Source organism: Pseudomonas sp. WS 5010, assembly GCF_012985565.1.
In the GTDB taxonomy this organism is placed as follows: domain Bacteria; phylum Pseudomonadota; class Gammaproteobacteria; order Pseudomonadales; family Pseudomonadaceae; genus Aquipseudomonas.
This window is the reverse complement of the sequence record NZ_JAAQWQ010000006.1, coordinates 345,137-672,415: the sequence shown is the minus strand read 5'-3', so window position 1 is coordinate 672,415 and position 327,279 is coordinate 345,137. Positions and strand designations below refer to the sequence as shown.

Genomic DNA, 327,279 nt, shown 5'->3' with positions numbered 1-327,279 from the left:
TGTAGACGATCTGGCCGCCTTCACCCACGGTTTTGGTTGCGGTCAGAACCACATCGACCTTGTCGATGGTGTCGTTGATGGTGGTAGTCGCGCCATCGCCTGCAACCACGAGTTTCTCGAAGTTGCCACCGTTAGTGCCGGTGATCTGGACGGTCTGGGTGCTCTTGTCGATGAACACGTCATCGCCTGGAGCGTCCACCGTCACGGTGCCGACGGTTTCGCCAGCCTTGATGGTGATGGTTTGTTTGTTGTCGAGGGTCAGGGTGACGTCGGTATCCGCTTTATTAGAAAGCGTGGCGGTGTAGGTGATTTTTCCACCTTCACTCACTTCCGAAGGAGCAGTCAGGGTCACAGTTGTAGTGTTATCGGTGCCCGGTGTATCCGTCACGACGGTGGTGACTTTATCAGTGCCCGGAACCAGGTTCTCGAAGTGCGCGCCACCGGCGACTTCTTTAATGCCGGTAGTAACGGTTTGATCACCTTTGTACACGTCATCTGGAGCCACAACCGAAACGGTACCGCTCGACTGGTTCACGCCAATGGTGATGATCTGGTTGTTATCCAGAGTCACAGTCACAGGGCTGGTGATGTTAGTCACCGGCGCGCCGTTCTTATCCACCAAGGTAGCGGTGTAGACGATCTCGCCGCCTTCGCCCACAGTTTTGGTTGCGGTCAGCACCACATCGACCTTGTCGATAGTGTCGTTGATGGTGGTAGTCGCGCCATCGCCTGCAACCACGAGTTTCTCGAAGTTGCCGCCGTCAGTGCCGGTGATCTGGACGGTCTGGGTGCTCTTGTCGATGAACACGTCATCGCCTGGAGCGTCCACTGTCACAGTACCGACGGTTTCACCGGCCTTGATGGTGATGGTTTGCTTGTTGTCGAGGGTCAAGGTGACGTCAGTGTCAGCCTTGTTGCTCAAGGTGGCGGTGTAGGTGATTTTTCCACCTTCACTCACTTCCGACGGAGCCGTCAGGGTCACTGTCGTGGTGTTATCAGTGCCCGGTGTGTCGGTCACGACGGTGGTGACTTTATCAGTGCCCGGAACCAGATTTTCAAAGTGATCGCCACCGGCGACTTCTTTAATGCCGGTAGTGACAGTCTGGTCGCCTTTGTACACGTCATCTGGAGCCACAACCGAGACAGTCCCGCTCGACTGGTTCACACCGATGGTGATGACCTGGTTGTTATCCAGAGTCACAGTCACAGGGCTGGTGATGTTAGTCACCGGCGCGCCGTTCTTATCTACCAAGGTCGCGGTGTAGACGATCTCGCCGCCTTCACCCACGGTTTTGGTCGCGGTCAGCACCACATCGACCTTGTCGATGGTGTCGTTGATCTGCGTTGTCGCCCCACCCGGTGCGATATCAAGCTTCTCGAAACCGCCACCCACGACGTCCGGATTGATCGTGACGTTGATCGGGCCTGCATCTTTGAATACGTCGTCGCTCGGTGCCTTGGACGTCACCTGGCCGGTCGTCTCGCCCTTGGCGATAGTGATGACGTCACCATTGCTCAAGGTCAGGGTCAGGTCGCTGCCGGCCTTGTTGCTCAAGGTCGCGGTGTAGGTGATGTTGCCACCTTCGTCGGCCTCGCCTGGCGCAGTCAGGGTGACGGTGGTGGTGTCGGTGGTGCCGGGTGTGTCGGTCACGGTGGTGTTGACCGGCGTGGTGCCAGGCACCAGGTTCTCGAAATGCGCGCCGCCGGTCACATTGGTGATAGCGGTGGTGACGGTCTGGTTGCCCTCATACACATCGTTTGGCGCAACAGTGCTGGCAGTGCCCGCGGATTGGCCGACGCCAATGGTGATGGTCTGGCCATTGTCCAGCGTCACGGTCAACGGATTGGTGGTGTTGGTGACCGGGTTACCGGCCTTGTCCACCAGCGATGCGGTGTAGACGATCTGACCGCCTTCGCCCACGGTGGTTGTGGCGGTCAGGACCACATCGACCTTGTCGATGGTGTCGTTGACGGTGGTGGTCGCGCCATCGCCTGCCACTTCCAGTTTTTCGAAGTTACCGCCATTAGTCTCGACGATCTTTACCGTTTGCGTGCTTTTGTCGACAAACACATCATCGCCCGGAGCATCGACGGTGACGGAGCCAACGGTTTCACCTGCCTTGATGACGATGGTCGAACCGTTGTCCAGCTTCAGGGTAACGTCGGTGTCCGCTTTATTGGAAAGCGTGGCGATGTAGGTGATCTGACCGCCTTCGCTGACATCGCCAGGCGCAGTCAGCGTCACCGTGGTGGTGTCGACCGAATCGGTGATGGTGGTGACGGCTGGCGTGGTGTTGGGCACCAGGTTTTCAAAGTTGCCACCGGTCGTGCCGGTGATGGTCGTCGTGACGGTGCTGCCGTTGACGTAGACGTCGTTCGCCGGGGTGTCGACCACTACGGTACCGACGGACTCGCCGGCCTTGATGGTGATCACCGAACCGTTGGACAAGGTCACGGTCACCGGGGTTTGCGCCGGGTTGGTCAGCGTCGCGGTGTAGGTGATCTGGCCGCCTTCGGTGACTGTGTTGGTCGCGGTCAGGGTTACGCCGGTGTCGTCGACCGAGTCGGTAATCGTCGTGACGGCTGGTGTGGTGTTGGGCACCAGGTTTTCGAAGTTGCCACCGGTTGCCCCGGTAATGGTGGTGCTGACCGTACTGCCATTGGTGTAGACGTCGTTGGCCGGCGTGTCGACCACCACCGTACCGGTGGACTTACCCGCCTCGATGGTGATGACCGAGCCGTTGCTCAAGGTAATGGTGACAGGCGTCTGCGCCGGGTTGGTCAGCGTCGCGGTGTAGGTGATCTGACCGCCTTCGGTCACCGTTTCGCCTGCTGTCAGGGTCACGGTGGTGGTGTCGATGGTGTCGGTGATCTGGGTGACGGCCGGCGTCGGGTCGACGGTCACGATCAGGTTGTTACCGCCAGTGGTGCCAGTGACGGTGACGCTGATCTGGCCTGGATCGATGTACGGGCTGTCGTTGGGCGCCAGGGGCACATTCACGGAGCCAGTCACCTGGCCGGCCGGGATGGTGATCACCGCGCCGTTGGACAGGGTGACGGTCAGGTTGCTGGTAGACGGCTGGGTCACCGTGGCGGTGTAGGTCAGCACGCCGCCGGCTTCGGTGATGGTCGGGGTGGCGCTCAGCGACAGGGTCGACGGCAAAGGTGCTGCCGTGAGCGGGTCGGTCGGCTGCCCGCCGAGTTCGTTGGTCAACGCATTAGTACCGAACCCCAGGCCTGCCGTCGGGAAACCAATGGACGGATCAACCGAGCCAGCCGTCTCATTGAGCATCACAAAGCTGTGGCCGCCACCGGCAGCGCCCGTGCCAGAAGCTGTCGCGCCTGCGGCAGTGGCTTCCAGGTCGGTGGTCGGGTCAGCGCCGGCGGCAATGGCCTGCTGCAGTTCGGCAACCGAAGGCGCGGCCTGTGCGGTGGCTTGGCTCAGGTCGGTGCTGGAGTCGGGCGCGTTGGCGCTCCACTGGGTATCACGGCCCAGGTCCAGGGTGCGGCCATCGGCCAGCTCCAGGCTGACGGCGCCCGACATGCCGGTGTCTATCTGGTCGCCGGCGAACAGGCGATCACCCTCAACAAGCACCCGACGGGCGCCTTCCGGAGAAATGACGAAAACTTGGCCAACAATGCTTTTGACGATTGCAACAACACTGCTCATTGAAGATTTCTCCGGCGATCCATTCTGTGGGTGTTCCTGTGGCTGAGACCCTATGGGATTCATCAACCTGGGAAGTGCGTAGTTTATAAAACGGGTGACGTCAAATAATTGGCTATATTTTTTGGCGATTTACTTTATGCCAAACTATTGACCTTATTGGCGCCATCCTAAACAATCGCCTCGCTAATGTCACATTGATATTCACGCGGCGAACCGTCCTACATGTGTGAACCAGTTCCGCTTTTGAACTTTCCGACGTACGGTCATTACGGTAGCCATTTTCTAACGCAGCACGCCAAGTTGCTGTGACTTGAGACAAGAAGTCCTGGGGAATTTTTAAATGCGTTTGCACCTGCTTAAGGCAATACCGTTCGTTCTCGCCGCCAGTTTTGTACAAGCCCAAACCCTGCCCCAGGCCATGCAGCAAGCGCTGGATGTGCACCCGGAGATTCAGGCAGGTGTCAACGCTCGTATTGCTGCCGACTATCAGTTACGTGCGGCCAAGGGCGGTTACCTGCCCCGTGTCGACCTGAACGCCGGTTACGGCCGTGAAGGCACCGACAGTTCTTCCACCCGGGCCCGTGGCGGCCACTGGGACACCCTCAATCGCGGTGAATCGAGCCTGCGCCTGCAGCAAATGGTTTTTGACGGTTTTGCCACCTCCAGTGAAGTTGGGCGTCAACAAGCCACCGTTAACTCCCGCGCTTTCTCGTTGCTTGGCACTTCCGAGCGCACAGCATTGACGGTAGCCCAGGTTTACCTGGACGTCCTGACCCGTCGTGAGTTCGTGCGCCTGGCTGAAGACAACCTGCGCAATCACGAGCGCATCTACGACCAGATCAAGTTGCGCACCCAGCGCGGCGTCGGCAGCGGGGCTGACCTGGACCAGGCCGAAGCCCGTCTGGCCCAGGCCCGCAACAACGTGATCACCGAGCAGACCAACCTGGCCGATGCCCAGACCAACTACCTGAGCGCTGTTGGCCAGGAAGCCGATCAGTTGGAGCGTCCGCCAAGCTTCATGGCGCTGCTGCCAGCAGACCTGAACGAAGCGCGCCGCCAGATGCTGGATAACAGCCCGATCCTGCGTTCGGCCGAATCCGACATCGCCGCCGCCGAAAAACAATACGAAGCCGCCAAGTCTTCCTTCTACCCACGCTTCGACGCCGAGTTGGGCCGCAACGCCGACAACAACATCGACGGCGACGCCAGCCACAACAATGGCTGGGAAGCCATGCTGCGCATGCGCTTTAACCTGTATGCCGGTGGCAGCAACAAGGCTGAGCTGGAGTCCAAGTCCTACCAGTCCAACCAGGCTCTGGATATTCGCAACAACGCCCTGCGTCAATTGAACGAAGAACTGGGCCTGGCCTGGAACGCCATGAACAACGCCAATGCCCAGGTGCCGATTGCCCAGCAATACGTCGACCACAGCAGCAAGGTGCGCGGCGCGTACCAAAAGCAATTCAGCCTGGGCGAGCGGACCCTGCTCGACTTGCTCGACAGCGAGAACGAACTGTTCACCGCTTCGCGTCGTCTGGAAGAGATAAAAAACGTTCAGTTATTTACTCAGTACCGAATCAAGGCGACCATGGGCGAGTTGCTCAAGAGCCAGGGAGTGGTCGCACCGATGGCCTCCGTCGTACAGAACGATGTGAAGCCGAAAGTTCAACTGCCTGGGATGAATTGAGCTATTCCTTATAGTCCCATCTGTTAGTTGAGAGAGCCCGCGTGGAATCAGAAGTCAGTCGAGTCCATCTCAGTCATGATCCACGCACATTGCACGACGACCCGTTACTCGACGGGTTGTTGGCTCTCTGCGCCCTGCACCAGAAGCCCGCCAGTGCGGCGATGCTGACCACCGGTCTGCCATTGCCGGCACAGCAGCTGACTGCCGATTTGCTGGCCCGGGCCGCGGCCCGCGCCGGTTTGCAAGGGCGCCTGCTGCAACGCAAGCTCGATTCGATCCCCGCGATTGCCATGCCGGCGTTGTTGTTGCTCAAGGACGGTCGCAGCGCCGTGCTGCTCGGTTGGCAGGGTGAAGACGAAGCCCAGGTGCTGCTCAGCGAAAGCGATGGCGGTGAAACCATCGTCAAGCGTCAAGCCTTGGCCGATGACTACATCGGTAAAGTGTTCTTTGCCCAGCCCCAGCACAAATTCGATGTCAGCCACGGCACCCTGATTCCCCGGGCCCGCTCGTGGTTTCGCGATACCCTCAAGCGTTCGCGCTGGCTCTACGCCGATGCCATCGCCGCCAGTTTCCTGATCAACCTGATTGCCATGGCCGCGCCGCTGTTCGTGATGAACGTCTACGACCGCGTGGTGCCGAACCAGGCCACCGCCACCCTGTGGGTGCTGGCCACCGGTATTTTCATCGCCTACGTCTTCGACCTGGTCCTCAAGAGCCTGCGTAGCCTGTGCCTGGACCTGGCCGGCAAAAAAACCGACCTGATCATCTCGGCCACGCTGTTCGAGCGGATCGTCGGCATGTCGATGAAGTACCGCCCGGCGCGGGTCGGCAGTTTCGCCCAGAACATCCACGAGTTTCAGAGCCTGCGCGATTTTCTCGCGTCCCTGACCCTCACCAGCCTGATCGACCTGCCGTTCACCCTGCTGATCTTCATGGTGATCGCCATCCTCGGCGGGCATCTGGTGTGGATCCCCATGCTGGCCTTCCCGATTGCCCTGGGCATCGGCTACCTGCTGCAAAAGCCGTTGGTCGCCACCATGGAGCGCACCATGGCCCTGGCCTCCGAGCGCCAGTCGAGCCTGATCGAAACCCTGGCCGGGCTGGACGCGGTCAAGGTCAACAACGCCGAAAGCGAGCGCCAGTACCAGTGGGAACAGACCATTGGCACCCTCAGCCGCCTTGAGCTGCGGGTCAAAATGCTCTCCGGGCTGTCGATGAACATCACCCTGCTGATCCAGCAACTGGCGGGTGTGATCATGATTGTCTTCGGGGTCTACCAGATCATCGCCGGCAACCTCAGCATGGGCGGCCTGATTGCCTGCTACATGCTCAGTGGCCGCGCCCTCAGCCCCCTGGCGTCGCTGTCGGGCTTGATGACCCGCTACCAGCAGGCCAAAGTCACCATGGTCTCCACCGACCAGATGATGGAGCTGCCCCAGGAGCGCAACTTCGAAGAGCGCCCCCTGAGCCGCCGCACCCTGCAAGGCGCCATCGAGTGCCGGGGCCTGAACTTTACCTACCCCAACCAGCAGAACATGGCGCTCAAGAACATCAACCTGGTGATCAAGCCCGGCGAGAAAATCGGCATCATCGGGCGTAGCGGTTCGGGCAAGAGTTCCCTGGCCAAGCTGATCGTGGGGCTCTATCAGCCCGACTCTGGCGCCTTGCTGGTAGACGGCGTGGACATTCGCCAGATCGACGTCAGCGAACTGCGCCACAACGTCGGCTATGTGCCCCAGGACATCCAACTGCTGGCCGGTACCCTGCGCGACAACCTGGTCTCCGGCGCCCGCTACGTTGAAGACGAAGTGGTGCTGCAAGCCGCCGAACTGGCGGGCGTCCACGAATTTGCCCGCCTGCATCCGCAAGGCTACGAACTGCAAGTAGGCGAGCGGGGCCAGAACCTTTCTGGCGGCCAGCGACAAAACGTCGCCCTGGCGCGTGCCCTGTTGCTCAACCCGCCTATCCTGCTGCTGGACGAACCGACCAGCGCCATGGACAACACCGGTGAGGAACGCCTCAAACAGCGCCTGCAAGCCGTTGTGGCAAACAAGACCGTGGTGCTGGTGACACACCGGGCGTCGTTGCTGTCTTTGGTGGACCGTTTGCTGGTCATCGACCGTGGGCAGATCCTCGCGGATGGCCCGAAAGCCGTAGTGATGGAAGCGTTGAAGAAGGGGCAGATCAGTGTTGCGTAAATTCAAGGACGCGGTCCGTCGTTACTTCATTGGTTCCGATTCGCTGGACGGCCAGCCACTGCCAGAGGTCAAGAAGGCCCTGATCGAAGATGCCCCGCGCGTCGTGCGGCTGACCATCTGGGGGATCATCGGGTTTTTCCTGTGCATGCTGCTGTGGGCCGGCTTTGCCAAGGTCGACGAAGTCACGCGTGGCGATGGCAAGGCCATCCCATCCTCCAAGCTGCAGAAGATCCAGAACCTGGAAGGCGGCATCGTCGCCGAGCTGTACGTCAAGGAAGGGCAGATCGTCGAAGCCGGCGCGCCGCTGATTCGCCTGGACGACACACGTTTTGTCTCCAACGCCGGGGAAACCGAGGCCCAGCGCCTGTCCCTGCTGTTGCGCATCGAACGCTTGAACGCCCAGGTCGAAGACCGGCCGTTGAATATCCCTGAAGATGTGCGGGCTGCTGCGCCCACCCAGGCGATCAACGAGCAGTCGCTGTACGAAAGCCGGCGCCAGCAGTTCAAGGACGAAATCGGCGGCTTGCAGGAGCAACTGACCCAGCGCCAGCAGGAGATGCGCGAATACACCTCCAAGCAGGGCCAGTACCGTAACCAACTGTCGTTGCAGCGCCAGGAAATCAACATGTCCGAACCCCTGGTCGCCCAGGGGGCGGTGTCGCCGGTGGAAGTGCTGCGCCTCAAGCGCGCAGAAATGGAAACCCGTGGCCAGCTGGACGCCACCACCCTGGCCATCCCCCGCGCCGATTCGGCGATCAAGGAAGTGCAGCGCAAGATCGACGAGACCCGCGGTAAATACCGCAGCGAAGCCCTGACCGAACTCAACGAAGCACGCACCGACTTGAACAAGGCCCAGGCCACCGGCAAAGCCCTCGAAGACCGGGTGAGCCGGACCCTGGTCACCTCGCCGGTGCGCGGGATCGTCAAGCAACTGCTGGTCAACACCATCGGCGGGGTGATCCAGCCGGGCAGCGACATGGTGGAAATCGTGCCGTTGGACGACACCCTGCTGGTGGAAGCCAAGATCCGCCCGCAAGACATTGCTTTCCTGCACCCGGGGCAAGAGGCCGTGGTCAAGTTCACCGCCTATGACTACACCATCTACGGCGGCCTCAAGGCCAAGCTGGAGCGCATCGGTGCCGATACCATCACCGACGAAGACAAGAAAACCACCTACTACATGATCACCTTGCGCACCGATCGCAGCCACCTGGGCACCGATGAGAAGCCGTTGATCATCATCCCCGGCATGGTCGCCTCGGTCGATATCATCACCGGCAAGAAAACCATCCTCAGCTACCTGCTCAAGCCCATCATCAAGGCCCGGGCGGAGTCGTTGCAGGAGCGTTGATCTCGATTGCCTGGCCTGGCCTCATCGCAGGCAAGCCAGCTCCCACATTGGATCGGTTTACACGGTCAAAATGTGGGAGCTGGCTTGCCTGCGATAGGGCCCTCAACTCCACCACACTTTCCGGCCTCAACCCCTTAAAAGGCCATATAGTTATTCTCTAACGGTATTTAAATTCCAGTTCTTATATCTATAAAGTCACTCTCCTGACTGCCAGGGAGTGATCTCATGTCCACCGCCACAGCCGCCTTGCCCACCGCCCAAACCTTCGACATCCGCCCATTCCCCGGCAGCGTAGGCGCCGAGATCATCGGCCTGGATCTGTCGCGTCCGGTCAACGACCAGGATTTCGCCCGCATCCACCGCGCGCACCTGGACCACCATGTGGTGGTGTTCCGCGACCAGCGCATCACCCCTGAGCAACAGATCGCCTTCAGCCGCCGTTTCGGCGTGTTGCAGATCCATGTGCTCAAACAGTTCCTGCTGGCCAACCACCCGGAAATCCTCATCGTCTCCAACATCATCGAAAACGGTCAATCCGTCGGCCTGGGCGACGCTGGCAAGTTCTGGCACTCGGACCTGTCGTACAAGGAACTGCCGAGCCTGGGTTCGATGCTCCACGCCCAGGAGTTGCCGTCCGAAGGCGGCGACACGCTGTTTGCCGACATGCACAAAGCCTGGGACCAACTGCCCGAGCATCTGCGCCAAGCCGTGCAGGGCCGCAGCGCCGCGCACTCCTACACCGCGCGCTACAGCGAAACCAAATTCGAAGGCAACTGGCGCCCAACCCTGACCCCCGAACAACTGGCCCAGGTCGCCGAGGTGGTGCACCCGGTGGTGCGCACCCACCCGGAAAACGGGCGCAAGGCACTGTTCGTCAGTGAAGGATTCACCACCCGTATCGTCGGCCTGCCCGAAGACGAAAGCCGCGACCTGCTGGCCCAGCTCTACGCCCACAGCGTCCACCCGCACAACATCTACCGCCATAGCTGGCAGCCCCACGACCTGGTGTTCTGGGATAACCGCTCGCTGATCCACCTGGCCGCCGGTTGCCCCAGCCACCTGCGCCGCAAGCTGTTTCGCACCACCATCCAGGGCGACGCCCCCTTCTGATTCGGAGCATGACCATGTCCAGCAAAACCCCCTTTGCACGATTGGCCGCGACCGTGGGCCTTGGCATCAGCCTGTTGGCCGGCAGTCTGGTTGCCCCGACTGTCGCCCAGGCCGAAGGCCAGATTCGCATTGCCGAGCAGTTCGGCATCGTTTACCTGCTGCTCAACGTGGTGCGCGACCAGAACCTGATCGAGAAATACGGCAAGCAGGAAGGTATCGACATCAAGGTCGACTGGACCCAGTTGTCCGGCGGCGCGGCGGTCAATGACGCGCTGCTTTCCGGCTCCATCGACATTGCCGGCGCCGGTGTCGGCCCGCTGCTGACCATCTGGGACCGCACCCACGGCAAGCAGAACGTCAAGGCCGTGGCCTCCCTGGGCAACTTCCCGTACTACCTGGTCAGCAACAATCCCAAGGTCAAGACCATTGCAGACTTCACCGAGAAAGACCGCATCGCCGTGCCGGCCGTGGGGGTTTCCGTGCAGTCGCGGTTCTTGCAATACGCTGCGGCCAAGCAATGGGGCGACAAGGAATTCAATCGCCTGGATAAATACACCATCGCCGTGCCGCACCCCGACGCCACGGCCGCGCTGATCGCCGGCGGCACCGAGCTGACCGGGCACTTCTCCAACCCGCCGTTCCAGGATCAGGCCCTGGCCAACCCGAACGTGCATGTGGTGCTCAACACCTATGACCTGCTGGGGCCGAACTCGCCGACCGTGTTGTTCGCCACCGAGAAGTTTCGCAACGACAACCCGAAAACCTACAAGGCCTTCATCGATGCCCTGACCGAGGCCGCGCAGTTCGCCCAGAACGACAAGGGCGCCGCCGCCGACACCTATATCCGGGTGACCAAGGCCAAGATCGACCGGGCCGAGTTGCTGAAAATCATCGACAACCCGCAATTTGAGTTCAGCGTCACGCCGAAAAACACCTACCCACTGGCTGAATTCCTCTACCGCGTGGGCGCGATCAAGAACAAACCCGAGTCGTGGAAGGATTACTTCTTCCAGGATGCCAAGCCGCTGCAAGGGAGCTGAGATGAACGCGCCTTTGCAAGGCCACACGGCCAGCAACCTGAGTCCCGCCCAAGCCTTGCTCGCGGTGGATCAAGTCAGCCTGGAATACCGCACCCCCGAACGGGTGGTGCGGGCCACTCACCAGGTCAGCTTCGAGATCGATCCGGCTGATCGCTTTGTACTGCTGGGGCCTTCGGGCTGCGGCAAATCCACGCTGCTCAAGGCGGTGGCCGGCTTTATCAAGCCCTGCGAAGGCGAGATCCGCCTGCTGGGGCAAAAGGTCGAGCAACCGGGCCCGGATCGCATCGTGGTGTTCCAGGAGTTCGACCAACTGCCGCCCTGGAAAACCGTCAAGCAGAACGTGATGTTCCCGTTGCTGGCGTCCCGGACCCTCAAGCGCCGCGAAGCTGAGGAGCGGGCGTTGTACTACCTCGACAAGGTCGGTTTGAGCGCCTTTGCCGACGCCTATCCGCACACCCTGTCCGGTGGCATGAAGGCGCGGGTGGCGATTGCCCGGGCGTTGGCCATGCAGCCGAAAATCCTGCTGATGGACGAGCCCTTCGCCGCCCTCGATGCCCTGACCCGGCGCAAGATGCAGGAGGAGTTGCTGCTGCTGTGGGAAGAGGTGCGCTTCACCCTGCTGTTTGTCACCCACTCCATCGAAGAAGCCCTGGTGGTGGGCAATCGCATCCTGTTGCTGTCGCCCCATCCAGGGCGGGTGCGCGCCGAAATCCACAGCCATCAATACGACCTGCACAGCCTCGGCGGTGTGGCGTTCCAGGCGTCAGCACGGCGTATTCATCGCCTGTTGTTCGATGAGTCGCCCGAGGCAGAAACCGAACTGGATTTCGCCGACATCCGCATCGCTTATTGAAGGACTGTGCCCATGCGCCAGGAATATGAAATCACCCTGCAACCGCTGCCCGGCGTGCCCGTGGAACGCGCCTTACCCCTGCGCCAACGCCTGTGGCAACAAGGCTGGCTGCGCAAGGGCCTGATCCTGATCGTGCTGGCGATCCTCTGGGAAGCGGCGGCGCGCTATCAGAACAACGACCTGCTGCTGCCCAGCTTCTTGCAGACCTTCCACGCCTTCTACGACGGCATTGCCAGCGGCGAGTTGCTGGGCAAGGTCAGCATCTCGCTGGTGGTGCTGCTCAAGGGCTACCTGATCGGCATCGTCCTGGCATTTGCCCTGACCACCCTGGCGGTCTCGACCCAGATGGGCCGCGACCTGCTGAGCACCCTGACCTCGATGTTCAACCCGCTGCCGGCGATTGCCCTGCTGCCCCTGGCGCTGTTGTGGTTTGGCCTGGGGCAGAACAGCCTGATTTTTGTGCTGGTGCACTCGGTGCTGTGGGCCTTGGCGCTCAACACCTACTCGGGGTTTATGGGGGTGTCGGAAACCCTGCGCATGGCCGGGCGCAACTACGGCCTCAAGGGCATGCGCTTTGTGCTGTTTATCCTGATCCCGGCGGCGCTGCCATCGATCCTCGCTGGCCTGAAGATCGGCTGGGCCTTTGCCTGGCGCACGCTGATCGCCGCCGAACTGGTGTTCGGCGCCACCAGCGGCAAGGGCGGCCTGGGCTGGTACATCTTCCAGAACCGCAACGAGTTGTACACCGACAAGGTATTCGCCGGGCTGGCGGTAGTGATCCTGATCGGCCTGCTCGTGGAAAACCTGGTGTTCGACACCCTCGAGCGCGTCACCGTGAAGCGCTGGGGCATGCAGCGCTAAATAGGAATTATTGCTCTTTGGCCGCTATGAGTCCGATAATGCCGCCCGAACCTGACGCCGCCCTGGCGTCAGGCCTGGCCGGTAAAAGGATTTACGAACATGCGGTTTCTTGTCTTGGCTGCAGCCTTACTCGCGTCGACAGCGGTTTTTGCCGGGTTTGAGCCTGAAGTGGTGTTCACGGTCAAGCCGGTGTACCCCAAGACCCTGACAACCACCCAGGGGCATGCGCGGATCAGCCTCAAGATCCACAACGACGGATCGGTCAGCGATGTAAAAGCGCTCAATGCCACCAAGCCCGCCTTTGGCGAAGCGGCTGTCGGTGCGGCCAAGCAATGGCGCTTCAAGCCGTGGACAGTGAGCGCCGAGCGGCCTGCGGTGGTCGAGGCGCGCAACGATATGCTGTTTTCGCCCGAGCCCATCAGCCGTGAAGGGGTGCAACTGAACTTTACCGAGGTGAAGTTTCAATCCTGCCGTGACTTGAGCGAGGAGGTCAGCCAGTTCCGCCGCGAGCATCCCACCCGCCCTTTGAGTGCCATGAAGAGCTTCGCCATCACCCGCGTTGCGGTGATGCTGCCGGCGTTCAGTGGCAAAACTACCTATGCCGACGGCCTGGTCCTGGCCGATCAGCTGGAAAACTTATTGCCGGAAATCGTCCGCCAGTGTCAGGCCAATCCCACCGCCACCTACGCCGATTACCTGCCGCATAGCCTGAAACAGTACCGATAAAGCCTGCTACGATTGCATGCGCTGTACTCCACATTCATCACGAGTGCTTGGCATGCAATTACCGGACATGAACCTGCTGGTGGCCCTCGACGCCTTGCTCGACGAGGGCAGTGTGGTGGGCGCCGCACGGCGGATGAACCTCAGCCCGGCGGCGATGAGCCGCACCCTGACGCGCATCCGCGAGGCTGTCGGCGATCCGATCCTGGTGCGCGCCGGGCGCGGCCTGGTGCCCACGCCCAAGGCCCTGGAGTTGCAGGGCCAGGTGCGCAACGTGGTGGAGCAGGCGGCGTTGCTGTTCCGCTCGGCGGACGAGGTCGACCTGAGCACTTTGCGCCGGCGGTTCAGCGTGCGTGCCAATGACTTTTTTGTCGGCGTGTATGGCGGTCGTTTGTTCGATGCCATGGAACGGGTGGCGCCCCACTGCGAGCTGCGTTTTGTGCCGGAAGGCGACAGTGACGATGAAGCCTTGCGCGAAGGGCGCCTGGACCTGCGCGTCGGCAACACCATGCCGATCACCCCGGAAGTGAAGGTGCAGAACCTGTTCTCCACCACCTTCGTCGGCCTGGCCCGTGAAGGCCACCCGCTGTTCGACGAAGAAATCACTGCGGCGCGCTTTGCCAGCTACTCCCATATCAGCATCTCCCGGCGTGGTATCGCCCGTGGGCCGATCGACACTGCCCTCAGTGCCCAGGGCCTGGAGCGCCGGGTGGCGATGATCGCGCCGGGGTTTCACGGTGCGATGTTCATGCTGCCCGACTCCGACCTGATCCTGCCGGTGCCCAAGGAAGCGCTGTACAGCGCCAATCGCCTGAAACTGCCACTGCGCGCATTCACCCTGCCGATTTCCCTGCCGACCCTGGTCCTGACCCAGGCCTGGCACCCGCGCTTCGACAAAGACCCGGCGCACCGATGGCTGCGCGAAACCATGCGCGAAAGCTGCGCGGCGACCTGGCGCGAAGCCCAGCCGGTCTGATGACCCCGATCAAATGTAGGAGCTGGCTTGCCTGCGATAGCGGTGTGTCAGCTAACGCATCTGTAACTGATACACCGCTATCGCAGGCAAGCCAGCTCCTACATTCAATCATTGCGTCTGATGCAGTTATAACCTTCCCACAAGTCAGTTTTCGTCATGTCTAAGCCTTATTAAACTGCTCGGGTATTCTATTGCCGAGTTGTACCTTCATGACTTCCCTCGCTGCCCCCGCGCCCTTGGCCGCCGCCAAACCCGCCGCCGTCAGCCCCCCTGTGTTCGGCCCACGGATCATCATCGGCCTGGTCGGCGTGCTGCTGGCGGTACTGGTCTCGGGCCTGAACGAAATGGTGACCAAGGTCGCCCTCGCCGATATCCGCGGTGCGCTGTACATCGGGTTTGACGAAGGTACCTGGCTGGTTGCTGCCTACACCGCCACTTCCGTCTCGGCCATGGCCTTTGCGCCGTGGTGTTCGGTGACGTTTTCGCTGCGCCGCTTCACCCTGTGGGCCATCGGCCTGTTTACCCTGCTGGGGGTGCTTTGCCCGCTGGCGCCGAATTATGAAAGCCTGCTGTTACTGCGCACCCTGCAAGGCCTGGCCGGTGGAGCCTTGCCGCCGATGCTGATGACCGTGGCCCTGCGTTTCTTGCCGGCCCACGTCAAGCTCTACGGCCTGGCCGGCTACGCCCTGACCGCCACTTTCGGCCCCAGCCTCGGCACACCGTTGGCGGCACTCTGGACCGAATACGTCGGCTGGCAGTGGGCGTTCTGGCAGATCGTCGCACCGTGCCTGCTGGCCATGGCCGCCGTGGCCTACGGCTTGCCCCAGGACCCGCTGCGCCTGGAGCGCCTCAAGCAGTTCAACTGGCGCGGCCTGCTGCTGGGTTTTCCGGCGATCTGCATGCTGGTGATCGGCATTTTGCAGGGCAACCGCCTGGACTGGTTCGAGTCGCCGCTGATCACCACGCTGCTGATTGGCGGGGTGCTGTTGCTGGTGCTGTTCATGCTCAATGAATGGTCACACCCGATGCCGTTCTTCAAGTTGCAGATGCTCGGCCTGCGCAACCTGGCCTTCGCCCTGATCGTGTTGGCCGGGGTGCTGGTGGTGTTGCAGGCGGTGATCATCCTGCCGTCCAGCTACCTGGCGCAGGTGCAGGGTTACCGGCCGCTGCAAACCGCGCCGGTGATGCTGATCATGGCGCTGCCGCAGTTGCTCGCGCTGCCCCTGGTGGCCGCCCTGTGCAACCTGCGCTGGGTGGATTGCCGCTGGGTGCTGGGGATTGGCCTGGGCATGCTGACCTTGTCCTGCCTTGGCGGCGCGCAACTGACCTCGGCGTGGATCCGGGATGAGTTCTACGTGCTGCAACTGCTGCAAATCTTCGGGCAGCCGATGGCGGTGTTGCCGCTGTTGATGCTGTCCACCGGCAGCATCGTGCCCACCGACGGGCCGTTTGCCTCGGCCTGGTTCAACACGGTCAAGGGCCTGGCGGCGGTGGTCGCCACCGGGGTGATCGAGGTGCTGACCACCCACCGCCTGCATTTCCACTCGACCATGCTGGTGGACGCCCTGGGTAACTCACCCCTGGCTGACAGCGATGCCACGGGCCTTGCCCACCGCCTGCACCAGCAGGCCGTGGTGCTGACTTCTGCGGATCTTTATTACGTCATGGCCGGTGTCGCGGTGGCGTTGATCCTCCTGATTTTCTGGATGCCGACGCGGATTTTCCCGCCGCGCGCACCCGCTTGATTGTTGACTGAAACAAAGGATTTTTATGAAACGCAAAGACCAGATTGCCGTGACTGTTATCAGCGTATTCGCCGTGGGCGCGCTGGTGTACCTGCTGGCGCCGGGTGTGTTTGGCAGCAAGCGCCAGACCACCAACGACGCCTTCGTCGCCGCCGACTACACCTTGGTGGCACCACGGGTCGCCGGGTTTATCAAAGAGGTGTTGGTGGAGGACAACCAGCAGGTCAAGGCCGGGCAGTTGCTGGCGCTGATCGATGACCGCGACTTGCGCGCCGCCGCCCAGGCCGCCGATGCCGAAACCCTGATGGCCCAGGCCCAGCTGAAAAACGCAGTGGCCACCCTTGAGCGGCAAAGCTCGGTGATCGCCCAGGCCCAGGCCACGGTGGCCGCCGACCGCGCCGAAGTGGCCTTTGCCGAGCACGAATTGAACCGCTACAACCACCTTGCCGGAGTTGGCGCAGGTACCGTGCAGAACGCCCAGCAAGCCAGGACCCGCATCGACCAGGCCACCGCGCGCCTGGCCAACGCCACGGCGGTATTGGCCGCCGAGCGCAAGCAGGTGGAAATCCTCAGCGCCCAGCGCGATGCCGCCGAAGGTGGCTTGAAGCGTGCCCAGGCCGCGCTGGAAATGGCCAGCTATCAACTGTCGTACACGCGCATTGTCGCGCCGGTGGATGGCATGGTCGGCGAGCGGGCGGTGCGGGTCGGTGCCTTTGTCACCCCGGGTAGCAAGATCCTCGCCGTGGTGCCGTTGGCCGACGCGTATGTGGTGGCCAATTTCCAGGAAAACCAACTGTCCCACATGCACGCCGGCCAGGCGGTTGAAGTGCGGGTCGACAGCCTTGACGGTGAAGTCCTCAACGGCCACCTGGAAAGCCTGGCACCGGCCACGGGCGTGACCTTCGCTTCGGTCAAGCCCGACAACGCCACCGGCAATTTCACCAAGGTGGTGCAGCGCATCCCGGTGAAAATCATCCTGGAGCCGGGCCAGGCGCAGGTTCATCGCCTGCGGGTCGGGATGTCGGTGGAGGCCAGCGTCAACACACAGCCCAGCGCGCAGCAACGTGAGGTGGCGCAGCAATGAGAAAACTCGCGCTGCTTACTCTCAGCCTGATCAGCCTGGGCGCTTGCACCGTCGGCCCGGATTTTAAGCGCCCCGACGCCCAGCCAGCGGCGCACTGGGCCGAGCCCCAGGGGCGCCAGGCCGCCAGCCGTGCGGTCAGCGACCCATTGGAAGAGCAGTGGTGGGACGTGTTCCACGACCCGCAACTGTCGGCCCTGGTGCGCCGGGCACTGAGTGACAACCTCGACCTGAAACTGGCCAGCAGCCGCCTGCAACAGAGCCGCGCGGTGCGCCAGGTGACGACTGCCGAGCGCTACCCGCAGGTCAGCGCCGACGGCAACTATGGCCGCAAACGCAATAGCGCCAACGGCCTGAGCGATCCCTCCGGCAATAACGGCCGTTCGGCCTTCAACCTGTGGGACGCAGGCTTTGCGGCCTCCTGGGAACTGGACTTCTGGGGCCGGGTACGGCGCGAAACCGAAGCCGCCGACGCCACCCTGCAAGTGGCCGAAAACGACCGCCGCAGTGTGCTGCTGTCGGTCTTGGCCGAGACTGCCCAGGACTACATCCAGCTACGCGGCGTGCAAAGTACCCGTGCGGTCACCGAGCAAAACCTCGACGTCGCACGGCGCAGCCTGAAGCTCTCGCAACTGCGCTTGGCCGATGGCGTGGCCACCCACCTGGATGTCGCTGAAGCTGCGGCGCAAGTGGCCGCCATCGAAGCGCGCCTGCCGGATTTGCAGCAGCGCCAGGACCAGTTGATCAACGCCCTGAGCCTGCTGATGGGCCAGGCCCCGCAAGCCTTGCATGCACAACTGTCGCCGGACGCGGCGGTGCCCCAGACCCAGCGCCAGGTTGCGATTGGCCTGCCGTCGCAACTGGCACAGCGCCGCCCGGATATCCGCCAGGCCGAGGCGCGCCTGCATGCGGCGACCGCGAGCATCGGCGTGGCCAAGGGCGACTTCTACCCACGGATCACCCTGTCAGGCAGCCTCGGTTCCCAGGCCATGCAATTGTCGGATCTGGGCTCCTGGGGCTCACGCACCTTTGCTTTCGGCCCATCGCTGAGCCTGCCGCTGTTCAACGGCGGCCGCCTGCAAGGCATGCTCGATCTGCGCGAAGCCCAGCAGCAGGAAGCGGCCCTGGCGTACCAGCAGACCGTGTTGCGCGCCTGGCATGAAATCGACGACCAGTTGACCCGCTACAACGCCAGCCAATTGCGCCGCGACAGCCTCGCCGAAGCCGTGCGCCAGAACCAGATTGCCCTGGACACCGCCCAGCACCAGTACGTCGAAGGGGTGGTGGATTTCGTCAACGTGCTCACGGTGCAGAGCGCCTTGCTGGCGACCCAGGAGCAATGGGTGGAAAGCTCCACCGGCGTGTCCCTGGCCATGGTCGGCTTGTACAAGGCATTGGGCGGGGGCTGGGAGTCGGTGTATCCGTTGCAGACCGCCGGGCGGTAACTGATAAAGTTTTTTGCCAGTCGCGATACAAGCTGTAATGATAATTGCTCTCAATAGTGTATCCGGGCGATTCATGGACACCGCGACTGACGGCCAGCAACAGCTTCATCTCCTGTACCGCGACCATCATGGTTGGCTGCAAGGCTGGCTGCGCAAGCGCCTGGGCGACCGTGAGCACGCCGCCGACGTGGCGCAGGACACCTTCCTGCGCCTGCTGGTGTCGGGGCGTATTCCCGGGGCCAAGGAGAGCCGCAGCTACCTGACGCAGATCGCGCGCAACCTGGTGATCGATCAATGGCGGCGCCTGCGCATCGAGCGCGCCTATCTGCAAAGCATTGCCCACCTGCCGGAGCCCGAGTCGCCGTCCCTGGAAACCCGCGCATTGATCCTCGAAACCCTGATGCAGATCGATGCCATGCTCGACCGCATGCCCGAGAACGTGCGCCGGGCGTTCCTGTTGTCGCAGTTCGAAGGCCTGACCTACGCGCAGATCGCCGAGCGCCTGGGGGTAACGATCAGCTCGGTGCAGAAGTACATGACCCGCGCGATCATCGCCTGCTACCAGGTGGCTTACGAAGAATGAGAGCCCGCCATGACGCGCCGATTGCCCAGGCCGTGGTCGAACAGGCCAGCGAGTGGTTGATGCTGCAATGGGGTGGCGAATTCGACGGGGCCCAGCGCCAGGCCTTTGCCCATTGGCAGGCCGCTGACCCGGAGCATCGTCGCGCCTGGCAGCGGTTGCAGCAGTTGCAGCAGACCTTGGGCGGCGTACCCGCAGACAGCGCCCGCGCGGTGTTGCGCGACGCGCCGGACCCACAGCGTCGGGCTGCGTTGAAACTGCTCGGACTGTTGCTGGTAGCCGGTGGCAGCGGCTACCTGGTGCAGGGCAGCCAGCCGTGGCAGGCGGCGTTTGCCGAGCACCGCACCGCCACGGGCGAAATTCGCCACCTGACCTTGAGCGACGGCACCCACCTGGACCTCAACAGCGACAGTGCCATCGACCTGCGCTTTAGTGCCACTGAGCGGCGCATCCGCCTGATTCGTGGCGAGATCCTGCTGACCAGCGGCCACGACCCGTCCCGCCCGCTGATCGTCGAAACCGCTGCGGGCGATATCCAGGCCCTGGGCACCCGCTTTGCCGTGCGCGAACTGGACGACGGCAGCCGCGTCGACCTGTATGAAGGGCGCCTGCAGGTGCGCCCGGTACAGGGTGTGCCGGTGCTGATGAACGCGGGTGACAGCCTGTGGTTCAGTGCAACGCAGACCTCGGCAGTGACTGCGCTGGATGCCAACGCCAGCAGCTGGGCCCAGCACCGTCTGATTGCCGAGCGCCAGCCGCTGGGGCGTTTTGTGGCTGAACTGAGCCGTTATCGGCCGGGGGTGTTGCGCTGTGACGAGGCCGTGTCCGGGCTGTTGCTGACCGGTGTGTTTCCGCTCAATGACACCGATGCGATCCTCACCGCCCTTGAGCGCTCATTGCCGGTACGGGTGCATGCGGTGACGCGCTATTGGGTCACCCTAAAAGCCAGGGTTTGAGTCGATCAACGGTGGGAGCGGGCTTGCCTGCGATAGCGGTGTATCAGTGACAGATGGGCTAACCGACCCACCTCTATTGCAGGCAAGCCAGCTCCCACATTGATGGTGTTTTGGTGTGGAAAGTCAGTGGCCGCATTTTTTTTGATTTTCTTTTGTCGGTTTTTCAATCCCGTCCGGGATACCTCTTGAAAGCCAATCAAGAAGCGTTCTCACGGGGAGTCCTGCAATGCCGCACCACCCAATCCAACCCCTGGCCCGCGCCCTGCGCCGTGGCCTGTTTGTCAGTGTGCTGGCGACTGTGCCGCTCGTCCCGACCCTGGTCCAGGCCCAGGAGAGCGCTGGCGAAGCCTTGCGCCAATACAACATCCCTGCTGGCAGCCTGGACCAGGCGTTGAACCGTTTCGCCAGCGCTTCGGGGATTTTGCTCTCGGTGGATGCATCACTGACTGCCGGCAAACGCAGCCCTGGCTTGCAGGGCCGCTATGCCACCGGGCCGGGCTTGGAGCGCTTGTTGGCCGGCAGCGGCCTGGTGGCGCTGCAGTCGGGCGGCGGCTGGTCGGTGCAGGCGCTGTCGGGGGACGGTTCGGTGCAGTTGGGCGCAACCCAGATCAGCGCCCAGCAGGCCCAGGAAAACGCCTGGGGCCCGGTCGACGGCATCGTCGCCACCCGCAGTGCCACGGGCAGCAAGACCGATGCGGCGCTGGTGGAAATCCCCCAGACCATCAACGTGATCACCGCTGCCGAAATCAAGGCGCGCGGCGCGCAAAGCGTGACCCAGGCGCTGCTGTACACCCCCGGCATGAGCGCCGGGGGGTTCTCCGACCGGGTCAAGCTGTTCGACGAGCCGACATCCCGTGGCTTCTCGCCCACCCCCTTGTACCTCGACGGCCTGCACCTGCCTTACGGCGGCGGCAGTACCGGCGGTGCGTTGCAGATCGAGCCCTATTCCCTGGAGCGCATCGAAGTGCTCAAGGGCCCGGCATCGGTGCTGTACGGGCACAACCAGCCGGGCGGCATCGTCAATATGGTCAGCAAGCGCCCCAGCGAGACCCCGGTGCGCCAGGTGGTGCTCGAAGCCGGCACCTACGAACACAAAAGCGCGGCCATTGACCTTAGCGGCCCGCTGGATGATCAAGGGCAATTCTTCTATCGCCTCACCGGGCGCCTCAAGGACGAGCAGGGCGAGATCGACTACTTCGAAAACCGCCGCCAATTCATTGCGCCGAGCCTGACCTGGCGGCCCAACGACGACACCAGCCTGACCCTGTTCGCCCAGTACCAGAAAGACAAGGGCGTGCCCGAGGCCCAGGGCCTGCCGGCGTCCGGCACGATCTGGCGCAACCCCAACGGCAAGATCGACCGTGATGTGTTTATCGGCGAGCCGGGCGTCAACAAGTACAACCGCGAACAATTCGCCTTCGGCTACGAGTTGTCCCATCGGCTGAACGACACCTGGACCCTCAAGCAAAACGCGCGCTATGCCGAAGTGGACGACCGCTACAGGGCGCCGTTGCACGGCTACCGTTTTGTCGCCAACCCGGCCACTGGCGCGATGGATCAACGCTACCTGCAACGTTTCGGCGTGGACTGGAGGCAGAACAACAAAGTGATTGGCGTGGATAACATCGCCCAGGCCGAATTCATCACTGGCGAGTTCTCCCACACCCTGATCGTGGGCCTGGATTACTACCACTCCAACTCCAGGTTCCTCGGCCTTTATGACCGCAACCCGCCGATCATCGATCTGTTCAACCCGGTGTATGGCCAGCCGCTGAACTTCGGCCAGCCCTATCGCTGGGACAACACCATCACCCAGACCGGCCTGTATGTGCAGGACCAGATCAAGTGGGACAAATGGGCACTGGTGCTGGGTGGGCGCTATGACTGGGCCAATGTGGTCAACAAGGCGCCGCTGAGCGACGACCGCACCAGCAGCAAGGACCAGGCCTTCACCGGCCGCGCGGGCCTGGTGTACCTGTTCGATAACGGCCTGGCGCCGTTTATCAGCTACTCGGAGTCCTTCCTGCCGCTGTCCGGCACCGATGCCAACCAGAAACCCTTCGACCCGTCCACCGGCAACCAGTACGAAGTCGGCGTGAAGTACCAGCCCCCGGGCCAGGAAAGTTTTGTGCAGGTCTCGGTCTATCAACTGGACCAGGAAAACATCCTGACGGCCAATCCGCCGAGCAACTTCAGTAGCCAGAGCGGCGCCATGCGCTCGCGCGGCGTCGAGTTCGAAGCCAAGGCCGTGTTGAACGATTCCTGGGATGTGGTCGCTTCGGCGGCGCGCAACGACATCAAGTACACCAAGGACAACGAAGGTCGCGAAGGCCGCCACCCGGCCGGTATCTCACCCCTGACGGCGGCGCTGTGGGTCAACTACACCGTGATCGGCGACACCCCCCTGGCCGGCCTCGGCGCAGGCCTGGGCGCCCGCTACTCGCGCAGCAGCATGGGTGACTACTTTGCCGGCGCGTTCACCGTGCCGTCCTACACCGTCTACGATGCCAGCCTGAGCTACGACCTGAGCGCCTCGCCCCTGAAACTCAAAGGCGTGAAGCTGGCGATGAACGTGCAGAACCTTGCCAACAAGACCTACGTATCGCAGTGCACCAGCGACCTGGATTGCTACTACGGCGAAGGGCGTACGGTGGTGTCGAGCCTGACTTACGACTGGTAAGACGCTATCCCCTGTAGGAGCCGGCAAGCCGGTTCCTACAGGGATCAACCTGGATTCTGCAAAAACACCACATACCCCCGAAACCACTCGCTCCCCTGCAAATACCCCGGCTCCTGCCATTCCCCGCCCTGGATCAAGCCGATCTTGAACGGCATTCCCAGTCGGTTCATCCGGGGCAGGTACGCCGCGTAATCGGGGATGCTGTGGCGGCCCTGATAGGTCTGCACCACCACTTCATCCACTACGCCCTTAAGCTGGGCGATGGCGGCCGGGTCGGCGTTGCTGCTCCAGTCCATCAGGCCGGTGATGCTCAGGCGCAACTCCTTCGGCAAGCGCTGGCGCAGGTCTTTGAGGAAGGTGGCGTATTCGTGCAGGTATTGGGTGCGGGCGTCGAAGTCGATCTGGATCCCGACCACCGGGTTGCCCGCTGCGCGCCAGCGTTGCACCTGCCCGAGCATTTTTGTGTAGACCGGTTCTGGCCAGCGCAAGGTATGGGTGCGGTACACGATCCACACTTCGCCCTGGCGGATGCGCGGCACGCTCATGCCCTGGGCGATGAACTGCACGCCGCGTTCGGGCTGGCGGCGGGTCGAGTTGATCTGGCCCTGGAGGATGTACAGGGTCTTGGCCTGCTTGAGCACCGGCTGTGGCGCGACGCCGCTCCACAGCCAGAAGGCTTCATGGTCGCGGGCGTCGACTGCGCCGAAGGCCGGGCTCGCCAGTACCAGCAGCGCCAGCCACAAGCCTTTCACCGGCTTACCAGTAGTACTGCAGCGATTTGCCCCACTGGGTGTCGGCAAACCCGGTTTTCAACTGGCGGAACCAGCCCTTGCGCACGGCCTTGTCCACATCTTCGCCACCGCAGCTGTTATAGCCCGAAGGCGCATAGCAGTTGATCGCCCGGAACAGTGCATAGGCCTTGTCGTCACGGGGCGCCTTGGGGTTGGCGATCACTTGTTGGTAGCCCTCGAGCCGCGAGAAGGTTTCCCCGGTGAAGCCCGATGCAGTGCTGCCCAGGCTGCCGGCCGAGCGGGCCTGTTCCAGGGGCATATCGTCCAGGCCGTTGCGCAGGATGAACTCACCCAGGCAGTTGAGGCCGTGTGGGTTTTTCGGGTCGTCCTGCAAGGTGCTGGCGGTTTGCGCGATGGTCGGGCAGGTGTAGCCGGAGGCGGCCTTGTCGCCGCTCCAGCGGAACAGGGTCAGTGCCTGGCCACCGTCGTACACATAGCCCAGGCTGGTGCCGAGCTTGTCTGCGGCAGGGGCGGCCGGCAGTTGCTGCAAGTCTTGGGCAAAGGTCGCGAACTGGCCCCGCAGCAGGTCTTTGTAGAGCAACACAAATTGCGCGGTACTGCGCTCCAGCGGGTCGCTGGCCTGGCTGATCTGCTGGCGCAGCAACTCGGGCCCGGCCACGCTGCGCAACAGGATATAGCGCACTTGCTGGGTCTGGATCGGCGAGTCGGCAGCGAACACCTTGGCCAATTGGCCGCTGCGTTCGTAGTTCATCGCCAGGGCCAGCTCCACTTGATCGCGCTGCAAGGGCTGCTTGGCCAGTGGCAGCAGTTGCAGCCACAGTGCCTCGGCGCCTTTCCAGTCCTGCTTGGCTTGCAGGGCCAGGCCGCGCAGGGTTTGCTGGCTGAATGCCAGGTAATCCAGGCTCGCTGGCAGCTCCTGTGGCAGATGCTTCAACGCCTGGTCTGGCTGGTGCTCGACATACAGGGCGAACGCCGCCTGCAAGTAGTCGTACAGCGCAGGCTCGTTGGCAAACGCGGCCTTTTGTCCGTCGAGGGTGGCGCGGGTCAGCTTGGGCGGGTTGTTGGCGCGCATCCACATCAGGTCGTTGATCGCCAGTAACAAGGGGTTGCGGATGGTCTCGGCGTAGCTGGTCAGCAGCTTGTTGTCGGTTTCTTCCACCAGCTCATCGATGGAGCCATTGCGCTCGGCATCGCTGGCCTCGGTCAGTTGCCAGGCGTAGTCGTCGGCCAGTTTGGTCGCATCGCCAGCCAGCCAATGCACCCGGCGCAGCAGGCCACGAGCGGAAGGGGCGTATTCACCCTGTGGATAAGTGTTCAGGTAGCTGAGGAAACTGTGCTCGGCTTCGTCCAGCGCAGACTTATCCACAGCCTGGCGCTGGGGCAAGCCGTACTCGTCAAACGCATTTTCCTGGGCATGGTTGAGGGACGCGCGGGCGATCATGTACACCGCCGTTTCCTTCAGCCACGGCAACGTGGTCAGGGTGACTGCGGCAAATCCACGCTCGGCATACACAAAGCGCCCGCTGTAAAAGTCGGAGGCGGCGAGCAGGTAGGTGGTCAGTTCGCGACCCTGGGTGGAAGTGATCAACTGCGGCTCCAGCAGCACCTCGCCCTGCCAGTCGCAGGTGCCGAGCAGTTTCAAGCGGGCATTGGCCAGCAGTACACGCTCATTCGCCGGCACATCGGCGTTGGTCACTTGGCGCACAAAGTCGGTGGCGCTCTGCACATTGTTACTGCGGCAACGGCTGCCTTCGCCCCACAAAAACTGGTCGCCCGCCGCCGCCGTGACCTCGTGCTGGATGCCCAGCGCGGCCAACAACTGCGCAAGCTGCGCGCCTTGTTCTGCGGGCGTCTGCCCCTCGGGCGGGCGGGGCACCAGGCGATACACCGGGAACGGCACCGGGCCGAAGCCCTGGGCCAGGTCATCTTCACCCAGCGGATTGGGGGTCAGGGGCGCGTTCTTTTTTGCCGCGAGCAACAGGCGCAGGTTGGTCCGGCTGTCGTTGCCGGGGCTCAGGAACGGCATGTTGCTGCAAGCGGTCAGCGAATCCTGGGACACGCGCCAGTCGGGGTAGCACGAGTCGTCGCCACTGGCCTGGGCCTGCAGGGATACGCCGGCACACAGTGCCAGGGTCAGGGATGACAGAAGACCGATGCGCATGAATTGTCCTTATTCCGGGAGTCCGTGGATGCCGCTGGGCGGAAGGTGAAGATGATAACGTGAACATTGCAAAATGTTGCACGTATGGCCGCCAATCTGTGGGTTTTATCGGTCTAGACTGTGGGCAATTACCTCGTCTTGGAGTTGTCATGGAATCGCCTGTTCACAGCCTGCCGTCGTTGTTCAAACAGCTCGGACTGGCCGATGATGCCATCAGCATTGAGCGTTTTGTCGCCGTGCATTCACCGCTCAAGGCAGAGTTGAAACTCGAAGATGCGTTTTTCTGGACGCCGAGCCAGAAGGCGTTTTTGCGCGAAGAAATCCTGGAGGATGCGGATTGGGCGGAAGTGGTGGATGAGTTGAATGTGCTGCTGCGCAGCGGTCGTGCTTAAGCGAACGCACTGTGCAAGACAACGGCAATCGAATGTGGGAGCTGTCGAGCCCCAGCGAGGCTGCGATAGCGGTGGGTGAGCCACCATCCATGCACGCAGTGCCACTGCCATCGCAGCCTCGCCAAGGCTCGACAGCTCCCACAGGGTGACGCGGTATGTGGGTGTCCCACCGCCTATCTGTGAATTTGTATCAAAACTTGACGAGATTCCATTCCTTGATCATATTGATAGTTAGCAAACTAACTGTATGCGAATGATCTCGTGCCCCAAACCCTCGAAACCCTACATATGAGCCTCAGCAGCAGCATGGTCGCAGGCGCCCGTCACTGGCGCAAAATCTGCCAGACCACGCTGGTGAGCTACGGTATTTCCGAAGCCTGTGCGGTGCCTTTACTGATGATCGGCCGTCTTGGCGACGGCGTGCATCAAGTCAAGGTGGCCCAGGCCTCGGGGATGGAAAGCCCATCCCTGGTGCGCCTGCTGGACCAACTGTGCAGCGCAGGTTATGTGTGCCGCGCCGAAGACCTGCACGACCGCCGCGCCAAGGCCTTGAGCCTGACCGAACGGGGCCGGGAGTTGGTACAGGCCGTTGAAGCACAATTGGTGCGCCTGCGCCGTGAAGTGCTGGCAGATATTGCCCCTGCCGACCTGGAGGCAGCGTTGCGGGTACTGCGCGCTTTCGAAGACGCCAGCCAGCCGCCCGTGGTCGTGGCTTCTTGAACGGATTTTTTACCGGCATGCCGCCGGCCCGGGATTGGTTCTACGGCGTGCGCACTTTCGCCGCCTCCATGATTGCCCTGTACATCGCCATGCTCATGCAAATGCCGCGTCCGTATTGGGCGATGGCCACGGTGTATATCGTTTCCAGCCCGTTTGTCGGGCCCACCAGCTCCAAGGCCTTGTACCGTGCGATCGGCACCTTTCTGGGGGCGATGGCGGCGGTGTTTTTCGTGCCGATGTTTGTGCAGACGCCGTTCCTGCTGGTGGTGGTGATTGCACTGTGGACTGGCATTCTGCTGTTTCTGTCCCTGCATTTGCGCACCGCCAACAGCTACGCGTTGATGCTGGCGGGTTACACCTTGCCGTTGATCGCCCTGCCGGTGGTGGATAACCCCCTGGCGGTGTGGGATGTGGCCGAGGCGCGCACCGAAGAGATCTTCCTTGGCATCGCCGTGGCGGCGGTGGTCGGCGCGATGTTCTGGCCACGGCGCCTGGCGCCGGTGTTCGATGATTCGGTGCGCAAATGGTTTGCCGACGCGACGGTCTACAGCCAGCGCTTCCTCACGCGTAATGTGCAGCCCGAAGAAGTCAGCAGCCTGCGCGGCGGCATGGTCGCGACCTTCAACACCCTGGAATTGATGATCGGCCAACTGCCCCACGAAGGCGCGCGGCCACAAACGGTGCGCAACACCAAGGAACTGCGCGGGCGCATGATCCATCTGTTGCCGGTGGTGGATGCCCTGGATGACGCGCTGTATGCCCTGGAGCGCCGCACCCCGGAGTTGGTCAGCAAGTTTGCGCCGCTGCTGGCGGCCACCACCGAGTGGCTGCAAAGCACCGCCAGTGAGGCGTCGGTGGAACGCTGGCGCGCCCTGCGTGACCAGCTCGAAGCCCTGCAACCCGACGCCGAGGCCCTGGACGATCGCTATCAGTTGCTGTTTTCCAACGCGCTGTATCGCCTTGGCGAGTGGATCGACCTGTGGCAAGACTGCCGCAGCCTGCAAGCTGCCATCCACAGCGAAAGCCAGGCCCCGTGGCGCGCGGTCTACCGCCATTGGCGCCTGGGCCGGCTGACGCCGTTTCTTGACCGTGGCCTGATGTTCTACTCGGCGTTTTCCACGGTCAGCGCGATCATCGTCGCCTCGGTGCTGTGGATTCTGCTGGGCTGGACCGACGGCGGCAGCGCGGTGATCCTCGCGGCGGTAGCGTGCAGTTTCTTCGCCTCGATGGACGACCCGGCGCCGCAGATCTACCGGTTCTTTTTCTGGACCGCGATGTCGGTGCTGTTCGCCAGCCTCTACCTGTTTCTGATCCTGCCCAACCTGCATGATTTCCCGATGCTGGTGCTGGCGTTCGCGGTGCCCTTTATCTGGGTCGGCACCCTGACGGTGCAACCGCGCTTCTACCTGGGCATGCTGCTGACCATCGTCAACACCTCGTCCTTTATCAGCATCCAGGGCGCCTATGACGCGGATTTTCTGAGCTTCGCCAACTCCAACCTCGCCGGCCCCGTGGGCTTGCTGTTTGCCTTTGTCTGGACCCTGATTGCACGGCCCTTTGGCGCCGAACTGGCGGCCAAGCGCCTGACCCGTTTCAGCTGGCGCGATATCGTCGGGCTCACGCAGCCGGCGACCCTCGCCGAGCACCGGCGCCTGGGCGTGCAAATGCTCGACCGCCTGATGCAGCACCTGCCGCGCCTGGCCATGACCGGCCAGGACACCGGCGTCGCCCTGCGCGAGCTGCGCGTGGCGCTGAACCTGCTCGACCTGCTGGCCTACGCACCCCGCATCCTGGGCGTGCCACGGGTGTTGCTCGACCAGGTGGTGGCGGAGGTCGGCGAGTACTTCAAGGCGTGCCTGAAAGCCGGTGAACGCCTGCCGGCTCCCAGCGGTCTGCTGATGACCCTGGACCGCACCCGCCGCGCCCTCAATGGCCAGGGCCTGCAAGGCGAGGGCGAAACCCGCCTGCACCTGCTGCACGCCCTCAGCGGTTTGCGCCTGGCGTTGTTGCCCGGCGTGGAGTTTGTCAGCACAGGCGAGATGGACGCGCCGTTACCCGATGGAGCGCCTCTATGATCGGTGACCTGGATATCAGCGGGGTATTCCTGCCCACCCTGCTGGTGCTGATGGGCATTACGTATGGCTTTTACCTGGTGGTGCACGGGCTGTTGAACCGCGTCCACTTCTATCGCCTGGTCTGGCACCGGGCATTATTCAATGTGGCTCTCTACGCGCTGTTGCTGGGCGCTGTGGACTCACTCAGTCGATACCTGATGACATGAAAAAACCTTTTTTGACGATTGGCCGTGTGGTCCTGACATTACTGGTAGTGACCTTCGCCTGCGTCGTGGTCTGGCGCATGGTGATGTACTACATGTTCGCGCCCTGGACCCGCGACGGGCATATCCGCGCCGACATCGTGCAGATCGCCCCGGACGTGTCCGGGCTGATCCAGCAAGTGGACGTGCGCGACAACCAGTTGGTAACCCGTGGCCAGGTGCTGTTTTCGGTGGACCAGGACCGCTTCAAGCTCGCCCTGCGCCAGGCCCAGGCGGCCGTGGCCGACCGCCAGGAAACCCTGGCCCAGGCCCAGCGCGAAGCCAAGCGCAACCGTGGCCTGGGCAACCTGGTGGCCAGCGAGCAACTGGAAGAAAGCCAGTCCCGCGTGGCCCGCGCCCAGTCGGCCCTGGCCGAAGCGCAGGTAACGGTGGACAGCGCCCAGCTCAACCTCGACCGCTCGGTGATCCGCAGCCCGGTGGACGGCTACGTCAACGACCGTGCGCCTCGGGCCCAGGAGTTCGTGACCGCCGGGCGCCCGGTGTTGTCGGTGGTGGACAGCAACTCCTTCCACATCGACGGCTACTTTGAAGAGACCAAGCTGGACGGCATCCATGTCGGCCAACGCGTGGATATCCGCGTGATTGGCGACAACGCGCGCTTGCGCGGGCATGTGCAGAGCATCGTCGCCGGCATCGAAGACCGCGACCGCACCAGCGGCTCCAACCTGCTGCCCAACGTCAACCCGGCGTTCAGTTGGGTGCGCCTGGCCCAGCGGATTCCGGTGCGTATTGCCTTTGATGATGTGCCGGCGGATTTCCGCATGATCGCCGGGCGCACGGCCACCGTCTCGATCATCGATGACCAGCCCAAGGCCGGAGACCAGCCATGAAGCAACTGCTGGCGACCGCAGGGCTGGGGCTGCTGCTGTCGGCCTGCCAGGTGGTAGGCCCGGATTACCAGTTGCCGGACCAAGCGGCGATCAACCGTGGCGACCTGCAAGGCCAATTGGCCGGGCAGGGCAGTCATGTGGTCTCGGCCCCGGTGCCCGCCGACTGGTGGAAGCTGTATCAGGACCCGCGCCTGGATGAACTGGTGCGCCAGGCCATGGCCTCCAACACCGACCTGCGCGTGGCGGCAGCCAACCTGCAACGGGCGCGTTTCCAGGTGCAGGAAGCGCAATCGGCGGGCGGCTGGAGCGGCGGGGTCAAGCTTGGCGCCCAGCGTTTGCAGGAGTCCGGCGAGGCCTTTTTGCAGGCCAATAAAGTGCCGGTGGCGAATGTCGGTGATATCGGCATCACCACCTCCTATCAGTTCGACCTGTTCGGCACCCTGCAGCGCGGCATCGAAGGCGCCCAGGCCAATGCCGACGCGACCCAGGCTGCCGTCGATACCGCGCGCATCACCCTGGTGGCGGACGTGGTGCGCTCCTACACCCAGGTGTGCGCGGCCAACGAAGAGCTGCACATCGCCCAACAGTCCCTCGACCTGCAAGCCCAGAGCACGCGCCTGACCCAGCGCCTGCGCGATGCCGGGCGGGGCGATGAAACCCAGGTCACCCGCTCGCAAACCCAATTCAAGTCTCTGCGCGCCGAACTGCCGCGCTTTGAGGCGGCGCGCCAGGCGGGGTTGTTCCGCCTGTCGATGCTCCTGGCCAAGCCCCTGGACCAATTGCCGACCGGCACCCGCGATTGCGCCCAGTTGCCGCAGATTGCCCAACTGCTACCGGTGGGCGACGGCGCAACCCTGCTCAAGCGCCGCCCCGACGTGCGCCAGGCCGAACGCCGGTTGGCGGCGGCGACGGCGGGCATTGGCGTGGCCACCGGCGAGCTGTACCCGGATATCAGCATCGGCGCCTCCATTGGCACCGTGGGCATTATCGACAACCTCGGCAAACCGGCCACCAACCGCTGGGGTTTCGGCCCCTTGTTGAGCTGGACGGTGCCATCCAACGGCTCGCGTGCGCGCATCCACGAAGCCGAAGCCGCGACCCAGGGCGCCCTGGCGCACTTTGACGGGGTGGTGCTCAATGCCATCCGCGAGACCCAGACCGGGCTTGCGCAATACACCGCCCAATTGCAGCGCCGCGATGCCCTGGCCGAGGCCGAGCAGTCGGCGCAACAGGCCGCCGACCAGACGCACCGCTTCTTCCAGGCCGGCCGCGAGTCGTTTCTCGCCGACCTGCAGGCCACGCGCACCTACACCGATATGCGCGCGCAACTGGCCCAGGCCAATAGCCAGGTGGCAATGAGCCAGATCGACCTGTTCCTGGCCCTGGGCGGCGGTTGGGAAAGCGGACGAACGCAAGGTACGGAACCCGGCAAACCCTGAGGCGGTTGCTATGCTTTGATCAGACGGGCTTGCGTGATGGCCCGCTGATCACTGCCTGCGTTGCTCATGGGGATTCCAATAATGAAAAACCCTTATGCTCCCGCTTTCTGGTGCGTGCTCTTCGCACTGGTGTTGTTATCGGCGACTTACTTCTACGGTGTCATGCTGGCCCATCAACTGGATAAGGCCATGGTGTTCCTCGACAGCGCCTGCGCGTTGATCGCCGCATTGTCCGTGGGCGTGGTGGCCTGGGCGTCGTACCAGGGCCAGCGGACCCAGAAGAAAATCCTCGAGCAAGGCAAGACGCGGGTGGCGATCTGGGACACCAAGGTTGCCCTGCGCCGGGTCGAAACCGTGTTCGACCGCTATTTTTGGGGTAGCTACTGGCAGCCGGGGCGTACGTTCCAGGAAGTCATGGGCGAACTGACCGGCACCCCCCTGGAAAAAAGCCTCGAAGCCTTGAAGAAACAATGCGTGGTACTCGACCGGCAAGTGGCTGAAGGACGGCATTGGCTGAACAACGCCCGGGAGCTGTCAGACGTTGCCACCGCCATGGCCCGCGAGCGTTACCAGCTGGACTTCTACGACCCCAAGGCCGACACACCGGGCAATGCGGTGATTCATCGCGAGTTTGAAGTGCTGGTGTACACCTGGACCGCACGGCTGAAGAGCTTCGATCACCAGCTCGACGAGATCGAGATGGAATACTCCTGACCCCCACCGCCCCCTGTAGGCGCCGGCTTGCCGGCGAGACGACCTTGAGCCCTGCGCCGCCCATTCGGCCGCCATCGCCGGCAAGCCGGGGGCGTGTGTATGGCGGGCCTTGCGACAAGCCCCCTTGCCAGTGCTAACCTTGCCCCGATTTTCGGCGGGCTTGAGCCGACGCCCCACTTCGGGGTTCAGGGAAGACAGCCCACTTCGCACAGGATTGGATCAGGACACTTCATGAATAAATCAGCCGTTGTACTCTTGGGTTTTGTTGCCGCCGTCGGCGTGGTCAGTGCTGGCGGTGCCTGGTACACCGGCAGCCAGTTGGAAGGGGTGCTGAAAACCACGATCGAAGACGCCAACAAGGAGATGGAACGCTCCCTGGCCGGTGTCGATGGCCGCATGATCCTGGAGATGGTCTCCCTGGACCGCGGCTGGTTCAGCAGCACCGGCCACTTCCGTCTCAAGGCTGAAGGTGCGGCATTCGGTGAACAGTTCAAAGACAGCGAACTGCTGTTTGTCGACCGTATCGAACACGGCCCGCTGCCCTTCTCGCGCCTGGTAACCCTGAAGTGGTGGCCGGTGCTGGCTACCAGCCATTTGGCGCTTGAGAAGAACCCGACCACCGAAAAATGGTTCGCCGCCACCAAGGACGTTTCGCCGGTCAAGGGCGTGGCCAACATCGGCTTCAACCGTTCGGTCAACGGCAACCTGGAGCTGCTGCCCCTGGAGTACAAGGACGGCACCACCAGTGTCACCTTCTCCGGCCTGAACATGGACTACTTCAACACCGAAAAGGCGACAGAGATCAAGGTCGACGGTTACATGGACGCCCTCAAGGTCTCCCTGGTCGACCCCAAGGGGGCACCGTTCCAGGCAGAGCTCAATGGCTTGACCCTCGCCAGTAACTTGACCAAGAGCAACTTCGGCTTTTATGTCGGCCAGAATACCGTCGTGTTGAGCAACAGCACGTTCACCTTTGGCCCGGAACAAGCCGTGCTGACTGTCAAAGGTTTTGAGCAGAAAGACAGCAGCGATACCAAGGACAACAACCTCAGCGGTCGCGTCGACTACAAAATCACCGAGATCGGATACCAGGGCAAACCCGTGGGTTCGGCGGCCATGGCCGTGAGCGTCAAGAACATCGACGTGCCATCGACCATGGTGCTGACCAAGCTCTATCAGGACAAGATGCAACCGGTGCAGGCTGCCCAGGCTGCCGGCCAACCGATCCCAGAACTGCAACTGAGCGAAGCCGAGCAAGTGCTGGCCCAGGCCAACGTTGACCTGCTGCTGGCCGCCAAGCCGCAAGTGGCCCTGGAAAACCTGTCCCTGAAGACCGCCAATGGCGAAAGCCGCTTCAACCTGGTGGTGGACCTGACCAAGCCGTCCACCATGGAGCTGCCGCCGGTTGAACTGGCCAAGCAGATGATTACCCTGCTGGATGCCAACCTGACCCTGTCCAAGCCGATGATCTCTGATGTGGCTGCCCTGCAAGCGCAGATCGGTGGCGTGACCGACCCGAAAGCCATCGAGCAGCAATCGCAGATGGCCAGCGAGATGGTCAGCGGCATGGCTGTTGGCACGCAGTTGGCGACCCTGGAAGGCAACGACATCCTGGCCAAGCTGCACTACGCCAACAATGAAGTGACCTTCAATGGCCAGAAAATGACCGTCGAGCAGTTTATCGGCGGCGTACTGGGCAAACTGGGTGCGGTCAGCGGCGCGCAGTAAGGCCGCCCGCCCCCTGTAGAAATACGGTCTGTGTAGGAGCTGGCTTGCCGGCGATGGCATCACCTCGGTGTATCAGTGACACTGAGGTGATGCCATCGCAGGCAAGCCAGCTCCCACACAAGCCCCACATTTGATCTCCACCGGTTTGTAGGACGATTCTGAACAATTGTCCTGATTTGCCCTATTCCATATCCTTCTCAGGGATATTGCGCCCCAGGAAAGCTTGGCCGGGTCATCAGACACCGGCGGCCTGATGCGTGTTGTACAGGCGAACCTATCGCTACAGCTTTCCAAGTAAGGAAGCTGACGACATGTTGCGTAATTTCTCTCCCACTGGCCCTGGCCGCCTGCGTCTATTGATCGGCGCTGCCTTGTTGCTGCCGACTCTGGCCGTGGCCGATCCTGCCTATGATTCCGTGATTCGCCAGGCCCGTACCGGCAACTACACGCCGGCGCTCAACCTGCTGCGCCAATTGCCTGCCGAGCGCCAGACCTCTGGCCAGGTCAGCGATCACCTGCTGATTGCCAGTTGGGCGCGCCAGGATGACGAAGTGCTCAAGGTCTATGAGACCCAGGGGCGCCAGCGCCAACTGACCACCCAAGCGCTGACCACCGTGGCCCGCACCTACCGCAATCAACAGCGTTGGGCGCCCGCCGAGGCGGTGTATCGCCAGGCCTTGCTGCGTGAACCGAGCAACCCGGACCTGCAACTGGGCCTGGCCATGACCCTGGCCGATGGCGGCAAAACCGCCGAGGCCGTACAGCGTGCGCGCACCCTGGTGGCGGCCAAGCCTGAGGATGTCCAGCGCCGCATGGCCCTGGGCTACGCGTTGTCCCGTGCCGGGCAGCCCTATGATTCGCTGTTCGAATTCGACCAGGCGTTTATCCGCGCCGGCAACCAGCCCGAGGTGGTGCGCGAATACCTGATCGCCCTGCAACGTGCACGTATGCCGGAACCGGCCCTGCGCCTGAGCGCCCGCCACCCCGGCCTGCTGGACCCGGTGACCCAGCGCCGCCTGGAAGGTGACCTGGCTGCCGAACGCGTGCGCCTGGCTGAATTCCCGACGCGCAGTGAAAGCGAACGCTTTGTGATCGCCGACCGCGCCCTCAAGGATTACGACCAACTGCTCGCCACCTGGACCCCGGACGCCAGTGCCCATGATGATGTGGTGCGCTGGCGCATCGACCGCCTGGGCGCGCTCAAGGCTCGCGCACGTACCGCCGAGGTGCTCCACGACTACGAAGCCTTGCAAGCTCAAGGCGTGCAACTGCCCAACTACGCCCTGCGCTGGGTGGCCGCCGCCTACCTCGATCAACGCCTGCCGGAAAAGGCTGCGCCGCTGTATCGCCAGGCGGTGATTGCGCCGGACGCCGACCCCAGCAACCAAGTGGTCGACAGCACCGCGCTGTACTACTCCTTGCTGGAAAACGACCAGACCCGCGAAGCCCGCGCCGTCGCAAACGACCTGGCGAGCACGCAAAAACCTCGGGTTGAACTCAAGGGCCTGCCCCTCGGTAACCCCAACGATGCATGGTTGGCCGCCCAGCAACTGGCGGCCCAGGCCGCGACCTACGGCGCCGATCTGCCGACCAGTGAAAAAAGCCTTGAAACCCTGGTGCGCACCTCGCCTGGCAATGTCGGCATGCGTGTGGCCCAGGCGGACATGTTCCGCGCCCGCGCCTGGCCGCGGCGTGCCGAAGTTGCCCTCAAGAACGCCGAAAACCAGAACCCGCGCCATATCGACCTGGAAGTCTCCCAAGGCTACAACGCGCTGGATCTGCAGGAGTGGCGCCAGCTCAATGTGCTCGCCGATGACGTAGTCGCCCGCGCCCCGGACAATCGCCAGGTCCAACGCCTGCAGCGCCTGCGCAAGGTGCATGAGATGGCCGAGTTGCGCATCGAAGCCGAGACCGGCAAAAGCCATGGCGGCGGGGCGGTCTCCGGTAGTCGCGACTGGGGGATCGAAACCCTGCTCTACAGCCCGCCCATCGATGAAGACTGGCGGATATTCGGCGGTATCGGCTACGCCACCGCCGACTTTGAAGAAGGTACCGGCCACCACCGCTGGCAGCGCCTGGGTGTGGAGCGGCGTACCCGTGATATGACCCTGGAGGCCGAAGTCTCCAATCACTCCTACGGCAAAGGCACCAAGCAAGGTGCACGCCTGGCGATTGCCCGGGACATCAACGACCACTGGCAGTACGGGGGCAGCCTTGACTACCTGGCCGCCAGCACGCCGTTGCGCGCGCTCAATGCCAACGTCACCGCCAACGGCGGTAGCGGGTTTATCCGCTGGAGCGCCAACGAGAGCCGTGAGTGGAAACTGGCGCTGAGCCCGTCCCACTTCAGTGACGGTAACGACCGTGTCGAAGCGTCGCTCATCGGCCGTGAGGGCGTCTACCGCTCGCCGGGCGTGCAAGTGGACCTTGGCCTGGAAGTCGCCACCAGCCGCAACAGCAAGGAAGAAGCGGCGTATTTCAACCCGCGTTCAGACTTCAGCGTGCTGCCCACGGTGAGCGTCAACCATGTGCTTTATCACCGCTACGAAACCCAGTGGAGTCAGCAGTTCCAGGCCGGTGCGGGCACCTACAGCCAGCGTGATTACTCCACCGGCGCCATTGGTTTGCTCAGTTACGGCCAGCGTTATCGCTGGAACGACGTACTGGAGACCGGCGCCAACCTGAGCTGGATCAACCGACCTTATGACGGTGAGCGCGAAAGCGATGTGCGCCTGATCGTCGACCTCACTTACCGTTTCTAGAAGAGTCCGATCATGACCCTTGTTTCCCGTTGCCTGCTGGCCCTGGGCTTTCTGCTGAGCAGTGCCTGTGCCCAGTCGCCCGCGCCTTTTACGCCACCTGCTGAACGACTCAAACCGGTCAACGAAGCGCCGTGGCCGAAAAACCATTTCCTGGGCATTGCCTACCACGATGTCAACGACCGTGACCCCGACCAGAGAGTGGTGGCGGTGCGCACCGAACGCCTGATCGAACAGTTGTCCTGGCTGCGCGAGAACGGCTACCAGGCGGTCAGCGTCGACCAGGTCCTCGCCGCCCGCGCCGGTGGGCCAGAGCTGCCGGCCAAAGCCGTCATGCTCAGCTTCGACGACGGCTATTCGAGCTTCTACACCCGTGTCATGCCGATCCTGCGTGCCTACCAGTGGCCGGCCGTGCTGGCGCCGGTGGGCAGTTGGGTCGACACGCCGTTGAACCAACCGGTGGATTTTGCCGGCGTGCCGCGTGACCGCGCGGAGTTTCTGACCTGGCAACAAGTGCGCGAAGTGGCGCAATCGGGCCTGGTGGAAATCGCTGCCCACACCGACGCCAACCACAAGGGCGTGCTGGCCAACCCCCAGGGCAACCTGCAACCGGCCGCCGCCACCCGGCGCTATGACCCGGTCACCGGCAGTTATGAATCCGAAGCGCAGTTCCAGGCGCGGATGCGCGCCGACGTCGCGGCGATTTCCAACAAGATCCGCGCCGTTACCGGCAAGGCCCCGCGTGTATGGGTATGGCCGTATGGGGCGGCGGATGGCACCTCCCTGGCGGTGGTGGGTGAGCAGGGCTACCAGATGGCCCTGACCCTGGAGGACGGCCTCGATAACCTCGGCAACTTGATGAGCAGCCCGCGCTTTCTGGTGGACAACGACCCGTACGGCGAGGACTTCGCCAACAGCATGGTCTCGGCGCAGGTCAAAGCGCCGATGCGCGTGCTGCATGTGGACCTCGATCATGTCTACGACCCGGACAAGGCGCAGGAAGCGCGCAACCTCGATGCGCTGGTCCAGCGTGTGCTGGACATGGGCGTCGACACCGTGTTCCTCCAGGCCTTCGCCGACCCCAAGGGTGATGGCCTGGCGCGTTCGCTGTACTTCCCCAACCGCCATCTGCCGATGCGTGCCGACCTGTTTAACCGTGTCAGTTGGCAGCTGCACACCCGTGGCGGCCTGGTCAAGGTCTACGCCTGGATGCCCGTGCTCAGCTTTGCCCTGGACCCCAAGCTGCCCCGCGTCAGCCGTTGGGACCCGGCCACCGGCAAAGTGGCCGTCGACCCGAAACAGTACCAGCGCCTGTCGCCATTCGATCCCCAGGTGCGCAAAGTCATCGGTGAGATCTACGAAGACCTGGCCCGTACCAGCGCCATCCACGGCGTGTTGTTCCACGACGACGCCGTGCTCTCGGACTTTGAAGACGCCAGCCCCCAAGCCCTGAAAACCTACGCCGCCAACGGCCTGCCGGGCAGCATCCAGGCGCTGCGCGCCGACCCTGAGGTGATGCAGCGCTGGACCCGTTTCAAGAGTCGCTACCTGATCGACTTCACCCATGAACTGACCGCCAAGGTCCGCACCCTGCGCGGCCCGGAAGTGCTCACCGCGCGCAATATCTTCGCCGAGCCGATGCTCAACCCGGCCAGCGAAGCCTGGTTTGCGCAGAACCTCGACGACTTCCTCAAGCACTACGACTGGACCGCGCCGATGGCGATGCCCTTGATGGAAGGCCAGTCGCTGAAAAACTCCAACGCCTGGCTGGAAAAGCTCGTGGCCACGGTCAAGGCCCGGCCCGGTGCGATGCAACGCACGGTCTTCGAGCTACAGGCCAAGGATTGGCGCACTCCAGCTGCCCCGGACATTTCCGGCGTGCAAATGGCGGAGTGGATGGGTGTGCTCAAGCGCCAGGGTGCCAGCAGTTTTGGCTACTACCCCGACAACTTCCTGGAGAATTCGCCGGATCTGAACACCGTGCGTCCGGCCCTTTCCAACAAATGGAATCCTTGACTCATGTTCGACAGAATCCTTGCTCTTCTCGTGTTGGCATTGGTGTTGGGGGTGCCCCTGGGCCTGATGTTCCTGGTCACCGGGCAGTTCCTGATGGAGTTCGTGTTTTTCTACCCGTTGTTCATGTCCGGGCTGTGGATCGCCGGTGGCGTGTATTTCTGGCTGCACTGGGAGCGCCACTGGCCGTGGTCTGATGACACCCCGGCGCCGGCGCTCAAGGGCGAGCCGCTGATCTCGATCCTGATCCCTTGCTACAACGAAGGCGACAACGCCGCCGAGACCATCGGCGCGGCGTTGGCCCAGCGTTATCGCAACCTGGAAGTGATTGCGATCAATGACGGCTCCAGCGACAACACCGCCGAAGTACTCGATGCCCTGGCGCTGCAAGAGCCGCGCCTGCGGGTGTTGCACCTGGCGCAAAACCAGGGCAAGGCCGTGGCCTTGCGCATGGGTGCCGTGGCGGCCCGCAGCGAATACCTGGTGTGCATCGACGGCGACGCCTTGCTCGACCGCAATGCCGCCGCCTATCTGGTGGCGCCGATGCTCGACAACCCACGGCTTGGCGCGGTCACCGGCAACCCGCGCATCCGCACGCGCTCGACCTTGATTGGTCGGGTACAGGTGGGCGAGTTCTCTTCGATCATTGGTCTGATCAAGCGCACCCAGCGGGTCTTCGGGCGGATTTTCACTGTGTCCGGCGTAGTGGTGGCGTTTCGGCGGGCGGCCCTGGACCGGGTCGACTACTGGAGCACCGACATGATCACCGAAGACATCGACGTGAGCTGGAAGCTGCAACTGGATCACTGGAGCATCTTCTACGAGCCGCGCGCGCTGTGCTGGATCCTCATGCCGGAAACCCTCGGCGGCCTGTGGAAGCAGCGCCTGCGCTGGGCCCAGGGTGGTGCCGAGGTGCTGTTCAAGAACATTCGCGGGATCTGGCAATGGCGCCACCGCTACCTGTGGCCGTTGTTGTTCGAATACTGCCTGTCCACCGGCTGGGCCTTCACCTTCCTGCTGTCGGTGATTTTCTGGGGCGTGGGCAAAGTGGTGCCGTTGCCTGAGGCGATTGCCGTCAGCTCGCTGATGCCACCGGCCTTCACCGGCTTGCTGCTGGCGGTGGTGTGCCTGGTGCAGTTCGCCGTGAGCATCATGATTGACCGGCGCTACGAGCGCGGCCTGTGGAAAACCCTGTTCTGGACCGTCTGGTACCCGCTGGTGTTCTGGCTGGTGAGCCTGTTCACCACCCTGGTCAGCTTTCCCAAAGTCCTGTTCCGCCAACATCAAAAACGCGCGCGCTGGGTCAGCCCGGATCGCGGCATCAAGGCACCTGCCAAGGAAGTGAAGCCATGAACCTGATCCGTACCCCACAGCGGCCTGTGATGCAGGCCATCGATATTTTCCTGACCCTGCTGGCCTGGGCCGGGCTGGTGATCCTGCTGGTGCGCGGGCTGGTGCCGATGCTCGACAGCCACGGCGGCCCACGCATCGACGCCCCGATCTTTGCTGCGCTGAACACCTTGCAGATCTACCTGTGGATTGCCCTGTTCAACGCGGTACTGCTGATCAGTTGGGCGCGCTACCAGCAGCGGCGCGGCAAGCGCTTCGCCCAGCGCCGGGCGGCGGGCAAGGCCTTGAGTGATCACGGCCTGAGCGAGAGCTTCCGGTTGGCGGCGGGGGAGCTTGAACAACTGCGCCGGCCGGGGGTGTTGGTGATTCATAACGACCAGGAGGGCGGGGTGCAGGCGGTGACGGCACAACGGCGGGAGCTGAAGCTGGTGGCGGAACGCGTTGGGTAGGAGCCGGCTTGCCGGCGATGGTCGTCAACGATGACGTTGGGTATCTGACACTCTGCGGCGGTCTCGCGGCCGTCATCGCTGGCAAGCCAGCTCCTACCAGGGAGGGATCTGCGGTACCTATCGTCAGAAATGGGATCCAATTCACAAAATAACCGCGAACTTTTCCGCTTATTTGGCTACTAAACCATCTCGGCACAACATTGATGGCTAACTAGTGGCAACTTTCAAGTTGCGCCGAAAGCTGTATCAAAACTGATACCGCTTGTCGGAATAAAAATTCCGAATACAAGCATTTAATTGTTGCTGATAGTTTTTATCGTTATTAATCAGCAACTTATTGGTGATTTAATTTTTAGCTTCAACTAGCCGGGAATTTAGGCTGTGTGGAAGTTCGATGTTAGTTTGCCGCCCCTTGTTATTCGATGGATCGAACATGCCTTCGTTATTGCCACGGATTCGGTATTCCCTGTGTATTGCCCTGTTCGCCCTCTGTGGGTCAAACAGCGCAGTGGCCGCGACTTCGCCTGGCGATCAGGACCTGATCCGCGAGCGGCAAAACCGCTTGCTTGAAGAGCAGCGCCGGCGCCTCGAAGAGCTCAAGGAATTGCCCGGCAAGGAAGTCAAACCCGCAACGCCCACCGCCCCGGTAGATACCCGTTGCTTCGCGATCAAGACCATTGAACTCAAAGGCGCCGACAGCCTGTCCGCCCCCGAGCGTGAGCGCTTGATCAAGCCTTACATCGACCAGTGCTTGGGCGTGGCCCAGCTCAATCAACTGCTCAAGGCCGTCACCGATCACTACATCGACAAGGGCATGGTCACCAGCCGTGCCTACTTGCCGCAGCAGGATTTGTCCAAAGGGCATCTGCAAGTGTTGGTGGTCGAAGGCAAGCTCGAAGGCTTGAATAGCGCCGCCGACAGCAAGATCTCGGCGCGCGAGTTGGCCATGGCCTTCCCCGGCAAAAACGGCGACCTGCTCAACCTGCGGGAAATCGAGCAGGCCATCGATCAGCTCAACCGCTTGCCATCCAACCAGGCACAAATGGAGCTGGCCCCCGGCGAAGCCGTTGGTGGCAGTTCGGTGCTGGTGAAAAACACTCCGCAAAAGCCCTGGCGCGCCAGCCTGTCGCGCAATAACGACGGGCAGAAAAGCACCGGCGAGCAGCAGTGGGGCGCCGGCCTTGAGTGGGACAGCCCCCTGGGCCTGGCGGACCAGTTGGTGTTGCGCGGCGGCCATGATGCGATCAGCGATCACCAGAAAACTTCGAAGAACGGCATGTTCTATTACAACGTGCCGTGGGGCTGGTGGAACTTCAGCTACACCTACAGCGAGAGCGATTACCGCGCGCTGGGCCAGGCCGACACGTTCAGCTTCAAGCAATCGGGTGACAGCCAGAACCACCAACTGCGCGCCGAGCGCGTGGTGCATCGTGATGACGTGAGCAAGACCTCGGTCAACGTCGGCCTGGCCCACTTGCGCACCAATAACTACGTGCTCGATACCCGCCTGGACAGCAGCACTCGCCTGAGCGAGATGCAAGTGGGCATCAACCACGGCCGGCGGGTCGGCAGTGCCTACGTCAACATGGACCTGGGCATGCAGAACGGTATCGGTCTGCTCGATGCCCAGTCCCAGGATGATCGCGACAGGTTCGGCAATCGCCAGCCCGATTCGCGCTACCGCAAATACACCGCCACCGTCAGCTACCTGCAGCCGTTCACGTTGTGGGGCGAGTCGTTCAGTTTCACCAGCCTTGCCACCGGCCAACGCAGTGAAGACATACTCTTCAGCCCGCAGCGCATGAGCCTCGGTGGCTCGTCCTCGGTGCGCGGCTTCAAGGACCAGCAACTCAACGGTGACAGTGGAGGCTACTGGCGCAACGACCTGCGCTGGGCGCGGCCGGTGCTGGTGGATTGGTTGCGCCCGGCCTTCGGCGAATACGGCGTGAGCCTGGGTTACGACCAGGGCGTGATCCGCAATGACCGCTACAACGACATCGTCCACGGCCGGGTTTCCAGCAACTCCGTGGAGCTGTTCGCCCGTGGCAAAAACGTCAGCACCAGCGTGACCTTTGCCCACTCTTTGGAACGTCCGGCAGTGATGAGCGAGCGCGAAGCGCCGATCTACTTCCGGATGGATTTCTACCTGTAATTCAACGCCTAGCCGCATCGAGAATTTGACATGGATGTCCGCCAGTTTGCCTTCCTTGCCCGCCTGCCTTCTTCAGCCATGAAGCGCCGTGATGCGTTCTGCGGCCTGCCCAAGCGCGGCCTGGTGCTGATCCTGGCCAACGCGCTGTTCTGGCAGCCGCTGCTGGCCCAGGCCGACGGCATTGTGGTCAGCGGTCCCGGCACGACGGTGGGCGCGGCGGGCAATGGCGTACCGGTGGTGAACATCGCCACGCCCAACGGCAGCGGCCTGTCCCACAACCAGTTCAAGGACTACAACGTCGGCCCCAATGGCGTGATCCTCAACAACGCCGGCGGCCCGTTGCAGTCCACCCAACTGGGCGGGATTATCGTCGGCAACCCCAACCTCAAGGGTGGCTCGGCGAATGTCATCCTCAACGAAGTCAACGGCGGCAGCGCCAGCCAGTTGCGCGGCTACACCGAAGTGGCGGGGCAGTCGGCCAAGGTCATCGTCGCCAACCCCTATGGCGTGACCTGCAACGGCTGCGGCTTTATCAACACCCCCAACGTCACCTTGACCACCGGCAAACCGATCCTCGATAACGGCCGCCTGGACCGCTACCAGGTCGATGGCGGCGCGGTGACCATCGACGGCCAGGGCTTGAACGCGAGCAATGTCGACCGCTTCGAAATCATCACTCGCACGGCCAAGATCAACGCGCAGATCAATGCGCGCAACCTGACCGTGATTGCCGGGCGCAACGACGTCAATGCACAGACCTTGAATGCCACCGCACGCGCCGACGATGGCAGCGCCAAGCCGGAGCTTGCGATTGACTCCTCGGCCCTGGGCGGCATGTACGCCGGCGCGATCAAGCTGGTGGGCACCGAGGCCGGTGTCGGGGTAAAACTGGACGGCACGTTGGCGGCCAGCGCCGGCGATATCCAGCTCGATGCCAATGGGCACCTGAGCATGGCGCAGGCGGCGGCCAGTGGCGCGATCGACGTCAAGGCGGCGAGCCTTGATGCCCAGGGCCCGGCCTACGCCGGCACCGCCCTGACGGTGAAAACCAGCGGCGACCTGAGCACCCAGAAAAGCCTCGCCGCCCGCGACACGGTGCGCCTGAGCAGCGGCGGCAAGTTGACCAACAACGGCGTTATCGAAGCCGGCGTGAATGCCGATAACACCCGCACCACCACCGGCGATGTCAGCCTCGATGCCCGCGATATTCGCAATAACGCCAGTGTGGTTGCCAGCCGCAGCGCTACCGTCAAGGCCAGCCAGACCCTGGATAACCAGGGCGGCGTCATCAGTGCCAGAAAGGCCCTGGACGTCACCGCCAGCACTGTGGATAACCGCAACAAAGGCCGCCTGCTGACCAGCGGCAGCACCCAGTTGACCGCTGCTGCGCTGCACAACAGCCAGGGCGAAATCATCAGCGATGGCGCGTTGCAGGCCAATGCCGCGCAGGTCAATAACCAGGGCGGCGTGGTGGTCAGCCACGACACCCTCAGCGTGACCGGCGACAGCCTGGATAACAGCAACAAAGGCGTGATCTCCAGCGCCGCAGCGCAAACCCTGACCCTCAGCGGCGCGCTCAACAACAGCCAGGGCGGCACCATCGACAGCGCCGGCGCCTTCACCTTGCGCGGCAACAGCCTGGACAACAGCGCCGGTAGCCTGACCGGCAACGGCGCGCTGACCCTCGACCTGCTGGCCGACCTGATCAACCGCAACGGCAAGCTCGCCAGCGCCGGCCCGCTGTCGATCGAGCGGGTGGCCGCCCTCGACAACCAGGGCGGCAAACTCACCAGCCAAACCCTGCTGACGGTATTGGCGGCCAGCGTGGACAACCGCAACAGCGGCACCCTGGCGGCAAACGCCGGGCTGACCCTGAACACCAGCGGCCTGCTGCAAAACGACAACGATGGCCTGATCCACAGTGAAAACGCCGGCCTCAACCTCACCGTTGGCAGCCTGAACAATGCCGGGGGCAAACTCTCGGCCAAGGCGGGCGATGCACTGATCAACGCCGATGTTTTCAACAACGGCAACGGCGGTGTGTTTGCCGGCCAGCGCGTGCGCCTCAGCGGCGGCAGCGTCGATAACGCCGGGCAGATCGCCGGCCAGCAAGTCGACCTCAGCCTGCTGGGCGCCCTCAACAACCGTGGCCTGATCGAAAGCGCCAGCACCCTGGACATCACCGCCGCCAGCCTGAGCAACCAGGGCGGGCAATTGCGTGCCCTGGGTACCAGCGGCAAAAGCCGCGTGGCGATTGGCGGTGTGCTGGATAACAGCGGCGGCAAGCTGGAAGCGGCCAATGCCGACTTGAGCCTGGCCGCCGGCACGTTCCAGAACCAGGGCGGCAGCGTGTTGCATGTGGGTACCGGGGTGTTTGATATCGCCGGGATCAACCTCGATAACGTCGGCGGCAGCCTGGTGACCCAGGGCGACCTGAGCCTGGACAAAACCCACTGGACCAACAGCAGCCTGATCCAGGCCGGCAATCTCACGGTCAATGTCGATAATCTTGAGCAAACCAGCAGCGGCCAACTGCTCGCGGCCAACCGCATCAAGGGCACGGGCCAGAACTGGTCCACCCAGGGCGTGATCGCCAGTAACGGCAGCCTTGAGCTGAACCTGGGCGGGACCCTCAACAACACCGGCCGCCTGACCGGCGCCACGGATTTCAGCCTGGCCAGTGCCGCGGTGAACAACCTCGGTACCCTGGGCAGCGGCCGCGCCATGACCCTGACCACTGGCAGCCTGCTCAACCAGAACGGCCTGCTGTTCAGCGGCGGTGATATGAGCCTGCGGGTCGAGCGCTTGAAAAACCTCGGCGCCGATATCTATGCCATGGGCAACCTGAGCATCGACCGCGACGGCAAGGGCGCGTTCGCCACCAGCATCATCAACAGCTCGTCGAGCATCCAGAGTGACGGCAACCTGAGCCTGGCCGCCGGCACCATCCAGAATATCCGCACGGTGCTGACCAGCGAATCGGGGATCTACAGCGCCTCGATCAGCCCGGTGCAGTGCATTGAAAACGTCAACGGCGGTGACTGCGAAGGCGGCAAGGAAAACCGTCCGTTCCTGATTGCCCAGCGGGAGCGCCTGAGGGTTACCGACGCCAGTGCGGCTTCCAGCATTACCTCCGGCGCCAACCTGCTGCTGGTCGGCGGTGATGTGCTCAACAGCAGCAGTAGCATCGCTGCAGCCGGCAGCTTGACGGCGCGGGTCAACCAGTTGACCAACCTCGGCCTGGAAACCCACGACACCCTGACCGAGCGCGTGTTTTCTTCCGAGCGCACCCGTGATCCGTCGGGCTACAACCAGACCGCCGCGCAATTTACCCAGCGCTATTCCATCGGTGGCGCGGCCTACAACCCCAACAACCTGGGCGGCCTGGAAGCGGCCATGGCGTTCTTTATCGGCGCTATGGAGCGCCAGTGGGGCGAGACCAAAACCACTCAATTGGCGGCTGCGGACCAGCGCTACGCAGCGGTGATCCAGGCTGGCGGCGCGGTGAACATCCAGGCCCAGGCCGGTATCGATAACAGCGTGGTGCGCGGCGGCTACACCTACGTGGGCAGCGGCGCGAAGACCGACACCAACGCTCCCGGCTTCTCCACCCAAGTGAAGCTCAACGGGCAATTGCCACCGGATGTCGCCCAGCAACAAGTCAACCCGCTGGGCCTGCCGGGCTTCAGCTTGCCCACTGGGCAGAACGGCCTGTTCCACTTCAGCGATGGCAGTGGCGTGCAGGGCCTGCCCAACAGCCAGTTTGCCGATAAGCCGCAAAAGTACCTGATCGAGACCAACGCGCAGCTGACCAATATGGCTGAGTTCATGAGCTCGGATTACATGCTGGCCAAGCTGGGCTACGACCCCGACGCCAGCCAGAAGCGCCTGGGCGACGGTTTCTACGAGCAGCGCCTGATCCAGCAAGCCGTGGTCGCCCGTACCGGCCAGCGCTTCATCGACGGCCAGACCAGCGACGCCGGGGTGTTCAAGTACCTGATGGACAATGCGGTCGGCGCCCGCCAGCAACTGAACCTGGCCGTAGGCGTGAGCCTCACCGCCGAACAGGTCGCGGCCCTGACCCACGATATCGTGTGGCTGGAAAACGCCACCGTCGCCGGCCAGCAAGTGCTGGTGCCCGTGTTGTACCTGGCCCAGGCCAGCAATCGCCTGGCCCCCAATGGCGCGCTGATTTCCGGCAGCGACCTGAACCTGATGACCGGCGCCAACCTCAATAACGTCGGCACGCTGCGCGCCACCAGCAACCTGGGCGCCAATGTGGGCGGCGACCTGAACAATAGCGGGCTGATGGAGACCGGCAACCGCCTCGACCTGCTGACCGGCAAGAACCTCAACAACCGTGCCGGCGGCATCATTGCCGGGCAGCAGGTCAACCTGGTGGCCGGTGCCGACCTGCTCAACGAGCGCAGCGTCACCACCCACCAGAGCGCCAGCGACTACCGCATCGAGCGCAGCGACTTTATCGACAACGCTGCGCGCATCGAGTCGGCCAGCACCCTGGCGATGCAGGCCGGGCGCGATATCAACAGTGTCGGCGGCGCGCTCAAGAGTGGCGGCGACACCACCGCCCAGGCGGTGCGCGACGTGAATATCGTCGCGGCGCAAACCCTGGACAACGGCGCCATTGGCAGCCGTTCGCGCCACGAGATCATCACCCAGCAAGGCTCGGTGGTTGAAGCCGGGCGGGACTTCCATGTGGTCGCCGGGCGGGATGTGAGCGCGGTGGGCAGCCAGATCGAAGCCAAGCGCGACCTGAGCGTGGGCGGCGTGCGCAATGTGAACCTGGCGGCGGCGGCCAACGAGCAGCATTCGGCGTACAACTCGAAAAAGGTCAAGAGCATCGAGGACCATGTGAGCCAGGTCTCCACCGTGCTCAAGGCCGGTGGCAACGTGACCTTGAATGCGGGCGAAGATTTGCTGTTGCTCGCCAGTAACGTCAGCGCCGGCAACGAAGCGTACCTGGTGGCCGGCAAGAACCTGGCCCTCAAGGCTGCCGAAGATCAGGACTACAGCTTCTACAGCAAGACCAAGAAAAGCTCCTCGGGGAAAAAATTCCGCCTCGATGAGACCGACACCGTCAACAACGTGGGCAGCAGCGTCAATTCCGGCGGCAACAGCACCCTGGTAGCCGGTGAGAACCTGCTGCTGGCGGGCAGCAGCGTTGCCGCCGACAAAGGCGCGGCAAAACTGGTGGCGGGCAAGGATGTGCAAATCGTCGCGGTCACCGACGCCGAAAGGGCCCGGCATGAGCGCAAGGAAAGCAAAAGCAGTTGGGGCGGGCTGAAGTCGAGCAAGGTCCAGGACAAGGTTGACGAGAAACGCACCATGGCCGTGGGCAGCATGGTTTCGGGCGAGACGGTCAGCGTGGTAGCGGGGCAGGATGCGACAGTGACCGGCTCGGCACTGGTCAGCACTGGTGACCTGGCCGTGCAGGCGGGGCGCGACCTGACGATTGATGCGGCGCAGAACACCTTCTCGCGCACCGATATGCACAAGGAAAAAAATCGCGACCTGACCGGCGTGTTGACCGGCAATAAGCTGGGCCTGGACGACATCACCGGCAATCAGCACCTGTCGATCAGCAGCAGCAAACACAACGGCACCGCCCAGGAAACCACCCTGACCGGCAGCACCATTGGCTCCAGCGAAGGCAACGTTGCGTTGATTGCCGGGCGTGAGTTGAATGTGGTCGCCAGTGACCTGGTGAGCACCAAGAATATGGACCTCAGTGGCGCCAACGTGACCATCACCGCCGGCGCTGAAACCGCGCGGCAAACCACGCAAGACAGCTCCAAGAGCCTGGCCGTGGGCCGGGTAATTGGCGGTGCGGTGATCGACACCGCGCGCAGTATCCACGATGCCACCGAAGCGGCGAAGAACGCCGATGACCCGCGCCTCAAGGCGGTGAAAATCGCCCAGGCCGCCCTGGCCGCCTACAACCTGGGTGGCCAGGCCTCGGACGCCAACGGCCAGAGCGCCGGCTTCAAGAACAAGCAGGGCGGCTCACCCAGCAACGGTTCGTTGATCAAGATCGGCACCGAACTGGCCAATACCCGCAGCAAGGCCAGCAGTGAGTACAACAGCCTGACGGCGCGCCAGAGCACCCTCAATGCCGGGCAGGATCTGTCGATTGTCGCCACCGGCGAAGCGCCCGGCACCCAGGGCAATATCGAGATCACCGGCAGCAGCCTGAAAGCCGCCAACACCTTGTTGCTGGCCAAGAACAACGTGTTGCTGCAAAGCGCCCAGGACACCGTCGATCGCAAGAACGATGGCTCGACCAACAAGACTGCAATTGGCGCCAGCTTCAACATCGGCGAGCAGAACGGCTTCACCCTCGACCTCGGCGCACAAGGCGCGAAGAACAAGGGCAATGGCAACTCGGTAACCCAGGTCAACACCACCCTGGACACCGGCTCGCTGCTGCTCAAAAGCGGGGGCGACACCACCCTCGCCGGCGCCCAGGTGCGCGCTGACCGCATCCAGGCCGACATCGGCGGCAACCTCAACATCCTCTCGCGCCAGGACAGCGAATCGTCGCGCAGCAAGCAGAGCAGCGCAGGCTTTGGCGCGAGTATCTGCATCCCACCGTTCTGCTACGGCTCCACTGTGGCCGGTTCGGCCAGTATTGCGGCGGCCAAGATGAACAGCGACTATCAGGCGGTGACCGACCAGACCGGCCTGTTTGCGGGCACCGGTGGCTACGACATCAATGTCGGCAAGACCACCACCCTGCAGGGCGGGGTGATTGCCAGCGAAGCGGCGGCAGTGAAGAACCGCTTGAGCACCGATCGCCTGATCGTCAGCGATATCAAGAACACCAGCGAGATCCAGAGCCAGTCGGCGGGGCTCTCCGCTTCGTTCAGCAGCAGCGGCGGCACCTCGCCGGGTGGCAGCATTCCGGTGGCGCTCAAGGAAGACGAGCGCAGCCACACCCGCAGTGCGGTCAGCGACGGCACGATTGAGGTCCGCAACCCTGAGGGCGCCAATGACCTGGTGGGGCTCAATCGCGACACTGCCAACGCCAACCAGAGGCTCGACCGTCCAGACGAAAAGGCCATGCGGGAGCGCATCGACCTGATCCAAAGCTCGGCGCAATTGGCCAGTGGGGTGATCAGTACGGTGGCCAAAGCCAAGGCCGATGAAGCGAAGAAGCTTGGGCAAGAGGCAAAAGACCAGGCCAGCGCGGGCTCGCCAACGGCGGGTGCCGCGGCCCAGGCGTACGAGGCGGCGAATGCCGAGGCGCTGCGCTGGCAGGTGGGTGGCGACAAGAAACTGATGGCCGATATTGCATCCGGGCTGATTGCGGCCGGGCTGGGCGGCGCTACCGGCGGCACGGCGGTAGGGATCGTGGCTAATACATCGGCCAGCGATATCTTCAATAAAATCGGCAGTTTTGCCGACGAGCAGAAAAACCGCAAAGACATCGACAGCGCGACCAAGGCTGCCTGGGCCGAAGGCGGCGCCGCGCGCGTTATGTTGCACGCATTGGCGGGAGCCGCGTTGGGGCTTTCCAGCGGCAATGTGCAGAGCGGCGCATTGGGTGCAGGGGCCTCGGCGGCGCTGATGCCCTCGATTCTGCAAGCGCTGGAAGACAGTGGCATGAAAGAGGCCGACCGTAAGGCCGTGGCTACGCTGATTGCCTCCGGCGTGGGTACGGCGGTCGGTTCCGGGCATGGCACCGGCGGCGCCATTGTTGCCGGTGGCACTGCGGCCAGCGTGGACCGGTACAACCGCCAGTTGCACCCGGACGAGATCAAGTTCGCCTCCGACAAGGAGCGCGTCGATCGCTATGCACAAGCGCAGGGCATCACCGAAGAGCAAGCACGCATAGAGCTGCTGCGAACGGCGGCGGCGATGGTCGATCGCGGCTGGAACACCGTGCTGGGTGTCGAGGATGGCAACACCACGACGGCGGCCAGTTTCCTGCGCAGCGAGCTTTCGCAGTCCAAAAGCGCCGACCTGTTCCAGGTCAGCCTGGCCGATTACAACAATGAGCGTTTGGGCCTGTCGCGCCTGATGAAAGACCGGAACTCGGTTGAGAACCTGGTCAAGTACATCGAACTGGTCGACCCCTACAAGTACCTGCACGATCCGAAAAACATGGCCGAAATTCTCAATGCCAAAGGCCAGGGCAGTGCCGAGGGTATTGCCAATGCCGTAGAGGATCTGGCCAGTTTCGGTTCCAAGACGGCGCTTTGGGCGATGAGTACCGTCAATTGCCCAAGCTGTGGCGGTCGGCAGTTTATCGCGGCGGTAGAGGCGGTGCAGAGCTTGCCCGAAGAGCTGAGGCTCAAGGGCTACCTGGACACCCTGCATATCATGCAGGGCTATGGCGCCGACGTGCTGCGCCAGAACGAGATGATCGCCACCTCTACCGGCGTGGGCCTCGGCCTGGGTGGTGCGGGTGTCGGTAGTGCTGGCGCGATGACCACCCGCCTGACCGGCGAGCTGGCCGGGGCTGTGGGCAAGCGCTTCACCGGTATCATCAACGAAGCGGCCGAGCAGGCATTGCTCAAGAGTGGCGGTAGATTCGGACCTGATGGCAAGCCGCTGATGGATCTGTCGGTGCTGACCCGTGAGCAGAAAAGTGTCATGGGCGATTTACTTGGAGGTCGCTCGGTGCAGCAAATTGTTCCTGACGGGCAGAAGCTGGCGCGAGTACCGGGGACCGGTGAAACGGGTATTGACGATCTGTACAAGGTCGATCGTCCGGATGTCGACTTCCTTGTCATTGAATACAAGTTTTTGAGTGATAACAGGAAGTCCGGTTCCTCGGCGCTGGGCAAGCCTACAGATGGCAAGCAAGGTTCCGCCTCGTGGATACTCGGAGGCGATCGCCTGGAGCGTTCGGTTGGCGCAGATCAGAGCCGGGATGTGCGGCTCGCGGTGGACGCGAACCGTACTGAAACGTGGGTGGTGAGAACCCGGCCAGATGGCGACACGGAAATTGAAGTGCTTGATGCGCGTGGCAAAGCCAAAAATGTTGATACGTCGAAAATTCTCCCGCCCAAGAAAAACTTCGATGAGGGTTATCCATGATTCGTGCACCCCTGGGGGATAAGCCGTATTGGGACGATCGCGAAGCCAAGGATCGGCAATGGGTTGAGCGCGTCAGTGAAATTCTCTCGCAACCTTCGGCCAACCCCCTGTACAGAGCGCAATTTACGTTCGACTTTGCCAAAGATAATGTGCGTGCGGCCATTCGGGTCTATTCGAGTGGTGGCAATGTTGCAGAGATGGCTACCTACCTCCCCGCCGCGATAGACGCATGGGAGCTTTCAAATCGAGAGTCCGACAGCCTGTGTGCTGAGAATAATCTCCAGACCTGCCGTGACTGGACTTTCGAGTTGGCGGACCTGAACCACTACATCTGGTGTTTCTGGTTGGTAAGCCTGGCGCTGGCGCTGGAAATTCCCGACGACCAGTGGCGTCGCCTCGTCGCCTTGATCGGCGAAGGTGGGCAGGACGTTCTGCTGGATCGAATCATTGCATCCCGCCAGCCAGGGCGTGTGATCGGTGAACAGCTACTGCACGCCAAACCTTATGCAAGGCTGCTCAAGGCCATCGATGCGCCCCAGGAACAGCAGGCCTCGCTGTTGCGGGCGTTCGTGGAACATTGGTACCCGGAGCTGAACCGACGCGGTAAACAGCAACCCTGGTGGTATGTCTATGGCGACCCGGTAAAACATCCCCTTGAAATGGGTAGCTACTTTGGCCGCTGGTGCTTTGAGGCGGTTGCCGCAGTCAAGGCATTCGGGCTGGATGACAGCGCTTGTCTGGGGCATGAGCATTACCCCGGCGACTTGCTCCATCCCAGTGAAGACGTTGTTCCCGCCCCAGCCCCTGCCCGCGTAGAAAAAACCGGCTGGCTGGCGCGGTTGTTTGGGCGCTCAGATGAATGAGCCGTCACTTGTACAAGTACCGGCATGGCATTGGCGTGGCTTTACTGCTGGCAGCGTTATTGAACGGTTTCTTGCGATTTGACGGCAGCTGGCAGCGTTTTTTCATCATGGTGTTGGTGCAGCTGTGGTTTGGCCAGGCGGTCTACAACTATGCGCGTGGCGCCCGGGTAGCCATCGCGCCGGGTGGCATGAGCAAGGATGCCGACCCAAAGTGGCGCGCGGCCTTGGCTGGCTTCGCCCTGTTTTTATATGGGGGCGTGTTCTTTTTGAGTTTTTGACTCTTGCAGGGCAACCCCAGCCCTTTATTGCCACGGAAGACCCTTTATGAAAAAAGTTGCCTTTATCCTCGCGGCCCTGGCCCTTGCGGGCTGCCACTCCACTGCCCGCGACTCGTCGCCCAGCCTGTTGAAAGATGGTGTGCAGTTGCAGCAGAGCAAGGTCGTGGCGGACGCCGAGCACGCCAAGGTGATCATGCGCGCCACCGGTTTTACCTACCCGGTGCAGTTCTCCGTGCGCCGTGGCGGCGATGCCGATCAGCGCCCGGAGATCCTCGGCACGGTGGTGGATTCGGGCCGGGGCAAGGTGTTCGGCTGGGTCGCCAAGATGAGCGAGGTGGCCAACAGCGCCGCGGTCAAGCGCTTCCCACAGTTGGAAGTGCTGGCCGATCCGGGGCAGACGATCGAGGTATTGGGCGAGTCGCGAGTGTATGACTCGAACTACTACCGCTACGCCGAAAAAATTGTCTACGCCTGCGGGCCGATGACCTCGGCGTTCAAGCCGCAAAAGCAAAAGGTTTACCTGGTGGAATTCGTGATTGTCGGCGCCGGCTGTGAGCAGCATGCCTATGACATCACCGACCCCGCACAACGCGTTGCCGTCCCCGCGTCCTGAATCATGCACCCTACAACCGCCGGGCACATTGGCGGTGTTGTCGTAGTAAATGGAGTTTCAAATGAAGCGCAAGCAGTTCCAGAAAACCCTGTTGGCCATGATGGTCAGCGCCGTTGCCGCACAAGCCAGTGCGGTGGAGTTTGACGTCAGCACAGGGCAGAACGTCTGGGCCTCCCAGACGTTCAACGAGCCCGTGACCCTGGTGGGCGCGCGCAATGTCGTATCGACCCAGCCCAGTGCCGATGGTGTGAATGTGTCCCTGACCAATATCCAGGGCACGCTGCGTAACAACGCCAACCTCACCCTGGATGCCGGCGGCCAGGCCGTGCGTGGCCTGATCGTCGATGGGGCGCTGGATCAAATGCTCACCACCACCGGCAGCCAAATCAGCGGCGATATCGTCCAGGCTGGCAATATCCACCTGAGCAACACCATCTGGGCCGAAGGCTTTGAAGTGGGCGCCAGCAACGTGGGCGGCAGCATCATCAACTCGGGCAACATCACCCTGGTCGAGGTCCCAGGTTCGGGCGATGAATCCGACGCCGAGGGTATCTACCTCAATGGCACCACCGTGGCGGGCGACGTGGTCAATAGCGGTGTGGTGGATATCACGTCCTACTACGGCTACGGCCTGATTCTCGATACCCACAACAACATGCCAGTGACCATCGGCGGCAAGCTGCTCAATTCCGGGACCATTCGCGTGACCGGTGAAGAGGCCCTGGGGATCGAGATCGAAACCGATACCAACCCCCTGCGTATCGAAAACAGCGGCCTGGTTTCCGTCAACGGCGGGCAGGCGATTGCCGTGCAGCTCGATGCGGGCACCTACGATTACCTGCTCAACACCGGCACCATCGAAGCCAGCGGCAGCAACGCCATGGCCTTCAACGTGCAAGGCGCGACCTTCAACACCACCTCGCCGAGCGGTGAGCGCGGCTTGATCAACCGTGGCGTGATCAGCGCCGACGCGACCGCGATCAAGGTCAACCCGCGATTCCAATTGACGCCCTTGGAGATCAACCAGCAAGCCGGGGAAATCCGCAGCAACTCCGGCACGGCCATCGACGGGGGCAACCTGGCGAGCCTGAACTGGAGCGGCGGCAAAATCGTCGGTGATGTGCTGGGTGTCACGGCAGTGAACATCAACGGCCAGGCCGATTTTACCGGTGCGCGCATTGGCAGCCCGGTATCGGTCAACGCGGGTTCGTTGAACCTGTCTGGCGCCGGCACCACGATCACTGGCGACCTGAATGTGGCCAGCGGCGCCGGGGTTGATATGCGCCTGTCCAACAGCGTGGTGCCGACCACCCCGTACCTGACGGTCAGCGGCGCCGCGAATTTTGCCCAGGGTTCCAACGTGACCTTGAGCGCCAAGCCCGGTGATTTCACCGCAGCGCCCAGCGGCACCGAATACACCCTGCTGCAAGCCGGCAGCGTGCAGAACAACGGCCTGACGGTCGCCAGCAGCTCGTCGCTGCTCGATGTGCTCAGCTACTCGGCCGATGCGCAGACGGTCAAGGCCGTGGTGGGTCTGAAGCCAGACGAGCAGGTACAAACCGACCTCGGCGGCGTGGGGGCAACGACCTCGGCGGTCACTGCCGTGAACCTGTTGAAAAACGAAGTGCTGGGCCAACTGAGCCAGAACGACGCGGTGTTCCAGGCCGTGGCCAACGCTGGCAGCGCCCAGCAACTGGCGCAGCTTGGCGAACAGCTCAAGCCAGACGTGAACCGTGGCGCGCTGGACGTGGCCTTGTCCGGGCAGACCGTGATCAACGGCGCGATCCTCAACCGCCTGGCCGGCCAGCGCGATGGCAGCGAACGCGGCGGTGTGTGGGTGCAGGGCCTGAGCAGCAACATGGACCAGGACGGTCGCGGTGGCGACAACGGTTACTCGGCCAACAGCAGTGGCGTGGCAGTCGGCGTGGACGGGCGCTTGAACGACAGCACCCGCGTGGGTGTGGCGTACAGCTACCTCAACTCCAACATCCACTCGGACCTGGGCAACAAGACTGAAGTGCAGGGCAACGCGCTGTCGCTGTATGGCAACTGGTCGCTGCAGAACTGGTTTGTCGATGGCAGCCTGAGCTACGGCGTCAACGACAACGACAGCAAGCGCCACATCGCCGGCACCACGGCCAAGGGCAGCTACGACAGCCAGGCGTTGTCGGCCAGTGTGCTCGGCGGCTACAGCTTCAAAGCGTCGGACAGCGTGCTGATCGAACCGCGTGTCGCGGCGCGTTACTCCAGCGTGCACATGGACAGCCTGCATGAGAAGGGTTCTTCGGCGGCGCTGAACACCGGTTCCCAGCGTTACGAAGTCGGTGAAGTGGGCGCCGGCCTGCGCGTGGCGGGCAACCTGGCGCTGGGCGCCGGCACCCTGCAACCGGAAGCGACCTTGATGGCTTATCACGACCTGATGGGTGATCGCGTGGCGCAGACTTCCAGCTTTGTGAACGGTGGTTCGACGTTCAGCGTGACCGGTGCATCGGTCGCGCGTGACAGCTATGAAGCCAGCGTGGGCGTGAACTACCAGGTTTCGGCGTTCAGCGTCGGTGCCAGCTACACCCGCCAGGCTCGCAGTGGGTTTGATGCCGATGGCGTCATGCTCAAGGCCCGCTACGCCTTCTAAACCGTCTTGGTAGGAGCGAGCTGGTGTGGGAGCTGGCTTGCCTGCGATAGCATCCCTGCGGTGTGATTGAAACACCGCAGTGTCTGCATCGCAGGCAAGCCAGCTCCTACACAAGCCAGGCCCCACAAGTGCGAAACAACTTGAGAACCGCTCTCAACCCCGTAAAATGCCGCAGCACTTAATCAGGGACGAATTCGAAGATGCGCATTTTTGCTTTACTGCTGGCTCTGTCCTTCCTGGCCGGCTGTGCTTCCAAACCCCCGTACTACATCTCTCCAGCCCCTGTGACCATTCCCAAGACCGCCACCTTCTGGGTCGATACCTTCGACGTCAAAGTGGTGGGGCAGGGCCGGATTTTCATGTCGGACGCCAAAGTCCGCGAGCAGCTGGGCGTCGACCTGGTGGACCGCCTGCTCAAGGCCAAGCGCTACGCCAGCAGCAAGCAGACCGCTGACTACCTGCTGGACGTGGATATCGTCTACGTGCGCCATATCCTCGACTCCAAGGGCGGCATCACCAGCCTGGTGGTCGACGACAACACGATCCTGCAAAGCATCGATTTTGGCTACAAGGTCAAGGTCAGGAAAGCCGAGGCCGAGGTGCTGCATTTTGCCCAGGACCGGGATGGCCTGGTGCCCAACAACTGGGGCGGCCAGGTGCAGCAGTGGAAGACCATTGGCGGGATCCTGACCAATGAAGGCAACGCCAACATCGAGCGCCATTTTACCGGTGGTTTGAGCAACTACATCGTGCGTGACCTGCGTGCCATACCTGCACGCTAACCCCCGGATTTCTTCACTTAGGAGCACCCTGTGAAAGCACTCTCAAACATCCTGCTGTCAGGCTTTGCCGGCGCAGCGCTGCTGGCGCTAGCCGGTTGTGCGGCGACCGAAACCTCCCGCGCACTGCCGATCGAAAAAGTCGCCAGCGCCAACGTTGCCTACTCCGGCGTACGCGTGCCGATTGCCGTGGGCAAGTTCGATAACCGCTCCAGCTACATGCGCGGGATCTTCTCCGATGGCGTGGACCGCCTCGGTGGCCAGGCCAAGACCATCCTGATCACCCACTTGCAGCAGACCAACCGCTTCAGCGTGCTGGACCGCGACAACATGGGCGAGATCTCCCAGGAAGCGAAGATCAAGGGCACCGCCCAGAACCTCAAGGGTGCTGACTACGTGGTGACCGGCGATGTGACCGAGTTCGGCCGCAAAGAGACCGGCGATCGCCAATTGTTCGGCATCCTCGGCCGTGGCAAGACCCAGGTGGCCTACGCCAAGATCAACCTGAATATCGTCAACATCAGCACCTCCGAAGTGGTGTATTCCACCCAGGGCGCCGGTGAGTACGCGCTGTCGAACCGCGAAGTCGTGGGCTTTGGCGGTACCGCCAGCTATGACTCCACCCTCAATGGCAAGGTCCTGGACTTGGCCATGCGCGAAGCGATCAATCGCCTGGTCGACGGCATCAACGCCGGCGCCTGGAACCCGCGTAACTGATTCAAGTGTTTTCAAGGAGCAGTACACGGATGAGCAAGGCAGTTAAGTTGGCGCTGATGCTGACAGCAACCGCGCTGGTTGCAGGGTGCCAGACGGCACCCAAGCCCCTGTATCAATGGGAAAGCTACCAGCCACAGGTTTACGAGTACTTCAAGGGTGAGCCCAAGGAAGCCCAGGTCGAAGCGCTGGAACGCGACCTGCAAAAGATCAACGCCAGTGGCCGCCAGGCCCCGCCGGGCTACCACGCCCACCTGGGCTTGCTGTACCTGAGCATGGGCAAGGATGACCAGATGGTGCAGCAGTTGCGCACCGAGAAGGCGCTGTTCCCCGAGTCTGCGGCCTACATGGACTTTTTGCTCAAGAACGCCAAGGCCCCAGAGGTGAAGCAATGAGCTTTTTGAAACTCACCGGCGCCTTGCTCGCCCTGGCCTTGCTGGGCGGTTGCGCGGCCCCCAAGACCGTCGACTATTCGGCCTACAAGCAGGCGCGGCCGAAGTCGATCCTGGTGCTGCCACCGATCAATGAATCCCCTGAAGTGCAGGCCTCCTACAGCCTGGTATCGCAGGTAACCTACCCGTTGGCGGAAGCCGGCTACTACGTGATGCCGATTGCCCTGGTGGACGAAACCTTCCGCCAGAACGGCCTGACCACCGCCAACGATATCCAGGGCGTGGCGCCGGGCAAGCTGCATGAGATCTTCGGCGCAGACGCGGCGCTGTACATCACCGTCAGCGAGTACGGCACCAAGTACATGCTGGTCACCAGCGACACTTCCGTGACGGCCTCGGCCAAACTGGTCGACCTGCGTACCGGCACCACCCTGTGGACCGGCTCGGCACGGGCCTCCAGCGAGGAAGGCAACAACAACGGCGGCGGCCTGGTGGGCATGCTGATCACCGCAGCGGTCAAGCAGGTGATCAACAGCTCTACCGACGCGGCGCACCCGATCGCCGGTATCACCAGCGCGCGCCTGTTGTCGGCCGGGCAACGCACCGGGATCCTCTACGGCCCGCGTTCGCCCAAGTACGGCTCGGACTGATCTGGACCAGTCACTGCCGATCCAATGTAGGAGCGGGCTTGCCCGCGATAGCGGTAGGTCAGTCACCGTATGTATTGACTCGCCCACCGCTATCGCAGGCAAGCCCGCTCCCACATGGATTGAGTGACCAGACGCTAACCCGAATCCCGACGCCCCTACGTCTGACCTTGTGAACGCATCATTCACACACGAGGTTCAGCCCATGTCCCATCCTCTTCTCTTCCTGCGCCCCGCTGCCCAGGGTTTTGCCGTGACCTTGCTGGTGGCGCTCGCCGGGTGTGGGCTGTCATCCCGTGACGAGGCCAAGGCGCCCGAAGCGGTTGCTATCCCCGAACTGCAAAACGCTCCGGTCCAGGCTCAGGCCGCCATGCTCAAAAGAATGGCGATGCCGGCACCGATGGCCATGCATGACGGCGTGGCGATGGAGTACCGCGCCGAGCCGCGTGAGCAGTATCAAAACCTGCCGGACAACCCGGTGCACAGCGTGGCCCAAACCCCGGTCTCGACCTTCAGCGTCGATGTCGACACGGGCAGTTACGCCAATGTCAGGCGTTTCCTCAACCAAGGCCAACTGCCGCCCGAAGGCGCCGTGCGACTTGAGGAAATGGTCAATTACTTCCCCTACGACTATGCGCTGCCCACCGATGGCTCGCCTTTTGGCGTGACCACCGAAGTCGCCGCCACCCCCTGGAACCCCAGCACGCGTCTGCTGCGCATCGGCATCAAGGCGTCCGAGCGTGCCGTGGCCGAACTGGCGCCGGCCAACCTGGTGTTCCTGGTGGATGTTTCCGGCTCCATGGACCGTCGCGAAGGCCTGCCGCTGGTGAAAAGCACCCTCAAGCTGCTGGTGGACCAACTGCGCGATCAGGACCGTGTGTCCCTGGTGGTGTATGCCGGCGAGTCGCGGGTGGTGCTCAAACCCACGTCCGGGCGTGACAAGGCAAAAATCCGCAACGCCATCGAGCAACTGACCGCCGGCGGCTCCACAGCGGGTGCATCGGGCATCGAGCTGGCCTATCAGATGGCCCGCGAAGGGTTTATCGATAAGGGTATCAACCGCATCCTGTTGGCCACTGACGGCGACTTCAACGTCGGCATCAGCGACTTCGACAGCCTCAAGCAGATGGCCGTGGACCAGCGCAAAAGCGGCGTGTCCCTGACCACCCTGGGGTTTGGCGTGGGCAACTACAACGAACACCTGATGGAACAACTGGCCGACGCGGGCGATGGCAACTACGCCTATATCGACAACCTGCGTGAAGCCCGCAAGGTGCTGGTGGAGCAACTCAGCTCGACCCTGGCCGTGGTGGCGCGGGATGTGAAACTGCAGGTGGAATTCAACCCGGCCCAAGTCAGCGAATATCGCCTGCTGGGCTATGAAAACCGGGCCTTGAAGCGTGAGGATTTCAGTAACGACAAGGTGGACGCCGGCGAGATCGGTGCCGGGCATACCGTGACGGCGCTGTATGAAATCGTACCCAAGGGTGCCAAAGGCTGGCTGGAACCGCTGCGCTATGCCCAGGCTACGCCTGTCGAGGGCAACGCCGCAGAACTGGCCATGCTGCGCGTACGCTACAAGCCGGCGGCGGGTGGCAGCAGCCGCCTGATCGAGCACCCGATCAATAGCACTCAACACGCCGCCAGCGACGACCTGCGCTTTGCCGCCGCCGTGGCCGCCTTCGCCCAACAGCTCAAGGGTGATGGCCGCTACACTGGCAACATGAGCCTGAAGGACACCGCCACCCTGGCCCGTTCGGCGCGCGGCGATGATCCCTACGGCCTGCGTAATGAATTCGTACAGTTGCTGGAACTGGCCCAGAGCCTCAAACACTGATCTTGCCCACGATATAGCTCTAATGTGGGAGCTGGCTTGCCTGCGATAGCGGTGGGTCAGTGCCGCCCATAGTGCCTGACCCGCCGCCATCGCGGGCAAGCCCGGCTCCCACAGGTAATCTGCAGTGATCCATCGAAAGGAGTTCGCCACCCAACATGGCCGTATCAGATGACCCACCCAGCGACGAATCGCTGCTGGCCCGCTACCGCAGCGGTGACGCCGCTGCGTTCGAGACCCTGTATGCCCGGCACCGCCAGGGCCTCTACCGGTTTCTGGTAGGCCTTTGCAACAAGGCCGAACTGGCCGAAGAAATCTACCAGGACACCTGGCTCAGCCTGATCCGCAGCACCACTCAGCCACAAGGCCGGGCGAGTTTTCGGACCTGGTTGTTCCAGATTGCCCGCAACCGCCTGATCGACCATTGGCGCAAGCACGGTATCCACAACCCCCTGCACGACAGCTACGACGAACAGCAGCACGCCCAACCCGACGACAGCGCGGGCCCGGAGCAGCAACTGAGCCTGAGTCGCGACCAGGGCCGTCTCGATGCCGCGTTGCAGAACTTGCCCGAGGACCAGCGCGAAGTGTTCATGCTGCGCCTGCACGGCGACCTGGAACTGCCGCAAATCGCCGCCCTGACCGGCAGCCCACTGGAAACGGTAAAAAGCCGCTTGCGTTACGCCCAGCAGAAACTGCGTCGACTGCTGGCCGAGGAGGTACCCGTATGACTGACTCCCGACACCCCCAGGACCCGACTGACGAAGGGCTGATCCAGCACTTTCGCCAACACAGCGCCAGCGAGCCGCCCGCGTCCCTCGACGCCTTCATCCTCGCCGCCGCCCGCCGCGAAGCCCCCACGCCACCGCCGAGCCTGTGGCAACGCTGGCTGCAAGCCTGCCAACGGCCACGCTGGCAGATGGCCTTTGCTAGCGTAGCCGGGGTCGCGCTATTGATTGGCGTGGTGACGCGCTCGCCAGTGCCCGACCTCAGCCTGCCCGAAGCCAGCCAATACGCCGCCGCGCCACCGCCGCAGGCACTCTCTGCGCCCGCCGCCCCAGCGCCCATGGCGCGTATGGCAATGGCGCCCCAGGCCGACAGCACGCCGGTCCAGGCCGAGATGGCAAGCGCCATGGCCGATGAGCCCGTGGCAAAAATGAGCAAACAGATGGCCGCCAAGCCCCAGTCCCTGGAGCAAGGGCTTGAGGAAATCGTGCGTCTGCGCCGGGCGGGTGAGAGCAGGGCGGCGGATGAGAAGCTGCTGGCCTTGCACAGGCGCTTTCCCGAGGAAAACCTGCCGGCGCGGTTGGAGGCGTTGCAAAAGCGGTGAACCTCGCCCACAAAAAAGCCCCAGGTCTTGCGACCTGGGGCTTTTTTTGTATCTGGTGCCCCGGCGTCGTTTGAACTGGTAGCTATGAGGCCCGGTTTATATGGCTTTAAGTGACGGAGATCCAGTTAGGCATACACGTGGGCATACACGAAGCACGACGCTGTCCTGATTGTTAAGGTGCTTCCTACCTCAGCACCTCCTTCCAAGATCGTTAATTATCTGAAGTTAATGCGGCATTGAGCGCCTGCCCAATATTTACGACCAGTACTGCCTGCCGGTTGTACTCCGACTCAAGTGTTGGTCTTACCCAGCGCTCAGGGTAGCGTTCACCATCATATTCAAAGCCCGAAAATCTCAATCCATGGGACGAGGCAGCCTCACCGGTAAGATCCAGGGAGTAGTTTGCTTTGACCATGCTGCGATGCTTCGAGTGGTTTGTTAGCGCCGACAGATAGACAAAGTCGTTGTGTGCGACTAGGACGTTCACCTGCTCCTTGACCTCTCCATCAGGCAGCCGTTGGTATACCGTCCGGATTCCAATTCTGTGTGGTGCCAGAATTTTTTCTTCGACCAGGTTCATCCCAAAGGCGTAATACAGGGAATGGGCGAGCATATCTGCGACCGTATGCATGCTCTGGACGCAAGCTGTGATATGCGCAGCAGCTTGAAATCCGGCCTGCTGGAATTTCCGGCTCGCTTCTTCATCGAATCCAAAGAAGAGCAGCGCTATCTGCAAGTCATTGTCCTGTGTACATGTTGCGTCGGTGATGATGCGGACAGCCTCTTGATAGTGGTAACTGGCGAAGCCTTGCCTTTGTTCGATTGAATCTAGTGATGGGGTTATTGCTAGCCGCTGGTCTCGTCCGTAAAGGTGCTCAACGGAATCTCTCAGCTGCTTCAGGTTCCATTTAGCCATTCTTGCTGATCCCTGCGCGGTAGGTTTGGTGTCAATTTAGTCCTGGGCTGGATGATGAATCAAATAGCCGCGGGGACCCTGGGCGATTTTACTCAGCACGGGGTCAGAAACCCGCGGGACTGAGTTAGTGGAAGGTGCTGGAAGTTACTGAAATTTCAATCGTTGAAATTGAAAGGATTTTGAAGAAAAAAGGGGATCCTTACCGGAACGGTAACGGTCCTCGGTTTTGTTCAGGATTGCGAACGGATAGCTCGGTCAACTCAGTCAACCAGTCAACTAACTTTGGAGCCCAGCCACTAACGAGATCCGGCGGGTTCTTTGCCCCGTGTCTATCCGAAATGCCCAGGGTCCCCAGTGGCTTTCCGATTCATAGGGCAAATGCACTGGTGAACAACAGTTCACCCTGTTCACCTGTTCACTAAGCTGGGCACCTTTCCGCTAACACGATCACGCGGGTTTCCTACCCCGTACCGTCAAGAATGCTCCAGGGTCCCCACTATCGAAAGCAAAGCCAAGAGCATCACTCACCTCGACTCGCTGGAGGAGCAATACTAATGGGGCTAGGGGGTGCCCTAACAAAACCGTGTTACGGGTGTTACGCGTGTTACATGCTTGGATAAGTATATGATTTTAAATGATTTATCTGGCGTTACACAGTTGTGACTGGTTTGCCGATATGCGTGTTACATGGCAAGTAGGTGTTACATCAATGAATGCTCTGGGAGGAGCGGTTTATGATGATTAAGGCGACTGTCATCGGATTAGGGTCTTTCGCTTAGAAGGGCCGCACCGGCCGACTGCTGCCTATAATGACAGGCAGCAGTCGGTCAGCTGCATCTGATCATTTGTATGTGTCACATTAGGTACGATTGGGCATGGACATGGAACAGGTGTAGTGGGCAATGGCAGGAACAAGACGGTTTATCAAAGTATTTCTTGCTTCTCCAAGTGATCTGGTTGAGGAGCGCAAGGTCGCCAAGGTCATCGTTGACGATTTCAACGGTCAGTTAGCAGACGCGCTCGGTTATCAAGTCGAACTAGTCGGCTGGGAGGACACGCTACCTGGCGTCGGCCGACCGCAAGCGATCATTAATCGCGACCTTGATGGATGTGATCTCTTCATCGGCATGCTTTGGAAGCGTTGGGGTACGCCACCAGGAACGGAGCCTTATACTTCGGGCTTCGAGGAAGAGTTCAACCGTTCAATGGCGCGAAACGCGGAGGAGGGGCGACCTGAAATTAATCTGCTGCTGAAGGACCTTGACGATGCTTCGCTCACCGACCCCGGGGATCACCTCAAGAGGGTCATCGCGTTTAAAGACCAAGTTTTTGCAGAAAAGAAACTACTGGCTGGCACATTCGCGGACGTGCGGGACTTCGAGGGTAAATTCCGCAAGTGCATACAGGGGCACGTCATCGCACTTGCTAATCAAGACAAAACATCAGAGGCCGAAAAGGACCAAGTACCTCTTGCCGATACGCAAAAAATATCTGCGATTGAGCCCCGGCCGACAACGCCATTGTCCGTCGAAGGCGTTAGATTTTTGCGAAATTTCTTGGTTACGGCCGAGGAGGCGACCGATGAGCATCCCCTGGCCGCTTCCGACGTGGCTCGGGTGAGATTGCTTTCCATAATCGCGGCTGTACATGGCAACGATCAGCAATCGCTGGGATCGCACGACGCAAACCTTCTCTTCAGGGAGCGGACTAAGTCTGAGTTTGGCCGACGCGAACTTATTGGGCTGCTTGACGACGGGCTCCGGAACCTCAAACACGAGAACGTGCCGCTCTGGCACTGGGTTGCAGCGGTCGACGGATTCAAGGACAGCATGCTGCCCATTTGCTCTATCGTCGGCACGACTGACCAGCGTGTCGGCGCACTGAAGGCTATGCGCCTGATCGCAGAACCTATCACTGAAAAAGAGCACTTCGGGCCTAGAGAGATCGTTCCGCTATGGTTCGCCGAGTCTGCTGAAACAACTGTGCGCCTCGCCGCCTTAGAGTATTTAAGCGAATGTGGCCAACCGTCAGATTTGCCGACCATCAACGAAGAGTTTGCCCGGAATGAGACACAAACAGCTAGCGCGGCAGCCAACGCAATCATCCGCATCACGTTGCGCGACGATCGCCGCGCGGCATTGGAGGTTCTCTACAACTTGCAGCCCAGTGTGGTGAAACAGGATCTGCTGGACGCTCTGTTCAGCCACGATGGTGAGTTTGACGATGAAATCTTGCTACGTGGACTCAGTCATCGCAACGTTCTAGTCCGGTCCACGGTGGTCAAGTTGTTACAGAAGCGGCGGGTACTCGACGCGAGCATTGCTGAACCACTGCTAAACGACAGCGGTGCGGAGGTGCGCTATGAAGCGCTACGAGCGCTCATCGCAAGCGGCCGGAGCTATTCGGTAGAGCAGGCGAAAGCTGTCCTCGTGCGCAAGAGTCAACTTCCCTCAGGGCTCGGGTTGGGAATGAGTCAGTCTGATACGGAAGGTGAGGTCGTCTTGGAGCGATACACTGAGCGGTACTTTGACGGTTTAACTGTCGCGCAACTCGAAGAAGATCAATTGACAATTTTCGACCAGAACGCCTACTTCGCGCTAGTCCGTCGTGACTTTAAGTCACGTGCCGACGACTTGCGCAAGGCCGTGGTTAATCAATTCGTGGATCGTTTCGAGATAGCACTGGAGCGAGTGGCCAAGCGGCACGGTGCGTCGACTAACCTCTATGAACAGACACGTTCACTTGATAAATACTTGCGCAGCAAGTTCACGCGTGAGGGGTTGGACATCATCTGCGGCAAGCTCGATGTAGCCGACCTACCTATTGTTCGATTGATGCTGGAGAGTGGGAGTGTCGACTACTCAGCCTTAGACTTGCGGTACCTCGCGAAATTCGGCCAATGGTGTGACATTCCCTTGGTAATTGCTTCGCTCGAGCGGCCAGAATCCGGCCGTAGTTACACATCGATCCTTTCGATTGCGAGCAGCGCCAAGTACGAGGATGCTGCGCAAACTTTGTATGCGCTAGGCAAGCATAGGCTCAATGACCTGTTAGCCATAACGATGTCTGGATACCTTTTGGCACGTATTATTCCATTGATACCCGACAAGTCCTTCCAAGAGCTTGCTGATGTCGTAATCGCTTCTCTCATGCGGTCGGAAATTGAGGAGGTACGGAAGCTAGCGTCTCTAAAGTATATCCGAGCCTTTCCGCGCCGCCGGGTAAAACAGTTTCTTGACGAGTACATGTCTGCTGACCAGTTTTACTACAATGTCATTCATTGGCTGGACTTTGGTATATCCGTCCCAAGAGATAGAATGCTGCGCGCAGCCGGGAAGGCATTGACGAGTAGATAGCACGCGCAATGCGCAGTGAATTGAGCCCAGCTGGAACTGATCTTGGATCATCTGCAAGACGAATTGGGATAATAAAGCGGGGATGTTCTAAGTGAAGCATATGCTAATGTGCCACTGTGTGTTGATTTTCTTCGGGAAAATGAGCATGGGGGATCTCGAGTGATGTGGGGCGCGAAAGTAGGGCGTGCGCTCGCATGGAAACGCTTTAATAAGTAGCATGCGAAGTAGGCGTATATATATGCGCTTTTATATGAGTCGGTCTTTTTTAGTTTGTTGTCGGTGTTGTTGGCTTAGTTGTGTTTTTACTTTGGTGGTGATTCAATAAGATTCCGTGCCAAATTAATAAAAATTAATCAATGTTAATATGAGGGGTGTTGTGAGTGATTGTTGCTTTTGCAGGACTGCCTAGCTCTGGAAAATCGTCTACGGCCAAAGCCTTAGGGCGATTAATTGGCGCAGAAGTTCATCTCGAACCGGAGGAATCAGCCTGGCCAGAATTAGTTAAAGAGCGATCTGTGGTCGGTGCCTTTACTGCTTTGACTTGGTTTCGAACAATACGTGTTCCTCAGTTATTTAAAGCTGCCGATACTAGAAATAGGGGAAAGGTGTCCATTATAGATAGCTATTACGATGTCTTGGTAAGCTGCTACTTGGGAGACGATTCGTTCGAATGGCTGATATCCAGGAATGATCCTTACTTTCCGGTGGCGAAGAAAATGGCTCAAATGGACTGGATAGTACTTCCAAAATCAGACGTGCTAGTTTTTCTTCGGCTTGATGAGAGGGTTTGGCATGAATTTATGACGCGGCGTGATCGTGATTTTGATCGTACCGCGGAGTTGTCGAAACATTTCGCTATGCAAATCAATATGGAGGAGGCGTGCAGGAAAGCGGCAGAGGATCATGGAACTCGTCTAATTATTATTGACCAGATATCTGCAACGCCAGAAATCACTGCTCGTCGGGTAGCTGAAGCAATCGGAGTAGCTTTATGAGCCAGTCTGTAGCTCTAACTCTCGCACAAGCTACTTTAGCTATTCGCCAAGGTAGGGACACAACTGTATCTCTCTCGTTGCCGCTCACTGCTGCTCAATCAGGCTGTGCTTTAAGACTTAGCGAAGTTAGCGGTCTAACCGTTGACGGTGCAGGAGAGGGTGCATTATTAAATGCGAAGACCGTAATTGGAAGGATGTTCTACAAGGGGAGTGAGGCAGCATCTATACTCGGCAAGGCAGTGCCATTACATACTTTCGAAAAAGTTGCAGGGAACTGGTTCTCTACAGGACAAAGTGAGGAATGTCACGATATAGCTGCTGGATATTGGCTTGCAGATGCATTTATAAGAGGGGTGTCGCCACTAGAAGCCGCAGGCCTTACACAATTTCTAGCGGGCAAACTTCCAGTCATCAAATCACGCAGTCCAGCATCTGTTAGGCGATATCCCACTGGTGGAGTATCAGAAAAGCAAGCACTGATCCTGCCTCCAATAATGCGCGCACTCGCTCGAGAATTTCATTGGTGCTCGCCATTTCTAGTCGCCGGTAAGTTAGCTCATACAGGAGGAACTCGAGATAAGCTCGCAGTAATTCCAGGGTTCAAGCTTTCCAGTGTGGCTGAATTATCCAACTGGAATGGTGTTGACTACCCTGTCCGCTATTTTTCAGCAGACGCTGATTTATGCCCACGTGATGCTAGGATGTACCGTCTTCGCGGTGAAACGGGAACCGTAGCAGACATGGGTTTGATGGCATCCAGTATCATGTCCAAACAAATTGCCCTGCCAGCCGATGTCATCATTCTAGATATATTACACGGCCCCACGGCATTTTTGAAAAAACGCTCAGATGCTGAAGATTTTGCAAGCGTTTGCGAGGCTTTAGGAGAGTTAAGTAAATTAAAAATTGTTTCCAAAGTTAGGGAGTCTAAAAATATTCTTGGGCGTTCAGTGGGCTCAAGTACAGAAGTTGTAGAGGCTGCTGAAATTTTACGAGGAGATATATATGGTGGCTCCGCGCGCGCAGAAATTGCTACTTCTATAGGGTTTCTCAGATGTTTTGCAGAAGAGCTTGGATTGAATTCGGAAGTGGTTTGTAAAAGGGCTGAGGCAGTAATTGCTAATGGCGAGGCCTTCAATGCAATGCTCGGTTTGCTTTCGGACCACGGAGTAAATAGTGATTACATTAAGTCTTTTTCGAGCAGCCCAAGAAATGCGGTTCTTGGGGGGCTTGAGAAAACAACAGTGTTTTCCTCGGGCTCTGGAACTTTGATGTGGGATGCTATGTCCGTTGCAGACATAGCAAACTATCAAATAAACTCATTCGCAGATAGAAAACTACCAATTGGCACGATTAGTCACGGGGGCATAGAGCTTCTTGCTGAAGACGGAGTTCTAGTTAATAAAGGTGATCCGCTGGCCATAGTCTACGGTGAAAAAACGAAGGTTGCGGCTAGATCGCTTTCAGCTGCCGCATCAATCATTGCTTAGCCGCTGAGGCGCTATTGCACTCCCGAGTTTCCAAAGCGCTTCAAAGTCCTCCATCTGTCTATTAAATAACCACCCTTGCCCAAGTTTGAGAGTAAATGCTTTAGCGCTCTTAGCTGAGGCGGGGTACGGTCCAGTGAAAAGAGTGTCATCGATTCTGTAAATCATCATTGAAAGATGTCGCGGAGATAGTCGCACCTCAACGCCCGGTATATTTCCAAGCGCCTTGAGCAATGAGTCGCGCGAACCGGAATATTGGCCTGGGGATTGATTTTCAGCCTGTTGCATGATTTTAGATGATTCGGAGTCAGGATCAACAAGCAAAATTCGCACGGTAATGGGGTTCTTTTGTTCTGCCCGCTTTCTAAGAATTTCCTCGTTTTGTTCACTAAAAGACTTAAGGGTGTAGCCAGTGATATCAATGACCTTGGCATTCGCAACAAGAGCATCGTACTCTTCTGTCAGGTTCCTGCGAGTATAAGCTGCAACCAGCCCTGTTTCGACAAGGTCTTTCATCCTGATAGATTCCCCATTTCTTATCTGGTCGATCCACAGCGTTGCGAGCGACATCAGAGCTCCAGCGATCAGGGATGTGCCGATAGACAGCTGCACTGGTCCGTCGATTACGACTAAAATTATCCCTAGCCCCATAAATACCAGAAATACCGCCACAAGCGTTGTGCGTGATCTGAAAAACAAATGATGCGCATCGGCGTGTGCATATTTATCCGGAGTAGTTTTCAATGGCGTTCCCTTCAGAAATTCAATCAGGCTTTCTAGTGATAATCGAGGGTGGTGATGGGCTTGGCAAGTCTACGCAGCTCAAAATTTTGAAGAGTCAGTTGGAGTCGCAAGGACGAAAGACTGTGACTTACGACTTTCCGAACAAATCAGGCACGCCTATGGGTCAACTGATTGGAAATTTTTTGAAAGGTGAGTTTGGACAGGTTACGCCTGAGTTCCTAGGTCTAGCATTTGCTGCTGATCGTCTTGTCTCGAGGAAAAGCATTTTAGAGGCTCTCGATGCCGGTGCAGTCGTGCTCTGTGACAGATATGTAGCATCCAACATCGCATTCCAGGGTGCCAAGATACCTGACGAACAGCGCCGTGGAGAATTAGACCGACTCCTGCGTTGGCTTGAGTATGATGTCTATGAGCTACCACGTCCGGATCTTGAAATTGTCCTCACATCTTCTGATAGGCACTACGTGGATGGTACGCATCTTATGCGAGCCAACGACCCAACCCGGGCCTACACCGAAGGCCAAGCTGACATCCACGAAGCTTCATCAGACCTTCAGCGGGCGGTAAATCTGTACTTTGGGCAATTGCCAGAAACGCCAACGCTTAAAAAGGTTGAAATCGAGGATCTAAGGGGAGCTAGGCGGACTGTTGAAGAAATGTCAGCACTTATTTTGAGCGTAGTAAAGGAGGCAATGGAGTCTAGCCAGCAGAGCTGATTCTCCGCACAATACATCGCTTACGACATCCACGACTATTCGGGAAAAGCAATGAATCAGAAAATCGAGGATCTTATCCGCGACATCTGGCAGTCGGGGGATCCAATCCGCAAAGCTGAGGAGCTTGGTCTAGGATTAACTGAGGATTCCCAAGCGATCGTCCGAGACGTTCTCAGTAAAATTCGCATGCGTGCGGAGGCTCGGGCGAGCCTTGCCTCGGGTAGTGGGGGAGATAGCATCGAAGGTGACGCTGTCTCACCTAACAGACCATCAAATGACTACTCCCTGCTTTTACTGTACTTCGCAATGTATGACTCAGATAGCCTTGCTGACTACCCTGTAGACATGAGAGAACGCTGCCTGATGAGTTGGTCGAAGCAGACAGGATTCCCGATTGGAGATGTTCGAGAGGCCGTTATTCTCGGCCAAAATGGGATTCAATCATTGATACGGGCTTGCACGCCGCCTCATGGATGAGATATTCCGGCTACGTTGCGCCGAGCTGCAATCCTTGCGGCTATCTAAAACGTCAAGCTGTAGTAACCATACGGCTTCAACTAAGTGAATATTGCCAGGACACGACCTGCTTAATTGGGCTCGCTGCGGATAAAGGCGCATAGCTCAGATGGGGCGGGGACCTTTTACAGAGCCTATCCGAAAGCTAATTGCTAAGCCGATTCACTACTGGATTTTCTTTTTTTTGTAGCAAATAAACTAGGTGAGTCTACCTCGTTACGTTATCAATCGAGTGGCAGTTTTTGGTCGATTCTGTTGAAAAAGTCAGCTTCGGTTCCGACGGCAGAAAAGTGCGCATCTGAGATTGAAATCCTTACTTTTGGCTGAGGCTTCCGGGCTCAGATTTCACGTAGCAGCGTGCAAAAATTGCGTTTTCCCCGGTCATTTTTCGGACAGGTTGAGCGGAGCGACTTTTTCAACACTATCGGTCGGAAGCGGTTATAGGATCCAGTTCCGTCACAGATCAGAAGCCGAAAAATCTGAAACCTTGCTTGTCATGGGAGGATCTAGCGAAGCGGAAGCTGCTTAAGCTTCCGCTTCTTTATCAACCGGTCTTTCTTTTGAGCTGGAGGTCAATGAAATCAAGCTCCGCCTTGATGGCGTCAATCGTGAGCGTCTCGACTTTAGTGTCTTTTTTTGCTCTTGCATTGAGCTTTTTCATACCGGCCAGGACGACAATTATCCCGTTCAAATGAAGCTTTCGGGCCTTAAGGTAATCAGGCATCTGTGCGCTGTTCTGTGGTGGTTTGTTCATCGGGGCACCCTTGGTATGCCCGAAACAACCTGTTTCTCGCAGGCTGCTTCGGGAATGGTTTAATTTAAGCGGCCAAGAGATCAATCAGGCTGTGTTGGCTAGAGCGATCTGAGAGTTCTCGCCAGGTCCAGCTACCAAAACGCTCGCCCAGTTCAGGGATATCCAGCTTCAATAGGGCAACCGGGTCCCGACTAATCAATCTTCGTGCGGCCCACAACTGGCCACCGGTTTCCAGCAGCGCTTTCGCGGCCTCGTTCCACTTTTCTTCTAACACTGTGTTCGCCAGATGAGCCGCTTCATTCTCGATCTTGGCGTGTTCTTTTTGTGCCTCCGTGATATGTAGATCAATGGTCACCAGCTCCTGTTCCAGCGCGGTGATGAGTAGTTGTTGGCGGCGGTGATGCTCAACCGCAGTTGCGAGGGCTTTTGCTGCTTTTTGAGCTTCTGCGTTAGCCGCTTTCTCGCCCTCCACATCACCCCAGGCGACAGCCTGCGCATAAGCGGTGGCTGCGTCCGTTTCAGCTTGTCGAGCCTTTGCCATGTCTTCCTGATCGCTCTGGCGGACCTGCTGCAACCGTGTCTCAATGCTGTTGCGCTTTTCGTTGAGCTCCATCTCGTCGGCTTTCCAAGTTGCCATCGCGCTGATGTAGCCCGCAGCCAAGCTCTCACGGTTCGCCAGTGCTTCACGGCGATCAATTTTTTGATTCAGGATGTGGATCTCAAGATTTCGTGAGTCGATACGTCTTTTGTGATCGTTGATTTCATCCTGGACGGCCCTTTGACGGCCCTCCTGGATAACCTCGGGACTTTCCAATGCCGTCTCAAAGGGCGCGAGGTCGTGCTGAATGCTCTCTATTTCTAGGGTCAGTTCGTCGCGACGGTCTTTCAGTTCTTGGATAGTGTTCATCTGTATTGTCTCTGTGCATTACGATTGATAAGGATGGTTGAACGGCTGGCGAGGCCGGGAATTAGCCGGCGCTACCTCCATCAGCAGGCATGCCATCAGGCGGCCTTGGCCTCGCTTTCATCCGTTCCTGGAACCGTCTTCACCACGTAGCAGCGTTGAGGTCCTAACCCTGGCAGGCGAATCAAGCTGTACGCCTTTCCATCGCTTCCTGGCTCGAGTACGCCCCGTTGCAGCAGCTCCTTGTTCACCGCGCTGATGTTCATGCCCTTGAAGATCTCGGCTCTCCAGGCTTCAGGCAGCACGTAGTAGGTGTTGGTGGTGTGCAGGGCGTCGCCCATGCCGTGTTCCAGTGTCTTGCGAAAGCCCAGCCGATCAATCGTGCGTGGGCCGTGTTCATCGATCTTGGCGGCGGCTGACTCCCAACGGGTAAAGCGGCTTTCGCCAAAGCGTTCGATGACCTGCCTCAGCCGCGCCAAAATCGCATCGCCCTCGAAGTTTCCGGCGCCGCCGCGTTCGGCCAGCCACGCATGCAGACACACGCGCGCAGCCGTCGTGGCCGTGCCATCGGGCCAGCCAGTGACGCCGAAGGCGGTGGCCAACTCACCGGCCGCTGCCGCGAGGCCGAAGCGAAGGGCAGCACGCTGGGCCTGACCACTGGCCGAGGCGGGCAGGTTTTGGCTGATGAACTGCTCCACCGTGCGGCGAACGATCACCGACCACCTGAGCATTTCTCCAGGCGCACACAGTGCGTGCAGGAAGGCGGTGAGGGGTGTGCCGTAGTATTTGGCGACACGGGCCTTGAGCGCATCAGAAAGGGCGGCAGCGTCCTCAAAACCGTTCAGCACATCGAACATGCCCAGCCCTTTGCTGGCATCCGCAGGCACAGCGAGCATGCGGACTTCCATACCTGCTTTTAGCTCCTTATTGGCATCCGCCATGTGCTGCGCCAAGGTTTTCTCGCCCGTCGAGAGAAACAACAGGCGCCACTCCTGCACCTGTCGGCCCGCTTGTCCTCGATCATTCGCCCGCGCCTTACCGGTGCCGTTGCCGAGCATGTAGACCGTCTCGCCAATAATGCGTGGGTCACACATACCGATTTCATCCAGCACCAGGAGACCGTCTGAGTGCGCGGCGGCGATGGATTCCAGGGCGTTGTCTGTTGAACGCCATGAACGCACCACACGCGGCCCGCCATAAACCGAGGCCGCTACCTGCAAGTGGGTGGTCTTGCCCCCGGAACTGTCACCGTATAGGTGGAAACCACCCGACTCATGCCCGAGTAGATTCAGCAGAGGCCCTGCAAAGGCCACAGAGACCACAAACGCCAATCGATGGTTACCAATGCACAGCGCGCCGATTTGTTGCTGCCATTGCTCCAGAGAGCCCGCTTCATTGATCGGTGGCAACTGCGCCCCGGCTTCATAAAAATGCAGATGTTCGGCGTGCGATCCGATTTGCTGCTCGGGCAGAAGGAAGGCGTTACCGTGCCAGCCGAGACGCGTTACCAAGCGGGCACGCTGGGCGCTATCGAACCCGCCGAGGTAGCTCTGCAAGTCATTACGTGCGTTACGCCCCGACCGGCTTCCGGCAAGGCGTAGGCCCATGTCTACCAGCGGCCCGAGGACGTCCTTGCCGAAGTCGCCAGTCATGGTCCGGGCCGGGATATTCCAGCGCTTTTTGGCGCCGTCCGGGTCGTCGAACTCGACCAATAAACCCCAGTTGTGGCCCTTGTCGTCGCGAGTGCGAGCGATGATTTCGAGAGGCGAGCACACAGGACGCGCCTCGCCATCATCGCCGGAATAAAACACCCCTTCAGGCGTCAGGCGAAAGCCGCCCGGCAACAGGTCATTTTTCGATTTCGCGGGGCGTTTTGCAGGTGCCTTAGCCTTCGGTTCTTGGGGCTCAGTGGGCTCAGCAACAGTGTCGAAAAACACGCCGTTAAGCACCCGCTCGGTCACGTGCTCAGCGGTCCAACCTTTGGCTATTGCGTCCGCTGCATCATCGCCATCCGCCCATTTTCCACCCTTGATCAGTGTCGGCTTGCCACCTTTGCTGCTGGGCTTGAGCTTGAACACGTCGAGCGAGATTCGTTGCACTGAAGCGGCGCCCAGCTCAATCAGCTTGAGCTCGATGGCTTTCATGCAGGTCTGGCCGCTGGCATCGTTATCCGGCCACAGCACCACAGCGCGCCCTTTGAGTGGCGTCAGGTCGGCCTTGTGCCAGGAGTTGGAGCCGTTCGGCCAGCAGGTGGCTACGTGGTCGGGCATCAGTTCGGCGGCGGCGTCAGCAGCCTTTTCACCTTCACACAGCACCACAGGCGCATCTACACGCTGTGCCAGCTCATCCAGGCGCAGCAATGGCCGTGGTTCCGGCAATCCTTGCCAGCGCCATTGTGTGGTTTGCCCATCGGAGCGCTTGCACCAGGTCAGCGGTGCGAAGACCTTTCGCGGCTTGCCGTCTTCATCTGGGCCCAGGTCGAAGCGATACAGCGCCATGATCGGCAGGCCCTGAGCATCGCGATAGATCCACACCTTGGACGGAACACCGTGTTGCCGGTGTTTAGCTGGGCACTTGTTCATGGCCTCGGCCGGGATCGGCTGGATCGCGATCCACTCCGGCGTTGCGCTCTTGGCCGGTGCGCTTTTGGTTGTCGCGGAACCAGCGGAAACGCTGAGCAGATCCGCCAGCTTTTTGCAGGCATCAACGTCCGTGCCGCCGTCGATGTAGCGCACCAGGTCAATCAGATCCCCGCCTTTATCGCCGGTGGCAAAATCCGCCCAGGTGCCTTTGTTTAAATTGACCTTGAGTGAACCTGCACGTTTATCGGTGCGCGTCGGATTCGGTGCGGTGTATTCCTTGCCGCCGTCGACGCGTTTACCGTTTGGCAGCCAGTGAGTAAGGACGCGTTCGATGTTCTTCAAGGCAGCGCTTTTTACGTCGGCAAAGCTGGGACGTTTTGAGGTGTTGCCGGTACGCTGAGTCATAGTGCGGTCCTCGACTCAAGCAACGCCTCGTTCACGTCGTCGATCAGCGCCTTAGCCATCTCGCCGAGGTAGAACGCAGGCCAACTAAAACGCTCGCTCGCATCGCTGATGGCGGCGTCGAGGATCAGTTGATTGGTGTGGTGCAGAATCTGGGAGACGGCTTCAAGTGCGTCCTCCAGCGGAATACCGGCATTTACCCGAAAAAGGTTTTGGCCGTTACCGTTGGCAGGGGAAAACTCGGAGCGTCCACGCGTGCTGGAGTGGGTCACAGCGCACCGCCTTTCTGGCCCATCGGCACAGAGGAGGCATCACCGTACATGGCGAGTGTTTTGATTAAGCCCAAGGTGCCGCGCACGTCCCAAATAACAGACGACAGCACGCGGTTGGAAAGCAGGGGTTTATCCCCGTCTAAGTGGTCTTCCAGCAGCATGAGAACTGAGTCGGCACGGTCGAGGGCGCAGGTGATGGCGTCGATGGGAATACCGGCTTCAGCATCCTGGCTGACGCAGAGTAGATCCTCGGGCAGTGCAAAGCCTGGGAGCATGCTCATTGGGCACCCCCTGCGGCTTCCAGGGCGCGAGCCTTCGACATATGGGCGTTGTAACGGGAGAGGCGTGTAGCGAGGCTGGAGTTGGCGTGTAAAGCGGCGAGAGCCATTGCTCGATGAGCGGCGGCGCGAATTTTGGACGGATTGAGGGCGCGCATGTGGTGTAGCTCCTTTTCTGTGTAGGAGCTGCCACTGATCGTCGCCAAACGAATTAGGGTGGCAGCTGTGCGCAGGTTGGCGAACCGGGGAAAAGGAACCCGGCAGACCCGAAGGTCTCCCACGCACAGCCACCATAAAATAGGAATGCGGGCACAAAAAAAGCGCCTGCAATCGTAATGGGGGCGCCTGTGCGCCTTTTCTATCCGGGTCGCCAAACCCGGTCGCTGAATTTGCAGCGACGATCAGAGAGTACCGTCCGTTTTTTGAAAGTGCAACTGTGTGGATCCCTTGCGGATTTTTTCTATGCGGCATAAATTGATCATGCATGTAGATTTACCTCAACGCCTCCGGTTGCCGCCGGGGGCGTTTTCGTTTCAGGCATTGATTTCCCAGCGCAGGGAAAGCAGTGGGAGGAAGTCGGCGTCGAGGCAAGATCGTGCATCTTCGTAAGCGTCGATTTGTTGGCCTTCATCTAAGATCGCAGCGCGCGGTGCTTCGCTGGGTATCGAGAGCGCGCACCAGGTGCCGTCCGCCCAATGCATGACGACAATTACTCGATTTAGGCGTTTTTGTTGCGCTCTGTGGCGCTCAAAACGTTGCATCCAGCGCGACGAAAAACCGACTTTTCTGAGTGCAGAGAAGGGCCGCAAGATGGCCTTGTTCGCTATATGGCTCGTCATGCCGCCACCTTGTCGCGAGCGGCGATACGTGCGCGTGTCCAATCCAATATTTCGGCCAATACCCAGGCAACCGGAGCTCCACGTGCATTGCTGTCGGTGAGTTTCACGGCTTGCGGAAAACCGCTCTCGGGCTGGCTCATGAGCTTGTAGACGGTTGCTCGGCCAATACCTGTCAGGGCCATGACTTGATTGATGCGTATCAGCGTGGCAGCGGGGTCGAACCGTCCCACTTCTGTATCGGATCCGGTGAGGGGCAAGCATGCGAATCCTGCATGGTTTTTCTTGTAAGGGGCGCTTGGTGTCGATGGAGCAATGTCCACGATTTTTGCGGGCTGCTTGGGGCTGCTCATTGGGCACCTTCCCCCGCAGTCTTAGCGTTGGAGCACACTCGGCTTTCAAGCCATGCGGCAACATCTTGAGAGCGGTAACGAACCCGAGATCCGGTTTTGACGTAGGGAAGTGAATTGCTACGCGAACTTCGCCACGCGGCAAGCGTTCGACTGGACAGACCTAGTGCAGTAGCGACTTGATCGGTGGTGAGCAGACAAGCAGAGACGAGAGAGGTCGTCGAGGGGGCTAAAGGGTCGTGAAGGTTCATAGCGTGTTTCCTGTCGTAGTTCGTACAGGCCCCAGCTATGTAAACGATTTTCTATTTTTTAAAAGTTTTATTTTCGATGATTTTCGATGCGAGTTTGTTGGATAAGGCAATTTAAGTCAGCAAGATCGCAGCAAGTTTTCTCTTTCTACTGGGGCTGTCCTACCTTGTCCTACTGGTTTTCTATACAGTTAAAAAACTGATAATAAAAAATGAAGATCGGCGCGTTTCAGACGAACGGTAGTGCCCCAGGCCCCTTTCGGTGGTGGCGATGACAGCGGCGCCTCATGAGCGTGGGACGGCTAATAAGAGATGGCCGCCAGAAGTTTTGGGCCACCTAGGCGTAACACGAGTTTGATGCGTAACACGCGGTTTAGGGATGTCTTTCTGCGCGTGTTACGCCAATTATATCCAATAAAATCAATGTCTTGAGTGTGTGCGTAACGAGCGTAACACCAGTAACACCGATTTCTGATGGGATGGGGTTGGTATGTTCATACGGCCTTTCCGAAATGACCTTGAACAATGTTGCCTTGCGCTAACTCATCAAGATGATCGGCATACCACTGCATCATCACTCTGCGCTGAGGCAGGTACACCGCTTTGTTGTACACCCCTGCAATTCCCTCCTTTGCATGAGAGAGCTGGGCCTCAATGTGATTCTCATCGAAACCCTGCTCATTGAGTATGGTGCTGGCGATATGACGAAAGCCGTGGCCTGTCTGCCGACCTGCATATCCCAATCTGCGTAGCGCCATTAGAAAGACGGTGTTGCTACGTGAGATTGTCCTGTCCTTCCTGCCTGGAAATAGGAGGGGGTAGGCACCTGTCAGTGTTCGTAATTCAGTGAGCGCTTCGATTGCCTGTCGAGAGAGAGGTACCACATGTTCACGACGACGCTTCATCCGTTCGGCAGGGATCGTCCATAACTTTTTGGAGAGATCGATTTCTGACCAGCGCGCTTCCCGAATCTCGCTTGGGCGCGATGCTAATAAGGAAAGCAAGCGAAGCCCTATACGAACGTCCTTTGCGTGAGGGTAGGAGTTGATTGCTCGAAGTAGCGCGGGCAGTTCTTCAATCGAAACGTGTGCATAGTTTTCAGCGCTTCGCGACTGTAGGAATTTGCTGAGACCTTCAAGGGGGTTATGGACGGCTCGTCCTGTTACGCGGGCAAGGTCATAGATCTCTTTGCAAAAGGCGCGAACCCGGCCCATTTGTTCAATGATCCCCTTCTGTTCCATGCCGCGTAGAAACTCCATCCATTCCAGGGGCAGTATTTCTGTGTACACGCGTTTGCCGAAGACAGGGAATACGTGAAGCTCCAGTGCGCCCAGTACTCGTCGAGACGTACCTGATTCCCAGCTTGTACGTCTGGCCTCAAACCACTCGCGGCCTAATGCTTCAAAGGTGTTGTTGGCAGCAACCTGGTCTGCAACCTTCCGAGCTTGCTTGCTCACCAATGGATTTTTGCCGGTCGATGCGTCTTCCCGCAGTTGAGCTGCTTTCTGTCTCGCCAATGAGCCACTGATTTCCGGGTAGCCGCCGAGACCCAGCCAAGACCATTTCCCGTCTGGCTTTTTGTAGCGCAGCTCCCATGATTTCTGCCCGTTAGGTTTCACCCGGAAGTACAGGCCATTCCCGTCCTGCTCCCGATACGTCGTGTGCTCAGGCTCCAGGCCTGCGAGAGTGGTGTCTGCTAAGGGGCGGCGTTTGATTTCAGTGCGCTTCACTTCCTGTATGCCTCCAGTTATAGGAATCTCAAAGCATACACGTGGGCATACACGGCGGGAAGTTATAGGGGTAGACAGGGGTGGATAGCCAGAAACAAGAAAGCCCGCACGGGGCGGGCTTCTTGGAGTGTTTCGTAGACTGTCTGAGACAGCCCGAGACTACTATATGGTGCACCCGGCGGGATTCGAACCCACGACCCCTGCCTTCGGAGGGCAGTACTCTATCCAGCTGAGCTACGGATGCTTGTGCGGGCGCCATCATACCCATGTCGACCTTGGGCGTCCATGCTGGTTTTTGGCCGTCTGCCGGTAGGATTCTGGTGCAGCGAGGCTCTGTACCGGGCGGTGTGTGCCGGTGATGCGCAATTCGGCTCCGTTACGCCTGTCAGAATAGTCTGGCTAATGCGCCGTTTTCGTTCTTTTTTTCGAACAGACTATTGCCCTGCCCCCCCATTGATCCTAGGATTCGTTTGAGATTTCAAACGCTCTGTCTCCCGTGCGCGATGTTTCAGCTTGCGCCCAGTGACTGATTTCCCTGACGGCAGCCTTCGAGGCGCCTTTCAACAACTCTAATTTGCCCCGCGCGCGCGCGGTGCTGTTAAGGAAAGCCGACATGCAGCTTAAAGACACCCAGTTGTTCCGCCAGCAAGCCTTTATTGATGGCGCTTGGGTCGATGCGGACAACGGTCAAACGATCAAGGTCAACAACCCCGCGACTGGCGAGATCCTGGGCACCGTGCCGAAGATGGGCGCCGCCGAAACCCGTCGTGCCATCGAAGCTGCCGACAAGGCCTTGCCGGCCTGGCGCGCACTGACCGCCAAGGACCGTGCGAACAAGCTGCGTCGCTGGTTCGAGCTGATTATCGAGAACCAGGATGACCTGGCGCGCCTGATGACCCTGGAGCAGGGCAAGCCGCTGGCCGAAGCCAAGGGCGAAATTGTCTACGCCGCTTCGTTCATCGAGTGGTTCGCCGAAGAGGCCAAGCGTATCTACGGTGACGTGATCCCTGGCCACCAGCCGGACAAGCGCCTGATCGTGATCAAGCAGCCGATCGGCGTCACCGCCGCTATCACGCCGTGGAACTTCCCGGCCGCGATGATCACCCGTAAAGCCGGCCCGGCCTTGGCCGCCGGTTGCACCATGGTTCTCAAGCCTGCGTCGCAAACCCCGTTCTCGGCGTTCGCCCTGGCTGAGCTGGCCCAGCGTGCCGGGATTCCAAACGGCGTGTTCAGTGTGGTCTCCGGCAGCGCTGGCGATATCGGCAGCGAGCTGACCAGCAACCCGACCGTGCGTAAATTGTCCTTCACCGGCTCGACCGAAATCGGCCGCCAGTTGATGGCCGAATGCGCCAAGGACATCAAGAAAGTTTCCCTGGAGCTGGGCGGCAACGCGCCGTTCATCGTGTTTGACGACGCCGACCTGGATAAGGCCGTCGAAGGCGCGATCATCTCCAAGTACCGCAACAACGGCCAGACCTGCGTCTGCGCCAACCGCCTGTACATCCAGGATTCGGTGTATGACGCGTTCGCTGAAAAACTCAAGGTGGCCGTGGCCAAGTTGAAGATCGGCAATGGTCTGGAAGAAGGCACCACCACCGGTCCCCTGATCGATGAAAAAGCCGTGGCCAAGGTCCAGGAACACATCGCCGATGCCTTGAGCAAAGGCGCGACGCTGTTGGCTGGCGGCAAGGTCATGCAAGGCAACTTCTTCGAGCCGACCATCCTCACCAACGTGCCGAAAAACGCTGCCGTGGCCAAGGAAGAAACCTTCGGCCCGCTGGCGCCGCTGTTCCGCTTCAAAGACGAAGCCGAAGTGATCGCGATGTCCAACGACACCGAGTTCGGCCTGGCCTCCTACTTCTATGCCCGCGACCTGGGTCGTGTGTTCCGTGTGGCCGAGGCTCTGGAATACGGTATGGTCGGCGTCAACACCGGGCTGATCTCCAACGAAGTGGCGCCGTTCGGCGGTATCAAGGCGTCGGGCCTGGGCCGTGAAGGCTCCAAGTACGGGATCGAGGACTACCTGGAAATCAAATACCTCTGCCTGGGCATCTAACCGGCAAGGTATCGCTGCAAACGCAAAGGGCACGAGAGCGCTGTCCCTTTGCGTGCTTCACACCGTTATTCGAAGTGGCCGGGAAAGCTGTGGCAGTCGATCATCGCATGCTGCCGTAGTTGCCTCCCCGCCACGTAATCCTTGGACCACGCCACCCGATGAGTGGCGAATGAGGACTTTATGAGCAACAAGACCAACGCTTCCTTGATGAAACGCCGCGAAGCCGCTGTACCGCGCGGTGTTGGCCAGATTCACCCGATCTTCGCCGAATCCGCGAAGAACGCCACCGTGACTGACGTTGAAGGTCGCGAGTTCATCGACTTCGCCGGCGGCATCGCCGTGCTGAACACCGGTCACCTGCACCCGAAAATCATCGCGGCCGTGACCGAACAGCTGAACAAGCTGACCCACACCTGCTTCCAGGTCCTGGCCTACGAGCCGTACGTGGAGCTGTGCGAAAAAGTTAACGCCAAGGTCCCAGGTGATTTCGCCAAGAAAACCCTGCTGGTCACCACCGGTTCCGAAGCCGTTGAAAACGCCGTGAAAATCGCGCGTGCCGCGACTGGCCGTGCCGGTGTGATCGCCTTCACTGGTGCCTACCACGGCCGCACCATGATGACCCTGGGCCTGACCGGCAAGGTCGTGCCGTACTCCGCTGGCATGGGCCTGATGCCCGGTGGCATCTTCCGTGCGCTGTACCCGAACGAGTTGCACGGCGTGAGCATCGACGACTCCATCGCCAGCATCGAACGCATCTTCAAAAACGATGCCGAGCCGCGTGACATCGCTGCCATCATCATCGAGCCGGTGCAGGGCGAAGGCGGTTTCTACGTCGCGCCTAAAGCCTTCATGAAGCGCCTGCGCGAACTGTGCGACAAGCACGGCATCCTGCTGATCGCCGACGAAGTGCAAACCGGTGCCGGCCGTACCGGGACCTTCTTTGCCATGGAACAGATGGGCGTCGCCGCCGACCTGACCACCTTCGCCAAATCCATCGCGGGCGGCTTCCCGCTGGCCGGTGTGTGCGGCAAGGCCGAATACATGGACGCCATCGCCCCGGGTGGCCTGGGCGGCACCTATGCCGGTAGCCCGATCGCTTGCGCCGCGGCCCTGGCCGTGATGGAAGTGTTCGAAGAAGAGCACCTGCTGGACCGCTGCAAGGCGGTTGGCGAGCGTCTGGTCACCGGCCTCAAGGCTATCCAGGCCAAGTACCCGGTGATTGGTGAAGTACGTGCCCTGGGCGCGATGATCGCGGTCGAGCTGTTCGAGGATGGCGACAGCCACAAGCCGAACGCTGCGGCGGTTGCCTCGGTAGTGGCCAAGGCGCGTGACAAGGGCCTGATCCTGCTGTCGTGCGGCACCTACGGCAACGTGTTGCGCGTGCTGGTCCCGCTGACCTCGCCGGATGAGCAGTTGGACAAAGGCTTGGCGATCATCGAAGAGTGCTTCTCTGAGCTGTAGGCGCAGGCTGACCTGATCGACAGAAAAAACCCGCTTCGGCGGGTTTTTTTGTGGGCTGTGCAGCTATTCAGGCCTTGTTCATTGTACGCAGGCGCTTCCTTTGTCTAATGTGCAAGGATTGCCGATGGAGCGTGCTGCATGACTGCTGTTGATTTACCTGCTGTACCCCGAGTGCTGATTGCCGAGACCGACCCCTGGTCGCGGGATCTGCTCAAGCAGGTGTTGTTGAATGTGCGCTGCGACGCGCGGCTGGATGTGTGCGCCGACGGGCAGCAAGCCGCCGAGTTGTTGCGAGATAAACCTTACGATTTGATCATTGCCGATTGGGAACTGCCCGGCGTTGATGGCCTGAGCCTGTTGCGCAGTGTGCGTCAGCGTCGACGGGTGCCGGCGTTGCCGTTTATCCTGCTGAGTGCGCGCAATGACGGCGCCAGCGTGCGCGAAGCGTTGCCGCTGGCGCCCACCGCCTACCTGACCAAACCTTTGAACATGGAAGGCCTTACGCAACGCCTGCAGGACTTGCTGCTCAACGAAGGCCAGACGGTGTATTGCGAAATCCCGGCCCTGGCGGCGGGCATGTCCTTGCCGGTGTTCCTGGAGCAGCGTCGCGAGCTGTCGGACGGCGCGCCGCTGCGGGTTGACGTAAAAGCCGCCGTGCAACGCAGCCTTGCGCCGCAGGGGCTTGACCTCAAGCAGCTGGAAGAACAGGTCAAGGTTGATCCACAGATCACCGCCGTGCTGATCGCCGCCGCGAACAGCGCCGGCCAGCACGGCACGCCGGTGCAGACGCTGTCTATGGCGCTGCATAAGCTGGCGGCCGGGCAGAGCATGAACCTGATCCTTGGCCTGGCCCTCAAGCACAACGTGATCCTCAGCGATGCAGTCTTGATGGAGTATGCCGAACGCCATTGGCAACTGTCCCAGCAGACTGCGCAATACGCCCGCGCCTTGGCGCGCATGCTCGACCTGGATCACGAGCGCTGCTACAGCGCCGGTATTCTCCATCGCCTGGGCGACCTGGCCCTGCTGCGCAGTTTGCAGGAGTGGCGCCAGGGCGGTGGCGAACTGGACGATGAGTTGATTGGCGAGTCGTTGTCCACCTTTGGCGCCAGTTATGGCTCGGCGCTGCGTACGCGCTGGCGCTTGCCCCTGGAGCTGCGCCAACTGGTCGCGGCGATCTACTCCCTGGAAGGCGGGGTGTATTCCCGCGAAGCGCTGGTGATGAATATGGCGGCGCAACTGGCGGGGCTGACCGAGCATGAAGGGGTCGAGGTGCTGGCCAAGGGCAAGACGGCGCGGTTGCTCAAGGTGGGGTTTTCAGAGCTCACGCGCATCCGCAAGCCTGGGTAGGCGTTGTGTCAGGCAGCCACAATGCTGAATGTGCCGCCGCCATCGTAGCCTCGCTGAAGCTCGACAACTCCCACATTGGTTTTGTGGTGCGTCCAAAATTTCCGGCCTGGTCGAGATCCCACATTGGTTTGGCGGGGTATCCAGAATTTCTCGCCTGGTCGAGATCCCCTGTGGGAGCGGGCTTGCCCGCGATGGCGGTGTTCCAGGCGCTATTTTTAGTGCCTTGAAAGGGCAGGCACTCAGCCGGCAATCACCCGGTTCTTGCCCTGGCGCTTGGCTTCATACATGGCTGCATCGGCCCGGGCGAACAGGCTGTCCAGGGTTGCATCTTCGGCGCTGAGGCTGGCCAGGCCCTGGCTGACGGTCACGCTATAGGGTTGGCCTTCATGGCTGAAGCCCAGTTGCCGCACTTCCTGGCCCAGGCGTTCGGCGACTTGCATGGCCCTTTCCGGGGCGCATCCGGGCAGTACCGCGGCAAATTCTTCGCCGCCAATGCGCCCGAACAGGTCGCCACGGCGCAACACCCCGCGACCGCTCTCGGCGATACGCAGCAACACCTGATCGCCCTCCAGGTGGCCGTAGGTGTCGTTGATGGCCTTGAAATCATCGATGTCGAGCAGCAGGAAGGCCAGCGGCAGGCCTTGGGCACAAGCGCGTTCGAATTCGTGATGGGCGCACTCGAAGAAGTGGCGACGGTTGCTGCTGCGGGTCAGCACGTCGGTGGTGGCCAGGCGTTGCAGTTCGAGCTCCAGGTGCTTTTTTTCGGTGATGTCTTCAGCGATGCCCACCACAATCAGCGGCTTTCCCGGCGTGGCCTGCTGGTTGGTAAAACACTTGTCGCTGAGCCAGCGGATCTGCCCGTCTGCAGTGATGATGCGGTACTGGCGATCCTCCACTGCACCCAGCTCCAGCACCTGGGCCAGGCTGTGCTCGGCGTACTGCTGGTCTTCGGGGTGGATGCTGTCGCGCCAGCCGCGGTGCTCGGCCAACAGCAGGCTGGCCGAGCGCCCGAAGATGCGCTCATAGGCGGGGCTTACGTACAGCACGCGCCGGGTTTCCCACTCGATGGCCCAGAGCACGGCGTTGACACTCACCAGCAGTGAGCTCAACAACTGTTCGCGCTCGCTCAGGCGCTCCACTTCGCCCTGGGCGTGCATCAACGCCAGTAGGGTCGCGGCAGCTGCCGGTCGCGACGTATCCGTCGAATCAGGTGTGGTGGAGGTAGGGGAGTCCGTTTCGTGGACCATCGGCACAATTCTCTCTGGACATGCCGCAGCATTGAACAGCAGTCAAAACAAGGCCCGCCAGGATGGCGAAGTGTTGTTTGAGAGAGGGGAATTGCAGCTAAGTTCCGTTATCAGTCGCGATTGAGACGGAATGTTCGGTGACTGTGAAATGGCGCCAAAAAACTGTGGGGCTGGCTTGAAATGTACCTGGGCCTTGTAGGAACTGGCTTGCCAGCGATGGCGGCCTTGAAACTAGGCCTCATCGCCGGCAAGCCGGCTCCTACCGTGTCAGGCGCTGGGGCGTAGGGAGTAGGTTTTCAACTGGTGGGCAAAGTCGCGCAGGGACTGGATCCCGCTGGCCTCGGCCTCGTGCACCCATTCCTTGATGGCGGCGAGCATGTCATGCCCGTTGCTGCTGGTCTTGAGCCAGATCTGTTGCAGCGCCAGGCGCTTTTCGTAGATCACTTTCAAGGCCTGGCTGTGTTCCAGCATGCCCTGGATGCGCAGATGGTGGCGCTCATCCAGCAGGCTGGTTTCCCGTGACAGCAGGCGCTTGGCCCGGTGGAACTGGTGGCGTACCGAATGATCGACCTTTTCCAACTCCTGCTTGACCAGCGGCGCGATCACCAGCTTGCGGTACTGGGCCATGATCTGGAAACGGTTGTTGAGGATCGCCATGGCGGTGTCCATGTCCAGATGGCCTTTGCCTTCGACCCTGTGGGCAATCGGTGCGACGCGTTGCACCTTGGCCAGGCGCAGGAAGCTGAACACCTTGATCCAGGCCCAGCCCAGGTCGAATTCCCACTTCTTCACCGACAGCTTGGCGGAGTTGGGGTAGGTGTGATGGTTGTTATGCAGCTCTTCGCCACCGACGATGATGCCCCACGGCACCAGGTTGGTCGCCGCGTCGCGGCATTCGAAGTTGCGATAGCCGATGGCATGGCCCAGGCCGTTGATCACGCCGGCGGCCCAGAACGGGATCCACATCATCTGGATCGCCCAGATGGTAATGCCGATGGTGCCGAACAGCAGCACGTCGATGACGCCCATGAGGGCCACGCCCAGCAGAGGATAACGGGTGTAGAGCTTGCGTTCGATCCAGTCGTCCGGGCAGTTCTTGCCGTAGATGCGCAGGGTCTCGGGGTTTTCCGCCTCGGCGCGGTACAGTTCGGCACCTTTGCGCAGGACCGTGGACAGGCCCTTGATCACCGGGCTATGGGGGTCGTCGACGGTTTCGCACTTGGCGTGGTGCTTGCGGTGGATAGCGGTCCACTCGCGGGTGTTCTGCGCCGTGGTCAGCCACAGCCAGAAGCGGAAGAAGTGTTTCAGGCCGGCATTGAGCTCCAGGGAGCGGTGGGCTGAATAGCGGTGTAGATAGACCGTGACGCCGATAATGGTCACGTGGGTCATCAACAGAGTGACTGCCACCAGTTGCCAGGCTGACAAGTCAAGAAAACCGTTGTACCACATAGGCTGTATGGCCCTCAGATAAAGAAAAGAACAGCTGACGCATTATCACTAAGCCTACAGATAAAACCAGTCGCCCTTTTGAATAGGAGTGACGAGATGTTACTTATTCTATAATCCGCAGCCTTTGTAGGGCGATTCTGTTTTTTAGTAAGGATTACTAGTTATATGCTGCTTTCATACCGAGGTGCCCTACGTGCAGGGCTGGTGTACTTGCTGCTTTCCGTCCTGTGGATCCAGCTCAGCCAGCAGGTATTTATCAATTTCATCGATGAACCGACGGAAATGGTCCACTGGCAGATGCTGCGCGGCTACCTGTGGGTGACCCTCAGCGCCCTGTTTATTTTCCTGTTGTGCGCCCGCAGCGCCCGCGTTCATCGCATCCAGCAACCCTTGAAGGAAAACCGCGAACGCCTGCGCCAGGCGGCGGCGGTGTTCGATTGCACCCGCGAAGGGGTGTTGGTCACCGACGCACGCGGGCGGATTGTCCACGTCAACCGCGCCTTTATCGAAATCACCGGTTACCAGGTGGATGACGTAATGGGGCGTCAGCCGAGCCTGTTCAAGTCCGGCCGCCATTCGCCGGCTTTTTATGAGCAGATGTTTCGTACCCTCAATCAAGACGGGGAATGGAGCGGCGAGATCTGGAACCGACGTAAAAGCGGGGAAATTTATCCACAGTGGCAAACCATCCGCGTCATCCATGACGACCAGGGCCAGGTCAGCCATTACGTGGCGGTGTTTTCCGACATCAGTGCCATCAAGCATTCCGAGCACGAACTGGCCCACCTGGCCCACCACGACCCGTTGACCGACCTGCCCAACCGCCTGCTGTTCACCGACCGCGCCGAACAGGCGCTGGCCTCGGCGCAGATCCACAAGCGTGGCTGCGCGCTGCTGATGCTGGACCTGGACCACTTCAAGATCATCAACGACAGCCTTGGCCACAATGTCGGCGACCAGTTGCTCAAGGCCGTGGGCGAGCGCCTGCAGGGCCTGTTCGGCCCGGGCGTGACCCTGGCGCGCCTGGGCGGCGATGAATTCGCGGTGCTGGCGGAAAGTTGTCCACAGGTGGTCCAGGCGGCCGCCTTGGCCCAGCGCATCATCGACGGCATGAAGCAGCCGTTTGTGTTCGATGGTCACCAGTTGTTTGTCAGCGTCAGTATTGGCATCAGCCTGTTCCCCAGCGACGCCTTGAGTGCCGAACAATTGCTGCGCAACGCAGACTCCGCGTTGTTCAAGGCCAAGAGCTCCGGGCGCGAAGGCTACGCCTTGTACACCGAGGAGCTGACCGCCCACGCTCAGCACAGGATCGAGATCGGCAATGAGCTGCGCCGCGCCCTCGATCAGCAAGAGCTGCGGGTCTACTACCAGCCGGTCCACGACCTGCAAACCAGCCAGATGATTGGCGTGGAAGCCCTGGTGCGCTGGCAGCACCCATTGCGCGGCCTGGTGCCGCCAGCAGAATTTATCCCGATTGCCGAGCGCACCGGGCTGATCGCCGAGATCGATGCCTGGGTCATGGACCAGGCCTGCCGGCAGATGTGCCGGTGGCTGGCTGAGGGCCGGGGCCTGTCCTTCCTGGCGGTGAATATCTCCAGCCGCCTGTTTGCCCGCCACGAACTGTACGAGCAGGTGGCCAAGGTGCTGCATGAAACCGGCCTGGATCCGGCGAAACTGGAGCTGGAAGTCACCGAAAGCGCGGTGATGGACGACCCGGAAATGGCCCTGGAGCAACTTCACCGCCTGCGCGAGCTGGGCCTGAGCCTGGCGATCGATGACTTCGGCACGGGCTATTCGTCACTGCTGCGCCTCAAGCGGTTGCCGGTGCAGAAGCTGAAAATCGACCAGGGCTTCGTCGCCGGCCTGCCGTGGGATGAAGACGATGCGGCGATTGTACGGGTGGTCATCGCCCTGGCGCAGAGCATGGGCATGCAAGTACACGCCGAAGGCATCGAGCAGATGGAACAGGCGCGGTTCCTGTTGAATCACCAGTGCGATCTTGGCCAGGGCTACTGGTTTGGCCGGCCGATGCTGGCGGCTGACATCGATTGGGCCAGGGCACCCGCCATCCACTAACCCCCACCGGGGGTTGGAATGCAACAAATGTGGGAGCGGGCTTGCCCGCGATGACGGAGTGTCAGCCAGTAAATCTGGCACTGATACACCGCTATCGCGAGCAAGCCCGCTCCCACATTTGCATCTGCGTACGCCTTAACGTCGTGTCCTGCCTGAAAATTCTTTCTGGTTATATAAACATTCTTAAATAGTATTTTTAAGAATATCCGCGCTTATCTACTATCGCTCTCACGCCGCAAGCAGTGCCGCCACTGCCAGGCACTTCTCATTTCAGGAGCACGACCATGAGCGCATCTCTACGCAGCGTTGACGGCCAGGACGAAGCAGCCATTTTGCGCGAGATCCAAAGCGCATTGCGTGACCTGCGTTTTGGCGCAGTGGAAATCACCGTACACAACGCCCAAGTGGTGCAGATCGAACGCAAAGAGAAATTCCGCTTGCAGAGCCCGGGCAACAAACCGAGCTGAGGCAACACGGCGCTTCGATTGCGGGACCCGTACTAATAAGAAAAGCCAACACCCAAGAATTTCAGGAGCTTGTCTATGTCGTCGATTCGCCGTTATGCCCTGGCCGCCCTGGCCAGCGCCGTGTTTGCCGGTTCCGCAGTGGCCAAGGATTACGAGCTGCTCAACGTTTCCTACGATCCGACCCGTGAGCTGTACCAGGACTACAACGCTGAATTCACGGCTTTCTGGAAGAAGGCACACCCTGGCGACAACGTGAAGATCCAGCAGTCCCACGGTGGTTCGGGCAAGCAAGGCCGGGCGGTGATCGACGGCCTGCGCGCCGACGTGGTGACCCTGGCCCTGGCCGGCGACATCGACGAAATCGCCAAGCTGGGCAAGACCCTGCCAGAGAACTGGCAGACCCGCCTGCCTGAAGCCAGCACGCCATACACCTCGACCATCGTGTTCCTGGTGCGCAAGGGCAACCCCAAGGGCATCAAGGACTGGGGCGACCTGATCAAGAATGACGTATCGGTGATCACGCCAAACCCGAAAACCTCCGGCGGCGCCCGCTGGAACTTCCTCGCCGCCTGGGCCTATGGCCTCAAGGCCGGTGGCAGCGAAGCCAAGGCCCAGGAATACGTGAAAGAGCTGTTCAAGCACGTGCCGATCCTCGACACCGGTGCTCGCGGTTCGACCATCACCTTCGTCAACAACGGTCAGGGTGACGTGTTGCTGGCCTGGGAAAACGAAGCGTTCCTGGCCCTCAAGGAAGATGGCGGCGCTGACAAGTTCGACATCATCGTGCCGTCCCTGTCGATCCTCGCCGAGCCACCCGTGGCCGTGGTCGACAAGAATGCCGAGAAAAAGGGCAACACCGAAATTGCCACGGCGTACCTCAACCACCTGTACAGCCCGGCTGGCCAGGAGATCGCGGCGAAGAACTTCTACCGCCCGCGTGACAAGGATGTGGCCGCCAAATACGCCCAGCAGTTCCCGAAACTGGACCTGGTGACTATCGACAAAGACTTCGGCGGCTGGAAAACTGCCCAACCGAAATTCTTCAACGACGGTGGCGTGTTCGACCAGATCTACACGGCGCAGTAAGCCACACTACTGCTAGGTACGAGCTTTGTGTGGGAGCCGGGCTTGCCCGCGATAGCATCACCGCGGTGTAACTGATACACCGAGGTGCCTGCATCGCGGGCAAGCCCGGCTCCCACAAAGGCTTGCTCCGGCAGGGGTATCTACCCGCTAACCAAGGACTTTTATGTCGCGTCGTATCTCCCCCGTCATACCCGGCTTCGGGCTGACGCTGGGCTACACCTTGGTGTACCTCAGCCTGATTGTGCTCATACCGCTGGCGGCCATGTTCGTCCATGCCGCCCAACTCACCTGGGATCAGTTCTGGGCCATCATCTCGGCGCCGCGAGTCTGGGCAGCCTTGAAGTTGAGCTTCAGTACCGCCCTGTACGCCGCGCTGATCAACGGCGTGATCGGTACGTTGCTGGCGTGGGTGCTGGTGCGCTACACCTTCCCCGGGCGCAAGATTATCGACGCGATGATCGACCTGCCGTTCGCCCTGCCCACCGCCGTGGCCGGTATTGCGCTGACTGCGCTGTACGCGCCGTCCGGCCTGGTCGGCCAGTTCGCCACCGACATGGGCTTCAAGATCGCCTACACCCCTTTGGGCATCACCCTGGCCCTGACCTTCGTCACCCTGCCCTTTGTGGTGCGCACCGTGCAGCCGGTATTGGCCGATATCCCCCGGGAAATCGAAGAAGCCGCCGCCTGCCTGGGCGCCAAGCCCTTGCAGGTGTTCCGCTACATCCTCGTGCCGGCGCTGCTGCCAGCCTGGTTGACCGGGTTTGCCCTGGCATTTGCCCGTGGCGTGGGTGAGTACGGCTCGGTGATTTTCATTGCCGGCAACATGCCGATGAAAACCGAGATCCTGCCGCTGCTGATCATGGTCAAGCTCGACCAATACGACTACACCGGCGCTACCTCCATCGGCGTGCTGATGCTGGTGGTTTCCTTTGTCCTGCTGCTGCTGATCAACTTGTTGCAGCGGCGCATCGAACACCCATAAGGAGGCGCGGAACATGTCCCAATCGTCTATTTCCGCCGCGTCTTCGGCCAACGCTGCCCGCCGTGGCAGTGCGGTTTCGCGCCGTATCCTGATCGGCCTTGGCTGGCTGATCTTCGCCCTGTTTTTGCTGTTGCCGCTGTTTATCGTGGTGTCCCAGGGCCTCAAGCTCGGCCTGGGCGCGTTCTTTGCCGCGATCTTTGAGCCCGACGCGCTGTCAGCCTTGAAGCTGACGGTGATTGCCGTGCTGATCTCGGTGCCGCTCAACCTGGTGTTCGGTGTCAGTGCGGCCTGGTGCGTGAGCAAGTACTCGTTCCGTGGCAAGAGCATGCTGGTGACCCTGATCGACCTGCCGTTCTCGGTCTCGCCAGTGATCGCCGGCCTGGTCTACGTGCTGATGTTCGGTGCCCAGGGCTTCTTTGGGCCGTGGTTGCAGGATCACGATATCCAGATCGTCTTCGCCTTGCCGGGCATCGTGCTGGCGACGATCTTCGTCACCGTGCCGTTCGTGGCCCGTGAGTTGATCCCGCTGATGCAGGAGCAGGGCACCCAGGAAGAAGAAGCCGCGCGCCTTCTGGGCGCCAATGGCTGGCAGATGTTCTGGCATGTCACCGTGCCCAACATCAAGTGGGGCCTGATCTACGGCGTGGTGCTGTGTACTGCGCGGGCAATGGGTGAGTTCGGCGCGGTGTCGGTGGTGTCCGGCCACATTCGCGGCGTGACCAACACCTTGCCGCTGCACGTCGAGATTCTCTACAACGAATACAACCACGTCGCCGCGTTTGCGGTGGCGAGTCTGTTGCTGATCCTGGCGCTCTTCATCCTGCTGCTCAAGCAGTGGAGCGAGAACCGTATTAACCGCCTGCGCGCCGGTGCGGCTGAGGAATAAGTCATGTCGATCGAAGTCCGTAACGTCAGCAAGAACTTCAACGCCTTCAAGGCCCTGGACAGCATCAATCTGGATATCCAGAGTGGCGAGCTGGTGGCATTGCTTGGCCCCTCCGGCTGCGGCAAGACCACCTTGCTGCGCATCATTGCCGGCCTGGAAACCCCGGATGCCGGGAGCATCGTGTTCCACGGCGAAGACGTGTCCGGCCACGATGTGCGTGATCGCAACGTCGGTTTTGTGTTCCAGCACTACGCGCTGTTCCGCCACATGACCGTGTTCGACAACGTCGCGTTCGGCCTGCGCATGAAACCTAAGAGCCAGCGCCCGAACGAAACCCAGATCGCCGCCAAGGTCCACGAACTGCTGAATATGGTGCAACTGGACTGGTTGTCGGATCGCTACCCGGAACAACTCTCCGGCGGCCAGCGCCAGCGGATCGCCCTGGCCCGCGCCCTGGCGGTTGAGCCCAAGGTGCTGCTGCTCGACGAACCCTTCGGCGCCCTGGATGCCAAGGTCCGTAAAGAGCTGCGCCGCTGGCTGGCCCGCTTGCACGAGGACATCAACCTGACCTCGGTGTTCGTGACCCACGATCAGGAAGAAGCCATGGAAGTCGCCGACCGCATCGTGGTGATGAATAAAGGCGTGATCGAGCAGATCGGCTCGCCGGGCGACGTCTACGAAAACCCGGCCAGCGATTTCGTCTACCACTTCCTCGGCGACTCCAACCGCCTGCACCTGGGCGAAGACCAGCACCTGCTGTTCCGCCCGCACGAAGTGTCGTTGTCACGCCATGAACTGGAAGACCACCACGCTGCGCAAGTGCGCGACATCCGCCCGCTGGGCGCTACCACGCGGGTCACGCTGAAGGTCGAAGGCCAGAGCGAACTGATCGAAGCGGAAGTGGTGAAGGATCACGACAGCCTGACCGGGCTGGAGCGGGGCGAGACGTTGTTCTTCAAACCCAAGGTCTGGCAAAAAGCCTGAGTCTCTGGCCTGCACCAATCACATGTAGGAGCTGGCTTGCCTGCGATGCAGACACCTCGGTGTATCAGTCACACCGCAGTGATGCTATCGCAGGCAAGCCAGCGCCTACACAGGTGTGTGTCGAGCGAGCGCGCGCACCGGCCCCGACCGCTCTTCAATCTGCCGCTTGAGCTCATGGCGCAACCCCAGCAAAAACGCCAACTCCGCCACCACAAACAGCGGCCCCACGATCAGCCCGGACACGTCATCGACAAAGGCCGGCTTGCGCCCCTCGTAGTAATGGCCGACAAACTGGATCACCCAGCCCAGCACAAACAGGCCGATGCCGCTGCTGAGCCACACCAGCGTGCTTTGCGCCGCCAGCACATGTCCAGCCCAGACCGACAGGCCCATCAGCACACTCATCAACACCCCCAGCGCCAGTTCCAGGCGCAGGTAGAACCCTGCAGAAAACAGCGCCAGCAGCACCGCCGGTGATAGCCACAGGCCGGCCACCTGCCATTCGGGGCGTGACAGCAGCACGGCGACGGCCACCACTATCATGGGGATGCCGATAAAGTGGCTGGCGATGTTGCGCGGGTCGCGGTGGTAGGCGGCGTATTGGCTGAGGTGGTCGACGAGGCTTTTCATTGTTATTCCTCCTGTAGGATGCTTGATCATGCCCTGTAGGACTGCGACAAACTGTCAACTGGGCGACAATCTTTGGAGTTCTCATGGACGCAGAGTCTTGGCATGGGCGCCTGTCCAGCGGCCACTGGTACCGCCATCTGCCTGCTCCCTTGCAGCATAGCCTGCTGGCCCACGCCCGCGTGCGGCAGCTGGCGGCGGGGCAGGTGCTGTTCAAGCGCGGTGATCCGCCATGTGGCTTGTATGCGGTGCTCGATGGCAGCCTGCGGATCAGCGCAGTGAGCGCCCAGGGCAAGGAGGCGTTGTTGAGCCTGGCGCAAGCGCCCTTCTGGTTTGGCGAAATCGCCGTGTTCGACGGCCTGCCACGCACCCATGACGCTTGTGCGGTCGGGCCTTGCACGCTGTTGCAGGTGCCGCAGTCGGCGATCCTGCACTTGCTTGCGCAAAGCCCGGCCTATTGGCGGGACATGGCGTTGTTGATGAGCCAGAAGTTGCGGCTGACCTTTATCAATATCGAGCAGTTGAGCCTTGCGCCGGCGTCGGTGCGGGTGGCCCATCGGCTGTGGATGATTGCCGAGGGTTATGGCGAGATCGACGGCTCGCGGCGCGTGGTGCAACTGGCGCAGGAAGATTTGGCGGCGATGCTGGGGGTGTCGCGCCAGACGATCAATGCGCTGCTCAAGGCGTTGCAAGAGCAGGGCGTTGTGCGGTTGGGGTATGGGGAGATTGAGATACTTGATGCCCAGCGGTTGCGGGAGATGGCGCAGGGTTGATGCGGCGCCTTCACTGGCCCCATCGCGGGCAAGCCCGCTCCCACATTCGAATGTATTCACAAATCAAAAAATGTGGGAGCGGGCTTGCCCGCGATGGGGCCAGCCCAGACACTGAAAAACCTCAGTCCGGCTGAAACGGCGAAGCACTCAGCACCACCCCGGTCTCCTCCACATATTGCTGCCAATGGCCAATCAAGGTCGCCAGCTTTTCCGGCTGGCTCGACGCCAGGTCATGGATCTCTCCAGGATCCCTGCCCAAGTCATACAGCTGCCAGGTCGCCGGCCCCACGGGCCCTGGAATGTACACCGCCTTCCACTGCCCCTGGCGAATCGCCCGGCGGCCGAACAGCTCCCAGCCGGTGACGGTATGTTCGTCGTGCACCTGCGCGGTTTCCCCAGATAAAAAGCCCAGCCACGACTTGCCTCGCAGCGGTGCAATCGGCTTGCCGCGCCACTGTTTGCCGGGGTGGCGCACGCCGGCCAGGTCGAGAATGGTCGGGGTGATATCCATCACCGTGCCAAAGCCATGGCTGATCCGACCCTTGAGTGCCAACTGCGGGTAATGCACCAGCGCCGGCACGCGGATCCCGCCTTCGGTGGTGAAGGCCTTGAACAGGCGCGACGGCGCGGTGGCCACCTGGGCCCAGGACGGTCCATACCAGACATAGGAGTTGGCGCGGCCAATGTTGCCCAGGCTGTTGTCGTAATGCTGGTTGAGGTAAGTCAGCAGCTCAGGCCCGAATTTGGGGAAGGCTTCCAGCAGCGCGCCCTCGGCGCCGTTGTCGGACATAAACAGGATGAAGGTATTGTCCAGTTGCCCCTGCTGGCGCAGGTACTCCACCACCCGGCCGATGTTCCAGTCCATGCGCTCGACCATCGCCGCATACACTTCCATGGCCCGCGCCGAGACCTGGCGTTGTTCATCGCTCAGGGCCGCCCACTGGGTGTTCAGTTCGATCAGCGGATGGGGCTCGACCTCGGCATCGATCAGCCCCAGGGCCTTGAGTTTTTCCAGGCGCTCCAGGCGCAGCACCTCGGGGCCGGCGTCGTAGCGGCCACGGTATTTGTCGACGATCTCTACCGGCGCCTGCAACGGCCAGTGCGGGGCGGAAAACGGCAGGTAGGCGAAGAACGGCCGGGCCTGGTCGCGTTCCTTGAGGTACTGCAAAAGCTTGTCGCCAAAGGCATCCGAGGAATAGAAACCTTCGGGCAATTGCTCGACGAAGCGGTCGTCCTCGATATACAGCGCCGGGGTGGATTTGAGCAGGCCAGGGGTGGTGTCGTCGTAGGGCGGCTCGAAACCATAGTGGTTGGCCGCCCCCGGCAGCAGCGAAAACGAGCGCTCGAAACCCCGGGCATGGGGCGCCAGTTCAGCGGTCAGCCCCAGGTGCCATTTGCCGCTCATCAGGGTCTGGTAACCGGCGTCGCGCAGCAGTTCGGGCAGGGCCACCACCTTGTCGTTGAGGTAGCCCTCATAGCCCGGCTTGCCGATCAGCTCCGGGGTCAGCGCCTCGGCCATGGTGCCGATGCCGGCGATATGGTGGTCGGTGCCGGTGAGCAGCATCGAGCGGGTCGGCGAGCAGGTGGGCGCGGTGTGAAAATCGGTCAGGCGCAGGCCGTTGAGCGCCAGGGCGTCCAGGTGCGGCGTAGAGATCTCCCCGCCAAAGGCCCCAAGGTCGGAGAAGCCCATGTCATCGGCCAGGATCACTAGAAAGTTGGGACGTTGCGACATCAAGACACTCCTCATTCAGCAGGCAATAAACGCCAGGGGCAGGTCACGGATCTGTTCACGCAGCGGCGGCTGGTAATGGTCGTCGCTGATCAGCTCGTGCAGCAGTTCTTCGCGCAATTGGTGGAAGTCGAAACTGCTGCGCTGGCGCGGATGGGGCAGGGCGATGTCCACCACCTGCTTGATCCGCCCGGGCCGGGGCTCCATCACCACCACGCGGTCGGCAAGAAAAATCGCTTCTTCCACATCGTGGGTCACCAGCACCGTGGTGATTCTGGCGCGGGCGCGGATCGCCAGCAGTTCATCCTGCATCTGCTGGCGGGTCAGGGCGTCGAGGGCGCCGAAGGGCTCGTCCAGCAACAGGATGCGCGGGCTGGCCACCAGGCCGCGGGCGATTGCCACCCGTTGCGCCATGCCGCCGGACAATTGGTGTGGGTAGGCGCGGGTGAAATCGGTGAGGCCCACCAGTTCGATAAAATCGCTGATGCGCTGTTGGCGCTGGGCCTCGCTCAAAGGCTCGTTGACCAGGCCCAGGCCGATGTTTTCTGCCACCGTCAGCCACGGGAACAAACGGTGTTCCTGGAACACGATGCCGCGCTCGCCGCCGATGCCTTGCACTGCCTTGCCATCGACGCGGATTTCGCCGCGAAACTGCGTATCCAGGCCGATCAGCAGGCGCAGCAAGGTGGATTTGCCGCAGCCGCTGGAACCGACGATCGCGACGAACTCGCCCTCGGCAATGTCCAGGTTGAATTCGCGGATGGCCTCCAGCTCGAAGCCATCGACGTCGAAGGTCTTGCCCACATGGTTGAAGCTGACGATAGGTGCAGTCATGCGTGTCTCCAGCGCGTGGCGCGGGTTTCGATGCGTTGGCCGATAAGGTTGAGTGCCGCGCCCGTGAGGCCGACCAGGAGCATGCCGCTCATGATCAGGTCCATGCGCAGCAGCTGTTGGGCGCCGATCATCAGGCTGCCGATGCCGCCATTGGACGGCATGAAATATTCCGCGCCGATGGTGCCCAGCCAGGCGTAGATCAGGCTCAGGCGCAGCCCGGCAAAAATGCCCGCCGCCGCCCCCGGCAGCACCAGGCGGCGCAGGCGCAGGGCCAGGCTCAGGCGCAGCACCTGGGCGGCTTCATTGAGCTGCGGCGAGAGGTTGAGCACGCTGCGTTGGGTGGCGATAAACAGCGGGAAAAACGCGGCAAGGGCGATAAACACCGACTTGGCCAACTCCCCCAGGCCGAACCAGGCGGTAAGCAGCGGTACCCAGGCAAAAATCGCGATCTGGCGCAGCGCCGCCAGGGTCGGGCCCAATACCCGCTCACTGCGGCGCGACAGGCCCAACAGCAGGCCAAGGGCAAAACCCAGCCCGCCGCCAAGGAGCAAGCCACTCAAGGTGCGTCCCAGGCTTTTGCCCAGGGCGCTGAGCAGGCTGCCATCGAATATGCCGCTGGCGGTGGTGTACAACACGGTCCACGGGCTGACCAGGATATTGGGATCGACCCAGTCCAGGGCTGTCGCCGACTGCCACAGCGCCAACAGGCTCAAGGGCAGCAACCACGGTTGCAGGCGTTGCCAGCCCTGGTAGCGCGGGCCACGGCGGATCTGCGCGGTCGCCGGATGGGGCCAGTGCACCCACTTGCGATCCAGCCAGCCAATGCCGCGATCCATCGCCACGCCCAGCACGCCAATGACCACGATGCATAAAAATACGATATCGAGCATGAACAGCTGCCGTGCCCACACCATCAGGTAGCCGATGCCTTCGCTGGAGGCCAGCAATTCCACGGCCAGCAACGAGGTCCAGCCGGCGGCCAGGGCCAGGCGTACACCTGCCATGAAGGCGGGCAGTGCGGCGGGCAGGATCAGCCGGCGGATCAGCAGGTGCGTGGGCAAGCGCAGCACCCGCGCGGCCTCGCGTAAACCGGGCTGGGCGTCGCGCACGCCGACCAGGGTGTGCAGGGTCACGGGCACCACAATCGCCTTGACCAGCACCACCAGCTTGAGGGTTTCGCCGATCCCGAAAAACACCATGAACAGCGGGATCCAGGCCAGGGTCGGGACTTGCGACAGGGCGCTGAAGGTGGGGAACACCAGGCGCTCGGCGCGGGCACTCAAGCCCAGCAGCGCACCCAGCAACGCCCCGGCGCCGACCCCTGCGAGCAAACCCCAGAACAGCCGTTGCAGGCTGATCGCCAAATGGCTCCACAACTCGCCGCCGGCCAGTTCCACGGCGCTGCTCCAGACCAGCGCGGGGGCGGGCAATATCTGCTCGCTCATCCAGTGCTGACGGCTGGCCAGCCACCACAGCGCAAACAGCGTGAGTGGCAGCAGCCATGGCAGCAGGCGTTCACTCAGGTTCGGCCAATGTGCCCGCCCGGGCTTGGCAGGGGCGGCGAGCGGCAGGCTCAACAGTGAGATTCGGGCCATGGAAGACCTCCGTGGTCGGCGAGTGCGTTATGTGATTTTGATCTTATAAACAAACAATCAAGATTATTTAGGGATAAGAAAAACCATTTAAAGCCTCTGCCCGACACGCATCCAATGCATTTGGAGAATATTTTCCATGCTGTTGATGCATAACCCTCTGGAACCGGCGTCTGCGGCTGCATAGTCCAAAAAGCTATTAAATTGTGAATTTATAGTATTTAAAGTTTTGAACGTGTTGTGCGTACTTACTGCTCCAAAGGCCACCGCCGCCCACAGGAGCACCGCTATGAAACTGCCCTTTAAACGCTTGATCACCCTGGTCGCCGGCACCGCGCTCGCCGGGCTGGTGCATGCCGCCGACCTCAAGGAAATCCGCATCGCCGTGCCCGACCTGAGCGCCGGTACCCAGAACAGCGGTGGTGGCTTGACGGATGTGCTGAGGAGCCAGCAGATCTTTGAAAAAGCCTTCGCCGACCAGGGCATCAAGATCCAGTGGAATTACTTCAAGGGCGCCGGCCCCGTGATCAATGAAGCCTTTGCCAACGGCCAGGTGGACCTGGCTTACCTGGGCGACCTGGCAGCGATCATCGGCCGTTCCAATGGCCTCGACACCCGCCTGTTGAGCGCCACCGCTCGCGGGGTGAAGCAATACCTGGGCGTGGTGCCGGGCTCGGGGATCAAGACCTTGCAGGACCTTAAGGGCAAGCGTGTGGCGGTGTTTCGCGGCACGGCCACCCAGTTGTCCCTCAACGGCGCCCTGGCCAGCCAGGGCTTGAGTGAAAAGGACCTGAAGATCATCAACCTGGATTTCAACGCCGCCGTGGCCGCCCTGGCCGCCAAGCAGATCGATGCGACCTGGGGCGGGTCGAACCTCAGTTCATTGCAGGCCAAGGGCCTGGCCGAAATCCCCCTGACCACCAAGGACCTTGGCGACGCAGGCAGCATCCAGGCGGTGCTGGTGGGCAGCGGCACATTTGTCGACGCCCATCCCGAGGTGGTGGCCAAGCTGCTCAAGGCGCAGCAGCAGGCGGTGCAGTGGTTGACCGATGACAACAACAAGCAGGCGTATATCGATTTGGTGTCGGGGCTGGCGAGTTATCCGCCGGTGATTCTGACCAATGATCTGAAGGATCAGAAACTCAGTGAGATTTTCCCGTCGACGTTGGATCCGGTGTTCCTGGGCAAGCTGCAGGACGCGGTGGATCTGGCTTCGAAGGAGCGGCTGATTCGCAAGTCGTTCCAGGTCAGTGATTGGGTGGTGCCGGGGTTGGTGGCGGCGCAACTGTAGGAGCCTTCAACGATAACGCGGGGTGCCTGGTGCCCCGCAGTGTGCTCAGGTTTTTCGCCGGCAAGCCGGCTCCTACAGGGGCCCGCTAGACCGCGAAGTGAAATCTACAGTGCATGAACGGGCCTCATCGCAGGCAAGCCAGCCCCCACATGGGAGTGCGGTCAAATGTGGGAGCTGGCTTGCCTGCGATGGCGCCCTTCAGACCGCCACATCCACCTCCTGCCGATCCACCGCCACCAACGTCTCGATCATCGCTTTTGCCGCCGGCGACAAGCGCGAGCCGGTGCGGCTGACGATCCCGCACCGCGCGCTCATGGTCTCCATGTTCTGTGGCAGGTTGCGCCAGTGCAGCAGCACCAGGGCGCCGCGGGCGATGTCCTCGGCAAAGGCTTCCTCGGTGCCCACGCCAATGGCGTTGGACTGCAACACGATCTTCACCAGCGCCGGGAAGTGTTCGGTCTGGATGCTCGGTGAAAAGTCCATGCGCCCGCTGAGGTTCGCCAGCAGTTTGCGAATGCCCTGGGAGATCAGCGGCGACGCCAGCGGGTAGTCGAACATGTCGTTGGTCGAAAGGCTGTCCTTGGCCAGCAGTGGGTGGCCAGGCCTGCAAAAAAATACCCCGCGTTTGGGCGAAAGCGCCTGGGTCTGAAAATTCGGATCGGCTTCGAACTGGCGGATGTCGGCGATAAAGAATTCGATCTCTTCCCGGCTCAGGCTGCGGCTCAGGGTTTCCCAGTTATCCACCTGGAACCGCGTGCGGATTTTCGGGTGCGCGTTGACGAAGCGCGCCACCGCGTCCGGCACCAGCTTCACCGCTGGCGCCGGGCCGCAACCGAAGCGCAGTTCGCCCGCATCGAGCTTGGTCATGCGCGTCACTTCACTGCTCAGCAGCGCGGCGCCGTGCACCAGGCTCAGGGCATGTTGCAGCACCACCTGGCCTTCCGGGGTGGGGCGCAGATCCTTGTGGCCACGGTCCACCAGCACGCAGCCAAATTCCTGTTCCAGGCCCTGGATGCTGCGGCTGAACGCCGGTTGCGTGATGCCCATGGCGTCGGCCGCGCGCACAAAACTGCGGTGTTCGTTGAGGGCGATGAAGTAGCGCAGTTGGCGAAGATCCATATGCTTTCCCGGCATTTTAAAAATAGGTCGAAGGCATTTGCGACCAGGGGAGCTGAGGTTTTAAATGCAAGCTCTTATTCCGTCAACGAAGCATGTGTTCATTTGCTAGACCTAAATTGCATATGAATAGAGCGTTGGCACAGCGTCACCCAACCGTAAGCAGACACATGAGGGTCATCCAATGAGCAATGCCGCACTCGCTGTTCAACCCGTCGCCCTGGCGCTGGATATCCACCCGGTCGCCGGGCGTATCGGCGCCGAGATCCGGGGCATCAAACTGTCCGGCGACCTCGACGCCGCCACCGTCGACGCCATCCAGCAAGCGCTGGTGCAGTACAAGGTGATCTTCTTTCGGCAGCAGACTCACCTCGATGACCAGAGCCAGGAAGCGTTTGCCCACTTGCTCGGCGAGCCGATTGCCCACCCCACGGTGCCGGTGCGCGATGGCACGCGGTTTTTGCTGGAACTCGATGGCGCCCGTGGTCATCGTGCCAACTCCTGGCACACCGATGTGACCTTCGTCGATGCGTACCCCAAGGCCTCGATCCTGCGTTCGGTGCTGGCGCCGCCATCGGGTGGCGACACGGTCTGGGCCAACACTTCCAGCGCCTACAACGACTTGACGCCCGAAGTGCGCGCGCTGGCCGACACCCTGTGGGCGGTACACAGCAACGAATACGACTACGCCGCGCGCAAGCCGGATGTGGCGCCTGAAAAGCTCGAGGAATACCGCAAGATCTTCACCTCGACGGTGTACGAGACCGAGCACCCGGTGGTGCGCGTACACCCGGTCAGCGGCGAGAAGACCTTGCTGCTGGGGCATTTCGTCAAGCGCCTGAAGGGCTACTCGCAGGCCGACTCCGCGCACTTGTTCAACTTGCTGCAAAGCCACGTCACCCGCCTGGAAAACACCGTGCGCTGGCGCTGGAACACCGGCGACGTAGCGATCTGGGACAACCGCGCCACCCAGCATTACGCAGTGGATGACTACGGCACCCAGGAACGCATCGTGCGCCGCGTGACCCTCAAGGGTGATGTGCCGGTCGGGGTACAGGGGCAGCGGAGCCAGACCATCAAGGGCGTGTAGCCCAGCGCAGATCAACTGTGGGAGCGGGCTTGCCCGCTCCCACAGGGGGGGGGTTACCAAACCCCGATCTGCACCACCTTTTCCGCTTCTGGCTCCCCATAACGAAACCGCTGGCCCCGCAGGTCAATCTCCGCGTGGCTGATGGTGGTGCGCCGCTTCAAACCCCGCAGCCATTCGAACAGATAGCCCTGATGCTCTTCGCGCACCGGGGCATACGCCGGGTCAGCGCCCAAATCGTGCAGTTCCTGGGGATCGTTTTCGAGGTCGAACAGCTGCGCGCGAAAGCCGTCATAGGCCAGGTATTTCCAGCGTTCGCTGCGCACCATGGTCATGCGGCAACGGTCGATCGGCTGCGCCAGGCGTTCGCGGGCCGGTGCCTGGAAGGCGTAGTCGTACTCGGCAATGGCGTAGCGGCGCCAGTCGGTTTCCAGGCCATGCAGCAGCGCGATCAACGAGCGGCCTTCCAGGCGATGCTCGGCGTTGGGCAGGCCCAGGGCCTCAAGGAACGTGGGCAGGGCATCGATGGTTTCCACCAGGCGCGCGTCCACCGTACCTCGACTGATATCGGCAGCGGCACGCGGGTCGCGGACAATCAGCGGAACCCCCACCGCCGGCTCCAGCAAAAACTCTTTTTCGCCCAGGTGGTGGTCGCCGAGGAAGTCGCCATGGTCGCTGGTGAACACAATCAGCGTGTCATCCCAGCGGCCAGTGCTGTGCAGCACATCGAACAGTCGGCCGAGCTGGTCATCCACCTGCTTGATCAGGCCCATGTAGGTGGGAATCACCCGTAGCCGTACCTCGTCGCGGGAAAAATTCAAGCTCTCCTGGTGTTGGCGGAAGGCCTGGTACACCGGGTGATCGCTGGCCTGCCCGGGCTCGGCGCGGATGGGCGCCTGCACCTGATCGACGCCATACAACGCGTGATACGGCGCAGGCGCGATATAGGGCCAGTGCGGCTTGATGTACGACAGGTGCAGGCACCAGGGCTGCTCGCCTTGTTCGTGGATAAAGTCGATGGCGCGGTCGGTGGTGTAGACCGTCTCCGAATGCGCCTCGTCCACCCGCGCCGGCAAGTGGGCGTTGCGCATGTGCCAGCCACTCAGCACTTCCCCGTCTTCGCCGGCGGCGGCGTTGGCCCATTCATGCCAGGGGTTGGCGCCGGCATAACCCTGTTCGCGCAGGTAGTGGGTGTAGGGCGCTGACTCGCGCTTGCTTTCGAACAGCGGGCTGTCGGGGAAGATCCCGTCATGGCGAAAGTACGCCTCGAATCCGACCTCGTTGAGTGGCTGCGCTTGCGCGCTGTCGGGGTCGATCTCCAGGCGTTGCAAGGCGTCGAGATTGGGCGTGGCGTGGGTCTTGCCCACCAGCGCGGTGCGGATGCCGTGGGGGCGCAGGTAGTCGCCGATGGTCAGCTCTTCCAGGGGCAGCGGCACGGCGTTCCATGCCACTTGATGGCTGCTGACGTAGCGCCCGGTATAGGCCGACATGCGCGACGGCCCGCAGATCGTGCCCTGGGTGTAGGCGCGACTGAAACGCACGCCGGCGGCGGCCAGGCGATCGATATTCGGCGTGTGCAGGTGGGCGTGGCCGTAGCAGGAAAGGTAATCGCGACGCAGTTGGTCGCACATGATGTAGAGCACGTTGCGCACAGGGGACATGAGGGTTTACCGAACGGGGAACAGGCGGTGTTTTTCGCCGGTGAAGCGGGGGTGAGGCAAGTGCATTTGGGGAATGAGGTTTATGCAGTCGGTGCATGGTCAGCCCACATTGGAGTGCGATCAACCTGTGGGAGCGGGCTTGCCCGCGATAGCGGTCGTTCAGACCGCAAGATTCTCCAGCTCACACACCTGTTCATCCTGCTCATCCACCTCCTTGATCTGCTCGATCATCGCCTCCGCCAGCGGCGACAACCGATACCCCGCCCGACTGACGATGCCATAGCGGGTGTAACGCTCCTCCAGGTCTTCGGCCAGGCCGTCGATCTTCAAGCACACCAAGTCGCCCCGGGCCATGTGCAGCACGTCGCTGTTGGCGCTGACGATACCGATGGCGTCGGAACGCAGCACCACCCCCAGCAGGCTGTAGCCGTTCTCGCATTCGACATTGGGCGTGTAGTCCGGCCGGCCGCTGAGGTCGACGATGACCTTGCGCAGGTTCGGCGGGCGGATGGTCACGGCCAGGGGATAACTCATCAGCTCGGCGGCGCTGACACTTTCGCGCTGGGCCAACGGGTGCCCGCTGCGGCAGCAAAAGTGCCATTTGCGCGGGCGCAGGCGGTGGGTCTGGTAGTCGGGGTTGGCTTCGAAGTGGCGGGTGTCGGCGACGAAGAATTCGAACTCTTCGCTGAGCAGGCGCTTGCCCAGGCTTTGCCAGTCATCCACCTGGAACTGCACGCGAGCCTTGGGGTAGCGCCCGATAAAGCTGCCGATCGCGCGCGGGATCAACCCGGCCGCCGGGGCCGGGCCGCAGCCAAAGCGCAGCTCGCCGGCTTCCAGGCCGTTGAACTGGCTGATCTCGTTGGCCAACTGCTGCGCGCCGCTGACCAGGCGCCGTGCATGTTCCAGCAGCACCTGGCCTTGCTTGGTCGGGGCCAGGTCCTTGCGCCCGCGATCCACCAGTTGGCAGCCGGCACTGTGTTCCAGGGCCTGGATGCTACGGCTGAAGGCCGATTGCGACAGGTTCACGGTGGTCGCGGCCGCGACAAAGCTGCGCTGTTCGGCGAGGGCGATGAAGTGACGGAGCTGGCGCAAGTCGATATGCATTTTTCACATTAAAAATATCGGGGAAATGCATTGGCTATGCATTAGGTCGACTCCTTATAAAGGCTATCTCTTATGCAGTAAATGTTTGTAAAAACATAAATAAATAACTTTATAGAATATGTAACTGTGCATATTCCGCGATTCCGGAGCCGCTTATGAGTGTGTCGAAGCCCGCTGTACCGTCTTCCCCCTGGCGGCTCAAGCGCCTGCCCCTGGCGCTGTTGCTGGCGGGCAGTGCCAGTTGGTTGCCGAGCCAGGCCGCCGAAACACCCGCCCCCGCGCGCAAGGGCGAGAGCGCCAGCGGGCAACTGGAAACGGTCACCGTGACGGCTCGCCGCCGCACCGAAAGCGCCCAGGAAGTGCCCACGCCCATGAGTGTGATCGGTGGCCAGGCGCTGGAAAGCCAGCGGGTCTACCGGATCCAGGATTTGCAGCAACTGGTGCCCAGCGTCAACGTCGCCTACATGCATGCGCGCCAGTCCAGCGTGTCGATTCGCGGCCTGGGCAACAACCCGGCCAGCGATGGCCTGGAAGGCAGTGTCGGGCTGTATATCGATAACGTGTACCTCGGGCGCCCGGGCATGGCGGTATTCGACCTGATGGACATCGAGCAGCTTGAGGTCTTGCGCGGCCCGCAAGGCACGCTGTTTGGCAAGAACACCACGGCCGGGGTGATCAATATCAGCACCCGCGCGCCGAGCTTCACCCCGGAGCGCAGCATCGAGACCTCGGTGGGCGAAGACGGTTATTTCCAGACCAAGGGCACGATTTCCGGGCCCCTCAACGATGCGCTGGCCGGGCGCTTTTCGGCCTATCGCACCCGCAGCGACGGCGATATCCAGAACCAATACAACGGCCACGACCTCAACGGCGGTTCACGCCAGGGCTTTCGCGGGCAACTGCTGTACAAACCCAACGAGGCGTTCAACCTGCGCTGGATCGGCGACTACAACGAAGAGGACTCCAGCGCCGGCACCCGCGTGCTGTACAGCACCGGCCCGACCATCAACGGCACCAACCTCTACCAATCGCGGGCCGATGCGGCCGGGGCGACCCTGGTCAATGGCTCCCACCGCAAGGTCAACCTGGACAACGACCAGCGCGTCACAGTGTTCCAGGGTGGCACGTCCCTTGAGGCCAACTGGACCCTGCCCAGCGACTTCACCCTGACCTCGGTCAGCGCCTACCGCTGGTGGAATTTCACCCCGCGCAACGACGACGGCCTTAACGTGCCGGCCTCGTATAACGCTGGTGTGTCGGTGGAAGATAAACAGTGGTCCCAGGAGTTTCGCCTGGCCTCGCCTACCGGTGGGTTCTTCGATTACGTGGTGGGCGCTTACTACTTTGGCTCCGACCTGGACAACAAATCCTTCGCTTACTACGGGCCCCAGGCCGATATCTGGAACGGCACGCCAGCAGGGGCCTTGAGCAATGTCAGCAGCGTCGGCAACGGGCATATCCGCACCGACAGTTTTGCCCTGTTCGCCCAGGGCACCTGGCACCTTACCGAACGCCTGGATTTCACTGCCGGCCTGCGCGGCACCTATGAAGAAAAAAGCGCCTCGGTCAGCCGCAACGCGCCGCAAGGTGGCGCAACCGTGGCGGGCGCGGCGGCGACCGCACGCCGTGGCCGTGCCGGAGCCTACGATTCGGGCGATCTCAACCAGTACAGCACCAGCCCTTCTGGCCTGCTCAACCTCAGCTACCGTTTCAGCGATGACTTGCTCGGCTATGCGACCTTGTCCCACGGTGAGAAATCCGGCGGGGTCAACCTGGCAGTGGGCTCTGCCCCAACCGCTGGTGCAGACTCGCTGTTGATCGGCACCGAGCGCGCCAACAACGCCGAGTTGGGCGTTAAGAGCACGCTGTGGGACCGTCGCCTGCAACTCAACGCCAACCTGTTCTGGACCCAGGTCAACGGCTACCAGACCAACGCCTACGACTATGGCAACCGCGTGCAGTACCTGACCAACGCCGGCTCCGTGCGCTCGCGTGGGGTGGAGCTGGAAAGCACCCTGGTGCCGATCCGTGGCCTGACGCTGAACATCAATGGCTCGTTCAACGATGTGCGCTACCTGTCGTACAAAGATGCGCCGTGCCCACCGGAAGTCAGCCTGCGCCCGGGTGCTCCGGCCTCGTGCGATCTCAGCGGGCACCCGGTGGTGGGCGCCTCGAAGTGGATTGCCAACGCCAACGGCGAATACAAGTGGAACCTGGATAACGGTTTGGAGCCCTACGTCACCGCAAGCTATGCCTACCGCTCCAAGGCGGTGGGTACGGTGGAGGATTCGGATTACGGGCAGATCCCGGGTTATGCGGTGGTCAACCTGTCCACCGGCCTGCGCGGCGATTTCCAGCAGGGTCAGTGGGACGTGTCGCTATGGCTGAAAAACGCCTTCGACAAGACCTACTACACCACCCTGTGGACAGGCGGCAACGGTGGCTATGAAGGGCTGCTGGGCACCCCGCGCACGCTGGGGGTGACCGGGCGCTACGACTTCTAGCCCCCCATCCGTAGGAGCCGGCTTGCCGGCGATAGCGGTCTATCGGTCACCGGATCGATATCTGACCCACCGCCATCGCCGGCAAGCCGGCTCCTACAGCAGGGCGGCTTCGCGCGCAGGCTCTGTGCGGTAGGTGGCCGGGCTGAAGACCCGGGTCACCACCAGCATCGCGATCACCGTCACGGTCAGCACCACCCAGGCGCTGACAAAACTGCCGGTGAGTTCGCGCAGCCAGCCGGTCATCCACGGCGACACGGCATTGATCAGAAAACCCACGCCCTGCACGAATGCCGCCAGTTGCCCGGCTTCCCGTGGGTCGCGGCGATGGTCCAGGGTCAACAGCAGGCTCAGGGCAAAACATGCCCCCAGGCCGAAGCCGATCAGCGCCACCCACAGGTGCGGGTATTGCAGCGGCGCCAGCAGCAGGCCGAGGTAGCCCACGGTCTGGGCCAGCAGGCTGATGGTCAGCAAGGGCCGGCGGTCGATACCGCGTTGCGCCAGCGCCGGCATCAACAGCGCGGCAATCACCTGGAAAATCGTCATGAACGCCAGCAGCGAGCCGCTGGGCAGCACGCCCCAACCCAGTTGCTGGTAGTACGCCGGCAGCCACGCCACCATGCTCATGTACCCGCAGTTCACCAGGCCGAAATACAGCGCCAGTAACCAGGCGCGACGATTGCGCAGGCCCCGGAGCGGCGCGCTCACCTGCAGGTTTTTCGCCGCGCCCAACGGCAGCCACGCCCACAGCAGCAACGCGCCGAGCGCCGGCAGCAGCCAGATGCCGAGGCCAGCCTGCCAGTGCTGGAAATGGCTGGCCACCAGCGGGCTGAGCAGCGCCGCCAAGCCACCGCCACCCATCAACGAGGCCGAATACACCCCCATCGCCAGTGGCACCCGGTGGTGGAACTGGCGCTTGATCATCGCCGGCACCAGCGCCTGGATCAGCGCTACCCCGGCGCCGCCCAGCAACGCCGTGGCCAGCAGTGCCGGTGCCTGGCCCAGCAGCCAGCGCGCCAGGCACGCCAGCAGGATCATCATCAAGCCCAGGGCAATCCCGCGTCGTTCGCCCAGCTGCGCCTCGACACGGATGCCCACCAGCGCCACCAGACCCATGCACACCACCGGCAGGCTGGTGAGCAAGGCACTGCTCTGGAAACTCAGGCCGGTGGCCAGGCGGATTTCCCCGAGCAACGGGCTGATAGAGCTGAGGATCGGCCGCAGGTTGAGGCCCAGCACGACCAGCAGGCCCCAGCCGGCGAGGGATTTATTCAGGGTCATGCAGGGTCTTCCATTGGCGGTAAAGGGTTTGCATGGCCGGCACAGGCAGGTGCTCGACGGGCAAGGGTTGTGCACTCAGCGCCAGGCCCATCTGCTGGTAAATCGCTGCGGTCGACAGGCCAAAAGGCGCGGCCATTTCATTGCTCGCGGCAAACACCACGCGGGATACGCCGCACATATACATCGCGCCCAGGCACATCGGGCACGGCTGGCCGCTGGCGTAGATCACACAGCCTTCAAGGCGTGGGCCCAGTTGCTCGCTGGCGCGGCGAATGGCGAGCATCTCGGCGTGGGCAGTGGGGTCCTGGTCGAGGTGGATCTGGTTGACCGCTTCCACCAAGACCTCGCCGTGCTTGACCAGGACGGCGCCAAACGGCCGTCCGCCACGGGCCACGTTGTCCTGCGCCAGGGCAACGGCGCGTTGCAGATGACGTTGATCGTCACTCATGGAAAATCTCCCCTCTCGGTGAACGCGAAGTATGGCCACCGCCTGGGGTATTCTGAAATTAAATATAACCATGCCAACCAGTGGCAAACCCGATGGTGGTGTTCATGTTCGATCCCGTGCTGTTGCGCAGTTTTGTCGCCGTTGTCGATTGTGCGAATTTCACCCGCGCCGCCGAACGCCTGCACCTCACCCAATCCACGGTCAGCCAGCAATTGCGCCGCCTGGAAGACAGTGTCGGCTGCCGCTTGCTCGACCGTGATCAGCGCCGGGTGGTGGCAACGGTCGAGGGTGAACGCCTGCTGGCCTATGCGCGGCGCATCCTGGCACTCAACGAAGAAGCCGCCGATGTGCTGATCAACCAGCAGAGCGACGGTGTGCTGCGCCTGGGCGTGCCCGAGGATTTTGCCGCCGAGCGCCTGATGCCGTTGCTGTCGGCGTTTGTCGTGGCCTACCCACGGGTGCGCCTGGAGGTCACCAGCGGCCTGGGGCCGGCGCTGTTGCGCCAGTATCGCGGCGGTGAGTTCGATGTGTTGCTGGTCAAGCAGATGGGCGACAGCGACGACTGCCTGGCCTCCTGGCCGGAGCCGTTGTGCTGGGTCGACAGCCGCCACATGCCGGCCCTGGGCCGCGACCCATTGCCCTTGGTGGCGTTCCCGGTGGGCGGCCTGTACCGCAATGAAATGCTCCAGCACCTGGAAGTCGGTGGCTGGCGCTGGCGCATTGGCTATTCCAGCGCGAGCCTGGCCAGTGTGTGTTCGGCGGTGGCGGCGGGGTTGGGCATCAGCCTGCTGCCTGAGCGGGTGGTGCAGGCCGGGCATGTGGTGCTCGGCGCCGACAGTGGTTTGCCCGCGGTGCAGGGCGTGCGGCTGGCGCTGTATGGGCGCAATGGGATGGGGGCGGCGGGGCAGAGCCTGCAGGGGCAATTGTGGGATTTATGCGAGGCCAACCCGCGCTGAGCCATGCCTTTGAGGAATATTTTGCATGCCCGCAAAGCATCATGATTTTGCCTCTCGCCGCCAGGCCCCGTGGGGCGTGGCTTTGGGCCAACCGCTGATTTTTCATATTCCTGTTTGGTCTATGTATAACTTTAAAGATTACTTTAAGAGATAAGCGTCTGCCCCCGATGATTCAGCTCTCGACGGTCGCCCCGCAGGCCCGTCGGTTTTTTCGCTGAAGACAGCAGGGAGTGAATCAATGGGCAATGTCCAGACCGCCGCCAGTGCACATGAGGCGCAGTGGCGCCAGGCACCGAGTGGTGAGTTGGTCGACCTTGGCCGGCCGCATCGCGCGCCCTTGGGGCAGTTGCGTTTGCAGAAAACCCCCAAGGGGATCTTGAGCCGCCGTGAAGGCATTTTATTGGGCCTGTTGGCGCTGGCGCTGCATGGCGCGGTGATCTACTGGGTCAGCCAGAAACCGGTGCCGGTGCTGCCGATTGTGCCGCCGGAAATTCCACCGATGACCATCGAGTTTTCCCAGCCGGCGCCGCCGGTGGTGGAACCGCCACCGCCTGTACCGCCACCGCCGCCAGTTGTAGAACCACCGCCACCGGTCGTGGATGAGTTGGCGGCCAAGCCGGCGCCACCCAAGCCGGTTCCCAAGCCCAAGCCAAAACCTGTGCCCAAGCCCGAACCCAAGCCGGTGCCCAAAGCCGTCGAACAGCCGCCTGCGCCACCCCAGCCGGCACCCCCCGCGCCCACGCCAGCTGCGCCTGCGCCGGCACCGGTGACGCCTGCTTCGGCCAACGCTGCGTACCTGAAGAACCCGGCGCCCGAGTACCCATCACTGGCCCAGCGCCGTGGCTGGGAAGGCACGGTGTTGTTGCGGGTGCATGTATTGGCCAGCGGCAAGCCCGGTGAAATCCAGGTGCAAAAGAGCAGCGGTCGCCAGCAACTCGACGACGCCGCACTCAGCGCCGTGAAGCGCTGGAGCTTCGTGCCCGCCAAGCAGGGCGACGTGGCCCAGGATGGCTGGGTCAGCGTACCTATCGATTTCAAGATTCATTGAGCCTTTGCTCGACACTCTATCGCTTACACCGAGGACCGCATCATGACGTTACTGGCATCTCCACTTGAATCCATCGAAAGCGCGGTGATCTGGCTGCTGGTGGTTTTTTCCGTCGCCACCTGGGGCCTGGCCCTGCTCAAGGGCGTGCAGTTCGGCCGCCTCAAGGCCCAGGATCGCAAGTTCCACAAACAGTTCTGGGCGGCGTCGAGTCTCGATTCGGCCGCCGAACTGAGCGAAACCCACCCCGGCGCCGCCGCCCGTGTGGCCCAGGCCGGGTATGCCGCGATCCAGGTCGGTGATGCGCCGCACGCCGCTGACTTGAGCCAGGCGATCAACCACCAGGACCGCCTCGAACGTGCCCTGCGCCAGCAGATTGTGCGTGAGCGGCGCTCCCTGGAAACCGGCCTGGCCGTGGTCGCGAGTATTGGCAGCACCTCGCCCTTTATCGGGCTGTTCGGCACCGTGTGGGGGATCATGGAAGCGTTGAAAGGGATCAGCGCCGCGGGCTCCGCCAGCCTCGAAACCGTGGCCGGGCCCATCGGTGCGGCGCTGGTCGCGACCGGCGTGGGGATCGCCGTCGCCGTACCGGCGGTACTGGTCTACAACTATTTCCTGCGTCGCCTGAAGCTGACGGCTGCCGACCTGGATGACTTCGCCCATGACTTCTACAGCCTGGCGCAGAAAAATTCGTTCCGTGTGCTGGTCCACCCGGCGCTGCACAAAAACGCCGCCCAGGGCAGCGCGCAAAAAGTGAAGGAGGCGTCCTGATATGGCCTTCTCCACCCAAGACAGCGACGAGGTACTGAGTGAGATCAACGTCACGCCCCTGGTGGACGTGATGCTGGTACTGCTGGTGGTGTTTATCGTCACCGCCCCGCTGTTGACCAATGCGATCCCGATCAACCTGCCCAAGACCGAGGCCGTGGCCCCGGTGGAGCAGAAAGACCCGTTGGTGGTGAGCATCGACGGCGCCGGCAAAGTGTTTATCAACAAGGATGAAATCCAGCCGGACCTGCTGGAATTCAACCTGCAGGCCGCCAAGGCGAAGGACCCAGAGGTGCGGGTACAACTGCAGGCTGACGATGGTGTGAACTATGGCGAAGTGGCTCGGGCCATGGCGTCGATTGAGCGAGCGGGAATTACCAAGCTGTCGGTGATTACTGCGCGTTAGTGTCAACAGCCTCGACAATTTTTTGGCCGTCTCCTTGGCAGGGTGCGGCCTTTTTTTTTGCCTGTGATTTAAGCCGTCTGCCCAACCCCTGTAGGAGCTGGCTTGCCAGCGATAGCGGTGAGTCAGTCGATGAATGTATCGGCGGACACGGCGCAATCGCCGGCAAGCCAGCTCCTACATTTTGAGCAAAATGGTTTTGTGTTTTTGGTTATTAATAAATAGCTTCTTATTCCTTAACGAATATATGCCCCGTCCCTATACTGGTCAGCAACGTTAAACGCTGCAGGAGGGCACACCCATGCACAGCGAGTTGATCCGTTACCTGATCGTGCCGGGCTGGCAAGGATCGCCAGAAGATCATTGGCAAACCCATTGGCAGAACAGCCTGCCCAACAGCGCCCGCGTGGAGCAGGCCGACTGGTTGACCCCGCGCCGCGAAGATTGGGTGGCGGCCCTGGCTGAAGCCATTGCGGCCGACAGTACTCCGGTGATTCTCATCGCCCACAGCCTGGGTTGCATCACCGTGGCGCACTGGGCGGCCAGCGCGCCATTGCAGTTCCTGCGCCAGGTGCGCGGGGCCTTGCTGGTGGCCCCGGCGGATGTCGAGCGCCCCGCGTGTGCGCCGGCGTTGCGCAACTTTGCACCGATTCCGCGCGACCTGTTGCCGTTTCCCAGCCAGGTCGTCAGCTCCGACAACGACAGTGCGGTCAGCGCCCCTCGGGCCCTGGAGCTGGCGCGGAACTGGGGGGCTGAAGCCGGAATTCTCGCAGGCGCCGGGCATATCAACGTGAAGTCCGGCCACCAGCGCTGGGAGCAGGGTTTCGCCTACCTCTATCGCCTGCAAAACCGTCTGGAGCATCACTCCCGGCGCCGCGCCTAATACTTTTCAACGCCCCGTCCCTTAAGTGGAATTGGGGCGGGAGCCTGCCATGAGCCTGCATGAAACCTTTGGCCAGCCACTGCTGACCTTCCCCGATGCCGAAAAAAGCCCCTTGAGCATCCGCGCCAAGGCGCTGGTGTTTGTCGACCCCCGTTCCCGGCAACTGCGCGAAGACCTTCAAAGCCTGGCCCCGCGTGCCTTGCCCGTACTGATTCGCGGCGAAACCGGCAGCGGCAAAGAGCTGCTGGCGCGCCATATCCATCGCGGCAGTGACCGCAGCGGCCTGTTTGTGTCGGTCAACTGCGGTGCGATCAGCCCCACTTACGCTGATGCCGAACTGTTCGGCTATGCCGCCGGCAGCCACAGCGGCGCGGCCAGCAGCCGCGCCGGTTGGTTCGGCTCGGCCAACGGCGGCACCTTGTACCTTGATGAGATCGGTGACTTGCCGCTGCCGATCCAGATCAAGCTGCTCGCCGCCCTGGAAAACCACGAAGTCACTCGCGTCGGCGCCCATCAGCCGAGCCCGGTGGACGTGCGCCTGGTCGCTGCCACCAGCATCGACCTGGCCCAGGCGGTGGCCGTGGGTAAATTCCATGAGCGCCTGTTCCATTACCTCAGCGAAGGCCAGTTGGAACTGCCGGCGCTGCGCGAGCGCGTAGGCGACATCCTGTCCCTGGCCGAGTACTTCCTGGGGATCTACAGCCAGCGCCTGGACCTGCCGGTGCCGTTGATCAGCGAGGACGCGCAGCGGGTGCTGGAGCAGCACAGTTGGCCGGGCAATACGCGGGAGCTGGAGAACGTGATCCACTTTGCGCTGCTGGTCAGCAGCGGCGATGAGATCTTGCCGGAGCATCTGAACCTGCCGGTGGCGTCGGTGGCGCAGATTGAGCATCAGGTGCGACAGATCCTGAGCAGCGGCAGCGAAGTCGAGCGCGCAGCGTTGACGCGTCTGTTTCAGGGCTTGGGCTCTGTATGAGCAAAATGGAATATCAAAGTGAATAAAAGGTATTGTTCGGGAATAAAAAATATCGGTATTGTCCATTCCACGCCGCGATAGCACATCGCTGGCACCCCCATAAGAAGCGGCCGTCACCGACGTCCCGGATTTTCGATTAAGGACACTGCATGAAAAAGGTTCTGTTGTTCACCGCCCTGGCGGCGGCCCTGACTGCCGGTATCGCTCAAGCCAACGAAAAACTGGTGGTCGCGGCCACGCCGGTGCCGCACGCCGAGATCCTTGAGCTGATCAAGCCGACCCTGGCCAAAGAAGGCGTGGACCTGGAAATCAAGGTCTTCACCGACTACGTGCAACCGAACGTGCAAGTGGCCGAGAAGCGCCTGGATGCCAACTACTTCCAGACCCTGCCGTACCTGGAAAACTTCAACAAAGGTAAAGGCACCAACCTGGTCACCGTGATTGGCGTGCACGTTGAACCGTTTGGCGGCTACTCGAAGAAAGTCACCAAGCTTGAAGACCTGAAAGACGGCGCCACCGTGGCCATTCCCAACGAAGGCTCCAACAGTGGTCGCGCCCTGTTGCTGCTGCAGAAGGCCGGCCTGATTACCCTCAAGGACCCGAAAAACGCCCTGTCCACGCCAAAGGACATCGCCAGCAACCCGAAGAACCTGAAGTTCAAGGAACTGGAATCGGCCCTGCTGCCGCGCGTCCTGGACCAGGTTGACCTGGACATGATCAACACCAACTACGCCCTGGAAGCCGGCCTGAACCCGGCCAAGGATGCGTTGATCATTGAAGGCGCCGACTCGCCGTACGTGAACTATCTGGTAGCCCGTCCAGACAACAAGGACAGCGACGCCATCCAGAAACTCTCCAAGGCCCTGACCAGCCCTGAAGTCAAAGCCTTCATCGATAAGAAATACAGCGGCGCGGTGTTGCCGGCATTCTGATTTGCCAAACCCCCTTCAAGGTTTGAACGCCGACGGCTGATACAGCGTCGGCGTTTTTTGTTGGGCAACGAGGATCAAAAATGTGGGAGCTGGCTCCCACACTGCGCTACAAATCCCGGCGGTTGATCGCCCGCCGCAGCGCCACCAGCCATTTCACCAAGTCCTGCGGGTCAATCGGTTTTGTCTCGCTCATCTGGCATTCCCTCGCTGTTAAATGGCCCTCAGTCTGGGCACGCGCTGTCCTTCCCTGTGGTTCAGCGCTGAAAAAAAGACCCTTCCTACACCCCCCAGAACAATAGCTGTCACCCGGCAACCCGGCGAATCCGCCGGTTAGCTTTTTGGGTGATATCAATATGCTATTTCGGTATTTAAATTTTGGTTTTTATACCTTTAAAGTCAGCGCTTCCCGGCGTTACCCACGCTGGACCGGACTGCGTTTACGCCGCATTACCCCTGCGGCGCCCAGGACTTGAAATGACCTTCGACTACGCGTTTATCCTCAGCACCCTGCCGGCGTTTCTCAAGGCCGTGGGGGTGACCCTGCAAGTAGGCTTGATCGCCATCGGCACCTCGCTGCTGGTGGCGCTGATCAACTCGGCCCTGCTGGTGTTCCGCACGCCCTACCTGTCGCGCCTGGTAGCGCTGTATGTGGAGCTGGCGCGCAACACGCCGCTGCTGATCCAGCTGTTCTTCGTGTACTTCGCCTTGCCGGCCCTGGGTTTGAATATCTCCGGGTTCTGGGCGGCGATCATCACCATGACCTTTTTGGGCGGCGCCTACCTCACCGAAGTGCTGCGCGCTGGTGTGGAAGCGGTGCCGCTGGCGCAGATCGAGTCCGGTAAGTCCATCGGCCTGTCCGACTGGCAGTTGCTGCGCCATGTGATCCTGCCCCAGGCCGGGATCCTCAGCCTGCCGGCGCTGTTCGCCAATTTCATTTTCCTGCTCAAGGAAACCACCGTGGTGTCGGCGGTGGCGGTGCCAGAGATTCTCTACACCACCAAAAGCTACATCGCCCTCTACTACAAGACTTACGAGATGCTCGCCGTGCTCACGCTGATTTGCGTGCTGTTGTTCTTGCCGCTGTCGCTGCTGCTCAGCCGCCTGGAAAGGAGGCTCCAGCATGGCCAGTTCGGGTCTTGAATTGTTGTGGGTGTCGTTGCCGCAACTGGGCAAGGGCGCTGCACAAACCCTGTCGATTTCGTTTTTGAGCATCGCCTTCAGCACCATTGGCGGGGTGGTGTATGGGGTGCTGCGCACTTTGAATGTGCGGGCGATCAACCTGCTGCTGCGCATTTACCTGGAATTGTTCCGCGCGATTCCGGTGCTGGTGTGGCTGTATCTGCTGTTTTTTGGCCTGCCGATTTTCACCGGCCTGAGCATCCCCAGTTTCTGGTGCGCGGTGCTGGTGCTGTCGCTGTGGGGCGCCAGTGAAGTGGGCGAAGTGGTGCGCGGGGCCTTGCATTCGCTGCCGCGCGGGCAGCGGGAGGCGGGGCTGTCGATTGGCTTGTCGGCGCCGCAGCTCTACGGCTACGTGCTGTTGCCCCAGGCGCTCAAGCGTATGACGCCGCCGACCATCAACGTCTACACGCGGATCATCAAGACCAGCTCCCTGGCGGTGCTGATCGGCGTGGTGGACGTGATCAAGGTCGGCCAGCAAATCATCGAGCGCACTTACGAGTCGGTATTGATCTACGGCGCGCTGTTCCTGTTTTTCTTCTTTATCTGCTACCCGTTGTCGGCCGCCTCCAAGGTGCTGGAACGGCGCTGGGCCCAAGCATGAGCGCACTGATCGAGTTCCAGGGTTTCAATAAATTCTTCGGCGAACAGCAGGTGCTCAATGGCATCGACCTGAGGGTGCAAAGCGGCGAAGTGGTGGTGATCCTCGGCCCCAGCGGCTGCGGTAAAAGCACCTTGCTGCGCTGCCTCAATGGCCTGGAAGTGGCCCACAGCGGCAGCCTGCGGCTGGCCGGCAAAGAGCTGCTGGATAAACACACCGACTGGCGCCAGGTGCGCCAGGACGTAGGCATGGTGTTTCAGAGTTACCACCTGTTCCCCCATATGAGCGTGCTCGACAACATCCTGCTGGGCCCACTCAAAGTGCAAAAGCGCGAGCCCCGCGAAGCCCGTGAACAGGCGCAAAAACTGCTGGAGCGGGTAGGGCTCGCCGACAAGCGCGATGCGTTCCCGCGCCAGCTCTCGGGCGGCCAGCAGCAACGTATCGCCATCGTCCGTTCGCTGTGCATGAACCCCCAGGTCATGCTGTTTGACGAAGTCACCGCCGCCCTCGACCCGGAAATGGTCAAGGAGGTGCTGGAAGTGATCCAGGACCTGGCCCGCGATGGCATGACCCTGCTGATCGTTACCCACGAAATGGCCTTTGCCCGCGCCGTCGCCGACCGCGTGGTGTTTATGGAGGCTGGCCGCATCCTCGAACACAACACCCCCGAGGCCTTCTTTACGAACCCGCAGACCGCACGCGCGCAGCAGTTCCTCGAGAAATTCTCGTTTGTTTCAACACTGCCCAAGAAAATCAAGGAACTGGAGCTGTCATGAAAACTGCCAAGTTGTTACTGCCGCTGCTCGGCCTCGCCTTACTGGCCGGCTGCAACAAAACTGAAGAACCGGCCAAACCCGCCGCTGCCGCGCCGGCGGCGGTGAGTTACATCGACAAGATCAAGGCCCGCGACAAGCTGATCGTCGGCGTGTTTACCGACAAGCCGCCGTTTGGCTTTGTCGATGAAGCCGGGCGCTACGTCGGCTTTGATACCGACATCGGCCGCCGGTTTGCCAAGGACCTGCTGGGTGACGAAAACAAGGTCGAGTTCGTGGCCGTGGAGCCGGCCAGCCGCATTCCGTTTTTGCAGAGCGACAAGGTCGACCTGATCCTCGCCAACATGACCGTGACCCCGGAGCGCAAGGAAGCGGTGGAGTTCACCAACCCCAACCTGAAAGTCGCGGTCCAGGCCCTGGTGCCTAACGACAGCGTGGTCAAAAGCCTCGACGACCTGGCGACCCGTACCACCATCGTCACCACCGGCACCACTGCCGACATCTGGCTGACCAAGAACCATCCAGACTGGAAACTGCTCAAGTTCGAGAAAAACTCCGAGTCACTGCAAGCCTTGTCGGCTGGGCGTGGTGATGCCTATGCCCAGGACAACCTGGTGCTGTTCAGCTGGGCCAAACAGAACCCGGGCTACCGCGTGCTGGAACAGAAACTGGGTGACGAAGCGCCGATTGCACCGGCGGTGAAGAAGGGCAATATCGAACTGCGCGACTGGGTGAATGCCGAGTTGGCCAAGTTGGGTGAAGAGAAGTTCTTGCTCAAGCTGTATGACCAGTACGTGCGTAAAGAACTGAGCGATGACACCAAGCCTGAGAGTGTGATTGTTGAAGGGGGTAAGTGGCAGGGTTGAAGTCGCTATTGCAGGCAAGTTGAAGGCTTCACCCGGCACTTTCTGCAATGAGGGCCGGGTGAGGCGCTGTCAGAATTACCAATACTTAATCAGGAAGTATGTAATTATCATCCAGGTAAAAGAAAAGATTATCGTCGTTAAGTTGATGACCAAATACCGTTTCAAGTGAGCAGGGAAATTTTTGAGATCGACCGGGTCTAGTTCACCAGTAATGATGGCCGACCTAGGCCACACAATCATTCCGGTGATTTTTGATATTTCCAAAAGAGACCAAATCAAACCGCGCCTCCCAAGGCTAGGCCCCCAAATATAAATGTATCGACTGTTCTTCAGGGCCTCCTTTATAGCTTCGAGGTGACGGTGGCTTAGATACAGACTGTGGGCGATACCGGCAACGCCTATCAGCATTGGCGCCCCTAGAAAAAAAATCGCAAACCAGAGAGGCCAACTATCGATAATGGTCATGGTTATGTAGTCTTGGCGATTGTTTTGTCCGTGTGTTTTCCTCCCGGATCATTGATGAATTATATTCATCCATATCCAAGTCCCTATTAAGGCATGCTGTGCATACATAATATCTCAATTGAGGTAACATCCGAATTACCTGTATTTCAATAAAAAGGCTACAGCTATCAACCAGACGAGTGGAATGCTCATCATCGTTAAGTTGACGATCAAATACCATTTCAAGTGAGGAGGGAAATTTTTGAGATCGAGTGGGTCTAGTTCTCCAGTCCTGATAGAGGGTTTGGGCCAAACGATCATTCCGGTGATTTTCGATATTTCCAGGATCGACCAAATAAAACCGCGCCTCCCCAAGCTCGGCCCCCAAATATAAATGTAGTGGCTGTTTTTCAATGCCTCCTTTATAGCGCCCAGATGACGGCGGCTCAGGTACAGGCTGTGGGCGATAGCGGCAACTCCGATCAGGCCCGGCGCACCACTTAGCATCCAAAAAGCCAGCCAGGACGTCCAGAAACCCTCTGTTATCATGGCAACGTTCTCTCATACATAATTTCTCCGCCTATTTCGCCACCCATAGCACCGAGAGTCGTACCTGCCCATGTGCCAACTCCCACTATCGCGGCGACACACACAACACCCCCGACACCTCCTGTAGATACGCCAATCGCCATGCAGATCGGACCGCTCGCCGAACGAGCTACCGCACCACCCACAGTACCAACCATCGTAGACCCTGCAAATTCCCCCCCCTCAACAAACTTAACCCTCTCACAAGCTTCCACAGAACCCCCATTACACACCTGCTGAATAGCCAGAACTTACTAAATATGCAGCGTATATACGGCAGTTAAATTTTGGAGTTGGCCAGAATTATTAATATTTCACTAGCGCGACTGAAACTATTCCCCAGGTTAAAGAAATGCTCATAATCGTCAGGTTGGCGATCAAATGTCGTTTCAAGTGAGGTGGGAAGTTTTTAAGATCGACTGGATCTAGTTCACCAATCATGATGGCGGATCTGGGCCATACAATCATTCCGCTGATTTTTGATATTTCAAAAAGCGACCAAATCAAACCGCGATTCCCCAGGCTCGGCCCCCAAATGTAAATATATCGACTGTTCTTCAAGGCCTCCTTTATTGCTCCCAGATGACAATGGCTCAAGTACAGACTGTATTCCGCCCCTACATATGCAAGCAGGAATGGGGCCGCTAGAACAAAAATCGCAACCCAGGGAGACCAGGTATCGATATTGGTCATGGTTATGTAGTCTTGGTAATTGTTTTGCTCATGTATTTCCCTCTCGGCTCATCGATAACTATATTCATCCATATGCCAGTCCCTATTAAGGCATGCTGTGCATACATAACAACTCAATTGAGGCTACATTCGAATTACCTGAATTTTAATAAAAAGGCTATAGCTATCATCCAGGCGAGTGGAATGTTTATCATCGTTAAGTTGGCGATCAAACACCATTTCAAGTGAGGAGGGAAATTTTTGAAATCGAGTGGGTCTAGTTCCCCAATCCTGATAAAGGGCTTGGGCCAAACGATCATTCCGGTGATTTTTGATATTTCCAGGATCGACCAAATAAAACCGCGCCTCCCCAAGCTCGGACCCCAAATATAAATGTAGTGGCTGTTCTTCAGGGCCTCTTTTATTGCGTCCAGGTGACGGTGGCTTAGATGCAGACTGTGGGCGATGCCGGCAACGCCTATCAGCAGTGGCGCCCCTAGAAAAAAAATCGCAAACCAGAGAGGCCAACTATCGATAATGGTCATGGTTGAGTCGCCTGGTAAATTTGCTCTCCCAGTGCTTCACCTGCCATACCACCGACAGTAGTGGCCGCCCATGTGCCAACTCCCACTATCGCGGCGACACACACAACACCCCCGATACCTCCTGTAGATACGCCAATCGCTATGCAGATTGGACCGCTCACCGAACTAGCTGACACACCACCCAAAGCACCAACCATCGTAGACCCTGCAAATTTCCCCCCCTCAACAAACTTAACCCTCTCACAAGCTTCCACAGTCCCCCCATTACACACCTCCTGAATAGCCAATAACGAAGACACGCCGCCAATACCAATGGCGATGTACCCGCCGGTCTTCATGTAGTTGGCTGCACGGCTGGTTGCTTCCACATGGGTGGCATACCCCGGAATTTGTCCGGGTGCTCCGGCCTTGCCCCAGTGATGCACCAGGCTGCGACTGGATATGCCGAGGGCGGTTTTCAGTTTGGGGTGATCGCCCAGGGTTGTCTGGCCACGCAGGCGAGTGGACTTCAACAGATGGGCATCCAACTGAGCCAGCAGGCGCTTGCGATCAGCGAGAAATTGCGGGGACTTGAGGTGTCCTTCCCGGCGATAGCTCTCTTGATGGAGACGCTCGATGGCTTGGAGGGTGTCGCGCAGGTTGCTCAGGTGCTGCTCTATCACCACCGCGCTGACGCCCAGCCAGGTTGAGGTGTGGCCGATAAACCCGGCGATTTCTGCGCCGTGCCGGTACAGAAAGTCGGCCTCCTCGGGTGTCAGGGGCTCCAGCGCTGCGTCTACTTGCTGGGCGGCCTGCATCAACAGGGCTTCCTGGTAAGTGCAGGCGGTGTTGTTCGGATCACTCAACACGATGATCGAGCCGGCTTTAACCTCGCCCTTATAGGGGTTAAGCCCCTGAAACTTGCTCATGACGGCGGGGTTGTGCTCGGGGAAAAGGACCGCCTCCAACGCTTCGCGGGTCATGCTTTTGGGGACCACGTAGAACCCAGGTTCCTGGGGCTCAACGCTGTTGAATACGGCTGGAGCGCGATTGGCTGAAAGCGCCAGGCTGGATGAGGTCGCAGCTGCCGGTCGTTGGGTAACGGGTGGCGCGGTGGGTTCGGCGGCTCGCCTGGCCACTCGCGGTGCAGTGCCTTGGTTGCTGTAGGTCGCCGTGTACACCGAGGGAATCAGCCGCGCTCGGCAGGGGCAACTGCTGAAACTGTCCAACGTGCCCGCTACAAGTTTGCCATGACTCTCTATGTGCGATATGCCACCGATAATCTGATAGATCTTCCTGTCTATGCCGCATGTGACTTCGCCCCCTTCGCGGGCATGAAGTAGACCGAATATAGTTACCCTCACATCTCCATCCAGGACGATCCCGCCGCAGGTGGTCTTGTCACCGCGACCAATGAAATGACCTTCACTCATTGTTATTCCTTATTGTTTGCGGTCGAGTAATGTCGCGTTGCGACCGTCAATTATCTTTTATTTGGACGTGGTTAAGTGTTATCTAACTAGCGGGTAGTCAACTGGTGTAACGGTTTGCGGTTAAGCACTCAAATAGATTGCAAAAAATCTTCAGCTTTCGACACTCCCGCACGTAATATGATCAACGAAGAGCTTTGCGGTGTATTGATGATTTCGTCACCGTTACTGAGCACGCTGCCCACTAATGCAATATGGCTGTAGTCTGCTCCTGCGGCGGTTACAATTTGTGCTTTAGTGCCGTCGTTGTATACAGCGTAATCACCTTTCTGCGCGGCGTGTACGTGCTGCCCATTAGGCAGTTTGAATTCCATCGGAGAAGTGGCTTGTTCAATAACGCCACCGTTGCGGGTTTGGCTGCCTTGCGCTGCGATTCGGTAAATAGCGATAGGAGGATGGGCTTTTCTGTATTCTTGCTGTTGCCTGACGAGGGTCAACACCTCTTCGTTGCAGGTGTCTTGTATGTTCTCCGTGATTTTCGACTTGTCTAGGTCGCGGAGAAAGTCAGCGCAAGCTTCGTTGGTGTGACGTGCAGGCTGGGCTGTATTCATTTTATATTCTCGTTCATGACGTATGTGTTGCACTAAGCTTGGTGTATGAAGTGATTAAAACTAGGCGTAAGTGCCAGGTCGTCACCCTGAAGAGATATAGGGTTTAAGTAAAGTCGGATGCCTCCGAAGTTAAGCTCATAAAGTTCTGAAGGAAAAATTCCATCTATTTAAATAATGGGAGTGATTCTGCGCATAGACAGCGATTACTTTGGTACTGCACCGTGAGTGTTCAGATGCCCGGTGTGCGGCACCGGGCGAAGGGCTTCCAACACACTGCCTAACTCGGCCAATGCCACGCCGGCTCATCCAACACCCGCTGCCCCACAATCTGCGTCTGGCCCATCACCTTCTCCAGCACAATCGAATTGCATCCCTCGTCCTGCTGCAACGCCGCGATCAAGCGGCTGGCATGGGACACCACCCACACCTGGCATTGCCTTGAAGCCTGGATGATCAGGCGCGCCAAGGCCGGCAACAGGTCCGGGTGCAGGCTGGTTTCCGGTTCGTTGAGCACCATCATCGTAGGCGGGCGTGGCGTCAGCAGGGCGGCGATCAGCAGCAGGTAGCGCAGGGTGCCGTCCGACAACTCCGCCGCCGACAGTGGCCTCAGCAACCCTTCCTGATAAAACTCAATGGCAAAACGTCCGCCCTGCAACGGCTGGATATTCAGGCGTGCGCCGGGAAACGCATCGCTGACTGCGCGATGCAAGGCCTCGGGGTCGCCGATTTCGCGGATGGTCTGCAACGCGGCTGCGAGGTCGCGGCCATCGTGGTGCAACACCGGTGTGCGCGTACCCAATTGGGGCAGGCGCACCGGCGCATCGGCGTCGCTGCGAAAGTGGTCGTAGAAGCGCCAGCCGCGAATGCTTTCGCGCAGCATCAGCACTTCGGGCGAGCCGCGCAGGCTGCCGACCTGGTCGAATAGGCTGTGGTAGTCGGGCGTGTGTTGGGCCAGCACATCCCAGGCCCGCCCGTCTCGGGCGCGGATCATCGCCCCCGAGCGTTGCACCAGCAGGCTGGCCGGGCGATAGACGTGGCCGGCCCAGATGCATTCCTTTTTGATCTCGGGGTCCAGGGAAAAGTACGACGAACTGGGTACTGGCAAGCCCAGGGAAATCGCGTAGCTGAAGTCTTCGCCGGCGAAGCCCAGGCGCAAACGCTTGACGCCCTGGGGCACGCTGGCCTGCACCGCGACTTCGCCCTTGAGCATGCGCCGGCTGATGTTTTCGGGGCCGGCCCAGAACGTCGAGTCCAGGCCTCCTTCGCGGGCCAGGGCATTGATCACGCCGCCCTGGGCGGTTTCCGCCAGCAGGCGCAAGGCGCGGTACAGGTTGGATTTGCCGCTGCCATTGGGGCCGGTGATCAGGTTCAGCCGATCCAGCGGTACCACCAAATTATTGATCGAGCGGTAATTGGCCACCGCTAAGGTTTTCAGCATCAGGGGCGTTCCCGGCCGGTATGGACCGCCATCTTACCCTGTAGGAGTCGGCTTGCCGGCGATCAACCGAGGCCACGTAATTCCCCTAGTCGAAGGCGGAACCCTGAACTAAGCTCACAGTCGCATACACACTGGCACGTCGGTATCACGCAAAAGGAGCCTGCATGGGCGGTCCCACCTCAACAGTTATTTGTGGCCTTGCTCTGCTGGCATTGCTGAGCGGCTGTGGCCAGCAAAAGCCTGAACCCAAGGCCCATTCCAGGGTGTTTGTGCAAACCGTGCAGCCGTCCGATTTCGCGGCGGCGGTGACCCTTACCGGGGATATCCAGGCGCGGGTGCAGACCGATTTGTCGTTTCGCGTGGGCGGCAAGATTATCCAGCGCATGGTGGATGTGGGCGACCGCGTGACGGCCCGGCAAGTGCTGGCCAGGCTCGATCCCAAGGATTTGCAGACCAACGTCGATTCCGCCCAGGCCCAGGTGGTGGCGGAACAGGCGCGGGTCAAACAGACGGCGGCGGCCTTTGTGCGCCAGGAGAAACTCCTGCCCAAGGGCTACACCAGCCGCAGCGAGTACGACGCGGCCCAGGCCGCCTTGCGCAGCAGCCAAAGTGCCCTGGCGGCGGCGCAGGCGCAGTTGGCCAACGCCCGCGAGCAGTTGGGCTACACCGCCCTCATCGCCGAAGCGCCGGGGGTGATTACCGCGCGCCAGGCCGAAGTCGGCCAGGTGGTGCAGGCCACCGTGCCGATTTTCAGCCTGGCCCGTGACGGCGAGCGCGACGCGGTATTCAACGTCTACGAATCGCTGCTGGCGGAGCCACCGCCGGATGCGCCAATCACCGTCAGCCTGCTGGATAACCCGAGCATCAAGGCCGTGGGCCGGGTGCGTGAAGTGACCCCGGCCGTTGCGGCCAGCAGCGGCACGGTGCAGGTGAAGATTGCCCTGGAGGCCTTGCCCAAGGGCATGCAACTGGGTTCGGTGGTCAGCGCCACCGCCAACGGGCAAGCCAAGGCCAGCATCGAACTGCCTTGGGCTGCACTGACCAAGGATCTCAGCGAGCCCGCCGTGTGGCTGGTGGATGGCGACGGCAAGGCGCAATTGCACAAGGTCACTGTCGCGCGCTACCTGACCGGCAAGGTGATCATCAGCGATGGCCTCAAGGGCGGCGAAAAAGTCGTAGTGGCCGGTGGGCAATTGCTGCATCCAGGCATGGTAGTGGAGATCGCCCAGGCGCCGGACCAGGCCCAGGCCAAGGGCGTGCAGCCATGAAGCACCTGACGCTGATCCTCGCCAGCAGCCTGTTGTTGATCGCCTGTTCCAAGGAAGAACCGGCGCCGGAGCCTATAAGGCCGGTGCTCTGGGTCGAGGTGAAGGCCGAAGACCAGGCTCACCTCGGGCGCTTTGCCGGCAGCATCCAGGCGCGTTATGAAAGTAACCTGGGTTTCCGGGTGCCAGGGCGCATCGCCCGGCGTGCGGTGGATGTGGGCGCCGAAGTCGAAAAAGGCGCCTTGCTGGCGGTGCTCGACCCCACCGACCAGCAGAACCAGCTGCGCGCCGCCCAGGGCGACCTGGCGCGGATCCAGGCGCAATTTATCAACGCCCAGGCCAATGCGCGGCGCCAGCAGGAGTTGTTCAACCGTGGCGTCGGCGCCCAGGCGCAACTGGACATTGCCCAGACCGACCTGAAAACTACCCAGGCCTCCCTCGACCAGGCCAAGGCCTCGGTGGACCAGGCCAAGGACCAGCTCAACTACGCCGAGTTGCGCACTGACCACGGTGGCATCGTCACCGCCTGGAATGCCGAGGCCGGCCAGGTGGTCAGCGCCGGCCAGCAAGTAGTGACCCTGGCCCGTCCGGATATCAAGGAAGCGGTGATCGACCTGCCCGCCGGCCTCGCCGAGCGTCTGCCGCCGGATGTGGTGTTCCTGGTGGCCAGCCAGTTGGACCCCAGCATCAACACCACCGCCACCGTACGCGAGATCGAGCCCCAGGCACAAAGCGCAACCCGCACCCGTCGCGCGCGCCTGACCCTGGCCCAGACGCCCCCGGCGTTCCGGTTGGGCACGGCGATCAGTGTGACCTTGAGTTCGGCCATCGCGCCACGCATCGAGTTGCCCGCCAGCGCGGTGCAGGATGTCGAGGGCAAGGCCCGCATCTGGGTCATCGATATGCAGCAGCAGACCGTGCAACCCCGCGACGTGACCCTGGTCAGCCGTGATGCCAGCAGTGTCGTGCTCAACGGCGGCGTGCAGCCTGGCGAGCGGGTCGTCAGCGCCGGCGTCAATAGCCTCAAACCCGGACAAAAAGTCAAAACCGACGAGGACAGCCCGCGATGAAAGGGAGCTTCAACTTATCCGACTGGGCACTCAAGCATCAGTCCTTCGTCTGGTACCTGATGTTCGTTGCGCTGCTGATGGGCGTGTTTTCCTACATGAACCTGGGGCGCGAGGAAGATCCGTCCTTCACCATCAAGACCATGGTGATCCAGACCCGCTGGCCGGGCGCGACCCAGGAAGAAACCCTCAAACAGGTCACCGACCGCATCGAGAAAAAGCTCGAAGAGCTGGACTCCCTGGACTATGTGAAAAGCTACACCCGGCCCGGTGAATCCACGGTCTTCGTGTTCCTCAAGGACACCACCAGCGCCAAGGCGATCCCCGAGATCTGGTACCAGGTGCGCAAGAAGATCGACGACATTCGCGGCACTTTCCCCCAGGGCTTGCAGGGACCGTCGTTCAACGACGAGTTCGGTGATGTGTTTGGCTCGGTGTATGCCTTTACCGCCGATGGCATGTCGATGCGCCAGTTGCGCGACTACGTCGAGCAGGTGCGCGCCGAAATCCGGGCGGTGCCGGGGCTGGGCAAGGTCGAGATGATCGGCCAGCAGGACGAAGTGATTTACCTGAATTTTTCCACGCGCAAACTGGCCGCCCTGGGGATTGACCAGCGCCAAGTGGTGCAGAGCCTGCAAGCCCAGAACGCGGTGACCCCGGCCGGGGTGATCGAGGCCGGGCCGGAGCGGATTTCGGTGCGTACCTCCGGGCAATTCGCCTCGGAAAAGGATCTGGCTGACGTCAACCTGCGGCTCAATGACCGCTTCTACCGCCTGGCGGATATCGCGGATATCAGCCGTGGCTATGTGGATCCGGCGCGGCCGATGTTTCGTTTCAACGGCCAGCAAGCCATTGGCCTGGCCATCGCCATGCAGAAGGGCGGCAATATCCAGGAGTTCGGCAAGGCCCTGCACCAGCGCATGGACGAGCTGACTGCCGACCTGCCGGTGGGCATCGGCGTGCACAAGGTGTCGGACCAGGCAGAGGTGGTGGAAGAGGCCGTCGGCGGTTTCACCAGTGCGCTGTTCGAAGCGGTGATCATCGTGCTGGTGGTGAGCTTTATCAGCCTGGGCCTGCGTGCCGGGCTGGTGGTGGCGTGCTCGATCCCGCTGGTGCTGGCACTGGTGTTTGTCTTTATGGAGTACAGCGGCATCACCATGCAGCGGGTGTCGCTGGGTGCGTTGATCATCGCCCTCGGTTTGCTGGTGGATGACGCGATGATCACCGTGGAAATGATGATCACGCGCCTGGAAAAAGGCGAGACCCTGGAGCAGGCCGCGACCTACGCCTACACCTCCACCGCGTTCCCCATGCTCACCGGCACCCTGGTGACCGTGGCCGGCTTCGTGCCGATTGGCCTCAATGCCAGCTCGGCCGGCGAATACACCTTCACCCTGTTTGCGGTGATTGCGGTGGCGATGCTGGTGTCGTGGGTGGTGGCCGTGTTGTTTGCGCCGGTGATTGGCGTGCATATCCTCAGCAGCAAGGTCAAACCCCACAGTGAAGAGCCGGGGCGGATCGGGCGGGTGTTCAACGCCGGTATGCTGTGGGCCATGCGCAACCGCTGGTGGGCGATTGGCCTGACGGTGCTGCTGTTCGTGGCGTCGGTGTTTTCCATGCAGTTTGTGCAGAACCAGTTTTTCCCGTCGTCGGATCGCCCGGAAATCCTCGTCGACCTCAACCTGCCGCAAAACGCCTCGATCAACGAAACCCGCAAGGCCGTGGATCGGCTTGAGGCAATCATCAAGGACGACCCCGACATCGCACGCTGGAGCACCTATATCGGCCAAGGGGCGATCCGTTTCTACCTGCCCCTGGACCAGCAACTGGAGAACCCGTACTACGCGCAGTTAGTGATTGTCAGCAAGGGCCTGGAGGAGCGCGGCGCGTTGATCGAGCGCCTACAAAAACGTTTGCGCGATGACTTCGTGGGCGTCGGCAGTTTTGTCCAACCCCTGGAAATGGGCCCGCCGGTCGGGCGGCCGATCCAGTACCGGGTGTCTGGCAAGGACATCGACCAGGTGCGCAAACACGCCATCGAACTGGCGACGTTGCTGGATAAAAATACGCACCTGGGCGAGATCATCTATGACTGGAACGAGCCGGGCAAAGTGCTGCGGGTCGATATCGCCCAGGACAAGGCGCGCCAGCTTGGGCTGTCGTCCGAAGACGTGGCGCAGTTGATGAACAGCGTGGTCAGCGGCTCGGCCGTGACCCAGGTACACGACGATATCTACCTGATCAACGTGGTCGGCCGCGCCGAAGACGCCGAGCGCGGCACCCCGGAAACCTTGCAGAACCTGCAGATCGTCACCCCCAGCGGCACCTCGATCCCATTGCTGGCCTTTGCCACCGTGCGCTACGAGTTGGAGCAGCCGCTGGTGTGGCGCCGTGATCGCAAGCCGACCATCACCATCAAGGCCGCCGTGCGCGACGAGATGCAGCCGACCGACCTGGTCAAGCAGCTCAAGCCTGAAATCGAGAAATTCAGCGCCGGCTTGCCGGTGGGCTACACGGTCGCTACCGGTGGCACCGTGGAGGAAAGCGGCAAGGCCCAGGGCCCGATTGCCAGTGTGGTGCCGTTGATGCTGTTCTTGATGGCGACCTTCCTGATGATCCAGTTGCACAGCGTGCAGAAAATGTTCTTGGTGGCCAGCGTGGCCCCACTGGGCCTGATCGGCGTGGTGTTGGCGCTGATTCCCACGGGCACGCCCATGGGCTTTGTGGCGATCCTGGGGATTCTGGCGTTGATCGGTATCATCATCCGCAACTCGGTGATCCTGGTGACCCAGATCGACGCCTACGAGCGTGATGGCTACACACCGTGGGACGCGGTGGTGCAGGCCACCGAACACCGGCGCCGGCCGATCCTGCTGACGGCGGCGGCGGCCAGCCTGGGCATGATCCCCATCGCCCGGGAAGTGTTCTGGGGGCCGATGGCCTACGCGATGATCGGCGGCATCATCATCGCCACCCTGCTGACGCTGCTGTTTTTGCCGGCGTTGTATGTGGCCTGGTACAAAATCCGCGAGCCCGCGTAGGAGTCGGCAAGCCGGCTCCTACAGCGCGGTAGGGGCCGTGGGAAACGTCTCAAAGTCCTAATGGGGCGTTTCTCAGGTAACCAATTGTTTTACCCTCCAGGCTTTCACTTGTGTGAAGGTCTTTGCCATGCCTCGTTGTCTGCGCCTTACCTTAATGGTTTGCATGCTACTGCTCTCACCCCTGGCGGTTGCCGGCACCGTGCTGGAAAACGCCCAATGGCGTATCGAACTCGACGCGGCGACCCTGGCTGTGCGCGTTACCCCCGCTGGCGGCGAACCGGTACTGGCCTCAAGCGGCGTGGCGGCCCATGAGGTCAGCCAGTTGCAACAGGCCGATCAACAGGCCAACTGGCAATGGGACAAGGGGGCCTATCACCTGAGCGCCACCCTGGACCAGCGCGACCTGATCCTTAGCGTCACCGCACGCGAGGCTGCTGAACTGGACATCCTCCGGCAACCGGCCAGCGCCATGGGCAAGGGTTTGATCTGGCCGCTCGCCGAGGGGCATTACATCCCCGCCGGCAATCGCCTGTGGCAAGACTTCCTGCTCGATTACGGCGATGTGAACAGCACCCAAGACCTCAGCCTGCCGTTATGGGGCGTCGACCACGCCAGCTTTACCCTCAACTGGCTGCTGACCAACCCCTACAACAATCGCTTGCAGTGGCATGCCGAGGGCCAGCGCCTGGGCTTGACGTTGCGCCATGAGTTCACCGCCCTGGACCCTGGCGCACCGATGACACTGCGCCTGAACCTGGGCGAAGCCGACTTGCTGGCCGGTGCCAAGCGCTATCGCCAGTGGCTGGTGGAGCAGGGCCTTTACGAGCCGTTGGCGCAAAAGCTGCAACGCCTGCCTGACGGCGAAAAACTGCTGGGTGCCAGCCATGTGTACCTGTGGGGCAACGACCTGCTGGGCCTTGGTGATGTACGCGATTGGCAGCAGCTACGCACATTGCTGCGCGCGGCTGATGGGTTGGGCGCGCAACTCAGGGGCCTGCTTGACCCGCAGGCGACGCAGGTGGTGCACGTCACCCAGCCGTTTCTGGATCGTTACCAGCAAGCCGTGTTGTTAAGAGGGCTCAACGCGGCCCTCGACAAAAAGGCGCGCCAGGGCTGGCAAGCCAAGACCGAGCCCGACATGCAGGCCCTCGCCGAAGGCTATGGGGTGGTCCGTCAGGCATTGGCGCAGGAGTTTGCCAGCGCCTTGACCGCGCCCCCCGAAACCTGGGGTAGCACCTTATCCGCCAAAACTATAAAGACCCTGCAAGACAGTGGCCTACCACGCTTGCTATTGACCCTGGGCGAAGGCTGGGAGGGCGGGCTCTGGCACCCTGAGGCGGTACGCAAGGGTGTCGAGGCCGGGTACTTGATGGCGCCTTATGATTCCTATGAAACCGCGCTGGCGGACACGGAGAACCTCGACTGGACCACCGCGCACCTGGGCAGCCGGGCGTACCGCGACTGCGCGATCATGTTGAAAAATGGCCAGCTCAAGACCGGCTTCCAGAAGTCCGGGCACTACACCGACCCGCGTTGCGTGCGCCCGCTGCTGCAGGCACGGGTGACAGCGGTGCAGGCCAAGGCCGGGTTCAATGCCTGGTTTCTCGATGCCTACGCCACCGGCATGCTGTTTGACAGCTATCGCTCGGTACTGGGCATGACCCAGGCGCAGAACGCCGAGGGCAATATCGACGCGGCGCGCTGGATTGGTAGCCACCTCCAGTTGCCGGTGGGCTCCGAAGACGGCAATGCCACCACCGCCCGCGGCGTGTTGTTCGCCCATGGCATGCAAACCCCGGTCATGGGCTGGGGCGACCGCGAGATGACCCAGGACAAGCAATCGCCTTACTACGTGGGCGCCTGGTATCCACCGGAGGAACCGGCGGTGTTCTTCAAGCGCGTGCCGCTCAAAGAGCCGCTGCGCAGCGTGTACTTTGCCCCGGCGATGCGCCTGCCGCTGTATCAGGCGGTGTTCCATGGCTCGGTCATTACCAGCCATCACTGGCTGTTCGACAGCCTGAAGCTGAGCAATGTGCAGGCGGAAAACGAGTTGACCCAGCTGCTTTACAACGTGCCGCCGTTGTATCACCTGAGCGCCGCTACCTTGAAGCAACGCTTGCCGATGATCCAGCGTCAGGATGGGTTTTTCCGCCCGTTGCATGAGCGTCTGGCGACCCAGGCAATGACGGATTTTCGCTGGCTGAGCAACGACCGGCTGGTGCAGCAGACCACGTTTGCCGATGGCACGCGGTTGGTGGCCAATTTTGCGCAGGAGCAGAGGGACGGGTATCCGGGGCGGAGTGTGACGGCGTGGGTGGTGGGTGAAAGTCCGGTGGTGTATCAGGTGGATCAGCAGCGCCCTTGAGTCCATCGCGGGCAAGCCCGCTCCCACAGGGGGGGCTCGACCAGGCAGGGAGCTCTGGACACACCACAAAACCAATGTGGGAGCTGGCTTGCCTGCGATGGCGGTATGTCAGCCACCAAAGATAGTGCCTGTACTACTGCCATCGCGGGCAAGCCCGCTCCCACAGGGGGGGCTCGATCAGGCAGGGAATTCTGGACGCACCACAAAACCAATGTGGGAGCTGGCTTGTCGGGTCGCCGCATCGCTGCGATAGCGTCCGCTCAGACAACCTCTACCTTACGCCACACACTGGCCAACCAGGGCTGCTGCTCGCGCGGTAGTCCTGCCGGGCGATAGTAGTGCTCCAACTCCACAAACCCCGCCGCCGCCAGCAGCGCCTGCCAGGCCGCAAGGTCGTGATACGAGCCATAACGCGGCCCGTTCCAGCCCTCCTGGTTTTGCCCCCTGGGATTGGAGCTGAACAACACCCCGCCCGGTTTCAGCGCAGCATGCAGTTGCTGGAGAATGCGCGGCAACTCCTGCTTGGGGATATGGAACAGCACCGCATTGGCAAAAATCCCGTCGAAGCGCGCGGCCGGCAGATCCAGTTTGAGGAAGTCCTGGTGCAGTACCTCGCAGCCGCTGTCCTGGCGCGCCATCTGCGCGAAACGCTCGGCGCCATCCAGGCCCACGGCGATATGTCCAAGCCGGGTGAAGGTCTGCAAATCCCGCCCCGGCCCGCAGCCGAAGTCCAGCACGGTAAACGGTGCGGGCGCCTGGATATGCCGCAGCAGTGCGTCGATGTTCTGGCTTACATCATGGTCGCGGGTGCCTTCGCGAAAGTCCTCGGCCACCTGGTTGTAGTGGCCCAGGGTGGTGGAGGTGATCTGGTCGAGGTCGTCGGGGGCGAGTTTCATGGCAGTCGGCACCAGGGCAAAGAAAGGTGCCGACTATACCTCAGCGCTTGTTCAGCCCGCGCGCCAGGCGATCGCCGCCCAGTTGGATCGCGGCCACCAGCAGAACCAGCAATACAATCACCGTGAGCATGATCTGGCTGTCAAAACGCTGGTAACCGTAGCGGTAGGCAATATCCCCCAGGCCTCCGGCGCCGATCGCCCCGGCCATGGCCGACGAGTTGATCATGGTCACCAAAGTAATGGTGAACCCGCCGACAATCCCCGGCAGTGCTTCCGGCAACAGCACATGCCAGACGATATGCCAGCGCCGGCAGCCCATGGCCTGGGCGGCTTCGATCAGGCCATGGTCGACTTCGCGCAGGCTGACCTCGGCGATTCGCGCAAAGAATGGCGTGGCGGCGATGGTCAGCGGCACCACGGCGGCCCATACGCCGTAGGTGGTGCCGACGATCAGGCGGGTGAACGGGATCAGCGCCACCATCAGAATCAGGAAGGGGATGGAGCGGAACAGATTGACGAACGCCCCCAGTACCCGGTTCAACGCGGGGGCCTGGTAGATACCGCCCTTGTCGCTGGTGACCAGGAACACCGCCAGCGGGATGCCCACCAACAGCGCGATCAACGACGACACCCCGACCATCAACAAGGTGTCGATGGCGCCCTGCAATAAACGATCAAACCACATAGCCCAGCACCTCGACCTGTTGTGCCCAGCGCGCGGCGCGGGTGCGTAATGTATCGGCATCCAGGGTGGAGTCGCTCACCGCCAGCAGCAACTGCCCCAGGGCGTGGCCCTGGATGCGCTCGACCCCGCCTTGCAGCAGGCGCACGCGTCCACCCAGGGCGCCGAACAGTGCGGCGAGGTCCGGTTCATCCGCGCTGGCGCCGGTAAATTGCAGGCGCAGCACCACGGCCGCCTGCGCCGACGGCGGCGTGGCCTGCAAACGCTTTTGCAGCTCATCGGGCAAGCCATGTTGCAGGGGCGCCAGCAGGGTTTTGCTGACCTCATGCCTGGGGTTGCCAAACACTTCCCACACCGGCCCTTGCTCGACGATCCGCCCGTGTTCCAGCACCACCACGCGGTCGCAGATTTCGCGGATCACCGCCATCTCGTGGGTGATCAGCACGATGGTCAGGCCCAGGCGCCGGTTGATCTCGCGCAACAGGCCGAGGATCGACTGGGTGGTTTCCGGGTCCAGGGCCGAGGTGGCTTCGTCGCACAGCAGGATCTGCGGGTCGTGTACCAGCGAGCGGGCGATGCCTACCCGTTGCTTCTGCCCGCCGGACAACTGCGCCGGGTAGGCCTTGTGCTTGTCTTGCAAGCCCACCAGCTCCAGCAGTTCGCGGACTTTTTGTGCGCGCTGTGGCTTGGGCACACCGGCGACTTTCAGCGGCAGCTCGACGTTCTGCCACACGGTCTTGGCCGACATCAGGTTGAAGTGCTGGAAAATCATGCCGATGCGCCTGCGCAGGGCTACCAGGCGGTCTTCGTCGAACTCGCCGATATCCACCTGGTCGATCAGCACCCGGCCGCTGCTGGGTTGCTCCAGGCGGTTGATTGTGCGGATCAGCGACGACTTGCCGGCGCCACTGCGGCCGATGATGCCGAACACTTCGCCGTGCTGGATCGCCAGGTCAATGCCTTGCAGCGCATGCACCGTGCCGTCATAGGTTTTGCCCAGGTTGATAAAACGCACATGGGCGCGGTTGAGGTCTGGGTGCAGTTCGGTCTGCCGGGCGTCCCTGGGCGGTGTGCCCAGGTCGCGCAGTTGGCTGTTGGCGGCGCTCATGTTCAGCCTTCCCAACCGACTTGGTACAGCGTGCCGAGGGATTTATCCAGGGCAGCACGCACCACCGGCGAATGCTGGTAGATCTCGACGAACTTGATCACCCGCGGGTCGGTTGTGCCTTTGGGTTGGGTCACGAACTGGATCACGTATTCCGGGTGGTCGAGGCCGTCGAACAGCAGCGCCGACTCGGCATTGAAGGTCTTGGACAGGCGGATGTAGGCCGGGTAGCCCTGCACCAGGTCGGCATCGTCATAGGCGCGTACCAGCTGCACTGCTTCGACTTGCAGGATCTTGAGCTTTTTCGGGTTGGCGACGATGTCTTCTTCGGTGGCCTTGTAGCCCACGCCCGGCTTGAGGGTGATCAAGCCCGCCTTGGCCAGCAGTTGCAGGCCGCGCCCGCTGTTGATCGGGTCGTTGGCGATGGCCACGCTGGCGCCCTGGGGCAGCTCATCGAAGCTTTTGTATTTTTTCGAGTACAGGCCGACGTTGTTGATGATCCCCGGTTTGAACGGCACCAGGTCAAAACCGGCGGCGGCCTTGGCGTTTTCCAGGAACGGAATGTGCTGGAAGTAATTCACGTCGATATCGCCGGCGGCGAGGCTGACGTTGGGCGCGATCCAGTCGGTGAACTCCACCAGCTCGACTTTCAGGCCCTGTTTGCCGGCCTCTTCGACGGCGGCTTCCAGGGGGATGGCGAAGGCCGCCGTGGTGCCGACTTTCAGCGGCGCATCGGCGGCAAACACCGCCGAGCTGAACAGGCCGAGGGCCAGGGCCAGTGCTTTGACTGGGTGGGACAGCAGTGTTTTTTTCATGGTCGATTTCCAGTCATAAGGTGTGGGGAAAAACAACGAAGATCTAATGTGGGAGCTGGCTTGCCTGCGATAACGGTGTGTCAGTGCCAACTGCATCAACTGGCACACCGCTATCGCAGGCAAGCCAGCTCCCACATTTTTGGTTTAGTGGCGGTAGTGAGAGCCGGTGTGTTGTTCGGGTAAGCGAGCATCGCGGTGGAACACTTTCTCGCGCAGCGTCCCGCTCTCATAAGCGGTCTTGTACGACCCCCGTTTTTGCAACTCCGGAATCACCAACTCGATGAAATGCACATAGCTCTCCGGCGTAACAATGCGCGTCAGGTTGAAGCCATCCAGGCCGGTCTCGCTGATCCAGGATTCCAGCTCATCAGCCACCTGCGCGGGTGAGCCCACCAGGGTGATATAGCGCCCGCCCAACGCGTGTTGCTCCAACAACTTGCGACGGGTCCAGTCGTTGTTCTGCAAGGCTTTGGTGGCCGATTGGATCGCGTTGCTCTTCACGTACTGGATCGGTTCATCCAGCTCGTATTGCGAGAAGTCGATGGCGGTGGAGGCGCTGAAATGCGCCACCCCGGCCTCGGCGCTGGCGTAGCTCAGGTACTCGGCATGCTTGGCCCAGGCCAGTGCCTCGGTGGCGCCGACAATCACGTTGAGGCCCATGAACACCTTGATATCGTCCGGGTTGCGCCCGGCCTCGACCGCGCTGGCGCGCACCTTGTCCACTTGCACCTTGGTCGCGGCCTTGTTCTGCCCGCTGATGAACACGCACTCGGCATGGCGCCCGGCGAACAGCAGTCCGCGCTCCGAACTGCCGGCCTGGAACAACACTGGCGTGCGCTGCGGCGACGGCTCGCACAGGTGATAACCCTCCACCTGATAGAACTCGCCGTGGTGCTCGACCTTGTGCACCTTGCCCGGTTGGGCATAGATCCGTTGTTGCGGGTCGTTGAGTACCGCGTCGTCTTCCCAACTGCCTTCCCACAGCTTGTACAGCACCTCCAGGTACTCGTCGGCCTGGTCGTAGCGCCGGTCATGTTCGACCTGCTCGGTGAGGCCCATGGCCTTGGCGGCGCTGTCCAGATAGCCGGTGACGATGTTCCAGCCCACCCGGCCACGGCTCAGGTGATCGAGGGTGGACATGCGCCGGGCGAACAGATAGGGCGGCTCGTAAGTCAGGTTGGCGGTCAGGCCGAAGCCGAGGTTTTTCGTCACCGCAGCCATGGCCGAGACCAGCAGCAGCGGGTCGTTGACCGGCAGCTGGATCGACTCCTTGAGCGGCACATCGACCGAGCCTTGATAGACGTCGTACACGCCAACGATGTCGGCGATAAACAAGCCGTCGAATAGCCCGCGCTCCAGCAGTTGCGCCAGTTCGGTCCAGTATTCGACGCTCTTGTACTGGGTCGAGGTATCCCGTGGGTGCGTCCACAGGCCATGGTTGATATGCCCGATGCAGTTCATGTTGAAGGCATTGAGCAGGATCTTTTTCTTCGCCATCAGATGGTCCCCCGCAGCGGCGGGTTTTCATCGTTGAGGTAATAATTGCCGACTGCGTGGTACTTCCAGCGCACCGGGTCGTGCAGGGTGTGCACCCGGGCGTTGCGCCAGTGGCGGTCCAGGCCATGTTCGGCGAGGGTTGCCTGGCTGCCGGCGAGTTCGAACAGAGTGCTGCCGGCGGCCAGGGAAATCTCCGTGCTCAGGGCGCGCGCTTCGGCCACGGCGATCGATGCCGCAGCGACGGTGTGTGCGGTGCTGTCGGCCTGGGCGCGGTCGAGGAATTCGCCGGAGCGCTCCAGCAGGGCTTCGGTGGCGTGCAGGCGGACGCTCAGGTGGCCGAAGCTTTTCAGGGTCAGCGGGTCTTCGCTGGCCTTGTCATTGCCCGAGTCGATCCATGGGCGGGTCTTGGTGCGCACAAAATGCAGGGCGTCTTCAAAGGCCGCGCGGGCGATGCCGGTGTCGATGGCCGCGTGAAGGATCTGCGCCAGCGGGCCTACTGTGGTCGGGCGCTCGAAGGCGCTCTGGAACGGGATCACGTCTTCGGCGGCGACCCACACATTGTCGAACACCACCGAGCCGCTGCCGGTGGTGCGCTGGCCAAAGCCGCTCCAGTCGTCGATCACCGTCAGGCCCTGGCTGTCATGCGGCACGAAGGCCAGTTGCTGCACGCCGAGTTCATCCACCACCGAGGTGGGAATGCGCTGGGCGTAGATCGCGCCGGTGGCGTAGAACTTGCGGCCGCTGATGCGAAATCCGTCGCCCTCGCGCACAAGTTTCGTCACCCGGTCATGGGCGGTCTTGGTGCCCAGTTCCGCCAGGGCATTGCCAAAGCGCTGGCCGGCCAGCACCTCGGCGTACAGGCGTTGTTGCTGCGCCGGGCTGCCATTTACGCGCAGCACTTCCAGGGCATAGAAATGGTTTTGCGGGATCTGCCCCAACGAGGCATCGGCCTGGGCGATCAGGGCAATGACCTTGGCCAGGGTGACGTTGGATACGCCAGCGCCGCCGTATGCCTTGGGTACGCTGATGCCCCACAGGCCGGAGCGGGAAAAGGCTTCCAGCTCGGCGTGTGGCAGGCGGCGTTCGCGGTCGCGCAGGGCGCTGTCGCGGCGAAAGTCTTCGGCCAGGTCGCTGGCGACAATCAGGGCTTGCTCGTCGCTGGTGATGACCGCGACGGGATGGGAAAGCGTCATGTTTTTCTCCAGATGTCTGGTCGTCAGATCCAGGAATGCCGGGCCGGCAATGTTCCGTTGAGGTGCCAGGCGCCCACCGCGTGATATTTCCAGCGCACTGGGTCGTGCAAGGTGTGCACCCGTGCATTGCGCCAGTGACGGTCGAGGTTGAATTCGGCGAGGGTGGCGCGGCTGCCGGCCAGTTCGAAGAGCTTCTCGCTGACCAGCAGCGAGACTTCGGTGGTCAGCACCTTCGCTTGCGCCACGGCAATCGAGGCCCGGGCGGCGGAGTGTTCGGTGATGGGCGCGGCGCTGACCTGGTCCAGCACCTGGCCGGCCTTGCGCAGCAGGGCTTCGGCGGCATGCAGTTCGATTTTCAGCTTGCCGATGTCAGCGATCACATAGAGGTCGTCGCTGGCCCGTTCGACCTTGGCGTCGATCCAAGGCCGCGAGCGTTCGCGGACAAAATTGATGGTGTCGTCGAGGGCGCCACGGGCGATGCCGGCGTCGATGGCGGCCTGGATCAATTGCGAGACTGCGCCCTGGATGCCTGGGGTCTGCCCCAGGCGCCAGGTCGGCACCACCAGGTCGGCATCTACCGGCACGTTGTTTAGCAGCACGGTGCCGCTGGCGGTGGTGCGTTGGCCAAAGCCCGACCAGTCATCGACGATGCGCAATCCCGGGGTGCCACGCCGTACAAAAGCCATGACCTGGCGGCCTTCGTCGTCCAGGGCCTTGACCGCGACCCAATGGGCAAACAGTGCGCCGGTGGAGTAGAACTTCTGGCCGTTGATGACAAAGCCGTCACCCTCGGCGCTGATCCGGGCCTTCACATCCAGGGTATTTTTAGTGCCGCGTTCCGGCCCGCCGTTGCCGATGCGCCAGCCGTCGAGGACGCTTTGGAACAGCTGCTTTTTCTGTTCCTGGCTGGCGGCGCCTTGCAGCACGTGGAGGATGCCGAAGTGGTTCTGCGGGATCTGCCCCAGGGCCGGGTCGACGGCGCTGATAATCGCGAACACTTCGGCCAGGGTCACAAACGACACTTGTGGGCCACCGTATTCGCGGGGGATGGAAATGCTGCCCAGGCCGCTGCGGGTGAACTGTTCGATTTCGGCCCAAGGCAGTTTGCGCTGGCGGTCACGCAGGCCGGCTTGCAAGCGGGCGGCCTGGGCAAGCTCGTGAGCGGCGGCGAGGGCTTCACTGTCGTTGCGCAGCACCTTGGCGGGCAGTAGCAGCGGGGCGATATCCAGATCGCTCTGGAGGGGCGATTGCGCCAAGTTAGACATCGGTGCGCCCCTGCGTGGCTACACGTAATGCCCTGGCGTTGTGCACCGGGGTAATTTTGACCATACCTACCTCACATCCGTGGAAAAGCTAAAAAATCAGGAATGTCCGGTGGTCCGGTGCATATACCCTAAGCGTGTTTATTTTTTAAATAAACTAACTTTTAGGAATATGCATAGAAGGTCTGTCACCCCGGCTCGCACGGTGAGCCAGGACGCCGTGGCTGGTACACCGACAAGGCCTCGGCCGGGCCTGGGGCTTTGGCCTGGGCGATGCTCACGATGCGCCCGGGCGCCCAGCGCGAGTTGTTGCCCACGCGGTCGATCACGCAGTAGGTGACCTCCTGGCGCGCGTCGTCCCCCGCTTCGAGGATCAGCGTCGAAGGCACCCAAACCTGCACGGGCCGCCCCACCCCGGTGGGGTGGATGGGGGGCAGGTCCAGGCGCGCATCGCCCCAGCGCAGGGTGATTGCATCTCCGGCGGCCATGTTCAGGTAGGGCTCGATGGTCAATGGCACGCCCCGGCGGATCTGGCTGGGGTTGACGCCATGGCGGCGGATGGTTTCAGGCAGGCCCACAGGGGCCAGGTTCTGGTTTTCTGCGCCACACAGCACCGATGGCGGGCCGCCCGGGCAGGCGGTCTTGACCTGCACCCGGGTAATCATCGAGCGCGCCGGGCCGCGCCCCACTTGCATGACCCGGTAGTGAATCCGTGCGGCACCATTTTGCACAAAGCTTTCCGGTACCCGCAGGCTGCTGGGCTGGCCGATATCGGCGGCGCTCACGCGCTTGGAGGCGGCAAAGCAGTTGTTCCAGAACAGCTCGATCAAGTCGCCCTTGCCCATGTCCGGGTAGGGGGCGATATCGACCTGCAAATAGGTGGCGGCCTGCGCGTTGATACCTTGTTTGAGAGCCTGGGGCACTGTCGGCGCGGCGAGCATGGCCAGGGGGGGAATGTGCTTCATAAATAATCTCCTTGATGCAGCCAGCAGCGATCGTTCCGAACCTCAGGCATGGGGTTCGAAAGGAACGTTTTTTTGAAAAGCCAGGATAGGATCCAATCCAGTGGGCCCTAGATAAGAGGGTTGGCCAGGGGGCGTCAATGGAGGCAAAAGGCTAAACGGCGGGTTGGGGATTATTCAGAAGGGTCTTACTGATGGCTGCTATTAAAGGCGGCTTTGATAGGCGCTTTGCCCAATGATTACGGGGACTTTTCCGAAAGGGAGGATACATGTGGGAGCCGGCAAGCCGGCTCCTACAAGGGCAGGGTCAGTGGGTGAGGAATTTGCTGAGGAACTGTCGGGTGCGTTCTTCTTTGGGGTTGGCAAACAACGCCTTGGCGTCGCCTTGCTCGACGATGACGCCCTTGTCGAAAAAGACCACGCGGTTGGCCACGTCCCGGGCAAAACTCATTTCGTGGGTGACGATGACCATGGTGCGGTTCTCTTCGGCAAGGCTGCGGATGGTCGCCAGTACTTCGCCCACCAGCTCCGGGTCGAGGGCCGAGGTCGGCTCATCGAACAGGATCACTTCCGGCTCCATCGCCAAGGCCCGGGCAATGGCCACCCGTTGCTGCTGGCCACCGGACAGGCGCCGTGGATAGGCGTCTTCCTTGCCTGCCAGGCCGACCTTGGCCAGCAGGGCCCGCCCGAGACGGTCGGCGGCGTCGCGCGGCATCTTCTTGACCACCAGGGGGCCTTCGATGACGTTTTCCAGGGCGGTGCGATGGGGGAACAGGTTGAAGTTCTGGAACACAAAGCCCACATGCTGGCGCAGGCGCCGCACCAGGGCCTGTTGCTGGTTGAGCGGACGGCTGCCGTCGATCTCGATGTCGCCGACCTTGATCCGGCCGCTGGTGGGTTCTTCGAGGAAGTTCAGGCAGCGCAGGAAGGTGGTCTTGCCGGAGCCGCTGGGGCCAATGATGGCGACAACTTCGCCTTCCTTGACCTCCAGGTCGATCCCATTGAGCACCACCTGACCCTTGAATTGTTTGGTCAGTTTTTCAACCACGATCATGCTTCAAGACTCCAGGTCATGCCGGTTGACCCGGTCTTCCAGGCGGTTCTGAAAATGCGCCAGGATGCTTGCCAGGACCCAGTAGACCAGGGCCGCAGACAGGTACATGGTGAAAATTTCGAAGGTGCGCGCCGATACCAATTGGGCCTGGCGGAACAGCTCGGGCACCTGGATGGTGGCGGCCAGCGCCGTGTCCTTGACCAGCGAAATAAAACTATTGCCCAAGGGCGGCAGGGCCGTGCGCATCGCCTGCGGCAAGATGGCCCGGCGCAGGGTCTGCGCGCGGGTCATGCCGATACTGGCGGCAGCTTCCCACTGGCCACGCTCGATGGAGCCGATGGCCGCGCGCAGGATTTCACAGGCGTAGGCGGCCATGTTCAGCGAGAAGCCGATCATCGCCGCCGGGATCGGGTCCAGCTCGATACCCACTTGCGGCAAGCCGTAGTAGATCAAAAACAGCTGCACCAGCAACGGCGTGCCGCGAAAGAACGAGACATAGACCCTGGCCGTCCAGCTCAAAAGCTTGAAGCGCGACAGGCGCATCAAGGCCAGGCCGAAGCCTAGCAGCAAGCCGAAAAACATCCCGCCGAGGCTGAGGATCACCGTGTAATACGCGCCCTTGAGCAAAAAGGGCGCGGAGTCGAGCGCGAGTTGGAAACCTGCTTCCATTATTGAGTGACGTCAGCGTTGAAGTATTTCTCGGACAGCTTCTTCAAAGTGCCGTCGGCGCGCAGTTTATCGAGGGCCTGGTTGACCGCCTCAAGCAGCTCCGGCTCGCCTTTGCGCAGGGCAATCCCTGATTCCTGGCGGGAGAAGGCGTCACCGGCAGCGGCAGTGTCCTTGGCTTTTTTCGCATATTCCAGGGCCGCCAGGCGGTCGATCAGAATCGCGTCGATACGGCCGATGCGCAGGTCCTGGAACTTGGTCGGGTCGTCGTTATAGGTCTTGATGATGGCTTTGGGTTGGTTGTCCTTGAGCCATTGTTCGTAGTTGGTGCCAAGGCCCACCCCGACTTTCTTGCCGGCCAGATCGTCGGCGGTCTTGATGGTGTCGACGTTTTTCGCCAGGGTCAGCGCCTGGATCCCGGAGACGGTGTAGGGCTTGGAGAAATCGTATTTTTTCTTGCGCTCTTCGGAGATCGTCACCTGGTTGACCACCGCGTCGAGGCGCTTGGATTCCAGGGCCGCGAGGATGCCGTCCCACGGGGTGGCCTGCAGCTTGACCTTGACGCCCAGCTCCTTGGCCAGGGCTTCGGACAGCTCGACTTCAAAGCCGCTGAGCTTGCCGTCTTCATCGACGAAGCTGAACGGCGGGTAGGTGCCTTCCAGGCCGATCTTGATCTCGCCGGCCTTCTTGATATTGCCCAGCTGTTCGCCGGCAACCGCCTGGCCCAACAACCCGGCGCCAAGGGCCAGGCCCAAAGTGCCAACCAGCAACGTACGACGCAATACAGAAATAGTCATGACAAGCCCCTGTGCTTTTTATGGTGTGCGAAGCAGGTGACGCAGTGGTCGTATCCTGCCCTAAAAACGCGGTGTGTGGGAGCGCGACTATAGGGCGAGTTTTAAAGCGTTAAAAATAATATAAATTAAGTTTTATATTCCATTTTTGCATATCAGGTGCAGATTCAATGTGTCCAGTCAGAACACTGAATCATAGGCAAACAACGCCGGCGCCCCCCCGGTGTGCAGGAAGATGATCGGGCCTTCCCCGAACGCGCCGCGACCGATGCCATCGAGCAACCCGGCCATGGCCTTGCCGGTGTAGACCGGGTCCAGCAACAGGCCTTCCTGACTCGCCAGCAGCTTGATTGCCGCCAGGGTGCCGGCGTTGGGTTCGCCATAGCGCGGGGCGAAGTATTCATCCCACAAAATCACTTTGAACGCGTCGGGTACCGCCACCCCCAGCAATTGCGCCGTGCGTTCGGCCAGGCCTTGGACCTTGGGCCGTTGCGCCTCGTCGGTGCGCGACACGGTGACGCCAATCACCGGCAAGTCCGGCAGCACTTCGCTCAACGCCAGGGCCAGGCCGCTGTGGGTGCCGGCGCTGCCCGAGGCCAGGACCACCGCCGCAAACTGCAGGCCGCTGTCCTGGATCTGCCCGGCCAATTCCAGCCCGGCCCGCACATAGCCCAGGGCACCCAGGGCGTTGGAGCCGCCGATTGGCACCAGATAGGGGGTCTTGCCGTTGCTGCGCAGGCGCTCGGCCAGGGCGTGGAGTTGCTCGTCGGCGTTGTCCAGGTTTTCGACCAGTTCGACCTTGGCGTCGAACAACTCGACCAACAAGCGGTTGCCGTTGCCCAGGTAGTTGGGGTCGTCGGTGCCCGTGGGGTTTTCCAGCAGGGCGACACAGCCCAGGCCCAGCTTGGCGGCGAGGGCTGCGGTCTGGCGCACATGGTTGGACTGGATCGCGCCGGCGGTGATCAGCGTATCGGCGCCCTGGGCCAAGGCATCGGCGGCGAGGTATTCGAGCTTGCGCAGTTTGTTGCCGCCCATGGCCAGCGGCGTGGTGTCGTCGCGCTTGACGTAGATATCACGGCCCAGCCAGGTCGACAGTCGTTCGAGTTTTTCCAGGGCGGTGGCGCCAACCAGTAGTTCCAGACGGTTAAAACGCTCGAGCTGTTGTTTGATCATGGTTACGCACGGGTAATAGAAGATGGGAGGGACTATAGGCAGGGCTTTTTGCGCGGGCAACCGCCAGTTGCTTATGTCAGAACGTTATGAGCATCGCACCATTGGTTATTAAGAGCGGCCCGGTTGCATACCGTAAAGTGATGGCCATTACCTCAGGAGGGATTACCGTGAGCGAGCGTTCCAGTCATTGGCAATTACAGACCATCGTCAGCCAGTTGCGCGGCGCCCGGGATCAGTGGCGTAGGCGCAACGGCCGGGTCAGCGGCGAGCAGGGCGGTCGCGAGTTACCTTCCCGTGATGCGATGGCGCAGATTCTTGAAGCGCTGTGCGGCGCACTGTTCCCCATGCGCCTGGGGCCGGTGGATTTGCGCGAGGAGAGTGAGGATTTCTACGTCGGCCATACCCTCGATGTGGCGCTCAATGCCCTGCTCGCCCAGGCACGCCTGGAGTTGCGCTATGCCGCACGCCAAGGCGGCCGGGCCGATAATGAAGTCGATGCATTGGCCATTCGCCTGATCCAGGATTTTGCCCTGGCCTTGCCGGCGCTGCGCAGTCTGTTGGACACCGATGTGCTGGCGGCCTATCACGGCGACCCGGCCGCGCGCAGTGTGGATGAGGTGTTGCTGTGCTATCCGGGGATCCTCGCGGTGATCCACCATCGCCTGGCCCACCATTTGTATCGCGCCGGGCTGCCTTTGCTCGCGCGGATCAGCGCGGAAATCGCCCATTCGGCGACCGGCATCGATATTCACCCCGGTGCGCAGATCGGCCCGAGTTTCTTTATCGACCACGGCACGGGTGTGGTGATTGGCGAGACGGCGATCATTGGTGAGAGGGTGCGCATTTATCAAGCGGTGACCCTGGGCGCCAAGCGTTTCCCGGCGGATGAGGACGGGCAGTTGCAGAAGGGCCATCCACGGCACCCGATTGTCGAGGACGATGTGGTGATTTACGCCGGGGCGACGATCCTGGGGCGCATCACCATCGGCCAGGGCTCGACCATTGGCGGCAACGTGTGGCTGACGCGCAGCGTGCCGGCGGGGGCGAACATCACGCAGGCGAATTTGCAGCATGATGATGGTACGCAGAAGTAGTGACGACCTAATGTGGGAGCGGGCTTGTGTGGGAGCGGGCTTGCCCGCGATGGCGGTAGGCCAGTCAAATACCGCTAACCTGACACTCCGCTATCGCGGGCAAGCCCGCTCCCACAGGGGATAGCATTTCAATTTAGGTAAGCAATCGCTGAACGTTTTGCCTCTCCCATCCGTCATACCCTTCCTTGAGCTAGTGTAGGCATTACCTACCACTCAGCCCTGCGATTAGTCCCAGACCGCCTATCCATGTTTAACTTGAACGTTCGTTCAAGTTAAACCGGTGGTTCGCTGCCCGCTCACAACAGGAGGCTTACCTTTGCTGAGTCCGTTTTATACAGCCACATCCCACACCCTCGAGGTGCACGGTTCATGAGTGCATCGTCTGTCCCTCCAAGCGGCCTGGTGCGCATGAATGCGCCGGTGTTTTACTTCGCCGCCAGCTTCATCCTGCTGTTTGGTGTCACCGTAATCGCGATCCCCGAACAGGCCGGCGCCTGGTTGCTGGCCGCGCAAAACTGGGCGGCCAATACGGTCGGCTGGTACTACATGCTGGCGATGACCCTGTATCTGATCTTCGTGGTGGTCACCGCGTTGTCTGGCTACGGCAAGATCAAACTCGGTGCCGACCACGACGAGCCCGAATTCAGTTACCTGTCCTGGGCCGGCATGCTGTTTGCCGCCGGAATCAGCATCACGCTGTTTTTCTTTTGCGTCTCGGAACCCTTGACCCACCTGGTGCAACCGCCCCAGGGCGAGGCCTTGAACGCCGACGCGGCGCGCCAGGCCATGCAGGTGCTGTTCCTGCATTGGGGCCTGCATGGCTGGGGTGTATTTGCGTTTGTCGGCATGGCCCTGGCGTACTTCGCCTACCGGCATAACCTGCCGCTGGCCTTGCGTTCGGCGCTGTATCCGCTGATCGGCAAGCGCATCAATGGCCCCATCGGCTACGCGGTGGATGGCTTCGGCATTATCGCCACGGTGTTCGGCCTGGGGGCTGACATGGGCTTTGGGGTGCTGCACCTCAACTCGGGCCTGGACTACCTGTTTGGCATCGCCCACACCCAATGGATCCAGGTCGGCCTGATCACCCTGATGATGGGCGCGGCGATCCTGGTTGCGGTGGCCGGTGTCGACAAGGGCGTGAGGGTCATGTCCGACATCAACATGCTGCTGGCCTGTGCGCTGCTGCTGTTTGTGTTGTTCGCCGGGCCCACCCAGCATTTGCTCAACACCCTGATCCAGAACATCGGTGACTACCTCGGCGCGTTGCCGAGCAAGAGTTTTGATGTGTACGCCTACGACAAGCCCAGCGACTGGCTCGGCGGTTGGACGGTGTTCTACTGGGCCTGGTGGATCGCCTGGTCGCCGTTCGTGGGCCTGTTCATCGCACGGATCTCCCGTGGTCGCACCATCCGCGAGTTCGTCTTTGGCGTACTGCTGATCCCGCTGGGCTTCACCCTGGCGTGGATGTCGATCTTCGGCAACAGCGCGATTGACCAGGTGCTCAACCACGGCATGGTTGCCCTGGGTCAGTCGGCCATCGACGACCCGTCGATGAGCCTGTACCTGCTGCTGGAAACCTACCCGTGGAGCAAGACCGTGATCGCCGTCACGGTGTTTATCAGCTTTGTGTTCTTTGTCACTTCGGCCGACTCCGGCACCGTGGTGCTGTCGACCCTGTCGTCCAAGGGCGGCAACGCCGATGAAGACGGGCCCAAGTGGCTGCGGGTGTTCTGGGGCGCGATGACGGCGCTGGTGACCAGCGCCTTGCTGTTTGCCGGTAGCATCGACTCGCTCAAGTCCGCGGTGGTGCTGACTTCGCTGCCGTTCTCGATGATCCTGCTGTTGATGATGTGGGGGCTGCACAAGGCGTTCTACCTCGAATCCCAGAAGCAGATCGCCCAACTGCACTCCCTGGCCCCGGTGTCGGCATCACGCAAGGGCCGTGGCGGCTGGCGCCAGCGCTTGAGCCAGGCGGTGCATTTCCCTTCACGGGACGAGGTCTACCGCTTCCTCGAAACCACGGTCCGCCCGGCGATTGAAGAAGTGACCGCCGTGTTTGTCGAGAAGGGCCTGAACGTGGTCACCCAGCCCGACCCGTCCAACGACAGCGTCAGCCTGGAAATCGGCCACGGCGAAGAGCATCCGTTTGTCTACCAGGTGCAGATGCGCGGCTACTTCACGCCGTCCTTTGCCCGTGGCGGCATGGGTTCCAAAGAGATGAACAACCGTCGCTACTACCGCGCCGAAGTGCACTTGAGCGAGGGCAGCCAGGACTACGACCTGGTGGGCTACACCAAGGAGCAGATCATCAACGACATCCTCGACCAGTACGAGCGGCACTTGCAGTTCCTGCATTTGGTCCGCTGAAACCTGTAGGAGCCGGCCTACCGGCTCCTACAGCGGGAGTCAGAAGGGGACGTCACCCAGAATCGTCGCCCGGTGCATCACTCGCCGCTGTGGGCGGTAGTCGTCCACGGCGTAGTGCTGGGTCACGCGGTTGTCCCAGAAGGCCACGTCGTTGGCTTGCCAGCGCCAGCGGATGGTGAATTCCGGCCGGGTGGCGTGGGCGAACAGCAGCTTGAGGATGACTTCGCTTTCGGCCGGCTCCAGTTCGTTGATCCGGGTGGTGAAGCCCTCACTGACAAACAGCGATTTGCGCCCACTGACCGGGTGGGTGCGGATCACCGGGTGGGACAGTGGCGGGTTCTTTCTGCGGGCCTCCTCCCAGCGGGCCAAGTCTTCGGCGGTGTTGCCGTAACGCTCCAGAGGGAACGAGCGGGTGAAGTCATGGGTTGCCGTCAGGCCGGTCAAAAAAGCCTTCATCGGTTCTGACAACGCATCAAAGGCCGCGATACCGCTGGCCCACAGTGTGTCACCGCCAAAGGCTGGCAGCAGCTTGGCGCTGAGTACTGCGCCCAGGGCCGGGGTGGGCAGGAAGGTTACGTCGGTGTGCCAGATGGCGTTGTCGCGCACGTCAGTGACGGCAGTGTCGAGCACCAGCACTTCTGGCTGCTCGGGCACGTTGGGGTAGATCGGGTGAATGTGCAGGTCACCGAAATTCGCCGCGAAGCGCGCTTGCTCCTGCGGGGTGATCGGCTGGTCGCGAAAGAACAGCACCGAATGCTGGAGCAACGCCTGCTCGATGGCGTCGCGCTGTTCGAGGTTCAGCGGCTGGCTGATATCGACGCCACTGATCTGGGCGCCCAGGGCGGTGCTTAAAGGGGTAACGGTCAGGCGGCTCATGTTGTTCTCTTCTTAGTGTGCCTGGCCATGCCACGGCACCAATTTACGCTGCAGGGCGCGCAGGCCCATTTCCATGGCAAAGGCGATCAGCGCGATCACCAGGATGCCCAGCACCACCACATCGGTCACCAGAAACTGCGCCGCCGACTGCACCATGAACCCCAGGCCGCTGGTAGCTGCGATCAACTCGGCGGCCACCAGGGTCGACCAACCCACACCCAGGCCGATGCGCACACCGGTGAGAATGTCGGGCAGGGCGCTGGGCAGAATCACATGGCGAATCAACTGCGCCCGGGTGGCGCCCAAAGACTGTGCTGCGCGCAATTTGGCCGGGTCGACCGTGCGTACGCCGGTGGCGGTGGCGATGGCAATCGGGGCGAAGATCGCCAGGTAGATCAGCAACACCTTGGACAGTTCGCCGATGCCGCACCAGATCACGATCAACGGCAGATAGGCCAGCGGCGGGATCGGCCGGTAGAACTCGATCAGTGGGTCGAGAATGCCGCGGGCGATGCGGTTGGCGCCGATGGCAATGCCGATCGGCACGGCAGTTAGCACCGCAAAGCCCAGGCCCAGGCCGATACGCCCAAGGCTGGCGCCCAGGTGCTGCCAGAGGGTGGAATCCATGTAGCCGCTGGTCGCCAGCAGCCAGCCTTTTTGCAGCACGGCAGACGGTGGTGGCAGGAACAGCGGCTCGATCAGCCCGCTGGCGGTCACGGCCCACCATAGCGCCAGCAGCGCAACCAGGGTCAGCAGGCTGATCCAGCGCGTGCTCAGGCTGCGGCGCAACGGCGGGGTGATTGGGTTGGCGGCGGTGGCCGGGATTTCATAGCTGCTCATGCGTACACCTGCCGTTGCGAGAACACTTTGCCCAGCACATGTTCGCGGGTTTCGATAAACCGTGGGTCGGACTTGATCGCGCGGGCCGGCTCGCCGGCCGCGTAACGCTGGCCGAAATCCAGGCTCAGGCGCTCGACGATTTGCCCGGGGTTGGGTGCCAGCAAAATCAGGTCAGTGGCGAGGAAGACCGCTTCTTCGATGTCGTGGGTGATCAGGAACACCGGCTTGGCCGTGCGCCGCCAGACTTGCAGCAGCAGCTCCTGCATCTGTTCGCGGGTGAATGCATCGAGGGCGCCGAAGGGTTCGTCCATCAGCAGCACCCGTGGGTCGGCCGCCAGGCCGCGGGCCAGGCCGACGCGTTGTTTCTGCCCGCCAGACAGCTGCCAGATGCGCCGGCTGTCAAAGCCGGCCAGGTCCACCAAGGCGAGCATTTCCCGGGCGCGGACTTGCCGCTGGGCCTTGGGCACGCCGGCCAGCTCCAGGCCGAAGCCGACATTGGCCAGCACATCCTGCCAGGGCAGCAAGGCATCGTCCTGGAACACCACGCCGCGTTCGGCACTCGGGCCTTGGACGGGCACGCCGTCTAGGGTGATGCGCCCGGCGCTGGGTTCGACGAAGCCGGCAATCAGGTTCAACAGCGAAGTCTTGCCACTGCCGGAAGGGCCGAGGGCCACCAGCAATTGCTGGGGGCCAAGGGTCAGGGAAATGTCCGCCAGCACGGGCGTGGTCGCGCCTGGGTACTGTGCGCTGATGCGCTCCAGCTGTAGCAAGGCCATCGCGGTGAACTCCTGATCAGTTAGGGATGAACTTGGCGCTGACGTAAGGGGCGTAGTCCGCCAGCACGGCCTCGACCTTGCCTTGTTCCTTGAGGAACGCGGCGGTGTCGGCCACGGCCTTGGTGGTCGGGGCGCCGAGCAGGGTTACTTGATCAGCGGCCAGCGGGTAGACGTTGCCTTGCAGCAGCAGCGGAATGTCGCTGGCCTTGGCGCCGGAGAGCTTCACCAGTTTGTCGACATTGCCCTTGTCGGCCAGCCAGGCTTGTGGGTCTTTACGGTATTGGGCGTAGGCATCGAGGGTGACTTTGGCGAAGGCGCTGACAATTTCCGGGTGCTTCTCGGCAAAGTCCTTACGCACGATCCAGGCATCGAAGGTCGGCGCGCCGAACTTGGCCAGTTCGCCGGAGGTGATCAGCACTTTGCCGTTTTCCTTGGCCACGCCCAGGGCCGGGTCCCAGACATAAGTGGCATCGATATCGCCACGCTTCCAGGCGGCAATGATGGCGGGCGGGGCGAGGTTGAGTACGGTGACTTTCGATGGGTCGATGTTCCAATGCTTGAGCGCGGCCAGCAGGCTGTAGTGGCCGGTTGAGACAAACGGTACGGCGATTTTCTTGCCGATCAGGTCCTGCGGGCTGTTGATCCCGGAACCGTTGCGCGCCACCAGGGCTTCGGCGCCGCCGATCTGAGTGGCGACGAGGAAGGTCTGCACCGGCACTTTGCGGGTGATGGCCGCGGTCAGCGGGCTGGAACCGAGGTAGCCGATCTGCACATCGCCGGAAGCGATGGCGGCAATGATATCGGCGCCATTGTCGAATTTGCGCCAGTCGATAGTGGCGTTCGTGGCTTTTTCATAAGCACCGTCGGCCTGGGCGACTTTGGCCGGGTCAACGGTGGTCTGATAGGCGATGGTCACGTCGGCCGCCTGGGCAAGCAGGCTGGCGCCGGCCAGGGATACAGCCGCCAGGAGGCGCAAAGGGGAAGGCAGTTTCATGGTGTAGCTCCTCATCAGGCGGCCTAGGGTCGGCGTGGGAGGAGACTAAATGATCTAAGAATCCGAAAATAAATAACATTTTCGAATTAGCTTATGTAGGAGCGAGCTTGCTCGCGAAAAACCTTAACGATGACGCGTTCGGCTTGGATAAACGCGGCGTGCTTGAGTTTTTCGCGAGCAAGCTCGCTCCTACAAAGGGCGTGTCAGTTACTGATCGCCAGGATGCTGGCCTGGTAAGACCCGACAAACACATCGAAATCGCCCACTTCGTTCTGCTCAAGCTCGGCCTGTTGTGCCAGGGAACTGCGGGCCAGCTCTTCAAAGCGTGCTTGTTCGTCCGCCGGCAACGGCTCGCTGCGGAAGTACTCGGCATGCACTTCGCTCTGACGCAGGGAGAACTGCGCGAAGCTTTCCTTGCGCTCCTGCATGGTCGCCAACACCTGGGCCGACGGGGTCAGGGAGGAGTCCTTGATCTTCGCCAACTGGGCATCCAGTGCCTGGCTGTGTTCGTTGATGCCCTGGCTCTGGTCGAGCAGCGCAGCCAGCGGTGCGATTTTTTCCAGTAGCTCGGCGGCCCATTCCTTCATTTCCACCGATTCGCCGCGACGCTGCAATTGCAGGCCCGGGCGCCGGCCTTCCTTGACCACGCTGAGGAAGTTCGACGTGGCATTGGCGCACTCGTTGTTTTCGAACAGCGGGCTGTCGTTCAGCGCGCAATACAGCAGGAACGCGTCGAGGAAGCGCGACTCCGGCAAGTCGATGCCCATCGGCAGGAACGGGTTGATGTCCAGGCAGCGCACTTCGATGTACTGGATGCCACGGGCCATCAGCGCCTGGATCGGCCGCTCGCCGGTGTAGGTCACGCGTTTGGGGCGGATGTTGGAGTAGTACTCGTTTTCGATCTGCAGGATGTTGGTGTTGAGCTGGACCCACTCACCATCCTTATGGGTGCCGACTTCGACGTAGGGCGCGTAGGGCGTTGCCACCGCTTCGCGCAGGCTGTCGGTGTAGCTGGCCAGATCGTTGTAGCAAGGGGTCAGGCCCGCCTGGGCGTTGCTCTGGTAACCCAGGTCGCTCATGCGCAGGCTGGTGGCATATGGCAGGTACAGGGTGTCGGCATCGAACTGTTCAAGCTGATGGGAACGTCCGCGCAGGAAACCCGCATCCAGGGCCGGCGAGGCACCGAACAGGTACATCAGCAGCCAGCTGTAGCGGCGGAAGTTACGGATCAGGGCGATGTAGGCCGTGGACTGGTAGTCACGGTCGGTGCCCACGAAACCCTCGGTTTCCTTGAGCAGCGGCCACAGCTCTTCCGGCAGGGAAAAGTTGTAGTGGATCCCGGCGATGCACTGCATGGTCTTGCCGTAGCGCAGGGCCAGGCCCTTGCGATACACGTACTTGAGCTGTCCGATGTTGGAGGTGCCGTAGTAGGCAATCGGAATATCTTCCTCGGCCGGCAACGGGCACGGCATCGATGGACTCCACAGGTACTCGTTGCCGAGCTTGCTGTAGGCAAAACGATGAATCTTGTCGAGGCTGCGCAGGGTATCTGCCGGGTTGGGCAGCGCCGGCGTGATGAACTCCAGCAGCGACTCGGAATAGTCGGTGGTGATCGATTCATGGGTCAATGCCGCGCCCAGGGCCTCTGGATGCGGCGTTTGAGCCAGGCGGCCTTCGCCGGTGACACGCAGGCATTCACGCTCGATGCCGTGCAGGCAATGCTCAAGCAAAGAGAAGTGTTCGCGCTTGCCGAGCAGAGCCAGGCGGCGGTTGAGAAGTTCGCTCAAGTTGGATTCCTTCACGCGTCAGTCGCCCCAATATGGGGGTGGGCAAGACGGTCTACAAGGGTGAAGTTAAAACTGGCGTTATCGCCTGGTTTTCGAGCCGGAATAACCTGCTCTGAAAGTGCCGACTTCATTCCCTGAATTAGGCTATAGCGCAGGAAGAAAATTCCGACGCTGTTTTTGCAGCGCCGAAATTAACCCAAATTGATGACTGGGAGCTATAGGACAGCGAAGGTGCCTTGTGCTTTTGCGACGAGTCTTTCGTCCTGATACACCTCGGCCTCGACCACCAGCGTGCGCCGGCCGGGGTGGATGACCCGGGCGGTACACAGCACGTCACCGTCGGACACGGCACGGATGTAATTGATTTTGCACTCGATGGTCGCACTCTGCTGGTCGAAACCATGGGCGCTGGAACAGGCCAGCCCCATGGCAATGTCCACCAGGCTGAAAATCGCTCCGCCATGGAGCTTGCCCGCGCGGTTGCGCAGTTGCGGCTCAAGGCTCAGGGCAACCTCGGCAACGCCCTGGTCCAGGCGTTGCAGGCGGCAGCCGAGCAGTTCGCTGAAAGCGCTGTGGGTCAGGCCGGCTGGCAGCTCCATCAGCGTTTTTTCAGTTGCTTGGCGTTGGCGAACAACGAAGCCATGGCATTGTTGGCCGGGGCTGCGGTGGCGGTTTCCTTGCGCGGTGCAGTGTTTTCAGAGCGGTTTTGCGACTGGCGCGGCGCTGAACCTGGGCGTGCGCCACGGGCGCCGTCGATTTTCTCGCCGGGGGTATCGCTCATACGCATCGACAGACCCACGCGTTTGCGCGGGATATCGACTTCCATGACCTTGACCTTGACCACATCCCCGGCTTTCACCGCCTCACGCGGATCCTTGATGAACTTCTCCGAAAGCGCAGAAATATGCACCAAACCGTCCTGATGCACGCCGATGTCAACAAACGCACCGAAGTTGGTCACGTTGGTCACCACGCCTTCGAGGATCATCCCCAACTGCAGGTCCTTGAGGTCTTCGACGCCTTCCTGAAACTCGGCGGTCTTGAACTCGGGACGCGGGTCGCGACCGGGTTTTTCCAGCTCTTGCAGGATGTCGGTGATGGTCGGCACGCCGAAGGTTTCGTCGGTGTACTTCTTTGGATCCAGGCGCTTGAGGAACCCGGCGTCACCGATCAGCGAACGGATATCGCGGTCGGTTTCAGCGGCAATGCGTTGCACCAGCGGGTAGGCTTCCGGGTGGACCGCCGAGGCGTCCAGCGGGTTGTCACCGTTCATCACGCGCAGGAAGCCGGCGGCCTGTTCGAAGGTTTTTTCGCCAAGGCGTGCAACTTTTTTCAGTGCCGCTCGGGTCTTGAACGCGCCGTTTTCATCACGATGGGTGACGATATTCTGCGCCAGGGTGGAGTTGAGGCCGGAAATCCGCGCGAGCAAGGCGACCGAGGCGGTGTTCACGTCGACGCCGACCTTGTTCACACAGTCTTCCACTACTGCATCCAGGCCGCGCGCCAGTTTCAGCTGCGACACATCGTGCTGGTACTGGCCGACGCCGATGGATTTAGGGTCGATCTTCACCAGTTCGGCCAGTGGATCCTGCAGGCGGCGCGCGATGGACACTGCGCCACGGATCGACACATCGAGGTCCGGGAATTCCTTGGAGGCCAACTCCGACGCCGAGTACACCGAAGCGCCCGCTTCGGAGACCATGACCTTGGTCATTTTCATGCCTGGGTATTTTTTGATCAGCTCCAGGGCCAGCTTGTCGGTTTCTCGGCTGGCGGTGCCGTTGCCGATGGCGATCAGGTCTACCGCGTGCTTGGCGCACAGGGCGGCCAGGATGGCGATGGTCTGGTCCCACTTGTTGTGGGGTACATGCGGGTACACGGTGGCGTGGTCCAGCAGCTTGCCGGTGGCGTCGACCACGGCGACCTTGCAACCGGTGCGCAGGCCCGGGTCCAGGCCCAGGGTCGCGCGCGGGCCGGCCGGCGCGGCGAGTAGCAGGTCGTGCAGGTTGTGGGCGAATACGTTGATCGCCTCGGTCTCGGCGCCGTCGCGCAGTTCGCCCAGCAGGTCGGTTTCCAGGTGGGTGTAGAGCTTGACCTTCCAGGTCCAGCGCACGACTTCACCGAGCCATTTGTCCGCAGGACGATTCTGATTCTGGATGCCGAATTGTTGGCCGATCATGCCTTCGCACGGGTGCATGGTGCCCGGCAGTTCGTCGCCGACCTTCAGCGCGGAGCTGAGAATGCCCTCGTTGCGCCCGCGGAAAATGGCGAGGGCGCGGTGGGACGGCATGCTCTTGAGCGGTTCGTCGTGCTCGAAGTAATCGCGGAACTTGGCGCCTTCTTCCTCTTTGCCGGCGATCACGCGGGCGCTGAGGGTGGCTTCCTGTTTCAGGTAGTTACGCAGTTTTTCCAGCAGGTTGGCGTCTTCGGCGAAGCGCTCCATGAGGATGTACTTGGCGCCTTCGAGGGCCGCCTTGACGTCGGCCACGCCTTTTTCGCCATCGACAAAGCGCGCAGCTTCGGTTTCCGGGGCCAGGGACGGGTCGTTGAACAGGCCGTCTGCCAGTTCGCCGAGGCCGGCTTCCAGGGCGATCTGGCCCTTGGTGCGGCGCTTCTGCTTGTACGGCAGGTACAGGTCTTCGAGGCGGGTCTTGGTGTCGGCGAGCTTGATGTCGCGTTCGAGTTGCGGGGTCAGCTTGCCCTGCTCCTGGATGCTGGCGAGGATGCTGACACGCCGTTCGTCGAGTTCTCGCAGGTAGCGCAGGCGTTCTTCCAGATGTCGCAGCTGGATATCATCGAGGCTGCCGGTCACTTCTTTACGGTAACGGGCGATGAAGGGCACCGTGGAGCCTTCATCCAGTAGAGCGACGGCCGCTTCGACCTGTTGTGGGCGTACACCGAGTTCCTCGGCGATGCGGCTGTTGATGCTGTCCATAAAACCACCTGAAATTCTTGAAAGCAGTGTGCAGGCCCGCAAAACAAGGCCCTGCGCGGCTGGTTGAGCGGCCCGACTGGCGCCGCTGCCTGGGTCAAGAGGCAGCCTATTGACCCTCGAAATCGAAAAAGTCACGACTAGCAGATGAAAAAAACACCAGGCCGGCCTTGGTATTGCCCGGCACTGAGGCGCGGCATTATAACCAGCGATCCGTCCTTGGGGGGATTGCGCCAGGAGCAGGCGTACTGGTGGTTGGAGAAAAATCTGCTAACAATGCGTACCGTGCGTATAACGGCAGCTAAGCCATAATGCGCGCCAGATAAGAGGAGCATCCAATGAGCAGCACTGCACAAACTGCTGAAGGCGAAAAAATTCTCATCGTTGATGACGATCCGGGGCTGAGCAGCCTGCTGGAGCGGTTCTTCACCTCCAAGGGCTACCGTGCCCGCGCGGTGCCGAACACCGAGCAGATGGACCGCCTGCTGGGGCGCGAGGTCTTCAACCTGGTCGTACTCGACCTGATGTTGCCCGGTGAAGACGGCCTGACCGCCTGCAAGCGCCTGCGCAGCACCAACAACCAGATTCCGATCATCATGCTGACCGCCAAGGGCGATGAACTGAGCCGGATCAAGGGCCTGGAACTGGGCGCCGACGATTACCTGGCCAAGCCGTTCAACCCCGACGAGCTGATGGCGCGGGTCAAGGCTGTATTGCGTCGCCAGGCGGCTCCGGTTCCGGGCGCTCCAGGCAGCGAAGACGAAAGCGTGACCTTTGGTGACTACGAGCTGTCGCTGGCCACCCGTGAGCTCAAGCGTGGCGAAGAAGTCCACATGCTCACCACGGGCGAATTCGCGGTACTCAAGGCGCTGGTGATGAACGCTCGCCAACCGCTGACCCGTGACAAGCTGATGAACCTGGCCCGTGGTCGTGAATGGGACGCCCTGGAGCGTTCCATCGATGTGCAGATTTCCCGTCTGCGCCGGATGATCGAGCCGGACCCGTCCAAGCCGCGTTATATCCAGACAGTGTGGGGCGTGGGTTACGTGTTTGTGCCGGATGGCACGGCAACCAAGTAACCGATGATTTGCACATGCGGGTATTCCGGAGTTCGATCCCAGCGGGTCGGCCGGATGCCCGGCGTCTGCAATTCTGCGAGCGTGGCTCGCTCTTGCCAGGTGTCTAGCTGTCTTCTATGAAAACCCCGCTGTGGTTCCCGCAAAGTTTCTTCTCCCGCACCCTTTGGCTGGTGCTGATCGTCGTGCTGTTTTCCAAGGCGCTGACCCTCGTTTACCTGCTGATGAACGAAGACGTGTTGGTAGACCGCCAGTACAGTCACGGTGTTGCGTTGACGTTGCGTGCCTACTGGGCTGCCGACCCGGAGAATCGTGAAAAAATCGCCAAGGCGGCAACCTTGACTCGCGTGGTGGGTGCGGGCGTGCCGGAGGGCGAACAGCATTGGCCCTACAGCGAGATCTACCAGCGCCAGATGCAGGCCGAATTGGGTGAAGATACTGAGGTGCGGCTGCGCATGCATGTTTCGCCAGCCTTGTGGGTGCGAGCCCCGAGCCTGGGGGATGGATGGCTGAAAGTGCCGTTGTATCCCCACCCGCTGCGGGGTCAGAAGATCTGGAACGTGCTCGGTTGGTTCCTGGCCATTGGCTTGCTTTCCACTGCGTCGGCCTGGATCTTCGTGCGTCAGCTCAACCAGCCACTCAAGCGCCTGGTATTTGCGGCCAGGCAATTGGGGCAGGGTCGCAGCGTGCGCCTGCCGATCAGCGACACTCCCAGCGAAATGACCGAGGTCTACAGCGCGTTCAACCAGATGGCCGAGGATGTCGAACAGGCCGGTCGTGAGCGTGAGCTGATGCTGGCCGGGGTTTCACACGACCTGCGCACGCCGCTGACACGTTTGCGCCTGTCCCTGGAGTTGATGGGCAACCATACCGACCTGACCGATGACATGGTCCGTGATATCGAAGACATGGATGCGATTCTCGACCAGTTCCTCGCGTTTATCCGCGATGGTCGTGACGAGGTGGTGGAAGAGGTGGACCTGACCGACCTGGTCCGCGAGGTCGTGGCGCCCTACAACCAGAATGGCGAGCAGGTGCACATGCGCCTGGAGCCGATCCAGCCCTTTGCGTTGCGCCGGGTCTCGATGAAGCGCCTGCTGAACAACCTGATCGGCAACGCCTTGCATCACGCGGGCACCGAGGTGGAAGTCGCCGCCTATGTGTCGGGTGACACCAATGCGCCTTATGTGGTGCTGAGTGTCATGGACCGTGGCGCCGGGATCGATCCGGCGGAGCTGGAGGGCATTTTCAACCCCTTTACCCGCGGTGATCGTGCCCGTGGTGGCAAAGGCACCGGCCTGGGCCTGGCGATTGTGCGGCGGATTGCTTCGATGCATGGTGGCAATGTCGAACTGCGTAACCGTGCCGATGGCGGGTTGGAAGCGCGAGTGCGCTTGCCATTGGGGCTGATGCTGCCAAGAGATGCGGTCTAAGCCACGACGAAAATCAAATGTGGGAGCTGGTTTGCCTGCGAAAAAACTAACAGTGATGTTGAATGTTAGTCAGTCATCGCAGGCAAGCCGGCTCCCACACTGGTTTGTGTTGCCTTAAAGGGAGTATTTCAGCCCTTGCCTTTGGTACGGGTCATGTTCGGCCCGCTGTTCTTCTCCAGATGCTGAATGATGATCCCCGCCACATCCTTGTTGGTGGTGGTTTCAATCCCTTCCAGGCCCGGTGAAGAGTTCACTTCCATCACCAGTGGCCCGTGGTTCGAGCGCAGGATATCCACGCCCGCCACACTCAAGCCCATGACCTTGGCTGCACGCAGGGCGGTCATGCGTTCTTCCGGAGTAATCTTGATCAGGCTGGCGCTGCCGCCTCGGTGCAGGTTGGAGCGAAATTCTCCCGGCTTGGCCTGGCGTTTCATCGCCGCAATCACCTTGTCCCCCACCACGAAGCAGCGGATATCGGCACCGCCGGCCTCCTTGATGTACTCCTGGACCATGATGTTCTGCTTCAGGCCCATGAACGCCTCGATCACCGACTCTGCCGCCGTGGCGGTTTCACACAGCACCACGCCAATGCCCTGGGTGCCTTCCAGTACCTTGATCACCAATGGGGCACCGTTGACCATCTCGATCAGGTCGGGAATGTCATCGGGGGAATGGGCAAAGCCAGTCACTGGCAAGCCGATGCCCCGGCGCGACAGCAATTGCAGGGAGCGCAGCTTGTCCCGGGAACGGGCAATGGCCACCGATTCGTTGAGTGGAAACACCCCCATCATTTCAAACTGGCGCAGTACCGCGCAGCCGTAGAAGGTCACCGAGGCACCGATACGCGGGATCACCGCGTCGAAGCCTTCCAGTGGTTTGCCCCGGTAGTGGATCTGCGGCTTATGACTGGCAATGTTCATATAGGCGCGCAACGTATCGATCACCACCATCTCATGGCCCCGTTCGGTGCCGGCCTCGACCAGACGACGGGTGGAATACAGACGCGGGTTACGCGACAGCACAGCGATCTTCATGCAACACCTGTGGCAGCAATAGTAGAGACCGGGAACACCGGCTTGTCTTGAACGTACTTGAGCCCCGGGTTGACCACCAACTGGCCGTCGATCAGGGCTTTGGAACCTAGCAACAGGCGGTAACGCATGGTCTTGCGGCAAGCCAGGGTGAACTCCACCCGCCATACCCGATCACCCAGGGCCAGGGTGGTGCTGATGACGTAGCGCACCTGCGCCTGGCCGTTGGAGCTTTTAATGGTTTTCATCGCCACCAGCGGCGCTTCACAGCGCCGGTGACGCAGTTGCACCACGCTGCCCAGATGGGCGGTGAAACGCACCCACTTTTCACCGTCACGCTCAAAAGGCTCGATCTCGGTGGCATGCAGGCTGGAGGTACTGGCCCCGGTGTCGATCTTCGCGCGCAGGCCCGCCACTCCCAGATCGGGCAGTGCCACCCATTCACGCAGACCGACAACGGTCAAATGGTCAAATGTCTTCAATATGAACAACCGGCAATCAGAAATGTTTCGACGTCACACGACACTAGCGTCCAACTGCTCACAGATTGTGACAACCCAGGAACGTTGACGAGCGCTTGGCGCCGAATTCGCGGTATTCACGCAGAATATTCACCAAATGGCGACAGATATCTTCACGCCACAAAAAACCACGGCTGAGGGGAAACTGCCTGACACCTGGCGTATCTTAGGTGAGCCTTGGCGTTTGTGCGTCGAAGGGCTTCGACTGTTAAGTTGCGACATTTTTCAGAGCGAGGAATTCAAGTGGCTCAAAAGCAGGAAGAGGACGAAAAAGTTCGTTTGGACAAGTGGCTGTGGGCCGCACGTTTCTACAAGACCCGGGCCTTGGCCAAGGCCGCCATCGAGAGCGGCAAGGTGCATTGCCGTGGCGAACGCTGCAAGCCAGGCAAGGAGCCGCGTGTGGGTGATGAGTTGCAGATCCGCGTCGGGTTTGATGAAAAAACGGTGTTGGTCGAGGCGCTTTCCGTCGTTCGCCGTGGCGCACCCGAAGCCCAGGCACTGTACACCGAGACACCTGCCAGTATTGCCAAGCGCGAGAATGCGGCAGCCATGCGCAAGGCCGGAGCGTTGGGCATGAGCACCGACGGCAAGCCAAGCAAGAAACAGCGCCGCGACCTGTTCAAGTTTCGCGGCAGCGGCAATGACGACTGAATATCGGTTATCTGCTGTAGGAACTGGCTTGCCAGCAATGGCGGTTGCAACAGTTGCAGTGCCGTCGAGGGCCTCTTCGCCGGCAAGCCGGCTCCTACAGGTCAGGCGTTGCGGATCACGCTCAAGCGATTGATCACAGGTACTCGTTGCAACAACCCGAATAACGGTGCGGTCACGCGCAGCAGCCAACCCGACACCTTCGCCGCAAACGGCGTGTAATAACCCCAGCCCAGTGCCAACAACGCCAGCAGCACACCGCCGATATAGTCGTCCTGCCCCCAGTGCGCACCCGCCACCAGGCGCGGCATCATGAACAGCAGCGCCAGGGCCCAGATCAGCACAACCTGGCCAACGCGCTTGGCAAACACGCTCATGAACATCCCCCAGATCAGCAGCACCGAAGCATGATCACCGGGGAAGCTCTGGCTGGAGCGATCCTTCAATTCCCAGGTTTTTTCCAGGTCAGGGAAGTAATCGCTCATGTGGACCGCCCCGCTGATCACCATTGACGGGCTGTTATGCTGCCAGCCCATCTGCGCCGCGAGCTTGGAAAACAGCATGCGGATAAACAGCAGCAACAGCAGAATCGCGAGGAAGCCGAAAAACGCCTGGCGCACTTCAATCGCCTTGAATACCCATTCGCCGCGAATCAGCAGCATCAGCAGAATCACCCCGACCACCGCATCAAAGGGGCGCAGGCTGGCGATCGCCCATACATGCAGCCAGGCCGGGTTGCTGGCCAGCGGGTCGTTGAGCAGATGAAACAGCCATTCGTCGAATATCACGCAAAGCATCTGGCCCGCGGGCCATAGCCAAAAACACAGCAGCCCCAGAGCGAGTAAATTGCACAGGGCCAATCGCCCGAGGTTCCACTTGGCTTGGAACAAACCCGGATTGTTCATAAACTGTTTCCTCTTCGCTCTAAACTCTCTTCACCTATCAGAAGAAAATCGCACCAAATTGGTGCTAAAGCGCATAATTTTAGAAACATTGTCATCACTTTGTCATCAATTCAGATACCCAGACCTATGACTGATCTACCGGATACCGACTTCACCCAACGTTTCCTCTTTGACGACAACGACGCGCGTGGCGAACTGGTTGCCCTGGAGCGCAGCTATGCCGAAGTCCTTGCCAAGCACCCCTATCCGGAGCCGGTCGCGCAGTTGCTCGGCGAACTGATGGCCGCCGCGTCGCTGCTGGTGGGCACCATGAAGTTCGATGGCTTGCTGATTCTCCAGGCCCGTTCCGAAGGCCCGGTGCCCATGCTGATGATCGAGTGCTCCAGCAACCGCGAAATCCGTGGCCTGGCCCGGTATGACGCAGACCGGATCCCGGCGGACGCGACCCTGGCCGACCTGATGCCCGACGGCGTGCTGGCGTTGACCATCGACCCGACCGTTGGCCAGCGTTACCAGGGCATTGTCGACCTGGACGGTGAAACCCTGTCCGACTGCTTCACCAACTATTTCGTCATGTCCCAGCAAGTGGGCACCCGCTTCTGGCTCAACGCGGACGGCAAGCGTGCCCGTGGCCTGCTGTTGCAACAGCTGCCGGCGGACCGTATCAAGGATGAGGATGAGCGCGAAGAGAGCTGGCGCGGTCTGACCGCCCTGGCCGGTACCCTGACCGCTGAAGAGCTGCTGGGCCTGGACAACGAAACCATCCTGCACCGCCTTTACCACGAAGAAGAAGTGCGCCTGTTCGATGCGCAATCGTTGCGTTTCCACTGCAGCTGTTCCCGCGAGCGTTCGGGCAATGCCCTGGTGAGCCTGGGCCTGGAAGATGCGCAAAACCTGGCGGTGGAGCACGGCGGCAGAATCGAGATCGATTGCCAGTTCTGCAACCAGCGCTACCTGTTCGACGCTGCCGATATCGGCCAATTGTTCGCTGGCGCTGGCGTTGACACCCCTTCGGGCACCCACCACTAAAACGTTTAAGCACAGGTAAATCACCTGACAAACGCCGGATTAGAGGTGTTCTGACGGGAGGGCCCTACTCTTTTTGGGCTTTTCTGGCATAATCCGGCCCACTTTTTTCGCGGTAGTAGTGCGCAACTTTCTACTACAAAACGTTTGGAGCACTCGGCCATAGGCCGACGGGGAACCTCATGACGCAAGCCAATAACGCCGTATACACCGATCTGAGTGTTGACGATCTGGTCAAAGAAGCCCTGCAGCGCGGTGAAGGCGTGCTTGCCGATACTGGCGCGCTGGTCGTAGAAACCGGTCACCGTACCGGTCGTTCGCCGGTCGATCGTTTCATCGTTGAAGAGCCGTCCACCCAGGCTGCCATTGCCTGGGGCCCGATCAACCGCAAGTTCCCGGCCGACAAGTTCGATGCCCTGTGGGCTCGCGTCGAGGCTTTCAACAACGCGCAAGAGCATTTCGTTTCCCACGTGCATGTAGGTTCTGCCGAAGAGCATTACCTGGCCGTGAAAATGACCACCCAGACTGCCTGGCAGAACCTGTTCGGTCGTTGCCTGTTCATCAACCCGGCCCAGTACAACCCGGCCGGGCGTGAAGAGTGGCAAGTGCTCAACGTTGCCAACTTTGAATGCGTCCCTGAGCGTGACGGCACCAACTCCGATGGTTGCGTGATCCTCAACTTCGCCCAGAAAAAAGTCCTGATTGCTGGCATGCGTTACGCCGGCGAGATGAAAAAAGCCATGTTCTCGGTGCAGAACTTCCTGCTGCCGGCCGCTGACGTGCTGCCAATGCACTGCGCTGCCAACATCGGCGAAGAAGGCGATGTGACCTTGTTCTTCGGTCTGTCGGGCACTGGCAAGACCACCCTGTCCGCCGACGAAAGCCGTTACCTGATCGGTGACGACGAACACGGCTGGGGCGAGGGCGTGGTGTTCAATATCGAAGGCGGTTGCTATGCCAAGTGCATCGACCTGTCCGAGAAAAACGAGCCGGTCATCTGGAAAGCCATCAAGCACGGCGCCGTCCTGGAAAACGTGGTGATCGACGATGCCAAGCACGCCGATTACACCAATGTCAGCCTGACCCAGAACAGCCGTGCGGCCTACCCGCTGGAGCACGTTGCCAAGCGTTCCGAGAAGAACCTGGGCGGCGAGCCAAACGCAGTGATCTTCCTGACCTGCGACCTGACTGGCGTGCTGCCACCGGTGTCGATCCTCAACGAAGAACAGGCGGCCTACCACTTCCTGTCCGGCTACACCGCACTGGTGGGCTCGACTGAAATGGGTTCGGGCAGCGGCATCAAGTCGACCTTCTCCACCTGCTTCGGCGCGCCGTTCTTCCCGCGCCCGGCTGGCGAATACGCAGAGCTGCTGATCAAGCGCATCCGTGGCTTCGGCTCCAAGGTCTACCTGGTCAACACCGGCTGGACCGGCGGCGGCTACGGTGTTGGCAAACGCTTCAACATCCCGACCACCCGTGCGGTGATCGCAGCGATCCAGAGCGGCGCGTTGATCGGTGCGCAAACCGAGCACCTGGACACCATCAACCTCGACGTGCCACTGGCCGTACCGGGCGTTGAGACCGGCCTGTTGAACCCACGTAACACCTGGGCTGACAAGGCTGCCTACGACGAAGCAGCCAAGGCCCTGGCCGGCCTGTTCGTCGAGAACTTCAAGAAGTTTGAAGTCAGCGACGCGATCAAGGCAGCGGGTCCGAAGTTGTAAGATTCGGTAGCTGTTAAAAAGCCGCCCCTAGTGGGCGGCTTTTTTGTGCGCGAAACAGTTTTGTAGGAACCCGGCTTGCGGGCGAAGAGCCTGAGAACAAAGCGGTGCACCAGGCATCCCACATTAGTTCCCCAGAGCTCTTCAGCTCAGGTTTTCCAGCGTCTGCGTATCCCAGCTATGGGTCTTGATAGCCAGGTAGAGCATGCCGATGGTGAGCGGCGTCTTCTCGCCACGGCCCTTGGCGCGGTGTTTCAGGAATACATCGAACACCGGCGGATTGAAGTAACGATAAGCATCATAGTCACCCAGGTCGAGATCAAATGCCTGCTCCAGAGTCTCCATAAACTGCCTGGCTTCTGCGCCGTCGCAACCGAGGTCAAAGTTGAGCGAGGTTTTAAGGCGGATGGTCTTGTGCTTGGGCAGGCCGATTTCTTCGTGCAGTAATTGCAGGAGCTGCTGCATGACAGGGTCTTGGGGGAAGTTGGGGGCCAGGTTCATGGTGGGGGCACGCGGGAGTGGGTCAGAGGGATGGTCGCCTTGCTGGCGCAGTTTGTTTCGGCTGATGAAGAGCGCTAAGCCTATCAAGATCAGGGCAAAGAAGATCGCCGACTGTAAGAAGAGCGTCGGACTAGGACTCATGTGTGTACACATGCATTGAGAGGCTTGATGGCTGAGCATCGCTCACGGACTTTTACCGAGCAGATGGCGAAGGCGCTAGTTTCGGTCAGGGTTGGCTGATTCTGTAGAGGGTCAAGTGTAGGTTGGAGGAAGTTTGGGAAGCGTATGGGCCCCGGCTTGGCGATTTCCTACGGAGGCTTCCGAAGTTTGCGATTTGGCTGCGGGGCACCCTGGCGCAGGTGGGATAAAAACCACGTCACATTCTGTATAAAATCCCGGCAAAACCCCTGAATTCAGCGTATGTTTCACCGCAAAATCTTGTAGGGCGATTCCGCCCACTACTTAAAGGGAGTTAAGCATGGGTTTGCTTCGTGTCGCCTCGGCGATGTCATTGTGTGCGGTGGCGTTTTCGGTCCAGGCCGAGCAGTTGCCGATCGAGGTGCTCAGTGCGGTGGTCAAGGACCAGAAAATCGCCGACGCCGAAGTCTTGCTGCAACGCAACGGCGCACAGAATGTGGTGGGGCGCACCAATGCCCAGGGCCAAGTCACCCTCACCAGCGAAGTTGCCGATGGTGCCGACAACCTGCTGATCATCAAGAAGCCCGGCTACTCCAACCTGGTGGTCAAGTGCCCGTGCAAAGGCATGACCTATGCCATCAGCCCGGTGATGGAAAACCTCGACGGCCTGCGTGTGGTACTGACCTGGGGGCAATCGCCTTCGGACCTCGACTCCCACATGATCTTCCCCGGCAACAACATCTACTTCAACAGCAAGACCGGCACCGATGCCGAGCTGGATGTGGATGACACCGACAGCTACGGCCCGGAAACCATCACCCTGCAGAAAAAACACTACGGCGAAAGCTACGTGTACGCCGTGCATGACTTCTCCAACCGCACCGATACCGGTTCCACGGCGCTGTCCGAAAGCCAGGCCAAGGTGTTTGTGTACATGGGCCAGTCCCTGGTCCGCACTTACTACGTGCCGACCAATCGCACCGGTAACTTGTGGACCGTGTTCCGCATGACCGGCAGCGGTGACTTCCAGGACATCAATACCTTCACCGGCGTGCTGGTCGAGGCCAAGGATGTGCTCAACGAAGTCAAACCCCTGCTCAACGACAGCGTTGCCGTGGATGCCGTGGTGGTCAGTTCAGCGGTACAGGGTGATGCGAAAAAGCTGAACCTCAAAGGCGAAGCGGCCTACCAGGCCGGTAACCTGGACCAGGCGATCGACTACTTCCGCCAGGCAATCGAGCTGGATAATTCCTTCGGTAAAGCCTACGGCAATCTCGGCCTGGCCTATCAGAAAGCCGGAAACACCGCCGAGTCGATCTGGGCCAACCGCAAGGCGATTGCCCTGGCCAGCGGCCCGACAGCCGCCACCGTGCGTGCCGGGTCCTACTACAACATCGCGCGGATCTACGAAGCGGCCGGGCAGTTTGCCGATGCGTTGCGTCACTACCAATTGGCCAAGGAACAGAAGGCCAACCCGGTGTATGACAAAGCCATTGAGCGTGTGCAAAACCGCTGATCGAGCGGTAGCAACGGTCTGAAAATGTGGGAGCGGGCTTGTCCGCGATAGCGGTGTAACAGTCAACAGAGGTATCGACTGGGGCACCGCCATCGCGGGCAAGCCCGCTCCCACATGTGTTTTGCGGTGTTCTATAGATTGTCGGTTCACCCTCGCAGCCTGTGTATCATCCTGTCTCTCTTTTCCTCGCGACCTTTTTCGATCCGCTGAAAATACCGGGCTATGTTTTAGGCCTGTTCAGCGGTCAATGGAGTGACAGCTCATGCACGACACCCTCCAACAGGTCTTTGGTTATCCACAGTTTCGCCCTGGCCAGGAGGCGGCTGTCAGCGCCGTGCTGGCCGGTCGTTCGGCGGCGGCGATCTTTCCCACAGGTTCCGGCAAATCCCTCTGTTACCAGCTCTCAGCCGTGGTGCTGCCGCACCTGACACTGGTGGTGTCGCCACTGTTGGCGTTGATGCAGGACCAACTGGGCTTTTTGCAGCGTCATGGTATTTCGGCCGGCAGCATCGATTCGACGCAAAGCCGTGATCAGGCCAATGACGTAATGGCCCGCGCTCGCTCCGGCGAGCTGAAGATCCTGATGATTTCCGTAGAGCGCCTGAAGAACGAGCGCTTTCGCAACTTTTTGCAAAGCGTTTCGATTTCATTATTGGTGGTGGACGAGGCGCACTGTATTTCCGAATGGGGCCATAATTTCCGCCCGGACTACCTCAAGCTCCCCGACTACCAGCGCCAGTTCAAGATTCCCCAGGCGCTACTGTTGACCGCCACCGCCACACCCAAGGTGATTGCGGACATGCAGGCCAAGTTCGCCATCGCCCCCGCAGACGTGATCACCACCGGTTTCTATCGACCCAACCTCAACCTGCTGGTGGAACCGGTCAGCGGCGCAGACAAACGCCGGCGCCTGGTGGAGTGGATGGGCGAGCGGGCCAACCAGCCGAGCATCGTCTACGTCACCTTGCAGAAAACCGCCGAGCAGATCGCCGAGCATCTGAATCGCCATGGCATCCAGGCCGAGGCCTATCACGCAGGTTTGCCCCACGATAAGCGCGAGGGCATCCAGCGCCGGTTCATGGGCGGCCAGTCCAATTGCATCGTCGCCACCATTGCCTTTGGCATGGGTATCGACAAGAGTGACATCCGCAACGTTGTGCATTTCGACCTGCCCAAATCCATCGAGAACTACAGCCAGGAAATCGGCCGGGCCGGGCGCGATGGCCAGCCTTCCGAGTGCCTGGTGCTGGCCAACCGCGACAGCCTTAATGTGCTGGAGAACTTTGTGTACGGCGATACGCCGGAGCAGGAAGGCATTCGGTTGGTGCTGGAAGAACTGCTGGCGGCCGCTGATGACGGGCAATGGGAGTTTCTGCTGAGGTCATTGGCAGAGCTGAGCAACATCCGCGAGCTACCGCTCAAGACCTTGCTGGTGCAATTGGAACTCAAGGGGGTCATTGCACCGCGCTATGCGTTTTATGCCGAGTATCGCTTCAAGTACCTGGTGGAGCCGGAGGTGTTGCTGGCGCGTTTTTCCGGGGAGCGGCAGCAGTTTGTCGCCGCGATCATCCAGGTGTGCAAACGGGCCAGGAGCTGGGCTACCGTGGATTTCGACGCGCTTTATCAACAGCACCAGGCCGAGCGTGGCCGGGTGGTCAAGGCGCTGGACTATTTCCAGGAACAGGGCCTGATCGAGCTGGAAAGCAAGCAGATGACCGAAGTCTACAGCCTGCTCGATAGCGGGTTTGACCCCCAGGCCTTGAGCGAAGAGTTATACACAGGCTTCAAGCAGCACGAAGCCACGGAAGTGGCGCGCATCCATGGGATGCTGGCGTTGTTTGCCAGCGAACGCTGCCTGGGCTATCGGTTGGCGGAGTACTTTGGCGATGCCGAGGCGCCGCGCCAGTGCGGGCATTGTTCGGTGTGTCATGGCCAGGTCGCCCATCTGCCGGCACCACCGGGGCAGGCACCGCTTGTGGATAAAAATTTCCAGGGGCTGTGCGGGGATTTTATCCACAGGCATCATCAGCACACCGGCAGCCTGCCAGGGGCGGAACGCCTGACGCGGTTTCTATGTGGGATCAGCGTGCCGCTGTTTACCAAGCTCAAGGCCCGGGGGATTCCAGGATCTGGCGTGCTGGAAGAATATCCGTATGCCCAGGTGCGGGATTGGGCCGAGACCCATCTGAGCGACCTGTAAATTCACTTCAACGAGACTTGTCCATGCCTGACTCAATGCCGCAGCGTGCCGATTACCGTCACTTCCAGCCGATCATTACGCGCTGGCACGACAATGACGTGTATGGGCATGTGAATAACGTCACCTACTACAGCTTTTTCGACACGGCGGTGAACACCTACCTGATCGAACAGGGCGGGCTGGATATCCATGACGGCGAAGTGGTGGGGTTTGTGGTGAGTTCGGCGTGCGACTACTTTGCCTCGGTTGCCTTTCCCGACCGTATCGATATCGGCCTGCGGGTGGGCAAGTTGGGCAACAGTTCTGTGCAGTACGAGTTGGCGGTGTTCAAGGCCGGCGAGGATGAGGCCTGTGCGGCGGGGCGGTTTGTGCATGTGTTTGTGGACCGGGCGACGAACCAGCCGGTGACGATTCCACAGGTACTGCGCGAAGCACTGCAACACCTGGCGGTCTGACTGCGGCCTGCGAAACAATGAAGAGCTAATGTGGGAGCCGGGCTTGCCCGCGATAGCTCAGTGTCAGGCCACCTATTGGTTGCTGGCATTGCGCTATCGCAGGCAAGCCAGCTCCCACATTGAGTTTGCTGTGTTTACCGGTGACGGTAGTGATGCTTGTTCTTGCGATGGCCATAAGCATGCCCACGGCCACGATGATCATCACGGTCATAGCGACGGTTATCACGCCCGCGATCGCGGCGGTCGTCGTCATCGCTCTTGTTGCCCATATAGTTACCCAGTGCGCCGCCGGCGCCACCGCCTGCTGCTGCGCCGATCAAGCTGCCGGTGCTACCGCCGACACTGCGCCCGACCACGTTGCCGCCCGCTGCGCCCAGTGCACCGCCAATGGCTGCTTCGCCACGGCTGCGTTTGTCTGCGCCTACTGCGCTACCGCCAGCGCCGCCCAGGGCTGCACCAATGGCCGAACCGGTATTGCCGCCGATCTGCTGGCCGACGACAGAACCTAAAACCCCGCCCAATGCGCCGCCTACACCGGCTTCGGTGGTGCCACCGGCCATGGCTGCGCCACTGACCAGGCCAAGGGACAACAAGAGAATCGAGGAGAACTTCATAGGTGAACCTCAAGGGGATGACGGCGCGATCCTGAGGTTGTCGGATTATTCTTACAATCGAATTCCGACCAGTGGTGCAGGTTGTATACAATTAGCTAAGTTACTGTTTTATCTAGGGAACTTAAGTCGTTTTTGCCGGTCTTTATTTACTTCGCAACGGCCGCTTTTATACAAAAGCGGCCTTTTTTGTGCCCGTGAAGATCGTTCCCAACCATGGAGACGATCAGGCAGTTCGGGCCATGATCAAACCCTTGTCGCTGGCCGCTTCCAGGCGAATCGCCACGAACTTGGAGGTAGGCGTATGGCTACCATCCCCGGTGCTTTCCAACGGCACCAGCGGGTTGACCTCCGGGTAATAGGCCGCTGCCTGCCCCGCCGGAATATCGAACGCCAGCAAGGTAAAACCCTTGACCCGGCGTTCACGGCCATCATCCCAGATCGACACGATATCGGCCTTCTGCCCCGGCTTGAAGCCCAGGCGGATGATGTCGGCTTCGTTGACGAACAGCACGTCGCGCTGGCCCTTGACCCCACGATAACGGTCATCCAGGCCGTAGATGGTGGTGTTGTACTGATCGTGGGAACGCATGGATTGCATGATCAGGTCGGGCAACTGGCCAGTGGCACGAGTGCGTTCATGCACCAAGTCCTTGGGCAGGATGTTGGCGCGGAAATTCGCCCGGCCTGACGGGGTATTCCAGCGGCGGGCGCCGGCGCTGTTGCCCAGGTAGAAACCGCCTGGGTGCTGCACACGCTCGTTGAAGTCCTTGAAGCCGGGGATGGTGTCGGCGATCAAGTCGCGGATGCGGCGGTAATCGGCCACCAGCCAGTTCCAGTCCACCGGCTTGCTACCCAGGGTGGCGGCGGCGATGCCGGCGAGAATGGCCGGTTCCGACTTCATCAGTTTCGACAGCGGCTGCAACTGGCCATTGGAGGCGTGCACCATGCTGAACGAATCTTCCACCGTCACCGCTTGCGGGCCATCGGCCTGGATATCGATGTCGGTGCGGCCCAGGCACGGCAGGATCAAGGCCTGCTTGCCGTGGGCCAGGTGGCTGCGATTGAGCTTGGTGCTGATCTGCACCGTCAGGTCGCAGTTGCTCAAGGCCTGGAAGGTGCGAGGGCTGTCGGGCGTCGCTTGGGCGAAGTTGCCACCCAGGCCGATAAACACTTTGGCGCGGCCTTCGAGCATGGCGTGGATCGCTTCGACCACGTTATGCCCGTTGTCCCGGGGTACCTTGAACTGGAAGCGACGCTCCAGGGCATCCAGGAAGGCCACGGGTGGCCGTTCGTTGATCCCCATGGTGCGGTCGCCCTGCACGTTACTGTGGCCACGCACCGGACACAGGCCGGCACCGGGGCGGCCAATGTTGCCGCGCAGCAGCATCAGGTTGGCGATTTCCTGGATGGTCGGCACCGAGTGCCGATGCTGGGTGATGCCCATCGCCCAGCACATGATCACGTTCTTGCCTTTGGCGTACATGCGCGCCGCTTGCTCGATTTCCACCAGGCTCAGGCCGGATTGCTCGACGATTTCATCCCAGGAGGTGTCGTCGATCTTGGCCAGGTAATCCAGCACATTGATCGTGTGTTCATTGAGGAAGTCGTGGTCGAACACTGCCTCCTTGCCTTCGGCCTGGGCCTGGCGCTCCCACAGCAGCAGGAACTTGGCCATGCCGCGCAGGATGGCCATGTCGCCACCCAGCGCCGGGCGGAAATACGCGGTGTTGGTCGGCTTGTCGCCGTTGGTGAGCATTTCCAGCGGGTGCTGCGGGTGCTGGAAACGTTCCAGGCCACGCTCCTTGAGCGGGTTGATACACACCACCTGGGCGCCGCGCTTCACCGCTTCGCGCAGCGGTTCGAGCATGCGCGGGTGGTTGGTGCCGGGGTTCTGGCCCCAGACGAAAATCGCGTCGGCGTGCTCGAAATCATCAAACGTCACAGTGCCTTTGCCGACACCCACGCTTTGCGCCAGGGCCACGCCGCTGGCTTCGTGGCACATGTTCGAGCAGTCCGGGAAGTTGTTGGTGCCGTAGGCGCGCACGAACAACTGATACAGGTACGCCGCTTCATTGCTGGCCCGGCCCGAGGTGTAGAACTCGGCCATGTCCGGGCTTGGCAGGGCTCGCAGGTGCTGGCCGATCAGGTCGAAGGCCGACTCCCAACTGATGGGTTTGTAGCGGTCGGTCTGGGCGTCATAGCTCATCGGCTCGGTCAGGCGGCCCTGGTATTCCAGCCAATAGTCGCTCTGCTCCAGCAGTGCGCTGACACTGTGTTTGGCGAAGAACGCCGCATCTACCCGGCGCTTGGTGGCTTCCCAGTTGACCGCCTTGGCGCCGTTCTCGCAGAACTTGACCATGCCGCTTTCCGGCGAGTCACCCCAGGCGCAACCTGGGCAGTCGAAGCCGCCGTTCTGGTTAGTCTTGAGCATCATGCGGATATTTTTCAGCGCGTTATCGCTGGTCAGCCACGCCTGCGCCACGCTGATCAGCGCGCCCCAGCCGCCAGCCGGGCCTTTATAGGGCTTGTAGCGCGGGGTCGGGGTTTGGTCGGCTTGGTGATGATTGCTCATGGCTGGTACTCCATCGCAGGGCTGTAGACCCGCGGCGCGCTTTTTTGCGGCAGGTGGATGAGATTGAGGTTGTGCCGGCGCGCCCATTGCAGGGCCAGGCCGGTGGGCGATGACAGGCTGACCAGGGTCTGGATGCCTGCGCGCAGGACTTTCTGGATCAATTCGAGACTGCAACGGCTGGTGACAATTGCCACGCCGCCTGCGGTCGGGATGCGCTGGCGGACCAGGGCGCCGATCAGTTTGTCGAGGGCGTTATGGCGGCCGATATCTTCGCGGCCCAGCAGCAGTTCGCCCTGGTTATCCATGAACACCGCCGCATGCACCGCGCCGCTGTACTGGCCCAGCGGCTGAAAGGCACTGATGCGCTGGCGCAAGCCCTCCAGCCAGGCAGCAGGCGGCAGCGGTGCGCCCGACAGCACCTGAAGGTCCGGCAGCGCCTGCTCCAGGGCTTGCACGCCACACAGGCCGCAGCCGCTGGTGCCGGCCAGTTGCCGGCGCTGTTGCTTGAGGTTCCAGAAGGCGCGGCTGCAGATCTGCACCTGGGCGTACTGGGCCGAGCCTGCACCGCTCAGTTGCAGGTCATAGATATCGCTGATGTCGCTGATGATGCCGCTGCCCAGGCTGAAGCCGACGATAAAGTCTTCAAGATCGGTGGGCGTCACCAGCATTACCGCCTGGTTGATGTCGTTATAGGCAATCGCCAACGCGACTTCCTCGGCCAGCGCGGTGCTGGCCGATTCCGTATGGTCGAGGTTGCAGTATTGATAACTCTGGCTGGCGGCAGGCGCGGGCGTTGTCAGGGCGGGCGCCGCGCATGCTGGGCGCTGGGCGTTCATCAAGTCTAGTCACCGGCGAAGTGTTCAGAGTGAAGACTAGGCGCGACAAAGGGTCGCGTCTAATCGTCAGTACTGATCTACCGATAGATGACGTCGATCAAGGCTTTGCCAGCGATTACTGATAAAGCGCGAAACACGCCTCGGCCAACGCCGAGCGCGGCGCGCTGCGGCGCATGATCAGCCCCAGCTTGGCCAGGGTTTGCGCGTTTTCGATGGGTTGCAGGCGCAGGTGTTCGGTCAGCGCGTCGAGGCCGCCATCCAGCGGCATCACCGCACAACACAGGCCGCCGTGCACGGCCTGCAGCAACTGATGGACGGCATCGGTTTGCAGCAGAGGTTGCGGCGTCAGGCCCCGGCTGTGGAAGTTATGGTCGATGGACTGGCGAAAGTGCATGCCACTGGTGAGCATGCCCAGGGGCAGTTCGATCAGCGCCTCCCAGCTCAGGGGCTTTTCGCCGAAGCTGAAGAACCGTTGGTCGTACAGCAGGCCCATGCGGGTTTCTTCCAGGGCCAGGGAGTCAAAGCGCTCGGCGTCCAGGCGCTCGAGGTAGGACACGCCCAGGTCCAGGCGATTGCTCGCCAGTTGTTCGAGGATCTGTTCGGAACTCAACGCTGATAACTCAAATCGCAGGCTGGGGTGTTGCTTGTGCAGTTGTTGCATCAAGGCCAGCGGATCAAAGCTCGACAGCGGCACCACGCCCAGGCGCAGTGTCCCCACCAGGTTGCCCCGGCAGGCGGCGGCTTCGGCCTGCAGGCCGTCGTAGGCTGCCAGCACCGTCCGCGCCCAGGCCAGCACCCGCTCGCCGGGGGCGGTAAAGCCCTCGAAACGCTGGCCGCGGTTGACCAGCGGCAGCTCCAGCTCTTCTTCCAGGCTGCGCAGGCGCATCGACAGGGTCGGCTGGGTAATGTGGCAGCGCGCGGCTGCCTGGCCGAAGTGACGGGTTTCGTCGAGGGCGATGAGGAATTTCAGCTGTTTGATGTCCATCTTCGCTCCGGGGCTCTTATTCCAATAGCGGGGGGATTCTAGCGCGTTTGCGTCATTGGTCGGGCTGGAACCAAGGTCTGTAAGACTGGTCTAGTCTTTGGCATCTGGAAACCTAATCCCAAGGAGAGCGCACTATGAGTCTTTTTAGCTTTATCAAAGAAGCCGGCGAGAAAATCGTTGATCTGTTGACGCCGGGTAATGCGAACGCGAGTGAACAGTTGAAGGATCACGTTGCCAAGGTCGGCCTGGGTAACCCGAATGTGCAGACCACGGTGGATGGCGACAAGGTGACGGTGACCGGTGAAGTCGCCACCCAGGAGGAGAAAGAGAAGATTCTGCTGGCGCTGGGCAATATTGCTGGCGTGGCTACCGTGGAAGATAAAATCACTGTGTCGGGCCCTGTTGTTGCGGCTGCCCGCTTTGTCGTGGTGAAAAAGGGCGACACCCTCAGCGCGATCTCTTTGGCGGTCTATGGCAACGCCAATCAGTACAACAAAATCTTCGAGGCCAACAAGCCGCTGTTGTCGCACCCGGACAAAATCTACCCAGGGCAGACGCTGCGTATTCCTGAGTAATACCCAAGGCAACTAAATAATGTGGGAGCGGGCTTGCCCGCGATTGCGGTGTGTCAGTCAGCAGATCTAGCTCTGACCCACCGCTATCGCGGGCAAGCCCGCTCCCACAGGGGTGTTACACATAGTTTTAGAGCCCGACAATCAATTCCCGGTAATCCCCGACCGCATCGAACTCCGCCGTATCCTTGGGCCCTTTGCGGCTGTCCGGCTGTTTGACCGCCAGCAAATGCCCCACCCCGAAATCCCGCGCACTGCGCAGAATCGGCAAGGTGTCGTCGATAAACAGGCTGCGCGCCGGGTCAAAATCGATATCCGCTTGCAGGGCGTCCCAGAACTGCGGGTTTTCCTTGGCAAAACCATAGTCGTGGGAGCTGATCAGCCGCTCGAAATACGGCGCCAGCTCAATGCGTTCCAGCTTCAGCGACAGCGAGTCGCGGTGGGCGTTGGTGATCAGGATCACGCGCTTGCCAGCCTGTTTGATCGCCGCCAGAAAGGTATCGGCGTCCGGTCGCAGGGCGATCAGGTGGGCGGTTTCCAGCTTGAGTTCGCGCACCGGGATCTGCAGTTCGGCGCTCCAGAAATCCAGGCAATACCATTGCAACTGGCCAGCGTTACGCTCGAACAGCGGCTGCAACTCCATCTCGGCCATGGCCTGGCTCACCCCGTGCAGTTCGGCATAGCGCCGGGGCAGGTGTTCCATCCAGAAGTGGTTGTCGAAATGCAGGTCGAGCAAGGTGCCGTCCATGTCCAGCAAGACGGTATCGATATCAGACCAGGGCAGTGGCGGCATGGTGGGCTCTCAAGCAGGTAAGTAAATACATCCGACACAGACAATCGGAAAAGCCACGGTATAGTAACCCGATCACGCCAAGGAGCCCTTTATGCGCCAGAAACCCACCGTCCTCGCCCGCGAAATTGTCGCCAGTAGTCGTTTGTTCCGCGTGGAGCAAGTGCAGTTGCGCTTTTCCAATGGCGTTGAACGGACCTACGAGCGCCTGGTGGGCCGGGGTGCAGGGTATGGCGCGGTGATGATCGTGGCGATGATCGACGCTGACCACGCGCTGCTGGTGGAGGAATACTGCGGTGGCACGGATGAGTATGAACTGTCCTTGCCCAAGGGCCTGATCGAACCGGGCGAAGATGTGCTGGCGGCGGCAGACCGTGAACTCAAGGAAGAAGCAGGCTACGGCGCACGGCAGTTGGAGCACTTGACCGAGCTGTCCCTGTCCCCCGGCTATATGAGCCAGAAAATCCAGGTGGTGCTGGCCACCGAGCTGTACGAAGAACGCCTGGAGGGCGACGAGCCCGAGCCGATGCGCGTGGACCGGGTCAACCTGCGCGAACTGGCGCAACTGGCGCAGAACCCGCAGTTCAGCGAAGGCCGTGCCCTCGCCGCGCTGTACCTGGTGCGGGACCTGCTGACCCAGCGCGGGGCCTACCAGCCATGAGCGAATTGTTCCTCGGCCACGCCTACATCGCCCCCGTGATTGAACTGGCTCGCCAGGCCGGCGAGGTCATCCTGCCGTATTGGCGCGCCGATGTGGCCGTGACAGCCAAGGCCGATGATTCGCCAGTCACCGCCGCCGACCTGGCCGCCCACCACCTGATTCTCGCCGGCCTCACCGCGCTGGACCCCAGCATCCCGGTGCTGTCGGAAGAAGATGCCGACATTGACCAGAGCGTGCGTGCCCGTTGGCAGCGCTGGTGGCTGGTGGACCCGCTGGATGGCACCAAGGAATTTATCAGCGGCAGTGAAGAATTCACCGTCAACATCGCCTTGATCGAACAGGGACGGGTGGTGTTCGGCGTGGTGTCGATGCCCACCAGTGGCCGCTGCTACTTCGGCGGCGCCGGCCTTGGGGCGTGGCGCTCCGACGTGAATGCCGCGCCCCGGCCGATCCAGGTGCGCCAGAAGCCAGTCGCAGGCGAAGCGTTCACCGTGGTCGCCAGCCGTCGCCATACCAGCCCCGAACAGGAGCGCTTGCTCGATGGGTTGAGCCAAGGGCTGGGGCAGTTGAAGCTGGCCAATATCGGCAGCTCGTTGAAATTTTGCCTGTTGGCCGAAGGCAGCGCCGATTGTTATCCGCGCCTGGCGCCGACGTCGCAGTGGGACACCGCTGCGGCCCAGGGCGTGCTGGAAGGTGCGGGTGGCGAAGTGCTGGAGTTGAATGGCCAGCCGTTCAGCTACCCGGCGCGCGAGTCGCTGCTGAACCCGTTCTTCCTGGCCTTGCCGGCCAAGGCCGCCTGGCGCGAGCGTTTGCTGGCGCTGGCAAGGTCATAAACCGCCGCGATCAAAAATGTGGGAGCGGGCTTGCTCGCGAAAGCGGTGTATCAGCCAATACAAGTGCTGACTGATACACCGCTTTCGCGAGCAAGCCCGCTCCCACATAAGCCCTGTGCCCACATTGTTTATGTGTTGCAGGTTTAGCGGTGCAACACGTACTGCCCGGTAAACGCCACCGCCTGCTCTTCACTGCCCTCATTCACAATCCACGTCTGCAGGGCCAGCCGTGCCCGGCCATGGCGCCGGTAGGTCGCCAAAAACCGCTTCCACACCTTGTCCTCCGGCGCCTGGCAAATCGCGGTGGCGTCCTGGGTGACAGGCAGCGGATAGCTGATCTGCCCTTCCTGAATCACGATGTGCCCGTCTTCAATCCCTTCCTCGCGCAGCTGTAGGTGCAGCCAGCCCCAGCCGGCCAAGACCGCGCCGCAATACAGGCTGCCGCCAAACATAGTGCTCTTGTGGTTGATATTGGCCTGCAACGGTAAGTGCAGGCGCAATTGCCGGTCCTGCCAGTCGAGCACCTTGAGGCCCATCTCCCGGGTCAGGGGGATGTCATGGTGCAGAATGGATTCCAGGTAACGGCTATCGCGGCTCATGGTGGTCTCTTGGCTGGTGGAAAGGGTCACTCGTCATCGGTGTGAGCGTTGCCGCTGTCGGCAAAGTTCAGCCCATGCTTGCGCAACTTGTCATGCAGGGTCTTGCGCGGCACCCCGAGGGCTTCGGCCAGGCTACGCACGGAGCTGTGGGGGCGACCAAGCTCGGCGGCGATCAGGGCTTTTTCAAAGTGCTCGACTTGCTCGCTCAAGCCCCCGGTAGACATCGGCACACCCGGCGCCGGGCCGTCCGGTGTGCTGTCCAGGGCCAGTTCCAGGCCGAGGGCGAAGCGTTCGGCGACGTTTTGCAACTCCCGCACGTTGCCCGGCCAGTTATGGCGCAACAGCATTGCCCGTTGGCCAGGCTGCAACTCGTGCAGCGGCAGGCCGTGGCGGCTGCTGGCCTCGTCGGCGAAGTGCTGGAACAGCATCAAGGCATCTTCGCCACGCTCGCGCAGGGGCGGAATGCGCAGCGGCGCAACGTTCAGGCGGTAGTACAAGTCTGCGCGAAAGCGGCCCTGGTCGGCGGACTGGCGCAGGTCTTCCTTGGTCGCGGCGATGATGCGGATATCCAGGGGGATCTGCTGATTGCCACCCAGGCGCTCGACCACGCGCTCCTGCAACAGGCGCAGCAACTTGACCTGTACATCCAGGCTCATGCTTTCGATTTCATCGAGGAACAACGTGCCGCCGTTGGCAAATTCGAACTTGCCGATCCGCCGCTTCTGCGCACCGGTAAAGGCCCCCGGTTCATGGCCGAACAGCTCGCTTTCGACCACGGACTCGGCCAGGGCGCCCGCGTTGATTGCAACAAACGGCCCGGTGCGACGGTTCGACAGGTCGTGCAGGGCGCGTGCCACCACTTCCTTGCCGGCGCCGGTTTCACCAAGGATCAGCACATCGGCACGGGTCGCCGCCAGCGCGCCAATCTGCTCGCGCAGGCGCAGCATTGGCGCCGATTGCCCCACCAGGCGCGTGCTCAGTTGCTGGCGATCACTCAGGGCCAGGCGCAGGCTGCGGTTGTCCAGCACCAGCCGGCGCAGGGCCAGGGCGCGGCGCACGCTGTCGAGCAGGGCGTCGCTGGCGAAGGGCTTTTCGAGGAAGTCATAGGCGCCGGCGCGCATGGCCTGCACCGCCAGTGGCACATCGCCGTGGCCTGTGATCAGCAGCACCGGCAGCTCCGGGTCCTGGCTGTGAAGCTCAGTGAGCAGCTCCAGGCCGTCCATGCCGGGCATGCGGATGTCGCTGACCACCACCCCCGGCCAGTCCCGCGACAGGCGCGCCGTAAGGCCGGTGGCTTCGCCAAGGGGCAGGACTTTCAGCCCGGCCAGGTCCAGGGTCTGGCACAGGGCCTGACGCAGGTGTGGATCATCGTCGATCAACACCACCTGAATCTGGTTATCGATACTCATACACTGCGGTCCTCGGACGGTTGCAGACTGACGCCGGGGGCGCCGGCGCGCAGTTTCAAGGTTATCAGTGCGCCGCCTTCCTTGTGGTTGGCAAACAACAGTTCACCGCCAAAGGCGCGCATCAGGGTGTCACAGATGGCCAGGCCCAACCCTAGGCCCTGGGTGCGGGTCTTGGTGGTGTAGAAAGGCTCGCCGGCGCGACCCAGGGCTTCCATGCAGAACCCAGGCCCGTTGTCGCGGATGTACAGGTTGACGCCCTGCTCGGTGGATTCGGCACTCAGCCACAGTTTGCGCGGCGGGCCTTTTTCGGTCAGGGCGTCCAGGGCATTGGCCAACAGGTTGCCCAGCACCTGGCGCAGGCGGGTTTCGCCGGCCTCTACCCACAGGGATGCCTCTGGCAAGTCGCGGATCAGTTCCACTTCCATGGCCCGCCGGCGCTTGGCCAGCAATGCCAGCGCGTCGTCCAGGGCCGGTTGCAGGGCCACGCTTTCCGGGGCATGCCGGTCGCGGCGGGCAAAGGCGCGCAAGTGGGCGATGATCGAGGCCATGCGCCCGGTCAATTCGCTGATCAGCTTGAGGTTGCCGCGGGCGTCGTCGGTACGCTGGTGGTCGAGGAGAATCTCGGCGTTTTCTGCGTAACTGCGGATGGCGGCCAGGGGCTGGTTGAGCTCATGGCTGATGCTGGCCGACATGGTGCCCAGCGCCGACAGCTTGCCCGCCTGCACCAGGTCATCCTGGGCGCGCACCAGTTCCTGCTGGGCATTTTCGCGTTCCAGCACTTCCTGGCGCAGGCGGCGGTTGAGGCCTTCGAGGTCGCTGGTCCGTTCGGCCACGCGCATTTCCAGCTCGCGCCGGGCCTTGGCTTCAAATGCGATGCGTTCCAGGTAATGACGACGGCGCTGCATCATCAGACCGAGCAGCAGCATCAGCACCAGCAAGGTCGCGCCGCCGACGGCGACCACTGTGCGCACCGGGCGGTCGATCAAGGTGCGCGGGGCAAGGATCTCCACATTCCAGCCGGTTTCGGCAATTTCGGTGGATTGGCGCAGCCAGGCGCTGGAGCTGAAAACCAGCGGCTGCGGATCGCGGGTCGGATAGGGCTGGATCGCGATGATCGCCTGGCGCTCGGCCTCGGTCAGGGGCCGGGTCGCACGAAAACGCCATTGTGGGCGCGAGGTCAGGATCACCACGCCGTTGTGGTCGGTGACCAGCAATTGCTCGGGAGTCTGGCCCCAGAGGCTTTCGGTGTGGTCCAGGTCGACCTTGACCACCAGCACGCCGATCACATGTTCATCTTCACGCACCGCAGCGGCGAAGAAATACCCGCGCTTGGCCGAGGTGGTGCCCAGGCCGAAGAAGCGCCCCAGGCGCCCGGCCATGGCTTCGCTGAAATAAGGTCGAAAGGAAAAGTTGCGGCCGACGAAGCTGTCCTGTTTGTCCCAGTTCGAAGCGGCCAGGGTCTTGCCACGGGTGTCCATCAGGTACATCACTTCCACGCCCGCCTGGGCTGCCACCTCCTTGAGCAACTGGTTGGCCGCGACCAGGTTGGTGCTGACGTGGGGCGCTGCCAGGGCGGTACGCAGGGCCGGCAAGTCGCCAAGGATCTGCGGCAGTACTTCGTAGCGATGCAGTGTGCCCAGCAGGTTGGCGACGTACAGGTCGAGGGTCTGGCGGTTCTGCCCGGCCAGTTCGCTGCGATAGTAGCGCTCGGCCAGATGCTCCAGCGGCCACAGCAACGGCGCCAGGCACAGTGCCAGCAAGGCCAGGCTGCGCCAGCGGGGTCTTCGTGGAAGAGGTGGAGTCATGTAGGTCTGCGCCTGAGGGTACAGGCGCATTATGCCTAGTGCTGCTGTGCAAGACACTCGCGCAATGCTTCGCGCCACTGCGGTTGGCCGACTTGCCATTGTTGTTGCAGGCGGCTGCAATCCAGGCGCGAGTTCAACGGGCGCTTGGCGGGCGTTGGGTAGTCACTGGCGGGAATCCCTTCCAGCTCGGCGCACGCCTTGCCTTCGGCCAGCAGGTGCTCGCCAATGGCCTGGGCAAAGCCGAACCATGAGGTCTCGCCCTGGGCCGTCAGGTGATAGACACCCCAGTCTGCGGCCTGGCCGGCCTGCCAGCGCTCGATCAGGGCACGGGTGCTGTTGGCGATGGTCCCGGCCCAGGTCGGCGCGCCGATCTGGTCGGCGACGATGCGCATCTGCGGCTTTTCCTGGAGTAGGCGCTGCATGGTCAGCAGGAAGTTCTTGCCGTGGCTCGAATACACCCAGCTGGTACGCAGGATCAGGTACTGACCGCCCACCGCCGCAATGGCCTGCTCGCCCGCCAGCTTGCTCTGGCCGTAGACACCCAAGGGGTTGGGCACATCGTCTTCGGTGTAGGGCGCGGGCTTGCTGCCGTCGAACACATAGTCGGTGGAGTAGTGGATCAACGGAATGCCCAGGGCCTTGGCTTCTTCGGCGAGGATGCCGGGCGCCGTGGCATTGATCGCGAAGGCTACATCGGGCTCGTTCTCGGCCTGGTCGACAGCGGTATGCGCCGCCGCGTTGATGATCAGCCCCGGGCGATGGCTGCGTACCTGTTGGCGGATCTGCTCGGGGTTGGCCAGGTCGAGCTGGTCGCGACCGAGCACGACCAGTTCACCCAGGCCCTGGAGCCGCTGTTGCAGTTCACGGGAAACCTGGCCGTGCTGGCCGGTGATGAGGATTTTCAACGGTGTCCCGCTCCCAGTCATTTGGTTTCCCCGGCGAGGGTGAACAGGTACTGGCCATAGCCTGTCTTGCCAAAGTATTTGGCCCGCTCAAGCAAATGGTCGCGATCGATCCAACCGTTCTCGTAGGCGATTTCTTCGAGGCAAGCCACTTTCAGGCCCTGCCGATGCTCAATGGTCTGAACATAGATCGAGGCTTCCAGCAGGCTGTCATGGGTGCCGGTATCGAGCCAGGCAAAACCACGGCCGAAACGCTCGACATGCAGGTCGCCACGCTTGAGGTAGGCATTGTTGACGTCGGTGATTTCAAGTTCGCCGCGTGGTGATGGCTGGACGGCCTTGGCGATCTTGACCACATCGTTGTCATAGAAGTACAGGCCGGTCACGGCATAGCTGGACTTGGGCTTGGCGGGTTTTTCCTCGATGGAAAGGGCGCGGCCTTCACCATCGAAATCAATCACCCCGAAGCGCTCCGGATCCTTGACCCAGTAGCCGAACACTGTGGCGCCGGTTGGGCGTTTGGCAGCGGTGCGCAGTTGCTCGCTGAAGTGTTGGCCGTGGAAAATGTTGTCACCCAGGATCAGGCATACCGGGTCATTGCCGATGAACGCTTCGCCGATCAGGAAGGCTTGCGCCAAGCCGTCTGGCGAAGGCTGCTCTGCGTAGCTGATCTGCACGCCGAACTGGCTGCCGTCGCCCAGCAGGTTGCGGTATTGCGGCAAGTCCACGGGCGTGGAGATCACGAGGATCTCCTTGATTCCGGCGAGCATCAGCACGGAAATCGGGTAGTAGATCATCGGTTTGTCGTACACCGGCAGCAACTGCTTGGAAACCCCCAGGGTAATGGGGTGCAGGCGCGTCCCGGAGCCACCGGCCAGTACGATTCCCTTCATCATGCAATCAGGTCCTTCGCATCGGTGTTGCCGAGGCGCTCGCCCTGATAACTGCCGTCCTGGACCCGGCGGCACCATTGCAGGTTATCGAGGTACCACTGCACGGTCTTGCGCAGGCCGGTCTCGAAGGTTTCTTCCGGGACCCAACCCAGCTCGCGCTCGATCTTGCTGGCATCGATGGCGTAGCGCTGGTCGTGGCCTGGGCGATCCTTGACGAAGGTGATCAGGTCGCTGAACTGGGCAACGCCGGCCGGACGCTGTGGCGCCAGCTCTTCGAGCAGCGCACAGATGCCACGCACCACGTCGATGTTCTTCTGCTCGTTGTGCCCGCCGATGTTGTAGGTCTCGCCTACCACACCTTCGGTGACCACTTTGAGCAGCGCACGGGCGTGGTCTTCGACATACAGCCAGTCGCGCACTTGCAGGCCATCGCCATATACCGGCAGCGGCTTGCCTGCCAAGGCATTGAGGATCACCAGCGGGATCAACTTCTCGGGGAAGTGGAACGGCCCGTAGTTGTTCGAGCAGTTGGTCAGCAGTACCGGCAAACCATAGGTACGCTGCCAGGCACGGACCAGGTGGTCGGACGCCGCCTTGCTCGCGGAATAAGGCGAACTTGGCGCGTAAGGCGTGGTTTCGGTGAACAGGTCATCCACGCCATGCAGGTCGCCATACACTTCGTCGGTGGAGATGTGATGGAAGCGGAAGGCGCTCTTGGCCGGCTCTGCCAGCTGTTGCCAGTAGGCACGAGTGGCCTCAAGCAGGCTGTAGGTGCCGACGATGTTGGTCTGGATAAAGTCCGACGGGCCGTCGATGGAGCGGTCGACATGGGACTCGGCCGCCAGGTGCATGATGGCCTGGGGCTGGAAACGCGCCAGCACTGCGCTGACGGTGGCCTGGTCGATGATATCGGCCTGGACGAACTCATAGCGGGTGTTGGTCGCGATGCTGGTCAGCGACTCAAGATTGCCGGCGTAGGTCAGTTTGTCGAGGTTGAGAACTTCATGTTCAGTGTTTTGAATCAAATGGCGGATCAGTGCGGAACCGATAAAACCGGCGCCACCGGTAACAAGAATACGCATGTCGAGAGGCCTTTTCCTTAGACGGACATTGAGCGAATGGGGCATAGCTTGCGGGCTTGCGATGGGGCGTGCAAGGGGCGGTGGTCAGATTGGCCCAGCTTGCGTGCTTTAAAGAAGACAATCTCAATGGGGTCGGGGTTGCATCTGACCTATTAACAATGGCGATATAAGCGCCCAACAAAAAACCAGGGACCGTCACATGCTGCTCGATACATTGATCCATCGCACCCGTTTGCCGTGCCCGCAGGTCAGCGCGGAGCAAGCCTTGCAGTTGCTTGAGCAGCATTACGGCCTCAGCGGCACCCTGCAGTCCCTGGGCAGCCAGCAAGACCTCAATTACCGCGTCGACAGCGATCGTGGCCGCTTCGTCCTGAAAATCTGCCGGGGTGAGTACGCCGCCGTTGAGCTGCACGCCCAGCACGCCGCTCTTGAGCACTTGCAGGCACACGCCGGCGTCCGGGTGCCCAAGGTCATCAGCACCCTCGGCGGCGAGCAACTACTGAGCGTGACGCTGGCCGGGCAGGCCTTGCACCTGCGGTTGCTGGACTATATCGAAGGCCAGCCGCTGACCCACCTGCCGCATCTGGGCCGCGCGTTGATCACAGGTTTTGGCCGGCTGTGCGGGCAGATGAGCCAGGCATTGGCCGATTTTGCGCACGCGGGCCTGGAGCGCACCCTGCAATGGGACCCGCGACATGCCCGGGAGCTGATCAGCCATTTATTGTCGACGCTCGACAACCTGCCGCAGCGCGCGGTCCTGGAGCGGGTCGCGGTAGAGGTCGAGCAGCGCCTGCGGCCCTTGGTCGATCAGTTGCCCTGGCAGGCCGTGCATATGGATATCACCGACGACAATGTGGTGTGGCAGCGCGATGCCGAGCGGCATTGGCAAGTGCAGGGTGTCATTGATTTCGGCGACCTGGTGCACACCTGGCGGATTGCGGACTTGTCGGTGACCTGTGCCGCTTTGCTGCACCACGCCGAGGGCGACCCGTTTGCGATCCTGCCGGCGATCCGGGCCTGTCACGCGTTGACCCCTTTGCAACCCCAGGAGTTGCAGGCGCTGTGGCCGCTGATCGTGGCCCGTGCGGCGGTCCTGGTGCTGAGCAGTGAACAGCAGCAGCGCCTGGACCCGGATAACACCTACCTGTTGAAGAATGCCGAGCACGAGTGGGAAATCTTCCAGGTTGCCACCTCGGTGCCGTTTGAGTTGATGGAGGCGGCGATCCAGGCGTGCGTCGGTGCAACCCCCAAACCAGTGGCCAGCGAAGGCTTCGCCCCGCTGCTGCCGGGCCTGGTGGGGCGCGAGTTCGCGCTGATTGACCTGGGTGTGCTCAGTGAACATTTCGAAGCCGGAAACTGGGAAACCCCTGGCATCGACCAACATTTATTGCAGCAGGCCGCAACGGTCCATGGCTTGGCGGCCAGTCGTTATGGTCAGTATCGCTTGTCCCGCACGCGTCCGGACTGCGCGAGCGAACCGCAAACGTTCGCCCTGCACGTTGAACTGTATGTGCCCCAGGGCAGCGTCGTAGAGGCGCCGTTCGCCGGCATCCTGCGCAGCACTGCCGATGGCGTATTAAGTCTGCATAGCGCGCAACTGAATGTACGGCTGCTGGGCCTGAAAAATGCGTTGCAACCCGGCGCCGCGGTGCTCAAGGGCCAGGTCCTGGGGGAGGCGGGCGGGGCATTGACCGTGCAACTGTGCCGGGTTGACCTTGATCCGCCACTGTTTTGCACACCGTCCCGCGCTGCGGCCTGGCAGGTGTTGTGCCCCTCGCCGGCGACACTGCTGGGCCTTGCCTGTGACGCCGAGCCGGAGCTGGATCCAGAAGCCTTGCTGGCCCGACGCGACGCCAGCTTTGCGCGCTCGCAAAAGCACTATTACGTCGACCCGCCGCGCATCGAACGCGGCTGGCGCAACCATCTGATCGACATGCAGGGCCGCTCGTATCTGGACATGCTCAACAATGTCGCGGTGCTGGGCCACGGCCATCCACGCATGGCCCAGGTGGCGGCGCGGCAGTGGTCGCTGCTCAATACCAACTCGCGCTTTCATTACGCCGCGATTGCCGAGTTCTCCGAGCGGCTGCTGGCGCTGGCGCCCGAGTCCATGGACCGGGTGTTCCTGGTCAACAGTGGCACCGAAGCCAACGACCTGGCGATCCGCCTGGCCTGGGCCTACAGCGGCGGGTGCGACATGCTCAGTGTGCTGGAGGCCTATCACGGCTGGTCGGTGGCGGCCGATGCGGTGTCCACCTCAATCGCCGACAACCCTCAGGCCTTGAGCAGCCGGCCGGATTGGGTGCACCCCGTGACCGCGCCCAATACCTATCGCGGCCAATTCCGTGGCCCGCACAGTGCGCCGGATTACGTGCGCAGCGTGGAGCACAACCTGGCGAAGATCGCCGCCAGGCAGCGCCAGTTGGCGGGTTTTATCTGCGAGCCGGTGTATGGCAATGCCGGTGGCATCTCCCTGCCGCCGGGCTATTTGCAGCAGGTGTATGCCCTGGTGCGTGCCCAGGGTGGGGTGTGCATCGCCGATGAAGTGCAGGTCGGCTACGGCCGCATGGGCCACTTCTTCTGGGGTTTTGAAGAACAGGGCGTGGTGCCGGACATCATCACCATGGCCAAAGGCATGGGTAACGGCCAGCCCCTTGGCGCCGTGATTACCCGCCGGGAAATCGCCGAAGCGCTGGAGGCCGAAGGGTATTTCTTCTCGTCCTCGGGGGGCAGCCCGGTGAGTTGCCGGATTGGTATGGCGGTGCTGGATGTGATGGAGCAAGAAAAGCTTTGGGAAAACGCCCAGGTGGTCGGCGGGCACTTCAAGGCGCGGCTGGAGGCGTTGATCGAGCGCCATCCCCTGGTGGGGGCGGTGCATGGCTCGGGCTTCTATCTGGGGCTGGAGTTGGTACGGGATCGGCAGACCCTGGAGCCGGCGACGCAAGAAACCGCCAAGCTGTGTGATCGCTTGCGTGAGTTGGGGATTTTCATGCAGCCGACCGGGGACTATCTGAACATCCTCAAGATCAAGCCGCCGATGGTCACGTCTAAACGCAGTGTGGATTTCTTTGTCGACATGTTGTCGAAGGTGTTGGATGAAGGGTTGTAAACACCTTTCTATGAGTTGAAATGAGATCACCCCTGTGGGAGCGGGCTTGCTCGCGAAAGCGGTGTATCAGTGACAGATTTGTAGACAGACACACCGATTTCGCGAGCAAGCCCGCTCCCACAAGGGTGATGGGGTTTCAGACGTTAACCCGATTGTTATCGGGAATATTTTGAATTTTTTAGACGGTTGGATGTTTGCAAGCTTTAAAAGCCGATTTTTATCCGCTATAAAGTCGCCCAGCATTCCCCTTTCTGTCATCGGCCCCGGTTATCCTGGCCGCTGACCACCGCCCAGGAGATGATTCATGAGCCGTATCGTTACCGTCGCCGCTACCCAGATGGCTTGTTCCTGGGACCTCGAAGCCAATATCGAGACCGCTGAAAAGCTGGTCCGTGAGGCCGCAGCCAAAGGCGCGCAGATCATCCTGATCCAGGAACTGTTCGAAAGCCCGTACTTCTGCCAGAAGCCAAACCCGGACTATCTGCAACTGGCAACCCCGGTTGCAGAAAACGTGGCCATCAAGCACTTCCAGAAAATCGCCAAGGAACTGCAAGTGGTGCTGCCGATCAGCTTCTTCGAGCTGGCCGGCCGTGCGCGGTTCAACAGCATCGCGATCATCGACGCCGACGGCTCCAACCTCGGGATTTATCGTAAAAGCCACATCCCGGACGGCCCTGGCTACCACGAAAAGTACTACTTCAACCCGGGCGATACCGGCTTCAAAGTGTGGAACACCCGCTACGCGAAAATCGGCGTGGGCATCTGCTGGGACCAGTGGTTCCCGGAATGCGCCCGCAGCATGGCGTTGCAAGGCGCGGAGATCCTGTTCTACCCGACCGCCATCGGCAGCGAGCCACACGACAAGACCATCTCGTCCCGTGACCACTGGCAGCGCGTGCAACAAGGCCATGCCGGCGCCAACCTGATGCCGCTGATCGCCAGCAACCGCATCGGCAACGAAGAGCAGGACGGCTACGACATCGACTTCTACGGCTCGTCGTTCATTGCCAACCAGTTCGGCGAAAAAGTCCAAGAGCTCAACGAAACCGAAGAAGGCATCCTGGTGCACAGCTTCGACCTCGATGAACTGGAGCACATCCGCAGCGCGTGGGGCTCGTTCCGTGACCGCCGGCCGAACCTGTACGGCGCGCTCAAGACCCTCGACGGTTCCCTGGAGTCCTGATCGCCATGACCACTTTGCACAGCACGCCTCGCGCTGACGGCTTCTATATGCCAGCCGAGTGGGCACCCCAGACCCAGGCCTGGATGATCTGGCCCGAGCGCCCGGACAACTGGCGCCTGGGCGGCAAACCGGCGCAGGCGGCCCACGTGGCAGTGGCCAAGGCCATTGCGCGTTTTGAGCCGGTGACGGTTGCGGTTTCCGCCGGTCAGTACGAAAACGCCCGGGCGCGCCTGGATGTGCCGAATATCCGGGTGGTGGAGATGTCCAGCGACGATGCGTGGGTACGCGACAGCGGGCCGACCTTCGTGATCAATGACCACGGCGAAGTCCGTGGCGTGAATTGGGACTTCAATGCCTGGGGCGGGTTTGACGGTGGCCTGTATGCGCCGTGGAACCGCGACTCCCAGGTGGGCGGCAAGATCCTCGAGATCGAGCGCAGCCCGCGTTATCGCACCGAGGGTTTTGTGCTCGAAGGCGGTTCGATTCACGTCGACGGTGAAGGCACCCTGATCACTACCGAGGAATGCCTGCTCAATCGCAATCGCAACCCCCATCTGGGCCGCGAAGAGATCGAAGCGGTCCTGAGCGCCAACCTGGCTGTGGATAAGATCATCTGGCTGCCCGACGGTCTGTTCAACGACGAAACCGACGGCCATGTGGATAACTTCTGCTGCTACGTGCGCCCGGGTGAAGTGTTGCTGGCCTGGACGGACGATCCGCAAGACCCGAACTATGCACGCTGCCATGCTGCCATGGACGTGCTGCAAAACAGCACCGACGCCAAGGGCCGCGCGTTTATCGTGCATAAAATGCCGATCCCGGGGCCGTTGTACGCCACTGAGGAAGAATGCGCCGGTGTCGACCCGGTGGACGGCTCCCAGGAGCGTAATCCGACCGTGCGTCTGGCCGGTTCCTACGTCAACTTTCTGATCGTCAACGGCGGCATTATCGCGCCGAGTTTTGATGACCCGCTGGACAGGCGCGCCCAGGAAATCCTCCAGGGCCTGTTCCCGCAGCATGAAGTGGTGATGGTGCCGGGCCGTGAACTGTTACTGGGTGGCGGCAATATCCATTGCCTGACTCAACAACAGCCCGCGCCGCACAAAAACTGAGTGCAGTTGTAACAGGCAATTTCGCTGCACCTCGGCTGATTGCCGGCAAGTGCGCCGGGTAATAACAGCAAGCCCATGGCCCGTCGGGGTCGTGGGCTTTTTTGTGTCCGCAGGCCTATAAACCGGACGCTTTGGCACAGCTCTTGTATCGGCGTTGTGACAGTGCTCGGGGTTTGTGACTGCGCAGTTCTGTCATAAACCTTGAGTAAGTTAGCCGCTCAAGCAGTAGGAGAGAGCGCTGAAATGAACGCCGATATCAACCTGGTCTATACACGCGCGCCCCATCCTTCGGTCGTGCGAGGTGACGCGATTCACACGCTGGCACTTTGGTTGAAGGCAAACGGCTCACGCCGGATCCGGCAGGCGGATCCACGCAGGGTGATGAGTGAGCGCTACCCGCTGGGGTTGTTCAGTGAGGATGAAGTGCAGGTGCTGTGCGAATTGATCCAGGACTGACGGACGCTGATATCCAAATGTGGGAGAGGGCTTGCCCGCGATAGCAGTGTGTCAGTTGATGCATATGTGACTGATACACCGCTATCGCGGGCAAGCCCGCTCCCACAGGAACTGCATGTGGGTTAGAAGTTGTACGTCCCCGTCACCACCAGGCTGCGCGGGTCGCCAAACTGGATCTGGTTGGCGCTGGTCGCCGACGCGTAGTACGTCTTGTCGCTGATGTTGTTCAGCGCCGCCCTCACATCCCAGTCCTTGTGCCGGAACCCGGCCAGGGCGTCCCAGCGGCCATAGCCCGGCAACACCACGGTGTTGGCGTTATCGGCATAACGATCACCCACCAGGGTCAGGCCGGTTTCGGCGTACCAGCCCATCTCCGGTTTCCAGGTGACGAACAGGCTGGCGTTGCGCTTGGCCACGTCGCTGATGCGCTTGCCTTCAAAGCCATTGTTGTCTTTCACCACCTTGGCATCCTGCACGCCGACGCCACCGCGCACATACCAGTTGCCGACGATTTTGCCGGTGGTGGTCAGCTCGATACCACGGGAGCGCTGGATTCCGCTGAGCAGGGTGATCAGCGGGTTCTCCGGGTCGCGGGTGCGGCGGTTGTACAGTTCCAGTTCATACACGGCGAGGGTGGTGCTCAGGCGGTCGTCGAGCCAGTCGCTCTTGACCCCGATTTCCTTTTGCTTGGTCAGCTCGGGGCTCAGGTCATTGGTATTGCCCGTGGCATTCGGGGTGATGCCGATCAGGCCGCCGCCGGTGGGGGAAAACGTCTTGCTCCACGACGCGTAGAACGAATGGTTCTCCAGCGGCGTCCACACCACGCCCAGCCGTGGGCTGGTGTTGTGGCTGTCGACGGGTTGCCGGATATTGGTGATCTTATTGGTGGTTTCTACTTCAAAACGGTCGTAGCGCAAACCGGCGAGTACTTGCCACTGATCGTTCAGGCGCAGTTGGTCCTGCACATACAGCCCCTGGCTTTCGACTTCGGTGTGGTTGTTGCTGGAGATCCTCATCGGCCCGGTATGGCTCAGGTGCCGGTTGGGGTGGTTCAGATCGAGGCCGGGCACTGTTGCCGTTACCGCGCTGTACAACTTCGGATCACGGCGCTGGCTGCCCAGCTCCACGCCGGTCAGCAGGCGGTGTTCCAGGCCAAAGGTATTGAAGCCCCCTTCGAGCTCGACGTTATTGAATACGTTGCGCGTCGTCAGGTCCTGCTGCCAGCGCTGGCGCCCGACGGTGTTGGTCTTGGGGTCGTAGCCGGTCAGGTAGGTGTTGTCGAAATCACTGTCGAGCTTGAACACACCCAGGGTGTGACGCAGTTGCCAGCTGTCGTTGAGTTCATAGGCGAGTTTGGAGCGCAGGGACTGGGTGGTGTCGTCGATATAGTCCCGTGGGTCGCCGTAGGTAGTGTCGCGGCTCACATCGGCCGGGCGCCCGCGCACGCCAGGGATGCCCCGGTCCGGGGTGCGGTCGTAGCGGCTGTATTCGTATTGCACCAGCCAGTTCAGTTGCGGGGTCAGTTGCCAGCTCATTGACGGGGCGAATAATTTACGGTTGCCGCTGATGCCATCGCGAAAGCTATCGGTGTCTTCGTTACCCATGTTCAGGCGCAGGCTGATGTTTTCGGTCGGGTCGGCGCTCAAGTCGGTGTACAGGCTGCGCAGCCCGTTCGTGCCGCCCTGGGCCTCGATGCTGGAGGCGCGCCCGGCCTGGGGCAGCTTGCTGACGCGGTTGACGATCCCGCCTTGGCCACCACGGCCGTACAACACCGCGGCGGGGCCCTTGAGCACATCGATGCGCTCGATGTTGTGCAGGTCGCGCACGTATTGGCTGTCGTCGCGGATGCCATCGAGGTAGAAGTCGCTGCTGGCCTCGAAGCCGCGGATGCGCAAGCTGTCGAAGCGTGTGTCGGCGCCGCTGCTGACGTTGGGGATGCCACTCAACGCCTGGCCCAGGTCGTTGGTGCCGTAGGCGCGCAGGTTCTCGGTCTTTACCGAGTCGATCGCCTGGGGCACGTAGCGCACCGGCGTACTTGTGCGCGTGGCGGTGTTGGTGTCTTTGACGCGTGGGTCGTCTTCGTCAGCTTCGGCGCTGATGGCGGTGGCGGGCAGGGTGGTCGCGGCGCAGGCAAATCCGGCGCACAGCAGTGCAGAAAGCCCAAGGGTCATGGGCGTCAGGCGAGAGGCAGGCATCTAGGGGCGCATCCGTAAGAGGGAGGGTAAATAACGCGCGAATGATAATGCTTGCTATTTGCGCGCGTGATTTATTCTTACGCTGCCTGCTCGGGCATTTGTTACAAAATGTGTTTTCGAGGGAATTTTACGCATCAATGGAAAATGCGTTACCCACCAGCGGCTTATTCACACGATGAATTGGCCGAGCGTATATATCGCGTAAATAATGGCTAAATAATATCGCTTAGACTTTTTTTGCCTAAATACAGACGATTCACTAAATTGACACGCGGTTCAGGGCGCGGATAGGATTCGCCTCAACGCCTGTGGCTAACCGCCATGACTTCTCTATAAAAAAGGCCCGCGGCATATTCGGTCGTCCGCGGGCCTTTTTTTATCCGGGGAAAGTCGATACCAAAAAAGCCAAATGGAGCCAGGTGTCACAGCGCGTACTCAACCAGTAATAAGGAATAAAAAAATGTTGAATAAACGGATGGGTCTGATTGCTCTGGGGATTTTGAGCGCTACTCAGGCAATGGCAAACGACCAGGAGCAATCCAAAGGCTTCGTGGAAGACAGCCACTTGAACATCGCGGCGCGTAATGCGTATATCAGCCGCGACTACAAAGACGGTGGTAAAGATAAAGCCGAGTGGGGCCAAGGCTTCATCGGTAAGTTCGAGTCCGGCTTCACCCAAGGTACCGTGGGTGTGGGTGTGGACGTGATCGGCCAATACGCCATCCGTCTGGACGGTGGTAAAGGTCGCAGCGGCGCTGGCGGCATCAACTTCTTCAAGCAAGGCGACAGCGGCGCAGCACCACACGACCTGGCCAAGGGCGGCGCAGCCGTCAAGGCACGCATCTCCAACACTGTGCTGAAGTACGGTGACCAGATGCCAGCCGTGCCGGTCCTGCAGTACGACAACTCCCGTCTGTTGTCGGAAACCTACACCGGTACCTCGATCGTCTCCAAAGAGATCAAGGGTCTGGAGCTGCAAGGTGGTTACTTCACCAAGGAAGCCCAAAAAGGCGCCGAAGGCACCGACAGCGGCAACCTGAAAAACATCGCCTACCTGGGCGGTAGCTACAAATTCACCGAAAGCCTGTCGGCCGCGCTGTACGCATCCGACATGGAAGACGTGCTGAAGAAGCAATACGTCAACGTCAACTACGTGCTGGCCCTGCCACAAGAGCAGTCGCTGACTTTTGACTTCAACGGCTACAAGACCAAGCTGGACAAGAGCTTCGCCCAGCTGACCCAAGGTGATGCTGACGCCCGCGACAACAAGATCTGGAGCCTGGGCGCCACTTGGGCCTTCGGTCCGCACAGCCTGACCCTGGCTCACCAGCGCAGCACCGGTGACACCGGCTACATGTACGGCGGCTACCGTAACAACACCAAGGGTAGTGGTATCGGCGACGGTGGTAACACCATCCTGCTGGCCAACTCCTACTGGTCTGACTTCAACGGTAAAGACGAGCGCTCCTGGCAGGTCGGCTACGGCATTGACTTCAGCACCTTCGGCGTACCGGGCCTGACCTACAACATCGCTTACGTGCGTGGCACCAACATCGACGACGGTAGCAACCGTGGCGATGGCACCGAGCGTGAAATCTTCAACCAGTTCAAGTACGTAGTACAGAGCGGCCCGGCTAAAGACCTGAGCCTGCGTGCCCGTGCCTCCTGGTTGCGTGTTTCGACCAACGCCAACAACTACAACGTTGGTGGTAACGAAATCCGCCTGTTCGCCGACTACCCGATCAACGTGTTCTAAGATCGTGCGTCGTGCCTGATACCAGGCAATAAAAAACCCCGACTTGTCGGGGTTTTTTTATGGCTGCCTAAACCCTACGCCTTGACCTGCGCCAACTTCTGGCAGTTGGCCTTGCGCGCCGGGTACTGCCCGCATTTGCGCAACACGCTTTGCACCTGCTGGGTGTTCTGCAGTTGCTGGTTGGCCAATAGCTTCTCGGTGATAAACAGCTCCTCCGAACCCAGGTGACGCTCGGCCGTGTCGATCATTGCCAGGGCGGCCTTGCCGTCGCCGCGCTTGAGGTAGTAGCTGATCATCAAGTCATAGGTCGAAGGCCCGGCCAGGGACCAGTCCTTGATCGCCTGCAATTCTTTGAGGGCATCGGCATTTCTACCCTGGGCCAGGCGCACGGCGTAGGCGGTGCGGCGGATGTTCGGCTGGTCCTTGACCGGCGAGCTCAAGGCGCGCCGGATAAACGCATCGGCCTCGGGCACCTTGTTTTTGGCCAGGGCGGCGGTGGCGGCGTAGGCGTCCTTGTAACCCTGCATGGCCTTGGCCACAGGCGCGGCGTCACGCACCTTCGGCCAGCTCGTGGTGTTGACCCGGGCGCGGCGCTCCTTGCGGTACTCGCGTTGCAGGTATTGGCGCAGCTCGGTGTCCCGGTCGATGGCGGACATGTGGGAGCGGTTGAAGTAATCGGTGGTGGCGGTGATGGTATTGGTCAGGCCGTCCTTGACCAGCACGTCCAGCTCCTTGGTAAAGCGGTCGAGGTTGAACTGCTGCAATGAATCTTGCATCGCGTCCTTGCGGGCGGTGAGAAAGCCCGTCAGCAGCGGCTTTTGCTTGCCTTGGAAATCATTCAGGCGCTCCAGGCTGTGGGTGGCCGCACGGGGCGCGTAGCCGGCCCGGATCATCAGGTCGGTGCCGAGCAAATCTGCCTGGTCTTCCTGGCTGCGGCCCCAGGCAGTACTCCAGACGTTGTCGGAAAAACTGTTGGCCAGCGAGGTATACAACACGGTATTGCCGATGGTTTTTTGCGTGCCGGCCGGGTCCTTGCTGAACAGTTTCATGGTGCCCGAACTGCGGTCCACCCCGGTGTTGGCCGCCACGGTTGCCAGGGCCACGGTGGAGGCCACGGTGGTGAACATGTCCTTCTGCTGTTGGAAGGCAGCGGCACGATCATGGTGGTGCAGCAGCACGTGGCTCATTTCGTGGCCGAGCATGGCGGCGATTTCGTCTTCGCTGCCGACGTTCTCCAGCATGCCCAGGGGCACGAAGATATTGCCGTACGGGTCCGCCGACGGTCCGAAGCTGTAGCTGTCGGTGATCTTCACCTGCAACAGCGGCAACTGCCCCGGCCAGCCCTTGGACAGGCGCGTGACGATGCCCTGCAAGTACACCTGCAACATCGGGATATCCACCAGGTTCTGCTGGCGCGCCTCGGCCGCAGGCACGGTGCGCCCGTCGTAACTCAAGCGCTGCTGGCCCGCGCGTTGCGGGTCGAGCTTGTAGTACTGGCGCACGTCGGCGTTGTCCACGTAGTGGCCTTCGACGCGCGACTGGGTCGACGGCCCCACCAGGTTCAGAAACGCCTGGTCTGCACCCTTCAAGGTGGCGCAGCCGCTGAGCAATGCACTGGCCAGCAATAGATATCCCTTCACCGCGGTACTCCCTTATTGATTGCAGCCGGCACCGTAGCCGAGGGTGGACTTGTTGTTACTGTCCTTGGCCAGGCTTTGGGGCATGAGCTGGCACGGCAGCTTTGTGACATTCAGGGGCGGGTCGATTCGCAGGTCCCTGGTGTCCAGCCAGACTTTCTGCCCAGCCAGCTCCACCAGGACCAACTCCAGCTCCTTGTTGAGTTGCAACACCTGAACGGGTTGCTTGGGTGTGTCTTTGCGGGCGATTTCCCGCAGCAGCTTGCCCTGCTCGTCCACCACCTCCACCGGGTCGGCCAGGAATTCCTTGATGACGTGGGTTTCGGCCAGCACACCCTGGCTGTAGAGCGCGGCGAGTAACACGATGAGGATTCTGTTCATCCTTGGTTTCCTTGAGTGAGACGACATGGCGGCACCCTCAGCGGCCACGGTCGAAGAAAGCTTCGATCCGCTCGCTGAACAGCGCCAATGACAACAAAACAATCCCCAGTACGTTGACCAGGGTGATGTGGTTCAGATACAGCACCCCGCACACCACCAGCAGCATCAGCATCACCAAACCCCACGACGGATAGGGCGAGGTGAAGAAGCGGATCTCCTGCCTGCGCCAGCGAGTCCAGGTATGCAGGCCGGCCAGACGCCGGGCATGCAGGGCCTTGAGCACGATAATCAGCGCCAGCAGCCCAAGCTCCAGCACGTCCACCCAGTGCAGGTTCCAACCGGGGAAATTGGCCGGCTCGCGCTCGTAATCCATGCCCTTGTTGATCAGGTTGTCCAAGGCCATGGCATGCAGGTAAACCCCAGGAATCAGGCCATGCACGGGTGATTGCACCACGTCGCCGGTTGAGGTGATGCTGGCCCCGACCATCACCAGCCGATCGCGCAGCAACCCGGCCACCAGCGCCTGATCCTCCGGCGAACTGACCTCCAGGTCGCTGGCCGACAAGGTCAGGCTATAAGGGCAGCGGGCCTGGGCTGAGTCGTCCAGTTTCCAGAACACCGCCTGGAGCAACTGCGCCACCCAATCCAGTACAAAGTTGCGCGGCGCTGCGCAGTGGCGAATATCGGCGATCTGTGCCTGCTCGGGCGCCAGCTTCAAGCCCCACTGCACGGCGATTGGCTGCAAGCGTGAGGCCGCCTCGGCATCTTCGGGCAGACCCGTGCAGTGAGCGTCCTTGCAGAATTGGCGGTACATCGCCAGGGCTGGGGTTTCCATCACCCCCAGGGCGGTCGGCATCGCCAGCGGGTACTTGTCGTCCACACCGTCCCAGACCACCAGCCCCGGCTGGCTGAACGCGGCAAACTGCTCGAGGGTATTGGCCTGCCCATTCTCGCCCCGCGTCACCCCGGTATTGGCCAGCAGCAGGGGAATGCCCCGGCGCTGATAGCGCTCGAACACATTCGCCAACAACTGGCTGCCGCGCGTCGGATCGCCCAGGGAGTGATCGTGGCTGTACAGCAAATCCACAAACACCGCCTTGGGTTTGTAGGCCAGCAAGCGCTTGAACAACTTGCTCTGCTCGCTATACGGCATCGGCCACGAGGTGTTGTTGCGCATCAGGTAGGCGTCGTCGATCAACACCACGGTGATATGTTGCTGGCCGGTGCCGGGGTAATTGCTGGAGAACATCCGGTTGAGCCACTGGGCGGATGCCTTGTCACTGGAACTGGCCAGGCCGAAGGGGTCGAGCACCGCTAGCAACACGATAAAAAACGCGAGCAAATAGCGACGACGATTAAAAAGCGGGGGGTTCTTCGACATCCATGTCTCGATAAAAAACGGCGGGTGCTGTTGGGGGCAGGTTTCCCGCAGCGAATGCATGGGGTTTTAAAGGACGGGGAGGGGGGTGTCAATTAGAAATATGGCTAAGTGCCATCTGGCGCCCGCCGCCCTCGGCATCAAGCGGCAGATGACGTCCCCGCCGGGCGCGATTTCACCAGCCCCACGGCCAATGCAGACAAAATCAGCGCAATCGAGATCCCCTCGTTGAGATCGACCCGATGCCCCAGCAACAGCATGGAACCGGTGACGCCAAACACCGGGATCAGCAGCGACAACGGCGCCACCTTGGAGACCGGGTACTCGCGCAGCAGCAGGTTCCAGCCCCAGTAACAAAAGTGCGTGGCCGCATACACCTGGAATAACAGCGAGAACACCGTCAGCCACTCCATATGGGTGACCAGCGCAGTGAACGGCGCCGATCCATGGGCCAGCCACGTCAGCAGCAGCAACGGAAGCGGCGGGAACAGGCTGGCCCACACCACAAAGGCAAACATCTCGCGCACTTTTGATTGCTTGATGATGACGTTGCCCACACTCCAACTGAACGCACTTACCAGCAGCAGGCCGTAACCCAGGGTTGTCGCCTTGCCCGGACTGCTGGCGATAATGCCGATCAGTCCTACAGCCGCCAGCCCCACTCCGAGGATCTGGCCTACGCTCAGTTGCTCGCGAAACAACAACACTCCCCAACCCAGGGTAAAAAAGGCACTGAACTGGATCAACAAGGCTGCCGTACCTGGCGGCACACCCCATTCAATCCCCAGGTTGATCAAGGCCCACATCGCCACCCCGAAGATCAAGCCATAGGCCACCAGCCACTTCATCGCCACCGCCGGACGCCGCACAAAAAACACCCACGGCAACGCCGCCAGCGTAAAGCGCAGGGCGGTCAGCAACAGCGGATCGACCCCCGCCAGCCCGAGCTTGGTAATCGGAAAATTCAGCCCCCAGACAGCCGTCACCAACACGGCCAGGACCAAGTGTTTCTTTTGCATAGTGTTCTGATTCCTGTGTGCGTCAGCCAAGGCGCAACTATGCGCAATAGGTGAGGTGGCTCGCTTGCACTATCAGGTCATAAATCATTAAATTCGGGCCATGCGCGAAACTGACATCGACCCTTACGAAAACACCCCCCGTGACGCCGTGGTCACGGCCAACGACTATGCCGACGGCCAGCACTTTGCGTTGCATACCCATCGGCGCGGGCAATTCGCCTACGCCGCCTGCGGCGTGATCACCGTCTTCACCCAACAGGGCAACTGGGTGGTGCCACCCCACCGTGCCATCTGGGTCCCGGCGGGCGTACCCCACGAGATGAGCATGAGCGGCCCGGTGACCATGCTCAACACCTATATCCGCACCCATGCCGTAACCCGCCTCAACCTGCCCGCGCAGTGCCAGGTGTTCGGCGTATCGACGTTGCTGCGCGAACTGCTGAGCCGCGCCATCGATGTACCGGCGCTGTACGAAAAGGACCATCTGCACGGCCGCCTGATGACCCTGCTGCTCGACGAAATAGCCGACATGCGCCCCCTGTCACTCAACGCCCCACTCCCCAACGACCCCCGGCTGGCCGACATCTGCCGCCACCTGCTGGAACAGCCATCACTGGAAACCAGCATCGACGACATGACCCAACGCCTCGGCATGAGCCGCCGCACCTTCACCCGCTTGTTTCGCCAGCAGACGGGCATCAGCTTTGTGGAATGGCGCCAGCAAGCGTGCCTGTTGGCGGCGGTGGTCAGGTTGGGGAATGGGGAGTCGGTGACAAGGGTGGCGATTGATTTGGGGTATAGCAGCTCGAGTGCGTTTACGAGTGTTTTCAGGCGGGTGCTGGGGGAGGTGCCGAGTCGGTATTTTGCGAAGAACGTGCCTTGAGGTATCACACCTGTCAAGCGCGACAATACCGTGTACAAGCAGGGTATTGTCGTTTTCAACGGCTGCGCCTTACATGCTCCACCTCATGGTCACCGCCACGTTACGTGGGTCGCCAAAGAGGTTCGCGCCGGCAGGGTTACTGATGCTTTGGTAGTAGCGCTTGTCGAACACGTTGTTGAGGTTGGCTTGTACCTTGAGGTTTTTGTTCACGTTGTAGCCAGTCATCAGGTCGAAGATGCTGTAGCCGCCCTGAGTAACGCCGAACGAGGTATAGGTGCTGCTCTGGCTGCGCAATGAACCGCCAATGGACCATTTTTCCAGGTCGCCCGGCAGTTGGTAAGTGGTGGACAGTTTGAGCAAGTTGTACGGCGTGTCGCTGTCGAAGCGGCCGCTGCCGCCCTTGACGTTCTTGGCGGCGGCATAGGTGTAGCCTGCCGAGGCCTGCCAGCCACGAGCGAGCATGCCCTGCAGCTCCATGTCGACACCTTTGGTCTGCACTTCACCGGACGCTACCGAGCAAGACGCGACCCCCGGCAAGCACGTGTCCAGGCTTTGGGCGCGGTTCTCCTGAGTCAGCTGGAAATAGGCCACGCTGGCGTTCAAGGCACCCTCGAAGTATTCGCCTTTGATCCCGACCTCACGGTTGGTGCCCGTGACTGGCGGCAGCAGGCTGCCGTAGTAATTCACGTTGGCCTGGGGCTGGAAGATTTTTGTCCAACTGGTGTACACCGAGTAGGTGTCGTTGATGTCGTAGATCAGGCCGGCATAGGGGGTGTATTCGCGCGTAGCCTTGTAGTCGGCGCCGAACGTGTATTCACCGGAAATGGTGTTCTGTTCGTACTCGTACCAATCCAGGCGTGAGCCGAGGATCAGTTTCAAGTCATCGCGCAGGTGCAAGCGCGTGGTGGCGTAGGTGCTGTACTGATCGACCTGGCCTTTGCGCGACCAGTTGTAGTTGATGGCGGGTTTATCTACGCCGTGATAGTCGAAATTGGACGGGTCGAGCACGACGTTCGGGTCGTTGAGGAAGCCGCCGCCGGGACCATCGTCGGTGTTATCGGTGCGATAGCTGGCGCCAAGCACCAGTTCGTGGGTGGCGCCGAAGAGGATGAAGGGCCCGGAAACGTAGCCGTCGACGCTTTTTTGCGTGTGTTGGTAGGTGTATCGGCCCACGTTCAGGTTCAGTTGGTCGGCTGCGGGGTCCAGTCGGTAGAAACTGGTGCCGAGCATGTCCAGGTCGCCTCGCAACCAGGTGGTGTTCAGGCGCAGTTTCCAGTCGTTGTCAAAACGGTGTTCGAGTTCGGCAAAGGCACTGGTGTTTTTCTTGTTCCAGTAGGTCCACTTCGGGCTCATGCGCGTCGAGCGGGAGATGGGCAGGAACGTGCCATTGGCTTTGGTTGGTATGCCCGACCAGTCGGCCCCTGGGTTGTCTTCGCGGTTGTAGTACGCGCCCAGGGTCAGGGTAGTGGCTTCGCTCAGGTCAAATTCAGTGATGCCGTACAGCAACTGGCGCTTGCTGCTGTAGCCATCGGTAAAGCTGTCTTTGTCCTGAAAGGCGCCGACCACACGCCCCCTGATCGAGCCGCTGGAATTGAGTGCGCTGCTGGCATCGAGTTCGGTGCGGTAGTTGTCCCACGAACCGGCACCTACGGTCACCGATACTTGTGGCTCGACGGTCGGGCGTTTGCGGATCAGGTTGAGCGTGCCGGACGGGTTGCCGGCACCGATCATCAGGCCCGACGCACCGCGCACCACCTCGACCCGGTCGAACATCGCCATTGTCGAGGTGCCGAGAGTGTCGGTGTCATATGCCACGGGTAGGCCATCGATCATGATGTTGTCGATGGCCGAGCCACGCGAGTAGAACTGCGGGCGTTCGCCGCCGGTCTTGCGCATGGTCAGGCCCGGGGTGTAGGTCGAAATGTCCTCCAGGGACTGCATGTTCTGATCATCCATGCGCTGGCGGGTGATGACCGTTACTGATTGCGGCGTCTCGCGCATCGAGGTGGCCAGTTTGGTCGCGGTGCTCATGGAACCTGTGGTGTAGGAACCGGTACCTTCGGTCGTTGCGTCCAGGCTCTGCCCTGAGATGCTGGTTGTGCCGAGTAGCACCGCTGATTCGTTATGGCCAGCAATTAACACAAAGCCCCCGTTGCCTTGGCGTTGCGCCAGTAATCCGCTGTTTGCCAACAGGCGCGATAACCCCTCCTCGATGCTGTAGGTGCCAGTAAGGCCCGCGGTAGAAAGGCGGCGTGTTTGCTCGGTGTCGAATGAAATAGTGACCCCTGCTTGCACCCCAAACCGGGTCAGGGCGCTACCCAGCGGGCCTGCAGGAATCTGGTAAGTCTTTAGGCTCTGGGCCAGCACCGGCAGCGGCATCAGTGCCAAACCCGGCAACCCGGCGAGGGACATGCCAAATACTGCAAAGCGTATGGCGCGCGTTATCTTGGGAGTGACATTGAGGGGGAGCGGGAGCATTCGTTGATCCTTGCGTTGTCATGGCAGAAACCCGCTGTTATCGCGGCTTATGTCATTGACGGATGAGAATCAAAATCAGCAAGGTCGTTGGGCAAGAATCAACACCAGGGGATTATGCCGGCTCGATGCTGACCCAATACCGGGTCAGATAGCTCACCTTAACGGGTAGGGTTTTGCTCAAGTTTTCCAACACCGTATCGGTGTCATCGATACGGAACGCGCCCGAGATACTCATGCCCCGTACAGACGCGGCACAGCGCAATACGCCTGGACGATAGCGACCCAGCTCTTCGATAAAGTCTCCCAGGCGCCAGTCATCCACACTCAACATCCCCTGGACCCACGCAGTTGAGCCCGCGGGTAATGGGCGCACCTTGTGGACTTCATCGCGACTGAAAGCCACTTGCTGCCCGGCTTCCAGGCGCAGCGTCCGCTCGACATGCTGACTTGGGCATACCTGCACAGCCGATTGCAGTACGCCGACGAGTGTTTGCTCAGGCAATTGACGGACGCTGAACCGGGTACCCAGCGCGCGTACGCTGCCCTCGCCGGTTTGAACGATAAACGGACGCAGGGCGGGGTCTTTGGCGGTCTGAACCTCAATCTCACCACTGTATAGCTGGATCACGCGCTGTTTTGAGTCAAAGCGGACATCCAGGGCGGTGCCGGCATTCAGTTCCAACTGCGAGCCATCGTCAAGCTGCAGCGTGCGACGCTCACGGGTCCCGGTGCGTTGTTGAGCGAGCATCGAGCGGTACGGTATCTGGTCCGCCGCCATCCAAGTACAGCCGCCAGCGGCCACCAGCATGCCAAGCAGTTTCAGAACATCACGGCGCTGTGTCTTCGCTGCGTCCAGGCTGGAGAGGGCGGCTCGCCTGGGCATCAACGCCCATTGCCGTTGAAGCGTTTCGACCCTTTCCCAGGCTTGCGAGTGCAGTGGGTCGGACGTTATCCAAGCCTGCCAGGCCTGGGTTCTGGCTTCATTGACCGTACCGTCATTGAGTTGCACGTACCAGGTAGCCGCAGCCTCGAGCGTCTTGAGATCCAGAGAGGAGGTCATCAACTGTCGACCAGCAACAGGCAACGGGTCATGGCACGAATCAAGTGATTTTTGACCGTCGTCACTGACACCTCGAATCGCTCAGCTGCTGCAACATAACTCAGCCCTTCCAGTTGCACGGCGAGAAAAATCTCCCGAGTCCTGGTGCCCAACTCATCGAGCAGGCTATCGACGGCAACCAGCATTTCGATGATCGACAACCGTATCTCTGGTGAGACATCCACAGGTTCTGGCCTTTGAGCCAGCGCGTGCAGATAAGCCTGCTCAATAGTGCGGCGGCGGGCCTTATCGATCAGAAGAGAACGCGCAATGGCACTGAGATAACCTCGAGGCTCGCGGATCGGCGCGTCATTGCGGGCCGTCATGACCCGCACAAACGTGTCCTGAGCCAGATCCGAAGCATCGGCGGCATTGCCCAGGCGGACTCGCAACCAGCCTTTCAGCCAGCTGTTGTGTTCGCTATACAGCTGATGAAGAGCTGATTGATCAAGCGCTGACATGAGCGTGCCACCGATGCGTAAATGGTAATCGCTCTCATTGTCGTGATGGCATGATTTTTATGCAAGAGACTTTTCTGCGCCAGGGAGGGAAGGGTGTGGACATTTTGTGGGGGGGGGCACAAACCCGAACCCCAGAAACAACAAAGCCCCCACATTTCTGTGGGGGCTTTGTTTTGTATGGTGCGGCACCAGACGAACGGTAGGTTTCATCTAGGCCAGGTTTTCTACGGGTCTGGAATTCGGTAGAAAATTCAGCGTACCCCAACTGGTAACTATAAATAAATCAGCTAGTTATGGCGGTCAGTGGAATCGAATCCGGACCCTATGGGTATAAATGCAAGCCTCTCTGGGCATAGTTATCTAAGGCTATACGTATGATTTAAAGTGATAGAGCATTCAGCTCGTCTTTGTAAGGCATTTTTGACGAGTAAAGATTATGAAATGCTTTCCCAATAGCTCCTGAAAAAAGAATTAGTTCTGGATTGTTGGTTCCACCCATGAGGATGTGAGTCATTGCAATACCTGGGTAAGGATCTATGTAATAAATTTCTTTTACGCCCAACTGATATGCTTTTTTTGAGCAAAGTTCGCAAGGGCTTGCGGTTGTGAACAGCTTCCCGTTTTCTATGCCCCTACCACCATATTTAGATATTTGTAAAAATGCATTTTCTTCTGCATGTAGTGAACGAGTGTGTACTTGGTTTTTTTCTCCTATCAAGTCGTTATATTCGCTTTTAAAGCAGTAAGAAACATTTCTTCCTGTTTTTTCAATTTTCAGGTATTTTTCGCTTTCTTGGGTAAATCTAGCGATGTATTGAATATTCGATTTTTCGTATTCGGAGTATGCTTCTTGATCGTTTCCACTCACTAGATCAAACCTGTTTCTTAAACTGCAAGGTACCTGCCCAAAAGGAGTGTCATTCCATCCTACGGACTGGACTGAGAAATTTTTATCCGTTACTACTGCTCCGACCTGCCTGGAAATGCAACCTGAGTTCAGTTTTGCGGTGTAAGCAATTTGCATGCATCTTTCTAAAGGCGTGGGTGTTATTAGCCCTGGGCGAACCATAAGGCAAACGAACGTTATGATTTGATTTGCTAGTAAGCTGAAGTGTGAAACTGTATTGGTTGAGTTTGGATTGCTAATATATAGGTCGGAACGTTGCAAGCAGGCTTGGATATCCTGCTTTATGTAAGTTGATTTGTCGGTTAGCTTTCTATCGCCGTATTCTTCATCGTCCATCGCTTTTATTTGGGTGTCCGTATATCCCAATGCTCTGAGTCGGGATTTACGCTGGTCATCTTCACAGGAAACGGCCATTAAATAAAATGATGAGTATCTATCTTGGAAGTATATTGCTTCAAATGGATTGCGGATCGCGTCTATTACGATGAATGTCCGCTCACCTCTATTTCTGGCCTTACGTATCTCTTTAATTATTTTGTTGATTCGTTCGGCTAGAGAAAAAAATTTCCCCCTATTACTTCGTTCGAGGTTGGATTGCCAGAATTTCGGACATTGTTACCGACTGTTTGGAATAGTGCGACATATCCTGCTCCGCCAATTTGGTTTTTTAGTTCATTGTTCTGGTTCGGTAGGAATTCAGTGTAAAAAACTCTGAGCGAATTAATATCTTGATGGTTTAGGTTGGTGTGCGTGTCTTTTATAACCTTTATATTTTCTATGATTTTTGTCTGCAGATCGTCAGTAAGTCCGGCGACGCCTCCTATAAATCTTGCAGTATCTTCGATGCTTTTTTCGCTGAGCAACAATGTTAGGATTGAGCTAGCTTGAATTGAAATAAAAGGAGTCCAGGTTTTTTCAAAGCATTTATAAATAATTTTTTGTTTTCTTTGAGTGTTGTCATTTGGTGAGCCTCCTTTGTATAAGGAGTGCTTTATCTGATCTTGCTTTTTTGAAAGTATGCTTGCTACGGTTGAGCATCCACTTCCTGTCTGACCAGTCAGTCCTATTATTATAAAATCGTCTTTATCGCCATAAATTTTCGAAATAGTATTTTCAAAGTATGTTGTCATTTTTATCGTCCATGTGCTGGCTCGGGTAGGCGTTCCCTAGATGCGTCTGTAGGCAATATGCCATTATTTTTTCGGCGATATCAAGGGATTGGTGCAGCCACGCAGCTGAGTGCATTGGGCCGATTGAGTGGGGTACTGCAAATAGCTTTGTGTCGATCCCGCCCTCCGCCTATAAGCGACAGACAGCGATGAACGAAAAAAACCGCCAAAGGGCGGGTTTTTCGGGGGGCGTGAAAAAGTGGACACCCATTAGCCGGTCTCAAGTCAAGGTTAATGGGTGTCCCCTTTTCCGATTCGCCACTATGACGGCCGAGCAGCGCTTCCACGGAAAAGAGGACGGATCTATTTTCCTGGCTAAAAACGGGGTGTCTGCGCGCAGTGGTGCTAGCGTTGAACACAACATCTATCCGCTGATGCTTCGGTATCGAACCAGTACCCACCTCAAAGGAAAACCCGTAATGGATCTACATAACGAGTTCGAGAGCAGCAAATTTTTCCATCGCGCCCATATCGATCGACGTGCCGCCGATGCCTTGGTCGGGTTGGCCGCTGGGATTACGGCCGACGGTGTTGTGAACATCACGGAAGCGGTTTTTCTAAAGCAATGGTTGGAAAACAATCTCGTGTATCTGAATGATCCGGTGATTAATCTGTTGTATTCGCGTTTAGCGTGCATGCTTCAGGACGATGCTCTAGACAAGGATGAGTCCCTGGAGCTGCTTAACATCCTGCGTGGTTTTTCTGGAGTGGGCATTGAGAGACCGAAGGTTGGCGGTGCTGTTGCCGTTGCTCCTACGGACCTTCCCTTCAATTTACCGGCCCCTGATTTGGTGTGGGATGGCCGGATGTTTGTATTTACGGGTGTCATGGCCTTTGGGCCGCGTAAGGATTGTCAGGCGCTGGTCGAAGAACGAGGTGGTTTGATTGGGGGCGGTGTGAGTAAGAAGGTGCATTACCTGGTGGTCGGTAGCGTGGGTAATGAGCAGTGGCGCCACAGTACTTATGGAACGAAGATCATGAAGGCAGTGGAATTGCGGGAGGCAGGAGCTTCGATTGCCATTGTGGGTGAGGATCATTGGCAAAGGATGCTGTTTGGTTGAGGTTGCTTCGTTTTTGGTGCCTTGGAAAGGCAGCCCTTTGTCCTAGTCAGTAGATCGTCGTTGGGTTTGACGGCCTCATCGCGAGCAGGCTCGCTCCCACGGGTTTCAGTGTGTGCGGACACAAAGTGGACGTTCCAGAAACAACAAAGCCCTAGTATTTCTACGAGGGCTTTGTTTTGTATGGTGCCGGCACCAGGAGTCGAACCCGGGACCTACTGATTACAAGTCAGACCTCTTAGTCAGTATTGATCTAGCGTACAGAGGTTCTTTTGTACGTCACATATAGGGGTTTCCCCTATATTTTGCTGACATCACCTTCGTTGATGTACGCGAAAAAGACTGGGGTTTCGTCCAGCATTCTCTACCGTCTGACTGTGGATAAAGCTGTGGGCAGCTTTCTGTTTAATCAGTTGCTCAATCAGCAGAAGGGTTAACGGTCGGTACGCTCAGGTCATACACATCCATCATTGATTCGTCTTTGTGCCCAGACGCCTGTTGCTTGTCCGCTCGGGTGCCCACGGTATCGGTGATGCCCTTGCGCTTGAAGTCGTGCATCCCGAAACGCTGTTCCTCAATGAGCACTTTCTTTTCAATGGCCTGAACGATCAGTCGCTGGAAGGCTGTATCAAGCCCCGACTTCGACAACTGCCTGCCGGTGGCGGCGATGATCAAGAAGCGCTGGTCTGCACGGATCGGTACCGGCACACGCTTTCGCTCCCAGGTTTCCGACCTGACGGCTTTGGCCGCATCCCAGGCGGCACGCAGCCTGGGCGTCCAACGGACAATATTGTCCCGGCTCCCCTTGCGGCGGTTGGTCAGCACGCCTTCGGCGAGTTCGTTCTCGTCGGTGAGTGTGATCGTCTCGATACCGCGTAGGCGGCAGAGGTAGCCGATTTCCATCACATACCAAAGGTAAGGCGAGCAGGCCCCAGGCTGGCCGCTCTTGAGCTGGCCTTGTTGTTTCGCGAACCTGATCAGGTTAACCATAACCGTGTCGTCTGGCAGTCGGCGCTGTTTGCGCTCTTTGGGCGACTCGATGCCCTTTGCCGGGTTGTCCTTCACGAACCCACGGTTGCGGCCCCACTGCATCACACGGCGCAGGTAGCGCAGGGCGTGAGCGGCCTTCGATGGCTTGCCCTCCTGGGCGATCTTGTCGATGATCCGCTGAATCAGCGCCGGCGTGAACTTGAGCACCGCCAGCTCGCCCAGCGGCTTGCCGAGCTTTGTCGGGAACGCCAGCAGCACATCGCGGGAGTAGACGTAGTCGTCGTGGGTTTTCGGGCTGAGGACTTTGTACTGGTCGCTCTTGTGGAATTCGTCACAGAGGTACTGGAGGCTGTCGCGGTCTACGCCATTGCGTTCCTCGATCAGTCGATGGAGCTCTGAAAGCGTCACATTGCCCGCACACAGGTTCTGCCGCTGGCGCCGGCCGGCCTCATTGAAATACAGGATGTACCAGCACCCCGCCCCCCGGTGATCGAAATACACCGAGCGTGGCAGGGCCGCCTGGTCAATATGCCCAGGGATGTTCGGGTTGTGCTGGCGCTTCCTTCCTCGCTTCATACGATATCCGCGTCATACTTTTCTTGATCGATCGGCTTTAGCCCGCCCGCCTGGTTGACCAGGTCAACGGTTGTCCAAGGCCCCTTCCTCCCGAGGAATATCCGTATTCCTTCCCCGCGCAACGCCTTCTCTACGTCAGCACGCCGCGTATAACCGGTGATCCGCTGCAACTCCTCGAACTCTATAACTCTAGCTGCGCTCATGTCTGCCCGCCTTCGTGTCGCGACACGTTTTCGTTGTCCGCGAACAGTGTCGCGACCTTGCTCGGCGTGACCGACTTCCCGGCGCGCCGTGGCTTGCTTGCCACCACCTTACTGCCCGCCGCGCTGTGTACGGTCACCGCTGGCGTGTTCATCACCATCGCGCCGTCTGGCTGCTGGGTGTACAGAGGCAGACCGTAGAATGGACCGCCTGGCGCGAAGGGGTCTGGCAGCTTGTCCACGTTTTTTAGCATCCATTCCTGCATCGCGGCACCTACCGCGCGCGTGATCGGCCCGCCGCCGGTTACATCGCTCCCGTAATGCGTCGAGCTGTCCTCGAACTGCCAACCGATCCAGGTGATTCCAAATAAGCCTTTGTCATGCTCACCGGCCTCTTTCCGGTGCACCGCATTCACGCACAGCACGTCACAAAGACCTTCCCAGCCAAGATCGCCCTCGAAGGCGTGGTGACCATCGCGCAGCATCTGCCCATAGCTGATCAGAAGCTCGCGGTTTGCCTTTCGGCAATCGCTCAATAGCTGCTCGACCTCGATGAGCTTGGACTTGGTGAATGGCAGCTTGCTTTTCAGTTGGCGGATAGCCATGCGCAGGATTGTCTTCTCGCGCTCATCCTGAGCGAGGACCTCTCGAAGAATCCGGCGCGTCACAATGAGTCGAGTGCGAAACGAAAGGACCTGGACGGACTTATCTGCCAGCCTGTCGAAGTGTTCAGGCTTCATGATCATTGAGGGGTCACCTTTCCAGGCGGCAACGCCGGTTTCGACTCGATGAAGCTGCTGGCGCTGTTCTCGCCGCCGATGTGGCGGTAGTAATCGATCTCTACCTTGGCGCTTTCGATCAGCACCCGGCTGATGTCGGAGACGGAGGTGGCACGCGATACTTCCTTGGCCAAGTCCTCATCTGCGGCTTCGCGCACGGCTTCAAGCTGTGCAAACAGGTGGTCTCGCAGGTCGCTCAGTTTGTTTTTCATGACTTTCTCCTCTTGATCTCTTTTTTGATTTCGTTCTGCAGGTGCAGGATGTCGATGAGTTCTTCCGGCAAATCCTTGTGTTTTGCGTGGCGACGGACCTGGTTCTCTGAAAGTGTGCGCAAGCACAGATTGTCCAACTCAATATTCCGGACGTTTCCGTCTTTGGCTGCCACAATCATTCCTTCTGGAACAGGGCCGTTCGCTTGCTCCCAGGTATGCATATGCAACGGTTTCCAAACATCTGGCTGTGCAACTTTCACCAAGATGTATCGCCCCTTCCTATGCATCGCGCCGACTGGCCTTGGTGCTTGTCCAGGGGGCTTTCCGCGTCTTTCCCAAGCATCGAAGAATGCTTTCCTGGAAGACTCCGCGCGGTGAGCTGCGCTCTTCCTGATACCCATCCCCTTGGCTCTCTGGCATATCGCGGTAAGGGTGCGACCAGGCAGCTGGCTCAACATGAAGTCGTTGCCACCAGTTTCGTAAAAACACCGAATAATGGCGTCCTCGGCCTCGCTCCAGCGTTTGGTTTGGCGTCCGCCGAGATCCTTACGCACGGCAGCGGCCCCGCTGAAAGTGGTCAGCCAGCACCCGGCGCGCGTCGATACCGCACGATGCTGACATTGCGTAGATCTGGCCGAACGTGGTCTCCCGGCGCTGCAGGGCGTTGAACAGTTCGATCAGGCGCTGGCCCACCGGCCCGTTGCGGCTGCTCATAATTGGAACCTCTCAACCTGTGGGAGTGGGGTGGCGGGCAATTGCCCGCTTTGGCACATGGAAGTTGCCAGAGAAGCCCGTGCCGCCTGGCTTTCGTCGGCAGCGGTACTGGCGGGTGTCTGTGGGAGCGAACTGTCCGGCAGGCAACTGATGCCGGTGTTGTTCAAAATCCAGCAGGTGACGCCGCGCAAGCTGTCGTGCTGGACGTCGATCAGTTGCTCGTTGGCGCTGGCCTCGCCAACGATCAGCAGCAGGATCATGGTGGTGATGGTTTTCATGGGCGAGCCTCCCCGGCGATCATCGCCAGTTGCGCCAGCAGGTCGTCGGTGCGCCCGTAAAACCGGCCTGTATCCTCGTTGATGAAATGACCCAGCACCTCGGCTACGGCTGGGCTCGCGGTCAAGCCGCCCAGATCGCAAACTGCTACGGTCGTAGCAATATCGGTCGAAGGCTCATGCACAAAGGCGTCAGCCTTGATCTGCAACACCTTCACCGGGCGTATCCCGTTGCAGCCGCTGACCCAGTTGGTATCCGGCACCGCCCACGGATACATGCCCATCAGCCAGGCTGTAGCGGCGTTTTCTTTCTGGGTGCTTGACCAATACTGGTGAGCGCAACGGAACGCCTGTAGCGCGTCCTCACATAGACGGTGATTCCAATCTGGTAGCTGGAGCAGGTTGCCGCGCATCACGTTCAGTTCTTCGATACTCGGTATGTGCCAGCCCCATGTGCCCCGGATGTTCATGCCCAGCACGTGGGTGGCGATGGCGCTGCCTTCCGCGCTCATGGCCAAAGTGTTGGCCATGCCGTCGAAACGGTGCGTGGCGCCGCGGATGCGTGGGCGCGGGCCGTCGTGCCCCCACCAGTGTGCGGAGGTTTCAAACTCTCGGCCTGCATCGATCAGCGCGCACTCAGCACCATCGAAGTAGATCCGGCCAGCGTAGAAGCCGCCGGCGAACGGCTGGCCGATGGCGGGAAGGGCGGCGGGGGATATCTGGCGGCGCTTCATGGGTGCAACTCCTCCAGGCGGGCCAGGCGCACCACAAACTTGTCAGCGGTGCGCGAATCGTAATTGGTGGTGCTCATGCGGATCTCCTAACTGATGGCGCAGATCTGCACCATCAGCCTCTGGTGGTCGGTTACTTGCCGATGCCGATGAATGGGGTGGCGGTGCCGCTGGTCATGTACACGGGAAGCTTCCCGTCCCACTTCTCGATAGCGTTGAGCTCAACCACGCCCGGGTTCTTGCGCAGGGCCTCGCCTCGGATGTTCAGCGACTCGGCCTCACCCTGGGCCTTGAGGATGGCGGCGTCTTTGTCACCCTGGGCAGCGGCGCGCACCTTGGCCGCTTCGGCTTCGGTCTGGCGCAACTCGTTTTCACGCTGCTGGGCCTTTTGGGTGGCGGTGATGCTGGCGTTCAGTGCCTCGACTACCTGGGGCGGCAGCACGATCTCTCCGTTCAAGTAGAGCGACTCCACGACGATCCCCTTGCTGTCAAAGTGCTGCTGGACCTGCACCTCGATGGCTTTCAGGAAGGCTTCTTTGCCTGGCCCGTATACCTCAGACGCCTTGACCTTCGAGCCTGCGTTGTTGAAGGCATTGCGCACCACCTGTGGCACGTTGACCTGGATGATCTCGTCCATCGACTTGCGATAGGTCTGGAACAGCAGGGGAGCAGCGCCTTGCTTGGCGCGCAGCGTGATACCGATCGGGGCGCTGATCGTCATGCCATCGCGGTCTTGGAACTTGACCTGCTGCAGGTTGAAGTTTTGGGCAAAGGTCGGGAACAGGAACAGCTCCTCGTTGGGCGTCAGCCACTTGTAACCCACAGTGGCCTCGGTTGGCGCCACGCCCTTGTCACTGCCCATCAAGTTGACAATCACGCCCGTATAGCCGGCGGGCACCTTCGAGCAGCCCGCCGTGATGGCGAGCAGGCACAGCATTGCAATGGCGGCAATCCGCTTCATTGGTCTTTCTCCGTAGTGTTGGCCGATTGGCCGGGTTTTGGTGTGGTGATGAACAGGAATAGGCAGGCAGTCGCGATCAGCCAGACAGCGGTACCGAAGAAGCCACCGACGACATCGAGGTCAGAGCTGCTGCTGATCAGGTCGCGGGCCGCGAAAAGCAGCCAGGCCCCAGATACGGTGATGTAGAGCAAGATCGAGATCAGCACCTTGAACAGGCGCCACGGGGACAGCGTTTTCTGGGTCATTCACTTTCTCCAGGGCGAGCAAAGTCCCGCCGCGTTGTTGGCTTTCGCAAAAATCAGGTTTGGTTAAACGGTGAGTGCGGTCTCGATGCGGCGCACGGCCACGCGAGTCTCGACGCGGCGTTCGCCTGGGCGGCGGATGCGACCGAACTGTTCGGTGTTGGCTTGCTGGACGGTCAGCACCATGCACAGCAACAGGATCAATGGGCTGATGATCTGGCGCTTGAACGCCTCCATTACCAGGCCGCGCATTGTCTTGGCGCCCAGCTTGAAGCGAGCAGAGTCGAGCCGCTTCTCGGCGGTGTTCGGGCTGATACCCATGACACGACCAATCTCTTTCACCGTCAGATCGGCAGCAGCCCACAGGGTTGCTTCAAGCTCGCGAGGAGCCAGGCCCATCTTGAGGTTGCCCTGCCAGTTGCCGACGGTGAGGGTGTTGGTGGTCATGTCTGAAGCTCCATGCTGGTATGCGATGGGGTAAATATAGGCTAACACATAATAATTTGTCTATGGGTTTGCACATATTTTTCAGATGAGCACAAAAAAACCGTCGCGGGACGGCCTTGGTGATGATCCTGGTGGTGCGTGGAGGGAGCTACAAGAAGACGGTCTTCGGCATTTTGCCGTCCACTACTGTACCAACCACTTCCCACGTATCGTCCATCATCTTGGTCGGATAGGAGGGGTTTAGTGGCTTCAGGAAAGGTTCTCCTGCGTCGCGAACAAACTGCTTGAACGTTGCTTCGTTCGTATCGAGCATGCGAGCAACCACAAACTGGCCGGAATGCGGCTCAATGTCTGGCGCAACAAGAATTAAGAAGCCTTCCGGAAAGGACGTCCCGGCGGGACTGGTCATTGAGTCACCCACAACCTTTAGCCAGAAGCCATCCTCTCCGGCCCACACATCAGACGTGTGGGTTGGACAGCGTGCAACATTTGACAAATCCATCGCCTCGGCAGCGGCTCCAGCCTGGACCCAGCTGATTTCCGGGTATTTGAAGTATCGAGTGGGGGACAACGCCGGAGCAATATTTGAGCCGAGTTCTGGGGCGTCAAACCCAGGCACCATGTCGTCCTGAAGCATGGTGCCGACCCCCGCCTCTAGCCAGATTGCAGATACTCCGCACTCTCTGGCGATGCTAGCGTTGTATGAGGATCGCTGAGATCGCCCGCGCTCTAGATCCGATATTGATGCCTGATCAATACCCACCAACTTGCCGAGCTCGCCTTGCGTGAGCTTTGCGTGCTGTCGTGCCGCTTTAATTCGATCTTTGTATTCCATCAGAGAATTATCACTGGCTTGCCCATATTCTTGCAAAGTGGTTTACCTATGGCATAGAGTATGTGAATACACATATGGAGCTGGATCATGTCCGACATCTATCAGCGCTTGGTTTTGTATTTTCAAACCCAAGAGCGAACCGCCGAACAGCTTCTTGTCAATCAAAGCACGGTAAGTGGCTGGGTCAGGGGCAAGCACGCCATGTCGGCTGAGACTGCGTTTTTGGCGCAAAAGAAGACTGGCGGTTTGTTTCTTGCCAAAGATCTTCGCCCATCGCTTGCGGAAGCGCCGCCAACCTTGAACCAAATTATGCCTCAGATCTCGACCGCCGATCAGTCTGGCAAACCCTCTGTTCATCCATCCAGTACCACGCAGGCCTCTGCATGAACGCCTGCTCCCCATCCCAGTTTTTGCTGAGCGGCTGACTTTTCGACCGCTCACAAAAAAGCCCAGCCTGAGCTGAGCTTCTTAGTTGCTACCAGGTACGAACTGGTGGCTTTGGCACTACTTTGTCTTTCGAAGGGACAAAACATGCAAACGAAAAATAGCAACAAACACCCAGTAGCGCAAGAGGCGCTACTTACTGATGGCACTCAGTTCCACGAACTCTCTCACGGCGACTATGAATCGTCGCTACTCGAAGTCCTTAGCGGGAAGCCGGCAAAAGAAGCGCTCAATCTTTCCTCGATGCTCATGGGGTCGGCACTGGAGATCATGACCAGCCTGACCGACGAAGGCATGACCACGAACCATATCTTCGGTGTGCGCTTCCTGATTGAAGCCTCGGCCGCGCTGGTGGATGCCAGCGTTGGTCCTGTTGAGTTTGGCAATCGCCAAGGCGGTGCCCAATGATCGCTAAGGCGCAACTGCAAGCCGTAGCGCTCAAGAGCATCGATTTTGGCGGCATCGACAACGACGTGTTCCAAGTCCGTGCGGGTGGAGATATTGAGCAGTCACTCGCTCTTGCCAGTGACTTGAACCTCGCTTTGACCACCCTCTGCGACCGCCTGGACTTCAGCACCAACAACAACGGTGACCCCGTGACCTGCGCAGAACTTCGGGCGCTGGCTCACATTTCCAGCACCGCGAACGCACTGATTCAGCAGGTTCGTTACGGCCTGCGCGCCGAAGTTGTAGTGGGAGAGCAGGCATGAATACCAATGCAGAACAAATCAAAGACCTGATCGAAGAGGCCGAATTCCAGTTACTCGCTCACGTCGATATTTGCAAATGGGTTGCCGCCATCGCTCGCGCCATCGCTCGCGACGTTGATAGTGGCGGCGGTGATGTGCTCGTACTTACCGACCTCGTTAAGTATTTCGACGACTCCGGCGGAGCCACTCTTGAAACTGCGTTTGAACAGATCAGAAAGATCGCGGCCCTTGTTCCCGCGCCACAAAAATCGCAATCCGAAAACGTGGCGCGGGAATCGGAGGTGCAACCATGACCAATCCAGCGAACTACAAAGCTGTTGCGAAGAGCATTGAAGAGACTCTGTTCACAATCGGCCTGTTGTCCGATGTGCTGCTCAATAACGGCGGTTACAAGGGTGAGCCTGGCGATGTGGATAACCCGGCCCAGATCAACGACTTGAATGAGTCCGGCATCCAGAAGGCAATCAAGCTTCTTGCAGAGGCGGCGCATAGCGACTTCTGCCGCATGGCTACCGACCTGGAGATTCCAGAATGACCATCGCCAAATTCCAAGGCGGCGATGCCGTCACCATGTCCTCCCGCGAGATCGCCGAATTGGTCGAGTCTCGCCACGATAGCGTGAAGCGCACCATCGAAAGGCTGGCCGAGCGAAAAGCAATTGGTTCTCCACCAATGGTGGAATACCTCGACGGTCTCGGCCGGCCGGCCACTGAGTATCTTTTCTCTGGTGAGAAGGGTAAGCGCGACAGCCTCGTTGTGGTCGCCCAACTCAGCCCCGAGTTCACTGGCGCGTTGGTAGACCGCTGGCAAAAGCTCGAAGAGCAGCTAGCAGACGTTTCGCTCGACACCGACGAAGGCAAGCTGCTGGTGATACAGGGGCTGGCCACCAAGCAGCTTGCCCTGATCGCCGAGAACAAGCTCGTCACCCAGCAGCGTGACCGCGCTATCGAAACCAAAGCAGAGATCGGTTCGCGCCGGGAAGCCACGGCGATGGCCACAGCATCAGCTGCTGTGCGACAGGTGCAAAAACTCAAGGATGACCTGGGCCTTGGAAGCCGGCAGGCGGCGGTGCTCGCCGTAGAGAAGGCCGTCGGCCGCAAGTTCGGCGTGTCCGGCTATGTGCCCCTGCGCCGCTGGTGCAAGGCCCGAGGTCTCACCGCCCCCAAAGTATTCCATCCCACTTTCGGCTTTGTCCGCTGTTGGCCCGCTGGCGCCTGGATGGACGCTTACCAAATTGACCTGGCTGACCTGTTTGGCGCCGACGGAGAACAAGCATGAACACAATCAACCTCGAAGTTGCGCAGAAAATCGCCAGCATTGCGCGTAAATCACTTTCTCAGCGCGACATGTTCATTTTGATGCGCCGGGTCATCCGTAACAGCCTGAGGCATCGTGCGCAGATCCGTGACGAACGCCGCATCTTTCGGCGTGAGGCTGCGAAGCTCAAGCCGTATCTCCCATTTGTTCAGCGCCAGATGGACATGCTGATTGAGAAGTCCAAGCGCCACCGTGACGATGAGCTCAAGGACATTAAACAGGGTCTTGTTGGGTTCGGTTACAACCTGATCAAGGACGCTGAGGGCGCCTATGAGGCTATCGGCTTTTCAGGGCTGTGCGACCTGCTCAGCATCAACCCCGTTCATAGGGAGGAGGCAAGTCAGGATGCAAGCAGCCTGGCTGATTTGATCTACGTTGCTCGACTGGAGGACAGCGTCAGCCCGAAATCTGAGGAGTGGGGCGAGGGTGGCCCGCTGTTCGAGGCCTGCTTCTTGGCGATGATCGAGTGGATCAAGACAGCACCAGAAGAGCACCTGCCAGATTTGTTCGGGGAGGGCTCTCCGTTCGCTGGTGCGCAGGTGGTGCAGGTCAAGCAGGAGACTTTGCAATGACCATCACCAACCCTCACGCCCCCCCCCAGGAGCCCACCACAGCGCCGGTAATCGCCGGCCCCTGGCCAAGCTATGCCTCGTTCGCCGGTCTGCCGGAGCAGAAGCGCTGGCTGATGTACAGCGGCGCCAAGGCTCACCGCGAGATGCTGGAACAGGCGGGCTTCGTCATGAGTGAGAGCTATGACGACTTCGTGCGCCGGGTAACGCGGGAGCTGAACGTATGAGCATCATCCGCGCCCCTCGCCCTGAGGGAAACTTCTACTTGCTCAACAAGGCGATCAGCGAGGACCAGCGCCTGAGCTGGGGCGCTCGCGGAATGCTGGTGTTTCTCCTTGGCAAACCTGACCACTGGGAAGTGTCCACGCACCACCTGATCGGCCAGACCAAAGACTGCCTGGGCAAAGCATCAGGCCGTGATGCTGTTCGGGGGTTGATCCGCGAGTTGGAGCAGGCCGGTTACCTCCAAATCTTCCTTGAGCGCGCCGAAGGTGGCGAGTTCGGCGGACGGTCCTACACCGTATCGGAATCACCGGCGACGGATTATCCGGGCCCGGTTGAACCGTCGCCGGTAAATCCCCCCCTAGTAAGTATTGAAGGTAAGCAAGGACTGAATAAAGCAGCAAGTACTGAAAAACCTGTGGTCGACAAGGACCTTGCCGAAGCCTTCGAAGTGTTCTGGAAGCTGTACCCGAACAAGAAGTCGAAAAAGGACGCCCGCAAGGCATGGGAGAAGCTCAAGCCGTCCGCCGAGCTTCGCCTGACCTTGATGACCGCCCTGGGCAGTCACCGCCTTTCCCGCGACTGGACCAAGGATGACGGCCAGTACGTGCCGATGGCATCGACCTGGCTGAATGGCGAGCGCTGGACTGACGTGCTCAAGCCGGCCAATGGGGGCGCCTCAACTCAAAGCGCCGTCCTCAGCGTGCCAACCCACCGTCAGGAGGACTACCCCAATGACCGTTTCTAAATTCATCCAGGCGCCGGAACTGGCTGAAACCCGCGAAAGATCGTGCGGCACTCCAGGGCATAACGCTTTCAAGCAGTCGCTGGTAGAGCAGTTCGACGGATCGTGGAAGCTCAACGCCTGCCCAGCCTGCCGCTGGCAAGCGCTGTACAACACGCCCAAGGATCGTGAGGATCATTTGCAGGTCGTGGCTCAGGTCGAAGCTGAGCGCCTTAACAGCGATCTCATAGCCACTGGCATCACTCCGCGCTTTCGCAAGTGCAGCCTGAGCAGCTATGTCACTGGCGACGACAAGGCCAAGCAGCGTGCTCTGAGTATCTGCCGCAAGTATGCCGAGGGCTTCGAGGATCACCTGGCCGATGGCCGCGCCTTGATGCTGATGGGCGAGATCGGTACCGGAAAGACGCACCTGGCCTGCGCAATTCTGCAGTGCATTGTCCGAAACCAAGGCTTTTCCGGCCTGATCGTCACCGCCGAGTCGATCACCCAGGCCGTGACCGACAGCTTCCGCAACAACTCGGGGCCGTCCAAGACGGACCTGGTCAACGAATTGGCCTCTGTCGACTTGCTGGTGATCGACGAGGTAGGCGTGCACTCCGTGCGGCCGGGTAAGGACTTCACGCCCAGCCTGCTGCATGAGGTGATCGACCGCCGTTACCAATTGATCAAGCCGACGATCCTGGTGAGCAATCAGAAACCGGATGATCTGCACAGCTTCATCGGCCCGCGCGCCGCCGACCGACTGCGTGAGAACGGCGGTCTGTTGGCGCCATTCACCTGGAATTCGGCGCGGTCGGGAGGCTTGGCATGATGGATTTCCCTGAAATTGACGACTCTTCATTGTCCTACCAGCAGGTTCCCGATTCGGCGCTATACAGCCATGAGGCTGAATACGCCCTGATCGGCAGCATGATCCAGCAATCTGACTTGATCGATGAGGCCGGGGGGAAGCTGTCCATTGCGGATTTCCACCATCCCGCCTGCGCCGAGTTGTTCGAAGTGGTGCTGGGGCTGCGCTCCAGAGGTCGCGCGGTGGACGTTGTGACCATCTGCGAGGCTCGCCCCTTCCTTGCTGACGGGCAAAGCTCGGTGGCCGTTGTGGGGCTGCTGGTGCAGAACACACCGAGCGCCGCGAACTTTGACGAATACGCCCGAGTCGTCAAGCAGCGCTCAGTTGCCCGCCGGGTTATCGCTGCCGCAAGAATCATGAGTCAGCGTCTGATTGACGGTGAACCGCTTGACGAGGTGATGAGCCAGGGCCAGCAGGCGTGGGTGTCGCTTGAGGCGGAAGGGCTCGATTCGCGCCGCCGGTACCGATTCGTTAAGGACATTTTGAACGAGGCAATCGACGGTATTGACCGCCGATTCAATCGGACGGCAAGCCTTGGGTTCGATACCGGCTTGCCGTCGCTTGATGAGTTCATTCCGGGTATTTGCCCGGGCCACGTCGTGGTGGTAGCCGGGACGCCCGGTAGCGGCAAGACCACCTTGGGCCTGGGCATTGCCGAGCGTGTCGCCCTGGTCAAGAACGAGCCGGCGCTGGTGTTCTCGCTGGAAATGACTGACGTGGAACTGACGAACCGTTCGCTGGCCTCGGTGGGTAGCGTCCAGCTCAAGCACATCAGCGAAGGACACTCGATGACCGACGCTGATTGGCCGGGCCTAACCTCGGCGGTGAACAAGCTGATGGATGCCCCGCTGATCATGTGCGACGACTCGTCGCTGACACTGCGGGACATTCGGCAGATCTGCCGCACAGTGAAGCGCGAACACGGCCTGGCGTTCGTCGCCCTGGATTACATCGGCCTGGTCAACGGCGAAAACAAGTCGTCCAGTCGATACGAAACGGTCACCGAGATCAGCAAAGGATTGAAGCGCCTGGCAAAAGAGCTGGCGGTGCCCATCGTGGTGCTGGCCCAGCTCAACCGAGGCCCGAGCAATCGCCCCAACAAGCGCCCAACCAAAAGCGACCTGCGCGACTCCGGGCAGATCGAGGCCGACGCTGACGTGGTGATCCTGGTGCATCGCGATGGTGAATCCGACGCCGGAAAGGCTGGCGTCACAGAGCTGATCGTCGACAAGAACAGGCACGGGCCCACGGGCTCATGTCGCGTGCAGCACCAGGGCGCCTATCACCGGTTTGTTGAGCTTATCGGCAACCCGTATCCATCAGAGGAAGAGGTCGAGATGGGCCGCCCACTCGCCAGCAAGTACAAGGGGAGGAGGAACGATGAGAAATTTTAATCTGGTTGATCGTTTACTGGGGCGGAAGCCAGAGATCGAGAAGGCCCATGCAGCAGCGCTGCGTGGTGAGGCTTTCACGCTAGAGCCCGGCATGGAGGTCATCAAGGCGCCCCTGTACCCCGAAGCCGAGCGGATTGCCGAATCAATCCGACTCTTTCCTCTGGATTGGGCCTGGAGCCATAAGGGTTACAAGCTGATCCATACCCCCAGCGGGTTCATGTTGTGGGTGGCGAACAAGGACTACGGCCTGGCTGAGGTCTACAGCAACGGTGGGAAGGGCGACTTCTCCAAGCCCGAGCAAGAGATCATCTGGCCGGCGGTCGAGTGCTGGCTGGCGCGGCACAAGGTCGGGTTCACTGGGCGACTACCGAAGGCGCGGATCACCGGGCGCAGTGGCACCTTCTGGTGCTTTGCCAAGGAACATCCGTGGGCAGGTGTTGGTGATTCGCCGGAGGAGGCGTATCGAGCCTGGCGTCACGCCGTGTCGGCCCAGGCGCGCAACGACATGAAGCCAAACGAGTACCTGCAAGTGCGGGGTGCAACGCTATGAACGGCGGAAAATCGTTAGACAGAATCGCCCAAGGCCCAGATGCCGAGCAGACAGGCGTTAGATTCCGATATTCACGTTTTCCGCTACAAGCCACGGATTGCGGGGCCTGCGCCCTGCATCCACAAATTGTGATTGTGGAGGTTTGTAAAAGCCTCGGGAGTGCCGCAAATGAATAACGTGACGGCGGCATTGCCGCGCAAAGTCCTGACCTCTGACGAGCGGGACTTCCTGAAGCAGGGCAACCGACTGCTGCTCGACAAGCCCAATGGACGAATCGGCGCCGCCGCGCTGATGGATCTGGTCGCTGACTGGGGAAACCATCGTGGCAGCCTTGGGTTCCAGGTCTATGCCCGCCGGTGGATCACCGAAGGGCACGCCAAGAACAAAATCGCCGACAAGATGCTCCGTGAGCTGTTCGGCATTGATGAGCCAACACCGAGGAAAGCGGCATGAATACCAGAAAACCAGCACGCCTCCCTCTGGGCGATACCGAGTACATGCTTGAGCAGTGGGGCTACTGGCGCATGGATGGCATGGGCGTACCGAGCTATGTGTCACCGTCCTGGGCGATCATGAGGGACATGATTCCGTCGACGAGCAAGTCCTACGTCATCACGGACGAACTGGCCAGCGTCGTTGATGGTGCTGTTGCCAGGTTGTGCAAGCGAGCCCCCGAGATGGGCGACTTCATTTGGCTCTACTACGGAGCCAAGTGGCCAGCAAAGCGGATCGGCAACAAGTACGACATGAGTGAGGCCAAGGCCAGGGAGATCATCAAGACGGGCGTCGGCTGGATTGACTGCTCATTGGAGAAATTCATCGAAGCCGCTTAAATAACTTGCACTCGCGGAATAGCCTTGTTTTCATGGCACCGTGTTCAGCTTTTCAAGCGCGACACCACAGAGAAAACCCAGCCTAAGCCGCTGGGTTTTTTTATGTCCGAATTTTGTGCGTGAAGCCATAGCCAGGGTGGGCCTTCGGGCGGGCCTGGACGCGGTATAGCCGGTAGTCACGCGTTACGGAAGAACACCGGCAGCTTGAGCAGCTCATTCCTGTGCTATTGGGGCTGGATCAAGTGGACTGATGGAAAGACATCAAACTTATTTCTGAGGCTCGCCATATCGGCGGGCCTTTTCTATTTCTGGAGCACAGCAAATGTCCGGTTCGTTGCAATCCCATGACTATGTGCCGGGCATGTCCGGCCTGAAGATCGACCTGAAGACGGGCAAGCTCGAAATCAACACCTGCACCCTCGGTAGCGCGGCCAAAGCGCCTGAGCGCCAGATGGTTTCGGTCGAGGTGTCCAGCTGGAGCAAGTGGGACTTGCCCAAAAATGCCGCCAACCTGCTCCAGTTCATGCAGGCAGAACTGCAAAAGGTGCCGGAGCAGTATCGCCACGCCGCTGAGTTCGAAGAGTTCGACGCGAGCTACGGCAATGAGTCGTTCAATGCTCGTCTGTTCCTGAGCTACTCCCGCCTCGAAACAGAGCGGGAACTGGCTGATCGCCTGGAGAGGGCGAAGGTGGCCGGAGCGACTGATAAGTACTTCGCTGACATCATCGGCAAGACCCCTTTGTATCAGGCGTTGCGCGAAGAGATTGATCAGATCTCCAATTTAGGGTCGATCAACAAGCGCCTTGATGAACTCAAGGAAAAGCAGGGTGCTGAGAACCGGGCAGTTGCTGGGCGCCTCGACAGCCTGGCTACCAAGCTTGGCGAGCTGCACTCCCTGATTGGTCAGGCCAAAGGCCAAGCAGCTACCCAGGCTAAGCGCGAGATAGCGGAAGCGCTGCTGCGTGACATTGAGCAGGACAAGAATGGCGGAACTCTTGGCGACTGCAAGCGCCGCTTTGGTGCATGCAGCATTCCATTCGGCGGGTATTCCGGTGTACCGCTCAAGGTCGACTATCCAAAGGATGCTGCACGATCCGACGACGATGGCGACTTGGCCGAAGCGATCAAGGATTGGCAGCCAGGCGCCGCACTGAAGGCTGGCGGTGTCGCATCTGCGATCAATGCCGTGTCGTCCGCCTCTGCTGAACCCCGCCACGCAGCCCAGCTTGTGGTTGATATCGAGGGGCTTGAGGCTGACTTCGCGAAGATCGTGAAGGACGTGATCCGTTCTGAGCTTCTCCCTGGCGGCCTGCTTCACCGATCCCGCTAATCCATTCCTTCACTCCCTAACCGGGAGGATATCGAGATGAACATGCCAGACAAACCAGACACATGGGCGTTCGCGTTCGCATGGTTTAGCCAGCACTTCCCTTTGATCGGCGCCGCCTTGTTGTCTGCCGCGATGGCTGTGTTGCGGATCACTTACGGTGGCGGCACTCGACGCCAGATGCTGGTCGAGGGTGCTATCTGCGGTGGTTTGACCCTGACCATCATCAGCGGCCTGGAGTTCTTCGGCCTGCCCCAGAGCATGGCCACCTTCGTCGGCGGCTGGGTTGGCTTCCTGGGTGTGGAGAAGATCCGCGCCATTGCTGACCGGGTCACTGACTTCAAGCTGCCCAGCCGCAAGGTTGATTAACCCGCGCCACGTTTTCGAACGCGCCAAATCGTGGCGCGCAATGAGGAACAACCCATGAGCACAGTCAGTGCCGAGTACTACCAGATGAAGGGCATGGTCACCGAGATGTCGGCAGACGAGCAGGCCGAGGTCCTCAAGGCTGAAGCCGAGGTGATCGCTATCGCTACACGTTCCGACAAGGCGCTTATTGGTGCGCTCATGGCAATGATCAAGATCGCAGCAGAGGCTTAAGCCGGTGGCGAGCACATCACCCTGGCATCACCTCTACAAGACCAAGCGCTGGTATCGGTTGCGATGGCACCAGCTACAGACCGAGCCTACCTGCCGCCTGTGTCGCGCCCTTGATGTTGTGGAGGCGGCTAACATCGTCGACCACGTCAAGCCGCATAAGGGTGACGAGAATCTGTTCTTCGATGCTGGGAATCTACAGAGCCTGTGCAAGCCCTGCCATGACGGCGCCAAGCAGCGACAGGAGAGGACCGGCATCCTGCCTGGTCATGACGTGTCAGGCATACCTGTTGACCCTAACCACCACTGGAACCGCGTCTGAGCGATTGATAAACGCTATCAAAATCGATCTTGAGGCGCGCCAAACCCCCGGATGTGGCACGCCAGTGGCCCAGGGGGAGGGTAAATTATGAGGTTTTCCGCTGTATAGGACCGCCCTCGACCTGTTGTTTCATTCCTAACCCGGAAAAACCAGCCAAAACACATCGGCGGACGAATTGAGAAAATCTATGACAGCCAAGCGCACCCGCTCCGATAGCGCGACATCGGCGGTTGCCGCTATGCAGGCTGCCAGTGTCGGTCCAATTAAGCCGCCGAGGTTCGTCCATTTACGCAAAGGCGACAAGCCATTTTGGGATTCCATTGTGCGCGCGCGCACGCGTGATAGTTGGACAGACTCCGATCTGGTCCTGGCCGGCAACCTCGCGCGGTGCCTTTCTGACATCGAGCGCCTGCAAAAGGAGATCGATCTGGAGGGCGACGTGTTGAAAAACGACCGGGGCACGCAGGTCATCAACCCAAAGCACAGCCTGCTGGAAACGCTGAGTCGTCGGGCCGTGTCATTGAGTCGGACGCTACAGGTTCATGCCCAGGCTACTCAGGGTGATTCCCGCGACCAGGGCAAGAAGGCGACCAAGCAGCGCGAGGCCGAGAAGGTTCTTGCTGCGCAGGATGACGAGGATCTCATTCCGAGGGCTATGCACTGATGGCAGTCAAGCGCAGGACGCGTGGCGAAAAGGTCATCGCGTTCATTGAGAAGTACTGTCGCGTGCCTGAAGGTCAGCATGTTGGCAAACCTCTGGTGCTTGATCCGTTCCAGAAAGAATTCATCTTGGATGTCTACGACAACCCTGTTGGCACCAGCACTGCCTTTCTCAGCATTGCCCGGAAAAACGGGAAGACGGGTTTGATCGCCGGCATCCTTTTGGCCCACATCGTTGGGCCCGAGGCGGTGCAGAACTCTCAGATCGTATCGGGCGCAATGAGTCGTGAACAGGCCGGCCTTGTGTTCAAGCTGGCCGTGAAGATGATCCAGCTCAACCCAGAGCTGCAGTCTTTGATTCACATCGTGCCCAGCAGCAAGACACTGATCGGCACGCCGCTGAACGTGGAGTACCGAGCGCTATCCGCCGAAGGGAAAACCGCGCACGGGCTGTCGCCGATCTTGGCCATCCTCGATGAGATTGGTCAGGTGCGCGGCCCGCAAAGCGATTTTATTGACGCGATCACGACAGCACAGGGCGCCCACGCGGCGCCGCTGCTGATTGCGATCAGTACCCAGGCTGCGCAGGACAGTGACCTGTTCAGCATCTGGCTCGACGACGCGGAGAAGTCTCAAGACCCGCACATCGTCAGCCGCGTCTACCAGGCGCCCAAGGACTGCAAGGTCACCGACCGCGAAGGGTGGAAGGCTGCAAACCCGGCGCTTGGTTCGTTCCGTTCGCTGGCAGATCTTGAGAAGCAGGCAGAGCGTGCCGACCGGATGCCTGCTTCGGAGAACACGTTCCGCAACCTTTGCCTGAATCAGCGGGTGTCGACGGTTTCCGTCTTCGTCTCCAAAGGTGTTTGGGTCGGCTGCGGCGATGATCCGGATAGCCCAGATGGCATGGATCTGTACGGCGGCCTTGACCTCTCGTTCAGGACTGACCTTACGGCCTTCGTCGTCATCGGCAAATGCGGCGGCAATTGGAGTGTCTGGCCATTCTTCTGGACGCCTGAGCAGGGCCTTGCCGAGCGCGCCAAGCGTGACCGGGAGGCGTACGAGGTGTGGGCTCGGGAGGGACTGCTACTGACCACCCCGGGCGCAACCGTGGACTATGCCTACGTTGCCGCCGATATCGCTCGGATCCTTGCCGAGCTCGGCGGCGACATCCAGGCCATTGCGTTCGACCGATACCGGATCGACCTCTTCAAGCGGGATGCCGAGGCTCAGGGCGTCACGCTGCCTCTGGTCGAGTACGGCCAAGGCTACAAGGACATGACCCCGGCCATTGATGCGTTGGAGTCGGAACTGCTCAACGGGAGGCTAAGCCACGGTATGCACCCGGTGCTGACCATGTGCGCATCCAATGCGGTGATCCAGAAAGACCCGGCAGGCAACCGAAAGTTTGCAAAGGACAAGGCGACCGGCCGCATCGACGGAATGTCGGCACTGGCAATGGCGTTCGGCGCGACCCTTGGCGCTCCCGAAGAGGTCAAGGGCGACATCGACCACTATCTCAAAAACGGATTCTCCGGACTTCTATAGGCTCACTATGGCTTCTCGCTGGTACAACCCGATGAGCTGGAGTTTCTTCGGCTTCAACGATCCCAAAACAGGCCAGTACATCGAGGTCAATAACGAAATCGGCGGCCAGACGCGCTCGGGTGAAGTTGTTACACCCAAGAAGGCGATGGCGATTCCCATTGTCTGGTCTTGCGTAAAAATACTCAGCGAGACAGTGTCGGGTCTTCCCCTGAAGCTCTACGACGATCTCCCGGCGGGGCGAGCTCTTGCCAAAGGTAACAGCCGTGCGGCGCGCTTACTGGCTAAGCCAAACCCGTACATGACAATGCTCAACTTCATCAAAGCGATCATCGTCAACATGGCGCTGCGCGGGAATGCTTTTGCACTGATCGAGCGCAACGATGCAGGCGAGTTCATCGGTTTTATCCCGCTGGGCGCCGACTCTGTCGAGGTGAACACCGACGATGACTTGATTTACTGGGTGACCTTGAAGGGTGAACGATTTCCGGTATCTCCGGAGTTCATGTTGCACTTCAAGATATTCAGCGCGGATGGAATCAACGGGTTGTCCCCGGTTGAGTTTCAGAAGGAAGCGATGGGCCTGGCAAAAGCGGCTCAGAGTTGGTCGTCGCGGTTTATGCGCAAAGGCGGCTTCACCGGCGGGTACGTCATCTACGACAACTTCTTGACTGCGGAACAGCAGGCGCAAGTGCTCGACAAGTTCCCAAAGATTCGTGATGGGGATGTAGAGGACATCGGGAAAATGGGGCTGCTTCAGGGTGGCCCGAAGATTGTCCCTGCCGGCATGACGCAGAAAGACAGCCAATTCATTGAGTCTCAGCAGTTTCAGGAAGAAGCCCTTGCGGGAATCTGGGGCGTGCCGCTGTACCTGGCCAACCGCGCCGGCAAGACCTCGATCATGGGCTCCAACCTGGAGCAGCAAACCAGTGGTTTTATCACCTTCGGCCTCAGTCCCTACATCAAGGCGATCGAGGACGAGATCAACGACAAGCTCTTTGGCGGCACGACTCAGTTCGTCGAGTTCGTGGTGGAAGGCATTCTGCGGGCTGACAGCGCTGGTCGGGCCACCTACTACGGTAGCGCCCTGGGCGGCTCTGGCGGATCCGGCTGGATGACCATCAACGAAGTTCGGCGCAAAGAAAACCTTCCTCCGCTGGTTGGCGAAGAATACGACCGGGTCACCCGGTGGGAGATGCAAACAAATGTCAAAGATTGAAGTCCCGTTTGAGCTGAAAGGGATGGACGACGCGGGAAACTTTGAAGGATACGCCGCGGTGTTCAACAACATCGATCTGGGTGACGACGTGATCCTGCCGGGCGCCTTCACGAAGGTAAAGACCACGCGCGGGGGGCGCCTGAAGCTGGCGCTGTTCCATGATCTGACCCGGCTTGTGGGTTCTGCGGCATTCACTCAAGACGATCATGGACTTTACCTCAAAGGCAAGATCAACCTGGCTGTGAGTTATGCCCGTGACGCATACGAGCTCATGAAGGAAGAGACGCTGGACAGTATGTCCATCGGCTTCAACACCATTAAGGCCACGTTTGAAGAGCGCGACGGCCGCACTGTGCGGCTGATCAGTGCTGCTGAACTGTGGGAAGCCTCGATCGTGCCTTTCGGTATGAACCCAGAGGCAAAGGTTACCGACGTGAAGTCGGATATCAGACTTTTTGAAGCAGCCCTGCGCGAACGCATGGGGCTCTCGCAAAAGGAGGCGGCAGCAGTCGCCTCGCTCGGCTATTCCGCCGTACACCGTGATGGTGGGACGGCGGCCACGGCGATCGTGGATGAGCTGAAAGAAATATCCAGCCTGTTCAAAAATCAATTTGGAGTTCAGCCATGACCGCTGATGTTAAAGAAATTCGCGAAGCCCTGGAAAAACAACTCTCCGAGGGCTTCGGTGGGCTGCAACAAAAATATGACCATGTGTCGGCGGAGCTCGAAAAGGGCAACGCTGCAACCAAGGACATTAAGTCTCAGATCGAAAACCAAAAGGGTGAGATCGAGCGCGTCATCGAGCAGGTTCAGAAGCTCGAAGAAAAGGGTGTTCGTCTGCGTTCCCCGGGCGGCGAGCAGAAGGGCTTCATTGACTTCGTTAAAGGCAACGACGATTACAAAGCGCTGCTCGATAAGAAGCAGGACCGCGCCGAAATCGAAGTTACCAAATCGGCCATGGCGACCATGTCCGAGGCCAAGGTGACCAGCGCCGGTCTGGTTGCTCCTCAGTACGACCCAGTCATTCAGGACAAGCCACGGCAGAACCTGGTTATCCAGGACTTGATTCCGTCGACGCCAGTTACCGGCACCACCTTCACTTACTTCAAGGAACTGCTCCACACCCTGGGCGCAGGCATGGTCGGTGAGGGTGAAGCGAAGCCTTCCAGCGACGTGACCTTCGAAGAAGCCACCGACACCATCAAGAAGATCGCGGTTTGGATGCCGGTAACCGACGAAGCCCTGGACGACGTGCCGCAGCTCTACAGCTACATTCAGGAGCTGCTGCGCTATGACCTGAAGCTGAAGAAAGAAGGCCAAATCCTCAAGGGCGATGGCATCGGCAAGAACATGAACGGCATCATGACTCAGGCGACAGCGTTCAACGCTGCCTTGAGCAAGGCGAATGATACCGCTATCGACACCGTCCGCCGTGCCTTGTACCAGGTCGGCAAGCAATCGAAGCGTTCTGCCGATGCCGTGGTGATGACCGATCTGGATTGGATGAACATCGAGCTGGAAAAGGACGGCGAGAACCGCTACCTGTTTGCCAACCTGCAAGGCCTGGTTACTCCAATCCTGTGGGGCCGCCCAATTGTGGCTTCCGACAGCATGGACGAAGGCGATGGCACCACCACCGGTGGCGAGTTCCTGACGGGCTCTTTCGCCCAGGGCGCACGGATTTATGACCGCATGGCGTTCACCATCAAGGTCGGCATGATCAACGACGACTTCATCAAGAACAAGCGCGCCATCTTGGTCGAGGAGCGTTTGGGTCTGGCGGTGCGCCGCCCTTACGCGTTCGTGAAGGGCCGTTTCAAGCCTCAGGCTTGATTGTGTCGAATTGATCCCGGGGCCTGACGGCCCCTTTTTTGTGGAGAAGGTTATGAAAGTCAAAGTTCTGTGGGGCTTCGAAGGCGATCCTGACAAGGTCAAGGTGAACAACGGCCGAGTATCCGCCGGCGAGGTTCTCGACCTGGAAGATGAGGAATACGCGCATCGCTTGATCGGAAAGGGTTTGGCTGCACTCGACGAGGAAGGCTCCGCACCCAAGGCCAACAAGCAATCTAAGCCCAGCGAGACCAAGTAAATGATCGACCTGGCGCGCGTGAAGCTCCACCTGAAGGTGGACGGCGACGAGGAAGATTCGCTCATCACCGGTTACTTCGAGGCCGCCAAGTCCCATGTCGCAATGCACTGTGACCGGGAGCTGGTCGAGGGAGCGCCGACCGGTCCCGAGCAGATGGGCTTTACCCCGGATGTTGAGCAGGCAGTGCTGCTGCTGGTCGGCCACTGGTATGCCAACCGGGAGGCGGTCGTGATCGGCACCATTTCATCGGCAGTCCCTTTGGCTGTTGACCGTCTTCTCTGGCCTAGGAAGCGTTTCTGATGAGAGCAGGCCCAATGCGTCACCGCTGCACGATGTTCAAGCCGGTGCTCACCAAGAACAAATCAGGTGGCTCCGATGTCACCTGGGTCGAAGTCGGCAAGCTGTGGGCTGAGATCACTATGCCAACAGGCCGCATCGCCCCTGTTGCTGAAAGGCTTACGGCGGTAATCATCGCCGAAATCCGCATTCGCCCCAGGGCTGACGCGGTGGCCGGCAATCGCCTGGTGCATACGGCAAAAGGAATCACCACCACCTACCTGATCGGCGCTGCGCTGATCGACAACGAGAGCACGATGCTTCGGCTGCCGTGTTCAAACGTACCCAACCCATAGAGGTTAATCATGAGAGTAATTGCCCTGGGCACCCTGTCCGGCGCCACTGGCGACCGGGAGAAGGGTGAAGAGTTTACGGTCGACGCCAAACTCGGCGCCGATCTTGTCGCGCGCGGCCTGGTGGAGCCTGTACCCGAAGCAGCGCCCGCAACTGAAAAGCCGGCCAGAGCCAAGGAGTAGGCCATGGCTGTCCGCCGCTCCCGCATGTCCGGCGACTTCAAGTTGCGCCGAACGCTGCGCAACATCCACGCAACGACGGATAACGAGCTCAGGCTCGCAATGCAGGAAGCGGCCGACAAGATTCTTGCCACGATGAAGCAGCTGGTTCCAAAGGACACTGGCGCGGCAGCTGCTGCGCTAAGGGCGTTCGTTTCAAAGAGCGGCCTGGACGCGCAGATCGGGATTCGAGGAAAGAGCGACAACCGGCGGTTCTTCTATCTGCGTTTCGCCGAGTACGGGACCAAAGGCTACAGCGGCACCCTGTATCGCCGCGCCGACCGAAACTCTATTGGCGGGCACACCAACAACCGCGACAAGTCGAAGATGGGCGGTCGTCGTAACGCTTTGCGGGCCAGGGATACCAAGAACAAATCAGACGGAACCACCTTCTACGGAAATTACCCGGATATCCCGGCCCGTCCGGCTCACCCCTGGCTGCGCCCGGCGATGGATGTGAACCGGGAGTTCGTCCTGGCCAGCATTCGCGCCGCTGTCCTGAACGCCTTGCGCAAGGCCAGCATGGGAGCAAGTGATGCTTGATGTATCTGTCGCGTTGCAGGAAGCAATGTTCGCTCGGCTGGACGCCGAAGTGTCGTGCCCGATTCATGATGGCGCGCCAATGGATGCGCCGATGCCGTACGTTTCGTTCGACCGGGAGATATCCACCAACATCTCACCTATCGCCGGCAGGAAGCGCGAGCAGCGCCTGATCTACCTTTCGGTGTGGTCGGATGCCGTTGGCCAGGCGGAAGTTAAAAGAATCCTCAGCGAGGTTGTGGCGGCCCTGGACGAACGACGGCTGCCGCTAGAGGTTGGCCGGGCAGTATCGGTCCGTGTCGAGCAAGCCGACGCCCAGCGCGATGCCGACGGCGTCACGTACCAGGGATCGGTCACGGTCCGCGTTATCACCACCCACTAAATCAAAAACCCCGGCCGCCCTGCGGCTTTATCCAATGTGCCCTTGGAGGAACCCCCATGGCCGAAGACAACCTCAACACAGCCGCCGGCTGCCGGATCGGCATCGGCAGCAAGAACGGCGCGGACACCGAAGCGCTCTATAAGGCTGACACCTATGTCGATATCGGCGAGGTGGAAGACCTGGGCGAGTTCGGTGATACGTTCAGCTCTGTGACCTTCACGTCGCTGCGCGATGGCCGCGTGCGCAAATACAAGGGCACCGCCGATGCCGGCGACCTGACCCTGGCGGTCGGCCTCGACAACGGTGACCTGGGCCAGGCCAAGCTGAAGATCGCCCACAAGGATCGCAGCAAAGGTGACTACAACATCAAGATCACCCTGAACGATGGCGATCCTGATGCCACCCCGTCGCCGCTGCTGCCAACCACCTTCTACCTGCGCGGCAAGGTGATGAACAACACCGTCGCCGCCGGCGCGGCTGATAACGTGGTTCGCCGCAACGTCACCATCGGCATCAACTCCGACATCCTGGAAATCCTCCCGGCTGCCGCCCCTTAACCTGCGGGGCTTCGGCCCCAAACCCCAAGGATTCGAAACATGAGCAAGACTCTTCACGGTACCGTCGACATCAAGCTCGATGACGAGACGTACACGCTCCAGCCTACGCTTGGGGCGGTTCGGGCAATTGAGGCTCACTTCGGCGGGCTGCGCGGCGCCTCCCAGGCAATCAACGCCCTGAGCATCGACGGTTGCGCGGTGATCATCGCCGGCGGCGCAGGCTTGAAAGGCAAGGCTGCCGAGGCTATCGCCGAACAGGTTTGGCAGGCTGGTGTGCTGGAGGTGTCAGTGCAACTGAACGCTTACCTGGTGGCGCTGTACAACCCGAAAGGCCCGAGCACGGGAAAGGCCAGGCCGGCGGCGTAAGTGCCGTAGAAGACGGCAGCTATGTTGACCGGCTCTACGCAGTGGCCACGGGGTGGCTGGGCTGGCCTCCCGATCTGGCGTGGCGCACGCCAATGCCTGAACTGTTCCTGGCCATGGACGCCAAGATTGAGTGGGCACAGATGACGAACCCATTTGGCGGCGGTAAGGCCAAGCCCAAGGCAGGCAAGCCATCCGCGTCGACTGTGGCGGACAAGCTGCGCCAGGCGCTGACTGGGCGTCAGGCAAGCTAGCTTGATATAGTTCTGGCTTTCCTAGGAGGGAAACCTATGAGAGCTATTGCGGTAATCCTGCTCGCTACTTTTGTTACGGGCTGCGAGAAAGAAAAGGGGGAGGATTTACTGGCCCGATTGCCTTACTGGAAGTGGGTTCACTCAGAAAAAAAAGATGATTTCACCGATGTTGTTTCTAGATCATCCGTCCTCAAGTCGGGCCCTATTTCGGACGGCAATGAGGAGCCGGTTGAGATGCACTTTCGGTGCACTGCGGGAAAGATGGATTTCTACCTAAGCTGGAATCGTCGAATAGAGTCAGACTCCCTGGTCGATATCAGGGTAGATAGCGATCCGCACGAACCCAATAAGTGGGAGCCATCTACTGACAGAAAATCTACCTTCTATCCTTTCTTGACTCCTCCATTTCTCGATAGGTTGGCAGCAAGTAAGTCCTTCATCGCCAGAGCTTCAACATTGTCTGGTGAGATCACCGCGAAGTTTGATACGTCCAAAGTTTTGGAAGAAACGAAAGAAGTTCGCGCTGCCTGCAAATTTTAAACTACCGCCCAACATCGAAAGCCGCCTTAGGGCGGTTTTTTGCTTTCTGGAGAAAAACATGGCCGATACCGACGTACAGGGGATGCTCGTTCGCATTGAGGCCACCACGGCGCAGCTGCGCCAGGAGATGGCGCGAGCAGATTCCACTGTCGGCCAGGCCTCCAGCAAGATCGACAAAAGCCTGGGGAGAGTGGATGCCGCCTTTGATCGTGCTGGCGAGCACGCCGTAAATGCCTCCGGTTTGATAAAGAGCGCGCTTGCGGCTGCCATTGGTGCGGCGTCAATCGGAAAGATTATTGAGACTGCCGACTCCTATGGTCAGATGTCTGATCGTATTGGCATGGCGACCAGCAGCGTAGGCGAGTACGACCTGGTGCAGCAGCGCCTGTTGGACACTGCGAAGCGCACTTATCGCCCGCTGGCAGAGGCACAGGAGCTTTACATCCGTACAGCGGACAGCTTGAAGTCCATGGGTTACAACACTGGCCAGGCGCTGGATGTGATGGACAGCTTCAGCTTCTTGCTGGTGACTAACTCTGCATCAGCGGACAAGGCCAGCTCTGCCATCGATGCATATTCGAAAGCGCTTCAGACGGGCAAGGTTGAAGCGGATGGGTGGCAGTCGATCTTGGCAGCCATGCCTACTGTTGTTGACACCATCGCTAAATCCACAGGAAAGACTGCTGAAGAGATTCGCAGCCTCGGCTCTCTAGGCAAGTTGAGTCTTGATGTTTTAACTGAGGGGTTGCAGAGGTCCGCCCAGGCCAATGGCGTACTAGCGGACAGCATGAGCGTCGCAGTTCGTGATGCGTTGCAGAACCTCTCAAACGCATTCACTGTGTACATCGGGCAGCTGGACGAGACAATTGGTTTCACGGGTACGCTTGGGAGCGGCATTGCCGTACTTGGAGATAATTTTTCAGCGCTGGCTGATATCGCAATTTTTGCCGCGATCGCTGCCCTGACCCGGTATGGCGTAACCTCGGCAAACTCTGCCGCTGTGGCAACCTACGCCGCCTACAAGGATGCCGCAGCGCGAAAAGCACAGGCTACCGCCGTTCTTCTTGCTGCCCAGGCCGAGCAGCAAAAAGCGCAGACAACGGTGTTTCTCGCTCAGAAAGAGGCCGTGGCGGCGCGCGGTACTGCCGTCCAAACTCAAATGTCTCTCCAGCTTGCGGAAGCGCGAATGGTTGAGGCGAGGGCGACCACTGCTGTTTCTGCAGCTCAAGCAGGCCTTGGGCGTGCAAGTAGTGGCTTGGTCGGTCTTCTTGGCGGCCCAGTTGGAATTGCCGCTCTTGCTATTGGCGCCGCGACTGCATTCATCACTCTGCGTGACAACACCAGCGTACTTGAAAAGAAGCTGGGGGATCTCGGCGACCCGATCGATAAACTGGTTGAGCGATTCAATAAGCTCAATAGGGCTACGCAGTCCGTCACCCTCCGGGAGCTGAAGGCTTCCATTGAGGATGCTGAGGGCGATCTGACCACTGCGGCGGGCTCAATCGCCTTCGAATTTCAGAGCAGCCTGACAAACGCCGGTCTCGCTGGCGCGTCAGGTTTCATGGGGGGTATCGCTCCGTTACCGGCAGAGTTTCAGTCGGCAATGGATATCATCAAGAAAGCCTCGTCCGATCAGTCTGCAGGGATGGTTGTTGATTGGAAGGCTGTGGCCGACCAGGTGCGAGAGGTCCCTGGTGTTACGGCTGAGATGGCCAACGCCCTTGAGAAGAGTGGTGGCGCCGCGGCCGATAAGGCAGAAGTTATCGCCCAGCTCAAAACTGCACTGGCTGAACTTACCGGCGAGACGGACGCCAACACCCGTGCAGAGCGCGATAATGCTGCGGCTCGGGCGGGTGCTGCCCAGGCCGGACAAAAGTATCTCGATCAGCTATTGAAGCAGTTGGCCACCGCCCAGGACAAAACCAATCTCGAAGCGGCCAACCGATTTATCCGTGAGAACACTCTGCTAACCGAAGGGCAGATCGTTGCTATTCGTTCGGCCGCTGCCGCCAAGGATGCTCAGAAAACTGCAGACGACGCGGCAACAAAGGCAAAGCAAAAGAACTCGAGCACCATCGAGTCTGCCGCCAAGCAGCAGCTCAAGTCGTTTGATACCGCCGAGGAAGGCTACAAGCGTCAGATCGAGCTGATCAACACCACGGGCGACAAGCAGAAAGACGCCACAGAGGTGATGAAGCTGTCCTTCGAACTCCAGGAAGGAAAGCTCGGCAACCTGAGCGAAGCACGTAAGAAAGAACTCTTGGGGTTGGCTGCTGAGCTGGACAAGCTCAAAGAGATCCAGAAGGCCAATGAGGAGGCCCTCAAGCTGGCGGCGTTCAAGAACGCTCAGGCGCTGACCACCCAGACCTCCAAGGACGGGTTCGACCAGGAGTTGGCCGGCGTCGGAATGGGTGACAAGGCCCGCGACCGGATGCGTGCTGATCTGGCATTGCGCCAAAAATATGCAGCTGATGTGGCCAACCTTGAGGAGCTGCACAATACCGACCAGATCACGGACTCACTTTACGCCAAAGAAACAGCAGTTCTTAAAAGTGAGTACGACAAACGCTTGCAGCACCAGCAGGACTTCTACGCCGCAACGGACGAGCAGCAAACCAACTGGATGAACGGCGTCAACGAGGCGTGGGCAAACTATGCTGATGCCGCGCGGGACTACTCGGCTCAAGCCACTGACATCACCAATACGGCGTTGAGCGAAGCCACTGGCGGGCTTGGCACGTTCTTCTCGGACGTGGCCAGCGGTGCAGAGGATGCTGGTGACGCGCTGGGCGATATGGTCGGCAACTTCGCCAAGTCGATGTTGAAGGCGCTGGGGGATATGGCGGCGCAGTGGTTGATCTACCAAGGCATTCAGATGCTGGTGGGGAAGACCACGCAGTCGAGCGCGGCTGGGATGCTGGGCGCAAACGCTCAGGCCATGTCTTTAACGGCAGGCCTCAATGCCTTTGCGTCTACTGCGGCCATTCCGATCATTGGGCCAGCGGCGGCGCCGGCGGCGATGGCTACAGCCATGGCGGTCACCGCTCCGCTGGCCTCGGCCGTGGGCATGACCGCGCTGGCAGGTATGGCGCACGACGGTATCGACTCGGTTCCTGAAGATGGCAGCTGGTTTCTGCAAAGGGGCGAGCGGGTAACAACCGCGCAAACCAGCGCGAAGCTCGATGCCATGCTGTCCAGAATCGACAGCGGGCTGAACAACGCTCAACCACAAGCGCAGATCGGCGCGGGAGTACTGGAGGCTATGAGCGATGGCCGACCAGGGATGATCGGATCAGGCGGTGGCGGTGCCTCGCCGGGTGGGCCTACGCAGATTGTGTACAGCCCTCAGGTCACGGTTCAGGCCCAACCGGGTATGAGTGACCAGGACGCGCGCCGCCAGGGCGAGATGATCGGTGCCGGGCAGGAAACGCAGTTCAGGGGCTTTTTGCAGCGCGAGATGGGGCAGGGGGGATTGCTGTGGAAGCGATGACTGCTGAGACTTTTGATTTTGATGTTGAAGTCGGCGCTGATGGCGATGTCAGCCAGCGCACCTGGGAAAACGAGTTTGGTGATGGGATGGTCCAGGCCGGAGGAATTGGCATAAACACCAAAAGCCAAGTTTGGAATCTGGTGCACACCGGCGAAGATGTGCCAGGCGAGGAGTTACCTGAGCTGCTGAAATTCCTTGACCGGCACGAAGGCTACAAGGCGTTCCGCTACTCTCCGCCTGGCGAGCCCCAGGGCTGGTACCGGGTGAACGGGTACAAGAAGAAAGCCCTGGGCGCAAACATCTACACCGTCACCTTCACCGTTAAACAGGCCTTCAACCCTCGAACCTAATCATCACCAATCCCCGCCAAGTGCGGGGTTTCTTGTTTTTGGGGCTCTATGAATTACGACAACGATATCCAAAAGCTAGAGCCTGGCAACCAGATCAGGCTCTACGAGTTGGACGCTACGCGCCTTGGCGGTTTGCTCTGGCGCTTCCACGGCCACGCCCATGAAGGCGACATCATCTGGCAGGGCCAGCTTTACTCGCCGCTCCAGATTGACTCAAAGGGTTTCGATATCCGGGGAGATGGTCGACCTGCAACTCCAACGCTGCAGGTCGATGACGAGCTCGGCGGTGTGCGCGGCGCGATCACGGCGCTGTGTTTGCAATTCCGCGATTTGGCCGGGGCCAGAGTCAGGGTGATCGAGACGTTCCGTCACTTCCTCGATGCAGCCAACTTCCCCGAGGGAAACCCTGAAGCCAGCAACCAGGCGAAAACGAACCTTTGGTTTATCGAGCAGAAGACCGAAGCGCTCCCTGGGATTTCTGTGACGTTCTCGCTCTCCAGTCCCACGGACATGGAAGGGCAGATGCTGCCCTCCCAGCAGATCACCAAATTGTGCCGGTGGGCCTGCCGTGGCGGTTACAGGCAGGAGGCCTGCGCCTATACGGGAGCGGCGATGTTCGACAAGAAGAACCAACCCACGGACAACCCGGCCGAGGATCGGTGCCTGGGGCGCTGGAGCAGTTGCAAACTCAGGGGAAATACCAGGCGGTTCGGCGGGTCGCTGGGCGCAAGCATCATTGTCAGTTCGAGGTAACCATGCGCATCAATCAGAAATTGCAGGGCGAGATCCGGGCGCACGCCGAACGCGCCTATCCAGCAGAGGCCTGTGGGGTTTTGATCAAGTCTGCCAGCGGTCGCGAGTACGTGCCCTGCACCAACCTGGCCGCGACAGCGCGCGAGAATTTCCAGATCGACCACAAAGACCTGGCACAGGCAGAAGATCGGGGCGAGCTGCTGGCAATCATTCACAGCCATCCGGACAAGTCGCCTACCCCGAGCATGGCCGACCGGGTCAGTTGCGAGTTGCATGAATTGCCCTGGGGCATCGTGGGCTGGCCTGGCGGGGAAATTGAGTGGTTCACTCCTACGGGCTTCACGGCGCCGTTGCTGGGCCGCGACTTCTCCCATGGCCTGCTTGATTGTTGGGCCGCGTGCCGCGACTGGTACGCCCGGGAGGTGGGTCTGCAACTGCCGAACTTCGAGCGCGCCGATCTGTGGTGGGAGCAGAAGGATGGGCCGAGCCTGTACGAAGACAACTTCGCGGCCACCGGTTTCTACCAGGTCAACGAAGCGCAGCGGGGCGACATGCTGGTGCTGCAAGTCCCGACCCCCGGGCGAGAGTGCTACTTCCCCAACCATGCCGCGATCTATCTGGGCGATGAGCCGGCGCTGATCAGCGAGCCAGCGCCGAAGCTGGGCGGCTCCGGCCCGTTCATCTACCACCACATGCCTGGACGGCTGGCGGCCCGCGAGATCTACGGATGGTCGATGGCGAACCGGGTAAAACTGATCCTGCGGCACAAGGACTACCGGCCATGACCATGCAAACCATCAAGCTTGGCGGTGTGCTGGGCAAGAAGTTCGGCAAGGAATACCGCCTGGACATCAACGGCGTTCACGATGCCATGACGGCCTTGTGCATGATGAAGCCAGGTTTTGAGAAGTACATGCGCACTGCCGAAGAGCGTGGCCTGGTGTTTGCCGTATTCGTCGATGAACGCAACCTTGGCGCGGATGAGCTGGGCCTAAAGAGGCCGGTGGCGGGCGACATCCGTATTCAGCCGATTATCCAAGGTAGTAAGCAGGCCGGCCTGTTCCAGACGATTTTGGGCGTGGCGCTGATCGTCGCAAGTTTCTTCACTGGCGGCTCAACCGCCGGCGCCGGCCTGGCTCTCCTTGCCGGCGGCGCGGCGATTGCTGCCGGCGGTGTGGTGCAGATGCTTTCACCCACCACCAAGGCCGGCAGCGAAACCCGGAACGATGATGGCAACAACCCAAGCTATGGGTTTGGTGGTGCGATAACGACCACCGCCCAGGGCAACCCGTATCCCTTGCTCTATGGCGAGCGGGAGATTGGCGGCGCCGTCGAGTCAGGCGGCATATACCCCCAAGACAGGCTTTAGTCGATCCACTTCACCAAACCCGCTTCGGCGGGTTTTTGCATTCTGGAGGGCGCATGAGCGCAGCAGCAAAGAAGGCGCACCGCGCGGCACCCCGCAAGCGCCGGGTAGTTGTGGGCAGTAAGGGCGGCCAGGCCAAGCAGAAGCGCCCCAGCATCGCCTCTAATAGCGTGCCCTCCATATCCACAGCGCAAATTGTCTATATGTGGAGTTGGGGTCCCATCGTTGGCCCAGTGGACGGACTGCGCTCGATCAAGCTGGACGGTACGCCCATCCAGGCACCGGACGGAACGATCAATTACCCGGGCGTTAAATGGCAATTCCGTTCCGGTGAGTTGAATCAGGAGCGCCTGGACGGTCTGACCGAGACCAGCAACGAGATCGATGTCCAGCAAGAGCTGACCAGCGAAACCCCTTGGCTGCACACCATCAATAACAGCGTGATCGACGCCTTTCGCCTGCGTCTGGCGTGGCCCACGCTGCGCAGCCAGGATGCCGCCGGCAACGTCAACGGTGTGCGCATCGACTATGCCGTCGATATCTCCACAGACAATGGCCCATACATTGAGGCCCTAGTCTCTTTTGTAGATCGCAAAAACGTCACCGAGTACGAGCTCGCTCACCGTATTGAGTTACCGGCTGGTAGCCGCTGGACTGTTCGCGTGCGCCGCCTCACACCCAACGCCGGCTCCGAACTGATCGTTGATCAAATGTTCATCAAGGCTATTGCCGAGGTGGTTGATAGCGACCAGGAATACCCGCTCACTGCTGTCGGGTGCGTTGAATATGACGCCCAGACCTTTGGCGGTAACATCGCCAAGATCGCTGCCCTCATGCGCGGTCGGATCATCCGGGTGCCGGCCAACTACGACGCCGAAACACGCACCTATGCAACGGCGGGCACCGGGACCAGCAATGGGATTTGGGATGGCACCTTTAAAGAGGCCTACACCAACAACCCCGCATGGATCTTCTTCGACCTGGTGCTGCACCCATACTACGGCCTCGGTGACCGTATCGACGCGACTATGGTTGATCGCTGGTCTCTGTACCGTATCGCCCAGTATTGCGATCAGTTGGTACCGGACGGCAAGGGCGGCATGGAACCCCGCTTTACTTGCAACCTGTACTTCCAAAAGCAGGCTGCGGCTTACGCGGTGCTGCAGGATCTGGCCTCGATCTTTCACGGCCTGGCTTACTGGGACGGCAGCCAGATTGTGGTCAACGCTGATATGCCGGGCGATCCGGTCTACACATACAACCAGACCCAGATCCTCAACAACGGGGCAATCAGGTACGAGGGCAGCCGCGCGCGTGATCGCCACACCCTGGCAATGGTGGCCTGGGACAATCCTGACCAGGGCTTTGACACTGATAAAGAGCCAGTGGTCGATGATGAAGCCATGGCTGAGCTGGGTATCGTTCGTGACATGACGGTCGACGCGATTGGCTGCACATCTCTCGGGCAGGCGCAGCGTGGCGGGCAGTGGGCATTGCTCTCGGAAAAGTTGCAGACGCAGGGTGCGTCATTTCGGGTTGGGCTCGATGGGCATATCCCCAAGCCGGGACAGGTCATCGCCGTGGCAGATCCGATGTTGGTAGGGCGCGGCAATGGCGGGCGTATTGCTGCTGCCGACGGGCGCGTGGTGACGCTTGATCGTGATACGACTGTTCCCCTGGGCGCTCGCCTGATGGTCAACCTGCCAAGTGGGAAGTCGGAAGCACGGGTGGTCAAGGCGGTGGATGGTCGCAACGTCACTGTGATGGCCAACTACACCGAGCAGCCGCAAGCCGAGAGCGGTTGGATTCTGGATTATGAAGACCTGAAACTCATGCAGTTTTATGTCCGCAACATCACTCGCCCGGAGTGGCACCAGTTCCAACTTGAAGTTATCCAGCACGACCCGAGCAAGTTCGACTTCATCGACAATGGCGCCGTGGTCGATACTCGGCCAATCACCGGGATACCGGTTGGTACCCAGGACGCCCCGGCACGGGTGATGCTGAGTCAGCACGTAGTGATCGAGCAGGGCATCGCTGTCACCGTCATGTCGATTGCTTGGGACGCGGCGCCAAACGCCGTGAGTTATGACGTCGAATGGAAGTGGGGCGCTCGCGAGTGGGTTCCGGTACCACGTACCGGTGAACTGATGGCTGATGTGCGCGGGATCTATTCCGGGCAGTACATGGCCAGGGTGCGGGCGGTGAGTGCGCTCAACGTTTCCTCGATCCCTGTCACGTCCGCGCTGACCAACTTGGAAGGCAAAGCCGGTAAGCCGCCGGCGGTGGCGTTCCTGACCACCACCAGCCTGGTCTATGGCATCGGCATCCAGTGGGGGTTTCCACCAGGTGCAGAGGACACCCAGCGGACGGAGGTCTGGTATAGCGAGTCGCCGGACCTGACGACGGCGATCAAGTTGAGCGACTTCAGCTACCCGCAAGCGTCTCATGAGATGTACATCCCCGTGGCCGGGGCGTCGTTCTTCTTCTGGGCTCGGCTAGTTGACCGCACCGGCAATATTGGACCGTTCTACCCGGTACCCGGCGCAGTAAACGGCGCATCAAGTTCCGTCCAAAGCGAATACGAGAAACACTTCGAAGGGATGATCAGCAAAGGTTCGCTGTACCAGAGCCTGCGCGAAGAGATCGAGCTGATCTCTGGCGATGGGCCTGGGTCCGTCAATGATCGGCTGACGGAGGCCAAGGCAGAGCTGGAGGGGCTGCTGGGACAGATCACCGGGGCAGAACCGTACAACCCGGATGAGCCCTATACCGCTGGCGCATTCACGCAAAAGGATGGGCACCTGTACCAGGCGACTGGCCCGGTACCGGCCGGCGAAGCGCCGCCAAACCCGCTGTACTGGAAGGACATCGGCACGATCCTGCAAACCACCAACGCGCTGGCCCAGCAGGTTCAACTGGTCACCAGCATGATTGAGGAGATCGAGGGCCAGGTGGTGGCCACCGCGACATCGGTTGAGGCATTGCGCTCGGCCGCCCGTGGCGATGATGGTGCGGGCGACCTGGCGGACGCGGTGAAAGGCTGGCAATCGACAGCGGACTTCGGGGTTGAGAAGCGCACGCGGGCCTCGGAAAACGATGCAATGGCGCGGCAACTCACCACGATGGAGGCGCGGGTGGGGGCGAACCAGTCCGGGCTGACCGTGCTGGAGCAGGTGGTGGCCACCAACAAGCAGACGGCAGCCACCCAACTGACGCAGCTCAAAAGCGACTTGGAGTTGACCGAAGGGAAGGTCGCTGGGAATGCGCAGGCAATCACCGGCCTCGACACCAAGGTCACCAACCTCGACGGTAAGGTCTCGTCTCAAGCGTCCAGCAATGAGGCGCTGCGGGCTTCGGTGCGCGGCGATGATGGTTCTGGCGATCTTGCCGGCGCGATCAAGGCATGGGAGTCCACGGCCAGCTTTGAGGTTGAGAAGAAGGTTCAGGCCTCTGCCAATGAAGCGTTAGCCCGGACGACAGAAACCTTGCAATCGAGCATCGGGCACACCAACGCTTCGGTACAGCAGGTGAGCGAAACGCTGGTTGGTCTCGACGGCAGGGTTTCGGCGTCTGTCACTCTCAAAGCTCAAACTATTGTGGACGGCCGCAGGGTCACCACGGGCATGGCTTTTGGTTCGAACGGAGAGCAGTCGGAGTTCCTGATTTACGCGCAGCGGTTTGCCATCGTGAACGAGATAGACGGAACGGTAATCCCAATGTTCGTTGTGGAAAACAACCAAGTGGTTTTCAACACCGCAATCATCAGCAAGGCGTTTGTTCAGGAGATCATCTTGGGCATGACGCTGCGCTCGCCTACGGTTGATTCGAAGGGCCGGCCACTGCTGGAAATCAACATACCAGCCGGTACGTTTACCGTTCGCAGCCCAGGTGCTGGAGGCTCATCTCTTATCAATAACGACGGTCTTTCTGTTTTCGACCTCAATGAGGTTCTCAGGTTGATGGCGGGGAGGCTTTCCTAATGAGTTTCGGCATGAGGATATGGGGGCCGGCCGGGGCCCTCGAGTTTGACACCAGTACTTCTACTTATCGGATTGTTCTTTCTGTTTTGGTTTCTTTTGCTGGAGAAGGACAAAACACTAAAACATTTCAAGCCCCAGGATGCACGGCGAACAATGCAATATGCTTTTTGCTTCCAATTAATAATGACACTTCTCAGACGGTCGATAATAGACAGCTTGAGTGTGAAATGGGGAGCGGGGTGGTTTATGTAAGAAACTTTTTAGCCGGCGCGCAAAGTGGCTCACTTTCTCGCGCGACAATGCGGTTGATGGTAGCGAGGTGGTCTTGATGGGGTATGGGCTACAGGTTGTAAATGATAATGGCGCGATATCACTTGATTCTGAGTACGCGAGGCTATGTGTATTTCACAAGGGCGGCTACACCTCGGGGGCATTAGTTACATTTCAGAGTGTGGTTGAAACCCAAGAGCCACCCCTTGTCTTTATCAGGCCTCAAAACAATGGATCATTCATCCAGCTCGGGGTTTTGCTTTCGGGGTCGGCCGGTGCTTGGACTGGCGCCACTATCACCTCTGGCCAAGGCCACTCCGGAAGCATTTTTGTTGGCGCATTCTCGTCCAAGCCTTCGGCGACCTACGGGCTTAGAATGTGGGATGCTAGCGGTAAGCAGATATTTGACTCCGGGGTGCAAGCCGCAGTCTTTACTCGAGCCATACAAAATTGGACCTACACACATACGACGTACAGCGGGCAGGGCTTGCCGACGAACTGGTATGCCATACCTTTGAACTATGAACTTGGTGACTACCTCATGGTTAACAACGGCAGGATGCCAATGATGGCGGGGAATAATGAGTCTAGAGGTACTGGATTAATGTTCGACTTTTCTGCGTCACTTTTAAGGTTTAGCGTTACAACAGTGTCCAATCCTTTTTATTTTATGCTTCAAGCAATATTTGGAAAGATCACGGCCTGATAGTCGGCTTGGATCACTGTCTTATAAATTTATGCCGTCTTGCGCGGTTTTCAATATTCGGAGAGACCTATGGCTTCTTGGTTTTCAGAAGGGACTGTGAGAGTACAGAACGGGAGCCCGACAGTGGTCGGTACGGGCACCAAGTTCTCGAACTGTCGTGCGGGGGATATGTTCGTCGGCCCCGACCAGGGCATCTATCAGGTGATTAACCCTGCAAGCGATACGTCGCTTTCCATTTCGCCTGCGTACCGTGGGGCGGCGGCAGTAGGTGCGGGTTATGGGATCGTGCCCGTTAACGGCTATCCCAAAGCGCTGGCCGATGCGGTGAACCTGTTTGTTCAGCAGTGGGGAGCAACACTCGCGGGCTTGGGAAGCGTGGCGACGGAAAACGTTGTCCCGGTGGCCAAGGGTGGTACCGGCGGCAGGAGTGCGTCTGAGGCGCGTAATGGCCTGGGGCTGGGTACCGCTGCAACAGCGGCGCTTACTGCGAGCAACGTCGACACCACGCCGGGTAGGGCATTGAAGACGGGCGACTTTGGTATCGGCTCAGATGGCGTCCTGATCACCGATTGGAACGCGGCATACAACAATCTTGGTGGCGCGTTCATCGCCGGCAATGCGAGCTCACCTGGTGGAACCGGGGTATCAATTAACGCAACTGGTCTCAACTTCAAGCGGACAGGCCTGGTAGGTGCCCAGATGATGTTCTACAACGGCGACAATCAGTTTTGGTTTAGGACGTCATTCAACGGCTTCCTCCCCTGGGTAAAGGTGTACCACACGGGCAACACCACTCGCATGGCCGACAACACACTGAGGGCGATCTGATCATGGCAAGAGCAGCAATTAACATCACCGGCACGGGTGACAAGTTCGATTTCGTCTCGCTCGGCGGGGCGGATGTGAACTGTTCTCGCAAGGACGTGGGCGTCTACTGCGTCACCGGCACGCAGGGCATGGTCCCATTTCCGCCCATCGATCAGGGCTGGGGCTACGGGCTCCACCCAGCAGACAGCCCCGCCGAGGCGAACATCTCGTTTGAGGACGGCCTACTCACGGTCACTGTGACCAAAGAGGGCGAGCCGTACGATTTGAAGGTCATGATCACGCTGCACATTCTGGTGCCGGATCTGCCCCCGCAGGAAGAGCTGCCGCCGCCGGCGCTTGATCCTGTGGTGGCTGCACAAACCCAGATCGCGCACCTGCGAGCCGAGGCGGATTACGCAATCGCGCCACTTCAGGACGCCGTCGATATCGACGAAGGGACCGAGGCAGAGCTGGCGACCCTCAAGGCCTGGAAGAAATACCGCGTGGCGCTGAGCCGTGTGCCTGAGCAGGACGGTTACCCACTTGCCATTGATTGGCCCGCCGCGCCGTAGCGCCGTCCAGCCGTTCATCACACCCGCCATCGAGCGGGTTTATTTTTGCCTGGAGAAAAGCATGACCACTTCCGAAAAAGATCGGGACATCCTGGCGCGCACGCTGTGGGGTGAAGCCCGCGGCGAGGGGCTGGACGGCCAGATCGCCGTGGCCTGGACCATCCGCAACCGCGTGTTCGACGGCAAGGCCAAGTCCTGGTGGGGCGAGGGCTACGCCGGCGTGTGCCTGAAACCATGGCAGTTCAGCTGCTGGAACCAGAACGACCCGAATTACGCCTACCTCAGCGGTGCGAAGCCGATCCCGGCCGCGCAGTTCTCACAGGCACAGCGTGCTGCTGACCAGGTGATGGCCGGCGCGGTACCTGACCCAACCGGCGGGGCCACGCACTACTACGCAACCACGATGCCCAAGGCCCCGGCCTGGGCGTCGAAGGCCAAGCAAACGCTGCGCCTGGGGCGCCACATCTTTTTCAAGGACGTGCCGTGATGACGCCCGTACAGGAGCTGGCCGGGCTGGTGGTGCTGATCCTGGCGCTGATGGCCAGCGCCGCCGGCGTCACCTGGCAGGTTCAGGAGTGGCGCACTGGCAAGACGCTGGCCGAGCAGGCCGGCCTGCACCAGGACGAGCTGGACAGGATCAGCGCGGTGGCCATCAAGCAAGTGCGCGACGAGCAGGACAGGCGCCTGGGCCTGGAGAAGACGCTGGCCACCTCCGATCAACAACACACCCGAGAACTTTCCGATGCTCAACGCAACCAGGCCCGCCTGCTTGACCGCCTTGCTACTACTGATTTGCGGCTGTCAGTCCTTCTCGACGCCACGGATTCAGCCAGTGGCTGCAACGTGCCTGCCGCCTCCGGCGCCGTCGGCGTGGTTCATGCAGCCCGTCGAGCCCAACTTGACCCAGCGCATTCTCAACGAATTGTCGCCATCACCGATGCCGGCGACCAAGGATTGATCGCGCTGCGGGCGTGCCAGGCGTATGTGAGGAGTGTTTCAAAATAGGGATTGTGTTCGGTCGGCAGGACGCCCGGGCTAAAAAACTTTCAGCGCTTAGATTTGGTCTTGCTTGCTTTTTTGGGTTGAGTAGGGGCCGACGGGAACAACCCTCTAATAACCCACAAGAGGGCCGCGAAAATATTCAACGTCACTCCAGTGGTAACAACCGCGATGGTTTGATCGGAGAACACTGGGCGACCATGGTAGGTTGTCCAGCCTGCGAACAGCAAGAAAGTGGCCCATCCCCACAAGCATCCAACTACTATGTAGCAGGCCTTGTCGGCGTATGACTCTCTTAGCTGACGATCCGAAATTAAAGAATTAACCCTCTCCCGCCTAAGGTCGTCGCGGACCAGAGACGGGTTCTCGTTAATTGGCTGTTCGTCCTCACCCTCTGGAGCCTCGGGTACGTTCGAAAGGTCCAGATCGGAAAGTTTTTTTGGAGACGCGTCAGGCACGCATGCGAGCCGGAGGGTGAATGTTATTTGCCATTTGATCCCAAGTAATTGGGGAGCCGTCAGCCACGCCGTCTCTGAGTCCAATATGCCAAGCAGTTCCTTCCTCATGAGTCAGAAAGGACAATTGGGTGCCAGAGAGTTTTCCGTATTTCTGAACGATCTGATCAATCAGGCGGTGCGCAGACGCATCCGACTCGGGAATTGTCGGAGTGACGAGAATAAGCTCACCGCAATCATCAGTGTCTACGTTGCTCAGTAGAGAGGTAACGGGTTTTGCACCGTACGTCCTAAGCTCATGGTAGATCGAAGGAATCACCGGGCCATATTTCCAGCGGGCAAAGTTGTCGTCAAAGAGTGGCGTGTTCCCACCCTTGTCGCGCAGGTACCACGACTGAGCAAAAAATAGTAATTTTTGAAGCTTCATCGGAGTCAAGCCGGAAAGCTTGCCTTCCTTTGCGCGTTCAATGAAGGCGTTAGCGACGGCTAGAGCTGAGTAAGCCATGAGCACCTCCGTAGTTGCTGGCTATGTGACTGCAAAAGCGCAGTTATCCACAGACTTATGCACACTTGGACGGCGATTATCGTTATGTAGTCACATAAGTCAATCGAAATCCCGCGCCACGTTTTTCCGAAATTGAAAACGTGGCGCGCCTCTCTTGAGTGTATTCGATTCAGCAGGGGCAGGGCTGAGAGGTTTTCGCCATAGCAAGCGTAAGAGAATGCTTACGTGCTTCCGGCAGGTGCGCTTAATTTTGTACTGTATGCATGCACAGTATTAGAGATTCGGCAGGTTCGCAATTCTATTCGACGCGCTGAATAGAGGAGTTGAGTTTGGCTTGGTGGGCAGGGCTGCGCGGGGAAGTCTTTCAGATAGGCGGCGCTGTGGATAAATCGCGAGCCCTGAAAAACAATGTACGTCTATTTGTACGCTTGGCACAAAAACAAAGGGCCTGCATCGCTGCAAGCCCTTGTTTTAAATGGTGCCGGCACCAGGAGTCGAACCCGGGACCTACTGATTACAAGTCAGTTGCTCTACCAACTGAGCTATACCGGCGTGTTAGGGCGACGATTATAGCGATTGGAAAGGTTCTGTAAACCCCTGAATTCTGACTATTTTTCAGTGCGTGGTTTTTTCGCTGGCAGTCGCACGCTCCAGCGGTTTCACAAAGGGTGATGAGGGCCGATGGCGAGGCCTGAGGCTTGATACGCAGAAGGTATCAAACCGCCCCTTGATCAGTATTAAACAACGCCGTTGTTCATTGCTAAGTTGAGGTGGCACTCAATGAGGAAAAGCCAATGAATTTCGCAGGAAAAACCGCCGTTATCACCGGCGCAGGCCGTGGTTTGGGTTTTGTCTACGCACAAGCACTGGCCCGGCGCGGGGCCAATGTGGTGATCAGTGATATCGGCGCCGATAACCTCGGTTCGGGAAGCGATGCCTCCATCGCCCTCGACGCGGCACGCCGCCTTGAGGCCGAGGGTTTGAGCGCAGTTGCTCATCAGGGGGATTTGTCCAGCGAGCAAGGCTGTCGGCAATTGGTCGAGACGGCCATCGCGGCGTTTGGGCAGCTCGACATCCTGATTCATAACGCCGGCTGGGTGGGTTATCAATCCATTGAGGAGGCGGACGCGGCGTTTATCGGGCGTGCGCTGGATATCAATGTCTATGCGCCCATCTGGCTATGCAAACATGCCTGGAAACACCTCAAGCAATCCACCGCCGCGCGGGTGGTGCTGACGTCTTCTGATCGGGCGATGTACCAGCAATATGCCCAGCCCGCGCTGGTGGCCTATGCGGCGGGGAAGATGGGGCAGTTGGGCATCATGAATGCCTTGAGTATGGAAGGCGCAAACGCCGGGATTCTGGTGAATGCGGTGTCGCCGGTGGCCAAGACGCGCATGTGGGGCGTTGAGGGTGAGCCGGGCAATCTCAAGCCGGAGTGGGTAGCGCCGGGGGTGGTGTTCCTGGCGTCGGAGCGCTGCCAGGACACCGGCTATATTCTGCGCGCCAGCAATGGTCAATTTACCGCGACGCGGTTTGTCGAGAATCCGGGGGTGGATTATCCCGTTGACCTGGCGCGGGTCAGGGCTTCCAGTGCCGAGCAGGTTGCGCAGCAGTGGGAGCGGATAAAGGATTGTCATTAAATTGACTTTTAACCGCTCGTCGAAATTGCTGCGCTAAAAAACACCAAAATAATGACACTCACCTACTCCTGTCACACACTGCTTGAACAACAAGTGCACCCATGTCCTAAAAGAGGTGCCGTGACAAAGGAGGGTGGTCTGTGAGCCATGCCGACGAACGTTTTGCCAAGAATCTTGCCAGTCATGATCACCCGATGACGTCGACGCTGCAGTTCTTCGAAGATACCCCCATCGACGATGCGCCTTCCTCCATTGAGCAACCCCAACCAACCGCCATGCCGGCCTGTCGCGCGCAGGTTGTGGCGTTGGTGTCGGGCAATGGCGGCGTAGGGCGCAGCACTCTGGCGACGGCATTGGGCAGTGGTTTGCAACGCCTGGGGCGCGCAGTGACGGTGCTGGAACTGGACCCACAAAACGCCCTGCACCTGCACTTTGGCCTGCCCCACGACACCCCGGGAATCGGGCGTGCCAGCCTGTGCAAGCAACCCTGGGGGCCGATCGCCCAACCCGGCTTTTGTGGCTGTCGGGTAGTGGTCTTTGGCGAGACCGACCTGCAACAGCAGGAAGACCTGCAACGCTGGCTCAAGCAGGACCCGCAGTGGCTGGCGCAGCACTTGTCGCGTCTGGGCTTGAGTGAGCAGGCCACGGTCATCATCGACACCCCCGCCGGCAATAACGTCTACCTGCACCAGGCATTGCACGTCGCCGACAGGGTGGTGGTGGTTGCCCTGGCGGACGCGGCGTCGCTGGGTGCGCTGGAGCAGATGCAGCGGTTGCTGGCGCCGTATCTTGCGCGCCCGTCGGCACCGCGTTGCCATGTGTTCGTCAACCAGCTGGATGAGGGCAGTGCCTTCAGCCTGGATATGCTGGACGTATTCAAGCAACGCCTTGGGGAGGATGGCCTGGAGGTGATCCATCGCGACCCGCAGATCAGCGAGGCGCTGGCCTTTGGCGAGGACCCCCTGGATAACGAGGCGGTGAGCCTGGCCTGTGACGATATCCATGGGCTGTGCCAGTTGCTGGATAGCCCGCCAAACGTGCCCTGACCCACGCCTTATACGGTTAACCGCAGATGCTTATGCACAATCTGTTGGTCGGACAGGTGTTGAAACAGTCATTTTGTGGAGTTGTTCTCATTACGCTGCAACTGCCTGTTTTTCGTGCGTTTTATTTTATGAACAAAAAATGATCAGTCAGGATTTTGGCCTATGGCGCCCGCTTTTACGGCGTCCTACAGAATTTCATCAACAGAGTTATCCACAGGGCTTGCTGCCCTTTGATCGCGCTCGGCGAGCACCATCAGGTTGCGCGGTGTCAGGCACGATTCGCAGAAGCGACCGACTAGAGCCTTGTAGCCGTTTTCTTGCAGGAACAATGCCCGATCCAGCACCAGCCACAATTCCAGCGGGCGGCGAAATAGGCCACGTACCAGTTCCAGGTTTCGTACATGGGCCAGGCGTTGCCAGCCGTGCTGTTCCAGGGTTGCCCAATCCTGCTGCCCTGTGGATAAACCCTTGAGCGCCGCCAGGTGTTGGCAGTAATCAGCGAAGGGCCGGTGCAGCCATTCGCTGGGCAACGAAGGCGTGGGCAGGTACTCGTCACACCCGCGCAGTTGCCGCTGCAACTGATCGAAACCCAGGCGCCGGGCCATGGAGGTGTCGCGTTGCAGGCGCACCCGCAAGCCTGCGGTGACGGTTTCGCTCAGGGGCAGGCCGAGGTCTTCGCGCGACAAACGCAGCGCCGAAGCACGAGCCGGGGCCGAGAGCGCCTGGTACTGCTCGCTACTGATGCGGTTGTAGCAACAGGGCGCCACGGCCAGTTGCTGGCAGCCGGCGGCGCTGGCCAGTTGCAGCAGGCGTACGTGCAGATCGCCACAGGCATGCAGGGCCACCGGGGTGTGTTTATCGGTGAGTTGCTGCACAGCGCTTTCAGCCATCACATCTTGCTGAAGGTGGTGGGCGGGCATTTGATGATGGTCGCTGAGGATTTGGCCTGCGCCGATCAGCGTCGGATCGTACTCCAGGCAGGTCAGGCTTTGCCCCGGTTGCAGCAGCCGCCGGCCAAGGTGGCCTTTGCCGGCGCACCAATCGAGCCAATGGGTGGGGCGCTCGGCAAACTGCAAGGCGGCGCCAAACGCCTCGATCTGCTGCCATTTGCGTCCGGGCACATCCACATTCAGGCGCGACGACGGCGCATGCAGCGCGCTCGACGGTAACTTATCCACAGCACTGAGACGCGCCGCCAGCTGCGCCCATTGGGGAAACGGCGCCGGGGCTTGTAGTTCGGTGGGCAGGTTATGGCTGCTTTCGGCCTCTGCCAGCGAGCGCTGGCGCAGCCATTGGGCCAGCGCTGGATGCTGGGCTTCCCAAGGCAATTGCAGATGGGTGAAGGGCCGTGGTCGCCACAGCCCTTGATGTTCGGTGAGGAACGCATCCAGTGCGAGAAAACGGGCTAGCAGTCGCTCGCCCGTCAACCCGCTGTCAGCGTCCTTGGCAGGCATCGACCCGCAACCAGCGTTCCAGCAGCTTGAAGCCGCGCACCAGCACATAGGCCATCAGCAGGTAGAACATGCCGGCGGCAAAGAAGATCTCCACCGGCAGGTAGGTGCGGGCAATGATGGTGCGGGCCATGCCGGTCAGCTCCAGCAAGGTCACGGTACTGGCCAGGGCGCTGGCCTTGAGCATCAGGATCACTTCGTTGCTGTAGGCCGGCAGGCCGATGCGCGCGGCGCGCGGCAAGATGATGTAGAACAGCGCCTTGGGCTTGGACATGCCCAGCGCCCGCGCCGCTTCGATTTCACCGGGCGGGATGGCCTGGATCGCGCCGCGCAGGATCTCGGCGATGTAGGCGGCGGTGTGCAGGGTCATGGTGACGGTGGCGCACCAGAATGGGTCCCGCAGGTAGGGCCACAGGGCGCTTTCGCGCACGGCGTCGAACTGCGCCAGGCCGTAGTAGACCAAAAACAGCTGCACCAGCAGTGGCGTGCCACGGAAGAAGAAGATGTAGCAGTAAGGCAGGGTGCGCACGTACCACAGGCGCGAAGAACGGGCGATGCCCAGGGGGATCGCCAGCAACAGCCCGGCGATCACCGCGATGGCCACCAGTTCCAGGGTCAGGGTCGCGCCCTGGGCCAGTCGTGGCAGCCACTTGATGATCACGGCCCAGTTCAGGCCCAGGTCGAAATGCGCCAGCCAGCTATAGTCGCCGTTCATTGCGTGCTCCTCGCAAAGCCGCGAGCGGCGCGTTTTTCCAGGAAGTACATGCCGGCCATGGCCAGGACGGTAAGGCCCAGGTACATGAAGGCTGCGACCATGAAGAAGGTGAACGGCTGCTTGGTGACGGTCACGCCGATTTGCGCGTGGCGCATGATTTCTTCCAGGCCGATCACCGAGACCAGTGCGGTGTCCTTCATCAGGATCATGAACAGGTTGCCCAGGCCCGGCAGGGCGATGCGCCACATCTGCGGCATGATCAACCGGGTGAAGATACGTAGCTTCGACAGGCCCAGGGCAATGCCCGCCTCACGGTGGCCCTTGGGGATCGCCAGGATCGCGCCACGGAACACTTCGGTGGCATAGGCGCCAAAGCACAGGCCCAGGGCAATCACGCCGGCAGCGAAGGCGCTGAGCGACAGGTCGGGGTTACCGAAAAACTCCCCGAGGGCCCGCATCATATTGACCGTGCCGAAATAAATCAGCAGCACCCACAGCAGTTCGGGAATGCCCCGGACAATGGTCGAGTAAGCGCCGCCAAGCCATTGCAGGAACTTGTACGGGGAAGTCTTGGCCAGGGCGCCGGCCAGGCCGAGCACCAGCCCCAGGCATAACGCCGTGAGTGCCAGTTTGACGGTCATCAGCGCGCCGGCAGCGAGTGCGGGGCCGAATCCGTAGAGATCGAAATTCATGGTTTTTTCATATCGCGCAAGGCTTGCGAAAAACCGGCGCGCTCAACGGAGCGCGCCGGTCTGGCCAATCAGGATCATTCGATGCTGAAAGGGAAGTACTTGTCGTTGATCTTCTTGTAGGTGCCGTCGGCCTTGATTTCCGCCAGGGCTTTGTTCAGGCGCTCGCGCAGCGGGTCGCCTTTACGCACGGCGATGCCGATCTTGTCGCTTTCTACAACCGGATCGCCCTTGAACTCGTAGGCCGAACCGTCTTTGCTCTTGAGCCACTCGTATTGCACGTACTTGTCGGCGAGCATCCCGTCCAGGCGGCCGGACGTCAGGTCGAGGTAGGCGTTTTCCTGGGTGTCATAGAGCTTGGCGGTGGTGTCTGGCAGTTTGTCTTCCAGGTAGGTACCGGCCAATGTCGCACGCTGGGCACCGATGATCTTGCCCTTGAGGTAGTCGGCGTCGGTCTTGAAGTCCTTGATGGACTTGGCCGCGATGAATTGCAGCTTGTTGGAGTAGTACGGGTCGGTGAAGTCAACGGCTTGCTTGCGCTCGTCGGTGATCGACAGCGACGACACCAGGAAGTCGAACTTCTTGGCGTTCAGGGCCGGGATGATGCCGTCCCAGTCCGAGACATACACTTCGCACTTCTCGACTTTCATCTTGGCGCACAGGGCGTCGCCGATGTCTTTGTCGAAGCCGACAACGTTGCCACTGGCGTCTTTATTGTTGAAGGGCGGGTAGGCCGCCTCGATCCCCATTTTCAAAGTCTCGGCCATGGCCGTGGCGCTGAACGCCATGGAAACGGCGGCGGCCAGGAGGAATTTTTTATAGTTCTGCATGCATGTTGCTCCGTTAGCGGTTGCTGGACATGAATTGTTTGCAGCGCGCCGAAAGCGGGTTGTCAAACACCTGCTGTGGCGATCCTTGCTCTTCGACCAGACCCTGGTGGAGGAACACCACTTCGCTGGACACTTGGCGGGCAAAGCCCATTTCGTGGGTGACCAGCAGCATGGTGCGGCCTTCTTCGGCCAGCGCGCGGATCACATTAAGTACTTCCTGAACCATTTCCGGGTCAAGTGCCGAAGTGGGCTCATCGAACAGAATGACTTTAGGCTGCATCGCCAGGGTGCGGGCGATGGCGGCGCGTTGCTGCTGGCCGCCAGACAATTGCGCCGGGTAGGCGTGGCGCTTGTCGCCAATGCCGACCTTGGCCAGCAGCGCCTCGGCCACTTCGATGGCCTCGGCTTTGCTTTGGCCGAGCACGCGGCGTGGGGCCTCGATGATGTTGTCGAGGATGCTCATGTGCGGCCAGAGGTTGAAGTTCTGGAAGACAAAACCGATTTCGCTGCGCAGGCGATTGATCTGCTTGCCGTCGGCGGCCATCAGCTCGCCGTTTTTCGCGGCCTTGAGCTTGAGCTCTTCGCCGGCCACCAGGATCTGGCCCTGGTGCGGGTTTTCCAGCAGGTTGATGCAGCGCAGGAAGGTGGACTTGCCGGAACCGGACGAACCCAGGATCGAGATCACATCGCCGTCGCGAGCGGTCAGCGAGATGCCTTTAAGCACCTCCAGCTCACCATAGCGTTTATGCAAGTTGCGGATTTCAAGCGCGGGCGCGGCCAAAGCCATGTGCGGTCCTCATTGTGTTCATTGCGTTCCTGCTGTTGGGTCGCCTTCCTGGCGTGGCGCCAAGCTAGCATAGCGTCCGGATGACAGCCAACAGCGCCACGGGCGTTAAACAGACGGTGTGTGACAGGTTGTCGCATCGGCACAGTAGCGTGTCGCGCCATCAACAACCGAACAGCCGTTTTAACCGATAAACCCGTGGCAGTCGCGTAAAAAAGGGCGCGATGGTGCCAGCTTTGGCCGGGTGTTGGAAGGGTTAAACGGGTAAACGGTGCCTATCGGCCCTTTAATTGGGCGTCACTTACTTTTTGTGTGTGTTTTTGGTGCGCTCATTCGTTCTTGAAGTGAGTCGAGCGGTAACGCTGTGGCGGATTGCCAGTAATCTCAATGGCTTGCGAGCGCTGAGGGATTGTCCTACAGGCCGCGTCAACCTTGGCTTTGTAACATTTTGGCGCAAATCTTGCGTAAAAAATAAAGAACGCCCCGTTTGTTTCTTTTCACGAAGAGGCGGCAGGCCGGGTGGACCGTATACGCAATTCCTCGCAAAGGTGTGTCAATGAGTAGTACGCAAAGCTCCAATGACCTCGAACAGGGGCTCAAACCGCGGCATGTCACCATGTTGTCGATTGCCGGTGTGATCGGCGCTGGTTTGTTTGTCGGCTCCGGCCACGCGATTGCGGCAGCCGGGCCCGCCGTACTGTTGGCTTATGCCGCAGCCGGTACGTTGGTGGTGCTGGTGATGCGCATGCTGGCCGAGATGGCCGTTGCCTCGCCAGACACTGGCTCATTTTCCACTTACGCCGACCGGGCTATCGGCCATTGGGCCGGCTTTACCATCGGCTGGCTGTATTGGTGGTTCTGGGTGCTGGTGATTCCCCTGGAAGCCAACGCCGCCGCAACTATCCTGCATGCCTGGTTCCCCGACGTGGCGATCTGGGCTTTCACCCTGGTCATCACCCTGCTGCTGACCGCGACCAACCTGTTCAGCGTGAAGAACTACGGCGAGTTCGAGTTCTGGTTTGCCCTGATCAAGGTGGTGGCGATCATCGGCTTTGTGATCCTCGGCGTACTGGCGATTTTCGGCTTGCTGCCGGGCAGCCAGGTCAGCGGCGTCTCGCACCTGTTCGACACCCAAGGCTTTTTGCCCAACGGCATGGGCGCGGTGCTGGCGGCGATTTTGACCACCATGTTCTCGTTCATGGGCACCGAAATCGTGACCATCGCGGCTGCAGAATCGAAGAACCCTGGCCAGCAGATCACCAAGGCCACCAACTCGGTGATCTGGCGGATCGGCTTGTTCTACCTGGTGTCGATCTTCATCGTTGTGGCCTTGGTGCCGTGGAACGATCCGACCCTGGCTGCCGTCGGTTCCTACCAGACGGTGCTGGAACGCATGGGCATCCCGAATGCCAAGCTGATCGTCGACCTGGTGGTGTTGGTCGCCGTGACCAGTTGCTTGAACTCGGCGCTGTACACCGCGTCGCGCATGCTGTTTTCCCTGGGGCGTCGTGGAGATGCGCCGGCGGTGGCCAAGCGCACCAACAAGAGCGGCACGCCTTACTGGGCAGTGATGCTGTCTACCGGCGCGGCGTTCCTCGCGGTATTTGCCAACTACGTGGCGCCGGCGGCGGTGTTTGAATTCCTGCTGGCCAGCTCCGGCGCGATTGCGCTGCTGGTGTACCTGGTGATCGCCGTGTCGCAACTGCGCATGCGTCAGAAACGTACTGCGGCGGGCGAGAAGATTGCCTTCAAGATGTGGTTGTTCCCCGGCCTGACTTACGCGGTGATCGTGTTTATCGTCGGCGCGTTGACCATCATGTTGTTCCAGGAAGCGCATCGGGTGGAGATTATCGCGACCGGTGTGTTGAGCCTGCTGGTGGTGTTGGCGGGGTTGCTGGTGGCAAGTCGGCGCCGGGCCCAGAAGTTGGGGGCTGCGGTACTCAACTGATGAGTTGAAATGCTTGCTGTCTAGCACCACAAAGCACTGTGGGAGCGGGCTTGCTCGCGAAAGCGGTGGGTCAGTCAACATCAATGTTGGCTGGGCCGACGTCTTCGCGGCGATGCGGCGATCCGACAAGCCCGCTCCCACATTTGATCTTCACTGCTTTGAGCATTGCGCTCGCTTAACTGGTCGGCATTAGGGCAAGCCCGCTTGTGTTGTATCAATCCTGCGCGCTGGTCAGCGCCTGGGATGCCGCCACGTAGTCCGCCTGGAACTCTGGCGATTCAATCCACGCCAACGCCGCCGCTTCATCATCGCTGTCGGTGGACCACTGCCGATACTCGATCAGCGCCGCCAGGATAAAGTCCGTGGCGTTTTCTTCGCCTTCCTGCTCCAGCACCAGCGCCAGCAACGGGTGCGCCAGGAATGCCGCACACAGCGCCTGCTGGCTGGTCTCGCCGGCCGCGCGCATTTGCACGAACAGTTCGGTCAAATCCACCGACTCAAGGTCAATACGCTCGTCGTCACCTGCAAACGCATCCTGCTTGGGCGCATTGGCGCGCTGGGTGCGGTTCTGCTTGGCCTTGGCTTTTGCCCGCTGGGCACGTTTTTGCTGCTTGTCTAGCGAAGCCATGGGCTCACGTCCTTGGTTCAGGATCTGGGTGGCGTATTGAAGCGCAGGTCTGGCGAAATCCCAAGGGTTTCTACAGCCGTGACCCCGGCGTGTCGGCCGGCAACTGGCCATGCTGCAACCAGGCCAGTGCAATCGGCCACAACCGATCCTGATATTCGCTACGGAAAAACGCGAAATGCCCGACGGCCTTTTCGCCAATATCCATGGGCGCGATACGCAGGTGCGTGCGCTCGCTGGCCTGGAAGTAGTTCAGCAGGCGCTCGATGGCGGGCACCGTGCCAAACGGGTCGTCGCTGATGCTGATCGCCAGGATCTGTGCCTGCACCCGGGCAAAGGGCAACACGCCCAAGGCCCGCCCGCTGGGGCGTGTCTCGTAGGTAGGCGTGGGCGTGCTCCAGTCGCGCACCACCCCGGCGGGCGTGTCTTCCAGCCAGCCCAGGCGCTTGCCCGGGAAATACCCGCAGACGGCGGTGACCAGTGGCATCACCAGGTGCCATTTGGCAAACATCCGCCAGCGCCCGTCCGCTTGATAGTCGCGCCAGTAGGCGAACTGCGCCCCTACGGTTACCAAGCGCCTGATCGCCGCCCCCGACGCCCCGAGCCCGGCCGCGCAGCCGCCAAAGCTGTGGCCGACCACATCAATGGGCTGCCCGGCAAACTCGCGCTGCGCCCGTTGCACGATGGCCTCGAAATCCAGCCGGCCCCAGTCTGACCACGAGGCCTTGAACCCGCGCAATGAGCCACTACGCGACTCGCCGATACCGCGATAGTCGTAGGTGATGACGTCCATGCCATTGGCAAACAAGTACGCGGCAAAGCGCGAATAGTGACGGCAGCGTACCGAGGTGGCGGCGTTTATGATCACCACTGGGCGCTCGATGTCGCGGCGGATATGGCGCCAGGTGAAACCGCCGATGGGGTAGTGGTCGGCGGCGGGCTCGCGGAATGTCTCGGGGTGAGGGCGGGTGGGCAGGTTCATGAAAGGCCTTGATCCATGCGCTGTGGATAGGGGGAGTGAGCCAGAACTTTAGTGATCGTTGACGATTTTTTGCTGGCAAGCCAGCGCCTACAGTGAGTTGTTGTCTGTGCCATCGCAATGTTGCGTTTGGTTCAGGCGCGATTCAGGCGTGCTGCCGGCAATATACGCCAGCATCTCCCCCGGCCCTGGCAGGTTAAACCATGGAACACCGCAACCGTTTTCGTGTGGAGGCCCTGGGTGTTTTCCTGGTGGCCTTGTTGTTATTTACCCTGGGCATCTGGGATCAACAGCCGCAAGGGTTTGACGGGCGTTGGGCGGTGTTCATGCAGGAGATGTTCCGCCACGGCGCGAGTCTTTTCCCTACCACCTACGGTGAGCCTTACCCGGATTACCCAGGGACGGCGACTTATTTCAGCCTGCTCTTTGCCCGGTTGTTCGGTGCGCCTAACGACCTGGCTAACGTGCTGCCCACCGCCCTGGCGTCGGCCGGGGTCATGGCCCTGGTCTACCGTTTGCTGGTGCCCTCCGGGCGGGCCTGGGCGTTGCTGACGGTAGTGCTGACGGCCTTGACCGCGCAATTGCTGGAGAAGTCGCGTTCAGTCTGCCTGGACCAGATGGTCTCCCTGCTGTGCCTGGGCTGTTTCTACCTGCTGCACACCGGCGAGCGCCTGGGCTCGCGGCTGCGCCAATACGCAATCTTTCCCCTGTTTGTGGCGGCCTTTGCCATTCGTGGCCCTTTGGGGTTGATCGAGGTCTGTGGTGTTGCCTGCGTGTATTGGGCGCTGGGGCCTGCCCGTTCGCGGGAAGAGAAGATTGGCTTGCTGAAAAAGGTGATTGCCCACGGCGTGATCGGCCTGGTCCTACTCCTTGCCTGTTGGTGGGTGTTGCTGAAGCTGGCGCGGATCACCGGGGGTGATGCTTTTGCCGATGAGGTGATGAAGATGCAGGTGGCCGGCCGCCTGGATGAAAGCGGCGAACCGTTCTACTTCTACTTCAAGCTGAGCCTGTATCGCTACTTCCCGGTGATCCCGCTGGCGCTGGCGACGTTGATTGCCCTGCGCCACACCTGGTCGGCGCGCAATCAAGATGCCGATGTGCGGCTGATGCTGCGCCTGGGCGGCTGTGGCCTGATGATCCTGCTGGGGTTATCGGTGCCGAACTTCAAGCGCGCCTACTACATCCTGCCGATGGTCCCGATGTTTGCCGCCGTGGCGGCCTACGGGCTGCTACAGGCCCGGGGCTGGTTGCTTGGGGTGCGTCGGGGTTATGAGTGGCTGGTGGCGGTCCTGCCGCTGCTGGGGCTTGTCGTGGTCCTGGTCTGCCGGCAGCTGTGGAGCAAGCACGGTTACTGGCCTGATGTTTCAGTGCCGGGATTGATTGCGCTGCTGGTCGTCCTGCAACTGGCGGCGGTGGCTGCCTGGCGTCGTTTGCACGGCCGTGTGGGGCCGCGACTGGTGACGCTCAGCCTGATCGCGCTGGCCACTCAATGGCTGGTACTGGTGACGGTCGTGGAGCCGGCCAAGGATCTGCAATTCGACACCAAAAACTTTGTGGGTGCGGTGGAAAACCTGCGGGCCGAGCACCCCGGACCGTTGGTGTTTCTCAACCTCGGCAAGGACACCTGGGCCATTCGCTACATCATGAACCTGGACCATGACGAGCAGCCGCTGTTTGTCGGGCGCGACGACCTTGCGCAACTGAACGCGCTGCCGCGCTCGTCCTTGGTCATCGTCGCGCGCAAGGAAACCGAACTGCTGCAGGCCACGCCGCTGGAGCACCTGGCCCCAGCGTTCAATGGGCGACTCAATGACAACCCGTTATTGGTGTTCCGGGTGCCGTGATCAGCCGCCGCAGTGTCGTGGCCTTACAGCTCGATCAAAAGTTGTAGGCCAGTGTACCGACGAGCGTACGACGGTTACCGATGAAGCAGTCACCTCGTGCCAGGCATGTGGTGTAGTAGGTCTTGTCTTCCAGGTTGGTCGCGTTGAGGCTCAGGTTCCAGTTCTGGTAGCGATACCCGAGCATCGCGTCCACCAGGGTGGAAGACGGTGTTTTCAGCCGGTCGGCCCCATCCCAGCTGGTTCCTACATAGCGAATGCCTGCACCGACGCTGAACCCGGAAATGTCGCCGATGCTGAATCGATGCTGGCTCCATACCGACGCCATGTTCTCTGGAACGCTGGCCAGGCGTTTGCCTTGCTCGGCGGGCGAACCCTTGATGACGGTGGTGTCGGTGTAGCTGTAGGTGCCAATCAGGTCCCAGGCGGGCGTGACTGTCACCAGGGCTTCGAGCTCCAGCCCACGGGCACGGGTTTCACCACTTTGCAGGGTGTTCATCGCATCCAGGGGGTCGGGCATGCGGCGGTTCTGCTCGCGAATGTCATACACCGCTGCGGTGTAGAGACTGTTGCTGCCAACCGGCTGATATTTCACGCCCAGCTCCCATTGTTTGCCCTTGAGCGGTACGTAGGGTTCCAGCGTTCGCCGGTTGAGGCCGATTTGGGGCTGGAATGATTCGCTGTAGCTCAAGTAGGGCGCTATGCCGTTGTCGAACAGATAGGTCAGGCCCGCGCGGCCGGTCAGCTTGTCGTCCTTTTGTCGGGCGCTGCCTTGGGTCTGGCTGGCGGACCAGTCCTTGCGCAGGCCCAGGGTCAACAACCACTGCTCGTATTTGATCTGGTCCTGGGCATACAGCCCTTTTTGCATGACCCGTTGTTCCGGGTCTGCGGTGAGGCGAATGACAGAGGGATCAAAGGTGCCATACACCGGTTCGTACACGTTCAGTGGTGTTGCGTTGCCGCTGGCGCCGTCCCGGTTGGAGACGGCATGCTGGTAATCGCCTCCCAGCAACAGGGTGTGTTGGAGCGGGCCGGTGTCAAATCGAGCCTCGGCGTTTTGGTCGGCGACCCACACTTTGACCTCGGGTTTGGAAACGTAATAGACGCGGTCGAGGGTCTGGTTATCGGGCTTGAACGGTGGGTTTTTGGCAAATACCGAGTAAATCGATTGGTAGCTGACTTTGCTTTTTTGCCAGCGCAGGTTTTGGCGCAGGGTCCACGTATCGTTCAGATGCCACGAAAATTGCGACGTCAGCGCTGTCTGGTCACTGTCGTATTCGTCAAAGCCTGGCTCGCTGGCGAACCGGTTGCTGTGGATCCGGCCATATGGCGCGTTCCAGACGGTACCTTTGTGTGGGAAGAACTGCGTGGTGGAGCCGCTGTCATCGCGCTGGATGTTGGCCAGGAGGGTCCAGTCGATATCGTCGTTGGGGCGCCAGGTCAGCGATGGCATCAGGACCTGGCGGTTGTCTTTGACATGATCAACCTGAGTGTCACTGTCGCGCTGGATCGCCACCAGCCGGTACAGCAGCGTGCCTTGTGGGTTCAGGGAGCCGGTGGTGTCCACGGCGACCTGCTTGCGGTTGTAATTGCCGTACTGCAGTTGCACTTCGGTGTGCTGTTCGGCTTTGGGGCGTTTGCTGACCTGATTGATGAGGCCCCCCACGGGGCTTTGCCCATACAGCATCGACGCGGGGCCCTTGAGCACTTCAAGGCGTTCCAGGGTGAAGGGGTCGGTGCGCACGTTGGTGTAAGTACCGAAGCTCTGCTGTAAACCATCCAGGAACAGGGCCGGCGAGCTGCCTCGCACTTTCGACCAGTCTCCCCGGCTATCGAGCCCGAAGGTCTCGGCCCGCACCCCAGAAACATACCGCAATGCGTCTTGCACGGTCAGTGCGCCCTGATCGCGCATGCGGTCGGCGCTGATGACGGAGATCGACTGGGGGATCTCAGTGATTGGGGTGTCAGTCTTGACCCCCGTTGCACTGCGCTTGGCAACATAGCCTTTGACCGGGCCGTCGGCCGTTTCTTCTGAGGCAGTTGCCGTAATGCTTTGGCTGGGCAGTTCGAGCTGGCCTTTTTCCTCGGCCGCGAAGGCGGCGGGGGCAAGCATCGAAGCGAATCCTAAGGGGACAAGGCCAAGTGCCTTCAACCATGAACCTGGCTCGCGTGCAGAAGGCATCGCAGCTCCTTGATTATTTTTAGTGGTGCAGGGGGGATTTTGCGCGCCAGCTTAAATGATAATAATTGCTATTAGCAACTATGGGCTTCAGTCGAGCCTGGCTTTTTGGCGGGGGGGATGTTTGATGCGGGCGACCGGGTGGGGTCGCCCTGTGCGGGGAGGGGCAATCAAGGCTGGCCGTCAGGCAGGACTGCGAAGTGACATTCGCCGTGCACTACCTGGAATGGGGCGACGAACTATTTGCAGCGATACCCCTCGGGCATCGTCACGCTGTAGTTGCGCTGCACACGGTCCTGGAAGTTCAGGTTCTGCAAGCCCTGCTGCACCAGGAAGGCCTCGACCTTGGCCGCCTGGCAGTCCTCGTTGTAGGACGTTACCCGCAGCAGGTACACCGCGCGTTTGCTCGCTTCATCCCGAGCCGTGGCGGTGAAGGTGGTGAGGGTGGTGTAGCCGGTGCGTTCCGAACTGCCTACCGGGCCATAGGTGGTGTTCGGCGTGCTGGTGCAGATCATCTGGTCGCTTTTTTTCTTGCTGTTCTTGCACACGGTAGAGGTGCTGGTTGGCACCTGCCCATACTCGGTGGCGGTATAGCGGTAGGTCACCTGGTGGCTGTCGATATCGAGGGTGATGGTGATTTTTGGCGTGCGATTCTTGGGTAGGGTCACGTCGGTATAGACCTCGCGAAACCCCTGGTCCTTCATGGCGCTGACCATGTCGCGCAGGTAGTAGCGGGCATTGAGCGCATTCTCGCTATTGCCGCCGACCGATGTCACCAGCACGGGCGCCTGTCGGTCAAAGTGATAGTCCGGATCAGGGGTTGCATTGATCGCGACGTCCATCGTCGTGGCGCATCCGCTGAGCAGCGCTGTCAGCATTAACAGCGTGCAGAACAAATACCTGGTCATGAAGTAACTACCTTGCTGAAGAGTGGATTAAGGCTAGACGGTTGAGCAGCGCGATAAATAACACATCGGATGCCCGTGAGGCTTGGCGTTAACCTAAAAGTAACCAGAGGGGCGCTGGCGCACTAAATCGCAGGCAACAAAAAACCCGCACTAGGCGGGTTTCTTGGGTGTTCCAGATGATGTTTGCACCACCTGAAACTAATAAGTGGTGCCCAGAGACGGAATCGAACCGCCGACACGGGGATTTTCAATCCCCTGCTCTACCGACTGAGCTATCTGGGCAACGGGGCGCATTAAACGGGTTTTTCAGGGGGTCGTCAAGCAAGTTTTCAAAAAATATTTAATTATTACCGTCGCTTACGTGCCAACCCCGGTTTTTGCTCAATTATTGAGCAGGCGGCACGTAGCCGTCGGCCTTGGCGTAATCCTCGCCGGAAAAGTACTTGTCCATCTCGCCCTGCAGATATTTGCGGTCTTCGGCGTTCATCATGTTCAGGCGTTTTTCGTTGATCAGCAGGGTCTGGTGCTTCTGCCAGTCGGCCCAGGCCTTGGCGGAGACGTGGTCGAAAATGTCCTGGCCCTTGGCGCCCGGGAATGGGGCGCGCTCAAGGGCGGGCAGTTCTTCGTGATACTTGCGGCAGATGATGGTGCGGGTCATGACGAAACTCCTGCGTTCAATACGTCGGCCGCGCGCTTCAGCAGTTTTTTCACCGGGGCGGCAAGGCCCAGGCGCGGCGGGGTGGCGAGGTTATACCAGAGCCAGTCGGCCTCGGCCACGTGATGGGCCGATTCCTCGACCTGCACCAGCCAGGGTTCGATAGCCAACTGGAAGTGGCTGAAGGTATGCACCAGCCCGGGTAGTTCCTGATGTTTGCCCAGCGCCAGTGAGTGCTGGTTGGCCAGGTGTTCCAGATCGTTCAGGTTGTCCAGTTCCGGCAAGCTCCACAGCCCGCCCCACAGCCCTGTAGAGGGGCGACGGTAAAGCAGGATCGCGCCCTCCTGGTTGGCCAGCATCGGCATCAGCGTGCGCTTTTGCGGGATGGTCTTGCGTGGCTTGGGGATCGGGTAGCGGGTTTCCAGGCCCAGCATGTGCGCCTCGCAGCCCTTTTCCAGGGGGCACAGCAGGCAGCTGGGCTTGCTGCGGGTGCAGAGGGTGGCGCCCATGTCCATCATGGCCTGGGTGTAGGCGTTGACGCGGTCGTGGGGGGTAAAGCGCTCGGCAGTGGCCCACAGCTGCTTGGCCACCTTGGGCTCGCCCGGGTAGCCTTCCTGGGCGGTAAAGCGTGCCAGCACGCGCTTGACGTTACCGTCGAGGATCGGCGCGCGCAGGCCCATGCTCAGGCTGGCGATGGCGCCGGCGGTGGACAGGCCGATGCCCGGCAGCTCGGTGAGTTTCTCTACATCGCGGGGAAACTCGCCGCCGTATTCGGCGACGACAATCTTCGCGGTCTTTTGCAGGTTGCGTGCCCGGGTGTAGTAGCCCAGCCCAGTCCACAGGTGCAGCACTTCATCTTCCGGCGCGGCCGCCAGGGCTTCGACCGTTGGCAGCGAGGCCATGAAGCGATCGAAGTAATTGAGCACGGTGCTGACCTGGGTCTGTTGCAGCATGATTTCCGAGACCCACACCCGATACGGGGTGATGCCCTGTTGCCAGGGCAGGTCATGGCGGCCGTGACGGTCGTACCAGTCGAGCACGGCCGCTGAAAATTGCTCGTTTCTCATCGGTTGAACAAACCTTTGAGGGCGTCTTTGAGCTTGGGATTGACCTTGTCGAGCTTCTCTTCAATCTTCTCGCTGAGCTTGTTGCCCGCCATTTTAGCGGCCACCTGGCCCAGGCCGTCCTTGTCCAGGCGGCAGGCCTTGGCACCCAGCTCCAGCGGGCCACGGCAGCGCAGCGGTACTTCGATGCCCTGGAAGTTCGAGCCGACCTGGCAGGCCGGGTCCGGCATGTCGCGCTTGTCGCCTTCGACGATGATGCCCACGCGGTAGTCCATGCCCAGTACGCGCAGGTCCACGTCGCCATTGCCGTTGACGGTCAGGCCGGGGATGCGCACTTTCAGGTCCGGGTTGCTGGCCACGCCATTACGCAAGGTCAGGTTGCCCTTGAGTTCCTGGAACGGAGTGTCCTTGCTGCGCGGTGTGGCGGCCAGGGTCTTGCGGTTGAGCAGGGCAATGCCGGTGCACAGTTGTTGCTCAAGGTTGGCATTGAGCAGCACGCCATTGTTGATGACGAAGCTGGCGGTGCCGTTGAGGCTGTCGATCAGCGCTTTCTGGCTGTTGCCACGCCCGCTCAGGTTGCTGTCGAGGGTGATCTGGCCCTTGACCGGCGGGGTCTGCCCCTGGGCCTGCAGGATGCGCTCGACCGGCACTTGCTTGATTTTGGTCTGTAGCGCCAGCACCGGCACATCCTCCCGTGCATCGAGGCTGCCGCTGGCCTGGAACGTGCCGTTGTAGAGACCGCCGCTCAAGGTGTCGAGCTTGAGCTGGCCACCCTGGCCGGAGGCCTTGAGTGCTGCATTCTCGATGGGCAACTGGCTCAGGGTCAGTTGGCCGAAGGACAGGTCGGCAATCACGTCCAGGCTGCGCAGGCGCGCCAGTGGCAGTAGCTTGTCGGTGCTCCAGGCGCCTTTGGTCGGCGCGTCCGGCAACGGCGTGGTGCCACCGGCGGCCATGGCCCCGGCTTCGCTGCTCTGCACCTCGGCCTTGCGCGCAACGGCGGCGCTGTTGGCGGCCTCGGACTTGGCGGGCAGGTAGTGGTCGGCATTGAACGTGTCGGCCTTCAACTGCACGCGCAGGGCTTGCTTGGCAAAGTCCTCCACCGCCAGGCGCCCGGTGAAGGTGCTGCCATCGACTTTGAGGTTGAGGTCTTCCAGGGCCATGCTCGACGGCGTGCCTTGCAGGCGGCTGACCAGTTCGACCTTGCTCAGGCTCTCTGGGGCCATGGCCGGTAGCGGCTGGCCGACGCTGTCGAGGAACTTGGCCAGGTCAAACTGGGCAATCGACAGGGCGCCGCTGATCTGCGGGGTTTTATCCAGGTCGTTGACCTTCAGTTCGCCCAGTGCCCGCAGTTGGTTGAGCGAGAGCTTGAGGCCGGTCCACTCGGCAATGTTTGCCGACAGGTCCACCAGCAACTGGCCCTGGGTGGCAAACGTCACGGTCTTGCCTTGCAGCGGCTCGCCAGTGGCTTCGCCTGCGATTTTCATGTCTTCGAACTGATAGCGCTTGAGGGCACGATCAAAACGCAGCTCGCCGTTGAGCTCGCTCTTGACCCGCATTACCGGCTGGTTGCTGCCGAAGAACGCGGTGAGCTTGACCGGAATGCTTGCGCCTTCATGCACGGCACCGGTGCTCAGTTGGATGCTTTCGGCGCTGAACTGCTTGCCGGTCTGCTCGTCGTTGTACTCGATGCGGGCGTTGTTGACCGTCAGGCTGTCGATGTCCAGGCGGATCGGCTGGGCCGGTTTCTCCGGCGCTGGCGCCGTGGTTGGCGCAGTCGTCGCGGGTGCCTCGGCGGTGCCGGTAGCTGCAACGGGCGGTGCCTTGCCGATATCTTCCCAGTTGCCATGGCCTTGCTTGTCGCGGGTCAGGCGCAGGTTCAGGCCCTCGACGCGCACATCGCTCATCTGCACTTCGCGGCGCAGCAGCGGCAGCACGCGTACCGACAGGCCGAGCATCTGCAGGTCGGCAAACGGTTGGGCAGGATTGCTCAGGGTAGCCACGCTGGCTTCATGCAACTCCAGGCCCAGCCAGGGGAACAGGCTCCAGCCGATATCGCCATTGAGCGTCAGCTCGATGTGGGCCTTGTCGCGGGCAATCTGGCGAATCTCGTCTTTATAGTCGTTGGGATCGAAGAGGTGGGTCAGGGCAAAGCCCAGAGCCACAATGATCAGCAACAGCCCGAGAAGTACCAGACCCAGGATTTTGCCGAACGCTTTCATGGGCGAGTCCTTGTGTGTCGATTTTAAAATTTAGCCGCAGAGTATAACGCCGCGAGGTCCACGGCTGTTTACGCATCGTTACATAGTGTCAAACAAAACAGATGAACCGAAAAAGGTAGTGTCAGTTTGGTTTCTCTCGCTGCGCCAGATGCTAATCTTTGCGCGTTCGCCCGCCTTCTGCGACGAAACGTCGCGCTTACAAGGAGCTTCACTCGACAAAACGGCCACGCATTGCGTGCAAAGGCCGAGGAGGAGAGCGCCTGGCGAACACAGACCAATAACTGGGGGAAACACCAATGAACACTAGCACTGCGGCCGGCGTTACTGCTGCGCAGCCTGCGTTCCTGTCCAAGGAGCGCATCATCGCCAAGCCCGGTTTCAACCGCTGGCTGGTTCCGCCGGCCGCCCTGGCCATCCACTTGTGCATCGGCATGGCCTACGGCTTCTCGGTGTTCTGGCTGCCACTGTCCAAGGCGCTGGGTGTGACCGCGCCGGTGGCTTGTGCGCCGGACATGAGTTTTATCGCGCAGATCTTCTCGTCGTCCTGCGACTGGCCGATTTCCATGCTGGGCTGGATCTACACCCTGTTCTTCATCTTCCTGGGCTGCTCGGCAGCGATCTGGGGCGGCTGGCTGGAACACGCCGGGCCGCGCAAGGCCGGTGTGGTCTCGGCACTGTGCTGGTGTGGTGGCCTGCTGATCTCGGCGCTGGGGATCTATACCCACCAGATCTGGCTGATGTGGCTCGGCTCCGGGGTCATTGGCGGTATCGGCCTGGGCCTGGGCTATATCTCGCCGGTCTCGACCCTGATCAAGTGGTTCCCGGACAAGCGCGGCATGGCCACCGGCATGGCGATCATGGGCTTTGGCGGCGGGGCGATGGTCGGTGCGCCGCTGGCGGCAGCGCTGATGGGCCACTTTGCCTCGCCGACCGGCGTGGGCGTGTGGCAGAGCTTTTTGGTAATGGCCGCGATCTACTTCGTGTTCATGATCGGCGGTGCCTTGTCCTACCGCGTGCCACCGACCGGCTGGAAGCCTGAGGGCTGGACCGCGCCGGCGAAAAAAGCCAGCAACGCGATGATCACCCACCGTCACGTGCACGTGAACGTGGCCTGGAAAACCCCGCAATTTCGCCTGGTCTGGCTGGTGCTGTGCCTGAACGTATCGGCCGGTATCGGCATCCTCGGCATGGCGTCGCCGCTGTTGCAGGAAGTATTTGGCGGCAAGCTGCTGGGCGTGGACGTGCCATTTGGCCAACTGGATGCCGGGCAACTGGCCTCCATCGCCGCCATCGCGGCGGGTTTCACCGGGCTGCTGAGCCTGTTCAACATTGGTGGGCGGTTCTTCTGGGCGTCGTTTTCCGACTACCTGGGCCGTAAGAACACCTACTTCGTGTTCTTCGCCCTGGGCTTTGCCCTGTATGCGCTGATCCCGAACCTCGGCCACCTGGGCAACGTCTCGCTGTTCGTGGCGGCGTTCTGCATCATCCTGTCGATGTACGGCGGCGGCTTCGCGACCGTACCGGCCTACCTGGCGGACCTGTTCGGCACGCAAATGGTCGGCGCGATCCACGGTCGCCTGCTCACCGCCTGGGCGGCGGCCGGCGTGCTGGGCCCGGTGTTGGTGAACTACTTGCGTGAGTATCAGTTGAGCATCGGCGTCGAACGCGCCGCGGCCTATGACATCACCTTGTACATCCTCGCCGGCCTGCTGGTGCTGGGCTTTATCTGCAACCTGCTGGTACGCCCGGTGGCCGACAAGTACTTCATGACCGACGCCGAACTGGCTGCCGAACAGGCCCTGGGCCATGACAAGGGCGCCGATGCCAGCACTTCCCTGGAGTGGAAAGCAGCCTCTGGCACCGTGCCATTGGCCATTGCTGCCTGGCTGGTTGTAGGTATCCCGCTGGCGTGGGGCGTGTGGGTGACCTTGCAGAAGACTGCAGTGCTATTCCACTGATGTAAAAACCTGTAGGAGCCGGCTTGCCGGCGATGGCGTCAGTGAGGTCGATGCTGATCTTGCGAATGCTTCGCCGGCAAGCCGGCTCCTACAAGGGTTGTTGCGTGCTTGTCGGGGGTTGTATGCACATGTCTATCCCCGACAGGCCGTCAGTCTTATCCCCTTCGATGTTTCTGTTTAGCGCCCGCAGCCCCTATAATGGCCACCTTTTTCGCCCAATGATTTTGCGGAGCTGGTGATGGCCGAACGTAAGGCGTCCGTCGAGCGCGACACTCTGGAAACCCAGATCAAAGCCTCGATCAACCTGGATGGCACCGGAAAGGCCCGATTTGATATCGGTGTTCCTTTTCTTGAGCACATGCTGGATCAAATCGCCCGTCATGGGCTGATCGACCTGGATATCGTCAGCAAGGGCGACCTGCATATCGACGACCACCACACCGTGGAGGATGTCGGTATCACCCTCGGCCAGGCGTTTGCCAAGGCCATCGGCGACAAAAAAGGCATTCGCCGTTACGGCCACGCCTATGTCCCGCTGGATGAGGCGCTGTCGCGTGTGGTCATCGACTTTTCGGGCCGCCCAGGCCTGCAGATGCACGTGCCCTACACCCGCGCCACCGTGGGCGGCTTTGATGTGGACCTGTTCCAGGAGTTCTTCCAGGGCTTCGTCAACCACGCCCTGGTCAGCCTGCACATCGACAACCTGCGCGGCACCAACACCCACCACCAGATCGAAACCGTGTTCAAGGCTTTCGGCCGCGCCCTGCGCATGGCGGTGGAGCTGGATGACCGCATGGCCGGGCAAATGCCGTCGACCAAGGGCGTTCTGTAATGCAGACGGTCGCGGTTATCGACTACGGCATGGGCAACCTGCATTCGGTGGCCAAGGCCCTCGAACACGTCGGCGCCGGCAAGGTGCTGATCACCAGCGATGCGCAGGTGATCCGCGAAGCCGACCGTGTGGTGTTCCCCGGTGTGGGCGCTATTCGCGATTGCATGGCCGAAATCCGCCGCCTGGGCTTTGACAGCCTGGTGCGCGAAGTCAGCCAGGACCGGCCGTTCCTCGGGATCTGCGTGGGCATGCAAGCCTTGCTCGACCGCAGTGAAGAGAACGGCGGCGTCGACTGCATCGGCCTGTTCCCGGGGGATGTGAAGTTCTTCGGCAAGGACCTGCACGAAGACGGCGAACACCTGAAAGTCCCGCACATGGGCTGGAACGAAGTGCGCCGCACCGTCGATCACCCGTTGTGGCACGACATCCCGGACATGGCGCGTTTCTACTTCGTACACAGCTACTACATTGCCGCCGGTAACCCGCGCCAGGTGGTGGGTGGCGGGCACTACGGCGTCGATTTCGCCGCAGCCCTGGCCGAAGGCTCGCGCTTTGCCGTGCAGTTCCACCCGGAGAAAAGCCATACCCATGGCCTGCAGTTGCTGCAGAACTTCGCCAGCTGGGACGGGCGCTGGTAATGGCCAAGAAGATCAAGCCGCCGATCCTCAACCTCACTCCCCAGCAGGAGAGTGAGGCGACCGACAAGATCAAGCGTTTCATGGAAGACCGCTTCGAGCTCCGTCTCGGGTCGTTCGAGGTGGCTGAGATCCTCGAACTGTTCACCACTGAAATTGCTCCGCACTATTACAACAGGGCGATTTTCGATGCCCAGACGCACCTTAAAGAAAGGTTCGAGAGCATCGAAAGCGACTTGTGGGCGCTCGAAAAACCCTGATTTTCCGAGCAATGCTGAATATCGAATAAGGTTTGCCAGATGCTGATTATCCCCGCTATCGATCTCAAGGACGGCGCTTGCGTACGTCTGCGCCAGGGCCGCATGGAAGATTCCACGGTGTTCTCCGATGACCCGGTGAGCATGGCTGCCAAGTGGGTGGAGGGCGGCTGCCGTCGCCTGCATCTGGTGGACTTGAACGGCGCCTTCGAAGGCCAGCCGGTCAATGGCGAAGTGGTGACGGCCATCGCCAAGCGCTACCCGAACCTGCCGATCCAGATCGGTGGTGGTATCCGCTCCCTGGAAACCATCGAGCACTACGTCAAGGCGGGCGTGAGCTACGTGATCATCGGCACCAAGGCCGTGAAAGACCCGGCCTTCGTCGCCGAGGCCTGCCGCGCGTTCCCCGGCAAGGTCATCGTGGGCCTGGACGCCAAGGATGGTTTCGTCGCTACAGACGGCTGGGCGCAAATCAGCACCGTGCAGGTAATCGACCTGGCCAAGCAGTTCGAAGCCGACGGTGTGTCCGCCATCGTTTATACCGACATCGCCAAAGACGGCATGATGCAGGGCTGCAACGTACCGTTTACCGCGGCGCTGGCGGCTGCCACCAAAATCCCGGTGATCGCTTCCGGTGGTATCCACAACCTGGGCGATATCAAGTCGCTGCTGGACGCCAAGGCGCCGGGGATCATTGGCGCCATCACTGGCCGCGCGATCTACGAAGGCACCCTGGACGTCGCCGAAGCCCAGGCTTACTGCGATGCCTACAAAGGCTGAGGACTGACCATGGCGCTGGCCAAACGCATCATCCCTTGCCTGGACGTCGACAACGGTCGGGTGGTCAAGGGCGTCAAGTTCGAGAACATCCGTGACGCCGGCGACCCGGTGGAAATTGCCCGTCGCTACGACGAGCAGGGCGCCGACGAGATTACCTTTCTCGACATCACCGCCAGCGTCGACGGCCGCGACACCACGCTCCATACCGTGGAGCGCATGGCCAGCCAGGTGTTTATCCCGCTGACCGTGGGCGGTGGCGTGCGCACCGTGCAAGACATCCGCAACCTGCTTAACGCGGGTGCAGACAAGGTTTCGATCAACACTGCGGCGGTGTTCAACCCGGAGTTTGTCGGCGAGGCCGCGCAGCATTTCGGTTCACAATGCATCGTCGTCGCCATCGACGCCAAGAAAGTCTCAGGCCCCGGTGAAACCCCGCGTTGGGAGATCTTCACCCACGGCGGGCGCAAGCCTACCGGCCTGGATGCGGTGGAGTGGGCGATGAAGATGGAAGGCCTGGGCGCCGGTGAGATTTTGCTGACCAGCATGGACCAGGACGGCATGAAAAACGGCTTCGACCTGGGCGTGACCCGCGCCATCAGTGACGCACTGGGCATTCCAGTGATTGCGTCCGGTGGGGTGGGCAACCTGCAACACCTGGCCGATGGCGTCATCGAAGGCCACGCCAGTGCGGTGTTGGCGGCGAGCATTTTCCACTTTGGCGAATACACCGTTCCCGAGGCCAAGGCCTACATGGCTGCACGCGGCATCGTCGTACGCTAAACGCCACTGGACACCATGACAGGCTCGCGGCACTCTGGGGCCTGCCATGGATTCCGGTAACCCTACATGTTCAAAGACCTGCTGCTTGCCCTCGCCAGTTCTTCCATTCTGTTGGCGGGCTCGGCCAACGCCGCCGAGCCTTCCGGCACCTCCCTGGTGCTGCTGACGGAAAACTTTCCGCCTTACAACATGGCGAAAAACGGCAAGAATTTTGCCAAGGACGAGAACATCGAAGGCATTGCGGTGGACATTGTCCGCGAGACCTTCAAGCAGGCCGGCATTTCCTACAACCTCACGTTGCGCTTCCCCTGGGAGCGGATCTATAAACTCGCCCTGGAACAGCCAGGCTACGGCGTATTCGTGATGGCGCGCCTGCCGGACCGCGAAGCGTTGTTCAAGTGGGTCGGCCCCATCGGCCCGGATGACTGGGTGCTGCTGGCCAGGGCCGACAGCAGCATCCAACTGACCGACCTTGAGCACGCCCGCACCTACAAGATCGGTGCCTATAAAGGCGATGCCATTGCCCAGACCCTGGAAAAACGCGGGCTCAAGCCGATTATCGTGCTGCGCGACCAGGACAATGCGCAAAAGCTCATGGAGGGGCAGATCGACCTCTGGGCCACCGGCGACCCCGCCGGGCGGTATCTGGCGCGCCAGGTCGGTGTTTCCGGGCTCAAGACGGTGCTGCGCTTCAACAGCGCCCAGCTGTATCTGGCACTGAACAAGGACGTGCCGGATGAGGTGGTGGCCAAACTGCAGGCGGCGCTGGACCAGCTACGTAAGGAAGGCGTGGTCGATCAGATCATGGCGCGCTATCTCTAGCGGTTCATGAGGCAGGCGCTGGCAACGGCTTGCAAGTGACCGCGCATTCACGGGCCGGTGGGTATTCGCTCCAATACACACTGTCACCGTCGGTGTAGCTGATGCTAGTTGACACTTGCGTACCGTTTTCCCGCAGCAGCTTGTAATTGCTTTGCACCAGATAGACGGCTACCGCCTTGTGCGCGGGAACTGTGGCGTTGACTTCAAAAGTGGTCGAGCTGGTCCACCCTTCGGAGGACGTTTGCGTGTGCGTGAGGCTGCCGCTGAGTTTTGCCGAGACCTTGCCCGAAGCGCCCCACACGTTGAAACCCCATTCGGTGCCAATTTCGATGGCCGTGGTGTCGGTCAGTGTCTTGAGGCTACTGCCGTTCTGCCCTCGCGTAGCGGTCCATTTGAAGGTCTGGTTCAGCGAGCTGTTGTTATGACCAAACCCGACCAATATGTATTTGTCCGATCGTTCCAGTCGGTAAGTGGGGGACGTACGCAGTTGTTGGAGGGGCGACAGATTGGGGTCCGTGACGGTAAACCAGGCCAGTTTTGCGATATAGGTCACTTCGGCCTTTTCGAAAGGTGAAGGCTGTCGCTCGCTTGCAAGTGCTGGCGCCGGAGGCGGGGCCTTGGCCTGCAGGGGGATCTGCATGCGCAATGAATAAGCCGCAATGTGTACCGAGGGTTTGGTATAGCTGGCGACTCCGACAAAGGTTCCTGCCGACAGGTACACCTCGCCTGCCGCCGCCCCTGGAGGGCTGATGCCCCAGGCGCTGAAGTCCAGCCGGGCGGGGCTGCGCCTGTTGTTCCAGATCGGGTCGCTGATGTATGAGGCAATCACCAGATCCGCTCGAACGCACCGGATCGTGTTGAGTGAAGGTTTTTCGTAGCCGTCAGTGGCCACCAGTCCCATTGCTACATAGCCGGTGGGTGGAAGCGGGCGCCAGATGGCCCCGTTCGAATGGGCACTGGAGCCTTTGTCATCCCACACTTTTTCGAACTCGATGGGTGGCATGAGTGCGTTGCCTTTACTGCGCTCTTCTTCGGTTAGTGCAGGGGCCTCCGATACCACAGCGACCGTGGCTTTATGGTTGATACCGTCGTGTCCGGCAACCGCATGGTCGCCGAGCGGAAAATAGTCGGTGAGGAAGTCGGCGGACGGTACCGGGCGCCAAAAACTGACGGGTGCTGCGTTGGGTGAACCCTTGTTGTCCCAGAGTCGACTGAACTCCGTTGTGAAATTAATGAGCAGATTGCCAAATTTTATTGATTCCATTCGTGGGGCTCCGGTTGTTAGCGAGGCTTTATGAAGTCAACCCGCAGGGTTGAGGGTTGGTCGGCCTGATCACAGGCATAGGTGCAGACTTTGACAGGCTTGTTATTTACAAAAAGGATCTTGGTGAGGTGGTCCTCTGGCCCGCTGACCGCGTCATCGAGTGGGCGAAACAGAGCGATGGGTTCTGGGCGGTTTGCGGGCCAATAGGGTCGTTGATATAGGCGTTGCGGGCGTCGATAGGCGCGCTGTCAGGGCCAGAATGTCAGCGCCATCGGCGGGCGCGGCCTCAGCCAGTTTCAAGGGCGTGATCCCATCGTCAATCAGGCTTGCCAGCGAGGTGTGCAGCTCGACGATGGCCAGGTCCACCCCTTGGCTGCTGCTCCACTTGAGGGTTTTGAGTGGATAAGCCTTGATGGTTTCCAGGGTGTCGTCGAAATAGTTGAAGTTGACGCTGCCCTTGATCGGCAGATCCTCATGCACCAGACCGCCGAGACGATGCAGACAATGGCTGCTGGTCACCACATAGGCCGGACCGGATTTTCCGTGCGCATTGCGCGTATCCAGCAGGCTGGCGGTACACAGGGCCTGGCTTTGGTGCTGTTGCCGGTTATTGTGCAGAAGCCTGGGCGCAGCGATGAGGGCTGTGTAAAGGGTGCTGGGCAACAGCCCAGAGAGAAGGTGTCGAGAGGGGGTCATGATCATCCTGATAGTTGAGTGTTGTCCGCTCACTATTCAGGTGTTCACGTGCGGCGGTGCGGTAGCTATCTAGCGGTAGATGCCATTTTTGCCGTGGCCGCTCATGGCCTGGTTGCTGCGCACACTGATCATCAGCTTGATATCAATCCACTCGACGCCCTGGGCCTTGAGCTTGGGCAGCTCGCGCTCCAGCACCGCCAGGGTCTGTGGGTATGGGTGGCCGATCATCACTGCCGAACCCTGTTTGTGCGCCAGCTTGATAGCCGTCTGCAACTGCGTGGTGATGGCCGCTTCGGTGCGTTCGTCATCCAGAAATACATCCCGCGAGACGTGGGCCAGGTTGATCTTCTGTGCCTCGGCGGCGGCCACGGTCTTGGCGCTGGTGCGGCTGTCGACGAAAAACTTGTGCCGGCGCTGCAACTCGCCCATCAACCACGCCATGGCGCCAGGCTCAGCGGTCATGCGGCTGCCCATATGGTTGTTGATGCCGGCGGTGTAGGGCACGGCCTTGAACGCTGCATCCAGGCGCTTGCCCAGTTCTTCGACAGGCAGCTCGGGGTGCCAGGCGAACGGGCCGGTGGCCGGGTCCATGGGCATGTGCAGGATCACGATCTTGCCGGCGCGATGGGCTTCGCGGGCGAACTCGGCGGCGTGCGGGGTATCGGGCATGATCGCCGCCGTCACCGGGCCGGGCAGGGCCAGCACGCGACGATCCCTGGGCAGGTTTTGCCCAAGGTCGTCGATGATCAGGGTCAGGTAGGCTTTGTGGGGCTGGTCGGCAGGAGTCGCTTGGGCGACTCCTGCCAGGCTGCACAACAGAGCGAGGATGAGCGCAAAACGCATATCAACGGCTGCGCGTAATGCTCAGGCCCTTGAGCAGGCTCAACGCCTGGGCCAGTTGGTAGTCGTCGTCCTGTGGCATCGGCTTGGCTTTCGGTCCGCTGCCGCTTGGCTGGTCGGCGCCGCCGTTGCCATTGCCCAGGTGACCTTGCAGGTCGGCTTCCTTGAAGTATTCGTTGTCGCTCTCGTTGGTGATCTTGGCCCGACGCACCTCGATATCCGGCACGATGCCCTGGGCCTGGATCGAACGACCATTAGGCGTGTAGTACAGCGCCGTGGTGATCTTCAGCGCACGCTCGTTGTTCAGCGGCAGCACGGTTTGCACCGAGCCCTTGCCGAAGCTGGTGGTGCCCATCAGTACACCGCGTTTCTGGTCTTGCAGGGCACCGGCGACGATTTCCGAGGCCGAGGCGCTGCCGCCGTTGATCAGTACTGCCAGCGGGACGTTTTCGCTGAGGTCCTTGCCGGTGGCCGAGAAGCGCAGTTCGGAGTTGGCGATGCGGCCCTTGGTGTAGACGATCAAGCCCTTGGTGATGAAGTGGTCGACCACTTCCACCGCCGATTGCAGTACGCCGCCGGGGTTGTTGCGCAGGTCCAGGACAATGCCGTTGAGCTTCTTGCCGTTGTCCTTGCGCAGCTTGGCCAGGGCCTTGGCCACTTCGTCGCCGGTCTTGACCTGGAACTGGGTGATGCGGATGTAGCCGTAACCCGATTCCAGCAACTGGCTCTTCACGCTCTTGACCACGATGGTGGCGCGGGTCAGGGTCACGTCAAACGGGCTGCCGCCGTCACGCACCAGGGTCAGGGTGATTTTCTGGCCGACCTTGCCGCGCATCTTGTCGACGGCTTCGGTCATGGTCTGGCCACGGGTCGGCTGGCCATTGATCTTGACGATCAGGTCGCCGGCCTGGATGCCGGCCTTGGACGCCGGGGTGTCATCGATTGGCGACACCACCTTGATGATGCCGTCCTCGGCGCCGACCTCGATGCCCAGGCCACCGAATTCGCCGCTGGTGCTTTCCTGCAGCTCGGCGAAATCTTCCGGACCCAGGTAGGCAGAGTGCGGGTCGAGGTTGCTGAGCATGCCTTTGATGGCATTTTCCAGCAGGGTCTTGTCGTCCACAGGTTCGACATAGGCTGCCTTGATCCGGTCCATGACCTCGGCAAAGGTGCGCAATTCGTCCAGCGGCAGCGGTGCCTTGGTGGTCGCGGCCGTGGCTGACGGGGCGGTCTGGTCGGCGAATGCCATAGGCGCGCCGATCACCAGGGCGATCGTCAGGGCCAGCGAAGTGAGGCGGGACAAATGCAGCATGTCGAACGAACTCCTAATGTAGGTGCGGCCTATCCTTGGGCGCGACACCATTGTGCAGGGTCGCTCGGGCGGCCCTGCTGACGAATAGCGAAGTACAGCGCCGGGGTGTCCTGGCCGCCACTGTTACCGACAGTGGAGATGGATTCACCGGCTTTTACAACATCACCTGCGGCCTTGAGTAACGTCTGATTGTGGCCGTAAAGGCTCAAATAGCCATTGCCGTGGTCAAGAATCACCAGCAAACCGGCGCCGCGCAGCCAATCGGCGAACACCACGCGCCCGCCGTGCACGGCATGCACCTGGCTGCCCGCAGAGGCGCTGATCATCACGCCATCCCACTTGGTGCGGGTGTCATCGCCACGGGTTTCACCAAAGCGTGCCAGTAGTCGACCATCAACTGGCCATGGAAGTTTGCCTCGGGCAGTAGCAAAAGGCCCGCCAAACGATTCACCGGCGCTGGAAACCAGTGGGCCGGGGGCTGCACGCGCCGGTTTACGCGGGGCGTCGCTGGCGAGCGCCTCGGCTTCACGCTGGCGCTGTTTTTCTGCTTCCTGCTGGGCGATCAGCGCTTTCTGCCGCGCTTGTTCGGCTTCGCGGGCCTGGCGTGCCAGGGTTTCCTCGATGGTTTTCAGTACTTTGGCCAGGTCGGCCTGGTCCTGCTGGCGCGCCTGCAACTTGGCATCACGGGCTTTTACATCACTGTTGAGCTTGGCCAGGGCCTGTTGGCGTTCCTTGCGCACCTTGTCCAGCTCGTCGCGCTGGGTGTCGAGGCTGCTTTTCTGGGCCAGTAACTGGCTTTGCTGATCGGCGATTTCCCTCTCGACGTTGGCCAACTGGCGCAGGGTCTCGTTGAAGCTCTTGAGTTGCTCCAGGCGCGCGGTGCTCAGGTAGTCGTAGTAGGTCAGGGTGCGGGCGAATTTTTCCGGGTTCTGCTGGTTGAGCAGCAGCTTGAGGTACTCCTGGCGGCCGTTCTGGTAGGCGGCACGGGCCTGGATTGCGATCAGGCGTTGCTGTTCAACGCGCGCGCTCTGGAGTTTTTTTTTCTCACCGTCGAGTCGCTCCAGTTCCGACTCGCTCTTCTTTAGTTCTTTTTGCAGCTCCTGGACCTGCTTCTCCAGCTTGCCCATTTCGGTTTCCGTGCCGCGCAGGTCTTTCTGCACCCCGGATTTTTCTTCCTGGAGCTTGCCGAGCAGTTTCTTCAGCTCGGTAATGTCCTGACGCGTAGCGTCCAACTGTTGTTGGGTTTGCGCACGCTCGTCGGCCAGGGCCGGTTGGAGCACGCAGACAAGAGCAAGGGTAATCAAGGCGCGAAGCATAGAGGCGGGCGACACCAGGGAAAGGGACGGCCTAGTATGCCCGCCCCACGCTGCAAAAAAAACGCCCAATGGGTAAGTTAGCTGCCATACGGCAGGGTATGGCTAAACGCCACCCTCAAAAACACCTCTAACTCACTGTAGGAGCTGGCTTGCCAGCGATGGGGGCCTTGAACCTTGTGGTGATCAATCAGGCGCCATCGCCGGCAAGCCGGCTCCTACAGGGCGTTTTGGTTTAGACCAGAATCGAGGTGCCGGTCATCTCGGCAGGCTTCTTGAGCCCCATCAGCATGAGCATGGTCGGCGCCACGTCTGCGAGCACGCCGCCTTCGCGCACTTTGAAGTCGCGCTTGCCGACATAAATGAACGGCACCGGCTCGGTGGTGTGGGCGGTGTGGGCCTGGCCGGTGGACTCGTCGGACATCTGCTCGCAGTTGCCGTGGTCGGCGGTGATCAGTGCTTCGCCGCCGACCTTTTCCAGGGCGTCGACGATCCGGCCTACGCACAGGTCCAGGCATTCCACGGCCTTGACCGCGGCTTGCAGGTTGCCACTGTGGCCGACCATGTCGCCGTTGGCGTAGTTGACCACGATCACGTCATAACGCTGGTGTTCGATGGCGTCGACGATCTTGTCGGTAACTTCCGGTGCGCTCATTTCCGGTTGCAGGTCGTAGGTGGCGACTTTCGGCGACGGGATCAGGATGCGCTCTTCGCCGGGGAACGGTTCTTCACGCCCGCCGGAGAAGAAGAAGGTGACGTGGGCGTATTTCTCGGTTTCGGCGATACGCAGTTGGGTCTTGCCGTTTTTCGCCAGGTAATCACCCAGCACGTTTTCCAGGCTGCCCGGGGCGAAGGCCGACGGGGCCGGGATGTTGGCGGCGTATTGGGTCAGCATCACGAACTCGACTTTCGGCTGGCGCGCGCGCTCGAAGTCTTTGAAGCCCTCATCGACGAACACATGGCTCAGTTCGCGGGCACGGTCGGCGCGAAAGTTCATGAACACCACGGCGTCGCCATCTTCGACCTTCACGGGCTCGCCGATGGTGGTGGCCTTGACGAACTCATCGCTCTCGCCACGGGCGTAGGCGGCTTCCAGGCCTTGCTGGGCGGTGGCTGCGTTGAATTCGGCGTTGCCGTCGACGATCAGGTTGTAGGCCTGGGACACACGGTCCCAGCGGTTGTCGCGGTCCATGGCAAAGTAGCGGCCAACCAGGCTGGCGATGCGGCCCTTGCCGAGGGCGGCGAAGGTCGCGTCCAGCAGTTCGATAGACGATTGCGCGCTTTTGGGCGGGGTATCGCGGCCATCAAGGAAGGCGTGCAGGTAGATCTTCTCGGCGCCGCGCTTGTAGGCCAGTTCGGCCATGGCGACCAGGTGGTCCTGGTGGCTGTGCACGCCACCGTCGGACAGCAGGCCCATGAAATGCACGGCCTTGCCGGCGGCGACGGCTTTATCCACCGCGGCGCAGATGGTCGGGTTCTCGAAGAACTCGCCATCGCGGATGGCTTTGGTCACGCGGGTGAAGTCCTGATATACCACTCGTCCGGCGCCCAGGTTCATATGGCCGACTTCGGAGTTGCCCATCTGGCCGTCCGGCAGGCCGACGTCCATGCCCGATCCGGAGATCAGGCCATTGGGTACGCTGGCGCACAGGCGGTCCAGTACGGGCTTGTTCGCCGCGAATACGGCGTTGTCGTGGTGGTTTTCACTGTGACCGAAGCCATCGAGAATCATCAGGACCAAAGGTTTAGGCGTGGTAGTCATAGATCCTCTCGCGGCGGTATTAAAGGAAGGCGATTGAAAAGGGAGTGGCAGTTTAAAGCGAAGTTCCGATGCCGTCACCGCTTTACGGGGGTTGGCCCCCCATGGCGGCTGTGTATACTTACCGCCATTTTAACGCCCTGGAACCTCCTTGATGGTTGATCACCTGATTGCATTTGCTACCTCTCACTATCTGCTGGTCGGTGCCTTCGTTGTACTGCTGGCGCTGCTGATTGCTCATGAAGTGAGCCGTGGCGGCCGTAGCCTCAGCACCGCCGAGCTGACCGCGCTGGTCAACAAGGACCAGGCCGTTGTCGTCGACATCCGCCCGGCCAAGGACTTTGCCGCCGGCCATATCGTTGGCGCGCTGAATATCCCCCAGGACAAGCTGATCGCCCGCATCGCCGAGCTGGAAAAGCACAAGGCCAAGACCATTATCCTGGTCGACGCCCAGGGCCAGCACTCCGGTGGCCATGCCCGCGAAATGATGAAGAGCGGTTTCACCGCCGCCAAGCTGTCGGGTGGTATCTCCAGCTGGCGCGCCGATAACCTGCCGTTGGTGAAGTGATATGAGCCAGGTTGTCGTTTATTCCAGCGATTATTGCCCTTTTTGCCGGGATGCCAAGGCGTTGCTGCAGAAGAAGGGCGTTGCATTCGAAGAGATCAAGGTCGATGGCAAACCCTCGGTGCGTGCCGAAATGACCAAGAAGGCAGGGCGTTCATCCGTTCCGCAGATCTGGATCGGTGACAAGCACATCGGTGGATGCGACGACCTGTTCGCCCTGGAGCGCGCCGGTAAACTCGACGCGCTGCTTCACGTCTGACTCCAAAAACCTAAAAGACCCCAAGATCAAGAAGGATCTGCGAGATGACTGACCAACCGAACATCGAAGCGGCAGCAGAAGAGGCTCAAGGCCCACAATTTTCCCTGCAGCGTATCTACGTGCGTGACCTGTCGTTCGAAGCGCCGAAAAGCCCGGCGATCTTCCGCCAGGAGTGGACCCCAAGCGTCGGCCTGGATCTGAACACCCGTCAGAAGCAGCTCGAAGGCGACTTCCACGAAGTGGTACTGACCCTGTCGGTCACCGTGAAGAACGGTGAAGAAGTGGCATTCATCGCTGAAGTGCAACAGGCCGGTATCTTCCTGATCCAGGGCCTGGACGATGCGTCCATGAGCCACACCCTGGGCGCGTTCTGCCCGAACATCCTGTTCCCGTATGCCCGCGAGACCCTGGACAGCCTGGTTACCCGTGGTTCGTTCCCGGCCCTGATGCTGGCCCCGGTGAACTTCGATGCCCTGTATGCGCAAGAGCTGCAGCGCATGCAACAGGAAGGCGCACCGACGGTTCAGTAAGCTGAACCCGACGCCGCTCTAAATGTGGGAGCGGGCGTGTGTGGGAGCTGGCTTGCCAGCGATAGCATCACCTCTGTGTGACTGACACACCGAGGTGCCTGCATCGCGGGCAAGCCCGGCTCCCACACACGCCCGCTCCCACATTTGTTTAGGCGGGTTATTTGAAACCGAGCTGGCGCCAGCCTTCGTAGACGGCGACGGCCACGGTGTTGGACAGGTTCAGGCTGCGGCAGCCCTCGCGCATCGGCAGGCGCAGGCGCTGGCCGTCGGGCAGGGCGTCGAGCACGTCTGCCGGCAGGCCACGGCTTTCGGGGCCGAACAGGAAGGCATCGCCCTCGGCAAAGCTGGCATCGTGAAACGGCCGCGAGCCCTTGGTGGTGAACGCAAACAGGCGCGGGTGCCCCAGGCTCTCCAGGCAACTGGCGAGGTCGGCGTGACGCTGCAGGGTGGCGTACTCGTGATAGTCCAGGCCCGCGCGGCGCAGGCGCTTGTCGTCCATCTCGAAGCCCAGCGGCTCGATCAAATGCAGGTGGCAGCCACTGTTGGCGCACAGCCTGATAACGTTGCCGGTATTCGGCGGAATTTCTGGTTGAAAAAGGATGACGTGAAACATGCACGGCTCCGAAGATAAAGATGCAGCGCATTCTACCCCTGAAGACGACCCCAGGCCGCAGCTATTGCCCCGCGTCCTGGGTTCGCTGGCGATTGTCGGGTTGATGGTGGGCTTGATGATCGGTCGCCTGACCACCTCGGACCCAACCGCCTTGCTGCAGGTAGAGCCTGGCAGCGATGGCCTGGTGGTGTGGTTCAACAGCGAGCCGAAGCTGCACGGCGAGCATATCGACGGCACCGTGGCGCTGCTGTTCGACGCCCAGGGCCAGGCCCAGGCGGGGCAATTGAAGGTCAATGACAAGGATGTGAACTGGCGCGTGCGCAAGACCGATGGCGGCTTGCTGTTGAACCTGGTGGCGGCACGGCCGCTGCGTGGGGAATGGTCGGGCAAGGCGGTCGATGACCGCTGGCGACTGGAGATCCATCTCCTGGAGCAATAAAAGAGGGAGTTCCCGGCCTGCCTGTACCAGGGCTCCCAAAACGGTTTGAAGCTCGAATTAAAGAGGGGATTCTCGGCCTGCCTGTACCAAGGTCCCCGAAACTGGGTAGTACCAGAGGTATTGCAGGGGGCGTGCCAGAATGGCGAATTTGTCTGAGGAAATTCTTTTATAAAGCGTAAAGCCCCGGATTACGGGGCTTTGGCGTTTTCAGGGTTCAGAGTTTTTTGAAAGCGGCCTGGAGTTCGTGCGCGATAGCGGTTCATGGTGCGTTGAAGCGGTGCATGGTTTTTTGCGATTGCACAAAACAATGTAGGAGCTGGCTTGCCAGCGATAGCATCACCGCGGTCTCACTGAAAAACCGAGGTGCATGCATCGCTGGCAAGCCAGCTCCTACAAAGGAAAGCTGTGCTCAGCCCTCTTCGCCCTCATCATCATCCCCACCATCGACCTTCATCCCCAACTCCTTGATCTTGCGGGTCAAGGTGTTGCGGCCCCAGCCCAGCAGCACGGCGGCATCACGACGCCTGCCGGCGGTGTGCTTGAGGGCGGTTTCGATCATGATCCGCTCAAAGGTCGGCACGGCGCTGTCCAGCAGGCTCGACTGGCCACGGGCCAGGGCCTGGTCGGCCCACTGGCGCAGGGCCTGTTCCCAGTTGGTCACCGGCGCCGAATCCTGCGGCAGGTTCAACAACTCCGGCGGCAGGTCGCTGATATGCACCTCGCGCCCGGACGCCATCACCGTGATCCAGCGGCAGGTATTTTCCAGCTGGCGCACGTTGCCCGGCCACGGCAGGTTCTTCAGGTACTCCTCGGTTTCCGTCTTCAGCAGCTTGGGCTCTACCGCCAGCTCCTGGGCGGCGCGGCTGAGGAAGTGGCGGGCCAGGGTCGGGATATCTTCGCGACGGTCCGACATGCGCGGGATGTGGATGCGGATCACATTCAGGCGATGGAACAAATCCTCGCGAAACTTGCCAGCGTGCACCAGGGTTTCCAGGTTCTGGTGGGTCGCGGCGATGATCCGTACGTCGACCTTGACCGGCGTATGACCGCCGACACGATAGAACTCCCCATCGGCCAACACTCGCAGCAGCCGAGTCTGGGTGTCGGCGGGCATATCGCCGATTTCATCGAGAAACAGCGTGCCGCCGTCCGCCTGTTCAAAGCGCCCGCGACGCAGGTTGGCCGCGCCGGTGAACGCGCCTTTTTCATGGCCGAACAGCTCGGACTCCATCAAGTCCTTGGGGATCGCCGCCATGTTCAACGCGATGAACGGCGAGGCCGCCCGCGGGCTGTGACGGTGCAGGGCATGGGCCACCAGCTCTTTACCGGTCCCGGACTCACCGTTGATCAGCACGGTGATGTTGGAGTGGCTCAGGCGCCCGATGGCGCGAAACACTTCCTGCATCGCCGGTGCTTCACCGATGATTTCCGGGGTGCGGGTCAGGGTCGGTTCCACGGCCTGGCCTTGCTGTTCCTGGGCGTGCTGGTTGGCGCGCTTGACCAGCGCCACCGCCTCATCAACGTCGAACGGCTTGGGCAGGTACTCGAAGGCGCCGCCCTGATACGACGCGACAGCGCTGTCCAGGTCCGAGTGCGCGGTCATGATAATCACCGGCAAGCGCGGGTGCTGCTCGCGGATCCGCGCCAGCAAGTCCAGGCCGCTGGCGCCGGGCATGCGAATATCAGAGATGATCACGTCGGGCTGCTGGCGCGCCAGGCGGCTCATCACCCCGTCGGCGCTGTCGAAGCTTTGGGTGGTCATGCCTTCCTGTTGCAAGGCTTTCTCCAGGACCCAGCGGATGGAACGGTCGTCATCGACGATCCAGACAGTTTCACTACGGCTCATGTCGATGGGGCTCCTTGTTCCAGTGGCAGAAAGATCGAAAAGGTCGTGTGGCCGGGATGGCTTTCACATTCGATCAGGCCCTGGTGCTGGCTGATGATGTTCTGGGTAATGGCCAGGCCCAGCCCGGTACCGTCCGGGCGACCGCTGACCATTGGGAAGAAAATGGTTTCTTGCAGTTCGGCCGGGATGCCCGGGCCGTTGTCGATGATCTCGACCTTGGTCACCAGGCGATGGCGCACATGGCCGATGGTGAACTGGCGCAAGGCGCGGGTACGCAGGCTGATGCGGCCCAGGCGCAGCTCGTTCTGGCTGCTGATGGCCTGCATGGCGTTACGTACGATATTGAGCACCGCCTGGATCATCTGCTCGCGGTCGATCAACACGTCGGGAATGCTCGGGTCGTAGTCGCGCACCAGGGTGATGCAGCCCTGGCTTTCGGCCTCCACCAACTGGCAGACGCGCTCCAGCACTTCATGCACATTGGTCATCGCCAGCGACGGCAGCTTGTTGGAGCCGAGCATGCGGTCCACCAGGTTGCGCAGGCGGTCCGCCTCTTCGATGATGACGTTGGTGTAGTCCTTGAGGTTTTCATCCGGCAACTCGCGGGCCAGCAGCTGCGCAGCGCCGCGAATCCCGCCCAGCGGGTTCTTGATCTCATGGGCCAGGCCACGCACCAGCATCTTGCTGGTTTCCTGTTTGGACAGCTGGGCCTCTTCCTTGGTGATGCGCAGCAGGCGATCACGGGGATGCACCTCCAGCAGCAGCAAGGTGGCGCCGTGGCTCAGGATCGGTGTTACCGCGTAGTCGACGGTCAGGGTCTGGCCGGTGAGGGCCGTGAGCATCGCTTCACGCTTGGTGAACGGGTGGGCCTGCTCCACGGCCTGGCGCAAGGAACTCAAGGCCTCGGCGGACTCGGTGAACAGCTCGCTGATAAATTGCCCATGGCTGCGCTGGCCGCTGATGGCCAGGAGCATCTCCGCCGCGGGGTTCATGTACTCAAGGCGCAGTTCGTCATTGAGCAGGATGGTCGCGGTGGTCAGGTTGTCGAGTAGCAAGCGGTGCAGTGCGTCGCTGATGGTCATTAGGACCTCTTTTGGAGCAAGGCGTGGGCTTGAGGCACACGCTGATACCAGGAAAATGCAAAAACCAAACCAAGGCTCCGAAAAGAAGCGTAAAAGCCCTGAAATGGGGGCTTGAGGCGCGAAACTATGGCGCTCTGCCAGCCTGCTCGGGAGATTTCGACCCAAAATGGGTTGGCTGGTGGGCATGGGTGCAACCTATCGCACCAATATAGTGCGAATCCCCACATTCTGTTCAGCGATCAAATATTTCCTGGAAGCACCCCATCAAACTGTAGGAGCTGGCTTGCCTGCGATAGCGGTGGTTCAGTCAGTCGTGATGCGACAGATACACCGCCATCGCAGGCAAGCCAGCTCCTACAGTTTTGATGGGGGTTGCAAAGGTGGATAGTCATTGTTTCAGGCAAAAAAAAGACCTCCCGAAGGAGGCCTTTTTGTCACGCCACTAAGCGGCGCTACCGGATCAGCAGCTGTAGTACAGCTCGTATTCCAGTGGGTGTACGAAGGTGCGGACCTTGATTTCTTCTTCGCTTTTCAGGGCGATGTAGGCATCGATAAAGTCGTCGCTGAACACGCCGCCTTTGGTCAGGAACGCACGGCCCTTGTCCAGCTCTTCCAGGGCTTCTTTCAGGCTGCCGCACACTTGTGGGATCTCTTTGGCCTCTTCAGGCGGCAGGTCGTACAAGTTCTTGTCGGCGGCGTCGCCTGGGTGGATCTTGTTCTGGATGCCGTCCAGGCCAGCCATCAGCAGGGCAGCGAAGCCCAGGTACGGGTTGGCTGCTGGATCCGGGAAGCGTGCTTCGATACGGCGAGCGCGAGGGCTGGACACGTAAGGAATACGGATCGAAGCGGAACGGTTGCGCGCCGAGTAGGCCAGCATCACTGGCGCTTCGAAACCTGGGACCAGACGCTTGTAGGAGTTGGTCGACGGGTTGGTGAAGCCGTTCAGGGCCTTACCGTGCTTGATGATGCCGCCGATGAAGTACAGGGCAGTGTCGGACAGGCCGGCATAACCTTCGCCAGCGAAGGTGTTCTTGCCATCTTTGGCGATGGACAGGTGAACGTGCATACCCGAACCGTTATCGCCGTACAGAGGCTTAGGCATGAAGGTAGCGGTACGGCCGTAGGCCACAGCCACGTTGTGTACGCAGTACTTGAGGGTCTGTACTTCGTCAGCCTTGGCCACCAGGGTGTTGAACTTCACACCGATTTCGTTCTGGCCGGCAGTTGCCACTTCGTGGTGGTGAACTTCGATGACCAGGCCCATGTCTTCCATGGCGTTGCACATGGAGGTACGGATTTCGTGGTCGTGGTCGAACGGTGGAACCGGGAAGTAGCCGCCTTTGACGCCTGGACGGTGGCCATGGTTGCCGCCTTCCACGTCCTGGTCGGACATCCACGAACCTTGGTCGGAGAAGATTTTGAACATGGAGCCGGAGATGTCGGACTTGAACTTCACTTGGTCAAAGATGAAGAACTCAGGCTCCGGGCCCACGAATACGGTGTCACCGATACCGGTGGACTTGAGGTATTCCTCGGCACGCTTGGCGATCGCACGTGGGTCGCGGTCGTAGCCCTGCATGGTCGAAGGCTCGATCACGTCGCAGACGATGATCAGCGTCGGCTCTTCGGTGAACGGGTCGAGTACGGCGGTGGAGTCGTCCGGCATCAGGATCATGTCGGAGGCTTCGATGCCTTTCCAGCCAGCGATAGAGGAGCCGTCGAACATTTTGCCTTCTTCGAAGAAGGCGTCATCCAGCGCGTCGCGAGCCGGCATGGTCACGTGGTGCTGAGTGCCTTTGGTGTCCGTGAAGCGCAGATCAATCCATTTAACGTCATGATCTTTGATGAGTTGAACCGACTTCGACATAGTGTCCTCCGGGTGGCTTCGGGCTTGGGTAGTGGAGTAGCCCTTAGAATGTGGGTGATGCCGGCGCGGATAGTCCGCCATGGCAACCTGCCTCACAAGAGAGCAAATTGCATGCCAGTGCCCCGACATGGGTTTTTTGCCTCAAAATGGCTCCTATAAAGGTGCAAATCGTCAAAACGGCAAAATTCGCGCACTGCAATGTAGCGCAAACAGTCTTAAATGCACCTCTTTGGTGCGCTGCATGCCGTTTGTATATTAACTGGTTAAACCTTGAGCGATTTCCGCTATAATCCGCGCCCCCCTTTTTCGGCTGGCCCTGCGCGCGCTGTTTCCATGAAATTAATCGTTAAAGTCTTCCCCGAGATCACCATCAAGAGCCGACCGGTACGGATGCGTTTCATCCGTCAATTGGCCAAGAACATCCGCGCTGTGCTCCGTGACCTGGACCCGGCCGTGGTGGTGAACGGTGTGTGGGACAATCTCGAGCTGGAAACCCGCGTCAGCGACCCTAAAGCCTTGAAAGATATGACCGAGCGCCTGAGCTGCATGCCGGGCATCGCGCATTTCCTGCAGGTTGACGAGTACCCGCTGGGCGACTTCGACGACATCACTGAAAAATGCAAACTGCACTTTGGCAACAGCCTTGCGGGCAAGATTTTTTCGGTGCGTTGCAAGCGCGCGGGCAAGCACCCGTTCAGCTCCATGGACGTCGAGAAATACGTCGGCAGCAAGCTGCGTCGTGAGTGCGGCGCGGCTGGAATCTCGCTGAAAGAGCCGCAAATCGAAGTGCGCATCGAAATTCGCGACCAACGGTTGTTTGTGATCCACAGCCAGCACAACAGCATCGGCGGCTACCCGCTGGGCGCGCTGGAGCAGACTCTGGTGCTGATGTCCGGCGGTTTCGACTCCACCGTGGCGGCCTACCAGATCATGCGCCGCGGCCTGATGAGCCACTTCTGCTTCTTTAACCTGGGCGGGCGTGCACACGAATTGGGCGTGATGGAAGTCGCGCACTATATCTGGAAGAAGTACGGCAGCTCCCAGCGCGTGCTGTTTGTCAGCGTGCCGTTCGAGGAAGTCCTGGGAGAAATTCTCGGAAAAGTCGATAACGGTCATATGGGCGTCGTATTGAAGCGTATGATGTTGCGCGCAGCGTCGAAAATCGCCGACCGCCTGCAAATCGAAGCGCTGGTCACCGGCGAGGCGATTTCCCAGGTCTCCAGCCAGACCCTGCCGAACCTGTCTGTGATCGACTGCGTGACCGACAAGTTGGTATTGCGCCCGCTGATCGCCAGCCACAAGCAAGACATCATCGACCTGGCCAACGAAATCGGCACCGCTGATTTCGCCAAGCACATGCCAGAGTATTGCGGGGTCATTTCGGTGAACCCCAAGACCCATGCCAAGCGCTACCGCGTGGAGCATGAAGAGAAAGAATTCGACATGGCGATTCTGGAGCGAGCGCTCGAGAACGCCAAACTGGTGCCGATCGATCGGGTAATCGACGAACTGGGCCAGGATGTGCAGATCGAAGAAGTCAGCGAAGCACTGGCCGGCCAGATCGTCATCGACATCCGTCACCCGGATGCCGCTTGCGACGAGCCGCTGGAAGTCGCTGGCATCGACGTGCAAACGCTGCCGTTCTATGCACTGAACGCGCGTTTCAAGGAACTGGATAACAGCCGTCAGTACCTGCTGTATTGCGACAAAGGCGTGATGAGTCGCCTGCATGCCCACCATTTGCTCAGTGAGGGGCATGCCAATGTGCGCGTTTATCGACCGAGCTAAGAGCCCGGGGCTGTTTGCCTGTGGCCTGCGTCACCGGCCCCCCGACTCTGCCGTCAAGCTGTAACGGCAAGGCCTGACTCTACTGTTAATCGCTGCCACGACCTGTCAGCACACCGAATCCTCTGATCGAGATACACAAGTGATCGAAAATCTACGTAACATCGCCATCATTGCCCACGTTGACCATGGTAAAACCACCCTGGTAGACAAACTCCTGCGTCAATCCGGCACCCTGGAGCGCAACGAGCTCAACGACGAGCGCGTGATGGACTCCAACGACCAGGAAAAAGAGCGCGGTATTACCATCCTGGCGAAAAACACCGCCATCAACTGGAACGGCTACCACATCAACATCGTGGACACCCCGGGCCACGCCGACTTCGGCGGCGAAGTAGAACGCGTAATGTCGATGGTTGACTCCGTTCTGCTGCTGGTTGACGCTCAAGACGGCCCTATGCCGCAAACCCGTTTCGTGACCAAGAAGGCTTTCGAAGCCGGCCTGCGTCCGATCGTGTGCATCAACAAGGTTGACCGTCCAGGCGCGCGTCCGGACTGGGTTCTGGACCAGATCTTCGACCTGTTCGACAACCTGGGTGCTACCGAAGAGCAACTTGATTTCCAAGTGATCTACGCCTCTGCCCTGAACGGTATTGCCGGTCTGGAACACACCGCCATGGCGGAAGACATGACCCCGCTGTACCAGGCGATCGTTGACCACGTTCCACCGCCGAAGGTTGACCGTGAAGGCCCGTTCCAGATGCAAATCTCGGCACTGGACTACAACAGCTTCCTGGGTGTTATCGGTGTTGGCCGTATCGCTCGCGGTAGCGTCAAGCCGAACACCCCGGTTGTGGCTATCGGCGCCGACGGCAAGAAGCGCAACGGTCGTATCCTCAAGCTGATGGGTCACCACGGCCTGCACCGCATCGACGTTGAAGAAGCTTTCGCCGGCGACATCGTGTGCGTAAGCGGTATGGACTCGCTGTTCATCTCCGACACCCTGTGCCAGCCGGACACTGTCGAGGCGATGAAGCCTCTGACCGTCGACGAGCCAACCGTTTCCATGACCTTCCAGGTAAACGACTCGCCTTTCTGCGGTAAAGAAGGCAAGTTCGTGACTTCCCGTAACATCAAGGAACGTCTGGACAAAGAGCTGCTGTACAACGTTGCACTGCGCGTTGAAGAAGGCGACTCGGCTGACAAGTTCAAGGTTTCCGGCCGTGGTGAGCTGCACCTCTCGGTACTGATCGAAACCATGCGTCGCGAAGGCTTCGAAATGGGCGTTGGTCGTCCGGAAGTGATCATCCGTACCGTTGACGGCGTGAAGCAGGAACCGTTCGAAAACGTCACCATCGACACCCCTGAAGAATCCCAGGGCAAGGTCATGGAAGAGATGGGCCTGCGTAAGGGCGACCTGACCAACATGGTGCCGGATGGCAAAGGCCGTGTGCGTCTGGAATACAACATCCCTGCTCGTGGTCTGATCGGTTTCCGTAACCAGTTCCTGACCCTGACCAACGGTGCTGGCATCCTGACCTCGATCTTCGATCGCTACGACACCATGAAGTCCGGCGACATGTCCGGCCGTCAGAACGGTGTTCTGGTATCGGTAGAAACCGGCAAGGCGCTGACCTACTCCCTGGAAACTCTCCAGGCGCGTGGCAAGCTGTTCGTTGAACACGGTCAAGAGATCTACAACGGTCAGATCGTTGGCTTGAACAGCCGTGACAACGACATGGGCGTCAACCCAACCAAAGGCAAGAAGCTCGACAACATGCGTGCTTCGGGTAAAGACGAAACCATCGCCCTGGTTCCACCTGTTCGCTTCACCCTGGAACAGGCCCTGGAATTCATCCAGGACGACGAGCTGTGCGAAGTGACGCCTAAGTCCATCCGTCTTCGCAAGAAGATCCTGGACGAAGGCGAGCGTACCCGCGCTGCCAAAAAGGCTAAGAACTGATACTTAGTTCCAGCTGAATAAAAACGCCCCCGGCCTGTTGGCCGGGGGCGTTTTTTTATGCCTGCAGATTGTGTGGTGTCTGGCCTTGCCTCATCGCGGGCAAGCCCGGCTCCCACATTGACCGAGTTTATTGAGGATGAACGCGATCAACTGTGGGAGCTGGCTTGCCTGCGATGGCGATCTGTCAGGTAACCAACATTTAGAACTTGTCGAGCGTGCGCAACTTGGTCTCGCGCACCACTTCCTTGGGCTTGTACGCGCAATACCCTGGGCGCGGCCCGATCTTGGGGTGATTGCGGCAGGTATCCGGGCGTTTGTCATAAATAGTGCAGAAGCGCGTCTTACGATCCAGGTACAGGCAATCGTTGTTGCTCATGCGCTGCAGGGTAAAGATCTCGGACTTGGAGTTGAAGCGCTCGACGATGCCTTCCTTCTGCAAGCGCTTGGCGATGTTCTTCGGCGGGTCGCCACGCTCGAATTCATCGACGATGCCAATGCGGATCAAATCCTTGATCTTCACCTCAACCGGCAGGGTGCAGCAGTTGGACGTGCAGCCGCCGCACATGTGGCTGGAGTATTTCTGCCACGTTTCGAGACGGTCGAGTTCCGCGGCGGCGATCAGTTGAGGCTTCATCAGGTTTCCAAGAGGGGCTTTGTCCGGGCGCGCGATCATACCGGGATTGGTGATTTTTTGAACAATATTTTGCGGGTTTCGGCTCAAAGGCTGCTTGGTGGCGTAAACGGGCACGGCCCCTGCATCTAAAACCTGCATGCGTGAATGAGTGAAAAAACTGCCGAACCGTCAGCCATGCCATGGGTCAGACCGTCTAGGCTCTAGGATTTCCCTTCTTCTATCTCGCCCGAGGTCGCACCGATGTCTCAGGAACCGCTTGTACGAGAAGCAGAGGTAGCCGCGTTTCGCGATGCTGTCTTGACCAAACTCACTTATGCGGTGGGCAAGGATCCCGATCACGCCTTCGACCATGACTGGTTCGAAGCCATTGCCCTGGCGGCGCGCGACCACATGGTCGACCACTGGATGGATCACACCCGGCACATCTACCGGCGTGGGCAGAAGCGGGTGTATTACCTGTCCCTGGAGTTCTTGATCGGCCGTTTGCTGTTTGACAGCCTGAGCAACCTCGGCCTGCTGGAGGTGGCGCGCGAAGCCCTCGGCGAGCTGGGTGTGGACCTGGAGCGCATCCGCCTGCTGGAGCCCGATGCGGCCCTGGGCAACGGTGGCCTGGGCCGCCTGGCCGCGTGCTTTATGGAAAGCATGTCGACCCTGGGCATTGCCGGCCATGGCTATGGCATTCGTTATGAACACGGGCTGTTTCGCCAAGCGATTGTCGATGGCTGGCAGCAGGAACAGACCGAGCGCTGGCTGGATTTCGGCAACCCCTGGGAGTTCGAGCGCGCCGAAGTGATCTACCCGATCGGCTTCGGCGGCAGCGTCGAGACCGTGCTGGATGCGTCCGGCAAGTCGATACAGGTCTGGTCGCCCAATGAAACCGTGCGCGCGGTGGCCTACGACACCCCGGTAGTCGGCTGGCGCGGTGCCAGTGTGAACACCTTGCGCCTGTGGCGTGCGCGAGCTGTCGAAGACCTGCACCTGGAGCGCTTCAACGCCGGTGACCATTTGGGCGCCGTTGCCGAAGTGGCCCGTGCCGAAAGCATCTCCAGGGTGCTTTACCCGGCCGACAGCACCGAAGCAGGGCAGGAATTGCGCCTGCGCCAGGAATACTTCTTCGTCTCGGCTTCCCTGCAAGACCTGCTGCGGCGCCACAAAAACATGCACGGCTCGGTGCTGAGCCTGGGCGAACACGCGGCCATCCAGCTCAACGACACCCACCCGTCCATCGCCGTGGCCGAGTTGATGCGCCAATTGGTCGACCTGCACGACATCGCCTGGGATGCGGCCTGGCAGGTTACGGTGGAGACGCTTTCCTACACCAACCACACGCTGCTTCCCGAGGCCCTGGAAACCTGGCCCGTTGGCCTGATGGAACGCATGCTGCCCCGGCATATGCAGATCATCTACCTGATCAACGCCCAGCACATCGATTCGCTGCGGGCCAAGGGCATCCACGATTTCGACGTGCTGCGCGCAGTGTCGCTGATCGAAGAAGACAACGGTCGCCGCGTGCGCATGGGCAACCTGGCGTTCCTTGGCTCCCACAGCGTCAACGGCGTGTCCGGGCTGCACACCCAGTTGATGCGCAGCACGGTGTTTTCCGAACTGCACAAGCTCTACCCCGACCGTATCAACAACAAGACCAACGGCATCACCTTCCGCCGCTGGCTGTTCCAGGCCAACCCCAAGCTCACCGCGATGCTGGTAGAAGCCCTGGGCCCGGACATTCTCGACAACATGGAACAGCGCCTGGTGGAGCTGGAAACCTTTGCCGAGAAGCAGGCGTTCCGCAAGGCCTTCGCTGAGCAGCGCCTGCACAGCAAACGCGTACTGGCCGATATCATCCATGAGCGCCTGGGGATCTCGGTCAACCCGGCGGCGATGTTCGATGTGCAGGTCAAGCGCATCCACGAGTACAAGCGCCAGTTGCTGAACCTGCTGCACACCGTCGCCCTGTACCAGGCGATTCGTGCCGAGCCGGAGGTGGATTGGGTGCCGCGGGTGAAAATCTTCGCCGGCAAGGCGGCGGCCAGTTATCACCAGGCCAAGCTGATCATCAAACTGACCAACGACATCGCGCGTACGGTCAATAACGACCCGACCGTGCGCGGCCTGCTCAAGGTGGTGTTCCTGCCCAACTACAACGTCAGCCTGGCGGAAAACATCATTCCGGCGGCGGACCTGTCAGAGCAGATCTCCACCGCCGGGTTCGAGGCCTCGGGTACCAGCAACATGAAGTTCGGCCTCAATGGCGCGCTGACCATCGGCACCATGGATGGCGCCAATGTCGAGATGCACGAGCGCATCGGCGGCGAGCACATGTTTATCTTCGGCCTCAGCGCCGAGCAGGTCGAAGCGCGCAAACAGGCGGGTGAATTCAATGCCGGCCCGGATATCGCGGCCTCCCATCGCTTGAACGACGTGCTGCAGGCAATTCGTGGCGGGGTGTTCTCGCCGGACGATCCGGGGCGCTATGTGGGGTTGATCGACTCGTTGATCGCCTACGATCGCTTCCTGGTGTGTGCCGATTTTGACGCCTATTGGGACGCCCAGGCGCGGGTCGAAGCCCATTGGCATGACTCCAAGGAATGGTGGCGTTCAGCGGTGCTCAACACCGCGCGTACCGGGTGGTTCTCGTCGGACCGTACCATCCGCGAGTATGCGACCGAAATCTGGAAAGCCCTGGACTAAACGCCGCAGGAGCAAAATGTGGGAGCGGGCTTGCTCGCGATAGCGCTGCGTCAGTTAGCAAATAGGTGACTGATGCACCGCTATCGCGAGCAAGCCCGCTCCCACATTGGTTATGCGTCTATATACTGGGCCTCGGTTTGCTTAGGGATTTGGACCATGCAATGGATGTTCATGCTCATTGGCCTGGTGCTCGGCTGGGCGCTGGATGAATCGTTTAGTGATGCAGGCTTCGGTGCACTACTGGGTTTGGGGGTTGGCCAGGCCATTCGCCTGTCGAACCTGGGCAGTGCCGTAAAGGCGCTGGAACAACGCCTCGCGCTGCTGGAAAAGCCGCCTCAGGTTGAACCGTCCAGGGCCGAACCCGCGCCCGCCCCAGAGCTGGTCTGGGAGCTGCCCGCCGAACTGCAATCCACCCCTGCTCCCGAACCGAGCCAACCGCTGCCGGACGACCTGTGGAAACCGGCCGCCGTTGCCCGCGAAGCTGAACCCGAAATCCCCCGTAGCCCCAACCTGATCGAACGTGCCATCGGCGCCGCGCGCAACTGGCTGCTGGGTGGCAATACCGTGCTGCGGGTCGGCGTGGTGTTGCTGTTCTTGGGCCTGGCATTTTTGCTGCGTTATGCCACCGAAGGCATGGTGGTGCCGATCGAGATGCGCTACGCCGGTGTCGCCGCCTGCGCCCTGGGCTTGCTGGGCCTGGGTTGGTGGCTGCGCCTGCGCCGGGGCAATTACGCGCTGATCCTGCAAGGCACGGGCATTGCCGTGTTGTACCTGACGGTGTTCGCCGCCATGCGCCTGCACCCGCTGCTCGATCCGGGTGCGGCGCTGGGCCTGCTGGTGGCGGTGACGGTGTTTTCGGCGATCCTGGCGATTACCCAGGACGCCATCGGCCTGGCCTGCGCCGCAGCCCTCGGCGGGTTTGCCGCGCCGATCCTGGCGTCCACTGGCGAAGGCAGCCATGTGGCGCTGTTCAGTTACTTCGCCCTGCTCAACGCCGGGATCCTCGCCATCGCCTGGTTCAAGGCCTGGCGCCTGCTCAATGTGATTGGCTTTGCCGGCACCTTCGGCATTGGCTTCGCCTGGGGGATTCGTTCCTACACCCCGGAACTGCTGTGGAGTACCGAGCCGTTCCTGATCCTGTTCTTCCTGATGTACCTGGCCATCGGCCTGCTGTTTGCGCGGCGCAAACTCCTGGAACCCCCCGACGCCCCGGCCGATGACAGCCGTGGCGCGCTGCTGCGCTGGTCGGCGGCCAAGGGTGATTATGTGGATGGCGGCCTGTTGTTCGGCCCGCCGCTGGTGGCGTTTGGTTTGCAGTTCACCTTGGTGCAACACCTGGCCTTCGCTCCGGCATTCAGCGCACTGGCGTTGGGGATCATCTATATGGTCCTGGCGCGTGTGCTCAGCGGTGGGCGCACCGTGTTGCTGGCAGAAACCTGCCTGGCCCTGGGCGTGATCTTCGCCAGCCTGGCGATCCCCCTGGGCCTGGACGCGCGCTGGACCGCCGCAGCCTGGGCGGTGGAAGGCGCTGGCATCCTCTGGCTTGGCCTGCGTCAGCAGCGAGCGTTGGCGCGCGGGTTCGGCCTGCTGTTGCAACTGGGCTCGGCGCTGGCCTTTCTCAGTGAGCTGGACGTGGGCGAACACACGCTGCTGGACGGCGCGGCGCTGGGCGCCTTGTTGCTCGGCGTGGCGTTGCTGTTCAGCTTCCAGCAACTGCGCACGGCCGCGCTGGAGCAGACCTCGAAGTGGGAGCGCCAGGGCTTGCCGGTCCTGGCCGGCCTTGGCCTGGGCTTTGTGTATCTATTGGCACCGTTGCTGTTGGCCGAGCAGGGCACCGCGATCAGTTGGGCGCTGGCCGGGCTGGTGACGGTGTTCGTCGGCTGGCAGATCGCTTCGCGCACCTTCCTGTTCTGCGCGCTTGGCGTGCAAGTGCTGGCGGGGGCGTTGCTCATGCTCACGTCATGGGGCGGCGAAGAACTGCCGGCGTTTCGGCATATCGGTTTCTGGGCGCCGATGCTGGTGGGGTTGGCCGCATTTGTCGGCGCCTGGCGCTTGCAGGGCAGTGATCGACGGCTCAAGTTGCCCCATCTTTCCAACGGCCTGCTGGCCTGGGGCGCGGCGTGGTGGGTATTGGCGCTGAACCATGAAGTGCTGCGCTTCACCCCGCCAGAGTTGCAAGCCGCGTTCCTGTTGGCGGCGGCTTCGGCCAGCGCGGCGTTGTGGATGTTGCTGGCGTTGCGCCTGCGCTGGGCCGCGCTGGGTACCCTCTGCCTGTTGCTGATGCCAGCGGCGGCGCTGGTGGTGCTGGTGTCGTTGCATCGCTATTACCACCCGGCGGCCGAATTGGGCTGGTTGGCCTGGCTGGCGGTGTTCGCCGTGCATTTCATCGCGCTGCGTTATTTGGCCGACCTGGCGGCGGCAAAGGCCCTGAGCGTCGCCCATGTGCTGGGCTGCTGGATGCTGATCGGCATGCTCGCCCTGGAGCTGCGCTATGGCCTGTTGGTGCTTTCGGTGCACTACAACGCCTGGCGCTGGCTGGGCTGGGCGATTTTCCCCAGCCTGTACCTGATAGCCGTCGCTACGCCGCGCCAGTGGCCATGGCCGATATCTGCTTATGCGCGTGAATACCGCCTGCTGGCCGCGCTGCCGTTGGCCGCGCTGATGCTGGTGTGGTTCTGGCTGGCCAATATTTTCAGCGACGGCACGGCCAGGCCATTGCCGTATGTGCCGTTGCTCAACCCCTTGGACCTGGGCCTGCTGTTTGCGCTGCTGGGCGTGTACCTGTGGGCGCGCAGCGCGGCGCCGCAACTGGGCAGCCGCACCCCGTGGATTGCCCAGGGCGTTGCCGGGGTCTCGCTGTTCGCCTTTTTCACCGCATTGGTGATGCGCGCGGCGCACCATTGGGGCGGCGTGCCGTTTCATCTGGATGCGTTGCTCGACTCAATGTTGGTCCAGGCCGGCCTGTCGATTGTCTGGACCCTGATTGCCCTGGGCCTGATGATCGGCGGGCACCTGCGCAATCGCCGGGAAGTGTGGCTGGTCGGCGCGGTGCTGATCGGCGTAGTGGTCGCCAAGTTGTTCCTCGTGGAGCTGAGCAACCGTGGCGGGCTGGAGCGGATCGTGTCGTTTATCGGCGTGGGCGGGCTGTTGCTGGTGGTGGGCTATTTTGCTCCGCTGCCGCCCAAGCGCAGTGAACCCGAGGTTCAAACCCAAGGAGCGTCCTCTTGATCGGCAAACTGAGTATTGCACTGGTGGGCCTGTGCGCCGCGTTATCGGCGTCGGCCGCAGAAGGCCTCGCCGACTTCACCACCCAAGTGCCGCTGACCGTCAGCGGCGACGGCCCCTGGTATCGCCTGGAGTTGCCGCTGACGGTGCAATTGAGCGCCAGCCAGGCGGATCTCGGTGACCTGCGGGTGTTCAACGCGGCGGGCGAACCCCAGGCATATGCATTAGTGCGGCAGTCGGCCGCAAGCGCAAACAACCGGGCCCGGCTGAAGGGCTTCCCGCTCTATGCCGCCGACAATGCCAGCGACAGTGTGCCCAGCGTGCGCGTGCAATCCAGCGCCACGGGCACCCTGGTGCAGGTGCAGCCGTCCAGCGAGGTGCCGACCGGTGCGCAGGTGCGCCGTGGCTGGTTGCTCGATGCCAGTGCAGTCAAGGCGCCGTTGCAAAAGCTGATCCTCGACTGGCCCGCCGAGCACGAGGGTTTCCAGCGTTTCAGCATCGAAGCCAGTGACGATTTGCAGCAGTGGCGCTCCTGGGGCGAAGGGCAGGTGGCGCGCCTGGCATTTGCCGAGGATCGGGTGGAGCAGCGTGAAGTCGCCTTGCCAGGGCAGTCGGCGCGCTACCTGCGCCTGCTATGGCAAGGCCAGGCCGCGCCCGAGTTGACCTCCATTGAAGTGCAAAGCACCAGCAGCCTGCCGCTGTCGCTGGTGTGGTCCGAGCCTTTGGCCGGCAGCACCCTGGAGCCTGGGCAGTACAGCTGGCAGCTGCCTGGGGTGTTGAACATCGAGCGGGTGCGCGTTGAGTTGCGTCAGCCCAACAGCCTGGCGCCGGTGGGGCTGCAAGGGCGTCAGGACAGCAAGCAGGCATGGCAGCCGTTGAGCCGTGGTTTGCTCTATCGCTTGGCGCAAGGCGGGCAAGAAGTCACCCAAGATCAACTGCAACTGCCGGGCTATCCGGTGCGGCAGCTCAAGCTGGAGGTGGACGAACGGGGCGGTGGCCTGGGGGCGCAGGCGCCGGCGTTGAGTTTTGCCGTGCGGGCCACGCAAGTGGTGTTCCTGGCGCGGGGCGAACCACCGTTTACCCTGGCGCTGGGCAACCCGTCGGCCAAGGCCGCGAACCTGGCACTGACCACCTTGATTCCCGGCTACACCCCGCAGCGCCTCGCGACTCTGGGCCAGGCCCGGGTCGATGGCGCGTGGCGCGCCAGTACACCGCCTGCGCCAAATGCCGCAGGTATCCACTGGAAGACAATCGGCCTGTGGGCCGTGCTGTTACTGGGCGTGGCGGCACTTGGGGCGATGGCCTACAGTCTGCTGCGCAAGCCGCCGGCCAGGCCCTGAGCCGGGGCCTACATGAACTCTGTCAGTCTTATCTCGTCTGATAGGAGGAAATGCGCCCCGACTCGCGCTAAACTGCGCGGGTTTTTAGCCCCCCCATTCTCCGGAGCCGTCCATGTCCCGCGTTACCCTGAGTCGCTATTTGATTGAGCAGACCCGCAGCAACAACACCCCTGCCGATCTGCGCTTCCTGATCGAAGTGGTGGCGCGTGCTTGCAAGGAAATCAGCCACGCCGTGTCCAAGGGCGCGCTGGGCGGCGTCCTGGGCAGCATGGGCACTGAAAACGTGCAAGGCGAAGTGCAGAAGAAACTCGACGTGATTTCCAACGAAATCCTGCTCGAAGCCAACGAATGGGGCGGTCACCTGGCCGGCATGGCGTCCGAAGAAATGGACAATGCCTACCAGATCCCGGGCAAATACCCTAAAGGCGCGTACCTGCTGGTATTCGACCCACTGGACGGCTCGTCGAACATCGACATCAACGCGCCAGTCGGCACCATCTTCTCGGTGCTGCGTTGCCCTAACGAATACCTGAGCCAGAACGAAGCGCTGAACGAAAAGGCCTTCCTGCAGCCAGGCACCGAACAGGTTGCCGCTGGCTACGCGATCTACGGCCCGCAGACCATGCTGGTGCTGACCCTGGGTGATGGCGTCAAGGGCTTCACCCTGGACCGCGAAATGGGCAGCTTCGTGCTGACCCACGAAGACATCTCCATTCCTGCCTCGACCCAGGAATTCGCGATCAACATGTCCAACCAGCGCCACTGGGAAGAACCGGTCAAGCGCTACGTCAACGAGCTGATGGAAGGCGAAGAAGGCCCGCTGAAGAAAAACTTCAACATGCGCTGGGTGGCCGCGATGGTTGCCGACGTGCACCGCATCCTGACCCGTGGTGGCCTGTTCATGTACCCACGCGACAGCCGCGAGCCGTCCAAGCCGGGCAAACTGCGCCTGATGTACGAAGCCAACCCGATGTCGTTCCTGGTTGAGCAGGCGGGCGGTGCCTCGACTGACGGCCACCAGCGCATCCTCGACATCCAGCCTGAAGGCCTGCACCAGCGTGTGGCGGTGTTCCTGGGGTCCAAGGAAGAAGTGGCGCGTGTGACCGGTTACCACAAGGCCTAAGGTCTTGCGCTAAAGAAGCCCCGAAATGCTTTCAGTGTTTCGGGGCTTTTTATTGGGTCAGATTTTTGAACAGCAGTGCCTGCAAATTCTTGCGAGTGTCGGCAATGATGTGGATGTAGAGGACCTGGCCGCGGATTTCGTAGATGATCCGGTTCATTCCGCTGATAATCTGGCGGTACTGGGTCAGGTTCAACTGCTCGATTTCTTCCGGCATCGAGCCTGTAAACGGTTGGGTTTCCAGGCGACGTAAAGCCTGTTTAAGCGACTCGTAGGTCTGTTGCCAGGTTGATGTAGAGAACTGTCGTGTAAGGTAGGACTTGATTTCTTTCAGATCTTTTTTTGCAGATTGAAGAATAACAACTCGATAAGTCATTGAGCTTCGTCCTGATCCAGTTCAGCGAACACGTCCTCCATATCCTCAAACTGGCCCAGCTCAATCTGTCGGTTGCCCAGTGCTAAAAGCTTCAACAGCGCCATGGTTTCTGCTTGTTCTTCAAAGCTCTTCACATCCATTACGACTAGCTTGGCCTCACCGTTTTGGGTGATGACCAGCGGCTCACGGCTTTCTGTGAGGTTTTTGACGATCTCTGCGGTATGGCTTTTGAGGTAACTGATCGGCTTTATCTGAGATGAGAATTTCATGACATGACCCCTCTGCTCGAAATTGGGACTGATTTTAGTCTTTATTCAGTCATCAGGGGGCTGAAGTCTCATCCTGATCGACGAAAGGCGGCGCTTTACTCCTCTGAAAATTTGTCGAAAAAGGCCACCTCGCAGAAAAAAGAAATACCACCCCCCTCCGGGAACCAGACCCCCCTTTTCCCTTCTAAGCTTCTGGCAGACCCCCACTGCTGCGTGTCCCTCCAGGAGCTCTACCATGTCGTTACGCCGTCTCGCCCTCTTGTGCTTTTGCGTGCTGTTGGCCGCTTGCAGCAAGGTCACCCAGGAAAATTACCAGAAGCTCTCGGCTGGCATGGCCAAGGCTGAAGTGGAGTCGTTGCTGGGCAAGCCCACCGATTGTTCTGGCGCACTGGGCATGTCCAGTTGCACCTGGGGCGATAAAAACAGCTTTATCAGCGTGCAGTACGCCGGTGACAAAGTTCTGATGTTTTCCGGGCAAGGCCTGAAGTAAACCGGGGCGCAAGCCTGCGGGAGAAGAAGAATGATGCGTTTCGTTTTATACCTTTGCGCCAGCCTGTTTTTGGCAGGCTGCGCCAGCCATTCTGGCGATGATCTGCAACCCAAGACTGTCGGCAGCGTCAACCTCAAGCGTTACCAGGGCACCTGGTACGAACTGGCCCGCTTGCCCATGTACTTCCAGCGCAACTGCGCGCAATCCGAGGCCCGCTACTCCCTGTTGCCCGATGGCGACATGTCAGTGTTCAACCGTTGCCTGACCACCGAGTGGAAGTGGGAAGAAGCCAAGGGCACGGCCACGCCGCAGGTACCGGGCAAGACCGACAAGCTGTGGGTCGAATTCAATAACTGGTTCACCGCGTTGCTACCGGGCGTGGCCAAGGGCGATTACTGGGTGTTGTATGTCAGCGATGACTACAAGACCGCCATCGTCGGCAGCCCGAGCCGGCGCTATATGTGGCTGCTGTCACGCACGCCGACCGTCAGCGCCGACACCCGTGAAGACCTGCTGAGCCGGGCGCGCCAGCAGGGTTACGACACCACACGGTTGATCTGGCGTACGTCGGACAAACAGATGGCCAAGACCTCGCAGTAACCCGAAACAAGGTCGAGTAAAGAAGGGCGGGCATGCCATAAAGCCCGCTCTTTTTTTGCTGGTTTTTTGCAAAGCCAGAAGGGCATCACATTACCCAATGTGGGAGCTGGCTTGCCTGCGATGGCGGCGGGCCAGTCGATGACGATTTCGACTGACACACGGCTATCGCGGGCAAGCCCGCTCCTACAGGGGTTATGTGTTGTTCTTAAGACAGTAGGTCTCTGAGGACTTTCGTGAAGGCCCGGCTGCTCTCTTCCTCGCCCGCATGATGCCCATCGCGCACCACCCACTGGCCGTTGACCAGCACATCGCGCACCTGCCGATCCCCTCCGGCAAACAACCAGCGATTAAGAATGCCATCCTCATGGGCCGTCGCCAGGTACGGATCATTGCCATCGAGCACCAGCCAGTCCGCACGCTTGCCGACTTCCAGGCGGCCAATCGGTTGCCCCAGCGCCTGCGCGCCGCCGTCCAGGGCTGCGTCATACAGGGTGCGGCCGACCATCGGTTGATCGCTGCGATACAGCCGGTTTCGCCGCTGGTCGCGCAGGCGCTGGCCGTATTCCAGCCAGCGCAGTTCTTCGACCACGCTCAAGGACACATGGCTGTCCGACCCAATCCCCATGCGCCCACCCTGGGCCAGGAAGTCCACCGCCGGGAAGATCCCGTCGCCCAGGTTGGCCTCGGTGGTCAGGCACAGCCCGGCGATCGCCCGGCTGTTGGCCATCAATGTCACTTCGTCGGGGTTGGCGTGGGTGGCGTGCACCAGGCACCAGCGCTGGTCGACGTGCACATTGTCATACAGCCATTGCAGTGGGCGCTTGCCGCTCCAGGCCAGGCAGTCATCGACTTCCTTTTGCTGCTCGGCGATGTGGATGTGCACCGGGCAGGCCTGGTCGCTGGCGGCCAGCACTGCGCTGATCTGTTGCGGCGTTACCGCGCGCAATGAGTGGAAACACAGGCCCAGTTGCTGGGCCGGTTGTGCCGCCAGGATCGGTTGCAGGCGCGCTTGCAGCTCCAGATAGTTATCGGTGCTGTTGATAAAGCGGCGCTGGCCGTCGTTCGGCGCCTGGCCGCCAAAGCCCGAGTGGCTGTACAGCACTGGCAGCAAGGTCAGGCCGATCCCGCTGCTGGCCGCGGCCAGGCTGATCTGGCGCGACAGTTCGGTGGGGTCGCTGTAAGGCTGGCCGCTGATATCGTGGTGCACATAGTGGAACTCGGCGACCGAGGTGTAGCCGGCCTTGAGCATCTCGATATACAGCTGGCGGGCGATGACCTGCAATTGCTCGGGGCTGATCTGGCCGACCATGCGGTACATCAGGTCGCGCCAGGTCCAGAAACTGTCATTGGGGTTGCCGGCGACTTCCGCTAGCCCCGCCATGGCCCGTTGAAACGCATGGGAGTGCAGGTTCGGCATGCCCGGCAACACAGGGCCTCTCAGTCGTTCGGCGCCGTCTGCGCTGGCATTGGCCGTCACGTTGGTCAGCAGGCCATCGGCGCTGACTTCAAGGCGTACATCAGTGGCCCATCCATTAGGCAGCAGCGCGCGTTCGGCAAAGAAAGCGGACATGATCAAGGCACCCCGGTCGTGTGTTTATTTGTATATACATATACAGACGTTTGCCTGCTCGGTAAACTCCGGCAATCTATGCATCTTTTCCTCCTGCAAGGATTCCCCGTGCCGACTCCGCCCGCCAAGTCCCCGCTGGCTGCCCACATGGACGAAAGTCCGGCGCCCTTGTATGCCCGCGTCAAGCAGATGATCAGCCAGCAGATTCTCAACGGCAACTGGCCGCCGCACTATCGTGTGCCGTCGGAAAGCGAGTTGGTCAACCAGTTGGGCTTCAGCCGCATGACCATCAACCGCGCCCTGCGGGAGCTGACCGCCGAAGGTCTGCTGGTGCGCATGCAAGGCGTCGGCACCTTCGTTGCCGAGCCCAAGAGCCAGTCGGCGCTGTTCGAGGTGCATAACATCGCCGATGAGATCGCCTCCCGCGGCCATCGCCACACCTGCAAGGTGATTACCCTGGGCGAGGAGGCTGCTGGTTCCGAGCGCGCCGTGGCCCTGGAAATGCGTGAAGGCGGGCGGGTGTTCCACTCGCTGATCGTGCACTACGAAAACGATATCCCGGTGCAAATCGAAGACCGTTTCGTCAACGCCCTGGTCGCCCCCCAGTACCTGCAACAGGATTTCACCCAGCAAACCCCCTACGCCTATCTCAACCAGGTGGCGCCGCTGACCGAGGGTGAGCATGTGGTGGAAGCGATCCTGGCCGACCCGCAGGAATGCAAGCTGCTGCAGATCGAGGCCGGCGAGCCGTGCCTGCTGATTCGCCGGCGCACCTGGTCCGGGCGCCAGCCGGTGACGGCTGCGCGGCTGATCCACCCAGGTTCCCGGCATAGCCTCGAAGGACGCTTCAGCAAATGAGTGCAGTCAAGGTCTGGCGCGCCGCCGATTACGTACGCATGCCGTGGAAAAACGGCGGTGGCAGCACCGAAGAAATCACCCGTGATGCAGGCTTGGGCCTCGACGGTTTTGGCTGGCGTCTGTCGATTGCCGACATCGGCGAGTCGGGTGGTTTTTCCACGTTTGCCGGGTATCAGCGGATCATCACCGTGATCCAGGGTGCCGGCATGGTGCTGACGGTGGACGGCGAAGAGCAGCGCGGCCTGCTGCCTCTGCAACCGTTTGCCTTCAAAGGTGAAAGCCAGGTGGCGTGCCGCCTGATCACCGGGCCGATTCGCGACTTCAACCTGATCTATTCGCCCCAGCGTTACCACGCACGTTTGCAATGGGTGGACGGGGTGCAGCAGTTTTTCAGTACCGCTCACACCGTGCTGGTGTTCAGTGTGGCCGATGAGGTGAAGGTGCTGGGCGAAGTGCTGGGCCATCATGATTGTTTGCAGGTGGACGGTAACAGTGACTTGCTGGATATCAGCGTGACAGGTCGCTGCTGCCTGATCGAACTGACCGCACGCGATTAAACATGTGGGAGCTGGCTTGCCTGCGATTGCGGTGTGTCAGACAAATGGCTATCGCAGGTAAGCCAGCTCCCACATGGGTTATGTATAGGCTGCACAATCTGTTTCCAGTCCCGCACCAAGTTGTTACCGAATGCCCCAGCATGGCGCAATACCCTGCTTTTGTAACAACTCCCCAACTGTCCAAACCAATGCTTTAAGAAATTTCATCAAGCCCCCAAGCCTTGATTTCAGAGGCCTGCACGCCCACCCCAAAAAAATCTTAAGCTCTCCCTCATCAAGTTGGCCGCTCGATTGCATATGCTTGTATGTACAAGTAAAGGTGTGTGCATAAGAGTCGCTAAACATCCTCTTCGCACCATCGTGTTCGCGCATCGATTGCTGAGGAGTTTTTTGTGACTGACTTTTCCCAGAACAAGCCTACCAAGTACCGCGACGTTGAAATCCGCGCCGCCCGTGGCAACACACTCACCGCCAAAAGCTGGCTGACTGAAGCGCCGCTGCGCATGCTGATGAACAACCTCGACCCGCAAGTGGCCGAGAACCCCAAAGAGTTGGTGGTGTACGGCGGTATCGGCCGTGCGGCGCGTAACTGGGAGTGCTACGACCAGATCGTCGAAAGCCTGACCAACCTGAACGACGACGAAACCCTGCTGGTGCAATCGGGCAAGCCGGTCGGCGTGTTCAAGACCCACAGCAATGCCCCGCGTGTGCTGATCGCCAACTCCAACCTGGTGCCGCACTGGGCCAGTTGGGAGCACTTCAACGAACTGGATGCCAAGGGCCTGGCCATGTACGGCCAGATGACCGCCGGCAGCTGGATCTACATCGGCAGCCAGGGCATCGTTCAGGGCACCTACGAAACCTTCATCGAGGCCGGTCGCCAGCATTACGATTCAAACCTCAAAGGCCGTTGGGTGCTCACCGCCGGCCTCGGCGGCATGGGCGGCGCCCAGCCTCTGGCCGCGACCCTGGCCGGCGCGTGTTCGCTGAACATTGAGTGCCAGCAGGTCAGTATCGATTTCCGCTTGAACAGCCGTTATGTCGACGAACAAGCCCGCGACCTCGACGACGCCCTGGCGCGCATCGCCAAGTACACCAAGGAAGGCAAGGCCATCTCCATCGCCCTGCTGGGCAACGCTGCCGAAATCCTCCCGGAACTGGTCAAGCGCGGCGTGCGCCCAGACATGGTCACTGACCAGACCAGCGCCCACGACCCCCTCAATGGCTACCTGCCCGCCGGTTGGACCTGGGACCAATACCGCGCCCGCGCCAAGACCGAACCGGCCGCCGTGATCAAGGCCGCCAAGCAGTCGATGGCCGTACACGTCAAGGCGATGCTGGACTTCCAGAAAATGGGCGTACCGACCTTCGACTACGGCAACAACATCCGTCAGATGGCGCAGGAAGAAGGCGTGGAAAACGCATTCGACTTCCCAGGCTTTGTACCGGCCTACATCCGCCCGCTGTTCTGCCGTGGCATCGGCCCGTTCCGCTGGGCGGCACTGTCGGGCGACCCGCAAGACATCTACAAGACCGACGCCAAGGTCAAAGAACTGATCCCCGACGACGCCCACCTGCACAACTGGCTGGACATGGCCCGCGAGCGCATCAGCTTCCAGGGCCTGCCGGCGCGCATCTGCTGGGTTGGCCTGGGCCAGCGCGCCAAGCTCGGCCTGGCATTCAACGAAATGGTGCGCAGCGGCGAGTTGTCGGCACCGGTGGTGATCGGCCGTGACCACCTGGACTCCGGCTCGGTATCAAGCCCCAACCGCGAAACCGAATCCATGCAGGACGGTTCCGACGCCGTGTCCGACTGGCCACTGCTCAACGCCCTGCTCAACACCGCCAGCGGCGCGACCTGGGTTTCGCTGCACCACGGTGGTGGCGTGGGCATGGGCTTCTCCCAGCACTCCGGCATGGTCATCGTCTGCGACGGTACCGACGAAGCCGCCGAGCGCATTGCCCGCGTGCTGCACAACGACCCGGCCACCGGGGTGATGCGTCATGCCGATGCGGGCTATCAGATCGCGATCGATTGCGCCAAGGAGCAGGGCCTGAACCTGCCAATGATCAAGTAGCGCCTGGCTCGGTTCCTGTGGGAGCTGGCTTGCCTGCGATGCGGGCGACTGGGTCTGTCAGGCAGATCACAGTGATGCAATCGCAGGCAAGCCAGCTCCCACATTTGACCTGCTGTGTATTTGAAACATGTTTGAGCCGCACCACCGAAAACAATCCATTAGAGGTTGAATACCCATGGCTGCAAAAGACGCGCGTGCAAGCTCCACCCCGTTGATCGAAAGGCGTTCGATCGACTACATCCCGGAAGCGGAAAGACACGGTCGTCTATTGAGCCAGTTCACCCTGTGGATGGGTGCCAACCTGCAAATCACCGCGATTGTCACCGGGGCCCTGGCCGTGGTGCTGGGCGGGGATGTGTTCTGGTCGTTGATCGGTCTGTTGGTCGGTCAACTGCTGGGCGGCGGCGTGATGGCGTTGCATGCGGCGCAAGGGCCCAGGCTTGGCCTGCCGCAGATGATTTCCAGCCGGGTGCAGTTCGGTGTGTATGGCGCAGCCATCCCGATTGTGCTGGTGTGCTTGATGTACCTCGGTTTCACCGCCACCGGGACCGTGCTGTCCGGCCAGGCGCTGGGCCAGTTGTTTGGGGTCAGCGACAGTGTTGGCATTCTGATTTTCGCCAGTGTCATCGTGCTGGTCACGGTGCTCGGTTACCGGGTGATCCATTTCATCGGCCGTGTCGCCAGCGTCATTGGCGTGATTGCCTTTGTGTACCTGTTCAGCCGCTTGATGAGCCAGACCGACGTTGGCGCACTCCTGCAAATCCGTCACTTCAGCTGGAGCAGCTTCCTACTCGCGGTGTCGCTCGCGGCCTCCTGGCAGATCGCCTTCGGGCCCTATGTGGCGGACTATTCCCGCTACCTGCCGCGCAACACGTCCTCGGTGAAAACCTTCCTGGCCGCAGGCGCCGGCTCGGTCATTGGCGCCCAGGTGGCGATGATCCTCGGTGTGTTTGCCGCTGCGATGTCCAACGGCAAATTTGCCGGTAACGAAGTGGCCTATATCGTGGGCCTGGGCGGCACGGGGGCTACGGCGGCCCTGCTGTATTTCAGCATCGCGTTCGGCAAAGTCACCATTTCCACGCTGAACTCCTACGGCAGCTTCATGTGCATTGCGACCATCGTCAGCGGTTTTCGCGGGCGCATGGAGGTGTCGCGCATGCAGCGCCTGGTTTTCGTGCTGGCCATCGTCGGCGCGGCGACTCTGATCGCGTTGCTCGGGCAGCACTCGTTCCTCAGTGCGTTCAAGTCCTTCATCCTGTTTTTGCTGGCGTTCTTTACGCCCTGGAGCGCGATCAACCTGGTGGACTACTACTGCATCACCCGCGATCGCTATGACGTGCCGGCGCTGGCCGATCCAAATGGCCGCTACGGCCGCTGGAACCCGCTGGGTATCAGCGTCTATGTGTTCGGGGTGCTGGTGCAGTTGCCGTTCATCGCCACCAAGTTCTACACCGGTCCCCTGGTGGCCAGCCTGGGGGGGGTGGATATTTCCTGGATCATCGGCCTGGTACTGCCCGCCGCCCTGTATTACCTGTGTGCGAAAAAATGGCACGGTGCGATTCCTGAGCGGCTGATCCTGCCGGTAGAGCAGGGCGCTGCACCCCAAGTTACCCCTAAAAACAACGGGCTGAGTGCACAAGCCTGATGGGACGTGGACAAGGCAGGATGCCTTTTGACTGCCGTAATCCATTTCATGATTGGGAGCGTCACATAATGAGAATGCATAAGACCCTGCTGACCCCATTGCTCGCCGCCGGCCTGCTGGCCAGCGCTGGCGCCACCCAGGCGGCCGGCTGGTGCGAGTCGGGCAAGCCGGTGAAGTTCGCCGGCCTGAACTGGGAAAGCGGCATGTTGCTGACTGACGTCCTGCAAGTGGTCCTGGAAAAAGGCTACGACTGTAAAACCGATAGCCTGCCGGGCAATTCCATCACCATGGAAAACGCCCTGGGCAGTAACGATATCCAGATCTTCGCCGAAGAGTGGGTTGGCCGCAGTGAAGTGTGGAAAAAGGCCGAGAAGGCCGGCAAGGTCGTGGGTGTCGGTGCGCCCGTGGTCGGCGCGGTTGAAGGCTGGTACGTGCCGCGCTACGTGATCGAAGGCGACGCCAAGCGCAAGCTCGAAGCCAAGGCCCCGGACCTGAAAAGCATCGCCGACCTGGCCAAGTATTCCGCAGTGTTCAAGGACCAGGAAGAGCCCGCCAAAGGCCGTTTCTACAACTGCCCGGCCGGCTGGACCTGCGAGCTGGACAACAGCGAAATGCTCAAGAGCTACGGCCTGGAAAATTCCTACACAAACTTCCGCCCAGGCACCGGCCCGGCGCTGGATGCAGCGGTGCTGTCGAGCTACAAGCGTGGCGAACCGATCCTGTTCTACTACTGGTCGCCGACGCCACTGATGGGCCAGGTGGACCTGGTCAAGCTCGACGAAAAACCCGGCGTGGATAAAAGCGTGACCATCAAGGTCGGCCTGTCCAAGACGTTCCACGAGCAGGCCCCGGAACTGGTGGCGGTGCTGGAGAAGGTCAACCTGCCGATCGACCTGCTCAACCAGAACCTGGCGCGCATGAGCAAAGAGCGGATTGATTCGTCGAAGCTGGCGAAGATTTTCCTCAAGGAGCATCCAGAGGTCTGGCACGCCTGGGTCAGTGAAGACGCAGCCAAGAAAATCGACGCGGCCTTGTAGGCACAGTGCTCCCGGCTACCCTGAACAGGCAGCCGGACACCCGGCCACACTCCACTGGATCGAGAGCACGTTATGTTTCCTGAGAGTTTTACGTTTTCCATCGCCGACTGGGTCAACGGTTGGGTCGATGGGTTGGTGACCAACTACGGCGATGTGTTCCGGCAGATTTCCGACACCTTGCTGTGGGCCATCGTCAACCTGGAAGGCCTGCTGCGCGCGGCGCCCTGGTGGCTGATGCTGGCGATAGTCGGCGGCGTTGCCTGGCACGCCACCCGCAAGGTGCTGACCACGGCGGTGATCGTCGGCCTGTTGTTCCTGGTGGGCGCGGTCGGCCTGTGGGACAAGCTGATGCAAACCCTGGCGCTGATGATGGTGGCCACGGTGATCTCGGTGCTGATCGGCATTCCCCTGGGCATCCTCTCGGCGCGCAGCAATCGCCTGCGCTCGGTGCTGATGCCGTTGCTGGATATCATGCAGACCATGCCCAGCTTCGTGTACCTGATCCCGGTATTGATGCTGTTTGGCCTGGGCAAGGTGCCGGCGATTTTCGCCACGGTGATCTACGCCGCGCCGCCATTGATTCGCCTGACCGACCTGGGCATTCGCCAGGTGGATCGGGAAGTGATGGAAGCCATCAATGCCTTTGGCGCCAACCGCTGGCAGCAGCTGTTTGGCGTGCAACTGCCGCTGGCCCTGCCGAGCATCATGGCCGGGATCAACCAGACCACCATGATGGCCCTGTCGATGGTGGTGATCGCCTCGATGATCGGCGCCCGTGGCCTGGGTGAAGACGTGCTGGTGGGCATCCAGACCCTTAACGTCGGGCGCGGCCTGGAGGCTGGCCTGGCGATTGTGATTCTCGCAGTGGTCATCGACCGCATTACCCAGGCCTATGGTCGTCCACGGCATGAGGCGAGCAAATGACTATTGTCAGCAAGATCGAAGTTAAAAACGTATTCAAGATTTTCGGCGCCCGTGACAAGGAAGCCCTGGCGCTGATTGGCCAGGGCCAGACCAAGGACCAGGTGCTGGCGCAGACCGGTTGCGTGGTGGGGGTCAATGACCTGTCCCTGAGCATCGGCACCGGCGAGATCTTTGTGATCATGGGCCTGTCGGGTTCCGGTAAGTCCACCCTGGTGCGCCACTTCAACCGCCTGATCGACCCCACCAGCGGCGCGATCCTGGTGGACGGCGAAGACATTCTGCAACTGGATATGGACGCCTTGCGCCAGTTCCGTCGGCACAAGATCAGCATGGTGTTCCAGAGCTTCGGCCTGCTGCCGCACAAGAGCGTGCTGGACAACGTGGCCTATGGCCTGAAAGTGCGCGGCGAAACCAAGCAAGTGTGCACCGAGCGTGCCTTGCACTGGATCGCAACCGTGGGTTTGAAGGGGTATGAAAACAAATACCCGCACCAGTTGTCGGGCGGCATGCGCCAACGGGTGGGCCTGGCCCGGGCCCTGGCGGCTGACACCGACATCATCCTGATGGACGAAGCGTTCAGTGCCCTCGACCCGCTGATCCGCGCCGAGATGCAGGACCAGTTGCTGGAACTGCAAAAGACCCTGCACAAGACCATCGTATTTATCACCCACGACCTGGACGAGGCCGTGCGCATCGGCAATCGCATCGCGATCCTCAAGGACGGCAAGCTGATCCAGGTCGGCACGCCGCGGGAGATCTTGCATTCGCCGGCCGATGAGTACGTGGACCGGTTTGTTCAGCGGCGGGCGGCGGTGGTCTGAACCGAGCCTTGTGGTGAATTGGCCGGCCTCATCGCAGGCAAGCCAGCTCCCACATTTGAATGCATTCACAAATCAAAATGTGGGAGCGGGCTTGCTCGCGAAGAGGCCGGCAAGGCTGCAAAAGAATTGAAGAAGGTATGAAGATGTCCCAGGCTAAAAAAATCGTCATCGCCGACACCCCCCTGCACTGGCAGGACGTGGTCGCTGTCGCGCGCTTCGGCGCCGAGCTTGCGCTGTCGGGCCAGGCCTGGGCGCGCATCGACAATGCCCAGTCCATCGTGCAACGCATCGTCACCGGCGGCGAGCGCGCCTATGGTGTCAACACCGGCCTGGGCGCGTTGTGCAATGTGTCGCTCAAGGGCGAGCAACTGAGCCAGCTGTCGCGCAATACCTTGCTCAGCCACGCCTGCGGTGTCGGTGCGCCGCTTACCGATGAGCAGACTCGCGCCATCATCTGCGCCGCTATCCTCAACTACAGCCAGGGCAAGTCCGGCCTGCATCCGCAGGTGGTGCATTCGTTGCTGGCGCTGCTCAACCATGGCATTACCCCGCAGGTGCCGTCCCAGGGTTCGGTGGGCTACCTGACACACATGGCCCATATCGGCATTGCCTTGCTGGGTGTGGGAAATGTCAGCTATCGCGGCCAGATCGTTACCGCCCAGGCCGCCTTGGCCGCCGAAGGCCTGCAGCCGGTGGTGCTCGGCGCCAAGGACGGCCTGTGCCTGGTCAATGGCACGCCGTGCATGAGCGGCCTGAGCTGCCTGGCCCTGGCCGATGCCCACCATTTGCTGCAATGGGCCGATGTGATCGGCGCCATGAGCTTTGAAGCGCAGCGCGGGCAGATCGATGCGTTCGACGAGCAGATCATCGCCCTCAAGCCACACCCCGGCATGCAGCAGGTCGGCAGCAACCTGCGGGCTTTGCTCGCGGGCAGCGAGGTGATTGCCGCCAGCCGGGGCATTCGTACCCAGGACGCGCTGAGCATCCGTTCGATCCCCCAGGTCCATGGCGCCGCCCGCGATCAACTGGAACACGCCACCCGCCAGATTGAAACCGAACTCAACGGCGCCACCGACAACCCGTTACTGCTCGGCACGCCAGACAACTACCGCGTGGTGTCCCAGGCCAACCCCCACGGGCAGTCCGTGGCACTGGCGGCGGATATGCTGGCCATCGCCATGGCGGAAATCGGTTCCATCGCCGAGCGCCGCCTGGACCGCCTGATCAACCCTCACGTCAGCGGTTTGCCGGCGTTCCTGGTGAGCAACCCGGGGGTCAACTCGGGGATGATGATCGTGCAGTACGTCGCCGCTTCCCTCTGTGGGCAGAATCGTCAACTGGCGCAGCCGGCGGTGCTCGACAATTTCGTCACCTCGGGCCTGCAGGAAGACCACCTGAGCATGGGCACCAACGCTGCGCTCAAGCTGCATTCGGTGCTGGCAAACGTCACCCAGATCCTCGCCATCGAATACCTGCTGGCGGCCCAGGCCTTTGAGTTCCTCAAACACCAAGGCTTCGGCGCCGGCACCCACGTGGCTTGGCGCCTGCTGCGCGAGCACGTCCCGGCCTATGAGCAGGACCGCTGGTTGGCACCGGATATCGCGACCACCGCAAAGCTGCTCAACACCCCTGATTTGCTGAACCACGTTTTACCGAATTTGCACTGAACCCTATTTCAAAAGGAGCATGAATGTGACTGCGCTAAATCTGATTCCAGGCCAACTGACCCTTGCCCAACTGCGGGCCATCTACCAGCAGCCGGTAACCCTCAGCCTGGATGACAGCGCCTCGGCGCAGATCGAAGCCAGTGTGGCCTGTGTCGAGCAGATTCTCGCCGAGAACCGCACCGCCTACGGCATCAACACCGGTTTCGGCCTGCTGGCCTCGACCCGTATCGCCAGCGAAGACCTGGAAAACCTCCAGCGTTCCCTGGTGTTGTCCCACGCGGCCGGCGTTGGCGAGCCGATCAGCGATGCGCTGGTGCGTTTGGTGATGGTGCTCAAGGTCAACAGCCTGAGCCGGGGTTTTTCCGGGATTCGCCGCCAGGTAATCGATGCGCTGATCGCCCTGATCAACGCCGAGGTCTACCCGCATATCCCGCTCAAGGGCTCGGTCGGTGCTTCCGGAGACTTGGCGCCGCTGGCCCATATGTCCCTGGTGCTGCTGGGCGAAGGCAAGGCCCGTTACAAAGGCGAGTGGCTGGAGGCGACCGAAGCGCTGAAAGTCGCCGGCCTTGTGCCCCTGACCCTGGCCGCCAAGGAAGGCCTGGCGCTGCTCAACGGCACCCAGGTCTCCACCGCTTACGCCTTGCGCGGTTTGTTTGAAGGCGAAGATCTGTTCGCCGCTGCTATCGCCTGTGGCGGCCTGACCGTGGAAGCGGTGCTGGGCTCGCGCTCGCCGTTCGACGCGCGCATTCATGCGGCCCGTGGCCAGCGTGGGCAGATTGACTCGGCCGCCGCTTATCGCGACCTGCTCGGCGACAGCAGCCAGGTGTCCCAGTCCCACCAGAACTGCGACAAGGTGCAAGACCCGTACTCCCTGCGTTGCCAGCCGCAAGTCATGGGCGCCTGCCTGACCCAGTTCCGCCAGGCGGCAGAGGTGTTGGTGGTCGAAGCCAACGCCGTATCCGATAACCCGCTGGTGTTCGCCGCCGAAGGCGATGTGATCTCCGGCGGTAACTTCCACGCCGAACCGGTGGCGATGGCCGCCGACAACATGGCCCTGGCCATCGCTGAAATCGGCTCCCTGAGCGAGCGCCGCATCTCGCTGATGATGGACAAGCACATGTCGCAATTGCCGCCGTTCCTGGTGGGCAATGGCGGGGTCAACTCCGGCTTCATGATCGCCCAGGTGACGGCGGCGGCGTTGGCCAGCGAGAACAAGGCGTTGTCCCATCCCCATAGCGTCGACAGCCTGCCGACGTCGGCCAACCAGGAGGACCACGTGTCGATGGCGCCGGCTGCCGGCAAGCGCCTGTGGGAAATGGCCGAAAACACCCGTGGGGTTCTCGCAGTGGAATGGCTGGCCGCCTGCCAGGGCCTGGACCTGCGCGATGGCCTGAAAACCTCACCCAAGCTGGAAAAGGCCCGTGGGATCCTGCGCGCCAAAGTGGGCTTCTACGACAAGGACCGCTTCTTCGCCCCGGACATCAACGCTGCCAGCGAGCTGTTGGCCAGCCGCTGCCTGAACGAGTTGGTGCCGGCCAAGCTGCTGCCAAGTCTCTAAGCACCACCCCGATCCCGTGTGGGAGCTGTCTCGCCCCGCGAGGCTGCGATAGCGGTGGGCCAGGCAACATAAATGTTGCCGGTGCCGCCGCCATCGCAGCCTCGCCAAGGCTCGAGAGCTCCCACAGGTGATCGCCCATAGGTTCGGATTCTCTCTGGATAACAATAATTAGGGACGAGAAATGCACCAGCAAGCACAAGGTCTCAAACGCGGGCTGACCGCCCGCCATATTCGCTTCATGGCACTGGGGTCGGCGATCGGCACCGGGCTGTTCTACGGCTCCGCCTCGGCCATCCAGATGGCTGGCCCGGCGGTGTTGCTGGCCTACCTGATCGGTGGCGCTGCCGTTTTCATGGTGATGCGCGCCCTCGGGGAAATGGCCGTGCACAATCCGGTGTCCGGCTCGTTCGGCCAATACGCCAGCACTTACCTGGGCCCGATGGCCGGTTTTATCCTCGGCTGGACCTACGCCTTCGAGATGATCATCGTCTGCCTGGCAGACGTCACCGCCTTTGGCATCTACATGGGCTTCTGGTTTCCCGAAGTCGCACGCTGGGTCTGGGTGCTCGGCATCGTCCTGCTGATCGGCGGGCTGAACCTGTGCAACGTCAAGGTATTTGGCGAAATGGAGTTCTGGCTGTCACTGCTCAAGGTCGGCGCGATTGTCGCAATGATCCTCGGCGGGTTCGGCATCATGCTGTTCGGCGTGCATTCGGCCGGCGAAGCCCCGGCCACCGGGTTGAGCAACCTGTGGGCCCATGGTGGCTTCATGCCCAATGGCGTGGGCGGGCTGATCGCCTCGTTTGCGGTGGTGATGTTTGCATTTGGCGGCATCGAAATCATCGGCATCACCGCCGGTGAAGCCAAGGACCCGCAGCGGGTGATCCCCAAGGCGATCAACGCGGTGCCGCTGCGCATCCTGCTGTTCTACGTGCTGACCCTGTTTGTGCTGATGGCCATCTACCCTTGGCCGCAGATCGGCAGCCAGGGCAGCCCATTCGTGCAGATCTTCAGCAACCTGGGGATTGGCTCGGCGGCGACCATCCTCAATATCGTGGTGATCTCGGCGGCCGTCTCGGCCATCAACAGTGACATCTTCGGCGCAGGCCGCATGATGTACGGCCTGGCCCAGCAAGGGCAGGCGCCCAAGGGCTTTGCGCAACTGTCGCGCCACGGTGTGCCATGGATGACCGTGGTGGTGATGGGCGCGGCGCTGCTGGGCGGTGTGGTGTTGAACTACCTGATCCCGGAAAACGTGTTCCTGGTGATTGCCTCGATTGCCACCTTCGCTACCGTGTGGGTATGGCTGATGATCCTGGTCACGCAGGTGGCAATGCGCCGCTCGATGACCCGCGAGCAGATCGCCGAACTGAAATTCCCGGTACCGTTCTGGCCCTATGCGCCGGCGGCGGCCATTGTGTTCATGCTGTTTATTTTTGGCGTACTGGGCTACTTCCCGGACACCCAGGCCGCGCTGCTGGTAGGCGCCGTATGGATCGTGTTGCTGGTCCTCGCCTACCTGCTGTGGGTCAAGCCCGCAGCCGGGCAAGCGGCCAAGGTCAATTACGACCCGGCTTTGTCTCACCGATAACTTAGGGAGGCGTTGATGAAAACGCTTTGGCAACACTGCCACATCGCAACCATGGCTCGGGGCGAGTACTCGATCATCGAGGATGGCGCCATGGTCACGGCCGGTTCGCTGATCGAGTGGATCGGCCCCCGTGCCGAGCTGCCGCCTGGCGACTACGGGCAGACCCATGACTTGCAAGGGGCGTGGGTCACGCCAGGGCTGATCGACTGCCATACCCACACGGTATTTGGCGGCAACCGCAGCGGCGAATTCGAGCAGCGCCTGCAAGGCGTGAGCTACGCCGAGATCGCGGCGGCCGGCGGCGGTATCGCCAGCACCGTGCGCGCCACGCGTGCGGCGACGGAAGACGAGCTGTTCGACAGCAGCCGCAAGCGCCTGCGCAGTTTGCTGCGTGACGGCGTGACCACGGTAGAGATCAAGTCCGGCTACGGCCTGGACCTGGCCAACGAGCGCAAGATGCTGCGGGTGGCCCGGCGCCTGGGGCAGGAGTTGCCGGTCAGCGTACGCGCCACGTGCCTGGCGGCCCATGCGTTGCCGCCGGAGTACAAGGATCGCGCCGATGACTACATCGAACACATCTGCAACGAGATGCTGCCGGCCCTGGCGGCAGAAGGCTTGGTAGATGCGGTGGATGCGTTCTGTGAATACCTGGCGTTTTCCACCGAGCAGGTGGAGCGCGTGTTCAAAGTCGCGCAGCGCTTGGGCTTGCCGGTAAAACTGCATGCCGAGCAACTGTCGTCGCTGCACGGCTCCAGCCTGGCGGCGCGGTATCAGGCGCTGTCGGCGGACCACCTGGAGTTCATGACCGAAGAAGACGCCATCGCCATGGCCGCCTCCGGCACTGTCGCCGTGCTATTGCCGGGGGCGTTCTATTTCCTGCGCGAAACCCAGTTGCCGCCGATGGATGCCTTGCGCAAGCACGGGGTGAAGATCGCCATCGCCAGCGACCTCAACCCCGGCACCTCGCCGGCCTTGTCCGTGCGGCTGATGCTGAACATGGCCTGCACCCTGTTTCGTATGACCCCGGAAGAAGCCCTGGCCGGCGCCACCCGACATGCCGCCACGGCACTGGGCATGGGCGACACCCACGGCTCGCTGGAAGTGGGCAAGGTCGCGGATTTTGTCGCCTGGCAGATCGATCGCCCCGCCGACCTGGCCTACTGGCTGGGCGGCGAGCTGGATAAACGCGTCGTGCGCCATGGCGTCGACGTCGATGTGTAAGGCTGCCTTTGTGAGTAAGGAGTACTGCTGTGGATAAGGTTCTGAACTTCAAACAAGGCCGTGTGCCGCTGCTGATCAGCATGCCCCATGCCGGCCTGCGCCTGACGCCTGCGGTTGCAGCGGGCCTGATCCCCGAGGCGCAAAGCCTGCCGGATACCGACTGGCATATCCCCACGCTGTACGACTTTGCCCAGGAACTGGGGGCCAGCACCCTGGCGGCCGAGTATTCGCGGTTTGTCATCGACCTGAACCGGCCGTCTGACGATAAGCCGTTGTATGTCGGCGCGACCACCGGCCTGTTTCCCGCGACGCTGTTTGATGGCGTGCCGTTGTTTATCGAAGGCAAGGAGCCGTCGAAGGCGGAGCGGGCGACCTACCTGGAGCAGATCTGGACGCCTTATCACCAGACCCTGCAACAGGAACTGGCACGGCTCAAGGCTGAATTTGGCTACGCGTTGCTGTTCGACGCCCACTCGATCCGCTCGGTGATCCCCCACCTGTTCGACGGCAAGTTGCCGGACTTCAACCTCGGCACCTTCAATGGCGCCGCCTGCGACCCCGAGTTGGCCAGCCAGCTGCAAGCCATCTGTGCGGCGCATCCGCAGTACAGCCATGTGCTGAACGGGCGCTTCAAGGGCGGGCATATCACCCGGCACTACGGCAACCCGGCGCAGGATATTCATGCGGTGCAGCTGGAGTTGGGGCAGTGCACGTATATGGAGGAGTTTGAGCCGTTCAGGTATCGGCAGGATTTGGCCGAACCGACGCGGGTGGTGTTGAGGCAGTTGCTGCAAGGGCTATTGGCCTGGGGCCAGAAGCACTACACCTGAGGCAACGAAGATCAAACGGTGGGAGCGGGCTTGCGCGCGACGGCGGTCTGTCAGTTCACGAATATGTCGACTGATACGCCGCTATCGCGAGCAAGCCCGCTCCCACACGTGGTTGCGTGAACCTTCCTGGCTGATCGCTGACCCAGGTCCAGGCCTTCAAGGACATGCTCATTGCACAATTCGGGTTTATGATGCCAGACGGCAAAATAATAGACGTCCCCCCAGGGATGGAACCGACCCCTTACGGAGTGCGCAATGCAGACTTTGTACCCGCAGATCAAACCCTACGCCCGGCACGATCTGGCCGTCGATGAAACCCACACGCTGTATGTCGACGAAAGTGGTTCCCCGCAAGGTTTGCCCGTGGTCTTCATCCACGGTGGCCCCGGCGCCGGTTGTGATGCCAACAGCCGCTGCTATTTCGATCCCAACCTGTACCGCATCGTCACCTTTGACCAGCGTGGTTGCGGGCGCTCCACGCCACGGGCCAACCTGGAAAACAACACCACCTGGGATCTGGTCGCTGACCTTGAGCGCATTCGCGAGCACTTGGGCATCGAAAAGTGGGTGCTGTTCGGCGGCTCCTGGGGCTCGACCCTGGCCCTGGCCTATGCGCAAACCCATCCCGAGCGCGTGCATGGCCTGATCGTGCGCGGCATCTTCCTGGCCCGCCCCCAGGATATTCAGTGGTTCTACCAGGCCGGCGCGAGCCGCCTGTTCCCGGATTACTGGCAGGACTACATCGCGCCCATCCCGCTGGAAGAGCGCGACGACATGATCAGCGCCTATCACAAGCGCCTCACCGGCAACGACCAGATCGCCCAGATGCATGCCGCGAAGGCCTGGTCCACCTGGGAAGGCCGCATGCTGGGCCTGTGCCCCAGCCCGCAGTTGATCGAACGCTTCTCCGAGCCTCAACGCGCCTTGTCGATTGCGCGTATCGAGTGCCACTACTTCACCAACAACTCGTTCCTGGAGCCCAACCAGCTGATTCGCGACATGCACAAGATCGCCCATCTGCCGGGCATCATCGTCCATGGCCGCTACGATATGATCTGCCCGCTGGATAATGCCTGGGAGCTGCACCAAGCCTGGCCCAACAGCGAGCTGCAGGTGATCCGCGAGGCGGGCCACGCAGCGTCCGAGCCGGGCATCACCGATGCATTGGTGCGTGCCGCGAGCCAGATGGCACGGCGTCTGCTTGATCTGCCTCCTGAAGAAGCATGAAGGGCCTTTTGCAGCGGGTGCGTGGCGCCCGGGTCGAAGTGGCAGGGCAAGTGGTGGGCGCGATAGACCAGGGTTTGCTGGTACTGGTGGCCGTCGAGCCTTCAGATACAGCGGCCAGTGCCGACAAGCTGTTGCATAAGCTGCTTAACTATCGGGTGTTCAGTGACGACGAGGGCAAGATGAACCTGTCGTTGAAGGACGTTGGCGGCGGTTTGCTGCTGGTGTCGCAGTTCACGCTGGCGGCCGATACCAAGAGCGGCCTGCGGCCCAGCTTCTCCACAGCGGCGCCTCCGGAAGTGGGCGAGGCACTTTTCGAGCACTTGTTGCTACAAGCGCAACAATTGCATGGCACTGTGGCGTCGGGGCGTTTTGGCGCGGATATGCAGGTGCATTTGGTCAATGACGGCCCGGTCACCTTCCTTTTACAGACCTGATTGTATGAAAAACGACTTTTAATGCGCAAAAACGCAAGTTTTCGCTACAAATACTTCGCTGCCCCTGCTGCGTTATCTCACCGGCTACTAGATAATCGCGCGCTACGGGGATCAGCGTAAATTGATCCATTTTTGACTTAGGTAGAGACTTGTCCGCTCGCCCGTGGGGAATCATTTAGCCCCATCGGAGTCGGAACAATGCTCGCCAACCTGGCATATAGATAGCTGGCCGTTGGTTTTTTGATCTGTTTTCGGCGAGGGTTGCTCGTGATTGTTAGTCCCTGTAATGCACCAAAATTGTCTGCCAAACGGTTACGAAACGCACTGGTGACGGGCTCTGCCCTGTTTTGCCTGTTCGGCGCGGGTCAACTGTGGGCATTCAGTCTGGACGATGTGTCGGCCAAGGCAAAAGAGCTGGCCGGGCAGAAATACGAAGCCCCGCGCAGCAATCTGCCGAACGAATTCCGCGAAATGAAGTTCGCTGACTACCAGAAAATTCGTTTCCGCAATGAAAAAGCCGAGTGGGCCGATCAGAAAACCCCGTTCAAGTTGTCCTTCTATCACCAGGGCATGCACTTCGACACGCCGGTGAAGATCAACGAAATCACCGCGACTGACGTCCAGGAAATCAAGTACGACCCGACTCGTTTCGATTTCGGCGACGTCAAGTTTGATCCAAAAGCCACCGACCAGCTGGGTTATGCCGGCTTTCGCGTGCTGTACCCGATCAACAAGGACGACAAGCAAGACGAAATCATGACCATGCTCGGCGCCAGCTATTTCCGCGTCGTGGGCAAGGACCAGGTCTATGGCCTGTCCGCCCGTGGCATGGCGATTGATACCGCGCTGCCGTCCGGCGAAGAGTTCCCGCGGTTCACCGAATTCTGGATCGAGCGTCCAAAACCGGGTGACAAGCACCTGGTGATCTTTGCCCTGTTGGACTCGCCACGGGCCACCGGCGCCTATCGCCTGATCCTGCGCCCGGGCACCGACACCATTGTCGACGTCAAGTCGCAGATGTTCCTGCGCGACAAGGTCAGCAAGCTGGGCGTTGCCCCGTTGACCAGCATGTTCCTGTTCGGCGCCAACCAGCCGTCCAAAGTGCTCAACTACCGTCGCGAACTGCACGACTCCAGCGGCCTGTCGATCCATGCCGGCAACGGCGAGTGGATCTGGCGCCCGCTGAACAACCCAAAACACCTGTCGGTCAGCAACTTCTCGGTAGAAAACCCGCGTGGTTTCGGCCTGTTGCAGCGTGGTCGCAACTTCAGCCAGTACGAAGACCTCGACGACAACTACGACAAGCGCCCAAGCGCCTGGATCGAGCCTGAAGGCGACTGGGGCAAGGGCTCCGTCGATTTGGTAGAGATCCCGACTGCCGATGAGACCAACGACAACATCGTTGCCTTCTGGAGCCCGGCCGAACTGCCCAAGCCCGGCGAGCCGCTGGATATCGCCTACCGCCTGCACTGGACTCTCAACGATGCACCGTTCCACTCGCCGGACAGTGCCTGGGTCAAGCAGACCCTGCGTTCTACTGGTGATGTGAAACAGTCCAACCTGATCCGCCAGCCAGACGGCAGCGTGGCCTATCTGGTGGACTTCGAGGGCCCGTCCCTCAAGGCCCTGAAGCCAGATGCGGCAGTGCGCAGCCAGGTCAGCGTCGGTGAAAACGGCGAAGTCGTGGAAAACAGCGTGCGCTACAACCCGCACACCAAAGGCTGGCGCCTGACCCTGCGCTTGAAGATCAAGGACGCAGGCAAACCGACCGAAATGCGTGCGGCCCTGGTCCAGGACATCGTCAAGCCTGAGCCAGAGCAGGCTTCCACCCAAGTCCTGAAGGCTGACAAAGTCCTGGCCAAGCAACACGAGAAACACGCCAAGAAAGACGCCAAGGACAAGCAAGACAAGCAGCCAGAAGCTGCCCCAGCCACCCCGGAGCCAGTCAAGACAGAACAAGTCCTGACCGAAACCTGGAGCAATCAGTTGCCTGCCGATGAGTAACTCCCAAGTCCAGCCAGAGACTCTTGCCGAGTACCTGGCGCATCTTCCGATGACCGACGAGCAGCGCGCCGAACTGGCGGGCTGCAAGTCCTTCTCCGAACTGCACGAGCGCCTGTCGTCGTCGACCTTTGACACCCCGGTGGACGCGGCGCAGGCCTCGGTTGGCCGAAGGCTGACCCTCAACACGGCCGAGGAGCTAGAGGAAGCCGAAATGCTGGTGCTCGACGCCAGCGGTCGGGTTTGCCTCAAGGCCACGCCGCCGATCCGGCGTACCAAAGTGGTGCCCGAGCCTTGGCGCACCAATATCCTGGTGCGTGGCTGGCGCCGGCTGACCGGCCGTAGCAACCCGCCTGCGCCGCCCAAAGACGAGCGTGTGCTGCCGGCTGCGCGTTGGCGCACGGTGGGTTCGATCCGCCGCTATATCCTGCTGGTGCTGATGCTCGGCCAGACGATCGTGGCCGGCTGGTACATGAAAGGCATCATGCCGTACCAGGGCTGGTCCTTCGTCGACTTTGACGAGGTGCGCAACCAGACCCTGCTGCAAACTGCCACCCAGGTCCTGCCCTACGCCCTGCAAACCAGCATCCTGATCATGTTCGGCATCCTGTTCTGCTGGGTTTCGGCGGGTTTCTGGACTGCGCTGATGGGTTTCCTTGAGTTGCTTACCGGTCACGACAAGTACCGGATCTCCGGGAAAAGCGCCGGCGACGAGCCAATCCCGAAAGAGGCCCGTACCGCGCTGGTCATGCCGATCTGCAACGAAGACGTGCCCCGGGTGTTTGCCGGCCTGCGCGCGACCTTCGAGTCGGTCGCTGCCACTGGCGATCTGGATCGTTTCGACTTCTTTGTGCTCAGCGACAGTAACGACGCCGACATCTGCATCGCCGAACAGCAAGCCTGGCTCGACGTCTGCCGCGAGGCCGGTGGCTTTGGCAAGATTTTCTATCGCCGCCGTCGTCGTCGCGTCAAACGCAAGAGCGGCAACCTTGACGACTTCTGCCGTCGCTGGGGCGGTGACTACAAGTACATGGTGGTCCTCGACGCCGACAGCGTGATGAGCGGCGAATGCCTGACCAGCCTGGTGCGCCTGATGGAAGCCACGCCGGACGCCGGGATCATCCAGACCGCGCCACGTGCCTCGGGCATGGACACCCTGTATGCGCGCATGCAGCAGTTCGCCACCCGCGTCTACGGCCCGCTGTTCACCGCGGGCCTGCACTTCTGGCAGTTGGGCGAATCCCACTACTGGGGCCACAACGCGATCATCCGCATGAAGCCGTTTATCGAGCACTGCGCCCTGGCGCCGTTGCCCGGCAAAGGTGCGTTTGCCGGCTCGATTCTTTCCCACGACTTCGTTGAAGCTGCGCTGATGCGCCGTGCCGGCTGGGGCGTGTGGATTGCCTACGACTTGCCGGGCAGCTACGAAGAACTGCCGCCCAACCTGCTGGACGAACTCAAGCGTGACCGTCGCTGGTGCCACGGTAACCTGATGAACTTCCGCCTGTTCCTGGTCAAGGGCATGCACCCGGTACACCGTGCGGTGTTCCTCACTGGCGTGATGTCGTACCTGTCGGCGCCGTTGTGGTTCCTGTTCCTGGTGCTGTCCACGGCCCTGCTGGCGGTCAACACCCTGATGGAGCCGCAGTACTTCATGGCGCCGCGCCAGTTGTACCCGCTGTGGCCGCAATGGCATCCGGACAAGGCGGTGGCCCTGTTCTCCACCACCATCGTGCTGCTGTTCCTGCCTAAATTGCTGAGCATCATCCTGATCTGGGCCAAGGGCGCGAAAGAGTTCGGTGGCAAGTTCAAGGTGACCTTGTCGATGCTGCTGGAGATGTTGTTCTCCATGCTGCTGGCGCCGGTACGGATGATTTTCCACACCCGCTTCGTGCTCGCCGCGTTCCTCGGCTGGGCTGCGACCTGGAACTCGCCGCAACGTGACGATGACTCCACGCCATGGAGCGAGGCAGTCAAGCGCCACGGCCCGCAGACCTTGCTGGGCTTCTTCTGGGCGCTGCTGGTGGTGTGGTTGAATCCAAGCTTCCTGTGGTGGCTGGTGCCGATTGTCGGTTCGCTGATGTTGTCGATCCCGGTCTCGGTGATCTCCAGCCGGGTCAAGCTGGGCCTCAAGTCGCGCGACGAAAGCCTGTTCTTGATCCCCGAGGAATACAATCCGCCGCAGGCGCTGCTGTCGACCGACCGCTACACCCACGAAAACCGTTGGCATGCACTGAATGACGGTTTTATCCGGGCAGTGGTCGATCCGCAGCAGAACGCCCTGGCCTGTGCCCTGGCGACCTCCCGCCATGGCCATGCGGAGCCGATTGAGTGGCTGCGCGCCGATCGCGTGCGACATGCCCTGAAAGTCGGCCCCGCGGGCCTGAACAACAACGAGCGCGTGGCCTTGCTCAGCGACCCGGTGGCCCTGGGGCGCCTGCATGAGCAAGTCTGGAGCGAGGGGCATGCCGAATGGCTTGGCGCCTGGCGCGAATCGGTCAAGGCCGACCCGCATGCGCCGTTGCTGCCGCTCAAGCCGCTGTCATCCCAGGCTCAGCCAGCCTGATTCAGACGCCCCCGGGATTCGTCTCGGGGGCGCTTGAAACGCCCTTCCTACAGCGTTTTTCGCTTCTGCCTTAGCCTTCTAACTTCGATACAAAAGACCCTGGTTCAAGGCGTATTGCCGTGCCTGCCAGTGGGTTAGGATCGCCCCCCAAATCTGACTCGACCGCCTGTGGCTTGCGCTAGACCCGCAACGCACGGTACGCGGCTGCTTAATGAAAAAGGGGCTTTTCATGATCAAGGGTTACTGGTCGATACTGCTGGGTATTGTCGCGTTGCTACAGGTACAGATGGCGCACGCGGGCGCTATTGATGAGGCCGTGCGGCGCGGGGTCTTGAAAGTGGGGACCGACCCCAACTACGTGCCCTTTGAAATGACCGACAAGCAGGGGCGTGTCATCGGCTTTGAAGCTGACCTGCTCGAAGAAATGAGCAATGCCCTGGGGGTGGCGCTGGAATGGGTCCCGGTGGCCTATACCGAGCTGATCCCGGGCCTGCTGGGCGGCCGCTTCGACATGATCGGCAGCGGTATGACCGTAACCCAGGAGCGCAACCTCAAGCTCAACTTCAGCGACTCGTTCATCATCGTTGGCCAGACCGTACTGCTGCACCCGCGCCTGGCCGGCAAAGTCAGCAGCATTGAAGACCTGAACGAAGCCGGCTATCGGATTGCTGCCGCAGACGGCACCACCGGCGAAGCGGCGGCGCGGCGCTTCCTGGGGGCTGCGCAACTGCGCAGCTTTGCCACGGCGGAGGAAGGCGTGCGCCAGTTGGTCGACGGGAGGGTTGATGCCTTTATCCATGATGCACCCTATAACCTGATTGCCCTGGCCAAGCCGCAAAACCGCGAACTGCTGGCCCTGGAGCAGCCATTCACCTACGAACCCCTGGCGTTTGGATTGCCAAAGGGCGATTACGATAGCCTGAACTGGATCAATCACTTCCTTAATCAGATAGCCCAGGACGGCACCTACGATCGGCTGCATGACAAGTGGTTTCGGGACACGGACTGGTTGTCGGAGATCGAATGATGGTCACAACTGCTTACATAACTCCTAGGGGCTTACCCGTCAGGTCAAGCCGTCTAACTGCGCTTTTCTCCGGGGTTTTGTGGGGTTTTTCTGTCATATCCGCCAACAAATCCCGGCTAGACCTTTGTGCCGGTGGGCGAGTGGGTTAGCATCGCTCCCCGAAGAAATAGTGCAGCCCTGTGAAGGCCTGCATCAAAATAAAATGAGTCAGGGGACTTGGTGATGAAAAAGTATCTTTCGATGCTGATGCTCGGCGTTACGGCCCTGCTGGCAGTCAATACGGCCCAGGCCGGTGCGATTGACGAAGCGGTCAAGCGCGGCACCTTGAAAGTCGGCATGGATCCGACCTACATGCCGTTTGAGATGACCAACAAGCGTGGCGAAATCATTGGTTTTGAAGTCGACCTGCTCAAGGCGATGGCCAAGTCCATGGGGGTCAAGCTGGAACTGGTCTCCACCGGTTACGACGGCATCATCCCAGCCTTCCTCACCGGCAAGTTCGACATGATCGGCAGCGGCATGACCCTGACCCAGGAACGCAACCTGCGCCTGAACTTCAGCGAACCCTTCATCGTGGTTGGCCAGACCCTGCTGATCCGCAAGGAACTGGAAGGCACCATCAAGTCCTACAAAGACCTGAATGACGAGAAGTACCGCCTGACCTCCAAACTCGGCACTACGGGTGAGATGGTGGCCAAGAAGCTGATCTCCAAGGCCAAGTACCACGGCTACGACAACGAGCAGGAAGGTGTGCTCGACGTGGTCAACGGCAAGGCCGACGCCTTTGTCTACGACGCGCCGTACAACGTGGTTGCCGAGAAAAAAGTCGGCAATGGCAAGCTGGTGTACCTCGAAGAACCCTTCACCTACGAGCCGTTGGCATTCGGTTTGAAGAAGGGCGACTACGACAGCATCAACTTCATCAATAACTTCCTGCACCAGATCCGCAACGACGGCACCTACGATCGCATCCATGACAAGTGGTTCAAGAGCTCCGAGTGGCTCAAGGACATGGAATAAGCTAGAAACCGCGTCGCGCCCATCGCGGGCAAGCCCGCTCCCACATTTGGAATGTATTCCAGTGTGGGAGCGGGCTTGCCCGCGATGGCGGCCTGACAGCCGATACACATCCCGGAACCCGCAATGAAACAGAAAAAAGCCCAATGGTCCTGGCACCTGCTGACCGTGCTGGTGCTGGTCGGCATGGCCGGCGCGTTGTACTACGCCACCTCGCTGATGTCCTACGAATGGCGCTGGAACCGCGTGCCGCAATACTTCGCCTACCAGGCTGAAGAGTCCAAGCGGGCGGCGGATATTTCCACGGTGGTCGAGTTGGTGCGCAAGGGCGACGTGGCGCAAGTCACCCTGCGCAACGACGCCGGCGCCGAACAGCACCTGACGGTGGCCGAAAACAGCCTGCAAGTGGCCCGTGGCGACGATGTGGCCGAGGGCGATGTGATCGGCGTGACCCGGCACTGGGCGCTGGGGCCGTTGATGTGGGGGTTGTGGACCACCCTGTGGCTGTCGCTGGTCTCGGGGGTATTGGGCTTGTTCATCGGCCTGGCAACCGGCCTGTGTCGTTTGTCGAATAATCCGACCTTGCGCGATCTGTCGACGATCTATGTCGAACTGGTACGCGGTACGCCGCTCTTGGTACAGATCTTCATTTTCTACTTCTTCATCGGCACGGTGCTGAACCTGTCGCGCGAGTTCGCCGGCATCGCCGCGCTGTCGCTGTTTACCGGCGCCTACGTGGCCGAAATCGTGCGTGCCGGCGTGCAGTCGATTGCCCGTGGCCAAGGCGAAGCTGCCCGCTCCCTGGGCTTGAGCGCCAGCCAGTCGATGCGCCATGTGGTGCTGCCGCAGGCCTTCAAGCGCGTGCTGCCGCCGTTGGCCGGGCAATTTATCAGCCTGGTCAAGGACACCTCGTTGGTGTCGGTGATCGCCATTACCGAGCTGCTCAAGAGCGGTCGCGAGGTCATCACCACCTCGTTCTCGCCGTTTGAAATCCTGTTCTGTGTCGCAGGCCTGTACCTGCTGATCAACCTGCCGCTGTCGAAAATGGCCAGCCGGCTTGAGCGGAGGCTCGCCCAAAGTGATTGAAGTGCGCGATCTGGTAAAAGTCTTCGACACCCGTGGGCACGTGGTGCGCGCGGTGGATCACGTCACCACCCAGGTAGCCAAGGGCGAGGTGCTGGTGGTGATCGGCCCGTCCGGCTCCGGCAAATCGACGTTCCTGCGCTGCCTCAACGGCCTGGAAGAGTTCGATTCGGGCTCGGTGAGCATTGATGGCCTGCAACTGGCCGACCCCAAGACCGACGTGAACGCCTATCGCCGGGAAGTCGGCATGGTGTTCCAACATTTCAACCTGTTCCCGCACATGACTGTGCTGGAAAACCTGTGCCTGGCGCAGAAAGTCGTGCGCAAGCGCGGCAAGAAGGAGCGCGAGGCCAAGGCCCTGGCATTGCTGGAAAAGGTCGGCATCGCCCAAAAAGCCAACGAGTTCCCCTCGCGGCTCTCGGGTGGCCAGCAACAGCGCGTGGCGATTGCCCGGGCGCTGGCCATGGAGCCCAAGGTCATGTTGTTTGACGAGCCCACCTCGGCGCTGGACCCGGAAATGGTCGGCGAAGTGCTGGATGTCATGAAGACCCTGGCCCTGGAAGGCATGACCATGGTCTGCGTGACCCACGAAATGGGCTTTGCCCGTGAGGTGGCAGACCGGGTGCTGTTCTTCGATCACGGCAAACTGTTGGAAGACGCTGCACCCGCGCAGTTCTTCGATGCACCGATGGACCCACGGGCACGGGCGTTCCTGCGCCAGGTTCTGTAACCCACGGGGGCAGGTTCAGACCTTGAACTTGCCTACGCACTGCTGAAGATTCGTGCCCAGCCGTGCCAATTCAATACTCGCCGCCGCCGTCTGTTCGCTGGCAGCGGCGGTTTGCTCCGACACATCCCTGACCTTCAACACGCTGCGATTGATCTCCTCGGCCACCGCACTTTGCTGTTCGGCGGCGGCGGCGATCTGTGGGTTCATTTCCTGGATGACCAGCACGGTGCGCGCGATTTCCGTCAGGGCGTCGCCGGCATTGCGCGTCAGGCCGACGCTGCGGTCGGTCAGGGCGCGGCTGTTGTCCATGATGTCGGCGACCTGTTGCGTGCCGCTGTGCAACCCGCCGATCAGTTCTTCGATTTCCTCGGCGGACTGTTGGGTGCGCTGGGCAAGACTGCGTACTTCGTCGGCCACCACGGCAAATCCCTGGCCAGCTTCACCTGCGCGTGCGGCCTCGATCGCCGCATTGAGCGCCAGCAGGTTGGTCTGCTGGGACACCGACTTGATCACCTCCAGCACGCTGCCGATCTTCTGGCTTTCCCGTTGCAGGCCCAG

General features: G+C 60.7%; 294 protein-coding genes, 3 tRNA genes and 1 pseudogene (1 of these 298 running past the window's edge). 180 read left to right on the top strand and 118 right to left on the bottom strand.

Annotation, left to right across the window (positions count from 1 at the left end):
• Nucleotides 1–3,670 (bottom strand): retention module-containing protein (locus tag HBO11_RS23150; RefSeq protein ID WP_170058994.1); only part of this gene is annotated, 3,670 nt, incomplete at its 3' end.
• Nucleotides 3,671–4,010: 340 nt separating this feature from the next.
• Here HBO11_RS23150 and HBO11_RS23145 point away from each other — a divergent pair.
• From HBO11_RS23145 to HBO11_RS23075, 15 genes are all read left to right on the top strand, one after another.
• On the top strand, nucleotides 4,011–5,357 hold the full coding sequence (locus HBO11_RS23145) for a TolC family outer membrane protein (RefSeq protein ID WP_029298771.1): 1,347 nt from the start codon (nucleotides 4,011–4,013) through the stop codon (nucleotides 5,355–5,357).
• Nucleotides 5,358–5,398: 41 nt separating this feature from the next.
• The gene (locus HBO11_RS23140; RefSeq protein ID WP_169954001.1) at nucleotides 5,399–7,555 is read left to right on the top strand and encodes a type I secretion system permease/ATPase; all 2,157 of its coding nucleotides are present in this window, start codon (nucleotides 5,399–5,401) and stop codon (nucleotides 7,553–7,555) included.
• Nucleotides 7,545–8,906, top strand: a complete 1,362-nt coding sequence (locus tag HBO11_RS23135) for an HlyD family type I secretion periplasmic adaptor subunit (RefSeq protein WP_029298775.1) — start codon at nucleotides 7,545–7,547, stop codon at nucleotides 8,904–8,906. The genes HBO11_RS23140 and HBO11_RS23135 overlap by 11 nt, the downstream gene beginning before the upstream one ends.
• 225 nt (nucleotides 8,907–9,131) lie before the next feature.
• Nucleotides 9,132–10,016: a TauD/TfdA family dioxygenase gene (locus HBO11_RS23130; protein WP_169954000.1), complete on the top strand. Its 885-nt coding sequence runs from the start codon at nucleotides 9,132–9,134 to the stop codon at nucleotides 10,014–10,016.
• Nucleotides 10,017–10,030: 14 nt separating this feature from the next.
• Nucleotides 10,031–11,056 carry an ABC transporter substrate-binding protein gene (locus HBO11_RS23125; RefSeq protein WP_169953999.1) on the top strand — a complete coding sequence of 342 codons (1,026 nt, stop codon included), beginning with the start codon at nucleotides 10,031–10,033 and terminating at the stop codon, nucleotides 11,054–11,056.
• 1 nt (nucleotide 11,057) lies between these two features.
• Nucleotides 11,058–11,909 carry an ABC transporter ATP-binding protein gene (locus HBO11_RS23120; RefSeq protein ID WP_169953998.1) on the top strand — a complete coding sequence of 284 codons (852 nt, stop codon included), beginning with the start codon at nucleotides 11,058–11,060 and terminating at the stop codon, nucleotides 11,907–11,909.
• Between the two features lie 12 nt (nucleotides 11,910–11,921).
• Complete coding sequence (locus tag HBO11_RS23115) at nucleotides 11,922–12,770, top strand: ABC transporter permease (protein WP_057438937.1); 849 nt, start codon at nucleotides 11,922–11,924, stop codon at nucleotides 12,768–12,770.
• 99 nt (nucleotides 12,771–12,869) lie between these two features.
• Complete coding sequence (locus HBO11_RS23110; protein ID WP_169953997.1) at nucleotides 12,870–13,496, top strand: TonB family protein; 627 nt, start codon at nucleotides 12,870–12,872, stop codon at nucleotides 13,494–13,496.
• Nucleotides 13,497–13,548: 52 nt separating this feature from the next.
• Nucleotides 13,549–14,469 carry a LysR family transcriptional regulator gene (locus HBO11_RS23105; protein WP_169953996.1) on the top strand — a complete coding sequence of 307 codons (921 nt, stop codon included), beginning with the start codon at nucleotides 13,549–13,551 and terminating at the stop codon, nucleotides 14,467–14,469.
• A 209-nt stretch (nucleotides 14,470–14,678) separates the two neighbouring features.
• Entirely contained in the window at nucleotides 14,679–16,214 is a 1,536-nt protein-coding gene (locus HBO11_RS23100) for an MFS transporter (protein WP_169953995.1), read from the top strand.
• A 25-nt stretch (nucleotides 16,215–16,239) separates the two neighbouring features.
• Nucleotides 16,240–17,298, top strand: a complete 1,059-nt coding sequence (locus HBO11_RS23095) for an HlyD family secretion protein (protein WP_169953994.1) — start codon at nucleotides 16,240–16,242, stop codon at nucleotides 17,296–17,298.
• A complete protein-coding gene (locus HBO11_RS23090; protein ID WP_169953993.1) occupies nucleotides 17,295–18,740 on the top strand; it encodes an efflux transporter outer membrane subunit in 1,446 nt (481 codons plus the stop codon). The genes HBO11_RS23095 and HBO11_RS23090 overlap by 4 nt, the downstream gene beginning before the upstream one ends.
• 73 nt (nucleotides 18,741–18,813) lie before the next feature.
• Complete coding sequence (locus tag HBO11_RS23085; RefSeq protein ID WP_169953992.1) at nucleotides 18,814–19,323, top strand: sigma-70 family RNA polymerase sigma factor; 510 nt, start codon at nucleotides 18,814–18,816, stop codon at nucleotides 19,321–19,323.
• Nucleotides 19,320–20,276 carry a FecR domain-containing protein gene (locus HBO11_RS23080; RefSeq protein WP_169953991.1) on the top strand — a complete coding sequence of 319 codons (957 nt, stop codon included), beginning with the start codon at nucleotides 19,320–19,322 and terminating at the stop codon, nucleotides 20,274–20,276. Before HBO11_RS23085 ends, HBO11_RS23080 begins: the two co-directional genes overlap by 4 nt.
• A 226-nt stretch (nucleotides 20,277–20,502) precedes the next feature.
• Nucleotides 20,503–22,956, top strand: coding sequence for a TonB-dependent siderophore receptor (locus tag HBO11_RS23075; protein WP_169953990.1), 2,454 nt, complete (start codon nucleotides 20,503–20,505; stop codon nucleotides 22,954–22,956).
• Between the two features lie 44 nt (nucleotides 22,957–23,000).
• On the opposite strand, the gene HBO11_RS23070 is transcribed toward HBO11_RS23075, so the two are convergent.
• Together HBO11_RS23070 and HBO11_RS23065 are read right to left on the bottom strand one after the other, a co-directional pair.
• On the bottom strand, nucleotides 23,001–23,708 hold the full coding sequence (locus HBO11_RS23070) for a DUF3142 domain-containing protein (protein WP_169953989.1): 708 nt from the start codon (nucleotides 23,706–23,708) through the stop codon (nucleotides 23,001–23,003).
• A gap of 4 nt (nucleotides 23,709–23,712) precedes the next feature.
• Entirely contained in the window at nucleotides 23,713–25,869 is a 2,157-nt protein-coding gene (locus HBO11_RS23065; RefSeq protein WP_169953988.1) for an outer membrane assembly lipoprotein YfiO, read from the bottom strand.
• Between the two features lie 149 nt (nucleotides 25,870–26,018).
• Between HBO11_RS23065 and HBO11_RS23060 the strand changes: the two genes are divergently transcribed.
• The 25 genes from HBO11_RS23060 to HBO11_RS22940 all read left to right on the top strand — a co-directional run bounded on the left by HBO11_RS23060 (nucleotide 26,019) and on the right by HBO11_RS22940 (nucleotide 61,898).
• Complete coding sequence (locus HBO11_RS23060; protein ID WP_169953987.1) at nucleotides 26,019–26,261, top strand: DUF2789 domain-containing protein; 243 nt, start codon at nucleotides 26,019–26,021, stop codon at nucleotides 26,259–26,261.
• Nucleotides 26,262–26,549: 288 nt separating this feature from the next.
• On the top strand, nucleotides 26,550–26,981 hold the full coding sequence (locus tag HBO11_RS23055) for a MarR family transcriptional regulator (RefSeq protein ID WP_169953986.1): 432 nt from the start codon (nucleotides 26,550–26,552) through the stop codon (nucleotides 26,979–26,981).
• On the top strand, nucleotides 26,978–29,056 hold the full coding sequence (locus tag HBO11_RS23050) for an FUSC family protein (protein WP_169953985.1): 2,079 nt from the start codon (nucleotides 26,978–26,980) through the stop codon (nucleotides 29,054–29,056). Before HBO11_RS23055 ends, HBO11_RS23050 begins: the two co-directional genes overlap by 4 nt.
• Nucleotides 29,053–29,262 (top strand): DUF1656 domain-containing protein, encoded by a 210-nt coding sequence (locus tag HBO11_RS23045; protein ID WP_029298814.1) that lies wholly within the window; start codon nucleotides 29,053–29,055, stop codon nucleotides 29,260–29,262. The genes HBO11_RS23050 and HBO11_RS23045 overlap by 4 nt, the downstream gene beginning before the upstream one ends.
• The gene (locus HBO11_RS23040; protein WP_169953984.1) at nucleotides 29,259–30,149 is read left to right on the top strand and encodes an efflux RND transporter periplasmic adaptor subunit; all 891 of its coding nucleotides are present in this window, start codon (nucleotides 29,259–29,261) and stop codon (nucleotides 30,147–30,149) included. The genes HBO11_RS23045 and HBO11_RS23040 overlap by 4 nt, the downstream gene beginning before the upstream one ends.
• Nucleotides 30,146–31,588: an efflux transporter outer membrane subunit gene (locus HBO11_RS23035; RefSeq protein WP_169953983.1), complete on the top strand. Its 1,443-nt coding sequence runs from the start codon at nucleotides 30,146–30,148 to the stop codon at nucleotides 31,586–31,588. Before HBO11_RS23040 ends, HBO11_RS23035 begins: the two co-directional genes overlap by 4 nt.
• A gap of 81 nt (nucleotides 31,589–31,669) precedes the next feature.
• Nucleotides 31,670–32,302, top strand: a complete 633-nt coding sequence (locus HBO11_RS23030; RefSeq protein WP_169953982.1) for an NADH:ubiquinone oxidoreductase subunit N — start codon at nucleotides 31,670–31,672, stop codon at nucleotides 32,300–32,302.
• 231 nt (nucleotides 32,303–32,533) lie between these two features.
• Nucleotides 32,534–34,030, top strand: a complete 1,497-nt coding sequence (locus HBO11_RS23025; protein WP_170058993.1) for a YdgA family protein — start codon at nucleotides 32,534–32,536, stop codon at nucleotides 34,028–34,030.
• A gap of 311 nt (nucleotides 34,031–34,341) precedes the next feature.
• Nucleotides 34,342–36,792 (top strand): poly-beta-1,6 N-acetyl-D-glucosamine export porin PgaA, encoded by a 2,451-nt coding sequence (pgaA, locus tag HBO11_RS23020; RefSeq protein ID WP_169953980.1) that lies wholly within the window; start codon nucleotides 34,342–34,344, stop codon nucleotides 36,790–36,792.
• Between the two features lie 12 nt (nucleotides 36,793–36,804).
• On the top strand, nucleotides 36,805–38,805 hold the full coding sequence (gene pgaB / locus HBO11_RS23015; RefSeq protein WP_170058202.1) for a poly-beta-1,6-N-acetyl-D-glucosamine N-deacetylase PgaB: 2,001 nt from the start codon (nucleotides 36,805–36,807) through the stop codon (nucleotides 38,803–38,805).
• A gap of 3 nt (nucleotides 38,806–38,808) precedes the next feature.
• Entirely contained in the window at nucleotides 38,809–40,155 is a 1,347-nt protein-coding gene (gene pgaC, locus HBO11_RS23010; RefSeq protein ID WP_169953979.1) for a poly-beta-1,6-N-acetyl-D-glucosamine synthase, read from the top strand.
• Nucleotides 40,152–40,601: a poly-beta-1,6-N-acetyl-D-glucosamine biosynthesis protein PgaD gene (gene pgaD, locus HBO11_RS23005; protein WP_169953978.1), complete on the top strand. Its 450-nt coding sequence runs from the start codon at nucleotides 40,152–40,154 to the stop codon at nucleotides 40,599–40,601. Before pgaC ends, pgaD begins: the two co-directional genes overlap by 4 nt.
• 433 nt (nucleotides 40,602–41,034) lie before the next feature.
• Nucleotides 41,035–42,753, top strand: coding sequence for a ShlB/FhaC/HecB family hemolysin secretion/activation protein (locus HBO11_RS23000; protein ID WP_169953977.1), 1,719 nt, complete (start codon nucleotides 41,035–41,037; stop codon nucleotides 42,751–42,753).
• A 30-nt stretch (nucleotides 42,754–42,783) separates the two neighbouring features.
• The gene (locus HBO11_RS22995; protein WP_169953976.1) at nucleotides 42,784–51,816 is read left to right on the top strand and encodes a hemagglutinin repeat-containing protein; all 9,033 of its coding nucleotides are present in this window, start codon (nucleotides 42,784–42,786) and stop codon (nucleotides 51,814–51,816) included.
• Nucleotides 51,813–52,679 (top strand): PoNi-like cognate immunity protein, encoded by an 867-nt coding sequence (locus tag HBO11_RS22990; protein WP_169953975.1) that lies wholly within the window; start codon nucleotides 51,813–51,815, stop codon nucleotides 52,677–52,679. Before HBO11_RS22995 ends, HBO11_RS22990 begins: the two co-directional genes overlap by 4 nt.
• Nucleotides 52,676–52,957, top strand: coding sequence for a hypothetical protein (locus tag HBO11_RS22985; protein WP_169953974.1), 282 nt, complete (start codon nucleotides 52,676–52,678; stop codon nucleotides 52,955–52,957). The genes HBO11_RS22990 and HBO11_RS22985 overlap by 4 nt, the downstream gene beginning before the upstream one ends.
• A gap of 46 nt (nucleotides 52,958–53,003) precedes the next feature.
• Nucleotides 53,004–53,570, top strand: coding sequence for a hypothetical protein (locus HBO11_RS22980; protein WP_169953973.1), 567 nt, complete (start codon nucleotides 53,004–53,006; stop codon nucleotides 53,568–53,570).
• A 61-nt stretch (nucleotides 53,571–53,631) separates the two neighbouring features.
• Entirely contained in the window at nucleotides 53,632–56,202 is a 2,571-nt protein-coding gene (locus HBO11_RS22975) for an autotransporter outer membrane beta-barrel domain-containing protein (RefSeq protein WP_169953972.1), read from the top strand.
• 200 nt (nucleotides 56,203–56,402) lie between these two features.
• A complete protein-coding gene (locus tag HBO11_RS22970) occupies nucleotides 56,403–56,984 on the top strand; it encodes a hypothetical protein (RefSeq protein WP_169953971.1) in 582 nt (193 codons plus the stop codon).
• Nucleotides 56,985–57,014: 30 nt separating this feature from the next.
• Nucleotides 57,015–57,698 carry a CsgG/HfaB family protein gene (locus tag HBO11_RS22965; RefSeq protein ID WP_169953970.1) on the top strand — a complete coding sequence of 228 codons (684 nt, stop codon included), beginning with the start codon at nucleotides 57,015–57,017 and terminating at the stop codon, nucleotides 57,696–57,698.
• A gap of 29 nt (nucleotides 57,699–57,727) precedes the next feature.
• A complete protein-coding gene (locus HBO11_RS22960) occupies nucleotides 57,728–58,090 on the top strand; it encodes a DUF4810 domain-containing protein (protein WP_169953969.1) in 363 nt (120 codons plus the stop codon).
• Nucleotides 58,087–58,737, top strand: coding sequence for a DUF799 domain-containing protein (locus tag HBO11_RS22955; protein ID WP_169953968.1), 651 nt, complete (start codon nucleotides 58,087–58,089; stop codon nucleotides 58,735–58,737). Before HBO11_RS22960 ends, HBO11_RS22955 begins: the two co-directional genes overlap by 4 nt.
• A gap of 202 nt (nucleotides 58,738–58,939) precedes the next feature.
• Nucleotides 58,940–60,571: a VWA domain-containing protein gene (locus HBO11_RS22950; protein ID WP_170058992.1), complete on the top strand. Its 1,632-nt coding sequence runs from the start codon at nucleotides 58,940–58,942 to the stop codon at nucleotides 60,569–60,571.
• Between the two features lie 155 nt (nucleotides 60,572–60,726).
• A complete protein-coding gene (locus HBO11_RS22945) occupies nucleotides 60,727–61,299 on the top strand; it encodes an RNA polymerase sigma factor (protein WP_169953966.1) in 573 nt (190 codons plus the stop codon).
• Nucleotides 61,296–61,898, top strand: coding sequence for a hypothetical protein (locus HBO11_RS22940; RefSeq protein ID WP_169953965.1), 603 nt, complete (start codon nucleotides 61,296–61,298; stop codon nucleotides 61,896–61,898). The genes HBO11_RS22945 and HBO11_RS22940 overlap by 4 nt, the downstream gene beginning before the upstream one ends.
• Nucleotides 61,899–62,109: 211 nt before the next feature.
• Here the strand turns inward: HBO11_RS22940 and HBO11_RS22935 are convergent, their stop codons facing one another.
• On the bottom strand, nucleotides 62,110–62,814 hold the full coding sequence (locus HBO11_RS22935; RefSeq protein ID WP_169953964.1) for a hypothetical protein: 705 nt from the start codon (nucleotides 62,812–62,814) through the stop codon (nucleotides 62,110–62,112).
• 902 nt (nucleotides 62,815–63,716) lie between these two features.
• Between HBO11_RS22935 and HBO11_RS22930 the strand changes: the two genes are divergently transcribed.
• The 3 genes from HBO11_RS22930 (at nucleotide 63,717) to HBO11_RS22920 (ending at nucleotide 68,655) form a co-directional block, all read left to right on the top strand.
• Nucleotides 63,717–66,170, top strand: coding sequence for a DUF4062 domain-containing protein (locus HBO11_RS22930; RefSeq protein ID WP_169953963.1), 2,454 nt, complete (start codon nucleotides 63,717–63,719; stop codon nucleotides 66,168–66,170).
• A gap of 380 nt (nucleotides 66,171–66,550) precedes the next feature.
• On the top strand, nucleotides 66,551–67,165 hold the full coding sequence (locus HBO11_RS22925; RefSeq protein WP_169953962.1) for a hypothetical protein: 615 nt from the start codon (nucleotides 66,551–66,553) through the stop codon (nucleotides 67,163–67,165).
• A complete protein-coding gene (locus HBO11_RS22920) occupies nucleotides 67,162–68,655 on the top strand; it encodes a hypothetical protein (protein ID WP_169953961.1) in 1,494 nt (497 codons plus the stop codon). Before HBO11_RS22925 ends, HBO11_RS22920 begins: the two co-directional genes overlap by 4 nt.
• Here HBO11_RS22920 and HBO11_RS22915 read toward each other — a convergent pair.
• On the bottom strand, nucleotides 68,641–69,396 hold the full coding sequence (locus tag HBO11_RS22915; RefSeq protein ID WP_169953960.1) for a hypothetical protein: 756 nt from the start codon (nucleotides 69,394–69,396) through the stop codon (nucleotides 68,641–68,643). The two genes, HBO11_RS22920 and HBO11_RS22915, sit on opposite strands and share 15 nt — an antisense overlap.
• On the opposite strand from HBO11_RS22915, the gene HBO11_RS22910 reads away from it, so the two are divergent.
• The gene (locus HBO11_RS22910; protein WP_169953959.1) at nucleotides 69,396–70,112 is read left to right on the top strand and encodes a thymidylate kinase; all 717 of its coding nucleotides are present in this window, start codon (nucleotides 69,396–69,398) and stop codon (nucleotides 70,110–70,112) included. The two genes, HBO11_RS22915 and HBO11_RS22910, sit on opposite strands and share 1 nt — an antisense overlap.
• A 51-nt stretch (nucleotides 70,113–70,163) precedes the next feature.
• A complete protein-coding gene (locus HBO11_RS22905) occupies nucleotides 70,164–70,589 on the top strand; it encodes a hypothetical protein (RefSeq protein ID WP_169953958.1) in 426 nt (141 codons plus the stop codon).
• Between the two features lie 583 nt (nucleotides 70,590–71,172).
• Here the strand turns inward: HBO11_RS22905 and HBO11_RS22900 are convergent.
• The 10 genes from HBO11_RS22900 to HBO11_RS22855 all read right to left on the bottom strand — a co-directional run bounded on the left by HBO11_RS22900 (nucleotide 71,173) and on the right by HBO11_RS22855 (nucleotide 79,228).
• The gene (locus HBO11_RS22900) at nucleotides 71,173–71,382 is read right to left on the bottom strand and encodes a hypothetical protein (protein WP_253207692.1); all 210 of its coding nucleotides are present in this window, start codon (nucleotides 71,380–71,382) and stop codon (nucleotides 71,173–71,175) included.
• A gap of 64 nt (nucleotides 71,383–71,446) precedes the next feature.
• Nucleotides 71,447–72,289 (bottom strand): chromosome segregation protein SMC, encoded by an 843-nt coding sequence (locus tag HBO11_RS22895; protein ID WP_169953957.1) that lies wholly within the window; start codon nucleotides 72,287–72,289, stop codon nucleotides 71,447–71,449.
• Between the two features lie 95 nt (nucleotides 72,290–72,384).
• The gene (locus HBO11_RS22890) at nucleotides 72,385–75,273 is read right to left on the bottom strand and encodes a DUF927 domain-containing protein (protein WP_169953956.1); all 2,889 of its coding nucleotides are present in this window, start codon (nucleotides 75,271–75,273) and stop codon (nucleotides 72,385–72,387) included.
• Nucleotides 75,270–75,542, bottom strand: coding sequence for a DUF3077 domain-containing protein (locus tag HBO11_RS22885; protein WP_169953955.1), 273 nt, complete (start codon nucleotides 75,540–75,542; stop codon nucleotides 75,270–75,272). The genes HBO11_RS22890 and HBO11_RS22885 overlap by 4 nt, the downstream gene beginning before the upstream one ends.
• Entirely contained in the window at nucleotides 75,539–75,823 is a 285-nt protein-coding gene (locus HBO11_RS22880; RefSeq protein WP_169953954.1) for a hypothetical protein, read from the bottom strand. Before HBO11_RS22880 ends, HBO11_RS22885 begins: the two co-directional genes overlap by 4 nt.
• Nucleotides 75,824–76,353: 530 nt before the next feature.
• The gene (locus HBO11_RS22875) at nucleotides 76,354–76,659 is read right to left on the bottom strand and encodes a hypothetical protein (protein ID WP_032861475.1); all 306 of its coding nucleotides are present in this window, start codon (nucleotides 76,657–76,659) and stop codon (nucleotides 76,354–76,356) included.
• The gene (locus tag HBO11_RS22870; protein WP_050493002.1) at nucleotides 76,656–76,916 is read right to left on the bottom strand and encodes an AlpA family phage regulatory protein; all 261 of its coding nucleotides are present in this window, start codon (nucleotides 76,914–76,916) and stop codon (nucleotides 76,656–76,658) included. Before HBO11_RS22870 ends, HBO11_RS22875 begins: the two co-directional genes overlap by 4 nt.
• A gap of 89 nt (nucleotides 76,917–77,005) precedes the next feature.
• Nucleotides 77,006–77,257 (bottom strand): helix-turn-helix domain-containing protein, encoded by a 252-nt coding sequence (locus tag HBO11_RS22865; RefSeq protein WP_169953953.1) that lies wholly within the window; start codon nucleotides 77,255–77,257, stop codon nucleotides 77,006–77,008.
• Nucleotides 77,258–77,748: 491 nt separating this feature from the next.
• A complete protein-coding gene (locus HBO11_RS22860) occupies nucleotides 77,749–78,984 on the bottom strand; it encodes a tyrosine-type recombinase/integrase (protein ID WP_169953952.1) in 1,236 nt (411 codons plus the stop codon).
• A 167-nt stretch (nucleotides 78,985–79,151) separates the two neighbouring features.
• Nucleotides 79,152–79,228 (bottom strand) — tRNA-Arg (locus tag HBO11_RS22855).
• A 369-nt stretch (nucleotides 79,229–79,597) separates the two neighbouring features.
• On the opposite strand from HBO11_RS22855, the gene gabD reads away from it, so the two are divergent.
• The 3 genes from gabD to HBO11_RS22840 all read left to right on the top strand — a co-directional run bounded on the left by gabD (nucleotide 79,598) and on the right by HBO11_RS22840 (nucleotide 83,851).
• Nucleotides 79,598–81,040, top strand: coding sequence for an NADP-dependent succinate-semialdehyde dehydrogenase (gene gabD, locus HBO11_RS22850; protein ID WP_099170293.1), 1,443 nt, complete (start codon nucleotides 79,598–79,600; stop codon nucleotides 81,038–81,040).
• Between the two features lie 180 nt (nucleotides 81,041–81,220).
• Nucleotides 81,221–82,501, top strand: a complete 1,281-nt coding sequence (gene gabT / locus HBO11_RS22845) for a 4-aminobutyrate--2-oxoglutarate transaminase (RefSeq protein WP_169953951.1) — start codon at nucleotides 81,221–81,223, stop codon at nucleotides 82,499–82,501.
• Between the two features lie 138 nt (nucleotides 82,502–82,639).
• Nucleotides 82,640–83,851, top strand: a complete 1,212-nt coding sequence (locus tag HBO11_RS22840; protein WP_169953950.1) for an HDOD domain-containing protein — start codon at nucleotides 82,640–82,642, stop codon at nucleotides 83,849–83,851.
• Nucleotides 83,852–84,090: 239 nt separating this feature from the next.
• Here the strand turns inward: HBO11_RS22840 and HBO11_RS22835 are convergent, their stop codons facing one another.
• Both HBO11_RS22835 and desA read right to left on the bottom strand, forming a co-directional pair.
• The gene (locus tag HBO11_RS22835; protein WP_169953949.1) at nucleotides 84,091–85,098 is read right to left on the bottom strand and encodes a sensor domain-containing diguanylate cyclase; all 1,008 of its coding nucleotides are present in this window, start codon (nucleotides 85,096–85,098) and stop codon (nucleotides 84,091–84,093) included.
• Nucleotides 85,099–85,365: 267 nt separating this feature from the next.
• Nucleotides 85,366–86,547 carry a delta-9 fatty acid desaturase DesA gene (gene desA / locus HBO11_RS22830; RefSeq protein ID WP_169953948.1) on the bottom strand — a complete coding sequence of 394 codons (1,182 nt, stop codon included), beginning with the start codon at nucleotides 86,545–86,547 and terminating at the stop codon, nucleotides 85,366–85,368.
• Between the two features lie 165 nt (nucleotides 86,548–86,712).
• Here desA and dibA point away from each other — a divergent pair, with 165 nt between their 5' ends.
• The 6 genes from dibA to HBO11_RS22800 all read left to right on the top strand — a co-directional run bounded on the left by dibA (nucleotide 86,713) and on the right by HBO11_RS22800 (nucleotide 93,028).
• On the top strand, nucleotides 86,713–88,623 hold the full coding sequence (dibA, locus tag HBO11_RS22825; protein WP_169953947.1) for a phosphodiesterase DibA: 1,911 nt from the start codon (nucleotides 86,713–86,715) through the stop codon (nucleotides 88,621–88,623).
• Between the two features lie 284 nt (nucleotides 88,624–88,907).
• Nucleotides 88,908–89,090, top strand: coding sequence for a sulfur starvation response protein OscA (gene oscA / locus HBO11_RS22820; protein WP_029299482.1), 183 nt, complete (start codon nucleotides 88,908–88,910; stop codon nucleotides 89,088–89,090).
• 75 nt (nucleotides 89,091–89,165) lie between these two features.
• Nucleotides 89,166–90,176, top strand: a complete 1,011-nt coding sequence (locus HBO11_RS22815) for a sulfate ABC transporter substrate-binding protein (protein WP_169953946.1) — start codon at nucleotides 89,166–89,168, stop codon at nucleotides 90,174–90,176.
• A gap of 163 nt (nucleotides 90,177–90,339) precedes the next feature.
• Complete coding sequence (cysT, locus tag HBO11_RS22810) at nucleotides 90,340–91,158, top strand: sulfate ABC transporter permease subunit CysT (protein WP_029299485.1); 819 nt, start codon at nucleotides 90,340–90,342, stop codon at nucleotides 91,156–91,158.
• Nucleotides 91,159–91,171: 13 nt separating this feature from the next.
• Nucleotides 91,172–92,044, top strand: coding sequence for a sulfate ABC transporter permease subunit CysW (gene cysW, locus HBO11_RS22805; protein WP_029299486.1), 873 nt, complete (start codon nucleotides 91,172–91,174; stop codon nucleotides 92,042–92,044).
• 3 nt (nucleotides 92,045–92,047) lie between these two features.
• Nucleotides 92,048–93,028 (top strand): sulfate ABC transporter ATP-binding protein, encoded by a 981-nt coding sequence (locus HBO11_RS22800; protein WP_169953945.1) that lies wholly within the window; start codon nucleotides 92,048–92,050, stop codon nucleotides 93,026–93,028.
• Between the two features lie 105 nt (nucleotides 93,029–93,133).
• Here HBO11_RS22800 and HBO11_RS22795 read toward each other — a convergent pair whose 3' ends face one another.
• A complete protein-coding gene (locus HBO11_RS22795) occupies nucleotides 93,134–93,658 on the bottom strand; it encodes an Mpo1-like protein (protein WP_169953944.1) in 525 nt (174 codons plus the stop codon).
• 83 nt (nucleotides 93,659–93,741) lie between these two features.
• On the opposite strand from HBO11_RS22795, the gene HBO11_RS22790 reads away from it, so the two are divergent.
• The gene (locus HBO11_RS22790) at nucleotides 93,742–94,428 is read left to right on the top strand and encodes a Crp/Fnr family transcriptional regulator (protein WP_169953943.1); all 687 of its coding nucleotides are present in this window, start codon (nucleotides 93,742–93,744) and stop codon (nucleotides 94,426–94,428) included.
• A gap of 121 nt (nucleotides 94,429–94,549) precedes the next feature.
• Here HBO11_RS22790 and HBO11_RS22785 read toward each other — a convergent pair whose 3' ends face one another.
• From HBO11_RS22785 to HBO11_RS22775, 3 genes are read right to left on the bottom strand one after another with little or no spacing between them, the layout of a single operon-like run.
• The gene (locus HBO11_RS22785; protein WP_169953942.1) at nucleotides 94,550–96,160 is read right to left on the bottom strand and encodes an arylsulfatase; all 1,611 of its coding nucleotides are present in this window, start codon (nucleotides 96,158–96,160) and stop codon (nucleotides 94,550–94,552) included.
• Between the two features lie 15 nt (nucleotides 96,161–96,175).
• On the bottom strand, nucleotides 96,176–96,991 hold the full coding sequence (locus HBO11_RS22780; RefSeq protein WP_169953941.1) for an ABC transporter ATP-binding protein: 816 nt from the start codon (nucleotides 96,989–96,991) through the stop codon (nucleotides 96,176–96,178).
• The gene (locus HBO11_RS22775; RefSeq protein ID WP_170058991.1) at nucleotides 96,988–98,586 is read right to left on the bottom strand and encodes an ABC transporter permease subunit; all 1,599 of its coding nucleotides are present in this window, start codon (nucleotides 98,584–98,586) and stop codon (nucleotides 96,988–96,990) included. Before HBO11_RS22775 ends, HBO11_RS22780 begins: the two co-directional genes overlap by 4 nt.
• Nucleotides 98,587–98,872: 286 nt before the next feature.
• Between HBO11_RS22775 and HBO11_RS22770 the strand changes: the two genes are divergently transcribed.
• On the top strand, nucleotides 98,873–99,874 hold the full coding sequence (locus tag HBO11_RS22770) for an ABC transporter substrate-binding protein (protein WP_169953939.1): 1,002 nt from the start codon (nucleotides 98,873–98,875) through the stop codon (nucleotides 99,872–99,874).
• Between the two features lie 198 nt (nucleotides 99,875–100,072).
• Here HBO11_RS22770 and HBO11_RS22765 read toward each other — a convergent pair whose 3' ends face one another.
• Nucleotides 100,073–100,993, bottom strand: coding sequence for a LysR family transcriptional regulator (locus HBO11_RS22765; protein ID WP_169953938.1), 921 nt, complete (start codon nucleotides 100,991–100,993; stop codon nucleotides 100,073–100,075).
• Between the two features lie 181 nt (nucleotides 100,994–101,174).
• Between HBO11_RS22765 and HBO11_RS22760 the strand changes: the two genes are divergently transcribed.
• Complete coding sequence (locus HBO11_RS22760) at nucleotides 101,175–102,080, top strand: TauD/TfdA family dioxygenase (protein ID WP_169953937.1); 906 nt, start codon at nucleotides 101,175–101,177, stop codon at nucleotides 102,078–102,080.
• Between the two features lie 53 nt (nucleotides 102,081–102,133).
• Here HBO11_RS22760 and HBO11_RS22755 read toward each other — a convergent pair whose 3' ends face one another.
• Nucleotides 102,134–103,738 carry an alkaline phosphatase family protein gene (locus tag HBO11_RS22755; protein ID WP_169953936.1) on the bottom strand — a complete coding sequence of 535 codons (1,605 nt, stop codon included), beginning with the start codon at nucleotides 103,736–103,738 and terminating at the stop codon, nucleotides 102,134–102,136.
• Between the two features lie 159 nt (nucleotides 103,739–103,897).
• On the bottom strand, nucleotides 103,898–104,842 hold the full coding sequence (locus HBO11_RS22750) for a LysR family transcriptional regulator (RefSeq protein ID WP_169953935.1): 945 nt from the start codon (nucleotides 104,840–104,842) through the stop codon (nucleotides 103,898–103,900).
• Between the two features lie 155 nt (nucleotides 104,843–104,997).
• On the opposite strand from HBO11_RS22750, the gene HBO11_RS22740 reads away from it, so the two are divergent.
• Nucleotides 104,998–107,346 (top strand): TonB-dependent receptor, encoded by a 2,349-nt coding sequence (locus HBO11_RS22740; protein ID WP_169953934.1) that lies wholly within the window; start codon nucleotides 104,998–105,000, stop codon nucleotides 107,344–107,346.
• A 93-nt stretch (nucleotides 107,347–107,439) separates the two neighbouring features.
• On the opposite strand, the gene HBO11_RS22735 is transcribed toward HBO11_RS22740, so the two are convergent.
• Both HBO11_RS22735 and HBO11_RS22730 read right to left on the bottom strand, forming a co-directional pair.
• Nucleotides 107,440–108,624, bottom strand: a complete 1,185-nt coding sequence (locus tag HBO11_RS22735) for a CynX/NimT family MFS transporter (protein ID WP_169953933.1) — start codon at nucleotides 108,622–108,624, stop codon at nucleotides 107,440–107,442.
• Nucleotides 108,611–109,072: a nucleoside deaminase gene (locus HBO11_RS22730; protein ID WP_169953932.1), complete on the bottom strand. Its 462-nt coding sequence runs from the start codon at nucleotides 109,070–109,072 to the stop codon at nucleotides 108,611–108,613. Before HBO11_RS22730 ends, HBO11_RS22735 begins: the two co-directional genes overlap by 14 nt.
• 104 nt (nucleotides 109,073–109,176) lie before the next feature.
• Here HBO11_RS22730 and HBO11_RS22725 point away from each other — a divergent pair, with 104 nt between their 5' ends.
• The 11 genes from HBO11_RS22725 (at nucleotide 109,177) to HBO11_RS22675 (ending at nucleotide 118,451) form a co-directional block, all read left to right on the top strand.
• Nucleotides 109,177–110,028, top strand: a complete 852-nt coding sequence (locus HBO11_RS22725; protein WP_057437668.1) for a LysR substrate-binding domain-containing protein — start codon at nucleotides 109,177–109,179, stop codon at nucleotides 110,026–110,028.
• A 238-nt stretch (nucleotides 110,029–110,266) separates the two neighbouring features.
• Nucleotides 110,267–111,076: an energy transducer TonB gene (locus HBO11_RS22720; protein WP_169953931.1), complete on the top strand. Its 810-nt coding sequence runs from the start codon at nucleotides 110,267–110,269 to the stop codon at nucleotides 111,074–111,076.
• A gap of 42 nt (nucleotides 111,077–111,118) precedes the next feature.
• Nucleotides 111,119–111,844 (top strand): MotA/TolQ/ExbB proton channel family protein, encoded by a 726-nt coding sequence (locus HBO11_RS22715; RefSeq protein ID WP_169953930.1) that lies wholly within the window; start codon nucleotides 111,119–111,121, stop codon nucleotides 111,842–111,844.
• A 1-nt stretch (nucleotide 111,845) separates the two neighbouring features.
• Nucleotides 111,846–112,247 (top strand): biopolymer transporter ExbD, encoded by a 402-nt coding sequence (locus HBO11_RS22710; RefSeq protein ID WP_029299521.1) that lies wholly within the window; start codon nucleotides 111,846–111,848, stop codon nucleotides 112,245–112,247.
• A 298-nt stretch (nucleotides 112,248–112,545) separates the two neighbouring features.
• Nucleotides 112,546–113,127, top strand: coding sequence for an alpha/beta hydrolase (locus HBO11_RS22705; RefSeq protein ID WP_032856553.1), 582 nt, complete (start codon nucleotides 112,546–112,548; stop codon nucleotides 113,125–113,127).
• A 49-nt stretch (nucleotides 113,128–113,176) separates the two neighbouring features.
• The gene (locus tag HBO11_RS22700) at nucleotides 113,177–114,103 is read left to right on the top strand and encodes a sigma 54-interacting transcriptional regulator (protein WP_169953929.1); all 927 of its coding nucleotides are present in this window, start codon (nucleotides 113,177–113,179) and stop codon (nucleotides 114,101–114,103) included.
• Between the two features lie 149 nt (nucleotides 114,104–114,252).
• Nucleotides 114,253–115,035, top strand: a complete 783-nt coding sequence (locus HBO11_RS22695) for a MetQ/NlpA family ABC transporter substrate-binding protein (RefSeq protein ID WP_169953928.1) — start codon at nucleotides 114,253–114,255, stop codon at nucleotides 115,033–115,035.
• 474 nt (nucleotides 115,036–115,509) lie between these two features.
• Nucleotides 115,510–116,175, top strand: coding sequence for an amino acid ABC transporter permease (locus HBO11_RS22690; RefSeq protein WP_169953927.1), 666 nt, complete (start codon nucleotides 115,510–115,512; stop codon nucleotides 116,173–116,175).
• Nucleotides 116,156–116,815, top strand: coding sequence for an amino acid ABC transporter permease (locus HBO11_RS22685; protein ID WP_076962043.1), 660 nt, complete (start codon nucleotides 116,156–116,158; stop codon nucleotides 116,813–116,815). Before HBO11_RS22690 ends, HBO11_RS22685 begins: the two co-directional genes overlap by 20 nt.
• Nucleotides 116,812–117,588, top strand: coding sequence for an amino acid ABC transporter ATP-binding protein (locus HBO11_RS22680; protein ID WP_169953926.1), 777 nt, complete (start codon nucleotides 116,812–116,814; stop codon nucleotides 117,586–117,588). The genes HBO11_RS22685 and HBO11_RS22680 overlap by 4 nt, the downstream gene beginning before the upstream one ends.
• Nucleotides 117,585–118,451 carry a transporter substrate-binding domain-containing protein gene (locus HBO11_RS22675; RefSeq protein WP_169953925.1) on the top strand — a complete coding sequence of 289 codons (867 nt, stop codon included), beginning with the start codon at nucleotides 117,585–117,587 and terminating at the stop codon, nucleotides 118,449–118,451. Before HBO11_RS22680 ends, HBO11_RS22675 begins: the two co-directional genes overlap by 4 nt.
• 600 nt (nucleotides 118,452–119,051) lie before the next feature.
• On the opposite strand, the gene HBO11_RS22670 is transcribed toward HBO11_RS22675, so the two are convergent.
• From HBO11_RS22670 to HBO11_RS22645, 6 genes are all read right to left on the bottom strand, one after another.
• Nucleotides 119,052–119,444 carry a hypothetical protein gene (locus tag HBO11_RS22670; protein WP_169953924.1) on the bottom strand — a complete coding sequence of 131 codons (393 nt, stop codon included), beginning with the start codon at nucleotides 119,442–119,444 and terminating at the stop codon, nucleotides 119,052–119,054.
• A 345-nt stretch (nucleotides 119,445–119,789) separates the two neighbouring features.
• Nucleotides 119,790–120,176 (bottom strand): hypothetical protein, encoded by a 387-nt coding sequence (locus tag HBO11_RS22665; RefSeq protein WP_169953923.1) that lies wholly within the window; start codon nucleotides 120,174–120,176, stop codon nucleotides 119,790–119,792.
• Between the two features lie 134 nt (nucleotides 120,177–120,310).
• Nucleotides 120,311–120,700, bottom strand: a complete 390-nt coding sequence (locus HBO11_RS22660) for a hypothetical protein (protein ID WP_169953922.1) — start codon at nucleotides 120,698–120,700, stop codon at nucleotides 120,311–120,313.
• Nucleotides 120,697–122,112 (bottom strand): PAAR domain-containing protein, encoded by a 1,416-nt coding sequence (locus HBO11_RS22655; protein WP_169953921.1) that lies wholly within the window; start codon nucleotides 122,110–122,112, stop codon nucleotides 120,697–120,699. The genes HBO11_RS22660 and HBO11_RS22655 overlap by 4 nt, the downstream gene beginning before the upstream one ends.
• Nucleotides 122,113–122,240: 128 nt before the next feature.
• Nucleotides 122,241–122,720, bottom strand: coding sequence for a hypothetical protein (locus HBO11_RS22650; RefSeq protein WP_169953920.1), 480 nt, complete (start codon nucleotides 122,718–122,720; stop codon nucleotides 122,241–122,243).
• 277 nt (nucleotides 122,721–122,997) lie between these two features.
• Nucleotides 122,998–124,158 (bottom strand): AAA family ATPase, encoded by a 1,161-nt coding sequence (locus tag HBO11_RS22645; protein WP_169953919.1) that lies wholly within the window; start codon nucleotides 124,156–124,158, stop codon nucleotides 122,998–123,000.
• A 164-nt stretch (nucleotides 124,159–124,322) separates the two neighbouring features.
• Here HBO11_RS22645 and HBO11_RS22640 point away from each other — a divergent pair, with 164 nt between their 5' ends.
• From HBO11_RS22640 to HBO11_RS22625, 4 genes are all read left to right on the top strand, one after another.
• Nucleotides 124,323–125,426: an efflux RND transporter periplasmic adaptor subunit gene (locus HBO11_RS22640; protein WP_169953918.1), complete on the top strand. Its 1,104-nt coding sequence runs from the start codon at nucleotides 124,323–124,325 to the stop codon at nucleotides 125,424–125,426.
• Nucleotides 125,423–126,493 (top strand): efflux RND transporter periplasmic adaptor subunit, encoded by a 1,071-nt coding sequence (locus HBO11_RS22635; RefSeq protein ID WP_169953917.1) that lies wholly within the window; start codon nucleotides 125,423–125,425, stop codon nucleotides 126,491–126,493. The genes HBO11_RS22640 and HBO11_RS22635 overlap by 4 nt, the downstream gene beginning before the upstream one ends.
• Entirely contained in the window at nucleotides 126,490–129,531 is a 3,042-nt protein-coding gene (locus HBO11_RS22630; protein ID WP_169953916.1) for an efflux RND transporter permease subunit, read from the top strand. The genes HBO11_RS22635 and HBO11_RS22630 overlap by 4 nt, the downstream gene beginning before the upstream one ends.
• Before the next feature lie 127 nt (nucleotides 129,532–129,658).
• Complete coding sequence (locus HBO11_RS22625; RefSeq protein WP_169953915.1) at nucleotides 129,659–131,896, top strand: glycoside hydrolase; 2,238 nt, start codon at nucleotides 129,659–129,661, stop codon at nucleotides 131,894–131,896.
• Nucleotides 131,897–132,156: 260 nt separating this feature from the next.
• On the opposite strand, the gene HBO11_RS22620 is transcribed toward HBO11_RS22625, so the two are convergent.
• From HBO11_RS22620 to HBO11_RS22565, 12 genes are all read right to left on the bottom strand, one after another.
• Nucleotides 132,157–132,792, bottom strand: a complete 636-nt coding sequence (locus HBO11_RS22620; protein ID WP_169953914.1) for a class I SAM-dependent methyltransferase — start codon at nucleotides 132,790–132,792, stop codon at nucleotides 132,157–132,159.
• A gap of 40 nt (nucleotides 132,793–132,832) precedes the next feature.
• On the bottom strand, nucleotides 132,833–133,477 hold the full coding sequence (locus HBO11_RS22615; RefSeq protein ID WP_169953913.1) for a methionine ABC transporter permease: 645 nt from the start codon (nucleotides 133,475–133,477) through the stop codon (nucleotides 132,833–132,835).
• The gene (locus HBO11_RS22610; RefSeq protein ID WP_169953912.1) at nucleotides 133,467–134,582 is read right to left on the bottom strand and encodes an ATP-binding cassette domain-containing protein; all 1,116 of its coding nucleotides are present in this window, start codon (nucleotides 134,580–134,582) and stop codon (nucleotides 133,467–133,469) included. The genes HBO11_RS22615 and HBO11_RS22610 overlap by 11 nt, the downstream gene beginning before the upstream one ends.
• Before the next feature lie 2 nt (nucleotides 134,583–134,584).
• Nucleotides 134,585–135,394 (bottom strand): MetQ/NlpA family ABC transporter substrate-binding protein, encoded by an 810-nt coding sequence (locus HBO11_RS22605; protein ID WP_169953911.1) that lies wholly within the window; start codon nucleotides 135,392–135,394, stop codon nucleotides 134,585–134,587.
• A 144-nt stretch (nucleotides 135,395–135,538) separates the two neighbouring features.
• Nucleotides 135,539–136,891, bottom strand: coding sequence for an LLM class flavin-dependent oxidoreductase (locus HBO11_RS22600; protein ID WP_169953910.1), 1,353 nt, complete (start codon nucleotides 136,889–136,891; stop codon nucleotides 135,539–135,541).
• Complete coding sequence (locus tag HBO11_RS22595) at nucleotides 136,891–138,084, bottom strand: SfnB family sulfur acquisition oxidoreductase (protein WP_169953909.1); 1,194 nt, start codon at nucleotides 138,082–138,084, stop codon at nucleotides 136,891–136,893. The genes HBO11_RS22600 and HBO11_RS22595 overlap by 1 nt, the downstream gene beginning before the upstream one ends.
• Before the next feature lie 23 nt (nucleotides 138,085–138,107).
• Nucleotides 138,108–139,349: an SfnB family sulfur acquisition oxidoreductase gene (locus HBO11_RS22590; RefSeq protein ID WP_169953908.1), complete on the bottom strand. Its 1,242-nt coding sequence runs from the start codon at nucleotides 139,347–139,349 to the stop codon at nucleotides 138,108–138,110.
• A gap of 185 nt (nucleotides 139,350–139,534) precedes the next feature.
• Entirely contained in the window at nucleotides 139,535–140,311 is a 777-nt protein-coding gene (locus HBO11_RS22585; RefSeq protein WP_169953907.1) for a hypothetical protein, read from the bottom strand.
• Nucleotides 140,312–140,615: 304 nt separating this feature from the next.
• The gene (gene tcyN / locus HBO11_RS22580; protein WP_169953906.1) at nucleotides 140,616–141,362 is read right to left on the bottom strand and encodes an L-cystine ABC transporter ATP-binding protein TcyN; all 747 of its coding nucleotides are present in this window, start codon (nucleotides 141,360–141,362) and stop codon (nucleotides 140,616–140,618) included.
• 3 nt (nucleotides 141,363–141,365) lie between these two features.
• The gene (gene tcyL, locus HBO11_RS22575; RefSeq protein ID WP_169953905.1) at nucleotides 141,366–142,031 is read right to left on the bottom strand and encodes a cystine ABC transporter permease; all 666 of its coding nucleotides are present in this window, start codon (nucleotides 142,029–142,031) and stop codon (nucleotides 141,366–141,368) included.
• A complete protein-coding gene (gene tcyJ / locus HBO11_RS22570) occupies nucleotides 142,031–142,825 on the bottom strand; it encodes a cystine ABC transporter substrate-binding protein (RefSeq protein WP_169953904.1) in 795 nt (264 codons plus the stop codon). Before tcyJ ends, tcyL begins: the two co-directional genes overlap by 1 nt.
• A 177-nt stretch (nucleotides 142,826–143,002) precedes the next feature.
• Nucleotides 143,003–143,995 carry a D-cysteine desulfhydrase gene (locus tag HBO11_RS22565; RefSeq protein WP_169953903.1) on the bottom strand — a complete coding sequence of 331 codons (993 nt, stop codon included), beginning with the start codon at nucleotides 143,993–143,995 and terminating at the stop codon, nucleotides 143,003–143,005.
• A gap of 167 nt (nucleotides 143,996–144,162) precedes the next feature.
• On the opposite strand from HBO11_RS22565, the gene epsC reads away from it, so the two are divergent.
• A complete protein-coding gene (epsC, locus tag HBO11_RS22560; RefSeq protein ID WP_169953902.1) occupies nucleotides 144,163–145,089 on the top strand; it encodes a serine O-acetyltransferase EpsC in 927 nt (308 codons plus the stop codon).
• 408 nt (nucleotides 145,090–145,497) lie between these two features.
• Nucleotides 145,498–147,459, top strand: a complete 1,962-nt coding sequence (gene betT, locus HBO11_RS22555; RefSeq protein WP_169954008.1) for a choline transporter BetT — start codon at nucleotides 145,498–145,500, stop codon at nucleotides 147,457–147,459.
• Nucleotides 147,460–147,498: 39 nt separating this feature from the next.
• Here the strand turns inward: betT and tauD are convergent, their stop codons facing one another.
• From tauD to HBO11_RS22520, 7 genes are all read right to left on the bottom strand, one after another.
• The gene (gene tauD, locus HBO11_RS22550; RefSeq protein WP_169953901.1) at nucleotides 147,499–148,335 is read right to left on the bottom strand and encodes a taurine dioxygenase; all 837 of its coding nucleotides are present in this window, start codon (nucleotides 148,333–148,335) and stop codon (nucleotides 147,499–147,501) included.
• A 12-nt stretch (nucleotides 148,336–148,347) separates the two neighbouring features.
• Entirely contained in the window at nucleotides 148,348–149,175 is an 828-nt protein-coding gene (gene tauC / locus HBO11_RS22545; RefSeq protein WP_169953900.1) for a taurine ABC transporter permease TauC, read from the bottom strand.
• Nucleotides 149,172–149,951 carry a taurine ABC transporter ATP-binding subunit gene (tauB, locus tag HBO11_RS22540; RefSeq protein ID WP_169953899.1) on the bottom strand — a complete coding sequence of 260 codons (780 nt, stop codon included), beginning with the start codon at nucleotides 149,949–149,951 and terminating at the stop codon, nucleotides 149,172–149,174. Before tauB ends, tauC begins: the two co-directional genes overlap by 4 nt.
• 16 nt (nucleotides 149,952–149,967) lie before the next feature.
• On the bottom strand, nucleotides 149,968–150,945 hold the full coding sequence (gene tauA / locus HBO11_RS22535) for a taurine ABC transporter substrate-binding protein (protein ID WP_169953898.1): 978 nt from the start codon (nucleotides 150,943–150,945) through the stop codon (nucleotides 149,968–149,970).
• Nucleotides 150,946–151,148: 203 nt separating this feature from the next.
• On the bottom strand, nucleotides 151,149–152,732 hold the full coding sequence (gene gshA, locus HBO11_RS22530) for a glutamate--cysteine ligase (RefSeq protein WP_169953897.1): 1,584 nt from the start codon (nucleotides 152,730–152,732) through the stop codon (nucleotides 151,149–151,151).
• Nucleotides 152,733–152,947: 215 nt separating this feature from the next.
• Nucleotides 152,948–153,331: a PaaI family thioesterase gene (locus tag HBO11_RS22525; protein WP_169953896.1), complete on the bottom strand. Its 384-nt coding sequence runs from the start codon at nucleotides 153,329–153,331 to the stop codon at nucleotides 152,948–152,950.
• On the bottom strand, nucleotides 153,331–155,667 hold the full coding sequence (locus tag HBO11_RS22520; RefSeq protein ID WP_169953895.1) for a Tex family protein: 2,337 nt from the start codon (nucleotides 155,665–155,667) through the stop codon (nucleotides 153,331–153,333). Before HBO11_RS22520 ends, HBO11_RS22525 begins: the two co-directional genes overlap by 1 nt.
• 335 nt (nucleotides 155,668–156,002) lie before the next feature.
• On the opposite strand from HBO11_RS22520, the gene ompR reads away from it, so the two are divergent.
• Nucleotides 156,003–156,743 carry a two-component system response regulator OmpR gene (gene ompR, locus HBO11_RS22515; RefSeq protein WP_032856582.1) on the top strand — a complete coding sequence of 247 codons (741 nt, stop codon included), beginning with the start codon at nucleotides 156,003–156,005 and terminating at the stop codon, nucleotides 156,741–156,743.
• Between the two features lie 116 nt (nucleotides 156,744–156,859).
• A complete protein-coding gene (locus tag HBO11_RS22510; protein ID WP_169953894.1) occupies nucleotides 156,860–158,173 on the top strand; it encodes an ATP-binding protein in 1,314 nt (437 codons plus the stop codon).
• 128 nt (nucleotides 158,174–158,301) lie between these two features.
• Here HBO11_RS22510 and rimK read toward each other — a convergent pair whose 3' ends face one another.
• Nucleotides 158,302–159,207: a 30S ribosomal protein S6--L-glutamate ligase gene (rimK, locus tag HBO11_RS22505; RefSeq protein WP_038445187.1), complete on the bottom strand. Its 906-nt coding sequence runs from the start codon at nucleotides 159,205–159,207 to the stop codon at nucleotides 158,302–158,304.
• Complete coding sequence (locus tag HBO11_RS22500) at nucleotides 159,204–159,653, bottom strand: ATP-dependent zinc protease (protein WP_169851488.1); 450 nt, start codon at nucleotides 159,651–159,653, stop codon at nucleotides 159,204–159,206. Before HBO11_RS22500 ends, rimK begins: the two co-directional genes overlap by 4 nt.
• A gap of 315 nt (nucleotides 159,654–159,968) precedes the next feature.
• On the opposite strand from HBO11_RS22500, the gene HBO11_RS22495 reads away from it, so the two are divergent.
• Nucleotides 159,969–160,376, top strand: coding sequence for a S4 domain-containing protein (locus tag HBO11_RS22495; protein WP_169953893.1), 408 nt, complete (start codon nucleotides 159,969–159,971; stop codon nucleotides 160,374–160,376).
• A gap of 101 nt (nucleotides 160,377–160,477) precedes the next feature.
• On the opposite strand, the gene HBO11_RS22490 is transcribed toward HBO11_RS22495, so the two are convergent.
• A complete protein-coding gene (locus HBO11_RS22490) occupies nucleotides 160,478–161,278 on the bottom strand; it encodes a phosphatase PAP2 family protein (RefSeq protein WP_169953892.1) in 801 nt (266 codons plus the stop codon).
• Nucleotides 161,279–161,404: 126 nt separating this feature from the next.
• Between HBO11_RS22490 and hslO the strand changes: the two genes are divergently transcribed.
• Both hslO and HBO11_RS22480 read left to right on the top strand, forming a co-directional pair.
• On the top strand, nucleotides 161,405–162,307 hold the full coding sequence (gene hslO, locus HBO11_RS22485) for an Hsp33 family molecular chaperone HslO (protein WP_169953891.1): 903 nt from the start codon (nucleotides 161,405–161,407) through the stop codon (nucleotides 162,305–162,307).
• Nucleotides 162,308–162,486: 179 nt separating this feature from the next.
• Nucleotides 162,487–164,028, top strand: coding sequence for a phosphoenolpyruvate carboxykinase (locus tag HBO11_RS22480; RefSeq protein WP_057437065.1), 1,542 nt, complete (start codon nucleotides 162,487–162,489; stop codon nucleotides 164,026–164,028).
• Between the two features lie 141 nt (nucleotides 164,029–164,169).
• Here HBO11_RS22480 and HBO11_RS22475 read toward each other — a convergent pair whose 3' ends face one another.
• Nucleotides 164,170–164,526 carry a DUF1493 family protein gene (locus HBO11_RS22475; RefSeq protein ID WP_169954007.1) on the bottom strand — a complete coding sequence of 119 codons (357 nt, stop codon included), beginning with the start codon at nucleotides 164,524–164,526 and terminating at the stop codon, nucleotides 164,170–164,172.
• A gap of 478 nt (nucleotides 164,527–165,004) precedes the next feature.
• On the opposite strand from HBO11_RS22475, the gene HBO11_RS22470 reads away from it, so the two are divergent.
• The 3 genes from HBO11_RS22470 (at nucleotide 165,005) to HBO11_RS22460 (ending at nucleotide 168,835) form a co-directional block, all read left to right on the top strand.
• The gene (locus HBO11_RS22470) at nucleotides 165,005–166,180 is read left to right on the top strand and encodes a tetratricopeptide repeat protein (RefSeq protein ID WP_169953890.1); all 1,176 of its coding nucleotides are present in this window, start codon (nucleotides 165,005–165,007) and stop codon (nucleotides 166,178–166,180) included.
• Between the two features lie 262 nt (nucleotides 166,181–166,442).
• Nucleotides 166,443–168,380, top strand: a complete 1,938-nt coding sequence (locus tag HBO11_RS22465) for an ATP-dependent DNA helicase RecQ (RefSeq protein WP_169953889.1) — start codon at nucleotides 166,443–166,445, stop codon at nucleotides 168,378–168,380.
• A gap of 23 nt (nucleotides 168,381–168,403) precedes the next feature.
• Nucleotides 168,404–168,835, top strand: coding sequence for a thioesterase family protein (locus HBO11_RS22460; protein WP_169953888.1), 432 nt, complete (start codon nucleotides 168,404–168,406; stop codon nucleotides 168,833–168,835).
• A 134-nt stretch (nucleotides 168,836–168,969) separates the two neighbouring features.
• Here HBO11_RS22460 and HBO11_RS22455 read toward each other — a convergent pair whose 3' ends face one another.
• From HBO11_RS22455 to HBO11_RS22440, 4 genes are all read right to left on the bottom strand, one after another.
• On the bottom strand, nucleotides 168,970–169,449 hold the full coding sequence (locus HBO11_RS22455; RefSeq protein ID WP_169953887.1) for a glycine zipper domain-containing protein: 480 nt from the start codon (nucleotides 169,447–169,449) through the stop codon (nucleotides 168,970–168,972).
• Between the two features lie 223 nt (nucleotides 169,450–169,672).
• A complete protein-coding gene (locus HBO11_RS22450) occupies nucleotides 169,673–172,021 on the bottom strand; it encodes an FdhF/YdeP family oxidoreductase (RefSeq protein WP_169953886.1) in 2,349 nt (782 codons plus the stop codon).
• Nucleotides 172,018–172,857, bottom strand: a complete 840-nt coding sequence (gene fdhD, locus HBO11_RS22445) for a formate dehydrogenase accessory sulfurtransferase FdhD (RefSeq protein WP_169953885.1) — start codon at nucleotides 172,855–172,857, stop codon at nucleotides 172,018–172,020. The genes HBO11_RS22450 and fdhD overlap by 4 nt, the downstream gene beginning before the upstream one ends.
• A gap of 115 nt (nucleotides 172,858–172,972) precedes the next feature.
• Complete coding sequence (locus tag HBO11_RS22440; protein ID WP_169953884.1) at nucleotides 172,973–173,842, bottom strand: LysR family transcriptional regulator; 870 nt, start codon at nucleotides 173,840–173,842, stop codon at nucleotides 172,973–172,975.
• A gap of 134 nt (nucleotides 173,843–173,976) precedes the next feature.
• On the opposite strand from HBO11_RS22440, the gene lysM reads away from it, so the two are divergent.
• Nucleotides 173,977–174,417 carry a peptidoglycan-binding protein LysM gene (lysM, locus tag HBO11_RS22435; protein ID WP_169953883.1) on the top strand — a complete coding sequence of 147 codons (441 nt, stop codon included), beginning with the start codon at nucleotides 173,977–173,979 and terminating at the stop codon, nucleotides 174,415–174,417.
• A gap of 127 nt (nucleotides 174,418–174,544) precedes the next feature.
• Here the strand turns inward: lysM and yrfG are convergent, their stop codons facing one another.
• Nucleotides 174,545–175,207 (bottom strand): GMP/IMP nucleotidase, encoded by a 663-nt coding sequence (gene yrfG / locus HBO11_RS22430; RefSeq protein ID WP_169953882.1) that lies wholly within the window; start codon nucleotides 175,205–175,207, stop codon nucleotides 174,545–174,547.
• A 91-nt stretch (nucleotides 175,208–175,298) separates the two neighbouring features.
• Here yrfG and nudE point away from each other — a divergent pair, with 91 nt between their 5' ends.
• Both nudE and cysQ read left to right on the top strand, forming a co-directional pair.
• On the top strand, nucleotides 175,299–175,865 hold the full coding sequence (nudE, locus tag HBO11_RS22425; RefSeq protein WP_169953881.1) for an ADP compounds hydrolase NudE: 567 nt from the start codon (nucleotides 175,299–175,301) through the stop codon (nucleotides 175,863–175,865).
• Nucleotides 175,862–176,698 (top strand): 3'(2'),5'-bisphosphate nucleotidase CysQ, encoded by an 837-nt coding sequence (cysQ, locus tag HBO11_RS22420; RefSeq protein WP_169953880.1) that lies wholly within the window; start codon nucleotides 175,862–175,864, stop codon nucleotides 176,696–176,698. Before nudE ends, cysQ begins: the two co-directional genes overlap by 4 nt.
• A 143-nt stretch (nucleotides 176,699–176,841) precedes the next feature.
• Here cysQ and HBO11_RS22415 read toward each other — a convergent pair whose 3' ends face one another.
• Genes HBO11_RS22415 through rfbB form a run of 6 tightly spaced genes read right to left on the bottom strand, consistent with a single transcriptional unit; the run spans nucleotide 176,842 to nucleotide 183,388 of the window.
• On the bottom strand, nucleotides 176,842–177,297 hold the full coding sequence (locus HBO11_RS22415; protein WP_169953879.1) for a thioesterase domain-containing protein: 456 nt from the start codon (nucleotides 177,295–177,297) through the stop codon (nucleotides 176,842–176,844).
• Between the two features lie 26 nt (nucleotides 177,298–177,323).
• The gene (locus HBO11_RS22410; protein WP_169953878.1) at nucleotides 177,324–178,706 is read right to left on the bottom strand and encodes a sigma-54 dependent transcriptional regulator; all 1,383 of its coding nucleotides are present in this window, start codon (nucleotides 178,704–178,706) and stop codon (nucleotides 177,324–177,326) included.
• On the bottom strand, nucleotides 178,703–180,511 hold the full coding sequence (locus HBO11_RS22405; RefSeq protein ID WP_169953877.1) for an ATP-binding protein: 1,809 nt from the start codon (nucleotides 180,509–180,511) through the stop codon (nucleotides 178,703–178,705). The genes HBO11_RS22410 and HBO11_RS22405 overlap by 4 nt, the downstream gene beginning before the upstream one ends.
• A gap of 35 nt (nucleotides 180,512–180,546) precedes the next feature.
• Entirely contained in the window at nucleotides 180,547–181,437 is an 891-nt protein-coding gene (gene rfbD / locus HBO11_RS22400; RefSeq protein ID WP_169953876.1) for a dTDP-4-dehydrorhamnose reductase, read from the bottom strand.
• Nucleotides 181,434–182,309: a glucose-1-phosphate thymidylyltransferase RfbA gene (gene rfbA / locus HBO11_RS22395; RefSeq protein WP_169953875.1), complete on the bottom strand. Its 876-nt coding sequence runs from the start codon at nucleotides 182,307–182,309 to the stop codon at nucleotides 181,434–181,436. Before rfbA ends, rfbD begins: the two co-directional genes overlap by 4 nt.
• A complete protein-coding gene (rfbB, locus tag HBO11_RS22390) occupies nucleotides 182,306–183,388 on the bottom strand; it encodes a dTDP-glucose 4,6-dehydratase (protein WP_169953874.1) in 1,083 nt (360 codons plus the stop codon). The genes rfbA and rfbB overlap by 4 nt, the downstream gene beginning before the upstream one ends.
• A 199-nt stretch (nucleotides 183,389–183,587) precedes the next feature.
• Here rfbB and HBO11_RS22385 point away from each other — a divergent pair, with 199 nt between their 5' ends.
• The 4 genes from HBO11_RS22385 (at nucleotide 183,588) to HBO11_RS22370 (ending at nucleotide 189,248) form a co-directional block, all read left to right on the top strand.
• Nucleotides 183,588–186,497: an aminotransferase gene (locus HBO11_RS22385; protein WP_169953873.1), complete on the top strand. Its 2,910-nt coding sequence runs from the start codon at nucleotides 183,588–183,590 to the stop codon at nucleotides 186,495–186,497.
• Between the two features lie 304 nt (nucleotides 186,498–186,801).
• Complete coding sequence (gene aguB, locus HBO11_RS22380) at nucleotides 186,802–187,680, top strand: N-carbamoylputrescine amidase (protein WP_169953872.1); 879 nt, start codon at nucleotides 186,802–186,804, stop codon at nucleotides 187,678–187,680.
• 5 nt (nucleotides 187,681–187,685) lie between these two features.
• The gene (gene aguA, locus HBO11_RS22375) at nucleotides 187,686–188,792 is read left to right on the top strand and encodes an agmatine deiminase (protein WP_169953871.1); all 1,107 of its coding nucleotides are present in this window, start codon (nucleotides 187,686–187,688) and stop codon (nucleotides 188,790–188,792) included.
• 243 nt (nucleotides 188,793–189,035) lie between these two features.
• Entirely contained in the window at nucleotides 189,036–189,248 is a 213-nt protein-coding gene (locus tag HBO11_RS22370; RefSeq protein ID WP_169953870.1) for a hypothetical protein, read from the top strand.
• Nucleotides 189,249–189,370: 122 nt separating this feature from the next.
• Here HBO11_RS22370 and HBO11_RS22365 read toward each other — a convergent pair whose 3' ends face one another.
• A complete protein-coding gene (locus tag HBO11_RS22365) occupies nucleotides 189,371–191,443 on the bottom strand; it encodes a TonB-dependent siderophore receptor (RefSeq protein WP_169953869.1) in 2,073 nt (690 codons plus the stop codon).
• 460 nt (nucleotides 191,444–191,903) lie between these two features.
• Between HBO11_RS22365 and HBO11_RS22360 the strand changes: the two genes are divergently transcribed.
• Nucleotides 191,904–193,199 (top strand): OprD family porin, encoded by a 1,296-nt coding sequence (locus HBO11_RS22360; protein WP_169863984.1) that lies wholly within the window; start codon nucleotides 191,904–191,906, stop codon nucleotides 193,197–193,199.
• Nucleotides 193,200–193,273: 74 nt separating this feature from the next.
• Here HBO11_RS22360 and HBO11_RS22355 read toward each other — a convergent pair whose 3' ends face one another.
• The 4 genes from HBO11_RS22355 to HBO11_RS22340 all read right to left on the bottom strand — a co-directional run bounded on the left by HBO11_RS22355 (nucleotide 193,274) and on the right by HBO11_RS22340 (nucleotide 197,614).
• A complete protein-coding gene (locus tag HBO11_RS22355) occupies nucleotides 193,274–194,839 on the bottom strand; it encodes a M48 family metallopeptidase (protein ID WP_169953868.1) in 1,566 nt (521 codons plus the stop codon).
• 12 nt (nucleotides 194,840–194,851) lie between these two features.
• The gene (locus tag HBO11_RS22350) at nucleotides 194,852–195,217 is read right to left on the bottom strand and encodes a hypothetical protein (RefSeq protein WP_169953867.1); all 366 of its coding nucleotides are present in this window, start codon (nucleotides 195,215–195,217) and stop codon (nucleotides 194,852–194,854) included.
• Nucleotides 195,218–195,254: 37 nt separating this feature from the next.
• Nucleotides 195,255–196,598: a CHASE2 domain-containing protein gene (locus HBO11_RS22345; protein ID WP_169953866.1), complete on the bottom strand. Its 1,344-nt coding sequence runs from the start codon at nucleotides 196,596–196,598 to the stop codon at nucleotides 195,255–195,257.
• A gap of 137 nt (nucleotides 196,599–196,735) precedes the next feature.
• Nucleotides 196,736–197,614: an EamA family transporter gene (locus HBO11_RS22340; protein WP_169953865.1), complete on the bottom strand. Its 879-nt coding sequence runs from the start codon at nucleotides 197,612–197,614 to the stop codon at nucleotides 196,736–196,738.
• A 100-nt stretch (nucleotides 197,615–197,714) separates the two neighbouring features.
• On the opposite strand from HBO11_RS22340, the gene HBO11_RS22335 reads away from it, so the two are divergent.
• Nucleotides 197,715–198,497, top strand: coding sequence for a helix-turn-helix transcriptional regulator (locus HBO11_RS22335; protein WP_169953864.1), 783 nt, complete (start codon nucleotides 197,715–197,717; stop codon nucleotides 198,495–198,497).
• Between the two features lie 69 nt (nucleotides 198,498–198,566).
• Here the strand turns inward: HBO11_RS22335 and HBO11_RS22330 are convergent, their stop codons facing one another.
• The 5 genes from HBO11_RS22330 to HBO11_RS22310 all read right to left on the bottom strand — a co-directional run bounded on the left by HBO11_RS22330 (nucleotide 198,567) and on the right by HBO11_RS22310 (nucleotide 204,572).
• Nucleotides 198,567–200,975 (bottom strand): TonB-dependent receptor, encoded by a 2,409-nt coding sequence (locus HBO11_RS22330; protein WP_262381091.1) that lies wholly within the window; start codon nucleotides 200,973–200,975, stop codon nucleotides 198,567–198,569.
• A 112-nt stretch (nucleotides 200,976–201,087) separates the two neighbouring features.
• Nucleotides 201,088–202,035, bottom strand: a complete 948-nt coding sequence (locus HBO11_RS22325; RefSeq protein ID WP_262381090.1) for a FecR domain-containing protein — start codon at nucleotides 202,033–202,035, stop codon at nucleotides 201,088–201,090.
• Nucleotides 202,035–202,535 carry a sigma-70 family RNA polymerase sigma factor gene (locus HBO11_RS22320; RefSeq protein WP_169953863.1) on the bottom strand — a complete coding sequence of 167 codons (501 nt, stop codon included), beginning with the start codon at nucleotides 202,533–202,535 and terminating at the stop codon, nucleotides 202,035–202,037. The genes HBO11_RS22325 and HBO11_RS22320 overlap by 1 nt, the downstream gene beginning before the upstream one ends.
• A 379-nt stretch (nucleotides 202,536–202,914) precedes the next feature.
• On the bottom strand, nucleotides 202,915–203,778 hold the full coding sequence (locus HBO11_RS22315) for a hypothetical protein (protein ID WP_222931748.1): 864 nt from the start codon (nucleotides 203,776–203,778) through the stop codon (nucleotides 202,915–202,917).
• 215 nt (nucleotides 203,779–203,993) lie between these two features.
• A complete protein-coding gene (locus HBO11_RS22310; protein WP_169953862.1) occupies nucleotides 203,994–204,572 on the bottom strand; it encodes a hypothetical protein in 579 nt (192 codons plus the stop codon).
• 458 nt (nucleotides 204,573–205,030) lie between these two features.
• Between HBO11_RS22310 and HBO11_RS22305 the strand changes: the two genes are divergently transcribed.
• Nucleotides 205,031–205,672 (top strand): BRCT domain-containing protein, encoded by a 642-nt coding sequence (locus HBO11_RS22305; protein ID WP_169954004.1) that lies wholly within the window; start codon nucleotides 205,031–205,033, stop codon nucleotides 205,670–205,672.
• Between the two features lie 414 nt (nucleotides 205,673–206,086).
• On the opposite strand, the gene HBO11_RS22300 is transcribed toward HBO11_RS22305, so the two are convergent.
• From HBO11_RS22300 to HBO11_RS22245, 12 genes are all read right to left on the bottom strand, one after another.
• Entirely contained in the window at nucleotides 206,087–207,235 is a 1,149-nt protein-coding gene (locus HBO11_RS22300; protein WP_170058990.1) for an integrase, read from the bottom strand.
• Entirely contained in the window at nucleotides 207,232–207,438 is a 207-nt protein-coding gene (locus HBO11_RS22295) for a hypothetical protein (protein ID WP_025858917.1), read from the bottom strand. Before HBO11_RS22295 ends, HBO11_RS22300 begins: the two co-directional genes overlap by 4 nt.
• On the bottom strand, nucleotides 207,435–208,181 hold the full coding sequence (locus tag HBO11_RS22290) for a hypothetical protein (RefSeq protein WP_170058989.1): 747 nt from the start codon (nucleotides 208,179–208,181) through the stop codon (nucleotides 207,435–207,437). The genes HBO11_RS22295 and HBO11_RS22290 overlap by 4 nt, the downstream gene beginning before the upstream one ends.
• Nucleotides 208,178–208,426, bottom strand: coding sequence for a hypothetical protein (locus tag HBO11_RS22285; RefSeq protein ID WP_169872291.1), 249 nt, complete (start codon nucleotides 208,424–208,426; stop codon nucleotides 208,178–208,180). Before HBO11_RS22285 ends, HBO11_RS22290 begins: the two co-directional genes overlap by 4 nt.
• Complete coding sequence (locus HBO11_RS28810; protein WP_338124822.1) at nucleotides 208,423–208,980, bottom strand: HNH endonuclease signature motif containing protein; 558 nt, start codon at nucleotides 208,978–208,980, stop codon at nucleotides 208,423–208,425. Before HBO11_RS28810 ends, HBO11_RS22285 begins: the two co-directional genes overlap by 4 nt.
• The gene (locus tag HBO11_RS22275) at nucleotides 208,973–209,140 is read right to left on the bottom strand and encodes a hypothetical protein (RefSeq protein WP_170058988.1); all 168 of its coding nucleotides are present in this window, start codon (nucleotides 209,138–209,140) and stop codon (nucleotides 208,973–208,975) included. Before HBO11_RS22275 ends, HBO11_RS28810 begins: the two co-directional genes overlap by 8 nt.
• Nucleotides 209,137–209,418: a hypothetical protein gene (locus HBO11_RS22270; protein WP_170058947.1), complete on the bottom strand. Its 282-nt coding sequence runs from the start codon at nucleotides 209,416–209,418 to the stop codon at nucleotides 209,137–209,139. The genes HBO11_RS22275 and HBO11_RS22270 overlap by 4 nt, the downstream gene beginning before the upstream one ends.
• Complete coding sequence (locus HBO11_RS22265) at nucleotides 209,415–210,149, bottom strand: hypothetical protein (RefSeq protein ID WP_170058987.1); 735 nt, start codon at nucleotides 210,147–210,149, stop codon at nucleotides 209,415–209,417. The genes HBO11_RS22270 and HBO11_RS22265 overlap by 4 nt, the downstream gene beginning before the upstream one ends.
• Nucleotides 210,150–210,279: 130 nt before the next feature.
• Nucleotides 210,280–211,107: an SPFH domain-containing protein gene (locus HBO11_RS22260; protein ID WP_170058986.1), complete on the bottom strand. Its 828-nt coding sequence runs from the start codon at nucleotides 211,105–211,107 to the stop codon at nucleotides 210,280–210,282.
• Nucleotides 211,104–211,352, bottom strand: a complete 249-nt coding sequence (locus tag HBO11_RS22255; RefSeq protein WP_170058985.1) for a hypothetical protein — start codon at nucleotides 211,350–211,352, stop codon at nucleotides 211,104–211,106. The genes HBO11_RS22260 and HBO11_RS22255 overlap by 4 nt, the downstream gene beginning before the upstream one ends.
• Before the next feature lie 63 nt (nucleotides 211,353–211,415).
• The gene (locus tag HBO11_RS22250; RefSeq protein ID WP_170058984.1) at nucleotides 211,416–211,796 is read right to left on the bottom strand and encodes a LuxR C-terminal-related transcriptional regulator; all 381 of its coding nucleotides are present in this window, start codon (nucleotides 211,794–211,796) and stop codon (nucleotides 211,416–211,418) included.
• Nucleotides 211,797–211,944: 148 nt separating this feature from the next.
• Nucleotides 211,945–212,631, bottom strand: coding sequence for a S24 family peptidase (locus HBO11_RS22245; RefSeq protein ID WP_170058983.1), 687 nt, complete (start codon nucleotides 212,629–212,631; stop codon nucleotides 211,945–211,947).
• 87 nt (nucleotides 212,632–212,718) lie between these two features.
• Between HBO11_RS22245 and HBO11_RS28730 the strand changes: the two genes are divergently transcribed.
• From HBO11_RS28730 to HBO11_RS22025, 44 genes are all read left to right on the top strand, one after another.
• On the top strand, nucleotides 212,719–213,018 hold the full coding sequence (locus tag HBO11_RS28730; RefSeq protein WP_262381101.1) for a helix-turn-helix domain-containing protein: 300 nt from the start codon (nucleotides 212,719–212,721) through the stop codon (nucleotides 213,016–213,018).
• 144 nt (nucleotides 213,019–213,162) lie between these two features.
• A complete protein-coding gene (locus HBO11_RS22235; protein ID WP_170058982.1) occupies nucleotides 213,163–213,483 on the top strand; it encodes a DUF3077 domain-containing protein in 321 nt (106 codons plus the stop codon).
• Nucleotides 213,480–213,785, top strand: a complete 306-nt coding sequence (locus HBO11_RS22230; protein ID WP_170058981.1) for a hypothetical protein — start codon at nucleotides 213,480–213,482, stop codon at nucleotides 213,783–213,785. Before HBO11_RS22235 ends, HBO11_RS22230 begins: the two co-directional genes overlap by 4 nt.
• Complete coding sequence (locus HBO11_RS22225; protein WP_170058980.1) at nucleotides 213,782–214,078, top strand: hypothetical protein; 297 nt, start codon at nucleotides 213,782–213,784, stop codon at nucleotides 214,076–214,078. Before HBO11_RS22230 ends, HBO11_RS22225 begins: the two co-directional genes overlap by 4 nt.
• Nucleotides 214,075–214,320: a hypothetical protein gene (locus tag HBO11_RS22220; protein ID WP_170058979.1), complete on the top strand. Its 246-nt coding sequence runs from the start codon at nucleotides 214,075–214,077 to the stop codon at nucleotides 214,318–214,320. The genes HBO11_RS22225 and HBO11_RS22220 overlap by 4 nt, the downstream gene beginning before the upstream one ends.
• Complete coding sequence (locus HBO11_RS22215; RefSeq protein WP_262381088.1) at nucleotides 214,317–215,063, top strand: Rha family transcriptional regulator; 747 nt, start codon at nucleotides 214,317–214,319, stop codon at nucleotides 215,061–215,063. The genes HBO11_RS22220 and HBO11_RS22215 overlap by 4 nt, the downstream gene beginning before the upstream one ends.
• Complete coding sequence (locus HBO11_RS22210) at nucleotides 215,060–215,674, top strand: hypothetical protein (protein WP_170058978.1); 615 nt, start codon at nucleotides 215,060–215,062, stop codon at nucleotides 215,672–215,674. Before HBO11_RS22215 ends, HBO11_RS22210 begins: the two co-directional genes overlap by 4 nt.
• The gene (locus HBO11_RS22205) at nucleotides 215,671–215,898 is read left to right on the top strand and encodes a hypothetical protein (RefSeq protein WP_170058977.1); all 228 of its coding nucleotides are present in this window, start codon (nucleotides 215,671–215,673) and stop codon (nucleotides 215,896–215,898) included. The genes HBO11_RS22210 and HBO11_RS22205 overlap by 4 nt, the downstream gene beginning before the upstream one ends.
• Nucleotides 215,895–216,641 carry a hypothetical protein gene (locus tag HBO11_RS22200; RefSeq protein WP_170058976.1) on the top strand — a complete coding sequence of 249 codons (747 nt, stop codon included), beginning with the start codon at nucleotides 215,895–215,897 and terminating at the stop codon, nucleotides 216,639–216,641. Before HBO11_RS22205 ends, HBO11_RS22200 begins: the two co-directional genes overlap by 4 nt.
• Nucleotides 216,628–217,449 carry an ATP-binding protein gene (locus tag HBO11_RS22195; RefSeq protein ID WP_170058975.1) on the top strand — a complete coding sequence of 274 codons (822 nt, stop codon included), beginning with the start codon at nucleotides 216,628–216,630 and terminating at the stop codon, nucleotides 217,447–217,449. The genes HBO11_RS22200 and HBO11_RS22195 overlap by 14 nt, the downstream gene beginning before the upstream one ends.
• Nucleotides 217,446–218,882 carry a DnaB-like helicase C-terminal domain-containing protein gene (locus HBO11_RS22190; RefSeq protein WP_170058974.1) on the top strand — a complete coding sequence of 479 codons (1,437 nt, stop codon included), beginning with the start codon at nucleotides 217,446–217,448 and terminating at the stop codon, nucleotides 218,880–218,882. Before HBO11_RS22195 ends, HBO11_RS22190 begins: the two co-directional genes overlap by 4 nt.
• Nucleotides 218,869–219,432, top strand: coding sequence for a hypothetical protein (locus HBO11_RS22185; RefSeq protein WP_170058973.1), 564 nt, complete (start codon nucleotides 218,869–218,871; stop codon nucleotides 219,430–219,432). Before HBO11_RS22190 ends, HBO11_RS22185 begins: the two co-directional genes overlap by 14 nt.
• Before the next feature lie 168 nt (nucleotides 219,433–219,600).
• Nucleotides 219,601–219,885 carry a hypothetical protein gene (locus HBO11_RS22180; RefSeq protein ID WP_169872352.1) on the top strand — a complete coding sequence of 95 codons (285 nt, stop codon included), beginning with the start codon at nucleotides 219,601–219,603 and terminating at the stop codon, nucleotides 219,883–219,885.
• Nucleotides 219,882–220,265: an antiterminator Q family protein gene (locus HBO11_RS22175; protein ID WP_169872353.1), complete on the top strand. Its 384-nt coding sequence runs from the start codon at nucleotides 219,882–219,884 to the stop codon at nucleotides 220,263–220,265. The genes HBO11_RS22180 and HBO11_RS22175 overlap by 4 nt, the downstream gene beginning before the upstream one ends.
• A 322-nt stretch (nucleotides 220,266–220,587) precedes the next feature.
• Nucleotides 220,588–221,595 (top strand): hypothetical protein, encoded by a 1,008-nt coding sequence (locus HBO11_RS28725; protein ID WP_262381087.1) that lies wholly within the window; start codon nucleotides 220,588–220,590, stop codon nucleotides 221,593–221,595.
• A gap of 36 nt (nucleotides 221,596–221,631) precedes the next feature.
• The gene (locus HBO11_RS22165) at nucleotides 221,632–221,961 is read left to right on the top strand and encodes a phage holin, lambda family (RefSeq protein ID WP_169872354.1); all 330 of its coding nucleotides are present in this window, start codon (nucleotides 221,632–221,634) and stop codon (nucleotides 221,959–221,961) included.
• A gap of 54 nt (nucleotides 221,962–222,015) precedes the next feature.
• Nucleotides 222,016–222,192, top strand: a complete 177-nt coding sequence (locus HBO11_RS22160) for a hypothetical protein (protein WP_169872355.1) — start codon at nucleotides 222,016–222,018, stop codon at nucleotides 222,190–222,192.
• Between the two features lie 4 nt (nucleotides 222,193–222,196).
• The gene (locus HBO11_RS22155) at nucleotides 222,197–222,511 is read left to right on the top strand and encodes an HNH endonuclease signature motif containing protein (protein WP_169872356.1); all 315 of its coding nucleotides are present in this window, start codon (nucleotides 222,197–222,199) and stop codon (nucleotides 222,509–222,511) included.
• Between the two features lie 187 nt (nucleotides 222,512–222,698).
• Entirely contained in the window at nucleotides 222,699–223,175 is a 477-nt protein-coding gene (locus HBO11_RS22150) for a TerS protein (RefSeq protein ID WP_170058972.1), read from the top strand.
• A complete protein-coding gene (locus tag HBO11_RS22145; RefSeq protein ID WP_170058971.1) occupies nucleotides 223,175–224,716 on the top strand; it encodes a terminase TerL endonuclease subunit in 1,542 nt (513 codons plus the stop codon). The genes HBO11_RS22150 and HBO11_RS22145 overlap by 1 nt, the downstream gene beginning before the upstream one ends.
• A 7-nt stretch (nucleotides 224,717–224,723) precedes the next feature.
• On the top strand, nucleotides 224,724–225,932 hold the full coding sequence (locus HBO11_RS22140) for a phage portal protein (protein WP_170058970.1): 1,209 nt from the start codon (nucleotides 224,724–224,726) through the stop codon (nucleotides 225,930–225,932).
• Nucleotides 225,919–226,560 carry an HK97 family phage prohead protease gene (locus HBO11_RS22135; RefSeq protein ID WP_169872360.1) on the top strand — a complete coding sequence of 214 codons (642 nt, stop codon included), beginning with the start codon at nucleotides 225,919–225,921 and terminating at the stop codon, nucleotides 226,558–226,560. The genes HBO11_RS22140 and HBO11_RS22135 overlap by 14 nt, the downstream gene beginning before the upstream one ends.
• A complete protein-coding gene (locus HBO11_RS22130; RefSeq protein ID WP_169872361.1) occupies nucleotides 226,557–227,765 on the top strand; it encodes a phage major capsid protein in 1,209 nt (402 codons plus the stop codon). The genes HBO11_RS22135 and HBO11_RS22130 overlap by 4 nt, the downstream gene beginning before the upstream one ends.
• A 52-nt stretch (nucleotides 227,766–227,817) precedes the next feature.
• Complete coding sequence (locus tag HBO11_RS22125) at nucleotides 227,818–228,021, top strand: hypothetical protein (RefSeq protein WP_170058969.1); 204 nt, start codon at nucleotides 227,818–227,820, stop codon at nucleotides 228,019–228,021.
• Nucleotides 228,022–228,321, top strand: coding sequence for a head-tail connector protein (locus HBO11_RS22120; protein WP_170058968.1), 300 nt, complete (start codon nucleotides 228,022–228,024; stop codon nucleotides 228,319–228,321). It begins immediately after the preceding gene.
• Between the two features lie 14 nt (nucleotides 228,322–228,335).
• Complete coding sequence (locus tag HBO11_RS22115; protein ID WP_262381086.1) at nucleotides 228,336–228,653, top strand: head-tail adaptor protein; 318 nt, start codon at nucleotides 228,336–228,338, stop codon at nucleotides 228,651–228,653.
• Nucleotides 228,654–228,662: 9 nt separating this feature from the next.
• Nucleotides 228,663–228,833, top strand: a complete 171-nt coding sequence (locus HBO11_RS22110; protein WP_170058966.1) for a hypothetical protein — start codon at nucleotides 228,663–228,665, stop codon at nucleotides 228,831–228,833.
• A gap of 3 nt (nucleotides 228,834–228,836) precedes the next feature.
• Nucleotides 228,837–229,412, top strand: a complete 576-nt coding sequence (locus HBO11_RS22105) for an HK97-gp10 family putative phage morphogenesis protein (RefSeq protein ID WP_170058965.1) — start codon at nucleotides 228,837–228,839, stop codon at nucleotides 229,410–229,412.
• The gene (locus HBO11_RS22100) at nucleotides 229,405–229,791 is read left to right on the top strand and encodes a DUF3168 domain-containing protein (protein ID WP_170058964.1); all 387 of its coding nucleotides are present in this window, start codon (nucleotides 229,405–229,407) and stop codon (nucleotides 229,789–229,791) included. Before HBO11_RS22105 ends, HBO11_RS22100 begins: the two co-directional genes overlap by 8 nt.
• A 56-nt stretch (nucleotides 229,792–229,847) precedes the next feature.
• Entirely contained in the window at nucleotides 229,848–230,348 is a 501-nt protein-coding gene (locus HBO11_RS22095) for a hypothetical protein (protein ID WP_169872368.1), read from the top strand.
• Nucleotides 230,349–230,387: 39 nt separating this feature from the next.
• Complete coding sequence (locus HBO11_RS22090) at nucleotides 230,388–230,714, top strand: hypothetical protein (protein ID WP_170058963.1); 327 nt, start codon at nucleotides 230,388–230,390, stop codon at nucleotides 230,712–230,714.
• 41 nt (nucleotides 230,715–230,755) lie between these two features.
• On the top strand, nucleotides 230,756–230,965 hold the full coding sequence (locus tag HBO11_RS22085) for a hypothetical protein (protein WP_170058962.1): 210 nt from the start codon (nucleotides 230,756–230,758) through the stop codon (nucleotides 230,963–230,965).
• 36 nt (nucleotides 230,966–231,001) lie between these two features.
• Nucleotides 231,002–231,505 (top strand): hypothetical protein, encoded by a 504-nt coding sequence (locus HBO11_RS22080; protein WP_170058961.1) that lies wholly within the window; start codon nucleotides 231,002–231,004, stop codon nucleotides 231,503–231,505.
• Nucleotides 231,506–231,563: 58 nt separating this feature from the next.
• Nucleotides 231,564–234,995, top strand: a complete 3,432-nt coding sequence (locus tag HBO11_RS22075) for a tape measure protein (protein ID WP_170058960.1) — start codon at nucleotides 231,564–231,566, stop codon at nucleotides 234,993–234,995.
• Complete coding sequence (locus tag HBO11_RS22070; protein WP_170058997.1) at nucleotides 234,992–235,345, top strand: phage tail protein; 354 nt, start codon at nucleotides 234,992–234,994, stop codon at nucleotides 235,343–235,345. The genes HBO11_RS22075 and HBO11_RS22070 overlap by 4 nt, the downstream gene beginning before the upstream one ends.
• Before the next feature lie 48 nt (nucleotides 235,346–235,393).
• Nucleotides 235,394–236,098: a phage minor tail protein L gene (locus HBO11_RS22065; RefSeq protein ID WP_170058959.1), complete on the top strand. Its 705-nt coding sequence runs from the start codon at nucleotides 235,394–235,396 to the stop codon at nucleotides 236,096–236,098.
• A 2-nt stretch (nucleotides 236,099–236,100) separates the two neighbouring features.
• Nucleotides 236,101–236,883: a Mov34/MPN/PAD-1 family protein gene (locus HBO11_RS22060; protein WP_170058958.1), complete on the top strand. Its 783-nt coding sequence runs from the start codon at nucleotides 236,101–236,103 to the stop codon at nucleotides 236,881–236,883.
• Nucleotides 236,880–237,467 carry a tail assembly protein gene (locus HBO11_RS22055; protein WP_170058957.1) on the top strand — a complete coding sequence of 196 codons (588 nt, stop codon included), beginning with the start codon at nucleotides 236,880–236,882 and terminating at the stop codon, nucleotides 237,465–237,467. Before HBO11_RS22060 ends, HBO11_RS22055 begins: the two co-directional genes overlap by 4 nt.
• Before the next feature lie 53 nt (nucleotides 237,468–237,520).
• Nucleotides 237,521–241,447: a phage tail protein gene (locus tag HBO11_RS22050; protein WP_170058956.1), complete on the top strand. Its 3,927-nt coding sequence runs from the start codon at nucleotides 237,521–237,523 to the stop codon at nucleotides 241,445–241,447.
• Nucleotides 241,448–241,775: 328 nt separating this feature from the next.
• Nucleotides 241,776–242,423 carry a hypothetical protein gene (locus HBO11_RS22045; protein ID WP_170058955.1) on the top strand — a complete coding sequence of 216 codons (648 nt, stop codon included), beginning with the start codon at nucleotides 241,776–241,778 and terminating at the stop codon, nucleotides 242,421–242,423.
• A gap of 168 nt (nucleotides 242,424–242,591) precedes the next feature.
• On the top strand, nucleotides 242,592–243,251 hold the full coding sequence (locus tag HBO11_RS22040) for a hypothetical protein (protein ID WP_170058954.1): 660 nt from the start codon (nucleotides 242,592–242,594) through the stop codon (nucleotides 243,249–243,251).
• 2 nt (nucleotides 243,252–243,253) lie between these two features.
• Nucleotides 243,254–243,802 (top strand): tail fiber assembly protein, encoded by a 549-nt coding sequence (locus tag HBO11_RS22035; protein ID WP_170058953.1) that lies wholly within the window; start codon nucleotides 243,254–243,256, stop codon nucleotides 243,800–243,802.
• Between the two features lie 61 nt (nucleotides 243,803–243,863).
• Nucleotides 243,864–244,289: a cell wall hydrolase gene (locus HBO11_RS22030; RefSeq protein WP_170058952.1), complete on the top strand. Its 426-nt coding sequence runs from the start codon at nucleotides 243,864–243,866 to the stop codon at nucleotides 244,287–244,289.
• Entirely contained in the window at nucleotides 244,289–244,807 is a 519-nt protein-coding gene (locus HBO11_RS22025; RefSeq protein ID WP_170058951.1) for a lysis system i-spanin subunit Rz, read from the top strand. The genes HBO11_RS22030 and HBO11_RS22025 overlap by 1 nt, the downstream gene beginning before the upstream one ends.
• A gap of 444 nt (nucleotides 244,808–245,251) precedes the next feature.
• Here the strand turns inward: HBO11_RS22025 and HBO11_RS22020 are convergent, their stop codons facing one another.
• Nucleotides 245,252–245,761 carry a type II toxin-antitoxin system antitoxin SocA domain-containing protein gene (locus HBO11_RS22020; RefSeq protein ID WP_170058950.1) on the bottom strand — a complete coding sequence of 170 codons (510 nt, stop codon included), beginning with the start codon at nucleotides 245,759–245,761 and terminating at the stop codon, nucleotides 245,252–245,254.
• A 476-nt stretch (nucleotides 245,762–246,237) separates the two neighbouring features.
• A tRNA-Thr gene (locus HBO11_RS22015) sits at nucleotides 246,238–246,313 on the bottom strand.
• Nucleotides 246,314–246,555: 242 nt separating this feature from the next.
• Between HBO11_RS22015 and HBO11_RS22010 the strand changes: the two genes are divergently transcribed.
• Nucleotides 246,556–247,404, top strand: a complete 849-nt coding sequence (locus HBO11_RS22010; RefSeq protein ID WP_169955631.1) for an SDR family oxidoreductase — start codon at nucleotides 246,556–246,558, stop codon at nucleotides 247,402–247,404.
• Nucleotides 247,405–247,544: 140 nt separating this feature from the next.
• Entirely contained in the window at nucleotides 247,545–248,450 is a 906-nt protein-coding gene (gene bcsQ, locus HBO11_RS22005) for a cellulose biosynthesis protein BcsQ (RefSeq protein ID WP_346266881.1), read from the top strand.
• Between the two features lie 185 nt (nucleotides 248,451–248,635).
• On the opposite strand, the gene HBO11_RS22000 is transcribed toward bcsQ, so the two are convergent.
• The 5 genes from HBO11_RS22000 to HBO11_RS21980 all read right to left on the bottom strand — a co-directional run bounded on the left by HBO11_RS22000 (nucleotide 248,636) and on the right by HBO11_RS21980 (nucleotide 252,922).
• Nucleotides 248,636–249,904: a methyltransferase gene (locus HBO11_RS22000; RefSeq protein ID WP_169955632.1), complete on the bottom strand. Its 1,269-nt coding sequence runs from the start codon at nucleotides 249,902–249,904 to the stop codon at nucleotides 248,636–248,638.
• A complete protein-coding gene (locus HBO11_RS21995) occupies nucleotides 249,885–250,574 on the bottom strand; it encodes an ABC transporter permease (RefSeq protein ID WP_029295855.1) in 690 nt (229 codons plus the stop codon). The genes HBO11_RS22000 and HBO11_RS21995 overlap by 20 nt, the downstream gene beginning before the upstream one ends.
• A gap of 38 nt (nucleotides 250,575–250,612) precedes the next feature.
• Complete coding sequence (locus HBO11_RS21990) at nucleotides 250,613–251,308, bottom strand: ABC transporter permease (protein WP_076961640.1); 696 nt, start codon at nucleotides 251,306–251,308, stop codon at nucleotides 250,613–250,615.
• Nucleotides 251,309–251,382: 74 nt separating this feature from the next.
• Nucleotides 251,383–252,135 (bottom strand): ABC transporter substrate-binding protein, encoded by a 753-nt coding sequence (locus tag HBO11_RS21985; RefSeq protein ID WP_057437113.1) that lies wholly within the window; start codon nucleotides 252,133–252,135, stop codon nucleotides 251,383–251,385.
• Between the two features lie 13 nt (nucleotides 252,136–252,148).
• On the bottom strand, nucleotides 252,149–252,922 hold the full coding sequence (locus tag HBO11_RS21980; protein WP_057437115.1) for an ABC transporter ATP-binding protein: 774 nt from the start codon (nucleotides 252,920–252,922) through the stop codon (nucleotides 252,149–252,151).
• Between the two features lie 553 nt (nucleotides 252,923–253,475).
• Here HBO11_RS21980 and gabP point away from each other — a divergent pair.
• Entirely contained in the window at nucleotides 253,476–254,867 is a 1,392-nt protein-coding gene (gene gabP / locus HBO11_RS21975) for a GABA permease (RefSeq protein ID WP_057437117.1), read from the top strand.
• Between the two features lie 214 nt (nucleotides 254,868–255,081).
• Here the strand turns inward: gabP and HBO11_RS21970 are convergent, their stop codons facing one another.
• Complete coding sequence (locus tag HBO11_RS21970) at nucleotides 255,082–255,495, bottom strand: hypothetical protein (RefSeq protein WP_169955633.1); 414 nt, start codon at nucleotides 255,493–255,495, stop codon at nucleotides 255,082–255,084.
• A 70-nt stretch (nucleotides 255,496–255,565) separates the two neighbouring features.
• A complete protein-coding gene (locus HBO11_RS21965) occupies nucleotides 255,566–256,474 on the bottom strand; it encodes an alpha/beta fold hydrolase (RefSeq protein WP_169955634.1) in 909 nt (302 codons plus the stop codon).
• Between the two features lie 200 nt (nucleotides 256,475–256,674).
• On the opposite strand from HBO11_RS21965, the gene HBO11_RS21960 reads away from it, so the two are divergent.
• A complete protein-coding gene (locus HBO11_RS21960; RefSeq protein ID WP_169955635.1) occupies nucleotides 256,675–258,315 on the top strand; it encodes a glycosyltransferase family 39 protein in 1,641 nt (546 codons plus the stop codon).
• A gap of 34 nt (nucleotides 258,316–258,349) precedes the next feature.
• Here HBO11_RS21960 and HBO11_RS21955 read toward each other — a convergent pair whose 3' ends face one another.
• The 6 genes from HBO11_RS21955 to HBO11_RS21930 form a co-directional block, all read right to left on the bottom strand.
• Entirely contained in the window at nucleotides 258,350–260,425 is a 2,076-nt protein-coding gene (locus HBO11_RS21955) for a TonB-dependent siderophore receptor (RefSeq protein ID WP_169955636.1), read from the bottom strand.
• A 305-nt stretch (nucleotides 260,426–260,730) separates the two neighbouring features.
• Nucleotides 260,731–261,399 carry a hypothetical protein gene (locus HBO11_RS21950; RefSeq protein WP_169955637.1) on the bottom strand — a complete coding sequence of 223 codons (669 nt, stop codon included), beginning with the start codon at nucleotides 261,397–261,399 and terminating at the stop codon, nucleotides 260,731–260,733.
• 206 nt (nucleotides 261,400–261,605) lie between these two features.
• Nucleotides 261,606–261,681 (bottom strand) — tRNA-Phe (locus HBO11_RS21945).
• 103 nt (nucleotides 261,682–261,784) lie between these two features.
• Nucleotides 261,785–262,057, bottom strand: a complete 273-nt coding sequence (locus HBO11_RS21940; protein WP_038445278.1) for an oxidative damage protection protein — start codon at nucleotides 262,055–262,057, stop codon at nucleotides 261,785–261,787.
• Entirely contained in the window at nucleotides 262,054–263,121 is a 1,068-nt protein-coding gene (mutY, locus tag HBO11_RS21935) for an A/G-specific adenine glycosylase (RefSeq protein WP_169955638.1), read from the bottom strand. Before mutY ends, HBO11_RS21940 begins: the two co-directional genes overlap by 4 nt.
• The gene (locus tag HBO11_RS21930; protein WP_169955639.1) at nucleotides 263,118–265,337 is read right to left on the bottom strand and encodes an AsmA family protein; all 2,220 of its coding nucleotides are present in this window, start codon (nucleotides 265,335–265,337) and stop codon (nucleotides 263,118–263,120) included. Before HBO11_RS21930 ends, mutY begins: the two co-directional genes overlap by 4 nt.
• A gap of 296 nt (nucleotides 265,338–265,633) precedes the next feature.
• On the opposite strand from HBO11_RS21930, the gene HBO11_RS21925 reads away from it, so the two are divergent.
• From HBO11_RS21925 to HBO11_RS21895, 7 genes are all read left to right on the top strand, one after another.
• Nucleotides 265,634–267,295 carry an OFA family MFS transporter gene (locus tag HBO11_RS21925; protein WP_169955640.1) on the top strand — a complete coding sequence of 554 codons (1,662 nt, stop codon included), beginning with the start codon at nucleotides 265,634–265,636 and terminating at the stop codon, nucleotides 267,293–267,295.
• 238 nt (nucleotides 267,296–267,533) lie between these two features.
• Nucleotides 267,534–268,127: an imidazoleglycerol-phosphate dehydratase HisB gene (gene hisB / locus HBO11_RS21920; RefSeq protein WP_003218037.1), complete on the top strand. Its 594-nt coding sequence runs from the start codon at nucleotides 267,534–267,536 to the stop codon at nucleotides 268,125–268,127.
• Entirely contained in the window at nucleotides 268,127–268,765 is a 639-nt protein-coding gene (gene hisH / locus HBO11_RS21915; protein WP_169955641.1) for an imidazole glycerol phosphate synthase subunit HisH, read from the top strand. The genes hisB and hisH overlap by 1 nt, the downstream gene beginning before the upstream one ends.
• Nucleotides 268,765–269,022, top strand: a complete 258-nt coding sequence (locus HBO11_RS21910; RefSeq protein ID WP_169955642.1) for a DUF2164 domain-containing protein — start codon at nucleotides 268,765–268,767, stop codon at nucleotides 269,020–269,022. The genes hisH and HBO11_RS21910 overlap by 1 nt, the downstream gene beginning before the upstream one ends.
• 39 nt (nucleotides 269,023–269,061) lie before the next feature.
• Nucleotides 269,062–269,799 (top strand): 1-(5-phosphoribosyl)-5-[(5-phosphoribosylamino)methylideneamino]imidazole-4-carboxamide isomerase, encoded by a 738-nt coding sequence (gene hisA / locus HBO11_RS21905; protein ID WP_038445290.1) that lies wholly within the window; start codon nucleotides 269,062–269,064, stop codon nucleotides 269,797–269,799.
• A 9-nt stretch (nucleotides 269,800–269,808) separates the two neighbouring features.
• Complete coding sequence (gene hisF / locus HBO11_RS21900; protein ID WP_003171107.1) at nucleotides 269,809–270,579, top strand: imidazole glycerol phosphate synthase subunit HisF; 771 nt, start codon at nucleotides 269,809–269,811, stop codon at nucleotides 270,577–270,579.
• A gap of 66 nt (nucleotides 270,580–270,645) precedes the next feature.
• The gene (locus HBO11_RS21895; protein ID WP_169955643.1) at nucleotides 270,646–271,401 is read left to right on the top strand and encodes an ABC transporter substrate-binding protein; all 756 of its coding nucleotides are present in this window, start codon (nucleotides 270,646–270,648) and stop codon (nucleotides 271,399–271,401) included.
• Between the two features lie 4 nt (nucleotides 271,402–271,405).
• Here HBO11_RS21895 and HBO11_RS21890 read toward each other — a convergent pair whose 3' ends face one another.
• The 6 genes from HBO11_RS21890 to gpmI form a co-directional block, all read right to left on the bottom strand.
• Nucleotides 271,406–272,665, bottom strand: coding sequence for a Vps62-related protein (locus HBO11_RS21890; protein ID WP_169955644.1), 1,260 nt, complete (start codon nucleotides 272,663–272,665; stop codon nucleotides 271,406–271,408).
• A gap of 153 nt (nucleotides 272,666–272,818) precedes the next feature.
• Entirely contained in the window at nucleotides 272,819–273,361 is a 543-nt protein-coding gene (locus HBO11_RS21885; protein WP_178121770.1) for a hypothetical protein, read from the bottom strand.
• A 69-nt stretch (nucleotides 273,362–273,430) separates the two neighbouring features.
• Nucleotides 273,431–274,204 carry a divergent polysaccharide deacetylase family protein gene (locus HBO11_RS21880; protein ID WP_169955645.1) on the bottom strand — a complete coding sequence of 258 codons (774 nt, stop codon included), beginning with the start codon at nucleotides 274,202–274,204 and terminating at the stop codon, nucleotides 273,431–273,433.
• A gap of 1 nt (nucleotide 274,205) precedes the next feature.
• A complete protein-coding gene (locus HBO11_RS21875; RefSeq protein ID WP_169955646.1) occupies nucleotides 274,206–275,513 on the bottom strand; it encodes a S41 family peptidase in 1,308 nt (435 codons plus the stop codon).
• Between the two features lie 29 nt (nucleotides 275,514–275,542).
• A complete protein-coding gene (locus tag HBO11_RS21870; protein ID WP_169955647.1) occupies nucleotides 275,543–276,829 on the bottom strand; it encodes a murein hydrolase activator EnvC in 1,287 nt (428 codons plus the stop codon).
• A gap of 232 nt (nucleotides 276,830–277,061) precedes the next feature.
• On the bottom strand, nucleotides 277,062–278,588 hold the full coding sequence (gene gpmI, locus HBO11_RS21865; RefSeq protein WP_169955648.1) for a 2,3-bisphosphoglycerate-independent phosphoglycerate mutase: 1,527 nt from the start codon (nucleotides 278,586–278,588) through the stop codon (nucleotides 277,062–277,064).
• Between the two features lie 151 nt (nucleotides 278,589–278,739).
• Here gpmI and HBO11_RS21860 point away from each other — a divergent pair, with 151 nt between their 5' ends.
• The 3 genes from HBO11_RS21860 to secB are packed head-to-tail and all read left to right on the top strand — an operon-like array spanning nucleotide 278,740 to nucleotide 279,939.
• Nucleotides 278,740–279,153 (top strand): rhodanese-like domain-containing protein, encoded by a 414-nt coding sequence (locus tag HBO11_RS21860; RefSeq protein WP_029295907.1) that lies wholly within the window; start codon nucleotides 278,740–278,742, stop codon nucleotides 279,151–279,153.
• Nucleotide 279,154: 1 nt separating this feature from the next.
• Nucleotides 279,155–279,409: a glutaredoxin 3 gene (gene grxC / locus HBO11_RS21855; RefSeq protein ID WP_170058949.1), complete on the top strand. Its 255-nt coding sequence runs from the start codon at nucleotides 279,155–279,157 to the stop codon at nucleotides 279,407–279,409.
• Nucleotides 279,410–279,453: 44 nt separating this feature from the next.
• The gene (secB, locus tag HBO11_RS21850) at nucleotides 279,454–279,939 is read left to right on the top strand and encodes a protein-export chaperone SecB (protein WP_057437139.1); all 486 of its coding nucleotides are present in this window, start codon (nucleotides 279,454–279,456) and stop codon (nucleotides 279,937–279,939) included.
• Nucleotides 279,940–280,096: 157 nt separating this feature from the next.
• Here secB and HBO11_RS21845 read toward each other — a convergent pair whose 3' ends face one another.
• Nucleotides 280,097–280,552, bottom strand: coding sequence for a tRNA (cytidine(34)-2'-O)-methyltransferase (locus tag HBO11_RS21845; protein ID WP_029295910.1), 456 nt, complete (start codon nucleotides 280,550–280,552; stop codon nucleotides 280,097–280,099).
• Between HBO11_RS21845 and HBO11_RS21840 the strand changes: the two genes are divergently transcribed.
• Nucleotides 280,551–280,991 (top strand): hypothetical protein, encoded by a 441-nt coding sequence (locus HBO11_RS21840; protein ID WP_169955650.1) that lies wholly within the window; start codon nucleotides 280,551–280,553, stop codon nucleotides 280,989–280,991. The two genes, HBO11_RS21845 and HBO11_RS21840, sit on opposite strands and share 2 nt — an antisense overlap.
• A gap of 409 nt (nucleotides 280,992–281,400) precedes the next feature.
• Here the strand turns inward: HBO11_RS21840 and ntrC are convergent, their stop codons facing one another.
• The 3 genes from ntrC to glnA all read right to left on the bottom strand — a co-directional run bounded on the left by ntrC (nucleotide 281,401) and on the right by glnA (nucleotide 285,786).
• A complete protein-coding gene (ntrC, locus tag HBO11_RS21835; RefSeq protein WP_169955651.1) occupies nucleotides 281,401–282,837 on the bottom strand; it encodes a nitrogen regulation protein NR(I) in 1,437 nt (478 codons plus the stop codon).
• Nucleotides 282,834–283,919, bottom strand: a complete 1,086-nt coding sequence (gene glnL, locus HBO11_RS21830; protein ID WP_003218001.1) for a nitrogen regulation protein NR(II) — start codon at nucleotides 283,917–283,919, stop codon at nucleotides 282,834–282,836. The genes ntrC and glnL overlap by 4 nt, the downstream gene beginning before the upstream one ends.
• A 460-nt stretch (nucleotides 283,920–284,379) precedes the next feature.
• Nucleotides 284,380–285,786, bottom strand: a complete 1,407-nt coding sequence (gene glnA / locus HBO11_RS21825) for a glutamate--ammonia ligase (protein ID WP_029295916.1) — start codon at nucleotides 285,784–285,786, stop codon at nucleotides 284,380–284,382.
• A 333-nt stretch (nucleotides 285,787–286,119) separates the two neighbouring features.
• Between glnA and thiI the strand changes: the two genes are divergently transcribed.
• Together thiI and typA are read left to right on the top strand one after the other, a co-directional pair.
• Nucleotides 286,120–287,574 carry a tRNA uracil 4-sulfurtransferase ThiI gene (gene thiI, locus HBO11_RS21820; RefSeq protein WP_169955652.1) on the top strand — a complete coding sequence of 485 codons (1,455 nt, stop codon included), beginning with the start codon at nucleotides 286,120–286,122 and terminating at the stop codon, nucleotides 287,572–287,574.
• Nucleotides 287,575–287,713: 139 nt separating this feature from the next.
• The gene (typA, locus tag HBO11_RS21815; protein WP_053140412.1) at nucleotides 287,714–289,534 is read left to right on the top strand and encodes a translational GTPase TypA; all 1,821 of its coding nucleotides are present in this window, start codon (nucleotides 287,714–287,716) and stop codon (nucleotides 289,532–289,534) included.
• A gap of 199 nt (nucleotides 289,535–289,733) precedes the next feature.
• Here the strand turns inward: typA and HBO11_RS21810 are convergent, their stop codons facing one another.
• Nucleotides 289,734–290,168, bottom strand: a complete 435-nt coding sequence (locus tag HBO11_RS21810; RefSeq protein ID WP_032862271.1) for a YkgJ family cysteine cluster protein — start codon at nucleotides 290,166–290,168, stop codon at nucleotides 289,734–289,736.
• Between the two features lie 240 nt (nucleotides 290,169–290,408).
• Here HBO11_RS21810 and HBO11_RS21805 point away from each other — a divergent pair, with 240 nt between their 5' ends.
• The 4 genes from HBO11_RS21805 to HBO11_RS21790 all read left to right on the top strand — a co-directional run bounded on the left by HBO11_RS21805 (nucleotide 290,409) and on the right by HBO11_RS21790 (nucleotide 298,547).
• Nucleotides 290,409–292,859: a glycogen/starch/alpha-glucan phosphorylase gene (locus HBO11_RS21805; RefSeq protein WP_169955653.1), complete on the top strand. Its 2,451-nt coding sequence runs from the start codon at nucleotides 290,409–290,411 to the stop codon at nucleotides 292,857–292,859.
• A 156-nt stretch (nucleotides 292,860–293,015) separates the two neighbouring features.
• On the top strand, nucleotides 293,016–296,087 hold the full coding sequence (locus tag HBO11_RS21800; protein WP_169955654.1) for a DUF2339 domain-containing protein: 3,072 nt from the start codon (nucleotides 293,016–293,018) through the stop codon (nucleotides 296,085–296,087).
• Nucleotides 296,087–297,424 (top strand): DUF3999 domain-containing protein, encoded by a 1,338-nt coding sequence (locus HBO11_RS21795; RefSeq protein WP_169955681.1) that lies wholly within the window; start codon nucleotides 296,087–296,089, stop codon nucleotides 297,422–297,424. Before HBO11_RS21800 ends, HBO11_RS21795 begins: the two co-directional genes overlap by 1 nt.
• Nucleotides 297,425–297,536: 112 nt before the next feature.
• Nucleotides 297,537–298,547 carry a class 1 fructose-bisphosphatase gene (locus HBO11_RS21790; protein WP_057437154.1) on the top strand — a complete coding sequence of 337 codons (1,011 nt, stop codon included), beginning with the start codon at nucleotides 297,537–297,539 and terminating at the stop codon, nucleotides 298,545–298,547.
• A 49-nt stretch (nucleotides 298,548–298,596) separates the two neighbouring features.
• Here HBO11_RS21790 and HBO11_RS21785 read toward each other — a convergent pair whose 3' ends face one another.
• Complete coding sequence (locus HBO11_RS21785; protein ID WP_169955655.1) at nucleotides 298,597–298,920, bottom strand: type II toxin-antitoxin system RelE/ParE family toxin; 324 nt, start codon at nucleotides 298,918–298,920, stop codon at nucleotides 298,597–298,599.
• Complete coding sequence (locus HBO11_RS21780) at nucleotides 298,917–299,189, bottom strand: type II toxin-antitoxin system Phd/YefM family antitoxin (RefSeq protein WP_169955656.1); 273 nt, start codon at nucleotides 299,187–299,189, stop codon at nucleotides 298,917–298,919. Before HBO11_RS21780 ends, HBO11_RS21785 begins: the two co-directional genes overlap by 4 nt.
• 235 nt (nucleotides 299,190–299,424) lie before the next feature.
• Here HBO11_RS21780 and HBO11_RS21775 point away from each other — a divergent pair, with 235 nt between their 5' ends.
• A complete protein-coding gene (locus HBO11_RS21775) occupies nucleotides 299,425–299,679 on the top strand; it encodes a lipoprotein (protein WP_038445326.1) in 255 nt (84 codons plus the stop codon).
• A gap of 30 nt (nucleotides 299,680–299,709) precedes the next feature.
• Nucleotides 299,710–300,279 carry a lipocalin family protein gene (locus tag HBO11_RS21770; RefSeq protein WP_032862264.1) on the top strand — a complete coding sequence of 190 codons (570 nt, stop codon included), beginning with the start codon at nucleotides 299,710–299,712 and terminating at the stop codon, nucleotides 300,277–300,279.
• A gap of 205 nt (nucleotides 300,280–300,484) precedes the next feature.
• Here HBO11_RS21770 and HBO11_RS21765 read toward each other — a convergent pair whose 3' ends face one another.
• Nucleotides 300,485–301,849 carry a formimidoylglutamate deiminase gene (locus HBO11_RS21765; RefSeq protein WP_169955657.1) on the bottom strand — a complete coding sequence of 455 codons (1,365 nt, stop codon included), beginning with the start codon at nucleotides 301,847–301,849 and terminating at the stop codon, nucleotides 300,485–300,487.
• Nucleotides 301,850–301,996: 147 nt separating this feature from the next.
• Here HBO11_RS21765 and hutC point away from each other — a divergent pair, with 147 nt between their 5' ends.
• The 20 genes and pseudogenes from hutC (at nucleotide 301,997) to HBO11_RS21665 (ending at nucleotide 326,721) form a co-directional block, all read left to right on the top strand.
• Nucleotides 301,997–302,707 (top strand): histidine utilization repressor, encoded by a 711-nt coding sequence (gene hutC, locus HBO11_RS21760; RefSeq protein ID WP_262381098.1) that lies wholly within the window; start codon nucleotides 301,997–301,999, stop codon nucleotides 302,705–302,707.
• Nucleotides 302,704–303,264, top strand: coding sequence for a HutD family protein (locus tag HBO11_RS21755; RefSeq protein ID WP_169955659.1), 561 nt, complete (start codon nucleotides 302,704–302,706; stop codon nucleotides 303,262–303,264). The genes hutC and HBO11_RS21755 overlap by 4 nt, the downstream gene beginning before the upstream one ends.
• A gap of 392 nt (nucleotides 303,265–303,656) precedes the next feature.
• Entirely contained in the window at nucleotides 303,657–305,342 is a 1,686-nt protein-coding gene (gene hutU, locus HBO11_RS21750; RefSeq protein ID WP_169955660.1) for a urocanate hydratase, read from the top strand.
• Nucleotides 305,343–305,517: 175 nt separating this feature from the next.
• Nucleotides 305,518–306,987 carry a cytosine permease gene (locus HBO11_RS21745; protein ID WP_169955661.1) on the top strand — a complete coding sequence of 490 codons (1,470 nt, stop codon included), beginning with the start codon at nucleotides 305,518–305,520 and terminating at the stop codon, nucleotides 306,985–306,987.
• A gap of 68 nt (nucleotides 306,988–307,055) precedes the next feature.
• Nucleotides 307,056–308,024, top strand: coding sequence for an ABC transporter substrate-binding protein (locus tag HBO11_RS21740; RefSeq protein ID WP_169955662.1), 969 nt, complete (start codon nucleotides 307,056–307,058; stop codon nucleotides 308,022–308,024).
• A 72-nt stretch (nucleotides 308,025–308,096) separates the two neighbouring features.
• A complete protein-coding gene (locus HBO11_RS21735; RefSeq protein ID WP_076961686.1) occupies nucleotides 308,097–308,948 on the top strand; it encodes a proline/glycine betaine ABC transporter permease in 852 nt (283 codons plus the stop codon).
• Complete coding sequence (locus tag HBO11_RS21730) at nucleotides 308,945–309,769, top strand: glycine betaine/L-proline ABC transporter ATP-binding protein (protein WP_169955663.1); 825 nt, start codon at nucleotides 308,945–308,947, stop codon at nucleotides 309,767–309,769. Before HBO11_RS21735 ends, HBO11_RS21730 begins: the two co-directional genes overlap by 4 nt.
• A 143-nt stretch (nucleotides 309,770–309,912) precedes the next feature.
• Nucleotides 309,913–311,436, top strand: a complete 1,524-nt coding sequence (gene hutH / locus HBO11_RS21725) for a histidine ammonia-lyase (RefSeq protein WP_169955664.1) — start codon at nucleotides 309,913–309,915, stop codon at nucleotides 311,434–311,436.
• Nucleotides 311,437–311,455: 19 nt separating this feature from the next.
• Entirely contained in the window at nucleotides 311,456–312,994 is a 1,539-nt protein-coding gene (gene hutH / locus HBO11_RS21720) for a histidine ammonia-lyase (protein WP_169955665.1), read from the top strand.
• A gap of 181 nt (nucleotides 312,995–313,175) precedes the next feature.
• Nucleotides 313,176–314,585, top strand: coding sequence for an amino acid permease (locus tag HBO11_RS21715; protein ID WP_169955666.1), 1,410 nt, complete (start codon nucleotides 313,176–313,178; stop codon nucleotides 314,583–314,585).
• Nucleotides 314,586–314,600: 15 nt separating this feature from the next.
• Entirely contained in the window at nucleotides 314,601–315,806 is a 1,206-nt protein-coding gene (hutI, locus tag HBO11_RS21710) for an imidazolonepropionase (RefSeq protein WP_169955667.1), read from the top strand.
• 29 nt (nucleotides 315,807–315,835) lie between these two features.
• Nucleotides 315,836–316,636, top strand: a complete 801-nt coding sequence (gene hutG / locus HBO11_RS21705; RefSeq protein WP_169955668.1) for an N-formylglutamate deformylase — start codon at nucleotides 315,836–315,838, stop codon at nucleotides 316,634–316,636.
• Between the two features lie 255 nt (nucleotides 316,637–316,891).
• On the top strand, nucleotides 316,892–317,863 hold the full coding sequence (gene pip, locus HBO11_RS21700; protein ID WP_169955669.1) for a prolyl aminopeptidase: 972 nt from the start codon (nucleotides 316,892–316,894) through the stop codon (nucleotides 317,861–317,863).
• Entirely contained in the window at nucleotides 317,860–318,297 is a 438-nt protein-coding gene (dtd, locus tag HBO11_RS21695; RefSeq protein ID WP_169955670.1) for a D-aminoacyl-tRNA deacylase, read from the top strand. Before pip ends, dtd begins: the two co-directional genes overlap by 4 nt.
• A 267-nt stretch (nucleotides 318,298–318,564) precedes the next feature.
• The gene (locus tag HBO11_RS21690) at nucleotides 318,565–320,301 is read left to right on the top strand and encodes a glucan biosynthesis protein G (protein ID WP_346266880.1); all 1,737 of its coding nucleotides are present in this window, start codon (nucleotides 318,565–318,567) and stop codon (nucleotides 320,299–320,301) included.
• Nucleotides 320,294–322,938, top strand: a pseudogene (mdoH, locus tag HBO11_RS21685) (glucans biosynthesis glucosyltransferase MdoH). Before HBO11_RS21690 ends, mdoH begins: the two are co-directional and overlap by 8 nt.
• Before the next feature lie 155 nt (nucleotides 322,939–323,093).
• The gene (locus HBO11_RS21680; RefSeq protein WP_169955673.1) at nucleotides 323,094–323,891 is read left to right on the top strand and encodes a transporter substrate-binding domain-containing protein; all 798 of its coding nucleotides are present in this window, start codon (nucleotides 323,094–323,096) and stop codon (nucleotides 323,889–323,891) included.
• A gap of 222 nt (nucleotides 323,892–324,113) precedes the next feature.
• The gene (locus tag HBO11_RS21675) at nucleotides 324,114–324,911 is read left to right on the top strand and encodes a transporter substrate-binding domain-containing protein (protein ID WP_032862246.1); all 798 of its coding nucleotides are present in this window, start codon (nucleotides 324,114–324,116) and stop codon (nucleotides 324,909–324,911) included.
• 123 nt (nucleotides 324,912–325,034) lie between these two features.
• Nucleotides 325,035–325,994: an amino acid ABC transporter permease gene (locus HBO11_RS21670; RefSeq protein WP_169955674.1), complete on the top strand. Its 960-nt coding sequence runs from the start codon at nucleotides 325,035–325,037 to the stop codon at nucleotides 325,992–325,994.
• Entirely contained in the window at nucleotides 325,987–326,721 is a 735-nt protein-coding gene (locus tag HBO11_RS21665) for an amino acid ABC transporter ATP-binding protein (protein ID WP_169955675.1), read from the top strand. The genes HBO11_RS21670 and HBO11_RS21665 overlap by 8 nt, the downstream gene beginning before the upstream one ends.
• Before the next feature lie 15 nt (nucleotides 326,722–326,736).
• Here the strand turns inward: HBO11_RS21665 and HBO11_RS21660 are convergent, their stop codons facing one another.
• Nucleotides 326,737–327,279, bottom strand: the 3' portion of a protein-coding gene (locus HBO11_RS21660) for a methyl-accepting chemotaxis protein (RefSeq protein WP_169955676.1). The gene runs 1,365 nt beyond the window's last position; 543 of the gene's 1,908 nt are visible here — the last part of the coding sequence; the start codon falls outside the window, past its right edge; its stop codon occupies nucleotides 326,737–326,739.

Bases quoted from the DNA above. Each gene is read 5' to 3' on its own strand.
- HBO11_RS22640 (WP_169953918.1), top strand. From the start codon at position 124,323: ATGGGCGGTCCCACCTCAACAGTTATTTGTGGCCTTGCTCTGCTGGCA.
- HBO11_RS23085 (WP_169953992.1), top strand. From the start codon at position 18,814: ATGGACACCGCGACTGACGGCCAGCAACAGCTTCATCTCCTGTACCGC.
- gabP (WP_057437117.1), top strand. From the start codon at position 253,476: ATGAGTAGTACGCAAAGCTCCAATGACCTCGAACAGGGGCTCAAACCG.
- HBO11_RS22245 (WP_170058983.1), bottom strand. From the start codon at position 212,631: ATGGAATACAAAGATCGAATTAAAGCGGCACGACAGCACGCAAAGCTC.
- HBO11_RS21845 (WP_029295910.1), bottom strand. From the start codon at position 280,552: ATGTTTCACGTCATCCTTTTTCAACCAGAAATTCCGCCGAATACCGGC.
- HBO11_RS22875 (WP_032861475.1), bottom strand. From the start codon at position 76,659: ATGACGAGCCATATAGCGAACAAGGCCATCTTGCGGCCCTTCTCTGCA.
- HBO11_RS23035 (WP_169953983.1), top strand. From the start codon at position 30,146: ATGAAGCAACTGCTGGCGACCGCAGGGCTGGGGCTGCTGCTGTCGGCC.
- HBO11_RS23025 (WP_170058993.1), top strand. From the start codon at position 32,534: ATGAATAAATCAGCCGTTGTACTCTTGGGTTTTGTTGCCGCCGTCGGC.
- HBO11_RS22705 (WP_032856553.1), top strand. From the start codon at position 112,546: ATGCACAGCGAGTTGATCCGTTACCTGATCGTGCCGGGCTGGCAAGGA.
- HBO11_RS22340 (WP_169953865.1), bottom strand. From the start codon at position 197,614: ATGCAAAAGAAACACTTGGTCCTGGCCGTGTTGGTGACGGCTGTCTGG.
- HBO11_RS22090 (WP_170058963.1), top strand. From the start codon at position 230,388: ATGAGCAAGACTCTTCACGGTACCGTCGACATCAAGCTCGATGACGAG.
- HBO11_RS21805 (WP_169955653.1), top strand. From the start codon at position 290,409: ATGTCTCAGGAACCGCTTGTACGAGAAGCAGAGGTAGCCGCGTTTCGC.
- HBO11_RS21745 (WP_169955661.1), top strand. From the start codon at position 305,518: ATGGCTGCAAAAGACGCGCGTGCAAGCTCCACCCCGTTGATCGAAAGG.
- HBO11_RS22300 (WP_170058990.1), bottom strand. From the start codon at position 207,235: ATGAAGCGAGGAAGGAAGCGCCAGCACAACCCGAACATCCCTGGGCAT.
- HBO11_RS22680 (WP_169953926.1), top strand. From the start codon at position 116,812: ATGAGCGCACTGATCGAGTTCCAGGGTTTCAATAAATTCTTCGGCGAA.
- HBO11_RS22785 (WP_169953942.1), bottom strand. From the start codon at position 96,160: ATGTCGCAACGTCCCAACTTTCTAGTGATCCTGGCCGATGACATGGGC.
- HBO11_RS22290 (WP_170058989.1), bottom strand. From the start codon at position 208,181: ATGATCATGAAGCCTGAACACTTCGACAGGCTGGCAGATAAGTCCGTC.
- rfbA (WP_169953875.1), bottom strand. From the start codon at position 182,309: ATGATGAAGGGAATCGTACTGGCCGGTGGCTCCGGGACGCGCCTGCAC.
- HBO11_RS22565 (WP_169953903.1), bottom strand. From the start codon at position 143,995: ATGATCAAACAACAGCTCGAGCGTTTTAACCGTCTGGAACTACTGGTT.
- HBO11_RS21910 (WP_169955642.1), top strand. From the start codon at position 268,765: ATGGCCAAGAAGATCAAGCCGCCGATCCTCAACCTCACTCCCCAGCAG.
- HBO11_RS22490 (WP_169953892.1), bottom strand. From the start codon at position 161,278: ATGAACAATCCGGGTTTGTTCCAAGCCAAGTGGAACCTCGGGCGATTG.
- HBO11_RS22225 (WP_170058980.1), top strand. From the start codon at position 213,782: ATGAATACCAATGCAGAACAAATCAAAGACCTGATCGAAGAGGCCGAA.
- HBO11_RS22070 (WP_170058997.1), top strand. From the start codon at position 234,992: ATGACTGCTGAGACTTTTGATTTTGATGTTGAAGTCGGCGCTGATGGC.
- HBO11_RS22295 (WP_025858917.1), bottom strand. From the start codon at position 207,438: ATGAGCGCAGCTAGAGTTATAGAGTTCGAGGAGTTGCAGCGGATCACC.
- HBO11_RS21895 (WP_169955643.1), top strand. From the start codon at position 270,646: ATGTTCAAAGACCTGCTGCTTGCCCTCGCCAGTTCTTCCATTCTGTTG.
- aguB (WP_169953872.1), top strand. From the start codon at position 186,802: ATGAGCCGTATCGTTACCGTCGCCGCTACCCAGATGGCTTGTTCCTGG.
- HBO11_RS22235 (WP_170058982.1), top strand. From the start codon at position 213,163: ATGCAAACGAAAAATAGCAACAAACACCCAGTAGCGCAAGAGGCGCTA.
- HBO11_RS22450 (WP_169953886.1), bottom strand. From the start codon at position 172,021: ATGAGCAATCATCACCAAGCCGACCAAACCCCGACCCCGCGCTACAAG.
- HBO11_RS22325 (WP_262381090.1), bottom strand. From the start codon at position 202,035: ATGACCTCCTCTCTGGATCTCAAGACGCTCGAGGCTGCGGCTACCTGG.
- tauB (WP_169953899.1), bottom strand. From the start codon at position 149,951: ATGGCCTTGCTACAGCTGGAGCGCATCAGCGCACAGTACCCAGGCGCG.
- ompR (WP_032856582.1), top strand. From the start codon at position 156,003: ATGAGCAGCACTGCACAAACTGCTGAAGGCGAAAAAATTCTCATCGTT.
- HBO11_RS21970 (WP_169955633.1), bottom strand. From the start codon at position 255,495: ATGGCTTCGCTAGACAAGCAGCAAAAACGTGCCCAGCGGGCAAAAGCC.
- HBO11_RS22330 (WP_262381091.1), bottom strand. From the start codon at position 200,975: ATGCTCCCGCTCCCCCTCAATGTCACTCCCAAGATAACGCGCGCCATA.
- HBO11_RS22630 (WP_169953916.1), top strand. From the start codon at position 126,490: ATGAAAGGGAGCTTCAACTTATCCGACTGGGCACTCAAGCATCAGTCC.
- HBO11_RS22030 (WP_170058952.1), top strand. From the start codon at position 243,864: ATGACCACTTCCGAAAAAGATCGGGACATCCTGGCGCGCACGCTGTGG.
- HBO11_RS22165 (WP_169872354.1), top strand. From the start codon at position 221,632: ATGAACATGCCAGACAAACCAGACACATGGGCGTTCGCGTTCGCATGG.
- HBO11_RS22080 (WP_170058961.1), top strand. From the start codon at position 231,002: ATGAGAGCTATTGCGGTAATCCTGCTCGCTACTTTTGTTACGGGCTGC.
- HBO11_RS22660 (WP_169953922.1), bottom strand. From the start codon at position 120,700: ATGACCATTATCGATAGTTGGCCTCTCTGGTTTGCGATTTTTTTTCTA.
- HBO11_RS22050 (WP_170058956.1), top strand. From the start codon at position 237,521: ATGAGCGCAGCAGCAAAGAAGGCGCACCGCGCGGCACCCCGCAAGCGC.
- HBO11_RS21940 (WP_038445278.1), bottom strand. From the start codon at position 262,057: ATGACCCGCACCATCATCTGCCGCAAGTATCACGAAGAACTGCCCGCC.
- HBO11_RS22440 (WP_169953884.1), bottom strand. From the start codon at position 173,842: ATGGACATCAAACAGCTGAAATTCCTCATCGCCCTCGACGAAACCCGT.
- HBO11_RS22685 (WP_076962043.1), top strand. From the start codon at position 116,156: ATGGCCAGTTCGGGTCTTGAATTGTTGTGGGTGTCGTTGCCGCAACTG.
- HBO11_RS22695 (WP_169953928.1), top strand. From the start codon at position 114,253: ATGAAAAAGGTTCTGTTGTTCACCGCCCTGGCGGCGGCCCTGACTGCC.
- HBO11_RS22520 (WP_169953895.1), bottom strand. From the start codon at position 155,667: ATGGACAGCATCAACAGCCGCATCGCCGAGGAACTCGGTGTACGCCCA.
- HBO11_RS22140 (WP_170058970.1), top strand. From the start codon at position 224,724: ATGGCTTCTCGCTGGTACAACCCGATGAGCTGGAGTTTCTTCGGCTTC.
- HBO11_RS22675 (WP_169953925.1), top strand. From the start codon at position 117,585: ATGAAAACTGCCAAGTTGTTACTGCCGCTGCTCGGCCTCGCCTTACTG.
- HBO11_RS23090 (WP_169953993.1), top strand. From the start codon at position 17,295: ATGAGAAAACTCGCGCTGCTTACTCTCAGCCTGATCAGCCTGGGCGCT.
- HBO11_RS22720 (WP_169953931.1), top strand. From the start codon at position 110,267: ATGGGCAATGTCCAGACCGCCGCCAGTGCACATGAGGCGCAGTGGCGC.
- oscA (WP_029299482.1), top strand. From the start codon at position 88,908: ATGAGCGCATCTCTACGCAGCGTTGACGGCCAGGACGAAGCAGCCATT.
- aguA (WP_169953871.1), top strand. From the start codon at position 187,686: ATGACCACTTTGCACAGCACGCCTCGCGCTGACGGCTTCTATATGCCA.
- HBO11_RS22835 (WP_169953949.1), bottom strand. From the start codon at position 85,098: ATGGTCCACGAAACGGACTCCCCTACCTCCACCACACCTGATTCGACG.
- HBO11_RS22600 (WP_169953910.1), bottom strand. From the start codon at position 136,891: ATGGCGAAGAAAAAGATCCTGCTCAATGCCTTCAACATGAACTGCATC.
- rfbB (WP_169953874.1), bottom strand. From the start codon at position 183,388: ATGCGTATTCTTGTTACCGGTGGCGCCGGTTTTATCGGTTCCGCACTG.
- HBO11_RS22940 (WP_169953965.1), top strand. From the start codon at position 61,296: ATGACTGACTCCCGACACCCCCAGGACCCGACTGACGAAGGGCTGATC.
- HBO11_RS22955 (WP_169953968.1), top strand. From the start codon at position 58,087: ATGAGCTTTTTGAAACTCACCGGCGCCTTGCTCGCCCTGGCCTTGCTG.
- HBO11_RS22465 (WP_169953889.1), top strand. From the start codon at position 166,443: ATGCACGACACCCTCCAACAGGTCTTTGGTTATCCACAGTTTCGCCCT.
- HBO11_RS22105 (WP_170058965.1), top strand. From the start codon at position 228,837: ATGGCTGTCCGCCGCTCCCGCATGTCCGGCGACTTCAAGTTGCGCCGA.
- HBO11_RS22585 (WP_169953907.1), bottom strand. From the start codon at position 140,311: ATGAAGCACATTCCCCCCCTGGCCATGCTCGCCGCGCCGACAGTGCCC.
- HBO11_RS28725 (WP_262381087.1), top strand. From the start codon at position 220,588: ATGTCCGGTTCGTTGCAATCCCATGACTATGTGCCGGGCATGTCCGGC.
- HBO11_RS22455 (WP_169953887.1), bottom strand. From the start codon at position 169,449: ATGAAGTTCTCCTCGATTCTCTTGTTGTCCCTTGGCCTGGTCAGTGGC.
- HBO11_RS22840 (WP_169953950.1), top strand. From the start codon at position 82,640: ATGACTGCTGTTGATTTACCTGCTGTACCCCGAGTGCTGATTGCCGAG.
- HBO11_RS22950 (WP_170058992.1), top strand. From the start codon at position 58,940: ATGTCCCATCCTCTTCTCTTCCTGCGCCCCGCTGCCCAGGGTTTTGCC.
- HBO11_RS22595 (WP_169953909.1), bottom strand. From the start codon at position 138,084: ATGACGCTTTCCCATCCCGTCGCGGTCATCACCAGCGACGAGCAAGCC.
- HBO11_RS21885 (WP_178121770.1), bottom strand. From the start codon at position 273,361: ATGACCCCCTCTCGACACCTTCTCTCTGGGCTGTTGCCCAGCACCCTT.
- HBO11_RS22730 (WP_169953932.1), bottom strand. From the start codon at position 109,072: ATGAGTGACGATCAACGTCATCTGCAACGCGCCGTTGCCCTGGCGCAG.
- HBO11_RS22625 (WP_169953915.1), top strand. From the start codon at position 129,659: ATGCCTCGTTGTCTGCGCCTTACCTTAATGGTTTGCATGCTACTGCTC.
- HBO11_RS21880 (WP_169955645.1), bottom strand. From the start codon at position 274,204: ATGCGTTTTGCGCTCATCCTCGCTCTGTTGTGCAGCCTGGCAGGAGTC.
- HBO11_RS21765 (WP_169955657.1), bottom strand. From the start codon at position 301,849: ATGTCCGCTTTCTTTGCCGAACGCGCGCTGCTGCCTAATGGATGGGCC.
- dibA (WP_169953947.1), top strand. From the start codon at position 86,713: ATGCTGCTTTCATACCGAGGTGCCCTACGTGCAGGGCTGGTGTACTTG.
- HBO11_RS21870 (WP_169955647.1), bottom strand. From the start codon at position 276,829: ATGCTTCGCGCCTTGATTACCCTTGCTCTTGTCTGCGTGCTCCAACCG.
- HBO11_RS21955 (WP_169955636.1), bottom strand. From the start codon at position 260,425: ATGCTTGCCCCCGCCGCCTTCGCGGCCGAGGAAAAAGGCCAGCTCGAA.
- HBO11_RS23040 (WP_169953984.1), top strand. From the start codon at position 29,259: ATGAAAAAACCTTTTTTGACGATTGGCCGTGTGGTCCTGACATTACTG.
- HBO11_RS23075 (WP_169953990.1), top strand. From the start codon at position 20,503: ATGCCGCACCACCCAATCCAACCCCTGGCCCGCGCCCTGCGCCGTGGC.
- HBO11_RS22120 (WP_170058968.1), top strand. From the start codon at position 228,022: ATGATCGACCTGGCGCGCGTGAAGCTCCACCTGAAGGTGGACGGCGAC.
- HBO11_RS22975 (WP_169953972.1), top strand. From the start codon at position 53,632: ATGAAGCGCAAGCAGTTCCAGAAAACCCTGTTGGCCATGATGGTCAGC.
- HBO11_RS22035 (WP_170058953.1), top strand. From the start codon at position 243,254: ATGGCAAGAGCAGCAATTAACATCACCGGCACGGGTGACAAGTTCGAT.
- HBO11_RS28730 (WP_262381101.1), top strand. From the start codon at position 212,719: ATGTCCGACATCTATCAGCGCTTGGTTTTGTATTTTCAAACCCAAGAG.
- HBO11_RS22285 (WP_169872291.1), bottom strand. From the start codon at position 208,426: ATGAAAAACAAACTGAGCGACCTGCGAGACCACCTGTTTGCACAGCTT.
- HBO11_RS22910 (WP_169953959.1), top strand. From the start codon at position 69,396: ATGGCGTTCCCTTCAGAAATTCAATCAGGCTTTCTAGTGATAATCGAG.
- HBO11_RS22115 (WP_262381086.1), top strand. From the start codon at position 228,336: ATGCGTCACCGCTGCACGATGTTCAAGCCGGTGCTCACCAAGAACAAA.
- HBO11_RS22220 (WP_170058979.1), top strand. From the start codon at position 214,075: ATGACCAATCCAGCGAACTACAAAGCTGTTGCGAAGAGCATTGAAGAG.
- HBO11_RS22270 (WP_170058947.1), bottom strand. From the start codon at position 209,418: ATGAAAACCATCACCACCATGATCCTGCTGCTGATCGTTGGCGAGGCC.
- HBO11_RS22385 (WP_169953873.1), top strand. From the start codon at position 183,588: ATGCTGCTCGATACATTGATCCATCGCACCCGTTTGCCGTGCCCGCAG.
- HBO11_RS22900 (WP_253207692.1), bottom strand. From the start codon at position 71,382: ATGAACAAACCACCACAGAACAGCGCACAGATGCCTGATTACCTTAAG.
- HBO11_RS21810 (WP_032862271.1), bottom strand. From the start codon at position 290,168: ATGAAGCCTCAACTGATCGCCGCCGCGGAACTCGACCGTCTCGAAACG.
- glnA (WP_029295916.1), bottom strand. From the start codon at position 285,786: ATGTCGAAGTCGGTTCAACTCATCAAAGATCATGACGTTAAATGGATT.
- HBO11_RS21670 (WP_169955674.1), top strand. From the start codon at position 325,035: ATGAAACAGAAAAAAGCCCAATGGTCCTGGCACCTGCTGACCGTGCTG.
- HBO11_RS23055 (WP_169953986.1), top strand. From the start codon at position 26,550: ATGAGCCTCAGCAGCAGCATGGTCGCAGGCGCCCGTCACTGGCGCAAA.
- HBO11_RS22470 (WP_169953890.1), top strand. From the start codon at position 165,005: ATGGGTTTGCTTCGTGTCGCCTCGGCGATGTCATTGTGTGCGGTGGCG.
- thiI (WP_169955652.1), top strand. From the start codon at position 286,120: ATGAAATTAATCGTTAAAGTCTTCCCCGAGATCACCATCAAGAGCCGA.
- tcyN (WP_169953906.1), bottom strand. From the start codon at position 141,362: ATGATCGTGGTTGAAAAACTGACCAAACAATTCAAGGGTCAGGTGGTG.
- HBO11_RS23105 (WP_169953996.1), top strand. From the start codon at position 13,549: ATGCAATTACCGGACATGAACCTGCTGGTGGCCCTCGACGCCTTGCTC.
- HBO11_RS21740 (WP_169955662.1), top strand. From the start codon at position 307,056: ATGAGAATGCATAAGACCCTGCTGACCCCATTGCTCGCCGCCGGCCTG.
- pgaA (WP_169953980.1), top strand. From the start codon at position 34,342: ATGTTGCGTAATTTCTCTCCCACTGGCCCTGGCCGCCTGCGTCTATTG.
- HBO11_RS22970 (WP_169953971.1), top strand. From the start codon at position 56,403: ATGCGCATTTTTGCTTTACTGCTGGCTCTGTCCTTCCTGGCCGGCTGT.
- HBO11_RS22945 (WP_169953966.1), top strand. From the start codon at position 60,727: ATGGCCGTATCAGATGACCCACCCAGCGACGAATCGCTGCTGGCCCGC.
- HBO11_RS21730 (WP_169955663.1), top strand. From the start codon at position 308,945: ATGACTATTGTCAGCAAGATCGAAGTTAAAAACGTATTCAAGATTTTC.
- tauD (WP_169953901.1), bottom strand. From the start codon at position 148,335: ATGAGCCGCCTGACCGTTACCCCTTTAAGCACCGCCCTGGGCGCCCAG.
- grxC (WP_170058949.1), top strand. From the start codon at position 279,155: ATGAGCCAGGTTGTCGTTTATTCCAGCGATTATTGCCCTTTTTGCCGG.
- HBO11_RS22460 (WP_169953888.1), top strand. From the start codon at position 168,404: ATGCCTGACTCAATGCCGCAGCGTGCCGATTACCGTCACTTCCAGCCG.
- HBO11_RS22930 (WP_169953963.1), top strand. From the start codon at position 63,717: ATGGCAGGAACAAGACGGTTTATCAAAGTATTTCTTGCTTCTCCAAGT.
- HBO11_RS21985 (WP_057437113.1), bottom strand. From the start codon at position 252,135: ATGCAGAACTATAAAAAATTCCTCCTGGCCGCCGCCGTTTCCATGGCG.
- HBO11_RS23000 (WP_169953977.1), top strand. From the start codon at position 41,035: ATGCCTTCGTTATTGCCACGGATTCGGTATTCCCTGTGTATTGCCCTG.
- HBO11_RS22175 (WP_169872353.1), top strand. From the start codon at position 219,882: ATGAATACCAGAAAACCAGCACGCCTCCCTCTGGGCGATACCGAGTAC.
- HBO11_RS22815 (WP_169953946.1), top strand. From the start codon at position 89,166: ATGTCGTCGATTCGCCGTTATGCCCTGGCCGCCCTGGCCAGCGCCGTG.
- fdhD (WP_169953885.1), bottom strand. From the start codon at position 172,857: ATGAACGCCCAGCGCCCAGCATGCGCGGCGCCCGCCCTGACAACGCCC.
- HBO11_RS22615 (WP_169953913.1), bottom strand. From the start codon at position 133,477: ATGTGGTTTGATCGTTTATTGCAGGGCGCCATCGACACCTTGTTGATG.
- HBO11_RS22650 (WP_169953920.1), bottom strand. From the start codon at position 122,720: ATGAATACAGCCCAGCCTGCACGTCACACCAACGAAGCTTGCGCTGAC.
- cysQ (WP_169953880.1), top strand. From the start codon at position 175,862: ATGAGCGAATTGTTCCTCGGCCACGCCTACATCGCCCCCGTGATTGAA.
- HBO11_RS22150 (WP_170058972.1), top strand. From the start codon at position 222,699: ATGACAGCCAAGCGCACCCGCTCCGATAGCGCGACATCGGCGGTTGCC.
- HBO11_RS22190 (WP_170058974.1), top strand. From the start codon at position 217,446: ATGATGGATTTCCCTGAAATTGACGACTCTTCATTGTCCTACCAGCAG.
- hutH (WP_169955664.1), top strand. From the start codon at position 309,913: ATGTCCCAGGCTAAAAAAATCGTCATCGCCGACACCCCCCTGCACTGG.
- HBO11_RS22715 (WP_169953930.1), top strand. From the start codon at position 111,119: ATGACGTTACTGGCATCTCCACTTGAATCCATCGAAAGCGCGGTGATC.
- HBO11_RS22020 (WP_170058950.1), bottom strand. From the start codon at position 245,761: ATGGCTTACTCAGCTCTAGCCGTCGCTAACGCCTTCATTGAACGCGCA.
- HBO11_RS22765 (WP_169953938.1), bottom strand. From the start codon at position 100,993: ATGGATCTTCGCCAACTGCGCTACTTCATCGCCCTCAACGAACACCGC.
- HBO11_RS22865 (WP_169953953.1), bottom strand. From the start codon at position 77,257: ATGAACCTTCACGACCCTTTAGCCCCCTCGACGACCTCTCTCGTCTCT.
- tcyJ (WP_169953904.1), bottom strand. From the start codon at position 142,825: ATGACTATTTCTGTATTGCGTCGTACGTTGCTGGTTGGCACTTTGGGC.
- hisF (WP_003171107.1), top strand. From the start codon at position 269,809: ATGGCGCTGGCCAAACGCATCATCCCTTGCCTGGACGTCGACAACGGT.
- pgaB (WP_170058202.1), top strand. From the start codon at position 36,805: ATGACCCTTGTTTCCCGTTGCCTGCTGGCCCTGGGCTTTCTGCTGAGC.
- ntrC (WP_169955651.1), bottom strand. From the start codon at position 282,837: ATGAGCCGTAGTGAAACTGTCTGGATCGTCGATGACGACCGTTCCATC.
- HBO11_RS22605 (WP_169953911.1), bottom strand. From the start codon at position 135,394: ATGAAAAAAACACTGCTGTCCCACCCAGTCAAAGCACTGGCCCTGGCC.
- HBO11_RS22040 (WP_170058954.1), top strand. From the start codon at position 242,592: ATGTTCGTCGGCCCCGACCAGGGCATCTATCAGGTGATTAACCCTGCA.
- HBO11_RS21680 (WP_169955673.1), top strand. From the start codon at position 323,094: ATGATCAAGGGTTACTGGTCGATACTGCTGGGTATTGTCGCGTTGCTA.
- HBO11_RS22415 (WP_169953879.1), bottom strand. From the start codon at position 177,297: ATGAGCCGCGATAGCCGTTACCTGGAATCCATTCTGCACCATGACATC.
- cysT (WP_029299485.1), top strand. From the start codon at position 90,340: ATGTCGCGTCGTATCTCCCCCGTCATACCCGGCTTCGGGCTGACGCTG.
- rimK (WP_038445187.1), bottom strand. From the start codon at position 159,207: ATGAAGATCGCTGTGCTGTCGCGTAACCCGCGTCTGTATTCCACCCGT.
- tcyL (WP_169953905.1), bottom strand. From the start codon at position 142,031: ATGGAAGCAGGTTTCCAACTCGCGCTCGACTCCGCGCCCTTTTTGCTC.
- HBO11_RS22960 (WP_169953969.1), top strand. From the start codon at position 57,728: ATGAGCAAGGCAGTTAAGTTGGCGCTGATGCTGACAGCAACCGCGCTG.
- desA (WP_169953948.1), bottom strand. From the start codon at position 86,547: ATGTGGTACAACGGTTTTCTTGACTTGTCAGCCTGGCAACTGGTGGCA.
- HBO11_RS23060 (WP_169953987.1), top strand. From the start codon at position 26,019: ATGGAATCGCCTGTTCACAGCCTGCCGTCGTTGTTCAAACAGCTCGGA.
- HBO11_RS22665 (WP_169953923.1), bottom strand. From the start codon at position 120,176: ATGACCAATATCGATACCTGGTCTCCCTGGGTTGCGATTTTTGTTCTA.
- HBO11_RS22700 (WP_169953929.1), top strand. From the start codon at position 113,177: ATGAGCCTGCATGAAACCTTTGGCCAGCCACTGCTGACCTTCCCCGAT.
- HBO11_RS22310 (WP_169953862.1), bottom strand. From the start codon at position 204,572: ATGACAACATACTTTGAAAATACTATTTCGAAAATTTATGGCGATAAA.
- HBO11_RS22905 (WP_169953958.1), top strand. From the start codon at position 70,164: ATGAATCAGAAAATCGAGGATCTTATCCGCGACATCTGGCAGTCGGGG.
- HBO11_RS23045 (WP_029298814.1), top strand. From the start codon at position 29,053: ATGATCGGTGACCTGGATATCAGCGGGGTATTCCTGCCCACCCTGCTG.
- gabD (WP_099170293.1), top strand. From the start codon at position 79,598: ATGCAGCTTAAAGACACCCAGTTGTTCCGCCAGCAAGCCTTTATTGAT.
- HBO11_RS22750 (WP_169953935.1), bottom strand. From the start codon at position 104,842: ATGCATATCGACTTGCGCCAGCTCCGTCACTTCATCGCCCTCGCCGAA.
- HBO11_RS22935 (WP_169953964.1), bottom strand. From the start codon at position 62,814: ATGGCTAAATGGAACCTGAAGCAGCTGAGAGATTCCGTTGAGCACCTT.
- HBO11_RS22890 (WP_169953956.1), bottom strand. From the start codon at position 75,273: ATGACTCAGCGTACCGGCAACACCTCAAAACGTCCCAGCTTTGCCGAC.
- lysM (WP_169953883.1), top strand. From the start codon at position 173,977: ATGAGTCTTTTTAGCTTTATCAAAGAAGCCGGCGAGAAAATCGTTGAT.
- HBO11_RS22790 (WP_169953943.1), top strand. From the start codon at position 93,742: ATGGACGCAGAGTCTTGGCATGGGCGCCTGTCCAGCGGCCACTGGTAC.
- hisB (WP_003218037.1), top strand. From the start codon at position 267,534: ATGGCCGAACGTAAGGCGTCCGTCGAGCGCGACACTCTGGAAACCCAG.
- HBO11_RS22025 (WP_170058951.1), top strand. From the start codon at position 244,289: ATGACGCCCGTACAGGAGCTGGCCGGGCTGGTGGTGCTGATCCTGGCG.
- HBO11_RS21860 (WP_029295907.1), top strand. From the start codon at position 278,740: ATGGTTGATCACCTGATTGCATTTGCTACCTCTCACTATCTGCTGGTC.
- HBO11_RS22780 (WP_169953941.1), bottom strand. From the start codon at position 96,991: ATGACTGCACCTATCGTCAGCTTCAACCATGTGGGCAAGACCTTCGAC.
- HBO11_RS23030 (WP_169953982.1), top strand. From the start codon at position 31,670: ATGAAAAACCCTTATGCTCCCGCTTTCTGGTGCGTGCTCTTCGCACTG.
- HBO11_RS23115 (WP_057438937.1), top strand. From the start codon at position 11,922: ATGCGCCAGGAATATGAAATCACCCTGCAACCGCTGCCCGGCGTGCCC.
- HBO11_RS22045 (WP_170058955.1), top strand. From the start codon at position 241,776: ATGGGGTATGGGCTACAGGTTGTAAATGATAATGGCGCGATATCACTT.
- HBO11_RS21775 (WP_038445326.1), top strand. From the start codon at position 299,425: ATGTCGTTACGCCGTCTCGCCCTCTTGTGCTTTTGCGTGCTGTTGGCC.
- HBO11_RS21980 (WP_057437115.1), bottom strand. From the start codon at position 252,922: ATGGCTTTGGCCGCGCCCGCGCTTGAAATCCGCAACTTGCATAAACGC.
- HBO11_RS21780 (WP_169955656.1), bottom strand. From the start codon at position 299,189: ATGAAATTCTCATCTCAGATAAAGCCGATCAGTTACCTCAAAAGCCAT.
- HBO11_RS22145 (WP_170058971.1), top strand. From the start codon at position 223,175: ATGGCAGTCAAGCGCAGGACGCGTGGCGAAAAGGTCATCGCGTTCATT.
- HBO11_RS22125 (WP_170058969.1), top strand. From the start codon at position 227,818: ATGAAAGTCAAAGTTCTGTGGGGCTTCGAAGGCGATCCTGACAAGGTC.
- HBO11_RS22185 (WP_170058973.1), top strand. From the start codon at position 218,869: ATGAGAAATTTTAATCTGGTTGATCGTTTACTGGGGCGGAAGCCAGAG.
- HBO11_RS22305 (WP_169954004.1), top strand. From the start codon at position 205,031: ATGGATCTACATAACGAGTTCGAGAGCAGCAAATTTTTCCATCGCGCC.
- HBO11_RS22760 (WP_169953937.1), top strand. From the start codon at position 101,175: ATGAGCAATGCCGCACTCGCTGTTCAACCCGTCGCCCTGGCGCTGGAT.
- HBO11_RS21875 (WP_169955646.1), bottom strand. From the start codon at position 275,513: ATGCTGCATTTGTCCCGCCTCACTTCGCTGGCCCTGACGATCGCCCTG.
- HBO11_RS22180 (WP_169872352.1), top strand. From the start codon at position 219,601: ATGAATAACGTGACGGCGGCATTGCCGCGCAAAGTCCTGACCTCTGAC.
- HBO11_RS22405 (WP_169953877.1), bottom strand. From the start codon at position 180,511: ATGACTCCACCTCTTCCACGAAGACCCCGCTGGCGCAGCCTGGCCTTG.
- yrfG (WP_169953882.1), bottom strand. From the start codon at position 175,207: ATGCCGCCACTGCCCTGGTCTGATATCGATACCGTCTTGCTGGACATG.
- mutY (WP_169955638.1), bottom strand. From the start codon at position 263,121: ATGAGAAACGAGCAATTTTCAGCGGCCGTGCTCGACTGGTACGACCGT.
- HBO11_RS22100 (WP_170058964.1), top strand. From the start codon at position 229,405: ATGCTTGATGTATCTGTCGCGTTGCAGGAAGCAATGTTCGCTCGGCTG.
- HBO11_RS21990 (WP_076961640.1), bottom strand. From the start codon at position 251,308: ATGAATTTCGATCTCTACGGATTCGGCCCCGCACTCGCTGCCGGCGCG.
- HBO11_RS22365 (WP_169953869.1), bottom strand. From the start codon at position 191,443: ATGCCTGCCTCTCGCCTGACGCCCATGACCCTTGGGCTTTCTGCACTG.
- secB (WP_057437139.1), top strand. From the start codon at position 279,454: ATGACTGACCAACCGAACATCGAAGCGGCAGCAGAAGAGGCTCAAGGC.
- HBO11_RS22345 (WP_169953866.1), bottom strand. From the start codon at position 196,598: ATGTCGAAGAACCCCCCGCTTTTTAATCGTCGTCGCTATTTGCTCGCG.
- gpmI (WP_169955648.1), bottom strand. From the start codon at position 278,588: ATGACTACCACGCCTAAACCTTTGGTCCTGATGATTCTCGATGGCTTC.
- HBO11_RS23065 (WP_169953988.1), bottom strand. From the start codon at position 25,869: ATGCGCATCGGTCTTCTGTCATCCCTGACCCTGGCACTGTGTGCCGGC.
- HBO11_RS22410 (WP_169953878.1), bottom strand. From the start codon at position 178,706: ATGAGTATCGATAACCAGATTCAGGTGGTGTTGATCGACGATGATCCA.
- HBO11_RS22525 (WP_169953896.1), bottom strand. From the start codon at position 153,331: ATGGAGCTGCCAGCCGGCCTGACCCACAGCGCTTTCAGCGAACTGCTC.
- HBO11_RS22060 (WP_170058958.1), top strand. From the start codon at position 236,101: ATGCGCATCAATCAGAAATTGCAGGGCGAGATCCGGGCGCACGCCGAA.
- HBO11_RS22895 (WP_169953957.1), bottom strand. From the start codon at position 72,289: ATGAACACTATCCAAGAACTGAAAGACCGTCGCGACGAACTGACCCTA.
- HBO11_RS22210 (WP_170058978.1), top strand. From the start codon at position 215,060: ATGAACACAATCAACCTCGAAGTTGCGCAGAAAATCGCCAGCATTGCG.
- hutH (WP_169955665.1), top strand. From the start codon at position 311,456: ATGAATGTGACTGCGCTAAATCTGATTCCAGGCCAACTGACCCTTGCC.
- HBO11_RS22065 (WP_170058959.1), top strand. From the start codon at position 235,394: ATGAATTACGACAACGATATCCAAAAGCTAGAGCCTGGCAACCAGATC.
- HBO11_RS22740 (WP_169953934.1), top strand. From the start codon at position 104,998: ATGAGTGTGTCGAAGCCCGCTGTACCGTCTTCCCCCTGGCGGCTCAAG.
- HBO11_RS21735 (WP_076961686.1), top strand. From the start codon at position 308,097: ATGTTTCCTGAGAGTTTTACGTTTTCCATCGCCGACTGGGTCAACGGT.
- pip (WP_169955669.1), top strand. From the start codon at position 316,892: ATGCAGACTTTGTACCCGCAGATCAAACCCTACGCCCGGCACGATCTG.
- HBO11_RS22690 (WP_169953927.1), top strand. From the start codon at position 115,510: ATGACCTTCGACTACGCGTTTATCCTCAGCACCCTGCCGGCGTTTCTC.
- HBO11_RS22510 (WP_169953894.1), top strand. From the start codon at position 156,860: ATGAAAACCCCGCTGTGGTTCCCGCAAAGTTTCTTCTCCCGCACCCTT.
- pgaC (WP_169953979.1), top strand. From the start codon at position 38,809: ATGTTCGACAGAATCCTTGCTCTTCTCGTGTTGGCATTGGTGTTGGGG.
- HBO11_RS22010 (WP_169955631.1), top strand. From the start codon at position 246,556: ATGAATTTCGCAGGAAAAACCGCCGTTATCACCGGCGCAGGCCGTGGT.
- HBO11_RS22260 (WP_170058986.1), bottom strand. From the start codon at position 211,107: ATGAAGCGGATTGCCGCCATTGCAATGCTGTGCCTGCTCGCCATCACG.
- HBO11_RS22205 (WP_170058977.1), top strand. From the start codon at position 215,671: ATGACCATCACCAACCCTCACGCCCCCCCCCAGGAGCCCACCACAGCG.
- HBO11_RS22985 (WP_169953974.1), top strand. From the start codon at position 52,676: ATGAGCCGTCACTTGTACAAGTACCGGCATGGCATTGGCGTGGCTTTA.
- HBO11_RS23120 (WP_169953998.1), top strand. From the start codon at position 11,058: ATGAACGCGCCTTTGCAAGGCCACACGGCCAGCAACCTGAGTCCCGCC.
- HBO11_RS22215 (WP_262381088.1), top strand. From the start codon at position 214,317: ATGACCATCGCCAAATTCCAAGGCGGCGATGCCGTCACCATGTCCTCC.
- HBO11_RS21930 (WP_169955639.1), bottom strand. From the start codon at position 265,337: ATGAAAGCGTTCGGCAAAATCCTGGGTCTGGTACTTCTCGGGCTGTTG.
- HBO11_RS21960 (WP_169955635.1), top strand. From the start codon at position 256,675: ATGGAACACCGCAACCGTTTTCGTGTGGAGGCCCTGGGTGTTTTCCTG.
- HBO11_RS22160 (WP_169872355.1), top strand. From the start codon at position 222,016: ATGAGCACAGTCAGTGCCGAGTACTACCAGATGAAGGGCATGGTCACC.
- HBO11_RS21925 (WP_169955640.1), top strand. From the start codon at position 265,634: ATGAACACTAGCACTGCGGCCGGCGTTACTGCTGCGCAGCCTGCGTTC.
- HBO11_RS22725 (WP_057437668.1), top strand. From the start codon at position 109,177: ATGTTCGATCCCGTGCTGTTGCGCAGTTTTGTCGCCGTTGTCGATTGT.
- HBO11_RS22990 (WP_169953975.1), top strand. From the start codon at position 51,813: ATGATTCGTGCACCCCTGGGGGATAAGCCGTATTGGGACGATCGCGAA.
- HBO11_RS22250 (WP_170058984.1), bottom strand. From the start codon at position 211,796: ATGACCACCAACACCCTCACCGTCGGCAACTGGCAGGGCAACCTCAAG.
- HBO11_RS22315 (WP_222931748.1), bottom strand. From the start codon at position 203,778: ATGGACGATGAAGAATACGGCGATAGAAAGCTAACCGACAAATCAACT.
- HBO11_RS23130 (WP_169954000.1), top strand. From the start codon at position 9,132: ATGTCCACCGCCACAGCCGCCTTGCCCACCGCCCAAACCTTCGACATC.
- HBO11_RS22710 (WP_029299521.1), top strand. From the start codon at position 111,846: ATGGCCTTCTCCACCCAAGACAGCGACGAGGTACTGAGTGAGATCAAC.
- glnL (WP_003218001.1), bottom strand. From the start codon at position 283,919: ATGACCATCAGCGACGCACTGCACCGCTTGCTACTCGACAACCTGACC.
- HBO11_RS22735 (WP_169953933.1), bottom strand. From the start codon at position 108,624: ATGACCCTGAATAAATCCCTCGCCGGCTGGGGCCTGCTGGTCGTGCTG.
- hisA (WP_038445290.1), top strand. From the start codon at position 269,062: ATGCTGATTATCCCCGCTATCGATCTCAAGGACGGCGCTTGCGTACGT.
- dtd (WP_169955670.1), top strand. From the start codon at position 317,860: ATGAAGGGCCTTTTGCAGCGGGTGCGTGGCGCCCGGGTCGAAGTGGCA.
- HBO11_RS22590 (WP_169953908.1), bottom strand. From the start codon at position 139,349: ATGTCTAACTTGGCGCAATCGCCCCTCCAGAGCGATCTGGATATCGCC.
- HBO11_RS22800 (WP_169953945.1), top strand. From the start codon at position 92,048: ATGTCGATCGAAGTCCGTAACGTCAGCAAGAACTTCAACGCCTTCAAG.
- HBO11_RS23125 (WP_169953999.1), top strand. From the start codon at position 10,031: ATGTCCAGCAAAACCCCCTTTGCACGATTGGCCGCGACCGTGGGCCTT.
- HBO11_RS22635 (WP_169953917.1), top strand. From the start codon at position 125,423: ATGAAGCACCTGACGCTGATCCTCGCCAGCAGCCTGTTGTTGATCGCC.
- rfbD (WP_169953876.1), bottom strand. From the start codon at position 181,437: ATGACTGGGAGCGGGACACCGTTGAAAATCCTCATCACCGGCCAGCAC.
- HBO11_RS22230 (WP_170058981.1), top strand. From the start codon at position 213,480: ATGATCGCTAAGGCGCAACTGCAAGCCGTAGCGCTCAAGAGCATCGAT.
- HBO11_RS23145 (WP_029298771.1), top strand. From the start codon at position 4,011: ATGCGTTTGCACCTGCTTAAGGCAATACCGTTCGTTCTCGCCGCCAGT.
- HBO11_RS21785 (WP_169955655.1), bottom strand. From the start codon at position 298,920: ATGACTTATCGAGTTGTTATTCTTCAATCTGCAAAAAAAGATCTGAAA.
- gabT (WP_169953951.1), top strand. From the start codon at position 81,221: ATGAGCAACAAGACCAACGCTTCCTTGATGAAACGCCGCGAAGCCGCT.
- HBO11_RS22480 (WP_057437065.1), top strand. From the start codon at position 162,487: ATGACGCAAGCCAATAACGCCGTATACACCGATCTGAGTGTTGACGAT.
- HBO11_RS23080 (WP_169953991.1), top strand. From the start codon at position 19,320: ATGAGAGCCCGCCATGACGCGCCGATTGCCCAGGCCGTGGTCGAACAG.
- HBO11_RS22075 (WP_170058960.1), top strand. From the start codon at position 231,564: ATGGCCGATACCGACGTACAGGGGATGCTCGTTCGCATTGAGGCCACC.
- HBO11_RS23110 (WP_169953997.1), top strand. From the start codon at position 12,870: ATGCGGTTTCTTGTCTTGGCTGCAGCCTTACTCGCGTCGACAGCGGTT.
- HBO11_RS22000 (WP_169955632.1), bottom strand. From the start codon at position 249,904: ATGCCTGCCAAGGACGCTGACAGCGGGTTGACGGGCGAGCGACTGCTA.
- HBO11_RS22055 (WP_170058957.1), top strand. From the start codon at position 236,880: ATGACCATGCAAACCATCAAGCTTGGCGGTGTGCTGGGCAAGAAGTTC.
- HBO11_RS22370 (WP_169953870.1), top strand. From the start codon at position 189,036: ATGAACGCCGATATCAACCTGGTCTATACACGCGCGCCCCATCCTTCG.
- HBO11_RS22620 (WP_169953914.1), bottom strand. From the start codon at position 132,792: ATGAAACTCGCCCCCGACGACCTCGACCAGATCACCTCCACCACCCTG.
- HBO11_RS21755 (WP_169955659.1), top strand. From the start codon at position 302,704: ATGAGTGCAGTCAAGGTCTGGCGCGCCGCCGATTACGTACGCATGCCG.
- HBO11_RS22350 (WP_169953867.1), bottom strand. From the start codon at position 195,217: ATGAACAGAATCCTCATCGTGTTACTCGCCGCGCTCTACAGCCAGGGT.
- HBO11_RS21675 (WP_032862246.1), top strand. From the start codon at position 324,114: ATGAAAAAGTATCTTTCGATGCTGATGCTCGGCGTTACGGCCCTGCTG.
- tauC (WP_169953900.1), bottom strand. From the start codon at position 149,175: ATGAGCAGCTATGAAATCCCGGCCACCGCCGCCAACCCAATCACCCCG.
- HBO11_RS21965 (WP_169955634.1), bottom strand. From the start codon at position 256,474: ATGAACCTGCCCACCCGCCCTCACCCCGAGACATTCCGCGAGCCCGCC.
- HBO11_RS22130 (WP_169872361.1), top strand. From the start codon at position 226,557: ATGACCGCTGATGTTAAAGAAATTCGCGAAGCCCTGGAAAAACAACTC.
- betT (WP_169954008.1), top strand. From the start codon at position 145,498: ATGAATGCGCCGGTGTTTTACTTCGCCGCCAGCTTCATCCTGCTGTTT.
- HBO11_RS22670 (WP_169953924.1), bottom strand. From the start codon at position 119,444: ATGATAACAGAGGGTTTCTGGACGTCCTGGCTGGCTTTTTGGATGCTA.
- HBO11_RS22255 (WP_170058985.1), bottom strand. From the start codon at position 211,352: ATGACCCAGAAAACGCTGTCCCCGTGGCGCCTGTTCAAGGTGCTGATC.
- HBO11_RS22755 (WP_169953936.1), bottom strand. From the start codon at position 103,738: ATGTCCCCTGTGCGCAACGTGCTCTACATCATGTGCGACCAACTGCGT.
- HBO11_RS22110 (WP_170058966.1), top strand. From the start codon at position 228,663: ATGAGAGTAATTGCCCTGGGCACCCTGTCCGGCGCCACTGGCGACCGG.
- HBO11_RS22360 (WP_169863984.1), top strand. From the start codon at position 191,904: ATGTTGAATAAACGGATGGGTCTGATTGCTCTGGGGATTTTGAGCGCT.
- HBO11_RS22795 (WP_169953944.1), bottom strand. From the start codon at position 93,658: ATGAAAAGCCTCGTCGACCACCTCAGCCAATACGCCGCCTACCACCGC.
- HBO11_RS22135 (WP_169872360.1), top strand. From the start codon at position 225,919: ATGTCAAAGATTGAAGTCCCGTTTGAGCTGAAAGGGATGGACGACGCG.
- nudE (WP_169953881.1), top strand. From the start codon at position 175,299: ATGCGCCAGAAACCCACCGTCCTCGCCCGCGAAATTGTCGCCAGTAGT.
- HBO11_RS22920 (WP_169953961.1), top strand. From the start codon at position 67,162: ATGAGCCAGTCTGTAGCTCTAACTCTCGCACAAGCTACTTTAGCTATT.
- HBO11_RS22200 (WP_170058976.1), top strand. From the start codon at position 215,895: ATGAGCATCATCCGCGCCCCTCGCCCTGAGGGAAACTTCTACTTGCTC.
- HBO11_RS21800 (WP_169955654.1), top strand. From the start codon at position 293,016: ATGCAATGGATGTTCATGCTCATTGGCCTGGTGCTCGGCTGGGCGCTG.
- HBO11_RS21715 (WP_169955666.1), top strand. From the start codon at position 313,176: ATGCACCAGCAAGCACAAGGTCTCAAACGCGGGCTGACCGCCCGCCAT.
- hutC (WP_262381098.1), top strand. From the start codon at position 301,997: ATGGACGAAAGTCCGGCGCCCTTGTATGCCCGCGTCAAGCAGATGATC.
- HBO11_RS21950 (WP_169955637.1), bottom strand. From the start codon at position 261,399: ATGACCAGGTATTTGTTCTGCACGCTGTTAATGCTGACAGCGCTGCTC.
- cysW (WP_029299486.1), top strand. From the start codon at position 91,172: ATGTCCCAATCGTCTATTTCCGCCGCGTCTTCGGCCAACGCTGCCCGC.
- hisH (WP_169955641.1), top strand. From the start codon at position 268,127: ATGCAGACGGTCGCGGTTATCGACTACGGCATGGGCAACCTGCATTCG.
- HBO11_RS21840 (WP_169955650.1), top strand. From the start codon at position 280,551: ATGCACGGCTCCGAAGATAAAGATGCAGCGCATTCTACCCCTGAAGAC.
- HBO11_RS23100 (WP_169953995.1), top strand. From the start codon at position 14,679: ATGACTTCCCTCGCTGCCCCCGCGCCCTTGGCCGCCGCCAAACCCGCC.
- HBO11_RS22610 (WP_169953912.1), bottom strand. From the start codon at position 134,582: ATGAGCGCCGCCAACAGCCAACTGCGCGACCTGGGCACACCGCCCAGG.
- HBO11_RS21770 (WP_032862264.1), top strand. From the start codon at position 299,710: ATGATGCGTTTCGTTTTATACCTTTGCGCCAGCCTGTTTTTGGCAGGC.
- tauA (WP_169953898.1), bottom strand. From the start codon at position 150,945: ATGAAACTGCCTTCCCCTTTGCGCCTCCTGGCGGCTGTATCCCTGGCC.
- HBO11_RS22475 (WP_169954007.1), bottom strand. From the start codon at position 164,526: ATGAACCTGGCCCCCAACTTCCCCCAAGACCCTGTCATGCAGCAGCTC.
- HBO11_RS22275 (WP_170058988.1), bottom strand. From the start codon at position 209,140: ATGAGCAGCCGCAACGGGCCGGTGGGCCAGCGCCTGATCGAACTGTTC.
- HBO11_RS22880 (WP_169953954.1), bottom strand. From the start codon at position 75,823: ATGAGCATGCTCCCAGGCTTTGCACTGCCCGAGGATCTACTCTGCGTC.
- HBO11_RS22775 (WP_170058991.1), bottom strand. From the start codon at position 98,586: ATGGCCCGAATCTCACTGTTGAGCCTGCCGCTCGCCGCCCCTGCCAAG.
- HBO11_RS22770 (WP_169953939.1), top strand. From the start codon at position 98,873: ATGAAACTGCCCTTTAAACGCTTGATCACCCTGGTCGCCGGCACCGCG.
- HBO11_RS22645 (WP_169953919.1), bottom strand. From the start codon at position 124,158: ATGCTGAAAACCTTAGCGGTGGCCAATTACCGCTCGATCAATAATTTG.
- HBO11_RS22095 (WP_169872368.1), top strand. From the start codon at position 229,848: ATGGCCGAAGACAACCTCAACACAGCCGCCGGCTGCCGGATCGGCATC.
- hutI (WP_169955667.1), top strand. From the start codon at position 314,601: ATGAAAACGCTTTGGCAACACTGCCACATCGCAACCATGGCTCGGGGC.
- HBO11_RS22335 (WP_169953864.1), top strand. From the start codon at position 197,715: ATGCGCGAAACTGACATCGACCCTTACGAAAACACCCCCCGTGACGCC.
- HBO11_RS22655 (WP_169953921.1), bottom strand. From the start codon at position 122,112: ATGAGTGAAGGTCATTTCATTGGTCGCGGTGACAAGACCACCTGCGGC.
- HBO11_RS23095 (WP_169953994.1), top strand. From the start codon at position 16,240: ATGAAACGCAAAGACCAGATTGCCGTGACTGTTATCAGCGTATTCGCC.
- HBO11_RS22195 (WP_170058975.1), top strand. From the start codon at position 216,628: ATGACCGTTTCTAAATTCATCCAGGCGCCGGAACTGGCTGAAACCCGC.
- hslO (WP_169953891.1), top strand. From the start codon at position 161,405: ATGACTGATCTACCGGATACCGACTTCACCCAACGTTTCCTCTTTGAC.
- HBO11_RS21890 (WP_169955644.1), bottom strand. From the start codon at position 272,665: ATGGAATCAATAAAATTTGGCAATCTGCTCATTAATTTCACAACGGAG.
- pgaD (WP_169953978.1), top strand. From the start codon at position 40,152: ATGAACCTGATCCGTACCCCACAGCGGCCTGTGATGCAGGCCATCGAT.
- HBO11_RS22980 (WP_169953973.1), top strand. From the start codon at position 53,004: ATGAAAAAAGTTGCCTTTATCCTCGCGGCCCTGGCCCTTGCGGGCTGC.
- HBO11_RS22320 (WP_169953863.1), bottom strand. From the start codon at position 202,535: ATGTCAGCGCTTGATCAATCAGCTCTTCATCAGCTGTATAGCGAACAC.
- HBO11_RS22265 (WP_170058987.1), bottom strand. From the start codon at position 210,149: ATGAAGCGCCGCCAGATATCCCCCGCCGCCCTTCCCGCCATCGGCCAG.
- HBO11_RS22995 (WP_169953976.1), top strand. From the start codon at position 42,784: ATGGATGTCCGCCAGTTTGCCTTCCTTGCCCGCCTGCCTTCTTCAGCC.
- HBO11_RS21790 (WP_057437154.1), top strand. From the start codon at position 297,537: ATGTCCCGCGTTACCCTGAGTCGCTATTTGATTGAGCAGACCCGCAGC.